The organism is Pontibacter actiniarum (assembly GCF_003585765.1).
Lineage (GTDB): Bacteria > Bacteroidota > Bacteroidia > Cytophagales > Hymenobacteraceae > Pontibacter > Pontibacter actiniarum.
The window spans coordinates 3,506,831-3,968,203 of sequence record NZ_CP021235.1 but is presented as its reverse complement, the minus strand read 5'-3'; the positions used below and the strand labels follow the sequence as shown (position 1 = coordinate 3,968,203).

The window sequence follows — 461,373 nt, the reverse complement described above, 5'->3', positions numbered from 1 at the left end:
CCACCTCTCAGTTTACTGAATCTGCTGACGGTGCTTCTTTGAGTGTAGTAGTGCCGAAAGGCGCCGCAACAGGAAAAGTGACAGTTTACACGCTGGCAGGCCCTGCCGCGGTAAGCAGCCAGACCTTTACTGTGATTGTTCCGGTGATTACGGTAAGCACAAACGAACTGAACTTTACGGCTAAGGCTGGAGAAGAATCGGCAGTGCAGACCTATACCGTGAGCGCCACGAACCTGGAAAGCGCGGTGACAGTAACGGCTCCGAGAGGAGGTCTATTCCTGATATCTGCTGACGGTGTGACTTTTGGCGGCTCGTTAACGTTAGCTCAGCCTGCCGATAACACACTTGCGCCAACTACGGTTTATGTGAAGTTTAGCTCTGCAGACGAAGACTTCTATGTAAGCAGTATCAGTCACACAGCTACGAACGCTGTAACCAAGTCGGTAACCGTAACGGGTAACTCTACTCCTCCGACTACGCCACTGCCAGTAGAGCTGGTGTCTTTCAACGCTACCGTTCAGGGCGAAAAGGCGCAGCTGACATGGGTGACGGCTTCTGAAGAGAACAACTCTCACTTTGAGGTGGAGATGTCGTTGAATGGAGTAGGCGGCTTCGTAAAAGTGGGACGTGTTAACAGCAAACTGACTAACAGCACTGTTCGCACAACGTACGGGTTCACACACAGCCTGGGCAACGAGAGCGGCACACGCTACTACCGCCTGAAGCAGGTAGACCTAGATGGCACTTCTTCTTACAGCAAAGTGGTAGCAGTGGCCGTAAAAGCCAGAGAGCTGGTACAGCAGTTGCTGGTAGCGCCAAACCCTATCAACTACAACTCGAAAGTATTTATTACAGCAGAGGTAGAAGGTAAGGCTGCACTGAAGCTGCACAGCATTTCTGGTAAAAAGGTGTATGCAAAGGTAATAGAGCTGCACCAGGGCCAGAACGAAGTACAGCTGCCGGTTTACGATAAGCTAACCAAAGGCATGTATGTGCTGACGGTAGAGCTGAACGGACAGGTATACCAGGTGAAAGTGCTGAAAGAGTAGTACTGAAACACGGCATAGCTCAGAGGCCCGGTGCGCAAGCGCCGGGCCTCTGTTTTTTTAGGAAGAGGGAACAAATGCGCAGGCCGGGTAAATCTGGCGGCTGCAGGAGCCCCGTATATAAACTTCTGAAACATTGGTTTATTCCGGCGCATACTTTAATTTTGGGCGCTTACTAAACCTAACTCAAACTGATGCAAAAAGATACAGCTATATTTGACCTGATTGCGAAGGAAAAAACACGCCAGACACACGGTATTGAACTGATCGCCTCTGAGAACTTTGTCTCGGACCAGGTGATGCAGGCCATGGGCAGCGTGATGACAAACAAATATGCCGAAGGCCTGCCGGGTAAGCGCTACTACGGTGGCTGCGAAGTGGTAGACCAGTCGGAGCAGCTGGCAATTGACCGTGCCAAGGAGCTTTTTGGTGTAGAGTGGGTAAACGTACAGCCGCACTCCGGCGCGCAGGCAAACGCAGCGGTTATGCTGGCGGTGCTGCAGCCGGGCGATAAGATTCTGGGCTTTGACCTGTCTCATGGCGGTCACCTGACCCACGGCTCTCCTGTTAACTTCTCAGGAAAGCTGTACAACCCGAGCTTCTACGGCGTGGAGCAGGAGACGGGCCTCATCGATTTCGATAAAGTGGTGGAGGCGGCTCGCCGCGAGCGCCCTAAGCTGATTATTTGCGGCGCCTCTGCTTATAGCCGCGACTGGGACTACAAGAAGCTGCGCCAGGCGGCCGACGAAGTTGGTGCCCTGTTGCTGGCCGACATCTCCCACCCTTCCGGGCTGATCGCCCGTGGCCTGCTGAACAATCCATTTGAGCATTGCCACATTGTCACCACTACGACACACAAGACACTGCGTGGCCCGCGTGGCGGCATGATCATGATGGGGAAAGACTTTGAGAACCCATTTGGCCTCAAGACGCCGAAAGGTGAAACGCGTATGATGTCATCGGTGTTGGACGGGGCAGTATTCCCGGGCACGCAGGGTGGCCCGCTGGAGCACGTAATCGCAGCGAAGGCCGTAGCGTACTTCGAGGCGCTTTCTGCCGACTACCTGACGTATGTGAAGCAGGTGCGGCAGAATGCGCAGGCAATGGCCAAGGCTTTTAACGACCGCGGCTACAACATTATATCCGGCGGTACAGACAACCACATGATGCTGATTGACCTGCGCTCAAAGGGTATCACGGGGAAGCTGGCCGAGAACACGCTGGTAAAAGCGGATATCACCATCAACAAAAATATGGTGCCGTTTGATGACAAGTCTCCGTTCGTGACCTCAGGGATGCGCGTGGGCACAGCTGCCATTACTACCCGCGGCCTGAAAGAGCAGGACATGGCACGCATTGTGGAGTACATCGACACCGTGCTGACAAACAATGACAATGACAGCAAAATTGCGGCTGTGCGCAGCGATATAAACAACTGGATGCAGGAGTATCCGCTTTTTGCTTACTAAGACTAGAGAATAGGAGAACGGCCTTTGATGGATCAATCTTTTTTAGAGGAAGAGCAGCAGCAGGAGATGTCCTTTATGGACCACCTGGAGGAGTTGAGGTGGCATATCATCAGGGCCTTGGGCTCTATCTTTGTATTTGCTACGATCGCTTTTCTGGCAAAAGGCTTCGTCTTCCACGACATTATACTTGCCCCCTCCCGCACGGATTTCCTGAGCTACAGGGTGATGTGTGAGCTGGGGCAGAAGTTTGGAACGGACGCCTTGTGCTTTAGTGAGATGGGCTTTACGATCCAGAGCCGGCAGATGAGCGGGCAGTTTGCCATGCACTTGCTGGTTTCTGCCGTGCTGGGCCTGGCCTGTGCCTTCCCGTATGCTTTCTGGGAGATCTGGCGCTTTATAAGACCGGGCCTGTATCCGCAGGAGCGAAAAAGCTCGCAGGGGGCGGTGTTCTTTGTGGGAATCCTGTTTGCGATGGGCCTGCTGTTTGGCTACTATGTGGTATCGCCGATCTCGATCAACTTCCTGGCAGGCTATCAGGTTGACCCCACGATTATAAATGAGTTCGACCTGTCTTCTTACATTTCCACGCTTACCACGCTGTGCCTCTCCTGCGCCTTTATGTTTGAGATGCCGGTGATCGTGTACTTCCTGACGAAGGCGGGCCTGATAACTGCGGAGACAATGAAGCTGTACCGCCGCCATGCCCTGATCATCATACTGGTGGTGGGCGCTATTATCACGCCTCCCGATGTGGTGAGCCAGGTGCTGATCTCGTTGCCGCTGATGCTGCTGTACGAGGCAAGTATACAAATCGCGCATTCTATCCGTAAAAAGGATTTGAAGCGACTTAACGAAAATAACACGCAAGAATAATGGCACTTAACATCGCAATTGGCGGCGACCACGCCGGCTATACTTACAAGGGTATGATAAAGGAGGTGCTGGCAGCGCTGGGCCACCAGGTACAGGACTTCGGCCCTGACTCAGACGCCTCGGTAGACTATCCGGACCACGTGCACCCGCTGGCAAAGGCCGTGGTTAGCAAAGAGGCTGATTTCGGCATCCTGATATGCGGTAGCGGCAACGGGGTGGCCATGACGGCAAACAAGTACCAGGAAATACGCGCGGCACTGTGCTGGGAGGTAGAGCTGGCAAAGCTGGCCCGCGAGCACAACAACGCCAACGTCCTTTGTATTCCGGCCCGCTTCGTGTCGGAGGAAGTGGCGAAGGAGATGGTGCGGACGTTTTTGGGAACAGCCTTTGAGGGTGGCCGCCACCTGAACAGGGTGAACAAAATCGCCGCCTGCTAAAGTATAAATGCTTAAAGATAGAAAGAGCCGCTTCACGAAGCGGCTCTTTCTATCTTAGCCTGTAAATGCCCGGCTGCTCTGTTTGCGCATACCTGCCGAAAGTGTCGGGAAGCTTATGGCTTAGCTCCGGCATCAAACCTGCCTTGTCAACTATGTAGCGGGGCATTTCGTGGCTGAAGTTCTCGTGCAGCTGAAACACCGCCTGGTACTCGTCAAGCTTGCTGAAATGCCGCTGCGCCAGTTGCCAGTTTATGTAAGGCGTGATGGGCTTGTTCTGCATATAGTAGCTGATGTCGTTGCCCAGTACCAGCACGGTGCTGTTCTGCACCGGTGTCTGGGCCTGCTCTGGCAGCAGCAACGGCGATTCATCCAGCAGCAGGAAGCGGTTAATGCCCAGCGCCAGCCTGTAGCGCAGGAGCAGCACCCCGGCCAGCATAACCAGGAACACGAGGTTCAGCAGCCAGGCCTTACGAACGGAGGTGAAGAAGAACTGCCCGAAATAGGCGATGGGCGGCAGCACCAGTACGAACGTGGCCACGGAAATCTCATCTCGGGTAAAAATAACCAGCAGGCTTGCCACCAGCCACACCCACATCAGCTGCTGAAACTTAACCTGGAACACCAGGCGCTGCGGCAGAGAGGCGGCACTGAGCAGGGAGAGCAGAAGTATGGCCGCCGGAATAGCCATAAGCTTGGCGACATCGGAAGGAGGGCGCAGGAACGCCACCTGTAGTTGCCAGGGGCGCAGCAGGTGCATCTCCATAAACTCCTGCCCGGTATTGGTGTAGAGGTAGTAGGTTATCAGCACCGCGTACGGGAAGGCAAAGCCGCAGAGCATGAGCAGAAAACTGCGGAAGGTGTTGGAGGCAAAGAAGATAACTGCAAAGGTGCCCACCAGTAGAAAGACCGCCAGCGGCAAGTAGCTCATCGCCGCCAGCCCCAGCATAAACCCGCCCACAAAAAGCCGGCTGTTGTCGTACCCTTCGCGGGAGAGCGTGATAATGTAGGGGAGCGAAAGTATGAGAAAGGTGTTGCCGATGAGCAGCGGGGTGAGCATGTTAAACTCAAACGAGAGGCTGCCCAGCACTAAGTACAGCAAGGCCGGCAGGTAATTCTTGGTGGCGTACACGCTGTGCCGGTTCAGGATGCTGTTTAAGAGCAGCGCCTGCAGCAGAAGCAGCCCCATGGCCGTCAGGCGGTAGGCTAGAAACGAACGGCCCGCCACAACATCCAGCAGCCAGAACACCAGCGCCGAGAGCGGGGCCGTGTTGTCGTAGATGTCGCGGTACATGCTGTAGCCGTCAGCCAGCCGCTCCCCCACCAGCATGTGCAGCAGCTCGGGGGCCGTGGCGGGTATGCCCAGCAGCACCAGTGGCAACTGGAGCCCCAAAAACAGCAGAATCAGCACAATCAGTCGGGAGGGTAGTATGCTACGGAAGTAACTAATCAAGGAAAGACGGAGTTAGAAAGAACTACATAACAGAAAAAAGACGCCCGGCAGAGGATAAAAGGCACACCGGCAAGCCACCCTGTTTGTGCGAACAGTACAGGGGCTGGCGCCGGCACAGCAAGTGCCTTAGCCTCAGCAGCGTCTACAGAAAGCGCCAAACTTGAAATGAGTAAGGCGGTTTTGGGGTAAAAATGCGAAATTAATATGATATTTGCATCTTCGTATGGAAAGTAAAAGACAACAGAAATTTTCGCGCCTGATTCAGAAAGAACTGGCGGAGATCTTCCAACGGGAGGTCCCGCACTTGTTTGGAGGCGCTTACATATCCGTGAGTGTGGTGCGCGTGTCCCCTGATTTGGGCGTGGCCAAAGTATACATGAGCGTGATGATGGCACAGAACAATGAGAGCGTGCTGCAGGAGGTGCGTGCCAACTCCAAAACTATCCGCCACTTGCTGGCGCAGCGCATTAAGAACCAGGCCCGCATTATCCCGGAGCTGATCTTCTACCTGGATGACACGGCCGAGTACGCCGCCAAAATCGATAAACTGTTTGATAACCTGGAGATCCCGCCGGCTGGTGAAGACGACGAGGACGAGGCAACATACCCTAACAAGTAGCTTTTAGCAGCACACACCACCCTTATGCAGTACGATCCTATAAAGCGGGTGCTTGGCAACGCCTTTAACAAGACCCCTTTTCTGCGCCGCGTTTTCTACAACATGCTGGACCTGCTGTTGCTGCGTGCCTGGCACGTGCACAAAGAGCTCCGGGAGTGGGCCGCCAACCGGCGCGGAGAGGAGCAGCATATCCTGGATGCAGGCGCCGGCTTTGGCCAGTACACCTACTACCTCTCGGGCATGAGCAGCAAGTGGAACATTCTGGCTGTGGATGTGAAGGAGGAGCAGGTATCCGACTGCAATCGCTTTATGCGTGCCATTGGCCGCTACAATGTGCTGTTTAAAATCGCTGACCTTGTAAAGTTCCGCCAGCCCGAGAGCTACGACCTGATACTGTCGGTGGATGTGATGGAGCACATACTGGAGGATGTGGAGGTGTTTCAGAACTTCCACGCTTCGCTGCGCCCGGGTGGCATGCTGCTGATCTCTACCCCCTCCGACCAGGGCGGCTCCGACGTGCACGGCGATGACGAAACCTCTTTTATCGAGGAGCACGTACGCGATGGCTACAACATCAAAGAGATTGAAGACAAGCTCAAACTGGCCGGCTTTAGCAAGGTGCAGGCGCGTTACTCCTATGGCAAGCCGGGGCAGATTTCCTGGCGCCTGTCCATGAAGTACCCGCTGCTGATGCTGAACGCGTCCAAGGCTTTCTTTGTGCTGCTGCCGTTCTACTACCTGGTTACTTTTCCGTTTAGCCTGGTGCTGAACTGGAGAGATGTGAACGGGAGCCACCCGTCCGGCACCGGCCTGATTGTAAAGGCCTGGAAATAGCTATTGTAGTTTAGAGTTCTGAGTTACAAGTTGTAAGTTAGGATGGTGAAACATTGGCAACGGCTGTTGCACCGCAGCAAATGTTGCCAAGAAGGCATCAACAGCCATCAACTAAAAACGAATAGGAAATAGATGAACGTCCCTTTTCTGATAGCGAAGCGGTATTTCTTCTCCAGAAAGAAGAGGAACATCATCAGTATTATCTCTAATATCGCGATGATCGGCGTTGCCGTTGGTTCGGCGGCCCTTATCATTGTGCTGTCTGTTTTCAACGGGTTGGAGGATCTTATACGTGAGCTTTACTCCAGCTTTGACCCGGACCTGAAGGTCACCGCCGCCGAGGGCAAATCCTTCGAGACCGATACCGAGTTTATGAACCGCATCCGGCACACGCCGGGCGTAGCCGTGGTGTCGGAGGTGATAGAGGATAACGCCCTGCTGCGCTACAACGACCGGCAGATGGTGGTGAAGATGAAAGGCGTGAGCGAGAACTTCTTTGAGCAGAACGAGATCGACTCGGCTGTAGTGGAAGGCAGCAGCGACCTGTACATGAAGAACGCGTACCGGGCCCTGGTGGGGCGCGGCGTGCAGTATCAGCTGTCGATTCACCCCTCCAACCAGTTTGTGCCGCTGCAGTTTCTGTACCCGCGCAACGTTAAGTTTAACCCGCTCAACCCAGAGGGCTCCTTTAACAACCTGAACATCCTGCCCGGCGGTATCTTTGCCATAGAGCGCCAGTACGACGATGCCTACGTTTTTGTGCCGCTCAACTTTGCCGAAGAGCTACTGGAGTACGGCCGCCGGCGCACCGCCCTGGAGCTAAAGGTAGAGCGCGGCTTTAAGGTGGAGCAGGTAAAGAAAGCGCTGCAGCAAATGCTGGGCGAGGGCTTTAAGGTGCAGAACTCCGACGAGCAGCACACCAGCCTGCTGCGGGCCGTGAAGGTGGAGAAGCTGTTCGTGTTCATCACCTTTGCCTTTATACTGGGCATCGCCTCCCTCAACATCTTCTTCTCGCTCTCCATGCTCGTGATCGATAAGAAAAAGGACATAGCCATCCTGGCCTCCATGGGGGCCACGGCGAAGACCATCCGGAACATTTTTCTACTGGAGGGGGCCCTGGTGGCCTGTATCGGGGCTGCCTATGGCCTTACGCTGGGGATGCTCATCTGCAACCTACAGCAGACCTTCGGGTTGGTAAGTATGGGCATGGCCACGTCTGTGGTGGAGGCGTACCCGGTAAAGATGGAAATAGAGGATTTTGTGCTCACCGGCCTGGCCATCATCATCATTACACTGCTGGTTTCTATCCGGCCGGCAAACAAAGCGGCAGCCCTGTCGGTAACAGAAAATATCTAGCCTTTCCCCTCCCCTGCCACAGTACAATTGCTTTGTTGCGAGAACAATTGCTATGCGTATTTGTTTCTGATTGATATTTGGTAAATCCTGCTAAAGTACAAGTTAAAAGGCGCGTTTTTGGTAGGAAATATTCTCCCTTTGGAGTAGATTTGAAGTCCTAAAAATGTCTTTGGCATGAAAGTTTCTACCACGCAGCCTTTTCAGGTAATCTATTCGCTCTTTGAGCACGAATACCTGGGTTATCTGTTCGAGTCCTTTGTGGTACAGGTAAATTCTAAGGGCCAGCTTACGCTGCAGCATCAGAATATCTCGGCCAAGAACGCCGATGAGTTCTCATCACGCCTCAATGCAGAGGATTTCAAGCTTATTCAGTTGATAGATCAGGTGCAGCAGGACGCTGTGCTGAAGCGCTTCTCTCCCAAGAAAGTGTCGCCTGTGGACTTCTTCCTGAAGGTGTACGACCCGGAAAAGGGCGATAAAGCGCTGCAGGAAACCATCAGCCACTACATCCAGTGCCGCATGGGCAAGATTCTGGAGCTGCTGCGCCACGACAAGAAGACCTACATCATGGGCAAGGACGGTGAGCCAACCTGGAAGCGGATCAGCATTGCGCCGGAGCGGGCCACGGTGCTGTTTCACTTCATGCGCAACACCGATAACACCCACTACTTCCCGACCATAAGGTATGCCGGCCAAAAGCTGGACTTTCAGTATAAGAATGCCGCCCTGGTGTGCTACGAGCCTGCCTGGCTGATGCTGAACGACGTGGTTTACAGCTTTGAGAAGAACGTAGACGGCAAAAAGCTGCAGCCGTTCCTGAACAAGCGCTTTATCGTGGTGCCGCGCTCCGTGGAGGAAAACTACTACCGCAAGTTCGTCGCGCCGCTGGTAGAGCAGTTCGATGTGCGCCCGAAAGGCTTCGCCATCAATGATGAGAAGTATGAGCCAACCCCGTACCTGACCTTTTCAGAGGTTGCTGCCGCAGAGGCCTCCGCTGCTAAGGTGAACGGAAACGGTGATGGGCGGGCAGAGCGAGGCAGCGGGCTGAGCAGCAAGATCCTGTTCGACCTGTCGTTTAAGTACGGCGACTACATGGTGCAGGCGCAGGAGGCAAAACGCGTTAGCGTGAGTATGGAAAAAACGCAGGATTCCTACATCTTCCATAAGCTGATCCGGGACGCCAACCACGAAAAGGAGTTTGTGAAGGAGCTGAACAACCGTGCGCTGGAGGTAAGGAACGGGCAGGCGGTGCTGGAGAAGAGCGAAGCCTTCTCGTGGCTCAACAGCAACCTGCAGGGGCTGGAGGAGAAGGGCTTTACCGTGCAGCAGAGCGTGCGGAGCGGTAAAAACTATTTTATAGGTGAGATTACCCTGGATGTGGGGATCACCGAAAAGAACGACTGGTTCGACATATACGGCACCGTGCGCTTCGGTGAGTTCTCTGTGCCTTTTATCAGGCTGAAGAACCACATCCTGACAAAGAATAACGAGTTTCTGTTGCCTAACGGGCAGGTGGCGATAATCCCGGAGGAGTGGTTTACACAGTACATTGAGCTGTTTGCCTTTTCGGAGGGCGAGGAGCACCTGACGCTGAAAAAGCACCACATGGCGCTGGTAAACGACCTGCAGAACGGCAACCTCGCCACCGTGACCATGACGCGAAAGCTGGAGAAGCTGCGCGAGTTCGAAACCATAGAAGACCAGCCTTTGCCGGCGGGTTTTATGGGGGAGCTGCGGCCGTATCAGAAAGCAGGGTACAACTGGCTGCACTTTGTGCAGAACTACAAGTTCGGCGGCTGCCTGGCCGATGACATGGGCCTGGGGAAAACAGTGCAGACGCTGGCGATGCTCCAGCACCGGAAGGAGAACGGCGCGGAGTCGGCTTCGCTGCTGGTAATGCCGACCTCGCTGGTGTACAACTGGGTGAATGAGGCCCAGAAGTTTACGCCCAACCTGCGCATCCTGAACTACACCGGCACGTACCGGGATAAAAACGTGGAGCTGTTCAGCAACTATGATGTGGTCCTGACCTCGTACGGCATTGTGCGCCTGGATGCGGAGCTGCTGAAAACCTACTATTTCGACTATATTATACTGGACGAGTCGCAGGCGATTAAGAACCCGGACTCCAACACCTCGCGCTCTGTGCGCTCGCTCAAGTCGCGGCACAGGCTTATACTTACCGGCACGCCCGTGGAGAACAGCACCATGGACCTGTGGTCGCAGATGTCGTTTATCAACCCTGGCTTGCTGGGCAACCAGCACTTTTTCCGCAACGAGTTCCTGAAACCGATCGAGAAGGAGAAGGATGAGCAGAAAACGCGCCGGCTGCACGCCCTGATCAAGCCGTTTATACTTCGCAGGCACAAGTCGCAGGTGGCCAAAGAGCTGCCGGAGAAGATTGAGCACACCACCTTCTGCAAAATGACGGAAGAGCAGGAGCATGCCTACGAGGAGACAAAGTCCTACTACCGCAACAAGATCCTGACGAGCCTGGAGGAGAACGGCCCGGGTAACACACAGTTTATGCTCTTGCAGGGCCTGACCAAGCTGCGGCAGATCGCCAACCACCCGTTGATGACCGACGCCGGCTATGAGGGGGAGTCGGGCAAGCTGAAGGAGGTGCTGCGCATGACAAAGAACGTCGTGGGTAAAGGCCATAAAGTTCTAATATTCAGTCAGTTTGTGAAGCATCTGGAGATTATCCGAAAGGCGCTGGATGAAAAGGGGATCACCTATACTTACCTGGACGGGAACACCAAGAACCGTCATGAGCAGGTGGAGCGCTTTCAGGCGGACGAAAGCATACGTGTTTTCCTGATCTCCCTGAAAGCCGGTGGCGTGGGCCTGAACCTGACTGCTGCGGACTACGTGTTTATACTTGACCCATGGTGGAACCCCGCCGTGGAGGCCCAGGCCGTGGACCGTGCGCACCGCATCGGGCAGCAGAATACCGTATTCACCTACAAGTTCATCACCAAGGACACTGTAGAGGAAAAGATACTGGCCCTGCAGAACCGTAAGATTCAGCTCGTCACAGATCTGATCAGCACCGACGAAACCATTATCAAGAGCCTGACGAAAGAGGATATCGACAGCCTGTTGAGCTAAGCATCGTCTTGCAGGAAGAACATATAAAAGCCGCCGCAAACATACCTGCGCCGGCTTTTCTTTTGCTAAAAGTACCACCAACACATAACCTTTGGCGGAGAGCGGGGTTAATGACAACAGAAGGTTGCTGGAAAGGATGCGGCACAGGAAAAGCGGCAAGCACCTCTCACACTGCTTGCCCTTTGGCACGAGCGTGCAGCCGTACCTTACGGCGGCAGAATAGCCTTTCCCGGTTAACAACGGGAAGAAGCGTATATGCTAGCACTGAGGGTATGGTGCCAGCTAAAAACTACTTTATAAACCATGCAGCTCCATCTCAGAACGTATGTCGGCCAGGATTACCTTCAGGTGTTCAACGCCTTTGATGAGCAGCTGTTCCGTAAGCTGTCACCGCCCTACCCGAAGCTAAAGCTGCTGCGTTTCGATGGCAGCGCGCCCGACGATGTGGTGGATGTGGAGCTGCAGGCGGGTTTCAAGTCCTTCCGCTGGACGAGCCTGATCGTGGACAGAAAAGTAACGGACACGGAAGCCTACTTTGTAGATGAAGGGCAGCAACTGCCTCCTCCCTTGCGGCTGTGGCACCACAAGCACCTGATTACCAAAAACGGCAGCGGGGCGATCATTCACGACATTATTACCTACAGCACCGGGCACAGGGCCTTAGACCTGCTGCTCTACCCGTTCATGAAAGCTGCTTTCGGCATGCGCGGGCCGGTGTACCGGCGGGAGTTCGGGAAAGTATAAGTTGCTCAAAACTTTTCCATTACTACGCCAGTTTACTGCACAACAAGTATAGAAGCGTATATTAGGGTATGGCAAAAGCAGTCATCATTGGGGCCGGAATCGGAGGCATTGCCACAGCGGTGCGGTTAGCCGTAAAAGGCTACAGCGTAACGGTGCTGGAGGCGAACGATACCTTCGGCGGCAAAATGCAGGAATTTTGGCTGGGCGGATACCGGTTTGATGCGGGCCCCTCGCTGTTCACGCTGCCGCACCTGGTGGATGAGCTGTTTACGCTGGCCGGCCGTAACCCAAAGGAGTATTTTACCTACACCCGCCTCGACCCGATTACGCATTATTTCTGGCCCGACGGCAGCCGGGTAAAAGCCTACGCCGATGCCGCACAGTTTGCCACGGAGGCGGCGCAGCAACTGGGCGTGCCCCGGAAGGCTGTGCAGGAAGCGCTGGAGAAGAGCAGCAGGCTGTACAAAGGCACGGCAGACACCTTTCTGCACAAATCGCTGCACCGGCTGCAGACTTACCTGAGCCCGGATGTGCTGAAGGCAATGGGCTGCCTCACCGACCTTGGCCTCACGACTACCATGCACGAGGCCAACGCCAAGCAGTTCTCAGACCCGCGCTTCGTGCAGCTGCTGGACCGGTTTGCCACCTACAACGGCTCAGACCCTTACCAGGCACCGGGAACGCTCAACATCATTCCACACCTGGAGCACAACCTGGGTGCCTTTTACCCAAAAGGCGGCATCTATGCCATTGCAGCCAGCCTGGTACGGCTGGCAGAAGAACTGGGGGTGGTGTTCAGGTATCAAGAGCCGGTATTACGCATAACCACAGAAAACGGAAAGGCAACAGGAGTAGAAACCAACAGCGGCTCCTACCAGGCGGATGTGGTGGTGAGCAACATGGATGTGGTGCCGACTTACCGGAAGCTCCTGCCCAACCAGCCGGCCCCGGAGAAAACACTGCAGCAACCCCGCTCCAGCTCCGCCCTGATCTTCTACTGGGGCATTAAGCGTGACTTCCCTCAGCTGCATGTGCACAACATCTTCTTCAGCCAGGACTACAAAGCCGAGTTTGAGCACATCTTTAAGTATAAAACCGTTAGCCAAGACCCGACTGTGTACGTTAACATAACCTCTAAAGCAGCGCCCGGAGATGCACCTGCCGGAAGCGAGAACTGGTTTGTGATGGTGAACGTGCCGCATAACCAGGGGCAGGACTGGGAGGAGCTAACGGCAAAAACGCGGCAGGCGGTGCTGCAAAAGCTAAGCCGCATGCTGCAGACCGATATAAAGGAGCTGATTGAGGAAGAGCAGGTGCTGGACCCGCTGCTGATCGAAGGCCGCACCTCGTCGTTTGGCGGCGCCCTGTACGGTAGCAGCTCGAACAACCGCATGGCCGCTTTTCTGCGCCACCCGAACTTCAGCGCCAGGCTCAAAGGCCTGTACTTTTGCGGCGGCAGTGTGCACCCGGGGGGAGGCATTCCGCTGTGCCTGCTATCCGCCAAAATCGTGGGTGAGCTGACGCCGGCCGTTGTACCCTCTCCCGCTAAACCCCCAAAAAGCCATGCCTGATACCAAAGCTGCCCTTGCACTTGCGCCCACTGCCCGAAAGTACGGCCGGTACGCCCTGCCGCTGGCCGTGGCGATACTTGTCATCTTCCATGCGGTTGGTTTCTGGGGCATGTTGTTTAGCGGCAGGCCCGAGTACTTTCAGCGGCTCACCCCCATGAACCTGCTGCTCACCAATGCGCTGCTCTTCGCGTTCCACCGCCGCTGGAACGCGGCCTTTATACTGTTTGCCGTGGTAGTGTTTGCCACAGGGTTCTTTGCAGAGGTGCTGGGGGTGCATACGGGCCTGCTCTTCGGCAGCTATGCCTATGGCGAGGCGTTGGGTGCCAAGGTGTGGGAGGTGCCACTGCTGATAGGGCTAAACTGGCTGATGCTGGTCTACACCACCGGCCACATCAGCAACTATACCTCTTTGCCCTGGCCTGTAAAAGCCGTGTTCGGGGCTGTGCTTATGGTGGTGCTCGATTATTTTATGGAGCCTGTCGCCACGGTGCTGGACTTCTGGAGCTGGCAGGGCGGCCATATCCCCCTGTCCAATTTCCTGGGTTGGTTCGGCGTGGCGCTGGTGCTGCATGTGTACTTCCAGCGGGCGCCTGTTTACAAGCAAAACCCCTTGGCACCCTATGTTTACCTGGTGCAGCTCCTCTTCTTTGTGAGCATCTTTTGCCTGTTATAAAAGAGATGTTGTTGAGGGAGAGCAAAATTAAAGCTATTTTTGGTGAAGGCGGTACTTAGTTACAGCATGTAGCCTCGTGTGCCCGGGCAATGCTGGCCCAAAAGAGCAGGCGCTTCTTCTACAGCAACATTAACGAGCAACACAAACATGGTTTTATCAGAAACGATTTTAGCCCGGCTTCTTCAGGTCTTCAGGCGCGAAGGCATTGAGCGGTACACTGAGGAAGAGCTGGCGCAGCAGGTAGGGGTGCAAAAGCATGATTTAGAGGAGTTGTTCGCGGACAAGGCAGACATGGTGCGGAAGGTGGTGGCATACGACTTTAAGGAGCAGGAGAAGCAAGACGAGCTGCTGCTGCAAAAGGCTGCAAACCCTGTAGAGGAGATTATCCTGCTCCTGCAGAACGGCATCCAGGAGCTGAAGACCGTCAACCCGGCCTACATCGCCGACCTGCAGCAGCATTACCCGGAGGTGTGGCAGCTGTGCCTGGAGCGCCTCGGCACCTATAACTATCACCTGAACCTCAACGTCATCAACAAAGGCATCCTGCAGGGCTACTTCCGGAAGGATATTAACCTGCAGCTGGTGGTCAAGATCATATTGGAGCAGTTTAACATGCTCATTAACCCAACGATTTTCCCGCCGGAGCGCTATGAGCTGGGCGAGGTGTTCCGAAGCGTGTACCTGTACTACGTGCGGGGCATCTGCACGGAGCAGGGCGGTAAGCTGGCCGAGGAGTACTTCTCCAGAAATAACATCTAACGAAAAGGGCGGCGGCCAGGACTATACCTTGGCCGCCGCCCTTTTTTGCTTAGCAGGCAGGTGCCCTTAGCTGATGGACACGCGCACTTTCTGAGTATACATGCGCAGGGCGCTCTTGAAGTCCGTGCCGTTGTCCTCCATCTCGTTCAGAATCCAAACGGCGGCCAGTACGTGCGTCAGCTGCTCTCCTTCGTCATCACCGCCTACCTCAATGGCAGGCTGCTGCTCGTCCACGATGGCCTCCTCGGCGGCCATAAGTTCCTGGAGCGAGTGGTTCTCTACAAGCTTTTTTATTGCAGGTATCTTCATGCTTTGTCTAGGCGTCAAGTTTATGGATCAGTTCACGAACGGCGTCCTCTTTGCTGGCAGCCACAGAGTCTACCAACTGGCCGTCTTTGAAAATGGCGAAGTAAGGCAGGTTGGTCACATTGGCCAGCTTGCGCGCCTCCGGGCTTGTCTCCGCGTTCACGTCCACAAAAGCGATGTTCGTAAAGGCTTCATCGTCAGACATGCGCTTGAACTTAGGCGAGAACAAACGGCAGTTACCGCACCAGTCTGCATAGTACTTCACCACTACCTTTTGGTTTGAACTTAGTACTTGGTTAAAATCGTCATCAGTTGCTTTAATAACAGCCATATCTTTTCTTTTATATTTTACTTAATTAGATCCTATCAGATAATTTACTCATGTCAAAAGTAAATGTTTCAGCTGAAAGAAGGGCAATAGCTTTAATAGATTTAATTTATCTGCCTATAGTTTTACCCTATATTGCTGCCGCCCCAGCTCCTTGGCCAAATCCGGTCGCTACGGAAACTATACGACCATCTTTAAAGTTATAGCATATAATAAATTAAGGCGGCAGAATTATCGCAGAAGTGGCCCCAATGGATGACATAATCTAAACGCCATTTTCGTATCTTTGCAGCCAAAACCAGACAAGCACCATGTTAGATAAGTTAGAAGCCATTAATCAGCGTTTTGAGGAAGTAAGCCAGTTGCTTATCCAGCCTGATGTGGCCAGCGACATGAAGAAATTCAAGGCGCTGAACAAAGAATACAAAGATCTGGACAAGATCGTAGTAGAATATAAAAAGTACCTGAACATCCTGAGCAACATCGACAACGCCAAGCAGGTGATCGCCACTGAGAAGGATGAAGACTTCAGGGAGATGGCGAAAGAGGAGCTCGACGAGCTGTTGCCGCAGCGCGAGGAAATGGAGGAGACCCTGAAAGAGCTGCTGATCCCGAAAGACCCGAACGACAGCAAGGACATCATCATGGAAATCCGTGCCGGAGCCGGTGGCGACGAGGCCTCTATCTTTGCCGGAGACCTGTACCGCATGTACAGCCGCTTTGCCGAGAAAATGGGCTGGCGCATGGAGCTGATGGATGCCACAGAAGGTACCTCCGGAGGCTACAAAGAGATTATCGTGGGCGTGTCTGGCGAGGATGTGTACGGCAAGCTGAAGTTTGAGTCGGGTGTGCACCGCGTGCAGCGCGTGCCGGCCACTGAAACGCAGGGCCGTATCCATACATCGGTGGCCTCGGTTGTGGTGCTGCCAGAGGCGGAGGAGTTTGACGTAGAGATCGACATGAACGATATTCGTAAAGACCTCTTCTGTTCTTCCGGCCCGGGTGGTCAGTCGGTAAACACCACCTACTCTGCCGTTCGCCTGACGCACATCCCAACCGGTATCGTGGCCCAGTGCCAGGACCAGAAGTCGCAGCTAAAGAACTATGACAAAGCCTTGGCTGTACTTCGCTCGCGTATCTTTGAGGTGGAGCTGGCCAAGAAGCAGGAAGTCGAAGGTGCCCAGCGTAAGTCTATGGTAGGCGGCGGCGACCGCTCCGATAAAATCCGGACTTACAACTATCCGCAGGGCCGCGTAACAGACCACCGCATTGGCTACACGGTTTACAACCTGCCAAACGTGATGGACGGCGGCATCGAAGACTTCGTAGAGCAGCTTCGTATCGCCGAGAACGCCGAAAGATTGAAAGAAGGCGCTACAGCGGAATAAGAATCGCCGTGGAGCTACAGAAATAGCAAAGGGTGCAGCAGGCAGGTATGGCCGCAGCTGCATCCTTTTTTCTTTTTAGTTGCTACCTGTTTAATTCGTAAATTGCTGTGATAAAGCTGCTAAGCACGGCGGCCGCTTCGGCTGGTTTTCTGGAGCGCCTCCCTGTGCCAAGGGCGTGGCTGCCACAGCAGGAACAGCTAACCGATCAAGCCACTTAAAAGCCCAAGCCATTGAAATACCTGCTTGCCATACTCCCGCTGCTCCTGCTGTTGTCGGTGTTCGGCTGTGAGCCTCAGGACGAGGTGATCACCGAAGACCCGGACGCGCTGCTGGTTTTTTCCGCTGATACTGTCTTGTTCGACACCGTCTTTGTGAGCCGTGGCAGCGTAACCAAGCGGCTCAAGGTATACAACCCGAACGAGAAGGCGGTCCGCATCAGCGAGATAACGCTTGCAGGCTCAACCGCCTCTCCTTACCAACTCACCATTAACGGGCAGCAGAGCCCGCTGGTAAACAACGTGGAGCTGCGTGGCGGTGACAGCCTGTACGTGCTGGTGAAGGCGAACATTAACCCTACTGACCAAAGCCAGCCTTTCCTGGCGGCCGATTCCATTGTTTTTACCACCAATGGGCAACAGCAGCGTGTGCAACTGGTAGCCTACGGGCAAAACGCTTATTTCCACCGGAAAGGCAGCACTGGCACCACCACCTGGGCCAGCGATAAGCCGCACGTAATCCTGGACTCTGTGCTGGTGGAGGAAGGCGCTGTACTTACCATTGAGCCGGGCACACGCATTTTCGGCTACAATAAAGCCGTGCTGCTGGTGGCGGGGCAGTTGCAGGTGCAGGGTACGCCGGCGCAGCGGGTGGCTTTCAGCGGCTACCGGCGCGAGGAAGGCTACCGTACAGCCCCTGGCCAGTGGGAGGGAATCAGGGTTCTGCCCACCAGTGGTGGCAATCTTATAAAGTATGCGGATATAAAGAACGCACGTTACGGCCTGCGCATCGGGAACCCCGGTAAGGCAGGCACGCTGGTAGAGGGCTGCGTCGTGGCGCATGCTTTTTTAGATGGCATTGTGGCCTTTACTTCGGATGTGCGGATCGTGAATACGCTGATCTACAACTGCGGGCAGTACGGCTTCGGGGGGCTGGGCGGCGGCAATTACGAGCTGCTGTACGCTACCATCGTGAGCTACCAGAACCCGCTGCTGCGCGAGACGCCCCTGCTTGTTGTAAGCGATAACGTTCCGGGTACGGAAATCACCGGGCAGCCCACCTCGCTGCGGCTGGTGAACACGATTGTGTACTCTGATGGGTTCAGCTATCAGGATGAAGTGCTGATAGAGCCGTTCAGCGCCCTGGCAGACGCCAGTAACAACCTGCTGCGCACCGAGCGGTACAAAACAGAGCTGGCGGGCCAGGGGAACATCCTCAATACAGAGCCGAAGTTTGAGGCACCGGCCAAGTATGACTTTAGCCTAGACACCCTCTCCCCTGCCAGCGGCGCGGCCAAAATGCTCCCTAACGTCCTGCAGGATATCAAAGGCACCACCCGCAGCACCACCAAACCCGACGCCGGTGCGTATGAGCGTACCATAGATTAATTTTGAATGAGCGGATGAGTAAGTAAGGTGAATTTAGAGTTAACTCCACCTTACTTTTTATCTGACTACACCCAAGCCGTGCAAGTATAAGTATAGCATGTGCTTTACAGCAACTCTTGTTCACTCATTCACCCACTCATTTTATTGTAAACATATGTGGTTTCAGAAAGAGATAAGGCTGCCTGCCGTAAAGCGGGGCTTCCATTTGATTACCGATTTGCTGGTGGCTCAGCTGCCGGAGTTGGAGGGAATAAGTGTGGGCCTGGCACATGTTTTTATCAAGCATACCTCTGCCAGCCTGGCAATAAACGAGGATGCCGACCCCACTGTGCGACAGGATTTCGAGAGTCACTTCAACCATATGGTGCCAGAGAACCAGCCGTACTACCGCCATACTTTAGAAGGCTCCGATGACATGCCTGCACACCTGAAAGCGGCTTTGCTTGGCGCTTCAGTGACGATACCTATCAAAAACGGCGAACTGAATATGGGCACCTGGCAGGGCATCTACCTGTGCGAGCACCGTGACCACGCCTCCAAGCGCACGGTTGTGGTAACGCTGCAGGGGCAGTAAGCGCGGTTAAAAGCGCATTGGCAAACAGAGAAGGCCTCTGGCAAGTTATACGTACTTGCCAGAGGCTTATTTATGGGCTGGAGCTCTTCCTTAGCGGATGATGTTGACCTTACGGATTTCGGTGCCGTTGGAGCTGCGCAGGTGCAGGAAGTACATGCCGGGCAGCAGGTGGCGTATATCCAGTTGCAACGTGCGGTCGCGCGCTTCGGCTGTGAGCACTGTTTTGCCGACGCTGTTCATCAGTGCCACATGGCGTACCTGTATGCGCGCTGGCTGCTCAATGTTAATGTAATCTGCGGTCGGGTTGGGGAACACCGTCAGGTCGCTTACGGTAACATGTACAAAGTCCTCTTTCAGCGTGGCACTACTTACAGCGCCGTTGCTTACGGTAAGCTTTACATCATACTTGCCGGGCTGCGGGTAAGTAACCCTGGGATTTTGCTGCGTGGACGTAGCCGGTACGCCTCCCTCAAACTCCCACAGCCATTCCGTGGCGCGCACCCCTGCCGAAGCATCTGCAAACTGTATGCTTTTGCCCGCTACCAGCAGCGTATCCTCCTCCAGGGCCAGGCCAAAATCAGAACGGATAGAAGCCGTGCAGACAAGGGAATTTAAGAGGCTGCTGCGGATGGTGCTGAGCACGGCGTTCATATACGCGGCCTGCCCTTTGGTGAAGAGGTTCATGCACGCGTCGTCGCTGTAATCCATGTAGTTTTGATACATGTTGCCGTAAGGGCCGTTGTTGCAGGAGCTTTGGATGCCGCCCTGGCAGCCAAGGGTGTAGTCTTCCTGGTTTGGCGTGTCGCTGATGCCGTCGGTGTCGGTGCAGCTCGCGTCATCGCCCCCCCAGATGTGCTCCAGGCCCAGCCAGTGCCCCACCTCGTGGGTGGCCGTGCGGCCCATGTTGTAGGGCCACAAAAACGGGTTGTCGGGAGCTGCGCCAATAGCGGCATAGTGCAGCACAACGCCGTCTTGCCTGGCAAGCGCAGTGCCGGGGGGCGTGGCGTAGCCCAGCACGTCATCCTTGATATCGCAGATCCAGATGTTCAGGTACCGGTCACGGTCCCAGGCCTCCGTGCCTCCGTTTGCCGTAGATTTCACGTAGTCGGTAAAGTAGTCAAAGCCCGTGCGGGAGGTTTGGGTGCGGGTGATGCCTGGGCTTGGGTTGCCTGCAGGGTCCAGGCGGGCGAGGCAGAACTCTATCCTGGTGTCGGCCGCAAAGGGCTGAAAGTAAGACGGCGTGTTGGCCGCATCGGCGTTCATCCGCCTGAAGTCGGCGTTGAGCACGGCCAGCTGCGACAGTACCTGCTCGTCTGATATGTTCTCGGTGCTGTTGTTGTAGATAACATGGAACACCACCGGAATAGTGATGGTGGTGGCTGCCCGCAGGTTTTGCCAGCCCTGCTGCTGCTGTAACTGCTCCTGCACGTTTTGCTGCGCCTGTTTCCGCTCTTGCGCCAAGTGTGGGTGCTGCGCTTTCAGCACTTCCAGATAGCTGTCGGTGGCACAGTTGCGGGTGCCCGGCAAGTGCTGGGCAAAGCCGTAAACCGCGAGGGCCAGGAATAAAACAGCGGAAAGAGCAAGCGTGCGCATGTGCAGGAAGTATAAGTGCGCCTGCAAGTTAACAAAAAACCACCGGATGTGTGGCTGCAAAAAAGTTAATACACCCTGTGCTACAGGTTGGCTTTCACCTCGTAGTGCAGCGAATCGCCGAAAATCATTTTCTGCACCCCGTCCACGTTATAGCTGGCTATATCGCCGGTCTGTGGGTCGGTGCTGAGGGCTATGTTGCGCTGTGAGTAGTAAATCAGGTTCTTATCCTGCAGCGTGGCCGTAAGCTGCCTTAACTGGCCTTTGGGGCTCAGGAGGAGGCGCAGGTAGTGCACTTGGGGGGCGGCCTCCGGCAGCTTCCGGTACTCTACGGCAACGCTGCCATCCTCCAGCACCTGCTCCTGCTTGGTGTAGTACTCCTGCAGCGAAGGGCGGTTCAGGTCAGCCTCCTCAAACACGGCCAGCTCATCCTCCCAGTCAACTTCGGAAGTCTCCACTACCTCCGGAGCGAGGCCCTGTGTGGCAACCGACTTCAGTACCATCGGCCGCTCAGCCTCCAGCTCCTGCCGCTGCTGCGCCAGGTAAGCGGTCAGGTCGTAAGAGGCCTCCGCCTCGGCAGATGTAGGCGGAGTGGGTCTCTCACAGGAAACGGTGGCAAGCAGCAGGCCCACCCAAAGCAGCGGTTTATACTTGTACTTGGCCACAGTTCTTATTTAATGGTTTATCAGGGATGTTCCGTTCATATCCTCCGGCTGCTGCAGGCCCATCAGCTCCAGTATGGTTGGGGCGATGTCGCCGAGCTTGCCTTCGTGCAGTGTGCCTTTAAAGTCATTACTCACCAGTACGCAAGGCACCAGGTTGGTGGTGTGGGCTGTGTTTGGCGTGCCGTCGGGGTTAATCATCATATCGGCGTTGCCGTGGTCTGCAATCACGATGATGTCGTAGTTGCTCTCCAGTGCCGTCGTGATCACTTGCTCCGCGCACTTGTCTACCACTTCGCAGGCTTGCACGGCGGCCTCAAACACGCCGGTATGGCCTACCATGTCTGGGTTGGCGAAGTTCAGGCAGATAAAGTCGGCGCTCTTCTTCTCCAGCTCCGGCACAATGGCGTCGCGGATATCGTAGGCGCTCATCTCCGGCTGCAGGTCATAGGTGGCAACCTTTGGCGACGGGCACAGCAGGCGGCTCTCGCCCTCAAACTGCGACTCGCGGCCACCCGAGAAGAAGAAGGTCACGTGGGGGTACTTCTCTGTCTCGGCGATGCGGATTTGCTTCTTGCCCGCCTTGCTCAGCACTTCGCCCAGCGTGTTGTTCAGGTTGTCTTTCTCAAAAATGGCTTGTACGCCCTCAAACGTCTCATCGTACGTCGTCATGGTGATGTAGCGCAGGTCGAGCTTGTGCATGTCCTGCTCCGGGAAGTCGCGCTGCGTCAGCACCTGTGTGATCTCACGGCCACGGTCGGTGCGGAAGTTAAAGCAGATAACCACATCGCCGTTCTTAATCGTGGCAATCGGCTCCTGGTTATCGTTCACCTTCACGATCGGCTTGATAAACTCATCGGTCACGCCGGCATTGTAGGAAGTCAGCATGGATTTGATCAGGTTCTGGGACTTCTCCCCCTCCCCTTTCACCAGCAGGTCATAGGCCAGCTTCACGCGCTCCCAGCGGTTGTCGCGGTCCATGGCGTAGTAGCGCCCTACAATAGAGGCGATGGTGCCGGAGGTGTTCTCCAGGTGCTCCTCCAGTTCGTTTATATACTTAACGCCTCCCTTAGGGTCGGTGTCGCGGCCATCGGTAAAGGCGTGGATGTACACTTCATGCAGCTCCTGGTCGTAGGCTGCGGTGCAGAGCGCCTTCAGGTGGTCTATGTGCGAGTGCACGCCCCCGTCCGACAGCAGGCCTATAAAATGTACGGGTTTCTTATTTTCCTTAGCGTAGGTAAAGGCATCGGCCAGAGCTGGCATGGTGGCTAACTTGCGTTCCGCAATGGCTTTGTTGATGCGCACCAGGTCCTGGTACACCACGCGGCCTGCGCCGAGGTTCATGTGCCCTACTTCGGAGTTTCCCATCTGGCCCTCTGGCAAGCCCACGTATTCGCCGGAGGCATGCAGGGTGGTAGTAGGGTATTTTTCAAGGATCGAATCGATGAACGGTGTGTTGGCTTTCTGAATGGCCGAAACCTCAGGGTCGGTGCCAAGGCCCCACCCGTCCAAAATCACTAAGAGTACCTTTTTGTCCATGGCGCAAATATAGCTATAATCTTTGAAGCGAGAGGCCCCATTTAGCCACGGCTCCTTATAGCGGCTACTGGCTAAGCGCCCCGAAGGTTTTAGTCGGCGGCTTAATTCAGGTGCTGCAGGTGTTTCTTTATTTAGATAAACCTCTTACCTTTAGAGATGCGAAGTGCGCGCCAGCACTTGGCATAGTTTTGGCTCATGTATGGGCAAGATCACAAACGGTATTATGAAAAACTTTAAACACTTTGCAGTTGTATTCTCGATGTTGATGGTAGCCATGTTCTTTACGGCAGGGCAGGCGGTGGCGCAAGGTGATGCCATGAACAGCGTAAAACAGGCAATGAAGGTGGGCTCCGCCAAGGACCTGTCTAAAAACTTTGGCAACATGGTGGAGATCACCCTGGATGGCGGCGACGCCACCAGCTACAGCAGCACGCAGGCGGAGTTTGTGATGAAGAACTTCTTCTCCAAAAACGCACCCGTGGACTTTAGCGTGAACCACAACGGCACCTCCGACAAAGGGCAGCTGTACGCCATCGGCACCTATGCTTCCAAGGGCGGTTCCTACACCGTGCTGATCCGGATGAAGTCAGCCAACGGCAAATACCTTATCCACTCTATGAACTTTATCAAAGATTAAGACAATAATAATGAGATTTTTAAAAAGGCTCGGAGTTTATACCGAGCCTTTTTTTATTTTTGCACCGTGAAACCGACATACCTGACCGAAAATAGCATCAGCGAGTTTATCGCCCGGGCGCTGGCCGAAGACGTTGGCGACGGCGACCACTCCTCGCTGGCGGCCATACCTGCCGATGCACAGAACCAGGCGCGACTGCTGGTAAAGGGCGAAGGGATACTAGCTGGCGTAGAGCTGGCTGGCTATATCTTCAGAGCCGTGGACCCTGCGCTGCAACTGGATGTGCTCCTGAAGGATGGGACCGCCATAACGTATGGCGATGTGGCTTTTACCGTAAAGGGGAAGGCGCAAAGCATACTTACTGCCGAGCGACTGGTGCTGAACTGCATGCAGCGCATGAGCGGTATCGCCACCTATACGCATTACCTGGCCTCCCTTATTGAGGGCACGGGTGCCAAATTGCTGGACACCCGCAAGACCACGCCCAACTTCCGGATAATTGAGAAATGGGCAGTTGTGATCGGGGGCGGGCAGAACCACCGCTTTGGCCTCTACGACATGGTGATGCTCAAAGACAACCACGTGGACTACGCCGGCGGCATCCGCGAAGCCATCACCGCCACCCAGCAGTACCTGCAGGAGAAGGGCAAAAGCCTGAAGATTGAGGTGGAGACGCGCAACCTGCAGGAAGTACAGGAAACGCTGGAGACGGGAGGCATCGACCGCATCATGCTCGACAACATGAGCACCGATATGATGCGGGAGGCGGTGCGAATGATCGGCGGGAAGTACGAAACAGAGGCCTCCGGCGGTATTACCGAGGAAACTATCCGGGCCGTGGCGGAGTGTGGCGTGGACTTTATCTCCGTAGGCGCCCTGACCCACTCAAACAGAAGCATCGACCTGAGCCTGAAGGCTTTTTAAAGGTGCCGCCTTCCTGATAGAAGGCTTTATACTTGATTTCGCTCTGCAGGCTTGGCCGGAGGGGCCGGAAGAGAAAGACAGAGAAGATTTTACACTTATTATTTTATGCAGCAACCAAACCAAAGAGGGCGCCGAATGGCACAGGGTTCTAACCCGCTGGCCATCCGCACAAAGAAGTACCAGTTAGACAAAAACATGTATACCCGCATGGCGCTGGGCCAGGTATGGCGCAAAGACTGGTGGTATGCCCTGATTCCGCTGGTGCTACTGCTGTTGCCTGCCGTGTTCAGCTTTTCGTGGTGGTGGGTAGCCTTCGCCGTTATCGTAACGCTGCTGTTCGTGCTGCTGCGCTCCGCCCAGGTAATGAGCGTGACGCAGGTAGAGCAGGGCAGCCCGCTGTTTGAGAAACTGACCTACGAGGTAGACCAGCGCCAGATTATCCTGAAGCGCAACGAGCGCGAGGGCATGACCCTGAACTGGGACATGATTCAGAAGGCGCAGAAAACGGAGGATTCTTACATGCTGTGGCTACAGCCTCCTAGCGATGCCCAGATGCCGGGCGGCTGGAAAGGCTGGTTGGCGCGCACGTTTCAGGTGCCGGTGTTTATAAACATGCCGTTCCGCATCTTCAACAGCCCTAACGACCTGAAGCTGATGGAGAGCCTGCTGCGCCGTAAGAACCTGCTGGCCTAGCAGTACCACAACCTATCAGCGCGCTGAAGTCGTAAATAATTAATAAATAGGGCGCTTGCCTTCCGTACGGAAGGTGTGCCCAGTTTAGAAGCAGTATAAAAAGTATAAAAATGAACAAGAACGTAATAGCAGTATTTGCCGCAGCTTGCGGTTTGTTTATGGCCTCCTGCGGTACTCCGTCTGACCTGAGACCAGATGAGAAAGTTTCTACTGAGTACGTGGAGCCAGGCACCCGTGATACTTACAATGTTTCTGACGCAGGCTCTCCTGAAATTGCCCCTGGTGCCGTGCAGCACACAAACGAGAAAGAGCAGGTAATGCCGGACCGCGACCTGGGCGGAAACACCATCCAGAAAGGCGACAGCGTAATGGAGGCTACCGAGACGAATACAGAGGCGGGCGCCACGCGCCACTAGTCCAGCCAAAAAATAAAAAAAGCCTGCCGTTGTTGTTCGTAAACAGCAACGGCAGGCTTTTTTGTGCCTTTGTAGTTCGATGCAGGCACCCCGCTGCCCGCTATAATCCCATGGCGTATACAGGGGTTCGATTAAAATGCTTATATTTGCAACTTAATTGCTTTTAGAGAATTCATGGCAGCACAGCAGGAGACAGCAGAGTGGTTCAGTACCTGGTTCGACTCACCGTATTACCACATACTTTACAGGGACCGCGACATGCGGGAGGCCCAGCATTTTATGGACAACCTGATGGCTTACCTGCACCCCAAGCCGCAGGAGAAGATACTGGACCTGGCTTGTGGCAAGGGCCGGCACTCGCTCTACCTGAACCAGAAAGGCTTTGACGTAACGGGTATCGACCTGTCGGAGCAGAGCATTCGCTACGCGAAGCAGTTTGAGAATGAGCGCCTGCATTTCGCTGTGCACGACATGCGCGAGGTGTTCCGGCCCGAAAGCTTCGACTTTGTAGTCAATCTCTTTACCAGCTTCGGCTACTTCGACAACGATACCGAAAACGTGGTGGCGCTGTGCTCCACCGCCAAAAGCCTGAAGCACGGCGGCAAACTGGTGGTCGACTTCATGAATACCGACAAGGTGATCGGCTCCCTGGTGGCAGAGGAGGAGAAAGAGGTGCAGGGGATAAACTTTAAAATAACGCGCGGCGTAGAGAATGGCTTTATCATTAAAACCATCCGCTTCCAGGATAACGGTCAGGAGTATTACTTCGAGGAGCGGGTGCGTGCGCTGCGGCAGGAGGATTTTCTGGAGTACTTTAAGATGACGCAGCTGCGCATGGTCGATACGTTCGGAGACTATGCTTTGCGCCCGTATGACCAGGACTCCAGCGACCGAATGATATTTGTGCTCAAGAAATAACGGCCCTGCATGGTTGTAGCTATACTTGCCCTCTTCTTTTCGGTGGTGCTCTCCGGCTTTTTGGTGAAGGTGTTCCCGCCTAACAAAACCAAGTGGCTGAAGATGGCGCTTGCGTTCAGCGGTGCCTACCTGTTTACCATCACCATCATTCACCTGCTCCCCGACGTGCTTGCCGACAGTGCGACCAACCCGTACCGGGTGGGGTACTGGGTGCTGGCGGGCTTCTTCTTACAGCTGGTGCTGGAGCTGTTCTCCCACGGCGTGGAGCACGGCCACATGCACCATCACCACGGGCGTACCGACTCCATGCCGTTTCTGTTGCTGGGCTCGCTGTTTGTGCACGCTTTTCTGGAAGGGAGCATACTGGTAGAGCGCGGCCACACGCATGGTGGCCATGCCCACACTGCTGACAGCTTTTACCTGGTGCTGCTGGGTGTTACGCTGCACCACATTCCGGCTGCTTTTGCGCTGATGTCGGTGCTGATGTCACGGTTGGAGAACTTCCGGAAGGCTTTTCTGTGGCTCCTCGTTTTTGCCGCCGGGTCACCGCTGGGCATCCTGGTAAGCAACACCCTGCTGTCTCACGAGGCCTCGGGCGGGATGGTTTATACGGCCTTAACCGGTTTGGTTGCCGGCAACTTCCTGCATATTTCCACCACCATTCTCTTTGAGAGCAGCCCTGACCACCACTTTAACCGAAATAAGCTGGTGGCGACACTCCTGGGGCTTGTGCTGGCGCTGGCAAGCGATTTTATTTAACTAACTGCTGCCAGGGCTGTTCCTTTCTAAACCTGTGCAGTTACATCTGGTGCAGGCTACGCCTATGGCACAGAAAGGCTCTGGGTCACAGGTGTTTTTTCCTACAGGTCTGCCGCCTCTACTGCCTGCGGTACCTGCTTTAGTACCTGCTGGCGCAACCGCAGCTGTGCGGGCGTGGCGGTTGTATCATCCTCCACTACAAACTTCAGGTCGATACTTTCTTTGCGCGGTGTAAACTGCTCCTGGTGCATTTGCTCCTGGCGCACATAGGCAAGCTCCACAGGGGTGTCTGTCTGAGGCTCTATCACGGGTGTAAGCAGGCGGTAGATGTTTTCCTCGGTCAGGGGCTCCCCGTTCACGGCGTAAAGTATGTCGTACTGCTGCAGGCCCATGGTGTTGTTCATTGGGTCGGCCACCCAAAAGAACTTCTTGTCCTTTTCATAGCCCAGCCTGAACTCGCCGAAGGTTAGCTTTGTGCCCGGCTTCTTATCGGTAAAGCTCCAGCCGATTTTGCTGTAGTACTCCTGGTAAGGCAAGGGCGTGCTGCCGATCACGTAGTCGTTGAAGAACTGGCGAACCTCCGGGTAGGTTTTGGCCACGATCACGTCAATCAACTCATCATCTTTAAACGGTTTGTTGGGGCCGTATTCCTTCGACAGGTCCAGCAGCAGCTCGCGTAGGCCCATTTGGCCATCGCTAAGCTCCTTTAGGCGGATGTCGAGCAGCAGGCCGATAAGGGCGCCCTTTTGGTAGACATTCACATACATGTCCTGAAACTCGGGTTCTATAATGCGGCGGCTCATCTCGGTAAAGGAGACGTCGGGGTGTTCGCTGGCGCGGCGCATCTTTTCCATTACCTCCTCCTGAAACGCCTCATAGCCCTTCAGTCCCTCGTGCAGCTGCACGAGCTGTGAGAAGTACTCCGTAACGCCCTCGTACAGCCACAGGTGCTGAGACAGCTTCGGGTCTTTAAAGTCAAAGTACTCGATTTCTTCGCTGTGCACGTTCAGGGGGGTGAGGATGTGCAGAAACTCGTGCGAGGCCACGTCCAGTACCATGCTGCGGAGACCGTCTCCGCTTTGTTCAGGCAGGAAGTACATAGAGCTGTACGAGTGCTCCAGCGCGCCAAAGCCGCCGTAGCGCGTTACATTCGACGGGCCTCCCACGCTGGGAAAGTACATGATGAACTGGTAGCGGTCCACGGGCATGCCGCCAAAGAAGTTGGTCAGGGCCAGGGCCAGCGGTTTGATCATTTCGCGGACGCTGTCGGCTTTCACCATGCCTGTTTCAGAGTGCACCGCCACGGAGACCGTGGTATTGCCCGTTCGGAAGCTGGCCGTGTCGGGGCGGCTGTACATGATCGGGGCATCGGCAAGGCGTACAAAATTCGGCGCCTGCACCACATCCAGCTCCGGCGACTGGTGCTGCACCTCTAAAGAGGAAGCCGCTAAAAGCTCTGCGGGCTTCTGCACCTGCACGGTGTAAGGCAGCATCTTATAGCCCTCCAGGTAGCCGTAGAACCCGAAGTGGTTAATAACAAAGTTGTTCCCGGCGTCGATGTTGGTGCCGCCCGGCTGAAAGATATAGTTATCCTCCTTTTCTACATCCCAGGTATCATCCACCACATACTCAATGCGGGCCAGCTTGTTGGCTTTTTTGATAAAGTAGAGGTTGTTGCCCTGTTTTGCGGTTTTGAGCTTGCGCCCTTTGGCATCATAGGCTTTAAACTGGCTCACGAAGCGGCCGTAGTCCTTCTGCGCATAAGAGCCGGGGATAACGCTCGGAATAATATACGTCGCCTCCTTCTCCTTTACCTCAGGCGTGTTTATCACCACCTTTACCTGGTCGCTCTGTACATTTTTGAGGTCCAGGGAGATGTTGTAGGCATTCTGGGCCACAGCCGCCGAGGCAAGCAGCAGCAGGGAGCCGATAAGTGAAAAGCGTTTCATAAGCTGGAAGGTTAGTCTGTTTTAAAGCCTGTTGCGGTATTTATATAAAGTTAACAGAAATGTCGGGATTATACTTCCCCGGCGGCGGCGGGTCGGCTCAAAAGCCTCCACAACGGGGCGTAGGTGCTACAAAAGGCCCTGCAAAGGAAAGGCCGGGGCTAATAGCCCCGGCCGAACACACCTTAATCTCAAAAGGTCACTGTAGTAGTCTTCTTCGGGTATGGAACCGGGAGGCGGACGAAATGTTTGGGGCGGCGGCACTAATTTGCCCTCCCCTGCTTGAACAGACCCATTAAAATGAGTAAATTGTACTAGAACCAAACCTTTGTAAGTATGAACCAGCCAGAGCACCGTTACCGTTCGCTGAGAGAGTTTTACCCTTACTACCTGTCGGAGCACCAGAACACCACCTCCCGCGTGCTGCACTTTACCGGCACGGGGCTCTTGATACTGGTGGCCCTGGCGGCGATCTTTTCGGGAGCCTTTGCCTGGCTGCTGTTGGTGCCCCTGATCGGGTACGGCTTTGCGTGGGTCGGGCATTTCTTCTTTGAGCGCAACAAGCCCGCTACCTTCAAGTACCCTTTCTACAGCTTGGCGTCAGACTTCAAGCTCTTCTTTGATATCCTGCGGGGCAGGCAGGGCTTTAAAAGCAGGGGAGAGTAAGTATGCCGGGAGTAAACAAGTTGCTTAGGGGAGTCGCATGCCTGCTGTTTGTGTGCCTGCAGAGTTGTGCCAGTACAGAGCATATGGCCTCGATAGGAGGCTGTAACGGCGCGCTTCCGAAAGGTGCGCGGGTGTTGGTGCGCGAAGGTGAGGGAATGCCGCAGCAGCTGTCGTATGAGCTTTACCTGAAGGCGAAGGAACAGCTGGCGGCAGGTGGTTTAAAGCCGGACTATGCCGTAGAGCAGGACATGGAGCTGCGGATGAAAGGAGTACTGCCGCACACGCCGCTGGATAGCCTGCAGCTCGCTAAACTAGGCCAACTGGGGTATGATTTCGTGATGCAGGTTAACCTGCTGGGGAAGCGTGAAGCCAATGGCTACAACTATGTTTCGGCACACGAGCGCCAGGCGTACGGGGATAGTTACCAGTTGGCGGGGGACGTAACACAGGTAACGTTGCAGTTCCTGCTCTACGACCCGCAGCGTCAGGAGCAGATCTACACGCTGAACACGGTAACGAAGATAGAGCCCTTGACCCGCACAGACAGCGAGGGAGGTGAAAAAAGAACGAACTATGCTTCCGTAGAGATGGCGCTACAAAAAGCCATTCGCAAAGGCACCGAAAAGCTGCTGCAGGATTGCCGCTGCTGCCTGTAACCGAAGAGCTACTGAAAAAGGTAAGGTGCTGTGCTGCCGAGGCCTCTTGAAGTTAAAGGCGAGGAGCGTTTTGTTTGGCGAAGCGCTGCCGCTTTTGCCGTGCCTGTGAAGAAGAGAAAATGAAAAGTGCCGGCCTCGGAGGGGTAGCCAGCAACAAACGGGGAAGTAACCCTACATTACAGTGGAAAGCAGGGTGGCGATCAGGGCCTTTAGCGTGATCATGACAACGCCGGACTTTGGCGCAGTGCTGCCGGTTCCGTCTTCCTCAGAGCTGAAGGCGTCGCGGAAGTAAGCCACAGGGCTCTCCAGCACGTCCGTGTCCAGCACGGATTTCTCGCGCGGCTTGATGGCCGTCTTAGGCTTGGCTTTTGTGGCCTTGTCCTCGTTCTGCTGTTCGGCAGACTGTTGCGCAACAGTGGCGTTGGCTGGCGTGGTGTTGCTGTTGGATGCCTGGGCAACGGGCATAACGAACAGGCATAGCAGCACAATGGCTGCCATTGGCAATAGTTCGCGCACTTGTCCCCAAACTTTATCCATGCCCAAATCTATAAATAGAATTGATGAATATCAAGAATAAGCTAGGATATTTTAGAGAATAGCGTTTTTGCGATAGTGAACTTACCCTGCTGACTGTGTGGGAGTTAGTTGTTGTTGCAACACCTGCTCCTTATTTGGTGCTCGCGGCCTTTACCACCTTCACCCGCACGGGCACCACGCCGGCCTTGAGCATGCCTACCCGCTTCGCCGCCGCTTCCGACAGGTCCACAACACGGCCGCTCACAAAAGGCCCGCGGTCGGTAATCTTCACCTTCACGGTTTCCTTCGTTTGCAGGTTCGTGACCTTTACCTTTGTGCCAAAAGGAAGCGTCTTGTGGGCTGCCGTTAGCTTGCCGCGGCGGTAGCGGTCGCCGTTGGCCATTTTCCGGCCCTGGAACTTGCGCGCGTAGTAGGAGGCTTTGCCTTGCTCGGTGTAGCCCTTCTCCCCGAAAGCAGGGGCAGAGCTGGCGCAGGAACTAAGGCAAACCGCAGCTATGGCGGCGGCTACAGTGCCTTTTAACGTACGGGAGAAGGAGGTGTAGCGCGGTAAAGGTAAAAAAGTAAGCATAGGTTAAGGTATTTCTGTAGGCTCAACGGAAACCTGCCCGATGAATTGCCTGATGTGTTGCGTTAAGTTTTGGATGGAGAGCGTCTCAAACGGGTGGCGGGTGTTGGGCAGTACCTGTAGTTGGGCGTTAGGCAACAAGCGGTAAGCCCACAGCGTCTCCTCCACCGTCACCATGGTGTCGCGGTCGCCAACGGCCACCTGCACGGGCACCTGAAGCTGCGGGAGGGACTCCGGAGTGAGGGTCGGGTGCTGGCCGAGCTGGCGCATCATCGCTGCCGTGTGCTGCATTACCTGCCGCCAGTCTTGCGGGGCGTGGCGCTGTGCGAGCGCAGCGGCAAACTGCGGCACCTTCTCCGCAACCTTGTCCGGGTTCAGAAGCTTTGTTTCCTTTTCGGCCGCCTCGGCAGACCAGGCAAATTTTGTGGCCAGGGTGTAAACGCTGCGGATGCGCTCCGGGTGTTGCAGTGCCAGGCTCAGGGCAGCATATCCGCCCATACTATAGCCGAACACATGCGTGCTACTTAGCTGTTGCTGTTCCAGGAAGTGCAGGATGTCCTGCACAAAAAGCTCCATTCGGAACGGCTCCTGTGGCAGCGGCTTTCCGCCGTGGCCCGAGAAGTCCAGGGTGTACACGCTGAAATTATTCTGAAGGGCCTCCTGTAGCGGCTTCAGCATGGCGGCGGAGCCGAGGGCACCGTGCAGCAGCAGTAGGTTTTGCATCTTATGAGAAGTTTAGGGCGCTCTACCCAAAGTTAAGCATAATCAGCGCGGTTGTACACCGGCAGTGGCTATAAAACGCCAGCTGTTGCGGTAAACATGCCACGGTGACAGGAGCTGGTGCCTTTACTGTTTCAGTTGGTAGTTGTATACTTCCACGGCCTGCGCCAGCTTGTCTTTCCGGAAGAGGTTGATTACAAGCTGCGCTCCCAGCACGCCTGCGCCGGCATACATGAGCGGGGACACGTTTAGCTCGGTGCTGCCGTTCACCTCCTGCGAATCGTTGATGGACTTGACGGCTCCCACTGCCAGCAAGCCGGCTCCTAAAATAGACACGCCCGTGTTAATCAGCTTGTCTTTTTTGTAGCGGCTGAGCAGGGCCATGCTGGAGGCGTTGTCTGAGAGGGCCATCTCCAGGTTGTCGAAATCCATGAGGTAGAGGGGGCCGTTGTCTTTAGAGAAAAAGTAGATCCGCTTGCGGCTGGTGCGTGGCCCGCCGTAGCCGTACGGAGAATAGCCGTAGCCATAGTCGTAGGTGGTGCGGGAAGTATAGAACCTGTCGATGCGGGGGCCGTCGGTGATGCGCTTGGCGAAGGAGTCGTAGCTGTTGCCTGCATCCACGCGGGCGAAGAAGCCGTCTTCGTTCTGGAAAACAGCCACGGCGCTGGGGTTATACTTCAGCGAGTCGTCGAGCAGGAAGTGGTTCGACTTAAAGATCGGTGACTTGTACTGTAGTTTGTTGGCGTATATTATCTGGCCGTTCTGCAGCTGCACAAAGTAGCGGCCCTGGCCGTTGCCTGTCTGGCCCGCGGCCGAGAAGCCAAGCAGGAGGCACAGCAGTAGCGGTAGTACGTTTTTGCTCTTCATCATACTTACAATATACAAAGTTATACTCTCTTTTTAGAACAGGAACACCAGCATCACCAGCATGCCAAGCAGGGCCAGGTAAACCCAGCGCATCAGCTGGCGGCGGTGCTTGCTCGGCACAGCGTTGCTTACCACCATTACCACGGCCAGCAGGCAGAGCAGGTAAAGCAGTATAAACGTAACCGCCTTCACCCAGTTCGGTACAATGGTGTTTTCGGGCTGGTGCTGGTTGCTTATGCCCATGCCGGACAGCAGCCACTGCAGCCCGAAGAAGACCACCACCTCAAAAAGGATAAAGTAAAATAGCCAGTAAAGCCAGGTGCGGTTGCCGCTGCTCATGTGTTTATACTTTTATAAAAGTGGTAACGCTTGATATGGAAGCCCTCTCGGAAATAAAAGCGGTGGGCGGCACTGTTGCTTGCATACGCATCCTGCACCACTGTGTCGCGCTGCCCCTGCCGCGCCAGCTGTGGCATCCAACCGGAGAGCAGCCTGCCAGCGCCGCGGTGCGACTCTCCCACCACCAAGCTGTCTGCCTCCCGGTGCTTGCCGCTTGTGAGCTTGGTCGCTATCCAGAAGTAAGATAAACCTACGCATTTTTCTGCTGCATCAAAAGCGCCCGCCATATGGTAGTGGCGCTGGGGCAGCGTTAGCCGGGTGCAGGCGTTCATGCTCAAGTATAAGTATAGAAGTATAGTGAATATGGTTTATTGTGGCCTGTTTTTTGCACTGTTTTTAGTAGGCGCAAGGAGTTGCTGAAACAGCGCAAATGCAGGCTTATACTGTAAATTTAGGCCCTTTAAATCTTAAATAGCTGTTTATCAATTGTATGAATTTCTAAAGAATCTGCTTGCACCTTTCAAACTTTTTGAAACATTACGCAGGGCGTTCCGCGTTAAAATACCAGGAGATTGTAGGGATATGAAGCTATTACGAAATATAACGTTAGATAAATATAATTTTTATGCCGATGGGGGGACAAGGAAGATCTTCAGCGTAGGATATGAAGATTTGACCACGCTTATTTTCTACCAGGATATGAACAATAAGTTCAAGCTGGTGGTGGCGAAGGAAAAGGATCCGCCCCTGATCATAGAAAAGAGTATAACGAGGGCAGAGGCCTTTCGTTTAATGAACACCCGACCGTAACCCGGCCGGGTTTTTTTATGGCTTCGCCCCTGCAGAGGCTCCTGATTACGCTAGACTCCATTTGCCTATGAACCTGAAAAACCCATACTACAAAATTGCCCTGATAGGTGCCGCCCTAAACCTGGTGTTGCAGGTGGTGCTGTTTTTCGCCGTCGACCCTTACATTGCCTCTGCGCTGTCGCCGCTGTACCCCATTTGGTTTATACTGCTGGTGGTGGGCTGGCGCAAAGAGCACCCGCGGCCGTAGCCCCACCCTCTCCCCTGCCCTGGCGGGCAATGTACTGGTGTTTTGTACGCAGCAAAGTATAAACAGGGGTAAAATGAAGAAACTGTTCCTGAGGCACTGCAGCTGCACTAGGCTTGGCACTTTTTGTGTGTTTTCGTGCTTGTATAGTATAGCCAAAGGTTAACACATGAATAAGACGCAAGAGAGAATAATGGCCGATGAGAACCACGTGCAGCACATGTTCCTGCAGGTGGAGAGCAGCGATGTGGTGTGTGTGCTGAATATCGCGGGCCACCCTTACCGCCTGCGCGAGCTGATTTTTATGATGATAGAAAACGGCTGCCGCGTGGAGCAGACCAATGCCGAGCGCTTCAACACCTTCGACTTCGACAAGGAGACGGTGGAAGTGTACGACTTCCTGACCTCAATCATTAAAGCGAAGTTCCTATAACGCATAGGCATAAAAGCGAGAGGCTACCTCCATTGGGGTAGCCTCTCGCTTTTATGCCTATTTATACTTTTAAAGTTGTTTGATCTCAATTTCCCGCGGCTGGCCGGTGCCTTCGTGGTACGGTAGCCTTACCTGTAGCTGCCCGTTCTCCTGCACTGCCTCAATACGGCCCAGATCTACCTGCGGGGGCAGCATAAATGTTCTGTTAAACATAGGGGCACCCATCTCGGGGTTCTCTTTGCTGCGAAGCACCGAGAACAGCGTTAGTTGATTGTTGTTAAGCACCACCTTGAACGACTCCGGGTTTATGCCAGCGGCCGATACATGTATAACAGCGCCTTTCTTGTATTTCTTTATATCTACGTAAGTCTCGCTCACACCACCGCCCAGCGTGTTTAGCAGGTCGATCTGATAAGCGATATTTTTTAAGAACTCTTTATCTTTTATCAGTTTCATGTCTTTCTCCTTCTTTCTGATTACGGTAGCTATAATGCAAACCCGGTGCCAAACTGGCTACGGGCCGCAGGGGCTGTTTTAATGTGAATGGGTGTGCCAAAATGGCTATAGTCAGGCTGTTGAGGCTGATTCTGCCCGTCATATTGTCATTGCAACAGTGCTGCATCTGCCTTCGATGCTTGTATCTACCCCACTCCAACCAGTGCTATTTCTGATGCTGCTTCCGATCCGGAGGTAATGTTCAGTTCTGGAATGTGTTTCCCGTTTGGTGTTAAAAAATCCATAATTGGGAAAAGTTCTCCTGCTGCGCAGCCTGCTGTGGGCACCAAGACAATTTCTTAACATAGGGTAACTGCCTGATACACTGTGCTGTGTCGGAGGGTTATTCGCTTCCGGGCCTTGGTAAAGCAAGAAATAGAGCTCTTGGCATATTTCTTTCATTAGAAACACCGAACGAAACGAAGTCGGCCATGAAGAAACTTTACACCCTTATCCTTTTACTAGCTCTTTTCACCTGTGCAGCACAGGCGCAGGTAGTGTTGGTAAGCGAAAACTTTTCCAGCTCCTCCCAAACAAACGTTGCCGCAGTAACAAACGGCTCCTGGTTTGTCTATAGCGGGGTTTATATGACGACTCAAACAAGCGGATCTGCAACAAGCGTAGTGCAAGCTAACATCACAAAACCAATCAGTGCCCTGGATGCTGACATAAGAGTTAAGTGGACAGGGGTGCGCCAGAGCAACAACGGGCAAAGCAGCGGGTTTGACAGCAACGTGTTCCTTTGCTACAAAATCGGCAACGGTGCCGTACAGAAAGTGCCGGTAGACACGAGAATAACCCTCGGGACAGCCGTAGCGAACGAAGTCGTGATCCCGCTGTCCAGCAACTACAGCAACGTTCAGATTTACTTTGAGACAACGGCCATCAAAAACTACTCTTATTATATAGACGATCTTGAGGTTGCCTCTCTTCCAAACATGTTTAAGTGGAGCACAAGGCCGGCCGGCGAGAACCCTTTGGTTGCCTCGGCCCCTAAAAGTGCCGCCCCTTACCAGCTAAACGAAGTGCCGATGTACTGGTCGATGACCAAGGGAAACGGGGTCGTGTTAGAAAGCAGCGTGGTGGGTAACACGGAGTTTCCGAGATCAAGCCAAAGCTTTTCTATTACACAGACCGGCGCATCTAAAACAGAGGGCACCCATGTTAAAATTCAGTTCGATGCCATGATGCAGGATGTGACTTTCAACATCTTTGACGTGGACAGAACCACCACAACGAATCAGTTTATCGACAGCCTGGTGGTGACAGGGGTTGACAAGGCGGGCAACGTGGTACGTGCCACCAAAAGCTTCGTGAAAAACGCCGCCAACGCACAGTTCAACGCAAACAACAGCTCGTTCAAAGGCCTGGCCGCTGTTGATAACAGCTCAGAAGGAGGTAACATCACCGTGGCTTTTGGGGAGGAAGTAAAAGAAATAAACGTTAGCTACTACAACCTGGGCATAGACAAAGGCCGGCAGGGTATTTCGTTCGGTAACTTCAACGGTTACCAGTCGGCTACCCCTCTCCCGGTAGAGCTGATCACCTTCAAAGGCGCCGTTCAGTACGGCAACGTTAAGCTGAGCTGGGCCACGGCCATGGAGCTTAACAACGATAGGTTTGAGGTAGAGCGCAGCCAGGATGGCAAAACCTTCAGCAAGATTGGTGAAGTGAGAGGCCACGGCAACAGCAGCGTGCGCCTTGACTACAGCTTTACCGACACAGCCCCGGCAGCCGGTGACAACTATTACCGTCTGCGCCAGGTCGACTTTGACGGCACCGAGGACTTCTCAAAAGTAGTAGCGCTGAAAGTGGATGCAAAGCAGGCGCAGATGGTTGGCGGGGCCATTGCCAAGGTATACCCTACAGTGGCTTCTTCTGAGGTAACGGTGAGCCTGGCGCTGGATAACGCACAGGTAACGGTGACCGATGCCAACGGCCGCCAGGTAGGCAGCTACACGGCGCAGAGCCGCGAGTTCGTAATGCCGGTGCAGGCTTTGCAGCGCGGTATGTACTTCGTAACGGTAACAGATGGCACGCAGCGCCAGACCCAACGCTTCATCAAGCAATAAATAGAAAGAGTTTTACTTCGTTCGTTCAAAGAACCCCGGTTTTCCGTTCGGAAGTCGGGGTTTATTTTTAGTAGATGCTGTAGGACAGGGTGTTGTAAACGAAGCGGACCTCCCTTCGTACATACTATCTAAACCAAACTATGAAAAGCATGAAACTTAAACTAACAAGCATCTTACTGGCAGCCGGTGTACTGGTGGGCTGTAACGAAACACGAGAGGATAATGTAGACAGCGCTGCCGAGGTGCGGGAGATAGCCGATGCAGACACTGCTGTTATGTATGATGAAAGCAATGTGATGTCGGGTACTTTGGAGGCCGACGAGGAAGAATTTAAAGAAGTGGATTTCGGGGCGCCTACCATCAGCGAGCCAAACCTGGAGCGCACAGGCGTGGAGGTTCGGGGAACGGGCAACTACCGCATCTACTCTGTGGGGGAAGACATCATGTTTGACCTGGATAAGGCAAAGATTCGCCCAAGTGGGGAGGAGAAACTAAAGGAGATTGCAAACAATATCAAAAGCCGCGACCAGGTAGGCAAAATCAGAGTTTACGGCTTTACAGATTCGCTGGCCAGCAAAGAGTACAACAGAGAGCTGGCCCGTGAGCGCGCCAAGAACGTGGAGGACTGGCTGATGAACAACAGCCAAATCGACACGTCCAAAATGAAAATCGTTTCGATGGGTGAGAGAATGCCAGAGGCGACCAATGCTACCGCACAGGGGCGCCAGCAGAACCGCCGCGTGGAAATAGTGGTGATGGAGCAACAGTAAGTAGTTGCACGCTAATCACAAAGAAGCAGCCCTCCAAGCTGCTTCTTTGCTTTTTTAGTGAACAGCTGGAGCAATGTCCCTGTTTATGCTATATTGCTATATAACAATCAGTAAGCCTATGCAGCAACTGTACTTTCAGAATTCCTTCGTTCGCTTATACTATGACCTTGAGCTGCGCATGGGGCACGCCATCTGGAACGGTAGCCTGTTGGGGGCAGAGTTTCGGGAGGCTTCCCTGCTGTGCCTGGAAATGATCGACCGTTTTGAGCTGACGTGCTGGCTGGGCGATAACCGCAGGATGAAGCCCATCCTGCCGGACGACCTGGAGTGGAGTGTGCGGGTGTTTGTGCCCAAGCTGTTAGCGGGGCCAATGCTGCGCCTCGCCAACCTTCCCTCTCAGTACGAAGCAACCCGGGAGGCCATCAACACAATGGTGGAGAAGTGTAACGGCTTAGACCAGCAACTGGAGATCCGGGAGTTTCAGCAGGAAGAGGAGGCCCTGGCCTGGCTGCTGAGCGCGCACAGCCAGGGCTAAGCCATATAGCTGCCGTGCCCTGTGCCGGGCCAGCGCTGCCTCAGCGTTTAGTGGTGTCCGGCTTGGGCAGGTTATGATAGGCGGGCCCCTCCAGCACCTCGCCCTCCACAGAGAAGCGGCTGCCGTGGCATGGGCAGTCCCAGCTTTTTTCGGCGTTGTTAAAGTGCACGACACAGCCCATATGGGTGCACACCGACGACACGACGTGCAGTTTGCCTTCCTCATCCCGGTAGGCGGCCAGTTTCTCATCGTCTATTTCCAGCGTTTTGCCCTCACCCGGTTTTAAGTCCTTCAGCTGCGTTTCTTTGTCGTAGAACAGGTAGTCCTTGACCAGGTGCTTTGCCACGTGCATGTTTTCCTTTACAAACTTCTTGGAGGAGGCAACCGGTGTAAAGCGCTTCGGGTCAAAGGTCCTGGCCCATTTGTTCTCCTTCCCCTGTATTGTGTCACTGAGAACCATGCTGGCCACAGTGCCCCAGACCAAGCCGTCGGCGGCGAAGCCTGTGGCAATGTACGTGTTGCTTTGGGTAGGGCTGGTGCCGATGTAAGGCAGGTTATCGGCAGGCTTGTAGTTCTGTGCTGCCCACTTGTACACGATGTGGTCTACCTCAAAGTGCTTTTTCATGTATGCCTCAAGTTTAAGGAAACTCTCCTCGTTGTGCTCCTTATGGCCCACCACGTGTGGCTCGCCCAGCACGAGGAGAAAATTGCCTTCATCGTTGCTGTAGGGGCGCACGGAGTGGTGCTGTTGCTCCATCTGGTGCCAGTAAATGCCTCCTGCCGGCACGTCACCCTTCAGGCGCACCGCCATCGCATACTCCCGGTAAGCTTCCATGGCTGTGTGCACCGCGTAAATGCCTTTGGGTGAGTGGGTGGCCATGATCACCTGCTGGGCTGTAACCTTGCCCTGCTGGGTGTGCACCACGCAGGGGCTGCCGTCCTCTACGTCCAGCACGGTGGTGCCTTCAAATATCTGGCAGTTATCAGAGGCGATGGCGGCGGCCAAACCCTGCACGTACTTCAGCGGGTTAAACTGCGCCTGGTGGGCAATGTTAGCGATAGTGTCCACCTGGTAAGGAAAGTCTTCGGGAGCCTCTTCACGTACCGACAAGCCCGATTCTCTGGCTGCCTCCACCTCCTTTGCTACCTGTTTGCTTTTGCTTTCGCTGTTATCCTCAGGGGTGGTAAACAGGAACCAGGGCACACGGGTAAACGCACAGTCTATGTTAAACTCCTGCACCCGCTGCTCAATAAAGTCTATCGCTGCCGTGCGCGAGGATGCGACAGCACGCATGGTCTCCTTGTCATGTTTGGACTCCACCGAGTGCAGGCGCTCGTCTATGGGCGCATACAGGTTTCCTGTGGAAGAGCCGGTCGTGCCTGAGCCCACCTTTAGCGCTTCCAGCACTGCCACCCGCTTGCCTGCTTTGGCGAGCATGTAGGCCGTACTCAGCCCCGTAATGCCTGCCCCGACGATGGCGACGTCTACCTCCAGGTCGCCGGGAAGCTGGGGGTAACTTTTAAACGCAGTGGTGGCGCTCCATAGAGCCTGTGTGACGTGTGTCTTTTTCATCGTGCTTCGGTTATCAGTCGTAATGCTTAAGCTTTCGCAGAAAAAGGGCTTGGGGTTTTGTAAGCCTTGTATTTATAGCCAAGGGTGCTTTTTACAGCGTGAACAAGTGCCGCGCAACAGCCCCTGCGCGAAGTATAAAAAGCTTAGGTAGTGCAAAAAGGTAAAGTGCAAATTGGTGTTCTTGCCGTACCCCCGTGGGTAGGGCGTTAACTGCTTTAAAAAACCATAAAGTGTGATCTCCGTAGGTTTTAGTACGAACCAAACAAAACGAAACTATGAAAAAAAGTACAATATTAATGTTGCTGGGAGTAGGTGTTTTAACCGCGTGTAACGATCCGGAGGGGCAGGTAGAAAACGATACCTTGTCTGATGCAACGGCCGATACCGCTGTCGCTTACCAGGACGAACGAGGTAGAATAGAAGCCGATGGCGCTGAGATAAAAGATGTAGGAGAAGACTTCTGGGCCAACATTAACTGGGATGCCCCTGTGGTGGAGAACAACGAGCTGGCTGGAGCTGAAGTAGAAATGCGCTCAGACAGCGAGTACAACATTTACACCATGGACGACCGCCTGCTGTTCGATACGGATAAGGCGCAGATTCGCCCACAAGGCGAAGAGAAGCTGCAGGAAATCGTAGACCAGATCAAGGACCTTCCGAAAAACGGGCAAATTCGTGTGTTTGGCCATGCTGATGCCCGCGCGAGCAACGAGTACAACAAAGAGCTCTCTGCTGAACGCGCAAACGCAGTAAAAGACTGGCTGCAGAACAAAGGAGGCATAGACACCCAGCGCCTCTCCATAGAAGCCATGGGTGAGACTGCACCAAGAGCCACAAACGAAACTGCCAGAGGCCGCCAGCTAAACCGCCGCGTAGCCGTGGTGGTGGTTACACGCCAGCAGTAAGTACATAGAATAACAGAAAAAGGAAAAGCCGCTGCTAACAAGTCAGCGGCTTTTTTTGTGGGGTGCCTTGCGCTTCGTGAAGCGCCCGCTTCCTGCTCAATAAGAATTAACACCTTGTTTTTCAGGTCGTAGAATATAAAGGAGTGAGGGTGGTAACTGAAAATGAGGACGAAGCGCTATGAAAACGAGTTTGAAAATTTACCTGCTAAGCCTTCTGGCTCTGCTAAGCTTTGGGTGTGATGAGGACGAGGACGGCACTGCCAGGCCTGTAGAGAACATTGTTTACGATTTTGAGCAGGATGCCGCCGGCTGGTAAGGAGGCGTGGCCGACTATCTGAAAGACTGGGACCCGGCACGGCTGGAGTTTACCTTTATGCGTGACAGCCTACCTGCCGGAGTAAGCGAAGAAGGCATGGCTATGAAGATATCGGGCCGCAACATCAGCGATGACCTGTTCATGTTTATGAAGAAGCAGATCACTGGCCTTGAGCCTAACCACACGTACAACGTTACCTTTCAGGTGGAGCTGGCCTCGATGTATCCGGAGCAATCGGTAGGGATAGGCGGTAGCCCCGGGGCAAGTGTGTACCTGAAGGCAGGTGGCGCCACGGCAGAGCCGGTTCCGGTGGAGAAGGACGGCTATATCAGGATGAATATTGACAAAGGCGGGCAGTCGCAGGGCGGCGAAGCAATGGTTGTGCTGGGCAACATCGGCATTCCCGGCGAAGACTTCTCTTACCAACTGATCCGGCGGGATAACCTGCAGAACCCTGTGCAGGTAACCACAGACAGCACCGGTAGCCTGTGGGTGCTTGTCGGCACCGACTCCGGTTTTGAGGGAACAACCACCTTGTTCTACAATACGGTAGAGGTTAGCTTGCTGTACTAAGGCACCTGCAGCAGCCTGAAGAGCAGGTGCGGGTGAATTCTCAGCGGCTCGTGTGCCTGTGAGGGTACCCTGCAGAGACCTGCTACAGCTGTTGTTTGCACTGTTGCCGTGTAGCGGGCACGTGCTTCACAGTAGTTGCCAGGGAGTTGTGGCCGGTGGAGTTATTTTTAGTAGTTTTGCGGCCATAAGTGCTAGACACGAGTTTAGTACTGCGCTAAATCACACGTACAGGCCTGCTAAGGGCCTTCATCTGACCGGGGTGGGCAACCACAATGCAAGTATATTTTAAAAACAACAACGTTACCTTTCTTTATGATAAGGAAGCAAAGTTAGGGAAAGCCGTATGGAGAGGCCGCCTGCAGGGGCCAGAGCTACGGGAGGCTTACCTGCTGTTGCTGGACATGATTGACCGCTTTGCTTTAACCCGCTGGCTGGCCGACGACCGCCTGATGGAAGCAATAAGCCCTGCTGACCTGCGCTGGAGCCTGGAGGTGTATGTGCCGCGGGTTGCCTCCAGTGCGTTGCTGCGCATGGCCCGGCTCCCCTCCCAGTTTGAAGAAAACCTGCAGTCGGTGGAGGTGATGATCGACAAAGGACACACCTATGACCTCAACCTTCTGTTCCGAGACTTTTCTGATGAGCAGGAAGCGCTGGCCTGGCTGATGGAGCCGCTGTAGGGGCCACTTGTCTGGTGCTTTTAACAAAGCATAAACACGCTCTCGCAGTTTCCGAAGCCTGGCTCTTTCAAGCTTAGGCGTGGTTTATTTCTAAAGTATTCTCTGATGTATACTTTACCCGGCTGGTCTTTTACATCCACTTTAACCCTCGGCACCACGGCCTGATAAGTGATTTCAGCAGGTAGCCGCTTTCCTCCTATCGAAGTATACTTTCAGCAGGCAAAACGGCGCGGCAGCGCGACGAGGTACTGGCGTGGTTTGGAGGCAGGGAAGGGTCTGTTGCCTGCCATGAGATAAACGCCGCCTATTTTGAAAGTATAGCCCCGCTCATGCAAGGAGATGCGTCCTAACCAAGTATAAGAATCGCAACGCAAATAGACCTCGCAGCGTGCGCAGCTCCTGCGCGCGTCTGGGGTGGATAGGCGGTTTGTTCCTTCGTGGAAAGGGAGTTGGAGGGGTAGACGCTCGCGGGGCTTTTGGACACCGCGAGGTCTGTGTAATGGGTGCTTTTAGTTAATGATTTTTCTTAAAGTAGCCGGAGGTATTAAGTACTCCTAAAGCCAGTCTAATAAGATCGAACAGATTAACGCCTTCTAGGTCTGCTTTATCAATTATTTCTGCAGAATAGAAGTCTCTGTCATTGGAACGACGATCGTATGTTAGTCTGTATCTAACAGCCTGCCCTTCTAATTTAAGGTTTATAACAGGCCCTTGTTCATTGAAGCTATGTTGAGCTGCATCTATAATTGGTATAAAATACCTTGCTAACTTTAACTTTGTATTCAAACTAACTGTTCTGCTTTTCTCGAATAGAGCCGTTTTAGCTAAGGCATTTTCTAAAGCGGCTACATCGCCATAAACCCAAGACAGTATCTCTAAAGCTATTATTGCTGGCAGCTTCCAATTTGGGAAATGCATCTCGCTTCCATTAATAGTTATATCTCTTTCTTTAAGACTAAATCTGTTTTCAAAGATATAATCTATGCGTCTCATGTTTAGGGTGCCGCTAGATACAAACTGCTTTATCAGATAATAGAGCAAACTATTATCCCCAACAAGGCATTCCTGAATTAAATTATGGCTGCTATTGAATTTTATACTTGCAATTAAAGTATTTGTAAATCCTGCAACCTCAGCACTGTTATCGAAGTGGAATATTTCTGTGCTGTAGAATTTGTCAATATATCCGCTGAAGTCTGTGCTAACTCCGTACCGTGCTGAAAAGATGTTTTTAATATTTCCAATATCACAGACAAAGATGACTTTGTCAAAATCAAACTTGTTTGTGTTTGACTTCCCATGACTTAGGTGTGTACTAAAAATATTGAAGAGCCTAAAAATATGTTCAGGATCTATTCTGTCTAAGTCATCGATAATTAATACCTTTTTTAGACTTTCCTGTCCCTCTTTCTTTGATAATCTGTTTAAAGAATCAACTATAAACCCAGTAATAAAATCTGATTCAAAGAGAGTTGATTTCTCTAGATCTCTTATATAGTTTAAAACCCTCTGATTTAAATTTGCATCTCTCCTTTGCGTCTCTATTTTCTCAATTTGAGGAATAATCTTCCTTAAAAATGTTATGAACGGAGTAGGACTAAAATGTTCTTCTGTTCCTCTTAAGCTTTTGTTTAGCAAGGGAGCAATGCTTAAAAGATCCTCAAGTATGGAACCTGCTTTAGATGATAAGACGGTGCCGTATGCAATGTGTCTTTTAATGACCTCTGATTCTAACTCTAACTTGTGGCTGACAATAAGCTCGTATAAGATATCATACTTTATAAGTCTGAATATGTCATCATTATTAGATATAGAATAGTTTACAGGAGTTAGGCTAACTGCTAAATATTTGCTCTGGTTACTATCAAAGAATTTTTTCAAAAAATAACTTTTGCCTATCCCAAACATGCCTGAGAAGATGATTCTCTCATTTTGGAGATCATCTAAATGGTTTTCAAAGCTTGCCTGTTGCTTATCTATAGAGATTTCAAGTGCCATCTTTATAAAGAATGAAAAAGGCCACTATTTGTAAGATAGTGGCCTTTTATGTTATCAACTTGTCTTAAAATTACGATCCGCAAGCTTCGCAAGCGTCTGGGTTATCCAGGGAGCAGCTCATGTCGCTGCGATTCTGGTCCTGGTTGTTGTAAACCGGCGAGAGTGTTTCGGCGGCCTGTTTCTCTACGGTAAACTTGATGGCGTCTACCGCAGACTTGGTGCGCAGGTAGTACATACCTGTTTTCAGGCCTTTCTTCCAGGCGTGGAAGTGCATGGAGGTCAGCTTGCCGAAGTTCACGTTCATCACGTGCAGGTTCAGCGACTGGCTCTGGCAGATGTAGGCACCGCGGTCAGCGCTCATGTCGATTACCGTACGCTGGCTGATCTCCCACACTGTTTTGTACAGGTCTTTGATGTGCTGCGGGATAGTCGGGATATCCTGGATAGAACCGTTCGCGGCGATAATATCGTTTTTCATGCGGTCGTTCCAGATGCCCAGGGCGATCAGGTCCTTCAGCAGGTGCTTGTTTACCACCATAAACTCACCAGACAGCACGCGGCGCAGGTAAATGTTAGAAGTATAAGGCTCAAACGACTCGTTGTTGCCCAGGATCTGTGCCGTAGAGGCTGTAGGCATAGGCGCTACCAGCAGCGAGTTGCGCACACCGTGCTCCACTACTTCGCTGCGCAGAGTTTCCCAGTCCCAACGGCCGCTTTCCGGCGTTACACCCCACAGGTCGAACTGGAACTTGCCTTCTGACAGCGGAGAGCCTTTGAACGTCTCGTACGCTCCCTGCTTCTTCGCCAGGTCCTTAGAGGCCGTCATAGAGGCAAAGTAAATCGTCTCGAAGATATCCTTGTTCAGGCCGCGCGCCTCATCGCTCTCGAACGGCATGCGCAGGTGAATAAAGGTGTCGGCCAGGCCTTGCACACCCAAACCGATCGGGCGGTGGCGCAGGTTAGAGTTCTGTGCCTCCGGTACCGGGTAATAGTTTATGTCGATAACCTTGTTCAGGTTAACAGTGGCATGGTAGGTTACATCAAACAGCTTCTGGTGGTCGAAAGTCTTGTTGCCATGCTCATCCTCTGTTACAAAGCGCGGCAGTGCCAGCGAGGCCAGGTTGCAAACGGCTACCTCATCGGCGCTGGTGTACTCCATAATCTCGGTGCACAGGTTAGAGCTCTTGATGGTGCCCAGGTTCTGCTGGTTGCTCTTGCTGTTGGCGGCATCCTTGTACAGCATGTAAGGCGTACCTGTTTCTACCTGAGACTCCAGTACGGCGAACCAAAGCTCCTGCGCCTTGATAGTTTTGCGGGCGCGGCCTTCGCGCTCATACTTCTCGTAGAGGCGCTCAAAGTCTTTGCCCCAGCTATCGGCCAGGCCTGGTGCTTCGTGCGGGCAGAACAGGCTCCAGTCGCCGTTCTCCTCCACGCGCTTCATAAACAAGTCCGGCGTCCAGAGAGCATAGAACAGGTCGCGGGCGCGATTCTCTTCCTTGCCGTGGTTCTTCTTCAGGTCCAGGAAATCGAATATATCCGCATGCCATGGCTCCAGGTAAACAGCAAAGGCGCCTTTGCGCTTGCCACCGCCCTGGTCTACATAGCGGGCTGTGTCGTTAAACACCTTCAGCATCGGGATGATACCGTTGGAGGTACCGTTGGTGCCTTTGATGTAGGAGCCTGTGGCACGCACGTTGTGAATGCTCAGGCCGATACCGCCGGCGCTCTGCGAAATCTGCGCGCACTGCTTCAGGGTATCGTAAATGCCCGGGATGCTATCGTCCTTCATGGTGAGCAGGAAGCACGACGACAGCTGTGGCTTAGGCGTGCCGGCGTTGAATAATGTTGGCGTGGCGTGGGTAAACCACTTCTCAGACATGAGATTATACGTCTCGATGGCAGATTCAATGTCTTCCTTGTGTATACCCACGGCCACGCGCATTAACATATGCTGCGGGCGCTCCACAATCTTGCCGTCCAGGCGAAGCAGGTAAGAGCGCTCCAGTGTCTTGTAACCGAAGTAGTCGTAGTTGTAGTCGCGGTCGTAGATGATGGTAGAGTCGAGCAGGGCGGCGTGCTTCCTGATGATCTCATACACATCCTTGGCGATAAGCGAGGCGTTCTCACCAGTTTTTGGGTCCTCGTAGGTATAGAGGCGCTTCATGGTGTTGGAGAACGATTTGCTCGTAACCTTGTGCAGGTTAGAAATGGCCACACGCGCGGCAAGCACTGCGTAGTCCGGGTGCTTCGTCGTCAGCGAGGCGGCTGTCTCAGCCGCCAGGTTGTCCAGCTCTACGGTCGTTACGCCGTCATAAATACCGTCGATCACCTTCTTGGCCACCTCAATCGGCGATACATAGTCCATGTGGAGGCCATAGCACAGCTTCTCGATGCGTGCGGTGATTTTGTCGAATTTGACGGACTCGCGTCTGCCGTCTCGTTTAACTACTAACATAGCGTATACAATTAGCGAGGTTAAAGGCCTCGGGTTCTTAATTATAGAATATATAGGTAAGCCTCTGCCGACGCAGCAGGCGGGTGTTCATCGGGTAAGCGTACACTCAAGCTCATACGCGTACAAAAGTATAAGCCGTTGTAGTACAAACGGTTACTGGGTAAAGCCAATGCTTTTACTATATAGCAGGGATGAGATTTCCCTATCCAGGTGGCGGTGATGCCAACTTTGCTTGGCCGGGCTGCTGTTACGGTCGCTGCTGTAGCCCCTCGGGCGCCCGGTGAGGTTTGTAAAGGTAATGGTGTAAGTTTAGGTGGGAGGTGCGAAAAGTGCTTTCTCCCTTTGGCCACCTAAACTTACTAAGTAATCCCTAATCTTAAAAGTCTTCGTCCAGGCTGAACACGTTTTTATCTTTGTCGCCCATCACGCCGGCTTTCTGGTACTCGCCCACACGCTTCTCAAAGAAGTTGGTCTTGCCCTGCAGCGAGATCATCTCCATAAAGTCGAATGGGTTGGTTGAGTTGTAGATCTTCTTGCATCCCAGCGCAACCAGCAGGCGGTCGGCCACAAACTCAATGTACTGGCTCATGAGCTTGGAGTTCATGCCGATCAGGTCTACCGGCAGGGCGTCGGTTACAAACTCCTGCTCAATACTTACCGCGTCGCGGATAATCTCCTGCACACGCTCCTCGCTCAGCTTGTTGTTCAGCATAGAGTACAGCAGGCAGGCAAAGTCGCAGTGCAGGCCTTCGTCTCTGGAGATCAGCTCGTTGGAGAAGGTAAGGCCCGGCATCAAACCGCGCTTCTTCAGCCAGAAGATAGAGCAGAAAGAGCCGGAGAAGAAAATCCCTTCTACCGCAGCGAAAGCAATCAGGCGCTCGGCGAAGTTCTCGCTCTCGATCCACTTAAGGGCCCACTCCCCTTTGCGGCCCACAGCCGGAACGGTTTCAAGGGCGTTGAACAGGTGGTCTTTTTCGCTCTGCTTCTTTATATAAGTGTCGATCAGGAGCGAGTATGTTTCGGAGTGGATGTTCTCCATCATGATCTGGAAACCATAGAAGCAGCGTGCCTCCGGTATCTGCACCTCGTTCATGAAGTTCACGGCCAGGTTTTCGTTCACGATGCCGTCAGAGGCAGCGAAGAAAGCCAGCACGTGGCTGATGAAATGGCGCTCGCCGTCGTTCAGGTTCTCCCAGTCTTTCAGGTCCTGGCCCAGGTCGATCTCCTCGGCAGTCCAGAAGCTGGCTTCTGCCTGCTTATACATCTGCCATACCTCATTGTTCTGAATCGGGAACAGCACAAAGCGGTTTGGGTTCTCTTGCAGTATTGGCTCCATAATCACGTAAGTTTTAATAATTAATAGGGTTTAGGGTGTGCCTGCGCACTCAAAACCAACCATATCTAAGAATGTTTTGGCCTTGCCCGAACAGCTGGCCCGTAAATATTCTGACTTCAAATATATAGAAATGAACTCGATTTCATGGGTGAAAGTTGTTCAATTTATGCACATCCTCCTGGCGGCTATTCTAGGCCGTTTTTCGGGCTAATGCACACTGTTTTCAACATTCATTTTCCATTATATATTTAGATTTAAATATTATGGCAAAGGTGTGGTGGTTGGTGAAGCGCCACCGTGCAAAGGTAAGGGAGTTTTACACACGAAGCGCTGCAAAAAGCAGAAAGAAGGGCTTGACGGGGTGAAATGCGTGTAACGGGCGACGGGCAAATGTGTAATTTGTGGAAAAGGTGGCTGCGGCACTTCTGCTGTAAGGTTCTGGGGTGTAGTTGTTTGTGAGGGTTTTAAACAGGCGCTGAAAGTTGGCGATTAGATATCAACACAGTTTTCCACAGAGGTGTGTAAAAGATGGGGTTGGCGCTGAACTTTTTCACGCACAAGGCGTTGCAATTATCAATTAGTTGCCGTACTTTTGCGGACTAAACTTTAAACATACATTGAAGCTGATGTACGCAATTGTAGAAATCGCAGGTCAACAGACCAAAGTAGAGAGCGGTAAGTTCATCTACGCTAACAAGCTTTCCGGCAAAGAAGGTGACGCCGTTGAGTTCGCCAATGTTCTTCTTACAGATGATAACGGCAACATCACTGTTGGCGCCCCTTTCGTGGATGGTATCAAGGTAACTGGTAAAATCCTGGGTGAGTTCAGAGCTGACAAAGTTCATGTCTTCAAGAAGAAGAGAAGAAAAGGGTATAGAAAGTCGAGAGGACATCGTCAGAACTATACTAAAGTTCTTATCGAGAGCATTGGTTAAGCAGTAAGAAGAAATTAATCGTTGAATCCTTTCAGGCTTAGTTCGCTAACCTGAGTTAAATAGTTAAAAAGATGGCACACAAAAAAGGAGCTGGTAGTTCTAACAACGGCCGCGAATCGCATTCTAAACGACTAGGTGTTAAGATTTACGGTGGCCAGGACATCATCGCAGGTAACATCATTGTAAGACAAAGAGGTACTGCGCACCACCCAAGCACAAACGTAGGTATTGGTAAAGACCACACCCTGTTTGCTCTGGTTGACGGTGTTGTATCATTCAGAAAAGGTAAGAAAAACCGTTCTTACGTTTCTGTAATTCCTAAAGTAGAGGCGGAAGCTTAATTTTTAGGTTTTATTGATACTGAAAGAGGGATGCTCCAAAGGCATCCCTCTTTTGTTTTTATACTTGTGGAGTGTGTTCTAGCTGAGTATGGGCAGGTTGCTTTTGTGCATCCAGAGCTTTAGGCTATACCTTGTCCATAGCTGCCTTTTCGCCTCGCCGGCTTGGCCTTACTTTTCTTCCTGCGCTAGCCTCCGCTAGCCTCCGCTGGCGCGAGTTTGTAACTCGTGTCCTACTATAATGTCGAGTTTGTAACTCGACTGGCTTGCAAAGCCATACTTACAGCTGAACTACAAAACTGCTTCTCTGGCGCAAGCGTCCGCTTGTGCCTCTAACTGCCCCTGCTAGCTGTATTTATACTTCCACCCTGCTAGCGCGAGTTTGCAACTCGTGCTTTAAAAGCTACAGAGTTATACTTGCATAGCATCTGCTAATTATAACTTCAGCCAAGCTGTTCTTTGTAGTTCCCGTTCACCCTCCAGTTCCCAAACACCTACTGTTTCACTTTATACTTTAGAGCGCTCATGCCCGCGAGGGCCCGTCTTTCCGCGTCGTGCCGGGTGCTTTTCCTGTCGGGTATAGGGGCCCTCTTACTCGTGTCTCGGGCTGCCTCGCTCGCGCTCGCCACCGGAAAGGCTGAAAATGTTTTTGGTAGCCAAAGCTGACGGAGCTCCTGCAAAACTTTGTAGGGACAGTTCGCGACCTGTCCGCGCGATGACGCTCGCTATGAAATTTATACTTGCACCCCAGCATCAGCCAAACAACAACATTATACTTGAATGATGGCAGCAGCATACCAGCCTTGGGAATAGTGGTTCTCTAATGAGAGTTGTTCCGGTTCCGCAGGCATGGCGACCGAAGGATAGCAAAAGGATAGCAGAGGAAAAGCTTCCAACTGGAGCCGTGGGTAAACAGAACCACGCCAGCTCAGACAAATCGCCTACATTTCAGGCAACTAAATTTCTTTTTCCCACGGATATACCTTTACTTTGCTTACACTTATCAAGAAAGACTGAGGGATAGGGCCCGACGACGTCTTAGCAACCATGTATAAAGCTTGGTGCTAACTCCCTCCTGGAGCAACTGCTGCCAGGGAAGATAAGAGCGATCCTGCCTCCCATAGGTGTCCTTCTTGATAAGCCTCGTAGAAGACTGAAGAGAAGAAAGACACCGAAATGACAAAATTACATCCGATACATAAACTGCTGCAAGAGCGTGTGCTAGTGCTGGATGGTGCTATGGGCACCATGATTCAGCGTTACCAGTTACAGGAAGCAGACTTCCGTGGCGAACGCTTTCAAGACCATGCCAGCGATCTGAAAGGCAACAACGACCTGCTTTCTATTACCCGCCCAGACGTTATCAAAGCCATACATGCAGAATATTTAGAGGCTGGTGCCGATATCATCGAAACCAATACCTTTAGCGGCACCAGCATCGCCATGGCCGATTACCACCTGGAACACATAGTATATGAGCTAAACTATGAGTCGGCAAGGTTAGCACGTGAGGCAGCAGATGAGATAGAAGCAAAAGTACCGGGTAAACCGCGTTTTGTGGCCGGTGCCATTGGCCCTACCAACCGTACCGCTTCGCTTTCCCCGGATGTAAACAACCCTGGTTACCGCGCCATCACTTTTGATCAACTAGTGGAGGCATACTGTGAGCAGGTGCGTGGCCTGGTGGATGGTGGCTCTAACCTGCTATTGGTAGAAACAGTATTTGATACGCTGAACTGTAAGGCTGCGCTTTTCGCAATAGACCAGTACGTGCAGGATGGTGGCAAAGCGCTGCCGATCATGGTGTCGGGTACGATCACAGATGCCAGCGGCCGTACCTTGTCTGGCCAGACAGTAGAAGCCTTCTGGAACTCCATCTCGCATGCACCTATACTTAGCATTGGCTTTAACTGTGCTTTAGGTGCGCGTCAGCTCAAGACGCACATTAAAGAACTATCCCGTATCTCCGACTGCTACATTAGTGCCTACCCAAATGCTGGTTTGCCAAACGCCTTTGGCGGCTACGACGAAACCGCGCAGCAAATGGGCGAGATTGTAGAGGAATATCTAAAGGAAGGGCTGGTGAACATACTGGGTGGTTGTTGTGGCACTACGCCCGTACACACCAAAGTAATCTCCGACTTAGTGCAGAAGTATAAACCGCACGTTCCCACCCCGGTAGCTCCTCTCCCTCGCTACAGCGGCCTCGAGCCCCTCACCATTTACCCTGAAAGCCTTTTTGTAAATGTTGGCGAACGCACCAATGTAACCGGCTCTAAGAAATTTGCCCGCCTTATTGTAGAAGAAAAGTTTGAGGAAGCCTTATCGGTGGCGCAGCAGCAGGTAGAAGGTGGTGCCCAGATTATCGATGTAAACATGGACGAAGGCATGCTTGACTCAGAGCAGGCCATGACCAACTTCCTGAACCTTATCGCTTCTGAACCCGACATTTCAAAGTTGCCAATCATGATCGACTCCTCTAAATGGAGTGTGATTGAGGCAGGTTTGAAGTGTGTGCAGGGCAAGAGCATCGTAAACTCCATCAGCTTAAAAGAAGGCGAAGAGAACTTTAAAAAGGTGGCTCGCAAGGTGCGCCAGTATGGTGCAGCCGTTGTTGTGATGGCATTTGATGAGCAGGGCCAGGCGGATACCTTTGAGCGTAGAATAGAAATCTGCGAAAAATCTTACCGCATTTTAGTGGATGAAGTTGGCTTCCCGCCACAGGATATCATCTTCGACCCTAACATATTGGCCATAGCCACAGGTATAGAAGAGCATAACAACTATGCGGTAGACTATATCGAAACGATAAAATGGATCAAGGCGAACCTGCCGCATGCGCTGGTAAGTGGTGGTGTAAGTAACCTTTCGTTTTCGTTCCGTGGCAATGATGTGGTGCGTGAGGCCATGCACACCGTGTTCTTATACTATGCCGTGCAGGCGGGTATGGATATGGGCATTGTGAACGCAGGTATGATGGGCGTGTACAGCGAGATTCCAACAGAGCTTCGCGACCTGATTGAAGACGTTATCTTTAACCGCCACCCAGATGCTACGGAAAAGCTGGTTACCTATGCCGAAACAATAAAAGGAAAGGGTAAGGGCGCCGCGCAGGCAGATAATAGCTGGCGTGAGGCACCAGTAGAAGAACGCCTGAAGCATGCCCTGGTAAAAGGTATTGTAGAGTTCATAGAAGAAGACACGGAGGAAGCCCGCCAGAAAGCCACTAAAACGCTTGAGGTAATAGAGGGGCCACTGATGGCCGGTATGACGGTGGTAGGTGACTTATTCGGTGCAGGTAAGATGTTTTTGCCGCAGGTGGTGAAGAGTGCCCGTGTAATGAAAAAGTCTGTGGCCTACCTGCTGCCGTTCATGGAGGCGGAGAAGCTGGCTTCAGACACATCCAAATCAACAGCAGGCACTATTTTGATGGCTACTGTGAAAGGTGATGTACATGATATCGGTAAGAACATTGTGGGCGTGGTGCTGGCCTGTAATAACTATGAGGTGATAGACCTTGGCGTGATGGTGTCGCTGGATAAGATCTTGGCTGAGGCCGAAGCACAGCAGGTAGATATCATTGGCCTGAGCGGTTTGATTACGCCTTCGCTGGATGAGATGGTATATGTGGCACAGGAGATGGAGCGCAGAGGCATGAAGATTCCGTTGCTGATTGGTGGCGCTACTACCTCGCGTGTGCATACAGCCGTGAAAATTGCGCCGCAGTATAGCGGGCCAGTTGTGCACGTGCACGATGCCTCACGAAGCGTAACGGTAGTGAGCAGCTTGTTAGGCAGCGACCGCGAAAACTATATTGCAGAGATAAAAGCAGAGTATGAAAAGCTGCGTGAAGACCACCTGAACAGAACCAAAGACCGCGCCTTTGCAAGTATAGGGGAAGCCCGTGCCAATAAGTATAAAGTAGACTGGGCAGCCACACGGCCAACCAAGCCAAGCTTCCTGGGCAACAAAGTATACACAAACTATCCGCTGTCGGAGATTGTGCCGTTCATCGACTGGACACCATTCTTCCATACCTGGGAGCTGAAGCGCCAATACCCGAAAATTCTGGATGATGCAGAACTGGGAACGGAGGCCCGCAAGCTGTTTGCTGATGCGCAGCAGATGCTGCAGGAGATTGTAGACAACCAGTTGCTGGAGGCGCGTGCCGTAGTTGGCTTTTACCCTGCCAATGTGGAGGCAGATGATACGATAGAAGTATACGCCGATGATTCACGTGAAAACGAGCTGACGGAGTTTCATACCTTGCGCCAGCAGGGCAAAAAAGGACAGGGTGTGCCGAACATGGCTTTCTCTGACTTTATCGCCCCAAAGGAAACAGGTGTGCAGGACTATATCGGTGGCTTTGTGGTGTCAGCTGGTTTCGGTATTGAGAAGATGCTGGAGCAGTATGAAGCTGAGCACGACGACTACCGCTCTATTATGGCAAAAGCTTTGGCAGATAGATTAGCCGAAGCCTTCGCTGAATTGATGCACTTAAAGGTTCGCCGAGAGCTGTGGGGCTACTCACCTGAAGAGCAGCTAAGCAACGAGGACCTGATCAAAGAGCAGTATAAAGGCATTCGTCCGGCACCAGGTTATCCAGGATGCCCTGACCATACCGAAAAGATTACGCTCTTTAACCTGCTGAACGCTGAAGAGCAAACCGGAATTATACTTACCGAGAACCTGGCCATGTACCCAGCATCTTCGGTGAGCGGTTTATACTTCTCGCACCCGGAGTCGAAGTACTTTGGCCTGGGCAAAATCGGCGAAGACCAGGTGGCAGACCTTGCCCAACGCAAAAATATGCCGCAGGAAGAACTGGAGCGCTGGCTCTCACCAAACCTGAACTACGAGCCAAAGCCGCTGGCGCAGCAAACAGCATAGCTTTAGACATTAGACGCTAGATTTTAGCTGTTAGACTTTTTACACAGTGTAAAGGTCTAACATTATTACCAAGCTAAACTGTCTAGCATCTAATGTCTAGTATCTACCATCTATAAAAGCACCTGAAAGCAATACATGAAAGTAACGGATCACTTTAAAAATGCGAATGGCAAAACGCTGTTTACGTTCGAAATACTGCCGCCGCTAAAAGGTGAGAACCTGCACACCCTTTACAGCCATATAGACCCGCTGATGGAGTTCAACCCGCCGTTTATCGACGTGACGTACCACCGGGAAGAGTATATTTATAAGCAGCGGGAAAACGGACTGCTGGAAAAAAGGTCTACACGCAAGCGACCGGGTACGGTCGGTATCTGCGCGGCGCTGCAAAGCCATTATAAGGTAGACACGGTGCCGCACCTGATCTGCGGCGGCTTCAACAAAGAAGAAACTGAGAACGCCCTGATCGACCTGCATTTCCTGGGAATAGATAACGTGCTGGTGCTGCGCGGTGATTGCGTGAAAAGCGAGGCGCGCTTTGTGCCGGAGCCGGGAGGGCATAATTATGCTTCAGAGCTGATTGAGCAGGTGGTGGGAATGAACAACGGTGTTTACCTGGATGACGAGCAGGCCAACACCAACGGCACAGACTTCTGCATCGGGGTGGCGGGCTACCCTGAGAAGCATTTTGAAGCACCGAATATGCGGATGGACCTGCGCTGGCTTAAACGCAAAGTAGAACTGGGCGCGGACTACATCGTAACGCAGATGTTCTTCGATAACCAGAAGTATTTCGACTTTGTAAAGCTTTGCCGCCAGGAAGGCATAGAGGTGCCGATCATCCCAGGCCTGAAGCCGCTCACCACTAAAACACAGCTATCACTGCTGCCGAGCCTGTTCCACATCGACCTCCCCTGTGAACTGGCTGAGGCGGTGGAAGCCTGTGCCGATAACAAAGCCGCCGCTGAGGTGGGCGTGGAGTGGGCGATAAAGCAGTCAAAAGAGCTGATGGAGTTTGGCGTGCCTTGCCTGCACTACTACTCCATGGGTAAATCCGGCTCTGTTAGAAAAGTGGCGGAAGCACTATTTTAGAATCTCACCTTAAACAACTAAACTACCTTGGGCCGGAGCTATGCTTCGGCCTTTGCTTTTTACGCTACAGCTGTGGGTAAACCGGCGATAAGCGGTACAGCACCGGCTTGCTTGGGCTGGCGTCCAGCTGTAAACTGGCAATCTGCAGGTTCAGCAGGTACAGGCCGTCAGCCACACGGTCAGGGGCGTACACCAGCTCCGTTATGGTAGCGCCGCAGCGGGTGCTGTGCGGGTACTGCCAGAAAGCATGGTGGCAAAGCAGCTCGCCTCCGTCAGACTCGCGGTCTACAGAGGGCAGGTCGAGCAGCAGGTGCTGAATGCTGTTTTGCGCCAGATACTGCCCGATGCGGTGATCCAGGTACGGCGGGTTCGTGCCGGAGTAGTGGCGGGTGAGTTTCTCCTCAGAGTTAGGCGAGGTGCGGAGTATAACAGCCTCAGGCTTTTGAGCCCCAATCTGCCGTTGCACATCCTCCAGCACCACCACCTCGTCTCCGTTTTCCTGCTTTTGCGGCGCCACGGTTATGAGTTGAGCCACGAACAGGAAGTGCTTCAGGCAGTTATGTATGGTGGCGTTGGCATCGGCGGAGATATGCCCGTAGCACTCTGTGTGGGTGCCGTTGCCGTGCGGCGTGATGTGCACGCGCTTATAGTTGGTGGAGCCGCCTTCTGCCACACTGCCCACAAAGTCCCCTACCCGGATGGTTTCATAGCTTACCGGCTCCGCCCAGAAACACTCTGGCTGCGGCAGCTCCTGGTGCAGCGGCATCGAAATATCCAGCGGCTCCAGCGGGTTAAATGTGTAGGTTTGGTTGTGGTAGGTAATAGAGGCTTCCATGGGGCAGTCTGTTTTTAGCAAGTATAAGTAATTCTGCCGGGATGGTTGCACATGGCTTGTGGCATTGCGGTTTTGCCGGTGTAGCTGGGCAAGGCTGACTTGCTGCTCTTTCAGGCCCTTGGCTCTCTTTGGCTGCTGTTCTTTTCCTCCGGAGTTTACTTGCAGGTGAGCAGTGTGCGCCTGCCGGGGTAGCAGCGGTATACGTAGCAAAAGTCGGAAGGTGAGGCTGCAGACAGAGCGTGCCGGTCAGTAGTTTAGCTTTGCAGCCATCTCAGGGCCTCTTCCTCCTTGGAGAAACTCCTGACAGCGAAGCTGAGGTTCTTCTTGGCTGCTGCACGGGCTATGACGGACTCCAGCGCGATCTGGTGAAACAGGTTAGAGGGCATAACACGTGCCAGCCTCCTGATGCTAGTCAACATGAGGGTTTCGTAGTACTGGTCGGCGAGCCAATTCTTTGTGGCTGGGCTAAGCGAGGCGAGGCCCTGTGAGTTGGAAAGCAGGTTCTCCAGCTTAGACTCCAGCAGGAACAGGTGCAGTTTTAGAGCCCCTTGCCGCAATTCCTCATCCGTGATTTTCTGCTTCCACAGCACCCGTGCAAAGCTCCGCTCACCATCAGCTTCAATTATATAGTGTTCGCTTTCGAATACTGGCTTTGGCCTGAATACTGAGTTTAAGACGGAGTCTGGCATACTGTATCGTAGAGTGCGGCACTCCGGGATGAGTACCCACAAATATACTATAAATACACAAGCCGGTACTTTAGCGTGGTATTATTTTATAGTTAAGCAAATGCTTACGACATAAAAAGCTCCAGAGTTATCTGGTCGGCAAGCAGCTTCCCTCTGTCGGTGAGGTACAGGACGTCATGCTGTACGCTGGCCAAGCCCATGTGCTGCAGCTCCTGCAAGTACGCCGCGTGCCGGGCTGCCAGGTCGTAGTGGTAGTCCTGCCTCAGCTTGCCCAGGTCGCAGCCCCAAATGGTGCGGAGCGTAGTAAGCAGGTAGTCGTTTGCCTGGTCGGCAAGGGTGAGTTCCTCCAGCTCAAAAGGCACTGCACCCTGCTGCAGCGCATCGATGTACTTTTTGTTATGCGACACATTGTACTGCCGGGTGGGGCCGTTAAAGGAGTGGGCGCTGGGGCCTATGCCTAGGTAATGCACGCCGCGCCAGTAGTTGCTGTTGTGCCGCGACTCGTGGCCCGGTTTGCTGAAGTTGGAGATCTCGTACTGCACATAGGCCTGCTGCTGCATTTGCTCCAGCAGCATCTCAAACTGCTGGGCCGTAAACTCGTCCTCGGCAGGCTTAAACTTCCCCTTCTTGCTCCAGCGGCCCAGCGCCGTGTCGGGCTCTATGGTGAGGGCGTAGCAGGAAACGTGCTGTACGCCCAGCGAAAAGAGGGTGTCCAGGTCCTGTTGCCACACGGTGTGGTCCGGGGCCGGAACACCGTAGATCAGGTCTACCGTAATGTTGCTAAAGCCGGCTGCCTGGGCGTCTTTCACGCAGTTTATACTTTCAGAGGCGGTGTGGGCGCGGTTCATCAGCTGTAGGTGCGGCTCATGAAACGACTGCAGCCCGATGCTCAGGCGGTTGATGCCTGCGGCCTGCAGCTCCTGCAGTTTCTCAGGGCGTAGGTCGTCGGGGTTGGCTTCCAGCGTAATTTCGGCATCATCAGAAACTATAAACAGCCGCTTGATTGTTGCCAGCAGTAGCTGTAGTTCCTGCCGGGTCAGCAGCGAAGGGGTGCCGCCGCCAAAGTAGATGGTGCCTACCTCCTGCCCTTGCAGGTACCCCTGCCGAAGCTCCAGTTCGCGCACCATGGCCTGCACCAGGTCGGTTTTAAGGGCCATGGAGGTGCTGAAATGGAAGTCGCAGTAATGGCAAGCTTTCTTGCAAAACGGGATGTGGAGGTATATTCCGGCCAAAATTTAGTTGCTGGTGGTTAATTGTTAAATTGATGGGTGGTTAGATGGCAGCAGAGACAACCGGTGAGGAAAGCCACTGCAAAGTGACAACCTGCCAGAATCTCCTTTACCTTTGCCGCAAAAGCGGCCTTAGACGTTTGCTGATGCACGCACTGGTCTCGCCATTCCGTACCTTAACAATTTAGCCACCTAACAGTTCACCGCACAAATGTACAAAATAGCCGCCTTCTTGTTTAGCCTGGTGCTGTGGTTGCCGCAGGCGCGTGCGCAGGTAGCAGAGCAAAAAGCGGCCCCTGTGAAGGTAGAGCAGGCAAAGCAGCCTGAAAAGCAGGTTGAGAAGCCGGAAAAGGGACAGGCGAAAGTGCAGCTCTCTGTAAAAGCCCTGGGCGTTGACGGGGCACAGACGCTGAAACGCTACAACTTCCGGCAGGCCCTCCCCGACTCTGCGGAGGCCCTGAAAGAGTTGCGGGCCCTGGTGTACCGGCTGCAGCAGGACGCCTACCTGCTGGCTTCTGCCGACAGTATGTACTTCTCAGGCGACACGCTCCACGTGAAACTTCATGTGGGCCAGCCTTTTGAGTGGGCGCAGCTGCGCAACGGCAACTTGAGCGAAGGCCTGCTGGTGGAGTCTGGGTTCAGGGAGAAGTTTTACCACAGCACCCCCTTCCGGCCTGCAGACTATGTAAAGCTGCAACAGCGTGTTCTCGATTATGCCGAGCGCAACGGCTACCCCTTCGCCACCGTCTGGCTCGACTCTGTAAGTATAAAAGGCAATAAGGTGGAGGCAGCACTGATGGTGGAGAAAGCCTTTGTGGTGACCTATGATACGCTGGAGATCGTGGGCAAAACCAAAACGCAGCCAAAGTTCCTGATGCGCTACCTGCAGTTACTGCCAGGCCAGCTGTACAACCAGGACCAGGTGGACGCCTCCCAGCGCATGCTCACGCAGCTGCCCTACATAAAGGTGACGCGTTCGCCGCAGGTACGCTTCCTCAGCGACAAAGCCAAGGTGTACTATTACCTCGAAGACCGGCAGGCGAACCAGATTGACGGTGTGGTGGGGTTCCTGCCTGACCCAAACCGCGCCGATAAACTCCTGGTAACCGGCGAAGCCAACCTGAACATCCGGAATATAGGTGGCAGCGGGAAGCAGCTGGGGCTGCAGTGGCGCCGGGTAAGTGCAGGCTCTGTTGTACTTAACGGCGAGTACCTGCACCCCAACCTGTTCGGGAGCCCCTTTGAGGCCGGGCTAAAGTTCAACCTGCTAAAGCAGGACTCAACCTTTATTACCGTGCAGCCGCGGCTACAGATCGGTTACTATACCTTGCGCTACGGCAAGTTCAGCGTGTTTACGGAGTGGCGCAACTCCCGCATACTTTCCGAGGTAAGCCCGCAGCGCCTGCAGCAGCTCGACCTGGCCGATGCCCAGACCACCACCTATGGCCTCAACTACCTCTGGAATAACCTCGATGACTTTTACTACCCAAGGCGTGGGCGCTTGGTGGAGCTGCAGTTCTCGGCGGGTACCAAAAAGCTCCTGCGCAACGCAGACCTGGAGAAGAGTTTCTATGATACGCTGGAGGTGAAAAGCTCGCAGCTGAGCCTGGCGCTGCGGCTGGAGAACTTTCTGCGGTTGGGTAAAAACAGTGCTCTGCTCACGAGGCTGCGCGGGGAGGCCCTCTTCAGCGACCGCATCTTTCTGAACGACATGTACAGGCTGGGTGGTCTTTCCTCGCTCCGCGGCTTCGACGACTACTTCTTCTATGCCTCCTCCTATGGCGTGGGCACGTTGGAGTACCGCCTCTTTACTGCCTCCGACTCCTATGTGCTGCTGTTCTACGACCAGGGCTACTACCGCAGCGACCTGCAGGCCGCAAAGCTAAGCGACTACCCTTTTGGTCTGGGTGCTGGCATCAGCTTCAGTACGGGTGCCGGTATTTTCCAGCTGGTGTACTCCCTGGGTCAGTCGGAGCAGCAGCCGCTTTCGTTTAAGCATTCCAAGATTCATTTTGGTATAACAAGTAAGTTTTAGCGAATTCCAACTTTTTTGACCTTTTTTAGTACATACACTTGCATGGTAAACATCTTTAGTCTACTTTTGTATCATAATAACAGTGCGGGGTGGAGCAGTTGGTAGCTCGTTGGGCTCATAACCCAAAGGTCGCAAGTTCGAGTCTTGTCCCCGCTACCTCAGAAAAGAGCCTGATTCAGAAATGAGTCAGGCTCTTTTACTTTTCAGCCGTGCCTTTCAAAGGTGCCTCAGTACTCGCCAAAGCCTCCTGCCTCTCCCCTGGCAGTCATACCATAGAGCTACATCCCTACGAGTACTTTATATTAGTTGTAATATATATTGGAAAACTTATGTACTTTTGCGGCTGAAGCTGTAAAGTCTCTTTGTTAGCTCTCAATCCCTTTGAAAACAATACTTAATATATTTTACATGATAACCAAGAAAGTTACAGCCCTGGCACTTTGTTGCCTTGCCTTGTTCGCTAGCTGCAGCAAGGACAACGAAGACACGCAGAAGCTCGAATCAGAACTAGCCGCTGAGAAAAGCAAAACAGTTGTCGACATTAAAAAAGAAGGCGAGCAGCTGATTATTGTTTACAGCAACGGCACCACAGCCTCTGTTCCCTATACAGAAGCTATCAAAGGCAGCATCGGCGGGCAGAACGGCCAGGACGGTGTGGGCATCGAAAGTATTACTTATAACCCTGAAACTGCTGTTCTGGCAATCACGCTTACAAACGGGGAGGTGACAGAGTTTAAAATATCGGGCGCTGGTGCTGACTGGACTGCTGTTTTGGTAGGAGACTCTAATGGTAGCCTGTTCATTTCAGAGGTCCTGTTAGGTTCTGTGCCAGTCATAAGGGCAGAATACAACGACAGCTACCAGTTGACCTACCTCGAGAGTAACCAAGCTGTTGACATGCAGACGCGTAAAGCATTTGACCTGACCAAAAGCTATGCTAACGGTACTTTAGATAAGTATGTACAGAGAGAGTACGCGCTCAGTGGCAAGGTGAACTATACTTCAGAGAGCGCTGGAGGCGAATATGTTTCAACAGTATCCTTCCTGCAGTATAGAGATAGTTTTATTGAATCAAACGGCGATGGGAGCTATTCTTATTATTATTACGAAGGGAGCACCCACAACGGGAACGGCCAGGTAGTTTACAACTACAGGAAGTACGGGAAGTGTATACTAGTGCCGGCAGGAGAGCCAGAGTATAGTAGATACGAAATCTCCAGAAAGAAAAGCGATACTGAGTTTGAACTCTACAATAATTTTAGAAGCACCAGCGAATACTCTCTTTTTACTATCAGTGAAATCATAACTATTAATAGCAACACCTCGGCTGGTTCTGTGGTCTCTACCAAAGTGGTAGATGTAGATACCGACGCGCAAGGCCGTGTGACGAAAGCATATGAGGCTAGCAGTGAGGGAGGTGTGGCTACTAAGTACAGCAGCTATGAGTACAACGCGGCAGGCTTAGTGAAGACTACTAAAACCTATTCTAAAAATGCACAAGGTGCCTGGGTGGCGACTGGAGCATTTGAAACGTACAACTACAATGCTAGCAACCGTCTTATTTCAACTGTTAGGACTTTAGCAGACGGGACAACCCGTGAGGTTCAGAAAGCCTCTTATGATAAGAACGGTAACCCAACTGAAATATGGGCATGGCAGCCCGCCGTTCGGGACTACCGCTGGGAGACAAATCCTGAAACAGGAGAGCGTGGGTACATGGTGACGATTCGTGAGGCTGGACTGTACAAAGTGGCTATGATTGAGTACAACTACACTTTTAAGAATTTCCTCGGTAATACCATAACAGCACTGGTGCCGGAACTGGAAGGGTATAAAATCGTGAATGCTATCAAGCGAGTTACTACACCAAATTCTTATTCTTTTGCTAATATAGAATACAAAGAGTTTAACGAATTTGGCTATCCGCAACGCATGCAGATGGATGCTGCCGATGCTGAAGGTGGAGATTATGGAGCTAACTTTGAGGTTTTGCTAAACTATAAAGTGAAGAGCAAATAATATTATTAAATGCCCTCTGCCACGGCAGGGGGCATTTTTCTGTTATGAGGTGTGCGGCTCTTTTCCTGTTTCTTCTGTTTTGCTCACATTGGCTTTTTGCCCAAGTGCAGGGCACTGTGTTTGATGCTGAAACAAGGTATCCTCTTCCGGATGTACTGATTAGCACAGCTACTGCTAAAGCCGCCAGTGATGGTGAGGGGCGTTTCTCCCTGCCTGCCGATGCGCTTGCCGTAGGAGCTGTGCTGATAAGCTTTAACCACCCCCGCTATCAGGACACCAGTGTGCTGGTTCACCAGCCTACGGTGTTAAGGCTGTACCTGAGCCCCGGAGCAGTAAGTTTGTCAGAAGTAGAGGTTGTAGCCGTAGAGGGGGTTGGTACTGAGGTCTCTAAGCTTGATAGGAAGGAGCTGGAGAGTATAAGCAAACCGCTTGGGGAGGCTGATCTGATCAGGGCACTGCAGTATAAGCCTGGTGTGCTGCAAACTGGAGAAACCCAAACCGGCCTTTTTGTTCGGGGTGGCGCTAACTCACAGACGGCTATTCTGCTGCAGGGCGTGCCAGTTTTTAACTCCGCACATTTATTAGGTATCAACAGTTCGCTTGACCCTGATGCTTACGAGTCGGTTTCGCTGACCACGGGAGGCTTTCGGGCAAATATGGGCGGCTGGCTATCGGCCTATCTGCAGGCGGAGCCACGCGCTGTGGATATATCCGATCAGCAGCTTAAAGTAGGGGTTGGGGTGTTGAGTTCAGAAATAGGCTATCAGCAGCACCTGGCGCGCTACAAAACCAGTATATACGCCAAAGCAAAGTCTTCTTACTACCAGCTCCTGGCGAAGGCTTACAAACAACTGCACCAGGATAAGGGGGAGGAGACCCCGCTGCCGGATTATGCTTTCGCTGACCTCAACCTGCAGGCATATACCTCGCTGCCGAAGGGAAGCCTTTCTGTGGCAGTCTTTAGAAGCCAAGACAGGTACGATGGAACCACAGACCGGCTCTCGCTTGCTGCAACTTGGGGTAATCAACTCGTATCAGCCCGTTGGAAACACAGGCTAGGCCCCGCTTGGCTGGAGCTTGTGCAAGGGTACAGCCGCTATGCCTTTGCCATGGAGCATCAGCGGCAGGAAACTGACGTTGTAGACCAAGCCACCACAGGTTACTTTTCTAACATTTTGTTTGGCCTGCCTCTCGGGAGTAGGGGCTTTTTCGAGGCAGGAGCCTTTCTGCAGCACACGCAGGCGGATATGTCCACCGTTCAAAAAGACAGGCAAGGCAGACTGTTGCAGAAAACCGGCCTTACAGAGAAGTCAACGGTGAGTGGAGCGTTTTCGCAGGCCCAGCTTACGTTTGGCAAACTTACCTATGTGGCTGGTGCGCGCTTGCATACAGACTTAAAGAAGCCCTACCTGGCCCCCCGCCTGAAGGTCGAGCTTACGAACAGCGGCTGGGCCTCCAGTCTCTACTACGATCGCACCTATCAGTTTCACCACCAGGTGAACGTGCTTGGTGTCAACATGCCCTTTGATTTTCTCAGGCTGGCCCCGGGCAAGCTTCCTGTGCAACGATCGGATCAGGTTGGGGTGGCGGTGAATAGGCTTTTTAACGGGGCCAAGGTTACTGCAGGCGCTTATCACCGCTGGCTCGATGGACAACTCTACTATGCCAATGCCTCGACTCTGCTCACAGACTTTGAACAAGATTTCGAGTCCCATACTGGCCGGGCCTATGGTATAGAGTTGGAGGTGCAGGCAAGCTGGAGCAAATTTTCGTTTGCGGGAGGCTATACGCTTGCTTACAGCAAGCTGGCACAGGTCAATGAGTTTGGGGAGCGGCTGTGGGTGTACCCAGTGCAGGATGTGCGGCATCAGGTTAACGCCACATGGCAGTACAGCTTTAACAAAAACTGGCAATTAGCCGGCCAGTGGTTCCTGCAGACGGGGAGCCCCTATACCTTTCCTGTAAGCATCGTTCCGGTACAGGGAATGACACCGAGAGCAACACAACGGATCGTTCCTGGCTTTGAGCGCTTTAATAACATCCGTACCCCTGTCCGGCACCGGCTTGATGTAGGCGTAACCTATAAAAAGAAACACAAGAAGAGCCTTTCCGAATGGAATGTAGGCGTTTACAACCTATACAACCGTGCCAACCCGTACTTCCTGTACTTTGGGGTGAGCCGCCAGGAAGACGGCACTGGTAAGATTGTAGCCAAACAGCGTTCATTCCTTCCTCTTACCCCTACCCTACGCTACACATGCACCTTCGACTTATAACTTATCTCCTCCTGCTTACACTTTCAGCGGTTTCCTCCTGCGCATTGAGAGACGAGGCTGATCTAATGATGCCTTCCAGCCCAGACAAGCTTTTTGTAGAAGGCTACCTGTCGCCAGGAGTCCCCATACAGCTCAGCCTGATACGCAGCAGCAGTCTGCGAGAGAGCCTGTCGGTCCAGCTCGTGTGGAATGCAAAGGCCGAGCTTGTGCTTGCTGATACGGCTGTTGTGTTGCAGAACATCCTTTACAGAGGTAAAGAGAGCATCAGGTTAATAAACTACGTCAATACCTACCGCTTGCCTACGGAGTTATCGGGAGACTCCCTGCGCCTGCGGATCGTTACGGAGGGCGGAGGTGACACTCTTTACGCTGCAACCCCTTTAGTGGAGCAGGTGCGAATAGATGGCTGGGAGCTTAAAGAGAAGATGATCTCTGTTAGCTGCCCGAACAGCGCAAAAGAGGATGGCCGCTACTATGGGGTGTATCTGGAGTATGAGCTGGAGGGAGAGGTAAAGCGTAAGTCAGAATACTATGACTACTCTTCTGTGCAGGACAAGCAACTGACATTTCAGTTAGACGTGCCTTCCGGGAAACGAGCCTATCGACTCATTCTGTACCGGATCACGGCTGCCAACTATAGCTTTCAGCGTACGCTGCAGCAGGCCTCACGTGCCAGTGTGGATCCGTTTGAGCCGCCCGTGGCGCTGCCAACAAACGTGCAGGGTGGGCAGGGCATCTTTACCTATATCACAGCAGACACGCTGTACATAAAATGAGCCTTGCCCGGGGTGGCAGCGCGCGGTTTTCCAACCTGCGTTAGGTCACCGTGCTTTTCAGTTTAGAAGAAGGCCTGCAGCCCCGGTTGCAGGCCTTCTTTCTTTATCAGGCTGTTTGGTGCAATTTGCAGATAACTAGTTCGTTAAGTATTTGAGTGTTATAAATATTAAAGTTGCCATGTAACCTTTTTAAGGTTTCGGCAATAGAGGTATAGGTGGTCATACGGGGCTGCATCCGCTAGTCTGGCAGCAATGTGCGTAATGCCTCCTTGTCCTGGCTCTTCTGGATGGCTGCTGTGGCCGGTACGAAGCTAATAGCTTGTGTATCTTAATATATATCGGTTTCGTAATACAAAAACCTTAGCCTATAGTTCACCCTTAACTCCGACTTAATGCGTCTCCCTATACACAAGCGCTTTTATCCTGTATTTGCGCTCCTGTACCTGCTACTGGTATCGGCCATCCCCCTGCAGGCGAAGGACTGCGAGGCCCCTGCCATTACTACCGATAAAACCTCCATTTGTAGTGGCGAAACGACCACGCTGATCCTGGACCCCACCCCTTCCTATAGCATCCAATCCTACGCGTGGTTTCGGGATGACAATGCAGACGGTGTTTTTGAGCCTGTGACTGGCGGCACCAACAGCTCCCTTACGGTAAGTACAGCAGGTATGTATTACGTTGTCGTGGAGAGCGCTGAGTGCGACAACAGCCCGCTGACCTCCAACCAGGTACAGGTAAACGTAACGGAAAAGCCTTCCACGCCAATCATATCCCTTGATCCTCCTTCTGGCGCAATTTGTGGCGGCGACGCAGTGGCGTTCCGCGTGGATTTCCCGGAGGAGGGCGTTGAGTACGTCTGGCGGGTAGACGGGGCAGACCCAAAGTCTGGCACGGAGGTGAGCTATACCTTTGAGGCCTTTGGAACGGGCACCAGGGACTTTACTGTGTCAGTTGAGGCCATACGCCAGCCAGGTGCCTGCCGTACGCTGGAGGAGGTAGAGATCACAGTGAAAGAAACCCCGGAGATAGACTTTGGGGAAGTGAATGAGTTTACCGTCTGCCTGCCAGACTCTGTAGAACCGGCCGATACCGTTGTGGTGGCGCAGCTGGTCAACAACATTCAGGAGCCGTACCTGTCCAGTATTGCCGCTTATTATATTGACTGGGGCGACGGGAACGGAGAAGTGCGCTATAGCGGCCAGGCCGGGCTCTTCCCGGAAAAAGGCCCTGCCTACGAAGACTACGGTGAATACCCGATCACGATCCGGGTGGAGGCAACCAATGGGTGCGAGGCCACTTTTTCGCAGCCCTTCTACTACGGCAAAGATCCCAAAGCAAATTTCACGACAGGCAAGGAAGCCGTGGGTACCCCGCAAAGCTGCACCCCTGTCATATGGTCCTTCGGAGACAGTACCACCGTTGGCGATAGCCTGGCCAAAGATTTGACCTACAAGTGGGAGATCAAAGACCAGATGAACATCGGCGGGTGGGAGGTAAAACTGGGGGAGAGCCTGACGGAGGATACCCTGCGGGTGCAGTTCAATAACTCGGGTGTGTTTGAAGTGCAGCTGATTGTTACAAATGCCTGCGACTCCGATACTACTTCACAGAGCATTGTGGTGGGCTATCCGCAGGTGCAGCTCACAGGAGACATCGTTGCCTGCGGCGATACCACCGTCAAGTATGACCAGACCCTGGTGTTCTTCGACGCCAACTTTGGCAACACCGTTACCTACGAGTGGTTTGTGAACGGCAGGCTTGCCTCCAACGAGCAGTTCCCCTCACTGGACTTCCCGAGGCCCGGCACCTACAATGTGGAGGCCCGGATAACGAACGAGTGCGGCTCCAGTGACGACCTGGGGCAAAAAGCGCCGCCGCAGGTCGTTACCATACTTCCGGTGCCAGGCGCTCCGCTTATCAACGACATCACGACCTGCTCCGGCGACAGTGCCTTACTGGCCCCGTCAGGGCCAGGTGCCAGCTATAACTTCTACGATGCGGGAGGTAACCTGGTGTTTACGGGGCCGGAGTACAAAACGCCTCCGCTCACAGGCCCAACTACCTTTCAGGTAGAAACCATTGACCAGAACAACTGCCCCAGCGACCGTGTAACGGTTAACGTAAACGTGGTGCCCCCTATCGACAACAACACCATTGAGGGCACCCAGAGTATATGCGTGGGGGATGCGCCTGACCCGCTAACAGGCCGCCAGCCCAACGGCGGCCTCAGCAGCAGCTATGTGTATACGTGGCAGATCAGCACCACCGGTCCCTCCTCCGGCTTTTCCAGGGCCACCGGCACGAGCAACAGCCAAGGCTATACACCGCAGTCTTTGGGGCAAACCTCCTGGTTCCGGCGCGTGGTAAACTCTGGCAGCTGTACCGCCGATACGAGCGCGGCTGTGAAGGTGACGGTAGTGCCCCGGATTGAGAACAACACAATAAGCGAAGACCAGGAGATTTGTGCCAACGAGAAACCGGCTATCCTGGTGGGGGAGCGTCCGACGGGTGGCGACGGTACTTTCCTCAACATCATTTGGGAGGTAAGCACCGAAGGCCCGGACCAAGGCTTTGTACCGGCTCCGGGCGCCAACGCAGGTGAAAACTACGATCCAGGCGTGTTGGCGCAAGACAGCTGGTTCCGTCGGGTGGTGGAGTCGGGAGGATGCCGTGTCGCATCTGATCCGGTCATGATTACGGTATATGACGAGCTGGAGAACAACACCGTCAGCATAGAGGAGGACGAAATCTGTACCGGCACCGCTCCCGGTGTGATAAACGGCACAGAGCCGACAGGTGGCAGCGGAAGCTACACATACCTGTGGGAGAGCAGTACGGCCGGCCCTAACGCTGGCTTTACGGCGGCGGCAGGCACTAACAACGGCCAGAGTTACTCCCCGGGCAGATTGGCCCGCACAACCTGGTTTCGGCGCGTGGTGAGCTCTGCGGCATGTAGTGCCGATACCAGTGCAGTTCTGTCCATTACGGTTAACCCCGGCGTGCGCAACAATACGATCACGGCCACGCAGACAGAAGTCTGCACAGGGCAGGTGCCGGAGCCGATAACCGGCAGCATGCCAACGGACGGCGCCGGCGGTTATACTTATCTGTGGGAAAGCAGCACCATCGGCCCGAACAGCGGCTTTGTACAGGCAGCGGGCACAAACGATGCGCAGGACTACACGGCAACGCCGCTAAACCGCGACACCTGGTTCCGAAGAGTGGTCTTCTCCGGCGGCTGCTCAGACACATCCGAAGTGGTCGGCATTACGGTGCTGCCTATCCCGGCCACGCCAACGGTGGTGGCCAGCAACGCCACTGCTTGCGTTAACGGCTCGGCTACCCTGACGGTGGCCAACCCGGACGGGCTGGAATACCGGTGGTACACTTCGTCCACAGGCGGTTCACCCGTGTTTATCGGCTCAGAGTTTACCCTGGATAACGTCACCCAGTCTGCCACCTACTATGTAGAGGCCGTTAATGACCAGGAGTGCGCCAGTGTGTCGCGTGCGCCGGCAACCGTGACCGTGGTGGCAGTGGAGGCCAGTGCCGGGGAGAACGTAACAGTGATACAGGGGCAGACAGTGGAGCTGCGCGGCTCCGGCGGTGCCACCTACCTGTGGGAGCCGGCCACTTACCTTAACAACCCCAATATCCCGAATCCTATTGCCAGGCCGGATAAGACCATTACCTATACCGTGACTGTGACTTCGGAAGAAGGCTGCGTGGACACCGCCAGCGTAACGGTGGAGGTGATCCCGGCGCTGCAGATACCCAATGCCTTTACACCCAACGGTGATAACGTGAATGAGGTGTGGGAGATAGAGAACTACGCGAACTACCCTGATATGCGGGTGGAGGTGTTTAACCGCTGGGGCAACAAGGTCTTCAGCTCTAAAGGATACGGCGTGCCTTGGGACGGCACCTATAACGGGGAGGAGCTGCCAGTGGCAACGTACTACTACCTTATCTACCTCCGCAGCATTAACGATGAGCCGATTTCCGGAAACGTGACCATTATCCGATAAGACATGAACAAGCCGCTTATACTTATACTTTCCCTGTTCTTTGCTGTGGCGCAGCTGGCTGTGGGGCAGCAACGCCCGCAGTACAGCCAGTACATGCTCAACAACTACCTGCTCAACCCGGCTATCTCAGGCATTGAGGATTATGCTGATGTCCGGCTGAGCCACCGGCGGCAGTGGGTCGGGCTGGAGGGGGCCCCTAGCACGTACTACGTGTCGGTGCACACGCCGCTGAACAAGGGTGCTTCGGGCAACAAGTATCACCGGGCGCTGGCGCACCATGGTGTGGGCGCGACACTTCACACCGACAAGACGGGGCCTCTGCGCCGCACAGGCCTCAGCGTGTCCTACGCCTACCACCTGCCCCTCACCACAAGTATAAACGTTTCGGCGGGCGTGGCTACCGGCCTTATCCGCAACTCGATCAACGCAAGCGAGCTGGACTTTTCGAACGACAACGACCCCCTGGCCGGAGGGGGCGACATAAACAACACCATGCTGGACCTAAACCTGGGCCTGTGGCTGTACTCCCGTAACTTCTCGGTGGGCGTGTCCGGGGCGCAGCTGCTGAAAAACGCGGGCAGTTTCGGCGACGGTGTGGTGAGTAGCGACGAGGCGACCCTGGAGCTGCAGCGCCACTACTTTATCACCGCCAGTTACCGCCTGGAGCCAACAGAAAGCCTTGATGTGATACCGTCGGTGATGCTGAAACTTGCCGACCCGAGCCCCGCCTCTATCGATGCCAGCTTGCGGGTGATGTATGACGAGCGCTTTTGGGTAGGAGGCTCCTACCGGCACAACGACGCGTTGGTGGCCATGGTCGGCGTATACATCAGCCCCCTGCTAGATCTCTCCTACTCCTACGACTTCACTACCTCTGACCTCAACAACGTGAGCGCAGGCACCCACGAAGTGGTGCTTGGCTTCAAGCTCCTAAACAACAGGCGCATCATCTGCCCGCAATGGGTGTGGTAGGCACAGAATAACCCCTTTTGGGATAAACTGCAAATCCCCCTGGCTGCTGTAGAGACAGTAGCCAGGGGGATTTGTTATTTTTCGGGTAAGTGCAAAATCGCAGGCCTCGGAAGCTGGGTGCAGGCTGTGTTATTTTGTTGCCGTTCCGAAGGCCTGGCGCATAAATACGGAGCAGCCTCTCTTGCCCGGCTGATTTTGCCTGATATAAATAAAGTAGTTTAGAGCATCTATATCTGATAATCTATATTTTTATATATTGATAGCAGGTGAAAAAATTTAAACATTTAGGTAAAGTATACAGGGTACTTAAAATTGTGAAAATTTAGGTGTAATATAGTAGATAATGGCAGGGTGCTGTTTTAATAATTTTTCTATGTAATTTTTAAAGTCTATTATTGCACCTGAAAAACTGACTCAATGAGTTAAATCCGGCGGAAGTGGTTGATTTAGTACAATGTAGTGTGCCAGAAGGATGCTCAATGTTTCACTTAAAAGAAATAATTTATACGGAAGTTTTTACTATTGACTGAATGAGAAGCTGGTTAGAAAAAGTCATACTATTGCTAGTATGCTTTTGTATGATGTCTGTTGTGGCCTCTGCTCAACAGGCACCTGCCTTGGGTGCCGTGTATGAGTTTGGAGCTGTGGCATCGTCTAAAATCACCAACACAGGCAATACCGTTGTGCATGCCAGTATAGGTGTCGCCAACGGAGCAATACAGGGTTTCCCGCCAGGGGAGTACCGCCGCGGGTATTACCAGGGCGGTCAGTTGGCGAAGCAAGCCATTGCAGATGCCCGTGTAGCGTATGATTTCATGGCTGGCCAGGCTAACACAGGTACGATTGCTTCCAATAACCTCACTGGCAGCACCATCACGCCCGGGGTATACACCATCAACGGCGACGCAAGCCTGAACGGAAAGCTTACGCTGAACGGCCTTAGCCAGAGAAACCCTGTCTTTATCATCAAGGTAACAGGAAACCTCACCCTGACCAAAGGAGAGTACGAGTTGCTAAACAACGCGGCCGGCATTAACCTGTTTTGGGTGGTAGAGGGGAATGTGCAGGTGGCGCAGGGCGCAGCGGCCCTGGGAAACGTTTTCGCCAGGGGCAACATTGTCATGCAGGACGGGGCGCAGCTGCAGGGCCGCCTTATCGCCCGAGAGGGAGAGATTCAGCTATCAAACAACGTGCTGAACCATCCCGCCGACCTGGAGATCATCCTTTCCAAGACACCAGGCAGCAAAGGCCCTGATACCTATGCCTTCGGCGAAACCATTTCCTACACCATTAAAGTGCGCAACAACGGCCCTACCAACGAAGAAGGGGTTGTCGTAACAGGGATACAGTTCTCTGGAGAGATGCAGAGCTATACTTCCTCCAGGCCCGGCACCAGCTTCAGCGGCTCTGCCTGGGCTGTTGGCTCTCTGGCTTACCAGGAGGAGGTGGCGCTCACCATCGTGGCAAGGGTAAACCAGGCGGGCGCAGGCTACCTGCGGGGCCTGGTGTACGGCATTGGTATTGATGAGGTAAGGCAGAACAACACCGGCGATCTTAGCTTCTGCGTGCTGCTGTCAGAGACCGGTGTGATCAACGGCCCGGCGGAGGTATGCTTGGGCGATAGCTTTGAGTACAGCATTGCTGACGTGGACGGAGCCACCCGCTATACCTGGAGTGTGCCGTCCGGATGGAGCTTTGTGCCGCTCGGCCCCGCTACCAGATCAACCACCATACGCGTAACGGTTGGGGGTTCAAATCCTAACCCGGAAAGGTCAGGCTTTATTAAAGTAACGGCCAGTAATACCTGCGGCGAAGGGCCGGCCAGAGCCTTGGGTGTCACCATGCAGGCCGATGTGCCGCCGCAGCCGGGGCCTATTACAGGGCCGGACGCTATCTGCCGTGGCACTGCAAGCGCCACCTACAGCATCGTACCAGTGGCCAACGCCAGCTCCTATAGCTGGGCAGTTCCGGAAGGATGGGCGATCGAAACTGGGCAAGGCACAACAGAAATCTCCGTGATCCCGGGCGCCACTGGCGGTACAGTGTCTGTCATGGCTATTAATGCCTGCGGAAGCAGCGTTCCGCAAACACTGCAAGTACGCGTAGACGATGCCACCCCGGAAATGCCCACCGAAATCATCGGCACCCCGCAGGGCTGCGTGGGTACCGTGATGCCGTTTGAGGTGGCAGAGGAGCCAACCGCAAAAACCTATAACTGGGAAGTAACGGGAGACGGCTGGTCTATTGTGTCTGGCAACGGCACCAGAAAAGTAATGGTGCGGATCGGAAGTGCGGCCGGTGACATCACTGTAAGGCTGGAGAACGGCTGCGGTGTCAGTGAGCCTGTTGCCAAGCACGTGGAACCGGTTTCGTCGCCAAGCCCTGCACCCGGCCAGATAACAGGTGAAGCTTACACCTGCTCTAACCAGACTGGCCTGGAGTACTTTGTTGAACCTGTGCCTACCGCCACTTATTACTATTGGACCGTGCCGGAAGGATGGGATATCGTAGAAGGGCAGGGAACAGTTAAAATCGTAGTAGATGCTAGTGCAGAGGGTGGCGACATCACCGTAGTGGCCATCAACGACTGCGGAACAAGCGATAAGAGCTCTTTAAGAATAATTGCTGCGGAAGGCGTGCCTGTAGCCCCGGGGCCGATCACAGGAAAAATGTATGGCTGCGCAAACAGTAACGCGACCTACAGCATTGCGGAAGAAACAGATGCGGCCTCTTACGTGTGGAGCGTTCCTGCTGACTGGACCATCATCTCCGGCCAGGGCACTACCTCGATTGAGGTGACAACAGGCGCCATGAGCGGCAAGGTTACAGTGGCGGTAGTTAACGGCTGCGGCACAGGTGCTGTGAGTGCCTTGGACGTGCAGCCACAAATAACTCCTCCTGCCCCACCAACCAGCATTGTTGGCCCAAGTGAGGTTTGCCAGGATGGCGTTAATTATGAATACCGGGTTAACCCCGTAGCCAGCGAAAGCGGCTATACCTGGACTGTTCCGGCTGACTGGGTAATAACCTCCGGCCAGGGCACTTCCCGCATCACGGTAACAGCCGGTGCGATGGAGGGAGCAGTAACTGTAGCCGCCCTGAACGACTGCGGTGAGGGCGGTGCGGCAAGCATGCCTGTAACGGTAGTACCATCGCCGCCAGATCAGCCGGGCGCAATCACTGGCCCGCCTTCTGCATGTGTCAATCAGCGAAACGTAACGTACTCTATTGAGCCGGTAGCCGGTGCCTCTTCCTACCTCTGGTCGGTGGGCGACAAAGACTGGCAGATTGTATCCGGTCAGGGTTCCACCAGCATCGTGGTGAACGCCGGAACTGAACCAACTACGATTAGCGTACGAGCGGTAAATGCCTGCGGTGTAACCAGCGAAACACAGCTGGCCACCGTGGTAACGGATACCGTACCGGCCACGCCAGACCCTATCACCGGCAACCTCTACCCTTGTGCCGGCAAGGTGCACACCTTCAGCATCGATCCTGTGCAGCATGCCTTCAAGTATAACTGGAGCGTTCCGGAAGGATGGCAGGTGCTGGAGGATAACGGCACCTCAATCACTGTAGAAACCGACGGAACAGCAGGCACGGTTAGCGTAACAGCAGAGAACGGCTGCGGGCCGGGCTTCGCCCGGACGCTACAGGTGACGCCGGTTACCGCCGTGGCAGCCGCTCCGGAAGCCATACTAGGAAACATAGATGTGTGTGCAGGCGATGAAGTGACCTTCTCTGTGAAGGAAGTGGCAGGCGCAAGCGGTTACAACTGGGTAGTGCCTGCCGGCTGGCAGATCATTTCGGGCCAGGGTACAGCCAGCATCCTTGTAAAAGTAAACGCCACGGCCGGAGACGTGACCGTAACCAGCCTCAACGACTGCGGCGACGGTGGCACCATCTCCCGTAATATTCCGGTTAACACGGCTGCGCCAACCACACCAGAGTCAATTGTCGGCTCTCCGCAAGTATGTAGCAGTACCACTGTGGTGTACAGTATTGATCCGGTTAGCACGGCCAGCTCTTACACCTGGTCTGTGCCGGGCGATTGGGAAATTCTCTCAGGCCAGGGCACAACAAGTATAGAAGCGAAAATTGGGAAGGCAGTGGGCAACGTAACTGTAGTAGCTGTAAACAGCTGCGGCGGAAGCGGAGATGCTGAACTGGCTGTAGAGGTGGCACAGGGTGCGCCGCTCGCACCGGGCGCGATCAAAGTGCCGGCAGGCAGCTTCTGCCAGGGCACAACCGGCCTCGAGTACAGCGTTGACCCTATAGCAGGCGCAAACGGCTACAGCTGGACCGTTCCGGCAGGATGGGTTATCACGGACGGCCAGGGTACAACACGCATCACCGTTACGGCGGGAGCCGTGGGTGGAGAGGTAACCGTAACCGCCACTAACTCCTGCGGAGATGGCGGTACTGCCAAGGCAGAGACAAGGGCGCAAACCTTCCCGTTGGTGCCGGAAATCACCATCGGCTCATTTACCCCATGCCAGAGCGAGAACACAACCTACAGCGTTACCGCCAACACCGTCGGAAACGTGGACACCTACCTGTGGGAGGTGCCGAAAGGCTGGACGATCGTCTCAGGGCAGAACACCAATACGCTGGAGGTAATCGCCGACGGCACGGCCGGCAAAATCAAAGTGACAGCGAAGAACAGCTGCGGTGACAGTGGCACGGCTGAAATGGAAGTAAGGCCTACTCCTGCTGCGCCTGTTGAACCAGGCGCTATCGTAGGGGAAGCAGGTGTGTGCGTTGGCGGAACAGTTACCTACACCATTGAGAACCCTACGGCCGATGCTACCTACAACTGGAACGTGCCAGCTGGCTGGAGCATTACAACCGGCCAGGGTACTGCCACGATTACGGTAGTAGCCGGCAGCGAGGCAGGCACGATAACGGTAACAGGCCAGAATGGCTGTGGCAGTACAAGCCCTGCTTCGTTAAAAGTAGGGGTGATGCCGGCCGAGGGAGCCACCGCGATCATCGACCGCAGCACACCGTGCGTTGGCCTGAGCTATGAGGTGGAGCCGGTGCCGGGGGCCACTACCTACACCTGGGCCGTGCCGGCTGGCTGGAGCATTACCTCCGGGCAGGGCACCCCGAAGATCACCGTGGAGCCAGGGGCTGGCAAAGGCGATATTAGTGTGGTTGTAGGCAACGGCGGCTGTGTGGACGAGCCGCTCTACATCACCCCGAGCGCCATCATGGCCAAGAGCGACCTGAACTTCCCGAACGTGTTCTCTCCGAACAACGACGGCACCCACGACACCTGGAAGATCAAGAACCTGGAGAATTATCCTGACAACGAAGTAACGATCATTAACCGCTGGGGCAACCAAGTGTACCACGGCAAGTCCTACCAGGGTAACTGGACCGGCGATAACCTGAGCGAGGGCACCTACTTCTATGTGGTGCGCGTGAAGCTTTGCGACGGGGAGGATAAAATGTTCAAAGGATACGTGATGATAGTAAGGTAAGGCGATGGCAACAAACGTGAAGGCAATTCAGAAATTAATCATCCTGCTGGGCATCGTGGCGGCACCCGCGGCGTTTGCACAGCAGGCTCCGCAGTACAGCCAGTACATCTTTAATGAGCTGGTGGTAAACCCTGCCTATGCTGGCAGTAAACAGATACTGCACGCCAACATCACCTACCGCACCCAATGGACGGGGCTGGAGGGCGCACCGACGTCGCAGACCCTGAGCGTGGACGGTCCCACAGGCAGCAAGAACCTGGGCTGGGGCCTGCACCTGATCAACGATGAGATCGGGGCGCAGAGCCAGACGGGGGTGTACGGGGCACTGTCTACCAGAATTAAGCTGGACCGCTACTCCGAGCTCTCCCTGGGGGTGGCCGTGGGGGTGTCGCAGTACACGTTGGATGGGACCAAACTGGACCCCGGCAGCGAGGAACTGGACCAGGCCATTCCGGAAGGGCGCGTGTCGCAGGTGCTGCCAGACCTGAAGATCGGCACCTTCTATAACACGGAGCGCTACTATGTGGGGTTCTCTGTTGCCAACCTGGTGCCATTCAAGGATGACAAAACGGAGATCGCCACACCGCGCCGCCACTACTTCCTGTCCAGCGGCTACGTGTTCGACATCAGCCGCAACGTACGCCTGAAGCCAAGCATCCTGATAAAGGAGGACTTCAGGAGCCCGACAGCCGTGGACCTGAACTCCTTTGTGCTGCTGCACAACCGCATCTGGTTCGGTGCCTCGTACCGTACCGCGGTGCCGATGTTTACCAACCAGGAGATGAAGCAGCTGGAAAAGCGGAACGCGCTGGCCCTGATCACGCAGGTGTATGCTACGCAAAGGCTGCGGATCGGATATTCTTACGATATTAGCCTCAACGAATTGAAAAATTACTCAAGCCATGAAGTATCTTTGGGCTACTATTTCCTGAAGAAGAAGTTTGGCCGCATCCTGACTCCTCGAAACCTATAGTTCTTAATACCCTTATTATATGAAATGTAAGTTTACCCTCGTCCTGGCGCTCGTTTGCTTTGCAGCCAGTGGGCGCCTGCCTGTGCTGGCACAGGAAATGAAACAAGCTGACAAGTACTTTAACAACTTTGAGTTCAGCCTTGCGCTCGAGGCCTATGAGAAGGTGCTTGAGAAAGAAGAGCCGACGCTGATGGTGGTGCAGCGCATCGCCGACAGCTACCGTATCCTGAACAACAGCAAGGAGGCTGAGTTCTGGTACGCACAGGCCATCACCTTCCCGAACGCAGACCCGTCCAACTTCTACCTGTATGCGGAGTCTGCCAAGCGTAACGCCAATTACGCCAAGGCCAAACAACTGTTCCTGGAGTACGGCAGCAAGGTGCCGGCACAGCGCGCGCTGGCAAACCGTATGGCCGCCTCGTGCGACACAGCCATGAAGTGGATGAAGTACCCGGAGCCGTACAGGCTGGACCAGCTCAAAGCCATGAACTCAGAGGGGGCAGACTTTGGCCCGATTCGCACGAAGGAAGGCCTGTTCTTCTCGTCTGACAGGATGGAGAAGCAGCAGACGAAGCGCAACAACTGGACCGGCAACGGCTTTATCCAAATGTACTTTGCCCCGGCCCTGAGCGACAGCACCTGGGGAGCGCCGGAGGCACTCCCGTCGGTCATCAACACCTCGTACCACAACGGCCCGGCCGACTACCTGGAAAAGGAGAAGACGCTGTACTTTACCCGCACACAGGTGGTAAAGAAAAAGACCAAGGGCACCAACCCGGACCCCACCAGCTGGTTTAAGGGCAGCGACAACGGCACGCACACCAACCGCCACGGCATTTACATGGCCCGCCGCAAGGGAGGTGATAAAGGCAAATGGCAGAAAGAGGTTGCTTTTGCTTACAACAACACCGATGAGTACTCCATTGGCCACCCGGCTATCACACCGGACGGGCAGGTGCTGTACTTTGCCTCAGACATGATGGGCGGCTTCGGCGAAACAGATATCTACTACAGCGAGCGCCAGCCGGACGGCTCCTGGGGCAAACCCGTTAATGCGGGCTCCCTGATCAACACAAGCGGCCGAGAAAGCTTTGTCAGCCTTGGGGCCGATGGTAACTTATACTTCTCCTCCGACGGGCACATCGGTATGGGCGGCCTTGACCTTTTCAAGGCAGTAGGCCCGCACAAAGCGTGGCAGAAGGTGGAGAACCTGAAGTACCCGCTCAACACGTCGCAGGACGACTTTGGTATCATGATGGACAGCACGGGCACCAAGGGCCTGCTTTCTTCGAGCCGCCTTTCTGAGAACGGTTTTGACGACATCCTGACCTTTAGGAAATACCAGGTGCAGTGTACGCTGGCAGGCGAGGCAGTAGAGCGTATTGCCCAGGCCGGTACTGTGAAGACAACCTATGCGCCCGTTTCAGATGCATTGCTGCAGCTGATCGACGAAGATACCGATGCCGTGGTACTGGAGGCAAAGTCCGACGAGAAGGGAACATTTAAATTCCCGGTGATGGCGGGCAAAAAGTATACGATCAAAGGCAGCAAGTCGGGTTACCTGGCGCAGTCGCTGTCTGTTTTGCCGGACTGCCGCTATGAGTCGGATACAGTGCAGGTCGTGTTTGAGTTTATCCGCGACACGCCTAACAAGCCGATTGGGATTGAGAACATCTACTACGACCTCGACAAGTTCGACATCAAGCCAGCCGCCGCGCTGGAGCTGGACAAGCTGGTGCAGACGCTGCAGGATAACCCAGGCGTTCGCATTGAGCTTAGCTCCCACACCGACAGCCGCCAGACGGATGAGTACAACCAGGTGCTCTCGCAGCTGCGGGCCCAGTCTGCCGTGGATTACCTTATTGCCAAAGGCATCAGCCGCGACAGGGTAATTGCCAGAGGCTACGGTGAGTCCAGGCTGATCAACGGCTGTAAGGACGGAGAGGTTTGCTCAGAGGTGCAGCACCAGGAAAACCGCCGCACAGAGTTCAAGATCCTGAAGTAACAGGGCAAGCGTAAGTATAAAAAGAGGCCAGCAGGTACACCTGCTGGCCTCTTTTGTTTTAGGAGCTTTAGCAACCGAGGCGTTTAATCCTAGGCTAGCCGCCTGTCAGGATGGCTACTGAAACCGGGGCTGCTCCCTACGGGCCTTGTAACCATGAACTGCTGCACGGGGCGTCTTTGAAAGAATAACTACGAAAATAATCGTAAATAAACTTGCATTACGAAACTATTCGTAGTTACTTGTAGTACACTCAATACATAACCTATAACTGTTTAGCAACTATGGCCTTATCTCAAATACCTAAACCTACCGAGTCAGAGCTGGAGATACTGCAGGTACTCTGGCAGCATGGCCCGAGCACTGTGCGCTTTGTGCATGAAGAGCTTGCCAAAACAAAGGACGCCGGCTACACTACCACGCTTAAGATTATGCAGCTGATGACGGAAAAGGGAATGCTGGAGGCGGATAAGTCAAGCCGCTCCCACATCTTCAGGCCATTGCTGCAGGAGGAGGATACGCAACAGCAGCTGCTCAACCGCTTTCTCGATACGGCCTTTCGCGGTTCGGCCAGCAAGCTGGTTATGCAGGCGCTGGGCAACAGCCGCACCTCCAAAGAAGAACTGGATGAAATCAGAGACCTGTTAGATAAACTGGAAGGAGGAGAAAAATGAACCGACTCATCAACCTGATCCCCGGCGAGCTGGTAAATGCCCTCGGCTGGACACTGTTGCACGCGCTGTGGCAAGGGGCCTTCGTAGCCCTGATTTTAAGTGTACTGCTGGTGCTGCTGCATCGGCGGTCGGCTAAAACCCGCTATGCGGTGGCCAGTGCGGCTATGCTGGCACAGCTGGTATTATCGGCTTTTACACTGTCTTATTACGCTAACGCACCGGTAAGTACGGCAAAGGCCTTTCCGGCGGAGGTGCCGGGCGTTACAGTAGAGGCTACTGCGGCGGCGGCATCGTTCTGGGCAGACCCGGTTGGCGTGTCGCAGGTGTACTTTGAGCAGCACCTGCCCCTGCTGGTGCTGCTGTGGCTGCTGGGCATGGTGCTGATGGCCGTGCGGCTTATAGGAGGCCTGGCGTATACGCAGCGCCTGCGCCACTACAGAACGACGGCGCTTGGGGAGCGGTGGCAACAGCAGCTTGACCTGCTGCGCCGGCGCCTGGGGGTGAGCCAGGCAGTGCAGCTTATGGAGTCTGCACTGGTGCGGGTGCCAATGGCCATCGGCGTGGCCAAGCCAGTGATCCTGCTGCCTGTGGGCGCCGTTGCCGGCCTGACGCAGGCACAGGTAGAGGCTGTGCTCGCCCACGAACTGGCACATATCTTTCGCAAAGACTACCTGCTGAACCTGCTGCAGTCGGTGGTGGACATGCTGTTCTTCTTCCACCCTGCCATGTGGTGGGTGTCCGGTGTGGTGCGCGCCGAGCGCGAGAACTGCTGCGATGACATTGCCGTGGCGCTGTGCGGCGACAAGCTGACCTACGCCCGGGCGCTTACCGAGCTGGAAACCATGCGGATGCCCGGTGCCTCGGGGGCGGCGCTTGCTTTCTCCGGGCAGCGGGGCTCCCTTGTGAATCGGATCAAGCGCCTGGTGGGGCAACCGCTGAAGCCGACCTTCACCGAGGGGTTTGCCGCAGGACTGGTACTGGTGGTGGGTGTGCTGGTGCTGTCTTTTGGAGCGGTGGCCGGACAGCAGCCGCTGGAAGGCACCGTGCTGGAGCCGTTAGAGGAAGGCTCCACGGCTGCCGACACGAAGGCGGATTCGGAGGAAGCCGTTGCGTTCATGGCGCAGGACTCGGCCGGTAAGAACCGTAACGTGGTTATCATCACAAACAAAAAGGGAAAGGTAAAGCAGCTTTACGTGGATGGCAAGCGCATCCCGAAGCGCGACATAGACAAGTACAAAAGCCTGGTGGACCAGCGCCTGGAGGCGACCAAAAACGCCCCTAAAGCCAACCGGGACGAGGTAAAGGCGCTAATAGAGCGGGAGCAACGGGCCCTTGACAGGGTCGAGCGGCAGGTAAGGGAGGAAAGAACTGTTGTGCAAAGCTTTCGCGGAGACAGGCTGCCGCCCCTGCCGCCTATGCCCCCCGTGCCCCCCGTGCCGCCAGTAGGTGCGCCAGCCCTTGCACCGCCTCCGCCGCCTGCTCCTCCTGCCGGTGCAAGCAAGAAGAATAAGAAAGCGTTCCAGCAGCTGGAACAGCTAGAACAGTTGGAGCAGTATGAACAGCAAGTAGAACAGCATGAGCAGGAACTAGAACAGTACGAGCAGCAAGTGGAGCAGGCCGTGCGCGCGCTTGAACAGGAGGCGGCAGTTAAACGTATAGCGCAGGACAGCCTTAGACAAAAAGAGATGAAGCTGAGACAAGAAGAACGAGCTACCGCAATGAGGGCCCGCATGGAGGCCCGGCAGGAGGAAATGCAAGCCAGGCGTGCCGAGATGGAAGCGCGCAGGGAGGAGATGGAAGCCCGCCGCAGAGACCACGCCAAGCAAATGGATGAGATGAAGGCGGAGATGGTGAAAGACGGGCTGATTGACAGCAACAGCAGTAACCTGAATGTCCGGATCAATAACGGGGAGCTGTTTATCAACGATAAAAAGCAGCCAAAGAAGGTGTACGACAAGTATAAAAAGTGGATGGCCCCGGACAGTAAGTAGCTTAAGTTTCACAGCAGCAGAACACCCGCCAGCGAAAAATATACCTGGTGGGTGTTTTGCTGTTACGTAGCGGGCGCTACTTTGTGCGTAACAATATATCCCCGATGGTGTAAACTTGCGTAAGTATAAACCACTGGCCCCGCGGCTGGCGTAAAAGTATTGTTTGATTGCCCACATGACCCATACCCTTCTTTATGGCTAACAAGTACCCTCTGACTGTAGCAGGTGGGCGCGTTGCGCTTACGCTGCTGTTCCTTTCTCTGCTGTTTGTTGCCCGCCACGCACTTGCCTCCGATACCCAACACATGCTGCCGCTCTCGCTGCAGGAGCGGGTAGCGCAGGCCGATGTAGTGGTAGAGGGAGAAGTGGTGCGGCAAAAGTCGTTTTGGGATGCCCGCCACGAGAACATCTATACTTCCAACATCATAAAAGTATACAAGTCCTTTAAAGGCGAAGTGCAGGCCGGAGAGGTGGAGGTGATTACGGAGGGGGGCACCGTTGGCCTGAAGAAGCACGTGTACTCCACGGCGCTAATGCTGAAGCCGGGGCAGCAGGGCATGTTCTTTCTGAAGCGCCAGCAGGTGCTGCAACGCACCCCCGGCAGCACCCCCCTGAGCACTAGCGCCTACGGCAGCCAGCAGGGCTTTGTAGCGTACAACATGGCGGACCGTACCGCCCGCGGTGTTTTCGATAGCTACGGCAGCGTGCAGAAACTGTATGAGGAAGTAAGGGCAAAAACCGGCCAGAGCTACCGCACCGTTACAGAAAATGAAAAACTACAGGCTGCCCCCATTCAGCAGAGGCAGCAGCAGGGCCAGGCAGCGCCCCTGGCGCCGGCTATCTCCTCCTTTGCGCCAAAAGTGGCCAGTGCGGGCACTGGCGTGGTTTTAACGATCAACGGCTCGGGCTTTGGCAGCAGCCGCGGCAACGGCGCCGTGGAGTTTCAGAATGCCGATGACGGCGGCCAGACCTACGTGCGGCCGCTGCCGGACGCGTACATCTCCTGGACGAATACGCGCATACAGATGTATATCCCCTCCATCACAGTGGATCAGAATACAGTAGGCTCAGGCCCAATCCGGGTTGTAACGGATAACGGCGGCAGCGCTATCTCCCAGGACCCAATTATCCTGGAGTTCGCCTACTCAAACGTAGACTACGACGATAAGTCTTTTCAGCCGATACTGGTCGGGCCGGACGGCGGCGGGTACGATATTCACTTCGCCCCAAGTATGCAAAGCCGGCAGGCCGCGCAGGAGGGTTTCCGCCGGGCCATGAATACCTGGGTGTGCGCCTCGGAGGTGAACTGGGAGATCGGCTCCCCCACCAGCAAGGAGGTTGCAGCCGACGACGGCGTGGTGGTTATCCGTTTCGCTCCTACTTCTGTGGTGGGGGCAAACGTACTGGCCCGCACTGTTAGCCGTTACGAAGGCTGCCCCAGCGAAACAGACACCCTTTTCTGGGTTTCTGAGTTCGATATGGAAATCAACAACAGCATTAACTGGGAATACGGCCCTGCCGCCCCTGTGCGCCCGCAGTTCGACTTCGAGACTGTGATGCTGCATGAGCTCGGGCATGCCCACCAGCTGGGCCACGTCAACCTGGTCCGGGCCGTGATGTTCTACGCTATTGAGTCGGAGCAGCTGGTGCGTGACCTCAGCTCACTGGATATTGCGGGTGCGGAGCTGGTGCTTGCCAACAGCGTACTGCTCGGGGCAACACTAGGGGAATACAACTGCCGAAACGTGCCCGGGCCAATGATTCCTAACCCTGAAGGGGAATGTAACCTTGCCCCGGAAATACTGGCACTGGAGGCGGAGTTCACCTCGCCCGATGCCGTTGCCGTCAGCTGGACCACCAGAAACGAGCTGGTCGTGAATAATTTCCTGATACAGCGCAGCCCCAACGGCATTGACTTTACCGATATCGGCACGACCGATGCGGACGGGCCTAGGCCGGACGGGGACCTGAACTATACCTTTGTAGATAATGAGCCGCTGCCTGGGGTGAGCTATTACCGGCTGCGGGTCGTGTACAACGACGGTACCTACAGTTTTTCGCCACGGGTACGGGTGCTGAACCCGGCCGACCTGCGCATACTCCGGGTATACCCGAACCCTTTCACGGCAGCAGACGAAGACCGGCTAAGGCTCTCGTACCTGGTGGACAGGACAACGGACATGCAAATACAGGTGTACGATATGAAAGGCCAGCTGGTGCGTGATGTGGTGCTGGAGCTGACTGACTCCAACGTGCCGGTCGAGCTGGACCTGACCGGAATTGCCGGCGGAATCTATATCCTGAAGTGGCAGGAAGGCACCCGTAGCGGACAGCAGCGCATCCTAAAGCTGTAGCAGCCTGCAGGCAAGGTGGCTGTGGCATCAAAAAGGGCGGAGAGTGTTGCTTCTCCGCCCTTTTTGATGCGCTGTCGTTTCTGGTGTTTCTATTCGATGTTAATGCGGTGGCGGGGCTTTTCCCGCTCCTGCCCCTTGGGCACGTTAATGTGCAGAATGCCATCCTTATAGCTGGCTTTAATACTGTCTTCTTTGATGCCCTTTGGTAAACGGAAAGAGCGGCTGAACGAGCTGTAGTTGTACTCCCGGCGGGTGTAGTTCTCCTGCTCCTCTGTGTTGCTGGCCTCTTTCTGGGAGCTGATGGTCAGCATGCCTTCGTTTACCTCAATGTTAAAGTCGTCTTTCTGCATACCCGGGGCCGCCACCTCTATGCTGTAGTCTCTTTCGTTTTCGCGGATATTGGTGGCCGGCAGGTCTGCCATCAGCTGGTGTCTGCGCTGGGTCGGCAGCCGCCACATGTCGTTTTCAAAAAAGCGATCCATGTCGCTAAAGAAGTCTGAAAACACGGAACGCGCCGGAGCCGAAGCCCCTCCATTTCTCTTTGCTACATTTGCCATGATAATTCCTCCTGTTTTAGTTATGAAACATAGAAAGTATTAAAACAACAATGCATTGTGCTTCCACTCTTTGATTTACGATGGCGGCATGCCGTTGTTGTGGCGCGCCAGCAGCTTTAACACTGAGCCGTAGGCAGTTCGCTCATAAAGTTGGAATGTTGCCTAATTGTAACATGGGTTTTGTCTGGAGGTGTGCCGGCGCAGGAGAAATTTGGCCAAGCGTAACAGGGGGCTGCGGACGTACGGCCACCAGGCGCAGGACGGAGCCTGACCAACTCCGAAAACGAAAAGGCAAGCAGCGTGCAATCTGGGGAAATTGCTAGCTGCTTGCCTTCTAGGGTAATAGGCTGCGGTGTTTTTGTTTGCCACACATGGAAAAAGGACAAAACCACACACCCGCCACACATAGGGTTTGATAGAGCGAAAAAGTGTTTTCCAGCTTGAAAAGGTTGGCGCGATGGGTCAAAATTCGGCATCCCTTCTCTGTAACACAAGGTATTTTAACACTTATTTGTAACATGGCAGTGGTGCGCCTGCTTATCTCATAGGGGAGTAAAAGCCCTTGCTGGCGTTGCTAAAGCTGTTTTCGGTTGATCTTTGCCTTGTTGTGTTGTAACATGGGCAGGAAAAAAACTTGGTGCTCTACCGCCTGCTTTTTATCGCATACCTGCTGTTATAGCGATACAGTTGGTATAATTACAGGTATAAAACTATATTTGAGCTTGATAAAAGCCATACTTGCCCCTGCAGCACCAAATGGAAAAGAAAAGACGCAAGTTTACCCAATGCCCTAACTGTGGCTACACGTTTGAAGAAGTTAACAACTACTGCCCCAACTGCGGCCAGGAGAACCACGACTTAAACGTGCCGGTGAAGCACCTGGTGTGGGAGTTTCTGGAGGGAACCCTGCATTACGACACAAAGTTTTGGGTTACCTTAAAGTACTTGCTCTTCCGGCCGGGCCTGCTTACGGAGAAGTTTAACACGGGGCAGCGCGCATCGTATGTGCCGCCTATCCGCCTGTATGTGTTTGTCAGCCTGGTTTTCTTCTTTGTGCTGGCCATCACCACCAAAGGCACCATGGCCATAAACGTAACCCCGCAAGAGCAGGCGGTGCTGGAGCAAAGGCTGCCGGTCCTGAAAGGAGTCAGCGCAGACAGCTTAGACCCGGTAGCGGTGGCAAAGGTTGTTGCCGGTCCCGATTCCGCAGCGGTGCCAAAGGCGACGGAGGTGGGCGCCGGGGATACGGAGGAGCTCGAGGTGAAGATCGCCACCTTCTTCAAGGGCGGCGACCAGTCGTTGCAAAAGATGCTGAAGAACACCTCGTTCATGATGTTTCTGCTCATGCCGTTCTTCGGATACCTGCTGTACCTGTTCTTCTACAGGAAGGGGCGCAACTATGTAGAGCACCTGATGTTCTCCATCCACCTGCACACCTTTTACTTTATACTGATCATCGTTGCCGTTAGCCTTGCCTACGTTATCCCGCTAGACCTGACGGACGCGGTGATGGTGGTGATGGTGGTGTACCTGTACTTTGCCTTAAAGAGAGTCTACAAAACATCGTATCTCAAAACCCTCCTGAAGCTTATTCCGCTCACCCTGGTGTACGTCTTTACCCTTGCCGTTTTCCTGATCGGTACCTTTATGATCAGTGTGATGCTGTAAAATAATATCATGAGCCAGCCAACCATCGCTAGTACCACGTGGGACAAACTTATCTCAAAGAAGCGCTTTGAGGCCACAGACAAAAAGTATACTTCGGACGAATCGGTCCGGGGCGAGTTTCAGCGCGACTACGACCGTATCGTGTTCTCCTCAGCCTTCAGACGCTTGCAGAACAAGACGCAGGTGATGCCCATGCCGGAAAGTGACTTTGTGCACACCCGCCTGACGCACAGCCTGGAGGCATCGGTAGTAGGGCGCTCGTTGGGCCGCATTGTGGGCAAAAGCATTTTGGAGCGGCACCAGGAGCTGGCGGAGGAGAAGAATATAAATATACAGGAGGCTGATTTTGGGGATGTGGTGGCCGCGGCCTGCCTCGCCCACGATATCGGCAACCCGCCCTTTGGCCACTCCGGTGAGGATGCCATCTCAGCCTATTTCCAGAGCGACGAGGCGCAGCCATACTTGCAGGGGCTTACAGCGGCCGAAAAAGCGGATCTTTGTAACTATGAAGGCAACGCTGCCGGTTTTAGAGTGCTCACGTATACTTACCCGGCGCACTGCCAGTTGCCCGACGGCGTAAGCCACAGCGGCCTTAGCCTGACCTACACCACCCTGGCTACCTTTACCAAATACCCGAAGGAGTCGCTGCCCAAAATAGCCGACACGAAGAGTACCAGCGAAAAGAAGTATGGCTTTTTTCAGACGGAGAAAGCGTGGTTTAACACCATTGCACAGGAGTTGGGGCTGCTGAAGAAGGGCAAGGATGGGGAGGTGTTTTACCACCGCCACCCACTGGCCTTTCTGGTAGAGGCCGCCGACGACATCTGCTACCGCATCATCGATTTTGAGGATGGCCTGAAGCTGGGCCTGGTGCCGCAGGAACAGGGTATGCACCTGCTCCGCCAGATACTGAACGACGACCCGAACCGCAAGTCCAGCCTCACCTTCTACGATTGGAAAGAAGAGATTGGCTACCTGCGCGCCCGCATCATCAATAAACTGATAGAGGAAACCACCGCTATTTTTCTGCAGCACGAAGAGGCGATACTGGCAGGCAACTATGATAAGCCGCTGATAAACGAAGTAAGCAGCAAGCCCGTGCTGGACGAGATCAAAGACCTGTCTGTAAGGTTGATCTACCAGAACCGCCCGGTGCTGGAGATTGAGGCGGCCGGCTTTGAAGTGCTGGGCGGCCTGCTGGATGCGGGGATAAAAGCTGTTTTCAAGCCTGAGTCCAGGCACCACCGGAAACTGGCAGCGCTTATCCCGCCACAGTACCTGCAGCTGCCCGAATCCGCCACCGCTTACGAGCGCATCATCCACATCACCGACTTTGTGGCCAGCCTCACAGACCAGGCGGCCCTGGGGCTGTACCGCAAGATTAAAGGCATTGAATTGCCGAGGATGTACTAGCGGATGGAGAAATCTAGAAGGGCGGATCTGTTGCTGTTGTTGCTGTACACTGTGATGGTGGCAGTTATCCTTTTCAGGCTTAACGTGCATGGCTCCGGCTACGTGAGCCCCGACTCTCAGGCTTATCTTGATTTAGCCCAGAACATAAAGGATGGGCACGGCTTTTATGTGCCAAACGAAGGCACGGCCGGCAGGCACTACTTTTCTGCCTGGCCTGTTGGCTACCCCGTGCTCATTTACCTCTTTTCACAGGTTACGAGCCTGGATGTGTACTGGGCCTCTAAGATACTGAACTTGCTTTTTATAGGGGCCGGCTTCCTGCTGTTGCGGCACCTTTGCCGCCAGTATGCCTTTGTGCTGGCGTCTGTGTATGGCGCCTATACGTACCTGGAAGTGTACAGCTTTACCTGGTCTGAGGCCCCTTTTCTGCTGGGGTTGCTGTTGCTGGCGTACGTGGCCAGTCAGGTATGGGCCGGCAGGGGCACCAACGGCCATGTGCTGGTTATCTTTCTGATCTGCCTTTCGCTCTTTCTGCTGCGCTATGTGGGGGCGTTCTCGTTTGGGGTGCCTGCGCTGCTGGGGCTCTACTGGAGCTACAAACGCAAGTACAAAGTGGCCGGCAAGCTCTTGGTAGTTACCACGCTGCTGGCGTTGCTAGCAGCCGCTTACCTGTATACGAACTACAGGCTAAGCGGCTTTATAACAGGCTTCGACAGGCTGAAAGATGAAACAGAAAGTGCCGGAGGCTTTGTGCTCATGTTGCTTAAGGGCTTGTTTAATGAGTTTCTGGTTATACGGGAATACAGGGCGCAAAACCAACCGGACTACCTGCTTTATACTACTGCTTTGCTGCAGCTACTGCTACTGCTATACATCGTGGTGCAGGTGAGGACACGCTACAGCTTCTGGCAGGAAGCCGTGGCAGACCGATTCTCTGCCGCTTGCTTTGGTGTCGCCTTTTTATACCTGGGGGCGATTCTGGCGCTGCGCATAGTTTCCCGTTTCGATGAGCTGGACTACAGACTACTGTCGCCTTTCAGCTTTCCTGTGTTTATAGGCCTGCTGTACACATTGGTGAAACTGCCGGATGCATCCCGTGAGATCGTGAGGGTGAAGTATGCCTTGTTCTGTTTTTTTGTGCTGTCGCTCTTGGTAAACGTGCCGAAGAACTACGTGGTAAGCCAGCTGCAGCAGTTGCTCTGATGCAGGCATAGCGCACGCACGTAAAGCACTTGCTTCTCCCCTGCCTGTTCTGCACCGAAACCCCGCTTGCCATTGTGGCAAAACTACTGCGGGGCTGTTCGTCTATGGAATCAACAGGTTCGTCTGCAACCGCCCTTGATTGGCCGAAACAGCGGCTCTGCGTCCGGTGTAAACTGGCTTTTCCCCCAGTTTAACGCTAATTTTATACTTTGCAGCATCGCGTCTGCAAGACCGGCTTATGCCGATTCACTCTTATCAAAACAACTTAAAAACACATGAAACGCAAGTTTATCATCTGCCTTTTGTGGTGTGCCACCAGCCTGGCGGCGATGGCGCAGAGCAAGAGCAACAAGATTGAGTTCACGGAGTACACGCTCCCGAACGGCCTGCACGTAATCCTGCACCAGGACAAATCTACGCCTAACGTAGCAGTGTCAGTGCTGTACCACGTAGGCTCTAAGGACGAGGTAGCAGGACGCTCAGGCTTTGCACACTTTTTTGAGCACCTGATGTTTGAGGGCACTGAGAACATTGACCGTGGGGAGTATAGCTCACTGGTACAAAAAGCTGGTGGCGCGCTTAATGCCAACACTTCTTTCGACCGTACTTACTATTACGAATTGCTGCCGTCTAACCAGGTTGAGCTTGGCCTTTGGCTGGAAGCAGAGCGTATGAAGCACGCCAAGATTGACCAAGTAGGTGTGGAGACGCAGCGCAAAGTAGTACAGGAAGAGAAGCGTGAGCGTATCGATAACCAGCCTTACGGTTCTATGGGTGAGAATGTGTTCTCGCTTGCCTTCAAAGAGCACCCTTACAAAACAATGCCAATCGGTTCTTTTGAAGATTTGAATGCTGCCAGCATCGACGAGTTCCGTGATTTCTACAAGACCTTCTATGTGCCAAACAATGCGACGCTTTCTATCGCCGGCGACATCAACATAGAGGAAACCAAAAAGATGATCGAGAAGTATTTTGCTGGTATTCCGAAAGGCACCAAAGAAATACCTCGCCCTAACGTGGTAGAGCCTAAGCAGACAGAAGAGCGCCGTAAAACTGTTTACGATAACATTCAGTTGCCAGCTGTTATCCAGGCATACCATGTACCGGAGCAGGGAACGGATGATTTCTATGCACTTTCTATGCTGACTACATTGCTATCTGGTGGTGAGAGTGCTCGCCTGCCAAAGGCACTGGTAGATAAGCAGCAGAAAGCTGTGGCTGCAGCTTCTATTCCTTTCCCAACAGAAGATCCGGGCCTATTCCTGACGTTTGCTATCGCCAATATGGGTGTAGAAGTAGATGACTTGGAGAAAGCCATGAACGCAGAGATTGAGCGCGTAAAAACAGAACCGCTTTCTGACCGTGAGTTCCAGAAACTACAGAACCAGATTGAGAGCAGCTTTGTGCAGCAGAACAGCACTGTAGCTGGCCGTGCCGAAAGCCTTGCCAACTATGCTGTATACTTCGGTGATGCCAACCTGATCAATACAGAGCTACAGCGCTACATGAAGGTGACGAAAGATGACATCCAGCGCGTAGCGAAGGAGTACCTCACTAAAGACAACCGTGTAGTGCTACACTACCTGCCAAAGTCAGCTCAACCGAAATAGACGTTTAGTTTAGATTTTAGACATAAGATATTAGACGCTAGACTTCCGATTTGCGGTGTATTAGAAAAGTTACATGACCTGAAGAATCTTGTGTCCTGCGTCTTGCTACTTGTGTCCATTTTAAAAGAGAACAATTATGATAAAGAAAATATATAGTGCAGCATTTCTGGCGCTGGCGTTACTATGCGCTATGCCTGCCCAGGCACAACAATCTACTCCTCCGCCTGCAGGTCCGGCTCCAAAGATAGAGCTGGGCAAGTATGAGCATTTTACCCTGAAGAACGGGCTGAAAGTATACGTGGTAGAAAACCACAAGCAGCCAGTGGTGTCTATGTCGCTGGTGCTGGACCGTGATCCGATTCTGGAAGGCGACAAAGCTGGTTATGTACAGGCTGCTGGACAGATGATGCGTACTGGCACGACCAACCGCACCAAAGATCAGTTTGACGAGCAGGTAGACTTTATTGGTGCTGACCTTGGCTTCTCTTCTACAGGCTTTAACGCATCATCTTTAAAGAAACACCTGCCAACGCTGGTAGACCTGACAACAGATGCACTGTTAAACCCGAAGTTCACGCAAGAAGAGCTGGACAAAATTAAAAAGCAGATGAAAGCCAGCTTGGCTCAGTCTAAAGATAATCCGGATGCTATCGCCAGCCGCACTCGCAACATGGTGCTGTACGGCAAGGATCACCCTTACGGGGAGGTAATGACCGAGGAGACGGTAGACAAAATCACCCTGCAGGACATCCAGGACTACTACAACACTTATTACAAGCCAAACATTGGATATTTGGCTGTGGTAGGTGACGTAACGCCGAAGGAGATGAAAAAACTCCTGAAGAAATCGTTTGCTAAGTGGGAGAAAGGCGAGGTAAAAGATATTAACTTCGAACTACCTAAAGCCCCGGAAAAAACGCAGGTTGTTATAGTAGATCGCCCGAGCGCGGTACAAAGTTCTTTGGTTCTGACAAACCCTGCCGACCTGAAGCCAGGTGCTGAGGATGCCGTGGCAGCTTCGCTGATGAACAACATTTTGGGTGGTGGCATGGACTCTCGTTTGTTCCAGAACCTGCGCGAAACGCACGGCTATACGTACGGCGCTTATTCATCTATTAACAACGATGAAATATTGGGCCGCTTTAATGCCAGCGCAAACGTGCGTAATGCTGTGACTGACAGTGCCGTGGTAGAGTTCATGAACGAGCTTACCAAAATCCGCAGCGAGCGCGTAAGCGACGAGGAGCTGCGCGATGCGAAGGCTTACATAATGGGTAGCTTTGGCCGTGGCCTAGAGAACCCTGCTACAGTTGCTGTTTACGCTATCAACACCGCTCGTTATGGCTTGCCGGAAGATTACTATGCTAATTACCTGAAAAAGGTGGAGGCTGTAACGGCCGACGATGTACAGCGCGTGGCGCAGAAGTATATCAACCCGGACAAAATGTACGTGCTGGCTGTAGGTAATGCTTCTGAAATAGCTGATAAACTGAAGAAGTTCGACAAAGACGATAACCAGATCACCTACTATAACGCTGAAGGCAACAAAGTAGACCGCAAAGCCATGGGCGTTCCGGCTGGTTTAACGGCTGATAAAGTGATTGCTGATTATATCAAGGCGATTGGTGGCAAAGCGAACATCGAGAAGCTGAAGGATGTGTCGATCACAAGCAACGCTACCATTCAGGGCATGACGCTGGTGTTTAAGCAGCAGCAGAAAGGCAACGATAAGTTTGCCATGCAGGTGCTGATGAACAACAATCCGATGCAGCGTGTGATCATCAACGGCGACAAAGGTAAAATGGAAGCGCCGATGCAAGGCGTAAACAAGGAGCTTACTGCCGATGAGTTGAAAACACAGAAACTGGAGGCTAACCTGTTCCCTGCTTTGCAGTACGACAAGCTTGGCATCAAAACCAAGTTAACTGGTGTTGAAGATGTAAACGGCACAGAAGCTTATGCAGTAGAGGTAACGCAGCCAAACGGCCAGAAAGCCACACATTACTTCGCTAAAGACACTGGCCTGCGCTTAAAAGAGGTAAATAACCTGGAGACGCCGCAAGGCATCATCACACAGACCAAGACTTACGGCAATTACAAAGAAGTAAACGGCGTGAAGTTTCCTTATGTAACCGAGACTGTTGTTGGCCCTCAGACAATTAAAGCTGAAGTACAAACCGTTGAGGTAAACAAGAACCTAAGCGACGATACCTTTAAGCTGTAGTTTCTTAAAAAGCAGGATTTATACTTGCTGATCATAAAAAAGCGGCTGCCCCCATCGGGGCAGCCGCTTTTTCTTGTTCTAGGCGGCAGTTATGCACATTCCCACATATTTATGCTTATATATGTGGATAAACTTCCCTTCTCTTAAAACAACTCCCCCTGCACCGGCTGCACATACTTCTTCGGCAACTTCAGATCAAAACCGCATACCTTATTCAGCTTCTCAATGAGGTAAGTGGCTAACTCCGGGGCCAATGTATTGTCTGGCTCGTGCACAAAGAAGTATAGCTGGCGCAGGCCATTCTCAAACCACTCCTCCAGCCGCTCTACCCAGGCATCAATGCGGGTATAGTCGGTGGGGTGCAGGCCATTGCCCACAAAACGCACCATAGCTGAAGGCGTGGTAAGCCGCATGTGCAGCACATCTCTCCTTCCGGCCACATCGGTCAATACTGTTCCGACTTTATACCTCTCGAGCACCTCAAAGAGCTCTAAGTTCGCTACGTTGTCTGTAAACCAGCCTTCGTGGCGCAACTCTACGGTAACAGGTATGCTTTCAGGTATAAAGGCAAGAAAAGCTTCTAGGTCAGCCAGTTGTTTGGGTGCGAAGTATGGAGGCAACTGCAGAAAGGCGCTACCTAATTTATCTTCCAGGCCAGCGATAGCTCCGCAAAAAGCAGCGGTTACATCTTGGGTGCTGCGCAGGGCGGCTTCGTGGCTGATAAGTTGCGGAAACTTCGGGCAGAACTTAAACCCGTGCGGCACCACGTTTCGCCAGCGGTCGATGGTGTCGGGACTGGGGATGTGGTAGTGCGTGCTGTTAAGCTCTATGGTGTTAAACTGCTTGGCATACCACTGCAGCGATTCCTTTTCAGGCATCTTAGGTGGATAGTATTTGCCTACCCAGGCTTTGTTTACCCACACCGGCAAGCCCACGTATACTTCTGGCTTCAGGTAGCTGCCAGACTGCTGTAACAGCGGCAGCGTTTCCGGGTGGTTGGGTGGCAGCGTAAAGTCTACACGGCTGATGTCTGAAAGCCTTCCGAAATCCATAGTTTCTCCTCCTTTTTAACAAGCCGAATATAGCAAAGCAGCATCAGGTACTTCCCCTTTTTACTGGTTTTTACGCTGCGGCGGCTTTGCAATTCGAACTTTTTTTCATTATTTTTTATAGGTCACTCCTCATATAGAATATACCTCATAAATGTTGCTGTACGCGCTGTAAACGCACATTTTCTCATTACCTGACTTAAGGCGAATGCAGCGTCTGAGCCTGTATCCCCCTCCATCCTTCCAGCAATAATAGCGTAAAAGGCCTCGTTTAAAAACAAATTCCGTAATTTTGCGGCTTCACCAACTATTAAGTGATATGAATCATAATAGAAAGTGCTTTATTTTTTCATTGATCATTTTTCTATTTATTGGCATCGGCCAACCTATTTTTGCCAGCGGAAACACAGGCAAACTTAAAAGCCAAAAAGGAGAGGCATCCTGGTACGGGAGCCGCTACCACGGCAGAAAAACGAGCAGCGGCGAGCGCTACAACAAAAACGCCATGACCGCCGCGCACAAAACCCTTCCTTTCGGCACAAAGGTAAAAGTGACCAACCTCGATAACAACGAATCTGTTATCGTGCGCATCAACGACAGAGGCCCGTTTGTGGGCGACCGCATCATTGATGTTTCAGAAGCTGCAGCCCGCGAGCTCGAATTCCACAGCAAAGGCATTGGGCATGTAAAAATCGAAGTACTGGAAACAGAGGCTGATCTGGCTTCTGCTGCCGGTTTCTCTTTTGATGTAGCTTCTTTTGCTGACTATGACTTTGCCTCAGAGGTGAAGCCCGAACTGGCCAGCAACAACTAAGGCGAAGGCGGCTCTAAAGCCCTTGCCTCTTCACAGAGTACCCAATTATTGATAGAGCGCGAGTCCTGTAGAGGTCTTGCGCTTTTTTTATGCCCAGCGGTTGGTAGAAGGCAGTCGGAGGTTCATCTATAAATTTCTGCTATTTAGCTTATAGCCAGAGGCGAAACTTTGATAAGCAGAATAGAATACCTATTATTAGTTACCTAAAACTAAACTTATCTAACTATAACTAACCTTTACCACCTTGAAACGACGAAACTTTCTTGAGTTATCGGCGCTGGGCTTCGGCGGCTTAATGCTGCCATCCATTCCTGTGTTTGGCGATATAATTTCGCCGGAAAGAGCACTCGAAACTGTGGATGTAGCCCTTAAAAAGCGCTTGGCTGATGTCGCCCTGAACTCGGCGAAATCTAAAGGAGCCTCTTATGCCGATGTACGCATTGGCCGTTACCTGCAGCAGTATGTGTTTACCCGCGAAAAGCAGGTGCAGAACATCGTAAACGCCGAATCGTATGGTGTAGGCGTGCGTGTGCTGGCCAACGGCACCTGGGGTTTTGCCGCTACCTCTGATGTATCAGATAAAGGTGTAGCCAAGGCCGCTGAGCAAGCCGTGGCCATTGCCAAGGCTAATGCCAAACTACAGAAAGAGCCGGTACAGCTGGCACCTGTAAAAGGCTATGGTGAAGTTAGCTGGAAAACGCCCATCGAGAAAAGTGCTTTCGAAGTGCCGGTAGGCGAGAAAGCAGACCTGCTTTTGGCTGCCAACGCCAAGGCAATGGAAAACGGAGCCAACTTCGTTAACTCTGCGCTCTTCCAGGTAAACGAGCAGAAGTACTTTGCCTCTACTGAAGGTTCTTACATCGACCAGGACATCCACCGCATCTGGCCAAACTTTACGGTTACAGTGGTAGACAAAGCCTCTGGCAAATTCAAAACCCGCGAGGCCCTCAGCGCACCAATGGGCATGGGCTGGGAATATATGATTCCGAAGGCATCTGAAAAGATAAAAGGTCCGGAAGGCACTGGCCTGAATGGCTACCGCTACGCCTATGATATGCTGGAAGACGCTGCCCTTGCTGCCAAGCAGGCGAAAGAGAAGTTAACCGCAAAATCAGTACTGGCTGGCAAGTATGACCTGGTGCTCGACCCGAACCACCTTGGCCTTACCATTCACGAGTCTGTTGGCCACCCGCTGGAGCTCGACCGTGTGTTGGGCTACGAAGCTAACTACGCCGGTACTTCCTTCGCCACATTGGATAAATGGAAAACCAAGAACTTTAAGTATGGCTCTGATAAGGTAAACATCTTTGCAGATAAAACACAAAAGGGCTCACTCGGCTATGTTGGCTGGGATGATGAAGGCGTGAAAACCAAGAAGTGGGACCTGATCAAAGACGGTGTGCTGGTAAACTACCAGGCTATCCGCGACCAGGCACACATCATTGACGAGCCAGAATCGCATGGCTGCTGCTACGCCGACAACTGGAGTTCCGTGCAGTTCCAGCGTATGGCAAACATTTCGCTGGCTCCGGGCAAAGAGAAGAAAAACGTGGATCAGCTGATTGCCGGTGTTGATAAAGGCATTTACATCGCAGGCCGTGGCTCTTACTCTATCGACCAGCAGCGTTACAACTTCCAGTTTGGTGGCACCACGTTTCATGAGATCAAGAACGGTAAAATTGTTGGACCACTAGAGGATGTGGCTTACCAGAGCAACACCCAGGAATTCTGGAACTCCTGCGCTGGCTCCTGCGACGAAAGCGACTACCGTTTGTTCGGCTCGTTCTTCGACGGCAAAGGGCAGCCTAGCCAGATCAGTGCAGTGTCTCACGGCTCTGCCCACACCCGCTTCAACGGCGTGAACGTGATCAACACAGCGCGCAAAATTTAGCGCGAGTCATGAGTTCTGAATTCTGAGTCTTGAGTTACACTTTATACTATGGCTGAAAGCATCATTGCTACCAGATCTTATAGTTTCGCATTGCGCATCATCAAACTTTATAAGCACCTAACGCAGGAGCAGCGGGAGTTTATATTGGCAAAGCAAGTTCTAAGAAGTGGTACTTCTATAGGAGCCAACGTGGAGGAAGCTCTGGGAGGACAAAGCAAAGCTGACTTCAGGCACAAACTAAGTATGGCTTTAAAAGAAGCAAGAGAAACAAGCTATTGGCTGCGCCTGCTCAAAGACTCAGACTATATTAAACCAGATGCTTTCAACAGCATACACGGGGAGAGCGAGGAGTTGATAAAGATTCTGAAAAGTATAATTCTTACTTCTCAGCAAAAAGAGAACAACTCGTGACTCAGAACTCAAGACTCAGAACTGATAAAGTAGTCCAGTTTAAAGTTTAGCAAAGACATCAAAAAATGGCAATATTAAGTAAAGAAGAAGCTCAGGCCATACTTAAGAAGGCGCTGAGTTTTTCAAAGGCTGATGAGTGTGAGATCACGCTTAACGGCAACGTAGGCGGCAACATCCGCTACGCCAGAAACGAAGTATCTACCAGCGGCTCAGAAGAAAACGTGTCGATGGCCGTAGAATCGCGCTTTGGCAAGCGCTCAGGTGTGGCAACCATCAACGAGTTTGATGATAAATCGCTGGAGAAGGTTATTCGTCGTTCCGAAGAAATAGCTCGTTTGGCACCAGAAAGTCCCGAGTACATCGAGCTGCTAGGCCCACAGAAGTACATTGTTACCAAAGAGCATTTCGACAGTACGGCCAAAGTAGACCCGGCCTATCGCGCCGAGGCCGCCGCTAAAAGTATAAAAGCAGCAGCTGACAAGGGCCTAACTGCTGCCGGATTCCTGGAGCACTATACCAACTTCACGGCCAAGATGAACAACAAAGGCTTGTTCGCTTACCATCCTTCTACTTCCGTAGATTTCTCTGTTACCATGCGTACAGATGATGGCACCGGCTCTGGCTATGTAACGCAGGACTACAGCGACATCAGCAAACTAGATACAGGAAAGGCCTCTCAAATAGCTGCCGATAAAGCCGCTAATTCACGTAACGCTAAAGCCTTGGAGCCTGGCAAGTATACGGTTATATTAGAGCCTGCCGCATCCATAGACCTGCTACAAAACATGTTCTTTAACATGGATCAGCGTGCTGCTGAAGAAGGCCGCAGTTTCCTGAGCAAAGCCGGTGGCAAGACTAAAGTAGGCGAGAAGCTGATAGACGAACGTATCACTGTTTATTCAGATCCTAACAATTTAGAAGTACCGTCTTCTCCCTTCGCAGGTGATGGCCGCCCACAGCAGAAAGTTACCTGGATCGATAAAGGCGTCGTAAAGAACCTGTACAATACCCGTTATTGGGCCTCTAACAAGGGAGCGGTTTCTGTTCCGCCTCCAGGCAACGTAATCATGGAGGGCGGCAACGAGTCTATTGAGGACATGATCAAGAATACCAAACGAGGTATCCTGGTAACTCGCCTCTGGTACATCCGAGCAGTAGACCCGCAAACGCTGCTTTACACAGGCCTTACCCGCGACGGTACGTTTTATATCGAAAATGGCAAGGTTATGTACCCGGTGAAGAATTTCCGCTTTAACGAAAGCCCAGTGATTATGCTGAACAACCTGGAATCACTTGGTAAGCCGCAGCGCATCAGCGGCAGCTTAATTCCGCCAATGAAGATCCGTGACTTTACGTTCACCAGTTTATCTGACGCAGTGTAAAAGCAGCTATTTATATTATGGATGCCGTATGCAGCACCGCTGCGTGCGGCATCTGTATTAAGAACACTCAAGACTCAGAACCCTTAACTCAAAACTCCCGAAGTGCTCCCCTTTACTTTTGTACGCCTGCAATACCGCTCCGGCAACTGGGATACTGATCCGCGTATGCCCAGCAATCTGCTGCACTCGCTTATCCAGTACACCACCGTGCCGGTAAACGAGCAGGAGAAGGTGGTATCGTTGGAAAGTGCGGAGCTGTTTAAGTACCCTTTCAGTTACCTGAGCGGCCATAAACTGGTGCAGTTTAACCAGAAGGAGCGGCAGAACTTCGAGACTTATGTGAAGAATGGGGGCTTTGTGTTTGTAGACGATTGCAACCACGACGTAGATGGACTGTTTGCCCGTTCTTTCGAAGAGCAGATGCGGCAGATATTTGGGGCAAACGCGCTAAAGAAGCTCCCTAACAACCACAAGCTCTACAAGTCTTTCTTCACCTTCGAAGAAGGTCCGCCAACTACCTCGTTTGAGCTAAACGGTTGGGGCGACGACCTTGTGCATGATTACCTGAAGGCCATTGAAGTGAATGGGCGCATAGCGGTACTGTATAGCAACAAAGACTACGGCTGCGAATGGGACTACGACTTTCGGAATAAGCGGTGGTTAGCGGAGGATAACACTAAGTTCGGAGTGAACATCATTATGTATGCCCTTACGAGCTGATTTGTCTGAATCAGGATTTGCAGGATTTTAGGATCAACAGGATTTCCATGCACGATCTAACACATTCCTGCGCTCTTTTCGAGAGAGGAGTTCCCAACTGCTGTCGATTTATAACTATAAGTTCAGTAGTAAATGATTGAAGACAGTTACAGCATACATATTAGCACATGAACTATGAAACAAATTACATCTGCCAGGTGCACAAACGACGATTTTTTGTTTGAGCGATCAGCGAGTTTAAAATTGTCTTGACTTTTTTGCCTACTTTTTTTGTCAAGAAAAAAAGTAGGTCCCCGCCGGACAGGCGAGCTATAATACAAAATAAGTTGAGCAGACAACGGCTTCAACTACAAAGCATTCAAAGTCATTAACCAAACTAAAATGACTGAACAAGACATACACCACCTGCTGAGTAAACTACCAAAGCTAAAGCAGGAGATACAGAAAGTAATTGTAGGCCAGGAAGAAGTGCTAGACGAGGTACTGATCACCTTGTTGGCTGGTGGTCATGGTCTGCTGGAAGGCGTACCGGGACTGGCAAAGACCCTGCTCGTGCGCACACTAAGCAACGCCATGGAACTAGGCTTTCGCCGGATACAATTCACACCAGACCTGATGCCAACCGACATACTCGGTACAGAGGTGTTGGAAGAAGACCATGTTACCGGCAAACGTTTCTTCAAGTTTAACGAAGGGCCTATCTTCTCTAATATTGTTTTGGCAGATGAGATAAACCGTACTCCGCCCAAAACACAGGCGGCCTTGCTGGAGGCCATGCAGGAGTATGAGGTAACCTATGCTGGCAAAACCTATGAGTTGCCAAAGCCATTCTTCCTGCTGGCCACCCAAAATCCAATTGAGCAGGCAGGTACCTATCCGCTGCCAGAGGCACAGCTAGATCGCTTCCTACTCTACATCAAAATAAAGTATCCGACGGAGCAGGAGGAGTTAAACATACTAGCCAATACTACAGGCACACGCCAGGCACAGGTACAGCCAAGCATTAGTGGCGAAGAAATTTTGCAGTTGCGGCAGCTGGTACGAGAGGTAAACATCAGTGAAGAACTGCTTATGTATGTAAACCACATCGTTCGCGCCACCCGCCCCGACAGCACCATCGTAGATTTTGTGAAAACTTACTGCCGCTGGGGAGCAGGTCCACGCGCTGGGCAGGCACTTATACTTACCGCCAAAGCCCGCGCCTTGCTACATGGTCGCTTCGCAGTAACGGAAGATGATATTAGAACAATGGCTTACCCCGTGCTGCGCCATCGTGTGCTGGTCAACTTTACCGCCGAAGCAGAGCGAATCACACCAGATCGAGTAGTAGATGAACTGCTGCAAAGTATAAAACTGCCGAAAGCAGTGTTAGTTTAAGCCCTGCGGGGAATTATGAGTGATGAATTGGTTAGCTAGCTTTCGCATATCAGAAGCTATCGAACCTAATCCCAGTCCTTGGGTTGAGCGCCTCGAGAGTTTCCGGTGACGAACGGAGTGAGGCAGCCCGAGGCACGAGGGCAGGAAAGGAAAGCAGCGCGAGGCCCTTATCGAGGGCCCCTACCCCCAGGACGAGCCCTCGCAGGCTTGAGCGCTCCAAGGCAAAAGGTGAAACATTGGGTGTTTGGGAGCTGGAGGATAAGCAGTAGCTAGAAAGATTAGCTTGGCTGAGGTTGCGACAACAAGATTTAATCAAGTATAGCTGAAGCTGTACATGTGTGGCTTTGTAAGCCAACAGGGTTGGAAGCTCTATACTATAGTAGGCACTAGCTGCAAGCTAGCGGCAGCAGGGTTAAAAATGCGGAAAGCAGATGCAGTCAACGGCACAAGCGGACGCTTGCGCCAGAAAGGTTGTTAGCAGAGTCTACCAAGGATGGCTTTGCGAGCCAGTTGAGTTACAAACTCAACACTATTTTAAGACACGAGTTGAAAACTCGCGCCAGTAAGACATAGAAAGTAGAATAAGAGAGGCACAATGGCAAACCACTCCAACAAATTCATCAACCCAAAGATCCTGGCAAAGATAAAAGACCTGCCGCTACTGGCGAAAACAGTAGTGGAAGGCTTTATGGCGGGCCAGAATCAAAGCCTAAGGCGTGGGGCTGGATTGGAGTTCAGCCAGTACCGCAGCTACCAACCCGGCGACGACCTGCGGCAGCTCGACTGGAAAATGTTTGCCCGCTCTGACCGCTATTATATCCGTGAAGCCGAAGTAGACACCAACATCACAGTGCGTTTTATATTGGATGGCAGCGCCTCGATTGGGCATGAAGATGAGAACGGTATTAGCAAAATAGATTACGCACGTTTTCTGGTAGCTTCGCTCGCATACCTGGCTACCACACAAGGCGATGCGGTGGGGCTATACGTGCTGCACGAGAACCAGCTGATCAACCTGACGCCACGCTCTGATAACATGCACCTGCAGCGCTTTTGGCATCAGCTAACGGAGATAAAGCCTGAAGGTAAATTCCCGGATACACAGGCAGCAGCTAACTTGTTTGCAGACAGACGGCAGAAGGAACTGACGGTGTTCCTGACAGACTTGTATGAGCAGGAGGCAGAGATAACAGAGCTGCTTTACCAACTAGGGGCACAGCGCCATGAGCTGCAGCTATTTCACCTGATAAGCCGGAATGAGCTTAATTTCTCTTTCAGTGGCACCTTGACCTTTGAGGATCTGGAGACGGGGCAAACGATGCAGGTAAGTACAGCAGAACAGCGCAAAGTATACTTACAGCGGCAACAGGAGTGGCTGGAGTCAACGGAGCGGAATATGCGCAACCGCCAGATAGCCTACGACAGGTTTGTAACCGACGAACCTCTAGATAAAGCCCTGCGGACTTTCCTGCAAAAGAGACTGTTGTTGTGAGTTTTGAATGAGTGATTGAGTGAATGAGCGAATTTATTTTTGAATGGTTGAATAATTGACTTTTGAATAAAAATTCTTGTGTCGTGATACCTATGTCTTGTGTCTAAAATGAAAGATAATTTCTCTGGTCATGCCGCTGATTATGCGAAGTACAGGCCTCAGTACTCGGCAGAACTAATTTCATACTTGGTGAGTCTGGCTCCGGCGCAGCACTTGGCATGGGATTGTGCCACGGGGAATGGGCAGATGGCGGGGATGCTATCGGAGCACTTTGCAGAGGTGGTAGCAACGGACATGAGCGAAAAGCAGGTTCAGAACGCGGCGCAGATGCCAAACATCACTTACAAAGTAGAACCGGCGGAGCAGTCTACCCTAGCTGATGCCTCTGTTGACTTCGTAGTAGTGGCGCAGGCGGTGCATTGGTTCGAGTTCGATAAATTTTATAAGGAGGTAAAGCGGGTGCTGCGCTCAGAGGGAGTGTTGGCATTAGTGGGCTATGGCCTGATTAGCGTTAGCTCAGAAGTAGATAAATTAGTTCAGAAACTATATGAAGATATACTCGGTGAGTACTGGGACCCGGAGCGGCGCTACATTGATGAGGCATATCAGACCGTACCTTTTCCCTTTCAGGAGCTAGAAGTACCGGAGTTCAGCATTAACTATACCTGGGCGATAGAAGACATCATCAACTACCTCAACACCTGGTCTGCCGTGAAGCACTATGAAAAGAAACAGCACCAAAACCCGGTGCAGCTGATTGAACAGGAGCTTCGGCAAGTATGGCCACAGCAACAGACAGAAGTAAAGTTTAACATCATCGCCAAAGTAGGCAAAGTATAAATCAAACTATTCAACCATTCAAAATTCAGTTATTCAACATTGACCTTTCTAGCACCATACTGGCTATTTGCAGCGTCGGGTATACTTATTCCGGTTGCCATTCACCTGTGGAACAAGCGGCAGGGGAAGAGGGTAAAAGTGGGCAGCCTGCGTTGGCTGGAGCCGTCGGCAAGCAAGCGCTGGAGTAGCATTAAATTGAATGATGTGTGGCTACTCCTTTTGCGCTGCCTCATACTTATACTTCTGGCCGTAGCATTGGCTCAGCCAGTGTGGGTGCACCAGCCGAAGGTGCAGGGGCAAAAAGTAGTATACGTAGGGCCAGAGCTGCTGTATTCTTCTGCAAGAGCCTCTATCCAACCCACGCTCGACTCGCTGCTGCAACGCGGCTATACCTTGCACAGCTACACTTCTGATTTTGAGAAGATTCCGCAGGAGGCATGGGAGCAACTAAAGTCTCGCACCCAAGACAGCACGCTGAGCAACCAGAGCAATTACTGGAGCCTTTTACCTGCTTTGGCCGACAAGTATAAAAAACCGCAGGATAGCGTTTGGCTTTTCACATCTGACCAGCAGACCTTTTTTGCCGGAGCTCGCCCGGAAGCGATACCAGAGAACATCCGCTGGATACCTGTAGCCACAACCACAACTGCTGATTGGCTTCAAGCGGCTGTGCAAACTTCACCTGATAGTCTGTTGCTGCTTATCGGGCAAAGCACCCGTGAGGACGTTAGTTATAGCCGTTATCGCATTAAGGCATCAACACAAAGTATAAACTTGTCCGAGAACCAGTCACTAAAGCTGCGACTCAAGGGCGATTCACTTTTAGCTAGCACTGGTAACACGTCCAGCCAAGTTAAAATACAGGCAGAGCCGCTTCAGGTGGCGGTACTTGCCAGCAAATCGCAGCAGGCGGAGGTGAAGTACTTACGAGCCGCACTACAAGCCATTAGCAGCTATACTAGTCAGCCCATCAACCTTAAGCCTGACATAACAAATGCTGATTGGCTGTTTTGGCTGCAGGAAGAGGAGCTACCGACAAGTATAAAACAGGCTGTGTCGCGGGGGCAAAACGTGTGGGTACAGCAAAGAGCTAAGTCATCAGGACTAAAAGCAAGTATGGCTACGGCTGCTGGAAATGAGGTACTGGTGCGCCAAGTGAGTACTGGCAGCAGTGCTGCCGATGCTACAGCTATCTGGACTACCCAGGCCATCGACGCACTTCTCAGTGCACAGCAGATTGGCAGTGGCAGGTTGTATACGTTCCGGAGTGGCTTTGGCCCCGCCTGGAGCGAGTTAGGGGAGAGTGGGCAATTACCAGGTTTGCTCTTGCCGCTGCTTTTCCCACAAGCCGAAGCAGCCAGGTATGATATGCGGGCATTGGACGAGCAGCAACTGATGCCAACGGCCACCGCAACTTTAATGAAAGCCGCCACACCAGAAGCAGAGCATGCGCCACTTCTGAAGTGGGTAGTGCTGGCAGCGTTTATGTTATTTCTAATAGAGCGTTTTATAGCCGGAAGGCGCAGCAAAGTATAAGTATGGCAGTTGAGCAAAGCATCCATATCCTCCGTCAGATTCGCAGCCGCTATGTGCAGGCGAAACTGTGGCTGTATGCGCTGCAGGCTATAGCTGTGGCAGCCGTAGGTATAGCCATATTTTCCAGGTGGCGCTTTGAAGTTCCTGTGCTGGCATTTGTGGCTATCTCCATGATTATAGCGGCTATTTTATACGTTGCCCTGCGTTGGAGAAGCGTTAGCCAAACAAGCCTGCAGCAGGTAGCCCGGCACCTGAACAGGCAGTATCCTGCCTTAGAGGATAGTACTGAAATGCTTCTGCATGAGCCTCAGAACCTGCTTCAGCGCCTGCAACAGCAGAAAATAGCTGGGGTGCTACAGGAGCTTCACCCAGAGAAAGAGAAAACTTATACCTTACGCAGCACCGCATCCTATGTCGCCTTAGGTTTAGCGCTGGTACTCACAGCCGGAATTTTATACTTGCCAGCAGCTCCACTGCCCGATCCTAAGCAAAGCCCGGAAGTACAAATCACTTTTCCCGATGCTCCTGCTGCCGCCGCTGATACCGCTACAACTATTGAGCAGATTGAGATAACTGTTACGCCTCCCGCTTACACTGGCAAGAAGGCTTATAAAGCAGATAATCCTAATTTAAGAGTGGAAGAGGGGGCAACCGTTAACTGGCGCATCCGCACGAACAAACCAGCCAAAGCACTGCAACTGGAACTGAATGAGCAGCAAGCACAAACCTTTAAGCAGAGCAAAACAGGCTATACCTTCTCTCGCAGCTTCAGCCAGCCTACGCTGTACACGATCAACCTAAACGGGCAGAAATCTGCTTTTTATACCTTGGAGATAATTCCGGATGAGGCCCCGGCCATAGAAATCAGCAAGCCGAAAGAGTACACCGAAATCCGGCTAGGTGAGCCACAGCGGGTAAGCCTGCAGGCAAAGCTCACCGACGATTACGGCATTCGGGAAGCCAACATGATTGCTACGGTCGCCAAAGGCACTGGCGAGGCAGTAAAGTTTCGGGAGGAGAAGATGAAGCTGAACCTGAGCGGCAACAGCCGAAGCTACAGCATCAACCAAACGCTAGACCTGCAAAAGCTGGGCATGAGCTTCGGCGATGAGCTATACTTCTACCTGCAGGCCTGGGACAACCACCGCGGCTACACGCGCTCCGAAACCTTTTTTGTGCAGATTGAAGACACTACCATTGTAGAAGCCAGCTTTGACATGACAGCCGGTGTGAATCCGGTGCCGGAATATTTCCGCAGCCAGCGACAGATAATTATCGATACAGAAAAACTGCTAAAGGAGCAAAGAAGTATCAGTAAGGCTGAGTTTCAGGAGCGATCAAACAACATTGGCATAGACCAAAAGCTGCTGCGCCTGCGCTATGGTAAATTTTTGGGTGAGGAGTTTGAAAGCGGCATCGGTCCGGGAGGAGGTATACCAGAGGGAGCAGGAGGGCACGAAGAGGCCCAACATTTTGAAGGCGATGGCCACGACCATCCCGAGTTCGAGAACCAAAACAGCCCGGAAGCACTGCTAGACCCTTACCTGCACAAGCACGACCAGGAAGGCGAAGCAACCATCTTCGAGCCTGCCGTAAAGGCAAAACTAAAAGGAGCTTTGGCGCAGATGTGGGAAGCAGAACTAAGGCTGCGGACATTTAAACCGAAAGAAGCGCTACCGTTTGAGTACATGGCCCTCCGAATGCTGAAAGATGTACAGCAGTCGCAGCGGGCATATGTAGCCAAAACAGGTTTTGAGGCACCACCACTCAAAGAGCCAGAACTGCGCCTGACAGGAGAGCTGAACAAGATTACGCCGCTAAATGAGCGCAACACCATAAAGCAAAAGCAGCAGTATCCAGACACAAAAGCAGCCTTAAACTGGCTGGCCAGATACAAGCAAAACGGCAAGTATAAACCCAGCGACGCAGCCTTGCTGGAACGGGCAGGACAAGAACTGGCACAGCGGGCCGTAAACACGCCGGGCCAGAACCTCCGCGCACTACAAGACATGCGACAGTTAATTTCTGAAGTAAGAACGGGAGACGGCAAGCTGTGTGCCTCATGCTTGGCAACAGTAGAACACGCTTTAACAGCCCTACTACCACCAGCAGCGCAAACACCGCAGCCCAAGCAAGTCATGCGAAGCAAGCTGGCACAGGAGTATATGAAACAGCTTGAGCAGTAAGTATGGACAGCGGCCAGACGCTCGTAGGTGCTGCGCACACCGCGAGGTCAGAAACTTAGTTGGAGCTCCTAGAACCTTGGCTACTGGAGTTGATCCCAGTCCTTGGGTTGAGCGCCTTGTGCATGTTGCGGTGCCCGCTAGGGCAGCCCGCAGCGGAGCGAGGAGCAGCTTCAGACACACAGCGCGATGCCCGAGGACGAGGCCCCGCGGCCGTGAGCGCTCCAAAGAATAAAGTGCAGCGGTAGGTATGTGTGAGCTGGAGGATAACCGGAAGCTAGAAAGGATATCTTGGCTGAGGATGCATATAGCAGAGGCAGTCTAGGTCACAAGCGGACGCTTGCGCCAGAAATGCTATTAGCGGAGGTCAACAAGTATGGCTTTTCAAGCCAGTTGAGTTACAAACTCAACACCACAAAAGCACACAAGTCTGAAGACTTGCGGCATAAAAGGAACTTACGCTAGCGAGGGAAGACTGATAATAAAAGCCAGCTAAGCAAAGTATAAAGAAGAGTAAATGATAAACTTCAAAACCCATATCGGCTTACTAAAGCACCTGCCCGGTATGCACTACCTGGAAATCCCACAGGAAGTGGTACAGCAGTTAGGTACATTAAAGCAGCGCCTGCACTGCACCGTCAACGCCAAAGTGAAGTTCCAGTGTGGGTTGATGGCCTTGGGAGAAGGGAAAGCCTACATCAGTATCTCTAAAAAGCGCATGCAGGAGCTGGGGGTAAAGCTTGAAGATACAGTTACGGTAAAACTGGAAAAGGACGACAGCACCTACGGCACCGAAATGCCTGCAGAGATGGAAGAGCTGCTACGGCAGGATGAAGAGGGAAACAGACGGTTTCTATTGCTAAAGCCAGGCATGCAGCGCTACATGCTGAACCATGTGGGAGCCGTCAAAAGCGTACAGCTACGCGTGGATCGAGCCATTACACTGATTGAAAACCTGAAAAAGCTACCAGAGGGGAAGGAAGACTTTCGGGCGATGCTGGGCTTACCTCCACGTTAATCATACATCACCATGCTATACCTTACCTGGCTTCTTGCGATACCTGTTGTACTGCTCCTGCTGTGGCTGGCGTGGCGCAGGCCTAACCGGCAGCGCCTCCCGTGGCGACTGCTGGCAAGCGCTGTGACAGGTACAAGCCTGGTACTGCTGGTATTTCCGCCAGTTACAGAACAAGCTATCAGCCCCAGTACTGCCATACTTTTAACGGAAGGATATGACGCTGATTCGCTTGAGGCTCTATTGCAAAAACAGGAGGCAAAGCCACAGTTGTATACTTATGAGGCTTCAGCAGCAGATGGCGCAGAGCAGCTGGCGTCTCTGTACAACCTGCGCCAAAAGCAGCCGGGACTACAGACAGTGCATTTGTTTGGATATGGCCTGAATGAACAAGAGCTGCAGCAACTACACAACCTGCAGGTAAAGCCACATTTAACCGCAACTCCAGCTGGTGTGCAGGGGCTAAACTGGCGACAAAGTATCAAGTTAGGTGAGACCGTAGAAGTGGCAGGCAAGTATAAATCGACCAGCTCCAAACCGACGAAGCTATACGTTCATGCTGCTGGCAAAGCACAGGATTCTGTAGCATTCAAAACCGATAGCACTTATACTTTCAATCTCCGCTATAAGCCCAAGCAGCAGGGCAGGTTCGTTTATACTTTAACAGCTAAGTCGGGGGAGCAGGTAGATACGCTGGGGCAGGTGCCTGTGCAGGTTGAGCCAACACAGGAGCTGGGTGTGCTGTTACTGGCTTCGTCTCCGAACTTTGAGTTTAAGTTTCTGAAGAACCACCTGGCGCAGCTGCAGCATCGGGTGGCATTGCGCACCTCTATTAGCAAAGACCTTAGCCAAAGTGAGTGGCTCAACATGCCACAGAAAGACCTATCTCGCCTTTCCTCCAAGCTGCTACAGGATTTTGATGTGGTGATTACTGAGCCTGAAGCACTGCAAAACTTAAGTTCATCAGAAAGAGCAGCTCTGGAGCGTGCCGTTACCGAAGATGGCTTAGGTGTTTTGACTATCGCAGCTACTCCTGTTAACAGCCGTAGCACATCCTTCTTCACAGGTTTTAAAACCAAACGGCTATCGCAGCAGGACTCCCGCAATGCCCGCGCCTCCTGGGCTAATAACAGTAATGCTACTGCCACGGCAGCACCTTATACATTGGCAAATACAACGGCTGTTAAAAGCCTTATAGCAGAAGATGATGGCAACAATTTAGCCGGAGCCAAACGCGCTGGTTGGGGAAGTATTGCTATGAGTTTTGTGCCGCAGACGTTCCCCTGGGTTTTAGAGGGAAAAGAGGAAACCTACGCCAGCTACTGGGCTCACCTATTAAGCGGATTGGCAAAGGAGGAAGCAAAAGAGAAGTTCTGGCAGCTAACAAAGTCTCAGTTTCCACAGCCCAACCAGCCTACTATACTTGCCTTCACGGATTATACTTTGGCAGAAGGTGCGGCAGCTCCTACGGCTATCGTCATCTCACTAGTTGACTCTACAAGTATAAGCTTGCCGTTAGCTCAGCAACAGTATCAGCCGGAGCAGTTTAGCGGCACCTTCTGGCCCCGCCGCAGTGGCTGGTATAACGTGCAAACAGCTGATGCTGCGCCCTACTTCTTCTTTGTGCAGGATTCGTCTGATTGGGAATCTGAAAGTATAGCCGCCCGAAGAGAAGCCACACAAGCTTTTGCAGCGCAGCAAAGTTTAAAACCGTCAGGTGATGCTACCGTAGCTTACAAAGAGGAGCCTGTGTCGTTACTATGGTTCTTTGCGCTGTTTGTACTGAGCAGCGGTTTTCTATGGCTGGAAGAGAAGTTTTAAATATGAGCTGACACAGACATCGCAGCGTGCGAAATTCCATATCAATTTTGGATGAGTGGTTGAGTGAATGAGCGAATAATTTTGAATAACTGAATTTAAATAACTGAATAAACAAAGAATCTGCCATCTTGTAAAGATCTTGGTGGCGGAGCGCTAAAGCCGTTGCTACTGGCCCACAAAATCCTTACAGAATGGTAAAAAGGTACAAAAGAGAAAGGATCAAGTATAATATTCTCTTTACCACTGCATCATTCATTCAAAAATAGCCGCCGTCGCCTGCAATGTCTCGGGCACTGAGAGGTTCTAACTTTACTTCTAAAAACTTACATCACTTACTTTACGCTTGCAGCAAAAGCGTCTATCAGACGAGTAAGTGCAGGCACGGCTTCCAAGTTTAAAGTATGGCCAGCTTTTGGTATAGTTTCTAGTTTCGCATTCGGGAGAACGTCATTCATTGCCTTTCCCATTTCAGTAGGGCAAAGCTGATCTTCCTCACCATGCACCAGCATTACAGGCAACTGCACCTTTTTCAGCTCCTTCAGGTAATTACCGCTTTCCTTTATCGCTGCTAGCTGGTGTAGCACGTTTTCCTTTAGCAGAGACTGATTCGCTCTACTACCTCTTAGCTTTTCTATGCTGATGACAGGCTTCAGAAAATAGCTTCGGCCCAGCACCATCGGCAGCATCACATCTACCAACAGCGCAGTGCCTCCTGCTTCTAACGCAGCTTCCCAGGTATGGCAGACGGCTTCAAAGTAAGCATCTACTTGAGCGAAAGTTGAGAGCAGAACTCCCGCCTGTACCAGTTCAGGATAATTTACCAGCACCCGTTGTGCCACAGCGCCACCAAAAGAGATGCCTACTAGTACAACATCAGGCAATTGTAACGACTGCAACAGATGTGCAAGGTCCGCGGCATGGGCTTCAAAACTGCGAGGCTCAGGCGCGGCATCTGCTTTGCCCTGGAACAGCAGGTCTACCAGCACCTGCTTATACTTCTTCCCGAGCGTAAAGGCCACTCCCGCCCAGGCTGTAGTGGTTTGCGTGAGGCCATTCAGGAATACCAGCGTCTGCGCAGCATCAGGGTTGCCCTGCACTTCATAGTATAGCTGGTGCCCGTCCGGAAGGGTGTGCTTCATGGGGAGTGTCTTTTCTGAAGGTGACACACGAAGATAGGGGATTTAGCGGAGATGGGAAATTGCTGTAACAGCGGGTAAGCCCTGCTCCTTTACAGGTAGTAACGGCTCGCACATAAGGTGAGCGACAGCCGAGGAAGTTTTGCCCATGCGCCTATTTGGCGGGGCGTTTTGCTTTAAGTGTAAGTTACACCGCTTGCTTCGGTGGGAAAAAAGCTACTCCGATAATCGGTAGTCCTAGTATATTTGCCAGGTAACCAACGAACAAAAACACGCCGGCTCCTATCACACATTTCGGCTCATCGGGTCCAAAATTGTACATCAACCCTTGTGCTGCAAGATAAGTCGCAAGTATTGGAACAGCTACACCTAATAGGGAACAGCCTAAAACAGCTAAGCCAAACATCACCCGCCCTGCTTTGCGCTTGCCAATCACTACCAGAATAATCATTGGCAGCAGGATTAGCAGCACTGGTAATATTACCCCAAGTAACAGCCCCATCGTGTCTACTTTACGTTTTTGTCATCTTCTGTGAAATGTACGCCAACAGGAGGAGATGCACAAGCGGTCAGTGCATCAGCGCCGATTTGATCATGATGAACTCATTGATGTTGTCGGTGTTGATAACGCCGGCAAGGCGGCCGTTCTCGAGTACGGGGTAAAGCGGTGCGCGCGATTTCTGCAGCTCTGTGTAGGCTTCGGACAGCTTGTCCTGCACGTTAAAGGTTCTCACCTCTGATGACATGACCCTGGCTACCGGCGTCTCCATCTGCTCATCCTTTACCGCCTGTATCAGCTGAGAGCGGGTGAGCGTGCCGGTTACCCGCCCCTCCTCCTCGATGATAAACTCGTGCTCCGACCCCATCAGCAGCTTCCCGACCGCCTCGCGCACGGTGTCGGTCGGGGCAAGGGTAACGTAGTTGGTCATCATCCCTTCGCGCACGCTGTGGCCGCGCAGGAAATCAAGGTGCTGCACAATGATGTTCTCGGAGTAGGCCCCGAAGAACACGAAAGCGCCGATCAGGATCAGAAAGGGATTGTAGAAAAAGCCGATAAACACAAAGAAGATCGCCAGCAACTGCCCCAGGTTAGCGGCAATCTGTGTCGCCCGCACCCGCCCCAGCTTAAAGGCCAGCAGCGCCCGCAGTACCCGCCCCCCATCCATCGGGAAGGCCGGAATGGCGTTAAACAGCACAAGCACCACATTCACAAAGAGCAGCAGGTAGAGAAAGTTGTCTGCCGTGATGCGCAGGAAAAAGTCGTCTGCCGGCATGCCTTGCAGCGAGGGCAGCACCAACCAGAGCAGAAAGGCGATGACCACGTTAACGGCAGGCCCGGCTAGGGCAACCAGCAGCTCCTGCTTCGGCTTCTCGGGCATTTTCTCCAGGCTGGCCACGCCACCAATAGGCAGCAGCGTGATCATCTTGGTGTTGATGCCGTAGTTTCTGGCCGTGAGGGCATGCCCCAGCTCGTGCAGCACCACACAGCAGAACACCGCCAGTATAAACCCGATGGCCAGCAGGGTGGCGGATAAGTCGCTGCCTCGCTGTACCTCCGTAAAGGCTACCCAGCCGAGCAGAAGCGCGAACGTCCAGTGCACGAGTATCTTTATACCTGCTATCCTCCCTAAGTTCAGTGACCACTTCATCTGTTTGTTACCCTTTGGTTCTTAAGAATCTAACGCGCTGTGGCCGGCGAATGTTTGTCGCGCCAGGCACGGCCGGGGCTTCTGTCTTAGATGCAAATGGCCCTCTTGCCCGGCACAGCTGCCCGGGCAAAAGCCGTATCGCCTTCTGCTCCCGGGTAGCGAAGGTATGATCAGGGGTGCCTGCCGCCGGGGCGCTACGACACTACAGGAAAGGCTACCGTGCTGATCAGCGCGTTTTCGGCCTGGCGGGAGTCGAGGCGCGTGTGCTGTACCACTACCGGCACATCAGACTCTATCACGCTGGCGTAGTCGGTGTCGGTGGGTACGGGTTCCGGGTCGCGGAGATCGTTAAAGCGCAGGTGCTTTGTGCGCCTGGCAGGCACCACCACTTTGTAGGGGCCAATGGGGTCGCGGTCCGAGAAGTAAATCCAGAGTTTAACGTTGGCATCCTGATCAGAGGCGTTGAGAATACAGGCGGTTTCGTGGCTGGTAAACTGGGGCGCCGGGCCGTTGCCGTACGGCGGGATGTAGCCTTCAGCAATGGCCCACACCTTGTGCCCTATCGGTTTCTCCATAGTCGTGTTTTTATATGTACAGGTGCGGCAACACGCTGTTGCTACACATCACCCTATACTACGGCTTTGTTTCAGAGGTGGGTTGCAAAGCACTGCAGGTCTGTGCTTTATTTAGATGGTTTAACCTGCTGAGAACGGTAAGGCTGCTTTGCCAACAGCCCGCGCGTACTTACCGGAGCTGTGCCAACCGCCCTTGGTGCGCCTCCTGGGCTGCAGGGCGCTTATGGCTGGGCCTACCCTTTCCGGCCACACGTTCGTACAGCAGCACACAGTTAAGGGTGAGAATCAGCACCGGCTACAGGTAAAGAATCCTACCCTGCCTGTTGGATGTGGAATATAATGGTTAAAGTTGCAAAGCCGTAGGTGCGAAGGGAGTGCCAGAGGAGCGGCGGAAGGTGCAGCACCGGAATATAGAGGAGGATATATGAATTTGAGAAATAGAGGCTTAGAGCAGGAGTTGCAGTTTCAGGCATCGCGGAGCGGCGGTGCGGGCGGCCAGAACGTGAACAAGGTCAATACAAAGGTAGAGCTGCGGTTTCATGTACAGCACTCGGCCTTGCTAACGGACGAGGAAAAAGAGCTGGTGCAGGAGAAATTAAGCAACCGCATCAACAACGAAGGGTACCTTCAGGTGGTTTGCCAAACCGAGCGGAGCCAGCTGAAGAACAAGGAGCTGTGCATGCAGCGTTTTTTTGAGCTACTGCGGCAGGCGCTCACCAAGCAGAAGAAGCGCACCGCCACCAGGCCCACCCGCTCCAGCGTAAGGCGGCGGCTGGAAGGGAAGAAAAAGCAGGCGGAGAAGAAAGCAAACAGGGGCTTTCGCGGAGACTTTTAATCCGGGGCCTGTTCTGTTGCATAGCGCCGAAGCAGGTGCAAAGCAACAGGCAATGGGTAAAGCTATAGGAAAACGGCTGGGGCGATCGCGCTGGGAAGTATACGGCGGTACCTACAGCAGCGCACTCAAAGCATGGCAGCTAAGCGCTGCTGCCTTAGGCTGTCTCATCATCCCAAACCATAGAGGATATTAGCCAGTGGCCGTTTACCTTGATAAACTGAATGCTGTTAACGCCTACTGAGAACGGAGCTGCGCTGCTGGGGTCGAACCGCGCCTCATACGTGCTGAAACGGTGCGCCACTTTGCCAAACACCTCTGTTTTAGAAGAAACTTCCCGCTCACTGAATGCCTCCAGCTTTCCGTTTTTAACCTGCTCCGCAACAACATCCACAAACTGGTCTACCGTAAACTCCTGTGGCTGCGCTGCCACGTTGTTTATAAGCCTGCCGCCCTTGTAGAAAAATGTTTTCAGCTTCTCCAGGTCCGGCTGCCCGCCTTTGCCAAAGCTGATGCACGCGTACAGCGCTTCTGTTAACTCATCCAGGTCTTGCATAAGTGGGTCGTAAAGGTTGAGGCAGCACAGGGTTGTAGTGCCTGTTAAGGCGCAAGCTGTTTATCTCCAGTTGTTTGTGCTGTTGCTGCCTTCTTTTAAATACGTATCCAGAAACGAAAGTATGGCGCTGCGCCCTTTTATCTGGTTCTCCTGCTTCATAAAACCGTGGGTGTGTTGTTTCGTTGCCGCCTTGGCCGCCGGCGTACAAAATCCGCTCATCTTTCGGCAAATAAGATATCACAAATACTCAGTTTTCCGTTGAGTTGGTGAGCCGCTGTGCTTCGCCTTCTGTGACAGGCACCGGTTTGCTTGCTGGAATAAAGTATCTTTGGGCGATCAGGTAAAGAGCCGCTTTCGGTCTTGGAGGCCGTGCTGATGAATTGCTCAGTAAGGTAGGTGCTGGCCTTCAGCGAGGAGTCTGCTCAACGCCCGGAAGTGAAGTGCCTCATCGGTGACCAGGTTGAAGGTACGCGATACACAGGCTAAGCTGCCGTTTTTAACCGGATCACAGGCAAGTATAAGTATAAACCCAACCGACTGGTTTTTGTAGAAGAGCAGCCGGTTACGTTAAACGTGCTGGCGTGCAGCCAAGGAAGGGCTGCGGCGGCATAAAGATTTCACCCTTAGAGTATGATCAAGAGAGTACTGATTACAGTTTTCCTGCTTTGCGGCGTGTGCATGGCGGGCATGGCACAGAAATACGTTACGGCCGCAGGTGTACGCCTGGAAAGCGAGCGGTTCGGGCTAAGCTTGCAGCAAAAGCTGCATGAGCGGGGCACCATCGAAGCTATCCTGTCGGTGGGGTCGCGGGAGTACAGTGGCACTGCGCTGTATGAGTGGCACTTTCCGATGCTGGGCAAGCGGTTCAACTACTACCTGGGCGCCGGCGGTCATGTGGGCAACCTGAAAGACAACGGTGTGTTTTCGGGCGTGGATGCCATCCTGGGCATTGAGTACAAAGTAAACGGGCTGCCCTTCCTGCTTTCCGCCGATGTGAAACCGGCCGTACACATTAACCACGAAGACTGGGTAAACCTCTCTTCCGGCGTCTCGATTCGCTATGTTCTTATTAAAGAGAAGAAGCAAAAGAAGGAATGGTGGCCATTTGGCAAGCAGAACAACAAAAAGAATAAGAAGAACGACGAGAAATCGGGCATTCTGGATATTTTCAAAAAGAAGGAGGATTAGCCTCCGGAAAAGCGAACGGCTTCTAACCGTGGCACATGGCTTAACCGCAAGGCCATGCCTTTGCGGCAGTAACGCTCAATGCACTTTCTCCAAACTTTTCAGGTACAGCCATCCCCGCCTGCTTATCTTGATGAAGGGTTTGCCCCTTTTAACGTACAGCTCCACAAACCTGCCGCCCCTCAAGCTTTCCGCCAGGTAAGCCAGCTGCTCCGGGTCGGCGGTACCGACTACGGCCGCCAGGTCATGGAACTCCTCCGGAGCCCTGGCGCAGTGCCGCAGGCTTAGCGCGGTGAGTTTGTGAAGAGGCCCGTCTTGCTCCGCAGTGGCCGGAGGCAAAGAACCAAGGCCTACGCGCGGGCGCACCAATGCAGCGGTCGCCCCACTGGCTCCCACCAAGGCCGCAATATGTTGTAGCAGGGCTGCGGCAAGGCCACGCGCATCTTTGGGTCTTTTTATATTCGCCAACGCTATGCTTGTTTCAGGCTTATACACTCCTCCCCTTCTCATCAGGCTCTACATGAACCATAAAAATAAGAAGTTAATATATAGGGAGAAAGGTATTTAGAGCATGTCCTGTAACATTGGCTCAAGGTATGCGAGACTCGTAAAAGGCCTTAGACAACGTCTGTTTGGGGAAAAGCAACTGTAGCTTGTAACATCGGCTGGTGGCAAGGTGCAGCGGCGCTGCAGGTTTTGTTAGGGCCTCAGCCTATAGGAGTGTGTACAGGCTGAGGATGTTGTGTTACAGCAGGCATCTGGGTTGTGGCAAGTAGTTGCTGGCGGGCAGCTATTCTGGCGCGGGAGCCTGAGGCGCTTTCGCAGGCAAAGCTCCCAAAGGCCAGCAGCGTAGCGAGGAGTAGGGTAACAACTTTCATCGTTCTGCTTTGGCTAAGGTTACACACTCGGTGCGGTGATCTCCACCTCAGGCAGCAGGTTGGGCTGGTGTTTATACATGCTCAGCTCCTGGCGGGCGCTAAGTTGCTTCATGTCTTTTGCAGACTTCTTGATAGAGGCGCCAACGCCGAGGAGGAAAACGAAGATTAGGATTACGATTTTCATGATTTTATTTTTTAGATGGTAGTGGATAAGTAGTGGATCTGGGTGGTTCTGGTAGAGCTTATTTGCTTGGCGCAACAATCTCTACCTCTGGCAAAAGGTTTGGGTAGCTTTTGTACTCGTTGAGCTCGTGGTGCGCTTTGATTTTCTTCATGTCATCGGCAGACTTCTTAATAGAGGCCCCCATTCCGGACATCATGGCTAGGATAAGGATTACAATTTTCATGGCTTTATATGTTATTGGTCTAAAGTTCTCTAACTGTTTCTGTCTTAATAGATAGCAGCTCTGGGCTAATGGTTGCTTGGGTCTGCTATAATTATTTTTATTTCTGATTTACCTATTACACTTTGCGTGCCATTGTGTGTAAGGTGTTGATAAACAGTGTAATATGTGTGGTGATTGCTTTTTTAGCCCGTGTCATCTGTTCGGTAGCGAACACTTTACTGTTCGGCACCGGACAGGTGTGCAGGGCACTGCTGCAGCAGCTGCTAATCCAGCGAAATACGGGTAACCAAGCTGCAACACGCGCAACTAAACAGCAGCTGCGGTGGTAGCTAACAGGATGAAGATAATGTTCCCGAAGTTTGATAAGGTGGGCATGCCGCTGCTGGGTGTGGCCGCGGCGGCTTTGTTTGTGCTGGAAGCAAAGCGGCAACTACGGCGGCGTACGCGGCCGAAGAGCGAGCGCCTGGTCGAGAACGGCAGCGTGGCGGCTGCGGCGCTGCCGGCGCTGCGCCTTTTGCTCGTGCCCGGAATGTATGCGGCTGCCAAGTGGGCTAACCGCCGCAACTTTGGCCTGCTGGCGTGGCTGCCCGGGTGGGGCAGGTATACTTTGGGCTTTCTGCTGCTGGACTATACTAACTACCTGTGGCACGTGCTGCTGCACAAATCAGACCTGCTCTGGCGCTTCCATAACGTGCACCACATCGACCTGGACCTGGACCTCTCCTCTGCCTGGCGCTTCCATATCGGGGAGAACATCGCCTCGGTGCCGTACCGGAGCGGTGCCGTGGCGCTGTTGGGTGTGCCGGCTCCGCTAGTGCTGTTTTACGAGGTGATCTTTGAGGGTTGCACCGCTTTTCACCACAGCAACCTGCGCCTGCCCTACAAGGTAGAAAAGCAGCTGTGCAAGCTGATGGTAACCCCGCGCATGCACGGTATTCATCACTCTATTGTAGCCCGAGAAACCAACAGTAACTTTTCCGTTATCTTTTCCGGCTGGGACCGTCTGCACCAGACCCTGCGCCTTAACGTGCCCCAGCACGCCATTACCATTGGGGTGCCCTCCTACCGCGACCCTGCAGAGCAGCACCCTGTGCGCCTGCTCCGGCTGCCCTTTGAGAAGCAGCGGCTGTGGCAGCTACCCGATGGCACGGTGCCTGAGCGGGAGGAGCTGCAGGAGAAGCATTTGCTGTTGCCGTAAATCTTGCAAACGGGGCGGTGCCTGAACACACGCGGCTAAATACAGAAGCACATCTCAACTTCTGACTGTTTTGTACAGTATAACCTAGCATTCTAAGTGTAAAAGTACCTATGGAACCCGTGAAAGGAAAATTGATAGCACTGGGCGGAGGCGATGATGATGGGCTGATCAAGCTGATCCGCTCCGAAATCTGCGCCCTGACCTCGCATATTGAAGTTATAGCCACTGCAGCAAGCGCCCCCGAAGAGTCTGGCAACGCCTACAAGGAAGCGTTTGAGGAACTGGGTTGCCACAGCGTATACTTTATGCACATAGATGAGGATAACGAGGCCGATAAGCCAGAGTACCTGGAGCGCATCAGCAAGGCCGATGTCATCTTCTTTACCGGCGGCGACCAGGTGCGGCTGGCGAAGTTCCTGAACGGCACTGAGCTGCTGCGCATCATGCACCGCCGCTATCGCACCGAGGACATCATCATTTCCGGTACCAGTGCCGGTGCGGCTATTATGTCTGACAGGATGATCTACAACGGCTACGGGCATTACTCCCTCATCAAGGGCGAAATGAAAACGACAGTCGGCTGCTCTTTTATCAACAACATCTTTATTGATACGCACTTTGCCGAAAGAGGCCGGTTTGGCCGGCTGGCACATGCCGTAGCCCACGACCCCAGGTACATCGGTATCGGGCTGAGCGAAGAGACAGGCATCATCATCAAAGAGGGAGATCAGGTGGAGGTGTTTGGCCCGGGCGTCGTGACGGTGATTGATGCCAGTAACATCAAGTTTTCCAACATACACCAGGTAGCAGACAACGACCCCATTGCCGTTGAAAACCTGAAAATGCACCTGCTCGTGCACGGCTACCGCTATTGCCTGAAAGAGCACCTGTTCCAGCCAATCCCTGTGGAGGAAGTACGGTAGGGCTTGCAGGTAACTCTTGAAAGTTGAATAACACTGCCTTCCCCGGTCCAGCTACCCCTCCCTGGCTTTTCTCCGGTGTTCCTGCCTCCAGAAGGAGAATCACAATTCTTAAGTGTAAGAGCTGTAGTTAAAGATGGGAAGGAAGATCCACTGTAGCAGTGCAGCCAAGGCTATAGCAGGTATGGCTTTGCAAACTAGTTGAGTTACAAACGCAACACCGTTTTAAGGCACGAGTTGCAAACTCGCGCCAGCAGAGGACATAAGCGAATGCTTGCGCCAGAGTGGGAGCAGCGGGAAGCTGTAGCCGGAGAAAATTGCCAAGATACCTAAGAATGTTGAGCAAGAGGTATGGCCAACGGAGCGGGGGCTGTATCTTCAAGCAAATACAGCCCCGGGTCGTTGGGCACAGCCTTACTTCCTATCCTCCTGCTGCAGCTCCATATTGATGGCTACACCGGCCTTGGCGCCCTCGGCTGCCGCTACCACCACCATTTGCATATCGCGGGCAGCGTCGCCGGCTACGAAGAGGCCCGGGATGTTGGAGTGCTGCAGCTTCTTGGTCCGGATAACGCCGTCGCTAGTGAACTCGCAGCCCAACTGCTCGCCCAGATCCGACTGCTGCTCGGTGCCCAGCGAAAAGAATAGGGCCTGTTGCGGGCGCTTCTCCCCGTTGGCCAGCACAATGTGCCGGAGCATGCCGTTCTCCCCTTCGAGGCGCGCGATTTTCTCCTGCTCAATTTTTACCTCGTTGCGCTCCAGCAGTTCGATGTCTTCGCGGCGGAGGCCGTCTATGGCATCGGTGTAAAGGGTTACATCGGCACTCCAGTTTTTCATGGCAAGCGCCTGGCCTACGCCGTGGTGCACGGGGCCACCGTACACGGCAATGGCTTTGTCGCGGCTCTCCCAGCCATCGCAGTAAGGGCAGTGGTGCACGCTTTTGCCGTACATTTCCTCCACGCCCTCCAGCTCCGGCAGAGTGTCTTTGAGGCCGGTTGCCAGCAGTAGTTTGCGGGAGCGGTATACTTTGCCGTTGCTGTCGTTCACTACAAACTCGCCTTTGGTGTAGGTGGCTGACTTCACCACCACATCCACCAGCTCAACGCCATACTTGTCCAGTTCTGCGCGGCCTTTCTGTATAAACTCGCGCGGGTTCATCCCATCGCTCGTCAGGAAGCCGTTCATCCTCTCTGCCCAGCGGTTGCGGGGTTTCCCGCTATCCATCACAATTACCTTGCGGCGGGAGCGCCCTAAGAGCATGGCTGCGTTTAAGCCAGCCGGGCCGCCTCCTATAATGATCACATCGTACATGGTGTTTCTTCTTCAGTTTCCGAGGTTATTCTAACGAAAGGTGATGTAATAAGATGGAGGTTCTGGGAGGATAAAGTTATACTTTGCAGCTATAGTCCGCTTCAGGCCCCGGAATGTAGGTTGAGCAGTAGCAGGTTACAGCGCCGGCGCCGCGGGGGGCGGGGTGCCTCGGGCAGCAGTCAGTGGCAGCGGGTGGAGCCTGGGGAGCGCACGAGGGCTTTTCGTACGTGTGTTGCCTGCGGCTGCGGGTTTCTTGTTTTAATTTTTCGACTCATTTCTAAAAATATTTGAAAAAATATTGCGAGCCGCTGTAATAAGTATATATTTGTTTAGACTATTTATCACCCTACTTTTATAAAAGTTGTTCTTATGAAAAGCAAAATTTTAGCCTTACTAGGTGGCACCCTTCTTTCGGCCTCGGCTATGGCCGGAGGTTACCAGGTAAACCTGGCTAGCCAGCGGCAGATAGGTATGGGCCACACAGGTACCGGTATCCAAACCGGTACGTCAAGCATCTTCTTTAACCCGGGTGCCATGAGCTACCTGCAGGAGAACGGCGTAACGGTGGGTGCCAGTGCGTTGGTCTCATACATCTCCTACCGCTCTACTAACTTTACAAGCGCTACGGCCGAAGCGGACAACCCTGTGAAAACTCCTTTCCAGGTGTATGCTGCCTTTAGCATTAACGATAAGTTAAAAGCAGGTTTGGGAGCGTACACGCCGTATGGCAGCACAGTGAGGTGGGGTGATGAGTGGAATGGTCGTTTTGGTCTTTCGGAGCTTTCATTGGCAGCCTTCTATTTCCAGCCTACGCTTAGCTACCAGCTGACGGATAAAATTGGTATCGGTGCCGGTCTGATCGTGGCGACGGGTAGTGTAAACCTGCAGCGCCAGCTGCCGCTTCAGGGCCCGGACGGAAATGAGCCCGGCATTGAGCTGGACGGTTCGGCAGACACTGGCTTTGGCTACAACGTGGGTATCTACTTCCAGCCTTCAGAGAAATTCTCACTGGGTATCGACTACCGCTCCAGAATTGACCTGAAAGTGGAGGACGGCGACATTACTTACTCCAACCTGCCAAACTCTGCCACTGCGCTGTTCCCGGGCAAGACCTTCTCTGCGGAGCTGCCGTTGCCGGCCACGTTGTCGGTAGGTATAGGGTACCATCCAACCGAGCGCTGGACCATTGCCGCAGACGTGAGCCACGTGGGGTGGAGCGCCTACGATAAGCTTCGCTTCGACTATGACCAACCGGTTGCCGGCAGGCCTTTCTCTGAAAACCAGCGTAACTACGACGATGCCTACATCTACCGCCTCGGTGCCGAGTACAAAGCCACTGACAACCTGATGGTGCGTGCGGGTGCTTACTACGACAACACGCCAGTGCAGAACGGGTACCTGACGCCGGAGACTCCGGACTCAGATTCTCGTGGCCTGTCTGCGGGTATTAGCTACGGCTTCTCTGACAAGTTCAGCGTGGATGCTTCCTTCCTGTACATCAACAAGGAAGAGCGCACGGATACAGGTGAGTTCTCTGGCGGTGTGGCCGGTACTTTCAAATCTGTTGCTTACATACCAGGTATCGGTCTGAACTACAACTTTTAACTTTCTTCCCTGAATTAATATGAAAAAGTATATCTATAAAGCTAGTGTGCTGGCCCTTTTCGCCGGCGTGCTGTTTACAAGCTGCGAGCCTGAGGTTGACTATGATGTTAACCCGTCGGCAGGCGCAGAACTGGACTTTAGTAACTATGTAGCTGTAGGAAACTCGCTTACAGCTGGCTACCAGGATGGAGGCTTGTACCGTGAGGCCCAGCTTAATTCTTACCCGGCTATACTTGCAGACCAGTTTGAGGAAGTAGGTGGTGGCGAGTTTGTGCAGCCACTTTTCTCGGAAGCAGAAAGAAACGGTTCCGGTTATTTAAGATTAGCAGGTTTGCCTACGCCAACCTCTCCTGTTCTAGAGCCTGTCACGACTGAGCTGGCAGTAAGAAGAGATGTGCAGCCACTACCGGGCGGACCAAGGCTTACGAAGTTTACCGACCCTGTTAACAACCTTGCTGTACCGGGTATATCTGTTCTTTCCGCAGCAACACCAGTTTATGGTGGCGTAAACCCATACTTTGAGCGCCTGTTAACTGATGCGGAAGTAGGACAGAAGAGCTACCTCCAAAAAGTGGCAGAAACCCAGCCTACCTTCTTTACGATGTGGCTTGGCAACAACGATGTGCTGACCTATGCTACGAATGGTGCTGTTGCTGACCCGACAAACCCTTTCAGCGATAAAACCCCTGTTGCAACTTTCAGAGCTGTTTATACGCAGATGCTGGCAGCGCTTACAAAAGGTGGAGAAGTAGAAGGTGTAGTTGCTAACATTCCGGATGTTACCGCTGTGCCTTTCTTTACAACCGTAAACCTTAACTCTATCAGGCAAAGTGAATCAGTGCCTGATGATGCTGTCATTTACATTAAAGTAGGCCCGGCACCGACGGATGTACGCCCGCTAACTATGGATGACCTGGTGCTGCTTACTACAAAAGATAAAGTTGGTCGCCCTGACCAGGTACAGACACCTGCAGGCCCTGTAGCTATTCCTCATGGCTTCCACCCAGCTAACCCGCTAACAGACAGTGAAGTGCTGGATCAGGCAGAGGTTGCTGAGATCAAAGAGCATGTGAGACAGCTGAACGAGGTTATTGCACAGGTGGCAGATGCTAACAACATCGCAGTGTTTGACGTGAATGCGTTTTTCAATAACATCAAAGGTGGGTTTAACATTGATGAGGTGACCTACTCGCCAGCTTTCATCAGTGGCAACCTATTCTCCTTAGATGGTATTCACCTTACACCTAGAGGTTACGCGATTATAGCAAATGAATTTATCCGTGTGATAAACTCTTACTATAAAGCCAGTGTGCCGACTGTAGACGTTACTAACTACCGTACAGTCGTATTCCCTTAACGGGCACGGTTGAATAAAGTAAAAAGGCACCTCGCAAGAGGTGCCTTTTTTGTTGCCTGAATCAGGATGTACGTGGTTTGAGGATGAGCAGGACTAAGAAAGAACGCCTTAAAGTGCGGTTTAGACTTCAAGGCGCTCTTGGTTTATACTTTAGCAGCCGGTGCAAACGCAAGTGCAGTTAATATCCTGTTTCCCATCTGCCAACCCTGCGAATACTGACCTTTAATGCGCCTCCAGCCAGTTGTCGCCCACACCGAGGCCGATCTCCATCGGCACGCTGAGCGGCAGGGCATTTGTCATCAGCTCCACAATCTTCGGCGTTACGATCTCTATTTCCTCTTTCGGGGCGTCAAACAGCAGTTCGTCATGCACCTGTAGCATCATGCGGGTCTGCAGTTTCTCCTGCCTCAGGTAATCATGTATGTTGATCATTGCAATTTTGATGATGTCGGCGGCTGTGCCCTGGATCGGGGCATTGATGGCGTTCCGCTCGGCAAAGGCGCGAATGGTTTGGTTGCGCGAGTTAATGTCGCGGAGGTAGCGGCGGCGGCCCAGCACCGTCTCGGCATACTCCAGCTCACGGGCCTTTTCAATCGTGCTGTCCATGTACTCCTTCACCGCCGGGAACTCCTGGAAGTACGCCTCAATGATATCGGCGGCCTCGCGGCGCGGAATGCCCAGGCGCTCCGCCAGGCCAAAGGCCGAAATGCCGTAGATGATCCCGAAGTTCACCGTTTTGGCCATGCGGCGCATCTCACTATCCACCTGCTCCAGCGGCACCTTAAACACCTTGCTGGCGGTAGAGGCGTGGATGTCGAGGCCGTTTTTAAAGGCCTCTTTCATAGTAGGGTCGCCGCTGAAATCGGCCATAATGCGCAGCTCAATCTGCGAGTAGTCGGCAGAGATGATCTGGTGCTTGCTGTCGCGGGCAACAAAGGCCTTGCGTATCTCGCGCCCGCGCTCCGTCCGGATCGGGATGTTCTGCAGGTTGGGGTTGGTGGAGCTGAGGCGGCCGGTGGCGGTAACAGCCTGGTTAAATGAAGTGTGCACGCGCCCGTCCAGCTCGCAAACCAGCTGCGGCAGCGCGTCTACGTAGGTAGATTTGAGCTTGGTCAGCTGGCGGTGGTCCAGAATCAGGCGCACAATCTCGTGCTCGGCAGCCATCTTCACCAGAATCTCCTCGCCGGTGGCATACTGGCCGGTTTTGGTTTTTTTGATCTTGGACTTGCCGTGCAGCTCCAGCTTATCAAAAAGGATCTCGCCCAGCTGCTTTGGCGAGCCAATGTTAAACTGCTCGCCGGCAATTTCGAAAATACGTTTCTCTATGTTGATGATCTCGCTCTCCAGCTGAGTCGAGAAGTCGGCCAGCGCATCCGTATCAATGCTCATGCCTTCGTTCTCCACATCGGCCAGCACCTGCACCAGCGGGCTCTCCACCTCCCGGAACAGCTTCATCAGGCCCTGCTCCTGCAGGAGGGGCTCAAAGTACAGCTTCAGTTGCAGTGTGATGTCCGCATCCTCGCAGGCATAGTCTTTCACCGCTTCGGGCGCCAGGTCTGCCATGGTTTTCTGGTTCTTGCCTTTCGGGCCCAGCAGGTCGGTAATAGGCACCGGGCTGTAGTTGAGGTACGTCTCCGCCAGCACGTCCATGTTGTGGCGCATCTCGGGCTCCAGCAGGTAGTGCGCCAGCATGGTGTCGAAAATCGGCCCCTGTACATCCACGTTATACTTCTTCAGCACCAGGATGTCATACTTGATGTTCTGGCCCACCTTGGAGATGTTCGGGTTCTCGAGTAGGGGCCTGAACTCGTCGACTATACGCTGCGCCTCCTGCAGGTCATGGTGTGGTACGGGCACATAGTAGGCCTCGCCGGGGCGGTAGCAGAACGACATGCCCACCAGCCTGGCCGTAATCGCATCGATACTGGTGGTTTCGGTGTCCCAGGAGACTTCGTCCTGCTTCAGCAGGTACTGGAGCAGGCTTTGGCGCAGCTCCGGGGTATTGATGAGGTGGTAGTCCTGCAGCGTGGTTTTTATACTTTGCATCACGCCCGGCACCTCCTCCTCGGCAACGGCCAGGGCGGCATCCGCGGCGGCAGGTGCATCAAACAGCGACGTTTGGTTTACAGCGGCGGCCTTGCCTTTTCTCCCGGCTTTGGCGGCAGGTGCGGCAGCGGCCTCTCCCAGGCTTTTGCCCAGCACGCGCTGCGCCAGCTGCCGGAACTCCAGCTCGGCAAACAGCTCCGTTACCTGCTCTTCGTTTGGCCCGTCGTAGTGCAGCCCTTCTTCGCTGAACTCGACCGGCACGTTGCAGTGGATGGTGGCCAGCTCTTTCGACATCATGCCCTGGTCCGCGTACTTCTCCACGTTCTCCTTCTGCTTGCCCTTCAGCTGGTCTGTGTTGGCAATCAGGTTCTCCACGGAGCCGAAGCGCTGAATCAGGCTTTTGGCGGTTTTCTCGCCGATGCCCGGGATTCCCGGAATGTTATCCACGGCGTCGCCCTGCAGGCCCAGTATGTCGATCACCTGCTCCACTCGCTCCACTTCCCACTTCTCCAGCACTTTCTGCACATCCCACACATCAATGGCGTTGCCCATAAAAGCAGGTTTGTACAGGAAGATATGGTCTGTCACGAGCTGGCAGTAGTCCTTGTCGGGCGTCATCATGTACACGTCGAAGCCGGCTTTCTCCGCTTTCTGTGCCATGGTTCCGATGATGTCGTCGGCCTCGTAGCCATCCATGATCAGCACCGGAATGTTAAAGGCCTCCACAATTTTCTTGCAGTAAGGTATGGCGATGGAGATATCCTCGGGCTGCGCCTGCCGGTTGGCTTTGTAGTCGGCAAAGTTCTCGTGGCGGAAGGTTTTGGCCGCCGAGTCGAAGGCAACGCCGATGTGGGTAGGCTGCTCCTTTTGCAGTACCTCCACCAGCGTGTTGGTAAAGCCAAGGGCGGCGCCCGTGTTCATGCCTTTTGAGTTGATGCGCGGGTTCTTGCTGAAGGCAAAGTGCGCGCGGTATATCAGTGCCAGGGCATCTAGCAGAAACAGTTTCTTACGTGGTTCACTCATGTTGCTAATTTAGTCAATTTCGGGTTAAAAGAAGCCACTGCAGCCGCAGCCCCGCTTGATTTATACTATAACCGGCAGAGCCGCATGGGGTTGCCCGTGTTATGATACAGCCTGCGGGCGCTCTTCCCCAGGCTGTGGAACAAGTCTACAAAGCAGCAAAGCCTCTCTTGTACGGTTGTTTTGCTTATACTTCTTGATTATCAATGTGTTGTGTGTGGCAGGGGCTGTTTGGCACAGTTATCTCCTATAGGATTGGCAGAACAGAACATCTAAAAACTGAACTGACCATGAAAAAAGTAACTGTACTAGCGTTTGCCTTCGCGGCATTCGGATTCATATCAACAGAAGCACAAGCACAAACAACTGACGCCAACTCTTCTACTCAGCAGCCGCAAACAGAGCAGGCGCAGGAGCAGGCCGCCAACAAAGAGCAGATTAAGGAGGAGGAGCTGCCTGAGGGGGTAAAGCAAGCCCTGCAAAACGATGCCCTGAAAGAGTGGCAGGTTAGCGAAGTATACAAAGTAGCGCCAGACGCGGCGGCCGGTGCCGAAGCCAAAGCCACTTATGAAGTATACTTCACTAATGCTGAGCAGAAGCAGGCGGTAGCACGCTTCGATGAGACGGGCAAAGCGCTGGCCTCCGCATCAGCAGCAGGACAGGAGCAGAAATAGCTAATGCCTTTGTAAGCAGTTTAAAAAGCGAAACGAGATGAAAAAGATAAGCATATTAGCCGTAGCCTTTGCGCTTGCGGGCCTAGGTGCCCAGGCGCAGGACAACCCTACCTCACAGCCACAGCAGCAGACAATGCAGCAGGAGCAGGGTCAGCAGAACAAACAGCAGGTAAAGCCGGAGGAGCTTCCGGATGCCGTGAAGCTGGCCGTAGCCAACAGCGACTACAAAGAGTGGACGCTGGGCGAGGTATACCTGATCCAGCCGACTGAGGATGGTGCCCCCGTGGTGTACGAAGTGCAGTTCCTGAACGGCGAAGAGGAGCCGGTGGTGGTGCGCTACGATGAGGCGGGTAAAGAAGTAAACGGCTAAGACCGGCCGCAAACGTTTGTATATTGATTCGGGCAGGGCCTCCGTTATATAACGGAGGCCCTGCCTGCTTTAGGTATAGTATAAGCTAAATATAGGAGTATAATTAGCGGCAGGTAGAACATAAACGGCCTTAAAGTCGTTACTTTATTGCTTCATGCCTTCACCCAGCAGGAAGCAACACGTAAACTATACTATGCCAAAGATACTTCTGATTGATGATGATCCAGCTTTCTGCCTGATGCTGAAGGGCTATTTGAAGCGCCAGCAGTATGAGGTAGAGACCGCCTACACCGCAAACGACGGGCTGCGCGTGCTCAAGGCATCGTCGTTTGATTTGATCCTAACGGACTTCCGCCTTCCTGACAAAGACGGACTGGAGCTCTTGTCTCAAATCCGTGTGCTAACACAGGAAGTACCCGTTATCCTGATGACCACCTACGCGGATATCCGCACTGCCGTGCGTGCCATTAAAATGGGCGCCTTTGAGTACATTACGAAACCTATCAACCCCGACGAAACCCTGCTGGTTATCAAAAACGCCCTGAACAGGAAAGCGGAGGCAGAGCAGGAGGCCGTGTCTACAGCGAGTGCCGGCAGCTTCCAGTTTGTGCGGGGGCAGAGCCCGCAGGCCGAGCAGATAGAGGAGTTTATCTCGCTGGTGGCCCCCACCAACCTATCTGTGATTATAGAAGGCGAAAGCGGCACCGGCAAAGAGTATGTGGCCCGCATGATACACGAGCAGAGCAAGCGCCACGACCGGCCTTTTGTAGCCATCGACTGCGGTGCCTTATCGAAAGAGCTGGCGGGCAGCGAACTGTTCGGGTACGTGAAAGGCGCCTTTACCGGTGCCCTGCAGGATAAAAGAGGCCAGTTTGAGGCAGCCGAGGGAGGCACCCTGTTCCTGGATGAGATTGGTAACCTGCCCTACGAGGTGCAGGTAAAGCTGCTGCGCGCGCTGCAGGAGCGCAAAGTGCGCAAACTGGGCAGCACCACCGACCAGAATGTGGATGTGCGCGTATTGGCCGCCACCAACGAGGACCTGGTGCAAGCCGTTGCCAACGGCCAGTTCCGCGAGGACCTGTACCACCGCCTCAACGAGTTTAAGATAAACCTTCCGCCGCTCCGCGACCGCGACGGCGATGTGGTGCTGTTTGCCAACCATTTTCTACAGCAGGCCAACCGGGAGCTGGAGAAAGCGGTGCAGGGCTTCGACGCCGCCACAGAGGATGCGATGCTCCGCTATAACTGGCCCGGCAACCTGCGGGAACTGAAAAACGTGGTAAAGCGCGCCGTACTGTTAGCCAAGTCAGAGTTTGTGACGCTGCAGGAGCTGCCCGCCGAGATTGTGCACTACACGCCTGCGCCGCAGCAGGCCAGCGTTGCCTACTCGCCCCACGACCCAATGGAGACGGACCTGAAAAGTATAAACGAGCGTACCGAGCGTGAGATGATCCTGGCGATGCTGGAGCGCGTGAAGTACAACAAATCCAAAGCGGCACGCCTACTCAACATAGACCGTAAAACGCTCTACAACAAGCTGAAACTCTATAATATTGAGATATAGGCGGCTATTCCACGGGCTGCTGCTCTGCGGTGGCTCTTACACTTTGCAGCTCCTGCCGCAACGCCCCTAGCACCTTTTGCACCTGTGGCAGCGCCTCTGCCACGGCCTGCTCTAACACGCTTTGCTCTGCCTCTCCTGTATGGAGCACCTGCTCCAGCTGAAGCAGGTATGGGGTTACAGTGTGTGCCTTCAGGTGTTTAAAGGCGGTGAGCATCTTATGGGCCATGTTGGCGTTTGCCTCCCAATCCTGTGCCGCGGCAGTCTGCTCCAGCTGCTTCAGGTTCTGCTCCTGGTCTTCCACCAGCACCTCCAGCACATCAGCCAGCGCCTGGTGGTCATCACCGGTAAACAGGCGCATCTCGCTTAAGTCGTACAATGGCGCTTCCGGTGTCTGGGCAACAGCAGCCGCTGGTAAACGCAGCGTGCCCGCTGGCACGTGCTGCTCCTCCTCCTGTACATCGATCGGGGAGATGGGCAGGGCCTCTGCCAGTTTCTCGTGTAGCTCCTGCTCGGTAAAAGGCTTCATGACGTGCGCGGTGATGGCTGAGTTCTTGAAGAAGTCAGTGTCGTTGCTCAGAATGTTGGCGGTAAGCGCGATAATCGGCACCTGCTTATCAAGCCTGCGGATGTTGCGGGCAACGGTCTTTCCGCTCATGCCCGGCAGCTGAATATCGGTTAGCACCACGTCAAAGCTATGCTGCTGCACCAGGTCCAGCGCCTCCTGCCCATCGTTCGCCAGGTACACCTTCATGCCCCAGCGGCTCAGGATCAGGTCGCAGAGGGTGCGGCTGTAGGCATCGTCGTCCACCACCAGCACTTTAAAGCCCCGGAAGGTAGCCGGCACTGCCAACGGCTCAGGTGGTGCCGCCGGCACTTGCTCCTGCGCCACCTGCATCGGAAGCACAATGGTGAAAGTGGTGCCCTCGCCATACACGCTGTTCACGGCGAGGGTGCCGCCCTGCATCTCCACCAGCTTTTTGCTGATAGACAGGCCCAGGCCGGTGCCGCCATACTTGCGAAGGATAGAGTCATCGGCCTGGTTAAACTCCCCGAACACATGCTGTATGCGTTCCTGCGGAATGCCGATGCCCGTATCAGCCACGGCTATACTTAGCACGGCACGGTTACGGCGGCGGCTGCGCAGGCTTACCTCTACCTGCACCTGCCCCTGGTGTGTGAATTTAATCGCGTTGTCTGCCAAGTTAAACAGCACCTGCTTCAGGCGCAGTGCGTCGCCGCAGAGGCCGTCCGGTATAGCGGGGTCAGCCTTGCAGCTGAACGTTACGCTTTTGCTGGACGCCTTGAGCGCGAAAGCCTGCTCCACTTCCGTAAGCAGCCTGTGCAGGCTAAACACGGTGCGGTCTATCTGCAGCTTACCGGCCTCTATCTTGGAGAGGTCCAGCACGTCGTTCACAATGTGGAGCAGGTGCTGGCCCGCGCCGTTGATAGCCTGCAGGTGCTCCTGCTGCTGCGGCTGGAGCGGGGCATGGCGCATCTGTTGTGTAAAGCCAAGTATAACGTTGAGCGGGGTGCGCATTTCATGGCTCATGTTGGCTACAAAAGCCTCTTTGGCGCGGGCCAGCTTCACGGCCTCCTTCTGCGCCTGTATCAGGCGCGATTTATAGTTGTTGCTGCGCGTCAGGTCACGGAGAATCATCAGAATAAAAGCAATGCCGCTGCCCAGGCCAACTATGCCGATCAGCAACATGATAACAGAGGTCTCCTCGGCCACGTCGCGGGCGCGGCTGGAGTTAAGCGCCGCCTGCTCCTGCTCATGGCGTTCGAGCTGGTACATCATTGTCCGGATCTGGTCCATGATCTGCTTGTCCTGCTGCAGCAGGGCCAGCTCCTTTGCCTGTAGCTGCTGTTCCTGCGCATCGGCCTCGCGCTGCACATTGTGCAGGATGCGGCGCACCTTGCTCAGGGGGGCCACCGGGGTGGCGGCAATGCTGGTGTCTATGCGTATCTCCTGCCTTACATCCAGCTGCGGCACGATGACCTTCGGTGGCGGCGGCGTTTCCTTCTCCTGCTTCTCTTTCTTGGAGAACAGCTTGCCAAAGAAGCCCCGCTTATCCTCCTTCTCCTGCTGTGGCTGCTCCTCCTTTTGCTGCGGCTCATCAGTGCCGTTCATGTTGAGGTTATCCGAGATGGTGGTGGTGGTTTGCTGGTGGATGGTGGTGGAAAGAGGCTTTTCCTCGGCTGTGGAGGCGATTTGCCGCATGGCCTTTCCCGAGTAATTGTTCAGCTTTTGCCGCTTCTTAAGGGCTACGTAAAGTTCCAGGCTTTTCTGCTTCTCACTCAGCAGCGCGGAGATAGAGTCAACCTGCGCCAGTTCGCGGGGGCTGTCTTCCATCAGGCACTCGAGCGAGTCTATCTGGTTACGGATTGTGTCGAGGTGGCTGAGGTACGCTTTGAAGTGGGACTCTTTGGTTGTGAGGGTGTAGGCACGGATCGCACTTTCCGCCGTGGAGATGGTAGAAAGCGTGTGCTGCAGCTCCATAAGTTTGGTGTTGGGCTGCGAGAGCACCTCCACCGAGTTGAGCAGTTTGGTAAAGCTGGTATAGGTCAGGTAAATGGCCACCAGCACCACGCTAAGCGCCAGTGTAAAGCCCGCCACAACCTTCGTTTTTATGCTATCCCCGGATATCTTCATGTATAACTGTGTCGCTTTTGTTGCCGCGCCTGCGAGCGGCGCAGTCCTTATAACGCCATTACAACAGAAATGATTACAGAAGGGTGCCTTTGTGCTGCAGATCGGCCCGGGAAGGGCTAAGAATACGCCTTTCGGGCACGCCCCATGAACTGGAAAGACCGCTATCGCCGGGAGTTTGCAGCTTCAGGGAAAGGTTGAACGGTGTGGTGCGTCTTGGCTGAACCTGCTGGCTGTTAGCCTGACCGGCCGGCAAGGGCAGGGCAAAGGCCATTTGCTGCCATGTTAAGTGCAAAAGGGCAACGCGCTACCATGCGCCCTGCCCTTTTGCACTTAAAGCCATACTTGTTGTAAGCTGGGTTACCAGTTGCTGCTGGCGCCGCCACCACCGAAGGAGCCGCCGCCAAAGCCGCCGAAGCCACCGCCCCCTCCGCCGCCGCCGAACATGCCGCCGCCCGAACGGAAGGTGCCAAAGCCACCGGGTATGATCACAGGGCCGCCAAAGGTGCGGGCGTAGCGCCTGCCTCCCCGGCCACCGCCGCCTCCGCCTATTTTGGAAAGGAGGACCACCACCACGATCACCACGATGATGATGAAGAGCAGCGATGGGCTGGAACCCTCGCCCCGGCTTTGCTGCGAAGGGTCTGCCTGGTAAGCCCCGCTGGCCAGCTCGATGACCATAGTGGTTGCCTGGTCGAGGCCCTGGTAGAACTGCCCCTGGGAGAAGGCAGGCTTTAAGGTGCGCTCGGTAATGCGTTTGGCAATGGCGTCGGGTATGTATTCCTCTAATCCGTAGCCTGTCTGTATCGTTACACTCCGCTCCTCCTTGGCCACCAGTATCACCAGCCCGTTATCATACTTGCCGGCGCCAACGCCCCAGCGCTCGCCCAGTTCGGCGGCATACTGGTTAGGGTCGTAGCCGCCGATAGAAGTGAGCAGCGCAACGGCAATCTGGGTGGAGGTGGTGTCGGCGTAATTCTCCAGCTTTTGCTCCAGCGCCTGCTCTTCCTGCGGGGTGAGCATGTCGGCGTAATCGTTGACAAGGCGGTTTGGCTTGGCGGGGAAATCGCCGTTCTGCGCAAAGGCAGCCAGGCTCAGGAAACAAAAGTATAAACTAAGGAATAGGTGCTTCATAATGTTTTAGTCTCCGAACGAGATGTCGTCGCTCAGTTCGTTGATGTCGCCGTGGCGATCGTACGGGAAGTGGGCCTGTAGCTGTTCGCCGGCCATGCGTACGCCCCGCGCCAGCCCTTCGGCATATTTCTTCTGCTTAAAGTTTTTGATAACCTCCGCGGTGATATCCTCCCAGAAATGGTCTGGCACAGAGGTGTTGATGCCGGCATCGCCCAGCACGGCAAACTGGTGGTCTTCGAGGGCTACGTAAAAAAGCACCCCGTTGCGCTCTGCCGTCTGGTGCATGTGCAGCTCGGCGAATACCTCGGTGGCACGGTCCAGTACATCACCCTCACAATTGCTCTCGATGTGCACCCGGATCTCGCCGGAGGTTTTCATCTCCGCCTCTTTTATCGCCTCAATTATCTTCTGCTCGTCAGCTGCTGTGATCGTGTCTTTAGGCATAAACTAAATGGTTAAACTGTTGGATTGCATAACGCAGTTACTACGGAACGGGAGCCCCAGGTTACGCGATGTAAGCCTTCAAACAATTAAGGTTAGAACTCTACTGTAGGGGCGGTCTGCGCTCCGGCATCAGCCTCAAAGTAACCTTTCTTCTCAAAGTCGAACATGCCGGCCACCAGGTTGCGCGGGAAGGAGCGGATGTAGGAGTTGTAGTCCTGTACCGCCTCGTTAAACTTGCGCCGCTCCACGGAAATGCGGTTTTCGGTACCCTCCAGCTGTGCCTGTAGCTCGAGGAAGTTCTGGTTGGCTTTCAGCTCCGGGTATCGCTCCACAGAAACGAGCAGCCTGCTCAGGGCACCGCTCAGCTCTCCCTGGGCCTGCTGAAAGCGCTCTATGTTTTCCGGCGTCAGGTTATCCGGGCTGATGTTGACGCTGGTTGCTTTGGCACGGGCTTCTATAACGTCTGTCAGGGTTTCACGTTCAAAGTTGGCAGCGCCTTTTACGGTGTTCACCAGGTTTGGCACCAGGTCTGCACGGCGCTGGTAGGCGTTCTGCACGTTGGCCCATTGGGCCTCCACCTGCTCATCTTTGGTAACCATGGTGTTGTAGCCGCAGGACGACTGCGAGGCCAGAATTACGAAGCCTATCAGGTAGAAAAACAGTTTTTTCATAAGTGGGTGTTGGTATGGTTTAGTATACGTTGTAATTGGCCTTATCAGGCGATATCTGTACGAAGATAGGAAAGCTGTGTTAAGCTCCGCAGGAAAATAGTAAAAACTTGATGCTTGGGGGCTTAACGGGGCTGCTGCTGCAACAGGTGCTCCAGGGCAAGAGGCCGGCCGGGCATGGCCTGCGGTGGGCGGTGTGCAGGGGCAACGTCAGAAAAATATGACAGAATGTGGAAAGACAACCGGTTGCCGCTCTTTAAGTTATAGTTAAAAATTGATATATTGCAGGAAATGTATAGTGTATGAAAGCAATTATACCTGTAGCAGGCGTTGGTTCAAAGCTCCGGCCACACACGCACACGCAGCCTAAATCGCTGGTGCCGCTGGCCGACAATACTATACTGGGCCATATTATTGAGAAGCTGCTTACCGCCGGTATTCAGGACTTTGTGTTTATCATTGGGTACCTGGGCGAGAAGGTGGAGCGCTATGTGCGGCAAAAGTACCCGCAAGTAAATGCTGTGTTTGTGGTGCAGGAGCCGCGCGAGGGCCTGGGGCACGCCCTTTGGGTTGCCCGCCACACGTATGAGCAGGAAGATAGCCTGTTGATTATGCTCGGCGATGCCATTGTGGATGTAGACCTGCAGCCTATTATTGAAGCGCCCTACTCTGTGCTGGGCGTGAAGAAGGTCGCCAAGCCGTCGCTGTTCGGGGTTACCGAGATGGGCAACGATGAGTTTGTGACCAAAGTGGTGGAGAAGCCCAAGATCCCGAAATCGAACTTTGCACTGGTGGGGCTCTACAAAATCGTGCACCCACAGCGGCTCATCGCCTCTCTTGGGCACATTATCCAGGAGGATATCCGCACGCAGGGCGAGTACCACCTGACGGACGCGCTGATGCACATGATCAAGAACGGGGAGAAAATGGTGCCCTGGAGCGTTGACCATTGGTTTGACTGCGGCCGCAAAGAGACTTTGCTGGAGGCGAACGCCACCTTGCTGGCCCGCCCCAAGTTCCGCGACCGCGACTATAGCCAGATGTGCCCCGGCTGTATCATCATCCCACCGGTCAGCATTGGGCAGGACTGCACCATTACCAACTCCATCATTGGCCCTAACGTGGCCATCGGCGACAACACCACTGTTACCAACTGCATCCTGAGCAACTCCATCATCGGTTCCTACTCAGAGCTGCGGTTTGCCGTGATGAACGACTCGATCATTGGCAGCGATGCCTCCTTCAAGGGCTTCAGCCACAGCCTGAACATCGGGGATAGTACGGAGATTAATTTTGGGCAGTAACTTTTAAAGACACAAGACGCAGGTAGCAAGACACAAGAATCATGTAATGTGATTGGGAGTAGGTGTTTATGGTGTTGGGGAGTTGCACTACGTATTAGTGTCTGCTATAAATAAACGCTTTAAATAATATCTGGAATTTATTATATTGCTTGTGCGCAATATAATAAGCTATGGAAACTGCCTTTCTTAACTACACCTTTTACCTCCTTCTTGTATTTCCGATCCTCCTGTTCGCTAAAAAGAAAAGCGCCAACTTCTGGCAGTATCTGCTTGTGTTTATCTTCTTCTTTATCCTGAACCAGGCGATGCTCGACCTGCCCCGTTACTACAAGGGGCTTCAGTTTATACATGGCAACTGGAACTGGTCCGGGAAAATATTTACTATAGCTGCTTCTGTGCTTTTCCTGGTGCTGTATAGAGGGTTAACTGCTAAGGACGTAGGACTGACGCTGCGACAGAAAGGCTCATTGAAACTGCCGCTTATACTTGTCTTTATTTTTATACTGGTACCTACTATACTTGGAGGGGTGCTAATATCGGCAGAGGAGCTAGACCTGGAGACGCTGGCCTTTCAGTTAACGATGCCTACCCTAGATGAAGAGCTTGCTTACCGGGGTATTATGCTGGCGCTACTCAACAAAGCGGTATGCCACAGCAAACTGTTCAGGGGAATTTCTGTTGCCAACCTGGTTACGTCGCTGCTCTTCGGTTTTGTGCATGCGCTTTCGTTAACAGCAGGTTTCTCCGTTTCCTTTGAGCCTTTATACTTTGCGCAAACCTTTCTTTTCGCGCTGGGGCTGGCGTATATTGTAGAGCAAACCGGAAGCCTGCTGCTGCCTGCGCTGGCGCATAGTTTAGGTAACTTCTTGCCAAACTTGGTGGCAATGCTAAAGTAGGCTGCTAGGCACAGGATAGCCCGCCCATGCCGCAAGTTTAGCGCCAGCGCAACGTGTGGCTACCATATCCAACCACCAGTTACCGCTTCGCTCAAACTGGCGGTATGTTAGGAGAATACCCTCCCTATACACATCAGGAAAAAAGTCTTGTGTCTAGCGTCTTGATACTTGTGTCTATTCTACAAAAACGTCAGCTCATTCAGTTGGTCCAGCATCCAGCCGGTGAGGCTGTAGCGGTGGCGGGTGGCTACCAGTACCTCGTGCGGAATGAGATCTGCACGGAAGCAGGCAAGGCGACCAGCGATGGGCAGGATGTCTATTTCTTCTTCGGTGCCATTGGCTTGAGGCAAGTATAAACGCAGGTTACCACCGTGCTCTGGCTTCCAGTCCTCATTTAGGTAGCAGATAAAGGACAGGCGGCGGTGGTCGTTTTCCTTGAACTGATCTATGTGGCGCTTGTATACCGTACCCGGAGGATAAACCGTGAAGTGAAATTCATAGTCCTTCAGGCCGAGGAAGCAGGTGCGGTTAATGTAGCGCATTACTTCGTCCATGCGGTCCAGGAAAACTTGTGTAGGAGGTAGCGCTTCCGATGGCTCAATCCAGCGGATAAAATCACCACGCACCTCTTTGTCTACCGTAAACTGGTCAGCGGAGCCGATACCGGCTTTCTTGAACGTGCCTTGCTCCTGGTGGTGCGAGAGTACATCCAGCAGGTTGTGAACCTCCTCTGCCTCCAGAAAGTTATCCACGATGGCGTACCCCTTCTCCGATAGCCTGTCGGCTATCTGCTCAAACTTTTGCAGTAACTTCTCGTCTTCCAGTTCGTCAAACATAAACAATGTCAGGCTTAGTATATGCTTTATACTTTACAACGAGTGTTTTGGCTACGCCTGCGGTAAAAGCGCGCAAAAGTAAACAGGAAAAGAACAGCTTGTACAGCTATGGCAGCAAGAAATTTTCGAGCCGGAACTGATTGAAGTATAAGTACAAAGAACGCCGATACAGTAGTACAGGGGCGGTTATGTGTTGTAATTTGTTTAACTTGTATCCATCACCTTGTAACATAACCTTAAACAAACGTATAGGCTAAGCCATTATGAAAAGGACAACTGTATTTCTGCTGGCCGGCAGCCTCACGGCTGTGTCGGCTTGCAAATCATCTCAAACTGATACAACTGCCACAGGCATGACGACAGAAAACACCACAAGTGCGACTGCACAGAACACAACCGATACAGAATTAGATTACCCGGACACCAAGAAAGTAGACCAGGTGGACGATTACTTCGGCACCAAAGTAGCCGATCCGTACCGCTGGCAGGAAACGCATGACACGCAACTGGATGAGTGGATTGAGGAGCAAAACGAAGTAACAAAGGAGTACCTCAGCGATATCGACTTCAGAGACAACATCAAGAAACGCCTGACGGAAATTTGGAACTACCCGAAGTATGGCGCTCCGTTTAAAGAGGGTGGCAAGTACTACTTCTTTAAAAACGATGGTCTGCAGAACCAGAGCGTGCTGTACGTGCAGGAGAGCCTGGAGGCAGAGCCAAAGGTGTTCTTCGACCCGAACAAGTTGAGCGAAGACGGCACAGTGGCTCTTACCGCGCTTTCTTTCTCTAAGGACGGAAAGTACCTGGCCTACGGCACCTCCAGCGGTGGCTCTGACTGGAACACCTACCACATAATGGAAACAGCAACTGGCAAGAAGCTAGACGACCAGCTGGACTGGGTGAAGTTCTCTAGCCCGAGCTGGAGCGGAAATGGCTTCTTCTACAGCCGCTACGATGCCCCAACGGAGGGTAATAAACTGGCTAACAAGAACGAGTACCACAAAGTATACTACCACAAAATAGGAACGCCACAGAGCCAGGACCAACTGGTGTATGAAGACAAGAAAAACGCACTACGCAACTTTTACGGTCAGACGACTGAGGACGAGCGCTTCCTGATTCTAAATGTATCAGAAGGAGCAAGCGGAGCCAACGCTTTATCTTACAAAGACCTCAAAGACCCTAAATCAGCCATTAAGCCGATTGTAGAGAACTTCGAGAGCCAGTATAGTGTGGTGGATAACGTGGGTGATAAACTGCTGGTGATGACGAACAAGAACGCGCCACGCTACCGCCTGGTGCTCATCGATCCGAAGAAGCCACAAGAGCAGAACTGGAAAACTGTTATCCCAGAATCACAGAATGTGCTGGAAGGTGTGTCTACTGTAGGCGGCAAACTGATAGCTACTTACATGAAAGACGCAGCCAGCCAGGTAGTAGTGTATGACATGAACGGCAAGCAACTGACCACAGTGGAGCTGCCAACGCTAGGTACTGTAAGTGGCTTTAATGGCGACAAGGATGACAAAGAAGTATTCTTCACTTTCACGTCCTTCACTTACCCGCCAACCATCTACCGTTATGATGTGGTGAACAACAAAGTAACGCAGTTCCGCAAAACTGAGGTAAACGTAAATACCGTTGCTTTTGAAACGAAGCAGGTGTTCTATACTTCTAAGGACGGTACCAAAGTGCCGATGTTCATTGTGCACAAAAAAGGCCTGAAGCTGGATGGCCAGAACCCGACTTACCTGTACGCTTACGGTGGCTTTAACATCTCTATGACGCCTAGCTTTAGCATTGCTAACATGCTGTGGCTGGAGAACGGTGGCGTGTATGCGATGCCAAACCTGCGCGGTGGTGGCGAGTATGGCGAAGATTGGCACAAAGCCGGCATGACGCCAAACAAGCAAAACGTGTTCGACGATTTTATTGCCGCAGCCGAGTACCTCATCGACCAGAAGTATACTTCTTCAGAGAAACTAGCCGTAGCTGGTGGTTCTAACGGTGGTTTGCTGATAGGTGCCTTCATGACGCAGCGCCCTGAATTGGCTAAAGTTGCCCTGCCTGCTGTAGGTGTAATGGACATGCTGCGCTTCCACAAGTTCACCATCGGTTGGGCTTGGGTGCCGGAGTATGGCTCATCAGACAACGAGGCACAGTTCAAGAACCTGTATACTTTCTCGCCGCTGCACAACATCAAAGAAGGCGTGAAATATCCGGCTACACTGGTAAAAACAGCTGACCACGACGACCGTGTGGTGCCGGCTCACTCGTTCAAGTTTATTTCTGAGCTGCAGGACAAAGGTGCGCCGGGCAATCCATACCTGATTCGTGTGGATGTACGTGCAGGTCACGGTGCCGGTAAGCCAACCTCGCTGGTTATTCAGGAGTATGCTGATACTTATGCGTTCATCTACAAGAACATGGGCGTGAACCCGTACGCGCAGAACCAATAACACAAGTATAAATCTGCCTTTATACTTTAGCCGCGTTGCCTGTTTCAGGTGGCGCGGCTTTTTTGCTGCAGTCCGGTGGGCAGGTGCGTTCACTTGACTGTCGGTTTATCGGCAAAATGATTCCCGATCGTGCACTTCTACTATAGTACTTGTTGTATATTTAGGCTGCACAACAAATCACGAAGTATAAACCCATTGCATGAAACCAGAGAGACATAGCGAAACAGGGCCAGACGAGCTTTACCTGGATGTAAGGATGCTGAACAACCTGCACGAAGTCGCCAAATGGGGCAAAGTGCTGGCGATACTGGGCTTTGTACTATCGGCTTTTACGCTTTTGTTCGGGATGTTCATGCAGGGGTTTGCCAAAGCACCCGCCCTGGAAGAAAGTGCTGCCAATGTTGGCTTGTCGGGATTTACGGTTGTTGTGTACGCTTTTGTGGCGCTGGTGTATTTCTTCCCGTCACTGTACCTCTTCAGCTTCTCTTCGCGCATGCAGCAAGGGGTGCAGGAGCGTAACAGGCAGCAAGTGCAGCGGGCCATTACAAAGCTGAAGATCCTGTTCAAGTTCCTGGCCATTATGATGGGGCTGTTCCTGTTGCTGTTCGGAGCGTCTTTGGTAATGCTCGTGACGGGTGTGTCAGAGCTGCAGGTGTAACAACAAAGGAGAGCTTTAAATCAACTAAAAGCAGTTCCTGCTTCTGATGCAAGTATTTGCTTAGCAAAGATTTGGTGATGCTGTGTGCTTAGAGTAAGAGCTACACACCTACGCTAGTTGATAGGAGAAAGCACAACTACCTAAAGTAAACATATGAAAACAGACAAAACACAAAAAGATGAGGTAGAGCAGGAACTCGTACTGAATGCGGCTTCGCGCTCTTTGCTAAAATCAGTATCAACATGGAGTAAAGTTCTGGCCGTGGTGGGATTCTTGGTGGTGTGTGGCAGGCTTTTCTTCACGCTTAAGCAGGGTGTGTGGAGCCCTGATGATGCTAGAGGTGCTGCCTGGGCAGCCGGCCGCTTTGCCCTTGATGCAGTGTACTTCTGCATAGCAGTATGCCTGCTTCTCTTCTCTACCAGAATAGATAAAGCGTTCCACCAAAACAGCCAATTGTTACTAACAAGTGCTTTAAGCAGTCTGAAGTTGCTTTTCAAAGTAGCAGGTATACTTGCCGTAGTAATCACAGTATCTTTTATACTATGGCAGCTGTTTGTGGAAAGCAGTTTTTAAAGAAATCAAATTCATATGAGTTCAGGAAGCACACCCAGTACGGTGTGCTTTGTTTTTATAAAGTGCCAAAGTAGATTCTTACGTAACTTAGCAGCCAGACAAGTATAAACGCTATGAAATCAACGGGAGGAGCAAGTGAGTTTACTGTACGCTCTAACGAGATAGATTACCGGGGGCAGGCTACCATGCCGGCGCTGGTGAGTTATATGCAGGAGGCAGCCTGGAGCAACACCCAGGAATTAGGCATGTCCATGTATGATTTGCTGGAGCGGGGGCTAACCTGGGTGCTGCAGCGCATGCGGATAGAAATGTTCCGTTACCCCACGCACAACGAGGCAATAACAGTAGAAACCTGGGCCTCGGGTCGGGAGCGCGTGTTCATGTACCGCGATTTCAGAATTTATACTTCGGATCGGGAGCTACTGGGGCAGGCAACAAGCGTTTGGCTGGTGATGGATGTGGTGAAGCGCCAACTGGTGTCGGTGCCGGATTTTATTTCGGCGATGGAGGTCGTGCCGGGGCGGGAGCCGCTGCCTTTTGCCAAAGGCAAGCTGCCGCAGCTGCAGGAGCCGCAACAGGAGCAGCAAATGCCCGTGCGCTGGCACGACATAGACCTAAACCGCCATGTCACCAACACCCGCTACCTGCAATGGGCCCTGGATACCCTGCCGCTGGAGCTGCTGGAGCAAAAGCAACTGCAGAAGCTGGACATCATCTTTAAAGCAGAAAGTATACTGGGTGATACGGTAAGCTCAGCTGTTGCCCCAGGTAATGAAAACGAGAATTTATACTTGCACAGGCTTACCAGCCAGGAGAGCGGCAAAGAACTGGTGCAGGCCATCACAGAGTGGAGAACGCTGGAGAATCAACAAGTATAAAAAGTATAGGAGAAGCTAACAGATAAATCACAAACAATGGTAGAAGTAAGAAGAGGAACCATAGACGACCTGCCGCAGGTGCATGCGCTGATAAAAGAGCTAGCCGAGTTCGAAAAGGCACCGCAGGAAGTGACCACCACCGTACTGGAACTGGAGCGCGACGGCTTTGGCGAAAACCCGATTTACAAGTTCTTTGTGGCCGAAGGCGAGAACGGTATTGTAGGCATCGCTTTGTACTATACCGCCTATTCCACGTGGAAAGGCCGCACCTTATACTTAGAAGACCTGGTGGTAACAGAGTTTATGCGCCGCACCGGCATCGGTAGAAAGCTATTTAACGCCGTTGCGCAGGAGGCGAAAGATACCGGAGCCAAGCGCTTCAGATGGCAGGTGCTGGACTGGAACGAGCCTGCCATAGCCTTCTATAAGAAAATAGGAGCAGACATTAGCAGCGAGTGGTACACCTGCACCATGACGGAGGAGCAGATACAGCAGTACGCAGGTTAGCCCTGGCAAATAAAAGCCGCCTCCGGAGCAGTAAAGGTTTGCTCCGGAGGCGGCTTCTGTAATTTTAAAACCTACTCCTGGTCTTTACGCTCCACATTCACCCCTACCACTTCCAGCATCGTTCTGAACGATGCGTACCGGCCGGCGTAGCGGTCGTTGAGTTTCTGCTGTAAGGCCGGCATGTGGTCACGCTGGTACTCCAGCAGGTCCTCCACGTTGCGGCAGGTGTACTGCACGGCATACGTGGTGCCTCCTGTGTCCTCATCCTCCATTACACGGCAAATCTGGTTCGCCAGGAAATAACCTGTACCCATTACCTCTGGTATGTGTACCTTCTTCATCCACTGCAGCCACTCTTCGGCCACAGTATTATCTATACTTACTGTTATGTTGTACAATATCATACCCAAATTTACGAAAATATGCGCGAAGGTGGCTAAAAGTATAAAAGCAGTAACGGCCTGTGCTACCTTGGCACAGGCCGTTACTGCTTTTAGGAGGGCAGGCCGTTTTTATTTACAGCTCCAGCGGCCCACCATGCCGTCGTACCGGCCGTCTGATGGGTTTGGCTGGTAGGCCAGCACCAGCGGCTTTTCGTTTGCCTGTGGCATCAGCTGTAGCTGCCCCTGGCTTAGCTGCAGGTAAATCACGCCTTCTTTATCGACTACGGCACGCAGCGTGTGGGCTTTGTTATTTACCAGGTAGCTGCTGTTGCTATTCAGGCCGGTGGCCGTCAGTTCTGTAATCTTATAGATCTTGTGCTGGGAGAGTGCTCCTGATTTTGCCAGCATGGCTTTGCTCTCGCTTTCGAGTTTGCCACCAAGCCAGAGGTCTTCGCCCAGGCAGTTGGAGGTTTTGGCAATCAGGTCGAAATAAACCTCGTCGGATGTGTTCTCTATGGCAGCCACTGTAACGGCAGGCACTTCTTTAGGTGCCACCACGGCAGCCGTAGCCTCCTGTTGCTCGCCTAGCTTGGGCTCTACGCGGGTAGAGCAGGAGGCCAGCAGAGATAAAGGCAGGAGTAAGAAAACAAGTCGGTTTAAATCGGAAATAGCAGAAGTAAAAATTTTAGTCATAGGCATTTTATATTATAAATAGGGTTTTAACTATATATAGTTATACTTTATATATGATAAAATGTTGTGTTTTATTTTAATTATTTGATACACAGTGCGCTGGCAGCATTGTAGGGGCTTTCTTTTTTGTTGATGCTGTTGTAACAACGGCAATGTGGGGGCTAGCCCTGTGCTGTACGGGCAGCAGCGGTAGCGCCTTTCAGGCACAAAACAGCGAGGCCTCTCCTCTCTATGTATAGCTGCCGGTGCCGGAACCTGCCGCTGTTAGGCTGCTGGCGCGGGACGGCTGAGGCTACACTTTCCACGTGTAACGCCACGGCTCCCGGGCCACCTGCCCTGGTACTTTGCTGTGGTGTACAGGCATGTGCTGCTGTGCCTAAGCGTAGGTTGCCGTTGCAGGCAGTTGATTTTGTGCTAGCTTAGGGGCTGGAACGATTTTATAACCCTACCCAAACAATGGCAGAGCTGAGAAAGAAACTACAGGTAAAGCAAGGCGACAGCCTGGTACTGCTGAACGCTCCGGAAGCAGTGGCGCAGGTACTGGCGCAGGAGGGCTGCGCTTTCAGGGCCGACGAAGAAGCGCCAGGTGCAGGGGCTTGCCACACCGTGCTGCTGTTTGTGCAGCATGCAGCGCAGCTCAACGAGCTTGGCCCGCAGGCGGTGGCGCTGCTTCAGCCCAAAGGAATGCTGTGGATCGCCTACCCCAAGCAATCCTCCGGTGTTACAACAGACCTCAGCCGCGACAAAGGCTGGCAAAGTATAAAGGCGCTGGGTTTTGAGGTAGTGCGGCAGGTGGCGGTGGACGAGGTGTGGTCGGCGCTGCGGTTCCGGCACCAGTCGGAGCGCCCGCAAAGTTCCGCCTTCGGAGTGGATAAGCCAGGCATCGACCGCAGGACAAAAGCAGTGGCCATACCCGGTGACCTGGAGGAGGCCCTGGTGCAGGAAGGCATGCTGGGTGCTTTTGAGCGTATGGCTTTCACGCACCGGAAAGAGTATGTGGTGGCGGTGCTGGAGGCAAAGAAGCCGGAGACGAGGGCCCGCCGTATAGCCAAAGCCGTGGAGGGGGCAAAAAATCAGGCTCAGGGAAAAGGATAAGCTCCATCAGGCGCATAAAAAAAGAGGTGCAGCTACGGCCGCACCTCTTTTTTGTATTGTTAAAGTAGCTCCTTACTGTGCAATAACAACAGGGAAAAGAGCCTGGATATCTGTTTCGCCAACGCTTACACCGGAAGTGGCAGTTTTAATGCCGGGCTGGTGCATCAAAGTAACCCTAAGGTTGTTGTTGGTGCCCGTTGTCGGCTCACCGGTTGTAATGGTCGCTTCTAAGCCAATAGGAAAGTTATTCGCATCCATATCAGTTCGCTGAACGGAAAGTAGCGACTCCGGGGTTGGTTCAAAAATAACCGCATGGTCGGTACCTTCTGCTTCGATTTCGTTAGTGATATCACCGTTATTGTCTGCAAAAGTAACCGTTGCGTTATAGATAACATTCGGCTTTAAATTCAAAGTGGTAACTACCGGGGCGTTCCCTCCGGGCCCGTCAGGGTCAGAGTATGTCGCCTCTGCTCTGTCTACCCCTTTAATGGTAGAGCTCGGCTCCAGCACAATGGTCATGCTGGTAATTACCTCACCCTCTTCAATCGGATCCGGATCATCGTTATCATCGCCACAGGCTGCTGTGAACAAGAGTGAGCCTAATAAAAACGCTGTGAGATAAGGTCTAAATAGTTTTTTCATGATATAGGTATTTGACAATGTACAACAATACGAAGTTTATTTAAAAATGATACTAAATAATGGGTTACGATTTGGTAAAATCGAGCGGCACCCGGATACGGAACATCAGCATGCGCCCAGGCTCATCAGCATAGTAGCGTAGCTTGTTCAGATACTCCCGGTACACGGTGTTGAGTAAGTTCTTGCCGGTAATGCCCACCTCAATGGTTTGCTTCCCTAGCTGCAGGGTTGTTCCGGCTTCGGCATTAACCAAAAAGTACGCGCCTGGCGCCGGGGCAAAATCCTGCTCCAGCCCACCCGGTATACGTTCCTGCTCTGCTACATATACACCTCCAACAGAAATATAGGTGTCGTAGAAGCTGTTGCCACCGCCAAGCTGCCCAAACTCATAGCTCAGGCTGTTGTCGAAGCGGTTGGCAGGCATGTAGATCAGGTCATCGTCGGTATCCAGGTTACGGGCGTAGAGTAGCGAAGTCTTGGACTCCAGCTTCAACTTAGGGGTGAAAGTATAGTCCAGGCTGAGGTCTGCTCCCGTAAGGGTGGCGTTTGCCTGGGTGTACTTAAAGGCCGGAAAGGCCCCGCGAATCGTGAGCACCGGCTCCGGCTGCGGCGCCAGGTACACAAAGTTATGGATGTAGTTGTGGTACAGGCTCAGCTTGCCGTTTAAGCGGGCGTTATTGTAGTAATCCGCCGACAGCTCAAAATTATAAGCCTGCTCCGACTCCAGCGTCGGGTCGCCTACCTCAAAGGTGGCGGCGCTGTGATGCACACCATTGCTGAAGAGTTCGTTGGCCCCCGGCGCGCGCCAGGCCGAAGTGGCGCTCAACCCAAAGGTAAGGTGGTAGCCGACATCATACATGGCCCCCAGCGTGCCGGACACATTGTTAAAGTCAAACTCCGGCTTTTGCAGGTCCCGGTTATTCTCCAGCCTTTTCACCAGCAGGTGCTTGTAGTCGTAGCGCAGGCCTGCCTCCAGTTGCAGCTTGCCTTTTTGCCAGCGCTCAATGGCGAAGGCGCCAAAGGTGGTGCCTGTAAAGTATGGCAGAAAATCGCTGTACTGGTACGTGTTGTGCTGGTAGATGGTGTTGAGGCCTACAGAGCCGGAGAAGCGGCCCAGCGGCTTGTGCTGAAACACAACCTCGGTTGTGTGGGTGTTAAGAGTGAGCTGCAGCGAGGGCAGGGAGCTGCTGCGGCGGCGCACATCGTACTCCTCGCGCACGTTGCGCTGCCAGCCGTACACAAACTCCAGCTTGCCCGCTTCGCCCAGCTCCCAATAGCCTTTTGCTTTCAGCAGGTTGTGCTGTACATCCTGGTAAGGCCGTCCGATGTCGTAGGTGAATGCTGCGTTGTCGGCATTGCTGGGCCTGCCGCGCTCAATAGCGTAGAGCAGGTCCGTTACGTTGCCAATATGCGACTCCTTCAGGATGCCGAGCTTTGTGTTGAACTGGCTGAAGAACAGCTCCACCCCGTACTTTTCCTTTCGGTAACCCAGCGCAGCAGAGAAGTTCTGCTCCTCCAGCCCGGTGTTCTCCAGGTAGTAATCCGGTGTTCTGGCGTTGCCGGCCTTGCGCAGCGTGCCCTGCAGGCGCCAGCTTAGCGGCGGCACCTTCTCAAAATTGCCCTCCAGCATGGCCGAGGTAGCCAGTTGGCGGTTGTTGGTGCTGCCCAGCAGGTGCAGGTCGCCGCTGATGCCGGGTACGCTTCGCAGCGGCTTCGGCTCCACAATCACCACACCTCCTATAGCATCGGCGCCATAGCGCACGCCGGCCGCCCCTTTGATCACACGCATCTCGGAAGCCACAAATGGGTCTATCTCGGGCGCATGCTCCGAGCCCCACTGTTGCCCCTCCTGCCGCACACCGTTGTTGAGCAGCAGCACGCGGTTGCTGTGCAGGCCGTGGATGACAGGCTTGGAGATAGTTGGGCCGGTTTGCAGCGTAGTGACGCCGGCAATGCCTTTCAGCGTCTCGGCCAGGGCCAGCCCGCGGGTTTGCTCCAGCTCGCGCCCCTCCAGCGTTTGCTGCGACTGCGCCTGCTCTTTAAGGTGAGCGCCGGTAACCTCTACCGTGTGCAGTGTCTGGGCATCGGAGTGCAGCGCTAGGTTTTTAGACGTAGAGCCGGATAGTTTCACGGGAAACTCCTCTCTGTCGTAGCCCACGTAGGTTACCCGCAGGGTATAGGCACCCTGGCAAAGCTGGTGAAAATGATAGTTGCCGTAGGCGTCTGACACGGTGGCCCTGTCCAGTTCAGGAATGTACACGGTAGCCCCCACCAACGCCTCGCGCGTGTCGTGGTCCAGTACTTTGCCTGAAACGGTGAGGCCGCAGTCCTGAACGGCATCTGCCGGTGCCGGAAGCGATTGTGCCTGCAGTTGCGGCGCCTGTGTGCTTAACAGCACCAGTGCCAAAAGGATATTCTTCCGGAGTTGTTTGGTTAATAACACTTCTTCTGGTTTTCAGCAATGGTTTAGCAGTGGCTATACTAATGCAATAGCCACGAGGCCCTGTGGAGGCAGCCGCTGTGCCAGGGGCAAGCGCGAGCCGAGGGCTTATTACAAAAAAGGTGTGCCGCTGCCATTGCCGCACTTCAACCAAGCGCAGCAAACGGGGGCGGGCGTGCTAAAAACTAGGCCGCAGGAGGGCCGCGAAGGAAGTATAGCGTAGGGGTGCTGCCGTGCCAGCCGTAGGTATAGGCGGCAGCATATACAGCCGTGTGGGTGATGGGTTTAAAATCGATGGAAAGCGCTGTGCCCTGGTAGGGGGTGCTGAACACATCCTCCACCTGGCAGTGCTTGTGCTTCATGCCCACCTGGGCCTTGTGCGGGTCCGTGTGCTCCGTATGGACGGTGTGGGTGTGGGCGTGCAGCTCCTGAATCAGGGCGTCCGGTACCATCGCTCTGCAAAACAGCAGCAGCAGGACCAGGGCGATATGTTGGATAAAGCGGTGCACCTTCAGAACACGAACATAAACAAATATATGTTAAATTCCACAATGTTGCATTTAGCTGCCGCTTCTTTTTCTGTCGCAAGCGGAAGTATTTTCAGTTTCTGTCTGACAAGCTGTCACAACTGCCGCCTCTGGAACAGGATTTGAAAGTGTGCCTGGTACAGCATTTCTGTAACAGATCAATCTAACATATATAAAGTATAGACAATGGAAGAAAGAGGTAATATCTCCATCCACACCGAGAATATTTTCCCGATTATCAAGAAGTTCCTGTACTCCGACCACGAGATCTTCCTGCGCGAGTTGGTAAGTAACGCCGTGGACGCCACGCAGAAAATGAAGCGTTTGTCTTCTATTGGCGAGTTTACCGGTGACCTTGGCGAGCTGAAGGTAAAAGTAGCGGTAGATAAAGACGCTAAAACCATCACCATCTCCGACAACGGTATCGGTATGACGGCCGAGGAGATTAAAAAGTACATCAACCAGATCGCTTTTTCGGGTGCCACGGAGTTTGTGGAGCGCTTTAAAGACTCCGGCGACAAAGACCAGATCATCGGTCAGTTCGGTTTGGGCTTCTACTCTGCTTTTATGGTGGCATCACGTGTTGATATCATCACCAAGTCTTACAAAGAGGGAGCAGAGCCTGCCCGCTGGACTTGCGACGGTAGCACAGAGTTTGAGATTACAGATGCGCAGAAAGCGGAGCACGGTACAGATGTCGTGCTACATGTTGCAGAAGACTCAGAGGAGTTCCTGGAGCCGGTACGCATCCGTACTATACTTGATAAGTACTGCAAGTTCCTGCCGGTGGCGGTAGAGTTTGAGGGCGAGGTGATCAACAACCCGAACCCGATCTGGACAAAGCAGCCAGCCGACCTGAAAGAAGAAGACTATAAGGAGTTTTACAAAGAGCTGTACCCGATGGCGGAGCCGCCGCTGTTCTGGATTCACCTGAACGTAGACTATCCGTTTAACCTGACAGGTATCCTGTACTTCCCTAAGCTCAAGAACGATTTCGAAGTACAGCGCAATAAGATTCAGCTGTACTCTCGCCAGGTGTTTATTACCGATGAGGTAAAAGACGTGGTGCCGGAGTTCCTGATGCTGCTGCACGGTGTAATCGATTCGCCGGACATTCCGCTGAACGTGAGCCGCTCCTTCCTGCAGGCCGACTCCAGCGTGAAGAAGATCAACACCTACATCACCAAAAAAGTAGCCGACAAGCTGAGCGAGATCTTCAGAAAAGACCGCGAAACCTTTGAGAAGAACTGGGACGATATCAGCGTGTTTGTGAAGTACGGCATGCTGAGCGACGACAAGTTCTACGAAAAAGCAAAGGACTTCGTGCTGCTGCAAAGCACCGAGGGCAAGTACTACACAATAGAAGAGTACAAAGCGCTGGTGCAGGCCAACCAAACGAACAAAAACGAGCAGCTGGTGCTGCTGTATACATCGGATGCCGAGAAGCAGCACGCCTTTGTGGAGGCGGCACAGAACCGCGGCTACGATGTGCTGAAGCTGGATTCTGTAATCGACAGCCACTTTATCGGCCTGCTGGAGCAAAAGCTGGAGAAAACTACCCTCAAGCGCGTTGACTCCGAAACCATCGACAAGCTGGTGGAGAAGGATGAGGTGAAGGAAAGTGTACTGTCCGATACCGAGAAAGAAGACCTGAAAGGCGTGTACGAGCAGGCGATTGACAACAAGAACATGACGGTAGAGGTAGCGCCGATGTCGCCGGACGACGCGCCGGTGGTAATCACACTGCCGGAGTTTATGCGCCGCATGAAGGACATGAACCGTGCAGGCGGTGGCGGTATGATGTTTATGGGCGATATGCCAGACATGTACAACGTGACCGTTAACGCGAACCACCCGCTGAACCAGCGCGTGCTCAAGGCAGAGGAGAAGGCCAAGCTGGCGCGCCAGGCTTTCGACCTTGCCCTGCTGTCGCAGAACATGCTATCCGGTGCCGCTCTGACCAGCTTCGTGAAGCGCAGCTTCGACCTGATGACGCAGGAGTAAAAGAGACACAGGACGCAGGTAGCAGGACACAGGACTTTTCTTGATGCGTGTGCATGTGTGAAAGCACGAGCTGCAAGCTCGCGCTAGCGCAGGTAGAAGTCATGGCTTCGTGGTTGCTGACCTCAGGCAAAGCTTTTCCTGTTTTTCCGGTGCCGCAGGCATTGCGGCCGAAGGGTGGCAAAGGAAAAGCCCCAGCGCCGAGCGGGAAAACGAGCTCTCGCGAGCTTGGAGCGCTCCAAGGCCTGAGGTGGAACGTTAGGCATGGGGGAGCTGCAGGATAGGCGGCAGCTAGACCAGGTAGCTCGTTTCCAGTTGCAAGATCAGAAGCTACGCCAGCCGGGAATAAAACATCATTTAAAATATACCAACAGTTTTACTAAGGCAGTGCCCGATTGGGTGCTGCCTTTTTTGCTTTACTCCCCTGCCAGTATAAAATGAAACTTACCAGTGGTGCCTGTAGTTATAAGGGGCAAAACGGCGTATTGGCCTTATACTTATATTGTGCATCTTTACGTTGAAAATTTGTAAATGCTGCTTGTCCGGCATTCATCCAATCATTCAAAACTCAGTTATTCAACCTTGGAAAAGTCGGTTTATACGTTGGTGGTAGGTGTTTTTCTGTTGGCGCTTGGCGGCTGCGGCCAGCCTAAGTGGAACAGCGACTATAACCTGGATATGGCGCGCCTGAAGGAAAGCAGCAAAACCGATGCACTGGCCTCGGCCGATACCACCCAGCCTACCGTGGAGGTGAAGAACCCGCTGGAGGAGGAGATGGAGAAGAAAGAGCGCAAGCGCCGGCAAAAGCGCAGCAAGCGCTATTTTCTGGGGCACAAGGTAAAGCGCGCCTATACCAAGAGCGGTGGCCGCTACAAAGAGACCATCGAGACTTTCAGCTACCTGCCGGAGCACGTGGAGCCGAACGAATACGCCCCCTTCAAGTATTACTACGACACTAAAAAAGGCAAGCTTGCCCGCTCTGGCTCTAACGTGGAAGATGTTGACCGCTACAAGGTGCTGCATGGCCCTTACGAGAAAACCATTAACGGGGAGGTGGTAGAGGAAGGCTATTTTTACGTTGGCACCAAGCACCTGCGCTGGGAGAAGTACCGCAACAACGAAGACCATACCCTGGTGGACAAAGAGCACTACGAGAAGGGCTTTCTGCGCGATGCGGTGGTGACCTACTACGGCGATACCAAGAAGATAAAGGAAGTGATCCCGTATGAGTACGGAGAAGTGCAGGGCACCTACTACCGCTTCTATGAGAACGGGCAGCTGGAGTGGAGCGGGCAGTACCAGAAAGGCCGCAAAATAGGCGTCTGGATCAACTACTACGACTTCCGGAACCGCCGCCACTACGAATACCAGTACCCCGAAACAGTTTACGACAAGCCGCATGAGCCGTTCCTGATCAGGGAATACGACCGTCACGCCACGCCTATCTACGAGCGGGGCAAGTTCGATAAGCGCTCCCAGGCCAGCAACAAATAGGACTCTAGGCCTCGGCTACTCCCAACCTGGATCTAGCTCAGGTATTACAGCTGCGGCTTTGGGGCATCTGCTGACAGGCGCATGCTCTTTGGAACCGTGCCTGTTTATCCGAAAGTGCCGGTGGCATACCCCCTAATGAAAGGCATCCTCTATGTGGTGTATAGCCGGCGGCGAGGAAAGCGTGACCGCGATGATATCGAACCGCACCTCGTGCTGCCACTCCTGCTGCAGGATGTAGGCCTCGGCCGCGCTTAAGAGCATCTCCTCCTTCTTGGCATTAACCGCCTCCTCGGGGTAGCCGTACTTATTAGTAGCGCGCGTCTTTACCTCTGCAAACACCAGCAGGTTACCTTTCTGCGCAATGATGTCTACCTCCGCGCGTTTATACCTGTAGTTCTGTCGCAGTACAGTATAACCCTGCTTCCGCAGGTAAGTGGCGGCGTGGTTTTCGCCCAGCTGGCCGGTGCGGAGGTGTGTGCTTATTTGAGAAGCCATATAAATCTTGTACTTTGCAGGCAGTTAGGGCTGCCGTGCTATTAACGACAGTTACTATGAAACAACTTGTTGAAGGCTTTATCCAGCAACTGCGCCACGCCATCGAAATCGGGGAGCGTGCCACAGTTACGTTTGCCGGCCCTCCCTACGCCAACGTAGTGCTGGCAGGCATGGGCAGCTCCGGGGTTGGCGGCAACATTGTTCAGTCCTACGTAGCCGACAAGCTATCGGTGCCGGTGATTGTAAACAAGGGCTACAGCTTGCCGGCCTTTGTTAGCCCAAATACGCTGTTCATCGCCACCTCCTTCTCCGGGAACACCGAGGAAACCCTCTCGGCGGTACGCGAGGCGATGGAGGCAGAGGCCAGCGTAGGCTTTATCACCACGGGCGGAGAGCTTTTGCGCATGGCGCAGGAGAACAACATGCCGCACATTGTAGTGCCCGGCGGCTCGGGGCAACCGCGTGCCAGCCTGGGGTACTTTCTGGTGCAGCAGCTGTACCTGCTGTACTACGCCGGCCTGCTCGACGATACCTTTAAAACGGAACTGAGCCAGAGTGTAAACCTGCTGGAGGAGCAGATCGGAAGTATAAAAGTGCAGGCCAGTGCGCTGGCCAACGCCTTCCAGGGCAAGCTGCCGGTGCTTTACGCCAGCGATGCGTTTGAGCCGGTTGCCCTGCGCCTGCAGCAGCAGCTGAACGAGAACGCCAAGCAGCTGGCGCATGTGAACGCCCTGCCGGAGATGAACCACAACGAGGTGGAGGGGTGGCAGTGCCCGGAGAAACTATTCGGACAGCCGGTTGTTCTTACCATGAAAACCTCCTACGACCACCCCCGCGTGAGGCTGCGCATGGACCTGACAAAAAAGGTGCTTGAGCAGAAGAAGCAGGATGTGCTGGAAGTAGAGGCCGTGGGGGCCACCTTGCTGGAGCAGATGCTTTACCTGGTGCACCTGTCCGATTGGGTGTCGGTGTACCTGGCGGAGCTAAACAGCGCAAACCCAAACACGATTGACAGTATCAATTACCTGAAAGGGGAAATATCTAAAGTATAACGTGCAAAAAAATACAGAAATACAGTTCGAGCACCTGGGGCTGATCGACTACAAAGAAGCGTGGGATTACCAGGACAAGCTTTTTACCTCCATCCTGGACCTGAAAGTGCAAAACCGCAAGGCAGCGGAGGGGGAGCAGGTGCCGACGCCGAACTACCTGCTTTTCTGCTACCATCCCCACGTGTACACGCTGGGCAAGAGCGGGCACGAAGACCACCTGCTGCTGAACGAGGCGGGGCTGGAGGCCAAAGGCGCTACCTACTACAAAATCAACCGCGGCGGCGACATCACTTACCACGGCCCGGGCCAGATTGTGGGCTATCCCATTCTGGACCTGGAAAACTACTTTACCGATATACACAAGTACCTTCGCTTTCTGGAGGAGGCCATAATCCTGACGCTGGCCGACTACGGCATTCAGGCGGGGCGCATCCAGGGCCTGACGGGGGTGTGGCTCGACCATGAGGAGCAGCGCAACCCGCGCAAGATCTGCGCCATGGGCGTAAAGTGCAGCCGCTGGGTAACCATGCACGGCTTTGCCTTCAACATCAACACCGACCTCGACTATTTTAATAACATTGTGCCCTGCGGGATTTCTGATAAAGCCGTAACTTCGCTGGCCAAAGAGCTGGGGCATGAAGTGCCGCTGGCCGAAGTGGAGGAGAAATTGTTAAAGCACCTGGCTGCATTGTTTGAAGCCACTATTACGACAGCTGCACATGAAGAAGGATATTAATTTCGGGACGGTAGAGGGGATTGCTGTGGCCATAGCCACCACCGGCGATGCCAACTGGAATGTGTACCTGCTCAACAACAACCCCTTCCCGATCGAGAATGTGCTGGTGGCCTCCAAAGGCTACGGCACGGTGGAGGGCAACGAAGTGAAGACCTCTGTGCTGCGGCACATGTTTGAGCGGGTGGAGGCCAGAAGCTTTGTGCAGGTGGAGCCCATCGACCCGGCCATCTTCCACATCAACAACGAGTATTGGGTGAGCTACTACATCGACCGGCAGATCTACGACAAGCGCTTCGTGTTCGTGCCGGACACTGTTGTGCAGGAGAACCTGATCGATATTAACATGTTGCAGATGCAGGGCGTGCTGCACTCCTGATATTTCCGTTAACCAGACTGCGCCCCGAAAGGCACTGCCCGCTTTCCGGGGGAGCAGGAAATTACAGATTGCCAAGTGCACAGAGCATTCCTAAAGTATAGCCTCACCCTTTTGCTATGTACCCTCGTGTGGCTGGGCGCGCTTGTGGCGCCTGTGCAGGGGCAGGTATTGCCGCTGGAGCAGAAAAACACCCTCACCAGCAACTGGATGGTGCACCGCGAGGGGGCCGACCAGCTGGTGCCCTATGTGGCAGGGGTGCATACGGAGTATAACGCGCTGCACCAGTGGCTGCCGGTTACGCAGGCCCAGCCCTTCCTTGTTGCCTTTGCCGCCCCCAAGGACCTCTGCCTGTTCCTGAACAACCAGCTGATCTTTAAGGCCGACTCCGCCGCCAACTACACCCTGGACCTAACCCGGTACAGCAAGGGCATGGAGCCCGTGGAGGGCAAGTACCTCTTTACCGTGTGGCACCCTGTGCAGCAGCCCAACGTAAACACCTTTCGCAATGTGCCGCGGGTATCGGGCGCCGCGCCGGAGGCCAACCAGCGGCCTTTCTCCATACAGGTGCGGGAGTACGTAAACCAGAACGCCTTCATTATCTTTATACTTGCCATCGGGCTTATTTACGGCCTGCTGCGCATCAACTACCCGGTGGACTTCCAGGGCGTGTTCAACCTGAACGGCTTCCTGCGGACCAGTGCCCAGTCGGAGCTGTCCACGGCCAAGTCTGTGGGAGCCGCCTCCAACGTGCTGTTTGTGCTGGCCTTCTCCCTCTCGCTGGCCCTGCTGATTGCGGCCATCCACACCAATGTGCAGCACATTAAGCTGTTTAACCGGCTGTTCCCAGTTTCGGAGGCCGACATCACCACCAAGATCATTTTTTACACGGTGCTGATATTCCTCGTGGTGCTCCTGAAATATGTTTTTTTGAAGGTGATGGCGTTTATCTTCGGCCTGGAGCAGGTGGTGCAGCTGCAGTATCGCGAGTTTATAAGATCGTTACTATTTCTGGGGCTCTTCCTGCCGCTGGTGATGCTGCTCTACCTGGCGCTGAACGCCGTGATGCCCGAGGAGATCCTGCTAATCTCGAGCCTGGCGGTGTCGTTGGTGTTGGTTATCACGACACTGCGTGTGTATTATACTGTAAATAAGAAAGCCTCTGTGCTTAATTTACATTTATTTTCGTACCTTTGCGCCACAGAAGTGATCCCGCTAGCCATTATGCTTAAACTGATAGTTTTTAACTTTTAAAAACACAAAGGAGCGGTTACAGTGGGTATTGCAGCAGGCGAATTTATAAAAACCGCATCATTTACTATGGCTGAAAGCAAAGCAAAGGGCTCTGCGAACCCTGAAAGACACAAGTTACCGATTAAGAGTATACTGGTTACGCAACCACAGCCTACTACTGATAACTCCCCCTACTTGTCTATAGCTGAGAAGTATGATATCAAGGTAGATTTCAGGGCGTTTATTGAGGTGGAGCCGGTTCCTTTTAAGGAGTTCCGCAAGGATAAAGTAGATATTCTGGCGCATACTGCCGTGATCTTCACGAGCCGTAACGCCGTGGACCACTTCTTCCGCATCTGCCAGGAAAGTAAGATTGAGATGCCGGCTGATATGAAGTACTTCTGTATCTCCGACCAGACAGCGTACTACCTGCAGAAGTACATCACGCTGCGCAAGCGTAAGCTGTTTGTGGGCGAGAAAACGGCCAAGGACCTGTTTGAGGTGATCAAGAAGCACAAGAACGAGAAGTTCCTGTTCCCTTGCTCCAACATCCGCAAGGACGACATTCCGAGCTTCCTGGCGACAAACAAGATCAAGCACACCGAAGCCATCATCTACAAAACCGTGGCGGCGGACCTCTCGGACCTGGACGACGTGACCTATGACTGCCTGGCCTTCTTTAGCCCGTCAGGCATTCACTCGCTGTTCATCAACTTCCCGGACTTCAAGCAGAATAACACCCGGATCGCGGCTTTCGGGCCCACCACGGCCAAGGCGGTGCGCGATGCAGGCCTGGAGCTGGACATTGAGGCGCCAATGCCGAATGCCCCGTCCATGACCGGAGCCATTGAGGTTTACATACAGAACCAAATGCAGGAAACAAAAAAGTAAGCTGCTAACGCAACTTTTACCCCTGTTTTCCATACTTACTAAAACGCAAACGCGAGCGCTGTGCCCTATAGCGCCCGCATTTGCGTTTTAGTGTTTAATAGCTATATTTGGAAAGCGTATTGTGCAACCAGCCCATACTTGAACGTGCCTTCTTGCCGCAGCCTATGAAAAAGCTTCTACCTGTATTGCTGCTGGTGCTCTTTGCAGCGCCGCTCGCCATGGCGCAGCAGCAGCCCCAGTTTACCCACTATGGGTTTAATGGCATGCAGATAAGCCCGGCCTACGCCGGCATCACCAACCGGCCAGAGTTCTTATCCATATACCGCTACCAGTGGCTGGGCTATGAGGCTTCGTTTGACGACGGCGGTGCCCCGCGAACGTTTTTCCTCTCGGCCAACACGCCGGTTCGCTTGCTGCACGGAGGCGTGGGCCTGAACCTGATGCGGGATAAGATCGCCAACACCACGGTGCTGTCGGCCGCGCTCTCCTACTCCTTTCACATCAACATCGGCGAGACCGGAAAGCTTGGCCTGGGAGTGCAGGGCAATGTGAACAATTACAAGAAGGAGCGGTACCGCGCCATCGACGACAATGACCCGAGCGTGCCTTATAACAGCTCAGACACGAAGTTCGATTTGGGCGCGGGCGTGTGGTACGAGTCAGAGACCTTTTACGCGGGCGGCGGCGTAACCAACCTGCTGCATGCGGAGTATGCGTTTGCCGACTCCGCCAACACCGGAACCGGCACCCTGCTGGGTGAAAATCACGTTTACGCCACAGCCGGCTACCACTTCCCCCTGACAACCGACCTGACCCTTACGCCGACCGTTTTGCTGAAGCACGACACGGAGACGCTTTCGTTTGATGCCGGCGGCCGCGCAACTTATCTTGAAAAATATTGGGTCGGATTGAATTATCGACATGAAGAAGCTGTTAGTGCACTTGTGGGAGTGTCTCTGTTTCAGGACAATGCGCTGCGGGTTGGGTATGCACTTGATTTAACCACCTTTGATGAGGCTGCCAAGGCGGCCACCTCGCATGAGGTAATGGTGAGTTACCGACTGGCCGAGCCGGTGATCCGGTTTAAGCCGCCAGTGAGAACCCCTCGATACTACTTTTCCAGATGATGCGTTAGCTAATTGTAACTGTTTTAACAGTTCTGTTGACATTTCTGGAAATAGTGCAGAAAAAAAATCTGATTTACTCCTATAATAATCAGCTCCTTACACCGTTAAAAAATAATAAAATGGTGTTGTAGGGAATTGTTTTTTATTTATTCCTAATTCTCATATATTTGCTACACCCATAAAAGTGTACTAAAATCCATTACAGAAAATTTTACTTTTTAACAGTCATCATGAACAAACTACTTAAGCTGTCTTCCTTCGCATTGGCGGTGGTACTGCTTGCAAGCTGTGGAATGGGACGTGGACCACAAGGCGATCTTGTTGGTGCTGAGGACCGACCGGAGTACAATCCGCAGCAGGTGCCGTATGGCATGGTGGCCTGCCCAGGAGGTACTTTCCACATGGGCCAGGCTGACCAAGACATCGCAGCATCCATGGCCAACCTGAATAAGCAAGTGACTATTGGTGGCTTCTACATGGACGAAACCGAAATCACAAATAACGAATACCGTCAGTTCATCAACGTGATGATGGAAGACTCGCTTGACGTGCTCGGCGAGGAGTTTGTGATGACGCAGTTGTACCCTGATACAACCGTTTGGGTAAAAGACTATACCTACCACATGGGCGACCCGCTGATGGAGTACTACTTCTCTCACCCGGCGTTCGACGACTATCCGGTGGTAGGCGTGGACTGGTTTGCTGCCAAGTACTTTAGCGAGTGGCGCACCAAGCACAAAAACCAGGCAAACACCGAAGAAGGAATGGCGCCAATGCCAGCCTTCCGACTGCCGACAGAGGCGGAGTGGGAATACGCTGCCAGAGGCGGACGCGATATGTCTGTTTACCCTTGGGGCGGGCCTTACCTGCGCAACGGCAAAGGCTGCTTGCTGGCAAACTTTAAGCCGGGCCGCGGCGACTACTACAGTGACGGCTTTACCTATACAGCCCCTGTCGCACAGTATTTCCCGAACGACTTTGGCCTGTACGATATGGCAGGCAACGTGTCTGAGTGGTGCGAGGATGCATATTCTGATGCTACTGTTCCGATTGTATGGGACTTGAACCCGGTGTATACCGACGATGCCGAGCCACGCAAAGTAGTAAGAGGCGGTTCATGGAAAGACATCGCGTACTTCCTGGAGACTGGCACGCGTAACTTTGAGTTCCAGGACTCAGCCAGGTCTTACATTGGCTTCCGTAACGCCATGATTTACCTTGGCCGTTCATCAGGCAGAGAGTTTTAATTAGTATCTTGATAAGAAAAAATCACCAATCCCCCTTAATCCTTAATTAATCGTTCACTACTTAATTTAGAAAACAAAATGAGCAAAGCTAAAGGTCGTAGTTTCTTGTTCGACGTTTTGATGCCGAAAATATATGGTATCGGTGCTGCCGTCGTAATCGTGGGTGCGTTGTTCAAGATCCAGCACTGGGAAGGCGCAAACACTATGTTGATTGTGGGTCTTTTGACAGAGGCCGTTATCTTCTTCCTGAGTGCTTTCCAGCCACAGCACGCTGAGCCAGACTGGGCAAGAGTTTATCCGCAGCTTTCGGATGAGTACGCCGGTGAGGCGCTTGTACCTGCCACGGCAGTTTCAGCAGGCCCGTCTGTAACAGGCAAGCTGGACGAAATGATGCGCAACGCAGACATCACTCCTGAAACCATCAACCAACTGGGTCTTGGCCTGAACCGCCTGAGCGATACAGCTGCAGGTCTGGCCGATATCAGCCAGGCAACTGCCGCTACGGAAGAGTACACAGTGCGTGTAAGAGGTGCGGCTGACCAACTGGACAAAATCAACCATGCATACGCTAACACAGCCGATGCTATAGCTAAAATGGCTGTTTCTGCTGCTGATGCACAAGAGTACCACAGCCAGGTACAAGGCATGACCCGCAATCTGGGCGCCCTGAACGCTGTTTACGAAATGGAACTGCAGGATGCCAACACGCACCTGAAAGCCATGAACAAGTTCTACGGCAACCTGAGCATGGCCATGGAAAACCTGACTGATGCCAGCAAAGACACAGAACAGTTCAAACAGGAAGTTAGCCGTCTGACGCAAAACCTGCACTCACTGAACACAGTGTACGGTAACATGCTGTCAGCCATGAAAGGTTAAGCTGCTTTGAAACGGTTCTATAAGAAAACAACAGTTAATATAGTATAAAATGGCTGGAGGAAAAGAGACACCAAGGCAGAAGATGATCGGTATGATGTACCTCGTACTGACCGCTATGCTTGCCTTAAACGTGAGCTCGGCTATCCTGTTAAAGTTTCAGTTCTTGGATGAGTCCTTGCAACAGGTAAACAAAAAGACAGTTAATGATAACGCCGGGGTCGTAAGTAATATTCAGGCTGCCATTGCAGAAAATAAAACCCCTTCTGCTAATGACAAGCGTGTGCTGCAAAGCGCAAAAGAGGTACGCGAGAAAACATCAGAAATGGTTAGCTACATCCGCGGCTTGCGTGAGATGCTGATCGATAAAACTGGTGGTGAAACGGAAGAAGGCTATGCACAGCCGGAGGGCAACGATATCGTAGCCATCAACATGATCGGTGCTGCCAACAAAAACAACGGCGCTGCTTATGAGCTGAAAGATAAGCTGAATGCTTATGCTAAGTTCCTGAACCAGTACAGCCCTAGCACACCAGATAAACTGGCGCTGGATGGCTCTGAGGACCCGGTGGCTAAAAACGACCCGGACCAGCGCCGCAAAGACTTTGCGCAGCTGAACTTCGAAGAGACTCCAATGGTAGCCGCTCTGGCGGTGCTGTCGCAGAAAGAAGCCGAAGTACTGAAGTATGAGGCGGATGCGTTGCAGAAGCTGGCGCAGCAGGTAGGTGCCGACATCATTAAATTCGAGAAGATTTTTGCGATGGCGCGTGCTGAGTCCAAAACAGTGGCAGCTGGCACAAAGTACAAAGCTGACATGTTTATTGCCGCGTCTTCTGATAACATCACTCCGAAGATGAGCTTCCAGGGCAAGCCAGTGCAGGTGGAGAACGGTTTAGGTAAAGTAGAGTTCGTGGCTTCTGCCTCTAACTACGATGCCGACGGTAACTCTAAGCAGACTTGGAAAGGCCAGGTAACCATTAACCAGAATGGCCGCGACACAACGTTCACGGTAACAGAGGAATACATTGTTGCGAAGCCGGTAATTCAGGTGCAGTCTGCTTCGGTGCAGGCGCTGTACTTCCAGTGCGCAAACGAACTGAACATTCAGGTTCCTGCGCTGGGTGCGGTGTATGACCCTAGCTTCAGCGCGAGCGGTGGCTCAGCCATCAAAGGTGCGAAGAAAGGCGAAGTGACCATCATCCCAAGTGCAACAGAGGTAACCATCAACGTAAGCAGCGGTGGCAACTCTATCGGATCTGAGAAGTTTAAAGTGCGCCCGATACCAAAGCCGGAGATTGTGGCACTGGTAAACGGCAAGCCGGTGGATGTGAAGCGTGGTATTCCTGCCCAGTCTTTCAGAGCAGTTGAAATTCAGGCGGTTGCTGACGAAGGCTTCAAACAATTATTACCTAACGAAGCGCGTTATAGAGTAACAAAGTGGAGAGCGTTCCTGGTGCGTAACAACCAACCTGTTGACCAGGGAGAGTTCAATGGCCCGACGGCGAACCTGACAAGCTTTGCCGCTAAGGCAAACAAAGGTGACCGTGTCGTAATAGAGATCGTTGACGTGAAGCGTTTGAACTACAAAGGCCAGGCGGTAGACGTGAACGTGGGTAGCCCGAACTTTAACGTTCCTTTAAATTAATAATTAGAGCTTACAAGGAGTATGAAATTAGTTAAAGCAATAGGTGTAGCAGCCGGTCTGATGTTCTCTGTAGGTGCCATGGCGCAGCAGGTAGCAAACACGACCTCCAGTAATCCTTCGGCAAGGCCTATTCCAGAGTCAGACATCCTGTTTAAGAAAACAGTATGGCGTAAGATTGACCTGCGTGAAAAGCAGAACAAGCCTATGTTCTCTGAAAACAGGGAGATCACCAAAATCATCATCAACGCGGTGAAGAGCGGTGAACTGACCCCTTACAAGAGCGACTCTGTGAATACTCCGCTGACGCGCGAAGAGTTTATCGCAAACATGACTCCCAAGCAAACAGAAGGAGGACTGAGCGAGGCGGAAATCGCAGCTGGTTTCGGTGAAGTAGAGGAAGAGGAAGATGCCTGGGGCGATGCCTTGGGCAGCGATGCTGGTACTACTGAGGCAGCTCCTGTAAGCAATGAGTTTTTTGCAAAGCAGCTTTACCTGCTGGAGGTGAAGGAGAACGCCGTGTTCGATAAGAAACGCTCGCGTATGTACCACGATATCCAAACGATCAGCATTAAAGTGCCGGCCACGCTTAACCCACTGGGCTTTGAGCAAAACGTAGCCAGCTTTAAAATGAGCGATCTGGTACGTGTTTTCCGTAACAACCCAGAGATGGCAGTTTGGTATAACGCCCAGAACGATGCGCAGCACAAGAACCTGGCTGACGCGTTTGACCTGTGGCTGTTCAGCTCTTACATCACTAAGATCTCTAACCCAGGCGACAGAGCCCTGGCAGATATCTACGGTGGTGGCAAGAACGGCCTGCTTGCCGCACAGGATGCTGCTGAAGCTTTAATTGAATATGAATACAGCCTGTGGAGCTACTAAGCCAGCAGCTTGTTTAAATAAAAAAGGAGACCCAGTACTGGGTCTCCTTTTTTTATGGCTGTGCGGTAAGTTTAACGGGCTTCTTCTGTAGAGTGGTGCAGGTAGGCATAAAGTACAGCGGCCTTCGCTTTGCCGATCTCCTCGGCCAGTTCCTCCTGCGAAAGCTCACGCAGCTTTTTAACGGAGCGGTACTTCTGTAGCAGGGCATCTGCGGTAGAAGGGCCAATGCCTTTAATGTCGGTAAGTTCCGTTTTGAGCGTGCCGGCATCGCGCTTGCTGCGGTGAAAGGTAATGGCGAAGCGGTGGGCCTCGTTCCGGAGCCGTTGGATCAGCTTCAGCGACTCAGACTTCTTATCAATGTACAGCGGGAGCGTATCACCGGGGTAGAAAATCTCCTCCAGGCGCTTGGCTATACCGACCACGGCCACCTGTCCGTAGATGTTCAGGTCCCGGAGGGCTTTCACAGCCATCCCGAGCTGCCCCTTTCCCCCATCAATTACAATGAGCTGTGGCAGCGGCTTTTCTTCATCTAAAAGGCGGCGGTAACGGCGGGTCACAATCTCGTACATCGACTCAAAGTCGTTCGCCCCCACTACCGTTTTAATATTAAAGTGCCGATAGTCTTTCTTGCTAGGCTTGCCGTTTTTAAAGCACACCATAGAGGCCACCGGGTTGTCGCCCTGAAAGTTGGAGTTGTCAAAGCACTCGATCTGGCGTGGCAGCTCCGTAAGGCGGAGGTCTTTTTTAAGCGTCTCCAGCACCCGCAGCTCACGCTGCTCGTTTAGCTCCTTGTTCTTCTCCTGCCGCCCTTCGCGCTCCTTGCGTAAGTATAAAGCGTTCTTCAGCGACAGGCTCAGCAGCTTCTTCTTATCGCCGATCTGAGGGTGCGTCAGCGTGATGTTGTCCAGCGGTAGCCCGAGCTCAATGTTAGTGATTACCTCGCGGGCTGTACTTTCAAACTCCTGGCGGAGCTGCACAATCACAGAGGCAAGTATGTCGGCATCCTCCTCATCCAGCTTCTTCTCTATCTCCAACGACTGGGTCAGGATAATGGAGCCGTTCATAACCTTCAGGTAGTTGATAAAGGCACACTGCTCGTTGCTGGTAATGGTAAACACGTCGATGTTGGTTAAGGTGTTGCTCACTACCGTAGACCGGACCTGGAAGTCCTCCAGCATGTCCAGCTTTTGCTTGTACTTGTGTGCCAGCTCATACTGGAACTCTGCGGCGGCGGCGGCCATGTGCTCCTTAAAATAGTTCTTAGCCACCGAAAGGTTGCCTGAAAGAATATTCTTGATCTGTGCGATGTGCTGGTTGTACTCCGTTTCCTCCACGAGGGCTTCGCAGGGGCCCTTGCAGTTGCCGATGTGGTACTCCAGGCACACTTTAAATTTGCCGGCGGCAATGTTCTCCGGGGAGAGGTTATAGGTGCAGGTCCGGAGCGGGTACAGGGTGCGAATGAGCTCCAGCACCACATTCATCGATGTAACACTCGGGTAGGGGCCAAAATAGCGCGAACCGTCGTTCTGCTTGTTACGTGTGGTGATGACGCGCGGGAAGCGCTCGTTCACGATACAGATGTACGGGTAGGTTTTCCCGTCTTTCAGGAGGATGTTATACTTGGGCTGATACTGCTTAATGAGGTTGTTCTCCAGCAGGAAAGCATCGGCCTCGGTATCAACGATGGTGAACTCGATATCCTTAATCTGGGAGACGAGCTTGAGCGTTTTCTTATTATGCTGGGCAGAGCGGTTGAAATAGGAGCTGACGCGCTTCCTGATATCAACCGCTTTACCCACATAGATGATGCCGTTGTCGTCAAAAAATTTATAGATGCCGGGCTTGTGCGGCAGGTGCGATATTTTCTCCTTCAGCTTTTCGTTTGCTGGCATAAGTAACAGCGTTAGATCTCAGCGTCAAGGTCAATCTCAGTTGGCAGGTTCAGGAACTCATCTTGTTGCGCTGAATCGATCTGCATGCCCTGGTTGTACTTGTCACAGTCTAATTCTACCGATAAAGGCGTAGAAGGTTTAGGGAAAGGTTCTTTCGAAACGTCCAAACTCTTGTCCTTGTACACCTTCTGCATGAAAGCGCCGTAGATCGGCATGGCTAGCTTGCCACCCTGCCCCAGGGCTATCGTTCTAAAGTGGATGGAACGGTCTTCGCCGCCTACCCAGGTGCCACACACCAGGTCCGGGGTCACGCCCATGAACCAGGCATCAGAGTAGTTCTGAGTTGTACCTGTTTTAGCGCCCATCTCATTTTTAAGGCCGTTACGGAAGCGAAGGCCATAGTAGGCTGTACCACCCGGCTCCGCTGTCGCTTTCAGCATGTGCACCATCATATAGGCTGTTTCTTCACTCAGGGCCTCTACCGTTTTAGGCACAAACTCAGCGATTACATTGCCGTGCTTGTCTTCGATGCGGGTAATGTAGGTCGGCTGCACCCAGGTACCGCCGTTCACAAACGTGCCGTAAGCGCCCACCATGTCATAGAGGGTCACATCACTTGTTCCCAAAGCCAGGGCGGGAGTTTCATCCAGCGGGGTGGTAATGCCCATGCGCTTTGCCGTTTGCGCCACAGACTCAGGCCCCAGCTTGTTCATCAGGAAAGCGGAGATGGAGTTTACCGACTCGGCCAGTGCTTTGCGCAAGGTGTACCTTTCGCCGCTGAACTTGTTGTTGGCATTGTCCGGGCACCACATGTTGCCGTCGGGTAAAGGAATACAGGTTTTCGTATCCAGCACCTCGTAACAAGGGTAATAGCCGTTTTCGATGGCCGTAGTGTACAGGAACGGCTTAAAGGTAGAGCCCGGCTGGCGCGCGCCCTGCTTTACGTGATCGTACTTAAAGTGCTTGTAGTTGATGCCGCCCACCCAGGCTTTGATATGACCTGTTTGCGGCTCCATCGCCATAAAGCCGGTCTGCAGGAACTTCTTGTAGTGCTTCAGCGAGTCCATCGGGCTCATTTCAACCTGTTTGTCTCCCTCCCAGGTAAAGATGGTCATCGGCACTTTTTTGTTCAGGTAGTAGTTGATCGAGTCCTCCTGATCGCCGAAGCGGGCTTTCAGACGGCGGTAACGCTCCGTACGCTTGATGGCTTGCTCCGGGAAGTTCTTGATCTCGCGCATGTTCTGGTCAACCCACGGGTTGCGGCCCTGCCAGTGCTCAAAGAACACCTTCTGGCGGTCTTTCATGTGCTCTGCCACCGCCTGCTCTGCATACTGCTGCATGCGAGAGTCGATGGTTGTATAGATTTTCAGGCCGTCGGCGTACAGGTCATAGCCGTTCTCGCGGCACCACTGCAGCAGGAACTTGCTGGCTTCGGTACGGAAGTACGGTGCCAAACCAACATTGTGGCTCTCCACGCGGTAATCCAGGGCAATGTCTTCTTCCTTCAGCTTGTTATACTCAGCCTCCGTCATGTAGCCATACTTTACCATCTGCGCCAGTACCGTGTTTCGGCGACGTTTCGAGTTCTCAGGGCTTGATTTAGGGCTGTAGTAGGTAGGGGCCTTCAGCAGGCCTACCAGTACCGCAGACTCCTCCACCTTTAACTCAGAAGGCTTCTTATTGAAGAAAGTTTTGGCGGCCACTTTAATGCCGTAGGCGTTGGAGCCGAAGTCAACCGTGTTGAGGTACATGGTCAGGATCTCGTGCTTGGTATAGGAGCGCTCCAGCTTCACGGCCATGATCCACTCCTTGGTCTTCAGAATGAGCATACGCAGCCCCGGCACATCACTCAGCACCCCGTTGTTTAGCTCATCACCGCGTGTATCGAAGAGGTTTTTAGCTACCTGCTGCGTCAGGGTGCTACCGCCCCCCTTCTGCTGGCCCGTAAGTATACCGGCCGCCACCCGCACCATCGACTGTGGGTCTATGCCTGCGTGCTCCTCAAAGCGAACGTCTTCTGTGGCAACCAAAGCGTTCACCAGGTTGTCCGGCAGGTCCTCGTAATCTACCGGAGAGCGGTTCTCGCGGAAGTACTTGCCCAACAGCTGGTTATCAGCAGAGAAAAGCTCGGAGGCCAGCTCACTTTTTGGGTTCTCCAACGACCGCAGGTTAGGCATTTCGCCGAACAGGTTCAGGAAGTTGATGCTGACGGCATAGATATAAAGTATAAAGACAACGAAGCCGCTGAGGAACAGCAGCCACAGTGCCGTGATAGCTCTAGAGTAAAAAGGAGTCTTCGGAGTAAGGGTCTTTTGACGCGTAGTCATAAGGTTAAAAGTTGTTTTTGAAGAAGGTCAGGTAAACGTCCGGATCTCTCTTCTGCATAAATTTCTGATAGTTGGCAGAAGAGATTGCAAAGGTAGTGAAATCTACGCCTCTAATTCTACCAACCGGAGCCTGCGGCGCCTTTTGTTTGATGTTGTAGGAGGCAGCTAACTGCGGGTCCTGGAAGCCGCGCACAACCAGCATCGCCTTACTGCCACTAAAGGCCACAGAGTCAATTTCCAACCGCTGGTTCTTGTAGTAAGTGCTGTTATACTTTTCATACTTCTGCTGAATGTCTTTGAAGGCCGCCTCAGCAGCCGGGTAAATCAACACATAGTAATAAGCCGAGTCAGCCTCTGCTTTGTACTCCAGCGGGTCAGCGGCTGGCGTGTCAGTGGCATCAGCCGGTGTAGCGACAGGTGATACAGCTTCTTTTGGCTGGGCCTGTTGCTGTGGCACGGCAGCTGTGTCTGGCTGCTCTTTAACTTTAGCCGGAGTGCTTACTGACGGCGACAGCACCGGCGTGGCCTTGGCCACTGACGCTGTAGCCTGTGCAATTTCTGTGCTAACTTTTTGCTCCGGTGTTTGCTCCGGCTCCTTTTGTGTGGGGGCCGGAGGGGTTGGGGCCTCGGCGCGCAGCTGGTTCTTCTGCTCCAGGTCCTGGTAAGTGGCCAGCATTTTATCCGCCTTTTTTACGAGCGGGCTGCCGCGATGCTCTTGTTTAAAGCGGGTCAGCTTGTCGCGCAGCACCTGTGGCTTTTCAGTGCGGGCGGCCACCATCGCGTCCAAAAACATCACTTTGTCCTGAATGTCGTTGAGGGGGTACTGCGCCGTGATACGGTTTAGCAGCACTACCGCCTGCGGGTACTCCTGTGCCTCGTAGTGAGCGTAGGCAGAGTCATACAGGGCATGCACCTTAATGTTGTTGATGGCGTTTTTTTCCCGGAAGCCTTCATCATCCAGCAGGCGGGCATACACCGTGTTCGGGAACTGCTCCTTTATTTTGGCGTGGTATGCCTGCTGCTGTGCTGTGTTTTCGGTGCGGCCGTAGAGCAGGTACAGGCTGTAGTAAGCTTCGGCTGCGTGCTCGGTGCGCGGGAAGCGCTGCAGCAGTTGTTCGTAAGTGCTGATGGCCTCGGCCGGTGCCTTTAGCCTCTGCGCATAAATGCCTCCCAGGCGGAACAATGCCTCCTCTACCTGCTTCTCAGAACGCTGCAGAGCGGCTGTGTTAAGCGGAATGTCTGTTAAATACGTCTCTACCTGTGCCTGCATCCGCTCCTCGGGCGTCTGCTCCTCTACCGCTTCCTGGGCTTCAGGTGCCTGAGCGATGACAGCCTCGTTGCTGCCGGCTTCGCCCCGGCTGCGAACGCGCCAGAAATCCTGGTTCGGACGGTCGCCCCAACGGCGGGTAAACTCAGCGCGTGCTGTCGCCATGGCCGAAGGGTTGTCGAAGTACCACACGCCACCGGTGCTGGTGGCGGTGCCAAAGTCACCGCCACTGTTGTTGCGGTTCTGGCGGCGGTTTTGCTGCACTTCCTGCTGCCTGGCCAGCTGCTGTTGCTTTTCCTGCTCCGCGAGGCGTGCCGCTTCCTCCTGCTGCACGAGCTGCTGCAGAAATGCCATGCGCTCGGCCTCCGGCATTTTAGCCAGGCGCTGCAGGCTGTCTTGCGTGGCGATGGTGCTGTACTGCTGGGCGAAGTCTGCCAACACATCGCGGCGCTCGGCCACGGCTTCGTACGTGATGGCGTTTTTGGGGTATACCTGCACGGCGCTGTCGTAGTAGGCGGCGGCCAGGTCGTACTGGTGCAGGTTATCGAAGTGTATCTCACCGGCAGACACGTAGCTGTAGGCGTTCTGGTTTGGTAAGGCCCCCGGCGTCCGCAGCGACTGGTTCAGGTACTCCAGCGCCTTGTCGTAGTGCTGCTGGCGAAGCTCGAACTGCGCCATCTCGTAGTAGATCTTATCGCGGTATTCCTTGTTCTTGTCGTCTTTGAGCAGCTTTTGGTAATAGCCCTCAATCCGCTCCCGGTCAGACTTGTCCGCCAGCTCCGTTACCTGCCCCAGGTTCAGGCGGCTGAAAAAGGCGAGGTCGTAGGGAGGGTTGCTGCGCAGCACTTTGCTGTACTGTTTGTTGGCCTTCTTGTCTTCGCCGGCAAGCTGGTAGAGTTGGCCCAGCGTATACCGCACCCGCGACTGTGCGTCTTTGTCGTCAAAGTTAGGGATGGAGTAAGCGAGGTTCTCCATAACCTGTGCCGTGTCGCCCTCCAAACGGTAGTAGTGGGCGCGGGCCAGGTACAGCTCACGGGCGTTTTCTTTGTTCAGGCGCTCCTTGCGCAGGTACTCCGACACCTGCTTGGCATTCTCCATCTCGCCCAGCTGCATGAACGAGCGCATGAGCCACACCAGTGCCTCGTGGCGGTCGTCTTTGCTCTTGCTGTTGGCGTTTACATATTTAAAGGTGCGGACGGCCTCCGCAAAGCCCAGGTCGTAGTAGTTTGCCTTGCCTATCAGGGTATAGCTGTTGTCTACCCACTTGCTGTTTTTGTGGTACTGTATCGGGAAAGAGGCTTTCTTCTTGATATCCTCCAGGTCGGCAGCCAGCGCTTTGGCGGTGGTGGAGTCGATGGGCGGGTAAATGGGCAGCACCTGGCTGTAGTCATACTGCATCTGCTCCTGGAGTTGCTCCTCCAGCAGGCGCATCTTCTCCTTGGCCAGGAAATAGCCGTTATAGCGCGCCGTGGTGTTGTGGTAGGCTTTGCTAAGCGGGTTGTTGCGCTCGGCAGAACAGGCCGCAAGCAGGAGCCCGGCAAGTATAAAGAACAGGTGCAGCGGTTTCTTATTCAAGGCAATGGTATGAGCAGGGTGTCTGGGCACTATGTATATAAGGTATAAACGTCGTGGTTCTTGCTAAAAGTATAGGCACTCAGGCGACAGCCGTTTCTGTAACAATAGTTATAGGCGCTGTGTGCCAAAGGGGCTTTTACAAAAATACAATAAACATCGGATAGTTAAGCAAATAGCTCTTTTGGGGCCTGCTATTGAACTATACAAAATTCTAAATGGTTTCAGGCGAGGCATACTTTGCGGCGAGTTGCGCTGCTTTGGTGAAGAAGCCCGTAAAAAGGAATATCTTTGCAAACTTGAGAAGCACATGGACAACAACGCTCCGCAAAAAGAAGAAAAGCCAGAGCAGCGCCGGCAGGAAAGTATAAAGCCTTACGTGAAGTACTCGGGTATGGCATTTCAGATGATCGGCGCGCTGGTGCTGGCTGCCTTTGCGGGCCGCGAGCTGGATGAGTACGTAGGCAACCGGAAGCCCTGGTTTACAATTGTGCTGCTGCTGCTTGCCGTGGTGGCGACTATGGTTTTGACTATTATATCTATAAATAAAAAGTAACAGGCGTGAAGTTCTTTCGAAACCTGGCTATCCTGACGGCCATACTTTGTGTACTTATCGGGGCCTTGCTGCAATTTACAGGTTACAGCCTGCTGCACAGCTTTATCTGGCACATCCTTATTTTCTTCGTTTTCATTACCGGGTTTACCTACTATCTTACCCAATTAGGGTACAAAAACGACCCTGAGAACTTCCAGGTATACTATTTTGCCTCTATGGGTTTCCGGGTGGTGCTCAGCATCGGTGTCGTGGGGCTCTACGTGTGGTTCTTCAAGGAGGGGCGGTTGCACTTCGTTTTCAACTTCTTTGCGTTATATTTCCTGTTTACCGGGTTTGAAATTTACAGTTTGTTGGCTAACTTGCGCCCGCATTTGAGAGGGCAGAATTAACGGTAGGTTCTGTCTGTAAAATCTTGCTCCTAAATCATTATTAATGAAGAGGTTATTCGTTCTATTGTTTTCCCTCCTGACGCTGACTGCTTCTGCTAAGGCGCCGGCTGAAGGTGAAGTGTTTCAGCCAGGTGAAATGATCACGCACCACATTGCGGATGATTATATCTGGGAATTTGCTGAAGGTGCAGTTCTGTACCTGCCTGTTATACTGGTGGATAATGGCGAATTGAAGGTTTTTTCTTCCGGGAACTTCTATGATGAGTTTCACGAAAGACAGCCGTACAACGGGTATGCGATGGAGCATGGGCATATCGTGCGAGTGGATGAGGCTGGTGAGCCAGTAGAGGATCACGCCGCGCTGTATGATTTCTCTATCACTAAGAACGTGGCCTCCATGTTTATTAGTGTGGCCCTGCTGCTGATAATCTTCTTTGTTATCGCAGGCCGTTACAAAAACAATCCGAAAAGCGCTCCTAGCGGTATTCAGTCCTTCTTTGAGCCGATCATCATCTTTATCCGTGATGAGATTGCCAAGGCGAACATTGGCCCTAAGTATGAGCGTTACATGCCGTACCTGCTCACCGTGTTCTTCTTTATCTGGTTTAACAACCTCCTGGGCCTAATGCCGGGTGGTGCCAACTTAACCGGAAACATTGCAGTAACGCTGGTGCTGGCCCTGATCACCCTGCTTATCACTGTGTTTAGCGGTAACAAAAGCTACTGGAAGCACATCTTCGCGACGCCGGGCGTGCCTACATGGCTTGCCCCGATCATGATCCCGGTAGAGTTAATCGGTATCCTGACAAAGCCATTCTCCCTGATGGTTCGTCTTTTTGCCAACATTACGGCGGGGCACATTATCATCCTGTCGCTGTTCAGTTTGATCTTTATCTTTAGAAGTGTGGCCGTGGGGCCGCTTAGCGTGGCATTCGCGACCTTTATGAACTTCCTGGAGTTGTTCGTGGCGCTGCTGCAGGCTTATATCTTTACGCTGCTTTCTGCCATGTACTTCGGCGGGGCGGTAGAAGAGCACGATCACGCAGAGGATCATCATTAATCAGAATTTTATTTTTTTAACTATATATAACTATAACTATGTTGTTAGCAATCTTGCTTCAAGCTGTTTCTGAAGGCGCTGGTCTTGGTATCATGGGTGCCGGTATCGGTGCAGGTCTAGTTGCCCTGGGCGCTGGTCTTGGTATCGGTCGCATCGGTGGTTCAGCTATGGAATCTATTGCTCGTCAGCCAGAGGCTGGTGGCAAAATCCAGACTGCCATGATCATCTCTTCTGCACTTATCGAGGGTGTAACCCTGTTCGGTGTGGTAGTGTGTCTTCTGATCGCTATTGCTTAATTATCTTATCTTAAGGTAACAAAGCTAACATGCTTATTGATCTCACGTCTGGGCGCATGGCCCAGACGGTGAGATTAACCCATAGTTCAGTTATAGTTAAAAGCGGCCAGGGTGGCCGCTCAAAGAAAGAAACTAGTATTCAACCTTCATAAACAATGGAATTAGTAACCCCTGGTATAGGTCTACTTTTCTGGCAGACGGTAACGTTCCTGATCGTTCTGTTCCTGCTTGGTAAATTTGCGTGGAAGCCGATTATGAACGCGCTGCACGAGCGTGAGTCTTCTATCGAGAACGCCCTGAGCGCAGCCGAGAAAGCGAAGCTGGAGATGCAGGCGCTGAAAGCCGACAACGAAAAGCTTTTGGCTGAGGCCCGCATGGAGCGCGACAAAATTTTGCAGGAGGCTACAGAGGCTGGCAACAGCATCGTGGAGACAGCCAAGCAGAAGGCTAACGAAGAAGGTACGCGTATGATCGCCAATGCGCGTGAGGCGATCGAGAACGAAAAGCGTGCTGCCATCACGGAGGTGAAGAACATGGCCGCAACGCTGTCGCTGGAGATTGCTGAGCAAATCCTGAGAAGAGAGCTGAGCGACAAGTCTGCCCAGCAGACACTGGCGCAGGATTACATTCGTGAAGTAACGCTAAACTAACAAAGAATGAATGCGGCCTGCCCCGGCGCGCCGCTCCATTATAAACAAGCACTATGTCAGATATTAGAGTTGCTTCCAGGTACGCGAAGTCGCTGATTGAGCTGGCGAATGAGAAGCAAGTGCTGGAGCAGGTAAATGCAGATATGCAGCTGTTCACGCAGGTAGTTTCTCAGAACCGCGATTTCAAACTGCTGCTGGAGAACCCGATTGTCAAATCGGACAAAAAGCTGTCCGTGATAAATGCCGTTTTCAAAGGCAAGGTGCAGGAGCTGACGTTAGCTTTCTTTAACCTGATTGCCCGCAAAAACCGCGAGTCTATTCTGGAGGCGGTGGCTACCTCCTTCCAGGATCAGTACAGAGAGCTGCAGGGCATCCAAACGGCTGAGGTCGTTTCGGCTGCTCCGCTTACCCCGGCCCTGCGCGATGAGCTAGGCCAAAAGCTGGTGGCTCAGACTGGCAAGCGCATAGAACTGATCGAGCGCGTAGACCCTAGCCTGATCGGCGGATTTGTGCTGCGTGTAGGAGATCAACAAATCGACAGCTCTGTGAAGAACAGCCTTCGCAAGCTGAGAAATCAATTTAAAGACAACCCATATATTAATCAACTATAATCATGGCAGAAGTAAGACCTGACGAAGTATCAGCCATATTAAGAGAACAGTTATCTAACTTCCGTACCGAAGCGGAACTGGAAGAAGTAGGTACTGTACTGCAAGTGGGTGACGGTGTCGCTCGTATCTATGGCCTTTCCAAGGCTCAGTCTGGTGAGCTTTTAGAGTTTGAGAATGGTCTGCAGGCACTCGTTCTGAACCTGGAAGAGGACAACGTAGGTGCCGTATTGCTCGGCGACTACAGCGAGATCAAAGAGGGCGCCACTGTAAAAAGAACAAACCGCATTGCCTCTATCAAAGTAGGCGATGGCATTATAGGACGTGTGGTAAACACACTGGGCCTGCCGATCGACGGTAAAGGCCCTATTGCCGGAGAGCTGTACGAAATGCCACTGGAGCGTAAAGCACCGGGCGTTATCTACCGCCAGCCGGTAAACGAGCCAATGCAAACTGGTATCAAGGCGATCGACTCTATGATTCCGATCGGCCGTGGTCAGCGTGAGTTGATTATCGGCGACCGCCAGACAGGTAAGACTGCGGTTGCAATCGATACTATCCTGAACCAGCGCGAGTTCTTCGAAAGAGGCGAGCCTGTTTTCTGTATCTACGTGGCGATTGGCCAGAAAGCCTCTACTGTGGCGCAGGTAGTGAAAGCCCTGACAGAAGGTGGTGCGATGGATTACACCGTAGTTGTAGCCGCTTCTGCCGCTGACCCTGCTCCAATGCAGTTCTTCGCGCCGTTTACGGGTGCTGCCATTGGCGAGTTCTTCCGTGACACGGGCCGTCCTGCACTGGTGGTTTATGACGACCTTTCGAAGCAAGCGGTAGCCTACCGTGAGGTGTCTCTGCTGCTGCGTCGCCCACCGGGGCGTGAGGCTTATCCAGGTGACGTTTTCTACCTGCACTCCCGCTTGCTGGAGCGCGCTGCGAAAATCAACGCGTCGGATGAGATTGCTCAGAACATGAACGACCTGCCAGATTCTATCAAGCACCTGGTGAAAGGCGGTGGCTCCCTAACGGCCCTTCCAATCATCGAGACACAGGCTGGTGACGTTTCTGCCTATATCCCAACAAACGTAATTTCGATTACGGATGGTCAGATCTTCCTGGAGACGAACCTCTTCAACGCAGGTATCCGTCCGGCCATTAACGTAGGTATCTCGGTATCACGCGTGGGTGGCTCGGCTCAGATCAAGTCGATGAAGAAAGTAGCCGGTACCCTGAAGCTGGACCAGGCGCAGTTCCGCGAACTGGAAGCTTTTGCGAAGTTCGGCTCTGACCTGGACGCTGCCACTAAGCTGACAATTGAGCGTGGCCGTCGTAACCTGGAGATCCTGAAGCAGGCACAGTACTCACCAGTGCCGGTAGAGGAGCAGGTAGCCACTATCTACGCCGCTACCAACGGCCTTCTGGATGCAGTTCCGGTAACAGAAGTAAGAAACTTCGAGAAAGACTTCCTGCGCACGTTGCGTGCACAGCATGCAGGCGCCCTGAACGCGCTGAGAGCTGGTAAGCTGGATGACGAAACAACTGCTGCAATCAAGCAGGTGGCGAAGGAAACTTCTGCGAAGTACAACAAATAGACTTTAAGTATAGAGGCTGGAGGGTAGAGATAACTGTCTTTAACCTCCAGCTTTTGCTCATAGCAACATAATATGGCAAGTTTAAAAGAGGTTAGAGGCCGCATTACATCGATCTCATCGACGCAGCAAATCACGAAAGCCATGAAAATGGTGTCGGCTGCCAAGCTAAGACGCGCGCAGGATAGCATCATGCGTATGCGCCCTTACGCCCAGCGCCTGAGCGGCATCCTGACAAACCTGTCTTCTATGGCAGAGGGTGCTGTAACAAACGTGTACGCCGAGAAGCGGGAAGTAAACAGCGTCTTACTTATTGCCATAACCTCTGACCGTGGTCTGGCCGGTGCCTTTAACTCCAACATTGTAAAAGGGGTGATGGCGTTGGTCAATGGCAAGTATAAGAGCCAGTACGATGCCGGGAGGGTAACCATCCTGACGATCGGCCGCAAGGGCTTTGATGCCTTCCGCAAGAGAGGCTTCAACGTAATCGGCGACTACAGCAACTCCTTCGCTAACCTGTCTTTCGACACGGTGCGTGCCGCTGCAGAGCGTGCCATGGCCGGTTTTGTGGCAGGCGAGTTTGACCAGGTGGACATTGTGTACAACGAGTTCAAAAACGTGGCTACGCAGATCGTGCGCCAGGAGCAGTTCCTGCCTATTGAGGAGAAGCCGGCCGAGGAAGTTGACGCGGCTACGCTGCTGATCGACTACACCTTTGAGCCGTCGAAGGAGCAGATCATTGAGGAGCTGATCCCGAAATCGCTGAAGATCCAGGTGTACAAGGCCGTGCTGGAGTCCAATGCCTCTGAGCATGGAGCCCGAATGACCGCCATGGACAAAGCGACGGAAAACGCCGGCGAGCTACTGAAGCAGCTGAAACTGACCTACAACAGGACGCGTCAGGCGGCCATCACCAAAGAGATCCTCGAAATCGTGGGTGGTGCCGAAGCTTTGGCTGCAAAATAACAAGAAAGAAAAGCACAGGAGCAGCGCCCATCACCACAGGTGGGCGCTGCTTGTTTTTTACGGCTGCCTGTTCGCCAGTAGGTTATTAAAAGGTAAAGAACAGGTTATCGTGCAACACAAACGGCATTAGTAAAGTGTACTTGTTATATTTGTAGCAAGCGAACTACAGTAACATGAAATATATGACCCTTTTGAAGCATGTAGCATGGGCAAAAACGGCGGCGGCAAGCTTGCTGCTGTTAGGCGCCTGTGCCGGAGCCACCCAAAACTCCTCCTCTACAAAAACACCGGCGGCTGCAGCCACAAATAACCAACCGGTGTTTCAGCGGCCAAAGCTGGTTGTAGGCATTGTGGTAGACCAAATGCGCTACGACTACCTGTACCGCTACTGGAGCAAGTACGGCAACGATGGCTTCAAGAAGCTGCTGTCAGAAGGGTTTAGCTTTAGAAACACGCACTACAACTACGTGCCGACCTACACGGCGCCTGGCCATGCTTCTATCTATACCGGAAGCGTGCCGGCCATTAACGGCATCATCGGCAACAGCTGGTATGACCGCGATCAGAATAAAGTTGTATATTGTGTAGAAGACAATACCGTGCAAACGGTGGGGAGCAGCTCCACGGCGGGTCAGATGTCGCCGGCCAACCTGAAAACGACCACCATCACCGACGAACTGCGACTGGCAACCAACAAAGGAGCCAAGGTAATCGGGGTGGCGCTGAAAGACAGGGGCTCCATACTTCCGGCAGGCCACTTGGCGAATGCCGCCTACTGGTTCGACTCGCCGAGCGGCAACTGGATCACCAGTACGTTCTACCGCGAGGATCTGCCGGCCTGGGTACGGGAGTTTAACGATAAAAAGCTGGCAGACCAGTACCTTAGCCAGCCTTGGGAAACACTGCTGCCGATTGAGCAGTACACGGAAAGCACTGCGGACGATGTGCCGTGGGAAGGAACGCTGCAGAATGAAGAGAAGCCGGTGTTCCCGCACAACATTCCGGCGCTTCGCGGGGAGGAATATGAGCTGATTCGCTCCATACCGGCAGGCAACACCATCACCAAAGACTTTGCCTTGGCGGCACTGCGTGGTGAGGAGCTTGGGAAAGACGACATCACCGACTTCCTGACGGTTAGCTTCTCTTCGACAGATTACGTAGGCCACACCTTCGGCCCTAACTCCGTTGAGGCAGAGGACGTGTTTCTGCGCCTCGATCGGGAGATGGCGGAACTGATCAGCCAAATCGAAAACGAGGTTGGCAAAGGAGAAGTGCTCTTCTTCCTGACGGCCGACCACGGCGGGGCGCACGTGCCCGCCTTTTTGGAAGAAATGAAAGTGCCGACCGGGCTCAGCTTCTCCAAGACGGTGCGCGACTCGCTGAGCGGCTTTATGACCAGGCAGTACGGCAAAGGCAATTGGGTGCAGCGCTACAGCAATCAGCAGGTGTACCTGAACCATGAGCTGATAGCAGGCAAAAAGCTGAACCTGGAAGAGGTGCAGCAGCAGGTGGCAGCTTATTTGCAGGGGCTGAACGGCGTGATGAAAACCGTAACAGCCACTGCCCTGCAGCGCACCAACTGGGAAAAAGGAATGATGTCGCGCGTAGAGAACGGCTACAGTGCCAAACGCTCCGGAGACGTTATACTGGTGCTGGAGCCGGCCTGGTTTGAAGGGTACGGAAACACAGGCTCCACACACGGCTCATACGCAAACTACGATACGCACGTGCCGCTCGTCTGGTACGGTTGGAATGTGCCGCAGGGGGAAAGCAGCGCTGAAGCCGAGGTGTCTGATATTGCCGCCACTATCGCTTACTGGCTGTACATTCAGGAGCCCAACGGCAGCGTGGGCGAACCTTTACAAGTATACATGAAATAAAAGAACCATAGCGCCTGAAGAAGATCAATAGTTGACGGCGCGTTTATAACTTAAAGATGAATATGGAAAATATGGACAACAACAATCCATGGCATAGCGTGAGCTACGGCGAAATGTCGCCAGAGGTGGTAACAGCTATCATTGAAATTCCGAAAGGATCGAAAGCAAAGTATGAGTTAGATAAGGAAAGCGGTATGCTGAAGCTGGACCGCGTGCTTTTTTCTTCCGTGAACTACCCGGCCAACTACGGCTTTATCCCTCAAACATACTGCGACGACAAAGACCCCCTGGATATCCTGGTGATCTGCTCCATCGACGTACAGCCTATGTGCCTGATCGATGCGAAAGTGATCGGGGTGATGCAGATGATCGACAATAATGAAGAGGATGATAAAATCATTGCCGTAGCCTACAATGACATGTCGGTGCGCCACATCAACGATATCTCAGAATTGCCGCCGCACACCCTGCTGGAGATGCGCCGCTTCTTCGAAGACTATAAGAAGCTGGAGAACAAAGAGGTGATCGTGGAGCAGTTCCTGGGGCGTGAGCACGCTTACAAAATCATACAGGAGAGCATTGAGCTGTACAACACTACTTTTGGAGAGCCTAGCCAACGCGAGAAGGCACTCTAATAAACTTACTTTTCCTGTTAAGCCTGGCGTGGGATTTCCTGTGCCGGGCTTTCTTGTTTTTAGACGTCAGGTGTGGCTGCGTTTGATTGGGCGCAGAATTGTTGCGTAATTGCAAGGTAGGATGGAAGCGAACAAAAGCATTGGCGAGAAAAGCGTGCGGCACCGCCCGTACCGGCTGCTGGAGGGGCTGCTGTACAGCAGCGTCTTTATCTCGTGCTGTGCCTTTGCCCTGGCTGTGGAGACTTACCTGCTGGCGGGGCTCCCGGTGTCGTTGCCGATGGCGGCCTTCATCTTTCTGGCCACCCTTTTTACCTATAACCTCAGCAGCCTGCAGAGCATCCTGCGCCGCCCCCGCCAAACCTTAGACAGGGAAGACCCCGTCTGGGGGCAGCGGCACAAAAGAGAGCTGGCGGTGCTGGGGCTGCTAAGTATCGGAGTGGCCGTGGGCGTGTACTTCTGGTTTGGGCTGCGCATAAACCTGTGGTTCCTGCTGCACCTGGCCGTGATATCGGTGGGGTACACGGTGCCGGTGCTCTACAAGCGCCGCCGTATAAAACCGCTGCGGAGCGTGCCGCTGCTAAAGGTGTTCCTAATCGCCTATGTGTGGGCCGTGGTAACGGCGCTGTTCCCGTTGCTGGATGCAGGTATGCAGGTGTGGCAGCCGGAGGCGCTATGGCTCTTCTTCCGCCGTTTCCTGTTTATCCTGGCGCTGGCCCTGCTTTTTGATATCCGCGACTATGCCTATGACCAAACCACAAACACCCTCACCTTTCCGGGTTGGGCAGGGGTGCGCAGAACCAAGCTGATCTCGCTGGCGCTGCTGCTGCTGTACATGCTGGTGCTGGTGCAGAGCGAGCACGGGCTGGTGTTGGGGGCGCTGCTGGCAAGTGCCGCGGGAGCTGCCCTGGTGGTGCTGTTCTCGTCCACGGGCCGCCCCCGTTTATACTATGCCATCCTGGCGGATGGAGCCATGCTGCTGCATGCGGGGCTGGTGATAATGGCTATGGCCTTGGCTGGCTAAGGTGGAGCAGTGCCTTCGGCAGGAAATCGATCACGTCTGAGGCTGTCATGGCTACCTCTCCCACAGCGTGTAGGGCCAGGTCGGCTGCCAGGCCGTGGAGGTACACCCCCAGCAGACAGGCTTCCTCCAGGGAGTACTGCTGCCCCGCCAGGGCGGTAATAACCCCGGTGAGCACATCGCCGGTGCCGCCGGTGGCCATCCCTGAGTTGCCGGTGGTGTTAAAGTATACTTTGCCCTCCGGGGTGCCGATGGCGGTGTGGCTTCCCTTCAGCGTAACGTAGCATTGATATTCCAGGCAAAACTCGCGCAGGTGCTGCAGGCGGTCGTAATCGTTTTTTACCTTGCCCACCAGTCGCTCAAACTCTTTGGGGTGGGGCGTGAAGATAACCTTGTTCCTGGGGAGCTGCATCTTTAGCTTATCGCTGCTGGCGATAATGTTGATGGCGTCCGCGTCGATTACCATCGGGTGCGAGGCTGTGGCCAACAGCTGCCCGATAGCCGTTTTGGTAACGCGCTCTGTGCCCAGCCCGGGGCCGATGCCGATCACATCATACTTGTCAATCTCCTTGGGAAGCTCCGAGAGGTGCTTGCGGTTTTTGTCTGTAAGCGTCATGGCTTCGGGCACGGCCGTTTGCAGAATGGTGTAGCCTGCCTGTGGCACCTGCACCGTCAGCAGGCCGATGCCGCCGCGGAGGCAGGCACGGGCAGAGAGCACTGCGGCGCCTATTTTGCCATAGCCGCCGCAAAGCAGCAGGGCATGCCCGTAGAGTCCTTTGTGGGAGAACTTCTTGCGAGGCTTCAGCAGGTGCTGTATGTCGCTCTGGGTGGTTACGTACAGGTTCGTCTTCGCATCCGCAACAAACTGCTGGCTCAGCCCAATCGGTACCACATGCCACTCCCCTACATACTCCTCGTGCTGTGGCAGCAGGAAAGCCAGCTTCGGAAGCTCAAAGCTGATGGTGTAGTTTGCTTTGATAATGGCTCCTTCCTCCGGTGTCTGGCTGTCGGGGTAGAGGCCGGAGGGCATGTCGATGGAGGAAACGGTGGCACCGCTCTCGTTCAGCAGCCGGATCAGCGCGGCATACAAGCCGGTGACGGGGCGGTTCAGGCCGGTTCCGAAAAGGGCGTCCACTACACAGGCCTTACCGTTAAGGGCAGGCAGGCTGTTTTCCTGCTCTACACGCGTCGGCTCCAGCCCCTGCGGTAGCCGCTCCAGGTTCGTCTTAAAGTCTTCGGAGGGATTCGAGGTGTCGCCTACCAAATACACGTGCACGCTATACTTGCGCTCGTGCAGTAGCCGCGCCGCTGCCAGTCCATCGCCACCGTTGTTGCCGGGCCCACAGAAGACGTGCACCTGCTCGCTCGGCTGAAACTTGTTCTCGAACCAACAGGTAAAGGCCTTTGCGGCGCGCTCCATCAAATCAATAGAGGAAATTCCTTCTTCGTTAATCGTGTAGGCATCGGCTTCTCGTGTTTGTGCGGCAGTCAGCAGTTTCATGTGGCACTGGGGCGTTTGGTGTAGCTAAATATACTATGTTCTGGTGCTACAGTTGCAGGCCGCGCGCGAATAATGGTTTGGCGGGCACTGCTCGCCTCGTGGGGGAGAGCGGGCAGACACCTGCCGCAGCGGTAAGGACAGGAGGGCACCCGGCGGCGGATAGAAGTGCGTTGCTTCCCTGCCCCGCGAAGTCAATTAGGTGCTGAGTGCTCCGGCAAAGGCACCCAGGAGGAAAGCCGGAAGCGACAAGTATACTCAGCTGCTACAGAAAGTGAGCGGGGATGGCACAAAAAATGCGAAAAAGTAGTTTCTAATAAAACTCAACCAAACCATAAGATCATTTTGAAACTAAAGAAGCAACTGACTGCACACCTGCTGTGGCTGCTTGTGCTGGTAAACCCGGTGCTGGCGCAGGCACAGCAACAGCCAGGTACAGGGGCCGGCGTATCGGCTAGCCTGGCTGCCCTCTCTACTGAGACCCTTTCGCACATATCCCCGGATACCGCGTCGGCAGACGTGCTCGCGGCTCCGGCGGATACGGTTTACCCCGGGCAGAAGAACCCTTTTACAGAGGCGCAGCTTCGGGAGGGGGAAGACAAACGCTTTCTGAAGCGGGCCCTGATCCCGGCGGCGGTGCTGGTGGGCGCGGGCTTGTACACCATGCAGGGCAGCGGCTTTTACAGTAGCCACGATGCGCGCGACGACCGTAACCGCTTCGCCCCTCACTTCAGCACTAAAGTAGACGATTACCTTTTCTTCCTGCCGGTAGCCTACCTCTATGGCTTCAATGCGTTTTCGTCGCAGAACCGCCACGATATCCGTCGCCAGACGGGGCTGCTGCTGGCCTCCGGCGCCCTGACCTCCGCCATTGTATGGCCTGCTAAGAAGCTTACGAACATCGACAGGCCGAATGGGGAGGCAACTGCTTTCCCTTCCGGCCACACGGCTTATGCCTTTACTATCGCCACGTTGGTGGATAAGGAGTTCCGGCACAAGAGCCCCTGGGTTAGCGTGGGCAGCTATGCCATTGCCAGTACCACCGGCATTTTACGCGTGATGAACAACGAGCACTGGATGGCCGATGTGCTAGCCGGTGCGGGTGTGGGTATCCTGTCGGTGAACACGGTATACTGGCTGCACGACAAGCTGGCCAGAAACAAAGGCCTTAACACCGTGGTGGCCCCGACGGTGCTGCCAAACGGAAGCCCGGGGGTTGGGCTGAGCGTAACGTTTTAAGCATACTTCACGAAGAGGAAAAGGCGCTGCGGGAGTAGCGCCTTTTTCTTTTTATCTTTACGGGATGCCGTACTTTCGCCACCTCTTGTTTTTATACTTGTGCCTGCACTCCTGGGTCGTACTGGCACAGCCGCGGCAGGTGCAGGGCACTGTGCGCGATGCCGCCACGGGGGAGCGGCTTCCGTTTGTGAGCATTGTAGCCAATGAGGGGGAAGCCGGGACAACCACCAATCTGGAGGGCGAGTACCGCCTGCGCCACCAGCAGCCGATCCGCAGCCTTCGCTTTAGCTATGTGGGCTACAGGCCGCACGTGGTTTACCCGGACTCGGTGCAGGATATACACGTGCAGCTGCAGCCCACGGCGGCACAGCTTCGTGAGGTGATTGTGTTGGGCACAGGGGAGAACCCGGCGCACCGCATCATCCGGAAGGCCACGGAAAACCGGGAGCGGAACCGCCTGCAGCACCTCAACAGCTATACTTACCGCACCTACAATAAATTTATACTTACCGCCACCGATGTGGGGGAGCTGGAGCTGCGCGACACACTGCAGCTTTCGCCCAGGGACTCTGCGTACCTGCGAATGCGCAGCCTGCTCCGGAAGCAGCACCTGTTCCTGCTGGAGAGCGTTACCGACTACGCCTTTTTGCAGCCGAACCTTACCAAAGAGACCATCCTGGCCACACGTGTGTCGGGGCTGCAGCAGCCGAGCTTTGGCGTAGTGGCCGCCGAGGCTCGCGATTTCTCTGTGTACGATGACCTGCCGGTTTTCTTCGGCAAGCGCTACCTGAGCCCCATCAGCCCGGGCAGCACGCGCAAGTATGATTTTGTGCTGCAGGAGCAGCTGGTGCAGGGGCGGGATACGGTGTTCGTGATTTCTTTCCGGCCGGAGGAGGGGAAGAACTTTGAGGGGCTGGAAGGGCTGCTCTACATCAACAGCGACGGTTGGGCGGTGCAGAACGTGCTGGCCCAATCGGCGGGAGACGATGATAAGCGCAACATCAGGCTACAGCAGCAGTATGAGCGGGTGGGGGACCGGCAGGCCTGGTTCCCGACGGAGCTGGACGTGGAGCTGACGGTTCCGCAGGTAAGCTTGAACGGGCACCAGCCCTACGCCCGCCTGCGCACCTACATCACCAACATCAACCTAAACCCGGACCTGCGCCGCTCCGACTTCGGTGCCATAGCCCTGAAGCAGACGCCCAACGCCAACCGGCAGCCCGACAGCTTTTTCCAGGCCTACCGGCCAGACTCGCTGACACAGCTGGAGCAGCGCACCTACGAGCGCCTCGACAGCGTGGGCCACGCGCAAAAGCTGGACCGTACCATCCGCGTGCTGGAGTACCTGATGAGCAAGCAGCTGCCGGTTGGCCCCCTTAGCCTGGACCTGGGCCGCCTGTTTCGCCTGAGTAACTTTGAGGGGGTGCGGCTGGGGCTGGGCGCCCACACCAACGCCCGTTTCTCTGAGCGCTTTAAGGTGGGCGGGTACTGGGGCTACGGCCTGAAAGACAAGCAAGCCAAGTACGGCGCCGATGCCTCGGTTATACTTTACCAGCCGCGTGAGCTGCAGTTGAAAGCCGTGTACTTCGAGGACCTGCTCGAGACTGGCGGCCGCCGTTTGCCGCAGGACCGGAACTACGGCGTGCTCGGTAACCTGCGCCGGGCCCTGCTGCCGGAAATGGACTACACCACCCACAAAAGCGTGGCGCTGCGGGGGCGGGTGCTGCGCTACCTGCAGGCAAATGCCGAGTTACGGCAGGAGGAGCGCCGGCCAACGTTGCTGGAGCAGGAGGGGCAGCCCCTCCCTGCCTTTGACCTGACAGAGGCAGTACTGACGCTGCGCTATGCCCCCGGCGAAAAGTACATGCAGCAGTTTAACCGCCTTCTGCCAATGCCGCAGGAGGAGGCCCCGGTGCTGTGGCTGCAGTACACCCGCGGCCTCGACGGCTTTTTAAGCGGAGACTACAGCTACAACAAGTATGATGTACGCCTGGAGAAGACCCTGCGCCACCGGACCTTCGGTGAAACAAGCCTCCTGTTTGCCGGAGGGTGGATCGCCGGCGATGCGCCGCTGGTGACGCGCTACAACGGGTACGGCAGCTACAACCCGAGTTACAAAGTATACACCGGCGAGGGCTTCGAAACCATGCAGCCTTACGAGTTCTTTTCCGATAGGTATGCGGCGCTGTTCTTCTCTCAGAACTTCGGGAAGCGCCTGCTTAACACGCGGTTCTTTGCCCCCGACCTGGTGGCGGTAACCAATGTAGGCATCGGAGACCTGGAGGAGCCGCTGCAGGTTCTGCCGGAAGGCAGCTACCGCAGTATGCGCAAGGGGTACTTCGAGTCGGGGCTCATGCTGCAGAATATCATTAGCTCTCCGTTCAGCGGCGTGGGGGTGGGCGCTTTTTACCGCTACGGCGCGTACCGCCTGGAGGATAGCCGTGACAACCTGCGGATCAAGCTAACCGTCACCCTGCTTTTTTAGCGGGAACACGGGCTACTGTAAGTATAAGGTATAGCTTCGGCCAGGCCGGTGCAAGTCAGTTAGTGGCTCTGGCGGGGTAGCGCCTGCTATCGGTTCTGTTTGGCATTTGTTTAATCCGGGGCGGCTTTACGTGTGTACTTTGTCAAAAACAGGTGGTTTTATAATCATTATCGAAAAATTAGCGCATACTTTGGTGGAAATACATAACTTAGCCTGAACCTTCTTAAACCCTATTATCTACCATGACAGTTTCTAAAATGGCGCAGAACCTGATCGGCTCCGAAATTATTCGGGTGGCTGGCGAGGTGAACGCAATGATTGCCAAAGGGGAGCCTATCTGCAACCTCACCATCGGCGATTTTAACCCGGCCATCTACCCGATTCCGGAGGAGTTGCGCAAGGGTATCACCAAAGCCTATGAGCAGGGGCACACCAACTACCCGCCTGCCAACGGAGTGGCGGTGCTGCGCAAAGCAGTGGTGGCGTTTACCCAGGAGCGCCTGGGCCTGACCTACCCGGAGAGTGACATTCTGGTGGCCGGCGGGTCGCGCCCGCTTATTTACGCTACCTACATGGCCCTGGTGGATCCGGGCGATAAAGTTGTGTACCCGACGCCATCCTGGAACAACAACCACTACTGCCACCTGTCTGGCGCTGCGCCGGTGGAGGTGAAGACGCGGCCGGAGAACAACTTTATGCCGACCGCTGAAGACGTGAAGCCGCACCTGAAGGGAGCCACAATGCTGGCCCTGTGCTCGCCGCTGAACCCGACGGGCACCATGTTCTCTAAAAAGGACCTGGAGGAGATCTGCGACCTGGTACTGGAGGAAAACAGCCGCCGTGGTGAGGGAGAGAAGCCCCTGTACATGCTCTACGACCAGATTTACTGGATGCTGACTTTTGGCAACGCCGAGCACTACGACCCGGTAAGCCTGCGCCCGGACATGCGTGCCTATACCATCTATATAGACGGTACATCTAAGTGTTTTGCCGCCACCGGTGTGCGTGTAGGCTATGCGTTTGGGCCAACTGTGGTGATGGATAAGATGAAGTCTATACTGGGCCACATCGGGGCCTGGGCGCCTAAAGCCGAACAGATGGCGATGGCGGAGTTCCTGCAGCAGCCCGAGGAGGTGAACGGTTTCATGAGCGAGTTTAAGCCGAAGGTGCAGGAGAGCCTGAACGTGCTGTACAACGGTTTTCAGCAGCTGAAGTCAGATGGCTTCGCTGTGGATGCCATTGAGCCGATGGGGGCCATTTACCTTTCTGCCCAACTGGATCTGGCCGGCAAAACCACTCCGGAGGGCAAGGTGCTGGAAACAAGCCAGGACATAACGTTCTATGTGCTGCACGAGGCAAAGCTGGCGGTGGTGCCGTTCTCTGCCTTTGGCACGGGCAAAGACCTGAACTGGTTCAGGCTGTCGGTAGGAGGTGCCTCGCTGGAGGAGATCAAAGCCGCGCTGGTAAGGCTCCGAGAGGCGCTGCAGAAGCTAAAGTAACCTAAAGCCAAAGCCGCAGGCGGCAGTTTGCCTGTGGTTTATACTTGTGCTAAGCACGAGCAGCAAAAGGGCCGCCTGTAACAGGCGGCCCTTTTGCTATTCTATCTTTATTTGGCGGCTAATGCTTTCTTCCAGCGAGATCAGCGTTTCAGTGCGCTGCACGCCTTCTATCGCCTGCAGCTTTTCGTTTAGCACCTCCCGCAGGTGGGTGGTGTCGCGGCAGATGATTTTGGCAAACATGCTGTAGGAGCCGGTGGTGTAGTGCAGCTCCACGATCTCGGGTATGTCCCGCATCTTCTCTACCGTTTCCTTGTACTCGGAGCCTTTCTCCAGAAACACCCCGATAAAGGCGCAAATGTCGAAGCCTACCGCAGAGGGGTTTACCAGCAGTTGCGCGCCTTTTACCACGCCCATCTCCGTCAGCTTTTTCATCCGCACGTGAATCGTGCCGCCTGACACGCCCAGTTCTTTTGCTACGTCGGTGTAAGGTCGCGTCACATCCTGCATCAGCAGGCTCAGAATCTGCTTGTCCAGATTGTCAATTTCATAATTCATATGCTTCTATACTTGCTGCTGTTGTCAAAGTTGCAAAGATATATCTTTTTTGTTGATAGATTATCAATGTTAAAAAATATTATTTGATAAATTTTTAATAAATGGCAACAATCTTTACATTCGTAATGTATAAATCTTCAAATGTTTAACAAATTATCAAAAAATGATGGAACTAGAAACCCTTTCTGAGCCAACGGTGCTGAGCGCCACCGTCGGCCACCTGAGCCGGGCCAAGCTGCCGAAGATCCTGAGAGTGCAGCAGGGTATTGTGCGGGCTACGCACGAGTTTATGTTCAAAAAAGGCCTTACGCAGCTGATGCCGCTCATGCTGTCGCCGATCACAGACCCGCTCAACCACGGGGTGGTAGACGCCACGATCACCTATGCGGAGCAGCGCTGGAGCCTGACCAAGTCTATGATCTTCCACAAGCAGCTGGCCCTGATGAACCCGGAGCTGGACAGCCTCTACATTGTGTCGCCAAACGTGCGCCTGGAGTTCGCTGACCGCGCCGACACCGGCCGGCACCTGTTCGAGTTTACCCAGATAGACTTCGAGTTTAAGGGCAAAGACCGCTTTTTTGTGATGGAGTTTATGGAGGAGCTGGTGAACTTCGTGTTCCGCCGCCTGAACGAGGAGGTGCCGGAGCTTCTACTGGAGTTGCGCGGCGAGCTGCTGCCGCAGTTTGAGAAGTGGGCGGTATACCGCACCGAAAAGCTGGAGGCAGCGCTTGGCCCGGACTACGAGAAAGTGAAGTCGGAGGAGGCTACGGAGCCGTTTTGGCTGCTGAACCACAAGCGCGAGTTCTACGACAAGGAGGACCCGAAAAAGCCGGGCACTTACCTGAACTACGATGTAATTTGGCCGGAGGGCTTTGGCGAGGGCCTGTCAGGCGCGGAGCGGGAGCATGAGTACGGCCAGATCCGCAAGCGCATGGCCGAGGTTGGCACCAGCGAGGAGGCCTTTGCCCACTACCTGGAGGTGGCCAAAGAGGGCGGCATCCCGAAAACGGCCGGTGGCGGCTTTGGTGTAGAGCGCATGACCCGCTTTATCTGCCGCCTGAAAGACGTGAACGACGTAACGGTGTTCTCACGGAAGCCGTTTTCGCAGGCAGTGTTTTAGAAGTGGGCAACGTGAGACAACGCAAGAACAATGACTAAACAGATATGGATGACAATAGCGATAATGCGGACAATCCTGCAAATTATAAGGTAAAAGAGTGTTTTAAGGTGATGTAAAAGGCCTGCTGCTGAAATGCTGCGGGCCTTTTTGCTTTCTGGCCACTCCGACGAGTGGCTTCGGGTTTTGCCGGCTTTGCACCGGTCGGATAACTGCTCTAGCTCAGTGGCACCGTTGGCCGCGCCTTGCCCTGACCTCCTTCGGTGCCTGTATCGCCTACCTTAGAAAAACAGCTGCTGCGCCAGCCGAAAGGTGTTGGCATGGGCCTCTATAATATGCGCGATTTGCCTGGAGTAGCCGCCGCCCATGCTTACCGTTACCGGTAGGTTGTTCTGCTGGCACAGCTCCAGCACCGCACGGTCGCGGGCCTTGCAGCCATCGATGGTCATGCCCAGCTTGCCTAGCTTATCCGTTGCCAGCACATCCACCCCGGACTGAAAGAACACGAACTCCGGCTGCACCTCATCCAGCAGGCGCGGCAGGTGGTGCCTCAGCAGCTGCAGGTACGTTGCATCGTCGGTTCCCTCTGCTAATGGCACATCCAGGTCTGATTTCTCTTTATGGAAAGGGTAGTTGTGGCCGCAGTGCATGCTGAAGGTGAACACCCGTGGCTCGTGCTCAAAGATCTGCGCCGTGCCGTTGCCCTGGTGCACATCCAGGTCCACCACCAGCACTTTGTTTATGCTTTTATACTTGAGGAGGTGGTTGGCGGCAATGGCAATGTCGTTGAGCAGGCAAAAGCCCTCGCCGCGGTCGGTAAAGGCGTGGTGGGTGCCGCCGGCGATGTTCATCCCAATGCCGTACTCCAGCGCAAACAGGCTGGCCTGCACGGTGCCGTTCATAATAACAACCTCCCGCTGCACCAGCTGCTCCGACAGCGGAAAGCCGGTCTTGCGGACTTCGGAGGGGGTGAGCTGCAGGTCGCGCAGGCGGTGCCAGTAGCCGGCGTCGTGGGTATCAAGTATAAACGGCTCGTCCAGTGGCTCGGGCGCGAACAGGTTGTCTTGGGTAATGGTGCCCTCGTAGAGCAGCTGCTCCGGCAGCAAATCATACTTGGCCATCGGAAAACGGTGGCCTTCGGGCAGGCTGTGGGCAAAAATTTCGGACCAGGCAATCTTTAGCATAACGCAAAGCTAACAATTAAGCGGCAATTTGGGTTTAGCAAAACTACCGCAAATCCTCCGTGTTACTATAGCTTCTGTCATATTTCAGTGCAATTCACATGGCTATACACAAGATGGTGGATAAATGGTGTAACTAATTAAGAGTTGGCCTGCCTATAACCGTTTTTCCCGCTTTTGCCACACCTGTATGTGGATAACTTTGTTGATTACCCGGCTTTATCCACGGTTTGTTGTTAATTCCCTGTGAACAAGCGCACGATTTCTTCACAATTCGCACGATGGCTTCACAGGGGAATTTGGTTAACGGCCTCATAAAGGTTGTGAATGTGCTGCCCTGTGCTTGTGTGCTATTAGAAAATTGCAATAAGTTGGCTTTTGTGAAAAAGGGCTGCTGCCTGAAGTCTGAAGAGAGAGTGCCGCCGATATTGGCTGCGATGCTTGTTCCTGTGCTAAAAAGGCGTGCCTGTACCGTCTCTCGCGTTCACCTTCTACATGTAATCGCTTGTAAAGCAGTACAAACGGTGCAATGCCGCCGATAACCTCCTGCCGGTATCCTAAGTATAAAATAAGTATAAAACATATGAACATCTTCTCACGTGTAGAGGGCTGAACGCTTAAAAACAGAAACTATGAAAAAGACATGTATACTCGCGCTTATGCTGCTATGGTCGGTGGCGGGGTTTGCCCAGGGCGAGGGGCCACGCTCTATAAACCAGAACCACAACATTTTCAGCCGCTCGCCTAACTCCGGTATCGGTATAAAGGGCGGTGTGAACTTCGCCAGCGTGCATGGCAGCGACAAAGACAAGTTCGGTGATGTAAACAGCCACACCTCGTTCCATGCCGGGATCTTCGCCCAGTTTGGCTTCGGGGAGTTCTTCTCGCTGCAGCCTGAGGTGCTGTACTCGCGCAAGGGCTTTGAGCGCCAGGACTCGGTCTACCGGTTCGACTACCTGGAGGTGCCCGTGCTGGCTGTGTTCAACATCACCGATAACTTTAGTGTGCACCTCGGCCCGCAGGTAGGCGTAATGGTGTCGGCAAAGGTGGAGGACGAGGAGATAGAGATGGAGCCTTACAACACCTTTGACTACGGGGCTGCCGCCGGCCTGGAAGGGAGCGTTGACCGCTTTAGGGTTGGGGCGCGCTATGTGCACAGCTTCGGCGACCTGCGGAAGGAGGATAGCATGGGCAACAACATTAACGAGGACATTAAGAACGGCGTGATACAGGTATACCTGGGGGTAAGCTTTTAGTAGCCCGCCGCCATTTTATTGCCGGAAAAGTGTGGAAGCCAGGCCTTGCCTGGTTTCTGCATTTTACAACAGAACATATCGTTTTTGGCCCCGGCAGCGTACCAGTAGGTTAGACTACAGCACCGTAGAGCACCTAAAACAAACCTAAACAATGGGCAAGCGACACCTACTCCTGCTTCTGCAGCTGGCCATGCTCCTTTTTTTTGCCAGCGCCTGCGACACCACCGTTAAGACTGACGAGGCGGTGATAGGCGATGCCGTGGTAAAAAACAACAGGGTAGTGCCAACCGAAACCTACGCCATAGACACGGCCAACAGCGAGGTAACCTGGATCGGCTCTAAAATGACCGGGCGCCACAACGGGCTCTTTGATATAAAGGAAGGCGAGCTGAACATGACCAACGGCCTGCTGACAGACGGCAACATTGTGCTGGACATTACCAGGGTGCGCGCCACCGACAAGGCTATAGACGAAGCCAGCAACAAAAAGCTCACCACGCACCTGCGCTCGGCCGACTTTTTCGACTCCGAGCGCTACCCCACCGCTGAGTTTGAGCTAACGGGCATTGCCCCTTACGACAGCACGAAGGAACAGGCCAGCTCCCCAGTGGCCACTTACAGCGAGCTCCGCGTCAAGAACCCGACGCACCGCGTTACCGGCAACCTCACGATAAAGGGGCAAACCAAGAGCGTGTCGTTCCCGGCCCGGGTAACACTGCAGGACAGCCTGCTGCGCGCTAAGGCCAACTTCAACCTCGACCGCACCAAATGGGGGTTGGTGTACCGCTCCGACAACTCCCTGGGAGACAAAACTATTTACTCCGAAGTAAACATTGGGCTGGATATTGTGGCCCGGCCGGAAAAGCGCTAACCCACAACCCCTTAGCCGCGGCATAGCCAGCGCCTGCGCCAGCTGCTGCGGCTAAGGTTGCTCTGGCTACACGCTAAAGCCTGTTTTCCTGCGTTCCTACTCATAAAACTGCCTATTACCTATGAGAAAGTACCTTTGCCTGCTCCCCTTGCTCCTGTTATGCCTTACTGCCAGTGCCCAGTCTCAAACCCTGGTGCGGCTCAACGAGGCACAGGCAGGCACACTGAAAACAGGCATGCTTGTACTTGGCGGGTGGGCCATTGTAAACATCCTGGTCAGCAGCTTTAAGCTGACCCGTGCCACCCGCAACCGGAAATACTTTTACCAGATGAACCTGTACTGGAATGTTGTGAACCTGGTGGTGGCGAGTGTCGCCTTGTACAGCATCCTGACGAAAGACAGCAGTGCGCAAAGCCTTGCCGACAGCCTATACCTGCATGGTTGGTACAAAAAAGTGCTTTACCTGAATGTGGGGCTGGATGTGGGCTACATGCTACTGGGGGTGTACCTGAAAGAGCGTTCGCGCTACTCCCCCAAAACGGAGCGGCTGCTGGGCTGGGGGCAGGCCATTGTGCTGCAGGGGGTGTTCCTCTTTCTGCTGGACCTGGTGCTGGCCGTGCTGCTGGAGAACTATGCCGAACCGCTTTTCCGGCTCATACCATAACTAATGTATAAAAAAGAGGCGGCCGCCCTTCCTTGCAGAGGGGCGGCCGCCTTTAATGTAAATGATGCAGCTTCCGGTGCTTAGCGGTCGTGCTTGCCTTCGGCGAACTCTTCCACCATTTTCTTGTTGAAAGCCGGAATGTCGTCCGGGTTACGGCTGGTGACAAGGCCTTGGTCCACTACTACCTCCTGGTCTACCCACTCGGCGCCTGCGTTTTTCAGGTCTGTTTGTAGGGTGTGGTAGCTGGTCATTTTCTTGCCCTTTACCTTTCCTGTTTCGATCAGTGTCCAGGGGCCGTGGCAGATGGCTGCCACAGGCTTGCCGCTTTCCATAAACTTGTTCACAAAGCTAACGGCATCCTTGTTGGCGCGCAGGTGGTCCGGGTTCATTACGCCGCCCGGCAGCAGCAGGCCGTTGTAGTCCTCGGCCTTTACTTCGCTGAGTTTTTTGTCTACTTTAAACTTGTCGCCCCAGTCGGTGTGGTTCCACGCCTTTATTTCGTTGTTCTTATTCGGAGAGATGATGTGTGCCTCGGCTCCCGCGTCTTTCAGCGCCTGCATCGGCTTTGTTAGTTCTACCTGCTCAAATCCCTCCTCTACTAGTACTGCTATTTTCTTTCCTTCTAATTTATTAGCCATTCTTAAGTTTGTTGTGTGGTTAAACATTGTGTTGCTCTATAAATAACGCGTCAGCGCGTTAATTGTTAACCCCTGCCAAACTTCTGCTGCGCGTTACCGGCCTTTGCCTGCCGCTTAAAGTAGTTATCGGCCGCATACTGCCGCTATACCCACTATAGCTATTAATAGTGATTTTGTCTATGACGTGATCAACTTTAAGAAAGATTATTTGGAACTAGTCTAAGTTACTGAGTAAGTTTGCAGCACTTAGAATTAGTCTAAATAACGATTGTGTTCTGGGGCAAAAAGGCAGCACCGGCTACCTCGTCTGCACAGCGGCACTTCATATACACCACCTATAAATTGTAAGGCATGTTTAAGAAATTTACTCTGGTTTGTTTGTGTATGCTCTTAACGCAGCTGGCGTGGGCGCAGCACCGTGGTTCATCCATCAGAGGGCAGGTGCTACAGGGGAACGGCCAGCCATTGGCTGCTGCCAGCATTGTGGTTGAGAACACCCCGTTCGGCACTGTGACCGATGAAAACGGATTCTTTAAGATTTTGCACATGCCGGAAGGCAACTACCAGGTTAGGGCCATGATGATCGGCTTTAACAGCGTGACAGAGAAAGTGCAGCTGGGCAAGGGCGAAACAAAGAGCGTTAGCTTTAGCCTTGCCGCCAAAGCCAACCAGGTTTCAGAGATCGAGGTTTTCGGTGTGAGGGACAAGCAGCCGGAGAAGCTGGACGCCATTACGCGTTTGCCGCTGAAGCCGAGTGAGCAGATCCAGAGTATCTCTGTGATCTCCGAGAAACTGATTGAGCAGCAGGGCGCGCTTACTGTTATTGAAGGCGTGCGCAACGTGCCGGGCGTGTATACTTACGCCACTTACGGCGGCGTGCGTGAGAGTATCTCTTCCCGCGGCTTCCGTGGCATACCAACGCTCAAAAACGGCGTGCGCGTTATGACCGACTTCCGCGGCATCGGCTTCTCTACCGATATGCAGGGAGTGGAGAGCGTGCAGGTGCTCAAGGGTGCCAGCGCTATTACGATGGGAGCCTCTACCGACCTGGGTGGCCCGGGTGGTATTGTAAACATCGTTACCAAAACGCCTAAGTTCGAAAACTCCGGGGTTGTGTCGCTGCGTGCGGGCAGCTGGGGCCTGATTCGCCCTACCTTTGATGTGCAGCGCGTGGTAGACAAAGACAACAAGCTGGCCGTGCGCCTGAACGGCGCCTACGAAAACGGCGGCAAGTTCCGTGACCACATGGACAATGAGTCTTTCTACATCAACCCTTCCCTGGAGTGGCGCCCTAACGCCAAGAGCACCCTGACGCTGGAGATGGATTACTTTAAGGAGGAGCAGGCAATTGATGCCGGTACCGTGAACCTGTCGGTTGGCAACAAAAAGAACGAGATCTACGACCTGCCGGCAGATCGCTTCCTGGGCTTTGAGTCAGACAAGACCGATATTACGCACACGACTTACGCCGCCCGCTACAAGTATAACCTGAACAGCAGCCTATACTTGCGCGCCGCCTTCTTCAACTCTAACTATAACGCCGACGGTATCAGAACGAGCCTGTCGGCCCTGAAAGGAAAGAATGTGAACCAGGAGCAGGTTAACATTTACTCACGCTCTATTGCGCACAACCAGGCCCGCGAAGACAACAGCACAGTGATGCAGGTGGACCTGGTAGGCCAGAAGATCAAGACAGGCGGTATCAACCATACCTTCCAGATCGGCACCGACTACCGCTACATCGACCTGTACACTCCTGCCTACAATGCCATCGGTATCGACACGATTGACGTGCTGAACCCGGAGACGATCACCAACACCCTGCCTGCAGGCGTGGGAGCCTTCACAAGAACAGGCGGCACCCAGTCTTATGACCACAGCTTCGGGGTTACGCTTCAGGATGTGATCCAGCTGACAGACTGGGCCAGAGTATACGGTGGCGTGCGCTACAGCACCAACAAGTCTAAGTCGGCGGGGGAGGCCAGTGCCACTTCCGAGTTCTGGAACCCGCTGGCCGGTGTGATGTTCACTGTGAAGGACGGTCTGAACATCTTCGGATCCTACACTAACAGCACCAACCCGCGCTCTGCCGCTGTGGTAGACGTAAACGGTGACGCACTGGGTGCCGAGCGCATCGACCAGTTTGAGGCCGGTATCAAGTCTGAGTGGCTGAACGACCGCCTGCGCTTCAACCTGACCTTCTACAAGATCAACAACAAAGACATGAACCTGAAGGCCTTTACGGTGGACGACCTGGGCAACGTGCTGGAAACAGGTTATTACATTAAAGGCGGTAACGACGAGCGCAAGGGTATAGAGGTAGAGCTGACGGGCCGCGTGCTGGAGAACCTGGAGGTGGTAGCCGGCTATGCTTACATCGATGCGCAGTACAAAGAGCACACTACATTTGTGACTGGCTCCGCACCGAACAACACACCAAAGCATACCTTTAACGCCTATGCCAACTATACGCTGCAAACCGGCGTGCTGCGTGGCCTGAACCTGGGTGCAGGTGCCTACTACCTGGGCGAGCGCCCTTACAACGACTGGACGCTGCCAGGAGTGCAGTACCACAACATCGACCCGAACACTGCACCGTGGGACAACAAAGCCTACACCATCGTGAATGCGCAGATAGGGTACGAGTTCCAGCAGCACTGGGGCGTGAGAGCGCTGTTTAACAATATCTTTGATGAGGTTGGCTACGATGCGTACCGATCTAACTTTATCGATAGAATTCAGCCACGAAACTTTTCAGGTGTAGTTACTTACAGATTTTAATTAGACCTGTTCTACCTAATGAAGCAAAAGCTGCCGATATTTACTATCGGCAGCTTTTACGTTAAACCTCCTGTTCCTTCCAAAACTCTTCAACATGAAAAAGGGCTATAGCTTGAGAAAGTTTTTCAATGATGTGCACCTTTGGCTGGGCATTGCCAGCGGCCTGGTGCTGTTTGTAGTTTGCCTTAGCGGCACGGTCTATACTTTCCGGACAGAGATAGAGGAAGCGCTGGAGCCGGACAAGTATGAGGTGGCTGTTCCGGCCAATGCAAAGCCGTTCTCTCCGGATGCGCTGGTCTTTAAGGTAGAGAAGGAGCTGAAGGGAAAGGTGGTTTCACTGGAGATACCGCAGGATAAAGCCCTGGCCTACCGTGTAGGCGTGGCCAAGAAGCCGGAAGGCGGCGGCGAGCGGGCAGGCAAAGGCCCAGAGGCTGCTGCTGCCCAGAAGTCAGAGGCTAAAGGCGGCAAAGAGGGCAAGAAGGAAGGAAAGGGAGGCCATGGCCCGGGCGGCGGCGGACGACCGACTACCTACATGGTGAACCCTTACACGGGAGCCGTGCTGGGCACCACGGAGGGCCCGGCATCGGAGTTCTTCCTGAAGGTGATGCAGCTGCACCGCTGGCTGCTGATCGAGGGCGGCACCGGCAAAATGATCGTGGGCGTGTCCACCATCATCTTTACCATACTGGTGCTGACCGGCCTGGTGCTGTGGTGGCCAAAGAAAATAAAGAACTGGAAGCAGGGCTTTAAAGTGAAAACCGACGCCAACTGGAAGCGCATCAACCACGACCTGCACAACACGCTCGGCTTTTATGCCTTTATTCTGCTGCTGATTATGTCGCTCACCGGCCTTTGCTGGTCCTTTGAGTGGTACCGCGACGGCCTGAGCAGCATTATGGGGGACGAGGTGTTTAAAGGGCGCCGTGAGAAGCCCCTGAGCGCAGAGGCTACCGGCGAGGCTTCCAGCCTGCAGCTGGCCGACTACCTGGCCAAAGCCAACGCTATACTGCCCTACGAAGGCAACACCCGGATCTCCATTCCCTCAGACGACACCACTGCCGTAGTTGTTACCAAGAGCGAGGCGGGCTTCTTTGCCCTTTCAGCCTCTGACAAAGTACAGCTGAACCAGCACAATGGCGAGGCCCTGCAGGTAGAGGTCTTTGCGGACAAGCCGCTGAACGAGCAGATCGTGGCCCTTATCAGGCCGCTGCACCTGGGCGATGTGTATGGTACTTTCTCTAAGATCCTGTACTTTATCTCCTGCCTTATTGCCACCAGCCTGCCGGTAACCGGCACCCTGATCTGGATTAACAAGCTCCGGAAGAAAAAGCCGGGCAAGAGAGTGCCCCGCAATGCCGCGACACAGGTTGCAGGCTAAGCGAGGGGCCTTATAACTTTTGGAGCAGCCATGGGTTTACTTTGCCCATGGCTGCTTTTTTATTTAAGCAGCTCAGGTACCGATGTTTAGAGAGTAAATACGTATACTGCAGCTATAGCCGTTATGGAGGTATGATCACACAAATACGTAACATTTTGCTGGCCGTGCTGGCCCTTTTATGTGTAACCGCAGCCACAGCCTCGGCACAGGAGGTGGAGGTAATAAAGTTTAAAGACCTGAAGGAGCTGCGCGAGCGGCCCGGCGATACGCTGTACGTGGTAAACTTCTGGGCCACCTGGTGCAAGCCCTGCATTAAAGAGCTGCCATACTTTGAGGCCGCTAACCAGCAGTACAAAAACAAGCCTGTAAAAGTGGTGCTCGTTAGTATGGATGCCGTGGAAGACCTGGACAGCCGCGTGAAGGCCTTTGTGCAGCGGCGTGGGCTAAAGTCTACGGTTGTGCTGCTGGACGAGGTGGACGGCAACACCTGGATAGACAAAATTGAGCCGAAGTGGTCTGGGGCCATACCTGCCACCATGGTATTTAACAACAAGCAGGGGAAATATGCGTTTCGGGAGGCCGCCATCACACAGGAGGAGCTGAATGCCCTTATCGAGGAAATGCTGTAACCGCCGAAGTAACATCAACATAAACGCTATACCTATGAAAAACGCAAAATTGCCTTTCGTGTACGCGGCCTGCCTGCTATTGGTGGGCCTGCTGCTCTCCGCTGCGCCTGCCCCCGACAACGGCTACAACGTAGGCGACACCGCCCGCGATTTTAAGCTCAAGAACATAGACGGTAAAATGGTCTCGATGGCGGACTATAAGGATGCGAAGGGCTTTATCGTAACCTTTACCTGCAATTCCTGCCCTTTCGCCGTGGCTTACGAAGACCGCCTGATAGCCCTGCACAATAAGTACGCCCCTCAAGGGTACCCGGTCATCGCAATTAATCCAAACGATGCCCGGGTGTCGCCGGGAGACTCCTTTGATAAGATGCAGGAGCGCGCCAGGGAGAAGAACTTCCCGTTCCCGTATGTGTACGACGAGACGCAGGAAGTTACCGAAGCCTATGGAGCCACCCGTACTCCGCACCTGTACGTGGTGCAGAAGCAGCCGGACGGCAGCCTGAAAGTAGCTTACATCGGCACCATAGACGATAATTATAAAGACGCCGCGCAGGTACAGAAGAAGTATGCCGAAGAAGCGTTAAACGAGTTGGTGAGCGGCAAGCCGGTAAGCCGCCCAAATACCAAGGCTATCGGCTGCACGATTAAATGGAGAGAGGCGTAAGGTAGTTAAGTTGTTGTCTTGGCGGGGTAGTTTACGTTTGCCGCCAAGGCCCTACCAAACGAGGAAAGGCAGCCCTATAGGGCTGCCTTTCCTCATTTTGGCCCTACTGTTTCTCAAGTACTGTTCATGGGCAGGCGCAGTTAGCACACACTAACGTCTCCGTAGTTTTGTTTTGTCCCTTTTACACCTACAAGGATCAAGCTTACTGGGGATAATGGCTTGGCTCCTGCCCCGACGGTGAACAAAAGGGGACTGGCAGCATTCGTCGAGTTTGTTACAGGCCAGGTAAAAATGCATGGTAAGTTTTTAATGAAAAATATACTATATTCAGGTGCTTGAATCGGCGCTTTTCATATAGTGTAGAGCCAGCAGGCCTCCACATATAAGGCTGATAAGCCGAATAGCTCCTTATATACAGTAGTTACCTTTGATTATAATTATGAAAGAAAGCAACTCAGGACTCCTAATTCCACTCATAGCTTTATACGCGTTTGGAATTTTGGGATTTAGCGTCATTGTTCCTGTATTTGCTATGGCCGCTCATCCTTTTGAAAATCTTGATTTTGACTTTCAAGTCGTTCTTTTAATATCATTAGCTATAATGCCATTAACAGCTATACTTCTGTTTAGAACCTTCTTAGGTACAGAAGTAAAACTGAAAAGCAGTACATTGCTCCTGACCCTACTAAGTATAATTACACTTATTTTCAGTTACTACTTTTATGAAGCTGTGACCGATGAATATGCTGAAGGAATAACATTGTTTCATTTTATACCTTTAGTTGGGTTAGTAACTACAGTTATTGTGGCGACTGGTATAATGAAATTAAAAAATAACCTTAGGTAACCACACCTTTACCGTAGCTACGCCACGGCAAAGCCCAGTCCGTTGGCGGGCATTGTAACGACCGGAACAGCAACCATAACACAGACGACGAAAAAGTAGTCACACGAACTTTAATCATGACAGAAACTAGAAATAAAAAATCAAGAAACGGTATAGGCGTTGGGGTTGCTCTTGGTGTTGCGTTCGGAGCAGCCTATGGTGCTTTTTCTGGAAACTTTTCTTTAAGCATCGCAATGGGGTTAGGTATAGGTATTGCTGTTGGTGGGATGTGTGGCTTTGCTGGAAGCAGGAAGTAACTTTCAGACCTGTGGTTACTTAGATTAACCTTTGAAGCGGGCGTGGGAATTGAAACCAAAGGAGACGAAGGTTAGGAAAAACAACGAACCACCAGCAACGGCTTGGCAATATGGCGGCTGACGTATTTCATCTGAACAGTAATGCTTAAATCCGCCGCGTCTCTAAGCCGAGAAACGTCGGCAACATTTAATCTAAAGCATGAAGAAATACGAGACGGCAGAGCTTAGAGCTGATGATTCTGATTTAGCACTTCTCAGGAGCAGGTATGCATATAAAACGCTCTCCTATCACGAAATTGCTGAACTCCGGATTCGCAGAGGCAGCGTAGTGAACAACCCTGTTGCTGTTTTTATCGTGGGAGTCGCCCTGATTGCTGCGGGTATTTACATAGGCAACATGTTCAGCCCTCTGAACGTCACGGGTGCCCGGTTAGGTTTAAAGGGAGGTAAAGCTTTGGGATATCTTATCTTTTTGGTTTTCGGGCTTCTGTGCTTTGGAGGTATCTTAGTTTACAAGTCAATGAAAAAGGACTTCGTTCTTGAAATCAGGGCTGAGGCGTTTAAGAAGTCGTACCCTCTAACGGAGTGAAGGCAAAAAAAGGAGTTTGATAGCTTTCTGTTGGAGTTAAAAGAAAAGGCAGGAGACAAACTGACCTTGCTGACTAGGGAAGTGATATTAACATAAACCTTACATAACCACACCTTTGCCGTAGCTACGCCAAAGCCAAATAAGTTGAGTATAGCTTATAACTAAACTATCAATGAGATTACTTCTAAGTCTCCTTTTACTTTTCCCTGCCTTCTGCTTCGGGCAATCTTCTAATCATGCTGAAGATGAGGTTTCTATCGGAAGGAGGTTAACTATCCATTCCTCCATTTTAGAGGAAGACCGGGAAGTGTGGGTTTATGTGCCCCAGTCTGCCGGAGCCGAGCGCTATCCGGTGATGTACCTGTTGGATGGCAGAGATTTTTTCCACTCCACGACGGGGATGGTGAATGAACTAGGTGCTGTTGGCAGGATGCCCAGGATGATTGTGGTGGGAGTCATGAACAAAGACAGAGGAGCTGATTTTACCCCTACCCGTTCCCCGTTTAGTCGGGACGGTATGGTAGACCCGGATTTTGAGAACTCAGGCCGAGGGTATAAATTCCTCTCCTTTCTGGAGAAGGAGCTTATACCTTTTGTTGAGTCCCGCTATAACACGCAGCCTTACCGCATGTATGTAGGGCATTCCCTTGGAGGGCTCGCAGTGCTACACGCGCTAGTTAACCACCCCAATCTGTTCAACTCCTACGTGGCCATGGACCCTAGCGTCTGGTGGGATAACCATCTCATCGTAAAGCAGGCGCAGAAAGCCTTCTCCCAAAATGACTACACCCACAAAAGCCTTTACTACGCAGCGTCCAACACCATGGAGAAAGGCATGGACACGGTCAGGGTTATCAGCGACACAGTGTACGCCAACGGCAACGTGCGCAACAACTTTCAGTTCAGGGAGATACTCCGTAAAAGCAAAAGCCTGCACTGGGCCTGGAAATTTTATCCAGAGGAAAACCACTCCTCCGTGCCGCTTCTCTCTCAGTACGATGCTCTGCGTTTCATTTTCAAGAAGTATGAGTTAGGCAAAGATTTGCAGGATACCACCATCACGGCGGAGTATGTAAAAGACCATTACCGCACCGTGTCTTCCATGATGCAGTATACCGTGCTGCCTTCGGAAGGCACAGTAAACCTACTGGGGTATATTTCCATGGGCAATAAACAGTATGGAAAAGCGTACGGCTTTTTCAAGATGAACATTGATAATTACCCTGCCAGCCCCAATGTACATGATTCGATGGGAGACTACTATGTAGAGAGAGGCAACAAAAAGAAGGCCATGGAAGCATATAAAAAAGCATTGACGTTGCAGGAAGTAGCTGAGACCAGAAAGAAGTTGGAAACGCTACAGGCAAAAAAGTAAAACAGTAGCTAACGAGGTGCATACATAACCTTTCGCTAACACCTCAGGCGGTTTATGCACCAGGCCGGTAGCGGTAATTTGAATAACGTGTTACCCATAGTCCACCATCATCTACCCTAAAACTTAACCCAACATGAAGCACACATTTTTACTGATTCTGTTTCTTTCTTTGCTTCCAGGCGTGTTAGCCGCACAGGCTAAACCAATCAACGAGGAAAAATTTGTCACAATCGGAGGTATAGAGCAGTGGGTGACCATCAGCGGGGAGGACCAGGCCAAACCCGTTGTCCTGTTTCTGCATGGCGGGCCCGGAAGCACCATGAGCCAGTACGACGACGCCATCTACGGTTCCTGGAAAAAAGACTTTGTGCTGGTGTACTGGGACCAGCGAGGCGCAGGCAGAACCTTTGGCCGGAACGCCCCCGATACGGTAACCGAGGATTACTGGATGGAGAACCCTCTGACCCTGGAGCAGATGACAGCCGACGGGATTGAGCTTGCCGAATACCTGACCAAGCACCTGGGCAAGCGGAAAGTAACGCTTGTAGGCACCTCCTGGGGCTCTGTGCTAGGCGCAAGAATGGCGCTTGCCCGCCCAGACCTTTTCTCTGCCTATATAGGCCACTCCCAGGTAGTGAACTTCTATGAAGGGTTTGGGCATGCCTACAATAAAGTATCTACAATGGCCCAGAACGCCGATGACCAGGAGTCATTAGATAAGCTGAAGGCCCTGGGGCCGCCACCTTATGAGGATGCCAGGAAAGAGGGCCAGCTGATGCGCATCATCAAAAAGTACGAAAGGCAGAATTCTACACCAGCCCCCGCCTCCTGGTGGAAGCTGGCAAGCGCTTATGACAATGAAAAGGACGCTAATGACAGGTATAACGGAGACGACTATTCTTTCCTTTACTCTGCCGGCCACAAAAAGATGGGAATAAAGTCAATGATGGCTGGCGTGAACTTCATGAGCGACGGCTTGCGCTACAAAATTCCGGTGTACTTCATTCAGGGCGAGGCAGACATTCTAACTCCTAAAGACCTCACCAAAGCGTATTTCGATAAAGTGAAAGCCCCAAAGAAAGAGTTTGTGCTGGTGCCGGGCGCTGCACACGGGCATAACCAAGCAGTGGTTGATGCGCAGTATAAAGCTGTGAAACAGTCCTTAATAGCGCATTGTAACGCCCTGGAGCGTTACCTCCAGGGCGTTACAATGCGCCACAGAACGAACCTATTCACCCCAAACTAAGAGAGATACCTTTTTACAGGAAACATTATGACAGAATTCTGGGAGTCAAGCTTTAAAGACAAAAAGACGATGTGGGGGTTTGAACCTGCAGACTCTGCCGTTGCAGCCCTAAACTTGTTTAAAGAAAAAGGGCTGCATAAAATTCTGATACCTGGGTTTGGTTACGGCAGAAATGCAAAGATCTTCACCGATGCAGGGTTCAAGGTAACTGGGATAGAGATTTCAGAAACCGCCATTGACATGGCACAAAAGCACTATGGAGGTGATGTAAAAGTATACCACGGCTCTGTTAGTGCTATGCCGTTTGACCAAGAAATGTACGACGGGATTTTCTGCTATGCTTTAATCCACCTGTTAAATGAAGATGAGCGGATTAAGCTGATGAACGACTGTTACAATCAGTTGAAACCCAATGGGTACATGGTTTTTGTGGCAATATCAAAAAATGATGCTGCTTATGGGGCCGGAGAAGAAGTCAGCAAGGATAGATTTGAGACCAAACACGGTGTTCAACTATTCTTCTATGATTCAGACTCTGTAGAAAAAGAGTTTGGCAAGTATGGCCTAGTTGAAGCTAGAGAGATAGATGAACCTGCCAAGCAGGTAGGAAACAGGCCATCACAGAAATTCTGGTTTATAACCTGCAGAAAGCAAGAAAAACAGGACCGTTGATGGCTAGTAATAAATAGCCTTTATGTTTGGTTGCCGCCTCAGCATGAACCAATGTTGGCAAAAGTTAACATCATAAACCTTGGAGCTAATTTTCAATAAAAGGATACTCGCTACTGCTGCTTCCTGTTGCTTTTGCGCCGTTGCATCATATCTTCTAAAACCGCCCAAGAGTTGCCGTAAGCTGGCGCTAAGGCCAGCGTTCCGCTGTACCCCCTGAGCCTGTGATATAAAGTAATGTACAAGCTACCAGAGAAACGGATGCCGTAGGTTGGAGCGTCTTTATAACAGCAAACCGGGTGCTGCTGCATTAGCCTTGCATATACGCCGGATAACAGCCAAACCATATATATACCATGGTGGCACGGGCTACTCTCCCTTCTTTGTGTCTATTGGCAGCGGAATACCCGCTGGGTCTACAGCGTTAGAGGCCCGCTTGGCAGGAGTCTGCTGGTGGCGGTGCTTCATGCCGGCGATGCGGGCTTCTACTTCATACTTGTTGTTGTAGTAGCCCACCCGCACCGACTCGCGCAGGTACAGCCACAGAAACCGGAAGAAGCCGTGCTCCTGGAACTGCCGGATATGGCATAGCTCATGCGCCACCCAGCCCTCATTCTTCAGAAAATCTGCCCGGCTAACCCCGCTCAGGTGGATAGTTTTGCCCAGCACCATCGCCACGTTGCTGCTTTTAAGCACCATGCGTGCAATTCTGGCAAAGGGAGATCGTTCTACAACTTTATAATTCATCGTTCAATTTTATTTTGTGCTACAGCCCAGGCTCCTGCTGCCGGGCCTTTAGGGGTACCCCGGGCCACGGGGCGGCTTTTGGAGGCGGAAGCGCCACATTGTCAGGCAGGTACCGAAGTGGCGCAGTTTGGTGCTTTAGCTAATTGTACCTATTTTTGCCCGTTGCTGGGTGTGCATACACCCCAGGCACGTCGGAGCTTTGCCGGAGTCGCTAATTTGCGCCCTTTTTCTGTGCAACTGCGGGTGAAACTGTTTGGCCCCTCAGGTGGCCCTAAACATGCTAAACCAATGAAAAAATCAATCATACTAAGCGTGCTCGCGGTACTTTCGCTGGCGCTGTCATACTTCTACGAAGTTACGCCTGCCCGGTCTGCCGCGGCGGCAGATGCTCCGCCATCCTTCGCTATTACTCCTTACGCGATAAACTCCCCGGAGGACATGGTGCGTGCCCTGGAAATGAACGAGCCGCTCGTAGATGAGGAGGCGCATGAGCAGTTTGAAGAGTACTACGTGCAAAAGCTGGGGATAAAGTTTAAGAACCCCGCCTACCGCGACCTGGTCGAGACGGCCTCTAAATGGCTCGGAACACCCTACCGCTATGGCAGCAGCTCCCGCCGCGGCACCGATTGCTCCGGCTTCGTCTCCAGCATTTACCGCGAGGTGTACGGCATCAAGCTTAACCGCAGTTCCCGCTCCATGTTTCAGAACGTCGCGCGCGTCCGCAAAGACAGCGTCCGCACCGGTGATCTCGTTTTCTTCCGCCGCAGTGCCAAAGGCCCCATTTTTCATGTGGGCATCTACCTCAAAAACAACAAGTTTATCCACTCGGCCACCAGCGGCGGGGTTATGGTGAGCTCACTGTCGGAGCCGTACTACCGCAACTATTACTACGCCGCCGGGCGCATTAATTAGGCCCGCGAGGCGTACCTGCTGGAAGCCCTGTGGCATTAGCCGCAGGGCTTTTTGTTTGCCCGGCCCAGAACAATTTTAAAGAGAGCAAGTATAGGAAGGTTACCGATTGTTTAAGCAAATTGCACCCGGTTTGGCAAAAGCCGGAGGCTGTGCCATTACGAACACAATAAGTAGAAGCACGTACATAATTATGGATAACAAAAGAGCAGAGGGCAAAAACGTTGCACAGAGCGCCATCTTCAAAAAGATACTGGAGAAAGCAGAGGCTTACCTGAAGCACCCTTCGCAGGTGGCAAAGCTGGTAAGCGATGCGCTGAAGAAGGCCACCGCTAAAAAAGGCGTGGGTGCCCTGGCCGGGGAAGTGTGGGAGAGCCTGCAGTTGCTGTCGCGCATGATAAAGGCAGCCAGCACCGGGGAGTACAAGGGTATTCCGACTCCTACGGTGGTAGGTGGCATAGCCGTGCTGATCTACTTTCTGATGCCGATTGACGTGATCCCGGACGTGATTCCGGTGATAGGCCTGCTGGACGACGCCAGCCTGCTTGCCTGGTTCATGACAAGTATAAAGTCTGAGCTGGACAGGTTTAAGGAGTGGGAAGCAAGCCGGCCTATAAGGGTGGCTCCGCAGGAGGCGCAGCAAGGCAACGAAACCCATACCTCCGATACCTCTTTTGGAACTCCGAAGTATAGCGACCGCACAGCCGGCGATATACAGGTAGACACTAAAAAAGACATTTAACTAAAACCAGAACATCATGAAAACAAATAAAAAAGATTGGGAAAAAACAGCACAAGACGCCAAAGGAGACCTTAAAACAGGCCGCATTCCGGATAAGCACACTGGTGAGCAGTACCGCAACGTGAGCGATAAAAACCGCAACGACCCGAACCCGGTGGAGGGCGAGCCGAAGCAGGGGCAAAACGATCCGAAGGCGAAGCACTCCTCGCAGGGCCACAGCACGGATGCAAAGGGCGCAGCGACGAACACCCGCGAAGAGACGATGCGCTCCGCCACCACCGATAGCAGCCGACAGTCTAAGAAGAACACGGACGAGGGCCCAACCGGCGGCAACGTGCGCTAACTTAACCTATTTAAAGCAAAAGCAGTGGCAGGCTATTCTATGGCCTGCCGCTGCTTTTTTGTACTTTAGCGGACTTAAGCCCGTGCGCCAGAAGCAGCGGAACTGCCTGATATTCTGAATTTATTGGCTAAAATATAGTACAATACAAATGTTTTAATTTTGTTTGAAACTCACAAAAGCTTCATCATCAGGCTTTTTTTAATGAAATTAATACCTATCTTTGGCGAGATGATTTTGTACTTTAACCTTTAGCCAAGTGTCTTCATCATTCTTACGTCTTACGTCCGTCAACCTTCACATCGATGGAATCGGTAAAGTGCTGTTTGAGCGAAGCGACAAAGCCAAGCGCCTGAGTATCAGTGTGCGCCCCTTAAAGGGTGTACGGGTGGCAGTGCCGCCGCACATTAGCTTTGAGAAAGCCGAGCAGCTTATTTACACCAAAGCCAGCTGGATCAGAGAGCACCAGGCGCGCATGCAGCAGCAGGAGCAGCAGGTAACCGTTTACGACCACAACAGTGAGTTTAAAACGAAGCACCACACCCTGCGCCTGCTAACCCACGCCCGCTATGACATGCGCTGTGTAATTCAGGAAGGCCACATTAACGTGTTCTACCCCGCCTTTAAAGAGGTGAATGACCCGGATGTGCAGAAGTTTATCCGCAAGTCTATTGAGGAGGCTTACCGCAAAGAGGCCAAGCAGTACCTGCCGCAGCGGGTGCAGTACTTTGCCGAAAAGTTCGGGTTTGAGTACCAGGGCGTCTTTATTAAGAACGCCAAAAGCCGGTGGGGCAGCTGCTCCCACACCAACAACATTAACCTGAACCTGCACCTGATGCGCCTGCCCGATGCCCTCTGCGACTATGTGATCCTGCATGAGCTGGCGCACACAGTGGAAAAGAACCACGGGCCGCACTTCTGGGCACTGCTCGACAGTGTCTGCGGAAACGCAAAAGGCCTGGATAAAAAACTGAAGGCGTACAGAATCTCCATTTTTTAAGAACAGCCTATCGCTACACTTTACTATCCTGATTTATACTTCCTGCCTGATTACAAACTTGCCCTGGCTTTGGCTGGTGCACCGGTATAACCGCGCTGTTTGTGTAAATGGCGCAAAAGAGCAAAAGCGATGCGGCAAGCCGTGCCGCTTTTTGTTTTAAGGCGGGTGCAGCAAGGGAGGCACAAGAAGCCATAAAAAAGCCCTGAAGCTGTGGCTCCAGGGCTTTGAGTTTTTAATGTAGTGTTTCTTCTAGCTGGCTTTCCTGATCGTGTGGGTCGCCACAAAGTCTACGAAGTCGCCAACGGTGTCGATGGGCACCTCATCCGGAATCGTGATCTGGAAGTTTCTCTCCAGCTCCAGAATGATATCCACCAGGTCCACGGTGTCGAAGCCAAAGTCCTGGAACAGGCGCTTGCTGGTCTGCAGGCGGTCTGGCTTTATCTCCTTGGTCTTGCTAATGATGCGGATAACCTCGCGCTCAATAGCATTGTCTGTTGTAATAAGCATAATATTAAAGTGTGTATTCTCTAACTTTACCATTCACGCGCTGCTCCTGCAGTCTCATTTCTCCGCGCTTTTTCTTTCCGACTAATTTATCTTTCAGCTTTTCGTTAAGCAGGTACATCACCGGCACAACCAAAAGCGTTACAATTGTAGCAAAGCCCAAACCAAAAATAATAGTCCAGGCCAGAGGCCCCCAGAAGGCCACGCTGTCGCCGCCCAGGAAGAAACCCGCCTCAAACTCCGTAAACAAAGTATAGAAGTTAAGGTTTAGGCCGATCGCCAGCGGAATCAGGCCCAAAATGGTGGCCGTGGCCGTCAGCAACACGGGGTTCAGGCGCGTCTTGCCGGCCTCCACAATTGCCTCCCGCAGCTCCTTGCCTTCCCCTAAAAGGATGTCCGTAAACTCCACAATCAGGATGCCGTTCTTTACCACGATACCGGCCAGCGCCACAACCCCCACACCCGTCATCACAACAGACATATCCATGCCGAAGATTGTGAAGCCCAAAAGTACGCCAATAATGGAGAACAGCACCTCCGAAAGAATGATGAACGGCTTGGAGATGGAGTTAAACTGCGTCACCAGAATCAAAAAGATGATGCAGAATGCCGCCACCAGCGCCACCAGCAGGAAGTTGGCCGTTTCCTCCTGCTCTTCCTGCTGGCCTCCCATACCGATTTCATAGCCTTCCGGCGTGTCAAAGTTCTGCAGCGCCTCCTCTATCTGCTGCACCACCTCGTTGGCGTTGTAGCCGTCCAGCACGTTCGACTCCAGCGTTACCACGCGCTTTAGGTTCTTGCGCTTGATGCCCCCGTAGGTGGTCGAGTAATCGATCGTGGCCACCGAGGAGAGCGGAATCTGGCGAACCAGGCCCGAGTTCATGTCACGGTAGGTGATGCGCATGTCCAGCAGCGCGTCGATGTTATCGCGGTACGGCTCGGCGTAGCGCACCTGAATCGGGTACTCCTCCTCATCCAGCTTAAACTTAGAGGCTTCCCTGCCGAAGATCGCCGTGCGTACCTCCTGGCCAATCTGGCCCGTGCTGATTCCCTCGCGGTTAGCGCGCTCGCGGTCAATGTTGAGCACGATCTCGGGCTTGCTGTCCTCCAGGTCGGAGCGCAGTTCCTCTATCCCTTCAATCCCCTGCTGGTCTATGTACTGCTCCACTTGCTTGGACAGGGCTATCAGGCCCTTAAAGTCCTCGCCGGCCACCTCCACCGAGATGGGCTTGCCAACCGGAGGGCCGCTTTGCTCCTTGTCCACTGTGATGTCTGCGCCGGGAATTCCCCTCACCGCCCCGCGTATGTCCGTGAGGTATTCGCTCGTCGATTTCTCTCCTTTTCGGTCTTTATACTCAACAAAGGCAACGGTAACCTTCCCTTTGTGAGATTGTGCTGTCTGGGAGCGGTCGTTTTCGTCTCCGGCCCCGATGGCCACGTTAGAGATCACAGACTCCACATCCGGGTTATCCTGCCCAATAACACTGTAGATGCGCCGCTCCACCACCTTGGTCACTGAGTCTGTAACGGCCTGGTCAGTACCGATGGGCATGTTGATGTAGGTGTACACAAAATTTGGCTGCCCGCTGGGGAAGAACTCCACCTTCGGCGGCCAGATGGCGGTAAGGGCAACAGAGAAGATCAGCAGGCCGACAATGCCCACAAATACGGCGATTGGCCGCCTGCCCACCAGCATCCAGCGCAGCAGGGCTTCGTAGCCGGCCATAAAGCGCGGCAGCATCCGGTTCTGGAACTTATCGATCAGGCCCGCCAGAACGTACTTGTTGAGCAGCACCAGCAAGATAGCAAGCATGACCAGGTTAGCCGTACCGTACCAGCCAGCGATGTAGCCCACCACCGCCACCGCAAAGCCAATGCCCAGCAGTATCCAGAAAACCTTGCGGGAGCGGGGCGACGCCTCCTGCTCTCCGTGCTTCTGCATAAAAGAGACGGCAAACACCGGGTTGATAATAAAGGCCACGAGCAGCGACGAAACCAGGGTTACGATCAGCGTGATAGGCAAAAAGAACATAAACTTGCCCACCACGCCCGGCCAGAAAGCCAGCGGCAGGAAAGGTGCTACGGTGGTAAGCGTACCGGCCAGCACGGGCACGAAAACCTCGCCAGCCGCCGCTTTCGCCGATTGCACCACGCTCATGCTGGTGGTGTGGTAAATGCGGTGCGTGTTCTCGATCACCACAATGGCGTCGTCTACCACTATCCCGAGGGCAAGCAGGAAGGAGAAGAGCACGATCATGTTCAGGGAGAAGCCAAAGGTTGGCATCAGGATGAAGGCCAGGAACATGGAGATGGGCACCGACAGGCCTACGAAAATAGCGTTGGTGGTGCCCATGAAGAACATCAGGATCAGGGTAACCAGCACAAACCCGATGATGATCGTGTTGATCAGGTCGTTGAGGGTGTGGCGCGTCTGTTTCGACTGGTCGCCGGTGATGGTGATGTTCAGGTCGCTTGGCAGCGTGGCCCCCTGCATCTCCTCAATCGTTTCGCGGATCTGGTCAGAGGCCTCGATCAGGTTCTCGCCGCTTCGCTTGATGACGTTGAGGGTAATAACCGGCTGGTTGCCCAGGCGCGCATAGCTCTCCTGCTCCTCAAAGCCTTCTTTTACCTCGGCAATGTCGCGCAGCTTTATGTTGGCGCCTGCCACGGAATTCAGCACAATGTCGCCGATCTTTTCAGGGTCGGCGTACTGGCCCACCACGCGCACCGAGCGCTTGGCCTCGCCCACGGTTATGTTGCCGCCCGACACCGTTACGTTCTCACGCGCAATAGCATTGGCGATATCTGTGAACGTTACCTGGGCAGCCTGCATTTTGTAGAGGTCCACGTTTACCTGCACCTCTTTATCCAGCGCCCCCACCATGTCTACGCGGGTAATTTCGGGGAAGGCCTCAAAGCGGTCCTGCAGTTCTTCGGCGTAGTCCTTTAGCTGGTCCAGGCTGTAGTTGCCTGCCACGTTCACGTACATGATCGGGATTTCGGAGAAGTTCACCTCCTGCACGTTCGGCTCCTGGTCCAGGTCGGTTGGCAGGTCTGTACGGGCCTTGTCCACGGCGTCTTTCACCTGCTGCTTGGCCTCGGCCACCTCCACATCGGTCTCAAACTCGACCGTAATCATGGAGAAGTCCTGCACGGAGTTGGAGGTGACCTCTTTTACCCCGTTGATGGCCTTTATCTCCTTCTCGATAGGCCGCGTCACCAGGTTTTCCATGTCGGAGGGGGAGGTGCCGGGGTAAATGGTGCTCACAAACACCGTCGGTATCACAATGTCCGGGAAGTTCTCTTTTTGTAGGTTGATATAGGAGAAGATACCTGCCAGCGTGATAATTATGGTGATGATGTAGATACTGGTCTTATTATCGATCGACCAACTGGTTGGCTTGAACTGTTTCATAGTTTTATCGCTTTAAGGCTACTGCTGGGTCAGGCTCGTCTCGGCAAATACCACTGGCTGCCCCTCGTTTACACTCTGGTAGCCCGCCGTAATCACTTTGTCGCTGGCCGACAGCCCGCTCAGCACCTCCACGTTTCCGCCGTAGCTCACGCCTGTCTCTACCTCCTTGCGCGTAGCTACGTACTGGTTGCCGACTTTCCGGGCTACGTACACATACTCCGTCTTCTCATCTTTCTGCACCAGGTTTACCGGCAGTACAATGGTGCCTTCGTTTTTGTAGTCCTGGATGCGTACCACGGCCACCATGTTAGGGCGCAGCGTGATTTCCCTGGAGTCTTTCGGGCGCAGTTCCACGGTAAAGGTGCGGCTGGTCGGGTCAATGGAGTTGCTCACCACATCCACCGTCGTTTCTATCTCCTTGTTCAGGTCAGGGAAGAAGACCACCGCCTGGTCGCCTTTGTTGATTTTGGCCTGGTAGGCTTCCGACACCTCGGCCACAATTTTGCCGCCCTGCAGGTTTACCACACGGATAACCCCCATGCCTGGCGCCACCGCCTCTCCGGCATTCGGCACTACTTCGTCTACCACGCCGCTGATCGGCGCTTTAATGTTATACTGGTCCCGCTGCCGTTGCAGGCCGGCCAGGCTGCGCTCCAGTGCCTCTTTGTTGTTCTTTGCCGTGAGGTACTGCATTTCCGTGCCGATCTTCTGGTCCCATAGGTTCTGCTGCTTTTCGTAGGCGATGCGGGCCAGGTCGAGGCGGGTGCGTACCTCCGCTATGTTCTGCTCCAGCACCTGCGCATCTATGGTGGCCATGGTCTGCCCCTTCGAAACACGGTCGCCGCGCTCTACGCGCATGCTCGTCAGCACACCCGGCACTTTGGGGCTTACCAGCACATCCTCGTTAAACTCCACCTTGCCCTGTACCTCCAGGTAATGGCGGAAGGTGCCCTGTTCCAGCGACGCCACCGACACCGGCACCGTCTTTTTCTGTGTGGCCACGGTTTTGCCTCCGGCCTTCAGTTCTGCCTCCAGCTCCGCGATCTGCTCCTGCAGGGCCGCCTCCTGTGCTTTTAACTCCTTTAGCTGCTCTTCCTTGGTGCTGTCGCCGTTGCAAGCTGCCAGGCCCAGTAGCACGGCCATGGATGAGGTTCCTATAATGCGCTTCATGTTTTTTTCAGTAGATCGTTTTTCAGTAGTTTTATTTTGTCAGTAGGGTTCCGGTGGCTTTCTCCAGGTTTACCTTGGCTATCAGGGCATCGTATATGGCGGCGTAATAGTTGGTTTGGGCCTCGCGCAGGTCTGTTTCGGCACTCACCACCTCCAGGTTCGTGCCTACGCCTTCCTGAAACTTGATTTTGGCGACCCGGGCAATCTCGTTTGCCAACTCCAGGCTTTCCTGCTGCGCCTCCAGCACATCCAGGGCGTTGGTCAGCTCTGTGGAGGCCTGCTCCAGCTCCAGGTCTATACTTTGGCGGAGCGTCTCAAAGCCGAGCTTCGTGTTGTCCAGCGCTATTTTGGTCTGCTGTATCTGGTAGTGCTTGCGCAGGCCGTCGAAGATCGGCACCTGCAGCTGCGCGCCCACATAGCCGAACTCCAGGTAATTGCTCAGGTTCGAAATATTGCTAAAGGCGTTGCCGGCGGCAAGGTAACCGTAGCGGGCGTTGAGCAGCAGCTTGGGCAGGTAGCCCGACTTTCGGTTGCGCAGGTCCAGCTCGGCCAGGTCGCGCTGCGTCTCCAGAATGGAATACTCAATGCGGTTGCTGTACTCAAAGCTCTGCGGGTAAAGCCGGCCCATGTCAATGTCCACTTCCGCCAGCTCGTCTGTGAGCAGCACCGGCTGCGCCTGGGGCAGGCCCATCTGGAACTTGAGCAGGTTCTCGCTCAGCTCCATCAGGCGCTGCGTTTTCTGCAACTCCACCTTCAGGTTGTTCAGCTGCACGCGCAGGCGGTCCACATCCAGTTTCTCGGCCACGCCGTTCTCGAACATCACCTGCGTTTGTTTCAGCAGCGTGTCGAGGCGCACCAGGTTCTGGTTCAGCAGCTCCATCCGCTCCCCGTTCACCAGCACACCGTAGTAGGCTTTGCTGACCTGCTCGGCCACCTCTATCTCGCTTTGCGCGGTGTTCTTGCGGGAAAGGTCGGTGTAGGTTTTGGCCGCCTTCAGCCCGATCAGGTAAGAGCCGTCGAAGAGCAGCTGGCTTCCGGTGACAGTGGCGTTACTGGTGTAGGCCGGCGTGAAGGTTACCGGTATGAAGGCGTTTGGATCCGCGTTCTCATCAGCAATGATGGCCGGGATAAAGCTCTGCTGCTGCACAAAGTTGTTCCCCGCGTCCACGGTCCCATTTATTTGCGGCAGGCCGGTGGCGCGTATCTCTCCCACACGCGCCTTGGCGATTCTCTCCTCGTTGCGCGTGGCCTGCAGGCTGGCGCGGTGCTGCAGGGCGTACTTTATACTTTCCTGCAGGCCCAGCGGCATTGGCTCCTGGGCATAGCTCTTGCCCAACAGCGCAAGTACGGCTATTAGCAGGCTGATCTGTTTTCTCATAGTTTTATCGGTTGGTAGTAGGTAGTGGTTATTCTTCTTCGGTGATCTGCTTGTACTCATTGATCAGCTTATGGCCTTTCAGGGTTGCCATGCCCAGCATGTAGTGCTCCAGCACCGCCAGCTGCACTTGTTTGATCTCGTACTCGTGCGGCGGGAACACCTCTGCATTGAACGGCAGCTCCAGGATAGCCAGGCGCATGCGGGCCATGATGTCCACGTTCAGGTCTTTCCGGTAAAGCCCTTCCCGCATGCCCCTGATGATGTTGGCCTTCACCTTCTGCAGCATAAAGCTGTTTTTATGCTGCAGCCACAGTTGCCAGCTGTCGTGGTGGTATTTCTGCAGGTCGTGGAAAATGGACGGGTGAGTCTGTGAGAATACCTGCTTCGTGAGGGCCATAACCTGGAAAAGCTCATCAATGGCATTCTGCGCCTGCTCAATGTAGCCCTCACAATCGTGCTGCACACAGCACAGGTAGTCGGCCGTGGCCTCGTACACCACCTCATCCTTGTTCTTAAACCACTTGTAGAGGGTCTTTTTAGACATCGCCAGGTGCTGGGCAATGTCGTCCATCGACACGCTTTTGATGCCGCGCTGGCAGAACATGCTGAATGCCGCCCGCTTAATCTTTTCTTTGAGATCTGTTCTTTCTGCTGTTTCCATACCGCTAATTGGGGGTAAAACTATGGAAACATTTTTCATATCAAAAGTTTCCGAGGCTCTCTTTAGTTAACACAGGGTGCTCTTAAATGTTTGTTTATGAGTAAAATACAAGTGTTTGCAAAGCGTGCGCTGGCGTTTGCAGCTTGGCGGGGGCTGTGTGTTTTTGACGAACGGCCGTAAAGTACAGATGAACGGGCCGTGTAAGCCCAGCAACAACAGGTTGCTTCCCAACGCGTGCCGCTAAGCCGGGGCGGCCAGATTTATATCCGAAAAAAAATTATCAGATGCCCAGTACAGCGCGCAGTTTCGTATAGCCGCTCCGGCTCAGGGGCACGCGTACCCCGTTCTTCAGCAGCGCCACATGGCTGTCTTTTTCCAGAGGTTCTATGCGGGTGAGTTGGGAGAGGGGGATGATGTAGGAGCGGTGCACGCGCACAAACTGCTTCGGGTCCAGCACGCGCTCGTAGTAGCCCATGGTTTTCTTCTTCAGGAAGAGGCCTTCCGTGGTATGCACTTTCACGTAGTCGTCGTAGGCCTCCAGGTACAAGACGTCCTTCACCGGGATAATGCGGATATCGTTGGCCGCCTTCACCACTATGCGCAGCTGCTCTTCCGGCTGCTTTGCAGGAACGTTGCCCAAGCTGGCCGCCTTGTTCTCCGTGGCGTTTATACTTTGCTTCTCCAGCCATTTTTTCACAGCGGCGTCAAAGCGCTCCTGACTAAAGGGCTTGAGCAGGTAGTCCACTGCGTTGGTCTCAAAGGCCTTGAGGGCATACTCGTCGAAGGCGGTGGTGAAGATAACCCCCGGCGCCTGCTCTACCAGCTCCAGCATCTCAAAGCCGTTGATCTTAGGCATCTGGATGTCGAGGAAGACCAGGTCGGGCTGGTGCTGCATAATGGCTTTTACGCCTTCGAAGCCGTCGCCGCACTCCTGCACTACCTCCAGGCCGGGGTGCTTTTGGAGGTATTCGGCAACAATGCTGCGGGCCAGGGGCTCATCGTCTATGATCAGGCACTTCATCATTTTTCTGCGGGATTTGAATGGTGGTGATAAACTGGTTCTCCTCCTGCCGGGTTTGCAGCAGGTCCTGCCGGGCGTAGAGCAGGTAAAGGCGGCGCTGCACTGAGCTCAGGCCGAAGCCGGTGCCCTGCTGCGGCCGTGCGGTGGCGGGGTCGTAAGGGTTTTGCACCTGCAGCAGCAGGTGGTGGTCCTGTGCGGTGGCTTTTATACTTATTACGGTATCGCCGATGGTGTCGTAGAGGCCAAACTTGATGGCGTTCTCCACCACCGGTTGCAGCAGCAGGGCCGGCAGGTGCATGTTCATTGTTTCATTTTGTACTTCAATGGCAGTTTGCAGGCGGTGCCCGAAGCGCACCTTCTCTATCTCCAGGTACAGCTCCAGGTGCTGCAGCTCATCCGTCAGACTTACTTGCTGCTGGTTGTCTTTGCGCAGGGTGCCGCGCAGGAAGTCGGAGAGCTGCTGTATCATTTTGCGGGCCTGCTCCGGCTTTGCCCCCACCAGCGCGCTGATGGAGTTGAGGCTGTTAAACAGAAAGTGCGGTTGCAGCTGCTGGCGCAGGGTGTGCAGCTCGGCTTCGCGGGCCAGCTTTTCGGCGGCGGCACGGCGCTGCTCGTCCTGCTGGCGCTCCAAGGTATAAAACCAGAACCAGCTTAGCAGCAGTAGCAGCAGCACCATCAGCCAGGTAAACAGGAAGCGCACGGCCAGGGTGGCGTCCACAAAATCGAGGTACACCACATCGCCCCGGAAGGCCCTTGTGGTAACCCAGTAGAACACCATGGTGCTGAGTACCGCCAGCCCCAGGCTCCAGCCCACCAGGTGCGCCGCCTCGCGTATGTTTGGCTGGTAGTAGCGCAGGCCCGTGCCCATGGCGTAGCCCCCGACCGTCAGCAGCAGGTTGGTGAGCAGGGCGTCGCTCACGGCCACCCGCGCACTAAAGCCTACCGACCACAGCAGTGCGGTTTGCACCACCGCCCACAGCAGCGCCCACGCCAGGTAAATCATTATCACTCGGACCTGCGACATGCGCTTCTGTGCGTTTAGTAGCTCTTGATGTTCAGCCCGCCAAAGAGGGTTGTGCCTTTGAGGACCAGTACCTTGTTCGGATCGTAGCCGCCGGGCATCACCGGCCGCTTATCATCGATGCCGCCTAGTATGGCCACCATCTCAGACTTTATCTGCCAGTGCGGCGGGATAATAAGGGTGGTGCCGCCAAAGATCTGGGTTGCCTCCAGCACGGCCGGCTGCTGCATATCGGCCTGGCTCAGGTTAAGCTCGGTGCCGCCGAACACGCTTACGACCTCACCTCCCTTAAAACTTTTGGAGATAATGTTTTTCTTGATCCCTCCCAGGATAGCGGTTGCGTCTACTATATCTTCAGAGGAATAGGTGTTGTCGTGGAAGGTGCCTGTTCCGGGCTCGTTTTCGCTGTTTCCGTAGCTGTCCGCCGCTGGCCCGGGCTCGGCGGGGCCAGCGTTCCCGACCCGGCGAAAGTGCCTGGGGTAGCGGCTCCGCGGCTTCAGCATTACCCAGAGCCCAATGCCGATCAGCAGGATGGGCCAGAAATAGATGCGGAGGTTAAAGCCGGCCACCAGGTCGTTTATCAAAAACACGGTGCCGATCAGCACGAGCACGAGCCAGCCGGACTTGCGGAAGTTGTGGCGAAAGCCAATAAACAGCCCCAGCACGATCAGGAACATCTGCCAGGAGAAGACCCAGTAGGGAAGAAAGAAGATGTTGAGCTTGGAGGCAAGTATGAGTACGCCAACGGCTATGAGCAGTAAGCCTGCCATTACTTTGCCGCCGGTGCTGTGGCGCGGGTTCTGCCAGTTATCGCCGTAGTTGGGGTGTCGGTTTCCGTTTTCCATAGTTCCTTTGTTTAAGTATCTGATATAAAGGTACTGTAATCAGCCCTGCGCGTCCACAGGCAATAGGCAGGCCCTTGAGAGAAGTCGGTAAGCTGCGGGTTTGTGTCGGTAAACTACAAAGTATATAGTGGTTCTGCAATTTACCGATAGAGCAGTAGTTAAAAGTAAGAAAGCTGTGCCTGTTCCTTATGTGGCATTCATGCTGGCGCAAGTCTTCAGACTTGTGTCCTACTATGTTGCAGTCATACTTCCAAAGTTCTTTTCTGGCGCGAGCGTCCGCTTGTGCCTCCAGTCGCCTCTGCTTATACTTTAACAATCCCGCTGGCGCGAGTTTTCCTCCTGCTGGCGCGAGTTTGCAACTCGTGTCTTACTATAGCGTCGAGTTTGTAACTCGACTGGCTTGCAAAGCCATACTTGCTTAGCGGCTGCTTACCCAAGGCTGAACTGTTTACTGCCCTGGCGCAAGCGTCCGCTTGTGCCGTTAGCTGCCACGGCTTTCTGCATCTCCACCCAAGCTGTTCTTTCTAGTTCCCGTTCACCCTGCAGCTCCCACACACCTATCGTTCCACTCTATACTTTAAAGCGCTCATGCCCGCGAGGGCCCGTCTTCCCGCATCGCGCTGGGAGCTTTTCCTGCCGGGGGTAGGGGCCCTCTTACTCGTGCCTCGGGCTGCCTCGCTCGCGCTCGTCACCGGAAAAACTCGCATAGGCGCTCAACGGAAAGACTGGATAAGTTTTCAATAGCCAACCTATCGTTACTTCTCCAAAACTTTGTGCGGACAGGTTGCGACCTGTCCGCACAATATCGCCCGCTGTGAAACTTGTACCTGTGCCTCAGCGTCAGCAGAATTCTCCTCATCCGAGAGGCAAGGGCCTCGACAAAGAGAACCGCCGTGATTCTTTTGCTTACTTTTCTCCTTGATGAGGAAAACAGGGCCCGCCGGTGAGGCGAAAAGCGATACCAGGCAACACCTGCGATCGAATAGATAAGAGTAAAGGCCCATACCCTCTCTCCCTATTTGCGTACCAACTCAGAATTACCTAACTAGAAGGCAGAACGCGCCAATTTATTATCTTTGCGTATTATGGTGGAGAACATACAACAAGTAGCACAAGAGATAGAAGCAGCACAATTGACCAACGCTGCCGAACTGGAACAATTCCGCATTGCCTATATTGGCCGCAAGGGCCGCATTGCCGACCTGTTTAACAACCTGAAAGAAGTAGCGCCGGAGCAGCGCCGTGAGGTAGGCCAGCAGCTGAACACGCTGAAGAACCGTGCCCAGGAGCGCTTTGACCAGGCGCAGGAGCAGCTGAGCAGCGCCGCTGATACAACGGGAGATACGGGTTTCGATTTCAGCCTGCCAACAGTGCCCAACACACTCGGCACGCGCCACCCGCTTTCGCTGGTGCGCCAGGAGATCGTACGCATTTTTGAGCGCATTGGCTTTAACGTAGCCGAAGGCCCGGAGATGGAGGATGACTGGCACAACTTCTCTGCCCTGAACTTCCCGGAGAATCACCCGGCCCGCGAAATGCAGGATACCTTCTTCCTCAGCGAAGACAAAGAGCACTTGCTCCGCACGCATACCTCCACGGTGCAGGTGCGCCTGATGGAGAACAACCAACCGCCGCTGCGCAGCATCATGCCGGGCCGCGTGTACCGCAACGAAGCTATTTCGGCACGTGCGCACATGGTGTTCCACCAGGTGGAGGGCCTGTACGTGAACAAAGGCGTTAGCTTCAAAGACCTGAAAGAAACCCTGTATTACTTTGCCAAGGAGATGTTTGGGCAGGATACACAGATCCGTTTCCGCCCGTCGTTCTTCCCGTTCACAGAGCCTAGCGCCGAAATAGACATTACCTGCTTTATCTGTAAGGGCGAAGGCTGTAACATCTGCAAAGGCAGCGGCTGGGTAGAGATTGGCGGCTCTGGCATGGTAGACCCTGCTGTGCTGCAAAGCTCAGGCATTGACCCGGAAGAATACTCTGGCTTCGCCTTCGGAATGGGCATTGAGCGCATCACGATGCTGAAGTACCAGATAAAGGACCTGCGCTTATTCACGGAGAACGATGTGCGCTTCCTGCGCCAGTTCGAAGGAGTGATTTAGGAATATTGAATGACTGCATAACTGAATTTAGAATAAACAGTTAACCGGATGAGTGAATGTTTTGCCGTACAAGTATAGCAGAGCATTCACTCTTCTTTTTTGATGAAAACCAAAAGCTATGACGTTAGAGGATATCAAGACCATAGGCGTAGTAGGTGCCGGCACAATGGGGCAGGGCATTGCGCAGATATGTGCGCAGGCAGGCTACAAAACCATCCTGTTCGACATCAACGCACAGGTGCTGGAAAAGGCGCAGCAGACAACCACTAAGAACCTGGACAAAGGCATTGCCCGTGGCAAGTTAACCCAGGCGGAGAAAGAAGCAGCCATCTCTAACCTAACCTACACCGGCGACACCCTGCAGCTAAGCTGCGACGTGATCGTTGAGGCCGTGGTGGAGCGCCTGGAGGTAAAGCAAAGCATCTTTCAGGAGCTGGCCAGCATCAATACACCGGATACCATTCTTGCCTCTAATACCTCTTCGATTCCAATTACCCAGATTGCCGCCTCCGTGCCTAACCCGGAGCGTGTGGTGGGGATGCATTTCTTTAACCCGGCTCACATCATGAAGCTGGTAGAGGTGATCTCCGGGGCCGCTACCGCCCCTGCAACGGCTCAGGTAATAAAAGACCTGGCCGAAAAGCTAGGCAAGACTGCTGTGATGGCGAAGGACTCGCCGGGCTTTATTGTGAACCGCGTGGCGCGCCATTTCTACGTGGAGGGCCTCAAACTGCTGGAGGAGGGCGTGGCCGATGTAGAAACCATCGATAAGCTGATGCAGGCCAGCGGCTTTAAGATGGGGCCTTTTGAACTCATGGACCTGATCGGTGTTGATACTAATTATTCTGTAACCACCTCCATGTTCGAGGCTTTCCATTATGATCCTAAATTCAGACCGAGCCGCATACAGCAGCAGAAAGTGGATGCCGGGCACCACGGCCGCAAAGCAGGCAAAGGCTTTTATACGTATGAGCAGTAGGCGCTGGCCTGTACTTGTTGGCTTGCTGGCTGTACTGGCCAGCGCCTGCAAAGACAGCAGCAGTAGCCCCATTATACCGCAGGTGCCCGTAAACGCGCAGCTGAACGTAAGCAGTCAGCTGTACCCGGACCTGCGCCAGGACGGCGGCTTTGCGTACCTGCAAGAGGGCTACAAAGGCATTATTGTGGTGCGCCAGAGCGCCAGCAGCTACTTTGCCTTTGAGCGAGCCTGCCCTTACGACCCCACGAACAGCTGTGCGCTGGAAGTGGACCCGTCGCGGCTTTTTATTGTGGACCCGTGCTGCGGCTCCCAGTTTAACCTGAAGGGGCAGGTAATCGGTGGGCCGGCGATTGTTGGCCTCCGGCAGTACAGAACATCGCTTGTTGCCTCTACGCTCTATATTTCTAATTAATTTTTTTCTTTGATTCCCAGTAAATTAGCTCCTGTGTTAAGTTTTTTTTAGGCCAGGGCTTGCGTAAGAAAGTTAACTGCCGTAATATTGCATCATCAAACGGCGGGAAAGTCGCCGGAGATATGTCGAGATTCCTCCTTAGCTCAGTCGGTTAGAGCACCTGACTGTTAATCAGGGGGTCCCTGGTTCGAGCCCAGGAGGGGGAGCTTTAAAATGAGCCACTTACGAGTAAAATCGTTAAGTGGCTTTTTTTATTTGCATACGATTTGCATACAAACATCAACTTTCACCCAGTTTATCATTAACAGTTCTCCTTAAGGTGGAACTACTCACCCTCCCTGCTAGTTCGCATCAAAGACCTTCACTTCAGCTTTAATCTATTAAGTTTACTTGCACAATGAACACTTTTGAAATAATTTAGGTCTTACGCAAAAAAGTTATCAACACCCAGCATTATACAGACAGTAAAGAGCTTATGCAAGCTATGTTGTGTAACCATTTGTAAATCAATGCCATATATTTATATATAGACATCATTCAAGAATTAAAAATTTACTTTTTTAAGGCATATAACTTATTGATAATAAGCAAATTAACACATGTTATCCTCATTAACAAGGAGAACATTGCAAGTTATCCACATTGTTTGCATATATGAAAGATTTAACAGTATCAGCAATTGATAGGCAAAATATTCTCAATAACCTAAGTGCAGTTGCAGACATTCAGGAGTATCTGGGAATCAGGGGAATGTTTTTCCAGGGCGAGTTTAGATTTACTAAGAATCAAGTAGTTGAATTCTATGAGGTTGATAGTTCAACTATTGAAAGATACCTCTCAAACAATGAAGATGAATTAAAGCACAATGGCTATGAAATCTTTAAGGGCAAAAAGCTACGAGAGCTAAAGGCTGAGTTTGGCTGGCTATTAGAAGACGGCGCAAAGGCTCCACAGTTAGGAATTTTTAATTTTAGAGCATTCCTAAACCTTGGCATGCTCCTAGCGGAAAGCGAAAAAGCAAAGGCTTTAAGGAGCGCTATTTTAAATATTGTTATTGATGGACTAAACAAGAAGTTAGGAGGATCAACCAAGTTTATAAACCAGCGCGACGAAGAGTTTTTAGTATCAATAGCACGAGAGCCGGTTTACAGAAAAGAGTTTACAAGTGCCCTTAATCTCTATTTAGATATGGGTGCATATAAATATGCTGTTTATACAGATGCAATTTATAAATCTATTTTCCATGAGAATGCCTCTGAATATAAAAAGATTTTGCAGTTAGAGGAAAAAGTAAATCCACGAGACACAATGTATGCTGAGGTCCTCAAGCTAATAGCCTCATTTGAAATTGGCATTGCAGACGCAATGAAGGAAAAGAGCGAAGAGATGGGAAGAAAGCTCACACCGGGTGAGCTGAATATCCTAATACAGAAGTTCTCAGAACGGCGGTTTTGGATACCACAGCTTGAAGACGCGCGAAGCAAAATGGCAAGTAGAGACTACGGGTTTCGTAATATAATTCATGATAGGCTAAAGCCATACATTAAATGCTTGACTCCAGACGATTATCAAAGGTTTTTAGGAGACAAAAGCAAGAGCTTGCAGGACAGAATAGATGAAAACATTGAAGTCTTTAAAAGACTAAAGGATAGATAATGGCATGCGCTTATTTTGATGTGGCACATGCCATTGAGGTGCACGACGAAATAATTAGGAAGTCAGGAGGAGCACTAGGTGTTCTTAATATTGGCCTTTTAGAGGCATCGTTAGAACACATCAAGCATGACCTCTACTATCCTGCAATAGAAGATAAGCTTACACATTTATTCTATTCGATAAATAAGAACCATAGCTTTAATGATGGCAACAAAAGAGCTTCTATTGCACTAGCTGCATATTTCCTAGAATTAAACGGCTTGGGCTTTTTAGTGCCCACCTTTATTAGTCGTATGGAGAATATAGCTGTATATGTTGCAGCCAATTATATATCAAAGGATTTACTGCATGCTATAATTACATCAATACTTTATGAGGAGGATTATAACGAAGAGTTGAAACTACGAATATATCATGCTTTGCTTTAAGCTACTGGCTGCATTGACGGCTATGCCATAGCCATGAGGAGCAAAAGAAGAATATACAAAAGGGAACCCTCTTGCGGTTCACCTTTTGTATATTCTGTTATCGTTCAAAAGCACGCTGCCTACCCCTCTCTATTTGGGCAACCTTCTAACGTGACGCGGTTCTGCCCTTCAGAAGCATTGGCAGCCTTTATGCGGCGTCCATCCATTACTCCTACAACTATAACTCCTAAACCAATACATAACGCGCCTGCAGTGAAAGCCATCTGCAGATTAAAGGCACTTTCAGACCGCACCCGCTCCCTATACTTGCCACTCAAATAGCTTTTGTACATTGCTTCTGTTATTTCCTGTTTACTAGCTTTAGGATGATGTAGATAATATTTAGCCTCGTTGGAGGCATATCCTGAAGCAATAGCAACTATGATTGCAAAGCCTATTACACATAATATTTTATTCGATAGTTTCATGTAAGCCATAATTTATATAAATATGCATATATAATAATAATATATCAAGGCTTCATGAATATAATAATGTGTAAATGCACATGCATAGTAGCCTTAGTGGTGGGAATGCTTAGCTGTGCTCCCACCACTAAGCAAATCAACCAAAGCATGGATGCTTGGATTGAACATCACCAGTCAGAGCTATACCAAGCCTGGGGGCCTCCTACGCAGATCACCGAAGATGGCAACGGCGGCTCTATCCTCATCTACCAAGGCAACGTTAACTTAGGCCAACAGCCAGGGCAGATCAAAACCGCCTCCAACGGCACTACCTACTACACCACTCCTCAGAATGTCGGCTATACCCGCACACGCATGTTCTATGTAGACAGCAGCGGGAAGATTTATGGGCATAAGTGGCAAGGAAAATAGTTTTCATAAAAAACGGCACACCTGGTTGAGATGTGCCGTTTTGCTTTAGGGTACTGCATGCTTAGTTGAGCGTTATCGTGCTTAGCTCAGCCAATGTCTTAACTATATTGTCGAAGTCTTGGTTACTCTGCACAGACACACTGCTGCAGTCACCCCAGTTATAGTCTATAACGGCGGGGTTTATCTCCAGCAGAACGGCATGGATAGTGACAGAATCGCAGCGGACAACCTTCTGCAGCTGCTCCACTATTTCATTCTTCGTCTGCAAAACACCGGTCCATACTTGGCAGTAGTCGGCGTAGGTCTGTGTGATCATCATGGCATCTGTGCTTAAAGTCAAGACAAGTAAGTAAGTAACATCGACTTACGCAAGCGGGTTGCCGTTGTAGGTGCCATAGGGATTGGGCGAAGTGATCAGTGCGTTCTGCATATCCATGCCGGGAATCAGCGGCATTCCTGGCATCTGCTTTTTCTTCTGGCCAAGTGCAGTTGTGCCGATGCTGGCAAGGCCGGAGATAGCCCCGTTGATATTCTGGTTTGCCGCCTCGGTGAGCGCCGCCTTGGCCGCTGCCTTTTCCTGGTACTTCTGTTTCTCGTTCCAGTCCCAAGCCTTATCCTTGTACTGCGCCAGGTTCATCAGGCTCCCCTGCAGGTTCTGACGCTGCGCCGCCTGGTGCTGCGCACTTTGGGTGGCGAGATTTAGCAGGGAGTTGCTCTCATTGCTCTGTGCTGCCGCTATGGCAGCGAGCATGCTATTACCCGAGCCTGCCAACTGAGCGGAGCGTACAGCATTGGCTGTGGCCCCCTTAATGTTGTTTTGTGCTGTGCCGTAACCTGGCATGGCGGCGTTGGCCGACTGCCGGGCCATATCCACCGACTCATGCACGGCACCGGGTATGTTGTAAGTAGGTCGTACAGCGTTGATCCGGTTGGCTTTACGTTTCTGTAGAATGCCAGACACGCCCTGGTAAATGGCGGGTGCAGCGGCTAGTGCTAATAGTGGTAACATGTGATAGGTTGTTATGTGGTTCAGTATAAAAATACGACTTATGCAGCTGTATTTTGGGCAGAGTTAAGCGCCTGAACATCTACACATTCAGGCGCTTATGTACTAGTTAGATGATACCCTAAGCTGCAGTAGCTCCGCGGTAGTTGCCTGGTATGTCCCGGCTGACAACCTGAAGCTTTGGGAGGCAAAGGCACTCAGAAGTTCACGGCTGCTGGAAACGGTGACAGCCGGTGCTGCATCGCTTCGTTTGGTTTTGCGGCCGGGGGTGCCTTTCTCCTTCACCCACGCTTTCAGGCCGTCTCTATACGCCTTGTCGCCACGTAGTAAACCGTTCAGAATTCTGCATACAGTACAGAAACCTTCATCAGTTATGGATAGCTCCACCTCCACAGGGAAAGCGCATTTGCCGTAGCCGTAGGCTGTGTAGCTGGCATGGTTGCACACGGGGTAAAGCTCGGCGTTAGCCTCCATCAAGGCATAGTGCACCATGGCTGGCGTCACGTGCTTTCGGTTCGCGGCGACCTGCCAGTATTTGCCGGCGATTTCCTCAAGAACAGAGTTTGACAATGGGCTTATGTTGTTGCGCTCCAGCTCTTTTGTATAATCGATGTAGGTGATGAATTCTGCGAAGTTCATAGCGAAGAATTTAAAAGGTTAAAGGTTAATTTCTTTTGTTTACAGGTGTAAACAATCTTGACAAAAAAATATAGGCTCCCTCAGCCGGGATGATGCAAAGGTATAATATTGTTTACACATGTAAACAATATTGATAAAAAAATTATTTCAGTCGCTTAGGCGGGTGCTTCTCAATGTCGATGTACTTACGCTCCTCGCCTGAAGCATCAGGGATTATCACGGCGTCCAATATACCGCGCTCAATGCGTAAATAGATAGCCTGGCGGGTTACTCCGGCTTCTTTGGCATACTTGCCGATGGGAAGGTATTTTGTGCTCATGTGCTTTAAACTTATTTTGCTGCTTTAACGGCAAAGGTATTTAAAAGGTTTACATGTGTCAATAAAAAAATAGAAAGCTCGGTATAAAAGCCAGTACTTACAATCTCATAAGACATGTATAATGAGTGCGCCAGATCATAGCGGCGGTTTTCAGCTGGAGCTATACAGGGAGGGGGAGCAACGCAATGAGGCGCTGGCGGCATGGCTGAGCATAGCCAGCTCTGATACTAGTGTACATGTGCGCACCGATACACCCAGCACATATAAAGAAAAAACCAAAGCGGTAGGCCCAATTACAGACCGTACCCAGTCAGCAAAAGTCGTTTCCTTTTACCTCCGATAGCCCCCGCTCGCTGTACGATTATATCACACGCTCATACAGCTCACATTTTTTTAAATCGGGCATGAAAAAAGAGACCCCACCCGGTAGACAAAAGGGGGTAGGGCCTCTAATAGGGAAGTACCCGCCGTTTATAGCAGATACCCCCATTTTCATTTAAGCGTCTCTCTACCTGCGCAATTCAGCTTTTGCTTTCTTGGTTGCCGCCGCTTTCCATCCCTGTATCATCTCCTGCACCTCCCCCTGGTTCATGCGCTGCAGCCTGGCTAGGTTGTCTGTTATTTTCTGCTTGATGTACTGGCCTCTGATTTTGCAGAACATGAAATACTCCTCGTCTGTTAGGCCGCGCTCCTTGCCTTTGTCATAGATAACGATGCTGCCTTTGTATGGCTTCCGGATCCAGGCGTTATTGCGAACTATCAGATTCCACACCGGGTCTTCTTGCTGTGCTGAGGCAATACGGTCAGTGTCAGGGAAAACAGGCTCGCCCAGGCTGTTCACCATGTCGTTAAGCTGGTTACGGGCAATGGGAATATCACGCACCATCTTACCCAAAATGCTGGGGCTTTCCTTCATCGGGATATCTGCCACGGCCTGTACTTCCCTTGACACCTGTGTGAAAAGGTTAGGTACCACGAACGATTTCGCCGTGTTGGCAGCTGTCCGTTTGATATAGTTGCCGGCCTGATCAGGAGTGCCGCCATTCACAGCGCCCAGGAACTCACTCACCCCTTTGAGGAAAGTCATATCAGAGAAGTACTGAATGGTGTTGAGCAGGTAAATACCAACTTTGGCGGCGTAGCCCTCATCCTCCAGGCTGTGCCCGTTGTACTGCTCATCGTCACGGATGCGGCCAATGATAGACAAAGGAATAGCAAGCGGCGTGTTTTGGTAGCTGTACCAGGTGCCGCCGATTTTGATGCTGTAGCGTTGCCACCCCGTTTCTGCGAGCTCTGCCTGTGCCTTGTAATCACCCGGACCGTTGGCGGTGATCTGCAGCTGTGGCTCGTCCTCTCCTTCGCCTGGAGCTGACAAAGCATAAAGCGCGGTCGCAGCAAGCATGCCGGTGCCGGACTTGATCAGCAGCTTTGCCCGTTCCTCGGCCGTGTATTCCTTCCTGTACTTCTTGTTGCTATCGCTGTCGCTCAGCAGGTTGCCGGTACGCCCTTTGGCGGCTCGGAAAAGACCGTAAGGTGACCAGTCCAGGTAACTGTTAGCCACGTTGGAGATAATGCGCGTGAAGGGTACGATGTAGCTGGCTCCTTTTACGCTTCTGGTGATGCGCGCGATGTTGTCGGTGAGGAAACCAAGCGTACCCTGCGGATCATGGTTAAAGGTGCCCAGGCTGGCGAAATCGTGGGTGTCCTCCGCTAAGTCTACTGGCCGTGCTTGCTCCATCAGTTCAAATACCCGGCGCTTATAGTCGCTGCCTTTCAACCCTTCTTCGGTTGCCGTCTCCTCTGCCGCTGCTCTGCGCTCAGAAGTTCTAAATAGTGTCTCCGTCACCTCCTCCCACATCTGCTGCGTTGGCTTGCTTACTCCCGCTTCCCTGGCTTTGGCATAGGCCAGTTCATGGGCGCGCATTTCTTTCAATCCATAATAGGAGAACGTATCGGATGCCTCCATGATGCGCTGCACGTACTTGAGGTAGTTGAATGGATTCCAGTTACCGCCTTTGAAAGTCACTCTTTCCAAAGCGTTAGGGATGTTGATTTTCCCACCTCGTACCGGGGATTCTCCCGTTTTCAGCACGTTCAACGCCTCCCATCTTCCGCGGGAATACCCTTGTACTAAACCGTTTAGCAGGAATGGCAGCGCCTTCGGGTGCATGACAGTCGATGTGTACAGCTCCCCCGCCGTCTGGTTCAGGTTGGCAAAGGCGTTGATCATCTGCGTTGAGTAACCTGAAAGAATATTGGCATACCAGATGCTGCGCGCTAAGTCCACAGTGGCAAAACCTTTGATGCCTTCCTGGTACTTCAGCAGCTCCTGCAGGGCCTTATGCTTGGGTATACCGTCTTTGGCACGCTGCGCTTTGTCAGCGAGCTTCAGGATAGTTGCTGTCTGTTCAGGGGTGAGTTTCGGCAGCCCCATCTTATCGGCGTACAGGTCAGCCAACTGCTGATCAGAGAGGGCCCCCATGTTGGAAAGCTCAATAATCTTGTCGTGCAGCTGCTTTGACTGAGTAGGTGTTAGCCTCTCCTTTGGTGTCAGCGTCTGTTTTAAAAGCTGCTGCTTCTTTTTCGTGGCAATGGCAGAGAACTCTTTCTGCACCAGGTTCGCCAGTGCTTTCGCTTCATCGCCTGTTAATTTGGACTGCTCCACCAGTTTATCCGCAAGCGTTTTACCGGTCTGGTCCACAACCGTGAAGTGCTTTTTAACAACGGCGGCAATGTTAATGCCCTCCTCCTTCATGGCCTTCTGAATCGCGGCTTTCACGTTGCCCTTCTCCAGCGCCTGGGCAATGCTCTGCTTATTTGCCTCGCGCACTGCCTTTGCCTTTTTATCCAGGGACGGCTTTACTTTCTTCAGCTCTTCCTTACGGGTTTTGTCCACCTGCTTACGGGTGTTGTAGAGCACGCGCTCCGGAGTTGAGTTGGCGACTACCCGGTAGGCCTGCAGCTCCTGGCCAAGGAAAGTGCCCCGCTCCACTTTGGCGGAGGTGATGGATTCGGCTTTATCAAAGTACAGCTGCGCCGTTACCTCGTCACCCTCCTGCAAACGCTGTGTGCCCAGCTTATCAAAGTGTGTGATCAGCTTATCGCGCAGCAGCGCTCGGGTAGCAGGGTGCATGCCGTTGTCCATGTCCAGTGCGTCGCGGGTTGCTACCTCGGCGCCTTTGATTTCAATGAAAGCATCGGCCTCAGCACTGTTCAGTTCATTGGTTGTGGGAATGTACTTTTTATCCTGCTCCGTGATACCGTTTTTAAAGTCCTCTGATAAGTCCGGGGAGGCGAGTAGGCGCTGTGTATGCCTGCGGTCTTTCGTGGCGGCAGCGGGCGCCTGTGGCGCTATCTCGGCACGTTTCAGGATAGCAGTTATATCGTCCTCTGATAGCTCCTCAGCACTGGAGAAAAGCGCCCGGTGCTCAGCTTTAAGTTTAGCCGCAATTTCCTTGATGCCCACAATCCCTTCCTGCACATAGGTAGCCGCCAGTTCCGCATAATCGCCGATCAGGTCAACCGGCAAGGCATTCAATCGGCCGGCGGACTTTTCTTTGATGCGGTCTTTGATGCTTTGGCGCTTCTCCTGAATGGCAGACCGTTGTTGGTCGAACTTGCTAGCCGGTGCTACTTCTGCTTCTGCCGTGCTCTCGCTTTCGCCTCCTCGATCAGTCGGGTTAAGGCCCGCAGACTGTCCACCTGCTGCTTCGTTGCCGTTGGTTTCGGTTTGCCCGGGTTTTCGAATATTCCCATTGCTTCTGTTTTCATTTACCAGTGCTTTTAGCTCCGTGATATCCTGCTCTGACAAATCATACACCCACGCCAAACCGTCGATCTCCTTAGAGTTTAGCTTGCCATGCAGCGTGTCATAGTTTACTGTGCCATCCTCGTTCAGGATGCCCTCTGAACCGATAAAATCTTTGATAGATTTACTTCCGGAGAATGCGGCATCAAGTTCCTGCTCACTGGCAGTAGAGGTGGGCAACGGCGTGTTGCTCAGATATTCTTCAATGCTCGGGTTGCTCCGCCTTACCACCCCGGCCCCTTCCTGCGTGGAGACTTCAAAGAAACCGTCTTTGCTGGCCTTCTCCACCACGTTGAGCAACTGGTTTGCCCTGTTGGTATTCTTGCCTTGCTCAATATCGGCTAATGTTCCTTTCAAGTCAGAGTCTCGGGAAATGCCAAGGCCCAGCCCCTGCAGCAGTTTCGGGTTAGTTTTCGCCTGCTCCAGCAAGCGGCTCGCAATGTCCTGCACCTGCTGGCTTCTCTCGGCCAACGGCGCAAAGTCCGGAGCCGGTGACGTCGGCGTGTCGGAATTCTTCACAGACACTTTCTTGCCGGTAGCTTTGTCGATCAGCTCAAACTGCTTCTTCTTTTTGTTCTCCTTCAGCTCCAAACCGGCTTTGTCTGCCTCAGCAGAGAGCTGCACCAGGCGCTTGCGTGCCTCCTGCTCCTGCGGCTTGGTGCCTTTCAGCTGTTCGCTTAAAGCCTGCACGGAGGAAGTCAGGGTGTTGCGCTGCTGCAGTGTTTTACTCTCCAGTTGTTTGGCCTCGTACTGCTTGACTGCGCTTTTATAGTTGACAGCATCCGGGTTGGTCAGCTCTTTCCCGGTGGAAGTATTGGTGACTTTATAACCATCGTCTGTTTTCTCAACGGAATAAGATGCCTTGCCAACCATGAAGGATTCCTTGACAGTTGCTGTACCATTTTCGTGAGGCGCTGCAAATGGTGCCTCCGCCTGCTCCGGATCTGCACTGGCTGCGGCTTCGGTGGAATTATCGCTACCCGCTGCATCACCTGGGACCGCTTCTGATACGGCTACAGCCGGTTTCTCTTTCTTTTTAGGGACATACTTCGTCACTCCGTTTTCGTCAGTGACAGCTTCCCATGCACCCAAATCCTTTACAGCAGCCTTATCTAGCGTAGGCTCTGCGTTTGTCACTGAAATTGGCCGCTCAGCTCCGTCCTTTGTCTTTACCTGTACCTGCTTGGCCTCCTTTTCAAGGCCCTCGCCATAGTACACTTTGTCGCCATAGCGCTTCACTTCCGGTTGTAGCTGCGTTAGCTTTTCCTCCAGTACTTCGCGGATATCCGGGTTAAGGTCCGGCTTTTGCAGCTCCTGCTCAATTACTGCTACCTTGGACTCCTGAGACGGTGCGGTTTTACCTGCCACGGCACCAGCTGTGCCACCGACGATACCACCCACAGCGCCAGCGGCGGCCGACTCTTTCGCCACGTTCAGCAGCGCCTCCTCCATGCCGTTCTCCAGCGTGCCGTAGTTGCCTTCTCCCTTCTTCTTTCCTTCACCCACAGTGGCATCGTAGGCAACCTCCGAACCTTCCTGCAGTGCGGTCTGTGCCGCCTCTGTGGCGCCTTCTGATGCAGCTGATTTCAGTACCTGCTTACCGTGCGTCTTTACTACCTCTGGCATGATCTCCGCCACGGCTTTGGAAACAGACTGTACAGAAAGTTTACCACCGGTTCGCTCCAGTACTTCTTTAGTCAGCGTACGAACGACGGCAGGAGTGGAAACCACTTTATCCAAACCGATGCGCTCCAGCATACCCATGGCCGGCGCCAGCACAGCGCCCAGGGCAACCTTATCCTCATCGGAAACACCCGCCTCATCGGCTGCGTCATACACAGACGATAAGCCCATGGCGCCGCCTGCGATAACAGCGCCAGTGCCTCCGGTAGCTGCCCCTGCAACCATAATCTGCGCCATATTCGCCCCGGCCTCAGCCAGTGTGCCGAACCATGCACGAGGCGAAGTAGGATCATCGGTGACGGACTTCATGCCTTCCGGGGAAACATAGGCAGAAAGATCTTTGGAGGTGCCGCGCATCGAGTCTGCCCACTGGTCGGTGATCTTATCATCGGTCACCATGCCGCCCCCCTGCATCTGCCAGGCATCGCCCAGGAACTCGGTCACGTTGCCGGCAGTGTTCACTAATCCGGGAATGAGCGCGTTGTAGCCCCTCGCCCCTACGTCTTTCAAGCCGCCGATAAAGCCTGTGCGGTCTGACTGCGATACGTCTGGCAGGTGCTTGGTAAGTTCTGGATCGGGTAACAGCTGCTGATACACCTCAGCACCAGGCATTTCTGCGGCAGTTACGCCACCCGATGCCTGTATATTCACCTCCGGCAGTACGTTTGGCTGCTGGTTCAGTGCCTGCCCGTTGTTGAGCATGATCTGCTCGTAAGGGTTTGCCATTGTCTGCTCGGCCATGGCCCTTGCCTGCGCTGCCACAGGATCCGCTGCAGGTTGCTCCACTATAGGCGCTGCTTCTTCTGTAGCCGTTGGCTGTTGCTCAGAGAATGGGTTACCGTACTTTTTCAGGTACTTGGACGAGAAGGCGGCAGAATCCAGATCTTTGAAATAGTTCTGCCTGAACTCATCCAGTGCCTTGTTAAACAGAGCCTCATCAGTGAGAAGCTTTGTCTTTATCTGGTCGAGGTGCTGCCCATCATAGTGCTTGTCAGCAATGAATTGGATAAGTCCCTCGTGTGGGTTTTTGTTAGCGTGCTGTTTGCTCATTGTAGCTTTATGCCGTATGGGTTGTTTACTTCTGGCTCATCATCGACTGAGATGTTGTAGGGATTGGCCGTTTTCTTAGGCGTGTCTGCGCTGTAGGTCTGGTTCCCTTCCTGAAAGAGGTTGAGCTTTTTAGCGGCGGCATCAAACTGCTCAGGGGAAACTTTGCGCTTCTCGCCTACCAGTGCATCGTAGATGTTGTTTGCCTCATACTGCCATCCTGGTTTAGACATATCTATCTTCACCTTGCGAGTTTGTATGTGCTTTTCTCCAAACTCATCAGTGGTTTCGCCCTCGGCTATCTCCAGCTCTAGCACAGGGGCTTGGCTCAACCCGTACAGGTCTTTGGCGCCCGACAGCTCACCGCCTGGCACCGCTACCTTTTTATCATGGACAAAACGTGCGCTTACTACATTTTTGCCGCCTAGCTTGCCATTAAGGAGCGCGTTTGCTTGCTCCACATTACCGGTGCGCATCGACTCCATCCACTTTACCCGGTCTATGGCGCTATCCTCCTCTTCCTGCTTGGTTTTGTTGTCGTTGGCTAGCTGGCGGTTATAGTTTTTCCACTTCCAGTACAGGTCATCAGAATCATAATCCTCCTTCACCTTTGTTCGCTGCCGTGCCTCTACCGCTTCATCTATGAAGTTGTCAAAAAATGGCTTGAAGCCGCCGTGCTTCTCTTTTTCCTCACTGCTCAAGTAACCATACTGAAGGCGCGCCGCCTCTACAAGCTTCGGGTTAGAGGAGAGGGTTTTCCTCATGTTCTCATTCTGATCTTCTGAAAATTTTGAGATGGAAAATGTCTTCTTACCTCCTTTGCCATCCAGCTCAAGACTCTCCGACTCATTGGGCTGGAACTCTTTGAGTGACGAAGCAGCCATTGCAGGCAAGTCGTATAGCCGCTCCATTTGAAGCCTGATCTTCGCCCGTTCCTGCGGTGTGGCAGCACCCTTATATTGGTTCAGCAAGGCCTCAGCCGCGGTAGCACGGACTGAGCCATCGTCGATACCTTGGTACTTCGACACGAATGAATCATAGTCCTTCTTCTGCTGCGCGGACATCATCGCCAGACCTCGCGCCTCCGTTATCATCTGGCTGAGCTTAGCGTACTCATGCGGGTTCTTTAGCGCGTGGGTAGGGTCTACTCCTGCAGCAAGCATGTTGGATGTGTAGTCGCGTATGCCCTGCATGCTATCAGAAATTAGTTTGTGGTCCGGCGCCCAGTAGTCGCCAACGTCAGGGATAATTTTACCCAATCTTTCTGCTGCTGCCTGCTCCTGCTCCGCCTGCTGTTGCTCGGTGCGTAGTTGGTCCTCGCGCTGCTGCTGTTGGCGCTGCTGTAGAATGTCTAATGGTGTTTTCCAGCCGTTCGGAAGAATAAAGGCTGCGCCCCGTGATTGCGGGTTAAACTGTGATAATGCGTCTGCCATAGTATGGGGGTTATACCGCGACCTGCGCGATATCGTGTCGGAAAATTTTGGTTAGGTTAATGGCTGCTCTGACGATTTCGATGCCTCTTGCGGTCAGGGAATAACTAGCAACCTTCTTGCCTCGGGTCGATTTTGTGGTATGCATTTTCAGAAGCGCCTCATCACCTTCGCACATGTCTTTAACTGCATAGTATATCTTCTCTTTACCGGACGTACTATAAGCCAGCAGTGCACATATCTCAGGCACAGATAGGGTCAGCACTTCGTCGGATGGTTTGTTACTGTAACTGCCGATCAGGTTGACGATAGCGGCGTTGAGCGGCGGTAGGCCATACTCTTTGTTTAAAACTCGTTGCATCCGATAGCCGACAGACAGAATCTGCAGCATATCCGCATCGTTTAAGTGTTTGATTCGCATAGTGTTGGTTTAGTAAAGATTATTAGGATTCACTTACAGTGACCTCGTACTGACTCTCATGTCCCAGGTAGATTCTCATATCATCGCGGTACATTTTGGTAAGCTCAATGTGCCGCCGTATCACCTTTAGACCGTAGTAAGCGACGCTGTACTGAACCGGCGCCCAGTTGTCATGCCTGTCTAAGAATGGCTTCTCGCCTTGCGACAGAGCTTCTACCCTTTTATAAACTTTGTCCCTGTTGCTTTCGCTGTACCCGGTGAGTAGTACCAGGTCACGAACCGATAGCAGTGGCCTTCTATAATTGGCAGATGAGGTACCAATAATGAGTAGCATGTCTAGATCAAGCTGCTGCAGGTCAAATTCCCGGCGAACGTAGCTATCTACCCGCCGTCGTACGGCACTTGCTTCTAACAGTGCCCTATCATCAATGCTTTTGATTGACCTTATATCCATGTTTTTCAGCTGGTTTTGCTTATAGGATAAAGGTACAAAGCGTTTGTTTTAATTTTTTTCAGAGTTTTATCGACGCATGCAGCACCAGACATGGCGCACTTAGATGTGCATTAAGACATACTAACTCTAGCTACTTTAAACACTTACCACCAAACAGTTAGCCCCTTTCCAGCCTCCGACAAAGGCGATTCTACCGCTTATTAAGGCATAATACACTTCTGCAAAGAGGCTCTGTTACAATGGTTTTAGAGTGTATTACACTATAATAATGCGATTGGTAGCACAGGTACAGTTTCATTTACACGTGTTGCTCTCCAGAAAAAACGAGTAGAAAAGGCGTTGTAACTGTCTTTTTTTAATATGATTAGAAACAAAGACTTATAGCAGGCTTTAGTAGTTAAACCTTTTATTTTGGCGCTAAAGTGGCAAAGTGTGTGCCGGATACGTCTTTTTATTCTTTAGCTGCTTAGCTTTTCTTCGTTATATCATTAGCAGAAATATAGTTTTTACAAGAAAAGAAATCAAGCCTGTTTAACTGTAACCAAAAAGAAAAGAGGAGTGGAAACACTAATTATTGGAATACTTGCTTTGACTGTGTTTTTGAAGACTCTTAAGGAGAAGTAGAGAGAGGAGGGGGTGTGAAATGTCAGCCTCTTCCATTATTACAAAATAATTAGATGCTTTGAAAGCAGGCGAGGGTATGCCTACAATTGCACAAGCAAAATTCAGAGAGGACTAGTGAGGGCGAATTCTGCGCTCCCGCTCCACGCGCTCCAACTCTTCTATGGTGTACATATTTGGCCTAGACTTCTCGTAGGTCATACTATACTTTTTGTGGAAGTCGTATAGTGTAAGCTTCTTGATGCCTAAAAACTCAGCAGCCTCATCGGTGGTAAGTTTCCGCTTTCCCAACCATCTATCAGGAATTGGCTTTGGGCCCTTCTCCTTTATTCTCTCCATTGCTTTTTCAATTGACTGCTCCATTACATAGTCAATAAGGTTTAACAGGTCCGCCCCACTTATTTGGTAAATGCCGTTGGGGGTAATGTGGTGTAGTTTCATAAGGTTTATCTAAATCCTAAGCCATTTAATGGCAACTCATTTATTTTTGTAGGCATAAACATAGACTAAGTTTAGTGAGCAAAAACGCCGCACCAAGTAGGTTTCTGCCACAGAAACACAATAGTAAGGCTAATGCTGTCACAAGCTGCTGCATTATTCACACCAACTTAAAGCCTTTGTGGAGAGCGTGAGATATTTAAGAGTTATAGTCTTCAAGCTACAATATTCTTTACTTATGTATTCTGTTTTTACCATACTAATCTAGCTTACAACATATTAGGTCAACACCACCTAAATAACAACTTTTTGTACTGTAGCCTAAACGTTACTAAAATCGCCCCACTTATTCTACTATATCTACGTTTTCTACATGTAGCTTTTCTACATGTAGCTTTTCTTCATGTAGAAAAGCTGCGTATTAAGCCTGGGCAATTCTGTCTATGCACAGGAGTGTTCTTCAGGTTCATCCATTATATTCAACTACAGCTTTATTCCCTCACTTAGGTGAGCTTACAGCCAAATTTCCTTAGCCTCCTGATATAGCCTTACATAAGTATGTGAACAACATCCCACTGGATAGCCAATCTGTTCTGATATAGCTGATAATATAGAACATAAGGCACTTTTCTACCAATAGGATTTATTATATTTGTATATGACTATGTGATTAACATAAGACTTTTAGGTCTGCTCTACCCTAAAACAAAAAGCCCCAAACGTGTGGTAGCGTTTGGGGCTTTCTTCATTATATAGCTGTGTTACAGCAAGTGTTACTTTGTAAGGAGTATGTCATTTATAGTAAGGGAGCTTATTTCTTCCGCTTCCATTTCTGGATCAAGTTCTGCTGATTTTACTTGGGAATCATGGGCTACCCTGGCAAAAACCTTTCGCTCTGCCTGATTAACTATGGTTATTAAAACACCGTGTGGGTTTAAATACTGCTCTACCGCTGATAACATATTTAAATGGCCATTTTTTGTTTTTGTATCTTCTTTCATACTTAGGCCTAAGGTAAGGAAATAGCCCTATAATTCAAATGGCTGTCCATTGTCTAAATATTGCGCCTTGAGTGCAGGGTAGATGCTGTACTTATTAGCAAAGGACTCCAAGATTGCAGCTCCCACTATTTTTGCGAATGGTTCTGTTGTAACGATTGAATCATGAATTGTCAACATGTTCACCTTGCCATTATTTTCTAACATGAGCCTATTACATGTTGTGTCAATTATTAGGTTGGCCTCCCGCTGCATCATGGTAATGGGCAATTTTGCATAGTCATTTTTAGGCTTATAGTCACAGATAAGCTTATATACATTAGGGAATACCTTCTCAAACAGCTGAGTTACTTGGGTATAGTACCTGGCTTTATGTTCAGGCTTTCTGCACTTTTTCGGATCCGGGCAATAAAACACCTCCGCAAAAAGCGTTTCTTTGAAATGATTCCGGGTCTCATCATCTGTTGAATAGCCTCCCAACTCTAGCAGGTGGTTGTACAGTAACCCTTGCTCACACAGCTTCTTATACTTTACTACATCCTCCGGCCACTCCGCCCGGAAGTATTCAGGGAACAGTGTGCACAGGATCAACGGCTGTGAATTGCGCAGATCTAACTCTACCAACCTTTCACCGCTTCTGTGCCTCCAGAACGCCCTATACTCTCTACGCATTAGGTTTAACTCATGGAAAATGCGTCTTGTTTTGCCATCCCTTATGAAGAAGGTTTCACTGTTGTTCACCGATTCAATTAATCGCAAATCAGTTAAATAAGCTAGTGAAGCAGCATCATCTATATTCTGTAACTCTTTATCTCCTCGCCAGTACTTTTCTTCTATATAGCTATAAACTTCAGTATCAACATAAAAAGAATCATAATGCTTTCTCAAATGCTTTTCGTGATTCAGCTTAGGCACATAAGCGCTCCCATGCTTTGACTTTTGAACACGCTTTGCTATCCCCTTATCTACAGGCAAGGCAACCAAGATTGATTCCATGTACTTAGAACCAATCTTGTAACCTTTTGACTCTGCATTGTCTGGATCCATGTATGCCGGTACGTAGTGCTCATCACATAGAAGTATTCCACTATTTTTAAGTATGGTCATTACTTCATGGTAAAAGTTAGCCGTAACAGCTGCACTAATTAGCTGTGAATGGATTGGTGCAAACCCGTTGTGCTTATGCTCAATATATCTTCGTTTGAAAGCCTGTTGCTCCAGCACTTTGTGGACTACCCATAAGTATTTATTCAAGTGCCGCTGTTGACTATCTGACAGGATTGATTGAAGTTCTTGCACAACCGGTTCTGGCACAATTAACCTGCCGGTTGTTTTTTTTGCCATGGCTGCTCTATCGAAGTGCGGCTGTAAGTGGTAGTAGTCGCACTTTGAGACTATTTGATGTTAGGAAACTAGTTTTCGTGAACCCAGTTTATCTCTAATGTGCTGGGTTCACCACTTTACTAGCTCTGATGTTATTACAAAACAATTGGATATGCAGGGCAGACAGGATTATCATTACCCCCTCTTTCCTGCTGCAGCTAGTTCGGCCTCAGCTTCTGCTACTACTTCGCATGCAGTTTTGATTCTGCCGGCCTGCACCCATTCTGTTAGTTCAGATTTAGAAAAGTACAGGCGTTTGCCCTTTTTGCTATGAGGTATTTCGCGGCGTTGAGCTAGAGCGTATATGGTAGGGACTGCTAATGACAGGAGTTCAGCGGCTTCTCTTACTGTCATCAGTTTTTCAGCTGCGGTGTCGTTAGAACCTTGGCTAAACCTGCTGCTAAACAAGTCAAGTAATAGCGCCTCAATATTGCTCAGCCTCGCATCGATAGTTTCAAAAGGATTTCCCATTGTCTCAATTTGCTTTTTGTTGTTGAGACAAAGTAAGTAGCTAACAAAGGAGGTAAGGGGAGGTAAGGGGTTACGTAGGGTGCTTACTTTTTTAGAGTCGCGGTTTTATGCTCCCTCTTTGCTGCTTCAAGTGCTACAGGATAAGAGTCAAGCATACTGATAGCTAATTCTAGGTTCCGTGTATGGTTTGGGTTAATGCGCTCTAATGCGCCTAGCCTAGGCTGGCTTATCGTGTTGTAATGTTGTTGCAGGGCTTTCCAACTGCTACTGGAGGCAAAACCATGCTCAGCGGCAACTCTTTTAAGAGCTTGCTCCTTTCCTCCTTCCATGTTCTCAAAAGCATCCATATTCCCAGCGCCCTGTAGGTAATAACAGTAAAGCGCCAGGGCTCTTAGAGTCAGCTTTGATTGTCGCGCGTCTCCAGGTACTTTGATCTGTTCTGTGGCAGCGGGCTTCTCCAGTGCTACTATCTCCTTCTCTAAGAAGCGTATAAATTGATCATATGCCCCAACATACAAGCTGTATTTATCATCATTCTCTACGCTGCAGGATTTGTTATAGCTTTCTACTAACTTAGTGCGTGCAGCAGCAGCATTAACTATTGCTCTCCCTATAAATAAGGATAAGTTAGGCGTGGGGCTGTTGTTTAACAGGTCCTCTTTCTGCTGCTGGTAATGCCACACTAAACTGTCAAAACTGTATAGGTCAGACCATAATATCCGGCCGTCTCGCTTAGTGTGCAAATTATTGGCGGCGTAGCTCTGGAACGGCAGTTGCTCCTGCTCCTCTAACAAGTAATTAAAATAGCCTTGCTGATATTCGCCTAGACTTGCTATATGCTGCTCTATTCGCTCCCGCTCTTCGGGCTTATTTAAGTATAGCGTAGCCAAATCATCCGGTGTAAGCTCTTTGTAACTCATGGCGCAACCTCCTAAAACTCCATTAATTTATCTGCAATCTCACGCTTTACAGCGTCTTCAAAGCCGCCCCAATAGTTAAGGGTAGTTTTCAGGTCGTTGTGCCCTAAGCTCTCCTGTATCATTTCCATGCTAGCGCCGTTACGTATTGCATTGGTAGCAAAGGAATGACGTGCCCAATAAGTGGAGATATCACCTGTTAACCCTGCCGCTTTTGCGAGGTTCTTAATATGCTGATTGATGAAGCGGGTAAATTTTTTAACGCACCGGTCCTGCTCCTCTGGGCTCATCCCCTTGGCCAGAATCGGGAATATATAATTACTTGGGCTCTTATCCGGATTGCCGTACTTGTCTATTACTGAGATTGGAAACTCTGACAGAGCAACCACTATAGATTTATGATTGGCCTTTGTTGTGTCTATGGTTTTCGCTCTACTAAACACTAGACTATCATTTTGTAAGTTGCTATACTTTAGATTGGCAATATCCTTGATGTTTATACCGCTGCAGGTATAGCTGAAAAACCAAAAGTCTCTGGCTTTTATCTGCTCAGGGATCAACACATCAAATCTAAAGAGCATGCCTAGTTGTTCCTTGCCAAATGCTTTCTTTACATTCCGCCCTGCAGGTATCTGATACTTGCGCTTACCGAAAGGGTACAGGTCTTTGTGTATATCTCCTGCTTCTATGGCGTTATTAAAGATCGCTCTTAGAGGCCGCAAATAAATACCCACTGTTGTACGGCTCTTTTCCTTAGACAGCATCCAACGTTCATACCCGTGCAGGAAGTCAACTGTAATGCTGTCGAAAAATATACTTGTAGCACCGCCCTTGCCTTTAGAATTCACAAACTCTAGCAGACTCTTTAAGCTTAGATCATAGTTGGAAACCGTGGCAATCTTACCTTTCTTCTGCAGGTCTTTTATATACTCTTTATAATGATATGCCGCATCATTGGCAGACTGCTTCTCCCTAAACAGTTCGCGCTCAAATTTCTCAAAGGTAAACACACTTAAACCATCTGCTACCTCAACAGCTCGTTGTTCCTTTGCCAATAATTTTAGCTTAAGCTCCTTGTCCTCATTCCGGGGCTTTACAGCGTTGTAGGAGCGTTCAAATGCTTCAATGGTCAAATCCATGCCGAGCGGGAAAAGCTTCTGCGTGCGCTGCTTTCCGTTGCTTACATACACCCTTAGCTTAACGGGGTATAAGTTGTTTGCTTTTGCTCTCCTTGTGTCTAGGTAAACGCTGATATGAGGCTTTATCATAGGTGCTAAATTTATCGCTTCAAGTTACGCATTTGCATACGATTTGCATACGAGTCATATCAATATTTATTCAAACCTATTACATCCTATTAGTAAAACATCTAAATTAGCCCATAAAAATACCTTTTATCAAAAAGCATTTTCATTAATTACAAATCGATTATGACTGTTAATCAGGGGGTCCCTGGTTCGAGCCCAGGAGGGGGAGCAAAAGCCACTCAGAAATGAGTGGCTTTTTTGTTTTTATACCATTTGCGCCACGCCACGCCAAGGCGCTGCTGCAGGGTGTGTGCTGTCAAAACCGAACAAAGCAGGGACAGGACCCGAAGTTTTCCTCCGATCCTTTAGGGCTACTTTAAACAGTAGCTACAGCCATCTAGCGGCTTTCAGGGAGATGCCCACCGTACCGCATAGGTGCGCCACCTATTATTCACTTCCCGGCGCTGTTTGCCCTGAGAGAACAGGCGTGGCCGCTAACCTTTTCCCCGTCTACACAGTACCATTAACATGGCAATATGATCATATTTCGCCCTGGCTATACTGTTGCCATACTTTGGTTTAGCCAACGGCAGAACTTAACGTAATAAAACTATGAAAAATATAAGGATGTACTTAATGACGCTGCTCGTGCTGCTAATGTTTACCATGAGTAGCTGTGAGCTGGTTGGAGATATTTTCGAGGCAGGCATGTGGACTGCCCTGATCATTATCGTGTTGATTGTGATACTGATCACCTGGCTCTTCCGAAAGCTGAGGAGATAAGCGCAACAAATAAAAAAGGAGCCTCGAAAGGGGCTCCTTTTTTATTTGTCTCTACAGTAGGGTGCGTCCGTTTATCTGGATCGTTTCGGCATGGTGCCCAGGATGTAGTCCCAGAGTGGCGACGACACGCCGAATGCCTTCTCATGGTCTTTGTAGTGGTGGATGCTATGGTTGATCCACAGCTGCTTCAGGAAGTTTTTCGGTGGCGGGTAGGCATGCACGACATAGTGCACCAGCAGGTACATCGCGTAGCCGAACAACACACCGGCCACAACGCCGAACACAAACGTGCCGAAGATCACCTTAAAAATAAAGAAGAAGGCAGAGGCATAAAGTATACTTACCACCGGCGGCATTGCCAGGCGCTTCTTGTCTTTCGGGTAATCGTGGTGGTTACCGTGAACCAGGTACTGAAAACGAGCCTTTGAGGGCGTGCTGGTGTCCATGTGGAACACGTAGCGGTGCGCCAGGTACTCGATCAGTGTAAATATAAACCAGCCCAGGAAGAAAAAGCCAACGGCCTCCAGTATGCTGATAAAGCTGTGGGTGATGCCATAGTAGATCAGCCCGGTGGCTATCACCAGGAATATCGTAATCGGTATGGCAATGTGCGTTCTGGTCATTTTCTCCAGAACCGGGTTCTTAAAGAGCTGTGCGCTTCCTTTATGATTAGGTTTCATAGTTAGTTTTGATGTAATCTTTAACGCTGCAAAGCTACTTAAAATTTTAGACCAAGTCACTCTTGTTGCGGCTTGCCTTCTCTATAACGAGGCTTTTAGCTATAGGTTAAGAAGCCGTAACACGGCATCCACACCCACCGTTGCCCCGGGTAAAGTATGGCTCGCGCGCTCGTAGAACTGCCTCCGGTGGGTTAATGTTTCGGCAAGGTACGATTTCAGCTCATCGGCACGCTTGCCCGCCAATAGCGGCCGCTCTTCCTGCCCCTGGGCTATCAGCCTTCGCGCCAGCTCATCTACCGGCACATCTATAAAAAAGCTTGCGCCGTGGCGGTTTATGAAAGCCATGTTGTCGAAAAAGCAGGGCGCGCCGCCTCCGGTAGCGATAACCGCCTCCTGGTGCAGCTGCACCACTTCCTGCAGGGCCTCCCGCTCCAGCTCCCGGAAACGCTCCTGGCCTTGCTGGGCGAAAATCTGCGAAATGGGCTGCCCCTGCTGCCGCACAATGTGCTCGTCCAGGTCCAGGAAGGTGTACCCGAGGCGCTGCGCAAGCTGCCGGCCCAGCGTGGTTTTGCCGCAGCCCATCATGCCAACCAAAAAGACGAGCATCTTTGTAATTTATGTGTTACGGTTTATCAACAGAAGCTGCAGGCATCGCATAGAGGAACTTGCCTCCTTTGGTAGGCTATTTCTCCTCCGGCGCCAGCAACTCTTTCACCTCTTCTATCTCCGGCGTGTCGTTGTGGTGCCATTTGCCCATAACGGTGCCATCCTGCAGCAGTAGCAAGCCCGGGTTGGAGCGGATGATGGTTTTCAGGACGGTGCCGTCGCCGAAATAGTAGGGCGCAGCCAGGTTAACCTCATGCCGGAACACCTCAAAATCCTGCGCGCTGCTGCTGGTGACAACCATTGGGGTGATACCGGCAGCCTCGGCAGCCTTTACAAGCTTGTTTATACTTTCGAAGTTCTTTTGCTCTGCTTTGGCCACACTCTGAACGATGATCAGCAGCTTTTGGCCGCTCAGGACCTCCTGGGTAAAGTCGCCCTCGTCGTTCCAGACGTTAAAGTCCGTGATCTTAGGGCCATCCTCCGGGTTAACGGCTACCATTTCCTTAAAGGTATAGGTCTGGTCGGTCGGGTACTCCTCAAACTCCTCCTCCTCGCCGTTTTTAGTCATGATGTACTTGTAGCGGAGCGGGGCAGAGGGTTTCATGAGCGCCGGGATGTTGTTGCCTTCTTTGTAAGCGCGGAAGTCGATGTAGGGCAGGTGCTCATAGGCATACCAGCCCACCGCCACAGACAGGGCCGCGGTGATAATGGTGATAACCGCGCCGGAGGCCGGGCGCATGAACGGCGGCAGGTACCGCTGTGTGAAAAGCAGGATCAGGATCATGACCAGCAGCACCACATCCTTGGTGAAAGACTCCCACGGCGTGAGCACAATGGCGTCGCCGAAGCAGCCGCAGTCGGTTACCTTGTTAAACCAGGCCGAGTAGAAGGTAAGGAAGGTGAAGAACACGATCATGATGAGGAGCAGCCACAGCACCAGCTTCAGCCTGAACCGCACCAGCAGGGCTACCCCCAGCACAATCTCCGCCGAACTCAGGAAGATGGACAGGAACAGGGAGTAGGGCTCAAAGCTTTTGAAAAAGGGAGCGATGTCAGTGGAGAACACCTCAAAGTATTCTTCCAGCTTGATAGCTGTGCCTACCGGGTCGTTTATCTTAATGAGGCCCGAAAAGATGAACAGCACGCCTACAAACAGCCAGCAAAACTTGCTTATGAACTTCATCAACTTGTGTTAAAGAGTTAGAACGTTAAAAGGTTAGGGCGCTGCCCCAAGCCCGTGCCGGGGAGAGCCTCCGGCGGCTTACTTTGCCTGCACAGCAAAGCCTGACTTGATCAGCGCAAACACCGCGTAGTTGATCATGTCGCGGTAGTTGGCCTCCACACCCTCTGAAATCAGCGTCTGGCCCTCGTTATCCTCGATCTGTTTGGTGCGGTAAAGCTTCATCAGGATAATGTCGGTGATGGAGCTCACGCGCATGTCGCGCCAGGCCTCGCCGTAGTCGTGGTTCTTGGCGTTGAGCAGCTTGATGTTTTCCTCGATGTGGTGGGTGTACTGCTGCTCCACCTCGCTGGCAGACAGGCTCATCGGCGCGTCGGCTGGTAGGTGCAGCTGCATCAGGGCGATAACGCAGTAGTTGATAATGCCGGCAAACTCCCCGTTGATATCGTCCTCCACCAGCTGCTTGCCCTTCTCCTGGATGGAGCGGATGCGCTGGGCCTTGATAAAGATTTGGTCGGTGATGGAAGGCAGCCGCAGCACCCGCCAGGCGGTGCCGTAGTCTTTCGTCTTCTTCACGAAAGTATCCTTGCAACGCTGTACTACCTGATTATATTCCTGCAGTGTTTGACTAATCAACTTTTTAGCTTTAATTTTAAAAATAATTGACCCACATGCCAACATTGGAAGCGAAAGATACGCTTTTTAAGAAAAAAACCACACTAAACTGCCGCGGAAAGCTCCTCTCGCTGGAGACACCGTTGGTTATGGGCATTCTAAACCTAACCCCTGATTCCTTTTACCCCGGCAGCCGCCTGGGCTCCCCCGCGGAGGCTGTGCAGAAGGCCGGGCAAATGCTGGCCGACGGTGCCGACATACTGGATATCGGAGGGTACAGTAGCCGGCCGGGCGCTGTGGACATTTCGGCGCAGGAGGAGCAGGACCGCGTTGTCCCGGCCATAGAAGCCGTGCTGCAGCACTTCCCCGAGGCGGTTATTTCCGTAGACACTTTCAGGGCCGATGTGGCCGAGGCAAGTATAGCCGCCGGTGCCGCCATCATCAACGACATTGGCGGAGGCTTGCTGGACGAGGCGATGTTCGAAACGGTGGCGAGGCTGCAGGTGCCTTACATCCTCATGCACATGCGCGGCACGCCGCAAAGCATGGCTGGCCTGGCGCAGTACGACGACCTGGTGGTGGAGGTGTTGGACGAGCTACAGGTGCAGGTAGGCAAGCTGCAGCAGCTAGGCGTGAAGGACATTGTGCTGGACCCCGGCTTCGGATTTGCCAAAACCGTGGAACATAACTATGAATTGCTTCGCCGTATGGATGATTTCCGTATCTTCGGCTTGCCCATACTTGCCGGGCTCTCGCGCAAATCCATGGTGTACAAATCGCTGGGCATTAACCAGGCCGATGCCCTGACGGGTACAATAGCCGTGAACACCGTAGCGTTGATGAAGGGTGCCGACATCCTGCGGGTGCACGACGTAAAAGAAGCTAAGCAAACAGTAATACTTTTAGAGAAAACAAAACTTTGATCTTTTTATTCAGCATAGGTTTTTTAGAGATTGAGCTGCTCGATATCATCGATATCCTGCTCGTGACGGTGCTGCTGTACCAGCTGTACAAGCTGCTGACCGGCAGTGTGGCGCTGAAGATCTTCCTGGGTCTGCTCTCTATTTACCTGCTGTACCTGGTGGTGCGCGCCGCCGGCATGGAGCTGCTGAGTATCATCCTGGGGCAGTTCATGGGCGTGGGGGTGCTGGCCGCCATCATTGTGTTCCAGCCCGAGATCCGGCGCTTCCTGCTGCTGATCGGCAAAACTACCTCGCTGAACCACGACCGCTTCTGGGGCTTTCCGTGGCGCCGCGAGCAGAGCGAGAAGCTTAGCCTGACGCCTTTTATAGAGGCAGCCAAGACGCTGGCGGGCAAAAACACCGGAGCGCTCATTGTGTTCACCAAGAGCTCTGAGCTGAAATACTACGCCGAGTCCGGCGACCTGATTGATGCCGTGATCTCCAAGCGCCTGCTCATGTCGATCTTCAACAAGAACAGCCCGCTGCACGATGGGGCCGTGATTATTTCGGGGAGCCGTATCAAAGCCGCCCGCTGTATCCTTCCGGTGTCAGAGAACCAGGAAATACCGGCCTCTATGGGGCTGCGCCACCGCGCGGCCATTGGTTTGACGGAGATCACAGACAGTGTGGTGCTGGTCGTTTCTGAGGAAACGGGGCAGATTGCCCTGGTCCGCAACGGCGAAGTGTACCGCAACCTCTCCTCTGCTGACCTGCGCGTAAAGCTGAACCAGTTCCTGTTCGATACCGACCAGAAACCCGCCGCCGCTGTTTCAGAAAAGTCTGTTAGCGCCGCTTAGCAGAGCAAATCCGCTACACTACACTCAACTAGCTCTTCCTGTAGTACTGCACCAGTACATAAGCTATCCCCAGGGGCAGCAGTATGCTGTAGGCCCTGAACAAGTTGATCTCATTGTAGAGAGACAGCAGCAAAGGGCCCAGCAAAACCCCGCTGATAATGCCGGCATGTATGGCGTGCCGTGTTCGCTTCTTCAGCTCTGTGTTGTCCGGGGCTAGCATATCCTCAGGTTGTTTCATGGCTGCATGTTGGCGTCTGCCTACGGGAGGAGAGGGCGGCGTTTAGATTCTCCCTTCTTTCCTGTACCATACCAGCCAGTAGGTGGCAACGCCAAGCGCAGGTATCAGCCACAGTATCGCCATCCAGATGAGGCGCTGGCCCAGGTGATAGTTCGATTTAAAGATGAGGTGAATGAGTGCCACAATAACCAGCAGGTAGTTGAGCGAGACCAGTAGAAAGATGGCAGGGTGCCGGGCAAGTAACTCCATGTTTAGAATAGGGTTTCACTAACGAACCACATCAGGTAAAGCAGCGCTGGCGCGAGCAGCAGCAGAATGGTGCCAAAGTGCACGCGCGTCCACTGCGGGTTAAGCAGCATGCTCAGGTAAGCCTCCACCGACAGCAGCAGTGAGAAGTAGAACGTAATCTGCAGCAGCGTGTACATTATATCCGCCTCTCCGCGCATATCCGCCGTGCTGTAAGCCAGAAACGAAATCACCATCCACGACAGCACCGTGCCCAGCAGTACCTGCCCTGGCTTGATCTTTATGTTATTCATACCTCTGCTTTTCCTGTGTGTGATACAAGGTATAAAAAAACAAAGCCACTCCCATAGCAGGAGTGGCTTTTCTATACTTCAAGTTTGGCCTGGCGGCTATTTGATCACGCCGAGTTCTTTGCCTACTTCCACGAAAGCGTTGATACACTTATCGATGTGCTCCTTGTCGTGCACGGCGGACAGCTGCACACGGATGCGCGCCTGGCCTTTTGGCACTACCGGGTAGTAGAAACCGATTACGTAAATGCCTTTCTCCAGCATGCGGGCGGCAAACTCCTGCGCCAACGGCGCGTCGTACAGCATCACCGGAACAATCGGGTGGTCGCCCGGCTTAATGTCGAAGCCGGCGCGTGTGATCTGCTCCCGGAAGTATTTGGTGTTCCACTCCAGCTTGTCGCGTAGCTCTGTGGTAGCGCTCAGGGTGTCGAGCACAGCAATAGAGGCGCCTACAATAGACGGAGCCAGTGAGTTAGAGAACAGGTACGGGCGCGAACGCTGGCGCAGCATGTCAATGATCTCTTTACGGCCAGAGGTAAAGCCTCCCATGGCACCACCGAGTGCTTTGCCCAGTGTGCCTGTGATGATGTCTACCTTGCCCATCACGTTGTGGTACTCGTGCGTGCCACGGCCGGTTTTGCCCATAAAGCCTGTAGAGTGCGAGTCATCCACCAACAGCACGGCGTTATACTTGTCGGCCAGTTCCACAATCTTATCCAGCTGCGCTACGGTACCGTCCATCGAGAAGGCGCCGTCGGTCACGATTACGCGGTGTTTGGCACCCTGTGCCTCCTGCAGCTTTGCCTCCAGGTCAGCCATGTCGTTATGGTTGTAGCGGAAACGCTGCGCTTTGCACAGGCGAATGCCGTCGATGATGGAGGCGTGGTTCAGGGTATCTGAGATAATGGCCGACTCCGCATCGAACAAAGGCTCGAACACACCGCCGTTGGCGTCAAACGCAGCCGCATACAGGATGGTGTCTTCCGTACCCAGGAACTCAGATATCTTACGCTCCAGCTCTTTATGGATGTCCTGGGTGCCGCAGATAAAGCGTACCGAGCTCATGCCGTAGCCGTGCGTATCGATGGCTGCCTTGGCTGCCTCAATCACCTTTGGGTGAGCCGAGAGGCCCAGGTAGTTGTTGGCGCAGAAGTTAAGCACGTGCTGCATCTTGGTTGTGTCGATGTCAGCGCCTTGTGGCGTAGTGATAATGCGTTCCTGCTTATACAAACCTGCCTCTTTTATCTCGGCAAGCTGCTGTTCTAAATCTGGTTTTAGCGTTTCGTACATAGTTTCGTTTATCGTTATGCGTTGTTCGTTTCTTAAGTATGCTTATTCTCCGGTTGCTTCTGCGCCGGCATCGGGCTTTGGCGGCGGGCGGCGTATGATCGGCCTCGGCCTTGGCGGCTTTGGCTTCGGTTGCTGCTCGTCTGCTGCGGCTGGCTTTTCCGGCTCCTGCGGTTGCTCTGGCGCAGCCTCCGGTTGGGTTATACTTGCCTCTGCCGGATTAGATGCTTCGGGGGTGTTTTTTTGCAAAGTTGCGGGCCTCTTGATAACAGGCCTTGGCCTTGGTGGCCTGGGCGCGGCCTCCGGGGCAGCAGCAGGGGCTTCAGCGGTAGCTTCTGGCTTGTGCTGCTCGTTCGGCAACGGCTGTTCTTGCCGGGGGGGCTGCTCTTCCTTTGGCTTCTGCAGGGCGGCCGGCCTTTTTATAACCGGGCGCGGGCGCGGTGGCGTAGCAGGCGCTTCAGCAGCGGGCTTTGCCTTTCCCTCCGCCTGCTCATCAGGTTTCTGCAAGGCTGCCGGGCGCTTGATAACCGGACGCGGGCGTGGTGGCGTGGGCTTCTCCTCCGCAACAGGGTTTTCGGCCTGAGGCTGCTGTGCCTGCTCCTCTTTGGCTTCGGGTTTAGGGTTCTGCAGCGCTGCCGGCCGCTTGATCACAGGCCTTGGCCTGGATGGCTTTGTAGCAGGAGCCTCCTCTGCAGCTGGGCTTGTGCTTCCTTCCGGTGATGGCTTCGCTTGCTCCTCCGCTGGCTTCTGCAGGGCGGCAGGGCGTTTTATGACAGGGCGCGGGCGTGCCGCTGGTTTCGCTTCCCCGGGTGCTTCCGTTGTCGCTTTGTCGTCGGCCCCGGTTTCCTCCGCTTTCGGTTTAACTATAACAGGGCGCTTCACGACCGGCCTTGGTCGTGGGGCTGCCGCTTCTGCTTTTGCTTCCTCCGGAGCAGGTGCCTTCTCCGTGGCTTCGCCTTCTACGGGCTTGCGTACAGCGGCTGGCCGCTTTACAACCGGCCTTGGCTTTGGTGCGCCTTCTTCTTTTGCGGGTGCTTCGGCTGAGGTGTCAGCCGAAGCACCCGCTGCACTGGCCGCCGGTTTGGCCGCCACCGCCCGCCGAACGGCAGCCGGACGAGGGGCTGCAGCCGGCTCCGCTTTAGGCACCGCTTCCTCGGCCAGGTGGTAGCGTAGGCGCACATCGTTGATCACCATCTTTACCTGCACCTGAAAGCTGTTCGGGTGCATTTGCGCGTACATCTCCTGCCACGCCGCGTAGCGCGCTGGGTCAGAAGCCTCAAAGGCTGCCTTGTCTATCCGTTTCTTTACCAGGTACTCATCGAAGGTCATACGCTTACAGGCCTCGCTTGCTAATTATGCCGCAATTTACGGTTTCAGCACTACTTAGGCTATCCCCGAGCGGGTAGTGCCGTGCATCTTTACAAAGATAACAAAATCAATTTGCCCGTTTCGGCTTAGGTTACCGCTAGTTTATCGGTATTATGTAATTGTCAATTCTGCCTGACGCGCTTTCGCGCCCTCAAAACCCGTTTTACCTTTGTATCCAAGGTGAATAATGGTTAAAGTTAGATTAGGTAGATGAGGACGCTTGCCCATGGCAGGCGTTCTCTCTTTTATGGAACTTCGCCACGAGGCCCTGTGCTGTGGCAGGGGGCTGCCCGTCTTTCTTCCGAAGTATATTTTTTGGATTGCATTGAAATCGGTTACTTTGTACAAAGATTTCAATTTAGCTTATGGCAAACACAAGTGACACGGTATTGGTGATAGGGGCCTGCGGGCAATTAGGCTCAGAGCTCACAATGGAACTGCGCCAGATGTATGGAGAGGCAAACGTGGTGGCGGCAGACATTGCGCCGCCGAAGCAAGCTGAACTGCGCGAGTCAGGCCCATTTGAGAAGGTGGATGTGCTGGACACAAAGGTGCTGGCTGAGCTTGCCTCTAAATATAAATTTAAGCAGATATATCATTTGGCGGCTGTGCTTTCGGCGACGGGGGAGAAAAACCCCAAGTTTGCCTGGAAGCTGAACATGGACGGCCTGTTTAATGTGCTGGACCTGGCTCTGGAGCAAAAAACAGGCAGAGTGTACTGGCCGAGCTCTATCGCCTGCTTTGGCCCGAGCACCCCACGCCAGAACACGCCGCAGCAAACCATCATGGACCCCAACACGGTGTATGGCATCAGCAAGCAGGCTGGTGAGCGCTGGTGTGAGTACTACTTCCAGAAGTATGGCCTGGATGTGCGCAGCCTTCGCTACCCGGGCCTGATCGGCTATAAAGCCCTGCCAGGCGGCGGCACGACGGACTACGCGGTAGATATCTACCACAAAGCCCTGGAAGGGGAGGCCTTTGAGTGCTTCCTGAGCGAAGACACATACCTGCCGATGATGTACATGCCAGACGCTTTAAAAGCTACCCTGGACCTGATGCACGCGCCGGCAGAGCAGATAAAAGTACGCGACTCCTACAACCTGAGCGCCATGAGCTTCTCGCCGAAGGAAGTGGCTGCCGCTATCAGAAAGCACATCTCTGACTTCGAGATCGTGTACAAGCCGGACTCGCGCCAGCAGATTGCGAACTCCTGGCCACAGAGCATAGACGATAGCGCCGCGCAGCAGGACTGGGGCTGGAGCCCGAACTATAATTTGGATGCCATGACGGAGGACATGCTGCTGAACCTGAGAAAGATGAAGCAGGAGCAGGCGGTTTAAACCCAGCTACACAAGTATAGAAACAGGAGAGGCCGGTGTTAACGCACCGGCCTCTCCTGTTTCTATACTTGCAGCATGGTGCCGCGAAAAAAATAAACGCTCTAAGCCTTTAGCTGTAAACCGGTTGTATTGGCAATCAATATTCAGACATCGGGCAGGCGTGTGCAATTGCATTTACTATATACTATACCATCTATATTTGCGCCATCATTACTATCAAACATACTTATAACATTATGATGCGTAACTTAATTGCGCTGGCAACCCTGATGGTGTTTGCCATCACAGCACAGGCCCAAAACGGCGGTGGCACTTACAAGCCAACTGCCGGCAACATCACTACCGAAGTTCTTTTTAACGATTTCGGAGACATCAGCCTGAACAACGGCCTGCTTCGCGGCCGCTACTTCATGAGCGATGCGACAGCCCTTCGTTTAAGCGTCGGCATAAACTACGACTACAGAAAGCTAGACGACGATGCCCACTACCGCACCTCAGGGATTGCCCTGGCTCCGGGCATCGAGAAGCACTTTGCCGGCACAGACAGGCTCTCTCCTTACATTGGCGCTGAACTTCCTATCCGCTTTACCGGCGCCCGCTACGAAAACGAGAACGTAGAGGTAAAAGGAGCAACCGGAACAAACGGAAGCGACAGAGCCTATTTCAGCGTTGGCCTGAATGCAGTGGCTGGAACTGACTTTTACTTCGCCCGTAATTTCTATGCTGGCGTTGAGGTAGGGGTAGGCCTGCGCTACAGAAAAGATGCTGAGGTTGAGGTTGATACTGATTTCGGCAACAACACTACTGTGGAAGGCTTTCACGGGGTGGATTTCTCCCAGTTCGTGAACGGCGGCGTGCGTGTAGGCTTCGTGTTCTAAGCAAAGCAGACCTTTTTTCAGAAGGCCCCGCAGCATACTACTTGCTGCGGGGCCTTTTTTCTGCCTAACCTTCCGGCAGCAGTACAGTTTATACTTGCAGCAACCTGTAAACGATGATTGTAAACCCGATACCTGAAGGCTGGGAGGTAATTTACCAGCAGGCGCATGGCGTACTGGCCGCACAGCTGGCGTTTCACCTGAAGCCGGAGCTGCACTGCCGGCACTGGGCCGAAACGCTGATCGCCATTGCCAACCACGATAACCGCCAGCGCACCTGGCGGGGCAAGGATGGCCTCACGCCAGCCGGTGCCCCTGCCGATTTCACGCTGCAGCCCAACACGCTGGAGCAGGCAAGGGCGCTGATGCACGATGTGCGCTTCCAGAGCCGCTGGGTAGCCCTGCTTACCTCCATGCACATGAGCTACCTCTACGAGAGCCGCCGTGGTGAGGGCAAAGCCACCGACGCCTTTCTGGACGAGCAGCTAGCGCTGCAGCAAGGCTGCCGTAAAAGTCTGCGCCTCTCCCAAAAAGAGGCGCAGCAGGCCTATGCCGTTATGCAATGGTGCGACCGCTTCTCGCTTATACTTTGCCGCAACGAGCTGCCCGCCGATGAACGCAGGCTGGAAATAACCACTGGCCCGGACGGTAAGCCCTACTTTCTGCAGCAACAGCAGCAGGGCGGGATAACCGTAACACCCTGGCCTTTTGCTGCGCCCCGGGTAGAGGTGCAGGTGGAGTGCCGGGTGCTGGAGCAGCTGCAGTTCGGGAGCGACAAAGAGCTGGCGCAGGCCCTGCACCAGGTGGAGGTGAGGTATAAAAAATGGGAGCTGCAGCGCTCCTAGGCGCGTGTGCTGCCCCCTTGCCGCCGCACCTACCCAAAAACTAATCGGCGCTTAACAACGTCTATACCTGTGTAAAAGAGGTGCTGAGAACAAAACCAACTATGACTATTACCGAATCGAACGACGAAGAACTGAGAAGACTGATATTTGAGAAGGAGAGAGTGATTGTAAAGTTTGTGGACGATACGTGCCCCGTCTGCAAAGCCCTTGCACCGACCTTTGCCCAACTCTCCGCCGACCCTGCCTACAGCGATATTACGTTTGTGCGGATGAGTGCCACAGAAAACCCTGTCTCCAGCAAGGAGGTCAGAATGACCGGTACGCCTTTCTTTGCCATCTACCGCAGCGCTACGCTGGTGGACTGTGGCATTGTTTCTACGGAAGACGGTATCCGGGAGCTGCTGCTGCGCCTGAAATAGCTCAGCCACAAATTTTTACGGAACGCCTCACGGGCTATAGCTGTTGTGGAAAACCTGTGCTAACTTGCGCCGCTTTTTTAATCAGCTAAACACGTGTATAGAAAAATTACGATTCAACTGCTTTCGCTGCTGCTGACAGTAGCCTTAGGCATGGCCATGCCGGGCTGTTCCAGTACCACTAAGTTAAATACGGCAGCCCCTGCCTCCACGGCCTCGGCAGTGCCGGCCTACAAGCCCCAGCTTTCTTCCATCTCGGTGCCTGTTTCCGTTTCCATTGCCGCTATGGAAGACAAGCTGAACCAGGAGCTGGCCGGCGTGCTCTACAAAGACACCAACCTCAACGACGACAACGTTGCCGTAACCGTTACCAAGAAGGGGCGCATGAGCATCCGCGCCGAGAAAGACAAGATCTACTTTACGCTGCCGCTGCACATTTATGCCAAAGGCCGCTGGAAGTGGGACCCGTGCAAATTCTGCCCGGCAGTAGACAAGTCAGAAGACACCAGCTTCGACATGGTGATCAAAACCGTAAGCAAGGTTGGCCTGACGGAGGATTACCGCATTAACACCGTTACCTCCGGCGACTTTGAGTGGGGCAATACCAAACCTGTGCTGGAGCTGGGGCCGCTGAAGATCGGGCTCGCCCGCTTTGTGGAGCCGGCCCTGCGTAGCCAGATGAGCAACCTGACCAAGCAGCTGGACAAGGAGCTGCAGAGCCGCCTCGACATGAAAAAGTATGTAGCAGAGGCGTGGCTGTTGCTGCAGGAGCCTGTAAAGCTGGACGACGGCATGAATGCCTGGCTAACCGTAGTGCCGAAAGAGGTGCGCATGGCGCCGCTGCAGGCCCAGAACGGCACCCTGAACACCCGCCTCGGCATAACCTCCTATATTACGGTGACTACCGATGGCAAACCAAAAACGCAGCTGAACAAGAACCTGCCCAAACTGATTGTGGATAGCCGCATGAACGATGAGATACAGGTAGGGCTGACGGCGAACATCCCGTATGCGCATGCCAGTGCCTTGCTGCAGGAGCAGGTGGCGAAGCAGACCTACAAGTTTGATGGTGGAAAAAGCCAACTGACGGTTAAGGATGCCGCCATCTCGCCGAGCGGAGAGCAGTTGGTGCTGATGCTGGATGTGGACGGTAAAACCAAGGCAGGCCTGTTTACCAAAAAGATTGTGGGCAAAGTATACCTGCGGGGCACGCCCTACTACGATGCCGAAACAGCCTCTATTAAAGTGCGCGATGTGGATTACGACCTGGATACGAAGGACAAGCTGCTGAGCACCGCCAGCTGGCTTGCCAAAAACAAGTTTAAGGACATGATTCAGCAGCAGGTCAACATCCCGGTGAAGGGCGAGCTGGAGAATGCGCAGAAAATGCTGCAGGCAACCCTGGACAAACAGGGCCGGGTGCATGAGTCGGTGCTGCTGCGTGGTAACATCAAATCCATCACGCCGGATAATATTTACCTGACGGCAGACGGCATCAAGGCCGTGGTCAACGCCATAGGCACATTAACCGCTACAGTTGATAAACTCTAGGTGAGGCACTAGACATTAGATTTGAGACCTTCTTCAGACACATATCTTCGAGGGTATCCAGATAATAGAAAGGGGTGCTGCTAATCACTTAGCAGCACCCCTTTTAATTTATCAAGAGTTTTATCTGGTATTTAACGTCTAGAATCTAGCGCCTATTTACAGCTTCTCCACCGGCGAGGGGCTGTTAAACACACTGTCTGGCACGTTGGTGGGGGCAGCAATATGGAAGAGCTCGAAGTCGCTTTGCGGGTTGCTGCGGTCGCTGGCCAGCTTTATCTTGCCGTAGTCCCGGTAGTTGCTCCAGCGGCGGGTAAAGGTGGGCTCGGCATCGTCAAACTTCCTGAAAAAGGCCCACTGCGTTACAAGCCCCTTGTCCTTATCCACCCACACGTGGTACTTGTTCTGCGGCGTGAGGCCCACATCGGCAAAGGTCATCTGCAGCACATCGGCCCTGTCGCCGTCCATGGTTTCTCCTTCGCCCAGGTAGGTTAGCGATACGCCCGGGTCCTGCAGCTTAAAGGGCATCACCAGCCAATACGAGTTGTTGATCCAGAGGGCGTAGGCGTGCTTGAGCAGCTTTTGCTTCTCCTCGGAGTCCGGCAGCTCCTGCCCGGCCAGGTATACTTTGCCCTGCTTGGTTTGGGTGTCTACAATGGCGATGAGGCTGTCTTTCTCCCAACGGAAGCGGTTTTGCTGCTTATCCCATATCTGGTACTGGTCGTTGAAGGTCCAGGCCAGGTAGCGTGTTTTATCCCAGCCCTTTTGGCCGCCCATGTTTTGCAGCACTTTACCGGCAATGGCCTTGGCCTTTCTGTCGGATGCCTGGGCGTAGGCGAGCGCCGGCACCAGCAGGCACAGCAGCAGTGAGCAGAGCAGTTTTTTCAGGGGCATGTTTCATACGTTTGGTGCGCTTCCGTCTACGCAGTTATACCTGCCCAGGATGCCGCCGCAGCCCCACTTTCACAGGCGTTTCAACCCAATCAGAAGGCATTCCGTACCTAAAGCCACAACAGACCCGACGTACGCCTATGGCCAAGTATACACTCGGTGGGATTTTCCACCTTCTCAAGACATCCGTAAACGGCTTTCTCGAAGCCAACGCGCTGAGGCTTGCGGCAGCGCTGGCATTCAATGCCATTTTCTCTATTCCGCCGCTGCTGCTCATTATCATCAAGGCGGCTGGCTTTTTCTTCGGCGAGGAGGCAGTGTCGGGTAAACTGGAGGAGCAGGTGTCGGCGGCTATCAGCCCCCAGGCTGCCTCAGAAATACAGACGATGGTGCAGAACGCCAGCACGAGCGAGTCGTCGGGATGGGCCATGTGGGTAGGTGTCGGTACGCTTGTCTTTGCCTCCACTACCTTCTTCGCCACGTTGCAGCAGTCGCTCAACAGCGTCTGGAACCTGAAGGTTAAGCCCACCAGCGGCATTCTCCGCATGGCCAAAGAGCGCCTTTTCTCTTTCGGCCTTATTTTGAGCATTTCGCTGCTGATGCTAATCTCCTTTGTTATCAGTGCGGCCATCTCGGTGCTTAGCGGCTACCTGTCAGACATGCTCCCGGGCATTGGCGTGTGGGTGATTAAGCTGCTGGACTTCCTGATCTCCGTTGGGTTGATCACGCTGCTGTTCGCCCTGATACTGAAGTACCTGCCCGATGCCTACATCCGCTGGAAAGACACCCTGATCGGGGCCCTGATCACGGCCATCCTTTTCACGATCGGGAAGTTCCTAATCAGTTGGTACATCGGCACCTCCGACCCCGGCTCGGCTTACGGTGCGGCAGGCTCTATCATCGTTATACTTGTCTGGATCTACTATTCGTCTATGATTGTGTTTTTCGGGGCAGAGTTTACGCAGCAGTACGCCAGTAAGTACGGCCAGCACATTACCCCCAAAGAGCACGCTGTGTTTGTGGAGGAGCGCGAGGTAACAGACAAGCCGCAGGAGCGCGAGGGAACCGGCCGGCCGAAGTCGGAAGGCAGGTTTGAAGGGTAAAAGCAAAGCTGCGAGTAACTCAGTTTTTAATGGCGTGAGCGTCCGCTTGTGCCAAGGTTAGCCTATGGCCTGGCAGAAATAGCGTGCGGAAGTATAAAGCCCTAAAGCACCATCAATATAAAAAGCCCGGCCCTGCTACACGTGTAGCAGGGCCGGGCTTTTTATACGTTACAGCGGTTGTTTATACTTAGGCGGGCTGCTTTTCCTTTACTGCCAGCTGTCCGCAGGCCGCGTCGATATCTTTACCGCGGCTGCGGCGCACGTTTACCTGCAGGCCACGGTCGGCCAGGTAATAGATAAACGCTTGCAGGCGGTCGTCGTCGGTGTTCACAAAATCCGCGTTCTCGATCGGGTTATACTCAATCAGGTTGATCTTGCACGGGATGATCTTGGAGAAGCGAAGCAGCTCCTCAGCATCCTGCAGGGTATCGTTAAAGTTATCGAACACGATGTACTCATACGTAACCTTGCGGCCGGTTACCTGGTGGTAGTGCTTCAGGGCATCCTTCAGGGCCTCCAGCGAGTTCGTCTCGTTGATCGGCATGATCTGGTTGCGCTTTTCGTCGTTGGCTGCGTGCAGCGACAGGGCCAGGTTCGCCTTCACGCCGTCATCCGCCATCTTCTTAATCAGCTTGGCGATACCGGCGGTGCTTACCGTGATGCGGCGGGCAGCCATACCCAGGCCGTCATGTGCCGTGATGCGCTCGATGCTCTTCATCACGTTGGCGTAGTTGAGCATCGGCTCGCCCATGCCCATGTACACGATGTTGGTGAGCGGCTGGCCGTACTGGCGCAGGCTTTGCTCGTTTATGCGCACCACCTGGTCGTATATTTCAGCGGCATCAAGATTACGCACGCGGTCCATGTAGCCGGTGGCGCAGAACTTACAGGTAAGCGAGCAGCCTACCTGGCTGCTGACGCAGGCCGTTTTGCGCTCGTCGTGCGGTATCAGTACGCCCTCCACAATGTGGCTGTCGTGCAGCTTAAAGGCAGATTTGATGGTGCCGTCGTTGCTGAGCTGCTCGGTGGCCACCTGTACCGAGTTGATAGAGAAATGCTGGTCCAGCTTCTCGCGCAGGGCCAGGCTCACGTTGTTCATCTCCGTAAACGACTGGGCAGAGTGCTTCCAGAGCCACTCATACACTTGTTTGGCACGGAAAGGCTTCTCGCCCTGCTCCACAAACCAGGCCTTCAGGTCGTCCAGTGTTAGCTTCCGGATGTCCTTCTTATTCAGGATATTTAAATCTGCAATCAAAGTCATACTGCAAAATTACAAAAATCCTCAGGCTTTAGTTTCAATCTTTGCCTTTACTTCGGCGGGCAGGCTCATTAGTTTGCGCTCCTGGTAATTAAAGCACAGCATGCCGGTTTTGGCGCGGGCCACTTCTTTGCCATCCTGGTTGGTAATGTGGTAGGTGATGTCGAAGCCATACTTGTTAAGGTCGTCGAAAGCCAGCTTTATGCGCAGCACATCGCCGTAGAAGCCCTCGCCCTTGTACTCAATGGCGACATCGGCCATGATCATGCTGGCGCCGCCCAGGTTCAGCTCGCTCCAGCCGAAGTGGCCCAGCAGCTGCATGCGCGCCTCGTGCATGATGGAGAGCAGGGCATCGTTGCCGAGGTGGTTGCCATAGTTGAGGTCGGTGACGCGCACCGGGACCGTGGCCTCAAAATGTGTGTGTGCGGGAATCTGTACGTGTACTCTTGCCATGGGTGCTCGTGTTGTGCCGCCGTTGCTGCGGCGTGTGTTTATTTTCGTAAATTCTAAACCTTATATATTGCAGCCTCTGCACTGCTTTGTGTACATTTGTAAAGTAACACAATAAAACATGCACCTCGAAATACGACAGACGAAAGACGGCTCAAACACCCTGTACGTGCCCGAGTTAAACGAGCACTACCATTCGGTGCATGGGGCCCTGCAGGAGTCGCAGCATGTGTTTATCCGGCACGGGCTGGAGCACATGCTGGAGCAGAAGAAGGACCTGAAGGTGCTGGAGGTGGGGTTCGGGACCGGCCTCAACGCCATACTTACTTTTCCGGCGGCGCTTGCCAAAAAAGCCTTTATCCAGTACGATACGCTGGAGAAGTTCCCGCTTTCAGAAGAAACGGTAAAGCAGCTGCACTACGAGAACATCATCCTGAACCCGGAGCTGCACGAGCGCTTCTACCAGCTGCACGCCGCGGCCTGGAACCAGCCGGTGGATATTATCCCCTATTTTACGCTGCAGAAGATACACGAGTCGCTGGAGGAGTTCGTGGCGCCGCAGTCTTACTACGATGTGGTGTACTTTGATGCCTTTGCCCCGGAGAAGCAACCGGAGCTGTGGTCCGACGCGATGTTCGAGAAGCTGTACAAGGCCATCCGCCCGGGTGGTGTGCTGGTGACCTACTGTGCCAAAGGCTCGTTTAAGCGAAGCCTCAAAGCCGCCGGTTTCGAGGTGGAGGCGCTGCCCGGCCCTCCGGGTAAACGCGAGATGACGCGCGGCGTGAAGCCGCTTATCCGGAGCTGACAGTGGTGCCTGCCGCGGCAGGGCCGGGTATAACAGGATATAGATAACTGCGTATATACTACGCAGCCGCTCCTGCTGTACAGGGAGCACCTGTTTAACGCTACCATGCCCCAAACCACCAGCACCAGCCAGCCCACCCTTCGCAACAGGCTGCTGAACATCCTGGCCATCCTTACCCGCGCACTGGCTGTGATAGCTATTGCCGGAACAGTGGTGCCCCTGCTTTCCGCAGAGGAATGGTATGTGCGCATGTTTGATTTCCCGAGGCTACAGCTGTTCTTCCTGGCGCTGGGCAGCCTGGTGCTGTACCTGGCGCTGTATTACCAGCACAGCAAGCGGGGCAAGTTCCTGCTGTTCCTGCTGGCGGCGGTGGTGGTGTACCAGTCCATAAACATTTACCCCTACACGGCGCTGGCTCCGGTGCAAACGGAGCACACCGAGCGCGGCCCTGCGGACACGACCCAGCTAAGTATACTGGTTTCCAACGTGCTGATGTACAACACCAGCTATGGCAAGCTTGTGGAGCAGGTGGAGGAGTACGCGCCCGACATACTGCTGACGCTGGAGTCTGACTCCGTGTGGCAGGAGGCCCTGACGGAAATTGCCGCACAATACCCCTACCGCATCGAGATACCGCTGCACAATACCTACGGCATGCACCTCTACAGCAGGCTGCCGCTCCGGCAAAAGCGCGTTAACTACCTGCTCAGCGAGGAGATCCCGTCCATTAAAACGTATGTACAGCTGCGCAGCGGCGATTGGGTGGAGTTTAGGGGCGTGCACCCCAAACCGCCCGTACCGACCGAGGACGGTAACTCGCGCAAGCGCGACGCCGAAATTATTCTGGTTGGGGAGGAGGTGGCCGCCTCGGAGTACCCCGTTATAGTGGCGGGGGATTTTAACGATGTGGCCTGGTCTGCTACAACCAAGCTCTTCCAAAAGGTAAGCCACCTGCTGGACCCGCGCATCGGGCGGGGCTTTTACAGTACCTTTAATGCCAACTACCCCCTGTTGCGCTGGCCGCTCGACCACGTGTTCCACTCCAGCCACTTTAAGCTAGTGGAGATGGACCGCTTGCCCTACATTGGCTCCGACCATTTCCCGATCTACATTAAGCTGAGCTATGAGCCGGAGGAGAAGTACGAGCAGACGCCCCCGGCCCCGGACGAGGACACGGATGAGAAGGCCGCCGAGACGGTGCTGGAGGGGATTGAGGAAGCCCGCGAGGACGGTGACTCTGCTGCGGTGGTAGAAAACGATTCGCTGTAGCCCCCGCCCGCCCATCAGTACAGGGCCTTTAGACAATCCCGCTGTGCCTGCTTTTGCTTGGTTTTGTCCTGAGCAAAGATGAACTTATCCAAGAGGCAAACAGTTAGGGCTTAAATTGCACTTTTTTGCCGCTGCCATACTTTGAATTTCTGTATAAAGTAGTAGATTGCGGTGGAGAAGAGGCATTCCCCTAAAAGTTATTGTATGAAAAGCTTACTTAAAAAAGTCATCAAACCGTTTCTTCCTAAGTATGAAGTGGTTTGCACAACCTACCAAATCATCCCGGGCCGTCCGGTAAACGGTAACCACCAGAAGCACACCTTCGAGAAAGGCGCCTCCGAGGAAGCCCGGAAGTTTTATGTAAAGGTGGTTAACTCTGACATGACCAAAAACATGGCACCGGTAGAGGTACACCTCAAGCGCCGCGGAAAGACAATTGAGAAGCAGCACTTTGGCCCGGTAGACGAGCTGAAGAAGTTCAACGTTGTGTACAAAGGCTAGCTATAGCACTACTGCAATGTAAAAAAGCCCCCTTAACTTAGTTAAGGGGGCTTTTTTTGTGGTTGCTACCTGTTGCTTATACGTTGCTTCCGGGAACGGAAGGGGGCATTAAAAACAAAAGCCTGTCTGTTACAGTACCGCTACGCTGTGGCACTGTAGCAGGCAGGCGCCTAAGGCAGGTGCCGCAGCAGCTGCCCCCTCTCTGCTTGTTTTACTTAAGGTACTTTGCCTTGATCAGGTCCAGCATCTTCACGAAGTGGCCTTTGTCCTCATTGGTCAGGTAAGCCCTCCACAGGCCCTCCACCAACAGCATGAGGATCTCGGTCTCCAGCTCTGGCTCCTGGTAACCGAGTTTACGAAACGCCTCTACCAGCTTCTGCATCACAGAGTGGGAGTAGCGGAGGTGGTGTCGCTGGGCAATCTCCTCGTCCACCAAGCGGAACTGCATCCGCCAGAAATTACGCTCGTCCTCTACCAGCTTCAGCGGCATGTCCAGCACGTTGCTGATGAGCCGGAGCGGGTCGTTCTCTTCTACCAGCCCTTTGCTCTTGTCGGTAATGCGCCTGTAGCCCGCTTTTACAACGGCTTCCAGCAGGTTGTCTTTACTAATGTAGTGCTTGAATATAAGGCCCTCCGACACTCCCGCCTCTTTGGCGATCAGGCTGGTAGGGGTAGCGTCATAGCCTTTCTCTGCGAAAAGGTTCAACGCCGTCTCTAAAATTATCTCTTTCTTTGTTTTAGACATCTCAATTTCTATAATCTAATCAGCCATACAGCCGCGCAAATGATATGCAGGTGTTTCTGGTTGATTCAGGGTGCTCGCAACAGGAAATACAAAATTATAACATCGGTTAAAATATAAGCCTTATCCGGGCATATTAATTTTAAGCCGAGGTTATTAATTTGTTAATAAACACCTTTCTTAATTGCCACAGGTGCTTTTATTGGTTAAAATAAATAAACTATTTTAAATTTTTGGTAGAAGCACCTAATAAAATGATTTTTTAAGACGATGGCGGCCAGCAGTATGCTGTGGTAAAGAGGAGGGCTGCGCATGTAGCGCCTGGCACCCGCACGGCTTTGGCGCAGTGAAGGGCGCAGCAGCCTTTGGGCGCACCTGAACCCGGTTGCGCATGCTACAGCCTGTGTTATTTGCCTTGTGTTACAGAGGCTTGTGCCACACCCCCTCCGGCATTACCACCGCATCCAGCGGCACATCAAAAGGATTTGGGTCGGCTATACGTGCTACAGGCGGCTCCAGCGAAAGGCCTATTTTCAGCACATCAGGGCGGCAATCTGCCAGAAAGCGGTCGTAGAAGCCTTTGCCGTAGCCTACGCGTTGCCCGGCCCTATCGAAGGCAAGCAACGGAATCAGCACCACGTCTACCTCTCGGGCATGTATGATTTGAGCATTTTGCGGCTCCGGTATACCCCAGCGGTTTTCTACAAGTATGGCTTCGTCCGTTAGGTGATGATGCGTCAGCACATGCTGCTCCACATCCGTAACCGGCACCACCACCCGCACCTCCGGGTGCTCCAGTCGCAGTTGCTCAATAATAGGCCAGGTATTTACCTCATTGTTTTTGATGATGGGCAGAAACACGTGCACTGTTTGCCCTGCCTGCAGCGGAAAGTGCCTAAAAAACTGCTCGGCTATACCTTGGCTGCGCCGCTGCACCTCTTCCTGCGGTAGGGCGCGGCGCTGCTGTAGCATCTGTTTGCGAAGATCAGCCTTCCGCATTACTCCTCCTCCAGAATCGTGAACTTAAACTCCAGCGGGTCGAACGCCTCTATTAAAGCAGGTATAAAATCTGGATTATTGGTTTTGTAGGTAAGCAGGTTGTCTTTACGCTCCTGCAAAGTACCTCCAGGGAAGAGTTTATCCTTCAGGTTCTCCAGCTGCTTAAACGTCTGCTCGTGCTTGTTGTCGCGGGCTTTGGATATCTTCTTCTCCAGCATCTGCAGGGCATTGTGCGCCTTCTGCTCTTCGGCTCCCACGGCTTTCTCTAAAGTAGGGTCTATTTCCTTGGCCAGCTTCTCTACCTCAGCAAAGGCAGCGGCTACAGCCTCACGCTGGGCAGTCAGGTCGATGTCCTCTTCGTGTATCTGGGCAGATAGCTGCTTTTTCAGCTCCTGGTAATCCTGGAACAAGTCCTGCGGCTGCAAGTCCAGCTTGTGCATGCGGTTGGCGTTGCTGCGGCTAATGTATAGCGCCGAGTTGCGCAGCATCAGCAGCGGGAAAGCCACCTTATAGGCAGCAAACAACTTCTTCAGCTGGAACCAGTAAGCCACTTCTGCGCCTCCACCGATGTATGCCAGGTTCGGAAGTATAAGCTCCTCAAACAGCGGCCTAAGTATAACATTGGGGCTGAAGCGCTCCGGGTGCTCCTGCGCCTCCTGCTGTATCTCCTCCAGTGTAAAGCTAAGGTCGGTGTTTAATACTTTATACTTGTCCTCTTCCTGCACAATGCGCTCACGCAGCCCATCGGTCAGGTAAAACAGGTTAATTTCACGTGAGTATACCTGCGGCTTATACCCAAGCTCCTCCAGCTGCGCACTTGCCTCCTCTACCAGCTTATTCGATAGTTGCTCTGTCAGTTCTTTCTCTATCACCGGCAGCAGCGCTTTTTTCAGCCCCGCGTGGTCACCATCTATACTTACCAAACCGTACGCGCCAAACAATTCATGCGTAATGGCACGGGTAGCATCTGCCAGGTTCTTGCTGTTGCGGTACGCCTCCTCAAAAATCGGGTAAGCCTCCGGTAGCTCTGCCAGCAGCTGCTCCATATCTTTTGTAGAGAACCGGCCTACAGCTCCGGTCTGTTCACTCTCCCAAGTATACTTCTTCCCGAACAGGTTAAAATGATTGATCTCAGCAAAGTCGTGGTCTTCCGTAGCCATCCAGTACACCGGCACAAAGTTGTAATCTGGGTACTTCTCCTGCAGTTGCTTACAGGTATTAATAGCCGTGATGATCTTGTAGATGAAGTACAGCGGGCCAGTAAAGATGTTCAGCTGGTGACCGGTGGTGATAGTGAAGGTATTCGACTGCTGCAGCAGGTCGATGTTTTGTTGCACGTTCGGGTTTACCTCAGCGATGGAAGTATACTGCTCCTGCAGCGCCTGGTGCAGCGTTTGTCGCTGTGCTTCGCTGAAGCTTTTCTCCTTCAGCTGAGCCTCAAAGGCTTCTACAGTCGGGAAATGGTTATAGAACGGTCGTAGCTGTTCGCCACGACAGAGGTAGTCCGTTATTGTTTGGGAGAATGCGCCGGTGGCAGCGTAATCTATCTTGGTAATCTTCATGGTCTGTACTTCCATCTGCTTTGTAGCCGTGGGTTTAGCCCTTTTAACAGTTTCGGGGGAAATGTGTTGCAGCAATTTTCCGCTATGCCACAAAGTAAAGGTTTTATTTCCGGTTTTACAGATGATACGATAGAAAGCAGGTGGCAGGGTATGAGCAACGGTAATGATGCTTTGAAGTAGTGTGTATTGATTATTGCTGAGCTTTAGCCAATAGGTTGCGAGTTGAGGTTTCTGCTGAGTTACTACTTTATTTCGGTCTAAGCTGGCGTAGGGGCTGCTTATCCACAGCTTTAGTTCCGGCCTTCTACGTTGCCAGTTATTTGCGCTCCAAGTTGGGGTAGGGGCCCTATGTAAGCGAGGACTCGTTTTCCCACTCGGCGCTGCTTTCCTTTCCTGCCCTCGTGCCTCGGGCTGCCTCGCTCCCGCTCGTCACCGGAAACTCTCGAGGCGCCTCCTGGAAAAACTGGGTAAGCCTTTCCATCGATCAGCTAAAACAGCTCCACGGCGCATAAAATACACCTATGCCAGCTATAGAGCTTATACTTCTTAAAGTGACGATTCTATGTTACCCTCCTTAGATAAGGAGGGGTTAGGGGTGGTTTGATGACAGCAGCTACAGAGTTAAAACCTTTGCCAGGTGCACAGCGACGATTTTTTGTTTGAGCGTTCAGCGAGTGGGGGTAGGGGCCCTCGACAAACAAAATTGTCTTGATTCTTTTGCTTACTTTTCTTTTTATCGAGGGGCCCTACCCCCATCAAGGAGAAATTAAGGCCCCGCCGGCGAGGTGAGCTATAGAACAGTTTAGGTTGGCTAACCAAAGCTACCACTACAAGGCAAGAACAGCATTCGCAACAGAAGAAGAAAAGCAGAAATGCGCTAAGTGTGCCTCTCGCAACTGAACCTTTCGTATTAAGGTATAGAAATAGCTGTGACGTTGATAAAGAAAGATCACAATCTCACACAAACTATAACCGACACCCATCACACTAAAACAAACTATGGCTAACACGCGCATTTTACCTCCTACACCAAGGGCATATCAGTCCAAGTTACTTATAAAGGAGATTTTCAACCAGTCGTTAAAGTATGAGCCGGACAGGGAGATTGTGTACCGGGACCTGCTGCGCCTCTCCTACAAAGAAATGAACAAGCGGGTGCCACGGCTGGCCCACCTGCTGACGACCCACCTGCAGATAGAGCAGGGCCAGACCGTAGCCTTCCTCGACTACGACAGCCACCGCTACCTGGAGGCATACTTTGCCGTACCCATGGTAGGAGCTGTGCTGCACATGATCAACTTTAGGCTGTCGCCAGAGGAAATTCTGTACACGATAAACCACGCGGAGGACACGGTGATCTTCTGCCACGAAGACTTCCTGCCCATTCTGGAGAGCCTGCAAGGCAGAATGGAGACCGTGCAGCGGGTGGTGCTCCTTTCGGATTCCGGGGCCACTCCGGATACTCCCCTGGAGCTGTCGGGTGAGTACGAGGAGCTCCTGCTGCAGCAGCCGGACACCTACAACTTCCCCGACTTCAGCGAAGACACCGTTGCCACCACCTTTTACACCACCGGTACCACCGGCTTGCCCAAGGGCGTGTACTTTTCGCACCGGCAACTGGTGCTCCACACCTTCGGGCTGGCCACCTCGCTCGGGGCAATGGACAACGCGCTGAAGATCGGCTCCAATGATGTGTATATGCCTATCACGCCGATGTTCCACGTGCACGCCTGGGGCTTTCCGTACTTAGCCACCTTTCTGGGGATGCAGCAGGTGTACCCCGGCCGCTACGAACCGGCCATGCTCCTGAAACTGGTGCTGCAGGAGAAGGTAACGGTGTCGCATTGCGTGCCTACCATTCTGCAGATGCTGGTAAACCACCCGCAGGTAAAGACTTTTGACCTGACCAACTGGAAAGTAGTGATTGGCGGTAGTGCCTTGCCGCGCGGTTTGGCGATGGCTGCCATGGATTTGGGCATTGAGGTTATCACCGGCTACGGCATGTCCGAAACCTGCCCTGTGCTCTCCCTCACCTACCTCAACCGCAAAACCATGCGCCACCTAACGGAGGAAGAAGAGGCTGACCTGCGCGTAAAGACGGGCCGCCCTATCCAGATGGTGGACATCAGGCTGATGAACGAGGAGGGGCAGTTCCTGCCAAACGACGGCAAATCGACGGGAGAGATTGTGGTGCGGGCTCCCTGGCTCACGCAGGGCTACTACAAAGACGAGGAGCGCAGCCTGGAGCTGTGGAAACACGGCTACCTCCACACCGGCGATATCGCTACCATTGCCCCGGATGGGGTAATCACCATTACGGATCGCAAGAAAGACGTGATCAAGTCCGGTGGCGAGTGGATCTCTTCGCTGTTGCTGGAAAGCCTGATCTCGCAGCACCCTGACGTGCAGGAAACGGCCGTTGTAGCCGTGCCAGACCAGCGCTGGCAGGAGCGGCCGCTCGCCCTGGTTGTCGCCAGGCCCGGCGCAAACCTAACCGACGAAGAGCTGATCCGGCACATGGAGCAGTTCTCGGACAGCGGCAGGATCAGCCATTACGCGGTGCCGAAGCAGTTTAAGTTTGTCTCGGAGATACCGAAGACGAGCGTGGGCAAAATCGATAAGAAGCGAATCAAAAAGGAGCTGGAAGTATAAGCCGTGCTGTAGAAGTACACTTACCTAAACATCAACCAAAACAAACCTATGGGACTATTAAGCGGAATGATGGGACACGCCTCGGAGGTGTCTATCGAAAAACTAGCCAAAGAATTTCAGCCAATCCTTATGGATACCGAGCAGATTGAGCGGGCCTACAAGCTCATCCGCGACATGCTGGTGTTCACAAACAAGCGCCTGATCCTGGTGAACCGGCAGGGCCTCACCGGCTCCAAAACCGACTATCAGAGCATCCCCTACAGCAGCATCAAGATGTTTTCCAAAGAAAGCGCCGGCATCGGCGACCTGGACGCGGAGCTAAAGATATGGCTGACCGGCGAGTCGGAGCCCACGATAAAGCAGGACTTCCGGAAGGGCGACAACATCAACGAGGCGTACCGGGTGCTGAGCAGGCATGTGCTGAAGTAGCCGGACTCCGGTGCCTTAGCGATGCAGGCTGAACCTGTCGGCGTCTAAATGCGCCGGGAACGCTTCGCGGAAAGCTTCGAGTTCTTTTTTGCTCAAGGCCAGGGTGTGGATGCCTTCTACCTCAGCGGTTTCCAGCAGGTGGTAGCCCTTGGGGTGGATAATAGCCGAATCGCCGGAGTAGGGATGGTTGTTGCCGTCGGTGCCCACGCGGTTCACGCCCACCACGTACGCCAGGTTTTCTATAGCGCGGGCCTGCAGCAGTGTACGCCACGGCTGGCTGCGTACTTTCGGCCAGTTCGCCACGTAGAGCAGCAGGTCATAGGCGTTATCCGTGTTGCGGCTCCACACCGGGAAGCGCAGGTCGTAGCACACCAGCGGGCACACGCGCCATCCGTTCAGCTCCACTACCAGCCGCTCTTTGCCGGCAGTATAGGTATGGTGCTCCTTTGCCATCCGGAACAGGTGCTTTTTATCGTAACTGGCAAAGCTGCCGTCCGGGCGAACCCAGTAGAGGCGGTTAAGGTACTGCTCTCCCTCGCGCACCATCACACTTCCCGTTAGCACTGCCTGGTGCTTTCCTGCCTCCTGCTGCATCCACTCCAGCGTAAAGGTGTCGGCTTCCTCTGCCAACCCCTCAGCCTGCATGCTGAAGCCGGTAGTAAACATTTCGGGCAGCACAATCAGGTCCGTTTGCGGCGCAGCGGCAGCCAGCTTGTCGCTAAACATGCGCCTGTTCGCCTCGGCCTCCTGCCAGTGCAGCTCGGTTTGTACGATGGTTACGCGTAAGTCGTCCATGTGCGTCGGTGTTCGTTTTTTTAAGGGCCAGGGGCCTGTGGTGTATACTTGAGCAGGTATAAATGTAGGAAACATTTGCGCAAGCTCTCTAAAGAAAGGCGCACGTTTTCACGTGCCGGCAGCAGAGACTTTTCTTAAACGCTTTTCAGCTTCTCGCCGGCAGCACGCAAGGTCTCTTCGCTCTTGGCAAAGCAGAAGCGCAGGTACTTGTTGTCCGTTTTATCGTGGTAAAAAGCCGATACGGGTATAGCCGCCACGCCTGTCTGGGTGGTCAGGTGTCTGGCGAAGTCCACGTCGTAGGCATCGGTAATACCATCATACTTCACTAACTGGAAATAAGTGCCTGCCGAAGGTATAAACTCAAAGCGTGTTTGTTTCAGCTGCTCCAAAAAGAAGTCGCGCTTGGCCTGGTAGAAGTCCGGCAGCCCCAGGTAGTGCGTCTCTTCCTCCATAAAATCGGCAATAGCCAGTTGCAGCGGCGTGGCGGTGCAGAAGGTAATGAACTGATGCATCTTGCGCAGCTCGTTGGTAAGCGGTGCCGGCGCCACGGCATAGCCCACTTTCCAGCCGGTGGTGTGGTATGTTTTGCCAAACGACGACACCACAAAGCTCCGCTCGCGCAGCTGCGGGTGCTGCAGTGCGCTGTAATGCTCCTGCCCGTCAAACACCATGTGTTCATACACCTCATCGCTCAGCACCAGAATATCCGTGCCATCGAGCAGGTTGGCCAGCGTGTCCATGTCCTGCCTGCTCATGACGGCGCCGGTGGGGTTGTGCGGGGTGTTGATGATGATCAGGCGTGTGCGGGAGGAAACCCTTTTCTTTACCTGGTCCCAGTCAATGGAGAAGTCGGGAAGGGAGAGGGGCACATACATAGGGGCGCCGCCGCACAGCCGGATAACCGGGGCATAGCTGTCGTAGCAGGGCTCCAGCACCACGACCTCGTCGCCGGGCTTTACCACGGCTGTAATGGCTGCGTTCAGGGCTTCGGTGGCTCCGGATGTAACTGTTACCTCTGTGTCCGGGTCGGGGCTGAAACCATACATCTTCTCCGTTTTCAGGCTGATTTTGTGGCGCAGCTGTGGCATGCCGGCCATGGGGGCATACTGGTTAAAGCCCTCGCGCATGTACTTGTCCGCCAGGTGTATAAGCGGCTCCGGGCAGTTGAAGTCCGGGAAGCCCTGCGACAGGTTGATCGCCTGGTGCTCATTGGCCAGTGCCGACATCACTGTGAAAATGCTGGCGCCTACGTCTGGCAGCTTGCTCGCGGGGTAGTTTATCATATAGTGTTAGTAGCTTAGGGAAGTGGAAGTAGTAGCTTGCAACGGAAAACTACTATATAGGTTATCCTAAATAATTTGCTGCACCAGCTGCTGTACATAAGGTACGGCATCCGCCTCGAACCACGGGTGCCGGCGCAGCCAGAACTGATTGCGGGGCGAGGGGTGCGGCATGGGCATGTACCGGGGCAGGTAGGCATGCCAGTTCTGTACTGTCTCGGTAAGGGTTGCCCCTGCCTGGCTGCCTAAAAAGTGGTCCTGCGCGTACTTGCCGATAAGTAGCGTGAGCTGCACCTCTGGCAGCAGGGCCAGCAGTTGCTGGTGCCAGTGCCGGGCGCACTCGGGGCGGGGCGGCAGGTCGCCGGACTTGCCCTTGCCGGGGTAGCAGAAGCCCATCGGAACAATGGCAACCTTGCTCTGGTCGTAAAACACTTCGGGTGCCAGGCCTAGCCACTGGCGCAGCCGCTTTCCGCTTTGGTCGTCCCAGGGGATGCCGCTGGCGTGCACCTTAGTGCCGGGTGCCTGGCCCACAATTAACAGCTTTGCAGTGCTGCTTGCCGTAAGCACCGGGCGCGGCCCCAGGGGCAGGTGCTCTTCGCAGATGCGGCAGGCGCGCACCTGCTGTAGTAAACTCTCCAATGCCTCCATCGCAACAAAAATACAAAGTATGCGCGAAGTTCGGCAGCGGCGAAGGCAGAAATCAGTAGGGGCAGGCAAGCGGGCCAACTGTCTGGTTTCATACGGCAGGAGCGCTGCTCTACCCTTTGTGCCGGGGCCGAAAAAACGAAAGCCGGGAGTGCTCCGGCTTTATCATTTTTATACTTTAGGTATGGGTTAGTCTTCGTAATCTTCCCAAAAGCCATCGTAGTGGCGCGGTGGGCGCTGCTGCGGGTGCGGCATGGTCGGGTCTTCGAACCACCGGTCTTCCACGCGCTGGTTGCTCGGGTCGAAGTGTACGTCGCGCTGGCGCCAGATAGGCTCGCGGTGCTGCTGTTCCCCCATCTGGTGGTAGTGCTGGTCCGGGTGGTGCTGGTAGCGCTGCGGCTGCCGGCGGTAACGCTGGTCGTTAGGCCACTCCTCCCGGTGGTAGCCCCCCGTGCGCTCAAAGCGGCCAACGTTGCGTGGCTGCCAATCATAGCGGTTCAGGTCTATAGGCGGTGCAGGCTCGCTCCATCTGCTACTGAAATCATGGAAATGATCGTCGTCCTGGTGGCGCATCTGATGATACTGCTCGCGGCGGTGTCGCTGGTGCTCCCGGTGCCGTGGGTCTTGCTCTTCGTGCTGCATGTGGTGTGTCTTAATAGTTGAAAAAATCTCCTGGCTAAGCCGCGGGTACTGTAATGTACGGCGTGATAATCAGGATGTTCCTTTTTAAGATAAGCAGCTTTATGCAAAATAACAAAGCCGGCGCAGTGGCCGGCTCTGTTGTTTGCTAACTAAAACTAATCTACTACCAAATCTACCTAATCTGGCTATTTATACGGCTTAGCGGCGCCAGCGTTGGTTTCTGTTGATGTCGTTGTAATAGTTGTCGTCTCCTGAGTCTACTTCGTCGGCCCAGCGCGGTCCGCCCTCAAAGCCTCTGTCAAAGTTGCGGTCGCGGTACGACTCGTAGCCGTGGTGGCCTCTGCTGCTGGTGCGCTCCGTCGGCGACTCGTGGCGGTTACGCTGGCGGTAGTTTGCATCGTCAGAGTGCCAGATGTCGTTCCAGGTGTCCTTCATGCGGTCCATAAAGCCGCGGTTGTCGCGCGGGTGCGGTGCGGAGGCGTCGTTGTCTGGGGTGTAGCGGCCCTCGCGGTACCAGTTGTGCGAGCCGCTGCCGTAGCGGTAGTCATCCTCTTTGTAGCGGCTGCGGCTGCCCGGGCCTTCGCGCCACTGGTCGTTCTGGTAGTCGTTTACATCGTAGCGGTTGCCTCTGTTTTCCAGCGCGTCTCCCGATGTGTGGGGCCGGCGCATACTGTGCTGCTGGCTGTGCTGGTAGTTGCCGCGGTCGCCGTGGTCAATGTAGTCGCGCTCGTTGCGGTAGGAGCTCATCGACTCGCTGCCGTAGTGGTCGTTCAGGTGGGCGTTGCGGCCCTGTGCGTAAGAGCTGTTGCGGTCGTGCTGATAGTTGTCACCGTACTTGCGCTGTGGCGAGTCCTGCGCGCCGCGCGGGTTGGGGCCTGTGTGGAAGTAGTTGCCTTCGCCCCACTGGCGCGTGTCTGTTCCGCGGTAGCCGTAGCGCTGCCCCTGTTGCTGGTTCTGGTGATGCTCTTGGTTATATAGTTTGCGGCCTATTTCGTGGTTCTCACCCTCGCTGCCGTTCAGGTTCATGGGTTTGTTTGCCATAGTTCTATCTCCTTGTTTTGATGTTGTACATATTCAATGTCCGCACGAGGCGGGCTTTTATGTACGGAGTAGGCCGGGCTATAGTTGAAATACAGCAGTTTACCCGCGCAAAAAGCACCCCTTACCACAAAAGGTGCTTTTTGCGCGGGCAGGGCAGGGGGCTTAGAAGTACTCCTGCATTATCTCGCGCACGTCGGCTTCGGCCAGCGGCTTAGAGTAATGCCTGCGCACGTCCGGGAACTGCTTGAGCTTCTCCAGGTCGTAAAAGCTTGCCGAGGAGGTAAGCATCAGCAGCACGGTGTTCCCCTTTTGCTCCGGAGTGTACTGCTGGTACTCCTCCAGAAACTCAAAGCCATCCATCACCGACATTTTGATATCCACAAAAATAAGGTCAGGGCGCGGGTACTCCGGCACGCCGGCGAAGGCATAGCTCAGGTAGTCGATAGCCTCCTCGCCATTCATAACGACACGTATGTCCGGGGCCACCTCCAGGCGGTTGAGGAGACGGTGGTTCAGGTAGTTGGTAGTCTCGTCGTCGTCGATCAGGAGTATGGTGTTCAGCTTTTTCATATTGATGTTCGGTAGTTGCGTATGCCTAAGATTTCTTCATTTTAAAGTATAGGTAGAAAGTGGTGCCTTCGTTTAGCGTACTTTCGATGTTGATGTGGCCGCCATGGCTGCTCAGTAGCCTGTTTACGATGTAGAGGCCTAAGCCAGAGCCTTTCACGTGGCTGTGGAAGCGCTTGAACATCTGGAACAGCTTGCCCTGGTGCCGCGTCATGTCTATGCCCAGGCCGTTGTCTGCCACGCTAACCTCCACGTAGTTGCCTTTAATGCCGGAGCGCAGCCTGATCTCCGGCGGCCGGTCCTGAGCACGGTACTTGATGGCATTGCTGATGAGGTTGTAAAGTATGCTTTTGAGGCCCGCGCGTGTAAAGGCCACGAGCGGCGCCTCAGAAAAGTCAGTGTGCACAACGGTGCCAGACTCGTGCAGCATGTCCTGCAGGCTGGTCAGCACATCATCGGTGGTGCCCTGCAGGCTGAGGTCTTTTAACTCCCGGTCCCTGGACTTTTGCACGCGCACCACTTCGCTCAAATCATAGATCGTGTTGTGCAGCTGCCTGAGCGACTTGTTGAACATCTCGATCAGCTGCGGCGCCTCCGGGTCTTTGAACTGCGCATCGCGGATGAGCTCTTCAAAAACGCCGGCCATGTTTATCACCGGGAGCTTCAGGTCGTGCGAGGCGGTGTACACAAAGCTGTCGAGGTCCTGGTTGATGCGCTCCAGCTCCAGGTTTTTCTCTACCAGCTCTTCCTCGGCCTTTTTATGGTCCTCAATGTCGGTGCAGGTGCCGAACCACTTCACAATGGCGCCGCTCGCGTCGCGCATGGGAATGCCCTGGCCTAAGAACCAGCGGTACGTGCCCTTGCTACCGTTTCGGATGCGGTATTCTATCTCATAGTAGTCGCCGGACTGCACAGAAAGGAGCCAGCGCTCCCGGGCCTTTTGGTGGTCATCCGGGTGCATTGCCTTCAGCCATGCATCCGGCCCCTGGCTCTCTTCCAGGCTAAGGCCGGTGTAGCTTATCCACCGGCTGTTAAAGTAATCGGTGGTGCCGTCTGGGGTGGCCGTCCACACCATTTGTGGGATAGACTCAGTTAAGAAGCGGAAACTCCTTTCTGATTCCAGCAGCTGCTCTTGCAGTAATTTCTGGTCGTGTATGTCGGTGGCCGTGCCAAACCATTTAAAGAGCTCCCCCTCGGCGTTCCGGATCGGGAGGCCACGCGCCAGGAACCAGCGGTACTCCTGCGTTTCTACATTGCGCAACCGCAGTTCGCGCTCATACGGCAGCCCGTTCTCCATCGAGGCAAGCCAATCCTCGGTGGTCGCCGCCAAATCGTCCGGGTGCAGCGTTAAGGACCAGCCAAAGCCAAGCGTCTCCTCCTGCGTCATCCGGGTATAGTCGTACCATTGCTGGTTAAAGTAGTCGACGCGCCCATCGGGTGTGCTGCTCCAGACAATGTGCGGAATGGACTCGGCCAGCAGTCTAAACCTGTCGTTGCTTTCCTGCAGCGTGAGCAAAGCCTGCTTTTGCTCTTCGATGTCTGTGTGGGAGCCTACCCACATGGTGATGCTGCCCTCACTGTCCCGGATGGGCAGGGCCTTGCCCAGGAACCACCTGTACGTGCCATCCTTGCCCGATTTCCACCTGTTTTCATCAGAGAACGCTTCGCCGGTGGCTATGCTGTGGAGCCAGCGCTCCCAGGCCCTCTGGCGGTCATCGGGATGCAGGTAGTTGGCCCAGTCGTCCTGTGTCGCAGGGTCTGCGCCGGTGTACTCGTACCATCTGCTGCTATAGTAGTCTATAGTGCCCTCGGGGGTAGCCGTCCAGGCCATGAGCGGCTGCGCCTCCAGTATCTGGGTAATGCGTGCCGAGCTTTCCCGGAGCTGCTGTTCAACCTGTCGCTTTTCCGTTATATCGTGCATGGCGCCTATCATCCGCGTGGGCTTACCGTTGCTGTCCCGGATGATAGAGCCTCTGTCCTGGATGAGCTTGTAGCTGCCGTCGGCGCAGCGGAAGCGGTACTCCTCCTGCCAGGCTAACTGGCCGCCGTTGATGGCTTTGTGAATGGAGGCTTTAACGCGGGCCCGGTCGTCCGGGTGGATGCGCTCCGTCCAGAAAGCGGAGTCTGTGGTGCCTGCCTCGTCCTCGGCGAAGCTCAGCAGGGTTTTGTAGCCTTCGTTCCACCAGATGGTATCGTCTGTTAAATTCCAGTCCCATATCACGTCATTTGTGGCTGTGGCAATCCGCTGAAACCGCTCGCTTATATCCGCCAGCTGCCGCTGATGGCTCTTCTGCAGGCTAATGTCGGCTGCAGAGCCGATCAGGCGGAGGGGCTGCCCGGAGGCGCTGTAGAAAACGTAGCCGTGGCTTAGCACATCGGCATAGGTGCCGTCGGCTCGTTTAAAGCGGTACTCCACACAGAAGTCGCTTTTCTGCTCCTTCAGTAGCTGGAAAAAGGTCCGGCGTATCTGTGCAGCGTCCTGCGGGTGCACGTGGTGCATCCAGCTGGCTGCGCTGTACGCGGGTTCCTGGCCGGTGTATCCGAAAAGCTGCTTGTAAGACTTGCTCCAGGTGATAGTGTCTTGCTGCAGGTCATAATCCCACAGGGTGCCGTTGGCCGTGAGCGACATGAGCTCCAGGCTTTCCAGCGATACCCTGGCCTCGCGCTCTGCCTGCACCTGCTCGGTGATGTTGCGGGCCTCGTGCAGGATGTAGGCGACCTCGCCCTCCTTATCGCAAACAGGGGTGTTGACAGCCTGCCAGTACATCTCCTGCCCCTGCGCTATGTCAAACCGTATTGGGTTGAGGGTAACCGGCTCTTTCTGCTGCAGGGCGGTCTGGAGGGCGTTACGCACCTGCTCCAGGGAGGCCCGGTTCCAAGGCAGGCCGCTGTCGGTAAACGCTTCGAAGAAAGGCTTTCCCACAACGGCTTCCTCCGGTGTGTTGATGGCCTGCAGGTAACTGTCGGTGGCGGCCCACACGTGCAGATCGGGAGAAATAAGCAAATACAGCTCCGGCAGTGTTCGGAACACGGTTTCGAAGTTTACTTTTGAATCCAGAAAAGAAGCCTGTTCCATTGTCACGGATAGGAAGTAAAGGTAAAGCCGGTTTCGCTATGGGGCGGCACACGAAGCGTAAAGGTAGCATTTCATACGCTAACGCAAAGGCCCGCTACTGCTGCGCCAGTCATGAATATGGGTAATACAACAAATGAGGCATTTTGTTTTACTGTGGCCGCCTTATTAGTGCCAATGCTTAGGTTTTCGCTTTAGCCTTGTAGAGCACCAGCTCCGTAACCTCTACCGCGGATATCAGGATGCCCTCCGTGTTGTGGTTCTGGTCTATGATCGGCTGGTACCGCAGGTTAAAGTAGGCGTTCTCCATTTTGCCGTTGTTGTGCCTGTCAAAAGGCAGACAGAACTCATCGATGCTGACGGAATCCTGCTGCCGGTACACCTGCTCCAGCAGGTCGAAGAAGTTGAGCCGCTGGAGTTCCGGCCAGATTTCCCTGGCGGTCCGGCCCAGGTACTGGCGGTTGCCGTACATGCGGTAAACGCCCGGGGTAACATAGCGGCACACGTGGTCGGGCCCCATTAGCAGGCACAGGTGGGCCGGCGAAAGCTTGAGGATGTTCTCCAGCTGCTGGTCCTTGAGCTGTATCTGTGCGAGAGCGACTTTCTGCTCATCAATGTCTGTATAAGAGCCGATCCAGATCTTTACCTTCCCCTGCTCATCGTACATAGGCACGCCACGGTCCAGAAACCAGCGGTACTCTCCGGTTATGTGGTTCCGGATGCGGTACTCCAGCTCAAACAGGTCGCCGCTCTGGGTGGCTTCCAGCCAGTTTGTCAGCAGTTCGGCGGAGTCTTCGGGGTGCACAACGTTTATCCAGCCGTCTGTCTGGCCCGGCTTCATGCCCGTGTAGTTGTACCAGTTGTTGTTAAAGTAAGTCAGGCGCCCCTTGGCATCAGCTATCCAGGCCATGTGCGGGAGTACCTCCAGCATGTGCCAGAAGCGTGCGTCGCTTTCCCGCAGGTCTTTTTCAAAGCGTTTACTGTGGGAGAGGTCCACAATGGAACCAATAGTGCGGGCAGGGTTTCCGTTGGTGTCGTAGATAATATACCCCTGGTCCAGGACGTGGGCGTAGGTGCCATCGGCTTTTAGGAAGCGGTACTCGCCAGACCATACTTTGTTCCCGTTTTTGGTGGCGTTTTTGATTCCCTGCTGCACCCTTTCGAAATCATCAGGATGCACGCGCCGGTCCCAGGACTCGCCACCGCTGCCCATTTCTTCCGGGGTATACCCAAAGATCTCCAGCAGGCCTTTTCCCCAGCTCATTTTGTTGCTTGCGATGTCATACTCCCACGATACCGCATGCAGGGCATCTGTTAGCATGTACAGCCGTTCCTGGTTATGGAGCTGCTCCTGCTGGTTTAGCACCTGCTCGGTAATGTCGCGGGCCTCGTGCAGGATGCACAGCAGGTTGCCCTCCTCATCCAGTACGGGTTTGTTGCTCGGGCTCCAGTAGCGCTCCTCAAAACCGCCGCCCTGGCTTGCCGGGCGTGGAATGTCGTAGCGCAGTATCTCCATTACGTGCTCCTGCCGGTGCTCCAGCACGTGGCGCAGGGAGTGCTCAAAATTATGGGCGGAGTCCAGGTCAGGGGTGGCCGGGTTGTTTGGGAATACCTCAAAGAAGTAGCGCCCTGTTACGTTCTCGCGGGAGGCGAGGGTCGTGCGCAGGTACGCGTCTGTTGCATCCTGTATAACCAGCTCAGGGGTAATGATGACGTACAGACCGGGCAAGGCGCGAAAAATGGGCCCTAGCGAGGGAGTAGTTTGTTTTGGGTTGGTGTCATTGTGTGGCATGGGGCGCAGCGTAAGAAGCACGGTAAAGTCAGAAGATCAAGATATACTTTAACTTCTAAAAAGACAATAATAAAAGTACGCCCCGGCTCTTTTACAGAATAAAGCCGGGGCGTACGTCTATACAGGTATGGCGGGTATCAGGCGGGCTACGCCGAAACGGCTTCTTTTATGCCCAGCCCTTCAAACACCTCTTTGGCATCGGCTATACTTTGGATATCCTCTACAATAACAATTAACTTATGCTTCGCCTCTTTAAGGCGCGATTTGCGCGGGTGCTGCTGCACATACTTGAGGATGTTGCCAAACACATCTGACTGGAAGTACTTGTCGTTGTTTTCGCTCGGCAGATAGCCCTTCATCACTTCTTTTTTAATAGTGAGCTTCTCAAAACCCAACTGCTGGGCCTGCCAGCGCAGCTTCACGATCTCTACAAGCTGTTGCACTGCCTCCGGTAAAGGGCCAAATCGGTCTACTATACTTTCGCGCAGTTTCTCCAGTTCCTGCAGGTCTTTGGTGCTGTCGAGTTTGCTGTACAGGTTCAGACGTTCTGAGATGTTGCTCACGTACCAATCCGGTATCAGCACTTCCATATCGGTTTCGATGTTGCACTCGCGCACCGGCTCTATGAATTCGGCCAGGTTGTCGTTCAGGAACAGGTCGCGGAATTCGGTTTCTTTCAGTTCTTTGATGGCATCGTCAAGTACCTGGTGATACATCTCAAAGCCAAGGTCAGTGATAAAGCCACTTTGTTCGCCGCCCAACAGGTTACCCGCCCCGCGAATGTCCAGGTCGCGCATGGCAATCTTGAAGCCTTCGCCCAGGTCAGAGAATTCTTCCAGCGTGCTCAGGCGCTTACGGGCATCAGACGGTAAGCCTGCTACAGGTGGTGTTAAAAGGTAGCAGTAAGCTTTTTTATTTGAGCGACCTACACGGCCACGCATCTGGTGCAGATCTGATAGACCAAACATGTGCGCGCGGTTAATGATGATGGTGTTGGCATTTTCAATATCCAAGCCAGATTCGATGATGTTGGTACTTACCAGCACATCATACTCGCCGTTTACAAACTTCATCATGCGTTTCTCCAGCTTCTCAGGCTCCATCTGCCCGTGAGCGTAAGTTACCTTGCAGTCTGGTACGTGGCGCAGAATCATAGCGGCAATCTCCTCAATGTCTTTAATACGGTTGTGTACAAAGAACACCTGGCCGCCACGCTTCATCTCGTACACAATGGCATCCCGAATCAGCGCCTCGTCAAACACATGTAGTTCTGTTTTTACCGGCTGGCGGTTTGGCGGTGGTGTGGCGATAACAGAAAGGTCACGGGCACCCATCAGCGAGAAGTGCAGCGTGCGCGGAATAGGCGTAGCCGTAAGCGTCAGCGTATCCACGTTTATCTTCATCTCCTTCAGCTTCTCCTTTGTCTTCACCCCAAACTTCTGCTCCTCATCTATAATCATCAAGCCAAGGTCCTTAAACTTCACGTCTTTGCTTACGATGCGGTGCGTACCAATCAGGATATCCACTTTGCCTTCAGCCACACGCTTTAAAGTGTCTTTGGTGTCTTTAGCTGTTTTAAAGCGGTTCACATAATCCACTGTTACCGGGAACTGCTCCAGGCGGTCGCGGAAGGTGCGGTAGTGCTGCATGGCCAGAATAGTGGTAGGCACTAGTATGGCTACTTGCTTGCCGTCGCAGGCAGCTTTAAAGGCCGCGCGAATGGCAATTTCTGTCTTACCAAAACCCACGTCGCCACAAACCAACCTGTCCATCGGGTGCGGCTGCTCCATGTCGGCTTTTACATCTTCGGTTGCCTTGCCTTGGTCTGGGGTATCCTCGTATATAAAAGACGATTCCAGTTCGGCCTGCAAAAAGCCATCACGGGTATAAGCATAACCTGGAGCAGCTTTGCGCTTGGCATAAAGGCTGATCAGCTCGTGTGCAATATCTTTAACCTTGCTCTTAACCTTCTTCTTCTTGTTCTCCCACTCTGGCGAGCCCAGCTTACTCATACTTGGCGGACCACCTTCCTTGCCGCTATACTTGCTGATCTTGTGCAGGGCGTGTATACTTACATACAGCAAATCATCATCGCGGTAAACTAGCCTGATTGCCTCCTGCAAACGTCCACCAACCTCTACTTTCTCTAACCCGGCAAAGCGGCCGATGCCGTAGTCGGTGTGGGTTACGTAGTCGCCAGGTTGCAGTGAGCGCAGTTCTTTCAGCGTCATGGCCTTGGACTTAGAGTGCCCGGTTTTGGCCTTGTGCTGATAGAACCTGTCGAACAGCTGGTGATCGGTGTAGCAGGTTATTTTGAGTGTTTGATCAATGAAGCCCTCACGCAGCGAAACCGGCAGGTGCTGGAAACGCACGTCGTGGTCCAACTCATCAAAGATCATGGTGAGGCGGTTGATCTGGCGTGGCGAATCGGTAGCAATCACGTTTACGAAGCCCGCACCCTGCTGCTCGTGCAGGTCTTTCACCAGCCGCTTAAAGTCTTTGTTAAATGATGGCTGTGGCTTGGCCTGCAGCTGCATCACCTCCGTATTCTTGAAGTGGAAGCGCTTGCCGATCTCCACCACCGTATACTTCTCCAGTAGCTTCTTAAACTGCTTCTGCGTCTGGAACAGTTGCTCCGGGTCAGAAACGATTTGTGTACCACCGCTGGTAGCCATCATCTTCTCGAAGTTGTGCGAAGCCTTATCAAAGTACTCATCGATCACGTCCAGCGTCAGGCGTACATCCTTAAACCAAAGTGTGGTGTTGTTGGGCAGGAAATCAAGGAATGCCTCGCGTGTTTCCTGCAGTAGCTTGGTCTGTACGTTTGGTATGATGGAGATGGCTTTTTTCGTCTCCACCGACAGTTGCGTGTCGGGGTCGAAGGTGCGTATACTTTCAATCTCGTCGCCGAAAAGCTCGATACGGTAGGGCAGATCGTTGGCGTAAGAGTACACATCCACAATGCCACCACGCACGGCATACTGTCCTGCCTCATACACAAACTCCGTGCGCTCAAAACCATACTCAGCCAGCATCTCACTTAGAAAAGTTGTGTCCAGTTTCTCGCCTATCTTGGCTCCAAGTGTATTCTCAACCAGCGATTTTTTGTTGATCACCTTCTCCGTCAGCGCCTCCGGGTACGTCACGATCAGCTCACCTTTTCCCGTTTTCTGGTTCAGGCGGTTGAGCACCTCGGCACGCATCAATATGTTGGCATTTTCGGTATCGTCGAAGCTATAAGGTCGCTTGTAAGATGTCGGGAAAAGCAGGATCTCCTTTTCCTCCCCAAGCAGGTTTTTTAGGTCGGTATAGAAATAAGCTGCCTCCTCTTTGTCGTGCATCACGAAGAGTTGGTGCCCATAATTCAACGTATAAACCGCCGAGGCCAGCACAGCATCCTGGCTACCCGCCAGACCTTTAATCTGGAGACGGTAAGGTTCAGTTGCTTTTAGCCGTTGGGCAAGGGTTTGCACCACACTGTCGAGGCGGTAAAGCTCTAGGAAGTCTTTTACTTTCATTTAGTGATATTACAAAACAGCAAAGGCAGAACACAGGGCTTTTACAAAGTCGTGTTCTGCTATGTCTTCTCTACAAAGATACAAATAATCAATTCTCTATACAGAACATGGTGGAGGAGGAGAAGGTTGCGGGGAATGCTTGTATTAAATATATTACATATATTGCAATTTTACAGAAATGGAGAAAATTAATATAAAGCTTGATGAGATTGGTTAGAGACCCTATACATACTGGAATATATTTCTTTATAGGTTTTATTGTGACAAGTTTGCTTTATAAAGTTCTCCCTAATGAACAGCAAATACTTATAAATTATGTAACGCTCGCAGGTACTTACACATCAATTTTCGGACTGTTCGTAGCGTATGTGCAAATTGTGTCTGTGAAAGAAACTGCTGAAGCTACTAAAAGTGCCATTGATGATTCAAATAAAAGGATTATGCAGATTATGTCTGTTTCTGACTTATCACGAGCATTGAAGCTAGTTCATGAAATTCAAAATTATTTATTGGCTGAAAAGTTAGAAGCAGCTATCATTAGGATGAAAGATTTGAAAGTTATACTTATTCATCTTAAGTATAATAATGATCTTAAAATTCTAACAGAACGAGAAGAATATCATCAGTATATTACTGATGTAAGTATAAATTTAAATAATATTACAAGTGTTATTACAGGTAGTAAAACAGGGATAAGTATCACTAAAATAATCAAAGACCTTGATAATATAGAGTCTACTTTAGGTGATTTTGAAGGAAAGCTAAAATTTGAAGTATAAATATAATATGACTGATAAATTCAAAGATCTTGTTGAGCGGCTATTGAAGAAGACTGAAGCTAAGACTGCTATTTGGGCTAAATCTAGTTTAGCAAATGAGTTTAAACTAGTTTTGAGTAAAGGAGCAATCACTACAGATTCATGGCATGACTCAAATACTGGAGAAGATTTGGTTGACTTACGCATCTTAAATGAAAATGGTGATATTGTTGAAGATATCACTTTTAATAAGTCTGAATATCCAAATGGTTATGGAATGCTGCAGCAACTACATAGTGCGGCAAGGAGATCATATTATAAAGTTGATGAAACTATTGACAGTATTTTTAAAGAGTTAGATAGTGATAAAACTATAGGTAAGAGAGCGGATGAATCATCTGATTTGCCTTTCTAAACTTGCTCTTGGATTCTTTTTCTCTACATGTCGCCAGTTTAGCGCCAGCGCAATTTGTGGATTGCTATGAGGCCAGTTTGTAACTGGCGCCATTCCCGAATTATACTTTCGCCAGTTGCAAACTGGCTGCCATACTTCCCCACCTTTACCGCTTCGCTCAAACTGGCGGTATGGTCGGTATGTTGGTTTTTACTGTAGGGACAGGTCGTGACCTGTCCGAATCGTGCACCGGCAGTCATTCCTAAATTTGTCCGAATCAGGATTTGCAGGATAATCATAGGATTCGCAGGATCAGGTATGAAGCTGTCAACGGTTCCTGTTTCATCGTCAAGCTATCGCGCGGACAGGTCGCGACCTGTCCCTACAGGGCAAATTATTATCAGACACAGAATGCACATTATTGCCGTATACTAATGCATGACAAGACCCGACCGGAAACTTAACAGGTTGAGTGGTTTTGATTACAGCCGGGACAGTTTATACTTTGTAACCTCATGCGTGCAGAATAAAGCGTGTGTTTTTGATGAGGTGATTGATGAAGAAATGCAGCTGAATGAATGTGGCCTTATTGCTGAAAGACAGTGGCACTGGCTGGCTGAGCAGTATTCGTATGTTATTTTACATGCTTTTGAAGTGATGCCTAATCACGTGTATGGGATTCTGGAGATTGACCGGGATAGTATACAGGTCGGGACCTGTCCGCGCTAAGGCCTGACGATGAAACGGGTGCCGCGGCTAACTTATCACAGAAAACAAAATCCCTGTCAGAGTTAATTGCTGCCTATAAAACCACCACCTCTAAGCAAATTCGTTTGGCGGGTTTAACTGACTTCTCTTGGCAGCGCTCCTTTCACGACCACATCATCCGAAACAAACAATCATGCTTCCGAATAAAGAATTATGTCCTGACAAATCCTGAGAAATGGCGGGATGACGTGTTCTTTCAGTAAGTATAATGGCGTTATGCCGCCAATTTAGCGCCAGCGCAACTTGTGACTTCCTTCAATGCCAGTTTGTAACTGGCGTGGCCGTCAAGTATACTTTCACCTTTTCAAACCGACTACTGTACTTCACTACCGGTTCCTGCTACGCTCAAACTGACGGTGTTTTTACCAAAGGAACTCCCTGCTATAGCCGACAGGGCGCGAAATACGCTGTCGTCAGGGTGGTTCAGGCGTGGCTTTTTCTTGCGCGCGGGCAGCTCTCAGCTCAATAAAATAAATAAGTCGAAGGTTTTATGGCCAGTCCCAGCCGGAGCATGCTGCTTCGCTGCTGGTACTCTATCAGGTTTTCGGCGTAGCCCTGGTACCATTGTAGCGTTACGTACGCGTTGCCGGATTTGAAGGGCTTATAGTTTAGCTGCGTTTGCAGGCTGCCCTTCCAGCCGGACGTGCCCTTTCTGCCCCTGATGTCCAGCACCAGTTTGTCTCCCTTGATTTTCCAGATGTAGGTGGCCTGCCCGTAGCCGATGTACTCTATCAGGTCCGGGTTATCAGTCTTGTAAAGGAAGGGCACCCATGCCTTTAGCTGAAGTATGGATTTGGGAGAAGCTAACATGGTGTAGCTAAGGGAGACGTAATTCCAGCTCCTCGACCAGATGCTGTCCCGCCCGTTCGATTCGTGCTCTACCTGCAGCGCCAGCGACCCTTTTAGCTTGCCATCTTTGAAAAGTAATTTGCCCAGCCCGATGCCCGGGTTAAAGTTAATCTCCTCGAAGGGGCTGGACCAGTTGTAGATATCCCAGAAGGCCAGCTGTGTATAAGACAGAAACAGGTACGAGTTTAGTGGCAGGGAAGCATTGGTGAGCCTGTGCTTAAAGCTTATCTGGTACTTCACGTCGGAGTTCGAACTGGTGGGTGTTTCGCCGATGGTGGTTCCGGTAATAATATAGTTGTCTTTATATATCGTAAACGCTGGGGCCTGCTTCAGTATCTGGTTCACAGAGTCCCTGCTTATACCTTGCCCACTGCAGAGGCCTGTTGTTGTAATCCATAGCAAAAGGCTCAGGGCCCATGTGTTCTTCATAGCGCTCGTTCTAAGTATAAAGTCTTGGTGCGGCCTTCGGTAATGGAGGCATTTATAAGCAAACGGGTGCAGCAACTTCAGGGATAACCTTTCCGGAACTATAATTGGGAAAAGAGAGGTAATGCGCAGTGGCGGCGCGGCTAAACCAACTACGTTACTGTTTACCTGGTGCGCCTCAACATGCCGCCAGCTTAGCCCCGGCGCAACCTGTGGCTGCCTTTGATACCAGTTTGCGACGGGTGTGTTCTGTAAGTATACTTTCGCCTTTACAAATAGGCTACTGTGCTCCACTGCCAGCCGCTTTGCCCCACTGGCGGTATGGGAGGTGAGAACAGCTAAAAACAAAAGAGCCTGAAACCGCAGCTTCAGGCTCTTTTTTATAAAGTGCAATCTGGTTGATTAGTCCCAGTATGCAGGGGAAGTCACCTCTCTGCCATCGGCTGAGAGAACAACCTTTTTGTCCTGCCCTTGCTGGTCCAGCTCTACCTGGTAATAGGTCTGGCCGTCTTTCTCCACCAGCTCAATATCATCCAGGCGCATGCTTTTGTAGTTTTGGCCTATAGCCGTTCTTACCGTTTGCGGCAGGTCTTTCTCCATGATGTCGCGTTTGCTCATCAGGATTTTGCCGGATGGGTCGAGAAGAACTGTATGGTCAACGCGGTCCATGTCGAACTCCGCTTCGTAGTTGGCGCCGTCCATCTCCCAGTCAAGGTCGGTGGCGTTGGCGTACTTCTGGGTTAAAGCACTGGAAACTGCCTGGGGCACGTCTTTCTGGTCTACGTCTTGTGCCTGAGCAGATGCAAATGTAGTTCCCATAAAGGCTAATGCTATCACTATCTTCTTCATATCTCTTTGCTTTAAATGTTAAAAATAATCTACAGCACAAACTAACGACATGAATCTGAAGCAAATCTGTATCTGCCTGTAGCGCCGGTCTGTAGCGGGAGCACAATACAGCTTGCGGCCAGGCCGGGCATACAAGCTTGCCAATGGGGCGTTAACCGGGGCGAAAGGTGTGGAAGAAGCGCTAACGTGTCCGGGGGCAAAGACCACAGCGCTTGCAGGCGTTGTGGCCGCGCAAGCATCAGTCCCGCTTCCGAAGTTTGTCTGAGTCGCTCTTCCTGGTCGGAAAGATCAGGCGCAGCACGAAGTAAACGATCGGGGTGAGCGCCAGGACCAGTACCACCATCAGGATGATCTTGAGCGCCTTTACAAACACAGAGATAATGATGGCTGAGATGGCAACAGAAAGGATGAAAAGTAGCCAGAAGTTAATGGTATGCTTGCTCATGGGTTTTTTAGGGAAATCGTTAGACCAGTCTTAGCGCTTCTGCAGGAGCAGCTGCCAGCGAAACGCCCACATCCAGCGCAGCTCATACTTCTCCACCCCCGCCTGCCGCACCAGCTCCGCCAGCTCCTGCCGCCGGAAAGCGCGCCACACGGAGAGCGGCGCATCGTTTTTTACCAGGTAAGATTTGGAGAAAGCCGCCGTAATGTACTTGATGGAGTAGTACGCCAGCCAGTGCCGGTGCAGGTCGTTTACGATAACGGCCAGCTGCGCCTGCTGGTGCAGCTGCCGGAACATCTGTACCAGCTGCGCATCGGTAAAGTGGTGGCAGAACAGGCTGCAGACCAACACATCGTACTGCTCTAGGGCAAATTCTGCGGAGAGCACATCGTGCTGTACAATCGCGATTTCCGGGTAATGGCTGCAGCGGCGGCGGGCATACTGCACCATAAAATCATTGGCGTCCACGCCCACCAGCTCTACTTTTATACTTTTGCGGCGCGCCCAGCGGGCGATGCTTTTCAAGGTATCGCCGCCGCCGCAGCCGATGTCGGCGATGCGCAGGTGCTGCGGCCGGTGTGCCGCCACCAGTTTGTCCAGCGCGTTGAGCACTACCTTGTGGCCGCCCAGCCAGTTGTTGATTACCTCCAGCTCGTCCAGGTTCTGCCGCAGCTCCTCGCCGCTCAGCGTCAGGTCGTCCATCAGCTCCAGTTCGTTAGACCGCCGCTTTAGCATCCGCATAGTGTACTTTCAGTAACATAGATTCGAGGGTAAGACCGGGGCCGAAGGCAAAGCTCAGCACAGGTTCGTCCTGTTCCTGCGGTGTAAGCGTCTGCATCAGCTCCTTCAGCACAAACAGCACCGTGGCAGACGACATGTTGCCAAACTCCCGCAGCACCTGGTAGGCGAAGCGGTTGTCTTCGCGCGTCATGCCGAGCTCCTGCTCTATCACCTCCAGAATGCGCCTGCCGCCGGGGTGTATGGCAAACAGCTTGATCTCCGACACGGTGGTTTTAAGCCCCTGCAGCAGCCGCTCTGTGAGCTGCTTTATGCCTTTTTTGATGAGGTCGGGCACGTAGGAGGAGAGCGTCATCTCAAAGCCGGTGTCGCCGATGTGCCAGGCCATCTCTCGCTTGCCAGCCGGCGCAAGGTCGCAGTGGAACGACTGCAGCTCAAGGCTTACCTGCTCACAGGGCTGGCCCTGCATCAGCACTGCGGCTGCGCCATCGCCAAAAAGGGCGTTCGACACCAGGTGGTCCTGCTCGGCGTGCTTCTGAAAGTGGATCGTGCAGATCTCAGTGCACACCAGCATGACCTTTGCCTCAGGGTTGGCCCTGCAGATAGAGTCGGCGAGTTTGATGGCGTTAAAGGCGGCGTAGCAGCCCATAAAGTTTACGGCGGTGCGCTGCACGCAGGGCGAGAGCCCCAGCCGCTCCACCAGCTCGATATCCAGCCCCGGGGCATACATGCCGGTGCAGCTCACGGTAATCAGGTGGGTCAGGTCGCCTAGCTGCGACGGGCTGGCCAGCTTAAGGCAGTTCCGGATAGCCGCCTCCGAGAGGTCCACGGCGTGCTTGCGGTACACGCTCATGCGCTGCTGCACGGTTGGGAAGGGCTCCAGCGTTGGGGTGTTGGGGTAAAAGGAGAAGTCGCCGTTCTGGCGCGTGTAGTCTTCCAGCACACTGTAACGCTGGCCAATGCCCGACACCCGGTAAAGCGCCTTTAGCTTGCGCGTGTCCTGCTCGTCAAACTGCAGGGCGGTGGCCATAAAGTCTGCTACCTGCATCTGCGGGATCTTGTGCGGAGGGTTGGCCGTGCCGATGGCGCAAATGTAGCTTTTCATATGGTCGGGGTTGGTAGAGTGTATAGCGATATCTTACGAAGTATAGGTGCTTGTTTTACGGTGCTGCCCTGCGTGGCTGCTGTAGCTGCCACATGTGTTTCTAAGTACGGATGCCGTTCCATAATAGATGTGGCGCTGTCAGAAGGGGCGCCCGTGCGTTTGCCGCATAATGAGCTGTACCGCCCAGGGCAGGTGCTTCAGCGCCCCCACGGCCATCTCCGACAGCACCGGGCTGCCGAATAGGCCCTGCACCGTGCGGCCCAGGCGCAGGCGGTTCTCAAACTGTTTTTTCCAGGCGTGGGTGTAGCCCGCCTCCAGCTCTGCCCGGTTCTGGCCGTTGGAGAAGTAGTGCTGCACATGGTTGGTCAGGATCTTGGCAGAGTGTATGGCCATGGCCATGCCGTTGCCGCAAAGGGGGGTAATCATGCCGGCTGCATCGCCGCACATAAGCATGTGGTCCTCCACGCAGGTTTTGGTGGCAAAGGAAATCTCGTTGATAACTTCGGGCTGGCTGTAGAGGAACTCCGCCTGCTCAAAGACTTGGCGCAGGTGCGGGTTGCGGTAAAGCACGGCCTTCTCCATGGCGGCAACGGAGCCGTGCTTTTTCAGGTTTTCGCGGGTGGTCAGGTAGCAGAGGCAGTAGCGGTCGTCTTCCACGGCCGAGGTGCCGGCGTAGCCGTCTTTAAAGTTATGTAGCGCGATTTCGTTGCGCGGGGCATCGTGCCGCACATGGTACTTAACCCCGATGTAGGGAGAGCGGCTCCGGAAGAAGCTGCGCTGCAACTGGCGGTCTAAGTTAGCGCGCTTGCCAAAAGCCCCCACCGCCACGCGCGCCTGTAGGCGTTGCCCTCCTGAGAGGCGGGCAGTAAACCTATCGTCGGCAAAGGCGACTTCTTGCACTGTTTGCTGCAGCATAAATTGCACTCCCTGCCGCTGCGCCAGCTCATACAGGTAATTATCTAAGGTATAGCGGCTAACGCCGAAGCCCCCTAAGTCCAATTTTGCCTGCAGGGCACTGCCGGTAGGGGAGGTAAGTCTGAAGTGGTTGATGCGGGCTGGGCCAAGGGTGCTGATCTCTGCCCCGAGTTTGCGCAGGTAAGGCAGCACCTCGTTGGAAACGTACTCGCCGCACACCCTGTGAAAGGGATAGGCCTTTTTCTCCACGAGTGTTACTGCCAGCCCCGCCCTGGCTAAACCCAGTGCGCTGACCAAGCCGGCCAGTCCGCCGCCGATCACCAAAACATCCTTCGTCAAAATAATTAACTTTTATAAATTAATTTTGTCCAAATTTGTAGCCTGAAACTTGGTGAACACCCACTTTTTAAGGGGTACAATGCAAGAACAAAAAACTTGACCATCCGTTTTAATAAATGGAACGACTTTTGTCTATAATATTTTGAATAAGAATTCGATACGCGATTTATATGAAACAATTTATACTTTCTGTTTTTACATGCTTATCTGTGCTACTGGTACAGGCGCAGGCGAAACCGCCGGTGCAGGTACAGGCGGGGCAGCAAACGGGGCAGGAGAACCCCCTGGGCCTGGAGCAGAATGAGGATATTGCCATTTACCCGAACCCCAGCAACGGCGTTTTTACCATTTCAGTCTCTAACCTGGAGTCCCAGAAGGTAGAGCTGCGCATCCTCAACGTTATCGGTAACGAGATCTACCACGAAACGTTAACGCGCACCGAACCTAAGCTGACCAGAACCATTAACCTGGACCGCTATGCCAAAGGTTTGTACTATGTAAAACTGGAGGCTGATAATTACAGTGCGGTACGGCGGGTAGTGGTGAAGTAAACAGCAGCAGATACAGCGAAGGCGGCAGCTCTTGTAAAAGGGCTGCCGTTTTTTGTTTTAGCGGGATCTACTTCTTGCGCTCCGGAAGTATGGTTTTGGGCACATAGCCGGTGATGGTGGTGGTGTCCTGCCGGATACGCGCCTTTACAAACATGGCGTGGGCTGTGTCGAGCACGTTAATCTGCTGCGCCGTGTCAAAGTAGGCGAGGGAACTGGCCTGGAAGTCAGGCTGGCTGTAGAGCTTGCTGCTGATGAGGGGCTTGGTGGCGTAAAGCACATCGGGGGCCAGGGGCGTGGGGGCGCCTGTTTCGCTGGCAACGGTTGCTTGCTCGTCTTCCAGGTCTGTGTCTTTGTTGCCGGAGCAGGCACTTAAGCAGAGTAGGGCAAGGGTGAAGGGAAACAGGTTTTTCATGGCGCGTAAAGTATAGCTACTCCTATATATGTAGCTGCGGCTACAATGTTACGTTTACACAGGTCAAAAAGAAAATACAGCCTGCCTGCCCCGTGTTCTGAAGCCTGCCTGTCTTTCAATTAGATTAAGTTTGAAGCTTCCTGCACGGGTGTTAGGTGGAACTGCTCATTTGTAGGCAGCAGCAGGCAAGCATCTTTGTGGGGAAGAGGTTAAGTGGTTGTGTCTATAGAGCTCGGCTGTTTCTTCGTCTCTTCTATAGGCGCGGTAACAATCCCGTTAATCTGGAACTCCACTTGCTTGTAACCCGGTCTGTCGTTTCCTCTTTGCGGTAGGGAGAATACAGCACTTTCTCAACAGGGGCTGGTTTCGTCTGTGCCTTGCAAGGCACCAGCAGGCTAGGGGTGCAGTACTTCTGTAGCATCAGGTCGCTAATGGTGTAGCGGGTACAGCCCCTCCTCAACCTCTACCTTTACCATATACCAGAGCCTACGCTTCTCTACCTGCGTTCCGTGGCCTATGATAATGTCTTGCCAGGCTTTCCCCGTGATGACGTGCCTATCCCTTTCCTGAACTGATTCTAAGCGGCTCTGGTAGTATCCGTAAAGCCTGTGGTAGAGCTTGTCTGTACTTGCTGCCACTTCCACATGGCTAGTGTAGACGATGTTGCCATTTTCATCCCTTGGCGGTTCGGGCTGAGCAAGCGCCAGCAGCGGTAGGCATAGGAGCAGCGTGAGGAGGAGGTCTTCATTGTGGGAGCAAGTTTGTTTGGGGCAAGTATAAGAAATGGGAATCAAAAGTGGGGTATTGCGGCAGTAAGTAGTCTCTGTGCCAATCCATACTTCAAGGCATGGTGTAACAACAAAGGCCGCTCGTAGTTGAGCGGCCTTTGTTGTTAGTTTCCTGTCCTTACCTTACAGCACCGAAGCCCAGCCTGCTTCATATCCCCTCCAGTAAGCATCAAGCTCAGCCATAGATAGCTCTCCGTTGGGCTGCGAATAGCCGTACTCATAACCTGCTTCATGGTCCAGCTTTCCTTGCTTCCGCCCGATTCTTTCCCAAAAAGCCGGGTCTTCCGCAGTGGCTGTTACTTCGGTGGCCGCAGCGGTTTCAGTAACGGGAGCAAAGGCCGTCAGCAGGACTGCCAGCATCGGGACAAAGAGTTTCCTTCTCATATGGTTTATGTTTAAAGGATTGAACATGTCTAAAGCTCTTTACATTAATTGTATCCTGAAAGGAAGCTTACGCCTTAAAAGTAACACCTCTATGTAGTTCGCATCTGGTATGGATGGTAATGTAAGGTGGAGCCTCTTAAGCCGGGGCAGGCTGCTAAACGGTTAGACTCGGTACCACCTATGGCGCAACTTAACCAGGAACAGCGGCTGTGGTACATCACAAAGCTGGAGGGACAGGCACTGGTGCCAGCGGAGAGGTGTTTCTGGGTAGCCTAGGCTAAAACCGGAAAAACATGGTACACAGTAAAAGAGGTGCTGGTAAAGGGGCAAGGCAGCCTCAATAAAAAAACAAAAAAGCCGCTCTGCTTAACGCATGGCGGCTTCTGGGTGGCCCTGCCAGGAATCGAACCTGGATCTAGAGTTTAGGAAACTCCTATTCTATCCATTGAACTACAGGGCCGCAAAGTGTGATTTTGCATGGCGAATTTACACTAATATCCACCACAAAACAAACAGCGACACTCTTTGTATACCTGTAGCCTAGTAAGAGGCCACCGCCACCGCGAAGCCCACCACCGTGAGCACCAGCCCAACCATAAATATAGTATAGGAAATGCGCAGGATTTTATACTTGCGGTTGAGCACATCGCCTAAGTAGTAAATGTCGGTGATCATGTTGTTGTACAGCGATTTTTTGTCGCGCATGATGTCGTGCATGCCGCTCTGGAACTCCTCCAGGGGCAGGTTGGTGAAGTTACCGAAGAACAGTAGGTTGACTTTGCGGGTGTCCAGCTTTTTGTTCTTCTTTTTCTTAAACGTGAAGCTGGTCACCTCCGGCTGCGCCGAAATGATGGCAAACACAACGGAGCCTAGGGTGGTAAGCAGCAGAATGCCAATTGGGATCAGAAAAGTGCGGTGCGTGGTGTAATCGGCCCCGATGGTGGAGGTCTTGGCACTGAGGTAGGTAATGATCACCGAAATGATAATGGCGTTGAGGCTGATCATCATGTTCGCTTTGTTGTCGGCAATGGCGCTGAGGTTGAGGTGTGTGCGGTACGTGTTCCGGAACATAGTCTCGATACCGCGCTTAGGCTGGGCCAGCGTCTTGCGGTGCTTCTTCTCCTCTTTCTTCTTCTTCTTGATCTCCTTGTTGAGGCGGCTGCGCTGCTCCTGTATGTTCAGGCCCAGCTGTGCGGCAAACTTGCGCTGCGCCTGTATCGTGTGGAAGGTGGTCGATAGCAGGAAGTCCATCTGAAACTGCTCCCACTCATCGTCCGAGAAAAACTTGTCCTGGAAGATCTCCCACTCCACCCGCAGCAGCTCGGCGGTGGCGAAAAAGGTGTCCTTGCCGATGTTGGACATGTCCGCGTCCACCATTAGCTCCTGCTCCAGCGTTTCCGGGTCCTGCTTGTGCTGTGTGGCCAGGATAATGCCGGTGATATGGTCAATACGCTCCTGCGAAAACTCCTTCTCCTCAAGCCACTCCGTTGCAATGCGCACGCTCTCCTGCTCGTGCCCCTCATAGGTGGCAATGTAGCCTGTGTCATGGAACCAGGCCGCCAGCACCAGGTCCAGGAGCCTGTCCTCCGGTAGCCTGCTGAGCTGACCCAGCTCCTGCGCCTCGGCTACGGTCTCAAAAGTATGTTTGTAGTTGTGGTAGACAAGCTTCTTGGATAGGTTCTGCTTAAAGAGCCTGAACACATGCTCCCCGGCCTGCTTTACGATGGCCTGATCTTCCTCTCCAGCCTGTCTTGCTATTGTTTGGTCTTTCATAAGTGGTTTAGTTGCAGAGCTGGGGCCCGCGGTAGCGGCGGTTCTTCCCCAGCAGCGGTGGTGCCCAAGATGTGGCACATGGTAATCTGCGGTTACGGTAAAATCAGCTTTTTGTTAGTAGGAGGGGCCGCAGCGGCGGTGCCCGGTGGTGTATACGCAGGTAATAACTAAAAGCGGGCACCTTTCGTTTATGAACTTCAGTCCTGCCGCAGCTGTGGCACTCACTGTGCACGGATGGAGCGCAACCAAAAGCAACGTTACCCGCTATGCAACACCCGTTCTCACCCCAACCACTTCCGGCCCCTACAGGCCCTTGCTGTGGCGCTGGCACAGTAGCCGTGGGTGCCTTTCCGGCAGCAATACTAAGCATGTTATACTATGATTGAAGCTTTACAGAAGGCACAGCGGCTGTTGATGCGCCAAGGGTGGTGTGTGGCCCTGTGCCTGACCCTTTGTGCCTGTGTTAGTACCAAGCCTTATTACGGAGCAGAGTCGGTAAACTGGGAGGAGCAAAAGCCAACCGCCGGTAACGAGGTGCTTTACTCTGTTTTCCTGATCGGGGATGTGGGCGCGCCCAACCTGGACGGCGAACCGTCGATGCTGCTGATGCGCAAGATGATGATGGAGACCGGCATGAACAGCGCCACCATATTCCTTGGCGACAACGTGTACATGAATGGCCTGCCTGCCCCCGACAAGTATGACCGCGAGGTGTCGGAGAACCGCCTGAAAGCGCAGCTCGACATACTGAAGGGTTACCCCGGTGAAAAGTACATGATCCCCGGCAACCACGACTGGAACCACAGCGGCCGCGGCGGCCTGGAGGCCGTAATGCGGGAGCAGCGCTACGTGAACGAGTACCTGACGGAAGAAAACATCGTAGTGGGGGGCGACTTCTACGTGCCCGGCAACGGCTGCCCCGGCCCCTACGAAGTGCGGCTCAGCGATAACCTGGTGCTCATAGCGCTGGACTCGGAGTGGTGGCTGCACCCCTTTAACAGGCCCTACGGCGACAACAGTAGTTGCAGTGCGGCCACCGAGGGCGAAATGCTGGTGCAGCTCGAGGACCTGATCGAGAAGAACAGCGGCAGCGATATACTGGTGGTAGGCCACCACCCGCTCATGACGCGCGGAGAGCACGGCGGCTTCTTCACGCTGCGGGACCACCTCTTCCCGCTCACCATGCTCCGGGAGTGGATGTACCTGCCGCTGCCTGTCATTGGCTCCATTTACCCCTTTGCCCGCCGGTACGGCGGCATTCTGCAGGATATCCCGCACCCGCGCTACCAGGCGTACATACAGGGCCTGCTCGACATCTTCAGCAAGTATGACAACGTTACTTACGCAGCCGGCCATGAGCATGCGCTGGAGTATTTTAAGTATGGCGACCTGCCCCACATCGTGAGCGGTGCCGGCTGTAAAACAGATTACCTGAAACACGGCGGCGACGCCTCTTACCTGCAAACGGTAAAGGGCTTTGTGCGGGTGGATTACCATGAGAACGGAGAAGTGTGGGCTGAGTTTTGGGTACCGGATGATCAGGGGGAGACCGGTAAGGTGATGTACCGCACGCGGCTCTACACCAGAAAACCGCCCCGGGAGCGCCCGGTGGTGAAAGACAACACCAACTACGCCGACAGTACCATTACCCTGGCGGCAAACCCGGACTACCAGGCCAGCGGCCTGCGCGAGGTCATGCTGGGTGAGCACTACCGCGATGTGTGGGCCACCCCGGTGGAGGTGCCGCTGCTGGACATGAAAAACACCTTTGGGGGGCTTACCCCTTACCAGAAAGGGGGCGGCAAGCAGACGCTGGCGCTGAAGGTGCGCAACCCCGAAGCCAAAGAATATGCCCTGCGCAGCGTGGACAAAGATCCTGGCCTTGCGCTGCCGCCGTACCTGCGCCAAACTGCCGCACAAGACCTGCTGCAAGACCAGATATCGGCGCAGCACCCCTACGGCGCGCTCATTATTCCCCCTTTAGCCGATGCCGCCGGGGTGTACCACACAAACCCTGAGCTGGTGTACATCCCGGACACACCGTACCTGCGCCAGTACCGGGATGAATTCGGCAACACCCTTGCCTACCTGGAGGAAGACGCTGACGAGAACCACGAGGAAACAGCCAGCCTGGGAAACGCGAAGAACCTGGTGGGCACCGACAAGGTGCTGGAGGAGCTGGTGGAGGACAACGACCACGAAGTGGACCAGCAGAAGTATGTGCGGGCACGCCTTTTCGACATGTTGATAGGGGACTGGGACCGGCATGAGGGGCAGTGGCGATGGGTAGAGGAGGACAAGCCCGACAAAGGCAACCTGTACACACCCGTGCCCGAAGACCGCGACCAGGCCTTCTTTAAGGCAGACGGTGTGCTGCCCTGGCTGCTAACGCGCAAGTGGGGCATCCGCAACGTCCAGAACTTCGGCTACGACTTCGGCGACATCGTGGGGCTAAACCTCAGCAGCCTTACCCTCGACCGCACCCTTAGCTACAAAGTAACGCGGGAGGAGTGGCTGCAGCTGGCGCAGGACATCAAGCAAAGTGTAACCGACGAGGTGATAGAGCAGGCGGTGCAGGAGTGGCCGGAACCGGTTCGCGAACTCTCCGCCGCTGAAATAACGGCCAAGCTGAAGGCGAGGCGGGAAAAACTGCCGGAGGCAGCCGCAGCGTACTATGATTTTCTGACACAGTTCGTGGACATAGCCGGCAGCGACAAACACGAGCGCTACCTCATCAACCGCCTCAATGATAAGGAGCTGCAGGTGATCGGCTACAAAACCTCCAAAGAAGGGGAGATACTGAAGGAAATCTTCAACAGGACATTCTATACCGACGAAACCAAGGAAGTGCGTATCTACGGCATGGGAGGCCGGGATGCCTTCATCGTTTCCGGGGATGTGGACGAGAGCATTGTGGTGCGCATTATTGGCGGCGGCGACGAAGACGTGATCATCGACAACTCCCACGTAAGCGGGCTGAAGAAGCACACCATTGTGTATGACACGGAAGAGGGAAACCAGTTTAGCTTCGGCAGCGAGACCAAGGACAAAACCGACCCGTACGATGAGGTAAACATCTACGACCGCAACAACTACCTGCTGCCTTACCTGGGGCCGCGCCTGTCGGCGGAGTACAACGTGGAAGACGGCGTGTTTTTAGGGGCTGGTGTGATGCTGAAAACACAGAAGTTCCGCAAAGACCCCTACGCCTCGGCGCACCTGCTGGAGGCCAACTATGCCTTCCGCACGAGTTCCTTTAACGTGAAGTACACCGGCGACTTACAGGATGTGGTGGAGGATTGGAACCTGCAACTGAACGCGCACCTGCAGGGGCCGCAGTTCCAGCGTAATTTCTATGGCTTAGGCAACAACACCGGGCAAAGCGACAGCTTTGGCGACGACTACTACCACGTGCGCTACGAGCGCCTCTCGCTCAACGCCATGTTCTACCGCTTACCGGTGGCCTTCGTGAAGATCGGTTTCGGGCCCACTTACGATAGGTTCGAGGTAAACATGCCCGACAGGGAGAGCTTCCTGCTGGATGCGGCGCGTGCAGGCCAACTGCGCGAAGGCACCTATGATGCCGAAAAGGGCAAATTTGCCGTGCAGCATTACGTAGGGGCAAGGGCCTTCTCCACCATTGAGGTGATCGGGGCTGGCAGCACAGAGGCAAACCCGCAGATCGGCCTGCGCTGGTACAACAACATCAGCTACAACCAGCAGGTAGGCGGGGAAAAACTGCACTACACCAACATCAACTCAGAGTTCCGCTTTTACCTCAGTCCTAACTTCCCCTTTCAGCTGACCTGGGCCGGTAAGATTGGAGCAGCGCATAACTACGGCGATTACCGGTTCTTTCAGGCAAACACGCTGGGCGGCACCGAGAACCTGCGCGGTTACCGTCGCACGCGCTTTGCCGGCCGCAGCAGCCTGTATGCCAATGGGGAGGCGCGCCTGCAGCTCTTCGACTATAACCTGTACTTAACGCCTGCCAAGTTCGGGGTGCTGGGCTTGTTGGATGCCGGCCGCGTGTACCAGGACGGGGACCCTAAAGAGGCTTTCTTCAAGAGCCTGCACTGGGGCTACGGCGGTGGCGTGTGGGTAGACCTGATGAACCGTACCGTGCTGTCGCTGAGCTACAGCGAAGGCAAGGAGGAAGATCTGTGGATGCTGAACTTCGGCTTCTTTTTTTAACATAAAACGGATTTACAAGTATAAGGGAACGTGCCGCGCAATTACGCGGAACGTGGCTTTTACAGCCTTACTGCAACAATAAAACTATGGAAATACGCAAACTATTGGTTGGCGCCTTAGTCCTGCTATGCCTTACGGAGCAGGCGCAGGCGCAGACACCTGATACAGAGACATTAGAAGAGTACGCTACCCCCGGGGTGATTGGCATGGGCCGGAGCCGCGGCGTGGTGGTAGGATATGAGCGACTGCCCGGCTTTAAGATTGATTCTGAGTCGGACGACCCTAGGATAGGCGACGGGAGCGCCCGTGTGGAACGGCATAATAAGTTCTTCGTGCGGGCTTTTGCACCGATCGTTAACAAGCCGCAAACCAAAGTCATACTGGGCGTAGACTATAGGCTGGAGGAGTTTAATTTTGAGAGCGCCGGTACCAACTCCTACGGCCTGTACCGCTACCTGGAAGACAAGAACATGAAGAGCTTGGGGCTGCAGATTGCTTACCTGCACTCGCTTAACGAACGGAACTTCTACCTCGTTCGGGTGAAGGGGGAGCTTAACGGCGACTACACCCGGGACAACGTTAACATACCGGACTACCTGAAAATGACCGTGGACCTGGCCTACGGCTGGAAAAAAACGCCGACCTATGCCCTGGGCGTTGGCCTGCAACTGGGGTATACCTACGGGCGCCAGAGCGTGTATCCCGGCATCCTTTTCAACAAGACCTTTAACGACAAGTGGGGGGTGGAGTCCATCTTCCCGGCTAATGCCCGCATCCGCTTTAACGCCAACGAGAAGACCCTGCTCTATGCCGGCTATCGCCTGGAGGGGGCCAGCTACAACATCCGTGCGACTGAGACAGTACTGGCTAACTACGGAGAAACAGAGCTGCGCCGCACCGATATCAAAGGGCTGGTGAGGCTGGAGCGGGAGATTTACGACTTTGTGTGGTTTGCTGTGGAAGGAGGCTTTAGGCAGTACTACCGCCACCGCCTGTTTGATGAGGTTGGCTCTCGCGATGAGCTAATCACCAACGACCTGGCTGGCTCCGGATATGTAGGGGTGGAACTCTACTTGGTGCCGCCGCGCAAATGGGTAGAACGTAACAATTAAAGCAAGGCAGCAGCCAAAAAAAGGCAGCGGGGCCAGCTATTTAGTATAGCTGGCCCCGCTGCCTTTTTTACGGTGTGGTTACAAAGTATACTACTGCTCTTCCTCGCTTCGCTCACAGGCCGTTTCCGGGGTGGGCGGCACCAGTTCGCGCAGGTAGTTGTAAATCGCATACTGTGCCCGCACGTGGGTAGGTGCATGCGGTTTAATGTAGCTGTTGTCCACGCTGCGGGTTTTCGTGTCGTCGGCCAGTTGCAGGTCAATGATGGTGCGGATTTGCTGGGCCAGGTCCTCCTGGTAGATGGGGAAGGCCACCTCCACCCGGCGGTTCAGGTTGCGTGTCATCCAGTCGGCGGAGGCAATGTAAAGTTTCTCCTCCCCGTTGTTGTGGAAGATGTACACCCGGGCGTGCTCCAGGTAGCGGTCCACAATGCTTCGGACCTGTATGTTCTCACTCAGCCCCTCCACGCCCGGCACCAGGCAGCAGATGCCGCGCACCAGCAGCTGTACTTTTACGCCCGCCTGGCTGGCTGCGTACAGCTTCTTGATCATGCGCTCATCCTGCAGGGCGTTCATCTTTAAGGTCACCCGTGCAGGCAGTCCTTTCTTCGCATTCTTTATCTCCTGGTCTACCAGCTTTGCAAAGCCCTGGCGCATGTTCAGCGGGGCCATCAGCAGGTGCTCAAACTCTTTATCCGTCTGTTTATCAATAAAGAAGTTGAAGACCTGCTCCACGTCTTTGGTCAGGCGCTTATCTGAGGTAAACAAGGCGTGGTCGGCGTATACTTTGGAGGTCTCCTCGTTGTAGTTACCGGTACTCAGGTAAGCGTAATTTACCAGCTTGCCCCTCTCGTTTCGGGTAATGAGGCCGAGCTTGGAGTGCACCTTCAGGTCCTGTATGCCGAAGATTACGTTGGCCCCGGCTTTCTGCAGCTTGCCCGCCCAATAGATGTTGGACTCCTCGTCAAAGCGGGCCTTCAGCTCCACGACTACCGTGACCAGCTTCCCGTTTTTAGCGGCTTTTGCCAGTGCCTTGGCTACTTTCGATTTGTTGGCCACCCGGTACAGCGTTGCACTGACAGCGGTTACTTTCGGGTCTACGGCCGCCTCCTCAAACAGGCGAAGCACATAGTCAAAGGACTGGTACGGGTAGTGGACCATGTAATCCCGCTCCTTCATGGCGGCCAGCATTTTCGGCTCCTGCTCCAGCTGCGGGTGCACCAGGGTAGGCTGCGGTTTATACTTGAGGTCGGGCAGGTTGAAGTCCGGAAACTGGAAGAAGTCGCGGAAGTTGTGGTACTTGCTGCCCTCCACCAGGGCCTCCTCGGTAATGCCGGTGTGGGCCATCATCCTGTCCAGCAGGTCCTGCGGTGTTTCAGGGTCGTAGAGCAGGCGGGCGGGGTAGCCGGTTTCGCGCTTCTTCAGGCTGTTGCGTATCTTGGCCATCAGGTTGCCCGACACCTCCTCCTCAATGTCCAGCTCCGCATCCCGCGATACTTTCACGGCATGGGCATCAAACGTACTGTAGTTCGGGAAAAGGCGCGGCAGGCAGAAGCGGATCACGTCATCCATAAACATCACGTAGCGCTGGTCGCCTACGGTGGGAAGCTTTACAAAGCGGGTCCCGTGCTTCTTTGTCGGGATTTCGAGCATGGCGAAGCGCTCCGGCATGCAGTCTGCCGCTGTCGGCTCCCACATCTTCACACCGAGGTACACCGTCTGGTCCTTCAGGAAAAGGTGCGTTTCTGTCTCATCCAGGATGATGGGGAGTAGCAGTGGCTCCAGCGTTTTGTCAAAGTACTCCTGCACCCATGCTTCCTGCCCCGGGTTAAGGTCGTGCTCGGTGAGCAGGTGGATGTCGTGCTCGCGCAGGTCCGCAAGGATTCCGTCCCGGAACACCTCCCCGAGCTCCTGCTGCTGCCGGTGCACCTCCGCCATTATCTGGTCCAGGGTCTCGGTAGGGTCTTCCTCCAGCTTCTTACGGGTTTTCTTCTTGAGCTTGATGAGGCGCTTGAGCGTAGCGACCCGGACCTTGAAATACTCATCCAGGTTGGATGAGAAAATGGCCATAAATTTTACGCGCTCCAGCAGGGGCACGCTTTTGTCTTTGGCCTCCTGCAGTACTCTATAGTTAAAGGCGAGCCAGCTCAGTTCTCTGTTAATAAACGGATAGGCTGTCTTAGCTTCCTTTTCTTTCTCTTTGTCCATGTTGATAAAGTGTTTGCACCAACAGCCGGGGCTGTGGCGAAAGGGTTACCTGTGGTTCTTCGGGAAATCGTAGAACAGCAGCTTTGCGTTGTCTTTGGCGATGTCGTACCAGCTGTCGCAGTTGAACTGCAGCCCTGTCACCCCCGTCGTTGCCATGCTCGGCACCGGCTCCGGCGATAGCAGGTTGGCAAAGTCCGACACCGCCTCGTTGTGCCCCACGAGCAGCAGGGTGCCTATTTCGGCGGGTGCGCTCTGCACCACCTCCAGCAGGTCCTCTTCGTTGGCGCCGTACACGCGGGTGTCTACCACAATGTCATCGGCATCGTAGTCCAGCTCTTTGCCCACGAGGGTGGCGGTGCTGATGGCCCGTACGGCCGGGCTCGAAATGATCAGGCCCGGCTCAACGCCCCGCGAAGCCAGTTCCTGCCCCATGAGCGGGGCATCGTGGCGGCCGCGCTTGTTCAGGGGGCGGTCGTGGTCGCTGAGCTCGTCAAACTCCCAGCTCGATTTGGCATGCCTTAAGATGTATAGCGTTTTCATACTGATTCTACGTTCTTGTGCCTCCCGCGGCCCTTTAAAGTCGCAGGTATGGCTTTGCTACTTACTGCAAGTGTGGGTAAATAGTTGTGTAGGGGAGGCGATGCGCGGGCCGGGCGGAGGCAGCAGGCCGTAAAGCAAAAAGACCATGGCTGCCGGGGCAAACCATGGTCTCTGATGTTATTTTCTATACTTCGCCGGGCGCTACACGTTGTTCGGGTAGCGCTGGTAGTGAATCTCGGCGACACGGCGCTGCAGCTCTTCCCGCAGGGCGTCAATGTTCATCCTGTCCGTGGCGGAGATAAACATGGCCGGAGCGTGCTCCTTGGCCATATAAGTGGCTTTCAGGTCTTCCAGGGAAGGGCGTGCCGCCATATCCTCTTCCTGCAGCTCCTGCTGGCGCCTCTCCAGGTACAGGTCTATTTTGTTAAATACCAACAGCACCGGCTTATCGGCGGAGTTAATGTCTTTCAGGGTCTCGTTCACAACCGCGATGTGGTCCTCGAACGAAGGGTGCGAGATATCCACCACGTGCACCAGCATGTCCGCCTCGCGTATCTCATCCAGGGTAGACTTAAATGACTCGATGAGTTTGGTGGGCAGCTTCCGGATGAACCCTACCGTGTCGGAAAGCAGGAAGGGCACGTTGTCGAGTACCACCTTGCGCACCGTGGCATCCACGGTGGCAAACAGTTTGTTCTCGGCAAACACCTCCGACTTAGAGAGCAGGTTCATCAGCGTGGATTTCCCTACGTTGGTATACCCCACCAGCGCCACGCGCACAATGCCAGCGCGGGCTTTGCGCTGCTCAAAGTTCTGTTTCTCGAACTTCTGCAGGCGCTCGCGCAGCAAGGAGATTTTGTCGCGCACAATACGGCGGTCAGTTTCAATCTCCGTCTCACCAGGTCCTTTCATGCCGATACCGCCTTTCTGCTTGGATAAGTGCGTCCAGAGGTTGGTCAGGCGCGGAAGCAGGTACTGATACTGTGCCATCTCCACCTGGGCGTGCGCCTGGGCTGTTTTGGCCCTCAAGGCAAAAATGTCAAGTATAAGTAAGCTGCGGTCCACGATTTTTACCTGCAGCTCGCGCTCTATGTTGCGCACCTGCGAGGGGCTCAGGTCATCGTCAAAGATAACCATATCCACCTCGTGCTCCTTTACATATGCCTGGATCTCATCCAGCTTGCCGCTTCCCACGAAGGTGCGGACGTCTGGCTTGTCGAGCTTCTGAACAAAGCGTTTAAGTGTTTGTGCTCCCGCCGTTTCCGCAAGAAAGGCAAGCTCGTCGAGGTATTCCTCCGTCTGCTCTTCGGTTTGGCGGTAATGAGGTACGGCCACCAGCACGGCAGTCTCCTGCGGCTTGGAGGTTTCGTAGAATTTCTGTTTAGCCATTCATTATTTTTTTAACGTCATGGTATAGGCGGCCAGTGCTTCAGCTTCCTGATCGGATAGCTGTCTGCCAAAGGCAGGCATCAGGCCGCGGCCATTCTCGATTACGTTTATACGGTCTTTTAGGCTGAGGTTACTTACCTGCAGGTTCGCTGCCCCGCCCAGCCCCTTGGTGCCGTCTGCCCCGTGGCAGGTTTCGCACAGCTGGGTGTAGATGGCCTTGGCGTTCGACAGCTGGCCTTCGCCCATCGCCTCCACAATCTCCTCGTGCGCCGCCGCAGACTCGCTCAGCCCGGCATCGCCTGTCTCTGCGGCGTCTGTCTCGGGTGTTTTGTTGCCCTCAGGGGTGATGGTGGCGTTTTCGATTGGTCCCGGCTTCTGCATTGTCAGGCTTTTGGTTTCGGCCATGCCGTACACGTACAGGAAAATCAGCACCGCCAGCACCGCCAGTACCTTGCTTTCGCGCTTAATGCCTACTATGCCTAACGGGATGGCCACAAGAACGAGTACAACTTTCACGATTAGCCAGCTCGGCACCCCATTGTAGTTAAACAGCAGATACCCGCCCGTGATCAGGATCAGCGTTCCGAAAATGATGTCCAGCATCTTGGTTCTGCTGCGGGCCTTTGCCAGGGTTTCGTGCTTATTAAGCAGCAGCAGTACCGTTTTGAAAGCGAACAGGAGTAGGAATAATATAACGACCAGTACGTGCGTGTGCAGAAATGCGACAGTTGCTTGCATGTTGTTGTACTTTGTTGCTTACCAAAGGTGGATGAAAGGGTGCAATTTACTCTAAATTTTCCGATGCTACCGCTAAAATGGCTAACTTCGCACTTTTTAGGCGGATGTGCTATTATACTTCTGGCACTGTGGCACGCCTGTACGTATCACATTATGGATTACAGACTTTTTCAAATTGAAGGGCTGATTGAGTTTCAGCCGCGCATTTTCAGAGACGACCGCGGGTATTTTACCGAAACCTTCAGCCAGAGGTGGTTTGAGCCTTTTGGCCTTACCCCTACCTTTGTGCAGGACAACCAGTCAGTATCCAGAAAAGGAGTACTGCGCGGGCTGCACTTCCAAAAGCCGCCGCACGCGCAGGCTAAGCTCGTGCGGGTAACAAGTGGAAAGGCGCTGGATGTGGCGGTGGACCTGCGCAAAGGCTCCCCGACCTATGGGCAACATCAAGCCTGCCTGCTGGAGGCCGACAAGCAAAACCTGTTTTACATTCCGGATGGGTTTGCCCACGGCTTTGTAGCCCTGGAGGACAACACGACTTTCCTGTACAAATGCACTGACTTCTATGCCCCCGAAACAGAAGGCGGTATCCTCTGGAGCGATCCGGCCTTAGGCATAGACTGGGGGGTAGCGCAGCCGCTGATATCGCCAAAGGATGAGGTGCTGCCCTTGCTGCAGGATTTCGCTTCACCGTTCTAAGGACGCCTGGCGGAGGAGATAAAGCGGAGGTCTGGGCAACATGTTGCCCAGGCCTCCGCTTTATCTTTACGGGCACTCTGAGAGCGCTTTGCGACAGGGTTAACCCAGTTCAGCTGTCAGTGTTTCCAGTCCCATACCCCGGGAGCCTTTAATCAGCACATAGCTTTCGGCGATCGGGTTTTTGCGCAGCCATGTTTGCAGCTCAGGCTTGGTTTCAAAATACAGGAAGTCTTCGCTTACCTCGGCTGCGTACTTCATGTGTTTGCCGCAAAGTATAACCGTGTCAAAAGGCTGTTCGGCTACCACTTCACCTAATAAACGGTGCTCCGCCTCGCTCTCGGCGCCCATCTCAAACATATCTCCCAGTATGACCACCTTGTGCTGGGCCTTCATGTTTCCGAAGTTGCGCACTGCCGCCGCCATGGAGGTCGGGTTGGCATTGTAGGCATCCAGAATGATGGTATTGCTGCCCTGCTGCAGCACCTGGGAGCGGTTGTTTACCGGGCTGTAGCGCGCAATGGCTTCGTTTGCCTGTTGCAGCGGCACTCCAAAGAACTTACCGATGCAGGCTGCCGCCGCCATGTTCTCATAGTTGTAACTACCTACCAGCTGCGTGTGCACCACATGGCCTTCCTCATCTCTGTACACAACGTAAGGCGATGCTTCGAGCAACTCGCTGTGGTAGTAGTCGTGGGGTGCAGGGTAAGTGATTTTGTTCTCGATGCGGCGGGCCATGCGCATCAGGTGCTCGTTGCCCGTGTTGATGAAAACGGTGCCGCCGTGCTGGTCCAGGTGCAGGTACAGCTCGCTTTTACCCCTAGCCACGCCCTCCAGGCTGCCAAAGCCTTCTAAATGCGCCTTCCCGATGTTGGTAATGAGGCCATGCGTGGGTAAAGCTATGGCAGAGAGCTGCGCGATTTCGCCAATGTGGTTGGCCCCCATCTCGATGATAGCCATTTCGTGCTCCGGCGTAATGCGCAGCAGCGTGAGTGGCACGCCGATGTGGTTGTTCAGGTTGCCCTGCGTGTACAGCACGTTGTACTTCTGGCTTAGCACTGCGTGAACCAGCTCCTTAGAGGTGGTTTTGCCGTTAGAGCCCGTGATGCCGATCACCGGGATGCTGAGCTGCCGGCGGTGGTGGCGGGCCAACTCCTGGAGCGCCAGCAGCGTATCTTCCACTACAAAAACATTATCAGCGGCCATGCCTGGGTCGTCTACCACCGCGTACCTAGCACCTTTCTCCAGGGCCATCTGTGCAAACTTAGCCCCCTTAAAATTGGGGCCATTCAGGGCAAAGAACATGCTCTGGTTCTGCTCCGCGCGGGAGTCCGTGCTGACATGGTGGCATTCGAGGTACCTCTGGTATAGAAATTCAATGCTGTTCTGCATGAAATGTGTAATTTTAGCTTAGTCAGATGCTTTTCAGGGGGCGTAATTCGTTCAGAACATAGCGGCCCCTCATGGCGGCAATATACACCCAAATAGACAAAAACGACAGTGGGCGGTCTTCCGTTCTCTAAATAAGAGCACAGCCGTGCCCAATGGCAAACCGATACCTGCATGAAACACTTCTTTACTGCACTGTTCATACTTCTAGTAAACGTTACTGCTCATGCGCAACAGGAGCCGCTCCGGTTCCGCATGAGCCAGGCTGTACCTGTGGCCACGCCGGCGGGGCAGTTATCCGACCCCTGGAGCGGCGGCCTGAACACGGCCCAATTTTCCACAATTGACCTTAACCAGGATGGGCAGGAGGATCTCTTTATCTTTGACAGGCAGCAGCAGAAAATATTTACCTGGCTGGCCGTGCAGGAGGAGGGGGAGTGGCGGTACAGCTACGCGCCGGCCTACGAGGCGTTCTTCCCACAGGGCCTGAGCTATTGGGCGCTGCTGCGCGACTACAACTGCGACGGCCTGAAAGACATCTTTACCAGCTCACCGCTGGGCATACAGGTTTTTAAGCAGGAGCCGGCGGCGGAAGGGCAGCTGAAGTTCTCGTTGGCCACCGATGCCCTTCGCTACAACTCCGGAAGAGTAAATATGCAGATGAACAGCGCCGATGTGCCCTCCATAACCGACATAGACGGCGACGGCGACCTGGATGTGCTGCTGGTGGAGTTCTCGCAGGGATTTTTTATGGAGCTCTACCGCAATACCCAGGCAGAGGAGCAGCAGCCCTGCGGCACCCTAAACTTTGTGCAGCAGACGGACTGGTGGGGAGGTATAACCGAATGCGAGGGCTGCAACAACTTTAAGTTCGGGGAGCACTGTTCCGAGAACGAGGGCGAAAGTATCGCATCGCCTATGCACTCAGGCCACGACGGCTCCTCTTTGCTGCTCCTGGATATGGATGCCGACGGTGATAAGGAGTTGGTGATGGGCGGGGTGCAGTGCGAAGACCTGGTGCTGATGGAGAACGAAGGCAGTAGCGGCAATGCCGTGATGAAGGGGGTTGACCCGCTTTTCCCGAAGGACCGGCCTGCCAACTTCAACATCTATCCCGCCGCTTACTACGAAGACCTGACGTTTGACGGCGTACCCGACCTGCTGGTGGCCCCGCAGGCGTATCAGGATGTCCGGTTGATGGACTTTGAGCGCTCTAACTGGCTGTACCGAAACCAGGGAGCGGTGGATAACCCCGACTTCAGCTTTGTGCAGGACGACTTTCTGCAAGGCCAGATGCTGGACCTGAGCGAGGGGGCCTTCCCGGCCTTTGCTGATATGGATGCCGACGGGGACCTGGATATGCTGATCGGTAACAACGCCGATTACCGTAACGACATGTACAGCGCCTCCCTCAGCTTTTACCGCAACACCGGCACACCCACTACGCCAGCGTATGAGTTGGTGACCGATGATTTTCTGGGCCTGCACAGCCAGCAGGTGTACAACCTAAAGCCTGCCTTTGCCGATCTCAATGGCGATGGCGCTACAGACCTGATCCTGACGTTTAAGGGCGTAAAAGCAGGTTCTACGCGCATCGCGTACTTGCAAAACCTGGCCGCTGTCCCCAACCAGCCCGCCGCATACGACCTGGCGTACCTGCAGACGCTACTATCTGTAGCCGATGGCTCCTCACCTGCCTTTGCTGACCTGGATGATGATGGGGACCAGGACCTCGTGCTGGGCAAAGCGGCCAGCAACCTTGAGTTTTACCGCAACACCGGCACAGCCTCAGCCTCAGCCCCTGCCTTTACGTTGGAGAGTGAGAGTTTTGCAGGTGTTGGCTTTAACTTCAGCCGGCGCTATGTGTACCCAGCTCTTTACGATGTGGATGGAAACGGCAGGATCGACTTGCTGACCACAGACGAGAGCGGCGAAGTACGTGTTTATCGTGATGTGACGGAAAATCTGGCGGGTACTTACAGCGCAGAAACCGAACTGCTGGAAAACGAGCTGACACAGCAAGTGCAGGCTACGCGGCTGGGGCAGGGCCTCAGCATAACCGCGGCTCCCCTGGGAGGAGAAAACAAGCTGTTCCTGGTGGTGGGTACGCAGGGTGGTGGGCTGTACCTGCTGGAGCAGACAGCCGGCAACACCGCCCCCCCTGGTGCAGGCGACACCCTGGCGCTAAAAGTATACCCTAACCCGTATGGCAGGCAGAGCGAAGAGCCGGTGAGCGTAAAGGCCACGGCACCGGTGCAGGTGGAGCTGTACAACATGGTCGGGAAGCGCGTGTACCAAAGCAAGGGCAGGTACAGCCGCACCCATACTTTACCTGTGCAGGGGCTGCAGGCAGGCATCTACATCCTCCGGGCAACTTCGGATGGCGGCGAGCAGGTTTCCTCTAAGCTGATGGTACGCTGATGCAGGCTTTCCTTTACATCGATTTAGCGGCGAATAACGCCTACCGGAAGCCGGTGGTGGAGCTGGTACAGAAAGCCTTGCCAACCGTTACTGTACTGGACCTGGATAGCCGCTCAGATGAGCTGTTACAGCACTATGCGCTGCGTTTGTTGCGCGAGGCGGAACGCACGGTCGTGTGCATTAAAGCGGATGATGGCGCAGCGGGTTTGGGTAACTTGATGCCGTTGCTGGAGGAGCTCTTTCAGGAGGGCAGGCAGCGGTTGGTACTACTGCAGGGGGAGCACCCGCGCCTGCAGCGTATCTTCTCTGTAAGGCCGCATGTAGCGTTTAAAGCTGTTGGAGCAGGAGAGGTGCCGGCAGAGGTGAGCGCTTTTCTTCTGTAGCGGTTTTGGCTGGAGGCTGCGGCACTAAAACAAAGCGGCCCGACAAGTATAACCTGTGCCGGACCGCTCCGTGTACTTATGTTAATCGTATCTCTAAAGACTAGCTTACTACTTCCCCGTACAGGTCAAAGTCGGAAGCGTCTGTAATCTTCACGTTGGCGAAATCGCCGAGGCGCACGTAGTTGCTGTCGGCAGGCACCAGTACCTCGTTGTCTACCTCGGGAGAATCGTACTGCGTACGGCCCACGAAATAGCCGCTCTCCTTGCGGTCGAAGAGTACTTTGTAGGTGTTGCCGATCTTCTCTTCGTTCATTTCCACCGAAATGCCCTGCTGCAGCTCCATAATGGCGTCTGCACGGTCCTGCTTCACCTCCTCCGGCACGTTGTCCTCTAAGGTGTAAGAGTGCGTGTTATCCTCATGCGAGTACGTAAAGATGCCCAGCCTGTCGAAGCGTGTCTCTTCTACCCAATCGTACAGCTCCTGGAAATCCTGGTCTGTCTCGCCCGGGTGGCCGGCAATTAAGGTGGTTCTTAGAGCGATGTCCGGCACGCGCTGGCGGATCTGGTCTACCAGCTCAATGGTACGGCGCTTGCTGATGCCGCGGCGCATCGTCTTGAGCATGTTATCGGAGATGTGCTGCAGCGGCATGTCCAGGTACTTGCAGATGTTCTCACGCTCGTTCATCACATCGAACACCTCCATCGGGAACTGCGACGGGTAGGCATACTGCATCCTGATCCACTCGATGCCGTCCACGTCGGACAGGTTACGCAGCAGGTCAGCCAGCTTACGCTCTCCGTAATGCTGCAGGCCATAGTATGTTAAGTCCTGCGCAATCAGCACCAGCTCTTTGGTACCCATGCCTGCCAGGCGCTTCGCCTCACGCACCAGGTCCTCAATCGGGCGGTCTACGTGCTTGCCACGCATCAGCGGGATGGCGCAGAAGGAGCAAGGGCGGTTACAGCCCTCGGCAATCTTAAAGTAAGCAAAGTGCGAAGGCGTTGTCAGGAGGCGCTCCCCGATCAGCTCGTGCTTGTAGTCGGCCTCCAGCTTTTTGAGCAGCTGTGGCAGTTCCAGCGTACCGAAATAGGCATCCACCTGCGGAATCTCCTGCTCCAGCGAATCCTTGTAGCGCTGCGACAAGCAGCCGGTTACATACAGTTTATCTATCTGGCCCGCCTCTTTTGCCTCTGCATAGCGCAGGATGGTGTCGATAGACTCCTGCTTGGCATTGTCGATAAAGCCGCAGGTGTTTACGATAATGATGTTAGAGTCGTCGTTCTCAGACTCGTGCGCCACATCAAACTCGTTGGCGCGCAGCTGCCCCATCAGTACTTCCGAGTCCACCAGGTTCTTTGAGCAACCCAATGTAACTACGTTTACTTTATCCTTCTTAAGCGATCTTACTTTCACAGGTTAATAATTTGCCTTGTAATTGATTAGAAACTCCACGTCGGTTACCTGCCCCTCTTTTACCTCCACCGGGTTGATGTTCATCTCCCCATCGGAAAGGCTGGCGAACAAACCCTTTTCTTCTTTGGAGAAAAGGCTGTACATGCCGGGCTTCAGGCTAACCGCAAAGTTGCCATTAGCATCCGTAACAACGTGAGTAACTAAATTAGTTTGAATGTCGGTGTGAAAAACACCGTCTATGGTTTTCGCCTGGCTGCTGTTGGTCAGCTCATAGACATACAGGGTGCGTTGGATGCCTTTGCCTTTGCTTGGCGGTGCATCCGGTGACGGCATTTGGTTGCCGGCCTTCCACAGCACCTTTCCGGCTATGCCCTGTGTGACGGGAGCTTGCTGCTCCTGCACCGCAGCGTTCTGTTGCTGCTGCGATAGCGGTTGTTGCTCCTGGCTTTCCATCTGCTCTTGTTGGCTTTGCGTTTGATGGGCGGTTTTGGCGCCGCTACACTGCGATAACAGCAGTGCTAACGGCAACAGCAGGAGCTTGTCCATGGCACTGCTTATTTGCGTGAGAAGAAGGAGTCTACAAATTCGTTTTTGTCGAATAACTGTAGGTCCTCAATTTTCTCGCCAACCCCGATATACTTCACCGGGATCTTAAACTCATCTGAAATACCGATCACCACGCCGCCTTTGGCAGTGCCGTCCAGCTTGGTGATCGCCAGTGCCGTAACATCGGTGGCTTTGGTAAACTCGCGTGCCTGTAGCAGGGCATTCTGACCCGTGCTGCCATCCAGCACCAGCAGCACCTCATGCGGCGTGTCCGGTGTTATCTTCTGCATGACGCGCTTGATCTTGGACAGCTCGTTCATCAGGCCCACCTTGTTGTGCAGGCGCCCGGCAGTGTCTATGATCACCACATCGGCGTTCAGCTCCACGCCCTTCTTCACGGCATCGTACGCCACGGAGGCAGGGTCAGTGTTCATGCCATGCGAGATAACCGGCACGCCCACGCGCTCGCCCCAGATAATGAGCTGGTCCACGGCGGCGGCACGGAAGGTGTCGGCAGCGCCAAGCACTACTTTCTTACCGGCCTTGTGGAACTGCGCGGCCAGTTTGCCGATGGTTGTGGTTTTACCCACCCCGTTCACGCCCACCACCATAATCACGTAAGGCTTGATGTCTGCTGGCAGGTCGAAGTTGGCGCCGTCGCCGGCACGGTTCTCCTCCAGCAGGGCCGCTATCTCTTCGCGCAGGATATTGTCCAGCTCGTCGGTGCTCACGTACTTGTCGCGGGCCACGCGCTTTTCAATGCGGTCAATGATCTTCACTGTGGTTTCCACCCCCACATCGGCATGCACCAGGATTTCCTCCAACTCATCGAGCACCTCCACGTCAACGGTGGATTTGCCCATTACGGCTTTGCTTAGCTGGCCGAAAAAGTTGCTTTTGGTTTTCTCGAGGCCTTTATCCAGCGATTCTTTTTTCTTCTCTTTGCTGAAAAAGTCAAAAATTCCCATGCCGGTTTATGATGTAGGGTGAATGCTATCTCAGTGATACGGTAATATACTAAAAAAGTCCCAACAGTGGGACTTCTTCATGTAATCTATCTATTTGATGTAGAGTAGGCTGTATTACTTCTTAAGGAACTCCTGTACTTTATCTACAGGTACCATCTCCTCTTTAAAGCTGTAAGCACCAGTTTTTGGAGACTTCACAGCCTTGATCACTTTTGCCCAGTCTTTACCTGTAGCGGTCTTTAGGGTTGCAACTACCTTCTTAGCCATGGTTATTTAATTTCTTTATGTACAGTTACTTTTTTCATCACAGGGTTGTACTTCTTCAGCTCAAGACGCTCAGGAGTATTTTTTCTGTTTTTGGTAGTGATGTACCTTGAAGTACCAGGTAGCCCAGAAGCCTTGTGCTCTGTGCACTCCATAATAACCTGGATTCTATTACCTTTTGCTTTTTTAGCCATCTCGACAGTAATTTTTTATTTAGGACTGCAAATATAAAAGCTTAAATCTCTAATTACAAACAATGTATAAATTTTATTGTAGAATCTCCGATTGAGGCTTTACAATATTTACACTTGCCACACTGTGGCCCGCCTTCGCCTGCCTTCCGGCGGCAAAAATTGCGGGCGTTTAAAAAAACGGCAACGGAGCTAAAGCACGTACAGCTTCTCTCCGTTGCCGATGTTTTATTCTAAAGTACCAGATGGCTTTCCCGCTTTGTGCCTGTCGCCGAGCCGCTACTGGGGCCGCGAGGCAGGCAAAACCGGAAGAGATGCCATTACTAGTACATGATGTAGCCTTGCTCTACTGCTTTCTTCAACACTGAAGAAATACCATTCTTGTTGATGGTTCTCAGTGCAGAAGTAGAAACTTTCAGCGTTACCCAAGCATCCTCCTCTGGGATGTAGAAGCGCTTCTTCTGTAGGTTTGGATAAAATTTACGCTTCGTCTTGTTGTTAGCGTGAGAAACGTTGTTACCTACTTGTGGTCTTTTACCTGTTAAGTCGCAAACTCGTGCCATCTTGTATTCTTTTCTGGTTTATTTCAATAGGGGTGCAAATATCTATAAAAAGATACAGAATATCAAACGGGTATCTAAAAATTTCCTTCTGATGTGTAGGGAATGCTACGCAAAGCGGGTTTGGGTAACAGTTTTTATACTTTCTTCTGCTTGGCCCCGGCCTCCTGCTGCTCTTTGCGGAAGCCGTAGGGGCAGTTCCGGCAGCCGTTGCGGCAGCACCACCCGCGCTTGAGCAGGTACTTGGCCGTGAGCACCATCAGCCCCTGCTCGTTAAAGTAAAAATCCTCTCCCTCTGTTAGTTTCTGAGTCAAAGCTGTGTTTTCTGTTTCGGCGCAAATAACGCCAATAATCCGGCATCTGGCAAAAACAGACGCGCCAGGTACCTCTAACTGCGGTGCGTACGTTATAGTTCAGGGCCCCCGCGAGGCCAGCAAACCTAAACCTGCCGCCTATGCCACAGTACACTACCTTTAGCGAAGCCATCCGGGACATGCGCGAGCGCGGCTTCACCCGGACGTTCACCATTCAGCAGCAGGAGCTGTTCTGCCCCGACACCGGCAGCAGCCTCCCGCCCGAGCGGCTCACCCTTGTGGAGCACCACCGGGTGCAGGCCCCCGACACCCTGGAGGGCGAGCGGGAAGTATACGGCTTCCGCACCGATGACAATGTGCTGGGGCTGATGACGAGCACGTACGCCGCCTACGACCCGGCTGGCTTTGCGGCGGTTTTCGAGCGCTGCAGAAAGGGGCGGTCCTGAGCAGGCCGCCTGATTTGGGATGCCGCCACTAAATAGCTAAATTTGAAAACTATAAACCGTTTTACCTGTAATTGGAATTAAAACAGGCCACCGGCCTGCGATCACTGACGATAAACTAAAACTATGAGTACGCAAACCATTAACAGCAGCCAGGAGGCCATTGATATCGAGCACCAGTACGGTGCGCATAACTATCACCCCCTGCCCGTGGTCCTGAGCCGCGGCGAGGGAGTGCACCTCTGGGACGTAGAAGGCAAACACTACTATGACTTTCTGTCGGCTTACAGTGCCGTGAACCAGGGGCACTGCCACCCGAAGATCGTGGGCGCCCTGGTAGAGCAGGCGCAGCAGCTCACCCTGACCTCCCGCGCCTTTTACAACGATAAGCTGGGCCCGGCGGAGAAGTACATCTGTGAGTACTTCAACTACGATAAAGCCCTGTTTATGAACTCCGGTGCCGAGGCCGTGGAGACGGCGATTAAGCTGGCGCGCAAGTGGGGCTACATGAAAAAGGGCATTGCCCCGCACAATGCCGAGATAATTGTGGTGGAGCATAACTTCCACGGGCGCACGACGGGCATCATCTCCTTCTCCACCGATCCTGACTCCACCAAAGGCTTCGGGCCATATATGCCGGGCTATAAAGTGATCCCCTACAACGATGCGGATGCACTGGAGCAGGCGCTGAAAGAGAACCCGAACGTGTGCGGCTTTCTGGTGGAGCCGATCCAGGGAGAAGCCGGCGTGATGGTGCCCGACGAGGGATACCTGGCAAAGGCGCACGCGCTGTGCAAGGAGTACGACGTGCTGTTGATGGCCGATGAGATTCAGACAGGCATCGGGCGCACGGGCAAGCTGCTGGCCAGCTACTATGACGATGTAAAAGCAGACATACTTATACTTGGCAAGGCGCTTTCGGGCGGTGTGCTGCCGGTTTCCTGCGTGCTGGCCAATGACGATATCATGCTGTGCATCCAGCCGGGTGAGCACGGGTCTACGTTTGGGGGCAACCCACTGGCCGCCGTGGTAGCCATTGCTGCCCTGGAGGTGATCAAAGAGGAGAGCCTGACGGAGAACGCAAACAGGCTGGGAGAGCTGTTCCGGGAACGCATGCGCCGCCTGATGGACAAGCGCCCTGAACTGGTAACGCTGGTGCGCGGCCGCGGCCTGCTGAATGCAATTGTGGTGCAGCCAACCGCCGATGGCCGTACGGCCTGGGATGTGTGCGTGGAGCTGAAGAACCATGGCCTGCTGGCCAAGCCAACCCACGGCGATATCATCCGGTTCGCGCCGCCGCTTGTCATGACGGAAGAGCAACTGAACGAGTGCTGCGATATCATAGAAAACGTTATCTTAAGTTTCTAGAAAAGCGACACCCCTATTTTTAAAAGGCTGTGCCACTTAAGGTGGTACAGCCTTTTTTCTTCTTAAACTCTCCTTCTTCGGCCACAGGTGCAGTGTTTGTGCGTTACGGCTTCGTCTCCATCATCTGATATTTTACATGCTTCTGCTATGCTTATTAAAGTTATATCGTATAATGGAATAGGTAAAAATATAAAACTATGAGAAGGAAGTTAACAGCGGTGGCACTAGCTGCTTTGCTGGCGGTGCAGGCTTGCTCTGTTCCGCAGATGGCCGTAGAACCGACTTTTAAACAACAGGCACAGGAGCTGCCTATAGAAGGGCGTAAAACCTTTCAGCCAAACGGCAACTTCTCGATCGGAGGCTACACCGTTGCCAATGTGCACAAAGGCTGGAAGAGAAGCGGAGGCTTTAACCTGCTCGGCTATCAGAACCTAAAGTCGGGGCAGCAGTACGAGTTTAGCCTGCGTAACGGGCAAGGCAGGGAATGGTACGTGTTTGGCGCCAGCAGACTACACGAGAAGAACCTGGCTTCCAGCAACGGCATCAGCATCCGGATGGCTCCTAACCTGGAGTACTATACCTCCCACTTCACCTCTCCGGAAAGCGGCCAGTGGCACCTGCTCACCGCTGACCCCGGCCATTACCAGGACCGGAAGCGCTTTGAGGGGGAGCTGTCCAACGGCTCCACGACCTATACAGTGTCTCCGGTCTACAAGGTGGAGGGCAAGGGGCTGCCGTTACCAGACATTGTTGGGTATGAGTTTAAGTCAGGCACGGAAGTGCTGGGAGCAGTACAGGTGCTTAACAATGGCAAAGTATGGCTACAGCCTAACCTGAGCGCAGACACCCGCATGGTATTGGCAAGCGCCATGGCCTCTTTGTTGCTTTATGACAAGTTATACAGCTCTGATACTGGCATTGAACCAAATTCCTGATCGCTACTGTTGCCGTTTTTGTAGTAGTTATCTGGCTTTTAGTCGATTATGCTGCTGCGAAAGTATAGAATATGCTATGCCACACGTTATACCTGTATAGCTTTGCGCTAGCTTGTTTTTAACCCTCTTGATGAACGATACATGAAGCAGTTCTTTTGGTGGTGCGCCGGCGCCGACGATACTATTCTTGAAAAGTGCTCTAAATCTGAGCATGTGAAGTATGCCGGTGTGGGAGCCACCGTATTATTTACGGGCTTGCTGGCCAGCATCTCGGGGGGCTATGCACTGTACACCGTCTTCGGCTCCCTGCCGATGGCAGTTGCTTTCGGCCTGCTGTGGGGCGCGGTAATCTTTAACCTGGACCGCTTTATAGTTTCCACGCTGCGCAAAGAGGGCAAGTTCTGGAAAGAGCTGCTGCAGGTAATGCCGCGCCTCCTGCTGGCGCTGGTGTTAGCCGTCGTAATCTCAAAGCCGCTGGAGCTGAAGATCTTCGACAAGGAGATTCAGGCTGTGCTAAAGGAGAAGCAGGCGGAGCTGGCCATCGAGCACAAGAAGCTGGTTAGCCAGCAGTTTGGCGAAGTAGACTCCGTGAAAGCCGAAATCGCCGCTATTCGGCAGGAGGTGGCAGCCAAGCTGCAGGAGCGAAACCAGCTCTACAATGCCGTTGCCGCCGAGGCAGACGGCACAGGGGGTACGGGCAAAGTGGGCAGGGGCCCCATCTATGAGGAGAAGAAACTCCAGTACGATAAAGTGGACGAGGAGCTGAAGCTGCTGCAGGCAGATGCCCAGGAGCGGATTAACCAGCGGCAGCAGCGGATTACAGCACTCATGGGCCAGTACGACGCCACCGTGGCCGAGGGGCAGGAAAGCTTCTCGAACTACGATGGCCTGATGGCCCGAATCAATGCCCTGGACGAGTTGCCCTGGCTGCCGGTGTTCTTCATCACGCTGTTGTTTATATGCCTCGAAACGGCCCCTATCTTCACCAAGCTGATCTCTAACCGGGGCCCTTACGATGAGATACTGAAAGGAGTGGAGCACGAGCGCACGACGCAGGAAATGCAGCGCGTGGCCGAGCGCCAGAAGCAGTACGATACCCGTCAGGATGTGGCCGAGGCCAAGTTTGCATCGCGTCGCGAGTATGAAATGGACGCCAAGCGCGAGGAGGAGCGGATCAAATCGGATGCGCACCTGGAGGTGGTGCGCGAGTCAGCGGCGGTGTGGAAGCAGCGTAAGCTGGCCGATATCCACCGCAGCCCGGGTACTGCCGCCGAGATACTGAACGACAATGAGGAAAACGGCTACTACAAATGGTAGGCGTTTAGCCAAAGTATGAATAGTGTAAAAAGGCTGGGCCGTTGCGGTCCGGCCTTTTTTATGGAGGAATCTGGCGTTGTGTACACGTCGCTCAGGCTAGCCTTTCCAGCTGCTGTGCCAGCGCCAGCAGAGTAGGGGCCGTTAGTTCCGGCTCCGGAGCCAAAGGGTACAGCGCCTGACCGGGGCGGGAGATAAAGGCCGCACGCATACCGGCACGCAATGCGCCTGCCATGTCCCAGCCGTGGGCGGCCACCATCATCACCTCCTCCATTTCTACGCCCAGCTGGTCGGCGGCGTGCTGGTAAGGGCTGCGGTGCGGTTTAAACTTCTGCACGCTGTCCACGCTGAAGGTCTCCTCAAAGAAATGCTTCAGGCCCACCTGTTCCAGGTGCGGTATGCCGGATGCTGCCGGCGAGTTGGTAAGCGTGGCCAACCGGAAGCCGGCTGCCTGCAGCTTCTCCAGGCCGGGTACCACGTCGGGGTGGGGCGGCGTGTCGTTCACCATGCGCACCAGCTCCTGCTGCTTCTCCTCCGGTATGTCCTTGCCCAGGGCCTTTGTGATCATTTGCATGGCCGCCTGGCCCACTTTGCTGAAGTCGTGGTACTTACCCGTGCTGTTCTCCACAAGCGCATACTCCAGTAGGTAGGCAAACCACAGCTTAAACGCCAGTTCGTTGTCAAACGCCTTGTTCACGGCCTGCTGCATGTCAGACAGGTCCAGCAGCGTTTCGTTTACATCAAACAGCAGTACGGCCGGGCGTTTATTGGGGCTTTTCATGGAGTCAGGCATCGGGTTCAGGTTTAGTTCTTAAAACACATACGTAGCGGGCGGGCCTGTAGATATCGCACAACGCCACCATAAAACTCTTCCTGCCGAACGAAGAAAAGCCGGTGCTGATAAGGGTGAATAAACTTTTTGCGTGGAAGACCATGTTTAGCAAACAGCAGCTTTATACTTACTTGTAAGTATAAAGCATACTTAAGCTTTAACAGTATGGCGGAATCTAATTTGTTCTGGTGGTTTTACCTCCTGCTGGCCCTGCGCTACGTGGTTATAGCGGGGCTGGCCTTCCTTGTTTTCTATCTGCTGATGCCGCATCGGTTTCTGAAGCGGAAGATACAGGCGCTCTTTCCGAAGCAGAAAGATTATGTGCGGGAGGTCGGCTATTCTTTCTTTACCTTTCTGGTGTTTGCGCTGGTTGCCGTGGTCATTTCTTCGGAGGGGGTACTGCCGTACACGCAGATTTACCGCAGTGCGTCCGAGTATGGCTGGGGCTATTTTGTCCTCAGCGTAGCGCTGGCCCTGCTGCTCCACGACACCTACTTCTACTGGACGCACCGTATGATGCACCATCCCCGGCTGTTCAGGCTCTTTCACCTCACACACCATAAATCCACAAATCCCTCGCCGTGGGCAGCCTTTGCCTTCAGTCCGCTGGAGGCTGTGGTGGAGGCGGGCGTGATCGTGTTTATCGTGCTGCTGATCCCGATCCACAAGTACGCCATCTTGCTGTTCCTGCTCCTGATGACGGTCTACAACGTGTATGGGCACTTGGGCTATGAAATTTACCCGGCCTGGCTTGTGAACAGCAGAGTGGGGAAATGGCTAAACACATCCACCAACCACAACATGCACCACAAATACTTTAAAGGCAATTACGGCCTCTATTTCAGGTTTTGGGATGAGCTGCTCCACACCACGCACCCTAATTACGATAAAACTCTGGCAGCCCTCGTGGACCCGCAGCCGGAGGAACAGGCAGCGCAAGAAGTATAGAGCCGCGGTGCGCGGATAGGTGATAGCGGGGGAAGTCTTTGGACCAGTGTCTGCTTCTGTCTATATTGAAAGCTGAATCTATCCCGGGCATTGTCCCACTAAACGCATGAGAAAAACTATCCGCACCACGCTTTGCACATGCTTCGCCGTTGCAGTGCTGCTAACTGGCTGTAACAAGGCCGAGGGGCAGCAGGCAGAAGAGGCCAAAGCCGATTTTACACAGGTTATCCCTACGCTGGAGGCCATCACCGCCGACTGGAACAAAGGCGATCTGGATGCATTTTTAACGGTATACGACAGCGACGCCACCTTTATGCTGCCAAGCGGCCCGGTTGGTGTGGAAGAGATGAAAGGCTACTACCAGGAAGCCTTTACGGAAAGCGGCACGCCTACCTCTACCCTAAGCTTCGACAGCCTGGAAGTGCGCCCGCTGGGCGACCGGCACGCTCTGGTAACCGGCCGCTACATTCTCACAGCACAGGACGCAACGCAGCAGAGCGGCCGCTATTCCCTAGTGCTCGCCCACACCAACGGCAAGTGGCAAATCCTCCACGACCACTCCAACTAAAGCATACTTCAGGGGCTTTGGCCTAAGCCAAGGCCCTATTTTTTTGCATCGAAAGGGATAAAGCGGCCGTTTTGCATCACGTAGAGCGTTGTGCGGTTTTCTTCTATCACAGAGATGCCGTCCGTTGCCAGCGGTGCCCGCTGCTGGTTCCGGTTGTCCTGCACCAGGGAGTCTTTCGGGGCCAGCTTTAGCTGATAGGTGCTGTACCACTCCTCGTCCAGCTGCCGGGCCGGGTAGGAGGCCACTTTTACCTCCCGGGCCTGATCGGCATAGTCCAGGAACGCCAGGATGTGGACAGAGTCGTTCTGCAGGACCTGCACTGCATAGTCTAGAGAGCGGTTCCCGTTAAAGTTGCCGCGCACGAAAAGCGGGTTCTCCACCTGCAGGCGCTGGTTCATGATTGACTGGTCCGGGAGGGTGGCTATCCGCGCCTGCGGCTGTTTTTGCCCCAGCAAGGTGGTTAAGGTGTCTGGCACGGGGTAAAGGATCTTTCCCTCGTTGGTTGCCTTGGCCATACTATCCACAGAGGCTTTGGTGTTGGCATCCATCTGTTCGTCAATTAGCTCTTCGCTGGCTGTGCGGCCATAGTTGCCGTCGGCAGACTCGGAGCCGCAGGCGGCCAGGGCCAGAAGGCCGGCAAAAGCAATCGGGTATACTTTCATTTTGATCAGTTTCGGTTAAATGCTTGTAAGTTAAGGCTGAATGCTCCCTGTTTGAAATGACAATTGTCACCCTTCACAGAAAAGGACCAGTTAAAGTATGGCTGTTGTCTAGCCGTTGTCATTTAGGCTTGCCTCTACCGGCACGCCACCCGGGTTGATGAACTGCACCTGCTGGCGCGGATAGACCGGGATGATCTTCTCGAGGTACTCCGGCTTGTTCACCTCCATTGTAATGCGCACGGTGAGTTCGCTTTTCCATTTGCGGCGTTCGCGGGCGCCCACCAGGTAGCGGATGGTCACGTTGGTCCAGGAGTCGGCCAGGGAAATAAACACCTGCGGCTTGTCTGGTATGTCATAGTCCAGCCCGGAGCGCTGCAGGAGCTTTACGTAGTTGCGGGCGGGCTCCACCATGTAGTTTCCGAGCAGGTCCTCCGCAACCCGGCCCAGCACCGCCATCGAAAGCGGGATGTCCGACTCGTTTGCAACGGCGATGGCCAACTCATCCCACACATAAGGAAAGTCGCCGGTAAGGTTTGTGACGGTGCCGGTGAGGATCTCGTTGTTCGGGAAGGTAACCAGGCGGCCCGTTGGCTGTTCTGCCTGCACAAAGCCCGGCTGGTACGGGTCGCCGATTTCCCAGACAGTGGTCGTCAGGAAATCGATCCGGTACACATCTCCGAACACATCGCCTACCCGCACACGGTCGCCCACGCGGTAGTAGCCCTGAAAGGAGTTAAGGATCCAGCCGGTAAAGCTCTCGATCGGGGTTTGCAGCGACCAGGACAGCGCAAGGCCTATCAAGCCAAGTGAGCCGACCAGGGCCCGGATGTCGCCGGCCACCACGCTGAGCGCCACGCCTATCGCCAGCAGCCACACCGCAATAGAAACCAGCGAGATAATAGCCGAAGAGCTGCCCCAGCGCCCCAGCAACCGCCGGAGCAGAGCCTTTACGAGCCGGGCCACCACCCAGGCAAAGGCCAGGGTGCCGAGGGCGATCAGGATTTTGGGGAGGTTGTAGAGAAAGCTTTCCCACAGGTTCTGCAGGGCGCCTATGGCCTCGTCCGCCGATTCTTTGCTGGAGGGGGCGGTGGCTGTGTCCGGTGCCGCTTCGGTAACCGCTAAGTCCTCTACCGCTACCTGCTCTGTAATGGTAACCGAGTCGGTAGCGACGCTGTCCTGGGCCAGGCCCGCCTCGCTGGGGGCGAAGATCAGCATGATAAAGCCTGTTATGGCCACGGCCAGTATGGAGGCCTGCCGGAAGTTCTTCAGCCGGTTTTCGGCCCCCTTCACCGCCGAGCCAGGGGTTTTGCGCCTCCGTACCCGGTTCACTTTCCTTCCTCTTGTCAGTACACGCCCGTGGGTGCCGTTGTGTGTGCCGCTACGGGTATTGCTGCGGGTGTCGCTGTAGGTGTTGCTTTGTGTGCGGCGGGCGGTTGCTCTCGTGCGGTTTGTTTTCCGGTTGTTAAAGGCTGGCATAGGCGTTCTTCTTGTTTTGCACTGTATGGTTTAACGGGCAGGTGCAGGCTGATGTTAGCGCGCAGCAGTAAGCGGCGTGCGCTGCCTTAAGACCAGCCCTGCCGACTGCGGGCCTGAGCCATGCATTTTTCTTATTTGTATAAGTCCGGGAGTATTGTTGCTACTGCCAGTATATCAATTGGTTGTATTTTTTAGTTTGATTCTTTTTTATATCTTTAGCTGTAAATAAAACTATATAAACTATGAAAAGAACAAATGTGTTTTATCCCCTTGCTTTGCTGCTGTTCGGTGTTTTACTGGCGGCAAGTGCCAGTGCACAGGATTCCAAAGCGAACCGCCAGAGCCCCCCTGCCTCCGCCACCGGAAAGGTGGGCAATGCTACGGTTACTGTAAACTACAGCAGCCCCGCCGTTAAGGGCCGCGAAGTGTGGGGAGCCCTGGTGCCCTACGGAGAAGTATGGCGTGCCGGGGCGAACGAGGCAACAACAGTCGCCTTTGACCAGGATGTAACGGTAGAGGGGCAGGCACTGCCAGCGGGTACCTACAGCTTCTACGCCATACCCGGAGAGGAGGCATGGACCGTGATCTTTAACAAAGTAGCCAACCAGTGGGGCACGCAGTACGATGCGCAGCAGGATGCACTGCGCGTACAGGTGCAGCCGCGGCAGTCTGCCTCCATGAACGAGCGCCTGAAGTATGAGGTGACAGATGACGGGCTGGTGCTGATGTGGGAGAACCTGGAGGTGCCGGTAAGCATACAGGCCGAAAAGTAGGTATCGCTTGGTGCCTGAACAGCAGGAGCGGCAGCTACTTTCCGGTGGCTGCCGCTTTTGTGTGCAGGCTGTGCTGCGGCAGGTCCTCGAGGCGGAACCGCTGCAGGAAGTCTTTCGCACCCATGATGCCTTTATCCTGCCAGCCCAGCATGGCGGCCAATGTTTGCCAGAAAGCCTTGGGCGTAAGTCCGTTTTTGCGCATCTCTGATACAGAGAGGTCGTTATGCGATTTAGACAGCTTGCCTCCCTGCGGCTCCATCACAAGGGGGTGGTGCACAAACGCTGTATCCAGGAAAGCGGTCTCGTTAAGCTGCCGGGCCAGGAACAGCTGTGCGGCGGTGGAAGCCAGCAGGTCTTCGCCGCGCACGATGGTGTTGACCTTCATTTGCAGGTCGTCGGCGAGCGAGGCAATCTGGTAGGCAGGTATTCCTTCTTTGCGGCGCACCACGAAATCGGGCATCTCCCGGGCCAGGTCTACGGCGCTGATCGGCAGCAGGCGGTCGGCAAAGGTAATTACGGTGCCTTCGGGTACGTGGGCGCGCCAGGCGATTCCCGGTAAGTGCAGGGGCTGGCGCTCTACCCGGCAGGTGTGGAGGGCACAGGCACCGGTGGCCAGGCTGGCCAGTTGCTTACGGGAGCAGGGGCAGGCATACACCGCCCCTGTTTCCACGAGCCGTTGGAGCATGCGGTGGTACTGCGGCAGGCGCAGGTGCTGTGAGTAGTGCTTCAGGAAGTCTTCCGCGTCCGCGGGCCCTTCGTCGTAGTCCAGCCCCATAAAGTGCAGCAAGTCGAAAATGTCCTGCAGGTACTCCGGCCGGAAGCGTGCGTTGTCCAGGTCGTCGATGCGAAGTATAAGCTCGCCCCCTTGCTGCCGGGCCAGTGCCCAGGTAATGGCGAAGGAGAGGGCATTGCCCAGGTGCAGGTAGCCGCTGGGGGTAGGGGCAAGGCGTGTTCTTATTTTTTGTGGCTGCGTTTGCTGCATAACGTGCTGGTGGCTGTGCGCCGTAGCTAATTTATAGGATAAACTCCTATTCTACCAACTCGGGAAAAACGTATGGCTAAAAAGGTGCGGCAGCTGGAGCAGAATTGGACTGCGCCGCATAATTTATTAATTTAGGGATTTACGGTACCCTCTGGCTACAAGCTACCGTATCTTTCTAGACTTTATTTTTACGCGCATCTATGGAAATTCTGTTCGACAACATGCCTAACCCGTTCACCTACTTTGTGCCCCTGTTTGCGGTGCTTATTCTGGGGGAGGCCTATATCAGCTACCGGGAAGACAAAGACCTCTACAACCTGAAAGACTCCATGGCAAGTACCTGGGTAGGTATAGGAGCCGCAATCCTCAACACGCTTACGAAGGCTTATCAAATCGGGCTTTTCTTTTTATTCTACGAACTGTTTGAGCCGCTGCGCATAGAGTTTCTGGGGTATGATAACCTAGGCTGGGCCTGGTGGGTATGGGCGCTTTGCCTGGTCGGAGATGACTTTAACTTTTACTGGCACCACCGTTTCTGCCACACGGTAAGAATATTCTGGGCGGCGCACCTGGTGCACCATTCCTCCGAGAAGTTTAACTTGGGTACCGCCTTCCGTAACGGCTGGACCATCTTCCTGTATAAGCCAATTTACTGGATATGGATGCCTATACTTGGCTTTAACCCGGTGATGATCGCGCTGTGCATGTCCTTCAACTCCATCTACCAGTTCTTTCTGCACTCTACGCTGGTGCCGCGCATACCTGTGTTTGGAGCCGTGTTTAACACCCCATGGGTACACCAGGTGCACCACGCCTGCAATGTGGAGTACCTGGACCGCAACCACGGCGGCATCCTGATTATCTGGGACCGCATTTTCGGCACGTACCTAGACAAAGACAAGTACCTCGAAACAAAATTCGGTGTGCTGCACCCGCCAACCAAGCACGACCCGATCACGCTGAACTTCCACGAGTTTCAGGATATCTGGAAAGACGTGAGAGGCGTGAAGTCGTGGAAGGCGAAGTTTATGTACGTGTTTGGCCCTCCGGGATGGAGCCACGACGGCAGCAGGAAGACCTCTAAAATGCTGCAGCAGGAGTGGGAGCAGCAGCAAAAGGCGCTGCAGGCAGCAGGGCAGCAGAAAACACCCGATCTTCAGGTGGCCAACGCCTAGAAAAAGTCTGAAAACAGGAAAGCCGCAGGTATCGTAATGCCTGCGGCTTTCCTGTTTTTAAGGCGCTGCCTGAGTGGGAGCCAGCTATGCTATGCCTTGTCCCAGCCTTCCCTCCTGATCAGCTCCGTGACATGCGCCAGGTGATGGTTGCCGTGCCAGGCATAGTTGCCGATGTGCTGCCGTATACTTTGCCCGCCGCTGGCCGGGTGTGTAAACTTCCGCGCTAGCTGCTCCGGTGTCAGGCTTTGGAGCAGCAGCACCCAGCGCTGGTGCAGTGCCTCCAGCAGCCTCAGCGAGATTCCGGGGTCGCCGTGCAGGCTGTCGGGTAATGCTGCCCAGGCTACTTCGTCATAAGGGCGAATGGTGGGCACATCTTCCGTTAAAGCCAGCTTTTGGCGCATGTAACCGTTCAGGTGGCTATCGGGCAGGTGATGGATTACCTGCCGCACTGTCCAGCCGCCGTCGCGGTAAGGCGTGTCGAGTTGCTCAGGGGTAAGGTTGGCTACTGCCGTGCGCAGCTTCTGTGGGAGCTGGGCAATGGCAAGTATGGCTTGCGCGAGTTCCTGCTCCGAGAGCTCCTGTTGCGGGTTGTACCGCCCGATGGGGTACTTCAGCTTTTCCAGTTCAGTGTCTGTTGTCATGTTTGTGGGGTATGGCAGGGCAGTTTACGAGTTGCAGCGCTTAGAAGCAAGCACAGCCCGGCTGCTAAGTATAAGAGATGGGAAAACCGCGCTTCGCCTGCTGCACGTATGCTTTAGCAAGTATAACTCTCATGATCATCTTAAAGCATCACGTATAAAAATGGCTGAAGAACAGAAACAGAAGTACACAGCGCTCATTACCGGAGCATCCGGAGGCATAGGTTTGGAGCTGGCCGAGCTCTTCGCGCGGGACGGGCACAACCTGGTATTGGTAGCCAGGTCAGAAGACAAACTGAACAGCCTGGCGCTGCGGTACGCCATCAAGTATAAAGTATACACCAAAGTAGTGGCGCAGGACCTGAGCAAGGCCGACGGGCCAGAAAAGGTGTTTGCGGCCCTGAAGCAGGAGGGGGTGCAGGTGGATGTGCTGGTGAACAACGCGGGCTTCGGTAACTTCGGAGCCTTCCGGGAAACCGACCTGCAGAAGGAGCTGGACATGATGCAGCTGAACATGGTGTCGCTCACGCACCTCTGCAAGCTGTTCCTGCACCAGCTGCGCGATGGCCAGCACGGCCGTATCCTGAACGTGTCGTCGACGGCGGCGTTTCCGCCCGGACCGTACATGGCGGTTTACTATGCCTCCAAAGCCTATGTGCAGAGCTTTACCGAGGCGCTGGCCGCTGAGCTGGAAGACGAGAACGTTTCCGTTACCGCCCTCTGCCCCGGCCCTACAGAAACAGAGTTTCAGCAGGCGGCCAACCTGCACGAGTCCGGCCTGTTTAGCTCACAATTGGTAGCCGATGCCAGGAGCGTGGCCAAGGCCGGATATTCCGGTATGATGGCGGGGGAGGTAGTGGTGATACCAGGCATCCAGAACAAACTGACAGCTTTTTCAACCAGGCTAGTGCCCCGCAGCGTGCTTCGGCAGCTGGTGAAGAAGATCCAGGGCAAGCGCGCCTAGCGCCGTAGTTGTAAAAGCCGCAGGAGTTTTTGTGGTGTGCTGCAGGAGGTGAGGGTGGGGGAAGTGCAGCTCCGGGAGGCTCAGGTGTGTTCGTTGCCGTTGCGTTTGTGCTGCAATAGCCAGTCGTATATTGCCGGGTTGTTGTAGGTTACCGTCCAGGAGTCGTGCCGCAGGTCGGGGTATACGGTTAGCTTCGGGTTGCCTCCCAGCGCGCGCACTGCGGTGACCATGTCCGTGGTTTCTGAGAGAGGTACAATGTCGTCTTTCGCGCCGTGAAAAGCCCAGACAGGCATGTGCACCAACCGTGCGGCTTTGTTTACCTCACCGCCCCCGCAGATGGGAAGTATGGCAGCGAACTTCTCGGGGTTGGCTGCGGCCCAGTGCCAGGTACCGTAGCCGCCCATGCTTATCCCGGTCAGGTACAGGCGGGTTTTGTCTGCTTTTACTTTGGTTAGCACCTCCTCCAGCCATTCGTTCAGCAGGGACGGGTGCCAGTGTGCCTGGCGGGGGCACTGGGGATACGCCACCACAAACGGAAAGTCCTTTCGGGCGCTGAGGTACTTAGGCAGGCCCTGCCGTTTCAGCAGCTCCAGGTTGTTGCCTTTTTCGCCTGCCCCGTGCAGGAACAGAATCAGCGGCCAGTCTTTGTCGGCGGCCGGGTTATAGGATTCCGGCAGGTAAATGCCATACTTGTAGCTGTTCATAGCGTTAGCGTGAGGTGTTGAGAGAACTGCTGCATGGAGGTATAAAAAAAAGAGGAAGCAACGCTTCCTCTTAAAGTTTGTCAGCCTGCTGACATGTGGCTATGTGCAGGTTAATCGTTGCCCTGCTGCTTCACAAGTTTGTTGTAAACGCCAAGCAGCAAGAACGGCGCTGGCCACTGTCCTACAAACAGGGCTTCGTCATCCTTCTTCATTACTTTCAATATAAAAGAAGCCGCCATAGAGCCTACTGCCGCCCACAGGTAAACATCAGATGGAATCTTTGCTGTCTGGTTTTCAATAGCGGTGGCTACTTTGCCTTCTCTTTGCTCTGGGTTCGTTTTGTCTAACTTGTTCTTTAAGTCTTGCGTCTCCATAGGTATGTAGTTGTTAAATGATATGTTATATACCTAATGAAAACGCTAGGAACGGTTTAGGGTTTAAAAAACGATCAATATCTTGAGGTACAAACCGGCAAGAAACGCAGGAACAGGGCAAAACCCGGGTAAAAAAGTAGGTGCGCGTAGCCGTTGTTTTTACGCAGGAGCCGTGTGCTTCAGCCGCGGGAGGAGATACAGCAGGAAACAGGAAGAGGCAAAACGTGCGTGTACTTTTAAGCCCCTGCTTTAAAGCCAGCTACGAGCCCGGTTCCGGTGCCGCTGCCTCCTTTCAAGGTGCCGGCTTCGCCTGGTTTTCCAGCAGTTGCCGCATATGCCGGATGCTAAACTCCAGCGCGTCCGCGTCTGGGCTTATGTATACATCGGGCGCAAAGCCGTAGGGGTCCACAGGGTTGTCTGCGATGTCTTTCGCTCGCAGAGAGGACGGGTACCGCAGCTCAAAGCATCCTATACGTTTGGTGAAGACCGTAAACCCATCCACCACCCCGGCCGTGTTCTGGCCATAAAGAACAACCTTGTCGCTTTGCATCGCCCGGTACACAAAGGTCTCGCCGGAGCTGGCCGTCTTCCCGTTCATCAAAACTGCAACTTTCTGGTGTGGCGCGAACACGGTTTTTGGGGTGTACGTGCGGGCATAGTCGTCATTGCCGTACCAGAAGATGGAGTTCTTTTGTGCCATAAGGAAGTCGTACTCGGCCCTGTCGGCTTCGTTTAGGGTCTCCGGGTCTACTCCTTCCAGCGCCGTTTCCAGGTTCCCCTCAGACATCCACATGCCAGCCTGCGGAATCTGGATCGGGCCGGACAGGATATAGGGTAAGGCCGGGAAGTAGACGTTGTCGTTGCCTCCATCATTGTCTCGCACGTCTACAACGATAAAGTCTGCCTGCACCAGTTGGTCATGGTGCGCTTTAAAAAGGCTGTCTACAAAAGCAGGCTCCTTTTCATAGAAGTTGAGGAATCTCACATAAGGCACTTTCCCGTCTAGCATGCGGATGTGGAAGTCGCTGTACAGGTCCGCCTGCTCCTTTGCCGCTGTTGCCGGGGCACTGTTTGGCCAGGACTTGGCCCAGCGGTTAAAGTTTTTGAACTCCAGCTCGTTCGGGTTCCGCAGTTCTCCCTCCAGCTTTTTGCCGCTGTCATCATCCATAAAAACAACCGCTTTGTAGTCGTTCCCATACACGTGGCTGAGTTTGAACTTAATGTCTCCCGGCTTCCAAAGCTTGTTGGCACTGCTTAAAATCACCCCAACGTAATCTTTGCTTTGAGTGCTGGCTGTCGGGTCCGGCATAATGGCTACTTCGTAGGCACCGTACTGCCAGATGCCTGGAAGGTCATTTTTGCGGTAGCCCTTTTTCTTGTAGGTGGCCTCAAACTTTTTCCTGTCGGTTTCAATTCGCTCACGCTTGGCCGCCTGGCTACCGGTGCCTGTAAACTTGATGCCGGTATGGCCATCCCGAAAGAACTGGAGCCACTGGGTGAGCACCGGCAGGCAGTTCTCGATCTCTTTCACCTCGCTAGCCCTGCTGCGGAAAACGTCCGTGTACGCCTTGTAGAGCTCCCGGTTCTCATCGGTTACCTTAATGTTGAAGAGGGAATAATTGCTTTCGTAATTTTGAACCACGAGCTCAAAGGAGGCTGCACAGGTACAGTCCTGCGCCTGCGCAGGAAGGGTGAGTAAAGCCAAAGCCGCCAGGCTCAGGAATCGGTAAAGTCGCATCATAGGTAAAAGGTGGTGGGGTTAGTTTTCTGTGTTAGTTTGGTTGCCGAAGCTTTTTTGCACGCATAAACGGTAGCCTTGGCGGGCGTTATGCTTTTCTGTCCTTTACAACCCTACTCCCGGACAGGGCGTCGTGCATGCCGTTCCTTGTAAAGAGGTAGGATGCCCAATCGATAGGAAGGAGGCGGGCGAAGGAGCGGCGGAAAACAGCTCCTGCCGTTAGCTTATCGCCGGTTAAGCTGACGACTTTCGTTCTGGTAATCCACTTGCCCAGGATCTTCTGAAACCGGTACTCCAGCACACTGTAGTAGCCCAGGAACAGCAGCACCATAGCCGAATAAGCAAGCGCGTTGATTGTGAAATGGCTCACGGTGGGGAGTAAATAATCGAGCAGGATGATGGCAATAACAGCCAGCAGTAGCCAGACGAAAAGGTCTATGGTGAAATTCAGTGCCCGGATGCCGGCGTTAACCGGTCGGGCCATATTAGGCGTCAGGTACTCGGGCTTGCCTGTTGCTTTTGCTTCTCTCATGGTATACGTACAGGTTGTTATGTGTGTCAGTCTCGGGGCAGGGGTGCTTTACTGGCCTGTTTGCGAAAAGAGCTTTGGGACTTTATACTTTGTGTTGGACCACGTCAGGAGCAGCACAAGCCAGATCGCCAGGCAGGCTACAGTCACATGCATGTCTTTGAGGATAAGAAGGGCATGTACTGACGCGGCCACTAAGACAGCGTTGGTTCTTTCGGTGGCGTACCCTATCAAAACCGACGCGATGACAGAGAGTACAACAAAGTAGTGGAAGCCGCCCCAAGGAGCAAAGCTATCGAACACCAGCAAGTGCCAAAACGACCACATGATGCCGGTCACAACGGCCTTTAGCCAGAAGCTGCTGGGCCGAAAGGCGTCGTTCAGAAACCCTCTCCAGGCGCTTTCTTCCAGCACATCATACACAAGCGTAGCGCTGCAGAAAATAAAGGCCCACAGGTGCTCCTCCACGCCATACTTGTTCCGGATGCCGATGGCTGTGTAAGCGATAAGAAACACAGCGCTGAAAAGAATGCTTTTTAGGGGCTTCGTGCCTAAAAGGGTGGTTTGCTTCGGAAGTTGAAACAGGCGGTACGCCAGTAAGCTTGCGGTGAAAAGGGCAAGCCCATGGTTCCAGTTAAACGGCGGGTCGAAACCAAACAAGCGGATGCTAAAATTAGCGACAAGATTAGGCAGCTGCAGAAACAGGTACGTTAGCCCACAGGCAGCCGCGTAGAAAGCTGCTATTGCCTTCCACTTCACGCTTTTAACATCTTCAAGGGCCTTCATCCGGTATTCTATTAGCAGTCAGTGGTTGGTGTATAAAGTGGGCCCGGCCGGGCCATTAGCTAAGCTACAGTTTCATTCGTTTCTAGCATGGCAGTTCAGAAAACAGATCGCAGTACTGGTCTGAAATTATGGAATACACTTACCGCAATAACCTGTGCTGCTTTCTACCTCGTGCTGGTACAGTGGCTGCCTCCTGGTTCTGTAGGCCGAGGTGGTTTTTCTGTGCTTCGCCCGCTGAAAGGAGTGTCTGCTTGATAGTATATTTCTTTTGCAAGATATAAAAGTTCCTGAAAGTATCCAGTGGTGCTTCTTATTTAACTGCTAGTGCCCCAAAAGGAAGTGTAAAACAGTGGAGGAGGGTTTTTACTGGATGGCCGCAGCCGGAGGCACAGCTTAAGGTGGGCGGTTAAAAGCTGCAGAAAACAGCTAGGCGGCTGTAGGAGAGCCCGCGGGTAATGCTTGTGCAGCTGTCGGCCTGCAAACGTAGCCGGGCAGAAGTATAAATAGCAGCTGCCTTTGCAACCAGTTCACAGGCAGCTGCTAAAGAAGGGGCAAGTGCAGCTAAGCGCTAGTAAAGCAGCTTTGGTCTGTTTGCCGCAGTTTGTTTACCGGAAAACCTTTATGCGCGGCCTGTTGCACCAGACGGTCGTAAACGGTCTGGTCCAGCTGCGGGGAGCGCGACAGTATCCAGAGGCTGTCACGGTCGGGGGAGCCGACCAGCACGTGCTGGTACGCCTGATCGAGCTCCAGCACCCAGTAGTCGCCACGGAAAGGCCAGAAGAACTGTACCCGCAGCTTGCTGTTGTTGCTGCCCTCCACCGGAAAGCCCTTGCCTTCGGCCTTGTCCAGTTTACCGTTGGGGCCCCCTTTGTGGCAGTAGTTGTTCACCTCCAGGTAGCCATCCGGGTTCTGGTAGTACTCCGCATACACGCAATGGCAGCCTTTCTCGAAGCGCTGCGGCAGCGCGGCAATCTCATACCAGCGGCCCTCATACTTGTTCAGGTCTACGGCAGGCACTGTCTCGAGTGGGGCGTGGCTTCGGCTGCGCTTTGTGAGCAGGGCGGCACCGGCCAGCACGGCTCCGGCACCAAGCATCAGTTTGGTGTTTTTCTTCATAGCTTTTAATCGTTTGCTTTACAGCTGCTTGGCCATCAGGTAGTGTTGTATGGAGCCAAACAGGACGTATGTTTCCTTTACTACTTCATACCCGTTGCGGCGGTAAAAGTTTACGGCGTTCTCCCGTGCCTGCAGCGTTATGCGCGTGGCGCCTAGGCCGCGGGCGCGCTCCTCCAGGTACTGCAGCAGTTTGTCGCCCAGCTGTTTCCCTTGCTGGTCGGCACGCACCCCCATAAAGCGGAGCTGGCCCTCTTGGGGCGTGTTCAGGTGCAGGCGGCATACCCCTACGGCTTCCCCTGCCTCATTTAGCAGCATGGCATGGATGGCCGTGGCATCGTCTTCCGCATGCTCGCTGCCTTCGGGCTGCCCCCAGGGCGCGCGCAGGGTCTGGTAGCGCAGGCGGTAGTACTTCTCAAACTGTTCGGGGGTGGTGGGTTCTATGATGTGCATAAGATAATCTTTAACTGTAAAACTGTGTGGCTGGCGCCAGGGGCAAGTAAAGGTGTAACCGGTAGCTTTCAAAACAAATGCCAAGCATTTAATAATTAAGCGGAGGCAATTAACATTTTAGATAACTTTGTTGGGCAAAGCCGTGTAAAATCTAACGCAAAACATAAAAACTATACTTTCAGCCTATGGCATCTTTTGACATTGTAAGCAAAGTAGACCCTCAGACCATGGACAACGCCGTGAACGTGGCGCGCAAGGAGATCATGAACCGCTACGACTTCCGCGACACCAAAGGGAGCATAGACTACGATAAGAAGAACAACGTGGTCAACATCACGATGGAAAACGAAATGCGGGTGCAGCACACCGAAGACGTGCTCATCGGCAAAATGGTGAAGCAGGGCCTGGATGCCACCGCGCTTGACTTCTCCAAAGAGGCTTACCAGTCGGGCGCCATGCTGAAGAAGGACATCAAAGTAAAAGCGGGCATTGAGAAGGACACGTCCAAGGTGATCATGAAGGTTATCAAAGACAGTAAGCTGAAAGTGTCGGCTGCCATGATGGATGAGATGATCCGCGTGACAGGCAAAAAGATCGATGACCTGCAGGGCGTGATCGCCGTGCTGCGCAGCAACTCCGAGGAGATTGGCATGCCGCTGCAGTTCGTAAACATGAAAAGCTGAAAACAACCTGTTACTTGCTGGGTTGTTTAACGGCTTCAGAGGCCCTGCAAACCCCAGCCCTGAAACGCGTACTTGCGCTGCCTGAGAAGGCCGGGTAAAGTATAAGACAACAAGCTGTCGTAACAGTCAACAACAACATACAACTATGGAGATTTTCGCTAACCCGGATACATGGCTAAGCCTGCTGACACTGACCTTTATGGAAGTGGTACTCGGTATAGATAACATCGTTTTTATATCGATCGTGGTGGGGCGCCTGCCAAAGGAGCAGCAGGCCAAAGGGCGCACTATTGGCCTGGCGTTGGCACTGGTGTTCCGCATCATCCTACTGCTGTTTATTTCCTGGATTGTGGGGGCGAGTGCACCGCTGTTCAGCATAAACCTGCCGTTTACAGAAACTGACTTTGCCGTTTCGTGGCGGGATATTATCCTGTTTGGCGGCGGTCTGTTTCTGCTTGCCAAGAGCACAACCGAGATCCACAACAAGCTGGAGGGCGAGGAAGAGGAGCACGGCGGCGGCAAGGTGCAGACCACCATGAGCAAAATACTGGTGCAGATCGTGCTCATCGACATCGTTTTCTCCTTCGACTCCATTCTGACGGCCGTGGGCTTGGCGCAGGAAGTGATCGTGATGATTATCGCCGTTATTCTGGCCATGGGCATCATGCTGGTTTTTGCCAAGTACGTAAGCGACTTTGTGAACAAGCACCCCACTGTGAAGATGCTGGCGCTGTCGTTCCTGATCCTGATCGGCTTTATGCTGGTGGTAGAGGCGCTGCACCAGCACATCCCGAAAGGCTATATTTACTTCGCCATGTTCTTCTCGCTGGTAGTGGAGATGCTGAACCTGCAGTTGCGCAAGAGAACCACCCCGGTGCACCTGCGCCAGAACGAGGTGTTAGACGCGGAGGAAAACGAAATCGTATAAGTAACTACTGGAATCTCCTTAGAGAGGCGGCAGTACCTGCAGAGGTGCTGCCGCTTTTATTTTGGCCGCCTCCGTTTATAACTTCACCGGAAAAGTTTCTACATTAGGCTACCCATACAGCACCTCTAAACCACCGGCTTATGCAGTACCGCAACGGGGCAGTTGCCGCTTTTATACTTTTGGCTCTTACCGGGCTGGCCTTCCTGAGCCTGTACTTACTATCGCCGCCAGCACCTGTGCCAGCCACCGCTCCGGCTGCGGCTTTCTCGGCGGAGCGGGCCATGCAGCACGTGCGGCAGATAGCGCAGGAGCCGCATGCCATGGGTACCGCGGCACACGCGGAGGTGCGGGGGTACCTGCTGCGGCAGATGCAGGCACTGGGCCTGGAGCCGCAGGTGCAGGAGGCAACGGTGGTAAACAACCGCAGCGGCATCGCCACGGTGGGGCACGTCTACAACCTGGTGGGCAGGCTGAAAGGCACGGGTGCAGGCGGCAAGGCCGTTCTGCTGGTGGCCCACTACGACTCGCAGCCCAACGCCCGCGGAGCCGGTGACGACGGTGCCGGTGTGGCCGCCATTCTGGAAACTGTCCGGGCCCTGAAGCAGGCGGAGCCGCTGGCGCACGATGTGGTGGTGCTGCTGTCGGACGGGGAGGAGTATGGGCTGTACGGCGCGAAGGCTTTTCTGGGGCATCCCTGGGCAAACGAGGTAGGCCTGGTGCTGAACCTGGAGGCGCGGGGCAACACCGGCCCCAGTATGACCTTTGAGCTGAGCCCGCAGAACGGCTGGGTAGCCCGCCAGTACGTGCAGGAGGCGCCGTACCCCTTCGTGAGCTCGCTCGCCTACGAGATCTACCGGCGCATGCCCAACGATACAGACTTTACCGTGTTTAAAGATGCAGGCTACAGCGGCCTTAACTCCGCCTTTATCGATGGCTTTGTGCATTACCACCGGTCCACCGACTCACCCGAAAACCTTAACGCTGGCAGCCTGCAGCAGCACGGCAGTAACCTGCTGGCCCTTGCCCGCCATTTCGGCAACACCTCGCTCAGCCAAACCAAGGCCCCGGACATTGTTTTCTTTAACCTGGCTGGGAGCTGGGTGGTCAGCTACCCGAAAAGCCTGAACATCCTTTGGGTATCGCTCACCTCTTTGCTGCTGTTGGTAACACTGGTGGTGGGGGTGCAGAAGCAGGCGACCTCTCTGCGGCAGGTCATCATCGGTTTCTTTGTTTACCTGCTGATGCTGGCGGCAGTCACGGCACTGTTCATCCCGGTCAATAACCTGGTGGTAGGGCTTATGCCAACGTTGCGGCCTGCTCAGGGGGTGCACGGCGTAGACATGTTCTTTGTCGCTTACCTGCTGCTGGCGCTTGGGCTGTTCCTGCTCCTGACCTGGCTGGCGCTGCGCTGGCTGCGCCTTTTTTCACTGCTGATGGGGGTGTTTATACTTTGCTATGCCCTGCTGCTGGCGCTGGTGCCCGCCATCTTTATCATGTTCCCGATTGTACAGGTGGTGTTTGTCGCTTTCGGCTTGAGTTTGCCTTTGGGGATGGTGGCGCTTTTGTTGCTGCTGGCTGGGCTGTTGCTGCCGCTGCTGGTACTGGTGGAACAGAGCTTTAGCTGGGGCCGCGTGCCGTTGCTGCCGTTGCTACTGCTGCTGCTCGGCACCGCGGCTGTGGCGTTTGCTATCCACCGGGAGGACCCGACACCGGAGCGCCCGCTCCGCAGCCATGTGTCCTACTTTCTCAACGCAGACACAGGGCAGGCGGTATGGGCCTCTGCCTATACCACAGCCGATGAGTGGAACCGCCAGTTTTTCCCAGCATCCTCCGTCTCTCCCCTGAAAGAAGTATACCCTCACGCCAGAATCGTTTACCTCAAAAACGAGGCAGAGCAACTCAACTTGGCTGCGCCACTGGCAGAGGTGCTGCAGGATACTGTGGCCGGAAACGAACGTGTCCTGCGCCTGCGCCTGCGGTCGCAGCGGCAGGCGGCGCACCTGGAGCTGGTACTGCGACCCACACCCGCTGAGGCTCTGCAAAGTGCCGCTGTGGGCGGGAAGGCCTTAGATCTGGAGCCAATAGAGACCGATCGCGGAGAAGTATACTTTGCGCGCCTGCATGGTTTGCCGGGGAGCAAAGCCGTGGAGCTGGAACTGCGCCTGACACCCGGGGCACCTGTCGAGTTGCTCCTCTACGACCAGAGCATCGGGCTGCCACAGCAGCTGGTAAAGCAGCCAAGGCCATCCCATGTTATCGCAGAGCATGGCCGCGACAGCAACCTGACGGTGGTGCGCAAAAGGTATACCTTTTAAAGCTAATGTAGTAGTCCTGGCAGGGCTAATTATACTTTGCCTGGAAAGTGCGAAATGCCTCAACCTAAGTGCACTTGTGCATAGTATAGGATAAAACAACTTATATGACGCACCCTGTTTTATGCTTACCGATAAAGTACTTACCCTTACCCTTGGCGCAATTTTTCTGTTGATGCTGGCCTGCGAAGGTCCTGCTGCAGAAACGGAGACAGCCGAAGCGATACCCGAATCACGTACCCGCACCTTGTTCGATGAGCCCATCTTCTGGGACTATGCCGCCAGCAGCAACATGCTGCAGGTAGAGTTGGCAAAGCTGGCAGCGGAGAAAGGGTCTACAGAAAAAATAAGAAGTATAGCCCGGGAAGCCGCTGCCTTTCACGAAGAAGCATTACAGCGGTTAACCCAGCTAGTGGGCAAGCAGCAGCGCATCACCCTGCCCGACAGCCTTGGCGGCGCTGACAAAGGGCTGGTGCAGGACATGAGGCTGTTGGAAGGGGAAGCGTTTGACCTGCGCTACCGGGAGTTTATCATCAGTACTCACAACGCCCAACTCGACAGGTACGAAGAGGCGCTGGTAAAAGCAGATGACCAGCAGGTGCGGCAGTGGATCATGGACCTGAGAAAGCATCTCCGGGAAGAGGTGAACAAACTAAGTGAGTTGGACTCTTTAGGGGTGGCAGAAGAGGAGGCCTGAAAAGAAACGGTGAGGTAGAGTGGTGTTATTTCCAGATATCGGAGGCTTTGCGGGCCATCCGGAAGAAGAGCTCCCGCTCCAGCCCAGCCACCTGGCGTGCCTCACCCTCGCTGTAGCCGTTTTCCACGGCGTTCAGGTAGTCATAGTACAGTTGCGCCAGTTCCAGCGAGTCGTCCTCGAAGCACTCCGTCAAATCGTCCTGGCCGTTTTTCTCCGGTTCAAACACCTTGGAAGGGTAGAGTTTGTCGAGTTGGTAGATGAGGTACTTCTGGCGCGTTTTGTTGGACCGGCCGCCGAAAAGCTGCTCCAGTGGCAGGTCTTCGTCCTCTTCGTCATACTCTTCAAAGCCGTCTTCCAGTGCCAGCGGCTCATACACGATAATATCGTGGCCGGTTAGCTCCAGGTACTCGTCAAACTGTTCTTTTATGGGGATGAGGGTAGGGGTTTCGTAGGGCTTATCCAGGATATCTGCCAGGTGCAGGGCCATCTCCTTGCCCTTCTCGCCAGCCGCAATTAGGATCTGGTTGAACTGGCAAAAATCGCAGCCCAGGTACACGAACTTGTATTCGTCGTCGAGCACTGTAAAGCACCAAAGCGTAATGAACTCCGTATCATCTATGACTACCGTGTCGATGTAGAGTTCGTTTATCTGTACGTAGTGCGGGGTATATTCCTGAGCGTCCATGGCATTACGGCTTTAATGTTTTTTGCGGCCCTTACAGTGCAGTGCAGGTACTATTCATGCGTATACGCAGTTTTACAACGCATGGCAAACAATCTATATAGAAATTTGAGCCACCGGCTAATCGTCGTGGCGGCGCACATAGTAAATAATGCCACCCAGCAGCGTTACCCCGATACGGATAGCCCAGCTTTCTGTTTCACCAAACTGGTTTAACCAGTTAAGTATTAGTAAATTAGCCCCTGTAAACCCTAGCACTAACGACACAAGCCCGGCTAGCAGCAGAAACAACCCGATGAATTTCATGCGTGCGATATTTTTTGTGAACAAGGCATAAAGCAGTGCCGGCCGCGCCTTAGCACTTGATTAGCAGCTGTGTTGGCAGCAACTAAACTAAATACACCATCCCTAATATAGGACTTTATAAGTATAAATCAAGGCGGAGGTAAAACAAAGGCATGGCACGTGGTGCGGCAGAGTAGCTCCGGAGAAATTACGCATCGCGCCAGAGATGCTCTATAAACCGCTGGGTGTTGCCGTAAGCCAGCTTCTGTAGCTGCTCTGGTGTAAGCTGCTCCTTCAGGCGGCTGAGAATATAGTTGTAGCTGTTGCCTGCCTGTGCGTGTTCCTGGTAGTAAAACGGATAGCGGCTCAGGTCCTTTTCATCCGAGAAGTAGAAATAATCGGCACCGAAGGAGAGCGCATCCTCAGCCCCGTGTGCCAGGCCGTAGTGGATGTGGCGCAGCAAGGCCTCCGGGTCTTCGGTGTGCACAAACTTGCGCAGAAAGTTAATGCCAATCAGCCCCTTGCGCCGGATGATCTCCTGTGCCAGTTCATCGGGCAGGTTGCGCTCGTGATTCCAGACCGCGCGGAAGTTCGAGTGGCTGGCTATAAGGGGAATGTCGAGCCTTTCCCGGTCTACGTGGGTAAGGATGTCAAAAGCCAGTGCGTCGCTGGTATGGGAGAGGTCTACGGCAATGCGGCGGCCGTGCAGGTAGTCGAGCAGGAGCTTGCCGTCCTGTGTGATGCCTGTTGTGCTGGCGTTGCCCCCGCCGAAACGGTTCGCCGTGTGGTGGGTAAAGCTGATGTACAGAATGCGCCCGCACACCTCGATCATCTTCTCAAGGCGCTTAAACCCGTTCTCCAGCGGCTCCAACTCCTCGCAAAAACCGGCGGCGTTTTCGATGGCGGCTACCATGCCGGTGCCTCCCGGCTGGCGCATCACCTCCCGCAGCTTCGCTACGTCCGTCACCGCTGTCAGGCAGTTGTCGCTGTCTGCCAGCTGCCGGAACATGTCGCGCTGCAGTTCGGCGTAGCGGGTGCTTCCTACATCGGTGGCGGAGTAGATAGCCATTACCTGCAGCTTCACGTTGCCTTGGGTTAAGGCAGGCACGGCACAGCCAATCTCCTCCAACTTGTTCATGTCCGAGTTCGGTACATCCGTCAGGTACACCAGCAGGTCGCAGTGCAGGTCGGTAATGGGTAGGCGTGTGGCAATGCTTTGGCTCATGGCAAACGTATATCGGCTTTAAGAGCTTAAGATACGGCAAAACCGGGAACAAGAGCTAAATTCCTGCTTTTATATCGTTCTAACCCGGCTTCGGTCTATATCTGGCTCGTCTGCCGCACCTGTTCCATGCGTGCCACTCCCTCTGTCATCCAGCAGCCTTTGTAGGTCCCTTTGCGTTGCTTGGTAAGTATAAACATAAAGGCCTCCTGCTGGCCGTCCAGCGCTTCTACCAGCACCAGTTGGTAGGCGTTTCTCCCGGATACCACCATTTGTCCTGTTTTGTAACTTTTAAAGTTCAGGATAGGACGATAGGCAGGCTCACGCACCATCAGCCGGAAGTGGTCCAGGGGGCCCAGGTGTACCCGGTTGGTGGGCGAGGAGAAGTTGAAAACCGTGATCACGCCACTGTCGCTGCGGTCGTTTTGCTGCAGGGCGTGCAGCTGTATGCGCACCACTTCGCGTGGCGAAAGTGCTTTATCTGGTTTCAGATACGTCCATTTGGAGGTATAGCCTACATCAGTGCCGGAAGAAACGTACGTAGCGTAGTGCTGCTCGTTAACTGTGGGCGCAGTCGGAAACTGTGCCCAGAATAACACAAGCAGCATAACGCCGATGGCTAACATTATTCTATCAAACACTTTGTCTCGCTTCTTCATATAAATATGTACTTTATATAGAAGCGGATAGTTGTGAAGCACCCCTTTTTTGGGGTAGACGTAGGGTAGGGCTGTGTTAACCCGGGCAAATAGAAAACAAAGCGGGAGCCTTGCGTATACCTGCACTGCATGAGCCTATGAAAAACGTTTTAATAGATAAAGTCCGCAACGCCACCGGCCGGGTCCTGGGTCAGCCGCCTGTGCAGCGTTTCCGAAAGCAGCACCCGAAGCTAAGCGCCTTTGTGGCCGGCCGCTTTGACACCAGCAGTTTCATTGGGCTGCCGCTTACCCTGATCGTGCTGGCGGCAGGTGGAAACATCGCCCTGCTTTCGCAGCTCACAGAAAGCGTGCTGGAGGCGGAGTGGGTGGTAAGGATGGATAAGGAGTTTACCGCTATGCTGTATAATGTGCGGACAGAGTGGCTAAGCAAGGTGCTGCTGCTGTTCACGCGGCTGTGCGACCGGGAAGGTGTTTTTATCATTGGCGGTGTGGTTACGCTGGTGCTGCTGCTACAGAAGCACTGGCTGGCCATCTGTGCGTTCTGGTTCACGCTGGGAGGTGTGGGCCTTTCGGTGCAGTTCGGCAAAGACTTTGTAAGCCGCGCGCGCCCAGCGGATGTAGCTTATTATACGGTGGCGCACTTTTCCTTCCCGAGCGGGCACTCCACCACAGCCATTGCGATGTTCGGGCTGCTGGCTTACCTCCTGTACCTGCATTACCAGGAGCGGTGGCAGAGGCGGTTAGTGGTCTGGGTGGCAATCATCCTTATCCTGACCATAGGCTTCAGCCGGATTTATCTGGGGGTGCACTACCTGTCCGATGTGCTGGCCGGCTTCTTACTGGGGGCACTGTGGCTGTTGGTGGGCATCAGTGTTATTGAGGTGATGCGGTACCGCAGGCGTCGGTACGCAGACCTGCACCAGCGCTAGTAACGCCCAGGCTGGCGCCTGTGCCCTTCCTCACCCGGCGGCAGTGAAGGCTGTCCGGGCCTCCGGCACCACCAACACCCTGCACAGCTGCTGCTGCAGTTTTGAGAGGCCTTATGTAACATATATCTTGTACAATTTTTGCACTTGTCGGTGAGTGCTTCCCATAGTGTGGTGAATGTGCCTGTATACTTAGAGAGTAACACCTGTTACTAAAAACATGCGTGTAAATGTAACTAAGCTTGGGTTTTAACGATAAAATAAACCTAGTCCTTTGGCTTTGCCCCGTGTAAGGGCGCAAAACCAGGGGACGGTTTAAATTGTACCATTTTAAATAAAAGAAACAGAACGCATGGAAGCTAATAAGAATAATACCACAAACACTACATCAAGCAGCAGCGCTGCGCAAACACAAGGACAGGCTAAAGCCAACACAACGCCTTCCAGCGCTACGCAAAGCAGCAGCAATAGCAGCAACAGCAATTCGTCTTCAGGCAACTCTTCAAACAGCAGCAGCCAGAGCCAGAATAGCCAGAACCAGAACAACATGCAGGGCCGCAGCAACCAGCAAGCCACTTCAGGCAAAGGCGGCATGAAGGACATCCAAAGCAAAGTAATGGAGTACGGTAGCACCGCAGCCGACAAGTTTAAGAAAATGACCACCACGCAGAAAGCAGTAGTGGGCGGTGCAGTGCTGGCCTTGGGTGCCGGTTGGATGGCGCTTAGCTCTAAAAACAAGAACAAGATCAAAAACCAAGTGAGCTCTGCAGCCTCTATGGCAGCAGATAAAATGAAGGAGGCCAACAAAAACCAGAACAGCTCCTCCTCAGGCAACCAGTCTAACAGATCAGGTTCCGGCTCTTCATCAAACTCTGATGCAAGAGTAAAGTAAGCCGCTCAGCAAAACGGACAGACACAGAAAAGCCGGGCCCATAGCCCGGCTTTTCTGTGTCTGTTCTTTTTTGAGCCTTAGCTAGGCGCGGCAGCTGGCCGCACCGCGCTTCAGGAGGTACTGCTGGTGGTGCTCTTCGGCCGGGTAAAAGGTATCGGCCGGTGCGATTCTCGTCATAATGGCACGGCCGCTGAACTCTGGCGACTGCTGCCAGTTCTCCTTTGTCGTTTCGGCAATAACGCGCTGCTCACCGGTATGGAAAAAAATGACGGAGCGGTACTGGGACCCAACGTCCGGCCCCTGACGGTTGAACTGCGTAGGGTCGTGCGCGTTCCAGAATACCTGCAGCAGCTGATCGTAGCTGATCCGGGTGGGGTCAAACTCCACCTGCACCACCTCTGCGTGGCCCGTGCGGCCGGAGCATACGTCCTGGTACGTTGGGTTTTCCACGTGGCCGCCCATGTAGCCAACAGTGGTGCCTGTTACACCTTCCAGGTTGTGGAAGGCCATCTCCACGCCCCAGAAGCAACCGGCTCCGAAGGTGGCTTTCTCTCTGTGTCTGTTATCTGTCAATTCCATAGTTTATAAGATCATTCTGCATTATATACGTTACTTAGCCAAGCAATACCGCGTAAGATGCGTGAGCTTCACCTTATAAAACAGTAGAATGAAAAAGAAGGTTATACTTCAGTTCGACCCAAAGAGTAGCCTGAGCCCGGGCGGCAAGCATGTGCGCGACGGGCTATCCACTGCCCTCTGCACAGGTAACAACCTGTGGCTGAGCTGCGATGAGCGCACCACCATTGAGCGGCTCACCCGCCAGCCCGATGGCTCCTATGCCGGGCACCAGTCCTTTGACCTGAATAATTTTTTGGATCTGCCGGCCAGGGATGCCAACGAGGTAGACATAGAAGGGATGGGCGTGGCCGATCACTACCTCTGGATCATGGGCTCGCACAGCCTTAAGCGTAAAAAGCCGAAGCGGCACGATGCGGTTGAGAAGCAGATAAAGCGGCTCGCCAAGGTAAAGACCGACCCTAACCGCTATTTGCTCGCGCGCATCCCGATCCTGCAGGACGAAGCAACCGGAGACTACCTGTTGTACCGGGAAGTAGAGAACCCCGACCACCCGGGCACCATGCTGCGGGCGGCGCAGCTGCGCGGCAACAGCCACAGCAGCATCCTGACGGAGGTGCTGGAGCAAGACGAGCACATTGCGCCCTTTATGGCTATCCCCGGCAAGGACAACGGCTTTGACGTGGAGGGGCTGGCTATATTCGGGAAGCGCATTTACATAGGCCTGCGCGGGCCGGTGCTGCGTGGCTGGGCCATGGTGCTGGAGGTAGAGGCGGAGGAAGACGAAACAGGCGTGCTGCACCTAAAAGAGCTGGAGAACGGAAAGCCGTACAAAAAGCACTTTCTGCACCTGCGCGGCAAAGGCATCAGGGAGCTCCGGTTTTTCGGCACTGACATGTACATCCTTGCCGGGCCCACCATGGACCTGGATGGGGTGATTGCCATTTACCGCTGGCGCGACGCAGTGCATGAAAAAGAGCAGCTGCTACACAACAACGAACTGGAGCGGCTGTGCGAGGTGCCGCACGGCACTGGCGAAAACACCGGGAAGGACAAAGCAGAGGGGCTTGCCATCATGGACGAGGAGCATGTGCTGGCAGTGTTTGACAGCCCGACAGATGCGCGGAAGGTAGGCCAGGACGCGGTGCAGGCGGACGTGCTGCGGGTGGTAAGGAAATGAGCTCTTTGTAACCTTGCCAGCCGGATATGGCTATACAGGTAAACAAAACGAACACAGATCTAAAGTATAGAACTATGAACAACCTACTAAAAGCAACAGCAGGCGGTCTGGCAGGTGCCTGCGTCCTGACGCTGCTGCACGAAACAGTGCGCCGCCTAGTGCCCGACGCCCCCCGGATGGATGTGCTGGGCATGCGCTCCATCTCCAAACTAATGCTGGCAGCCGGGGAGGAGCCACCACGGGACCAGCAGGAGCTCCATAGCTGGGCACTGGTTGGCGATGTGATTTCCAACTCGGTTTTCTACACCCTGGCCGGTACCGGCAAAGATGCCTGGTGGCGTGGTGCGCTGCTTGGTGCAGCGGCAGGGGCAGGGGCTGTATACTTGCCGGGGCCATTGGGCCTGGGTGAGGAGCCAAGCAACAAGACCACTAAAACGCAGGTGATGACCGTGGGCTACTACCTGATGGGTGGCCTGGTAGCTGCCGCTGTAGGCTATGCCCTCAGCGACGACGAGGATTAACGCCTGTTGCTGCCAAAAAAGAAGCCGGCTTCCTTTGAAAGGAGGCCGGCTTCTTTTTTGGCAGTGGTGTCTATTGGTTGTTTCCGGTTGTGCCACCCGTGTTACCTCCTTCGGAGCCTGTGGTGGAGCCTCCTGTCGTTCCGTTTCCGGTGGAGCCCATGTCAATGCCCTCCTCTGTCGTGCCGGTCGTGTTTTCGGCGGTGTCCAGTGGGCTGATGTTCTCCTGGGTCATGTTATCGCCGGTTTCGCTGTTCTCTCTGCCGTCCACTTCGTTTCCGGTGGTTTCAGTGTCTACACCGGTTGTATTCTCTGAAGTACAGCTGTACAGGCCGGCGCTCAGGCACAGGGCGCCCGCAAGCAGCATTGCATATGTCTTTTTCATCTTTATCAGGTTTAGGTTCGTTTGCATTACAGACTCCCTTTTACGCAGCACGGGCTTAAATCGGTTGAGCCGCGTTTAAATTTGCACCTACTCCGGTTGATTCGCGCAGCTGCAGAGCACCTCCCGCCTAGGCACTGCCACCTGGTAGTCCGGCAGGGATGGCTCCAGCATGTACACGACCTCCAGCTGCGTGATCGGCTGCTGCGGGTGCGCCTCATTCCAGCGGCGAATTAAATAGTTGCAGTAATACGGCCGCGCGTAGGTGTTGTGGATAAACAGGTAGTTCTCGGAATATTTGCGCCAGCGGTCGTTTTTGAACAGTGCCATCACAGAGGCCGGCTTTGCCTCGTCCACAGCCTTGCCCTCCTGGTTCAGGTCGATGCGTTTGCCGCCCGCAGTATGCCCCTCCAGCACATACCAGCCATCGTCTTTGAAAACAGTGGGGGAGAACATGCCCCAGTGCTGGTCTAGCCGGAGCAGGTACCCGAACCAGCGGCCGCTGTCGGGCATTTTACGGAGGGGCAGGTTTGTAGTATCCAGGTTCCACCAAAGGCAGTACAGCAGCACGACCGAAACAAAGCCGTTGCGCAGGTGCGGTAGCAGGTGCCGGGGGATGAGCGGCTGCTGCGCCTGCACACGGATGTGTATGAGCGGTAGCCGGCGAAGGCTCTGGAAGAGCCACCGGAACTGCCCGCTGCGGGGCCTCCTGAAGGAGGAGAGAAGCTTCCTGTCTATCCAGTCCATGGCCGGTTGCGGAAGCAGGCCAGCCACGGAGGCAATGTTGATCAGGTAAAACAGGCCTACAAACAGCGTCAGGCTGATGCCGATATGGAAGGAGGCCAGCACCGCCACGACCACCATCCGGAAAAAGCTGTTGTAGAATGGGATGAGCAACAGGAACGGCAGTAGCATTTCTGTGTAAACGGTGCCGAGCGTAAGTACCCGAAGCAGCTCCGGGTAATGGTAGATCAGCTTGCCTCCCGGCATCAGGATCTGGTCCAGGCTGAGGGCGTAGTAGAGGGCCGTGCCGTCGGTGCGCCACTCGGGCGAGTCTTTCAGCATGGCGGTGCAGAAGTATACCAACCCGATCTGAAGGACATAGGCTGCCGAGGCAGCACTGAAGTAGTTGGTGCCGGTTGGTGCCGCGCCCGTGCGGGGGCTGTGGAGGGCATCGTAGGCGTAGTACCTGCCCCACGGCAGAAACATCCCCCAGAAAAGCAGCATGCGCAGCAGGTGGTCTCCGCCCTGGATAACAAGCGGGTTCCTGTTCTGGAGCGACAGCAGCAGAAGCCAGCTCAGCACAGTGGCTATGCGTGTTTTATAGCCCAGCAGCAGGCACAGCGCGCACAGTGCCGCCAGGGCGAATAGGATTAGCTGGAACTGCCAAAGGCCGCTTAAAGTGTGGAAAGAGAAGAACTGCGGGAGCCACAGGTGCTGGTGCAACACGTGCAGCGGCAAAACCCCCATGTTAGAGTAATGCGCCTCCAGGTCGGTGGCCCTGATGGCAAGGTCAATTAAGATGATGCCTGCCACCCAAATGCGCATCAAAGCCAGCGCACGCAGGTCTACAGTAAACACTTTGCGGAAGTATAGCTCCAGGTGCTTCATGCACAGCGTCCTAAGGGTTAAAAAAAGCAAAAGGCAAAAACCGGGAGAGGCTTGCCTTTTGCTTCGTTACAATCTATAGCATACAGGCTACATCGTAGTTGTTCCGGTTGTAGTACCCGTGGTTGTTCCTGTAGTAGTACCGGTTGTGGTGCCAGTGGTTGTTCCCGTAGTGGTACCAGTGGTCGTTCCGGTAGTAGTACCTGTGGTCGTTCCGGTAGTGGTGCCAGTTGTGGTACCTGTAGTAGTACCGGTGGTTGTTCCGGTTGTAGTACCCGTGGTTGACCCAGTTGTTATGCCAGTTGTTGTTCCGGTCGTTGTTGTTCCAGTAGTCGTTCCGGTCGTTGTTGTTCCAGTCGTCATACCGGTAGTGGTACCGGTTGTTGTTGTGCCCATGGTGGTCGTTCCGGTGGTTGTGGTGCCGTATTCATCGTCCATGATACCGGCGTCAGAGTCGGTCGTGGTATCTGAAGTAGTGCAGCTGGCCAACAAGCCTGCCGTAACGACAGTGGCGGCGCAGAAGCTAAAGAAAGTCTTTTTCATAGCGTGTTGTTTGTTTAAAAATAAGAGATTTTGGTGCTAGCCTTCCTTTTACGGGATGATGTGGGAATGGTGCGCTTTTAGTGCAATTATTATTGGTGCAAAAGCTTTTTCTTAGTCAATAGTATTTAAATAAAGGATGTGAGTTAAGAATGATAGGGCGAAGGTGCCGCCGCAGGATGCCTGCTTATTCTCCCTCTTGCTGTGCCATATACGCCTGCCGGGCCTGCTCTAATTGTACAATAATACACTGCCGCTGTTTTCGGAGCTCTTCCACCACGTTTCGGCGCCTGAAGAACAGCCGCAGCAGGAGCCAGTGCGCCTGTGTGTGCAACAGCGTGTTCCAGTAACCAAGCGCAAAGAAACCGCTCAGCGGTAGGCTCAGCAAGTACAGCATCAGCTTGTAGAACGGCGGCTGCAGCCACTCCCACAGAAGCCATGCCTCCAGGGCGTAGAACAACGGGAAGCTGAAGATGCCTACTGTGAGCATAATAGGAGCGTACCATTCCTCCTCCTTTGTTGCCGCTCGTGCTACCCGGGAGGGGATAATGTAGGGCAGGTAGTTGTGCAGCAAGCCGTACAGGTACAGCGGCAGCCCCAGCAAAAGCAGGAATAGCCCGAAGGCGCTTCGGCCAAGTACAGTGCTCCGGCCCTTGCCCAACAGGGCATCGTGCAGGCGCAGGCGTCTGAGCTGGAGGGTGTACTGGTGTATGTCGTGCTTGAGGGCCGCCACCTGCTCCGGCGCGGTTTGGCTAAAGTAATTGATGCCGCGCACAATGGCCTTTGTGAGCAGGAAGTCCCGGATATGCTCCGGCGCGGGAATGGGTATGGCAGCTGCCAGTTGATCTTTATAGAGGGCCTCTACCTGCCGTGCCAGCGCGTCTTCCTCATCGGTGGGCGTGTGGATGATGAGGGACTCCAGTCGCTGACGGATGGTGTCGGTCAGCGCCTGCGCGGCTGCCTGCCCATCCTGCTCGTAAGCACTGGCGTACGCGGCCACCTGAATGGGCTCGCCCACGTTTACAAACACATCGCTGCGGAAGCGGGTCGGGTCAGAGTAGTTCAGGCCCACCGGTAGTATTCTCACGCCCAAGGTAGCTGCTGCAGCGGCCTCGGCTCCGAGCGCGATGCGTGCCGTGCCTGTTTTAACTTTGCGCAGGCGGCGCTGGTTGTAGCTGTTCCCCTCCGGGAAAATGAGCAGGGTTTTCCCCTGCCGCAGCGCCCGGAAGCTGGCGGTAAAGGCCTCTTCGTTGCTGACTGGCTGGTCTGGGTTGTCCTCCCGGCGGTGAATGGGGATGAGGTGCATCTGGCGTAGCATCCAGTTCTGAAAGCCGGAGCCGAACACGGTGCTCTTGGCAATAAAGAACACAGGCTGCCGCAGCAGCGAGGCCGTTACGATAGGGTCCATAAAGGTGTTGGGGTGGTTGCTCACCACTAGCAGTGGCCCCTGATCAGGTATCAGGTGGCGGTTGCGCACCTCAAGCCGCCGGAAGAAAACCCGGAGCCCTAAGCGGTAAATCATTTTAAGTATGGCGTACAGCATAAAGGCTCTGTTTCGTTGGCAAAAGTACAGGCGGCAAGATAGCATTTTTGCCTTCACAGCGGTACCGCCTCCAGTGAAACCTTTGCGCAGCCACAGGTATGCTGTGCTGTGCCTTCAGTGCTGAAGCAAGAGTGTTTGAAGAGCTGTAGGTAGAAGATGCTGCAGCGCGTGAAGTACAGCCTGCACTGGTGAGGCAGCGGCTTGCTGAGGTAGGGCCGGCACGGGGAAAGAATGTCTGAAACGGATGCAACACAGGTGCGGGTGCAGCAAACGGTGCCTACCTCTGCAGGGCAGTTACCGGGCCTCTACTGCTATCAGCCAGTCGTAGGCAGAGGTGAGGTCCTCAAAAACCTTCACTTCGAAAGGGAAGGGAGCCCGCTTGTTGAAAAGGAAATGCTGTAGTTGCTCACTGGCGGCCGGGTCAAAGGAGTTGATGATGGCAAAGCGCTTGAGCGAAAGCTTCCTGAACTCTTCACGGTACTCGTTCACCGTCCACTGTGCGTCCTCTGGCGGGAGGGGGGGCAGCAGACGGCGGTCGGCAATGGCATGCTTTATCCCCATAGAGGCTACGAAATGGAGAAACCGGCTAAGGGCACCACGGTATTCCTGGCTGGTGCAGCGACCGTACCACTGGCTTACAATCACGTCATGCGCCGCATAGTATTCTACATGCAGGTAAGGTGTCTCTGATAAAACCATAGAAGGTCGGGTTGCAATGCGTTTACACAATTTAATACTAGTGTTTTATCTTCTTAAATCAAAGCTCCGGGAAGAATTATAAATATAATCTTTTTTGTAAAAACTTGCTTTTGGAGAGAGTGGCTTTTGGGCGAACCAGGATGAGGCGGTAGTGTATGAGCTATGGGGAACATGCAAAAGCCCCGCCTGCTGTGGCTGCAGCAGGTAGGGCTTTTAATTTATGCTGTGTTACCTTATTTGGTGCGGAGCGTGTTGGCGTTGCTGCCGTCTAATTTACGGGTATCCTCCTCGTTCTTGGCACCGGCGTTGCCCGCTACCTCTTTGCCTTCGTACTCCTTGTCCAGGATATCTATTTCCTTCTTTTTCGTGCCGGTTAGCGGTTCGGGGTTCTCGTCGGGCAGGCGCTTACTTTCGTCTGCGTTGGTAATGATGTCGTCTTCTTTCGGTGTCATGGTTGTCGTGTGTATGGTTTATACTTTAGTTTACGCACAGAGGCTCTTTTGTTTGCCCTGTTTTCAGAGGAGAGGGGCGGCAAGCCTGCACCTGGCACATATTGCTGCGGCCTCTGTTTCTGCGGGCATAGCCTGAAAGGCCGCGTGGCCTGCACGTAGCGCGGTGTTACGTAAGTATAAAAGGGCTGCAGTTCCGTGCTTAAGCTGCGTTAGCGTGCAACAGGTGTTGGATTTGCCTGATAAAATCCGTAGGTTGTTTGTAGCTATCCCTTGCTATTATGGATTTTACCAGCTTTCACCCGTTGGCTCCTGCCCTAGAGCCATACATTGATTACTACTATATACAGCGCTACCAGAGCCAGCGTACCCAGCTACGTTACCAGTGCTTTCCTCACCTCAACAATTCGCTGTCTTTGTTTAGTAGAGCAGGGTTCCATTTTGATGAGGTGGGTTCGCATGTGCAGTACAGTGCTTCGGATAAACCGCTGAGCCTGCTAACCGTGATTCGGAAAGCGCCGCTCTGGGTACATCATACCGGCCCGCTGCACAAAGTTGCGGTTGTGTTTAAGCCCGTAGGCTTAGCCGCTTTTACAGAGCAACCGGTAGGCCTGCTGGCGCCGAACTTTGTGGCTGCGGTAGATCCATTCGGCGGTGCCTTGGATGCGCTGCAGGCAAAAGTGTTTTCTGTTTCTGATCCTAAGCAGCTTACGAGCCTTCTTGATGACTTTTTCCTCGCCTTGCTTAACCCAAAGCCTCAGCACTTGCTGGAGTCGCTGTACAACGCGGTAGTGGATTTGGACGCACCACAGCCTCTGCACTTGATAGCGGAGCAGCACAACATAAGCCGTCGGCACATGCACCGCCTGTTCTTACAGCATTTTGCCTGCTCACCTGAAACGTACCGTCAGATTGCCCGCTTCCGGTATGCCCTGCACATGGCTACCAAGCCAGAAGAGAAACAGACGCTTACGCAACTTGCATACGCTACCCGGCACACAGACCAATCGCACTGGAACAAGCAGTGTCGCAAATGGACGGGCTGTAACCCTAAGAAGTTGCTTGCTACAGGTACAAGCCTTGGGGTGCAGGACACGTTCTGGCGCTTAGATTTTGGAATGTAAAGTAGCTAATGGCCCAATCATACAATTTTGCTGCTGCGGGATTAGATAGCTTTGTTTCAGATTCAAGCTATGACTATGAAAAACGTGCAGCGGACCTTACTACTACTGCTTCTCTTCTTGACCACTGTACACTCCTCTTTTGCGCAGCGCCTAGACCCGGCGTATGAGCGGCTTTTAGACGAGGCTTTTGAAGCGAAAGGCAAAGGAGAGTATCAGAAAGCAATAAGCCTGCTGGAGGAAGCTATAAAGCATGACTCCAGCGAGATTTACTGGCGTTACTACAACCTGGCAGACTTCGCTACTCTTGCAAAAGATCACAATAAGGCCTTCTACTACTTGGAGAAGGTCCGCACCTCACCTATCGCCGATGAGGTCGTGTGGAATAAACCTTCTTTTGCCCCTCTCCGCACCGACGTTCGCTGGGCATCATTCCAAAAAAGAATAGATCAGGCTGATTCGCTTGCGTTGGCCAAGCAATCTGCATTTGACACCTGGCAGACTAAGTGGCGTGAAAACAGGCGGAAGGAGCGGGAGCAGGCATTGCAAAACGAACCGGGCAAGCAGCTGTATAAAGCTATCCAAAGCTTTGCCTACCAACAGCCAATGGAAGTGCCAGACCGATGGCTGTCGCTGCGGGTGCCGGTAAATGACACACTTGATACGAGGTGCTACGTGCGGGTGCCTCCCAATTACAATAGCCGCCGGCATTACCCTGTGCTGTTCTTCCTGCACGGGGCGGTAAGAGCAATCAAAGAGTTGCCACAGGTTGCCGATTCGCTTAGTTTTAGAAGTGCCGGAGAAGCAGTTGCAAGTATGGCCGATTCGCTTGGCTACATCCTGGTTATACCCTTTGCCAGTAAACAGTTTAACTGGATGACCTCTGAGGCTGGCGCTGCCATTGTGCCTAACACAGTACAGGTTATCCGAGAGATTTTTAATGTGGATGAGCGGCGGCTGTACCTGGCCGGGCATTCTAACGGAGCAACCGGAGCGTTTATCAACCTGGTCCGTAGCCCCAGCGACTTTGCAGGCTTTTACGGGTTCAACACGCGCCCACAGGTGTTCACAGGAGGTACTTTTCTTAAGAATGCCCAAAACAGATCCTTTTATGCGATTGCGGTTGATAAGGATTATTATTACCCCAAGCCAGCTATGGACACGCTTACTGCCTTGGCGCAGCGGTTAGGTATAAACTGGCAGACACGAACGTTTACAGGCCCGCCGCATTGGTTCCCGTTTACCGAAGCGTTTGATGCGGCTGTGCCTGACTTGGCCACAGCCATGCAAGCCGCTAGGCGCAATCCTTTTCAGGACAGTTTATACTGGGAGTGTGATGATGTGACGTATGGCCGCTGCGACTGGCTTGCCATATCAACGTTAGACACACTTGCCCCTGCAGCCGGGTGGCACAAAGGCTACAATTTCGAAATAACAGAATGGTACGATAACGATGCTAATGCCACACCCATAGACACTTTGCAACAGGCCTTTCCTAACAAGCTTCGTTCTGGCGCAGTGCGTGCTGCTTACAGCAATAACACATTCTATATTGAAACGTCAAGAGTAGGGCAACTGAAGCTTTTTGTCTCGCCGGAAATGGTAAACCTTGAGAAACCTGTGCGGGTGTACCTGAACGGAGAACGGGTGCTCAGGAAGAAGCTAACGTATGACCGTGGCTACATCAGAGATACTTTCAACAGCACCTTTGACGAACAGGCACTCTGGGTAAACGAATTCCTGTTTCAGATAACATCTCAATGACAGCAGCCCAAACAACACAGCAGAAACACAAGCTATAAAAACAGATCTATATGAAACTGAAGTACCCTATACTGGCGCTTTTCCTGTTAAGCCAAGTGGCGTTGGGGCAGGAGCTCCCTGATTCTCTCAAAAGCAAGAAGTGGCTCCGCACCATCCAGAACAATGCCCTAGAGGCAGGCAGTAGCCAAGCAATGTATAAACCCGCCAATAGCGGATACGCGCTATACTTTTCACGGGCAGATACTATAAACGTGCCGTACCTGGTGCATGTGCCTAAGTCTTACAACCCCCAAAAGTCTTACCCGCTGCTCGTGTACCTGCATGGGGGAGTTGTAAGCCTAAAGAACTTTGAGTATAAGGACCCTGAGTTTGCCGAAGAACCCATCTTCACAGTGGCAGATAAGTATAACGCTATAGTTTTGTTCCCTTTCGGCAAAAAGGATTTTGGATGGGTAGGGCAGCAGAAAGCCTTTGAAAACATACTTGCCATGCTTCACCAAACCAAGCAGGTGTATAACATTGATGAGCGGCAAGTATATTTAGGCGGCATGTCTAACGGTGGTACAGGTACTTTTTGGTTTATCAGTCATGCTCCCGAGCATTTTGCAGGCTTCTATACGTTTAGCGCCCACCCCGAACTTAAAACCGGGGCGATAGACTTTTCCAACATATCCCAAGATAAGCCGCTGTACTCCCTTCATGCCAAAGACGACAAGGTTTTCCCGTACGATGCCGTCAAAGAGATTTACGATGCACACAAAGCCGACGCACCGGCCTGGCATTTCGAGGTACTGGATTCAGGCGGGCACGGCTTTATTTACCGGGAAAACGGGGAAGAAACAATCAACCAGGTGCTGCGCAAACTCCTTAACCAGCTCAGCAGGTAAACCGCTGAGCCTGCTGTACATTAACTTATTCACGTTTTATCTGCCAATCACATGAAAACGATCTTAGTTACACTGCTCACAGTACTTCTAACCTTTAACAGCTACGCCCAACGCTATAGCGATTTAGTCGCCCAGGCATTTAGCCAACTGGAGCAGAAGAATGAAGCAGAATTCGCGAAAACATACCCTGAACTCTTCTCAGCTTACCTAAAAGAGCTTTCGGAGGAGTACCAGGAGGCGCTTGCCGCATCTGTACAAGGAAATAAAGGGCGCGCTTTTGAACTGCTGCAGCAATTAGTGGCAGACAGCACTTATTTAGAGGAGATCAGGACTGAGAAAGGTTTTGCCGCTCTGCATAAAGACAGCCGCTGGAAAAGCCTGCGGAGCAGTATCCATAAAATTGAGAAAGGGTATAACCTGCCTGCCCGAAAGGCATTACTCCAGATAAGCGACAGAGACCAGGGCATTCGGTTACTGGTGATGGAGGCTTATAAAAAGTACGGAAGAGAAAGCGATGAAGCCCGTAAAGTGCGCAGCACCATGAAACGAGTTGACGCGGAGAGCGCGGCTGGCATACAGCAGGTGCTGGATCGCTACGGGTGGTTGAGTGCCGATGAGGTAGGGTATTTTGCCAATCAAGCCTATTTCCTTGCTGTCCAGCATGTGGGGGATGCGGTGGTGCAGCAAAAGTACCTGCCCGTGCTACGTAAAGCCGTTGAAGCGGGAAGCGCCAAGCCGTGGCACTATGCATTTCTGCAGGACCGCATTTTGATGAACCAGGGAAAGCCACAGATCTACGGCACACAAAAGGTCGTTTCCGACGATCCTGATAAGAGCTACATCATCCCGCTACAGGACCCCGACCATGTGGATAGCCTCCGCGCCGAGGTAGGCTTAGGGCTTTTGAAAGATGATCTGGAAGAAGTAGGTATGCGATGGGATGTGGAGGCGTATAAGAGGCGCCTTCCCGAAATAGAGAGAATGTACCGGGAGCGCTTTCGGAAACAGCAGGCGGAGAGGGAAACCGCTAACCAGCGCTAAATGTAAGCGGGCAAACAGAAAAGAACACGCGTTTGCGCTGCGTTCCCGGCCTGCAAGAGGCTTGTTTTTTGAAGTGGCTGAAAATGATCTTTTTGTGCGGGGGAGAAAGATTAACGGCCGCCGGCACCTTAAAACACAGGATTAAGCTTTAGGCTTGATCTGGAGTAAAGTTTAAATAAACCGGGGCGGGCGTTTTTTTCTTGTACCCCCAAACATTTTGCGCTAACTTTGGGCAATTTATACATACCAACCCAATGCCTAAAGACACCTCGATTAAATCCGTTCTTATTATTGGTTCTGGTCCTATTATTATCGGCCAGGCCTGCGAATTCGATTACTCTGGCTCCCAGGCCGCCCGTTCGCTACGCGAAGAGGGTATAGAAGTAACGCTCATCAACTCAAACCCCGCCACCATCATGACCGATCCGGTTACGGCGGATAACGTGTACCTCAAGCCCCTGGAGAAGAAGTACATCATTGAGATTCTTGAGAAACATAAGATAGATGCCGTGCTCCCTACCATGGGCGGCCAGACAGCGCTGAACCTCGCCATCGACTGCGAGAAAGCCGGTATTTGGCAGAAATACGGCGTACGCATCATCGGGGTGGATATCAAAGCCATTGAGACTACCGAGGACCGTGAGGAGTTCCGTCTGAAGATGCTGGAGCTGGGCGTGAACGTCTGCAAAGGCGAAACAGCCACGTCTTTCCTGGAAGGCAAGGAGATAGCGCAGGAGATTGGATTTCCGCTCGTAATTCGCCCGTCGTTTACGCTGGGCGGCTACGGCGGTGGCTTTGTGCACACTCCGGAGGAGTTCGATACCGCCCTTACGCGCGGCCTGCACGCTTCTCCAACGCACGAAGTACTTATCGAGCAAAGCATTTTGGGTTGGAAGGAGTATGAGCTGGAGCTGCTGCGCGATAACATGGGCAACATCATCATCATCTGCTCCATCGAGAACTTCGACCCGATGGGCGTGCACACCGGCGACTCCATTACCGTTGCCCCGGCCATGACGCTGCCAGACACGGTGTACCAGCAAATGCGCGACCTGGCCATCAAAATGATGAACGGCATCGGACAGTTTGCCGGTGGCTGTAATGTGCAGTTCTCCGTGAACCCGGAGGATGACACCATCATCGCCATTGAGATTAACCCGCGCGTATCCCGTTCGTCTGCGCTGGCCTCTAAGGCCACCGGTTACCCGATTGCCAAAATCGCGGCGAAGCTGGCCATTGGCTATAACCTGGATGAGCTGAAGAACGCCATCACCAAAACCACTTCGGCTTTCTTTGAGCCGGCCCTGGACTACGTGATCGTGAAGATACCGCGCTGGAACTTCGACAAGTTCCCGGGTGTGAACCGCACCCTTGGCCTGCAGATGAAGTCGGTGGGCGAGGTAATGGGCATCGGCCGCACCTTTCAGGAGGCGCTGCAGAAAGCCTGCCAAAGCCTGGAGATCAAACGCAACGGCATCGGCGCGGATGGCAAGGAGAAGACAAACTACGACGAGCTGATCCACGGCCTCTCTAACCCGAGCTGGAACCGCCTGTTCAACATAAAGGATGCGATGCGCATCGGCATCCCAACCAGCACCATCCAGAAGCTGACCAAGATTGACCCATGGTTCCTGGCTCAGATCGAGGAGCTGGATATGATGGAGAAGGAAATTGAGAAGTATAGCCTGGGCACCATTCCTGCCGAGCTGCTGCGCGAGGCCAAGGTAAAAGGTTACGCCGACCGCCAGATTGCCCACCTGCTGCGCTGCAAAGAAAGCGAAGTGCACAGTGTGCGTACCGAGCTTGGCATTAAGCGCGTGTTTAAGATGGTGGATACCTGCGCGGCCGAGTTTGAGGCCAACACACCGTACTACTACAGCACGTTCGAGGGCGAAAACGAAAGCATCGTATCTGATAAGAAAAAGGTTGTTGTGCTGGGCTCAGGGCCAAACCGCATCGGGCAGGGCATTGAGTTCGACTACAGCTGTGTGCACGGCGTGCTGGCTGCCAGAGAGTGCGGTTACGAAACCATCATGATCAACTGTAACCCGGAAACGGTAAGTACCGACTTCGATATTTCGGACAAGCTGTACTTTGAGCCGGTGTTCTGGGAGCATATTTACGACATTATCCTGCATGAGAAGCCAGAGGGTGTGATTGTGCAGCTGGGCGGGCAGACAGCCCTGAAGCTGGCCGAGAAGCTGGACCGCTTCGGCATTAAGGTGCTTGGCACCAGCTACCAGGCCCTGGACCTGGCGGAAGACCGCGGTTCCTTCTCCTCGCTGCTGCGCGATTTGGCTATCCCTTACCCGCCGTTTGCCGTGATCGAGACGGCGGAGGAGGCGCTGGAGCTGAGCAAGGAGCTGAAGTTCCCGCTGCTGGTGCGCCCTAGCTACGTGCTGGGTGGCCAGAACATGAAAATCGTGATCAACGAGAAAGAGCTGGAGGCCCACGTCATCGACCTGCTGAAAGACCACCCGGGCAACAAAGTGCTGCTCGACCACTTCCTCGACAATGCCATTGAGGCAGAGGCCGACGCCATTTGCGACGGAGAGGATGTGTACATCTGCGGTATCATGGAGCACATCGAGCCGGCCGGTATCCACTCCGGCGACTCTTACGCGGTGCTGCCTCCGTTTGACCTGAGCGAGAACGTGATGCGCCAGATTGAGGAGCACACCAAGAAAATTGCCGTAGCGTTGAACACCGTGGGTGTCATCAACATCCAGTTTGCGATCAAAAACGAGGTGGTGTACATTATCGAGGCCAACCCGAGAGCGTCCCGTACGTTCCCGTTCATTGCCAAGGCCTACCGTGAGCCGTACATCAACTACGCGACTAAGATCATGCTGGGAGCGAAGAAGGTGAAGGACTTTACCTTTAACCCTTATAAGCACGGATACGCCATCAAAGTACCGGTGTTCTCTTACAACAAGTTCCCGGAGGTAAACAAGGAGCTTGGGCCAGAAATGAAGTCTACCGGCGAGGCCATTTACTTTATTGACGACCTGCAGGACGATTACTTCACAAAAGTATACTCCGAAAGGAACCTGTACCTGAGTAAGTAAGAAGTATAAAGCTAATACACAAAGCCCTTCCCTGGAAACGGGGGAGGGCTTTTACTTGGTACAGAGGGTGGTAGCTTTGCCTGAGTCAGGATACAAAGGAGTAGGGGATGAGCAGGATTTTTCGCAGCACCGGGTCCAGCTGCCCCTGGCCTGAACCCTTATAGAGGGCTCTTCCCCCAGAACGGGCCCTTGCGCTATAAGAGGTATAAGTTGCCAAGTATAAAGTACAGCCGGCGTGTAAACCTGCTGGCAAAAAGACAGCGCATTATGCCGGGCCGGAACTAAGCCTCCCAAACCTGCATTTAAAAACTATACTCCTTATCTTTGCGGCGTACCGCCAAAGCGTCAGGTAACAAAAGTCTGGCAAAGGAGTTGTAACAAAGTATCGGTACTGTTTTTGCAGTATACTTACCGTATCAAACAAGAGAAAGCATCAACATGATCAAGTTCATATTTACCACCTTGCTCATCATCTTCTTTATCCGTATGGTTGCCCCTACGCTGCTACGGTGGCTGTTAGGCGCTTTCCTGAAGAAAAAGATGCGCAACGGGACCTTCTTCTACTCTACCATGCACCAGCAGCAGCAGGCACAGCAGCAAAGCCGCCAGGGCAACGGCCGCGCCAACGGCGATGTTAAAATCGACTATGTTCCAGAGCAGCCGGAACGCAAAAGTTTCAACGGCGGCGAGTACGTGGATTATGAAGAAGTAAAATAAAACTCCTATCTTTCAACCTCTATTCGAGGTTTTTGAGAGATATGACAACTTCTTTTAACTTTAAGCGCGATGTGCTGCCACATGCCATCGCTGTAGTGATTTTCCTGTTCCTGACGGCGGTGTACTTTTCGCCGGTCCTGTTCGAAGACAAAGCCCTTGCCCAGCACGACATTCTGCAGTTTAAGGGTGGCGCCAAAGAGATACAGGACTACCGGGAGCGAACCGGCGAAGAGGCCCTCTGGACCAACTCCATGTTCGGGGGCATGCCGGCTTACCTGATCCAGACGCACTTTCCCGGCGACTGGTCCGGCTATATCCATAAAATCCTGACGTTCGACCTGCCGGCTTTGGCAGGCAACATCTTTATCACGCTGATCTGCGCCTACATTCTGCTGGTGGCCATGGGCATGAGCTCCTGGCTGGCCATTGCGGGCGCGGTGGCCTTCTCCTTCACTTCCTACAACCTCATCATCCTGGAGGCTGGGCACAACACCAAGTCCCTTACCATCGCCTATATCCCGATGGTGCTCGCCGGCCTTATCTACGCGCTGCGCAAGAACCTCTGGATCGGTGCCGCGCTTTTTGCCGTTGGCCTGACGATGAACCTGCACTTCAACCACCTGCAGATGACCTACTACATGCTGCTGCTGGTGCTGGTGTTTGCCGTGGTGGAGATCATCTTTGCGGTGAAGCACGGTACTTTTGCCGAGCTGTTTAAGCGGGGCCTGGTGCTTTTGGTGGCCGCCATTCTGGCAGTGGGGGTTAACTTCGGAAGGCTCTACACCACGGCTGAGTACAGCAAGTACAGCATCCGGGGCAAATCGGAGCTAACGGCGCCCAACAGCGGCGAGAAAGTAGGCAGCGGCCTGGACCGGGAGTACGCCTTTAACTGGAGCTACGGCATCGGCGAAACCATCACGCTGCTCATCCCCGACTTTTACGGCGGCAGCAGCAGCGCACCTTTAGATACCGATTCTGAAACATACAACGCTTTCCTGAAGATGGGGGCGCCACCGGCACAGGCGGAACAGCTGGTGCAGCAGGGCCTGCCGATGTACTGGGGTGCGCAGCCGATGACCAGCGGGCCAGTGTATGTGGGGGCTATCGTATGCTTCCTGTTCGTGCTGGGGCTGTTTATCGTAGACCGCCGCTGGACGAGCTGGCTGGTGGCCGGTACCATCCTCTCGATCGTGCTGGCCTGGGGCAAGAACTTCGAAGCCTTCAACTATTTCATGTTCGATTACTTCCCGCTGTACAACAAGTTCCGGGCGGTTGCGTCGGCACTGGTGATCGCCCAGATCACGATGCCTTTTCTGGCGGTGCTGGCCCTCTGGAAGCTGATCAACGAACGGCGCGAAATCAAAGACCTGGATAAGAAACTGTTGATCTCGGGCGGGATTACGGCCGGTATCTGCCTGCTCGTGTGGCTCTTTGCAGGTACTGCCAGCTTTGTGTCTGCCGCAGACCAGCAGCTGATCCAGGCGCAGTTCCCGATCGATGCCATCCGTGCCGACCGCGAAAGCATGATGCGCTCCGACGCCTTCCGTTCGCTGGTGTTTATCGTGCTGGCCGGTGGGCTGCTGTACTTCTACGTGAAGAATAAAGTATCTGCTACAGTGGCAGTGGCCGGTGTGGGCTTGCTGATGCTCGTGGACCTGTGGGCGGTGGACAAACGCTACCTGAACAACAGCGACTTTCAGCGCCAGGTGGTGGCAAACTATTTCCAGCCAACACAAGCCGATCAGCTCATCCTGCAGGACAAAGGAAACTACCGGGTTATTAACCTGCCCAATCCGTTTAACGATGCCCGTACCTCTTACTACCACAAGTCGGTGGGGGGCTACCACGGGGCCAAACTGCGCCGCTACCAGGACCTGATCGACCGCCACATCTCACGCAATAACCTGGAGGTGCTGCGCATGCTCAACACCAGGTATGCCATTACAGGCAACCCGCAGCAGCCGGTGCAGCGTGTGCCGGAGCCACTGGGTAACGCCTGGTTTGTGGAGGAGGTAAAGCCGGTGCAGTCGCCAGATGAGGAAATAGAAGCCTTAACGATGTTCGACGCCGGTTCAACCGCGGTGATAGACGTGTCTAAGTTCCCGGTAGAGCGCCGTAACTTTAACCCGGACAGTGCCACAATCAACCTGGTGGAGTATGAGCCGAACTACCTGAAGTATGAGTACCAGGCGCCGAAAGAGGGGCTGGTGGTGTTCTCCGAGATTTATTACGCCGACGGCTGGCAGGCTTACCTGGATGGCGAGCCGGTAGACCACTTCCGGGCCAACTATGTGCTGCGCGCCATGGAGGTGCCGGCAGGCAAGCATACCATCGAGTTTAAATTCGCACCCAAAGCCTATACTGTAGGCAATACCGTGTCGCTTGTTTCTTCCATCCTGCTGCTGCTGGTTATAGCGGGCGCTGTTTACTACGGCGTGAAAAAGAAACCAACGGAGGTGCCTATCGTGGAGAAAGTATAAATTGAGTTCTGACTCTCTCCATTCTTTTCAGTAGATGAGGATTGGTCGCAGTTAAACTAGATTAGAACAACGTAACGTATAAACAGAGCCTCAGCAGTAGCTGGGGCTTCTTTTTGAAGTATGATGGAAGAAGCACCGTTGCAGAAACTGGAGGCCCCCCTGTGGCAGGAGCAGGGGGTAGCGCTGTGGGTGAAGCGGGAAGACCTGCTGCACCCGCACATATCGGGTAACAAGTGGCGCAAGCTGAAGTATAACCTGCAGGAGGCAAGGCAGCAAGACCATCATACGCTGCTTACTTTCGGCGGTGCCTACTCTAACCACATTGCGGCTACGGCAGCGGCAGGAAAGGCATACGGCTTTCGGAGCATTGGCATTATCCGGGGCGAGGAGCACTTGCCGCTTAACCCTACGCTGGCTCTTGCCACGTCCTGCGGCATGCAACTGCACTACATCAGCCGCGAACAGTACCGGCTTAAGAGCGAGCCCGGCTTTCTGCAAGAGCTGCGCGCGCAGTTCGGGCAGGTGTACGTTTTGCCCGAAGGCGGCACCAACCTGCTGGCGGTAAAGGGCTGCGCCGAAATTGTTCCGGACATCGATGTTGATTTCAGCCACATCTGCTGCGCGATGGGTACAGGCGGAACCTTTGCGGGCATTGTGGCAGGTTTGACCGGCGAGAAAGAGGCACTGGGTTTTCCGGCGCTGAAAGGAGGGGCGTTTTTGCGGCAGGAGGTAGAGGAACTGGTACTGGCTTACAGCGGCCAGCGCTACCATAACTGGCAGCTCGCCACGGAGTACCACTTTGGGGGCTACGCTAAAGTAAAGCCGGAGCTGCTGGCGTTTATGGCGCAGTTTAAGCAGGAGCACGGTATCCCGCTTGAGCCCGTTTACACCGGCAAGATGATGTACGGCCTCTTCGACCTGGTCAGGAAGGGCTACTTCCCGAGAGGCAGCCGTGTGGTGGCAGTGCACACGGGCGGCTTGCAGGGCAACGCAGGCTTTAAAGAGCGGCTGGGGGTAGAGGTGTAGCCGTTTTTGTAGCATAATATTTGCAACACCGTATCTGTACTAAAATCAGACAAGCACCCGCGATGCCCCTATTCCGTTTTATACTTAAGCTTATCCCCTGGATCCTGTTACTGCTGCTCGGCGTTTTTCTGTGGCGCACTTTCGGCGGCTTCTTTACAAAAGAAGAAGAGAGGAAGGAGCCAGAGGTGGTGGTGAACTTTAACACTGTGCTGACCTCGGTAGAGGACTTGGGGAAAATGGAGCTGGTGCGCTATAACTTCAAGGATGTGGTGGAGTATGAGAAAAGCGTATCGCGGTGGGTGCCCAACTCCAAAGTAGTGCTGATCGTGGCGGGAGAGGCGGTCGGCTGCGTCGACTTCACGAAGATAACGCAGGCTGATATCCAGTTTCAGGGCGACTCGCTGGTGCAGGTGGCACTGCCGGAGCCGGAGATCTGCTACTATAAGATCGACCATAGCAAGTCCAAGGTCTTCAGCAAAGAGAACACCTACTTTCAGGATGCCGACTTGGTGCAGGAGAGCTATAAATACGCAGAGCAGAACGTAAAGAAAGCAGCGCTGAACTCAGGCATACTTCGCCAGACGAAGGTAAACGCCGAAAAGGTGCTGAAGCCGATTTTAGAAGAGGTAACCGGCAGGCAAGTGGTGCTGGTGCCGCAGCGCCGCATTAAAAACCCAGAGCTGCCACCAAAGCGGTAGGGGGTATCCGGAAACCGTTAGCACAGCTTTAGAGCAAAGGCTGATAGAAGCACAAATGTTGGTGTACTTCCATCAGCCCCCGTTTTGGCACTACCTTGCTACAGGTCGTGCTTTTGCCTGCTGTGAGAGGCTTCGTCAGTTTACGGCAAAGAATTAAGCAACACTGAATGTAATTCCTGTCAACTCTTCACTTAATTTCCACAAGCGTTTGGCACTGGTTTCATCTAATGAGTAGGGCCTTACTCCTGCTGACATTTCTGGCCCTAAAGCTAATGCAGCAACATCTGCATCTTCGCAATACACCCCTCCAATGTTGTTGAGTAATGGGCTTGTAGCAGACCAAACCGTTGTAGCCGCACCTTGCGGAATGGTTTTCAGCGATGCGACGACTTCCTGAACCGGTTTTCCATTGTCGTCGTAAAAGCCAAATTGCTGCAAAATTTCTAGTGGTGCTTCCCGGGTTAACTCAGTTCCCCATATGTTGCCAGGGTGTACGGCGTATGCTCTAACCCCGAATGCTTTAGCACGATCGTCTAACGCAAGTGAAAACAGGTTGACAGCAGTTTTTGACTGACCATAAGCTGACAAGGTTTCGTACGCACGGTTTTCAAAGTTCGGGTCTTCAAAATTGAACGGTGCGAACTGGTGCCCCTGTGAAGATAAGTTAATTACTCTTGCCCCATTGGCATTTTTAAGTGCACTCCACAAGCGTGCTGTCAGTTGAAACAGCGCTAAATAATTGGTAACCAACTGAGACTCTAATCCCCGGCTGTCTCTGCGTAGCGGAACAAACATAATGCCCGCATTATTGATTAGCAGATGCAACGGTCTGCCCGAAGCCAGAAACTTCTCGGAAAACCTGTCAATAGAATCGGGACTAATTAAGTCCATTTCTTCTATTTCCACATTGGAAACTCCCTGCAGGTTTTTCTTCGCCTTATCAACGTCCCTTGCAGGAACAACTACTGTTGCCCCTGCAGCAGCAAGTGTTTTGGTGGTTTCTAAGCCAATGCCTGTATTGCCACCTGTTACGATGGCCGTCTTTCCTGTAAGGTCTATTCCTTTGATGACTTCTATTGAGGTAGAAGCCGCATGAAACCCTGAACCAAGTGGCTTCTGTAAGGCTCCGTTATGGTTATTCTGTTCCATTGTCTTTACGGTTTGTCTGTTTTCTGAATTTTACAAACCGTAAATGCCGCCTGAAACGGAAATTTTCTCTCCCGTAATCCACGCTGAATCATCGGATGCAAGAAACACGGCCACTTTCGCAATATCTTCTGGCTGCCCGGTACGACCTAGAGGCGTGCTGGAGACTAATTTTGTTTCGGCTTCACTGCCGATAAAGCCCGCGCTATGTGAACCTTCGGTTTCTACAACACCCGGCAGAATGGAGTTGATACGGATGTTCCTTCCGGCAAATTCTTTCGACAGAGAAATGGTAACGGCATCTAACGCAGCTTTTGTGGCTGAATATACCGACCCGGTCGGCAATGGCGTGTTGCTGGCACCTGAACTGATATTGATGATGTTGCCCCCCTTATCGCCAAACAGTTTCACCGATGCCTGGATGGCGAGTATAGCGCCTAAGACGTTGATGTTGAACTGCTGATGAAACGTATCTGCCGATACCTGTTCAATCGGTTCGTATAGGTAAACGCCCGCATTGTTCACCAAAACATCTAATGTGCCGAAAGCACTTTTTGTTTCTTCAAACAGCCTGTTTACATCAGCTTCTTTCGATACATCACCTTGTACCGCTATTGCCGTACCTCCGTTATCGGTTATAACCTTCACAACTTTATCCGCTCCCTCTTTGCTCGAAGCATAATTCACAACAACCTTTGCTCCTTCTGCCGCAAAGTGTTGTGCAATAGAAGCACCTATGCCTTTCGATGCTCCTGTAACTATTGCTACTTTGTTTTTTAACTTGCTCATTTTGAATTGATCCGTTTGATTGAGCTGCAAAGTTAGACTGCATTAATTTATTTCCGTAACTTGGTATCTAAAAGTAACAGTAACCTCGAAGTAACAAAGTAACCTTATGGAGTGCCAGGCAAAAGAGTATCAAAAAGAGCACAAGAAAGAAATGATGGCTGTTCAGGATTCAATGGACGTGCTGAGTGGGAAATGGAAAATCGCTATAATTTCATCTATCTGCTATTACAACAAAAGAAGATTTACCGATATTCTGAATGATGTGGTGGGCATTTCCAACAAAATGCTGAGCAAGGAACTGAAGGAGCTGGAAATTAACCAATTGGTTAAGCGAACAGTTTTAGACACGCAACCTGTAGCGGTTCAGTATGAGCTTACCGAACACGGTCTGACGCTACAGACCATCATTAAGAATCTGACAGAATGGGGAGTAGAACACAGAAAGAAAATTATCGGCAAAGAGCTTTCTGGTTCATAAGATGGGCGGGTGGTCGTGACGTTGGCTGTAACGTTATTTGTATAGCAGAAGGGCGCGGCGTCAGCAAGGCTTTCTGCTATACCTTGTTGGGCTGTCGTTGTTTTTAAGCTTTAGCTGTTGAGACTTTAGTAAAGCAGTAAACACAGGCTACACTACCTATAATGGTCGCAGTTATGTCCTTCTGGTCAAACGTAAGGTTACCATTCAATTGCGAGTACTCCCACAGAATTAGCCCTACTGTATTCAATGCGGTGACGAACAAAAAGGCTATAGCAAACTGTTTATTCTTGTTCTAAATGGATAGTAATTGCTGCGTATTAGTGCGTTCTAATTCAGCTAACACGCCATAATATGCACCAAGAGCCAAAACCCGCTAAGAAATTAGGCACTACACCAAGTAGTTCAGGTATAAAACCTGTGCCTTTTCCATAAGTAGGTCTTAAGAAGGTTCTACAGATTTCCAATGTAGCTGAGGAAAACAAAGCTATTCCTACAGTCAAACTAAAAAGTACTAAATATCTGTTTTGTTTATTATTCATTTAATTCTTTGCTTTTGCTTTAGACCAACGGACTCGTGCAAACAGCGAGCGAGGCTGTCGGCTGAAGCATGGTATTTGCACAATGTTGGCAGAAGTACTTCTATTCATTAGGTATTTCCCAGTGGATTTCATTCATGATTTGGTTGAATGAATATGCTCCAATTTTTATTATTGTGCCTTTCTCGTTGATGTATCCGTACCTTTCACAAATGATGGAGGAATGATTGCAGTCCGTTTCATCAGCATGTGTGTCCAGCGGCTCCCTTTTGCAATTCTCTCCAACTATTGCTTTTCCCTTATGAAAAGTGGTTGCGAACTCAAACTGGGGTTTAATAACTATCTGTCCTTTATGGTCAGCATAGCCGATTAGATGTCTATTGTCTACTATTCTGATTTTGTTTTCAACAAGATAGTCTGGGGATGGCTCCCCATAACTTGCATTAAAGACGTTAAATAGCACTTTTTCATCTGCGTTGATTGCTGTCCAGCCTGGGCCATCGTCAACCCCTGCTCTCAGTCCAAAAATTGCAAAATAAACATATTCATCAGGATTGAAGCACATAAAGTACTTGTCTGGGTCAAGCTTGCGTATGAGCTTCCCTTTTTCATCTACCAAAAAAAATAATTCTTGCCAACCACCAGTTTCTTTCACTGCCACCTTGAACTTTTTCTGCCCGTAGGTGATGCTAACGCTTAGAAAAAGGACTAAGATCAAAATGAAGTTTCTGAGACTCATATTATATGTATTACCACTAACGGGCTTGCCTGAGAAGGTGTGCGAGGCGCAGCCGAAGCATAACTTATAGGCTGGGTTAGGCCTCGTTATTCTTTATTTTAGTCCAGTTTTGAAAGTTTTATCTAATCGTCGATATATTATTGATGCTACTATCAATGATTCAGCCATTTCATCTATTTGTGTGTCTTCAAAGATTTTAGGATTATGTGCTTTAGGATTTCTATACATACTAAAAAATCCTTTAAGGAAATTGGCAAATCCCTTATGTTCACTTTCTTCACTGGGAGTTAAAAGCATATTGAAAGCTAACATTGGTTTCTTGTCCTTTCCAAGACCAAAACATTCGTCTACTAATTCACTTCCGTCAGAAGTATAGCCACTCATATTCCGTAATTTGTCAGCTATACATTTAGTAATCTCCAAGATAGCATGAAAGTAATTTTCTCTTAACCACTCTTCTTCGCAGAACCTGACAATTTCAGTATGCGTGTTATATCCTTTTATCTTTTGTTTTATTTTTTGAGACCTTTCTTTTGCTTCTGAAATTGTAGATGCTTTTGTTACACGGCTTACTGCTCCAGAAGAATTTATTTCATAGCCTTCAAACAAAAGTTTTTCGTTAAATTTTGCTCTTGCCTTTTCGAATTCTAATTCATCATCAAACCTTCTTGGTGATATAACTTTTTGTACAAAGTTGATTACGTTGTTCCCACAACCATCCCTATTTTGCCGATACTTTAAAGAATGGTAAATACGATCAGCTTTAGAACTTACTTGTAGATTTACTTCAATGCCAGAGCTTTCAAGAAGTTCGATGAGTTGTTTATGAGATAGGACATCGGAACCAACATTAGCAATATTTCTGATTGTTGAGTCTTCTAACTTGTTTATCATTTTAGTTACTAATATGGCCTAACTACCAGCTAGCAGGAGTGCCTACTCCCACTATCTGCACTATGTCTGGAATGTCTTTTAAAGCTTAGTGCACAATGCTTACTCAATATACGAAATTTCTAATTATTCTCCAGGCCCTTCAGTGCATCCTGGATCAGGTCATTCTCATAGCCTTTGCTCATCAGGAAGTAAGTTAGCTTTTGGCGGCGGGTGAAGGGGTTCTTTTCTTTTTCGGAGGCGTTTTTCTTCTCCAGCAGCTGTAGCAGGTTCTGCTCGTACACTTCGGGGTCAATCTCCTTCAGGCCCTGCTTTACGCAGTAGTCGGAGATGCCTTTGCCTTTAAGGCCCTGCATAATCTTACGGCGGCCCCACTTCTTCAGGCCATACTTGCCGCGGACGTAGCTCTGGGCATAGCGCTCCTCATCAATCAGCTTTTCCTGGCTCAGGCGCACGATCAACTCCTCCACGTCGTCAGGTTCCAGTCCGTAAGAGTACAGTTTGTCGCGCACCTCCTGTTGGGTGCGGTCCTGGTAGGCGCAGTAGGCGGCCGCCTTTATCAAGGCCTCTTTAGGGGTGTAGGTTTTCTGTTTCTTCTGTCGCTCCAAAAGTATAGCGTTAGTGTCATTCGTTAAACATGCCGCAGCTGCGCATAGTTCTGCCGGAGGCATGGCGGTATAAAGTTAAGAAGTTAGGCGCTGGGAGGGCTAGTGCGGGGCGGTTAAGTTACGGCCCGTGCGTGCTTTCATGCTGCAAATCCTGATCCAGGCAATTAGCAAAGCCCAATCAAAACCCAGACCTTTGTAGTGAAAACTGTTTAAGAATGAAGCTATCCAAGGGAGTTATATACATGCTGCTGTCCACGTTCTTCTTTTCGTTGATGCAGGTGTGCGTGAAGTGGGTGCCGCATATTCCGGCGGAGGAGATAATTGTCTTCAGGTCGCTGATCTCACTGGTGATCAGCCTGGCGTTTCTGCGCAGGGCGGGGGTGAGCGTGTGGGGCAACAACCGCAAATGGCTCTTTGCCCGGGGGGGCTTCGGGGCGGTGGCCCTGATCCTGTTCTTTAACGTGCTGCAGAACATACCGCTGGCTACGGCCGCCACACTGCAGTACCTGTCCCCTATCTTTACGGCCATACTGGGTATTTTTATAGTGAAGGAGCGGGTGCGGCTTTGGCAGTGGGTTTTCTTTCTGGTGTCGTTTGCGGGTGTTTTGGTGATTGAGGGCGTGGAAACCAATGTGGAGGGGCTTTACCTGTGGCTGGGCGTGGTAAGCGCTTTCTTTACCGGTGTGGCCTACAGTATTGTGCGCAAGCTGAATGTGCAGGAGCACCCCCTGGTGATCATCTTCTACTTTCCGCTTGTAACGCTGCCGGTGGTGGGGGGGTATACTTTGTTCAACTGGGTGCAGCCCGAAGGCTGGGACTGGGCCATGCTCCTGCTGGTGGGGCTGTTTACGCAGCTGGGGCAGTACTACATGACCCTGTCTTACCAGCATGAGGAGATCTCCAAGGTGGCGAACCTGACCTATATCAGCATTGTTTACGCCCTTCTCTTCGGCTTTTTCTTCTTCGGCGAGCTGCTCAACACCTGGACCTACGTCGGCATGGCGCTCGTGCTGCTGGGCGTGATCCTGAACGTGCAGTACAAAAATAAGATCAGCAAGAAAGCAACCCTGGCCGCCGAAAGTGGCTCTACAGAAGTAGAAACGGAAGTATAGCAGCACTTAAAGTATAAAAAGTATAAACAGGTGCTGGATACTTGAAGTTTCTTGTGTAACTTTTGTACATAACTTCTGCCACTAAACCCATAGCACATGCGCCCTTACTACCTGTTCCTGCTGCTGCTTGTTTTGCCCACCCTCACCATGGCGGGTACGCTGCATGGCCGCGTGACCGACGAAAACAACCGGGGCCTGCCTTTTGCCAGCATCTACATCAAAGAAACAGCCAGCGGCACCGCCACCAACGACCAGGGCCTGTACCAGCTGCAGCTCAGCCCCGGTACCTACACCCTGGAGTTTAAGTATGTGGGCTACCGCGCCCACACCGAAACCGTTACCGTCGGGGATGGGGCAGAGGAGCTGAACGTGCAGCTACATCCCGAGGTGCTGAACCTGAAGGAGGTGGTGGTAAAAGCCGCCGACGAAGACCCCGCCTACACCATTATGCGCAACGCCATCCGGCTGCGCAAGTACCACCGCGACGAGGCAAAAGCGTGGAGCGCCCGCGTGTACATGAAGAGTGTGGCCCGCATGGACAAAGTGCCGCCGAAGGTGCTGGGGATTAAGGTGGTGGATGTGGACACGGGAATCGTGTACCTGTCGGAGTCGGTGTCGGAGCTGGCGTTTAAAAAGCCGAACAAAATTCATGAGCGGATGATATCGAGCAAAGTGAGCGGCCAGAAAAAGGGCTTCAGCTTTAACCAGGCCTCCGAAATGAATATCAGCTTCTACGATCCGCTGCTGAAGGTGGAGGGCCTGAGCGAGCGGGGCTTTGTATCGCCGCTGGCCAACAACGCGCTGTTCTTTTACCGCTTTGAGTACCTGGGGGCGTTTGAGGAGAACGGCCGTACCATCAACAAAATCAAAGTCATCCCCCGCCGCAAAAGCGACCCCGTGTTCTCCGGGAGCATCTACATCGTAGACGGCAGCTGGCGCATCCACAGCACCGACCTGTGGCTAACGAAGGACGCCGGCATTGAGTTCGTGGACTGGCTTCGGGTGCGGCAGGTGTATGCGCCGGTTGCTGAGCAAGTATGGCTGCCGGTGTCGCAGCGGTTTAGCTTTGAGGCCGCGGGGCTCGGCTTTAAGGGCGGTGGGTATGCCATGGGCGTGTACTCTAACTATAAGGTGCAGCCGGCCTATGCCCGCCCTCCGAAGCTGGAGGAGGTAGAGCCGGAGCCGCCCGAAAAAGATGCCACCGCAGCGAAACAGCCCAAAAGAGCAAAGTATAAACTGGTAGCGCCGGAAGAGGCGGCCGCGGAGGCACAGCCCGTGATCAGCGAAAAAGTGTTCAGCAAGGAGGTGCTGCTGGTAGAGAAAGGCGCAAACAAGCGCGACTCAGCCTACTGGGCATCGGTTCGCCCGGTGCCGCTCACGCAGGAGGAGGTGGTGGATTACCACAAAAAGGACAGCCTGGAAGTGATCAAGAACTCCAGACCTTACCAGGACTCGCTGGATGCGGTGCGAAACAAGCCGTCTTTCGGGAGCTTTCTGCTGGGGGGCTATACTTACTCCAACACCTATGCGCGCAAGTTCTACCGTTTCGACCCGCTGCTGAGCCTGACGGGAGGGCCAAGCATTTTGCAGTACAACACAGTGGAGGGCGTGGCGGCAGATGTGCGCCTGAACTACCTGCGGAGCTTTGAGGACCGGCGCTCCTACCAGGTAGAGCCGGCCGTGCGCTACGGTTTCAGCAACGAAAAGCTGAACGCCAAACTGCGCATAAACTACAGCTACGACCCGTTCCGGAACAGTGTGGTGAGCGTGGAGGGCGGGCGCTATGTGTACCAGATCAACAACCAAAACCCCATCTCCCCTTTTGTAAACACGCTGTACACCTTACTGGCTGAGCGCAACTACCTGAAACTGTACCAACGCGACTTTGGGCAGGTGCACTACCGCACCGAGCTCTGGAACGGCGTGCGGCTGAGTACCACGGTGGATTATTCGCACCGCATGCCGCTGGAGAACACCGCCGATTTCACGTTTAAAGACCGGGAGAAGGATGAGCCAACCCGCTTTACCTCTAACATACCCGTAAACGCAGAGCTGGAAGACGCCGCCTTCACTCCCCATGAGGCCCTGACGGTGACCGCCGCTCTGACCTTTAAGCCGGGCCAGCGCTACATCTCGCGCCCCGACGATAAAATCAACCTGGGTTCTACCTACCCGACCTTTACCTTGAGCTACAGAGGCAGCCTGAAGGTGCTGGGGAGTGATGTGCAGTACAACACGGCAGGGCTAAGCATTCGCGACGACGTGAGCTTTGGCCTGCTGGGCCGCAGCAAGTACAGTGTGCTGGGCGCTGTGTTCTGGGGCAAGGAGGACATGCGCCTGATGGACTACAGGCACTTTAACGGCAACCGTACGTTGGTGGCAGGCGTTTATGAAGGCTTCCAGCTGCTCGACTACTACCGCTACAGCACGAACAACCGCTACCTGGAGGCGCATTACGAGCACCACTTCAACGGCTTCCTGTTTAACAAGATACCGCTGTTCCGCAAGCTGAAGTGGCAGGAGGTGGTGAGCCTTAACTACCTGAATACGCAGGAGTCGCGCCATTACCTGGAGCTGGGGCTCGGGGTAGAGCATATCTTTAAAGTGTTCCGGGTGGATTTTGTGACATCGTTTCAGGAAGGGAACAGGGCCAGGACGGGCATCATGGTTGGCTTCGGGTTCTAAGCCTGATAGAGACGGCTGATGGAGGGGCCCGCGCCGTACAGGCCTCCTGCATAACCTATTAACGCGACAGTCGTTAAAAATAGCCTAACAACCAAGAAACGATAGACATGCATACACCACATATATTCAAAACAGGGGTGGCTGTGGCGTTTGCCGCTGTTGTGGGCTTCGGCTGCAACGGCGAGCGCCCCGCAAGCAACCCGACCGACGACACCAGTACCTCAGAGGCCATTGTTGGCGAGAGCGGAGATGCGGCTAACCTGGCCCGGCCACGCCCAGCCCCGATCGGTGATACGGCCGTAACCGGGGAGCAGGCCGACCAGTTCGGCGACATGCCCTCTAACGTGGACACCGCGGCGCGCAGGATGCACCAGCTGGACATGCAAAAGCAGCTGAAGGAAAACCCCAACCAGCGCCCGGATATTAACGCGCCGACAAACCGCGAAGATTATTAACGGATACCGTGAATAAGAAGGGCCTCACCAGCAGCAGTTGGTGAGGCCCTTCTTATTTTACAACGGCTGTAGTGCCCACAGGCGGAATCACCAAGCCGTCGCCGCCCTTGTTCCGGCTTTTGATGTGGAGGTTATAGATGATAACCGACACGAAAATGAGCAGGTAGGCTGCTATTTTGGTGCCTGTTGTGTGTTCTCCAAAGTATAAAAAGGCCATCACAAAATTCAGGATCGGGTTAATGTACATCAGGATACCGATGGTGCCGGAGGTGAGCTCTTTAAGGGCAAACAGGTTCAGGAACAGCGGCAGCACGGTAAAGCCCGCGCTCAGCAGGCCCACCTGCAGGAAAAAGTACGAATCCAGCGCAGCGCCTTCGCCGGCAAAGGAAGTATAGAACGGTCCGATAAAGGCAAAAGCCAAGAGCAGCTGCAGCTTCAGGAGCACGATCTTGTCATAGGCCTTCAGGATGCGCTGCGTGATAAGGTAAAAGGCGTAGCTCAGGGCTATCAGCAAGCTGAAGAGCAGGCTGGTAATCTCGCCGCTGCCCACCAGGGCACAGCTTAGCGCACTCAGCCCGATCGCCAGCCACTGGTTTACGCGCAGCTCCTCCTTCAGCAGCAGAAAGCCCAGCACAGCGGTGATAATAGGGCACAGCAGGTAAGAAAAAGAGCCGGTCTGAATATCAATATGGTTCACGACGTAAATAAACGTAAGCCAGTTGGTGGTGAGCAAGGCGCCGCCCAGGAAGGTGAAAAGCGCAAACAGGCGCCGCTCCCGCGTAGAGGAGGACGTTAGCTGCCTCCAGGTTGCCTGCAGCTGCTTGCGCCGGAAAAGCAGTGAAATCAGCAGGAGCAGTGCCGCCGACAGTGCCACCCGGAAGTACAGGATCTGCCCGCTGGGGTAAGCGGCCAGCGCCTTGAGCGGGAACGGTATAAAGCCCCAGATAACAAAGGCAGCCAGGCCTGCGGCGTAGTAGGGTTTGGTGTTAGTTGTTTCCATAGAAAACCGGCAAGTATAAAAGTGCGCAAAGGTACAGAAAGTAGGGGCAGGTGGGCGGCGCACGGGCGTATTTTTGTGCCGAAAAACCTTTGCGGGCCGGTTTAGCCGCAGGGGTTTGGCTGGCGCAGATCCGGCCTTTAGCTGGAGGCGGGGCAAAAGCAGCTTTTCGGCGGCTCAACGGCCCCGGCAACCCTTTATCTTTCTAACTCCTTCGCCTATCTTTGGCGCAAGAATAACTCAGAATGTATGCTCACGTTTCAGCAACTCCAATCCATCGTTCAGGGCAGGGAAGTACAATTTGTGCAGCCGCTGCCCGTCGTGCACCTGCTCACCGACAGCCGCAAGCTCTCCCAGCCGGCCGGCACGGTGTTCTTTGCCGTTCGGGGGAAATACAACGATGGGCACCAGTACCTGCCGCAGCTCTACGCGCAGGGGGTAAGGGCTTTTGTGGTGGAGCAGGGGGAGCCGGGAGAACTGGCAACGCGGTACCCGGAGGCCAACATCCTGCTGGTAGAGAGTAGCCTGGAGGCGCTGCAGCAACTGGCAGCATGGCACCGGTCGCAGTTTAGCATCCCGGTTATCGGCGTGACGGGCAGCAACGGCAAAACCATTGTAAAAGAGTGGCTGTCGCAGCTGCTGAGCCCCGATGAGCTGGTGGTGAAGAGCCCGCGCAGCTATAACTCGCAGCTGGGCGTGCCGCTGAGCGTGTGGCAGCTGCAGCCAAACCACACCCTGGCTATTTTTGAGGCGGGCATTTCGCAGCCAGGGGAAATGGAGAGGCTGCAACAAGTGATTCAGCCGACCCTCGGTGTCTTTACCAACGTTGGCAGCGCCCACGACGAAGGCTTTGCCTCCCGCGAGCAAAAAATAGCAGAGAAGCTGAAGCTGTTCCAGGGCGTGGAGCTGCTGTTTTACTGCGCCGACTATGAGCTGCTGCATCAGGCGGTACAGGCACAGGGTATAAAGTCCTTTACCTGGAGCCGCCATCAGCCGGAGGCTAACCTGTTTATCAACGCCACGACCACTGCCGGGCAAAAAACAATTGTGGTGTACACGTATCAGGGCGAGAAGCAGCGGCTGGCCATTCCGTTTACCGATGAGGCCTCGGTAGAAAACGCGCTGCACTGCCTGGCTCTGCTGCTGTACCGCCGCCTGCCTCTTTCCGAGGTGCAGGACCGCCTGGACCGCCTGCACCCGGTGGCGATGCGCCTGGAAATGAAGGAGGCCATTAACGGCTGCTACCTGATCGACGATACCTACAACAACGACCTGGCAGGCCTCGCCATCGCGCTGGACCTGCAGGCAAGCCAGCCGCAGCGGGGGCGGCGCACGCTTATTCTGTCGGATGTGCTGGAGTCGGGGTTGCCGGAGGAGCAGCTTTACGAGAAGGTGGCAGGGCTGGCACAGGCACACAAGGTGCAGCGCCTGATCGGCATCGGCCCCACTATCAGCAAGTACGCGCACCTGTTCCCGCAGGGCAGCTTTTATACTTCCACCGCTGATTTTTTGCAGGCTTTCGATGCAAGCTCTTTCCGGGGCGAGCTGATTTTGGTGAAAGGCGCCCGTGTGTTTGGCTTTGAGAAGATCGTGCAGGCGTTTCAGCAGAAGGTGCACGGCACGGTGCTGGAGGTAAACCTGGATGCGCTGGTGCACAACCTGAACTACTACCGCTCCAGAGTTGCCCCGGCTACTAAGCTGATGGTGATGGTAAAGGCGTTCGCCTACGGCAGCGGCAGCTTTGAGGTGGCCAACCTGCTGCAGTTTCACCGGGTGGACTATCTGGCTGTCGCCTACGTTGACGAAGGCGTGGCCCTGCGCGAAAACGGTATCACACTGCCTATTATGGTGATGAACCCCTCGCAGGACAGCTTCGCAAAGCTGCGGCAGTACAACCTGGAGCCCGAGATTTACTCGGTAGAGCAGCTGCAGGACTTTGTTTCCTCGCTGGAGCCGGAGGCAACGTATAAAATCCACCTGAAGCTGGATACGGGCATGCACCGCCTCGGATTTGTGCCCGAGGACTTTGAGGCGCTTTTTGAGCTGCTGCACCGTTATCCGCAGGTGCAGGTGGCCAGCACGTTCAGCCACCTTGCCGGTGCCGACGAGGCCGTCCACAACGATTTCTCGCAGCTGCAGGTTTCCCGTTTCAGAAGTATGGCGGCGGCCGTGGAGGAGCGGCTCAAGTACAAGGTGATCAAGCATATCCTGAACTCTGCCGGTATTGTGCGCTTTCCGGAGCACCAGCTGGACATGGTGCGGCTGGGCATTGGCCTGTACGGGGTAGAAGCCACAGGCTCGGAGCAGGAGGCGCTGCGGCCGGTAAGCACCCTGAAGACGACTGTATCGCAGGTGAAAAGTATAAAGCAGGGCGAAACAGTCGGCTACAGCCGCAAAGGCATCGCCAGCTCCGACAGAACCACGGCCACCATTGCCATTGGCTATGCCGACGGCTACGACCGCCGCTTCAGTAACGGGGTGGGGCAGGTGCTCATCAACGGCCACCGCTGCCCGCTCATCGGCAACGTGTGCATGGATATGTGCATGGTAGACGTAACCGGTGTTGCCGTAAAAGCCGGCGATGTAGCCATTGTGTTTGGGCCGCAGCTAACCCTGGTAGAGCTGGCCCAGAGCATCGGCACCATCCCCTACGAGCTGCTCACCAATGTCAGCACGCGGGTGAAGCGGGTGTTTTATGCCGAGTAAGCGTGCGAACGGCGGATCGGGAGAGAGGAGAAATAGGAGGGCAGGAGGAAGTGTTTCCAACTGATTGTTAATCAGCGGTATAAATCTTAAGCTGTTCTAATTCCCAATTCTTTTGCAATAAAGTTGAACACCTCGTAACTTGCAGTTGTTTATAAGCAGTCTAAATAAAAACAGGTAAGAGGTGCAGCACACGGTAGAAGAGCATAAAGGACGTAAATCAGTACGCGACCTGAAAATAGGAGAACAAGGCGTAATTTGCTGCCTCCAGGACCCGGAAATGGGCCTGAAGCTGCTTGAGATGGGGTGTATCCCCGGTACCGAGGTGAAGATGAACAGCCGTGCCCCGTTCGGCGACCCGATCACCATCATTGTGAACAACTACACCCTTTCGCTGCGCTTAGACGAAGCCGAGACCATTTTACTCAAGCAGTAAGTTTTTTTCATGACTGTAGCTACCCAACCAGAAATAAAGCAGCCCAAGAGCCCCTCTGCCAGCAAAGCAGTGGCTAAGATTGCCCTTATCGGTAATCCGAACTCGGGCAAGACCTCGCTCTTTAACCAGCTTACCGGCCTTAACCAGAAGGTGGGCAATTTCCCGGGGGTTACAGTTGATAAAAAGACCGGCTACAGCCAGCTCACCTCGCACCTGCGGGCGGAGATTATTGACCTGCCGGGCACTTACAGCCTTTATCCAAAGTCGCTGGATGAGCGCGTGATTACGGACCTGCTCTACGACCCGGCCTCCAAGCACTTTCCCGATCTTGTTATTGTTACCGCCGATGCCTCGAACCTGAAGCGCAACCTGCTGCTGTTTACCCAGCTGGCCGACCTGCAGTTGCCGGCGGTGCTGGCCCTGAACATGGTGGACGTGGCTGAGCAGGAGGGGGTGAAGATAGACGTGGACGCCCTGCAGCGAGAGCTGGGCGTGCCGGTGATCCCGATGAACGCCCGCAAGGGCATAGGCGTGGCCGCGCTTAAGATCGTGATGACGCAGCAGCTGGAGCCAAACAGAAATACTTTCTACGAAATACCGGCAGAGCTGAAGGCGCTGCTGGCAAGTGTAAAAGAGCGCTTCTCGCTCAGCACCGATTACCTGGCCCTGCAGTTCGCCCATCAGTACAAAGGCCTGAAGTTTCTGGCTGATGAGGATGTGGCATGGCTGAATGACCAGCTGGAGTCGGTTGGCTTTAAGTCGAACGCGCAGCAGGCAAACGAAACCATTGCCCGCTACACCCGCATCAACGAGCTCCTGCTGGACGCCGTGCGCGTGGAGAAGGTGGATAAGGATGAGAAGTTCAGCAACCGCCTGGACCAGGTGCTGACGCATAAGGTTTTCGGCTACCTCATTTTCTTTACGATACTCTTCCTCATCTTCCAGGCCATCTTCGCCTGGGCCAGCTACCCAATGGACCTGATTGACCAGGGGGTGGCGGGGCTTAACGGTCTGATACAGGATAACTTTGACGGCCCGCTGGTGGACCTGCTGACAGAGGGCGTCATCGCCGGCTTGGGAGGCATACTGGTGTTTGTGCCGCAGATTGCCATTCTCTTTGCCTTTATTGCCATTCTGGAGGAAACGGGTTACATGGCCCGGGTAACTTTTATGATGGACAAGATCATGCGCAAGTTCGGCCTCAACGGTAAGAGCGTGGTGCCCCTGATCTCTGGGGTTGCCTGCGCTGTGCCGGCGGTTATGTCGGCCCGGACGATTGAGAACTGGAAAGACCGTATGATCACCATCTTCGTGACGCCGCTCATGAGTTGCTCTGCCCGTATCCCTGTTTATACGGTGCTGATCGCGCTGGTGGTGCCGGAGACCTACTACCTGGGTTTTCTGAACCTGCAGGGGCTGGTGCTGATGGGGCTGTACCTGCTCGGCTTCCTGGCGGCCATACTTTCAGCGCTGCTGCTGAAGACCATCCTGAAGGCCCGTGAGCGCAGCTACTTTATCATGGAGTTCCCCACCTACAAAATGCCGCGCTGGAAAAACGTGGGGATAACTATTGTGGAGAAGTCGAAGGCGTTCGTGTTTGAGGCCGGGAAAGTGATCGTGGCCATTTCCATTATACTTTGGGTGCTGGCGTCCTATGGCCCGGGCAACAGCTTTGAAGAGGCCCGGCAAGAAGCCCTCCTGGAGGCGCAGGCCAAAAACCTAACCGAAGCGCAGACAGAAAATAAGATCGCCTCTTATCAGCTCGAGTCCTCCTACGCCGGTATTATCGGCCGCTCCATTGAGCCGGTTATCCGGCCGTTGGGTTACGACTGGAAGATTGGCATTGCGCTGCTTACCTCCTTTGCCGCTCGTGAAGTGTTTGTCGGCACCATCTCCACTATCTATAGTATAGGGGAGGAGGAGAACGTGAGCACGATCAAAGAAAAGCTGATGTCGGAGAAAGACGAGAACGGGGATCCGTTTTTTACGCCTGCCCGCAGTTTCTCCCTTATGGTGTTTTACCTCTTCGCCATGCAGTGCGTGAGTACCCTTGCCATTGTGCGCCGCGAAACCAAAAGCTGGACCTGGCCGCTGGCACAGCTGCTGTACATGAGCGGTTTGGCCTATGTAATGGCGTTTATCACCTTCCATTTGTTTAGTTAAAGAACTTTACTCCTCTGAGAAGCTTGGCTTGCTATAGCCGAGAAGCCTCGAGCGTTAAGCCTGTTCGTTTCCCAGCCAGAGGAGTTAGCTTCCTTTGCCAGCCGTCCCCGAGCCAAGAATGGTTCGGGGACGGCTGTTTTTGTTTATACTTCATCTATGCTTTCGGCTCAAGAACCAGAGTGGGTATTCTCATCTTTGCCTGAAAGCATAACCTGTTACTTTGCCTTCCTCTGCTGGTGTAGGGACGTGATGCTTTAGCGAGCTGCTGGCATGCTACTGCGCCTGTGTTGCTGCGGCTATGCGGGCTAAGCGTGCGCCCGATGTTACATAGTTCTTCTGGAGCCACTGTTCAAGGTGCAGAAAGCCTTTTCTGTTTAGCCTTTCCTCCGCATAAAGCATTCTGATACAAGCTTACCGGGCGCTGCACACATGCAGCAGTAGTAAAACAAATGAAGCAGTGCCATGTGCTTTCAAACTCACTCTTCGCCGTGCTTACCTGGTATGACAGCAGCTACGGAGAAATTAGTTGCATTTAAATAGTAGTATTAGATATAAAAAAAATTATGTTTAAGGCGCTGTTACCACTTAAGTGGTTCACCTCTATCAACGGTAGCAGCAAGAGCGATAAGAGTAGACGCGACTAAAGTGATGCTGTTTAAACAGGAATTTTTTAGCATGCTGTAAGGTGTTGATGTTTAGGTGGTTGCTTTCAAAGGTTGATGCTATTGCTCTGTATAGTGTTTAAATTAGACCTATAATGTTTTGTTAATATGATACGATTTTAATATACTTGAACTATCTCACCTTAAACAAACAACTTATGAAGAAAGATTTACTACTTAAAGAAGTGCCTTTAAGGCATTGTTCCCACCCCCCCTCCCTAAATTTTATTGTAGCATAATTGCTTGTGGGCCACCTGGCCTGCATAAGTAGGCTCTAGAAACAGATACTGCAAATATGCCAGTTTCTGCTCTTGTGCCTTTGTCAGTTTTATCTTCTTAGTGCCATTTGCCAATAAGCGACAAATGGTAATATGGGAGAGTACTGTCCTATTATGCCCTGCACACATCATATTTTAGATGTGTATGCTGTATTTGAACCTCCACCCAAGGTTATATTATACCTTGTAATATGTCGCAATTTTTAACCTTAAACACTCACTTTAAACTAACATCACAATGAAGAAAATTCTATTCTTGTGTCTCTTGCTTGTGACCGCCCTGCTGGATCAGGCCATGGCACAGGTGAGGGCAATTACCGGAAAGGTAGTAGATGCGGCGACCAGCCAGCCGTTACCTGGAGTTACGGTGCTCGTAAAGGGTACGACTGTAGGTACTGCAACGGGTGCTGATGGGGGATACTCTATCAACGTGCCTGAAGGCGGTAAAACTCTGGTATTTAGCTTTATAGGCTATCAAACAACTGAAAAAGCAATTGGAAACGCTTCTACAGTAAACGTAAGCCTGCCTGTAAACTCTGAGCAGCTAAAAGAAGTGGTGGTAACTGCTTTGGGTATCGAGAAGACTAAAAACGAGCTGTCTTTCGCTGCTACATCTATCAATGGGGATGAGGTGTCGGAAACTAGACAGGCAAACTTTACTAACGCACTTTCAGGTAAAGTTTCTGGTGTCCAGATTCAGCAGAACAACAACCTTGGTGGTTCTACTAACGTGATTATTCGTGGTAATAAATCAGTTAGCGGTAACAACCAGGCACTGTTCGTGATAGATGGCGTGCCGGTGGACAACTCTACCAACAACACTTCTAGCCAAGCTATAGGCCGTGGCGGTTATGACTATGGAAATGCCGCAGCGGACATCAACCCGGACAACATCGCTTCCATGACTGTTCTTAAAGGAGCTGCAGCTACTGCTCTGTACGGCTCCCGTGCTGCCAATGGTGTTGTGATGATCACAACTAAAAAGGGTAGCAAGAATAAAGGTATAGGCGTAACTGTGAACACTGGCGCTAACTGGGGCTTTATTGACAAGAGCACGTATACTAGATATCAGAAGAACTATGGTTCCGGCTATCCTGGGTCTACCTATAACGAAAAAGGGGTAGAGGAGCAGGATCCGCGTTTCTGGAACATCGATATTGACGGAGACGGAGATCTTGAACTGGTAGTGCCAACTACAGAAGACGCATCAGGAGGTGCTGCGTTTAACCCTAACCTGCTGGTTTACCAGTGGAACGCGTTTGACCCTACCTCTCCTTTCTACATGACGCCAACCCCGTGGGTGGCCGCCGCAAACGACCCAACTACTTTCTACGAAGATGCTTATGGCACATCGCACAGCATTGCAATAGACGGTGGTAACGATCAGGGATCATTTAGAGTAAGCTATGGCAGAAACAGCAACGATGGTATCCTGCCGAACAGTAATATCACGAAGAACTTCCTGAACCTTTCAGCTAGCTATGACCTGGTAGAGAAACTGACTGCTTCTGCCTCCATCAACTTTACGGATGTAGATGGCTTAGGTCGATTTGGTACAGGATACAGTGGCCTGAACCCGAACCAGAGCTTCAGACAGTGGTGGCCGGTAAACGTGGACATCAAGCAACTGGAGGATGCTTATTTCAGAACTGGCCAGAACATGTCTTGGAACAGAACTGCCTGGGATGATCCTACCCCAATTTATACAGACAACCCGTACTGGACTCGCTACGAGAACTACAACAACGATAACAGAAAGCGTTACTTAGGCAAAGTGCAGTTAGATTACAAGGTAACTGATTGGTTGAGCATCATGGGTAGAGCCGCCTTGGATACCTACAATGAGATGCGTGAAGAGCGTGTAGCAGTTGGTTCTAATGAGGTAGCAAGCTACACAAGGTACAACGGCAGGTTCAGCGAGACGAACTTTGACCTGATGGCGAACGTGAACAAAGACCTGAATGAGGACTTTAGCCTGAGCGGTACCATCGGAACAAACCTGCGCGACACAAAGCTGTCTACTATTCGCGCCACAACTAACGGTGGTTTGGTTATCCCTAAACTGTATTCTCTGTCGAACTCAGCGAGCCCTATACTTGCTCCGGTTGAGGTTGAGACAAGACAGCGTGTGAACGGATACTTTGCTAGCGCAACTTTAGGCTACAAAGAGCTTGCGTTCTTGGATCTGGCATCAAGAGTAGACCAGTCTTCTACGTTGCCAACAGATAACAACACATACTTCTACCCTTCAATTTCAGGTAGCTTTGTGTTTTCAGAGCTCTTCGAACCAACCTACGGGTTTACCTATGGTAAAATAAGAGCTAACTACGCTGAAGTAGGAAACATGGCCCAGCCATTGAGTGTGTACACCACGTATTCTTTGATCGCACCGTATGGCTCACAGCCACTAGCTTCTGTAAACAGCACTAGAAATAACCCTGACCTGGAGCCGGAGCGCACAAAAAGCTGGGAGATAGGTATCGAAACAACTTTCTTGGATGCTCGCGCAGGCTTAGACGTAACGTACTACAACGCAAGCAGCGTCGATCAAATTCTTCGTACAGAGGTATCCAGAGCAACAGGCCTTAGCTACAAGTGGATTAACGGTGGCGAGGTTGTGAACAAGGGCTTTGAAGTAGCTGCTTTTGGTACTCCGGTGAAAACCGACGACTTCTCCTGGACTATAAATGCTAACTGGACAAGAAACAGAAGTGAAGTTGTAGACTTAGGACCTGTTGATAACTATACCATTGCTTCTTTCCAAGGAGGTGTGACGCTGAATGCGCACGTGGGCGAGCCGTTTGGTACCATCAAAGGACCAGGCTTTGTTTACAATGACATGGGCCAGAAAGTGGTAAGCTCAAGAGGATATTACCGCTCAAACGGAGACGCCAATACTACTATCGGTGATATTAACCCGGACTGGATCGGCGGTGTGAATAACACATTGAAGTATAAAGGCGTATCACTCGGCTTCTTAATTGATGTGAAGCAGGGAGGCGATGTGTTCTCTCTTGACCAGAGCTATGGCCTGTACACAGGTGTTCCTGAGTCTACTTCATTCCTCAACGACCTGGGCAACCCGGTTAGAAACCCTATCAGCCAAGGTGGTGGAGTTATACTTGACGGTGTTAAAAACGTAGGCACTGCCGAAAACCCAGAGTATGTGAAGAATGATATCAGAGTGAACCCGCTTCTTGGTTTGGGATATGCTACTATGCCTGCAGAAGGGTTTGTGTATGATGCGAGCTATGTGAAGTTGAGAGAGGTTACACTGGGCTACAGCCTGCCGGAATCTGTTGTATCTAAACTAAAAGTGTTCCAGGGGATAGACCTGTCCGTGTACGGCAGAAACCTGTGGATTATCCACAAGAACACGCCATACTCTGACCCTGAAGAAGGCTTGGCCGCAGGCACCCTTTCTTTAGGATATCAAAGTGGTGCTTATCCTACAACTAGGAATGTTGGTTTTAACATCAGAGCAAGATTTTAATTTTGATTAACATGAAAAAGATATTTTTATTTCTAATGCTGGCATTCACAGTGGGTGCCTGTACGGATGACTTTGAGGACGATCTGATTGACACGAAGAACCCAACGGTGGTACCGGCAACAGCACTCTTCTCAAATGCCCAGCGTAATTTGGTTGACCAAATGACGACTCCGAATGTGAACTCGGGTATCTTCAGACTACTGTCGCAACAGTGGGCGAATACTACCTATCCAGAGGAGAGCCGCTACGACTTAGTAAACAGAAGTATCCCACAGAACTTCTGGTTCACGTTGTACCGCGATGTGTTGATGGACCTAAGGGAAGCAAAAATTATCATCACTGCGGATGAAACGTTCCAGGATGCTAACCAGAAAGCTAACCAGCTGGCCATCACTGAGATCATGGAAGTTTATACGTGGCAGATTTTAGTGGATACATACGGTGATATCCCTTACACTGAAGCGTTGGATCCTGATAATGTGTATCCGGCTTATGATGATGCCGCTGAAATCTACGATGACTTGTTTACAAGACTGGACGCAGCGTTGGCAACCCTTAATGCTGGTGAAGGTTCTGCAAGCTTTGGCGGTGCTGACTTGATCTATAACGGCAATGTATCGAAGTGGATCAAGTTTGGTAACTCTCTAAAGCTGAAGATGGCTGTTACTATTGCTGATGTAGAGGAGTCACAGGCTAAAGCTGCTGCTGAAGCAGCAGCTCCACATGTGTTTACGTCAATAAGCGACAATGCAGCCTTCGCATATACTCCTGCTACACCAAACGTTAACCCTATCTGGTCTAACCTGGTGCAGAGCAAGCGAAACGACTTCGTGGCAGCCAACACAATCATTGATATCATGAATGAGTTGAACGACCCTCGCCGAGATCCTTACTTTACTGAGGTAGAGAAAGGTGGTTATGTAGGCGGTACATACGGTGACTACAATACTTACTCTGTATTCTCGCATGTAGACCCAGTAATTACAGCTCCTGACTTCGAAGCTTTGCTTATGAGCTATTCAGAAGTTGAGTTTTATCTGGCAGAGGCAGCAGCAAGAAACTTCGATGTAAGTGGTTCTGCTGAGAGCCACTACAATGCAGGTATCAGAGCCTCTATGCGTTATTGGGGTGTGCCTCAGGCCGAAATCAATGCTTACTTAGCGCAGCCTGATGTTAACTATACTTCGGCGCTGGCTGCTGCAGATGGTGGCTGGAGAGAAGTGATAGGCCTACAGGAATGGATCGCATTCTATAACCGTGGCTGGGAAGCATGGACAACATTTAGAAGATTAGATTACCCTCAGCTACAGGCACCGGCAGCAGAGTTCAACCCTGAGTTTGATGTCGTGCCGACTCGTTACACTTACCCTGAAACGGAGGCCGTGCTAAACAGAGAGAACTATCAATCTGTAGCCAATGAGATTGAAGGTGGTGATGTCGCCACAAGCAGAGTTTTCTGGGATGTAGACTAATCGAATTTAAACAAGAAGAAAAATGAAAAATAAGTTATCATTATTACTGCTGTCACTCCTCACTGTCTTTATGTTTACAGGCTGCGAGGATGAAGAAGAGCCTTTCGGATCCCCTTATGACTTGATGATAGTTGGGCGTAGTGAGGTCGTGCCTGAAACTACGCACGACTACACGCTTGGCAACATCACCAACCCTGAGTCTTACAACTGGACTGTTTCTGGTCCTGCCGAAATTGTTGGAGCTAGCAATGGCGCAACTGTAACGGTAAAGTTCGGTGAGGTTGGAGACGTAACGATCAGTGTGAGCAACGGCGTTGACTCAGGAACTAAGAGTGTAACGGTAGCCGAAACAGAGGCTTCTGTTACGGCAAGGCTGCGAGGTGGCAGCGGAGTATTGAGAAACGGTGAGTCTGATACTGTTTTCTTTGAATTTGATGCTCCGGTAAGCGAAATCGGGGACTTTGGTTTCAATACGGAAGACTCAACAGCCTTCAACAGAGGTGCAAAGCCATTCGTGTCCGGCTCTCTAGGAGATTTAGTACGCATAGATGCACGTCACTACTATGCCATCTATACAGCAGGTACAGGAAATGGTACCCCAGAAGCAAAGTTCGAGAATATCACTTCTACTGCCGAGTACGGTTCTGTGAACATTGACAGTGCGTACGTACAGCTCTACAGAGTAGACAACATTGCCCCAGTTGCTGACCTTACTTATTCAGCAGACTATGTTAAAGCGGGTAATACTGTTACTGCCACTGTAACCTTTAGCGAGGAAGTGATGCCGGTCAATCCGAATGATACTCTGATGTTCGCAACCTTCTCAGGTGTAGGTATATCAGGAAGAGACACGCTGATGGCAACTAACAACCCGCGTGTGTATACTTTTGACTACACAGCAGATGAGGCAGGAAGCGGCCCGGTACAGATAAGACTAGATGGTATTGTGGACTTTGCAGGAAACGAGCTGGCCGGACGTAACAACGCTAACAAGCTGGTTGTTGATAATGCCAATCCGACAGTAATGGGTACTGCAGTAGACAGCGGAAGCGGAGCCACTATCACCATTGTGTCAACCGAACCGGGTACTGGTATGTACCTCATCCTCGAAGAGGGCAAAGCTGCGCCGACTACACCGAAAGATTTTATGGACGCGAAAGGGATTCTACGCAGCGTACAACTCTCGGGAGCAAATTCAGCAACTGTAACGCAAGCGCTAGCCGAAGGTAACTATACCGTGTACTTTATGGCTATGGATAGAGCTGGTAACTACAGTGATATCGAGAGCGGCGCTTTGACGATGGATTAACTTTAGATTAGATTGAAAAGTAGAATAAGAGTACTAGGTAGTAGTCTTCTTCATTAGACAAAGGCTCTCGGTTTCCGAGAGCCTTTTCTTTTTAGTAGCCTGATGTATACACGCTGACAATTATGTGGTTTAGTTGCATAAAACATGCTAAAAATTAGAACAAACTCAGTGAAAATGCTATATTGTATGTTGTAAGTTTAATCTGCTTCTTTCAGCCAATGTATAGAACAATTCTACTAACCTCACTAATAGTAACATTGATAAGTGTATCCGTCTGTAGGGCGCAAAGTCAAACTTATCAGTTATCAGGCAGCGTCTCGAATCAGTCAGGAACACCTTTGATAGGAGCCTATGTGTTGATAAACCCCGGAAATAAAACGGTGGCTGCCGATGAGAATGGGCGCTTTAGTGTGCAACTCCCCGAAGGGACTTATGTGGTGGAATGCCAGTACCTGGGCATGGTCGCACTCTCAACGGAAGTAGAACTGAAGAAGAATACAACCCTGAGGCTTAAGCTTAAAGATAAAGACATGAGCTTAAAGCAGGTAGAGGTTACGGCGAAAAGCTCTTTTGACGTAAACTCAACCAATATGGGCAGCACATATATGGATGTAAAGCTACTTACTAAAATGCCTGCCCTGTTAGGCGAAGTAGATGTGATTAGATCCGTTTCCAGCTTGCCTGGCGTGGTTAGTGCTGGCGAGGGAACAGCGGGTTTCTATGTGCGGGGAGGTAGTGCTGACCAGAATCTAGTACTATTAGATGATGTTCCTGTTTTCAACTCATCGCACCTCTTCGGTTTCTTCTCCATATACAACCCTGATATATTGGATAGCTATACCTTGCACCGGAGCGGCATCTCGGCCCAGTACGGTAGCCGTATTTCTTCCATCCTGGATGTGAGGATGAAAGATGGGGAAAGTGACAAAATGCACTACCAGGCTGGGGTATCTCCGGTATCAGCTAAGTTTAGTGTGTATGGTCCTTTAACGCCCAAGCTATCCATAGTGCTTGCAGGGCGGGCTGCCTATCCTTCCTACCTCCTTAAAATGTTCAAAAGTGAGAATATTAAGAAGAGCGCGGCACACTTTTACGATGCAAACCTAAAGCTTCACTATAAAATTGACGCTAACAACAGCCTGGAGTTTTCTTCTTACTATAGTGAAGACGGGTTTAAGTTTCCATACGACACAACCTATCATTGGTCTAACAAGCTAGGGAGCCTGAAGTGGAACCATGTGTACAGCCAAAATCTTAGCAGCACAGTAACTGTAGCCAAAAGCATTTACGACAACAATGTAGAGGGCATAGCCATTGGAGAAGAGTTTAACCTGAACTCAGGAATAGATTTTACACAAGCCAAAGTAGACTGGGGCTACTTCGGGATAAGTAAGCACACGATAGACTTTGGAGGCGGTGTCGCAGAATATGTAATACAGCCGGGAAAGCTGGAGCCATATGGTACCTCCAGCCTCAACCCAAGGACACTGGAGAAAGATAAGGGAATAGAGTTGCACGGGTATGTGAACGATGAAATAGAGCTCAGCGAAAGAGTATCGGTATCGTTAGGAGTGAGGTACTCCTACTTTCTAAAGCAAGGGCCGAGTGATGTATACCTGTACGAAGGCGGAAAGCCCAGGAGTGAAACATCTATCATAGATACACTGGCCTATGCAGATGGGGAAAACGTGCAAACATACCAGGGAGTGGAGCCTCGGGCGGCAATAAAATACTCCCTCAACGACAACAGCTCGCTAAAAGCGAGCTACAGCCGGATGAGGCAGTACATACAATTAGTATCCAACACGGCGGCCATTACGCCTGTAGACGTGTGGAAACTCTCAAACAACTATCTAGAGCCTCAGATAGCAGACCAGTGGTCCATAGGATATGTCAGGGTAGAGCCCAATAACATGTATGAGTTTAGCTGGGAAGTGTACTATAAACGTTTAACGAACCAGGTAGACTATAAAGATGGGGCAGTGCTTCTACTCAATCCTACGCTGGAGGCAGACTTACTGTCTGGCAAAGGAGTAGCTTACGGCTCAGAATGGATGCTGAAAAAGAATACCGGTCTCTTAAGTGGCTGGGTGAGCCTTACCTACTCCCGGTCTAAGCGCTTGATCCAGGGGGCTACCCCCCAGGAAACCATCAATAACGGCGAGTACTACCCTTCTAATTATGATCGCCCTCTGAACCTGAACATATTTACCAACTACCAGCTTCATCCTAAATTGACGCTGTCTGGCAACTTTACCTACACATCAGGCAGGCCTATGGCCGCATCTGATTCCTGGTACAGATACTATGGCCAAGTGTTCGCCAACTATACGGGGCGCAACCAGGAGCGCATGCCAGACTACCACAGGTTGGATGTATCGCTCAACTATGACTTTAACGAGGGGGCGAAGGTAGAGTACACCGGGAGTCTTTCTATATATAACTTGTATGGGAGGAAAAATGCCTATTCCACCTTCTTTCGACATTACTACGGAGCCCCTCCTGGCGCTTACAAGTTAGCAATCATAGGTGCGCCTATTCCTTCTGTTAACCTCAACGTGAAGTTCTAATACATGCGGATTCGAAAGTTATTCATGCTTGCGCTGCTTCTCTTTACGAGTTGCATCGACCCTTTGGACTTCCGGGGCGGGGACCAGCGGGAGCACCTGGTGGTGGAGGGCAGTTTCACGAATGAGCCAGGTTTGAACTACGTGCGCCTGAGCTACTCCAAACCCTATGATGACCCCTACAACCGCTTTGTGCATGATGCAGAGGTCTTTGTTACCAGCAGCGAACGTGAGCGTTATTACTTTAATAATGCGGAAGGAAGTGGCTACTATTACCCGGGGGCGCCTGAGGAGTCGTTTGGCACCGTAGGTCACACTTATACCCTTACTATCAAGCTGAACGGGAGAACCTACCAGTCTGAGCCTGCTTTGTTAAACCAGCCTGTGCCTATAGACACCGTTTATTTTGAGATGGAAGAGCGGGAGTATCCTTTCCCTGGCTACCTAAAGGAGGAAATACGACCTGGGTACAGGTTCTTGGTAGATTACCACGATCCAGCAGGGGATAAAAATTACCTTCGATGGACTTTCTTAAGCCTTTACCAGGTACGCACTCAGCCGCAAGATTATATAACGCCTAGTGGCGAAAAGCAGCCTAAATCGTGCTGTGTACAGTGCTATGTAACGGAAAGCCTGGCAAATTTTAAAGTAACGAATGACAGACTCACGGATGGGCAGCAGGTGATTAACCAGGAGGTGCTTTTTATACCTTTTGAGCGGTATCTGGATATGAAGCACAAGCTTACGGTGTACCAGCATTCACTCACAGAGGAGGCGTATGAATTCTTTCGCATCATGGAGGAGCAGAAGCAGAGCACCGGCACCGTGTTTGACCCGCCGCCTGCCCAAGTGCAGGGCAACCTGTATAATGTAAATGATGAGGACGAGCAGGTGATCGGCTTCTTCGACGTGTCAGGAGTCAGCAAAAAGCAGATTACCATTCTGCGGAAGGACATAGACTATCCGGTGCCTTACTACCATTATGCTGATGACTGCCGCACGCTCCCGGGTGCCACTACCGAAAAGCCTGCTGATTGGTAATTTGTTTTTATTAGACGTCAGCTTATGCCAAAGAACATACTTGTACTTGTGCTGCTTCTCTTTACGAGCTGCATCGACCCTTTGGACTTCAGGAGCAGTGAGCAGGGGGAGCACCTGGTGGTGGAGGGCAGCTTCACCAATGATCCGGAGCAGAACTACGTGCGCCTGAGCTACTCCCGGCCCTACGCCGACCCCTACACCCAGTTTGTGCTGGACGCGGAGGTGTACGTGACCAGCGCCGAGGGAGAGCACTACCGCTTCGCCAACGACGGCGACGACGGCAACTACTTCCCGGTGCAACCGCTGGAGGCGGCCGGGGTGGTGGGCCATACTTACACGCTGCACATCGAGGTGAACGGTAAAGCCTATGAGTCTGGCCCCATCACGCTGAAAAAGCCGGTGCCCATCGACTCGGTGCGTTTTGAGGTGGATGAGCAGGTCTACTCCTTCCCGGGCTACAAAGAGCGGAAGGTGTGGCCTGGCTACAGCGTGCAGGTAGGTTACCAGGACCCGGCCGACGAGAAGAATTTCCTCCGCTGGACGTTCTCCAGCCAATACGAAGTGTCTACGCAGCCTAGAAACGCACAGCCTGAACCAAAAGACTGCTGCTCGCGATGTTTCTTCAATGAGGTGCCTCGACCATTCCATACCGTCGACGACCGCTTAACAGATGGACAACAGGTAACAAACCAGGAAGTGTTTTTCATCCCCTTTGAAAGGTACCTAGGAGTTAAGTATAAATTAGATATTTACCAGTACGCTATTTCGGAGGAGGCGTATGAGTTCTTCCGCATCATGGAGGAGCAGAAGCAGGGGACAGGCACCGTGTTTGACCCGCCGCCTGCCCAGGTGACGGGCAATCTGTATAATGTAAATGATGAGGACGAGCAGGTGATCGGCTTCTTTGACGTGTCAGGAGTCAGCAAAAGGCAGGTGGTTATCAAGAAGGAAGATATTAAATACCCTTTCATGCCGTATGAAATGCCAAACGACTGTCGGGAAATGGATGGTGCTTTCACGGAAATACCGGAGGGATGGTGATCCCAGTATAAACATTACACCTGAAGCTTATGAAATCCGGCTTTTATATGCTTGTGCTTTTATTGATGGTCAGCTGCATCGACCCTTTGGACTTCAGGAGCAGTGAGCAGGGGGAGCACCTGGTGGTGGAGGGCAGCTTCACCAATGATCCGAGCCTAAACTACGTGCGCCTGAGCTACTCCAAACCCTACGCCGACCCCTACACCCAGTTTGTGCTGGACGCGGAGGTGTACGTGACCAGCGCCGAGGGGGAGCGCTACCGCTTCGCCAACGACGGCGACGACGGCAACTACTTCCCGGTGCAACCGCTGGAGGCGGCCGGGGTGGTGGGCCATACTTACACGCTGCACATCGAGGTGAACGGTAAAGCCTATGAGTCTAGCCCCATCACGCTGAAAAAGCCGGTGCCCATCGACTCGGTGCGTTTTGAGGTGGATGAGCAGGTCTACTCCTTCCCGGGCTACAAAGAGCGGAAGGTGTGGCCTGGCTACAGCGTGCAGGTAGGTTACCAGGACCCGGCCGACGAGAAGAACTTCCTCCGCTGGACGTTCTCCAGCCAATACGAAGTGTCCACACAACCTCGTGATTACCTTGACAGCCTTACCGGCCTACCCAAGCCGAAAGACTGCTGTGCGCGCTGCTTCTTAACAGAGCGGCTAAATAAGTTTAAAGTAGTTACAGACCGCTTAACAAATGGCCAGCAGGTAATTAACCAAGAGGTACTTTTTATCCCTTTCTACAGGTACCTGAGCAAAAAGCATAAGCTCACGGTGTACCAGCATACTATTACAGAGGAGGCCTACGAGTTCTTTCGGATTATGGAGCAACAGAAGGAAGCCACTGGCACCGTGTTTGATCCGCCGCCTGCCGAAGTGCATGGAAACGTGTATAACGTAAACGATGAAGACGAGCAGGTGGTCGGCTACTTTGACGCCTCCACGGTTAGTAAGCAGGAGATAACTATCCTTTCGGAAGAGATAGACTACCCTGTGCCGGAGTTTCGCTGGCCAGACGACTGCCGTGCACTTCCGGGCGCTACTACTGAAATACCGAAGGACTGGTAGTCTCAGTTATTAATTACACCCCGAGCCCCATGAAAATAAGCTTTTTTATACTTGCGCTGGTCTTGTTGGTCAGTTGCATCGACCCTTTGGACTTCAGGAGCAGCGAGCAGGGGGAGCACCTGGTGGTGGAGGGCAGCTTCACCAATGCTCCGGAGCAGAACTACGTGCGCCTGAGCTACTCCCGGCCCTACGCCGACCCCTACACCCAGTTTGTGCTGGACGCGGAGGTGTAAGTGACCAGCGCCGAGGGGGAGCGCTACCGCTTCGCCAACGACGGCGACGACGGCAACTACTTCCCGGTGCAACCGCTGGAGGCGGCCGGGGTGGTGGGTCATACTTACACGTTGCACATCGAGGTAGGGGGCAGAGTATACAAATCTAATCCTGTTACACTAAAGGGGCCAGTGCCTATAGACTCCATACATGCTGAGGTAGACGAGCAGGTATTTTCTTTTCCAAGGTATAAGGAGCGTAAAGTTCTGCCTGGCTATAAAGTTCTGGTAGATTATCAAGACCCGGCTGATGTAAAGAACTTCCTTCGGTGGACGTTTGAGAGCATCTACGAAGTAGAAACAGAGCCGCGCGACTTTGTTGACAGCCTTGGCCGGCCTGCACCAAAAAACTGCTGCACCCGATGCATCATCTCAGAAAGACCAGACAGGTTTAAAGTCCTCAGCGACCGCCTGGCGAACGGGCAAAAGAGGGGCAATCAGGAAATACTCTTTATCCCGTTTGAGAGATATATAACAAAAAAATATAAGCTAAGGGTGTATCAGCATGCTATTACAGAGCAGGCCTATGAGTTCTTTCGAATTATGGAGCAGCAGAAAGAAACTACTGGCACGGTGTTCGACCCGCCCCCTGCTGAATTAAAAGGGAATATGTTCAATGTAAACGATGAAGATGAGCAGGTGATAGGCTTCTTTGACGTGTCTGCTGTCAGTGTGGAAGAAATCGTATTCCTTCTGGAGGATATAGCTTATCCAGTCCCAGACTTTATCTATCCAGATGACTGTTGTACGCTTCCAGGTGCTAGTGCTGAGATACCGGAGGATTGGTAAAGGTTACCTATAAATCAAAAAAACCGCCGGTTGCTTATGTATATCCGGTAGCTTTCCCTTCCACTGGCTGATGCTTTTGGTCTGGATAAACTCGTGTTCAGGTGAGGTGATGTTGGCCGCTATACAGAGTTTGGTGTCGGGGTGGAGGGTTGTGAGGAGGTCTTCGAGCAGCTTGTTGTTGCGGTAAGGCGTTTCCATGAAGATTTGGGTCTGGTTACGCTGCTGCATTTCCTTCTCCAGTTGGCGCAGCGCCTGCAGCCTGTCGCGTTTCTCGATGGGCAGGTAACCGTGGAAACAGAATTGCTGACCGCTAAAGCCACTGGCCATCAGGCTAAGAAGTATAGCTGAGGGGCCTGCAAAAGGTACTACTTTTATACTTTTCTGGTGCGCATACTTTACCACTTCAGCACCGGGGTCGGCTACACCGGGGCAGCCTGCCTCTGAGATGATGCCTGCATCCAACCCTTGTTCCAGCAGCGGCTTCAGTGAAGCCTGTACTTGTGCCGGCGTAGCATCTTTATCAATCTGCACAAAAGTAAGCTGCTCAATGACCAGTTCCGGGCAAATGCTTTTGACGTAGCGGCGTGCGGTACGCAGGTTCTCCACAATAAAGTATGTGAGGTTGCGCACGGTATCTTTCACCTGTGGCGAGATAATTTGGTCCTGCGTGTCTTCTGCAAGTATGGTTGGGATGAGGTATAAGGTGCCGGTCTGTTTCATAAAGCAAAGGTAAAGCTATTTATCTGAATCAGGATTTTCAGGATGGGGAAGGATGTACAGGATTTATAAAACAATCTGCTCTGATGTACAAATCATTCTATACTTTAGAAGCTCATCCTGTTTATCTACAAATCCAGTAAATCCTGATTCAGACAATGCATCCTTCTCATCCTAAAAATCCTGATCCAGGTAACTAATCGGCGTCAATAAATCTGGTAACAAGGTCGTATACTTCATCCGGAGCCTCGGCGTGTACCCAGTGCCCCGCATTCGGGATGGTTTCTACCTCCACCAGCGAGAACAGGCGCTCAATGTTATCGTAAATATCTTCCTGCTTGATATACCTGGACTTGCCCCCTTTTATAAAGAGCGCGTGCTTCTTAAACGGCACCTCTGCTGTAATGGCAGCGGCTATATTCTCGTAATTCTTGTCTATGGCATCAAGATTCATGCGCCAGCCGAAGGTGTTGTCTTCCTTGCGGTAGATGTTCTTCATCAGGAATAAGCGTACATCCGGCTCTTTGATGGTTTTGGCTAACTGGTCATCTATGTCGCTACGGCTGGTGGTAGTGCTAAGGTCTACTGATTGCAAGGCTTCAATAATGTCATCGTGGTGCGGTGGGTATGCTTTGGGGGCAATGTCTACCACGATCAGCTTTGTAAGGCGCGTTGGGTAATTCAGCGCGTAATTCATCGCCACTTTGCCGCCCATCGAGTGGCCCATAATTACGGGCGTCGGAATTTTTAGGTCATCCACCAACTCCAGCACATCGGCAGCCATTAGGTCATAGTTATGCTCATCAGCGTGAGGTGAGCGGCCGTGGTTGCGCAGGTCTACCAGAAATACGTTGTAATGCTCAGCCAAACGCTTCGCTAAAGTTGCCCAGTTATCTAATGTGCCAAACAGGCCGTGCAGTATCAGCAGCGGCTGGCCGTGGCCCATTTCTTTATAGTGTAGTTTCATTTATTCCAAGAATCAATTATCAAGTAACAGTTGTTTGGTTAGGCTTACGGAAGTCTAAATCACTCGGATTAATTTCTCTTCACCCTGCCGCTCCTTCAGCACGCCTAGCGGCTCCAGCTGTAAGTTATACTTACGGAAAATCTCCAGTACCTCATCCCGACCTACCGGGTCAACGGCTACTAAGAGGCCGCCGCTTGTTTGCGGATCGCAGAGCAGGTGTTTTTGGTCTGGGGTGAGATCGGCTAACTTATGGCCGTAGCTGTCGAAGTTGCGGAGTGTGCCGCCGGGTATGGCTTTTTGCGCCAGGTATTCCAGTGCTTCAGGTATAACCGGTACTTTATCGAAGTATATTTCTGCTGTTAAATTGCTGCCCTCACACATTTCTGAAAGGTGGCCCATCAAACCGAAACCAGTTACGTCGGTCATGGCTTTTACCTGTGGCAGTTGCCCTAGCTCTGCACCAATCTTGTTGAGTTGCATCATTTGCTGCGGTGCCAGCTGCTCGTGCTCCGGCTTAAGTATGGCTTTTTTCTGAGAGGTACTCAGTATGCCTACACCCAGCGGTTTGGTTAAGTATAACTCGCAGCCAGCGGTGGCGGTATTGTTTTGCTTTAGGTTTTTAATGTCTACCATTCCTGTCACAGCCAAGCCAAAAATAGGCTCCGGGCTGTCTATACTATGGCCACCGGCCAACGGAATACCTGCTTCATGGCAAATACTGCGGCTGCCTTCTATCACACGCTTCGCCACTTCAGGAGCCAGTTTATCGATTGGCCAGCCCAGTACGGCTATGGCCATCATAGGTGTGCCGCCCATGGCGTATACATCCGAGATAGCGTTGGCAGAGGCAATGCGGCCAAAGTCGTAGGCATCATCTACAATCGGCATAAAAAAATCGGTGGTACTGATCACGGCACGGCCGTTGCCTATGTCATACACAGCAGCATCGTCGCGGGAGCTGTTGCCTACCAGCAGGTTTTTCTCTTCCGGATAGCTGATGTCGGAGTGCAGGATGGCATCAAGCACTTTCGGGGATATTTTACAGCCGCAGCCAGCGCCGTGGCTGTACTGGGTTAATCGTATGTTTTCAGTGGATGTATCTTCCATGTTAAAGTAGCTTATGTTTTTGAGCCAGCTGCAGCACTTGCGCAGCGTTTTCTTCAGGGTTTATACTTTGTAGCTCCAGCGGAATCAGGTGCTGGCGCTTAGCCAGGTCGAAGTTGTAGGCCTTGTCATAGTATACAAGGGCAATCTCCACCATCTTCTCCATATCACCTTCGGCAATGGCTGCCAGTGCCTCTTTAGTGGCTAACCCGCCCAGGCGTTTCTTTATTTTAAGTATGGAGGCGGCCAGTATGGCTTCATTCGTATGGCAGTATTCCTGCGCTAGCTTTTGCACCCGCAGCTTGTGCGGCACCTGCAACACAATGGTAGGAGCTGCCTGCATCTGGTCGTGCAGTGGTTTAGGCATCACGACGCGGCCAATGGTTTTGCTCTCGTCCTCCAGCCACAGCGCCTGCTGCTCGCTTAGTTGCAACAACTGCATGCCCAGCAGGTTTTCAAAATGCTCTGTGCTGGGCTGTGGCGGCATGTCTATACTTCCAAAAGCAGAACCCTTATGGTTTGCCAGTCCTTCAAGATCTATACTTTGCTGACCGAGTTGCTGTAAGTGTGGCAGTATATCTGTTTTGCCTGTGCCGGTGAGTCCGCCAAGTATAACGAGCTTGCGGGGCTTCTCAAACTGCGCGTGCATCAGGTGGCGGTAAGCTTTGTAGCCCCCTTTCAGCAAGTGCACTTTAAAGCCGGAGAAGTCGAGGAGCCAGGCCATTGCGCCGCTGCGCATGCCGCCGCGCCAGCAATGCACCAGCAGCTCTTTATCTTTTGCCAGCTTCGTTGCCTCCTTCACAAAGCCAGACATGCGTGGGCCAAAGGAATCTAAGCCGATCAAGACGGCTGGGTCGTGTCCCTGTTGTTTATAGGCGGTGCCTATTACGGCACGTTGTTTATCATCAAAAATAGGAAAAGAATGCGCCGCCGGAATATGCCCCACCTCATACTCTTTAGGTGCACGCACATCCAGCACAGGCAGCTGTGCCGCCTTCTGCATAAACTCTTCTATTGTGATTGTGTTTACCATCTATTTAAGCTGGCGCAGGTATAGCTGTATGGTATTCTCCAGCCCTAAGTATAATGCATCGCAGATAAGGGCGTGGCCTATGCTTACTTCCTGCAGGCCCGGCAGTGTCATGTGCAGGTATTTCAGGTTGTCCAGGTCCAGGTCGTGACCAGCATTCAAGCCAAGTCCGAACTCCTGTGCTTTTATGGCTGCCTCCAAGTATGGCGCAACGGCTTCTTCGCGGTTCTGCAGGAAGTTAGTCGCGTAAGCCTCTGTGTACAGCTCGATGCGGTCTGTGTTTACGGCGGCTGCGCCTTCTACCATAGGTACGATAGGGTCAACAAAAATAGACGTGCGGATGCCAAGCTCCTTCAGTTCTCCAATCACATCTGTCAGAAAATCTTTGTGTTTGATGGTGTCCCAGCCGGCGTTGGAGGTAATGGCATCCGGAGCATCGGGCACGAGGGTTGCCTGCGCTGGGCGCACTTCTTTTACCAGCTTCAGGAAGTCTGGCGTAGGGTTGCCTTCAATGTTAAACTCGGTGGTAACCACTTCTTTCAGGTCGTACACATCCTGATAGCGGATGTGGCGCTCGTCGGGGCGCGGGTGCACGGTAATGCCTTCTGCTCCGAAACGCTCACAATCTTTGGCCGCCTGCACAACATTCGGCCTGTTACCGCCGCGGGCATTCCGAAGCGTGGCTATTTTGTTTATATTTACACTCAGTTTCGTCATGGCTCTATTTACGGGCTGAATTTTTGCCCCTTGCTCGTCTTAATTTATTTGAATGACTAAATTAGTGGAATTTTGTTTAAGATGATAACCTGTGGCAGGGAGCATGGCCGCGTATAAAGAAGCCAGCGGTGCTGCAACCGGAGCATCTGGACGAAGTGAAAGGTATAAAAATCAAAAACTATGACATTAAAACAACGCGTGGACGCCGACATTAAGCAAGCTATGTTGGCCAAAGATAAAGCTCGCTTACAGGCGCTGAGAAGTATAAAATCGCAAATCCTGCTGGCCGAGACCGAGAAGGGCGGAGACGAAGGCATCAGCCAGGACACCGAGATGAAGCTGCTGACTAAAGCGGCCAAGCAGCGCCGCGAGTCTGCTGAGCTGTACGCCAAGCAGGGCCGTGCCGACCTGGAGGAGGTGGAGCTGGCAGAGCTGGCCGTGATAGAGCAGTACCTGCCCAAGCAGCTGGACGAAGGCGACCTGCGCGCGCGCCTGGTAGAGATCATCCAAAGAGTAGGTGCCACAGGCCCGTCTGATATGGGGAAGGTAATGGGCGTTGCCTCTAAAGAGCTGGCCGGTCAGGCCGACGGCCGCGCCATTTCCCAGGCTGTTGGCGCATTGCTGAATAATACCGATTTTTAAAGTATAACCTGTTGCCTTACAATGGTTAAACTGCTGTAAGGCAACAGGTTTAAGATTTAGATTGATGATCACTTCCAGAAAGTCTATTGTCTTATGTCTTGAATCTTATATCTTACTACATGAGTACCTTCGATTTCTTTTTAGCCATTCCTATTTCCTACGGGGCTTTTATGGGCTTCCGCAAGGGGCTGCTGCTGGAGCTGGTGTCTTTGGTGGCGCTGGTGCTGGCCATACTAGGCGGCCTGAAGCTGCTGGACACGGCACTGCCCGTTATGGCCGAGTTTATCGGCGATGCGCACGGTCTGCTGCCTTACGTAACTTTTCTGGTGGTCTTCGTCGGCATCATCCTGCTCATTCACCTGGGCGGCATGCTGCTGAAAAAAGTTATTGACTTTACGCCCTTCGGCCTGTTCGACAATGTGCTGGGGAGTATACTGGGCGCCCTGAAATGGTGCGTGGCCCTGAGCCTGCTGCTGTACGTGTCCGACATGGCCGGTATCGCCGTGTCGAAAGACACCGCCGACGCCTCCGCAGTATACCCGGTGGTACTCAAAACCACTCCCTATGCCCTTGATATCCTGAGCTATGTGCTCCCGTTTATCAAAGCGCTGATCACATCGCTGCGGCAGCATTTTTAAGGCCGGGAGATTCACAGATTTGCATGCTGGGAAGTAGCTGCCATCCATCGGGCTGTTATCCTGAAGCCCGCCTTCAGCCCTGCTCGTTTCTTATACTTAACGCCTGCCATGCTGCTCCTGCTCGATAACTTTGACTCGTTTACCTATAACCTGGTAGACTATTTTAACCGTTTAGGGGTAGAGGTGCAGGTGGTGCGCAACGATGTGCCGCTGCAGGAGCTACGGCAGCTAAGGTTTGAGGGCATTGTGCTCTCGCCGGGGCCGGGCGCGCCGAAAGGGGCCGGGAGCATGATGGATGTGATCCGCCACTACCACGAGCGGGTGCCGATGCTGGGCATTTGCTTGGGGCACCAGGCGCTGGGCGAGTTCTTCGGCGCGAAGCTGGAGAAGGGGCTGCGGCCCATGCATGGCAAGGTGTCGGAGATCGTTTGCGAGGATGACCCCGTCTTTGCAGGCCTGCCGCAGCGGATGCCGGTGGTGCGCTACCACTCGCTGGTGCTACGGCACACCCCGGAGAGCATCGTGCCGCTGGCGCACACGCAGGAGGGGGAGCTGATGGCCTTCCGGCACAGGGATCTGCCGCTGTACGCGCTGCAGTTTCACCCGGAGGCAGCCCTGACGACTTACGGTTTGCACATGCTCCAAAATTGGGTTAGTATTGCTAATATTGCGCACGAGTTCGACCGTTAACGTCAAACACACGTTTCTTTCAATAAGATTTTTCGATTCATGGATTTACAAGTCAGACAAGAAGGAGAATATCAGTACATAGATGAGGGAGAAGGCGAAGTACTTTTGCTGCTGCACGGGCTGTTTGGCGCCCTTAGCAACTGGAACGGCGTTGTAGAGCATTTTTCGAAAAACTACCGTGTTGTTATTCCCCTGATGCCGATCTACGAGATGCCGCTGCACAAGGCCGGCGTGCCGGGGTTGGTGAAGTTTGTGGAGAGCTTCGTGGCGCTGAAGAAACTGAAGGACCTGACCTTGCTGGGCAACTCGCTGGGCGGCCACGTGGGCCTGGTTTATACCTTGGATAACCCCGATATGGTGAAGCGCCTGGTGCTGACCGGCAGCTCCGGCCTGTTCGAGGACTCTATGGGCGGCTCCTTTCCGAAGCGCGGCAACTACGACTATGTGGAGGAGCGCGTGGGCTATACTTTCTACGACCCTAAAACAGCCACCAAAGAGCTAGTGGATGAGGTATTCTCCATCACCAACAGCAACTCTAAGTGCCTGCGCATTATCGCCATCGCCAAATCGGCGCAGCGGCATAATATGGCCAAGGATATCACAAACATAAAGGTGCCGACGTTGTTAATCTGGGGACTGAACGACACCATTACGCCGCCCTTGGTAGCCTATGAGTTCAACAGGCTCATGGAGGGCTCCGAGCTCTACTTTATAGATAAGTGCGGGCACGCCCCGATGATGGAACATCCGGAGAAGTTTAACAGTATCTTAGATAAATTCTTAGCCAAAACACCTATAACCACATCTGTATGATCGCAGAAGAACTCATCAACCAAATGATACCGCCGCTAAAGCTCTACGACACCGTAGACAAGGCTTTGCGCTGGATGGATGAGTTCAGGGTAAACGAGCTGCCGGTGGTGAGCAACCGCAAGTACATGGGCCTGGCCACCGAGCTGAGCCTGATCGAGCTGCCCGACCGCGCCCGCACGCTAAAAGAGCTGGAGCTGGAGTACCAGGAGGTGCACGTGCAGGGGCACCAGCATTTCTACGATGTGATGGAGGCGGCTATCAAAAACAAAATCCAGGTGGTGCCGGTGCTGGACGAGGAGCAGGATTACATCGGCATCATCACCATCAACGATACCCTGGCCGCCTTCGGGCAGATGTCTGCGCTGCAGGGGCAGGGCAGCATTCTGGTGCTCTCCATGCCCGAGCGCGACTACTCGCTGAGCCAGATCAGCCGCCTGATCGAGGAGGAGGGGGTGAAGATCCTCAGTGCCTACGTCTCGCCGGACGAGATGGACCCGTACCAGATCAAGCTGACGCTGAAGCTGAACACCACCGACCTGAGCCGCATCATTGCCACACTGGAACGCTTCGAGTACCGCATCACGGCCCAGTTCAACGACAACACCGAGCACGATGTGGGCCGCGACCGCCTGGACATGCTCTTCAAGTACCTCGATATCTAAGGCCGGCGGTAATGCTGCTGCGGGCATCCCTCTTTATACTTCTGCTTTTGATCGGGGCCGTTGCGCTGGCCGGGCCATGTGCTGTGCCCGCCGTCGTGGTGGCCGAGGTGGAGCTGTCCGGCAACGAGACCACGAAGCCGCAGGTGATGCTGCGCGAACTTACCTTTGCGCCCGGCGACACCATCCCGGCCGACGAGCTGGAGCCGCTGCTGGAGGAGAACCAAAAGCGCCTCTTCAACCTGCGGCTCTTTCACTATGTAAACTATACCTACACGTGCGAAGAGGGCCAGGTGCGGGTAAACTACGAGGTGCAGGAGCGCTTCTACCTGTATCCCATCCCCATTTTTGACTTTGCAGACCGCAACTTTAACGCCTGGCTGGAGAAGCGGGACTGGAGCCGCATAGACTATGGCATCAACCTTATCCGGAAGAACTTCAGGGGCCGCAACGAGGAGGTGCGCGTGCGCGTGCAGCGCGGCTTTAACAAGCGGCTGGAGCTCGGCTACCGCATCCCGTACATCTGGCGCAAGTATAACCTGGGCGCTGATTTCGCGGTGTCTGACTACCGCAGCCGCACTATAAGCTACACAAACTACAACAACAGGCAGCGCTTTTTTGAGCAGGAGGAGGGGGTGCCGATCAAACGCACGGCGGTGTCGGCCGCGCTGATCCACCGGCAGGATGTGCAACGGCAGGAAGGGCTGAGGCTGGCTTACTACAGCGAAGCCGTCTCCGACTCCGTCACCTTCCTGAACCCGGAGTACTATAAGGAGGCAAGGGGGGAGCGGCAATACCTGCGTGTGGAGCTGTACAAGGTCGTTAACCGGCGCAACAACTTTGCGTACCCTACCGCAGGCACTTACCTTGAGGCGGGAGTTTCGCAGACGCTCTTCCTGCAGCAGACGGGCTCCCCTTTTACCACGGCTCGGGCCAAGTATGTGCAGTACGTGCCGCTTTCTGACAGGCTCTTTTATATGGCGGGTGCCGAGGGGCAGCTGCGGCTTGCCGGCCGGCATGCCTTTGCCGACAACGTGGCGCTGGGCTACCGGTCCTACGTGCGGGGGTATGAGCTATACGTTATAGGCGGGCAGCACTACGGCCTTTTTAAACAGGGGCTTACGCGGCAGCTGCTGGATATTAAAAGTATAAACCTTACATTTATAGATAACCCGAAGTTCAACCACATACCTTTGTCCGTATACCTTAACGGCTTTACAGACGCCGGCTATGTAGTGGACGATGCCTTTGAGGATGGAAACCCGCTTACGAACCGCCTGCTGCTCGGAGGTGGGCTGGGGCTGCATGTGGTCACTTTTTACGACATCGTGCTGCGCCTGGAGTACACCTTGAACCGTGAGGGAGACAAAGGCTTTTACTTTAGTGCCCGATTTCCGTTTTAACCTGATTGAAATGAAAATAGCTATACTTGGCAAACCCTTCAGCGATAACATTACCCCTTTTATCCAGGCGCTCTTCGATGAGCTGCAGCGCCGGAAAACGCAGCTCTGCCTGGTAGAGCACTTCCAACTGTACCTCAAGAATACCATCAACCTGCCCACCGGCATCGAGACCTTCCGGCGGGGGGATAAGCTTCAGGATGTGGACGTGGTGCTAAGCATCGGCGGCGACGGTACGCTGCTGGATACCGTGACCTATGTGGGAGAGCAGCAGATTCCAATTCTCGGCATCAACACGGGCCGGCTTGGCTTCCTGGCCACCATCCCCTACGACAGCATCAACATCGCACTCGATGCGCTTTACAAAGGGCACTACACCTTGGATGACCGCGCTCTGATCCGCGTGGATTCCGATCAGGAGGTGTTTGAGGGCATTAACTTCGGATTAAATGAGTTTAGCGTATTAAAACGCGATTCCTCATCCATGATAGTAGTGCACACGTATATAGATGGTGAATATTTAAATTCTTACTGGGCAGATGGTCTGGTGGTGGCCACGCCTACAGGGTCAACGGGGTACTCGCTTAGCTGCGGAGGACCGTTGGTGCTGCCGCAAACTAACAATTTTGTGATTTCGCCCGTATGTCCGCATAACCTTAATGTGCGGCCTATGATCGTGTCCGATCGAAGCGTCATCTCGTTTGAAGTGGAGGGGCGGAGCAGTAGCTATTTGGCGGCTCTGGACTCCAGGTCAACACCCGTGGATATGAACGTGCAGCTAGCTGTTCGGCGGGAGGCCTTTGTGGCGAGGCTGGTAAAGCTACACCAGGTTAATTTTCTGTCTACCCTGCGAAATAAGCTCAACTGGGGCTTCGATAAGCGCAACAGTCAGATAAAGTAATATTAAATATATGGAATATCATTTCCAAGTTTGACTTTATTGACTATTTTTGTCTGAAACTAACTTGGGTTCATTGTCATCCAGCTGATACGCCATCTTTTAGATATGTTTTCGATATGAAGAAACTTTGTACGCTCTTTTTAATGCTTGTTTTCACGGCGCTGCTCATCGCACCTACTGCTGATGCGCAACGGTTTACCCAGCGCAAGAAGTACGCTTCAGTGGGGGCTACGATCGGTGCCATGAACTATTTCGGGGATATTGTGCCGGAGCCAGACTTTACGAGCTTTCGCTTTAAGTCTACCCGCCCAAGCGTGGGCATTAGCTATACCTACCGTTTCGCGCCGCGCTTTTCGTACCGTGTGGGCTTCACCTGGGGCCGTATCACCGGCGATGACGCCCTGAGCGCATCAGAGAACGAGGGAGAGAACAGAGGCCGCTACGGCAGAAACCTCTCTTTCCGCAGCGATGTCAAAGAACTGAGCGCTGTGGCGATAGTAGACCTTTTTGAGAACCGCAATAACTTCCGCCGTCGCCCGGACTTTGTGCCGTATGCGTTTGCTGGCGTTGCCGTAATGCACCATAACCCGAAGGCGTACTACGAAAATGGCTCCCGTGGTCTGGCTCCTGCGAATGATATTCCAACAGGATGGTACGAATTGCAACCTTTGGGTACCGAAGGGCAGTATGCAGATGGCGGTGATTACCCGGAGCCTTACAAGCGTGTACAGATTGTGGTGCCGTTTGGGGTGGGTGTGCGCTATAAGATCGACCGGTACTGGGACCTTAGCCTGGAAGTAGGCTGGAGAAAAACCTTCACCGACTACCTGGACGACGTAAGTACAGCCTATGCGTCAAAGGCGAATATACTGGCCGGCGGAGGCGACAACCCTACTGCCGCAGCTATTCTCTCAGACAGAAGCCCGGAGTCCGGCTTTACTGTTGTGCCAGATCCTAATGCGCCACAGGTACCTTACATGCATGTAAAAGGATACGGTACAGAGGGGTCGCAACGCGGCGAGAGCTCTGACGATGACTGGTACATCACAACGGGTGTCACTTTGAGTTATATTTTATCACCACGCATCAGAAGTCCGAAGTTTAGATAATAGAACGGACAGCGTTGCGTTGTTCAACTAAACTTTGCCTAGCTACATGACTTTGAATACTTTTAAACAGGCACTCCTTATTTGTCTCATGCTGCAAATAGGGAGTGTTTTTTTTAGCGCCGCTACTTACGCGCAAGTTACGAAAGCCGTCACCACATCAGAGATAGGAGTGGGTATAGGCGGGGCCAATTACAAAGGCGAACTGTCGCCGAACTACCGCTTTCTGAATAACCAGCCGGCCATAACCGTGTTTTACCGCCGCGACATGTCCGATGCCATTACCCTGCGCGGCGGCCTGATGGGGAGCCACCGCATCGTGGACGACAACACGTTCAGCGATGAAGCCTTCGATGACCGGCCGTTTCATAAGTACCGCGACGCAGAGCTGCGCCTGAGCCTGCTGGAGGTTTCGGCGGTAATGGAGTACAACTTCCTGGATTACTATGACCGCCGCCAGAACCCGCGCCTTTCGCCTTACGTCTTTGTCGGTATAGCAGGGCTTGCTTACAACAAAAAGCTAACAGCAGCGGTGGATGGCCTTGACGAGCCCTACGAGACAGATTTGGCCATAGCCATACCCTTTGGTGTGGGGCTAAAATACGCCCTCAGCAAGCACTGGAACCTGGGGCTGGAGTTTGGAGCACGGAAGCTGTTTACGGATAAGCTGGATTACCTGGCCGAGGAAACAGAAGCCTACCTTGCCAATCCCCACGACAACGACTGGTATTTCTACAACGGCATAAGCATCTCCTACACTTTCTACCGCAATAACTGCCCTCCTGTTTACAAGAATAAGCCTGGCTTGCTAGATTAAGTAGCAATCATTCACGAATTTGTCTTGCTTTTTGTAACTTGCAAGGAAATTGTGTTTTAATGAATCTGAAGGAGAAAGTAGACTTAGGCAATTTACCAAGGCACATCGCCGTTATCATGGACGGTAACGGGCGTTGGGCGAAGCGAAGGGGCGGACTACGTATCTTTGGGCACCAGAATGCCATTAAAGCTGTGCGCGATACCGTAGAGGCTGCAGCCGAACTGGGGATAGAGTACTTAACCATGTACGCTTTCTCTACCGAGAACTGGTCCAGGCCCGCAGAAGAGGTATCGGCATTGATGACGCTGCTGGTGTCCACCATTCGCAAGGAAGCAGCCACTCTCAACAAGAACAACATCCGGTTACAGACCATTGGCAACACCTCCAGCCTGCCGAAGGCATGCCAGCGTGAGCTCAATGAGGCCATAGAGATGACACAGCACAACTCGCGCATGACGCTCGTGCTGGCCCTGAGCTACAGCGGCCGCTGGGACATTACACAGGCGGTGCAACGCTTGGCCAACGAGGTGGGTCAGGGGAATATAGCGCCTGATGCAATAGATGAGTCCGCTGTTGCCGGCTATCTTTCTACGGCAGGCATGCCCGACCCGGAGCTGCTCATTCGGACGAGCGGCGAGATGCGCATCAGCAACTTCTTGCTCTGGCAATTAGCTTATACTGAATTATACATCACAGAGTTGCTCTGGCCTGATTTTAGAAAAGAGCATCTTTACGAGGCAATAATATCTTACCAGGGGCGCGAGCGCCGGTTTGGTAAGACAAGTGAACAAATAGTTAAGTGATAAATACACTAATGACAAGATGCATCTGGATGCTGGTGTTTCTGCTAATGGCAGGCACGGCCTCTTCTCAAGTACTGGACAACCCTGCCCAGTCGTCTCCTATTGATTATCAGCAGCCGCGCCAGTACCGCATTGGGGATATTGCTGTCAGCGGGTACAAGTTTCTGGACCCGATCGCCCTTACCTCGCTCACTGGCCTGAAGGAGGGAGACATGATCACTGTGCCTGGCGAAGACATAAGCCGTGCCATTCAGAACCTGTGGGACCAGGGGATATTGGGAGATGTGGATGTGTCTGCGCGAACCGAGGGCGATGTCATCTACCTGACCTTTAACCTGACGGAGCGCCCCCGCCTGTCTAACTTCCGCTTCTCCGGCATTAACAAGTCGCAGTCCGAGACCCTGAGGGAAAAGGTGCCGTTGCAAAAAGGCCGCATCGTTACGGACGCCGTACTGAACAGCACGCGAAACGCCGTACGCGAGTACTACATCGATAAAAGCTTTCTGAACGCTAAGGTAAACATCACACAGCGGCCGGACTCCGTGTTGCCGAACAGCGTGGTGCTGAACATCCATGTGGATAAAGGCGACAAAGTAAAGGTGGGCGATATTGAGATTGTCGGTAACGAGGCTTTTTCAGATAAGAAACTGGAGCGCCAGCTAAAGAACACGAAAGAAAAGCGCTTCTATAAGATATTCTCCTCTTCTAAGTTTAACCGCACCAAGTTTGAGGAAGACAAAGAGTCGCTGCTTGCGTTCTACAACAGCCAGGGCTACCGCGACGCAACCATTGTATCAGACTCTGTCTACCGTATCAGCGACGACCGCCTGGGCGTGCAGATCACAGTGGATGAGGGGCAGCGCTACTATTACAGAAATATCACCTGGACGGGCAACTACCTGTATGACGATGCCTACCTGGCGCGCGTACTGGGCATAGAGAAAGGCGATGTGTACGACCAGCAGGAACTGGAGAAGCGCCTTACCTACAACCCGGCCGGTGTGGACGTGTCCGCGCTCTACCAGAACGACGGCTACCTGTTTTCGAGCATTGACCCGGTGGAAGTACGCGTAGAGGGCGATTCCATTGACCTGGAGATGCGTGTAACCGAAGGGCCACAGGCCACAATCGACAAGATCATCATCACAGGCAACGATAAGACAAGCGACCACGTGATTCTGCGTGAGATCCGTACTTTGCCTGGCCAGAAGTATAGCCGCGACGACCTGATCAGAACAAGAAACGAACTGGCAGCATTAGGTTACTTCGACCCGGAAACGATTGGCCTGAACCCAATCCCGAACCCGGCAGAAGGTACCGTGGACATTGCCTATAGTGTAGTGGAGCGCCCGAATGACCAGATTAGCTTATCAGGCGGTTGGGGTGGCCCTATCGGTGCAGTAGGTACCGTAGGCCTGACGCTCAACAACTTCTCTACGCGTAAAATGCTGGACCTTTCGGAGTGGAGACCGATCCCTACGGGAGATGGCCAGCGCCTGTCCCTGAACATCCAGGCGAACGGTAAGTACTACCAGTCGTACTCTCTTTCTTTCACGGAGCCGTGGCTAGGAGGGCGTAAGCCAAACTCACTTACCGTTAGCTTGTACAGAACCATCTACAGGAACGCGTCTAGCTATTACAATACAGCCGATAACAACATAAAGAGCCGTTTGGATGTATTGGGTGGTGCCGTAAGCCTGGGCCGACGCCTGAACTGGCCGGACAACTACTTCTACATGAACCACTCGCTGTCCTACAGCCGCTATACCCTGGATGACTATCCTCTGGCGGCTAACTTTACAGACGGTACATCAAACAGTATATCCATAGTAAACACGATCGGGCGCTCAAGTGTGGACAACCCTACCTTCCCGAGACGTGGTTCCTCTTTTACCCTAAGCCTGAACCTTACGCCGCCGTACTCGCTGTTCTCTGACCGGGATGACGATGACTATGAGTTTATCGAATTTAACAAATGGATGTTCGATGCCTCATACTTTATAAACGTGGCAGGGAATTTGGTATTCAACACAAGAGCGCACTTCGGCTTCCTGGGCACGTACGGCTCCGGTGAGGTTGGCCCTTTTGAACGCTTTAAAGTAGGTGGCGCAGGCCTTGGAGGCGGTAACGTGTTCGTCGGAACAGAGTACATCGGTCTGCGGGGTTATGAGGATGAGAGTGTGGTAAACACCAACAATGACAATGAACTGCTGAGCTCCGGTGGTATTGCCTACAACAAGTTTGTATTTGAGGCACGCCAGCTGATATCGCCAAACCCGGCCGCCACAATTTATGGCCTGGCTTTTGTTGAGGCAGGTAATAACTTTGGCAGCTATAAAAACTATAACCCGTTCAAGCTGTATCGCTCAGTGGGGGTAGGTGCAAGGATATTTATGTCTGCGTTTGGTTTGCTGGGCTTTGACTACGCCTGGAGACTGGATACGCTGCCTGGCCAGATGGATGATAAGCGTGGCATGTTCCACTTTATCATAGGGCAGCAGATACGCTAAACCGGAAGTGAATTAGTATGAAAAAGTTTTTGTTCATCTTTTTAGCAGGCTTTTTGCTGGCTTCTGTTTCGCAAGCTCAGAAGATTGGCTATATTGACTCTAACTTCATCCTGAGTAAGATGCCTGCTTACAACCAGGTGCAGCAGGAGATGGACAAATATGCCCAGGCCTGGCAAAGCGAAATTGAGCAGCTGCAGCAGCAGGTTGACAAGCTGAAACAGGAGTACCGCGCTGAGGAGGTCCTGCTCACAGAGGAGATGAAGCAGAAACGGCAGACCGAAGTAACCAAGAAAGAAAACGAATTGCGCGACTACCAGCGCAAAGTCTTTGGTTACGAAGGCATGATGTTTAAGCGGCGGCAAGAGCTGATGCGCCCCATCCAGGACGAGGTATTTGAGGCTGTAGAGAAAGTGTCCAAGTCCAAAGGCATCCAGATGATGTTCGACAAATCGGGTGACCTGGTGATGATCTACACCAACCCTGTGCACGATTACACGGAGTACGTGCTGGAGGAACTGGGCCTCGCCTCTGACCGAGCGAATACACCGGGCCAGCAACCTGCCGATGCCATTGTGGATGACCCTGATAACCTGCCTGAGGTAGGAGAGGAGCAGGGGGAAACGCAGGAGCAACAGCAGCCAGCCACAAAGGGGAAACAGAATAGAAAGAAGCCTAACAACTAAACACCTATATATTATTAATTAACCAACCAATGATGAACAAGATCAAATTATTAGTAGTAGCGTTCTTCCTGATCAGCTTTGCGTCTTTTGCACAGAGCAACGACCAGCCGCTTAAGATTGGTTATACTAACGTAGAGTATATACTGCTACAGCTGCCAGAGAGCAAGCAAATTGAGTCTGATCTGAAGACACACAGCACACAGCTTGAAAACCAGCTGAAAGGCAAATACGCAGAGTATGAAGCAAAGCTGCAGGCGTACGAGAAAGGTGCCGCTACCATGGACAAAACTATCCGTGAGGACAAGGAGAAAGAGCTGATGAACATGAACAACTCTATTCAGGAGTTCCAGCGCACAGCGCAAATGTCACTGCAGCAAAAAGAGAAGTCTTTGGTAGACCCGGTAATCGCTAAGATTGACAAAGCTATCAAAGAGGTAGCCAAAGAAAGCGGCTATACTTACGTGATCAGCAACCAGGCACTGCTTGCAGGCCCAGAGGATGGCGACATTTCTCCGCTTGTGCTGAAGAAGCTTGGTGTAGACCCATCTAAAGTACAGCAGACGCCAGAGCCGGCTGCATCAACGCCAGCCGCTACTAAGCCAGCAACAAGCACTAAAAATAACAAGAAGAAGAACTAAGGTTCCTTTTCTAAAAGAGTAACGGAAAGCCGATGTATCTACTTCGGCTTTCTTTTTTTATACCTACTTTTTGACCGTGGTAGAACACACAGAAACAGAAAACGCCGAAGATTCTGACGAACTGTACGAGCACCATCGCATCGTAGTGGATAAGGGGCAGGCACTGCTGCGCCTGGACAAGTTCCTGATGGACCGCCTGCCAAACGTAACGCGAAACAAGCTACAGGGCGCTATCCGCTCCGAGGCAGTGCAGGTAAACCAAAAGCCGGTAAAGGTTAGCTACAAGGTAAAGCCCCTGGACGTGATTACCGTAACCCTGGCCGAGGCTCCCCGTGACACAGACATTGTGCCGGAGAACATCCCATTGGACATCATTTATGAGGACGATGAACTGCTGCTGGTAAACAAAGCCGCCGGAATGGTGGTGCACCCTGCCTATAATAACTGGAACGGCACATTAGTCAATGCGCTGACCTACCATTTGCAGAACCTGCCTACGCACCGCAACGGCGAGGGGAGGCCAGGCCTGGTGCACCGCATTGATAAAGATACCTCCGGCCTGCTGGTTATCGCCAAGACAGACTACAGCATGGCTTACCTAGCGAAGCAGTTCTTTGACCACAGCATTGAAAGAACCTACTATGCGCTGGTGTGGGGAGTACCCAAGGAGCAGAAGGGCACCATTACAGGCCATGTCGGGCGCAGTGCCAAAGACCGGAAGGTGATGGCCGTATACCCTGCAGGAGATTATGGAAAGCATGCTGTAACGCATTACAAGGTGCTGCGCAGCTTCAGGTATGTTTCGCTGGTGCAGTGCAACCTGGAGACGGGCAGAACGCACCAGATACGGGCACACATGAAACACATTGGGCACCCTCTTTTCTCAGACGCTACGTATGGCGGCGATAAGATCCTGTACGGCATGCCAAATGGCACCTACAAGTCCTTTGTTGAGAATGCTTTTAAACTGATGCCAAGGCAGGCGCTCCATGCAAAGTCACTGGGCTTCCTGCACCCTGACACAAAGGAGTTCATGCAGTTTAACTCTGACCTGCCCGAGGACTTCCGGGCAGTGCTGGAAAAGTGGGAGCTATACGAGGAGCAGCTTTAGAAGCCAACTTTAGGGAAAGCGTTAATCAAGCACAAAAGCACATAAAACAGAAAGGCCTGCTCACTGAGCAGGCCTTTCTGTTTTATGATAACAGGTAGTTAAAACTACTTCTTCTTTGGTGCCTTTGCGATTTCCTTCAAAGCAGCGTCTGCCTGAGGGTTGCTTGGGTCAAGAGTTTTTACTGCAGTCCAGTACTTCACGGCATTGTCTCTTTCGCCTTTCAGGTAATAGTAGTAGCCAAGGTACGAGTTCGCCTCAATCAGGTCTTTCTTGTACTTCTCTGGCTCACTGCTGGCTTTGGCAATAAACTCCTCATAGTATGGCTTAGCCAATCCCTTCTCTGTTTCAGGGTCCTGGCTTGCGTTAGCGCGGGCTCTCCACAGGTAGGCATAAGCGTAGTCTGGGTTTGCCTTTGCTACCTGAGCATAGGTGCTATCCGCTTGAGTGAAGAACTCGTTCGCTTTCTGAGCGTTTCCGCTTGTCGCGTTCTCCTCACCGGCCATCATATAGATGTTACCCATGTAGTAGTAGTCGGCGTTGCTTGGCTCTACGTTCTTACGCTTACGCTTGTAAACCTCAATAGCTTTATCGTACTGGTTATTGCGGGCGTACATGTTCGCCAGGTCAGCATACAGCTCGATGTTGGCATCGTTCATCTGCAGCGCCTTCTCCATGTTCTCAATGGCTTTGGCTGGCTGGTCGTTTTTGCCAAGGATACGGCCATAGTACTCGTAATCCTGTGCAATCAGCTTGCTCGGATCCGTTTTCTGCATGTACGTTTGGATTGCCTCCAATGCCTTCTGCGGCTGGCCAAGCTCCAGGTAAGAGTATGCTCTCAAGCGGTTCATTACCGTGTTATCCGGCTCCTTCTGCAGTACCTGCTCAGCAGTTTGCAGCGCCTGCTCATAGTTCTTTGTCAGGAACAGGAAAGAAGCATACTTTGCCTTTGTCTCAGGAGTGTCTTCAGCAAGGTCTACGTACTTCTGGAACGTAGACAGCGCCTTGTCATACTGGCCGGCGAAGTAGTAAAGCTCGCCCAGGTCGCGGTAAGCAGGGGCAAAGTTAGGGTCGATTTCGATGGCTCTCTGGAATGCCTGCTCTGCCTCCGGGTAGTTACGGGAGCTAGTGTACAGCTGGCCTCTCTTCAGGTAAGCCGTAGCATACTGCTCATCCAGCTGAATGGCTCTGTCGTAGTTGGTCATTGCCTCGCCACCCTTCTTCAGCTGCAGGTAAGCATCGCCCAGGATTACGTTCGCAACGGCATTCTTATTATCACGCTCCAGAGACTGCTTCAGGTAATCGATACCTTTGTTAATCTGTGCTTCTGTTGCGTTTGGTGCATTCACATAAGCCTCACCAATCATGGCAAGTACATACGGGTCTTTTTTACCTTTGCCTTTGAGGGCTTCCTCAAACTGCTGCTCAGCCTTTGCCTGGTCGCCCTGGTGCAGGGCAACTTTACCCAAGCCTACATGGTTGATGTAAGACTTTTTGTTGGCAGAAATGCCCTGGTTGAAGTAATAGGCGGCAGAGTCTGGCTTATCGGTACGCAGGTAAATATCGCCAAGGGCGAAATATGCGTTATCAGCCTCATTTTTGTTATTTAGTTGAGACTTATAGATAGACTTTGCTTCTTCATAGCGCTCCAGGTCAACGGCTTTTCTTCCTGCGTTACCTGATTGTGCAAAAGCAGCAGTTGCAGGGAAGGCAGCCGCCATTAAAGCGATGTACTTCCAGTTATGTGTCATGGTATTAAAGTTTAGTTGTTTCTCTTGTTTGGTTATGCTGTAGTGCTACTGGTTTCCGAGCCCCACAACCCGTACCGGCATTGTTGCCGGCACCAGGCCTGATTTAAGAATAAGGCGTTGGCCCTTGTCTCCCGCAACATAGGCTGCAAATCCTGTGCCAAGGCCTGCGCGGCCCTCTGTGCTGATAATGTACAGGTAGCGGCGCAGCGGGTAAGCCTGCTGTGCGATGTAAGCCTGGTAAGGCTGGTAATAACTCTCTGTTGAAATGGGAGCCGGGTCTTCGCTGATGCCCAGCACCTTTATCCGGTTAAGGAAGTTAATGGCTGTTGAGTCATCAAAATCGCTGATCCAGTTCACACCGATTACCCCGATGGCATTCTTGTTCTGCTCCACATAGTCGATCAGTGCCTTATGCGAGTTAGATGCAAACGTATTTTCCGGTAGCTTATTACCCGTAATCAGAGAATCTCGTACGTAACGTGCCGTGCTGGAGTTGTTGTTGTCGAAAACTATCGTGATATCTCCGAGGTCAGAATCCTCGTCAAGCTCTTTCCAGCTTTTCACCTGGCCGTTAAAGATCTTCTTCACTTCCTCCATGGTGAGGAGTGAGTCCGGGTTTTGCCTGTTGGTGATAAGCGCTACGGCATCGATGGCAATTTTGGTGACGCGCGGAATGCGCTTTTGCTTATCGAACACCGCTTTTTCCTCTGCTGTGAGTTCGCGGGAGAGGATGGCGATGTTGGTGCTGTCATTCAGCAGGTCTTTCACGACCTCGCCCTCCGGCTTGTAGGCCGCATCAATGTTGGCATACTTGTAAATGCCTTCAAAGGTGTCTACCTCCGAATCGATGATGGGCTGGAACGACTCGTCCACGCTGATGTTGATGTCTCCGGAGGTGGGGGTGTTCTGTGGGGTACCAGAGTTTCCACAACCCGCTATGGCTACTAAACCCGCTACAGCGGCTATTCTCAATACTTTAATCTTCATATCTGTTGTTTTTGGAGCGTGTGCTGCTATAAACTCTCACAAATCTAACAATTCCGTACAATATGAGAACCCCACCGAGCATGTACTTCACGCTGTCGGCTATGTCCAGCCTCAGGCGCTCCCCAGCAAACATGATGAACAGGCCTAGCGCCACATAAAACAGCGTCATGAATAAGCCGAAGATGCGTGCAAACTTACTGAACAGGGTTGGTGCTGGCTTTTCGTCGTCTTTCCTTGGTCTAAGCATGCTTTGCTCTTTTTGCTTGTTCTTTGTTTAACCCCTAAAAATAACGTTCTCCCGTAAAAAAAGAAAGCAGAAGCTAACAAAACTACTTTGCTGCTTCTGCCTTGCTTCGCTAAACTTAAACTTATTTCAGGCTAAACCTTATGGGTAATGTGTATCGCACAGGTACGGCGCGTCCGTTTTGCTTTCCGGGCTTCCAGTCCGGCATGCTCCGGATTACCCGCTCGGCCTCCTCCTCGGTACCGTAGCCGAGGCCCTTGAGCACCTGCACCTGCGAAATGTCGCCTGTCGTGCCGACGACAAAACTAACCACGACCGTTCCTTCCACGCCATTGCTTTGCGCGGCGTTAGGGTAGCGGAGCTTGCTGCTCAGGAAGGCGGCAAGGGCCTCGTTGCCTCCCCTGAACTCCGGCATCTGCTCCACATACACGTACTCTTTGGGTTCCGCTTCCTTTTCTCCGGTGCCTCCCTCGATACCTGCAGGCGGTGCATCTGATAATGAGACGGACGGCATCTCCGGTAACTCGCCCGCTACTTTCGCAGTGCCGATGCTTGCCTTGGAGATTTCCTCCTGGTTTGCCATCGTTTCCTCCTTCACTGCTGCATCGTTCGGTACCACTTTGGGCGGCACATACTTTTCAGTGGCCACTGCCTTCTCCGGTGCTGCCGGTAGCGGGGACGCTGCTTTCACCGGCTCTGGTTTGGGCGGTGTAGGAAGCTTTAAAACGTATGGCTCGAGGATAACATATGTCGGCTCCTTATACTTTACAGGATCATCAAAGTAAATGCTGTCCACTAACGGCCCGACCAGCGCCCCTGAAAAAATAGCTGTGGCAATCAGGTAAGCGCGCGTGATATGCTTGTTGTACGCTTTGCGGAGGGCGAAGGCTCCGTAGGCCTGGTTGCGACCTTTGAACACAATGTTGTTAAAGGTCATGCTTAGGTAACTGCTCTTTTCCATGGGCTGTTGGGTTTGGTTAAGACATCATTTAAACTTCATCACTGTATCTCTTTTGCTTTTAGGGTTGCTTTATTTTGTTCTCTGAATATACGCATTTTTCAATAGATAGTATGCATGCTGACATTCTATTTTTGGCGCGGGCATAAAAAAAGCCCAGCCTGTTAGGGCTGGGCTTTTGCAGTTGCAGGAACTGCTTATTTAATCGTGAATCGTACTGGAAGCGTGTAGCGTACAGGTACTGCTCTACCGTTTTGCTTACCTGGAGTCCACTTCGGCATTGTTTTCACAACGCGCATCGCTTCTTCGTCGGTACCGGCTCCAAGGTTTTTCACAACCTGGATATCAGAGATCTCGCCTGTTTTGCTTACTACGAACGAAAGTACTACCAGGCCTTCCACGCCGGCGCGCTGTGCAGCTGCTGGGTAGCGGATGTTTTTGCCCAGGTACTTCAGCATTTCAGTTTCACCACCCGGGAAGGATGGCATCTGCTCTACGTAAGTATAAGGCTTCTCCTCTACTACTTCTGCTACTACATCGCTTGTGCCGTCGATGTCGCCGAGGTCAATCGGTGCGTCTTTAGAACCTTCTACGGTTTTAACGCCCGCATCAATTTCCTCTAGTACCTCCACGTCCGGAATCTCTTCCTCTTCAGCTACTTCGTTGTCACGCTTCACAACCGGTGGCGTATACTTTACAGTAGCACGCACTGGTGGTGGCGGTGGCGGAAGATCTGGTGGCGGCGGCGGCGGCGGTGGCGGTGTCGCTTCATCCAATGGTGGTGGTGGAGCCAGGTCTACTTCTGTTACAATACGCTCAACAACCTCATCATCTGCCTCGTCGTTTCCAAGCACCTTTGATATTAGCGGTATGCTAAGGAAAAGGGCGAAAAGTAGAATAGCAACGATGGCGGCAATTGTGATATGCTTATTGTAGAGTTTGCGAAGCAGGTAGGCACCGTACGCTCTGTTACGTCCTTCGAAGACGATATCATCAAGCGATGCTTTTGCTAACTTACTTGCGTCCATATCTTAATTTCCCATTTGTTCTGTTACCATGTCTTTGTCTGCGTCAGATATTTCTACCAGGGCAAACTTCTTGGTATCAGTAATTTTTAATTCATCTAAAATGTCTACCATGTTCTTGTAGCGCGCTTTCTCCATTGCCTTTACCAGCACAGTCATCTTCTCGTTTGACTTCACACGCGGTGAAACCAACACTTTGCGGATGCCGTCTGCAGCATAGCTTGATTTCTCAAGCGTTGGATTGTCTTCTGCTAGTCCGAAATAGTAGTACAGGTTGTCATTCTCGCCCAGAATGATCGTCATGGCGTTACTGGCTTTCAGGGCAATCTGCTCCTCTGGGTCAACATCCTTTACAGGCATGTTGATTTCCATGGTCTGCGGCTTGTTGAAAGTCGTCGTAAGCATGAAGAACGTGATCAGAAGGGCGGCAAGGTCAACCAGCGGCGTCATGTCGATTTTGGTGGACGAGCGTTTCGCGCGTTTCTTACCACCTTTGCCGGAGTCGCCGCCTTTTTCCTGTATTTCTGCCATTATCTTATCTCCTTTCTAACTATAGGTTCTGTGGCTTATTTTCCATGTCGGTAATCAGGTTGAACCTGTTTACCTTTCTGTCCTGCAGGATATCGATAACTCGCTGAATAGTTGCATAGTCTACGTCCTGGTCACCTTTGATGGCGATAACCACCTTCGGGTTTGTAAGACGAGTCTGTAGTACCCAGTCGCCCAGTTCATTGTGGGTAGAGTCTATCGGGATACCCGGCTGGTTAACCTCCTTGCGTGCACCTGATTCCATAGCCAGGAAAGACTTCAGCTGGTTTACCGGAACACCGAAGTTGTTCAGCAGAGAGAATGTCTTCTTCTCTTCTGCGGTAAAGCCTACGCCATACTTTCCTGCTATCTTGTCAAGTAATGCTTCCTTTGTTTGCTGCCCGTCTACGCCAAAGAACACACGGTTATTGTTGTCGACCGTAATCGTGATTACGTTCGTATCCGGGATCTTTATTTCAGACACAGATGAAGGTGTATCTACTACAACGGCTTCATCAGGTCTGGCAGTTGCAGTCAGCATAAAGAAAGTAACCAGCAAGAAGAATAAGTCCACCATTGGCGTCATGTCCAATGAGGGGTTTTTCCTTTTTACTTTTACTTTAGGCATTTTGTCTGGTTATGCGGTTTAACTTAAACAGTTTGTGGTCTTGCAGCTGGAGTCTCGTGCTGAGCAGTGAAAGTAGACACCATGCTGAAGCCAGCCTCGTCAATGCTGTAAGTAAGCTCGTCGATTTTGCTTGTGAAGTAGTTGTAAGCAATGATCGCGATAGTAGAACCTGTGATACCCAGGGCAGTGTTGATAAGGGCCTCAGAGATACCGTTTGCAAGGGCTACAGAGTCAGGAGAGCCTGAAGTTGCAAGGGCGGCGAAGGCCTTAATCATACCAAGTACTGTACCGATCAGACCAACCAGTGTAGAGATAGAGGCGATAGTTGAGATAACTACCAGGTTTTTCTCCAGCATTGGCAGCTCAAGAGCAGTAGACTCTTCGATTTCTTTTTGGATAGCGGCAACTTTCTCAGCCTTCAGCAGCTCAGGCTCGTTCTGCATTTCTTTGTACTTAAGCAGGCCGGCTTTTACCACGTTTCCAACAGAACCTTTCTGTGCGTCGCAAGAAGCGATAGCGCCGTTGATGTCGCGCTGGTTCAGTTTAGCAGAGATGCTACGTACGAACTGAGCAACGTTTTTCGTGCCTTTTGCCTTACCGATAGTCAGGGCGCGCTCGATAGCGAAAATGAATACCATAAGGTTCAGGGACATCAGCACTGGTACTACCCAGCCACCTTTGTAAACAACGCCAAGGTAGTTGCCTGGAAGTGGATGGTTTTCTGTGTTGCCACCTTCGAAGTTTGCTGGGTTACCCAGAACGAACAAATAGATAAGCACACATGCTATCAGGGCAATCGGAATAACGATGCTCGCAAACACAGACCCTACCGGGCTGTTCTTTGGCTCTACATTAGCATTCTTGCTCACTACTGCAGTCTTTTTTTCCATTTTTTTAAAAGTTTAAAGTTTAGCTGTTTGTGTTGTAATTAAAATTGTTTGTGTAATTGTAAAAGGTAATTGTTTCGTTTTTAGTTCTTTAATGAATTTGCAATTTCAGCTTTTTTCTCAAATTCTCATACTATGGTAAGTCTAAAAATTTCGGGAAAAGGCTGCTGCCGCCTCTTTAGCACCCTAATTTAAGATTTTATTTGTTAAAATTCCTAATACGCGCCGGAGCTATATCGCAAAATGCAGATAATTCTGTTTGTTTCAAAGTAGGAACATTGATGCGTGCCGGTATGCCGTTTTAACCACTGATACCAAGGCGTGGCTGCAGAGCCTGTAAATGCAAGGGTATGCTGTAAGGGCTGTGTAAGCGGTTTATGCACCTGCCAAAGCTGGCTGAGAGCCTACAAGTTGTGCGTGGTTAAAGTAGCTATTTCACGTTGGTGCTTCCCTTTTCTTTGTGTTTGAGAAAAAGTGGGTTAAATATAGCAAAATTTGCGATAGGTTGTACGTGCGCCTACTGCTTTTTTGCCTTTTCCCAATAAAAGTCCATCTCCTGCAGCGTCATGTCCTGGAGCGATTTGCCGTCTTTGGCCGCCTCTGTTTCGATGTACTGGAAGCGGCTGATGAACTTGAGGTTGGTGCGCTCCAGTGCCTCTTCGGGGTTGATGCCGGCAAAGCGGGCAAAGTTGATGAGGGAGAACAGCAGGTCGCCAAACTCGGCGGTGGCCTTTTCCCGGTCAATGCCGGCGGTGTCCTCTACATTAAACTCTCTTTCGAACTCGCTTAGTTCCTCCTGCACCTTCTCCCACACCTGTGAGGAATCGTCCCAGTCGAAGCCGGCGCCACGGGCTTTCTCCTGTATGCGCATGGCCTTTACCAGGGCAGGCAACGATTGCGGTACGCCGCCCAGAACGGATTTGTTGCCTTCCTTCAGCTTGAGCTTCTCCCAGTTCTGCTTTACCTCCTCCTCGCTGTCGGCCTTGGTGTCTCCGTAAATGTGCGGGTGGCGGAAGATGAGCTTCTCACACTGCGCGTTCAGGACGTCGGCAATGTCGAAGGCGCCTTTCTCTGCCGCTATCTTGGCGTAGAAGGCCAGGTGCAGCATAATGTCGCCGATCTCCTTCTTTACCTCCTGCAGCTCTCCCTTCAGTATGGCGTCGGAGAGCTCGTAGGTTTCCTCTATCGTCAGGTGGCGCAGGCTTTCCATGGTTTGCTTGCGGTCCCAGGGGCACTTTTCGCGGAGGTCATCCAGCACATCCAGCAGGCGGCTAAAAGCCTCAAGCTGCTGCTGGCGCGTGTTTTTTCCAGGTTGTGAAGTAGTCATAAAGGCAAAGGTAATAAATATTTAAAGTACAGGGGGTAGCAGGTGCTGGCTTACCAGTACGTTAGCACCTAAAAGTCAGGTTTGGGAAGCAAGGTGCCTTCTTTTTCCGTAAAGCAAACTGGCGGGCGTTAAAGGCGCCCTTCCGTTGCACACACTTATACCTTATACTATGAAAAAGAAAAAGAAGAAGGAAATCAGGAAAATCGCTGCCTCGGTTGCAGCTGTACAGTCGCAGGTTGCGTTTGCACGGTTTGCCACAGCGCTGGCGGCGGTAGGGGTGGGCGCAATGGCCGTGGGGGCGCTGGCCATCGGCAGCCTCGCCATTAAAAAGATGTTTCTTAAAACGGGGCAGATAGACAGGCTGCAGATAAACGAGCTGGAGGTGGGCAGGCTAAAGGTGAAGGAGTTGGAGGTGGAAAACAGGGCGTAGCGGCTTCTGGGCGCATGAAGCCGGCGGGCCGCAGTGGCCAGGGCGGCCGTTGTGCTGCAGGCGCAGGCAGTCCGGCGTGTTGGCGGGGCTGGCTGGAGCGGCGCGGCCTCAATAATCCTCTGGAAGTATAACTAAAATTACTACTTTTGTCTAGGAAAAACATATACGACAAGTGGCTTTAATAAAATCGATTTCAGGAATACGTGGTACGATAGGCGGACAGGCTGGTGATGGACTTACCCCTGTGGATGTAGTTAAGTTTTCCGCTGCTTTCGGAACCTGGGTGCTTCAAAACACCGATAAGAAAATAATTGTTGTAGGCCGCGATGCCCGCCTTTCCGGCGACATGGTGAACAAACTGGTGTGCGCCACCCTGCAAGGGCTGGGCATAGACGTGATAGACCTGGGGCTTTCTACCACGCCTACCGTGGAGATGGCCGTGCCGGAGAAGAAAGCCGGCGGCGGGATTATACTTACAGCCAGCCATAACCCAAAGCAGTGGAACGCACTGAAGCTGCTTAACCATAAAGGAGAGTTTATCTCTGATGAAGAGGGGAAGCTAGTGCTGGAGATTGCCGAGAAAGAGGCCTTTGAGTTTGCACAGGTTAACGACCTGGGAAAATATAAGCAGAGCGAAAGCGCCCTGAAGAAGCATATCAAGGCTGTTCTGGCGTTGCCGCTGGTGGATGTGGAGGCGATCAAAGCCAGAAACTTCAGCGTGGTGGTGGATGCCGTGAACTCAAGCGGAGGCTTTGCCGTGCCGATGCTGCTGGAGGCCCTGGGCGTAAACAAGATCGAGAAGCTGTTCTGCGAGCCGGACGGCAACTTTGCCCACAACCCGGAGCCCCTGCCGGAGAACCTGCGCGAGATTTCGAAGGTCATCGAGAAGGGCAAGTTTGACCTGGGCATTGTAGTAGACCCGGATGTGGACCGCCTGGCGCTGGTAAACGAAGACGGCAGCATGTTCGGCGAAGAGTATACGCTGGTGGCCGTGGCAGACTACGTGCTCAAGCACCAGAAAGGCAACACGGTCTCCAACCTGTCGTCTACGCGCGCGCTGCGCGACGTGACCGAGAAAGCCGGAGGTGCTTACTATGCCGCCGCCGTGGGCGAGGTAAACGTGGTAAACATGATGAAGGAGCAGCACGCGATTATCGGTGGCGAGGGCAACGGCGGTATCATCTACCCGGAGCTGCACTACGGCCGCGACGCCCTGGTGGGGATCGCCCTGTTCCTGACGCACCTGGCCAAATCAGGCATGAGCATGACGCGCCTGCGTGCGAGCTACCCGAACTACTACATCTCCAAGAATAAGATAGAGCTCACGCCGGAGGTGAACGTGGACGAGGTGCTGCGCCAGATGAAGGAGCGCTACGCCAAGCAGCCGATCAACACCATCGACGGTGTGAAGATCGAGTTCGATAAGGAGTGGGTGCACCTGCGCAAGTCAAACACGGAGCCGATCATCCGCATCTACGCCGAGAGCGACAGCAATGCGACAGCCGAGCACCTGGCCAACAAGATCATTGCCGACATCAAGGAGATCATCTCTGTAAAAGCCTAAGCGCTATGTGTTGTTGCTGTTGCCATACATCATTTAAGTAACAGAGTAAGTGTTGCGCCACAGGTTTGGGAGAAGTCCCTGCCCATGGCGCAACTTTTTTTTATACTTTAGCGGTTGAGTAAAGAACAGACCAAAAAATCAGTTTAAGAATATGCGTGTTTATTTAGATAATGCTGCCACCACGCCTCTGGATAAAGAGGTGTTTGACGCCATGGCTCCTTTTATGCTGGAGCATTTCGGTAACCCTTCTTCCATTCACTCGCATGGCCGTGAGGTGAGGGCGGCTATTGAAAGGGCGCGTAAAACGGTGGCGGGCCTGCTGAACACGTCTCCTGCCGAGGTTTTCTTTACTTCAGGGGGCACCGAGGCTGATAACGCGGCCCTTATCTGTACTTGCCGCTCGCTCGGCATAAAGCACGCCATCTCTACCAAACTGGAGCACCACGCGGTACTGCATACCCTGGAGCTGCTGGAGCGGCAGGAGGGGGTGCAGGTGAGCTACCTGCGCCACGATGAGCTCGGCAACCTGGACCTGGAGCACCTGGAGGAGCTGTTGGCCAACCAGCCGCAGACGCTGGTGTCCATCATGCACGCCAACAACGAGATCGGCAACCTGAACGACGTAGCGGCCATCGGCGAGATATGCAGGAAGTATAACGCCGTGTTCCATTCAGATACGGTGCAGACCATGGGCCACTATGTGCACGACGTGCAGCAGCTGGGGGCAAACTTTATCGTAGGCTCGGCGCACAAGTTCCACGGCCCGAAAGGCGTTGGGTTCCTGTACTGCGACGGGGCCACGAAGATCCAGCCGCTGATTCAGGGGGGGGCGCAGGAGCGCAACATGCGCGGCGGCACCGAGAACGTGTATGGTATTATCGGGCTGGCCAAGGCGCTGGAGATTGCTTACCGCGATATGGAGGAGCATACCCGCTACATCCAGGGCCTGAAGGACCGCATGATCCACAAGCTGCGCGAGCAGATGGACGACGTGAGCTTTAACGGCCTGTCGGAGTTTGGCGACAAGAGCCTGTACACGGTGCTGAACGTAAACCTGCCGGCGTCAGACATCAACGAGATGCTGCTCTTCAGCCTGGACATAGCCAAGATTTCTGCATCCGGCGGCAGTGCCTGCAGCAGCGGCGCCAACACCGGCTCACACGTGCTGCGTGCGCTGAACGTAGACCCAACCCGCGGGTCGGTGCGCTTCTCCTTCAGCAAGTACAACACGCCCGAAGAGATTGACTATGCCGCCGAAACGCTGGCGAAAATGTATAAAAAGCAGCTGGCCTAAGTAAAGGCGGCTGGCTGTAACAAGTATAAAAGGCTCTGGCACTGCGCCGGGGCCTTTCTTTATTGAGAATCAGTTTAAAGCAAAGTATAAAGGATGAAAAGTATAGCTGTTTTCTGTGGAGCCAACGCCGGCAATAACCCCAAGTACGGTGAGGCTGCCGCTAAACTGGGCACCCTGATGGCTGCCCAGCGTGTAGGCCTTGTTTTCGGTGGCGGCAAGGTGGGGTTAATGGGCACGATTGCCGATGCCGTACTTGCTGCGGGGGGCGAAGCCGTTGGTGTTATTCCGCAGAGCCTGGTAGACCGCGAGGTGGCGCACACCGGCCTGACGGAGCAGCACGTGGTAAAGACCATGCATGAGCGCAAGGCCCTGATGGCTTCCAAATCAGATGCCTTTATCGCCATGCCCGGCGGGTTTGGCACCCTGGATGAGGTAAACGAGATTATCACGTGGAACCAGTTGGGCATCATCAAAAAGCCGGTGGCGTTCTACAACGTAAACGGTTACTTCGATAAGTTTATGGAGCTGATCGCGCATGGCGTGCAGGAGGGCTTTATTAAACCGGAGTACAGCAGCAACCTTATTGTGGAGGAGGATGCCGAGCTGCTGCTGCAGAAGATAACCAAATATGCCGAAGCCGTGTCAGAAGACTGGGTAGACTCAGAGCGGATATAGCACGCTGTGTGCTGAAGGTATAAAGAGAATGGCCGCTGCAGTACTGCAGCGGCCATTTATTTTTTGGCAGCGGGTGTCTCCGCCTCGTTAAAACTTGCTAATACTTAATGCTGCAGGACAAGCTGTTTCATGGCTTCTACCCAAGCATCGTTGGAGTTAAGGCTCTCTACCAGCTGCCAGCGCTCGCCACCGGCATGCTCAAACATTTCCTTAAACTCTTCTCCTACCTCCACGGTGGTCTCTAAGCAGTCGGCTACAAAGGCAGGGCTAAAAGCCAGCACTTTCTTAATGCCTTTCGCTGGCATTGTCTTCAGCACATCGTCAGTATAAGGCTGCAGCCACGGGTCTTTGCCCAGTCTCGATTGGAACGCAACGGTATACTGGTCGTCCTGCAGGCCCAGCGCCTTTGCCAGTTGCCGCGATGTTTCGAAACAAGAGGCACGGTAGCAGTATTGGTTGCGTTTGTTATAGCTGTTGCAGCAGGAGCCAAGCTTACAATAGCCGTGGTCGCTGCCTTTCAGTATCTGGCGCTCCGGCACCCCATGGTAGCTAAACACAACGTGGTCATAATTGTCTTCTGCCATGTACTTCTTGCCTAGCTCGGCAAAGGCCCCGATAAAGCCCGGATCGTTGCAGTAAGAAGAAATGAAGTTCATGCTCGGTATGATCCACCAGTCCTTCACGATCTCCATGATCTTATCGTGCACGGATCCTGTGGTAGCAGATGCATACTGCGGGAACAGTGGGAACACAATAATGCGGCGCACGCTCTTCTCCCGAAGCTCCTCCAAAGCACTTTTTATACTTGGCTTTTGATAGCGCATACCGAAAGCCACATGGTATGCATCGCCCAGGCTAGCCTGGAGCTTTTGTTTCAGGTCGAGGCCGTGGTAGAGCAGCGGAGAGCCTCGCTCGGTCCACAGCTGCTGGTATATTTTAGCAGACTTTGGAGCACGGAAAGGCGCGATCACCCCGTTCACAAGGGCATACCTTCCCAGCGGGTTTATGTCAATCACACGCTTATCCAGCAGGAACTCGCGCAGGTATTTTCTTACATCAGGGGTCTGAGGAGTATCCGGTGTGCCGAGGTTAACCAGCAGTACGCCAATTTTGCCCGTTTTATTGTTGCTCATGTACTATCTAAGTGCTTATCAGTTGCAAAGATACTAAGTATAAACTTTCTGGTTGATCAGAATTATCTATGTCTCATAGAGGTTTAACGGAGTGTAAAGCCTGAAGTATGGGAAAAGGTTTTCAGAGTGTAGAAGTGCACGGTTTGCGAAGGTACACCATATTGTAGAACTAAGGGCCTCTTGTGATGCTATTCCCGGTCATCACATGTCTTCTTAGCCTAAGGGAGAGTCTTGTAACTGCCATCATTCAAGTATAAACGCTGTAGTGTAAGTCCTTTAGAATAATCCACTCCTAAGTAGAGTTCTGCTGACGCGGTGGCACAAGTGCACGTTTCATTGCGAACGGCATTGTAGGGACAGGTCGTGACCTGTCCCTACAATGCTTTGCAGGAGCCGCGTCAGCTTTGGCTATCGAAAGCATTTGCAGTCTTTCTGTTGAGCGCCTATGCGGGTTTTTCCGGTGACGCGCGCGAGCCAGGCAGCCCGAGGCACGAGTAAGAGGGCCCCTACCCCGGCAGGAAAAGCTCCCAGCGCGATGCGGGAAAGCGAGCCCTCGTGGGCATGAGCGCTCCAAAGTATAAAGTGAAACGTTAGGTATGTGGGAGCTGCTAGATGAACGGGAGCTAGAAAGAATAGCTTGGGTGAAGTTATAATTAGCAGATGCTATGCAAGTATAACTCTGTAGCTTTTAAAGCACGAGTTGCAAACTCGCGCTAGCAGGGCAGAAAGCCGTGGCAATGGAAGTATAAATACAGCTAGCAGTGGCAGCCAACGGCACAAGCCGACGCTTGCGCCAGGAGGAGCGTAACCAGCAGGAGCACTTTCTAAAAAGAAATGGATGCACGTAAAGCAGCTGAGGAGGCAGCACAAAAGCCACCCCTGCCCGCCCGGGTAAGCTGGCGGAACGGAAGCACGCCTCACCCCCTCATTCACAATAATTTAGACATTAGGCCGCACTCTCGTAAAAAAGAAGTAATTTTGCAACCTCAAATTTTAGAAGTATGGCTGAAACACCGCACAAAGCCGGTTTTGTAAGTATAGTAGGAAAACCGAACGTGGGTAAATCAACGCTGATGAACGCGCTGGTGGGGGAGAAGCTCTCCATCATCACCTCAAAGGCACAAACAACGCGTCACCGTATCATGGGCATCCTGAACGGAGACGATTTCCAGATTGTATACTCCGATACGCCCGGCATCATTAAGCCGCAGTACGCCCTGCACGAGTCGATGATGGGCTTTGTGCGCACCTCCCTGGAGGATGCGGACGTAATCCTGTTCGTAACGGACATCTATGAGAAGCACGACGAGGAGGATGTGATCAAGCGCCTGCAGCATGCGAAGGTGCCTGTGCTGCTGCTGATTAACAAAATTGACCAGGCGACGGAAGAGGAAGTGAACGAGAAGGTGGCGTATTGGCAGGAGCACATGAACCCGACCGAGATCCTCCCGATCTCTGCCCTGCACAACTTCGGGCTGGACCAGCTGTTTGCGCGCCTGCTGCATTACCTGCCCCAGCATCCGCCTTATTTCCCGAAAGATGAACTGACGGACAAGCCGGAGCGTTTCTTTGTGTCGGAGATGATCCGCGAGAAGATTTTCCTGAACTATAAAAAGGAAATCCCCTACAGCTGCGAGGTGGTGGTAGAGGAGTTTAAGGAAGAAGAAGACATTATCCGCATCCGGGCCGAAATCAGCGTGGAGCGCCGCAGCCAGAAAGGCATCGTGATCGGGAACAAAGGCGAGGCGCTGAAAAAAGTGGGTACCCAGGCGCGCCTGGACATGGAAGAGTTCTTCCAGAAAAAGATATTTCTTGATTTATATGTGCGTGTGAACGAGAACTGGCGGACAGACCAGAAGCTGCTTCGGCGCTTCGGCTACCGCGAAGAGTAGCGCACCATAAAGCTTCGGGGCACGGTGCCCCGGGGGCACTTTAACTATTTTATTTTTTAGACGATGTCATCAAACATCATTGCTATTGTAGGCCGCCCCAACGTGGGCAAGTCTACCCTTTTTAACCGCCTGATCGGGCAGCGCAAAGCCATCATGGACAACGTGAGCGGCGTAACCCGCGACCGCAGCTACGGCCACGGCGACTGGACAGGCAAGTACTATACTGTAATTGACACAGGCGGCTACGTGCACGGCTCCGAGGATATCTTCGAGTCTGAGATCAACCGCCAGGTAGAGCTGGCCATGAACGAGGCCGACGTAATTCTGTTTATGGTGGACGTGGATGCCGGCCTTACCGGGCTGGACGAGGAGTTTGCCAACGTGCTGCGCCGCACCGATAAGCCGGTGTACGTGGTGGCTAACAAAGCAGACACCAACGCGCGCATGCACCAGATGGGCGAGTTCTACGCCCTGGGCGTAGGCATTGACATTTACCCGATCTCATCGCAGAGCGGCTCCGGAACGGGCGAACTGCTGGACGAGGTGGTGAAGCACTTTAAAGACGAAGGTGTGGAAGACCCGGATGCCGGTATCCCTAAAATTGCCGTGCTGGGCCGCCCGAACGTAGGGAAGTCCTCTTTTGTGAACCTGCTGCTGGGTGAGGAGCGAAACATTGTTACAGACAGAGCCGGAACCACACGCGATGCTATCCATGCCCGCTACAATGCCTTCGGCAAGGAGTTTATTATTGTGGATACGGCCGGTTTGCGCCGCAAAAGCAAGGTAAGCGAGGATATTGAGTTCTACTCCGTGCTGCGCTCAGTGCGTGCCCTGGAGGACGCCGACGTTTGTATCGTGATACTGGACGCCACGCGCGGCATTGAGGCGCAGGACGTAAACATCATTGCCCTGGCCGAAAAGAACCGCAAAGGTATCGTGATCCTGGTGAACAAGTGGGACCTGGTGGAGAAGGACACGCATACGACCAAGCAGTTTGAGGACGAGATCTACAACCGCATCGCGCCGATCTCCTATGTGCCGATCATCTTTACCTCGGTGGTAACCAAGCAGCGTATCCACAAGGCTATTGAGGTGGCCATGGAAGTGTACGACAACAAGACCAAGAAAATACCGACCTCAAAGCTGAACGACGCCATGCTGCCGGAGATTGAGCGCTATCCGCCGCCAGCGATCAAGGGTAAGTTTGTGAAGATCAAGTATATCACGCAGTTGCCGACGCATAACCCGACCTTTGCGTTTTTCTGCAACCTGCCGCAGTACGTGAAAGAGTCCTACGTGCGCTACCTGGAGAACAGGATGCGCGAGCACTTTGGCTTTACAGGTGTTCCGATCAAGCTGGTGTTTAGGAAAAAATAATTATTGCCTCATGTTTGGTGATTCATATATAGTGGTATATTTGCGCCTCATTTAAAAAATCACAAATCATGAAAAAAGTATTTGGTTTACTTTTCGTTGCTGGTCTTTTCGCTTTCGCATCTTGCAACAATGCTGAAGAAGCAACTACTGAAGCTGAAGTTACAGAAGAAACTGTAGTAGAAGAGGCTCCAGTTGTAGAAGACTCTACTGCACTTGAGGCTGACACAACTGTAGCTACAGTTGATTCAGCTGCTGCTGCGCTGTAGTAAGCAACTGTAAAACCACCCGGCGCATGGCCGGGATATCAGAAAGGCACCCCCAAAGGGTGCCTTTCTGCTTTTATATATTTTTCTCCAACTATGTTCTGGTACTGCCGTAAGGTTTTTAGCCACGGCCGGGGCAGCATGCTGTGCCGGCCGTGGGTTGAACAGTCACTAAAACCAGAAGACCATGAAGAAACTAATGTACGCCTTTGCCCTTACCAGCCTCATCGGGTTTGCCGCCTGCGACTCTCCTGCCGAAGAAAGAGCCGAGGAGAGAGACGAAGCCGTAGAAGAAATGGAAGACAGGGCTGAAGAAAGAGCCGACGAGATGGAGGACATGGAGGAGGAGCTGGAAGACACCTCCGCTGTGATTGAGTAAGCTTCCGGCACTGCAGCGGCGGGCTGTGTAAAACTCAACCGCTGCTGGCTCCGTTGGGACTGACAGCCGCAAAGGAGCAGGCCCGGCAAAAAAAGCAGCACAGCGCACGCCGGAGGGAGCTTGCTTAACCTGCTGCGGCTCGTTACGTTGAAACAAGTTAAACACAGACAGGCTGCACGGTAGCGGCACAAGGAAATACCGAAAGGAATTGTTAATCAAAACTATACATGTTATGAAGAAACTAATCTTTATGTTATTTACCATGGCTACGTTCTCCTTTGCAACCTCCTGCGACTCTCCTGCCGAGGAGCGGGCAGATGTAGTGGAAGAGGCCGAAGACGTAGTGGATGAACGCGCCGAAGGTGATTTAAATGATGTAGCTGAAGAAAGAGGAGAACTGCGCGAAGAGATGCAGGAATACAACGAAGCAGTTGCAGAAGAAGTAGATACTACTGTAGTAGAGTAACTACGCTTTTTTTAACCAGATCAAGACGATGAGAAAAGTTTTTTATGCCCTGGCTGCCGCAGGCTTGTTTAGCCTCGGGGCCTGCGCCTCCTCCGAAAACACTGTGGAAGAGGGTGCCGACGAAGTAGAGGATGTGGCCGAAGACGTTGGCGATGCCGCGGAAGACGCCGCGGAGGAGGTTGAAGAGGAAATCGACCGCTAGTAGTATAAACTAGCACTAAAGTATAAAAGGGCCTGCGCTGTACAGCGCAGGCCCTTTTATACTTTAGTGCCCCAGGCCTACGGCCCCAGCCGCTTCTGGATCAGGCTGTTTACGAGGCCAAAGAGGCGCTTTGGGGTAAAGGTGCGCCAGTGGATATCGTCCAGGTTGCCGCCGTAGTTGATGTAGTAGTCCAGGTTATAGTTCTTCATTTCGCTCAGCACAAAGTCCTGAAAGCCCAGGGCTGCCACCCAGCCTTCCTCTATATCCTCAAACCACTCTTCGTAGTAGGAGTCGTCGGACCCGTGGAAATTGAAGACATTCTCCCCGATCAGGATGAAATGCTTGATGCCCTCCTCAACCATGGGATCAATGATATTGCGCTTGAGCTGCATGATATCATTGTTCAGGGCGTCGTTCCACTCCCCGATAAACTCAATCACGCTAAAGCCCAGCTCATAGTCGGTGTAAAGTATCTTCAGGAAGAGCGTTTCAGAGTCTATGTCGTCCCACTGCGGGTGGATATAGTAGCCGTAGATGGTGTGGGTGTACTGCGAGAGGCTGTTCTCGGCACCGTAGAGCGGCGAGCGCGGGTCCTCGGTGGCAGAGTACTTCTCAATCCAGTTATAGTATGGTTCAATCGTGTGCATAAGTGTATCGTCAGGTTCAGCCGCAGGGGCTCGTCACATTTACTGCTGAGGCTGCTGCAAAGTTAAGCTGCGCGGCATCTTTTTCTTCGGTCCAGGCGGGCAGGGTTTTAACAAAAATATGATATAAAAAGTGGCCAGCCCAGGCAAATTTGTAGTATAAGTCCTGAAGCAGGAAACAGTTCTTGGCTTGCTGCGGTATTGAAAGAAAAGGCATTGCCTGAAATAAGAGCCAGCCGGCTTGGCTGCAGTGCAGGTGCAGTAGTTAAGACAAACCTAATCTTTCCGGGAAGTATGATTTCGACAGTTCATTTTGAGGAAGAAAATATCGCAGGCTTCCATCTGCAGCATTACATTGACGATTCGGGAATGCGCGCACTGGTGCATGAGATGGAGGAAAAAGCCAGCCGCGCTGACAGCGTGTCCCTGTACTTTGTGTTCGAGAACTTCGGTGACTGGGATAGCGTACAGTCTTTTTTCGATACGCTGAAGCTACGGTTTAACAACTGGGGCAAAATAGCCCGCTATGCCATTGTAACAGACAAGGCCTGGGTGAAGAAGCAGTCGAGGCTGGCCAACTTCCTGACGCCCCACTTTGAGGTAAGGGCCTTTGGCATGGCCGACAAGGAGCAGGCGCTGGCGTGGCTCAAGCAACCCGCCGCCAATGCCGGTAACCCCGGTATTGCGGTGCTGGAGGCAATGCCGGACCATGTGGTGGGGCTCGCCACCATCGGCCAGCTCACCTCGTCAGACTACCACACCATAGACCACCTGCTGGAGGAGCACGTGCAGCAGAACCGCGATCTGCGGCTGTACCTGGAGGTGCTGCACCCGAACGGCACCACGCCCGCAGGCATGTGGGAAGAGCTGCGGCACGGCGTGAAGTACCACGGCAAGTTTAGCAAGGTAGCCATCGCCGGCCACGAAGACTGGCTGCAGAAGGCGCAAGGCGGGGAGGGCGCGGCCTCCGACACCAACATGAAATTATTTAAGCTGGATGAGCGCGACACGGCTATCGACTGGCTGCGCTAGCGGTAGGCAGGCGCTGCGCTTCTGGCTATGCAACACACCCTTTATTCGTATTATGCCTGTTAAAACACTATTTCACTGTTTACCACTGCTCTTTCTGCTTTCCTTTTTCCGGCACACCGCTTTGGGGCAGGAGGTGCCGGACTATACCCGCGTATACCACCCGGTGATAAACCAGGCGGAGCTGCGCATTGTAGAGAAGGACTATCAGCAGGCGCTGGAGGCGTACAAGCAAGCCTTTGCCTCCGTGCCCTCCCCGTTTGCCCGCGATTACTATAACGCCGCTGTTACAGCGCTGCTGCTGCATGAGCGGAAGGAAACGTTCCGGTACCTGGAGGGGCTGGTAAAGAAGGGGGTAAGCCTGGAGTACCTGGAGCGGCAGCCGGTGTTCGACTCGCTGCGGACCACCAGGCACTGGCGCAAGTTTGCGCGCAAGTACCCCAAGCGCCGCCGAAAGTACGACGAGCGCTTTAACCAGGAGCTCCGCGCCGACCTGGACGAACTGTACGCCCGCGACCAGTACTTTAGAGAGGCCGAAGGCGGCTGGCGTGTGCACGGCGACACGATTAAGCAGATAGAGGTTGCCAACACAGCGAAGCTGCTCGACTGGATCGAAACGTACGGGTACCCCGGCGAGGATCAGATAGGAGTGGCCGACACGCTGGAGCAGCTGCCCCGCTTTAGTATCGTGATTGTGCGGCAAACGCTGGCCCGCAAAGGCTACGACTTTTCCGACGTGCTCACCAAGGCCGTGCAGCAGGGGCGCATCGCGCCGCAGCCCGTTGCCTACCTGCTGGACCAGCAGGCCGGGCGCAACAAGTACGGCTCCCGCGCCTATGTGCGTGTCAACTGCACGAAATGCTCCGAAAGCGAGGAAATGAAAAAGCTGGGGGACTTCCTGGTCAGGAAGCTGGAGGAGGAAGAGTTGCAGCGCATTGATGCACGCCGGCAGGAGCTGGGGCTGGAGCCGCTGTGGGAATACCAGCGCAAAATCAGGCACAATGCCGCCGACGATCGCTTTAAACTAAACTACACCTGGTCTGTGGCAAACTTTCAGGTGCCAAGCAACGAGGCGGCGAAAGTGCTGCTGGATGGGCTGACCCTGGCAGAATAGCGCAGCAATGTGAGTATGCAAGTATAAAAAGAGCCGGAGTTTGTCGCTCCGGCTCTTTCTGCTTATTGTCTTGGTTGCGGTTTACAGCACCTGGTGCTCATTCCCGTTCCGGAAAGCGTCTACGGCGGCGCGCACGCTGCCATACTTTTGGAGCAGGGCTCCCGCCTCTTCCCGGCCTATCTCCAGCTCTTCCATCACCATGCGCGTGCCCCGATCCACCAGCTTGTGGTTCGAGAGCTGCATGTCTACCATCTTGTTGCCTTTTACGCGGCCCAGCTTTATCATTGTGGAGGTGGTCAGCATGTTCAGCGCCAGCTTCTGCCCGGTGCCGGCCTTCATGCGGGTGCTGCCCGTCACAAATTCAGGCCCTGTTACCACCTCCACCGGAAACTCGGCGGCGGCGGCCACGGCACTACCGGCGTTGCAGACAACGCACCCCGTCGCGATACCGCGCTCGCGGCAGGCGTTCAGCCCTCCGATAACATATGGCGTGCGGCCCGAGGCAGCGATGCCCACCACGATGTCCTTCTCATTGATGTTATGCTCCTGCAGGTCTTTCCAGGCCTGCTCCGGGTCGTCTTCCGCAAACTCCACCGCCTTACGGATGGCCACATCGCCGCCAGCCATAATGCCTACCACCATGCCGTGCGGTACGCCATAGGTAGGAGGGCACTCAGAGGCGTCCACAATGCCCAGGCGGCCACTGGTGCCGGCACCGATGTAGAACAGGCGGCCGCCCTGCTGGAGGCGTTCCACGGTGGCGTTAACCAGTTTTTCTATCTGTGGGATGGCTTTTTCAACAGCCAGTGGTACGGTTTTATCTTCCCGGTTGATGTTTTCGAGCAGCTCGCGCACGCTCATTTTGTCCAGGCCGTCGTAGTTAGATGCAGATTCGGTAGTAGACACGTTAAGGAATTATGAGTTATGAATGATGAATACGGTAACAGCAAACCCGACGTACAGGAGCACCTGCGGTTCAGGTTTGCCAGGGCCGCTGTTATTTAGGAGCGCCGAAAGACTGTAGCAGTTCCTGGTGGTACTTGATCAGGCCTTCGCTCGGGCTTTGGATAATGGTTTCCACGTGGAGCCCGTACTTTTTGGCCACCTGTCTCAGGATGTCGCCGAAGTAGTAGGCGATGGAGCCCACAAAATTTACCGGCAGTGTTTGATGGCCCGGGTACTTTACTACGTGGCGCTCGAAGAACTCAGAGAAGTTCTCGTAGATCATGCCATGGATGACGGGGTGCTTCTGCTTCTCGTGCATAAACTTGGCGAACGTGGCCATGTAGCGGCTCGGGATGGAGGAGTTGTACAGGGTATCCAGGATGCCGTCCTTGGTGAGGTTGTAGGTGTTCTTCAGCGACAGCGCCAGGTCTTCCGGAAGCTCACGGTACAGGTAGGCCTTTATCAGCAGCTTACCCATAAAGGCGCCGCTGCCCTCGTCGCCCAGCAAAAAGCCCAGCGACGGTACGTTGTCTGTTATTACGGCACCGTCATACAGGCAGGTGTTGGACCCCGTGCCCAGGATGCAGGCAATGCCCGGCTTGTGGCCGCACAGCGCGCGTGCTGCGCTCAGCAGGTCGTGGTCCACGTGTATCTCGCTTGCGGGGAAGGCAATGCGCAGGGCATCCTCCACGCGCTTGTTGCGCTCCTGAGAACTGCATCCCGCTCCGTAGTAATAGATAGCCGTTGGCTGCTCCTCGTTTAGCTGTGGCAGTAGTACGTCGTGCAGTTCTTTGTAAATCTCGTCCGCCTCCTGGTACATCGGGTTAAACCCGGCCGTCTGTGCCTGGCCCAGCACACTGTCGGCAGTAATCATGCGCCAGTCTGTCTTTGTTGAGCCGCTATCAGCTATTAATATCATGGTGTATAAGTAGTTTGATTTAAGTTCGATCTTAAGCGTAGTCCCAATATACGACTTTATTCCGAAGGCTTCTTACTCCTGCCGGGGCAGGTAAACCGAATTCTTCACGAGGCCCACGGCCTCAAATTTATCAAAAACGTTGGCATTGTGCGGTGCATCCTGTAATTCTTCCGTCAGGTCTTGCCCCGCCCAGTGCTCATAATGCTTGCCGTCGCGCCACAGCCTGGACTTCCTTACATCGTAAATCACCCCAAGGTACGCCACCCAAATCTCCTCGCGATCCTGCCCGTTTCGCAGCGCCAGCTGCTGCAGGGTGTACTCTGGTAATGCCATAGGTTAACAGCTTTGGTATGTTACGGCAGGGCGCAAACAGCAGCTTTACCCCGGCATGGGGCGCCGCTGCACGGCCCTGCAATTTCCAAAACTACAGATTTTTCACGTTACCCGATCCGCGCCTGGGTCAGTATCCAACGGTTGGGCACCTCGCCCTTGGTGGCCTGCAGGTAATCTTCGTAGCTGCAGGGCACAATGCGGCTGCCCTTCTCAGAGCTGAGCGGCTCCACCTCCAGCCACCATTTCTCACTGTTCTTGCTTTTGTAGAAGATCATGCGGTCGGGGTTGTCCTCGGCAAAGGCCACAGCATACTTTGTGAAGTGCTTGCTGCTGAAGTTTGTTTCGTTTTTGCGGTGATAGAAGCCTTCTACGAAGTACCAGATCATGGTCGCCACCGTCATGGCGGTTAGCTCGCGCTCGTCCAGCTCAGGGTTATACTCATAGATGCCCAAAGAGGTTAGCGTATCGTTCAGCCCCGCGTACCAGCAGATCTGGCAGGCCTCCTCTCCGGTCAGGCCAAAGGGGTTAACGGGCTCGCAGGCCGGCGCGTCCTGGTGGCGGATGGCCGATATGTCGAACGTTAGCAGGTCCGCCACGCGCACCACCGGCTCCATCTCCTGCACATTGCGGTGCACCTCGCCCACCCGGTAGGCCTCAAAGTGCATTTTTTCGAAGGTGCCCATCACCTCCGGCTCCACCAGGTACGACTGGTAGCCGATCTGCCCGAGGCTGAAAAGGTAGTTGGGCTCGTGCATGAGAATCTGGCGCAGCTGCTTTTTATTAGGCGGGGCGAGGGTGTCCTCGGTCATGTCCACGCTGCTGTCCACGGTAACCATGTTCACCACGCGGTCCAGGTGCTCGTAGCCCATAAACTGCCCGTACTCCAGGTCTTGCGAACCGCCGATGATGACCGGGATGGTGTTGTGGGAGATGAGCACTTCCACAATCTCCTTCAGGCGCAGGTAGGTGTCCTCGAGCGTAATGCCGGGGCGCAGGTTGCCCAGGTCCACCAGCTGGCAGCGGCCGGAGCCTTTGTTCAGGCTGTAGAGTTTGCGGCGCACCAGGCGGGCCGGGGCCTCGGTGGTGCTGGGCTCGCTTTGCTCCTCGCTGTTGCGGCCCCTGGTCTCGTTCACGCCCAGGATGGCGATGTCGGCGGAGCGCCAGTCGGGGAACTTGCTGACGAAGCGCGAAATATAGGAGCCCAGCGTGCGCGGTTTGTTCAGCGGGGCAAATATGTCTTCGTTTAGCGGCTCAAAAAATATAGACAGGTTCATAGTGGCTTTCTCGGGTTAGCTTAACTTGCTCCTTACTTAGCAGCTGTACTTAACCGTTTAAGCGGTTATGGCCGTAAGTATGAAGGTATAAATATAAGACATGAGAAATATTATTAAGGACCACCATGGCAGAATTCAAAAAAAATAATTAAAATGCACCAACAAGAGGTGGTCTACTCCTCTTTTTTACCTTTTCCGGCAGCTATCTATACGTATCACACTTGTCTAACACACACACCATGAACATAACCCGAACTTTAGACCTTTTGCCCCTTCAGCTGCAGCAGTTTCCGAAGGCTGACTGTTTGGCTGCCAAAGTAAACGGTACCTGGCAAAAGCACAGCACCCAGCAAGTGCAGGAGTACGCAAACCAACTGAGCCTGGGCTTGCTGAAACTGGGCTTAGGGAAAGACGATAAAGTAGCCATTATTTCCTTTAACCGGCCGGAGTGGGTTTTTGCGGATTTTGGCATTCAGCAGATCGGCGCCATCAGCGTGCCGATGTACCCGACTATAACAGAAGAAGATTACCGCTATATTTTTAACGATGCCGAGGTAAAGGTGATTTTTGTTGCCGATGCCAGCCTGTACAACAAGGTGGTGGCGGCTACCGAGGGCATGGAAGGCATCAAGGAAATCTACACGTTTGACAAAATACAGGGAGCCAAGCACTGGTCAGAGGTGCTGGAACTGGGCAAAGGCGAGGACGTGCAGCAACTGGAGCCGCTGAAGGCCGCTGTGCAGCCCGACGACGTGCTGACGATTATCTACACTTCCGGCACCACCGGTAACCCGAAAGGCGTTATGCTGACGCACCGCAACCTGGTGAGCAACTTTGAGGGAGCCTTCCCTTACGTGCCTGTTAACCAGAACCACCGTGCGCTGAGCTTCCTGCCGCTTTGCCACATTTTTGAGCGCATGCTGCTGTATCTGTACTTCAGAGCCGGTGTGTCTATCTACTATGCCGAGAGTATCGAGAAAGTCGCCGAGAACCTGAAGGAGGTGAAGCCGCACGTGTTTACCACGGTGCCGCGCCTGCTGGAGAAGGTGTACGACAAGATTGTGGCGACCGGTATGGAACTGACAGGCGTGAAGCGCCGGCTGTTTTTCTGGGCGCTGGAGCTTGGTTTGAAGTACGATACCCAAAAGGACCAGGGCTGGTGGTATAACAAGCAACTTGACCTGGCGAACAAGATCATATTCAGCAAGTGGCGCGAGGCCCTGGGCGGCAATGTCATTGCCATCGTATCAGGCGGGGCGGCTCTGCAGCCGCGCCTGGCCCGCGTGTTCTGGTCTGCCCATATCCGCGTGATGGAAGGCTACGGGCTTACAGAAACGTCTCCGGTGATTTCGGTTAACCGCTATGAGCCCGAGAACAACATGATCGGCACAGTGGGTATGGCGATTGATGGCGTGGAGATCAAAATCGCTGAAGACGGCGAAATACTGACCCGCGGCCCGCATGTGATGAAAGGCTACTACAAAAAGCCGGACCTGACGGATGAAGCGATCGATAAGGACGGCTGGTTCCACACCGGTGATATCGGCGAAATGGTAGAGGGCAAGTACCTCAAGATCACAGACCGCAAGAAGGAGATGTTTAAAACGTCGGGCGGGAAGTATGTGGCGCCGCAGCCAATCGAGAACAAGCTAAAGGAGTCGGTGGTGATAGAGCAGGTGATGATTGTCGGCGAGGGCCGCAAGTACGCCTCTGCGCTCATCGTCCCATCGTTCGTCGGTTTGCAGGACTGGGCTACCCACAAGGGCATTAAGTATACTTCGGATGTGGAGATGATTAAGCACCCAGAGGTGCTTGAGAAGTTCCAGCGCGAGGTAGAGAAGACCAACGAAGGGCTGGCGCAGTACGAAACCATCAAGAAGTTCACGCTTATCCCGAATATGTGGACGGTAGAGAGCGGGGAACTGACGCCAACCCTGAAGGTGAAGCGCAAGGTCATCAAGGAGAACTACCACGACGTGATCGAGAGTATGTATTAACGGCCATGTAGGGCGAACGCTGGTAACCGCGTTTCGTGAAGCTGGTTTATCTCCCTGGGAAGCTCCTGCGCCAGTTGCAGGAACATCCCAGGGGGATTTTTTTTGCTCGTACCCCACTACTATATAAACCGCCGCTTCCTGGTTCTCCGGAAGCTTTGCCGGCTGCTGCGTTTGCCCCGCCTGTTTCCTGCGCTGCCACTGCAGCAAAAGAACTGGCATTAGTTTCGGACGGGAGGCTTGCCTGCTGCCACAGTTATGAAGCCTCTTAACTGTAAGTATAAGCGCCCTTTACCTGCTGCTCTAGAGGCAGAAATCTGCTGCTTAAGGCCCTATCCCTCAACGGCAAGGACTTTTTTGTGCCCTTGCCGAACTTTCTGGGAGGATAGTAAATCCCATCCGCCGGATTATAGTATAACTATATCTGTACCTCTTATAACATTACCTCCTGCGGCTGTACCTGGAGGGGAAATAAAAAAAATGTCAGAAAAGGTATGCAAGCATAACATTATTTGTTATATTTGGTATACACCAGTACAGATGATGAAGCCGGAAGAAACAGTAGACTATCACTTTAAAGTATGTTGGCATGCCATCTCCCGCATGTACAACGCTGAGGCCGTTCAGAACGATATTACAACCTCCATTGGGTTTGTACTGTTGAATGTAGACCAACAGAAAGGCACCCCCGCCACCAAAATAGCATCCCTGCTTGGGCTGGAGGCGCGCAGCCTCACCCGCATCCTGAAAAGCATGGAAGAGCAAGGACTTATCTATAAGGTGTCGGACCCCAGCGACAAGCGCCTGGTGCGCATTTTCCTGACGGAAAAAGGGCTGGAGAAAAAGGAAGTGTCGCGGCAAACGGTAAAGCAATTTAACCTGAAGGTGCGCGAGGAGATACCGCAGAAAGACCTGGATGTGTTTTTTAAAGTATGCGAGCGCATACAGGGAATGATCGAAAACAAGGAAATATTTTAACCCATAGACAACTATAGCTATTCTATGAAAAGAATAATTAAGAAAGTAGCGGTGCTAGGCTCCGGAGTGATGGGCTCCAGAATTGCCTGTCACTTTGCTAATATCGGGGTGCAGGTGCTGCTGCTCGACATCGTGCCGAAAGAGCTAACACCTGACGAAGAGAAAAAAGGCCTGACGCTGGAAAGCAAAGCCGTACGCAACCGCCTGGTAAACGGGCACCTGCAGGCAGCTATTAACTCCAACCCGTCGCCGCTTTACCGCAAGTCCGATGCAAGCCTGATCACAACAGGTAACTTCGAAGATGATATGAAGGACATCGCCACCGCCGACTGGACCATTGAGGTGGTAGTGGAGAATCTGAAAGTAAAGAAAATCGTGTACGACCAGGTGGAGCAACACCGCAAGCCGGGTACACTTATTTCCTCTAATACATCGGGCATTCCAATCCACCTGATGCTGGAAGGTCGCTCCGACGATTTTAAGAAGCACTTCTGCGGTACGCACTTCTTTAACCCGCCGCGCTACCTGAAACTGCTGGAGATTATACCTACACCAGAGACAGACAGTGAGGTAGTAGACTTCCTGATGCACTACGGTGATTTATACTTGGGTAAGACTACCGTATTAGCAAAAGATACGCCTGCCTTTATCGCAAACCGTGTGGGTATCTATGGCATCATGCAGACGCTGAAGGCTATGGAGAAAACAGGTCTGACCATAGATGAAGTGGATAAAATCACGGGTCCTATTGTTGGTCGTCCGAAGTCTGCCACGTTCCGCACGCTGGACGTAGTTGGTCTGGATACCACTGTAAATGTAGCCAACGGCTTGTACCAGTCCGGCGAGAACGATGAGTCGCGCGACCTGTTCCAGATTCCGGGCTATGTGCAGCAGATGGTGGAGAACAAGTGGCTGGGTGATAAAACCGGCCAGGGCTTCTACAAAAAGACCAAAGACGCCAAAGGCAAAACCGAGATACTGACGCTGGACCTGAACACGATGGAGTACGGGCCGAAGCAGAAGGTGAAGTTCCAGAGCCTGGAGGTGCTGAAGCCAATCGATGATCTGAAGAAGCGCATCAAAGTTTTCTCCGGCCAGTCTGATAAGGCAGCACAGTTCTTCAACGAGACGCTGTTCGGCCTGTTCCAGTACGTTTCTAACCGTATTCCGGAAATCTCCGATGAACTGTACCGCATCGACGATGCCCTGCGTGCCGGCTTTGGCTGGGAGCTTGGTCCGTTTGAGTACTGGGATGCCATCGGTGCCCGCGAAGGTGTGCAGCGTATGACAGAAGCCGGCTATAAGCCTGCTGCCTGGGTGGAAGAAATGCTGAACAATGGCAAGGAGTCCTTCTACATCGTAGAAAACGGCACACGCCGCTACTACGACATCAACACAAAAGAATACAAAGCCATACCAGGTGCCGAGAACTTTATCATCCTCAACAACCTGCGTGAGAACAAGGTTGTCTGGAAAAACAGCGGAGCCTCCCTTATTGACTTAGGTGACGGTATCCTGAACGTGGAGTTCCATACCAAGATGAATACTATTGGCGGCGATGTGATCATGGCCCTGAACAAAGGTATTGATCTCGCTGAGAAAGATTTCCGTGGCATGGTAGTGGGCAACGATGCCGCTAATTTCTCTGCCGGAGCCAACGTTGGCCTTATCTACATGTATGCGCTGGATCAGGATTACGATGAGCTGAACATGATCATCCGCCAGTTCCAGAACACCATGATGCGCATGCGCTATTCGGGTATACCGGTAGTAGGTGCTCCGCATGGCCTTACCCTGGGCGGCGGCTGTGAGCTGAACCTGCATTGCGACCACATCCAGGCATCTGCCGAGACTTACATGGGCTTGGTAGAGTTTGGTGTAGGCCTGATACCAGGCGGTGGCGGTACAAAAGAGATGACGCTTCGTGCAGCCGATATGTATGCCGACGGCGACATTGAGTACAACGACCTGAAGAACGTGTTCCTGAACATTGGTATGGCTAAGGTTTCTACTTCAGCTAAAGAGGCAGTAGACTTAGGCTATATGCGCAAGAGCGACGGCATCACGATCAACAGCAACCGTTTGATAGCCGATGCCAAGGCACAGGCTATACTTATGGCTGATGCGGGTTACACGAAGCCAGTGCAGCGCACCAACGTGAAGGTGCAGGGTAAAGGTGCACTAGGTATGTTCCTGACAGGTGCGAACGCCATGTTTACGGGCCGCTATATGTCTGCCCATGACCTGAAGATATCTCAGAAACTGGCTTACGTGATGTGCGGCGGTGATTTGTCTGCCCCAACGGAGGTGAGCGAGCAGTACCTGCTGGACCTGGAGCGTGAGGCGTTCCTGTCGTTGACAGGTGAGCGCAAGACACTGGAGCGCATCCAGAGCATCCTGACTACAGGCAAGCCGCTGAGAAACTAATTCTATAGTATAAACTATAAAAGAGCATCAAAATGAACAATGCATATATCGTAGCCGGATTTCGTAGCGCAGTGGGTAAAGCTGGGCGTGGCGTATTCCGGTTCACCAGACCTGATGACCTGGCCGCTGATGTCATCAAACACTTAATGGCCTCTGTGCCTGCCCTGGACCCGGAGCGCGTAGACGACCTGATTGTCGGTAACGCTGTGCCGGAAGCAGAGCAAGGCCTGCAGATTGGCCGCATGATTTCGCTGCTGGCGCTGCCAATGTCGGTAAGCGGTATGACGGTTAACCGCTACTGCGGTTCCGGTGTAGAAACCATTGCCATTGCTGCCAACCGCATTGCAGCAGGCATGGCCGACTGTATCGTGGCTGGTGGTACTGAATCGATGTCGATGGTGCCAACGGCTGGCTGGAAAACAGCGCCAAACTACAAAATTGCAAAAGAGAACCCTGACTGGTACCTGAGCATGGGCCTAACGGCCGAAGCCGTAGCCAACGACTACAATGTTTCACGTGAAGACCAGGATGAGTTTGCCTTCAAATCGCACCAAAAGGCACTGAACGCCATCGAGAAAGGCTACTTCAAAGATCAGATCGTGCCGATTACGGTTGAGGAAACTTACCTGGACGATAACGGCAAGAAGAAGACCCGCACGTATGTAGTGGATACGGACGAAGGCCCTCGTGCCGATACCTCGCTGGAGCGTTTGGCGAAACTGAAGCCGGTGTTTGCAGCAGGTGGTACGGTAACAGCCGGTAACTCCTCTCAGACATCAGACGGTGCTGCTTTTGTGGTTGTGATGAGCGAGCGCATGGTAAAAGAGCTGAACCTGGAGCCAATTGCGCGCCTGGTAAGCTACGGCACCGGCGGTGTAGACCCACGCATTATGGGCATGGGCCCAATCGCAGCCGTTCCAAAGGCGCTGAAGCAAGCGGGTTTAACGCTGAACGACATCGACCTGATCGAGATGAACGAGGCCTTTGCCGCACAGTCTATCGCTGTGATGCGTGAGCTGGACTTCAACCCGGATAAGCTGAACATCAACGGTGGTGCCATCGCACTTGGCCACCCGCTGGGCTGCTCTGGTGCCAAACTAGCCGTGCAGCTTTTCAGCGACCTGCGTCGCACCGGCGGCAAGCACGGCATCGTAACTGCCTGCGTAGGCGGCGGCCAAGGTGTAGCTGGGGTGTTTGAACTTCTTAAATAGACACAGGACACAGGATGTAAGACACAAGATTTTTCTAATGCACAATTTTAAGGAATTGATTATTTGGAAAGAGGCAATGGAGTTAGCGAAAGCAGTATACAAAGCTTCTTCCTCATTTCCTGCAAATGAAAAGTTCGGTCTTACTTCTCAAATAAACAGGTCTGCTGTGTCAGTTCCCTCAAATATTGCAGAGGGAGCAGGAAGAGGTTCTGATAAAGAGTTTAATCAGTTTCTGAATATTGCGTTGGGGTCAGCTTTTGAGTTAGAAACCCAGTTGCTCTTGGCTCAAGCTTTCGGATTCATAAATGAAGACAAGCTAAATGAGCTACTAACGCAACTCCGGAAGATTCAGAGAATGATTGATGGATTTAAGAAAAAACTAAATAAGCGAGAATAAGAGCAAGTCTTGTGTCTTGGGTCTTACGTCTTGTGTCTAAAAGATAAAAGACAATAGCAATGGAAAAATCAACTCAAAACGCTACCATCCAAGGTGGTGAATTCCTGATAAAGGAAACAAACCCGCAGGACGTATTTATACCTGCAGAATTTAATGAAGAGCAGCTGATGATGGCGCAAACCTGTAAGGATTTTGTGCGCGAAGAAGTATCTCCGCTGCTGGAGCGCCTCGATAACCACGAAGAGGGCCTGATGGAGAACCTGATGAAGAAAGCAGGTGAGCTGGGCTTGTTCGCGGTGTCTGCTCCTGAGCAGTACGGCGGCCTGAACATGGACTTTAACACGTCGCTGCTGGTAACAGAATCAGTAGGTGGTGGCCACTCGTTCCCGGTTGCTTTTGCAGCGCATACGGGTATCGGTACACTTCCAATTTTATACTTCGGTACAGAAGAGCAGAAGCAAAAGTATATTCCAAAGCTGGTTAGCGGCGAGTGGATGTCAGCTTACTGCTTAACGGAGCCAGGCTCTGGTTCTGATGCGTTGGCTGCCAAGACCAAAGCTGTTCTGAACGAGGCAGGTACACACTACATCCTGAACGGCCAGAAAATGTGGATCACGAACGCTGGCTTTGCTGATGTGTTTGTGGTGTTTGCGCAGATAGACGGTGACAAGTTTACAGGCTTTATCGTAGAGCGTGGCTTTAAAGGCGTGAGCCTGGGCAACGAAGAGCACAAAATGGGTATCAGAGGCTCCTCTACCCGCCAGGTGTTCTTCGAAGACTGCGAAGTGCCGAAAGAAAATGTGCTGGGTGAGATCGGAAAAGGCCACCTGATTGCCTTTAACATCCTGAACATTGGCCGTATCAAGCTGGGTGCTGCTACACTGGGTGCCGCTAAGAAAGTGGCAGACCTGTCGGTGAAGTATGCAAATGAGCGCCACCAGTTTAAACTGCCTATCGCCAAGTTCGGTGCCATTAAGTATAAACTGGCTGAGCAGGCAATCCGCATTTATGCAGTAGAGTCTGCGATTTACCGTGCGGGTATGGATATCTACCGCAAAGAGCAGGAACTGATGGCTGGCGGTGCAAACGAGAATGAGGCGCTGCTTGGTGCTGCCCGCGAGTTTGCCGTAGAATGCGCCATGCTGAAGGTAGAGGGCTCTGAGGTGCTGGATTATGTGGCAGACGAAGGAGTGCAGATCTACGGTGGCTACGGCTTCTCTGCCGACTACCCAATGGACCGTGCGTACCGCGACTCCCGTATCAACCGCATCTTCGAAGGTACCAACGAGATCAACCGTATGCTGACGGTAGACATGATCCTGAAAAAAGCCATGAAAGGCGAGCTTGACCTGATGGGCCCTGCCCAGGCAGTGCAGCAGGAGCTGATGGCTATTCCGGACTTTGGTGAAGAGGAGGAAGGCTTGTTCACAGCTGAGCACAAGGCGATCAAGAACCTGAAGAAAGCAATTCTGATGGTGGCCGGTACAGCAGTGCAGAAGTATATGAACTCGCTGGCCAAAGAGCAGGAAATCCTGATGAACATCGCTGACATGGCTATCAAAACGTATGTGGCAGAATCAACGCTGCTGCGCGTAGAGAAGCAGGTAGGTATGAAAGGCGAGGAAGCCGTGTCTAATGAGATCGACATTGTACGCGTAGTAGTAAACGATGCCGTTGACACTTCTTTCAAAGCTGGTAAAGAGGCCATAGCTGCCATGGCAGAAGGTGATGAGCAGCGCCTGTTGTTCATGGGCCTGAAGCGCTTCACGAAGAAAGACCTCTTCAACGCAAAAGAGGCACGCCGTCGCATCGCCGCTACGCTGATCGAGGCAAACGAGTACGTGTATTAATTTCTGACCATTTATAGTTATGAAAGGCTGTTACCCCAGGTAACAGCCTTTTTGCTTTTGTTCTTGCCGCGCTCTTCCACGGCGGCTTAGCGCAACAGTAACAAAAAAAGCGAGGCTCCGCAGCCTCGCTTTTTTTATGGGAAGTATCGTGCTTTACTTAACCTGGATATGGCTTAACTGTAGCTGGTCGGCTTTTTTGCCTGTACGCAAAACGGCTACAATGTCTTTGTCGGCTAGCCAGGCTGTAAAATCCTTAACGTAGGCTGGCCTCTTATCTTTGGCAATGTTCAGCCCCAGTGCTTTAGGGGCTGTAGCGTTACCGTTACTGGTGTTTATCTGGCGCAGGTACAAATCATACTTGCCGTTTAGCTCTTCCAGCGTAAGCAGGTTCAGCGTGTTGCCGCTCAGGTAGGAGCTGTAGGAGATGCTGGAGAAACCTTCGGAGGCAGGGGCCTGTTGCTGCTTCATCAGCACTGAGTTCCAGTCATTGTTCATGAACTGGTCATAGGCGAACAGGTGCAGCTCTTTTGCGAAGTAGGGGGCGTTCTCACCGCCTTCGGTGTACTTCTTCTCAGCGATCAGCACCAACTGCTGCTCCGGGGTCAGGAGTAGGTCTGTGAGGTAGATGTCCTGTAGCTTGCTGCTGTTGCTGCTCTTATCCAGCTCGTTTACCTGGCGCACATAGGCGGGGGTAAACTTAAACTCCTCGGCAAAAACCATGTCCTCATTCTCGAAATCATACTTCACGGCTTTCAGGCTGTGGTAGCCGTTGCCGTTCTCCTCCGCAGTGAGCACCGCGCCATAAAGCAGGCCGTTTGGCATCAGCTTAAACCTGGTGTCGCGGATATACACTTTCTGGCCATCAAACACGCCCCCCACAAGCACCGACATTACCTTGGCTTCCCTGGTGCCGGGTTTATACTGGCGCACGCTCAGGCGGTTCATCTGGTCCGAAATCAAGCTTATGTACTGCGTTCCGTCGTTGCCCAACTGGATGTCGGCTGTCAGGATGCCGGCCAGGTCGTTGAGGTTATAGTGTACCTCCTGCAGTTGCTGCAGGCTGCCGTCATACAAGGTGCCGCTGATGTCGTGTATCTGAAAGCTGTTGTCGGTATGGAAGCGGTAGGCCAGCACCCTGGAGCCGTCGGCGGACACAGAAACGCCTGCACGCCGGCCTTTGCCTGGTGCTTGCAGTAGCGCCACCGGCTGTTCTTTTTTGCCGCTCTTCAGGTTGATGCGGTGGCCCTGCAGTAACTGGTTTTGGCCGTCTTTCCGGTGCGTTACCACCAGGGCCGCCTCCTGGCTTGCTGTAAAGGCATCTATGGTTTCTCCCTCTGCCAAAGGTATTTCAGCGGTCCACTGCTTTTTCAGGTCTGCTGTGTATTTCTCCAGTGTGTACTTGCCGGCGCTGCTCCGGTTTAGCAGCACAAACTCATCTGCCCCCACTGGTATAGACTTGTGGGTGATGCGCTGGTTGTAGTGGTCTTCGCTCGCGTCGGGTTGGTAGCTAAACGCAACTGCTGCCTTTGTTTTAGACTGGGCAAGTATAGCCTGTGGCTGGCACAGCAGGCCCAGGAACAAAAGCGGTAGGATGAAATGCTTTTTCACGGTAAATACAAAGTTTATTAATGATAAACGGTGGCACAAGGTGTTAATTGTTTAACAGTACGGCTTGTGCCTGATGTGGGTATGGCGCAGCCAAATACTATACTAGGTAGGTGGTGAGATGGGTTTGTTTTTCATCAGCCCTATTTCCTATCCTGTCACTCTCATCGTCCAGCCTAATTAAGCTTCCTCTTTTCGACTTCAAGCCTCCCTTTAACAGCGTCTCTTTGCCGTTGGCTGTAACTCTAACTCCTGTTGCCCGGCTTTCTTCTTCATCCTTTTTACAAAGGCTTTCAGTTCTGTGGTAGTACAGAAAGCGTGTAAGGCAAGACAGAAGGGGTAAACCCAGGGCAATTATCTTTATGAATTCCTATAATTAAAGCCTCGTATAGCTGCGGCGCCTGTAAAGGAGTTATTTGGTAAAGCCGTACTTCCTTTTCAGACAGTAGAGTAGAGGTTTTGGCGCGGGAGTAAAGTTAGGCTTTGTTTATACTACCAAAGGCCCTGAAAAGTATTGTTTAGCTGCTTTGCAAACATCTTTGTCTGAAGTTTAACGGAGACAGTATCATCTAAACTCTGCCCTTCTTGTCGCTGTGGCAGCTAACCGTCACGGGACTACTGAATATACTACGTTTTGATAGAAAACCAGCTTTCGTAAAGGGAGAAAGTATAAATAGCCGCAGTATTAGGCCGCGGCTATTGTTTCTCGTGGAACTTGGGGTGTAAACAAGCCCGAGACAGAGCGTGGGGTTGGTGATGCCTTACGCTTGCGCCTCCTTGGCCAGGACCTGAACCGGCTGCTTGTGCTCGTCTATGGCTACAAAGGTGAAGCTGCCGCTAACGGCTTTCATGCGTGTGTCAGAATACATCTCCTCTACATAAATATCTACCTGTACCTTTAAGCTGGTGTTGCCCACGCTTGTTACCTGCCCGATTAGCTCCACGATAGTGCCTGCAGGTATAGGTTGCGTAAAATCTATTCGGTCTGAGGACACGGTAACGACCCTTTTGCGGCAGAAGCGGGTGGCTGTGATAAAGGCCACTTCGTCCATCAATTGCATGGCGGTGCCGCCAAAGAGGGTGTCGTAGTGATTGGTGGTGTTCGGGAAAACAGCTTTAAAGATGCGGGTTTCGGACTGGGCAATACGTTCTTGTAAGTTCATAAGTATACGTTTTGATTTGCTGAAGTATAGCATGCGCTGGTGCAGCAGACTGGCAGCCGGGGCTGTGGTGGCAGCATAAAGTACAACTGTGATTAGGTTGCGGCATGGCACATGGTTTATGTATGGCATGCCTGCACAAAGAGGCGGTGGAGCAGGAGTACAGCAGGGCCGTCAGCAATAGTGCTACGGCAGGTTTATACTACCCAGACCACAGGCTTTAGGCGCGAAAGCATGCGTTTATGATGTTTGTGGCAAGTATCCTGGCTTGTAACCTTGCTGCCGCCCTTCTCATCCTTCTCCCGGACAATGGGCTTATGTGGCAGCAAATCAGCGTTACTTACAGTTGCGCGTCAGCCCGTGATTCACACACGGTTCCTTTTTAAACCTACACCAAGCAAGGGTGAGGCACCGCAAACGCTGTAAAGGTAATGGTTTTGCAGGATTGAGGAACAATTATCTCAGACTGCAGCCTATTTGTGATGCCGGGGCACAAGTATACGTTTCATTGCGAGCGGCATCGCGCGGACAGATCATGACCTGTTCCTACAAAGCTTTGCAGGAGCCACGTCAGCTTTGGCTACTGAAATCGTTTCCAGTCTTTCCGCTGAGCGCCTATATGAGTTTTTCCGGTGACGAGCGCGAGCGAGGTAGCCCGAGGCATGAGTAAGAGGGCCCCTACCCCCGGCAGGAAAAGCTCCCAGCGCGATGCGGGAAGACGGGCCCTCGCGGGCATGAGCGCTCCAAAGTATAAAGTGAACCAGTAGGTATTTGGGAGCTGGAGGATGAACGGGAGCTAGAAAGAATAGCTAGGTTGAAGATGCAAAAACAGAGGCAGCCAACGGCACAAGTGGACGCTTGCGCCAGCAAGGTACACGTTTAGCCAGGGCAGTAGCACGTTTGGCTTTACAAGCGAGTTGAGTTACAAACTCAACATCATAATAAGTCACAAGTCTGAAGACTTGCGCCAGCAGGGGAAGTATAAACAGAGGCAGTCGGAGGCACAAGCGGACGCTTGCGCCAGGTGGGGGAGTTGGTAAGCGGCATTGTATACTTGCCCTGCTTCTTCAGCTCACAAATTTGTCTTCTTACAACACTCAGCACTCGAGACTCAGAGCTCCTCTAGCTGATTCTGCTCCAGTTTACTGTATTCACGCTCAGAGACTGAATGTGGCGGCGGATGTTCATGTTCTCTGGTTGCTCCAGCTGCGGGTCCTGGTTTAGTACGCGCTGGGCGGCAGCACGAGCCTCCTGTAGTATAGGTGCGTCTTTCGAGAGGTCGGCAATGAGCAGGTCCAGTACACCGCTTTGTTGGGTACCCATCAGGTCGCCGGGGCCACGCAGCTTTAAGTCGATGTCAGCGATTTCGAAACCGTTGTTGGTGCGTACCATCGTTTCGAGGCGGGTTTTGCTGTCTTTGCTCAGCTTATAGCCTGTCATAAGGATACAATAGCTTTGCTCGGCACCACGGCCTACACGCCCACGCAGCTGGTGCAACTGCGACAAACCAAAACGCTCGGCACTTTCTATAATCATCACAGAGGCATTCGGCACGTTTACGCCTACCTCAATTACGGTGGTAGCAACCATGATTTGTGTCTCGTTTTTCACGAAGCGCTGCATCTCGTAATCCTTGTCCTGTGCCTTCATTTTACCGTGCACCATGCTTACCTTAAACTCCGGGAATGCACGCTTTACGCTCTCGTAGCCGTCCATCAGGTCTTTGTAATTCTCCATCTGCTCCGACTCCTCTATGAGCGGGTACACAATGTATACCTGGCGACCCAAGTTTATCTGGTCGCGCACAAATTGAAACACGCGCAGGCGGTGCGAATCGAAGCGGTGGGTTGTCACGATCTCTTTACGGCCTGCAGGTAGTTCGTCTATTACCGATACATCCAGGTCGCCATACAAGGTCATCGCCAGAGTGCGCGGAATAGGAGTGGCCGTCATCACGAGCACGTGCGGGATGATGCGCGGATTCTTGCGCCACAGTTTAGAACGCTGCTCCACACCAAAGCGGTGCTGCTCATCCACAATGCAAAGGCCCAGGTTCTGGAACTGCACGACGTCCTCTAGTAAAGCATGTGTGCCCACAATCATTTTCATGTCGCCAGAGCGTAGCTGCTCGTGTAGTACTCGTCTGTCTTTTGCTTTTGTAGAGCCTGTTAGCTTGCCCAGGTTTATACCTAAGCTGTCGGCAAAGGCTTTTAAACCCACATAATGCTGGTCAGCCAAAATCTCGGTAGGAGCCATTAACACCGACTGTGCCCCATTGTCTGCCGCAATCAGCATGGTAATAAAAGCCACGATGGTTTTGCCCGAACCCACGTCGCCCTGCAGCAGGCGGTTCATCTGCTTGCCTGCTGTTAAATCTCCGTAAATTTCCTTTACCACCCGCTTCTGCGCATTGGTAAGGTCGAAGGTCATGTGGTTTTTGTAGAAGTCAGTGAGCGTAGCTGTGTTTTTGAAGATCTGCCCTTTCAAGTCGGCTTTGCGCACTACTTTCTGGCGGAACAGGCGCAGCTGTATGTAAAACAGTTCTTCGAACTTTAGCCTGAATTTAGCCTTGTTATACTTATCAGCCGTTTCGGGGAAGTGGATGTTGGCATAGGCACTGCGCTTGTCCATCAGTTTGTATGTATCAATCAGCTCCGGCGACAGCGACTCCTGCACCTGTGGCAACGCCACTTTCAGCAGGTGCTCCATCATCTTGCTGATTACTTTGCTCTCGATGCGATGGGCTTTGAGCTTTTCGGTAGTGTGGTACACTGGCTGCAGAAAGGCTGTTGTCTGCTTCTCCTCGGCCAGTTCCTCCAGCTCCGGGTGCGCCATGTTAAAGCGTCCGTTAAACTCCGTCGGCTTGCCAAATACGATGTAGTCGGTGTGGTTCTTCAGCGTTTTCTGCATCCATTTCACCCCCTTAAACCATACCAGTTCCAGTTGGTCACCGTTCTCATCCACCAAAGTAGCCGACAGGCGCTGTTTCCTGCCTTCGCCTAGTACTTCTTTGCCCCGGATGCGCCCGCGCACCTGCACGTAAGGCATGCTCTCGTCCAGCTCTGCTACTTTGTAGAACTGGGTGCGGTCGAGGTAACGGAAAGGGTAGTGCTGGATTAAATCGCCGTAGGTGTAGATGTTGAGTTCTTTCTGCAACAGCTCCGCCCGCATTGGCCCCACGCCCTTCAGGAATTCTATTTTGGTGTTGAAGAAGTTGCTCACGCTTTGGCTTGCTTTCGTGTTAAGGGTGAAAGTATAGATTACAAAAATACGCAAAAGCCCCGACAGGTGTAAACGCTGACGGGGCTTTATACTTGGGGTTGTTAGTCTGAATCAGGATTTTCAGGATGCTTGGATGGACAGGATTAAGTACATAGTTTATACTTTGTGGTATAAGCGTCTGTTTATGCCAGGCGGGCGGTGCAGTTTATCTTCTTCTCCTGCTGGTTACACATTCGGGTAAAAACCTTTTACAGCTGTTAAACCAAATGGCGCCCTATGGCTGCATTTCTGGCAATAGCTAGAAGAAACGGAGACAAGATAGATAGTAAAACATACAGCCAACCCAGTACTCTTGCTAATCTTGTGTTGGCCCAAGGCTTATCTTGATAATGCTGGTACACCTTCAACGGTTTTCCGTCCTTGATATATATAAAGTAGGCTAATACACAGTTAACAAAGGTTATCAGAAGAGCATAAGAGCTAGAAAACCCAATGCCATAGAAGTAAGGGTTCTGAAGTATTCTAATAACTATGTACAGGCAAAATTCTTGTGCAGCTAGCACAAGAACTAAAGCAGGAACTGCTCCATACTGCGGGTTAACCCTATCATTCCGATAATAGCTGGAGGTCAGGTAAAAGGGGAGGTGGAAGAAGCTCAGAATCATTCGAACTCACAAGTACACTTGGTGTCAGAGGATAACCTGGAAAGCCACAAGCGCAGCAACATCTATTTATCCTTCCACTCCAGCGTATTCAGCAGGTGGATGATGTCCTTTTTCACAAACTCTATTACCGGAGCCAAGGAATCGTTTTGCGTAGCTGTTTTGAAGTATAAAGCGCCGCGCAGGAAGTGCTCTGTAGAGTCTGTTACATAGAACTGGAACTGGCTCGGCACCTCGCCCTGCAGCTCAAACACTGCGGCCACATCGCCGGAGGGTATCTTTATTTCCGACTCCTCAATGGCGTACGCCTTAATCTGGTGCTTGGCCGTTAGCTTGCGCGCATCCTCTACCAGGTTGTTGAGCATCTTGTCGCTGTTCCGGATATCCTTGTACGTTAGCTGCACATTCGCACCAAGCGAGGGATAGATAATGTTAATCCAGTGCGGCTGTGCAAGGCCAGAGGAGTCAGGGCGGATCTTGGCGTGCTTCGAGAACTCAAAGGTGTAAGGGTGCTCCTCCTGCAGTTGCTGATATGTTTGCGACGGCAGGTCAATGCGGTTGTAGCCTTTCGGTTTGGGCGTATACTCGGCGCTGCAGGCAGCCACGCCTGCAGCGAGGCCTACCCACAAGAACACCTGCAGTTTAGCTTGCTTTATGATATTGCTCTTTTTTGCTTGCGACATTTATCTTAACTCGTTTTACACGCTTCGTGTCTGCCGACTCCACCGTAAAGTGGAAACGGCCATACGCTGCGTCTTCGCCCACCCGAGGGATGCGTGAGAACAGTGCCAGCATAAGGCCTGCCACTGTTTCGTTCTCGCCTTTTACCTCGTCAAAGGCATCAAATGGCACCTCCGCAATTTTGCAGAAGTCGTGCAGAGAGGTCTTGCCATCAAATATAAAGGTATTTTCGTCGAGTTGGGAGTAGATAATGTCATCATCGTCATCAAACTCGTCGTTGATCTCGCCCACAATCTCCTCCACAATATCTTCGAGGGTTAGCAGGCCCACGGTGCCGCCGTACTCATTCACCACAACTGCCATGTGCACGTGCTTTTCCTTAAAGTCCTGGAAAAGATCGGCAATGCGCTTACCCTCCGGCACAAAGAACGGCGGGCGCACCAGCTGCTGCCAGTTAAAGCCAGCGCCCTTGCCCAGGTGCGGCAGCAGGTCTTTTACGTACAGGATTCCCTCAATCTGATCGGTGCTCTCCGTATAGACCGGCACGCGTGAGTAGCCCCATTTTACGATTTCCGGCATCAGCTCCGGCAGTGTCTTGGCAGTGTTAAACGCGATAATATCCACCCGCGGGCGCATGATCTGCTTTACATTGATGGCGCCGAAGTTTACCACGCCCCGCAGAATCTTCCGCTCCTCCGGGGAGGTATCGGCATTGATCAGAGCCACATCCAGGCTGTGATGGAGGTCCTCCATGGTATGGGTGTAGCCCCTGGCAATGTACTTCTTCTCGATGTGCTCGTTAATGGATATCAGCAGCCACGAAAGCGGGCGGATGAGGAGCTGCAGCCTGTCCAGCAGGCCGGCCATGTGCCCCACCAGGCGCAGCCGGCGCTTTTGCACGTACACTTTGGGCAAGACCTCCCCGCAAAACACGATAAAGAAAGTAGCAAAAAGCATGCACAGCACCATCACGCTGGCGGGTAAGGTCATGCTGCCGAAAACCTGCCAGGCCACATAAGCAAACAGCGTAATGATTGTTACGTTGATGCCGTTGTTAACAATAAGAATGGTGGTAAGAAGCTGGCGCGGGTTCTGGAGGAGGCGGTACACACGTTGCTCAGCGGGGCGCTTGCTCGTTTTGCACTGCTCCAGCTCCTGCTCCGAGAGAGAGAAGAAAGCGGCCTCTGCCCCCGAAGTGAGGGCAGAGAGCAGCAGTAAAATAACACCGCCGAGGATGGCGATGATGTATTCGACCCTAAGCTGGGTTAATGAACTTTGCAGAAGTTGGAGTAAGGTATAACTCAGGGGGTCTCCGGGATCTGTACTTTCCAAAATTGTTCAGTTTAATGAAACATAGGTTAGAACGGCAGGTCGTCCGGCTCGTCGTTCTGGAACGCAGATGCTCCGCCGCTATTGCCGCTGCCGGCTGCTGCGCCTGCACCGTAGTTGCTGCCACTGCTTGCTGCCGACTCCTGGTAATTGCCGCCGCCGCCATTGCCGTTGTCGTTGCGGCCACCCAGCATGGTCATCTGGTCTGCAACGATTTCGGTGCTGTAGCGCTGGATGCCGTCTTTATCCTGGTAGTTGTTGGTGCGCAGTCTGCCCTCGATGTACACAGAGTTGCCTTTCTTCAGGTACTTCTCCGCTACCTCGGCCAGGCCTCTCCACAGCACAATGTTGTGCCACTCGGTGCGCTCCTGGCGCTGGCCCTGCTTGTCTTTAAACGTTTCGGAAGTGGCGATAGGGAAGCGGGCTACAGCCACACCACCTTCCAGGTGACGAACCTCCGGGTCTTTGCCCAGGTTTCCGATCAAGATTACTTTGTTAACACTTGCCATGTCTTTTTACGATAATATTAAGTTAATTGGGCTACTCCAGCAACCAAGCTGGAGGCAAATATGGCTTACTAAAACAGATAATGCTTTTGCCTGCAAAATTAGTTTCAGTATTATAAAGATACTAAAATCCTGGCATCTTTCAAATAGCTGCTGATAAGAACTGGCTTAGGCAGGCTTTCTATTTCTTCAACGTTGTAAAGGCCTAGCCTTGTTTCTGTTAGCACGTCATTTTTTAGCGTTTCGTGCAGCTTAATGCGGTGAAAATGGGCCGTTATTTTCTGGTGGCTCAGGATGTGCTTGTAGGTTTTGGAGACAGGCATGGCCTGAGCGTCCTGCACTGGCACGCCCGCCTGCCGGAGCTCCTGTAAAAGCTGCTCCTCCGGCAGGTCCTTGCTCTCGCTCTCGTACAGGTAAAAATCGTAAAGCCCTTGCCAGACGTCACCTTCTAAGCGCTTGCGCATATAAAAAGCCCCGTTCAGCTCAAAAACGACATAATGGAAGTAACGCGGGCGGGCAGCCTTGGCCTTCGACTTTACCGGTAGCTCCTGCACCATGCCGTGGTTAAAGGCAAAGCAGCTTTGCTGCAGCGGGCAGAACAGGCAGTCCGGCATGAGAGGGGTGCACTGTATGGCCCCAAACTCCATGATCGCCTGGTTAAAGGTGTCGGGTTCGTCGGCAGGCACCAGCTCATCTGCCACTTTTTGGAAAACCTTGCGCGAGGCCGGGGCCGCAATGTCGTCCGGGATGCCGAAAACGCGGGCCAGCACCCGGAAAACATTTCCGTCCAGCACCGCTACCTGCTCTTTGAAGGCGAACGCCGCGATGGCGGCCGCCGTGTAGCTCCCCACCCCCTTTAGCTTCAGCAGCTCACTGTAGGTGTCAGGAAACCTGCCGCCATACTTCTCCACCACCAGCTGGGCGGTGTGGTGCATGTTTCTGGCCCGGGAGTAGTACCCCAGGCCTTGCCAGAGGCGCAGGACCTCATCCTGTGGGGCGGCCGCTAAAGCTTGTACCGTAGGGTAGGTTTCCACAAAGCGCTGGTAATAGGGCAGCCCCTGTGCCACCCGCGTCTGCTGCAGAATCACCTCGGAAAGCCATATATAGTAAGGGTTGGTAGTATCGCGCCAGGGCAGGGAGCGCTTGTGCTGGCCATACCAGCGGATAAGGGTTTGGGCAAAGTGCGGATGTGCGGTTTCCTTCATGGGTACGTGTTGTTGCGTTTGCGGGAACAGGCAAAAGTACGGCTTTGTTCGGTGCGGGGGCAAACCCTGGATGAATGGGGGAACATTGAAATATAATTTCGGAGGCTGCGTTAAGGGGTGGTAAGCACGGCGCGGGAGTTGCACAAATCGTACGGAGGCACCCGAAAAAGGAGCCTGCTTTAGACCTAATAATTTAGCGCTAAAGCTTTTACTATTCGAAAAGTAAAACTACCTTTGTGCCCCGAATTTCAGGGACAGAGCGAAGGCGCTGATTTCCAAAGAGTAGAAAGTTAACTTATTATTAATTTTATAAAAATCTAAGAAAGTGACTAAAGCAGAAGTAATATCAGAAATTGCTGATAAGACAGGGATCGATAAGGCAGATGTACAGTCCACAATCGAGGCTTTCTTCAAAGTAGTGAAGGACTCAATGGCTGACGGCAATAACATCTACGTGAGGGGTTTTGGTAGCTTTGTGAATAAGAAGCGTGCGAAAAAAGTAGCTCGTAACATTTCTAAAAACACATCTATCATCATCGACGAGCATTTTATCCCTAGCTTTAAGCCGTCTAAGACCTTCATCCAGAAGATCAAAAACAGCAAGAAAATTCAGGAAGTAGCACATTCTTAATTTTTTGTATCTTTGCTGATCTAAATTTGTTAAATCGAAACAGCCACTTAGGTAAAAAGAATGAAACGGAACCAAATATTGATCGTTGTTGCAGCCATCGTCTTGGTGGGCGTTCTATTCTTTTTACCTAAAGTAGTTGTAAACGAGGAAGACAAAAGCAATCTTGCCAAAAGCGAATCTCCTGCCGCAACTCCGGAGGGCCACTCAGAAGATGATGGCCACGACCACGGAGCAGAGGCAGGCGCTGCGACAGAGGCACACATGACAGCCAGCCCTGAGCAACTGCTGGCCCTGACAACGGCCCGTGCCAAGTATAACAAGGCATCCGATGAGCAGACGCGCAACCGTGTGGCTCCCGAGCTGGCCGAAGCTTATGCCAACGCTGCCAAGTATGACAGTGCTGGCTACTACTATGAAATAGCTGCAAACGCCCGCGGTGGTGAGAAAAGCTATAAACGAGCAGGTGATGCTTACTACGAAGCCTTTACCTTTGCCGCTACGCAGGAACGCGCCAGCGAGCTGGGAGCCAAGGCCCGCAGTATGTATGAGCAGGTGCTGAAGAACAACCCGACGGACCTGGACGCGAAAACCAACGTAGCCATGACCTATATCGCGACCACCAATCCGATGCAGGGAATTACGCTGCTGCGCGAGGTGATCGCCTCAGACCCGAACAATGAGAAGGCCCTGTTTAACCTCGGTATTCTGTCTATGCAGTCTAACCAGTACGATAAGGCCGCAGAGCGTTTCCAGAAGCTGGTGTCGGTTAACCCGGCCCACGTAGAAGGAACCTTCTACCTGGCTGTGTCGTTGGCTGAGACAGGGCAGAAGGAAGATGCTAAAGCGCTGTTTACCAAAGTGAAGGGAATGAGCAGCGACCCGGCCCTGACTGCCTCGGTAGACGAGTACCTGGCAAGACTCAACTAGAGAATTAAAGAAATCATCCATAAAACAAAAGAACAAGACTATGCCTTGCGGAAAGAAAAGAAAAAGACATAAGATCGCTACACACAAGAGAAAGAAGCGCTTAAGAAAGAACAGACATAAGAAGAAGTAATTTCTTCTGCGTTAACGAGGGCCCACTTTGCATTTGCTAAAGTGGGCTTTGGTCTTATACATCCAACATAACCATTTGAGAGAAATTGAGTAACGAACTGATCATCAATTCTACTCAAGATGGGGATCGCATTGCGCTTTTACAGGACAAGCGACTGGTAGAGTATCACTTCGAGTCGAAAGACACGGACTACATTGTAGGTGATATTTTCCTGGGGACTGTAAAGAAGGTAATGCCCGGACTGAACGCCGCCTTTATTGACATTGGCTACCAGAAGGATGCATTTCTGCATTACCATGACCTGGGAGCCAACATCAAAACGCTGAACAAGTACGTGAAGGCGGCGCAAACACAGAAGAACGCAACACCCAAGCTAAACCAGATTAAGTCTGAGCCTGAGATAGATAAGCTCGGCAAAATAGCTGACGTCCTGAAGAAGGGGCAGCAGCTGTTGGTGCAGATCGTAAAAGAGCCAATATCTACCAAAGGGCCGCGCTTATCCTGCGAGCTTTCCCTTGCCGGACGCTACCTGGTGCTCGTGCCGTTTTCAAACACGGTAAGTGTATCCAAGAAGATCGTCAGCAAAGAGGAGAGAACCCGCCTGAAGCGCCTGATCACAAGTATAAAGCCGGAGAACTTCGGCGTGATCATCCGGACAGTGGCAGAAGGCCGCGATGTGGCAGAGCTCGACAGAGACCTGCGCAACATGCTTGCGAATTGGGAGGAGGGCTTTAAAACCCTCCGTATAGCGAAGCCAAACGATAAAATCATTGGCGAGCTCAATCGTTCTTCCTCCATCTTGAGGGATCTATTAAACGAGAGCTTTGATAACATCGTGGTAGACGATACGCATCTCTACGACGACATTAAGGCATACGTACAGAGTATAGCGCCGGAAAGAATTAAGATTCTGAAGCACTATACCGGTAAAACAAAGACCTTTGAACACTTCCACATCGAGAAACAGCTAAAAGCTGCCTTCGGAAAAACAGTGACAATACCAGGTGGCGGTTACCTGGTGATAGAGCACACCGAGGCGCTCCATGTTGTTGATGTGAACAGTGGGAACAAATCCAATACCGAAACCGATCAGGAGGCAACAGCGCTGCATGTTAACATGATGGCCGCCAAAGAAGTGGCTCGCCAGCTGCGCCTCCGGGATATAGGTGGTATCATAGTAGTTGACTTCATTGACATGAAGTCGCCGGAAAACCGCCAGAAAGTGTATGAGGTGGTGAAGGAGGAAATGAAGCGAGACCGTTCCAAGTCTACCATTCTCCCCATCTCGAAATTCGGCCTGATGCAGATCACGAGACAGCGTGTAAGGCCCGAGCAAAATATTGTAACCGGCGAAGTTTGCCCTACTTGCGGCGGCACCGGTAAAATAACGGCCAGTATTCTGGTGACGGACGAAATTGAAGCAGCGGTAGACGACCTGCTGACGAGCCACAACCACAAGAGTCTGCAAGTATACTTACACCCGTTCGTGCACGCCTACTATACCAAGGGGCTGCTATCGAAGCAGGTGAAGTGGTTCTTCAAGTACTTCAAGTGGGTGAGCCTCATAAAAGACACCTCCCTGGGCATCATGGACTTTAAAGTGATGGATAGCCGAGGAGAGGAAATCGAACTGCGAACCGCCTTCAGCGATGTGAACGGCGTGCAAGATAAAGAAGAGGAGTAAGACGGTTTGCTCTGAATGAAAAAAGCCGCTGCTAATTGTTTAGCAGCGGCTTTTTCTGTTGAAGAGGGTTTGCCTAGAACTTCACCCCGAAGTCCAGCGAAACGCCGTTGTTCTTCAAAGAGATGTTCTTGTCGTTCAGGCGCTCCTCGTAAAAATCATCGATATCGGTCAGGCCGCGGTGGTAGGTGAGGCCAGCGAACAGCTTGGTGCTCTGCCCCATCTGGAACTCGGCGCCGCCCCCGAGCAGCACGTCTGCCTCGAATATGTTAAAGCGCTTGATCACCTTTTCGCTGTTAATCACTTTTTTGTCGTCCACCTGCGCTGCCACCTTCGTGTTCAGGGAGCCGCCCACCTGGAAGTACACAATGGTGCCCGGGGCCACTTCGTTCGTAAACAGCTTCAGCGTCAGCGGCAACTCAATGTACTGTATCGTCAGGTCATCTTTATCTTTGATCTGCTCCACAGAGCCATCGGCATTCTCGCGGGTGTAGTTGTAAGAGATTTCCGCACCCTTGCCACGGTAAATCAAACCGGTGCTGAACGCATAGTTCTGAGCAAAGAAGTAGTCCGCAATCACCCCGACACCCAAACGCAGGTTGTTGCTCTCTTTCTCAAAATGATACCTGTCTTCGGCTACGAAGCGATTACCAGAGATGGTAGGCGAAACCTGGAGGCCAATCTCTATCTGTGCCATGGAGGTGAACCCAGCGCACAAAAACAACATCAAGAGTGCAATTTTCTTCATGAACATAGCTTAAATTATACTTTATGTTACCCTAATACGAAGTAACCCCCTATTTTTGTACAAAGATACGAAACAATGTATTACAGATTACTTATACTTGCGCTAGTAGTGTTTTCCTTCGGCTGCGGCGAGAAAGGATGTGAACTTCCGGATGAAATAGCTGAGGTGCCCGTGGACGTGCAGATTGAGCGCCTGGAGCAGCCTTTCTTTGCGGTGAGCTCCAAAGCTGAAATGGCCGACTTTCTGAAGAACCACCCGGTGTTCGCCGACAAGTACCTGCAACAGGATAACTACCCCTCAGACTCCGCCCTGATTTCCCCGCTTTACGGCCTGGCCACTAACCCTGCGCTGGATTCGCTGGCAGAGCAGGCAATCCAAACTTTTGGCAGCATGCAGGAGCAGGAGCAGCAACTGGAGCGGGCTTTCAAGGTAATAAAGTACTACTACCCGGAGTACCAGGTGCCGCAGGTGATGACCTTCGTGACCGGGCTTGGCACGCTAGGCAGCGACCTCTTTGTGTCGGACAGCCTTCTGGTCTTTGGCCTTGATTATTTTATCGGTCCGAAGGCTACATACCGCCCGCAGGCTTATGAGTACATTCTGCAGCGCTATGAACCAGAGAAGATGGTGCCTGCCGCCATGCTGCTCCTCTCAGACCGCTTTAACAAAACCGGCTTTGCAGATCGCACGCTGCTGGCCGAGATGATCGGTATAGGCAAGGCTTACTACTTTGTGCAGTCTGTGCTGCCCTGCGTGCCGGACGCATACATTATGTCCTACACCGAAAAGGAAATAGCCGACGTGTCTCATAATGAGGGGCGCATCTGGGCGCATTTTGTAGAGAAGGAGCTGCTATTTGAGAAGGCGCCCTTTGTGGTGAACAAGTACATTGGCGAGCGCCCGAACACGCCGGAGATTGATGCCACCGCACCCGGGCGCATCGGTGCGTGGGTAGGCTGGCAGATTGTGCGGGCATACATGGAGCGGAACCCGGAGGTAACGCTGCCGGAACTAATGGCCGAAACCGATTACCGCAAAATCTTCAGCGAGTCGAAGTATAAACCTGAGAAGAAGCGTTAACGGATGGCTGCGGTTTCAGCAGCACGAAGTATAGCAACGAAACGTTTCACCGGTAGTCGCCAGGCCTCCTCTTCGCGAACAAAATTTACAGCATGCACATCGCCCTACTGAACCAACACCACCACAACCCGGACTGCCCTGCCACCTGCCGCCACTACTCCTTTATGGAGGAACTGGTGCAAAGGCACCGGGTGAGCCTGGTAACGAGCGACGGGTGGCGGCGCACGCGTGTGACCCACGCGTACAGCTGGGTGCCGGAAGGGGTGGAGCTGCTGGAGTGTGAGGCACCCTACACCAACAAGATGGGGGTGCGCAAACGGCTGAAGTCTTTTGCCGGCTTTGCGGGTAGTGCTTTTAAGAAGACGATGCAGATGCCTAAGCCGGATGTGCTGTGGGCGGTTTCCACTCCGCTGAGCACGCCGTGGGTGGCGGCGCAGGTGGCAAGGCTGCGCGGGGTGCCGTGGGTGTTTGAGGTGCAGGACCTGTGGCCGAGCTTCCCGATACAAATGGGGGCTGTGCAGAACACATGGTTGCAGCAGCGCCTCTACAGCATGGAGAAAAGCCTCTACGAGCGTGCCAGCCACATCATCACCCTTTCGCCCGACATGTCGGACTACGTGGCTGACTTAGGCATCCCGCGTGAGAAGATCACGACAAACTATAACGGAACTGACCTGAACATGGTCTCCGCTGTGCAGGAGCACGAGCTTGCGCTGCTGCGCCAGAAGTACGGGCTGCAGGGAAAGCAAGTAGCCCTATACGCCGGCACCTATGGCCGCGCCAACAGTATACCCATGCTAATGCAGGTAATGGAGCAGATGGCCGCAAATACAAGTATAACGTTTGTTTTCACGGGAAACGGCTACTATGAGGCACAGCTGCAGGAGCTGGCGCAGCGGCTGCCGAACCTGCTCTTGCTGCCACCGCAGCCCCGGCCCGAGGTGTTTAAATGGTTTAAGCTGGCAGATATCTCGCTGGTGCCGTTTAACGATTTGCCCGTGCTTGCCACCAACTCTCCGGCGAAGTTCTACGACAGCCTTGCCTGTGGCACTCCCGCCTTGGTAACCAACCCCGGCTGGACGAAATCCTTTGTGGAGAAGCATGCCTGCGGTTGGTATACCCCTGCCGGCCAGGCAGATGCCATGGTACAGCTGCTACAGGAGGTGCTGGCGCAGCCGGAACTGCTACGGGCATGTGCGGCGAACGGAGCGGCCATCGCCCGCCAGCTATTCGACCGCAAGCAACTGGTGCAGCAAGTGGAAAACGTACTGCTAAGCGTTGTGAAGTAGCTGCTCTGCCACATCTCCTTTGCTTGCCTCCCACCTATTTTCCAGCCCTTGCAGGAGTGCATCAATCAACCTTCTTTTTCTTTCTGTAAGTTTTGCGTTTTGATACACAATGCCTTGTAGCGTTTTGCTTCGGGCGAGCCACGGGCCGGTAAAATTGTGGCACGCCGTTTGGATATTGCCATAGAGCAGGCAAAAGCCACCAGGCCTGGATTTTACTGCCGGTTTATTTAACTACTTGAATAGAAGAAGATGAGAAAGCACATACTAATGCTGGCCCTCGGCGTGCTGATAGCAGGAGGCGCTGTAGCACCCGCAGTAGCACAAAGCAATGAGAAGTCACGCCAGGAAGTAAGAAAGCAGGGGCACAAGGAAAGGGGCACGCGTAAAAGCCCTAAAGAAAGAGCCAAAGCCAGAGCAGAGCGCATGACCAGGGAGCTTGACCTGAATAAATCGCAGGCCAGGAAGGTTGAGGCCCTTTGCCTGCAGCATGCAAAAGATAAAGATGCCATGCGGGCGAGGTTTAAGAAGGGAGACAAAAGAGACGCCAGCTTCCGCAAGGAAATGATGGATAGCCACAAGCGCCACAACGAAGCCATGAAGGAAATCCTCAACAAAAAGCAGTACGCCAAGTATGAAGAGCAGCGTGAGCAAATGAAGGCCAGGCATAAAGAAAGAGCCGACAGTGGCAAACGAGGCCATCATGCTAGAGAAGCCGCTCAATCCCGGTAACACCCAGAACTAAAACAGGCAAGCTGCGAACGGCTTGCCTGTTTTTTTGTGCTGTTCTGTAGCCACGGCAGCGACGCGACTCTAGGCAAGGCCGCCCAGCTTATTCTCCGGGTCATCCGGAATGTTGGGGAAGTTCTTCTGAAAAAAGGCGCAGAAGTGGGTGAGGGGGCATTCCTCGCATTTCGGGCGGCGAGCCACACAAATGTAGCGGCCATGCAGGATGAGCCAGTGGTGTGCCTTAGACACAAGCTCATTGGGGATGTTTGCCACCAGCTGCTTCTCCACCTCCAGCGGGGTTTTGGCGGCTTTGGTTACCAGGCCCAGTCGCTTGCTTACCCGGAACACATGCGTGTCCACGGCCATGGCTGGCTGGTTCCAGATAACAGACACAATAACGTTGGCTGTTTTACGGCCCACCCCTGGCAGCTTTACCAGTTCCTCTACTGTGCTGGGCACTTCTGAGTTAAACTTCTCTACCAGCATCTTGCCCAAGCCGGCCAGGTGCTTTGCCTTGTTATTCGGGTAGGAGATACTCCGGATGTACGGGAACACCTCCTCCGGCGTGGCAGTAGCCAGTGCCTCGGGGCTAGGGTAAGCCTCGAAAAGGGCAGGCGTTACCATGTTCACACGCTTATCCGTGCACTGGGCGCTCAACACCACGGCCAGAATCAGCTCGTAGGGGTTGGAGTAAGCCAGTTCTGTTTCGGGCTCCGGAAAGTGCTGGGTAAAGTACTCAATCAGGAGTTTGTAACGTTCCTTCTTCTGCATAAAAAAAGTTTGCAATCAGTTAAGACTGCAAACTTAAGCTTTTTGAGTAATTTAAAATATCTTGAACCGAGCGTGCGCTTGGCGCCTTGGCTGCCTCATCGAGTAGCTGTTGGAACATGAGCAGTTCAGAACAGCCCTCGGCTAGTTCGTCATCTTGCATAAATGCTGATTCCAGCTGCGCGCGGGCGTCTTCGGCCAACTCGTCATATACATACTGGATCAGCTCATTCTGAGTAGAGGTTTTTATCATACGCAATGTTACCGTTTAGCATCTTTTTCCGCAGGTTGATCAGCGCATAGCGCATACGACCCAGGGCAGTGTTGATGCTCACACCGGTAGCGTCGGCTATCTCCTGAAAGCTCATGTCTGCGTAATGGCGCATCATCAGCACTTCACGCTGCGACTGGGGCAGCGTCTGGATCAGCTCGCGTAGACGGGCATGGGTGTCCTCCTTTATCTGCAGCGACTCGGCTGAGTCCTCTGAGAAAGACATCGTGTTAAACACGTTACTGCCGTCTTCCAGTGTGATCACCGGGCTTCTCTTCTCTTTACGGAAATGGTCTATTGCCAGGTTATGGGCAATGCGGCATATCCATGAAGAAAATTTGCCTTCCTCGTTGTAGCGGCCGCCTTTCATGGTATGGATGGCTTTTATGAATGCATCCTGCATGAGGTCCTCGGCCGTGTACGAGTCCTTCACAATCATTAAAATAGTAGTGTAGACTTTGTTTTTGTGTCTGTTTACTAGCTGTTCAAACGCACTTTCATTACCTGCGATGTAGAGCGAGACTAATGCAGAGTCGCTCATCTGGGTAGTTGTATTCATCGTAAAGCCACATTAAGTTAACGTAGAGCTTTATATCATATTGTTGCGTTTACTAGGTTATAACAGATTTTTTCAGAAGTGTAAATCAAATATATAGAACGCCTTTTAGATGTGCAAGAGCTGCCACATGTATTCCGTGAAAAAAATAGGAGCTTCTATACTTGCTCTTGTCTTTTCGCGTTACGCTGCGTCTATATGGGCTATATATACGAAAGGGTATAAAATGGGTGGTGAAACGCAGTAGATTTATTTTTCCACATATAGCCGTGTGCTATGCTTTTGGCCGGCCGTGGCATCGGGTTTAGTGAGGGCTTTTTCGGCAGCTTGAGAAAAATGGTGCAGGTAGCCAGGCTGTTGCTGTGCCTGCGCTTCTGCTTAGCTTGCCGGCGACGTATTTTGGAGCTGCTGCCTTTCTGGTAAAAAAAAGATGCCGTGCGGATAGGCCGGCACTGCTTGGGCATGCACAAGCAGCAGGCCCAGGCAGTGCGAAACAGGTTAAAAAGAGAAGGGCAGTAACGCTAGCGCCACTGCCCTTCTCTTTTTGACCGCAGGATGCGGCTACACCACGTCGGCCTCCTGGTCCAGGAAACTGAAGAGGCCCATCTTCATCTGGAAAACACGGGCGATGCTGCTGGCCTTGTGCTTTGCCTCCTCCGCCTTGGTGCCTTCGAACAGCTCGTCCACCGTTTGCAGAAACAGGCTCACCCAGCGCGAAAAGTGCTTCCGCTCAATAGGCAGGCGCATGTGCTTCGGGAAAGGCTGGCCTTTGTAAGCGATGCTGCCGAACAGAACGGAGCTCCAGAAGTTATACATAACCGGCAGGTGGCGAGACCAGTCTACTTTGGCAAAGCCGTTGAAAACCGGTGAAAGCAGGTCGTCCTGGTTCACGTGGTCATAAAATGTATCTACAAGCAGTTTGATATCTTCTTCGGTCGCGAGGTCTCTCTTCATAAGGTTATTTTATCAGCACCATCTTAAAGTTTGTCAACGCTTTCAGAGCGTGAGGCTCATGGGCCGGAATCCTGATGACCTGCCCTGCCCTCAGCACCTGTGGCGACAGGTAAATACTGAACTCGCAGGCTCCCTCCAGCATAATCAGCAGCACATCATGGCTGGTTTTATGCTCCTTAAGCTCTTGCCCCTCTGAGAAGGCGAACAGAATCGCCTTCTGCTTCTCGTGCTCCAGTATAACCTGGCTCCGGAAGCTGTTCGCGCTGTAGGCTATCTGGCCACACAGGTCGGTCAGTGGCTGCTGTAGGGGTTGGTTATCGGTATCCATGGCTGCTCTTACTCGTGTTGTATCCTATGCAAGTTTACACACTAACCGCCTCCTAAAAAATGACTTGCATCATGTATAGCCCCTGGCAGTTATTCTGATAGGCCCCGCGAGTGCCGGGGCAGGAGGGAGAGCCGCTGTGGGGCCCGGAAAGGTACGGACATAAAAAATCCTTCGAAAGAGCTGAGGAATCTTGCGAAGGATAATCTTTAAAGTTTAGTAAAGGCAGAAGGCTTACCTTCTGCTGTAGCCTTTGAGGCGGTTCAGAATCAGTAGCAGGCGACGGTTAATATCGCGCTCCTCTACCGGGTTGCATTGAGCCGAAAGGTTGCAAGGCTGCTTCAGTTTAGCCTCCACATTCTTCAGGTGGTCCAGGTAACATTCCAACGTGGTGCACGAAACGTTTTTCAGCAGATCCTCTTCAGCCTCATTCTCCTTTTTATACTTCAGGTTGATGGCTTTTGCGATTTCTGTGTTTATGTAGTTCGTTACTGCGTCGTCAGTTGTAATCTCCTGCTGGTACACCTTCCGCTCGATGTTCTCCAACAAATCTCTGATGTCCAGTGCTTGCATGGAATAATCTTTAATTGTGAAATAGATAATTTTATCAACGTCTTACAGTCCTCAAGATACGAGCCAGAACGACGCGCGTTGACTAAGAAAAGTATACTTTTTGTATTCGTAATACGTGTGCCTCCCTGTTAACAGAGAGGTAATAAATAAATTACGTTGGGCTAACTTTTGCTGGCCTGCAGCGCCTTTGATAAACAGGGCCCAAGATTAAAAAAGGTGAATTTTTATACTTCTGTTTAAGAGACATAGTTACAGAAGCCGCTCTGTTTTTTAGTAAGTTTTTTGGATGTTATTGATAGTTAGCAAGAAAGGGCCGGCAAGGAGCCCTTTGCTACGGCACTGCCTGCAGGCGGCACGCCTCAAGCCACTCCAATGCGTTGTGCTCACTTATGAAATAACGCGCATGCAGGTGAGGGCTGTAATGAATCACCTCCGAAATGGGCTTAGTTTCCGATACCAGGTTCTGGCGCTGCAGCGGCGACATAAGATATGCAATAAAGATGCCAGGAGCCATGGTGGCTGCCGGCGGCGACATGTTGGCGATAAACCAGCTGCGCTCCTGCTCCGAGGAGATGTTGCGCATGCGCAGGTCGTGGAGCCAGAAGCGCGACCTATGCTGCAGTGCCAGCTTCAGGGCGGCCAGGTAGCCCTCGGTAAACTGTGGGCCCTCCACCGCCACACGCCATCTACAGAAGAGCACATCCAGGTCCTGCCGAAAAGTAATAGTCAAGAAAGGGAGGTCCTGTTTGTGAATGGCTGTCATCGGTCGTTGGTTAGTGTTTAGGCAAAAGGGAGCACCCTCTGCCGTTATGTCAGATGTATGCTAACGCCATATAATATCCTGCTGTACTGTAAAGTGCTGTGCCTAACGCCACCCCCCGCAGACCAGAAACTACGGATCCGAAAGTCAGAGACTGAGGTACTTGTTATACGGTAATGAGTTATAATAGATATTGGTAAAGCTATACTTTTTAAGTATTAGCGGACAAGCGCTATTAAGAGATGCTTCTTTGGCGTAGCTTTGGGCCGAAAGTGTACAAAGCAGAAAAATGAGTAAAACACGCAAGCACGACCCTTATGCCGTTCTGAAGCTGCCGGACTTCAGGCTGTACGTTTCGGCAAGGCTCTGCATTACCCTGGCCATGCAGATACAGGCTGTTATTGTAGGGTGGCAGATCTACGACATGACGCAGGACCCGCTCTCGCTTGGCTTGATAGGGCTGGCCGAGGCCATTCCCTCTATTGTCGTGTCGTTGTATGCCGGGTATGTGGCAGACATCGTGGAGCGGAAGCGAATCATCCTGGTGGTGGTGGCC

General features: G+C 53.1%; 425 protein-coding genes, 3 tRNA genes and 2 riboswitches (2 of these 430 only partly in view). Of the genes, 239 read left to right on the top strand and 189 right to left on the bottom strand.

Annotation, left to right across the window (positions count from 1 at the left end; genetic code table 11):
- The 4 genes from CA264_RS17100 to rpiB all read left to right on the top strand — a co-directional run.
- Window positions 1-1,049: the 3' end of an IPT/TIG domain-containing protein gene (locus CA264_RS17100; RefSeq protein ID WP_084196276.1), read on the top strand. It extends 4,801 nt beyond the left edge of the window; the window shows 1,049 of its 5,850 coding nt (coding positions 4,802-5,850); the start codon falls outside the window, past its left edge; it ends in the stop codon at window positions 1,047-1,049.
- Between the two features lie 191 nt (window positions 1,050-1,240).
- Entirely contained in the window at window positions 1,241-2,515 is a 1,275-nt protein-coding gene (glyA, locus tag CA264_RS17095; protein WP_025608611.1) for a serine hydroxymethyltransferase, read from the top strand.
- A gap of 27 nt (window positions 2,516-2,542) precedes the next feature.
- A complete protein-coding gene (gene tatC / locus CA264_RS17090; protein ID WP_025608610.1) occupies window positions 2,543-3,388 on the top strand; it encodes a twin-arginine translocase subunit TatC in 846 nt (281 codons plus the stop codon).
- Window positions 3,388-3,825 (top strand): ribose 5-phosphate isomerase B, encoded by a 438-nt coding sequence (gene rpiB, locus CA264_RS17085; protein WP_025608609.1) that lies wholly within the window; start codon window positions 3,388-3,390, stop codon window positions 3,823-3,825. Before tatC ends, rpiB begins: the two co-directional genes overlap by 1 nt.
- Before the next feature lie 49 nt (window positions 3,826-3,874).
- Here rpiB and CA264_RS17080 read toward each other — a convergent pair whose 3' ends face one another.
- Window positions 3,875-5,275, bottom strand: a complete 1,401-nt coding sequence (locus CA264_RS17080) for a hypothetical protein (RefSeq protein ID WP_157593731.1) — start codon at window positions 5,273-5,275, stop codon at window positions 3,875-3,877.
- A gap of 223 nt (window positions 5,276-5,498) precedes the next feature.
- Here CA264_RS17080 and rbfA point away from each other — a divergent pair, with 223 nt between their 5' ends.
- From rbfA to CA264_RS17040, 8 genes are all read left to right on the top strand, one after another.
- Entirely contained in the window at window positions 5,499-5,894 is a 396-nt protein-coding gene (rbfA, locus tag CA264_RS17075; protein ID WP_025608607.1) for a 30S ribosome-binding factor RbfA, read from the top strand.
- 24 nt (window positions 5,895-5,918) lie between these two features.
- On the top strand, window positions 5,919-6,728 hold the full coding sequence (locus tag CA264_RS17070) for a class I SAM-dependent methyltransferase (protein ID WP_025608606.1): 810 nt from the start codon (window positions 5,919-5,921) through the stop codon (window positions 6,726-6,728).
- Window positions 6,729-6,860: 132 nt separating this feature from the next.
- Window positions 6,861-8,084, top strand: a complete 1,224-nt coding sequence (locus CA264_RS17065; RefSeq protein ID WP_025608605.1) for an ABC transporter permease — start codon at window positions 6,861-6,863, stop codon at window positions 8,082-8,084.
- Window positions 8,085-8,258: 174 nt separating this feature from the next.
- Entirely contained in the window at window positions 8,259-11,195 is a 2,937-nt protein-coding gene (locus CA264_RS17060; RefSeq protein ID WP_025608604.1) for a DEAD/DEAH box helicase, read from the top strand.
- Window positions 11,196-11,498: 303 nt separating this feature from the next.
- The gene (locus tag CA264_RS17055; protein ID WP_025608603.1) at window positions 11,499-11,939 is read left to right on the top strand and encodes an SRPBCC family protein; all 441 of its coding nucleotides are present in this window, start codon (window positions 11,499-11,501) and stop codon (window positions 11,937-11,939) included.
- A 68-nt stretch (window positions 11,940-12,007) separates the two neighbouring features.
- Window positions 12,008-13,510 (top strand): 1-hydroxycarotenoid 3,4-desaturase CrtD, encoded by a 1,503-nt coding sequence (gene crtD / locus CA264_RS17050; RefSeq protein ID WP_025608602.1) that lies wholly within the window; start codon window positions 12,008-12,010, stop codon window positions 13,508-13,510.
- A complete protein-coding gene (locus CA264_RS17045) occupies window positions 13,503-14,183 on the top strand; it encodes a carotenoid biosynthesis protein (RefSeq protein ID WP_025608601.1) in 681 nt (226 codons plus the stop codon). The genes crtD and CA264_RS17045 overlap by 8 nt, the downstream gene beginning before the upstream one ends.
- Window positions 14,184-14,330: 147 nt before the next feature.
- Window positions 14,331-14,942, top strand: coding sequence for a TetR/AcrR family transcriptional regulator (locus CA264_RS17040; RefSeq protein WP_025608600.1), 612 nt, complete (start codon window positions 14,331-14,333; stop codon window positions 14,940-14,942).
- Window positions 14,943-15,008: 66 nt separating this feature from the next.
- Here CA264_RS17040 and CA264_RS17035 read toward each other — a convergent pair whose 3' ends face one another.
- Together CA264_RS17035 and CA264_RS17030 are read right to left on the bottom strand one after the other, a co-directional pair.
- Complete coding sequence (locus CA264_RS17035; RefSeq protein ID WP_025608599.1) at window positions 15,009-15,251, bottom strand: DUF6952 family protein; 243 nt, start codon at window positions 15,249-15,251, stop codon at window positions 15,009-15,011.
- A gap of 7 nt (window positions 15,252-15,258) precedes the next feature.
- The gene (locus CA264_RS17030; RefSeq protein WP_025608598.1) at window positions 15,259-15,579 is read right to left on the bottom strand and encodes a thioredoxin family protein; all 321 of its coding nucleotides are present in this window, start codon (window positions 15,577-15,579) and stop codon (window positions 15,259-15,261) included.
- Between the two features lie 308 nt (window positions 15,580-15,887).
- Between CA264_RS17030 and prfA the strand changes: the two genes are divergently transcribed.
- The 3 genes from prfA (at window position 15,888) to CA264_RS17015 (ending at window position 19,142) form a co-directional block, all read left to right on the top strand.
- On the top strand, window positions 15,888-16,964 hold the full coding sequence (gene prfA / locus CA264_RS17025) for a peptide chain release factor 1 (RefSeq protein WP_025608597.1): 1,077 nt from the start codon (window positions 15,888-15,890) through the stop codon (window positions 16,962-16,964).
- Window positions 16,965-17,194: 230 nt separating this feature from the next.
- Window positions 17,195-18,568, top strand: coding sequence for a hypothetical protein (locus CA264_RS17020; protein ID WP_025608596.1), 1,374 nt, complete (start codon window positions 17,195-17,197; stop codon window positions 18,566-18,568).
- Window positions 18,569-18,722: 154 nt separating this feature from the next.
- Window positions 18,723-19,142, top strand: coding sequence for a secondary thiamine-phosphate synthase enzyme YjbQ (locus CA264_RS17015; protein ID WP_025608595.1), 420 nt, complete (start codon window positions 18,723-18,725; stop codon window positions 19,140-19,142).
- Between the two features lie 90 nt (window positions 19,143-19,232).
- Here CA264_RS17015 and CA264_RS17010 read toward each other — a convergent pair whose 3' ends face one another.
- The 3 genes from CA264_RS17010 to gpmI all read right to left on the bottom strand — a co-directional run bounded on the left by CA264_RS17010 (window position 19,233) and on the right by gpmI (window position 22,933).
- Entirely contained in the window at window positions 19,233-20,735 is a 1,503-nt protein-coding gene (locus CA264_RS17010; RefSeq protein WP_036777374.1) for a M43 family zinc metalloprotease, read from the bottom strand.
- An 80-nt stretch (window positions 20,736-20,815) separates the two neighbouring features.
- Window positions 20,816-21,397: a hypothetical protein gene (locus CA264_RS17005; protein ID WP_025608593.1), complete on the bottom strand. Its 582-nt coding sequence runs from the start codon at window positions 21,395-21,397 to the stop codon at window positions 20,816-20,818.
- Window positions 21,398-21,406: 9 nt separating this feature from the next.
- Window positions 21,407-22,933 carry a 2,3-bisphosphoglycerate-independent phosphoglycerate mutase gene (gene gpmI, locus CA264_RS17000; RefSeq protein WP_025608592.1) on the bottom strand — a complete coding sequence of 509 codons (1,527 nt, stop codon included), beginning with the start codon at window positions 22,931-22,933 and terminating at the stop codon, window positions 21,407-21,409.
- A gap of 223 nt (window positions 22,934-23,156) precedes the next feature.
- Here gpmI and CA264_RS16995 point away from each other — a divergent pair, with 223 nt between their 5' ends.
- From CA264_RS16995 to CA264_RS16970, 6 genes are all read left to right on the top strand, one after another.
- Complete coding sequence (locus tag CA264_RS16995; RefSeq protein WP_025608591.1) at window positions 23,157-23,570, top strand: DUF4783 domain-containing protein; 414 nt, start codon at window positions 23,157-23,159, stop codon at window positions 23,568-23,570.
- Window positions 23,571-23,636: 66 nt separating this feature from the next.
- Window positions 23,637-24,494 (top strand): carboxylating nicotinate-nucleotide diphosphorylase, encoded by an 858-nt coding sequence (gene nadC / locus CA264_RS16990; protein ID WP_025608590.1) that lies wholly within the window; start codon window positions 23,637-23,639, stop codon window positions 24,492-24,494.
- A 135-nt stretch (window positions 24,495-24,629) separates the two neighbouring features.
- A complete protein-coding gene (locus CA264_RS16985; RefSeq protein WP_025608589.1) occupies window positions 24,630-25,187 on the top strand; it encodes a hypothetical protein in 558 nt (185 codons plus the stop codon).
- A gap of 110 nt (window positions 25,188-25,297) precedes the next feature.
- Window positions 25,298-25,603 (top strand): hypothetical protein, encoded by a 306-nt coding sequence (locus CA264_RS16980; RefSeq protein ID WP_025608588.1) that lies wholly within the window; start codon window positions 25,298-25,300, stop codon window positions 25,601-25,603.
- A gap of 174 nt (window positions 25,604-25,777) precedes the next feature.
- Entirely contained in the window at window positions 25,778-26,521 is a 744-nt protein-coding gene (locus CA264_RS16975; RefSeq protein ID WP_025608587.1) for an SAM-dependent methyltransferase, read from the top strand.
- 9 nt (window positions 26,522-26,530) lie between these two features.
- Window positions 26,531-27,280: a ZIP family metal transporter gene (locus CA264_RS16970; protein WP_025608586.1), complete on the top strand. Its 750-nt coding sequence runs from the start codon at window positions 26,531-26,533 to the stop codon at window positions 27,278-27,280.
- 101 nt (window positions 27,281-27,381) lie between these two features.
- Here CA264_RS16970 and CA264_RS16965 read toward each other — a convergent pair whose 3' ends face one another.
- Complete coding sequence (locus CA264_RS16965; RefSeq protein ID WP_025608585.1) at window positions 27,382-29,229, bottom strand: M61 family metallopeptidase; 1,848 nt, start codon at window positions 29,227-29,229, stop codon at window positions 27,382-27,384.
- Window positions 29,230-29,562: 333 nt separating this feature from the next.
- On the opposite strand from CA264_RS16965, the gene CA264_RS16955 reads away from it, so the two are divergent.
- Both CA264_RS16955 and CA264_RS16950 read left to right on the top strand, forming a co-directional pair.
- Window positions 29,563-29,892, top strand: a complete 330-nt coding sequence (locus CA264_RS16955) for an Mpo1-like protein (RefSeq protein ID WP_025608583.1) — start codon at window positions 29,563-29,565, stop codon at window positions 29,890-29,892.
- An 83-nt stretch (window positions 29,893-29,975) separates the two neighbouring features.
- Window positions 29,976-30,548, top strand: a complete 573-nt coding sequence (locus tag CA264_RS16950; RefSeq protein WP_157593730.1) for a hypothetical protein — start codon at window positions 29,976-29,978, stop codon at window positions 30,546-30,548.
- A gap of 171 nt (window positions 30,549-30,719) precedes the next feature.
- Here CA264_RS16950 and CA264_RS16945 read toward each other — a convergent pair whose 3' ends face one another.
- The 6 genes from CA264_RS16945 to CA264_RS16920 all read right to left on the bottom strand — a co-directional run bounded on the left by CA264_RS16945 (window position 30,720) and on the right by CA264_RS16920 (window position 33,908).
- Window positions 30,720-31,085 (bottom strand): hypothetical protein, encoded by a 366-nt coding sequence (locus CA264_RS16945; protein ID WP_157593729.1) that lies wholly within the window; start codon window positions 31,083-31,085, stop codon window positions 30,720-30,722.
- A 130-nt stretch (window positions 31,086-31,215) separates the two neighbouring features.
- Window positions 31,216-31,653: a septal ring lytic transglycosylase RlpA family protein gene (locus tag CA264_RS16940; RefSeq protein WP_025608580.1), complete on the bottom strand. Its 438-nt coding sequence runs from the start codon at window positions 31,651-31,653 to the stop codon at window positions 31,216-31,218.
- A 3-nt stretch (window positions 31,654-31,656) separates the two neighbouring features.
- Window positions 31,657-32,373 (bottom strand): alpha/beta fold hydrolase, encoded by a 717-nt coding sequence (locus CA264_RS16935; RefSeq protein WP_025608579.1) that lies wholly within the window; start codon window positions 32,371-32,373, stop codon window positions 31,657-31,659.
- Between the two features lie 123 nt (window positions 32,374-32,496).
- Entirely contained in the window at window positions 32,497-33,240 is a 744-nt protein-coding gene (locus tag CA264_RS16930) for a hypothetical protein (RefSeq protein ID WP_025608578.1), read from the bottom strand.
- Window positions 33,241-33,270: 30 nt separating this feature from the next.
- Complete coding sequence (locus CA264_RS16925; RefSeq protein ID WP_025608577.1) at window positions 33,271-33,576, bottom strand: hypothetical protein; 306 nt, start codon at window positions 33,574-33,576, stop codon at window positions 33,271-33,273.
- Complete coding sequence (locus tag CA264_RS16920) at window positions 33,573-33,908, bottom strand: N-acetyltransferase (RefSeq protein ID WP_025608576.1); 336 nt, start codon at window positions 33,906-33,908, stop codon at window positions 33,573-33,575. Before CA264_RS16920 ends, CA264_RS16925 begins: the two co-directional genes overlap by 4 nt.
- 340 nt (window positions 33,909-34,248) lie before the next feature.
- On the opposite strand from CA264_RS16920, the gene CA264_RS22260 reads away from it, so the two are divergent.
- From CA264_RS22260 to CA264_RS16905, 3 genes are all read left to right on the top strand, one after another.
- Complete coding sequence (locus CA264_RS22260) at window positions 34,249-34,386, top strand: hypothetical protein (protein ID WP_237151137.1); 138 nt, start codon at window positions 34,249-34,251, stop codon at window positions 34,384-34,386.
- 67 nt (window positions 34,387-34,453) lie between these two features.
- Window positions 34,454-34,633 (top strand): hypothetical protein, encoded by a 180-nt coding sequence (locus CA264_RS16910; protein ID WP_025608574.1) that lies wholly within the window; start codon window positions 34,454-34,456, stop codon window positions 34,631-34,633.
- A gap of 166 nt (window positions 34,634-34,799) precedes the next feature.
- Window positions 34,800-35,063: a hypothetical protein gene (locus tag CA264_RS16905; protein ID WP_157593728.1), complete on the top strand. Its 264-nt coding sequence runs from the start codon at window positions 34,800-34,802 to the stop codon at window positions 35,061-35,063.
- A gap of 69 nt (window positions 35,064-35,132) precedes the next feature.
- Here the strand turns inward: CA264_RS16905 and CA264_RS16900 are convergent, their stop codons facing one another.
- Complete coding sequence (locus tag CA264_RS16900) at window positions 35,133-35,519, bottom strand: Hsp20/alpha crystallin family protein (protein WP_025608572.1); 387 nt, start codon at window positions 35,517-35,519, stop codon at window positions 35,133-35,135.
- Window positions 35,520-35,989: 470 nt separating this feature from the next.
- On the opposite strand from CA264_RS16900, the gene CA264_RS16895 reads away from it, so the two are divergent.
- The 3 genes from CA264_RS16895 to CA264_RS16885 all read left to right on the top strand — a co-directional run bounded on the left by CA264_RS16895 (window position 35,990) and on the right by CA264_RS16885 (window position 38,935).
- A complete protein-coding gene (locus tag CA264_RS16895) occupies window positions 35,990-37,630 on the top strand; it encodes a T9SS type A sorting domain-containing protein (protein ID WP_025608571.1) in 1,641 nt (546 codons plus the stop codon).
- A 149-nt stretch (window positions 37,631-37,779) separates the two neighbouring features.
- Window positions 37,780-38,400: an OmpA family protein gene (locus CA264_RS16890; protein ID WP_162912095.1), complete on the top strand. Its 621-nt coding sequence runs from the start codon at window positions 37,780-37,782 to the stop codon at window positions 38,398-38,400.
- 118 nt (window positions 38,401-38,518) lie between these two features.
- A complete protein-coding gene (locus CA264_RS16885) occupies window positions 38,519-38,935 on the top strand; it encodes a hypothetical protein (protein WP_036777342.1) in 417 nt (138 codons plus the stop codon).
- Window positions 38,936-38,975: 40 nt separating this feature from the next.
- Here the strand turns inward: CA264_RS16885 and CA264_RS16880 are convergent, their stop codons facing one another.
- Entirely contained in the window at window positions 38,976-40,508 is a 1,533-nt protein-coding gene (locus tag CA264_RS16880) for an FAD-dependent oxidoreductase (protein ID WP_025608568.1), read from the bottom strand.
- Between the two features lie 275 nt (window positions 40,509-40,783).
- Between CA264_RS16880 and CA264_RS16875 the strand changes: the two genes are divergently transcribed.
- The 4 genes from CA264_RS16875 (at window position 40,784) to CA264_RS16865 (ending at window position 42,979) form a co-directional block, all read left to right on the top strand.
- Window positions 40,784-41,413 (top strand): OmpA family protein, encoded by a 630-nt coding sequence (locus CA264_RS16875; protein ID WP_084196275.1) that lies wholly within the window; start codon window positions 40,784-40,786, stop codon window positions 41,411-41,413.
- A gap of 178 nt (window positions 41,414-41,591) precedes the next feature.
- Window positions 41,592-41,729 (top strand): hypothetical protein, encoded by a 138-nt coding sequence (locus CA264_RS21925; RefSeq protein WP_157593727.1) that lies wholly within the window; start codon window positions 41,592-41,594, stop codon window positions 41,727-41,729.
- Between the two features lie 6 nt (window positions 41,730-41,735).
- On the top strand, window positions 41,736-42,302 hold the full coding sequence (locus CA264_RS16870) for a hypothetical protein (protein WP_051364503.1): 567 nt from the start codon (window positions 41,736-41,738) through the stop codon (window positions 42,300-42,302).
- A gap of 272 nt (window positions 42,303-42,574) precedes the next feature.
- Complete coding sequence (locus CA264_RS16865; RefSeq protein ID WP_025608566.1) at window positions 42,575-42,979, top strand: hypothetical protein; 405 nt, start codon at window positions 42,575-42,577, stop codon at window positions 42,977-42,979.
- Window positions 42,980-43,492: 513 nt separating this feature from the next.
- On the opposite strand, the gene CA264_RS16860 is transcribed toward CA264_RS16865, so the two are convergent.
- The 3 genes from CA264_RS16860 to CA264_RS16850 form a co-directional block, all read right to left on the bottom strand.
- Window positions 43,493-44,977, bottom strand: a complete 1,485-nt coding sequence (locus tag CA264_RS16860; RefSeq protein ID WP_025608565.1) for a P-loop NTPase fold protein — start codon at window positions 44,975-44,977, stop codon at window positions 43,493-43,495.
- A gap of 70 nt (window positions 44,978-45,047) precedes the next feature.
- A complete protein-coding gene (locus CA264_RS16855; RefSeq protein WP_025608564.1) occupies window positions 45,048-47,432 on the bottom strand; it encodes a ribonucleoside-diphosphate reductase subunit alpha in 2,385 nt (794 codons plus the stop codon).
- A 376-nt stretch (window positions 47,433-47,808) separates the two neighbouring features.
- On the bottom strand, window positions 47,809-48,768 hold the full coding sequence (locus CA264_RS16850; protein WP_071784622.1) for a ribonucleoside-diphosphate reductase small subunit: 960 nt from the start codon (window positions 48,766-48,768) through the stop codon (window positions 47,809-47,811).
- A 626-nt stretch (window positions 48,769-49,394) separates the two neighbouring features.
- On the opposite strand from CA264_RS16850, the gene rplU reads away from it, so the two are divergent.
- From rplU to metF, 4 genes are all read left to right on the top strand, one after another.
- On the top strand, window positions 49,395-49,703 hold the full coding sequence (gene rplU / locus CA264_RS16845; RefSeq protein WP_025608562.1) for a 50S ribosomal protein L21: 309 nt from the start codon (window positions 49,395-49,397) through the stop codon (window positions 49,701-49,703).
- Window positions 49,704-49,774: 71 nt separating this feature from the next.
- Window positions 49,775-50,044: a 50S ribosomal protein L27 gene (gene rpmA, locus CA264_RS16840; RefSeq protein WP_025608561.1), complete on the top strand. Its 270-nt coding sequence runs from the start codon at window positions 49,775-49,777 to the stop codon at window positions 50,042-50,044.
- Window positions 50,045-51,038: 994 nt separating this feature from the next.
- Window positions 51,039-51,147, top strand: a riboswitch (SAM riboswitch).
- A gap of 70 nt (window positions 51,148-51,217) precedes the next feature.
- Window positions 51,218-54,931, top strand: coding sequence for a methionine synthase (gene metH, locus CA264_RS16835; protein WP_025608560.1), 3,714 nt, complete (start codon window positions 51,218-51,220; stop codon window positions 54,929-54,931).
- Window positions 54,932-55,066: 135 nt separating this feature from the next.
- Complete coding sequence (gene metF / locus CA264_RS16830; protein WP_025608559.1) at window positions 55,067-56,023, top strand: methylenetetrahydrofolate reductase [NAD(P)H]; 957 nt, start codon at window positions 55,067-55,069, stop codon at window positions 56,021-56,023.
- 64 nt (window positions 56,024-56,087) lie between these two features.
- On the opposite strand, the gene CA264_RS16825 is transcribed toward metF, so the two are convergent.
- The 3 genes from CA264_RS16825 to hemW form a co-directional block, all read right to left on the bottom strand.
- Window positions 56,088-56,858, bottom strand: a complete 771-nt coding sequence (locus CA264_RS16825; RefSeq protein WP_025608558.1) for a cyclase family protein — start codon at window positions 56,856-56,858, stop codon at window positions 56,088-56,090.
- A gap of 254 nt (window positions 56,859-57,112) precedes the next feature.
- Complete coding sequence (locus tag CA264_RS16820; protein ID WP_157593726.1) at window positions 57,113-57,547, bottom strand: hypothetical protein; 435 nt, start codon at window positions 57,545-57,547, stop codon at window positions 57,113-57,115.
- Between the two features lie 104 nt (window positions 57,548-57,651).
- Window positions 57,652-58,779, bottom strand: a complete 1,128-nt coding sequence (hemW, locus tag CA264_RS16815) for a radical SAM family heme chaperone HemW (protein WP_025608556.1) — start codon at window positions 58,777-58,779, stop codon at window positions 57,652-57,654.
- Window positions 58,780-58,987: 208 nt separating this feature from the next.
- Between hemW and CA264_RS16810 the strand changes: the two genes are divergently transcribed.
- From CA264_RS16810 to CA264_RS16750, 13 genes are all read left to right on the top strand, one after another.
- The gene (locus tag CA264_RS16810; RefSeq protein ID WP_025608555.1) at window positions 58,988-60,811 is read left to right on the top strand and encodes a BamA/TamA family outer membrane protein; all 1,824 of its coding nucleotides are present in this window, start codon (window positions 58,988-58,990) and stop codon (window positions 60,809-60,811) included.
- A gap of 83 nt (window positions 60,812-60,894) precedes the next feature.
- Window positions 60,895-60,967: transfer RNA gene (locus CA264_RS16805), tRNA-Met, on the top strand.
- A 225-nt stretch (window positions 60,968-61,192) separates the two neighbouring features.
- Window positions 61,193-62,830, top strand: coding sequence for an RHS repeat domain-containing protein (locus CA264_RS16800; RefSeq protein ID WP_157593725.1), 1,638 nt, complete (start codon window positions 61,193-61,195; stop codon window positions 62,828-62,830).
- Between the two features lie 116 nt (window positions 62,831-62,946).
- Window positions 62,947-65,106, top strand: coding sequence for a TonB-dependent receptor plug domain-containing protein (locus CA264_RS16795; RefSeq protein ID WP_162912094.1), 2,160 nt, complete (start codon window positions 62,947-62,949; stop codon window positions 65,104-65,106).
- Between the two features lie 65 nt (window positions 65,107-65,171).
- A complete protein-coding gene (locus CA264_RS16790; RefSeq protein ID WP_025608552.1) occupies window positions 65,172-65,882 on the top strand; it encodes a DUF4249 family protein in 711 nt (236 codons plus the stop codon).
- 392 nt (window positions 65,883-66,274) lie between these two features.
- Window positions 66,275-69,913: a gliding motility-associated C-terminal domain-containing protein gene (locus CA264_RS16785; RefSeq protein WP_025608551.1), complete on the top strand. Its 3,639-nt coding sequence runs from the start codon at window positions 66,275-66,277 to the stop codon at window positions 69,911-69,913.
- A gap of 3 nt (window positions 69,914-69,916) precedes the next feature.
- Complete coding sequence (locus CA264_RS16780; RefSeq protein ID WP_025608550.1) at window positions 69,917-70,885, top strand: PorP/SprF family type IX secretion system membrane protein; 969 nt, start codon at window positions 69,917-69,919, stop codon at window positions 70,883-70,885.
- A 578-nt stretch (window positions 70,886-71,463) separates the two neighbouring features.
- A complete protein-coding gene (locus tag CA264_RS16775; RefSeq protein WP_211332056.1) occupies window positions 71,464-76,371 on the top strand; it encodes an ice-binding family protein in 4,908 nt (1,635 codons plus the stop codon).
- A 4-nt stretch (window positions 76,372-76,375) separates the two neighbouring features.
- On the top strand, window positions 76,376-77,344 hold the full coding sequence (locus CA264_RS16770; protein ID WP_237151136.1) for a PorP/SprF family type IX secretion system membrane protein: 969 nt from the start codon (window positions 76,376-76,378) through the stop codon (window positions 77,342-77,344).
- A gap of 19 nt (window positions 77,345-77,363) precedes the next feature.
- The gene (locus CA264_RS22420) at window positions 77,364-79,349 is read left to right on the top strand and encodes an OmpA family protein (protein ID WP_025608547.1); all 1,986 of its coding nucleotides are present in this window, start codon (window positions 77,364-77,366) and stop codon (window positions 79,347-79,349) included.
- Between the two features lie 281 nt (window positions 79,350-79,630).
- The gene (locus CA264_RS16760) at window positions 79,631-80,020 is read left to right on the top strand and encodes a BlaI/MecI/CopY family transcriptional regulator (protein ID WP_036777206.1); all 390 of its coding nucleotides are present in this window, start codon (window positions 79,631-79,633) and stop codon (window positions 80,018-80,020) included.
- Window positions 80,017-82,011 (top strand): M56 family metallopeptidase, encoded by a 1,995-nt coding sequence (locus tag CA264_RS16755; RefSeq protein ID WP_025608545.1) that lies wholly within the window; start codon window positions 80,017-80,019, stop codon window positions 82,009-82,011. The genes CA264_RS16760 and CA264_RS16755 overlap by 4 nt, the downstream gene beginning before the upstream one ends.
- Window positions 82,012-82,205: 194 nt before the next feature.
- Window positions 82,206-84,365: a T9SS type A sorting domain-containing protein gene (locus tag CA264_RS16750; RefSeq protein WP_025608544.1), complete on the top strand. Its 2,160-nt coding sequence runs from the start codon at window positions 82,206-82,208 to the stop codon at window positions 84,363-84,365.
- 89 nt (window positions 84,366-84,454) lie between these two features.
- On the opposite strand, the gene CA264_RS16745 is transcribed toward CA264_RS16750, so the two are convergent.
- Entirely contained in the window at window positions 84,455-84,922 is a 468-nt protein-coding gene (locus CA264_RS16745) for an Hsp20/alpha crystallin family protein (protein WP_025608543.1), read from the bottom strand.
- 756 nt (window positions 84,923-85,678) lie between these two features.
- Here CA264_RS16745 and CA264_RS16740 point away from each other — a divergent pair.
- The 5 genes from CA264_RS16740 to CA264_RS16720 all read left to right on the top strand — a co-directional run bounded on the left by CA264_RS16740 (window position 85,679) and on the right by CA264_RS16720 (window position 93,040).
- The gene (locus CA264_RS16740) at window positions 85,679-86,590 is read left to right on the top strand and encodes a DUF3667 domain-containing protein (protein ID WP_025608542.1); all 912 of its coding nucleotides are present in this window, start codon (window positions 85,679-85,681) and stop codon (window positions 86,588-86,590) included.
- A 9-nt stretch (window positions 86,591-86,599) separates the two neighbouring features.
- The gene (gene dgt, locus CA264_RS16735; RefSeq protein WP_036777199.1) at window positions 86,600-88,003 is read left to right on the top strand and encodes a dGTP triphosphohydrolase; all 1,404 of its coding nucleotides are present in this window, start codon (window positions 86,600-86,602) and stop codon (window positions 88,001-88,003) included.
- Between the two features lie 3 nt (window positions 88,004-88,006).
- On the top strand, window positions 88,007-89,206 hold the full coding sequence (locus CA264_RS16730; protein WP_157593724.1) for a hypothetical protein: 1,200 nt from the start codon (window positions 88,007-88,009) through the stop codon (window positions 89,204-89,206).
- A 275-nt stretch (window positions 89,207-89,481) separates the two neighbouring features.
- Window positions 89,482-90,816: a M16 family metallopeptidase gene (locus CA264_RS16725; RefSeq protein WP_025608539.1), complete on the top strand. Its 1,335-nt coding sequence runs from the start codon at window positions 89,482-89,484 to the stop codon at window positions 90,814-90,816.
- 136 nt (window positions 90,817-90,952) lie between these two features.
- The gene (locus CA264_RS16720) at window positions 90,953-93,040 is read left to right on the top strand and encodes a M16 family metallopeptidase (RefSeq protein ID WP_084196273.1); all 2,088 of its coding nucleotides are present in this window, start codon (window positions 90,953-90,955) and stop codon (window positions 93,038-93,040) included.
- 143 nt (window positions 93,041-93,183) lie between these two features.
- Here the strand turns inward: CA264_RS16720 and CA264_RS16715 are convergent, their stop codons facing one another.
- Complete coding sequence (locus CA264_RS16715; protein ID WP_025608537.1) at window positions 93,184-94,092, bottom strand: DUF72 domain-containing protein; 909 nt, start codon at window positions 94,090-94,092, stop codon at window positions 93,184-93,186.
- Between the two features lie 316 nt (window positions 94,093-94,408).
- On the opposite strand from CA264_RS16715, the gene CA264_RS16710 reads away from it, so the two are divergent.
- The 12 genes from CA264_RS16710 (at window position 94,409) to CA264_RS16650 (ending at window position 109,571) form a co-directional block, all read left to right on the top strand.
- Window positions 94,409-94,903 carry a septal ring lytic transglycosylase RlpA family protein gene (locus tag CA264_RS16710; RefSeq protein ID WP_025608536.1) on the top strand — a complete coding sequence of 165 codons (495 nt, stop codon included), beginning with the start codon at window positions 94,409-94,411 and terminating at the stop codon, window positions 94,901-94,903.
- A 244-nt stretch (window positions 94,904-95,147) separates the two neighbouring features.
- Complete coding sequence (locus tag CA264_RS16705; protein WP_025608535.1) at window positions 95,148-96,794, top strand: TldD/PmbA family protein; 1,647 nt, start codon at window positions 95,148-95,150, stop codon at window positions 96,792-96,794.
- Between the two features lie 48 nt (window positions 96,795-96,842).
- The gene (locus CA264_RS16700; RefSeq protein WP_025608534.1) at window positions 96,843-97,205 is read left to right on the top strand and encodes a four helix bundle protein; all 363 of its coding nucleotides are present in this window, start codon (window positions 96,843-96,845) and stop codon (window positions 97,203-97,205) included.
- A 65-nt stretch (window positions 97,206-97,270) separates the two neighbouring features.
- On the top strand, window positions 97,271-98,587 hold the full coding sequence (locus tag CA264_RS16695; RefSeq protein WP_025608533.1) for a TldD/PmbA family protein: 1,317 nt from the start codon (window positions 97,271-97,273) through the stop codon (window positions 98,585-98,587).
- A gap of 102 nt (window positions 98,588-98,689) precedes the next feature.
- Window positions 98,690-99,307 (top strand): DUF4159 domain-containing protein, encoded by a 618-nt coding sequence (locus CA264_RS16690; RefSeq protein ID WP_025608532.1) that lies wholly within the window; start codon window positions 98,690-98,692, stop codon window positions 99,305-99,307.
- Between the two features lie 381 nt (window positions 99,308-99,688).
- Complete coding sequence (locus tag CA264_RS16680; protein WP_025608531.1) at window positions 99,689-100,684, top strand: AAA family ATPase; 996 nt, start codon at window positions 99,689-99,691, stop codon at window positions 100,682-100,684.
- 595 nt (window positions 100,685-101,279) lie between these two features.
- Complete coding sequence (locus tag CA264_RS16675) at window positions 101,280-102,176, top strand: DUF58 domain-containing protein (RefSeq protein WP_025608530.1); 897 nt, start codon at window positions 101,280-101,282, stop codon at window positions 102,174-102,176.
- Window positions 102,177-102,284: 108 nt separating this feature from the next.
- Window positions 102,285-103,016 carry a class I SAM-dependent methyltransferase gene (locus CA264_RS16670; RefSeq protein ID WP_025608529.1) on the top strand — a complete coding sequence of 244 codons (732 nt, stop codon included), beginning with the start codon at window positions 102,285-102,287 and terminating at the stop codon, window positions 103,014-103,016.
- Window positions 103,017-103,055: 39 nt separating this feature from the next.
- Complete coding sequence (locus CA264_RS16665; RefSeq protein WP_025608528.1) at window positions 103,056-104,552, top strand: BatA domain-containing protein; 1,497 nt, start codon at window positions 103,056-103,058, stop codon at window positions 104,550-104,552.
- Between the two features lie 2 nt (window positions 104,553-104,554).
- Window positions 104,555-106,738: a DUF4175 family protein gene (locus CA264_RS16660; protein WP_025608527.1), complete on the top strand. Its 2,184-nt coding sequence runs from the start codon at window positions 104,555-104,557 to the stop codon at window positions 106,736-106,738.
- A gap of 514 nt (window positions 106,739-107,252) precedes the next feature.
- Window positions 107,253-107,753 (top strand): DUF1905 domain-containing protein, encoded by a 501-nt coding sequence (locus tag CA264_RS16655; protein WP_025608526.1) that lies wholly within the window; start codon window positions 107,253-107,255, stop codon window positions 107,751-107,753.
- A gap of 12 nt (window positions 107,754-107,765) precedes the next feature.
- The gene (locus CA264_RS16650; RefSeq protein WP_025608525.1) at window positions 107,766-109,571 is read left to right on the top strand and encodes a hypothetical protein; all 1,806 of its coding nucleotides are present in this window, start codon (window positions 107,766-107,768) and stop codon (window positions 109,569-109,571) included.
- A 332-nt stretch (window positions 109,572-109,903) separates the two neighbouring features.
- Here the strand turns inward: CA264_RS16650 and CA264_RS16645 are convergent, their stop codons facing one another.
- The 4 genes from CA264_RS16645 to CA264_RS16630 form a co-directional block, all read right to left on the bottom strand.
- Window positions 109,904-110,710 carry an alpha/beta fold hydrolase gene (locus CA264_RS16645; RefSeq protein WP_025608524.1) on the bottom strand — a complete coding sequence of 269 codons (807 nt, stop codon included), beginning with the start codon at window positions 110,708-110,710 and terminating at the stop codon, window positions 109,904-109,906.
- A gap of 184 nt (window positions 110,711-110,894) precedes the next feature.
- The gene (locus tag CA264_RS16640) at window positions 110,895-111,209 is read right to left on the bottom strand and encodes a hypothetical protein (protein ID WP_025608523.1); all 315 of its coding nucleotides are present in this window, start codon (window positions 111,207-111,209) and stop codon (window positions 110,895-110,897) included.
- A gap of 67 nt (window positions 111,210-111,276) precedes the next feature.
- Entirely contained in the window at window positions 111,277-112,356 is a 1,080-nt protein-coding gene (locus CA264_RS16635; protein ID WP_025608522.1) for a site-2 protease family protein, read from the bottom strand.
- A 194-nt stretch (window positions 112,357-112,550) separates the two neighbouring features.
- A complete protein-coding gene (locus tag CA264_RS16630) occupies window positions 112,551-112,931 on the bottom strand; it encodes a sensory rhodopsin transducer (RefSeq protein ID WP_025608521.1) in 381 nt (126 codons plus the stop codon).
- Between the two features lie 424 nt (window positions 112,932-113,355).
- Between CA264_RS16630 and arfB the strand changes: the two genes are divergently transcribed.
- Window positions 113,356-113,766 carry an alternative ribosome rescue aminoacyl-tRNA hydrolase ArfB gene (gene arfB, locus CA264_RS16625; RefSeq protein ID WP_025608520.1) on the top strand — a complete coding sequence of 137 codons (411 nt, stop codon included), beginning with the start codon at window positions 113,356-113,358 and terminating at the stop codon, window positions 113,764-113,766.
- A 154-nt stretch (window positions 113,767-113,920) separates the two neighbouring features.
- On the opposite strand, the gene CA264_RS16620 is transcribed toward arfB, so the two are convergent.
- Both CA264_RS16620 and CA264_RS21920 read right to left on the bottom strand, forming a co-directional pair.
- Window positions 113,921-114,319, bottom strand: coding sequence for a hypothetical protein (locus CA264_RS16620; protein ID WP_025608519.1), 399 nt, complete (start codon window positions 114,317-114,319; stop codon window positions 113,921-113,923).
- Window positions 114,320-114,379: 60 nt separating this feature from the next.
- The gene (locus CA264_RS21920) at window positions 114,380-114,538 is read right to left on the bottom strand and encodes a hypothetical protein (protein ID WP_157593723.1); all 159 of its coding nucleotides are present in this window, start codon (window positions 114,536-114,538) and stop codon (window positions 114,380-114,382) included.
- Between the two features lie 411 nt (window positions 114,539-114,949).
- On the opposite strand from CA264_RS21920, the gene CA264_RS16615 reads away from it, so the two are divergent.
- Window positions 114,950-115,507: a hypothetical protein gene (locus CA264_RS16615; protein WP_025608518.1), complete on the top strand. Its 558-nt coding sequence runs from the start codon at window positions 114,950-114,952 to the stop codon at window positions 115,505-115,507.
- A gap of 75 nt (window positions 115,508-115,582) precedes the next feature.
- On the opposite strand, the gene CA264_RS16610 is transcribed toward CA264_RS16615, so the two are convergent.
- From CA264_RS16610 to CA264_RS21910, 3 genes are all read right to left on the bottom strand, one after another.
- Entirely contained in the window at window positions 115,583-115,972 is a 390-nt protein-coding gene (locus CA264_RS16610; protein WP_157593722.1) for a hypothetical protein, read from the bottom strand.
- A gap of 429 nt (window positions 115,973-116,401) precedes the next feature.
- On the bottom strand, window positions 116,402-116,566 hold the full coding sequence (locus CA264_RS21915; RefSeq protein WP_157593721.1) for a hypothetical protein: 165 nt from the start codon (window positions 116,564-116,566) through the stop codon (window positions 116,402-116,404).
- 58 nt (window positions 116,567-116,624) lie between these two features.
- Window positions 116,625-116,789, bottom strand: a complete 165-nt coding sequence (locus CA264_RS21910) for a hypothetical protein (RefSeq protein WP_157593720.1) — start codon at window positions 116,787-116,789, stop codon at window positions 116,625-116,627.
- Window positions 116,790-117,126: 337 nt separating this feature from the next.
- On the opposite strand from CA264_RS21910, the gene CA264_RS16605 reads away from it, so the two are divergent.
- Together CA264_RS16605 and CA264_RS16600 are read left to right on the top strand one after the other, a co-directional pair.
- Window positions 117,127-117,987, top strand: coding sequence for a sterol desaturase family protein (locus tag CA264_RS16605; protein ID WP_025608516.1), 861 nt, complete (start codon window positions 117,127-117,129; stop codon window positions 117,985-117,987).
- A 110-nt stretch (window positions 117,988-118,097) separates the two neighbouring features.
- Window positions 118,098-118,910 (top strand): cyanophycinase, encoded by an 813-nt coding sequence (locus CA264_RS16600; protein WP_025608515.1) that lies wholly within the window; start codon window positions 118,098-118,100, stop codon window positions 118,908-118,910.
- Window positions 118,911-119,321: 411 nt separating this feature from the next.
- On the opposite strand, the gene CA264_RS16595 is transcribed toward CA264_RS16600, so the two are convergent.
- Complete coding sequence (locus tag CA264_RS16595) at window positions 119,322-120,218, bottom strand: NAD(P)/FAD-dependent oxidoreductase (protein ID WP_025608514.1); 897 nt, start codon at window positions 120,216-120,218, stop codon at window positions 119,322-119,324.
- A 369-nt stretch (window positions 120,219-120,587) separates the two neighbouring features.
- Here CA264_RS16595 and CA264_RS16590 point away from each other — a divergent pair, with 369 nt between their 5' ends.
- Both CA264_RS16590 and CA264_RS16585 read left to right on the top strand, forming a co-directional pair.
- The gene (locus tag CA264_RS16590; RefSeq protein ID WP_025608513.1) at window positions 120,588-121,823 is read left to right on the top strand and encodes an OmpP1/FadL family transporter; all 1,236 of its coding nucleotides are present in this window, start codon (window positions 120,588-120,590) and stop codon (window positions 121,821-121,823) included.
- Between the two features lie 19 nt (window positions 121,824-121,842).
- Window positions 121,843-123,180, top strand: a complete 1,338-nt coding sequence (locus tag CA264_RS16585) for an SGNH/GDSL hydrolase family protein (protein ID WP_025608512.1) — start codon at window positions 121,843-121,845, stop codon at window positions 123,178-123,180.
- Window positions 123,181-123,402: 222 nt separating this feature from the next.
- Here CA264_RS16585 and polA read toward each other — a convergent pair whose 3' ends face one another.
- Window positions 123,403-126,249, bottom strand: a complete 2,847-nt coding sequence (gene polA / locus CA264_RS16580) for a DNA polymerase I (RefSeq protein WP_025608511.1) — start codon at window positions 126,247-126,249, stop codon at window positions 123,403-123,405.
- Window positions 126,250-126,536: 287 nt separating this feature from the next.
- On the opposite strand from polA, the gene CA264_RS16575 reads away from it, so the two are divergent.
- The 3 genes from CA264_RS16575 (at window position 126,537) to CA264_RS16565 (ending at window position 128,854) form a co-directional block, all read left to right on the top strand.
- Window positions 126,537-126,920 carry a hypothetical protein gene (locus CA264_RS16575; protein ID WP_119570452.1) on the top strand — a complete coding sequence of 128 codons (384 nt, stop codon included), beginning with the start codon at window positions 126,537-126,539 and terminating at the stop codon, window positions 126,918-126,920.
- Between the two features lie 37 nt (window positions 126,921-126,957).
- Window positions 126,958-127,290 (top strand): hypothetical protein, encoded by a 333-nt coding sequence (locus tag CA264_RS16570; RefSeq protein ID WP_025608509.1) that lies wholly within the window; start codon window positions 126,958-126,960, stop codon window positions 127,288-127,290.
- Window positions 127,291-127,483: 193 nt separating this feature from the next.
- Window positions 127,484-128,854, top strand: a complete 1,371-nt coding sequence (locus CA264_RS16565; protein WP_025608508.1) for a sigma-54-dependent transcriptional regulator — start codon at window positions 127,484-127,486, stop codon at window positions 128,852-128,854.
- A 4-nt stretch (window positions 128,855-128,858) separates the two neighbouring features.
- Here the strand turns inward: CA264_RS16565 and CA264_RS16560 are convergent, their stop codons facing one another.
- The 5 genes from CA264_RS16560 to CA264_RS16540 form a co-directional block, all read right to left on the bottom strand.
- The gene (locus CA264_RS16560; RefSeq protein WP_025608507.1) at window positions 128,859-131,507 is read right to left on the bottom strand and encodes an ATP-binding protein; all 2,649 of its coding nucleotides are present in this window, start codon (window positions 131,505-131,507) and stop codon (window positions 128,859-128,861) included.
- A 73-nt stretch (window positions 131,508-131,580) separates the two neighbouring features.
- On the bottom strand, window positions 131,581-131,778 hold the full coding sequence (locus CA264_RS16555) for a hypothetical protein (protein WP_025608506.1): 198 nt from the start codon (window positions 131,776-131,778) through the stop codon (window positions 131,581-131,583).
- A gap of 86 nt (window positions 131,779-131,864) precedes the next feature.
- Window positions 131,865-132,638 (bottom strand): TPM domain-containing protein, encoded by a 774-nt coding sequence (locus CA264_RS16550; RefSeq protein ID WP_025608505.1) that lies wholly within the window; start codon window positions 132,636-132,638, stop codon window positions 131,865-131,867.
- 6 nt (window positions 132,639-132,644) lie between these two features.
- Window positions 132,645-133,082, bottom strand: a complete 438-nt coding sequence (locus CA264_RS16545; RefSeq protein ID WP_025608504.1) for a TPM domain-containing protein — start codon at window positions 133,080-133,082, stop codon at window positions 132,645-132,647.
- Between the two features lie 92 nt (window positions 133,083-133,174).
- Window positions 133,175-133,753, bottom strand: a complete 579-nt coding sequence (locus tag CA264_RS16540; protein ID WP_025608503.1) for a LemA family protein — start codon at window positions 133,751-133,753, stop codon at window positions 133,175-133,177.
- 299 nt (window positions 133,754-134,052) lie between these two features.
- Here CA264_RS16540 and CA264_RS16535 point away from each other — a divergent pair, with 299 nt between their 5' ends.
- Together CA264_RS16535 and CA264_RS16530 are read left to right on the top strand one after the other, a co-directional pair.
- Window positions 134,053-135,054: a sugar phosphate nucleotidyltransferase gene (locus tag CA264_RS16535; protein WP_025608502.1), complete on the top strand. Its 1,002-nt coding sequence runs from the start codon at window positions 134,053-134,055 to the stop codon at window positions 135,052-135,054.
- Window positions 135,055-135,224: 170 nt separating this feature from the next.
- Complete coding sequence (locus tag CA264_RS16530; RefSeq protein ID WP_025608501.1) at window positions 135,225-135,950, top strand: CPBP family intramembrane glutamic endopeptidase; 726 nt, start codon at window positions 135,225-135,227, stop codon at window positions 135,948-135,950.
- Between the two features lie 179 nt (window positions 135,951-136,129).
- Here the strand turns inward: CA264_RS16530 and CA264_RS16525 are convergent, their stop codons facing one another.
- Complete coding sequence (locus CA264_RS16525; protein WP_025608500.1) at window positions 136,130-136,786, bottom strand: 2OG-Fe(II) oxygenase; 657 nt, start codon at window positions 136,784-136,786, stop codon at window positions 136,130-136,132.
- A 263-nt stretch (window positions 136,787-137,049) separates the two neighbouring features.
- On the opposite strand from CA264_RS16525, the gene CA264_RS16520 reads away from it, so the two are divergent.
- The 5 genes from CA264_RS16520 to CA264_RS16500 all read left to right on the top strand — a co-directional run bounded on the left by CA264_RS16520 (window position 137,050) and on the right by CA264_RS16500 (window position 141,864).
- Window positions 137,050-139,248 (top strand): prolyl oligopeptidase family serine peptidase, encoded by a 2,199-nt coding sequence (locus tag CA264_RS16520; protein WP_025608499.1) that lies wholly within the window; start codon window positions 137,050-137,052, stop codon window positions 139,246-139,248.
- Between the two features lie 199 nt (window positions 139,249-139,447).
- Window positions 139,448-139,906, top strand: coding sequence for a hypothetical protein (locus tag CA264_RS16515; protein ID WP_157593719.1), 459 nt, complete (start codon window positions 139,448-139,450; stop codon window positions 139,904-139,906).
- 153 nt (window positions 139,907-140,059) lie between these two features.
- On the top strand, window positions 140,060-140,479 hold the full coding sequence (locus CA264_RS16510) for a hypothetical protein (protein WP_025608497.1): 420 nt from the start codon (window positions 140,060-140,062) through the stop codon (window positions 140,477-140,479).
- Window positions 140,480-140,592: 113 nt separating this feature from the next.
- Window positions 140,593-141,357: an acyl-[acyl-carrier-protein] thioesterase gene (locus tag CA264_RS16505; RefSeq protein WP_025608496.1), complete on the top strand. Its 765-nt coding sequence runs from the start codon at window positions 140,593-140,595 to the stop codon at window positions 141,355-141,357.
- 36 nt (window positions 141,358-141,393) lie between these two features.
- A complete protein-coding gene (locus tag CA264_RS16500) occupies window positions 141,394-141,864 on the top strand; it encodes a GNAT family N-acetyltransferase (RefSeq protein WP_025608495.1) in 471 nt (156 codons plus the stop codon).
- 71 nt (window positions 141,865-141,935) lie between these two features.
- Here the strand turns inward: CA264_RS16500 and CA264_RS16495 are convergent, their stop codons facing one another.
- Both CA264_RS16495 and CA264_RS16490 read right to left on the bottom strand, forming a co-directional pair.
- Window positions 141,936-142,268, bottom strand: a complete 333-nt coding sequence (locus tag CA264_RS16495; RefSeq protein WP_025608494.1) for a DUF4286 family protein — start codon at window positions 142,266-142,268, stop codon at window positions 141,936-141,938.
- A 108-nt stretch (window positions 142,269-142,376) separates the two neighbouring features.
- On the bottom strand, window positions 142,377-142,940 hold the full coding sequence (locus CA264_RS16490; RefSeq protein WP_025608493.1) for a hypothetical protein: 564 nt from the start codon (window positions 142,938-142,940) through the stop codon (window positions 142,377-142,379).
- 456 nt (window positions 142,941-143,396) lie between these two features.
- Between CA264_RS16490 and CA264_RS16485 the strand changes: the two genes are divergently transcribed.
- A complete protein-coding gene (locus CA264_RS16485; RefSeq protein WP_025608492.1) occupies window positions 143,397-144,035 on the top strand; it encodes a YdeI/OmpD-associated family protein in 639 nt (212 codons plus the stop codon).
- 72 nt (window positions 144,036-144,107) lie between these two features.
- Here the strand turns inward: CA264_RS16485 and CA264_RS16480 are convergent, their stop codons facing one another.
- The 3 genes from CA264_RS16480 to CA264_RS16470 form a co-directional block, all read right to left on the bottom strand.
- Complete coding sequence (locus tag CA264_RS16480; protein ID WP_025608491.1) at window positions 144,108-144,677, bottom strand: hypothetical protein; 570 nt, start codon at window positions 144,675-144,677, stop codon at window positions 144,108-144,110.
- Between the two features lie 64 nt (window positions 144,678-144,741).
- On the bottom strand, window positions 144,742-147,120 hold the full coding sequence (locus tag CA264_RS16475) for a TonB-dependent receptor (RefSeq protein WP_084196271.1): 2,379 nt from the start codon (window positions 147,118-147,120) through the stop codon (window positions 144,742-144,744).
- 182 nt (window positions 147,121-147,302) lie between these two features.
- Complete coding sequence (locus CA264_RS16470) at window positions 147,303-147,569, bottom strand: hypothetical protein (RefSeq protein ID WP_157593718.1); 267 nt, start codon at window positions 147,567-147,569, stop codon at window positions 147,303-147,305.
- Between the two features lie 261 nt (window positions 147,570-147,830).
- Here CA264_RS16470 and htpG point away from each other — a divergent pair, with 261 nt between their 5' ends.
- A complete protein-coding gene (gene htpG / locus CA264_RS16465; RefSeq protein WP_025608488.1) occupies window positions 147,831-149,648 on the top strand; it encodes a molecular chaperone HtpG in 1,818 nt (605 codons plus the stop codon).
- A 579-nt stretch (window positions 149,649-150,227) separates the two neighbouring features.
- Window positions 150,228-151,139 (top strand): toxin-antitoxin system YwqK family antitoxin, encoded by a 912-nt coding sequence (locus CA264_RS16455; RefSeq protein WP_025608486.1) that lies wholly within the window; start codon window positions 150,228-150,230, stop codon window positions 151,137-151,139.
- A 132-nt stretch (window positions 151,140-151,271) separates the two neighbouring features.
- On the opposite strand, the gene CA264_RS16450 is transcribed toward CA264_RS16455, so the two are convergent.
- The gene (locus tag CA264_RS16450) at window positions 151,272-151,634 is read right to left on the bottom strand and encodes a YraN family protein (protein ID WP_036777185.1); all 363 of its coding nucleotides are present in this window, start codon (window positions 151,632-151,634) and stop codon (window positions 151,272-151,274) included.
- Between CA264_RS16450 and CA264_RS16445 the strand changes: the two genes are divergently transcribed.
- From CA264_RS16445 to porN, 10 genes are all read left to right on the top strand, one after another.
- Window positions 151,613-152,686 carry a bifunctional phosphoglucose/phosphomannose isomerase gene (locus tag CA264_RS16445; RefSeq protein ID WP_335682337.1) on the top strand — a complete coding sequence of 358 codons (1,074 nt, stop codon included), beginning with the start codon at window positions 151,613-151,615 and terminating at the stop codon, window positions 152,684-152,686. The genes CA264_RS16450 and CA264_RS16445 overlap by 22 nt on opposite strands.
- A 1-nt stretch (window position 152,687) precedes the next feature.
- The gene (gene lipB, locus CA264_RS16440; RefSeq protein ID WP_025608483.1) at window positions 152,688-153,422 is read left to right on the top strand and encodes a lipoyl(octanoyl) transferase LipB; all 735 of its coding nucleotides are present in this window, start codon (window positions 152,688-152,690) and stop codon (window positions 153,420-153,422) included.
- Entirely contained in the window at window positions 153,406-153,798 is a 393-nt protein-coding gene (locus tag CA264_RS16435) for a hypothetical protein (protein ID WP_025608482.1), read from the top strand. Before lipB ends, CA264_RS16435 begins: the two co-directional genes overlap by 17 nt.
- Before the next feature lie 111 nt (window positions 153,799-153,909).
- A complete protein-coding gene (locus CA264_RS16430; protein ID WP_051364499.1) occupies window positions 153,910-155,049 on the top strand; it encodes a DUF4271 domain-containing protein in 1,140 nt (379 codons plus the stop codon).
- Window positions 155,050-155,115: 66 nt separating this feature from the next.
- Entirely contained in the window at window positions 155,116-155,919 is an 804-nt protein-coding gene (locus tag CA264_RS16425; RefSeq protein WP_025608480.1) for a uroporphyrinogen-III synthase, read from the top strand.
- Between the two features lie 164 nt (window positions 155,920-156,083).
- Window positions 156,084-157,046, top strand: a complete 963-nt coding sequence (locus CA264_RS16420; protein WP_025608479.1) for a PorP/SprF family type IX secretion system membrane protein — start codon at window positions 156,084-156,086, stop codon at window positions 157,044-157,046.
- 230 nt (window positions 157,047-157,276) lie between these two features.
- Window positions 157,277-158,293: a T9SS ring complex lipoprotein PorK/GldK gene (gene porK, locus CA264_RS16415; protein WP_025608478.1), complete on the top strand. Its 1,017-nt coding sequence runs from the start codon at window positions 157,277-157,279 to the stop codon at window positions 158,291-158,293.
- Between the two features lie 78 nt (window positions 158,294-158,371).
- Window positions 158,372-159,172, top strand: a complete 801-nt coding sequence (gene porL / locus CA264_RS16410) for a type IX secretion system motor protein PorL/GldL (protein WP_025608477.1) — start codon at window positions 158,372-158,374, stop codon at window positions 159,170-159,172.
- A gap of 49 nt (window positions 159,173-159,221) precedes the next feature.
- Window positions 159,222-160,814, top strand: a complete 1,593-nt coding sequence (gene porM / locus CA264_RS16405) for a type IX secretion system motor protein PorM/GldM (protein WP_025608476.1) — start codon at window positions 159,222-159,224, stop codon at window positions 160,812-160,814.
- 21 nt (window positions 160,815-160,835) lie between these two features.
- Window positions 160,836-161,696, top strand: a complete 861-nt coding sequence (gene porN / locus CA264_RS16400) for a type IX secretion system ring subunit PorN/GldN (RefSeq protein ID WP_025608475.1) — start codon at window positions 160,836-160,838, stop codon at window positions 161,694-161,696.
- Between the two features lie 71 nt (window positions 161,697-161,767).
- On the opposite strand, the gene uvrC is transcribed toward porN, so the two are convergent.
- Genes uvrC through porW form a run of 3 tightly spaced genes read right to left on the bottom strand, consistent with a single transcriptional unit; the run spans window position 161,768 to window position 168,757 of the window.
- Entirely contained in the window at window positions 161,768-163,588 is a 1,821-nt protein-coding gene (gene uvrC, locus CA264_RS16395; protein WP_025608474.1) for an excinuclease ABC subunit UvrC, read from the bottom strand.
- Window positions 163,589-163,599: 11 nt separating this feature from the next.
- On the bottom strand, window positions 163,600-165,915 hold the full coding sequence (locus CA264_RS16390; RefSeq protein ID WP_025608473.1) for a penicillin-binding protein 1A: 2,316 nt from the start codon (window positions 165,913-165,915) through the stop codon (window positions 163,600-163,602).
- A 4-nt stretch (window positions 165,916-165,919) separates the two neighbouring features.
- On the bottom strand, window positions 165,920-168,757 hold the full coding sequence (gene porW, locus CA264_RS16385) for a type IX secretion system periplasmic lipoprotein PorW/SprE (protein WP_025608472.1): 2,838 nt from the start codon (window positions 168,755-168,757) through the stop codon (window positions 165,920-165,922).
- Between the two features lie 307 nt (window positions 168,758-169,064).
- On the opposite strand from porW, the gene CA264_RS16380 reads away from it, so the two are divergent.
- From CA264_RS16380 to CA264_RS16330, 11 genes are all read left to right on the top strand, one after another.
- On the top strand, window positions 169,065-169,310 hold the full coding sequence (locus tag CA264_RS16380; RefSeq protein ID WP_025608471.1) for an AtpZ/AtpI family protein: 246 nt from the start codon (window positions 169,065-169,067) through the stop codon (window positions 169,308-169,310).
- Between the two features lie 5 nt (window positions 169,311-169,315).
- Window positions 169,316-169,699 (top strand): hypothetical protein, encoded by a 384-nt coding sequence (locus CA264_RS16375; protein ID WP_025608470.1) that lies wholly within the window; start codon window positions 169,316-169,318, stop codon window positions 169,697-169,699.
- Window positions 169,700-169,742: 43 nt separating this feature from the next.
- A complete protein-coding gene (gene atpB / locus CA264_RS16370; RefSeq protein WP_025608469.1) occupies window positions 169,743-170,759 on the top strand; it encodes a F0F1 ATP synthase subunit A in 1,017 nt (338 codons plus the stop codon).
- A 38-nt stretch (window positions 170,760-170,797) separates the two neighbouring features.
- The gene (gene atpE / locus CA264_RS16365) at window positions 170,798-171,055 is read left to right on the top strand and encodes an ATP synthase F0 subunit C (protein ID WP_025608468.1); all 258 of its coding nucleotides are present in this window, start codon (window positions 170,798-170,800) and stop codon (window positions 171,053-171,055) included.
- 155 nt (window positions 171,056-171,210) lie between these two features.
- Complete coding sequence (locus CA264_RS16360; RefSeq protein ID WP_025608467.1) at window positions 171,211-171,705, top strand: F0F1 ATP synthase subunit B; 495 nt, start codon at window positions 171,211-171,213, stop codon at window positions 171,703-171,705.
- 53 nt (window positions 171,706-171,758) lie between these two features.
- Window positions 171,759-172,316, top strand: coding sequence for an ATP synthase F1 subunit delta (atpH, locus tag CA264_RS16355; protein WP_025608466.1), 558 nt, complete (start codon window positions 171,759-171,761; stop codon window positions 172,314-172,316).
- Between the two features lie 2 nt (window positions 172,317-172,318).
- Window positions 172,319-173,899, top strand: coding sequence for a F0F1 ATP synthase subunit alpha (atpA, locus tag CA264_RS16350; RefSeq protein WP_025608465.1), 1,581 nt, complete (start codon window positions 172,319-172,321; stop codon window positions 173,897-173,899).
- Window positions 173,900-173,971: 72 nt separating this feature from the next.
- Entirely contained in the window at window positions 173,972-174,862 is an 891-nt protein-coding gene (atpG, locus tag CA264_RS16345) for an ATP synthase F1 subunit gamma (protein ID WP_025608464.1), read from the top strand.
- Window positions 174,863-175,044: 182 nt separating this feature from the next.
- Window positions 175,045-176,742: an alkaline phosphatase PafA gene (gene pafA, locus CA264_RS16340; RefSeq protein WP_025608463.1), complete on the top strand. Its 1,698-nt coding sequence runs from the start codon at window positions 175,045-175,047 to the stop codon at window positions 176,740-176,742.
- Window positions 176,743-176,798: 56 nt separating this feature from the next.
- Window positions 176,799-177,377, top strand: a complete 579-nt coding sequence (locus tag CA264_RS16335) for an inorganic diphosphatase (protein ID WP_211233411.1) — start codon at window positions 176,799-176,801, stop codon at window positions 177,375-177,377.
- Between the two features lie 121 nt (window positions 177,378-177,498).
- A complete protein-coding gene (locus CA264_RS16330) occupies window positions 177,499-178,398 on the top strand; it encodes a UbiA prenyltransferase family protein (RefSeq protein ID WP_025608461.1) in 900 nt (299 codons plus the stop codon).
- On the opposite strand, the gene CA264_RS16325 is transcribed toward CA264_RS16330, so the two are convergent.
- The gene (locus CA264_RS16325; RefSeq protein ID WP_025608460.1) at window positions 178,379-179,896 is read right to left on the bottom strand and encodes a bifunctional ADP-dependent NAD(P)H-hydrate dehydratase/NAD(P)H-hydrate epimerase; all 1,518 of its coding nucleotides are present in this window, start codon (window positions 179,894-179,896) and stop codon (window positions 178,379-178,381) included. The genes CA264_RS16330 and CA264_RS16325 overlap by 20 nt on opposite strands.
- Window positions 179,897-180,238: 342 nt before the next feature.
- Between CA264_RS16325 and CA264_RS16320 the strand changes: the two genes are divergently transcribed.
- From CA264_RS16320 to CA264_RS16310, 3 genes are all read left to right on the top strand, one after another.
- The gene (locus tag CA264_RS16320) at window positions 180,239-181,132 is read left to right on the top strand and encodes a phosphatase PAP2 family protein (RefSeq protein ID WP_025608459.1); all 894 of its coding nucleotides are present in this window, start codon (window positions 180,239-180,241) and stop codon (window positions 181,130-181,132) included.
- A gap of 64 nt (window positions 181,133-181,196) precedes the next feature.
- Window positions 181,197-183,617: a DUF5686 and carboxypeptidase-like regulatory domain-containing protein gene (locus tag CA264_RS16315; RefSeq protein ID WP_025608458.1), complete on the top strand. Its 2,421-nt coding sequence runs from the start codon at window positions 181,197-181,199 to the stop codon at window positions 183,615-183,617.
- 242 nt (window positions 183,618-183,859) lie between these two features.
- On the top strand, window positions 183,860-185,116 hold the full coding sequence (locus CA264_RS16310; protein WP_025608457.1) for a pyridoxal phosphate-dependent aminotransferase: 1,257 nt from the start codon (window positions 183,860-183,862) through the stop codon (window positions 185,114-185,116).
- Window positions 185,117-185,212: 96 nt separating this feature from the next.
- On the opposite strand, the gene CA264_RS16305 is transcribed toward CA264_RS16310, so the two are convergent.
- A complete protein-coding gene (locus CA264_RS16305) occupies window positions 185,213-185,671 on the bottom strand; it encodes an Lrp/AsnC ligand binding domain-containing protein (RefSeq protein ID WP_025608456.1) in 459 nt (152 codons plus the stop codon).
- Between the two features lie 163 nt (window positions 185,672-185,834).
- Between CA264_RS16305 and CA264_RS16300 the strand changes: the two genes are divergently transcribed.
- Window positions 185,835-186,791 (top strand): asparagine synthetase A, encoded by a 957-nt coding sequence (locus CA264_RS16300; protein ID WP_025608455.1) that lies wholly within the window; start codon window positions 185,835-185,837, stop codon window positions 186,789-186,791.
- A 278-nt stretch (window positions 186,792-187,069) separates the two neighbouring features.
- On the opposite strand, the gene CA264_RS16295 is transcribed toward CA264_RS16300, so the two are convergent.
- Window positions 187,070-187,972 carry a histone deacetylase family protein gene (locus CA264_RS16295; protein WP_025608454.1) on the bottom strand — a complete coding sequence of 301 codons (903 nt, stop codon included), beginning with the start codon at window positions 187,970-187,972 and terminating at the stop codon, window positions 187,070-187,072.
- A gap of 629 nt (window positions 187,973-188,601) precedes the next feature.
- Between CA264_RS16295 and CA264_RS16290 the strand changes: the two genes are divergently transcribed.
- The 3 genes from CA264_RS16290 (at window position 188,602) to CA264_RS16280 (ending at window position 190,760) form a co-directional block, all read left to right on the top strand.
- Window positions 188,602-189,225 carry a porin family protein gene (locus CA264_RS16290; RefSeq protein WP_036777174.1) on the top strand — a complete coding sequence of 208 codons (624 nt, stop codon included), beginning with the start codon at window positions 188,602-188,604 and terminating at the stop codon, window positions 189,223-189,225.
- A 151-nt stretch (window positions 189,226-189,376) separates the two neighbouring features.
- Window positions 189,377-190,096 (top strand): YceI family protein, encoded by a 720-nt coding sequence (locus CA264_RS16285; protein ID WP_025608452.1) that lies wholly within the window; start codon window positions 189,377-189,379, stop codon window positions 190,094-190,096.
- A gap of 121 nt (window positions 190,097-190,217) precedes the next feature.
- Window positions 190,218-190,760 (top strand): DUF6992 family protein, encoded by a 543-nt coding sequence (locus tag CA264_RS16280; RefSeq protein WP_036777170.1) that lies wholly within the window; start codon window positions 190,218-190,220, stop codon window positions 190,758-190,760.
- Window positions 190,761-190,840: 80 nt separating this feature from the next.
- Here CA264_RS16280 and CA264_RS16275 read toward each other — a convergent pair whose 3' ends face one another.
- Window positions 190,841-191,398 (bottom strand): type 1 glutamine amidotransferase domain-containing protein, encoded by a 558-nt coding sequence (locus CA264_RS16275; RefSeq protein ID WP_025608450.1) that lies wholly within the window; start codon window positions 191,396-191,398, stop codon window positions 190,841-190,843.
- 384 nt (window positions 191,399-191,782) lie between these two features.
- Between CA264_RS16275 and CA264_RS16270 the strand changes: the two genes are divergently transcribed.
- From CA264_RS16270 to CA264_RS16225, 10 genes are all read left to right on the top strand, one after another.
- Window positions 191,783-194,179 carry a TonB-dependent receptor gene (locus CA264_RS16270; RefSeq protein ID WP_051364498.1) on the top strand — a complete coding sequence of 799 codons (2,397 nt, stop codon included), beginning with the start codon at window positions 191,783-191,785 and terminating at the stop codon, window positions 194,177-194,179.
- 112 nt (window positions 194,180-194,291) lie between these two features.
- Complete coding sequence (locus CA264_RS16265; RefSeq protein ID WP_237151135.1) at window positions 194,292-195,557, top strand: PepSY-associated TM helix domain-containing protein; 1,266 nt, start codon at window positions 194,292-194,294, stop codon at window positions 195,555-195,557.
- A gap of 131 nt (window positions 195,558-195,688) precedes the next feature.
- The gene (locus CA264_RS16260; RefSeq protein ID WP_036777166.1) at window positions 195,689-196,186 is read left to right on the top strand and encodes a TlpA disulfide reductase family protein; all 498 of its coding nucleotides are present in this window, start codon (window positions 195,689-195,691) and stop codon (window positions 196,184-196,186) included.
- A gap of 34 nt (window positions 196,187-196,220) precedes the next feature.
- Window positions 196,221-196,853 carry a thioredoxin family protein gene (locus CA264_RS16255; RefSeq protein ID WP_025608446.1) on the top strand — a complete coding sequence of 211 codons (633 nt, stop codon included), beginning with the start codon at window positions 196,221-196,223 and terminating at the stop codon, window positions 196,851-196,853.
- Between the two features lie 439 nt (window positions 196,854-197,292).
- Window positions 197,293-197,700: a hypothetical protein gene (locus tag CA264_RS16250; protein ID WP_025608445.1), complete on the top strand. Its 408-nt coding sequence runs from the start codon at window positions 197,293-197,295 to the stop codon at window positions 197,698-197,700.
- A 116-nt stretch (window positions 197,701-197,816) separates the two neighbouring features.
- On the top strand, window positions 197,817-197,996 hold the full coding sequence (locus CA264_RS16245) for a glycine zipper domain-containing protein (protein WP_071784620.1): 180 nt from the start codon (window positions 197,817-197,819) through the stop codon (window positions 197,994-197,996).
- Window positions 197,997-198,195: 199 nt separating this feature from the next.
- Complete coding sequence (locus CA264_RS16240) at window positions 198,196-198,585, top strand: hypothetical protein (protein WP_025608444.1); 390 nt, start codon at window positions 198,196-198,198, stop codon at window positions 198,583-198,585.
- Window positions 198,586-198,757: 172 nt separating this feature from the next.
- Complete coding sequence (locus CA264_RS16235) at window positions 198,758-199,960, top strand: alpha/beta hydrolase-fold protein (RefSeq protein ID WP_025608443.1); 1,203 nt, start codon at window positions 198,758-198,760, stop codon at window positions 199,958-199,960.
- A 133-nt stretch (window positions 199,961-200,093) separates the two neighbouring features.
- Window positions 200,094-201,206: an alpha/beta fold hydrolase gene (locus tag CA264_RS16230; protein ID WP_025608442.1), complete on the top strand. Its 1,113-nt coding sequence runs from the start codon at window positions 200,094-200,096 to the stop codon at window positions 201,204-201,206.
- A gap of 27 nt (window positions 201,207-201,233) precedes the next feature.
- Window positions 201,234-201,878 (top strand): class I SAM-dependent methyltransferase, encoded by a 645-nt coding sequence (locus CA264_RS16225; RefSeq protein ID WP_025608441.1) that lies wholly within the window; start codon window positions 201,234-201,236, stop codon window positions 201,876-201,878.
- A gap of 366 nt (window positions 201,879-202,244) precedes the next feature.
- Here CA264_RS16225 and CA264_RS16220 read toward each other — a convergent pair whose 3' ends face one another.
- Window positions 202,245-202,622 (bottom strand): hypothetical protein, encoded by a 378-nt coding sequence (locus CA264_RS16220; RefSeq protein ID WP_025608440.1) that lies wholly within the window; start codon window positions 202,620-202,622, stop codon window positions 202,245-202,247.
- Between the two features lie 288 nt (window positions 202,623-202,910).
- On the opposite strand from CA264_RS16220, the gene CA264_RS16215 reads away from it, so the two are divergent.
- The 4 genes from CA264_RS16215 to CA264_RS16200 all read left to right on the top strand — a co-directional run bounded on the left by CA264_RS16215 (window position 202,911) and on the right by CA264_RS16200 (window position 205,613).
- Window positions 202,911-203,534 (top strand): C40 family peptidase, encoded by a 624-nt coding sequence (locus CA264_RS16215; RefSeq protein WP_025608439.1) that lies wholly within the window; start codon window positions 202,911-202,913, stop codon window positions 203,532-203,534.
- A gap of 190 nt (window positions 203,535-203,724) precedes the next feature.
- On the top strand, window positions 203,725-204,273 hold the full coding sequence (locus CA264_RS16210; protein ID WP_036777278.1) for a YkvA family protein: 549 nt from the start codon (window positions 203,725-203,727) through the stop codon (window positions 204,271-204,273).
- A 16-nt stretch (window positions 204,274-204,289) separates the two neighbouring features.
- Window positions 204,290-204,616: a hypothetical protein gene (locus CA264_RS16205; RefSeq protein ID WP_025608437.1), complete on the top strand. Its 327-nt coding sequence runs from the start codon at window positions 204,290-204,292 to the stop codon at window positions 204,614-204,616.
- A gap of 256 nt (window positions 204,617-204,872) precedes the next feature.
- Window positions 204,873-205,613 carry a M48 family metallopeptidase gene (locus CA264_RS16200; protein WP_036777159.1) on the top strand — a complete coding sequence of 247 codons (741 nt, stop codon included), beginning with the start codon at window positions 204,873-204,875 and terminating at the stop codon, window positions 205,611-205,613.
- A 249-nt stretch (window positions 205,614-205,862) separates the two neighbouring features.
- Here CA264_RS16200 and CA264_RS16195 read toward each other — a convergent pair whose 3' ends face one another.
- The 8 genes from CA264_RS16195 to CA264_RS16160 form a co-directional block, all read right to left on the bottom strand.
- On the bottom strand, window positions 205,863-206,120 hold the full coding sequence (locus CA264_RS16195) for an acyl carrier protein (RefSeq protein ID WP_025608435.1): 258 nt from the start codon (window positions 206,118-206,120) through the stop codon (window positions 205,863-205,865).
- A 4-nt stretch (window positions 206,121-206,124) separates the two neighbouring features.
- Window positions 206,125-209,532 (bottom strand): efflux RND transporter permease subunit, encoded by a 3,408-nt coding sequence (locus tag CA264_RS16190; protein ID WP_025608434.1) that lies wholly within the window; start codon window positions 209,530-209,532, stop codon window positions 206,125-206,127.
- Window positions 209,533-209,550: 18 nt separating this feature from the next.
- Window positions 209,551-210,702, bottom strand: coding sequence for an efflux RND transporter periplasmic adaptor subunit (locus CA264_RS16185; protein WP_025608433.1), 1,152 nt, complete (start codon window positions 210,700-210,702; stop codon window positions 209,551-209,553).
- A gap of 31 nt (window positions 210,703-210,733) precedes the next feature.
- Window positions 210,734-212,080: a TolC family protein gene (locus tag CA264_RS16180; RefSeq protein ID WP_025608432.1), complete on the bottom strand. Its 1,347-nt coding sequence runs from the start codon at window positions 212,078-212,080 to the stop codon at window positions 210,734-210,736.
- 28 nt (window positions 212,081-212,108) lie between these two features.
- Window positions 212,109-212,741 carry a TetR/AcrR family transcriptional regulator gene (locus tag CA264_RS16175; protein WP_025608431.1) on the bottom strand — a complete coding sequence of 211 codons (633 nt, stop codon included), beginning with the start codon at window positions 212,739-212,741 and terminating at the stop codon, window positions 212,109-212,111.
- A 280-nt stretch (window positions 212,742-213,021) separates the two neighbouring features.
- The gene (locus tag CA264_RS16170; RefSeq protein ID WP_025608430.1) at window positions 213,022-213,765 is read right to left on the bottom strand and encodes a LytR/AlgR family response regulator transcription factor; all 744 of its coding nucleotides are present in this window, start codon (window positions 213,763-213,765) and stop codon (window positions 213,022-213,024) included.
- Window positions 213,737-214,786, bottom strand: coding sequence for a sensor histidine kinase (locus CA264_RS16165; RefSeq protein ID WP_051364496.1), 1,050 nt, complete (start codon window positions 214,784-214,786; stop codon window positions 213,737-213,739). The genes CA264_RS16170 and CA264_RS16165 overlap by 29 nt, the downstream gene beginning before the upstream one ends.
- Before the next feature lie 14 nt (window positions 214,787-214,800).
- Window positions 214,801-215,628 (bottom strand): LiaF transmembrane domain-containing protein, encoded by an 828-nt coding sequence (locus tag CA264_RS16160; protein ID WP_025608428.1) that lies wholly within the window; start codon window positions 215,626-215,628, stop codon window positions 214,801-214,803.
- 1,085 nt (window positions 215,629-216,713) lie between these two features.
- Here CA264_RS16160 and pheS point away from each other — a divergent pair.
- From pheS to CA264_RS16130, 6 genes are all read left to right on the top strand, one after another.
- Window positions 216,714-217,739 carry a phenylalanine--tRNA ligase subunit alpha gene (pheS, locus tag CA264_RS16155; RefSeq protein WP_025608427.1) on the top strand — a complete coding sequence of 342 codons (1,026 nt, stop codon included), beginning with the start codon at window positions 216,714-216,716 and terminating at the stop codon, window positions 217,737-217,739.
- Window positions 217,740-217,857: 118 nt separating this feature from the next.
- Complete coding sequence (locus tag CA264_RS16150; protein ID WP_025608426.1) at window positions 217,858-218,718, top strand: 3-hydroxyacyl-CoA dehydrogenase family protein; 861 nt, start codon at window positions 217,858-217,860, stop codon at window positions 218,716-218,718.
- Window positions 218,708-219,130, top strand: a complete 423-nt coding sequence (locus tag CA264_RS16145; protein WP_025608425.1) for a Rieske (2Fe-2S) protein — start codon at window positions 218,708-218,710, stop codon at window positions 219,128-219,130. The genes CA264_RS16150 and CA264_RS16145 overlap by 11 nt, the downstream gene beginning before the upstream one ends.
- Before the next feature lie 132 nt (window positions 219,131-219,262).
- Window positions 219,263-219,336 (top strand) — tRNA-Asn (locus tag CA264_RS16140).
- Between the two features lie 448 nt (window positions 219,337-219,784).
- Entirely contained in the window at window positions 219,785-220,786 is a 1,002-nt protein-coding gene (locus CA264_RS16135; protein ID WP_025608424.1) for a hypothetical protein, read from the top strand.
- Window positions 220,786-221,214 carry a type II toxin-antitoxin system death-on-curing family toxin gene (locus CA264_RS16130; protein WP_025608423.1) on the top strand — a complete coding sequence of 143 codons (429 nt, stop codon included), beginning with the start codon at window positions 220,786-220,788 and terminating at the stop codon, window positions 221,212-221,214. Before CA264_RS16135 ends, CA264_RS16130 begins: the two co-directional genes overlap by 1 nt.
- Window positions 221,215-221,333: 119 nt before the next feature.
- Here CA264_RS16130 and CA264_RS16125 read toward each other — a convergent pair whose 3' ends face one another.
- Window positions 221,334-221,681, bottom strand: coding sequence for a hypothetical protein (locus tag CA264_RS16125; protein ID WP_162912091.1), 348 nt, complete (start codon window positions 221,679-221,681; stop codon window positions 221,334-221,336).
- A 147-nt stretch (window positions 221,682-221,828) separates the two neighbouring features.
- Here CA264_RS16125 and CA264_RS16120 point away from each other — a divergent pair, with 147 nt between their 5' ends.
- On the top strand, window positions 221,829-222,092 hold the full coding sequence (locus tag CA264_RS16120; protein ID WP_025608421.1) for a hypothetical protein: 264 nt from the start codon (window positions 221,829-221,831) through the stop codon (window positions 222,090-222,092).
- Between the two features lie 61 nt (window positions 222,093-222,153).
- Here the strand turns inward: CA264_RS16120 and CA264_RS16115 are convergent, their stop codons facing one another.
- From CA264_RS16115 to CA264_RS16050, 14 genes are all read right to left on the bottom strand, one after another.
- Window positions 222,154-222,411, bottom strand: coding sequence for a hypothetical protein (locus tag CA264_RS16115; protein ID WP_025608420.1), 258 nt, complete (start codon window positions 222,409-222,411; stop codon window positions 222,154-222,156).
- A 45-nt stretch (window positions 222,412-222,456) separates the two neighbouring features.
- A complete protein-coding gene (locus CA264_RS16110; protein WP_025608419.1) occupies window positions 222,457-223,101 on the bottom strand; it encodes a hypothetical protein in 645 nt (214 codons plus the stop codon).
- A gap of 102 nt (window positions 223,102-223,203) precedes the next feature.
- Window positions 223,204-223,737, bottom strand: a complete 534-nt coding sequence (locus CA264_RS16105) for a hypothetical protein (RefSeq protein ID WP_025608418.1) — start codon at window positions 223,735-223,737, stop codon at window positions 223,204-223,206.
- Window positions 223,738-223,879: 142 nt separating this feature from the next.
- Window positions 223,880-224,056, bottom strand: a complete 177-nt coding sequence (locus CA264_RS21905) for a hypothetical protein (protein WP_157593717.1) — start codon at window positions 224,054-224,056, stop codon at window positions 223,880-223,882.
- Between the two features lie 508 nt (window positions 224,057-224,564).
- The gene (locus CA264_RS16095; RefSeq protein WP_025608416.1) at window positions 224,565-230,597 is read right to left on the bottom strand and encodes a hypothetical protein; all 6,033 of its coding nucleotides are present in this window, start codon (window positions 230,595-230,597) and stop codon (window positions 224,565-224,567) included.
- Entirely contained in the window at window positions 230,594-232,027 is a 1,434-nt protein-coding gene (locus CA264_RS16090; RefSeq protein WP_025608415.1) for a hypothetical protein, read from the bottom strand. The genes CA264_RS16095 and CA264_RS16090 overlap by 4 nt, the downstream gene beginning before the upstream one ends.
- Before the next feature lie 10 nt (window positions 232,028-232,037).
- Window positions 232,038-232,445, bottom strand: coding sequence for a hypothetical protein (locus tag CA264_RS16085; protein WP_025608414.1), 408 nt, complete (start codon window positions 232,443-232,445; stop codon window positions 232,038-232,040).
- Window positions 232,446-232,467: 22 nt separating this feature from the next.
- A complete protein-coding gene (locus CA264_RS16080; protein WP_025608413.1) occupies window positions 232,468-232,899 on the bottom strand; it encodes a hypothetical protein in 432 nt (143 codons plus the stop codon).
- Between the two features lie 735 nt (window positions 232,900-233,634).
- Window positions 233,635-233,961 (bottom strand): hypothetical protein, encoded by a 327-nt coding sequence (locus CA264_RS16075; RefSeq protein ID WP_025608412.1) that lies wholly within the window; start codon window positions 233,959-233,961, stop codon window positions 233,635-233,637.
- 770 nt (window positions 233,962-234,731) lie between these two features.
- Complete coding sequence (locus tag CA264_RS16070; RefSeq protein ID WP_025608411.1) at window positions 234,732-234,959, bottom strand: hypothetical protein; 228 nt, start codon at window positions 234,957-234,959, stop codon at window positions 234,732-234,734.
- Between the two features lie 27 nt (window positions 234,960-234,986).
- A complete protein-coding gene (locus CA264_RS16065; RefSeq protein ID WP_025608410.1) occupies window positions 234,987-236,300 on the bottom strand; it encodes a hypothetical protein in 1,314 nt (437 codons plus the stop codon).
- 174 nt (window positions 236,301-236,474) lie between these two features.
- Window positions 236,475-236,810, bottom strand: coding sequence for a helix-turn-helix domain-containing protein (locus CA264_RS16060; protein WP_025608409.1), 336 nt, complete (start codon window positions 236,808-236,810; stop codon window positions 236,475-236,477).
- Between the two features lie 83 nt (window positions 236,811-236,893).
- A complete protein-coding gene (locus CA264_RS16055) occupies window positions 236,894-237,730 on the bottom strand; it encodes a hypothetical protein (RefSeq protein ID WP_025608408.1) in 837 nt (278 codons plus the stop codon).
- Window positions 237,731-237,741: 11 nt separating this feature from the next.
- Complete coding sequence (locus CA264_RS16050; RefSeq protein WP_036777150.1) at window positions 237,742-238,995, bottom strand: tyrosine-type recombinase/integrase; 1,254 nt, start codon at window positions 238,993-238,995, stop codon at window positions 237,742-237,744.
- Window positions 238,996-239,586: 591 nt separating this feature from the next.
- On the opposite strand from CA264_RS16050, the gene CA264_RS21900 reads away from it, so the two are divergent.
- Window positions 239,587-239,757: a hypothetical protein gene (locus CA264_RS21900; RefSeq protein WP_162912090.1), complete on the top strand. Its 171-nt coding sequence runs from the start codon at window positions 239,587-239,589 to the stop codon at window positions 239,755-239,757.
- A gap of 71 nt (window positions 239,758-239,828) precedes the next feature.
- Here the strand turns inward: CA264_RS21900 and CA264_RS16045 are convergent, their stop codons facing one another.
- The 4 genes from CA264_RS16045 to CA264_RS16030 all read right to left on the bottom strand — a co-directional run bounded on the left by CA264_RS16045 (window position 239,829) and on the right by CA264_RS16030 (window position 242,859).
- Window positions 239,829-240,437 (bottom strand): sterol desaturase family protein, encoded by a 609-nt coding sequence (locus tag CA264_RS16045; RefSeq protein WP_025608406.1) that lies wholly within the window; start codon window positions 240,435-240,437, stop codon window positions 239,829-239,831.
- 99 nt (window positions 240,438-240,536) lie between these two features.
- On the bottom strand, window positions 240,537-241,043 hold the full coding sequence (locus CA264_RS16040; protein ID WP_025608405.1) for a shikimate kinase: 507 nt from the start codon (window positions 241,041-241,043) through the stop codon (window positions 240,537-240,539).
- Window positions 241,044-241,119: 76 nt separating this feature from the next.
- Window positions 241,120-242,226 (bottom strand): BT_3928 family protein, encoded by a 1,107-nt coding sequence (locus CA264_RS16035; protein ID WP_025608404.1) that lies wholly within the window; start codon window positions 242,224-242,226, stop codon window positions 241,120-241,122.
- A 78-nt stretch (window positions 242,227-242,304) separates the two neighbouring features.
- A complete protein-coding gene (locus tag CA264_RS16030; protein WP_025608403.1) occupies window positions 242,305-242,859 on the bottom strand; it encodes a DUF1599 domain-containing protein in 555 nt (184 codons plus the stop codon).
- Between the two features lie 35 nt (window positions 242,860-242,894).
- Between CA264_RS16030 and folP the strand changes: the two genes are divergently transcribed.
- Both folP and cdaA read left to right on the top strand, forming a co-directional pair.
- Window positions 242,895-243,761, top strand: a complete 867-nt coding sequence (gene folP / locus CA264_RS16025) for a dihydropteroate synthase (RefSeq protein ID WP_051364494.1) — start codon at window positions 242,895-242,897, stop codon at window positions 243,759-243,761.
- Window positions 243,758-244,597, top strand: a complete 840-nt coding sequence (cdaA, locus tag CA264_RS16020; protein ID WP_025608401.1) for a diadenylate cyclase CdaA — start codon at window positions 243,758-243,760, stop codon at window positions 244,595-244,597. Before folP ends, cdaA begins: the two co-directional genes overlap by 4 nt.
- Before the next feature lie 28 nt (window positions 244,598-244,625).
- Here the strand turns inward: cdaA and CA264_RS16015 are convergent, their stop codons facing one another.
- The 5 genes from CA264_RS16015 to CA264_RS15995 form a co-directional block, all read right to left on the bottom strand.
- Window positions 244,626-244,835 (bottom strand): hypothetical protein, encoded by a 210-nt coding sequence (locus CA264_RS16015; protein ID WP_157593716.1) that lies wholly within the window; start codon window positions 244,833-244,835, stop codon window positions 244,626-244,628.
- 42 nt (window positions 244,836-244,877) lie between these two features.
- Entirely contained in the window at window positions 244,878-245,084 is a 207-nt protein-coding gene (locus CA264_RS16010) for a hypothetical protein (RefSeq protein WP_025608399.1), read from the bottom strand.
- Between the two features lie 2 nt (window positions 245,085-245,086).
- Window positions 245,087-245,374: a hypothetical protein gene (locus tag CA264_RS16005; protein WP_025608398.1), complete on the bottom strand. Its 288-nt coding sequence runs from the start codon at window positions 245,372-245,374 to the stop codon at window positions 245,087-245,089.
- 96 nt (window positions 245,375-245,470) lie between these two features.
- On the bottom strand, window positions 245,471-246,661 hold the full coding sequence (kbl, locus tag CA264_RS16000; RefSeq protein WP_025608397.1) for a glycine C-acetyltransferase: 1,191 nt from the start codon (window positions 246,659-246,661) through the stop codon (window positions 245,471-245,473).
- Between the two features lie 42 nt (window positions 246,662-246,703).
- Window positions 246,704-247,987 (bottom strand): hypothetical protein, encoded by a 1,284-nt coding sequence (locus CA264_RS15995; protein ID WP_025608396.1) that lies wholly within the window; start codon window positions 247,985-247,987, stop codon window positions 246,704-246,706.
- Window positions 247,988-248,391: 404 nt separating this feature from the next.
- On the opposite strand from CA264_RS15995, the gene CA264_RS15990 reads away from it, so the two are divergent.
- From CA264_RS15990 to CA264_RS15970, 5 genes are all read left to right on the top strand, one after another.
- On the top strand, window positions 248,392-249,366 hold the full coding sequence (locus CA264_RS15990; RefSeq protein WP_025608395.1) for an NAD-dependent epimerase/dehydratase family protein: 975 nt from the start codon (window positions 248,392-248,394) through the stop codon (window positions 249,364-249,366).
- A 128-nt stretch (window positions 249,367-249,494) separates the two neighbouring features.
- The gene (locus tag CA264_RS15985) at window positions 249,495-250,244 is read left to right on the top strand and encodes an OmpA family protein (protein WP_335682987.1); all 750 of its coding nucleotides are present in this window, start codon (window positions 249,495-249,497) and stop codon (window positions 250,242-250,244) included.
- Window positions 250,245-250,357: 113 nt separating this feature from the next.
- Complete coding sequence (locus tag CA264_RS15980) at window positions 250,358-251,086, top strand: DUF3891 family protein (protein ID WP_025608393.1); 729 nt, start codon at window positions 250,358-250,360, stop codon at window positions 251,084-251,086.
- Window positions 251,087-251,187: 101 nt separating this feature from the next.
- Window positions 251,188-251,505, top strand: a complete 318-nt coding sequence (locus CA264_RS15975; protein ID WP_025608392.1) for a thioredoxin family protein — start codon at window positions 251,188-251,190, stop codon at window positions 251,503-251,505.
- Window positions 251,506-251,598: 93 nt separating this feature from the next.
- Entirely contained in the window at window positions 251,599-253,053 is a 1,455-nt protein-coding gene (locus CA264_RS15970; protein ID WP_025608391.1) for a DUF4403 family protein, read from the top strand.
- A gap of 156 nt (window positions 253,054-253,209) precedes the next feature.
- On the opposite strand, the gene CA264_RS15965 is transcribed toward CA264_RS15970, so the two are convergent.
- Window positions 253,210-253,944 (bottom strand): hypothetical protein, encoded by a 735-nt coding sequence (locus tag CA264_RS15965; protein ID WP_025608390.1) that lies wholly within the window; start codon window positions 253,942-253,944, stop codon window positions 253,210-253,212.
- 137 nt (window positions 253,945-254,081) lie between these two features.
- On the opposite strand from CA264_RS15965, the gene CA264_RS15960 reads away from it, so the two are divergent.
- Window positions 254,082-255,044 carry a YihY/virulence factor BrkB family protein gene (locus CA264_RS15960; protein ID WP_025608389.1) on the top strand — a complete coding sequence of 321 codons (963 nt, stop codon included), beginning with the start codon at window positions 254,082-254,084 and terminating at the stop codon, window positions 255,042-255,044.
- Window positions 255,045-255,231: 187 nt separating this feature from the next.
- Here the strand turns inward: CA264_RS15960 and rlmN are convergent, their stop codons facing one another.
- A complete protein-coding gene (gene rlmN / locus CA264_RS15955) occupies window positions 255,232-256,305 on the bottom strand; it encodes a dual-specificity RNA methyltransferase RlmN (RefSeq protein ID WP_025608388.1) in 1,074 nt (357 codons plus the stop codon).
- A 21-nt stretch (window positions 256,306-256,326) separates the two neighbouring features.
- On the bottom strand, window positions 256,327-256,755 hold the full coding sequence (locus tag CA264_RS15950) for an acyl-CoA thioesterase (protein ID WP_025608387.1): 429 nt from the start codon (window positions 256,753-256,755) through the stop codon (window positions 256,327-256,329).
- 118 nt (window positions 256,756-256,873) lie between these two features.
- On the opposite strand from CA264_RS15950, the gene mnmC2 reads away from it, so the two are divergent.
- The 3 genes from mnmC2 to CA264_RS15935 all read left to right on the top strand — a co-directional run bounded on the left by mnmC2 (window position 256,874) and on the right by CA264_RS15935 (window position 259,327).
- On the top strand, window positions 256,874-257,557 hold the full coding sequence (mnmC2, locus tag CA264_RS15945) for a tRNA (5-methylaminomethyl-2-thiouridine)(34)-methyltransferase MnmC2 (protein WP_025608386.1): 684 nt from the start codon (window positions 256,874-256,876) through the stop codon (window positions 257,555-257,557).
- Window positions 257,558-257,662: 105 nt separating this feature from the next.
- Window positions 257,663-258,826, top strand: a complete 1,164-nt coding sequence (locus CA264_RS15940) for an endonuclease/exonuclease/phosphatase family protein (protein ID WP_084196267.1) — start codon at window positions 257,663-257,665, stop codon at window positions 258,824-258,826.
- A 204-nt stretch (window positions 258,827-259,030) separates the two neighbouring features.
- Entirely contained in the window at window positions 259,031-259,327 is a 297-nt protein-coding gene (locus CA264_RS15935; RefSeq protein WP_025608384.1) for a hypothetical protein, read from the top strand.
- 211 nt (window positions 259,328-259,538) lie between these two features.
- Here the strand turns inward: CA264_RS15935 and CA264_RS15930 are convergent, their stop codons facing one another.
- From CA264_RS15930 to CA264_RS22400, 4 genes are all read right to left on the bottom strand, one after another.
- On the bottom strand, window positions 259,539-260,072 hold the full coding sequence (locus CA264_RS15930; protein ID WP_025608383.1) for a TetR/AcrR family transcriptional regulator: 534 nt from the start codon (window positions 260,070-260,072) through the stop codon (window positions 259,539-259,541).
- Between the two features lie 417 nt (window positions 260,073-260,489).
- Window positions 260,490-261,068 carry a 5-formyltetrahydrofolate cyclo-ligase gene (locus CA264_RS15925; RefSeq protein ID WP_025608382.1) on the bottom strand — a complete coding sequence of 193 codons (579 nt, stop codon included), beginning with the start codon at window positions 261,066-261,068 and terminating at the stop codon, window positions 260,490-260,492.
- Window positions 261,068-262,645: a bacillithiol biosynthesis cysteine-adding enzyme BshC gene (bshC, locus tag CA264_RS15920; protein WP_084196269.1), complete on the bottom strand. Its 1,578-nt coding sequence runs from the start codon at window positions 262,643-262,645 to the stop codon at window positions 261,068-261,070. Before bshC ends, CA264_RS15925 begins: the two co-directional genes overlap by 1 nt.
- 331 nt (window positions 262,646-262,976) lie before the next feature.
- Window positions 262,977-263,111 carry a hypothetical protein gene (locus CA264_RS22400; RefSeq protein ID WP_257791726.1) on the bottom strand — a complete coding sequence of 45 codons (135 nt, stop codon included), beginning with the start codon at window positions 263,109-263,111 and terminating at the stop codon, window positions 262,977-262,979.
- Between the two features lie 518 nt (window positions 263,112-263,629).
- Between CA264_RS22400 and CA264_RS15915 the strand changes: the two genes are divergently transcribed.
- On the top strand, window positions 263,630-265,282 hold the full coding sequence (locus tag CA264_RS15915; protein ID WP_025608380.1) for a fatty acid--CoA ligase: 1,653 nt from the start codon (window positions 263,630-263,632) through the stop codon (window positions 265,280-265,282).
- A gap of 48 nt (window positions 265,283-265,330) precedes the next feature.
- Window positions 265,331-265,711 (top strand): PH domain-containing protein, encoded by a 381-nt coding sequence (locus CA264_RS15910; protein WP_025608379.1) that lies wholly within the window; start codon window positions 265,331-265,333, stop codon window positions 265,709-265,711.
- A gap of 15 nt (window positions 265,712-265,726) precedes the next feature.
- On the opposite strand, the gene CA264_RS15905 is transcribed toward CA264_RS15910, so the two are convergent.
- The 9 genes from CA264_RS15905 to mfd all read right to left on the bottom strand — a co-directional run bounded on the left by CA264_RS15905 (window position 265,727) and on the right by mfd (window position 279,064).
- Window positions 265,727-266,506 carry an amidohydrolase gene (locus CA264_RS15905; protein ID WP_025608378.1) on the bottom strand — a complete coding sequence of 260 codons (780 nt, stop codon included), beginning with the start codon at window positions 266,504-266,506 and terminating at the stop codon, window positions 265,727-265,729.
- Window positions 266,507-266,640: 134 nt separating this feature from the next.
- Window positions 266,641-267,789, bottom strand: a complete 1,149-nt coding sequence (locus tag CA264_RS15900; protein ID WP_025608377.1) for a methionine aminotransferase — start codon at window positions 267,787-267,789, stop codon at window positions 266,641-266,643.
- A 66-nt stretch (window positions 267,790-267,855) separates the two neighbouring features.
- Window positions 267,856-268,434, bottom strand: a complete 579-nt coding sequence (locus CA264_RS15895) for a uracil-DNA glycosylase family protein (RefSeq protein ID WP_025608376.1) — start codon at window positions 268,432-268,434, stop codon at window positions 267,856-267,858.
- A gap of 186 nt (window positions 268,435-268,620) precedes the next feature.
- Complete coding sequence (locus CA264_RS15890) at window positions 268,621-269,073, bottom strand: hypothetical protein (protein ID WP_025608375.1); 453 nt, start codon at window positions 269,071-269,073, stop codon at window positions 268,621-268,623.
- Window positions 269,074-269,271: 198 nt separating this feature from the next.
- Window positions 269,272-270,114 (bottom strand): hypothetical protein, encoded by an 843-nt coding sequence (locus CA264_RS15885; RefSeq protein ID WP_025608374.1) that lies wholly within the window; start codon window positions 270,112-270,114, stop codon window positions 269,272-269,274.
- A gap of 162 nt (window positions 270,115-270,276) precedes the next feature.
- On the bottom strand, window positions 270,277-270,684 hold the full coding sequence (locus tag CA264_RS15880) for a response regulator (protein ID WP_025608373.1): 408 nt from the start codon (window positions 270,682-270,684) through the stop codon (window positions 270,277-270,279).
- Window positions 270,685-270,709: 25 nt separating this feature from the next.
- Window positions 270,710-273,757, bottom strand: coding sequence for a PAS domain-containing sensor histidine kinase (locus tag CA264_RS15875; RefSeq protein ID WP_025608372.1), 3,048 nt, complete (start codon window positions 273,755-273,757; stop codon window positions 270,710-270,712).
- Between the two features lie 178 nt (window positions 273,758-273,935).
- Entirely contained in the window at window positions 273,936-275,546 is a 1,611-nt protein-coding gene (locus CA264_RS15870; protein WP_025608371.1) for a PAS domain-containing protein, read from the bottom strand.
- A gap of 146 nt (window positions 275,547-275,692) precedes the next feature.
- A complete protein-coding gene (gene mfd, locus CA264_RS15865; RefSeq protein WP_025608370.1) occupies window positions 275,693-279,064 on the bottom strand; it encodes a transcription-repair coupling factor in 3,372 nt (1,123 codons plus the stop codon).
- A 203-nt stretch (window positions 279,065-279,267) separates the two neighbouring features.
- Here mfd and CA264_RS15860 point away from each other — a divergent pair, with 203 nt between their 5' ends.
- Together CA264_RS15860 and CA264_RS15855 are read left to right on the top strand one after the other, a co-directional pair.
- Window positions 279,268-279,843, top strand: coding sequence for a hypothetical protein (locus CA264_RS15860; protein WP_025608369.1), 576 nt, complete (start codon window positions 279,268-279,270; stop codon window positions 279,841-279,843).
- Window positions 279,844-279,850: 7 nt separating this feature from the next.
- Window positions 279,851-280,237, top strand: a complete 387-nt coding sequence (locus tag CA264_RS15855; RefSeq protein WP_025608368.1) for a hypothetical protein — start codon at window positions 279,851-279,853, stop codon at window positions 280,235-280,237.
- A 38-nt stretch (window positions 280,238-280,275) separates the two neighbouring features.
- On the opposite strand, the gene CA264_RS22145 is transcribed toward CA264_RS15855, so the two are convergent.
- Window positions 280,276-280,515, bottom strand: coding sequence for a hypothetical protein (locus tag CA264_RS22145; protein WP_025608367.1), 240 nt, complete (start codon window positions 280,513-280,515; stop codon window positions 280,276-280,278).
- A 139-nt stretch (window positions 280,516-280,654) separates the two neighbouring features.
- On the opposite strand from CA264_RS22145, the gene CA264_RS22140 reads away from it, so the two are divergent.
- On the top strand, window positions 280,655-280,945 hold the full coding sequence (locus CA264_RS22140; RefSeq protein ID WP_025608366.1) for a hypothetical protein: 291 nt from the start codon (window positions 280,655-280,657) through the stop codon (window positions 280,943-280,945).
- A gap of 501 nt (window positions 280,946-281,446) precedes the next feature.
- Here the strand turns inward: CA264_RS22140 and CA264_RS15840 are convergent.
- From CA264_RS15840 to CA264_RS15815, 6 genes are all read right to left on the bottom strand, one after another.
- Window positions 281,447-282,178: a phospholipase A gene (locus CA264_RS15840; protein ID WP_162912089.1), complete on the bottom strand. Its 732-nt coding sequence runs from the start codon at window positions 282,176-282,178 to the stop codon at window positions 281,447-281,449.
- A gap of 483 nt (window positions 282,179-282,661) precedes the next feature.
- Window positions 282,662-283,108, bottom strand: coding sequence for a PepSY-like domain-containing protein (locus tag CA264_RS15835; protein ID WP_025608364.1), 447 nt, complete (start codon window positions 283,106-283,108; stop codon window positions 282,662-282,664).
- Between the two features lie 238 nt (window positions 283,109-283,346).
- A complete protein-coding gene (locus CA264_RS15830) occupies window positions 283,347-283,553 on the bottom strand; it encodes a hypothetical protein (protein ID WP_025608363.1) in 207 nt (68 codons plus the stop codon).
- A gap of 30 nt (window positions 283,554-283,583) precedes the next feature.
- Window positions 283,584-284,291 carry a methyltransferase domain-containing protein gene (locus CA264_RS15825; RefSeq protein ID WP_025608362.1) on the bottom strand — a complete coding sequence of 236 codons (708 nt, stop codon included), beginning with the start codon at window positions 284,289-284,291 and terminating at the stop codon, window positions 283,584-283,586.
- Window positions 284,266-285,393: a type III polyketide synthase gene (locus tag CA264_RS15820; RefSeq protein WP_025608361.1), complete on the bottom strand. Its 1,128-nt coding sequence runs from the start codon at window positions 285,391-285,393 to the stop codon at window positions 284,266-284,268. Before CA264_RS15820 ends, CA264_RS15825 begins: the two co-directional genes overlap by 26 nt.
- Window positions 285,394-285,531: 138 nt before the next feature.
- Window positions 285,532-286,647 (bottom strand): NAD(P)/FAD-dependent oxidoreductase, encoded by a 1,116-nt coding sequence (locus CA264_RS15815; RefSeq protein WP_025608360.1) that lies wholly within the window; start codon window positions 286,645-286,647, stop codon window positions 285,532-285,534.
- Between the two features lie 170 nt (window positions 286,648-286,817).
- On the opposite strand from CA264_RS15815, the gene CA264_RS15810 reads away from it, so the two are divergent.
- Window positions 286,818-287,198 carry a T9SS type A sorting domain-containing protein gene (locus CA264_RS15810; protein WP_025608359.1) on the top strand — a complete coding sequence of 127 codons (381 nt, stop codon included), beginning with the start codon at window positions 286,818-286,820 and terminating at the stop codon, window positions 287,196-287,198.
- A gap of 67 nt (window positions 287,199-287,265) precedes the next feature.
- Here the strand turns inward: CA264_RS15810 and CA264_RS15805 are convergent, their stop codons facing one another.
- From CA264_RS15805 to CA264_RS15785, 4 genes are all read right to left on the bottom strand, one after another.
- Entirely contained in the window at window positions 287,266-287,610 is a 345-nt protein-coding gene (locus CA264_RS15805) for a hypothetical protein (RefSeq protein ID WP_025608358.1), read from the bottom strand.
- A 911-nt stretch (window positions 287,611-288,521) separates the two neighbouring features.
- On the bottom strand, window positions 288,522-288,782 hold the full coding sequence (locus tag CA264_RS15795) for a hypothetical protein (RefSeq protein ID WP_157593715.1): 261 nt from the start codon (window positions 288,780-288,782) through the stop codon (window positions 288,522-288,524).
- A gap of 388 nt (window positions 288,783-289,170) precedes the next feature.
- Window positions 289,171-289,242: transfer RNA gene (locus CA264_RS15790), tRNA-Arg, on the bottom strand.
- A gap of 80 nt (window positions 289,243-289,322) precedes the next feature.
- Window positions 289,323-290,555 (bottom strand): Pycsar system effector family protein, encoded by a 1,233-nt coding sequence (locus tag CA264_RS15785; RefSeq protein ID WP_025608355.1) that lies wholly within the window; start codon window positions 290,553-290,555, stop codon window positions 289,323-289,325.
- A gap of 378 nt (window positions 290,556-290,933) precedes the next feature.
- Between CA264_RS15785 and CA264_RS15780 the strand changes: the two genes are divergently transcribed.
- Together CA264_RS15780 and CA264_RS15775 are read left to right on the top strand one after the other, a co-directional pair.
- Window positions 290,934-294,749 (top strand): bifunctional metallophosphoesterase/BamA family protein, encoded by a 3,816-nt coding sequence (locus tag CA264_RS15780; RefSeq protein ID WP_025608354.1) that lies wholly within the window; start codon window positions 290,934-290,936, stop codon window positions 294,747-294,749.
- Window positions 294,750-294,835: 86 nt separating this feature from the next.
- On the top strand, window positions 294,836-295,861 hold the full coding sequence (locus CA264_RS15775; RefSeq protein ID WP_025608353.1) for a DUF6268 family outer membrane beta-barrel protein: 1,026 nt from the start codon (window positions 294,836-294,838) through the stop codon (window positions 295,859-295,861).
- Window positions 295,862-295,951: 90 nt separating this feature from the next.
- On the opposite strand, the gene ppk1 is transcribed toward CA264_RS15775, so the two are convergent.
- From ppk1 to CA264_RS15755, 4 genes are all read right to left on the bottom strand, one after another.
- Window positions 295,952-298,066 carry a polyphosphate kinase 1 gene (gene ppk1, locus CA264_RS15770; RefSeq protein WP_025608352.1) on the bottom strand — a complete coding sequence of 705 codons (2,115 nt, stop codon included), beginning with the start codon at window positions 298,064-298,066 and terminating at the stop codon, window positions 295,952-295,954.
- A 45-nt stretch (window positions 298,067-298,111) separates the two neighbouring features.
- A complete protein-coding gene (locus tag CA264_RS15765) occupies window positions 298,112-298,606 on the bottom strand; it encodes a SixA phosphatase family protein (RefSeq protein WP_025608351.1) in 495 nt (164 codons plus the stop codon).
- Between the two features lie 201 nt (window positions 298,607-298,807).
- Window positions 298,808-299,995, bottom strand: a complete 1,188-nt coding sequence (hflX, locus tag CA264_RS15760) for a GTPase HflX (protein ID WP_025608350.1) — start codon at window positions 299,993-299,995, stop codon at window positions 298,808-298,810.
- A 3-nt stretch (window positions 299,996-299,998) separates the two neighbouring features.
- Complete coding sequence (locus CA264_RS15755) at window positions 299,999-300,733, bottom strand: c-type cytochrome (protein ID WP_025608349.1); 735 nt, start codon at window positions 300,731-300,733, stop codon at window positions 299,999-300,001.
- Between the two features lie 153 nt (window positions 300,734-300,886).
- Between CA264_RS15755 and rfbC the strand changes: the two genes are divergently transcribed.
- Window positions 300,887-301,429 (top strand): dTDP-4-dehydrorhamnose 3,5-epimerase, encoded by a 543-nt coding sequence (gene rfbC, locus CA264_RS15750; protein ID WP_025608348.1) that lies wholly within the window; start codon window positions 300,887-300,889, stop codon window positions 301,427-301,429.
- Window positions 301,430-301,528: 99 nt separating this feature from the next.
- Here the strand turns inward: rfbC and CA264_RS15745 are convergent, their stop codons facing one another.
- On the bottom strand, window positions 301,529-302,818 hold the full coding sequence (locus tag CA264_RS15745; RefSeq protein ID WP_025608347.1) for a UDP-N-acetylmuramoyl-tripeptide--D-alanyl-D-alanine ligase: 1,290 nt from the start codon (window positions 302,816-302,818) through the stop codon (window positions 301,529-301,531).
- Between the two features lie 171 nt (window positions 302,819-302,989).
- Here CA264_RS15745 and CA264_RS15740 point away from each other — a divergent pair, with 171 nt between their 5' ends.
- Window positions 302,990-305,236 (top strand): T9SS type A sorting domain-containing protein, encoded by a 2,247-nt coding sequence (locus CA264_RS15740; RefSeq protein WP_025608346.1) that lies wholly within the window; start codon window positions 302,990-302,992, stop codon window positions 305,234-305,236.
- Window positions 305,236-305,619: a hypothetical protein gene (locus CA264_RS15735; RefSeq protein ID WP_025608345.1), complete on the top strand. Its 384-nt coding sequence runs from the start codon at window positions 305,236-305,238 to the stop codon at window positions 305,617-305,619. Before CA264_RS15740 ends, CA264_RS15735 begins: the two co-directional genes overlap by 1 nt.
- Before the next feature lie 100 nt (window positions 305,620-305,719).
- On the opposite strand, the gene rimO is transcribed toward CA264_RS15735, so the two are convergent.
- From rimO to CA264_RS21895, 7 genes are all read right to left on the bottom strand, one after another.
- On the bottom strand, window positions 305,720-307,033 hold the full coding sequence (rimO, locus tag CA264_RS15730; protein WP_025608344.1) for a 30S ribosomal protein S12 methylthiotransferase RimO: 1,314 nt from the start codon (window positions 307,031-307,033) through the stop codon (window positions 305,720-305,722).
- Between the two features lie 3 nt (window positions 307,034-307,036).
- Complete coding sequence (locus CA264_RS15725) at window positions 307,037-307,579, bottom strand: carboxypeptidase-like regulatory domain-containing protein (protein WP_025608343.1); 543 nt, start codon at window positions 307,577-307,579, stop codon at window positions 307,037-307,039.
- Between the two features lie 8 nt (window positions 307,580-307,587).
- Entirely contained in the window at window positions 307,588-308,547 is a 960-nt protein-coding gene (gene ftsY, locus CA264_RS15720) for a signal recognition particle-docking protein FtsY (protein WP_025608342.1), read from the bottom strand.
- A gap of 114 nt (window positions 308,548-308,661) precedes the next feature.
- Window positions 308,662-308,814 (bottom strand): DUF4295 domain-containing protein, encoded by a 153-nt coding sequence (locus CA264_RS15715; protein ID WP_007652248.1) that lies wholly within the window; start codon window positions 308,812-308,814, stop codon window positions 308,662-308,664.
- Between the two features lie 2 nt (window positions 308,815-308,816).
- Window positions 308,817-309,005: a 50S ribosomal protein L33 gene (gene rpmG / locus CA264_RS15710; protein WP_025608341.1), complete on the bottom strand. Its 189-nt coding sequence runs from the start codon at window positions 309,003-309,005 to the stop codon at window positions 308,817-308,819.
- A 320-nt stretch (window positions 309,006-309,325) separates the two neighbouring features.
- Window positions 309,326-309,565, bottom strand: coding sequence for a 50S ribosomal protein L28 (gene rpmB, locus CA264_RS15705; protein ID WP_025608340.1), 240 nt, complete (start codon window positions 309,563-309,565; stop codon window positions 309,326-309,328).
- A gap of 134 nt (window positions 309,566-309,699) precedes the next feature.
- Window positions 309,700-309,876, bottom strand: a complete 177-nt coding sequence (locus CA264_RS21895; protein WP_157593714.1) for a DUF5522 domain-containing protein — start codon at window positions 309,874-309,876, stop codon at window positions 309,700-309,702.
- 140 nt (window positions 309,877-310,016) lie between these two features.
- Between CA264_RS21895 and CA264_RS15700 the strand changes: the two genes are divergently transcribed.
- The 4 genes from CA264_RS15700 to CA264_RS15685 all read left to right on the top strand — a co-directional run bounded on the left by CA264_RS15700 (window position 310,017) and on the right by CA264_RS15685 (window position 313,939).
- A complete protein-coding gene (locus tag CA264_RS15700; RefSeq protein ID WP_025608339.1) occupies window positions 310,017-310,322 on the top strand; it encodes a hypothetical protein in 306 nt (101 codons plus the stop codon).
- A 123-nt stretch (window positions 310,323-310,445) separates the two neighbouring features.
- The gene (gene rocD / locus CA264_RS15695; RefSeq protein WP_025608338.1) at window positions 310,446-311,687 is read left to right on the top strand and encodes an ornithine--oxo-acid transaminase; all 1,242 of its coding nucleotides are present in this window, start codon (window positions 310,446-310,448) and stop codon (window positions 311,685-311,687) included.
- Window positions 311,688-311,884: 197 nt separating this feature from the next.
- On the top strand, window positions 311,885-312,622 hold the full coding sequence (locus CA264_RS15690) for a hypothetical protein (RefSeq protein WP_036776985.1): 738 nt from the start codon (window positions 311,885-311,887) through the stop codon (window positions 312,620-312,622).
- Between the two features lie 141 nt (window positions 312,623-312,763).
- Entirely contained in the window at window positions 312,764-313,939 is a 1,176-nt protein-coding gene (locus tag CA264_RS15685) for a DUF4407 domain-containing protein (protein WP_025608336.1), read from the top strand.
- A 91-nt stretch (window positions 313,940-314,030) separates the two neighbouring features.
- On the opposite strand, the gene CA264_RS15680 is transcribed toward CA264_RS15685, so the two are convergent.
- On the bottom strand, window positions 314,031-314,717 hold the full coding sequence (locus CA264_RS15680; RefSeq protein ID WP_025608335.1) for a haloacid dehalogenase type II: 687 nt from the start codon (window positions 314,715-314,717) through the stop codon (window positions 314,031-314,033).
- Between the two features lie 216 nt (window positions 314,718-314,933).
- Here CA264_RS15680 and CA264_RS15675 point away from each other — a divergent pair, with 216 nt between their 5' ends.
- Window positions 314,934-315,716: a sterol desaturase family protein gene (locus CA264_RS15675; protein WP_025608334.1), complete on the top strand. Its 783-nt coding sequence runs from the start codon at window positions 314,934-314,936 to the stop codon at window positions 315,714-315,716.
- A 106-nt stretch (window positions 315,717-315,822) separates the two neighbouring features.
- Complete coding sequence (locus tag CA264_RS15670) at window positions 315,823-316,284, top strand: YybH family protein (protein WP_025608333.1); 462 nt, start codon at window positions 315,823-315,825, stop codon at window positions 316,282-316,284.
- 35 nt (window positions 316,285-316,319) lie between these two features.
- Here CA264_RS15670 and CA264_RS15665 read toward each other — a convergent pair whose 3' ends face one another.
- Entirely contained in the window at window positions 316,320-316,946 is a 627-nt protein-coding gene (locus CA264_RS15665) for a hypothetical protein (protein ID WP_025608332.1), read from the bottom strand.
- A gap of 108 nt (window positions 316,947-317,054) precedes the next feature.
- Complete coding sequence (locus CA264_RS15660) at window positions 317,055-318,422, bottom strand: mechanosensitive ion channel family protein (protein ID WP_025608331.1); 1,368 nt, start codon at window positions 318,420-318,422, stop codon at window positions 317,055-317,057.
- A gap of 242 nt (window positions 318,423-318,664) precedes the next feature.
- On the opposite strand from CA264_RS15660, the gene CA264_RS15655 reads away from it, so the two are divergent.
- Window positions 318,665-319,195, top strand: coding sequence for a DUF2911 domain-containing protein (locus CA264_RS15655; RefSeq protein ID WP_025608330.1), 531 nt, complete (start codon window positions 318,665-318,667; stop codon window positions 319,193-319,195).
- Between the two features lie 34 nt (window positions 319,196-319,229).
- On the opposite strand, the gene CA264_RS15650 is transcribed toward CA264_RS15655, so the two are convergent.
- The gene (locus tag CA264_RS15650; RefSeq protein WP_025608329.1) at window positions 319,230-320,177 is read right to left on the bottom strand and encodes a glutamate--tRNA ligase family protein; all 948 of its coding nucleotides are present in this window, start codon (window positions 320,175-320,177) and stop codon (window positions 319,230-319,232) included.
- Window positions 320,178-320,377: 200 nt separating this feature from the next.
- Here CA264_RS15650 and CA264_RS15645 point away from each other — a divergent pair, with 200 nt between their 5' ends.
- Window positions 320,378-321,352, top strand: coding sequence for a sterol desaturase family protein (locus CA264_RS15645; protein WP_025608328.1), 975 nt, complete (start codon window positions 320,378-320,380; stop codon window positions 321,350-321,352).
- An 89-nt stretch (window positions 321,353-321,441) separates the two neighbouring features.
- Here the strand turns inward: CA264_RS15645 and CA264_RS15640 are convergent, their stop codons facing one another.
- Entirely contained in the window at window positions 321,442-321,993 is a 552-nt protein-coding gene (locus tag CA264_RS15640) for a YfiT family bacillithiol transferase (RefSeq protein ID WP_025608327.1), read from the bottom strand.
- A 160-nt stretch (window positions 321,994-322,153) separates the two neighbouring features.
- Here CA264_RS15640 and CA264_RS15635 point away from each other — a divergent pair, with 160 nt between their 5' ends.
- The gene (locus CA264_RS15635; protein WP_036777072.1) at window positions 322,154-322,954 is read left to right on the top strand and encodes an SDR family NAD(P)-dependent oxidoreductase; all 801 of its coding nucleotides are present in this window, start codon (window positions 322,154-322,156) and stop codon (window positions 322,952-322,954) included.
- A gap of 80 nt (window positions 322,955-323,034) precedes the next feature.
- Here the strand turns inward: CA264_RS15635 and CA264_RS15630 are convergent, their stop codons facing one another.
- The 7 genes from CA264_RS15630 to CA264_RS15600 all read right to left on the bottom strand — a co-directional run bounded on the left by CA264_RS15630 (window position 323,035) and on the right by CA264_RS15600 (window position 328,651).
- Window positions 323,035-323,658, bottom strand: coding sequence for a carboxylesterase family protein (locus CA264_RS15630; protein WP_025608325.1), 624 nt, complete (start codon window positions 323,656-323,658; stop codon window positions 323,035-323,037).
- Between the two features lie 110 nt (window positions 323,659-323,768).
- Window positions 323,769-324,032 (bottom strand): hypothetical protein, encoded by a 264-nt coding sequence (locus CA264_RS15625; RefSeq protein WP_025608324.1) that lies wholly within the window; start codon window positions 324,030-324,032, stop codon window positions 323,769-323,771.
- 292 nt (window positions 324,033-324,324) lie between these two features.
- Window positions 324,325-325,773: a S41 family peptidase gene (locus CA264_RS15620; protein ID WP_025608323.1), complete on the bottom strand. Its 1,449-nt coding sequence runs from the start codon at window positions 325,771-325,773 to the stop codon at window positions 324,325-324,327.
- Window positions 325,774-325,858: 85 nt separating this feature from the next.
- Window positions 325,859-326,302, bottom strand: a complete 444-nt coding sequence (locus CA264_RS15615) for an RDD family protein (protein WP_025608322.1) — start codon at window positions 326,300-326,302, stop codon at window positions 325,859-325,861.
- Between the two features lie 48 nt (window positions 326,303-326,350).
- Window positions 326,351-327,085, bottom strand: a complete 735-nt coding sequence (locus CA264_RS15610; protein WP_025608321.1) for a CPBP family intramembrane glutamic endopeptidase — start codon at window positions 327,083-327,085, stop codon at window positions 326,351-326,353.
- A gap of 561 nt (window positions 327,086-327,646) precedes the next feature.
- Window positions 327,647-328,201, bottom strand: a complete 555-nt coding sequence (locus CA264_RS15605) for a lipocalin family protein (protein ID WP_025608320.1) — start codon at window positions 328,199-328,201, stop codon at window positions 327,647-327,649.
- Window positions 328,202-328,219: 18 nt separating this feature from the next.
- Complete coding sequence (locus tag CA264_RS15600; RefSeq protein WP_025608319.1) at window positions 328,220-328,651, bottom strand: GNAT family N-acetyltransferase; 432 nt, start codon at window positions 328,649-328,651, stop codon at window positions 328,220-328,222.
- Window positions 328,652-328,836: 185 nt separating this feature from the next.
- On the opposite strand from CA264_RS15600, the gene CA264_RS15595 reads away from it, so the two are divergent.
- From CA264_RS15595 to CA264_RS15580, 4 genes are all read left to right on the top strand, one after another.
- Window positions 328,837-329,334 (top strand): YajQ family cyclic di-GMP-binding protein, encoded by a 498-nt coding sequence (locus tag CA264_RS15595; RefSeq protein WP_025608318.1) that lies wholly within the window; start codon window positions 328,837-328,839, stop codon window positions 329,332-329,334.
- 145 nt (window positions 329,335-329,479) lie between these two features.
- The gene (locus tag CA264_RS15590; RefSeq protein ID WP_025608317.1) at window positions 329,480-330,262 is read left to right on the top strand and encodes a TerC family protein; all 783 of its coding nucleotides are present in this window, start codon (window positions 329,480-329,482) and stop codon (window positions 330,260-330,262) included.
- 140 nt (window positions 330,263-330,402) lie between these two features.
- Entirely contained in the window at window positions 330,403-332,577 is a 2,175-nt protein-coding gene (locus tag CA264_RS15585; protein ID WP_025608316.1) for a M20/M25/M40 family metallo-hydrolase, read from the top strand.
- A gap of 121 nt (window positions 332,578-332,698) precedes the next feature.
- Entirely contained in the window at window positions 332,699-333,271 is a 573-nt protein-coding gene (locus CA264_RS15580; RefSeq protein WP_025608315.1) for a DUF4142 domain-containing protein, read from the top strand.
- Between the two features lie 25 nt (window positions 333,272-333,296).
- Here CA264_RS15580 and CA264_RS15575 read toward each other — a convergent pair whose 3' ends face one another.
- The 4 genes from CA264_RS15575 to CA264_RS15560 all read right to left on the bottom strand — a co-directional run bounded on the left by CA264_RS15575 (window position 333,297) and on the right by CA264_RS15560 (window position 336,119).
- Entirely contained in the window at window positions 333,297-333,956 is a 660-nt protein-coding gene (locus CA264_RS15575) for a hypothetical protein (RefSeq protein WP_025608314.1), read from the bottom strand.
- Between the two features lie 117 nt (window positions 333,957-334,073).
- Window positions 334,074-334,259 (bottom strand): hypothetical protein, encoded by a 186-nt coding sequence (locus tag CA264_RS15570; RefSeq protein WP_025608313.1) that lies wholly within the window; start codon window positions 334,257-334,259, stop codon window positions 334,074-334,076.
- A gap of 187 nt (window positions 334,260-334,446) precedes the next feature.
- Entirely contained in the window at window positions 334,447-335,463 is a 1,017-nt protein-coding gene (locus CA264_RS15565; protein WP_025608312.1) for a dipeptidase, read from the bottom strand.
- A gap of 95 nt (window positions 335,464-335,558) precedes the next feature.
- Complete coding sequence (locus CA264_RS15560; protein WP_051364484.1) at window positions 335,559-336,119, bottom strand: DUF4864 domain-containing protein; 561 nt, start codon at window positions 336,117-336,119, stop codon at window positions 335,559-335,561.
- A gap of 137 nt (window positions 336,120-336,256) precedes the next feature.
- Between CA264_RS15560 and CA264_RS15555 the strand changes: the two genes are divergently transcribed.
- Both CA264_RS15555 and CA264_RS15550 read left to right on the top strand, forming a co-directional pair.
- Complete coding sequence (locus tag CA264_RS15555; RefSeq protein ID WP_025608310.1) at window positions 336,257-337,048, top strand: phosphatase PAP2 family protein; 792 nt, start codon at window positions 336,257-336,259, stop codon at window positions 337,046-337,048.
- 349 nt (window positions 337,049-337,397) lie between these two features.
- Window positions 337,398-337,937: a hypothetical protein gene (locus tag CA264_RS15550; RefSeq protein WP_025608309.1), complete on the top strand. Its 540-nt coding sequence runs from the start codon at window positions 337,398-337,400 to the stop codon at window positions 337,935-337,937.
- A gap of 81 nt (window positions 337,938-338,018) precedes the next feature.
- On the opposite strand, the gene msrA is transcribed toward CA264_RS15550, so the two are convergent.
- Window positions 338,019-338,516 carry a peptide-methionine (S)-S-oxide reductase MsrA gene (gene msrA, locus CA264_RS15545; RefSeq protein WP_025608308.1) on the bottom strand — a complete coding sequence of 166 codons (498 nt, stop codon included), beginning with the start codon at window positions 338,514-338,516 and terminating at the stop codon, window positions 338,019-338,021.
- An 88-nt stretch (window positions 338,517-338,604) separates the two neighbouring features.
- On the opposite strand from msrA, the gene CA264_RS15540 reads away from it, so the two are divergent.
- The gene (locus CA264_RS15540) at window positions 338,605-339,693 is read left to right on the top strand and encodes a DUF3616 domain-containing protein (protein WP_025608307.1); all 1,089 of its coding nucleotides are present in this window, start codon (window positions 338,605-338,607) and stop codon (window positions 339,691-339,693) included.
- 74 nt (window positions 339,694-339,767) lie between these two features.
- Window positions 339,768-340,214, top strand: coding sequence for a hypothetical protein (locus tag CA264_RS15535; RefSeq protein WP_025608306.1), 447 nt, complete (start codon window positions 339,768-339,770; stop codon window positions 340,212-340,214).
- Window positions 340,215-340,284: 70 nt separating this feature from the next.
- Here CA264_RS15535 and CA264_RS15530 read toward each other — a convergent pair whose 3' ends face one another.
- From CA264_RS15530 to CA264_RS15505, 6 genes are all read right to left on the bottom strand, one after another.
- The gene (locus CA264_RS15530) at window positions 340,285-340,596 is read right to left on the bottom strand and encodes a hypothetical protein (protein WP_157593713.1); all 312 of its coding nucleotides are present in this window, start codon (window positions 340,594-340,596) and stop codon (window positions 340,285-340,287) included.
- 87 nt (window positions 340,597-340,683) lie between these two features.
- Complete coding sequence (locus CA264_RS15525; RefSeq protein WP_025608304.1) at window positions 340,684-342,204, bottom strand: HTTM domain-containing protein; 1,521 nt, start codon at window positions 342,202-342,204, stop codon at window positions 340,684-340,686.
- 87 nt (window positions 342,205-342,291) lie between these two features.
- The gene (locus tag CA264_RS22135; RefSeq protein WP_071784618.1) at window positions 342,292-342,744 is read right to left on the bottom strand and encodes a hypothetical protein; all 453 of its coding nucleotides are present in this window, start codon (window positions 342,742-342,744) and stop codon (window positions 342,292-342,294) included.
- A 184-nt stretch (window positions 342,745-342,928) separates the two neighbouring features.
- Complete coding sequence (locus CA264_RS15515; protein ID WP_025608303.1) at window positions 342,929-344,284, bottom strand: lysophospholipid acyltransferase family protein; 1,356 nt, start codon at window positions 344,282-344,284, stop codon at window positions 342,929-342,931.
- Between the two features lie 294 nt (window positions 344,285-344,578).
- Window positions 344,579-344,983, bottom strand: a complete 405-nt coding sequence (locus tag CA264_RS15510; protein ID WP_025608302.1) for a hypothetical protein — start codon at window positions 344,981-344,983, stop codon at window positions 344,579-344,581.
- Window positions 344,984-345,216: 233 nt separating this feature from the next.
- On the bottom strand, window positions 345,217-345,435 hold the full coding sequence (locus CA264_RS15505; RefSeq protein ID WP_025608301.1) for a hypothetical protein: 219 nt from the start codon (window positions 345,433-345,435) through the stop codon (window positions 345,217-345,219).
- 278 nt (window positions 345,436-345,713) lie between these two features.
- Between CA264_RS15505 and CA264_RS15500 the strand changes: the two genes are divergently transcribed.
- From CA264_RS15500 to CA264_RS15460, 9 genes are all read left to right on the top strand, one after another.
- A complete protein-coding gene (locus CA264_RS15500) occupies window positions 345,714-346,556 on the top strand; it encodes a helix-turn-helix domain-containing protein (RefSeq protein ID WP_025608300.1) in 843 nt (280 codons plus the stop codon).
- A 69-nt stretch (window positions 346,557-346,625) separates the two neighbouring features.
- Window positions 346,626-348,317, top strand: coding sequence for an alpha/beta hydrolase family protein (locus CA264_RS15495; protein WP_157593712.1), 1,692 nt, complete (start codon window positions 346,626-346,628; stop codon window positions 348,315-348,317).
- A gap of 50 nt (window positions 348,318-348,367) precedes the next feature.
- Window positions 348,368-349,204 (top strand): carboxylesterase family protein, encoded by an 837-nt coding sequence (locus tag CA264_RS15490; RefSeq protein ID WP_025608298.1) that lies wholly within the window; start codon window positions 348,368-348,370, stop codon window positions 349,202-349,204.
- Window positions 349,205-349,255: 51 nt separating this feature from the next.
- The gene (locus tag CA264_RS15485; RefSeq protein ID WP_025608297.1) at window positions 349,256-350,245 is read left to right on the top strand and encodes a DUF6624 domain-containing protein; all 990 of its coding nucleotides are present in this window, start codon (window positions 349,256-349,258) and stop codon (window positions 350,243-350,245) included.
- 254 nt (window positions 350,246-350,499) lie between these two features.
- Window positions 350,500-353,313, top strand: coding sequence for a carbamoyl-phosphate synthase large subunit (gene carB / locus CA264_RS15480; protein ID WP_025608296.1), 2,814 nt, complete (start codon window positions 350,500-350,502; stop codon window positions 353,311-353,313).
- Window positions 353,314-353,751: 438 nt separating this feature from the next.
- Window positions 353,752-354,030 (top strand): DUF4834 family protein, encoded by a 279-nt coding sequence (locus tag CA264_RS15475; RefSeq protein WP_025608295.1) that lies wholly within the window; start codon window positions 353,752-353,754, stop codon window positions 354,028-354,030.
- Window positions 354,031-354,071: 41 nt separating this feature from the next.
- Entirely contained in the window at window positions 354,072-356,510 is a 2,439-nt protein-coding gene (locus CA264_RS15470; RefSeq protein ID WP_025608294.1) for a YfhO family protein, read from the top strand.
- A gap of 120 nt (window positions 356,511-356,630) precedes the next feature.
- Window positions 356,631-357,536, top strand: a complete 906-nt coding sequence (locus CA264_RS15465) for a 1-aminocyclopropane-1-carboxylate deaminase/D-cysteine desulfhydrase (RefSeq protein WP_025608293.1) — start codon at window positions 356,631-356,633, stop codon at window positions 357,534-357,536.
- 62 nt (window positions 357,537-357,598) lie between these two features.
- The gene (locus CA264_RS15460) at window positions 357,599-358,234 is read left to right on the top strand and encodes a DUF4230 domain-containing protein (protein WP_025608292.1); all 636 of its coding nucleotides are present in this window, start codon (window positions 357,599-357,601) and stop codon (window positions 358,232-358,234) included.
- A gap of 153 nt (window positions 358,235-358,387) precedes the next feature.
- On the opposite strand, the gene CA264_RS15455 is transcribed toward CA264_RS15460, so the two are convergent.
- Both CA264_RS15455 and CA264_RS15450 read right to left on the bottom strand, forming a co-directional pair.
- Entirely contained in the window at window positions 358,388-359,383 is a 996-nt protein-coding gene (locus CA264_RS15455) for an SDR family NAD(P)-dependent oxidoreductase (RefSeq protein WP_025608291.1), read from the bottom strand.
- 30 nt (window positions 359,384-359,413) lie between these two features.
- Window positions 359,414-360,169, bottom strand: a complete 756-nt coding sequence (locus tag CA264_RS15450) for an SDR family NAD(P)-dependent oxidoreductase (protein WP_025608290.1) — start codon at window positions 360,167-360,169, stop codon at window positions 359,414-359,416.
- Between the two features lie 106 nt (window positions 360,170-360,275).
- Between CA264_RS15450 and CA264_RS15445 the strand changes: the two genes are divergently transcribed.
- Window positions 360,276-360,647, top strand: a complete 372-nt coding sequence (locus CA264_RS15445; protein ID WP_025608289.1) for a winged helix-turn-helix transcriptional regulator — start codon at window positions 360,276-360,278, stop codon at window positions 360,645-360,647.
- Window positions 360,648-361,286: 639 nt separating this feature from the next.
- Here the strand turns inward: CA264_RS15445 and CA264_RS15440 are convergent.
- The 3 genes from CA264_RS15440 to CA264_RS15430 form a co-directional block, all read right to left on the bottom strand.
- Window positions 361,287-361,922, bottom strand: coding sequence for a WG repeat-containing protein (locus CA264_RS15440; protein WP_025608288.1), 636 nt, complete (start codon window positions 361,920-361,922; stop codon window positions 361,287-361,289).
- A gap of 93 nt (window positions 361,923-362,015) precedes the next feature.
- The gene (locus CA264_RS15435) at window positions 362,016-362,816 is read right to left on the bottom strand and encodes a TIGR02391 family protein (protein WP_025608287.1); all 801 of its coding nucleotides are present in this window, start codon (window positions 362,814-362,816) and stop codon (window positions 362,016-362,018) included.
- 119 nt (window positions 362,817-362,935) lie between these two features.
- Window positions 362,936-363,421 carry a regulatory protein RecX gene (locus CA264_RS15430; protein WP_025608286.1) on the bottom strand — a complete coding sequence of 162 codons (486 nt, stop codon included), beginning with the start codon at window positions 363,419-363,421 and terminating at the stop codon, window positions 362,936-362,938.
- A 215-nt stretch (window positions 363,422-363,636) separates the two neighbouring features.
- Here CA264_RS15430 and CA264_RS15425 point away from each other — a divergent pair, with 215 nt between their 5' ends.
- The 3 genes from CA264_RS15425 to CA264_RS15415 all read left to right on the top strand — a co-directional run bounded on the left by CA264_RS15425 (window position 363,637) and on the right by CA264_RS15415 (window position 367,673).
- Window positions 363,637-364,533 (top strand): DMT family transporter, encoded by an 897-nt coding sequence (locus CA264_RS15425; RefSeq protein WP_237151133.1) that lies wholly within the window; start codon window positions 363,637-363,639, stop codon window positions 364,531-364,533.
- 96 nt (window positions 364,534-364,629) lie between these two features.
- Complete coding sequence (locus CA264_RS15420; protein ID WP_025608284.1) at window positions 364,630-367,218, top strand: DUF5686 and carboxypeptidase regulatory-like domain-containing protein; 2,589 nt, start codon at window positions 364,630-364,632, stop codon at window positions 367,216-367,218.
- A gap of 107 nt (window positions 367,219-367,325) precedes the next feature.
- A complete protein-coding gene (locus tag CA264_RS15415) occupies window positions 367,326-367,673 on the top strand; it encodes a hypothetical protein (protein ID WP_025608283.1) in 348 nt (115 codons plus the stop codon).
- A 52-nt stretch (window positions 367,674-367,725) separates the two neighbouring features.
- Here the strand turns inward: CA264_RS15415 and CA264_RS15410 are convergent, their stop codons facing one another.
- Complete coding sequence (locus CA264_RS15410) at window positions 367,726-368,673, bottom strand: EamA family transporter (protein ID WP_025608282.1); 948 nt, start codon at window positions 368,671-368,673, stop codon at window positions 367,726-367,728.
- A gap of 246 nt (window positions 368,674-368,919) precedes the next feature.
- Between CA264_RS15410 and CA264_RS15405 the strand changes: the two genes are divergently transcribed.
- The 12 genes from CA264_RS15405 to CA264_RS15350 all read left to right on the top strand — a co-directional run bounded on the left by CA264_RS15405 (window position 368,920) and on the right by CA264_RS15350 (window position 387,960).
- Window positions 368,920-371,376: a bifunctional UDP-N-acetylmuramoyl-tripeptide:D-alanyl-D-alanine ligase/alanine racemase gene (locus tag CA264_RS15405; RefSeq protein ID WP_025608281.1), complete on the top strand. Its 2,457-nt coding sequence runs from the start codon at window positions 368,920-368,922 to the stop codon at window positions 371,374-371,376.
- Window positions 371,377-371,557: 181 nt separating this feature from the next.
- Window positions 371,558-371,809 (top strand): FeoA family protein, encoded by a 252-nt coding sequence (locus CA264_RS15400; protein WP_025608280.1) that lies wholly within the window; start codon window positions 371,558-371,560, stop codon window positions 371,807-371,809.
- Window positions 371,810-371,818: 9 nt separating this feature from the next.
- Window positions 371,819-373,972 (top strand): ferrous iron transport protein B, encoded by a 2,154-nt coding sequence (feoB, locus tag CA264_RS15395; protein WP_025608279.1) that lies wholly within the window; start codon window positions 371,819-371,821, stop codon window positions 373,970-373,972.
- A gap of 1,178 nt (window positions 373,973-375,150) precedes the next feature.
- A complete protein-coding gene (locus CA264_RS15385; RefSeq protein ID WP_025608277.1) occupies window positions 375,151-378,405 on the top strand; it encodes a SusC/RagA family TonB-linked outer membrane protein in 3,255 nt (1,084 codons plus the stop codon).
- Window positions 378,406-378,416: 11 nt separating this feature from the next.
- Complete coding sequence (locus CA264_RS15380; RefSeq protein ID WP_025608276.1) at window positions 378,417-379,877, top strand: SusD/RagB family nutrient-binding outer membrane lipoprotein; 1,461 nt, start codon at window positions 378,417-378,419, stop codon at window positions 379,875-379,877.
- Window positions 379,878-379,899: 22 nt separating this feature from the next.
- Window positions 379,900-381,186, top strand: a complete 1,287-nt coding sequence (locus CA264_RS15375) for a hypothetical protein (RefSeq protein ID WP_025608275.1) — start codon at window positions 379,900-379,902, stop codon at window positions 381,184-381,186.
- 218 nt (window positions 381,187-381,404) lie between these two features.
- A complete protein-coding gene (locus tag CA264_RS15370) occupies window positions 381,405-383,756 on the top strand; it encodes a TonB-dependent receptor (protein WP_025608274.1) in 2,352 nt (783 codons plus the stop codon).
- A gap of 3 nt (window positions 383,757-383,759) precedes the next feature.
- On the top strand, window positions 383,760-384,794 hold the full coding sequence (locus tag CA264_RS15365) for a DUF4249 domain-containing protein (protein WP_036776956.1): 1,035 nt from the start codon (window positions 383,760-383,762) through the stop codon (window positions 384,792-384,794).
- A gap of 24 nt (window positions 384,795-384,818) precedes the next feature.
- Complete coding sequence (locus tag CA264_RS15360) at window positions 384,819-385,835, top strand: DUF4249 domain-containing protein (protein WP_025608272.1); 1,017 nt, start codon at window positions 384,819-384,821, stop codon at window positions 385,833-385,835.
- A gap of 29 nt (window positions 385,836-385,864) precedes the next feature.
- Window positions 385,865-386,899: a DUF4249 domain-containing protein gene (locus CA264_RS15355; protein WP_025608271.1), complete on the top strand. Its 1,035-nt coding sequence runs from the start codon at window positions 385,865-385,867 to the stop codon at window positions 386,897-386,899.
- A 29-nt stretch (window positions 386,900-386,928) separates the two neighbouring features.
- A complete protein-coding gene (locus CA264_RS22250; protein WP_237151131.1) occupies window positions 386,929-387,132 on the top strand; it encodes a hypothetical protein in 204 nt (67 codons plus the stop codon).
- Window positions 387,133-387,960 carry a DUF4249 domain-containing protein gene (locus tag CA264_RS15350; protein WP_237151130.1) on the top strand — a complete coding sequence of 276 codons (828 nt, stop codon included), beginning with the start codon at window positions 387,133-387,135 and terminating at the stop codon, window positions 387,958-387,960.
- Window positions 387,961-387,963: 3 nt separating this feature from the next.
- On the opposite strand, the gene CA264_RS15345 is transcribed toward CA264_RS15350, so the two are convergent.
- The 5 genes from CA264_RS15345 to CA264_RS15325 all read right to left on the bottom strand — a co-directional run bounded on the left by CA264_RS15345 (window position 387,964) and on the right by CA264_RS15325 (window position 392,495).
- The gene (locus CA264_RS15345) at window positions 387,964-388,680 is read right to left on the bottom strand and encodes an SAM-dependent methyltransferase (protein ID WP_025608270.1); all 717 of its coding nucleotides are present in this window, start codon (window positions 388,678-388,680) and stop codon (window positions 387,964-387,966) included.
- A gap of 193 nt (window positions 388,681-388,873) precedes the next feature.
- Window positions 388,874-389,644 carry an alpha/beta fold hydrolase gene (locus CA264_RS15340; protein WP_025608269.1) on the bottom strand — a complete coding sequence of 257 codons (771 nt, stop codon included), beginning with the start codon at window positions 389,642-389,644 and terminating at the stop codon, window positions 388,874-388,876.
- A gap of 54 nt (window positions 389,645-389,698) precedes the next feature.
- Entirely contained in the window at window positions 389,699-390,751 is a 1,053-nt protein-coding gene (selD, locus tag CA264_RS15335; RefSeq protein WP_025608268.1) for a selenide, water dikinase SelD, read from the bottom strand.
- A gap of 1 nt (window position 390,752) precedes the next feature.
- Window positions 390,753-391,781 carry a tRNA 2-selenouridine(34) synthase MnmH gene (mnmH, locus tag CA264_RS15330; RefSeq protein WP_025608267.1) on the bottom strand — a complete coding sequence of 343 codons (1,029 nt, stop codon included), beginning with the start codon at window positions 391,779-391,781 and terminating at the stop codon, window positions 390,753-390,755.
- The gene (locus CA264_RS15325; RefSeq protein ID WP_025608266.1) at window positions 391,782-392,495 is read right to left on the bottom strand and encodes a pyridoxine 5'-phosphate synthase; all 714 of its coding nucleotides are present in this window, start codon (window positions 392,493-392,495) and stop codon (window positions 391,782-391,784) included.
- Between the two features lie 180 nt (window positions 392,496-392,675).
- Here CA264_RS15325 and CA264_RS15320 point away from each other — a divergent pair, with 180 nt between their 5' ends.
- From CA264_RS15320 to CA264_RS15255, 14 genes are all read left to right on the top strand, one after another.
- Window positions 392,676-393,137, top strand: a complete 462-nt coding sequence (locus CA264_RS15320) for a GatB/YqeY domain-containing protein (protein WP_025608265.1) — start codon at window positions 392,676-392,678, stop codon at window positions 393,135-393,137.
- A gap of 119 nt (window positions 393,138-393,256) precedes the next feature.
- Window positions 393,257-393,775 (top strand): CvpA family protein, encoded by a 519-nt coding sequence (locus tag CA264_RS15315; protein ID WP_025608264.1) that lies wholly within the window; start codon window positions 393,257-393,259, stop codon window positions 393,773-393,775.
- A 108-nt stretch (window positions 393,776-393,883) separates the two neighbouring features.
- Window positions 393,884-394,465, top strand: coding sequence for an anthranilate synthase component II (locus tag CA264_RS15310; RefSeq protein WP_025608263.1), 582 nt, complete (start codon window positions 393,884-393,886; stop codon window positions 394,463-394,465).
- Between the two features lie 39 nt (window positions 394,466-394,504).
- Window positions 394,505-395,278: an alpha/beta fold hydrolase gene (locus tag CA264_RS15305; RefSeq protein ID WP_025608262.1), complete on the top strand. Its 774-nt coding sequence runs from the start codon at window positions 394,505-394,507 to the stop codon at window positions 395,276-395,278.
- Complete coding sequence (locus CA264_RS15300; RefSeq protein ID WP_025608261.1) at window positions 395,275-395,940, top strand: CBS domain-containing protein; 666 nt, start codon at window positions 395,275-395,277, stop codon at window positions 395,938-395,940. The genes CA264_RS15305 and CA264_RS15300 overlap by 4 nt, the downstream gene beginning before the upstream one ends.
- 11 nt (window positions 395,941-395,951) lie before the next feature.
- The gene (locus CA264_RS15295) at window positions 395,952-397,340 is read left to right on the top strand and encodes a BamA/TamA family outer membrane protein (protein WP_025608260.1); all 1,389 of its coding nucleotides are present in this window, start codon (window positions 395,952-395,954) and stop codon (window positions 397,338-397,340) included.
- Between the two features lie 10 nt (window positions 397,341-397,350).
- On the top strand, window positions 397,351-398,238 hold the full coding sequence (locus CA264_RS15290; protein WP_025608259.1) for an NAD kinase: 888 nt from the start codon (window positions 397,351-397,353) through the stop codon (window positions 398,236-398,238).
- Between the two features lie 116 nt (window positions 398,239-398,354).
- Entirely contained in the window at window positions 398,355-399,347 is a 993-nt protein-coding gene (locus CA264_RS15285) for a DUF6089 family protein (protein WP_025608258.1), read from the top strand.
- Window positions 399,348-399,435: 88 nt separating this feature from the next.
- Window positions 399,436-400,161, top strand: coding sequence for a type IX secretion system protein PorG (gene porG / locus CA264_RS15280; protein WP_237151129.1), 726 nt, complete (start codon window positions 399,436-399,438; stop codon window positions 400,159-400,161).
- A gap of 59 nt (window positions 400,162-400,220) precedes the next feature.
- The gene (locus CA264_RS15275; protein ID WP_418313991.1) at window positions 400,221-400,964 is read left to right on the top strand and encodes an isoprenyl transferase; all 744 of its coding nucleotides are present in this window, start codon (window positions 400,221-400,223) and stop codon (window positions 400,962-400,964) included.
- Between the two features lie 11 nt (window positions 400,965-400,975).
- Window positions 400,976-403,474: an outer membrane protein assembly factor BamA gene (gene bamA, locus CA264_RS15270; RefSeq protein ID WP_025608255.1), complete on the top strand. Its 2,499-nt coding sequence runs from the start codon at window positions 400,976-400,978 to the stop codon at window positions 403,472-403,474.
- Window positions 403,475-403,491: 17 nt separating this feature from the next.
- Complete coding sequence (locus tag CA264_RS15265; RefSeq protein WP_025608254.1) at window positions 403,492-404,157, top strand: OmpH/Skp family outer membrane protein; 666 nt, start codon at window positions 403,492-403,494, stop codon at window positions 404,155-404,157.
- Between the two features lie 29 nt (window positions 404,158-404,186).
- The gene (locus CA264_RS15260) at window positions 404,187-404,795 is read left to right on the top strand and encodes an OmpH/Skp family outer membrane protein (protein ID WP_025608253.1); all 609 of its coding nucleotides are present in this window, start codon (window positions 404,187-404,189) and stop codon (window positions 404,793-404,795) included.
- Between the two features lie 76 nt (window positions 404,796-404,871).
- A complete protein-coding gene (locus tag CA264_RS15255; protein WP_025608252.1) occupies window positions 404,872-405,906 on the top strand; it encodes an RluA family pseudouridine synthase in 1,035 nt (344 codons plus the stop codon).
- Between the two features lie 104 nt (window positions 405,907-406,010).
- On the opposite strand, the gene CA264_RS15250 is transcribed toward CA264_RS15255, so the two are convergent.
- The 9 genes from CA264_RS15250 to mazG all read right to left on the bottom strand — a co-directional run bounded on the left by CA264_RS15250 (window position 406,011) and on the right by mazG (window position 414,238).
- Complete coding sequence (locus tag CA264_RS15250) at window positions 406,011-407,654, bottom strand: tetratricopeptide repeat protein (protein WP_025608251.1); 1,644 nt, start codon at window positions 407,652-407,654, stop codon at window positions 406,011-406,013.
- A gap of 45 nt (window positions 407,655-407,699) precedes the next feature.
- The gene (locus tag CA264_RS15245; RefSeq protein WP_025608250.1) at window positions 407,700-408,641 is read right to left on the bottom strand and encodes a PstS family phosphate ABC transporter substrate-binding protein; all 942 of its coding nucleotides are present in this window, start codon (window positions 408,639-408,641) and stop codon (window positions 407,700-407,702) included.
- Window positions 408,631-408,888: a sulfite exporter TauE/SafE family protein gene (locus CA264_RS15240; RefSeq protein WP_025608249.1), complete on the bottom strand. Its 258-nt coding sequence runs from the start codon at window positions 408,886-408,888 to the stop codon at window positions 408,631-408,633. The genes CA264_RS15245 and CA264_RS15240 overlap by 11 nt, the downstream gene beginning before the upstream one ends.
- A 121-nt stretch (window positions 408,889-409,009) precedes the next feature.
- Window positions 409,010-409,846, bottom strand: coding sequence for an energy transducer TonB (locus CA264_RS15235; protein WP_025608248.1), 837 nt, complete (start codon window positions 409,844-409,846; stop codon window positions 409,010-409,012).
- A gap of 194 nt (window positions 409,847-410,040) precedes the next feature.
- On the bottom strand, window positions 410,041-410,871 hold the full coding sequence (locus CA264_RS15230; protein WP_025608247.1) for an energy transducer TonB: 831 nt from the start codon (window positions 410,869-410,871) through the stop codon (window positions 410,041-410,043).
- Between the two features lie 3 nt (window positions 410,872-410,874).
- The gene (locus CA264_RS15225; protein WP_025608246.1) at window positions 410,875-411,399 is read right to left on the bottom strand and encodes an ExbD/TolR family protein; all 525 of its coding nucleotides are present in this window, start codon (window positions 411,397-411,399) and stop codon (window positions 410,875-410,877) included.
- 19 nt (window positions 411,400-411,418) lie between these two features.
- Entirely contained in the window at window positions 411,419-412,024 is a 606-nt protein-coding gene (locus tag CA264_RS15220) for an ExbD/TolR family protein (protein ID WP_025608245.1), read from the bottom strand.
- A gap of 23 nt (window positions 412,025-412,047) precedes the next feature.
- Complete coding sequence (locus tag CA264_RS15215) at window positions 412,048-412,914, bottom strand: MotA/TolQ/ExbB proton channel family protein (RefSeq protein WP_025608244.1); 867 nt, start codon at window positions 412,912-412,914, stop codon at window positions 412,048-412,050.
- Window positions 412,915-413,428: 514 nt separating this feature from the next.
- Window positions 413,429-414,238, bottom strand: coding sequence for a nucleoside triphosphate pyrophosphohydrolase (gene mazG, locus CA264_RS15210; RefSeq protein WP_025608243.1), 810 nt, complete (start codon window positions 414,236-414,238; stop codon window positions 413,429-413,431).
- A gap of 169 nt (window positions 414,239-414,407) precedes the next feature.
- On the opposite strand from mazG, the gene CA264_RS15205 reads away from it, so the two are divergent.
- From CA264_RS15205 to CA264_RS15185, 4 genes are all read left to right on the top strand, one after another.
- Entirely contained in the window at window positions 414,408-414,668 is a 261-nt protein-coding gene (locus CA264_RS15205; RefSeq protein WP_025608242.1) for a hypothetical protein, read from the top strand.
- A 172-nt stretch (window positions 414,669-414,840) separates the two neighbouring features.
- A complete protein-coding gene (glmM, locus tag CA264_RS15195) occupies window positions 414,841-416,232 on the top strand; it encodes a phosphoglucosamine mutase (RefSeq protein ID WP_025608241.1) in 1,392 nt (463 codons plus the stop codon).
- Between the two features lie 151 nt (window positions 416,233-416,383).
- A complete protein-coding gene (locus CA264_RS15190; RefSeq protein WP_025608240.1) occupies window positions 416,384-417,526 on the top strand; it encodes a cysteine desulfurase family protein in 1,143 nt (380 codons plus the stop codon).
- A gap of 93 nt (window positions 417,527-417,619) precedes the next feature.
- The gene (locus CA264_RS15185) at window positions 417,620-418,201 is read left to right on the top strand and encodes an LOG family protein (protein ID WP_025608239.1); all 582 of its coding nucleotides are present in this window, start codon (window positions 417,620-417,622) and stop codon (window positions 418,199-418,201) included.
- A 104-nt stretch (window positions 418,202-418,305) separates the two neighbouring features.
- Here CA264_RS15185 and hemH read toward each other — a convergent pair whose 3' ends face one another.
- Window positions 418,306-419,334: a ferrochelatase gene (gene hemH, locus CA264_RS15180; RefSeq protein ID WP_025608238.1), complete on the bottom strand. Its 1,029-nt coding sequence runs from the start codon at window positions 419,332-419,334 to the stop codon at window positions 418,306-418,308.
- 1,001 nt (window positions 419,335-420,335) lie between these two features.
- On the opposite strand from hemH, the gene era reads away from it, so the two are divergent.
- The 6 genes from era (at window position 420,336) to CA264_RS21885 (ending at window position 423,913) form a co-directional block, all read left to right on the top strand.
- The gene (gene era, locus CA264_RS15175) at window positions 420,336-421,226 is read left to right on the top strand and encodes a GTPase Era (RefSeq protein ID WP_025608237.1); all 891 of its coding nucleotides are present in this window, start codon (window positions 420,336-420,338) and stop codon (window positions 421,224-421,226) included.
- A gap of 63 nt (window positions 421,227-421,289) precedes the next feature.
- Window positions 421,290-422,603: a ribosome biogenesis GTPase Der gene (der, locus tag CA264_RS15170; RefSeq protein ID WP_025608236.1), complete on the top strand. Its 1,314-nt coding sequence runs from the start codon at window positions 421,290-421,292 to the stop codon at window positions 422,601-422,603.
- Between the two features lie 68 nt (window positions 422,604-422,671).
- Entirely contained in the window at window positions 422,672-422,869 is a 198-nt protein-coding gene (locus CA264_RS15165) for a hypothetical protein (RefSeq protein WP_025608235.1), read from the top strand.
- A gap of 184 nt (window positions 422,870-423,053) precedes the next feature.
- Complete coding sequence (locus CA264_RS15160) at window positions 423,054-423,245, top strand: hypothetical protein (RefSeq protein ID WP_025608234.1); 192 nt, start codon at window positions 423,054-423,056, stop codon at window positions 423,243-423,245.
- A 232-nt stretch (window positions 423,246-423,477) separates the two neighbouring features.
- On the top strand, window positions 423,478-423,711 hold the full coding sequence (locus CA264_RS15155) for a hypothetical protein (protein ID WP_025608233.1): 234 nt from the start codon (window positions 423,478-423,480) through the stop codon (window positions 423,709-423,711).
- Between the two features lie 28 nt (window positions 423,712-423,739).
- Window positions 423,740-423,913 (top strand): hypothetical protein, encoded by a 174-nt coding sequence (locus tag CA264_RS21885; protein ID WP_157593711.1) that lies wholly within the window; start codon window positions 423,740-423,742, stop codon window positions 423,911-423,913.
- 77 nt (window positions 423,914-423,990) lie between these two features.
- On the opposite strand, the gene CA264_RS15150 is transcribed toward CA264_RS21885, so the two are convergent.
- Complete coding sequence (locus CA264_RS15150) at window positions 423,991-424,560, bottom strand: hypothetical protein (RefSeq protein WP_025608232.1); 570 nt, start codon at window positions 424,558-424,560, stop codon at window positions 423,991-423,993.
- A 291-nt stretch (window positions 424,561-424,851) separates the two neighbouring features.
- Between CA264_RS15150 and CA264_RS15140 the strand changes: the two genes are divergently transcribed.
- Window positions 424,852-425,589 (top strand): SpoIIAA family protein, encoded by a 738-nt coding sequence (locus tag CA264_RS15140; protein WP_025608230.1) that lies wholly within the window; start codon window positions 424,852-424,854, stop codon window positions 425,587-425,589.
- A gap of 52 nt (window positions 425,590-425,641) precedes the next feature.
- Window positions 425,642-426,700 (top strand): hypothetical protein, encoded by a 1,059-nt coding sequence (locus CA264_RS15135; protein ID WP_025608229.1) that lies wholly within the window; start codon window positions 425,642-425,644, stop codon window positions 426,698-426,700.
- 81 nt (window positions 426,701-426,781) lie between these two features.
- On the opposite strand, the gene murQ is transcribed toward CA264_RS15135, so the two are convergent.
- The 4 genes from murQ to CA264_RS15115 form a co-directional block, all read right to left on the bottom strand.
- Window positions 426,782-427,606, bottom strand: a complete 825-nt coding sequence (murQ, locus tag CA264_RS15130; protein WP_025608228.1) for an N-acetylmuramic acid 6-phosphate etherase — start codon at window positions 427,604-427,606, stop codon at window positions 426,782-426,784.
- Window positions 427,607-427,697: 91 nt separating this feature from the next.
- A complete protein-coding gene (locus tag CA264_RS15125; protein WP_025608227.1) occupies window positions 427,698-428,564 on the bottom strand; it encodes a hypothetical protein in 867 nt (288 codons plus the stop codon).
- A gap of 72 nt (window positions 428,565-428,636) precedes the next feature.
- On the bottom strand, window positions 428,637-428,897 hold the full coding sequence (locus CA264_RS15120; RefSeq protein ID WP_025608226.1) for a cytochrome b5 domain-containing protein: 261 nt from the start codon (window positions 428,895-428,897) through the stop codon (window positions 428,637-428,639).
- Window positions 428,898-429,004: 107 nt separating this feature from the next.
- Complete coding sequence (locus CA264_RS15115; RefSeq protein WP_025608225.1) at window positions 429,005-430,171, bottom strand: formimidoylglutamase; 1,167 nt, start codon at window positions 430,169-430,171, stop codon at window positions 429,005-429,007.
- A 239-nt stretch (window positions 430,172-430,410) separates the two neighbouring features.
- Between CA264_RS15115 and CA264_RS15110 the strand changes: the two genes are divergently transcribed.
- From CA264_RS15110 to CA264_RS15085, 6 genes are all read left to right on the top strand, one after another.
- On the top strand, window positions 430,411-432,168 hold the full coding sequence (locus tag CA264_RS15110; protein WP_025608224.1) for an AMP-dependent synthetase/ligase: 1,758 nt from the start codon (window positions 430,411-430,413) through the stop codon (window positions 432,166-432,168).
- A gap of 540 nt (window positions 432,169-432,708) precedes the next feature.
- On the top strand, window positions 432,709-433,143 hold the full coding sequence (locus CA264_RS15105) for a MarR family winged helix-turn-helix transcriptional regulator (protein ID WP_025608223.1): 435 nt from the start codon (window positions 432,709-432,711) through the stop codon (window positions 433,141-433,143).
- A gap of 24 nt (window positions 433,144-433,167) precedes the next feature.
- A complete protein-coding gene (locus CA264_RS15100) occupies window positions 433,168-435,570 on the top strand; it encodes a 3-hydroxyacyl-CoA dehydrogenase/enoyl-CoA hydratase family protein (RefSeq protein ID WP_025608222.1) in 2,403 nt (800 codons plus the stop codon).
- 32 nt (window positions 435,571-435,602) lie between these two features.
- The gene (locus CA264_RS15095; protein WP_025608221.1) at window positions 435,603-436,781 is read left to right on the top strand and encodes a thiolase family protein; all 1,179 of its coding nucleotides are present in this window, start codon (window positions 435,603-435,605) and stop codon (window positions 436,779-436,781) included.
- A gap of 37 nt (window positions 436,782-436,818) precedes the next feature.
- Entirely contained in the window at window positions 436,819-437,178 is a 360-nt protein-coding gene (locus CA264_RS15090) for a four helix bundle protein (RefSeq protein WP_025608220.1), read from the top strand.
- Window positions 437,179-437,237: 59 nt separating this feature from the next.
- Window positions 437,238-439,028, top strand: a complete 1,791-nt coding sequence (locus CA264_RS15085) for an acyl-CoA dehydrogenase family protein (RefSeq protein ID WP_025608219.1) — start codon at window positions 437,238-437,240, stop codon at window positions 439,026-439,028.
- A gap of 153 nt (window positions 439,029-439,181) precedes the next feature.
- Here CA264_RS15085 and CA264_RS15080 read toward each other — a convergent pair whose 3' ends face one another.
- The 7 genes from CA264_RS15080 to mutY all read right to left on the bottom strand — a co-directional run bounded on the left by CA264_RS15080 (window position 439,182) and on the right by mutY (window position 449,398).
- Window positions 439,182-440,636, bottom strand: a complete 1,455-nt coding sequence (locus CA264_RS15080) for a hypothetical protein (RefSeq protein WP_025608218.1) — start codon at window positions 440,634-440,636, stop codon at window positions 439,182-439,184.
- A 758-nt stretch (window positions 440,637-441,394) separates the two neighbouring features.
- Window positions 441,395-441,796 (bottom strand): acyl-CoA thioesterase, encoded by a 402-nt coding sequence (locus CA264_RS15075; RefSeq protein WP_025608217.1) that lies wholly within the window; start codon window positions 441,794-441,796, stop codon window positions 441,395-441,397.
- Between the two features lie 233 nt (window positions 441,797-442,029).
- Window positions 442,030-442,224, bottom strand: a riboswitch (cobalamin riboswitch).
- A 691-nt stretch (window positions 442,225-442,915) separates the two neighbouring features.
- Window positions 442,916-445,015: an ATP-dependent DNA helicase RecG gene (gene recG / locus CA264_RS15070; protein WP_025608216.1), complete on the bottom strand. Its 2,100-nt coding sequence runs from the start codon at window positions 445,013-445,015 to the stop codon at window positions 442,916-442,918.
- A 727-nt stretch (window positions 445,016-445,742) separates the two neighbouring features.
- The gene (gene gldD, locus CA264_RS15060) at window positions 445,743-446,360 is read right to left on the bottom strand and encodes a gliding motility lipoprotein GldD (protein WP_051364482.1); all 618 of its coding nucleotides are present in this window, start codon (window positions 446,358-446,360) and stop codon (window positions 445,743-445,745) included.
- Complete coding sequence (gene gldE / locus CA264_RS15055; RefSeq protein WP_025608213.1) at window positions 446,320-447,690, bottom strand: gliding motility-associated protein GldE; 1,371 nt, start codon at window positions 447,688-447,690, stop codon at window positions 446,320-446,322. The genes gldD and gldE overlap by 41 nt, the downstream gene beginning before the upstream one ends.
- Window positions 447,691-447,716: 26 nt before the next feature.
- A complete protein-coding gene (locus CA264_RS15050) occupies window positions 447,717-448,196 on the bottom strand; it encodes a single-stranded DNA-binding protein (RefSeq protein WP_025608212.1) in 480 nt (159 codons plus the stop codon).
- A gap of 110 nt (window positions 448,197-448,306) precedes the next feature.
- Window positions 448,307-449,398: an A/G-specific adenine glycosylase gene (gene mutY, locus CA264_RS15045; RefSeq protein ID WP_025608211.1), complete on the bottom strand. Its 1,092-nt coding sequence runs from the start codon at window positions 449,396-449,398 to the stop codon at window positions 448,307-448,309.
- Window positions 449,399-449,723: 325 nt separating this feature from the next.
- On the opposite strand from mutY, the gene CA264_RS15040 reads away from it, so the two are divergent.
- The 3 genes from CA264_RS15040 to CA264_RS15030 all read left to right on the top strand — a co-directional run bounded on the left by CA264_RS15040 (window position 449,724) and on the right by CA264_RS15030 (window position 452,770).
- Window positions 449,724-450,029: an HU family DNA-binding protein gene (locus CA264_RS15040; RefSeq protein WP_025608210.1), complete on the top strand. Its 306-nt coding sequence runs from the start codon at window positions 449,724-449,726 to the stop codon at window positions 450,027-450,029.
- Window positions 450,030-450,089: 60 nt separating this feature from the next.
- The gene (locus CA264_RS15035; RefSeq protein WP_025608209.1) at window positions 450,090-450,956 is read left to right on the top strand and encodes a tetratricopeptide repeat protein; all 867 of its coding nucleotides are present in this window, start codon (window positions 450,090-450,092) and stop codon (window positions 450,954-450,956) included.
- A 215-nt stretch (window positions 450,957-451,171) separates the two neighbouring features.
- A complete protein-coding gene (locus tag CA264_RS15030) occupies window positions 451,172-452,770 on the top strand; it encodes an Rne/Rng family ribonuclease (RefSeq protein WP_025608208.1) in 1,599 nt (532 codons plus the stop codon).
- 73 nt (window positions 452,771-452,843) lie between these two features.
- Here CA264_RS15030 and CA264_RS15025 read toward each other — a convergent pair whose 3' ends face one another.
- Window positions 452,844-453,515 carry a porin family protein gene (locus tag CA264_RS15025; protein WP_237151128.1) on the bottom strand — a complete coding sequence of 224 codons (672 nt, stop codon included), beginning with the start codon at window positions 453,513-453,515 and terminating at the stop codon, window positions 452,844-452,846.
- A 75-nt stretch (window positions 453,516-453,590) separates the two neighbouring features.
- On the opposite strand from CA264_RS15025, the gene gldB reads away from it, so the two are divergent.
- The 3 genes from gldB (at window position 453,591) to CA264_RS15010 (ending at window position 456,613) form a co-directional block, all read left to right on the top strand.
- A complete protein-coding gene (gene gldB, locus CA264_RS15020; RefSeq protein WP_051364481.1) occupies window positions 453,591-454,595 on the top strand; it encodes a gliding motility lipoprotein GldB in 1,005 nt (334 codons plus the stop codon).
- Between the two features lie 92 nt (window positions 454,596-454,687).
- Window positions 454,688-455,884, top strand: a complete 1,197-nt coding sequence (locus CA264_RS15015) for a glycosyltransferase family 4 protein (protein ID WP_025608205.1) — start codon at window positions 454,688-454,690, stop codon at window positions 455,882-455,884.
- 249 nt (window positions 455,885-456,133) lie between these two features.
- Window positions 456,134-456,613: a hypothetical protein gene (locus CA264_RS15010; protein ID WP_025608204.1), complete on the top strand. Its 480-nt coding sequence runs from the start codon at window positions 456,134-456,136 to the stop codon at window positions 456,611-456,613.
- 81 nt (window positions 456,614-456,694) lie between these two features.
- Here CA264_RS15010 and nth read toward each other — a convergent pair whose 3' ends face one another.
- From nth to CA264_RS14970, 7 genes are all read right to left on the bottom strand, one after another.
- Window positions 456,695-457,381, bottom strand: a complete 687-nt coding sequence (gene nth / locus CA264_RS15005; RefSeq protein WP_025608203.1) for an endonuclease III — start codon at window positions 457,379-457,381, stop codon at window positions 456,695-456,697.
- Between the two features lie 19 nt (window positions 457,382-457,400).
- The gene (locus CA264_RS15000) at window positions 457,401-457,631 is read right to left on the bottom strand and encodes a hypothetical protein (RefSeq protein ID WP_025608202.1); all 231 of its coding nucleotides are present in this window, start codon (window positions 457,629-457,631) and stop codon (window positions 457,401-457,403) included.
- Window positions 457,606-458,208, bottom strand: coding sequence for an RNA polymerase sigma factor (locus CA264_RS14995; RefSeq protein ID WP_025608201.1), 603 nt, complete (start codon window positions 458,206-458,208; stop codon window positions 457,606-457,608). The genes CA264_RS15000 and CA264_RS14995 overlap by 26 nt, the downstream gene beginning before the upstream one ends.
- A 558-nt stretch (window positions 458,209-458,766) precedes the next feature.
- The gene (locus tag CA264_RS14985) at window positions 458,767-459,159 is read right to left on the bottom strand and encodes a group III truncated hemoglobin (RefSeq protein ID WP_025608199.1); all 393 of its coding nucleotides are present in this window, start codon (window positions 459,157-459,159) and stop codon (window positions 458,767-458,769) included.
- A gap of 4 nt (window positions 459,160-459,163) precedes the next feature.
- On the bottom strand, window positions 459,164-459,487 hold the full coding sequence (locus CA264_RS14980) for a cupin domain-containing protein (protein WP_025608198.1): 324 nt from the start codon (window positions 459,485-459,487) through the stop codon (window positions 459,164-459,166).
- Window positions 459,488-459,718: 231 nt separating this feature from the next.
- Window positions 459,719-460,057, bottom strand: a complete 339-nt coding sequence (locus CA264_RS14975) for a hypothetical protein (protein WP_025608197.1) — start codon at window positions 460,055-460,057, stop codon at window positions 459,719-459,721.
- A 331-nt stretch (window positions 460,058-460,388) separates the two neighbouring features.
- Complete coding sequence (locus tag CA264_RS14970) at window positions 460,389-460,820, bottom strand: hypothetical protein (RefSeq protein WP_025608196.1); 432 nt, start codon at window positions 460,818-460,820, stop codon at window positions 460,389-460,391.
- A 286-nt stretch (window positions 460,821-461,106) separates the two neighbouring features.
- Here CA264_RS14970 and CA264_RS14965 point away from each other — a divergent pair, with 286 nt between their 5' ends.
- Window positions 461,107-461,373: the beginning of an MFS transporter gene (locus CA264_RS14965; protein ID WP_025608195.1), read on the top strand. The gene runs 993 nt beyond the window's last position; only the first 267 of its 1,260 coding nucleotides appear in the window; the start codon lies at window positions 461,107-461,109; its stop codon lies beyond the right edge, outside the window.

Excerpts from the sequence above, each read along its gene's own strand:
- CA264_RS16180 (WP_025608432.1), bottom strand. The coding sequence starts at position 212,080 with ATGAGAAAACAGATCAGCCTGCTAATAGCCGTACTTGCGCTGTTGGGC.
- CA264_RS15460 (WP_025608292.1), top strand. The coding sequence starts at position 357,599 with ATGCCCCTATTCCGTTTTATACTTAAGCTTATCCCCTGGATCCTGTTA.
- CA264_RS21900 (WP_162912090.1), top strand. The coding sequence starts at position 239,587 with ATGAAAAATATAAGGATGTACTTAATGACGCTGCTCGTGCTGCTAATG.
- CA264_RS16105 (WP_025608418.1), bottom strand. The coding sequence starts at position 223,737 with ATGAACTTCGCAGAATTCATCACCTACATCGATTATACAAAAGAGCTG.
- CA264_RS16540 (WP_025608503.1), bottom strand. The coding sequence starts at position 133,753 with ATGAAAAAACTGTTTTTCTACCTGATAGGCTTCGTAATTCTGGCCTCG.
- CA264_RS15250 (WP_025608251.1), bottom strand. The coding sequence starts at position 407,654 with ATGACACATAACTGGAAGTACATCGCTTTAATGGCGGCTGCCTTCCCT.
- CA264_RS16115 (WP_025608420.1), bottom strand. The coding sequence starts at position 222,411 with ATGATGATCACACAGACCTACGCCGACTACTGCCAAGTATGGACCGGT.
- CA264_RS16330 (WP_025608461.1), top strand. The coding sequence starts at position 177,499 with ATGGAAGCGAACAAAAGCATTGGCGAGAAAAGCGTGCGGCACCGCCCG.
- CA264_RS15340 (WP_025608269.1), bottom strand. The coding sequence starts at position 389,644 with ATGAAACTACACTATAAAGAAATGGGCCACGGCCAGCCGCTGCTGATA.
- CA264_RS16715 (WP_025608537.1), bottom strand. The coding sequence starts at position 94,092 with ATGGATTTCGGAAGGCTTTCAGACATCAGCCGTGTAGACTTTACGCTG.
- CA264_RS15570 (WP_025608313.1), bottom strand. The coding sequence starts at position 334,259 with ATGAAATTCATCGGGTTGTTTCTGCTGCTAGCCGGGCTTGTGTCGTTA.
- CA264_RS16655 (WP_025608526.1), top strand. The coding sequence starts at position 107,253 with ATGATAAACTTCAAAACCCATATCGGCTTACTAAAGCACCTGCCCGGT.
- CA264_RS15735 (WP_025608345.1), top strand. The coding sequence starts at position 305,236 with ATGCAGGCTTTCCTTTACATCGATTTAGCGGCGAATAACGCCTACCGG.
- gldD (WP_051364482.1), bottom strand. The coding sequence starts at position 446,360 with ATGTCGCAAGCAAAAAAGAGCAATATCATAAAGCAAGCTAAACTGCAG.
- CA264_RS15825 (WP_025608362.1), bottom strand. The coding sequence starts at position 284,291 with ATGCGGATGCTAAAGCGGCGGTCTAACGAACTGGAGCTGATGGACGAC.
- CA264_RS16260 (WP_036777166.1), top strand. The coding sequence starts at position 195,689 with ATGATCACACAAATACGTAACATTTTGCTGGCCGTGCTGGCCCTTTTA.
- CA264_RS16075 (WP_025608412.1), bottom strand. The coding sequence starts at position 233,961 with ATGAAACTACACCACATTACCCCCAACGGCATTTACCAAATAAGTGGG.
- CA264_RS15290 (WP_025608259.1), top strand. The coding sequence starts at position 397,351 with ATGAAAATAGCTATACTTGGCAAACCCTTCAGCGATAACATTACCCCT.
- prfA (WP_025608597.1), top strand. The coding sequence starts at position 15,888 with ATGTTAGATAAGTTAGAAGCCATTAATCAGCGTTTTGAGGAAGTAAGC.
- CA264_RS16310 (WP_025608457.1), top strand. The coding sequence starts at position 183,860 with ATGACAGTTTCTAAAATGGCGCAGAACCTGATCGGCTCCGAAATTATT.
- CA264_RS16125 (WP_162912091.1), bottom strand. The coding sequence starts at position 221,681 with ATGAAACTATCGAATAAAATATTATGTGTAATAGGCTTTGCAATCATA.
- CA264_RS15185 (WP_025608239.1), top strand. The coding sequence starts at position 417,620 with ATGAAAAGTATAGCTGTTTTCTGTGGAGCCAACGCCGGCAATAACCCC.
- CA264_RS15105 (WP_025608223.1), top strand. The coding sequence starts at position 432,709 with ATGAAGCCGGAAGAAACAGTAGACTATCACTTTAAAGTATGTTGGCAT.
- CA264_RS15875 (WP_025608372.1), bottom strand. The coding sequence starts at position 273,757 with ATGGAACAGGCTTCTTTTCTGGATTCAAAAGTAAACTTCGAAACCGTG.
- CA264_RS16905 (WP_157593728.1), top strand. The coding sequence starts at position 34,800 with ATGAATAAGACGCAAGAGAGAATAATGGCCGATGAGAACCACGTGCAG.
- CA264_RS17015 (WP_025608595.1), top strand. The coding sequence starts at position 18,723 with ATGTGGTTTCAGAAAGAGATAAGGCTGCCTGCCGTAAAGCGGGGCTTC.
- CA264_RS16110 (WP_025608419.1), bottom strand. The coding sequence starts at position 223,101 with ATGTTACCACTATTAGCACTAGCCGCTGCACCCGCCATTTACCAGGGC.
- rpmB (WP_025608340.1), bottom strand. The coding sequence starts at position 309,565 with ATGGCACGAGTTTGCGACTTAACAGGTAAAAGACCACAAGTAGGTAAC.
- msrA (WP_025608308.1), bottom strand. The coding sequence starts at position 338,516 with ATGGAATTGACAGATAACAGACACAGAGAGAAAGCCACCTTCGGAGCC.
- CA264_RS16225 (WP_025608441.1), top strand. The coding sequence starts at position 201,234 with ATGACAGAATTCTGGGAGTCAAGCTTTAAAGACAAAAAGACGATGTGG.
- CA264_RS16230 (WP_025608442.1), top strand. The coding sequence starts at position 200,094 with ATGAAGCACACATTTTTACTGATTCTGTTTCTTTCTTTGCTTCCAGGC.
- ppk1 (WP_025608352.1), bottom strand. The coding sequence starts at position 298,066 with ATGGACAAAGAGAAAGAAAAGGAAGCTAAGACAGCCTATCCGTTTATT.
- CA264_RS15605 (WP_025608320.1), bottom strand. The coding sequence starts at position 328,201 with ATGAAGAAAAACACCAAACTGATGCTTGGTGCCGGAGCCGTGCTGGCC.
- CA264_RS15365 (WP_036776956.1), top strand. The coding sequence starts at position 383,760 with ATGCGGATTCGAAAGTTATTCATGCTTGCGCTGCTTCTCTTTACGAGT.
- atpA (WP_025608465.1), top strand. The coding sequence starts at position 172,319 with ATGGCAGAAGTAAGACCTGACGAAGTATCAGCCATATTAAGAGAACAG.
- CA264_RS17040 (WP_025608600.1), top strand. The coding sequence starts at position 14,331 with ATGGTTTTATCAGAAACGATTTTAGCCCGGCTTCTTCAGGTCTTCAGG.
- CA264_RS16245 (WP_071784620.1), top strand. The coding sequence starts at position 197,817 with ATGACAGAAACTAGAAATAAAAAATCAAGAAACGGTATAGGCGTTGGG.
- CA264_RS21910 (WP_157593720.1), bottom strand. The coding sequence starts at position 116,789 with ATGAAAATTGTAATCCTTATCCTAGCCATGATGTCCGGAATGGGGGCC.
- CA264_RS15725 (WP_025608343.1), bottom strand. The coding sequence starts at position 307,579 with ATGGACAAGCTCCTGCTGTTGCCGTTAGCACTGCTGTTATCGCAGTGT.
- CA264_RS16620 (WP_025608519.1), bottom strand. The coding sequence starts at position 114,319 with ATGCAAGACCTGGATGAGTTAACAGAAGCGCTGTACGCGTGCATCAGC.
- CA264_RS16080 (WP_025608413.1), bottom strand. The coding sequence starts at position 232,899 with ATGGATATAAGGTCAATCAAAAGCATTGATGATAGGGCACTGTTAGAA.
- CA264_RS15855 (WP_025608368.1), top strand. The coding sequence starts at position 279,851 with ATGACTGATAAATTCAAAGATCTTGTTGAGCGGCTATTGAAGAAGACT.
- porL (WP_025608477.1), top strand. The coding sequence starts at position 158,372 with ATGAGCAAAGCTAAAGGTCGTAGTTTCTTGTTCGACGTTTTGATGCCG.
- CA264_RS16055 (WP_025608408.1), bottom strand. The coding sequence starts at position 237,730 with ATGAGTTACAAAGAGCTTACACCGGATGATTTGGCTACGCTATACTTA.
- CA264_RS16425 (WP_025608480.1), top strand. The coding sequence starts at position 155,116 with ATGGCTGAAAGCAAAGCAAAGGGCTCTGCGAACCCTGAAAGACACAAG.
- CA264_RS16720 (WP_084196273.1), top strand. The coding sequence starts at position 90,953 with ATGATAAAGAAAATATATAGTGCAGCATTTCTGGCGCTGGCGTTACTA.
- CA264_RS16390 (WP_025608473.1), bottom strand. The coding sequence starts at position 165,915 with ATGACTACGCGTCAAAAGACCCTTACTCCGAAGACTCCTTTTTACTCT.
- CA264_RS16555 (WP_025608506.1), bottom strand. The coding sequence starts at position 131,778 with ATGGCCTTTGCCCTGCCCTTGCCGGCCGGTCAGGCTAACAGCCAGCAG.
- CA264_RS15455 (WP_025608291.1), bottom strand. The coding sequence starts at position 359,383 with ATGGAACAGAATAACCATAACGGAGCCTTACAGAAGCCACTTGGTTCA.
- CA264_RS16060 (WP_025608409.1), bottom strand. The coding sequence starts at position 236,810 with ATGGGAAATCCTTTTGAAACTATCGATGCGAGGCTGAGCAATATTGAG.
- era (WP_025608237.1), top strand. The coding sequence starts at position 420,336 with ATGGCTGAAACACCGCACAAAGCCGGTTTTGTAAGTATAGTAGGAAAA.
- CA264_RS15675 (WP_025608334.1), top strand. The coding sequence starts at position 314,934 with ATGGCGGAATCTAATTTGTTCTGGTGGTTTTACCTCCTGCTGGCCCTG.
- CA264_RS15035 (WP_025608209.1), top strand. The coding sequence starts at position 450,090 with ATGAAACGGAACCAAATATTGATCGTTGTTGCAGCCATCGTCTTGGTG.
- polA (WP_025608511.1), bottom strand. The coding sequence starts at position 126,249 with ATGAGTGAACCACGTAAGAAACTGTTTCTGCTAGATGCCCTGGCACTG.
- CA264_RS15665 (WP_025608332.1), bottom strand. The coding sequence starts at position 316,946 with ATGAAAGTATACCCGATTGCTTTTGCCGGCCTTCTGGCCCTGGCCGCC.
- CA264_RS16935 (WP_025608579.1), bottom strand. The coding sequence starts at position 32,373 with ATGCAAAACCTACTGCTGCTGCACGGTGCCCTCGGCTCCGCCGCCATG.
- CA264_RS16750 (WP_025608544.1), top strand. The coding sequence starts at position 82,206 with ATGGCTAACAAGTACCCTCTGACTGTAGCAGGTGGGCGCGTTGCGCTT.
- CA264_RS16740 (WP_025608542.1), top strand. The coding sequence starts at position 85,679 with ATGGAAAAGAAAAGACGCAAGTTTACCCAATGCCCTAACTGTGGCTAC.
- CA264_RS15925 (WP_025608382.1), bottom strand. The coding sequence starts at position 261,068 with ATGCGGAAGGCTGATCTTCGCAAACAGATGCTACAGCAGCGCCGCGCC.
- CA264_RS15285 (WP_025608258.1), top strand. The coding sequence starts at position 398,355 with ATGAAGAAACTTTGTACGCTCTTTTTAATGCTTGTTTTCACGGCGCTG.
- CA264_RS15980 (WP_025608393.1), top strand. The coding sequence starts at position 250,358 with ATGATTGTAAACCCGATACCTGAAGGCTGGGAGGTAATTTACCAGCAG.
- CA264_RS14995 (WP_025608201.1), bottom strand. The coding sequence starts at position 458,208 with ATGAATACAACTACCCAGATGAGCGACTCTGCATTAGTCTCGCTCTAC.
- CA264_RS16295 (WP_025608454.1), bottom strand. The coding sequence starts at position 187,972 with ATGCTAAAGATTGCCTGGTCCGAAATTTTTGCCCACAGCCTGCCCGAA.
- CA264_RS15440 (WP_025608288.1), bottom strand. The coding sequence starts at position 361,922 with ATGAGTCTCAGAAACTTCATTTTGATCTTAGTCCTTTTTCTAAGCGTT.
- CA264_RS15645 (WP_025608328.1), top strand. The coding sequence starts at position 320,378 with ATGGAAATTCTGTTCGACAACATGCCTAACCCGTTCACCTACTTTGTG.
- CA264_RS16695 (WP_025608533.1), top strand. The coding sequence starts at position 97,271 with ATGGCAATATTAAGTAAAGAAGAAGCTCAGGCCATACTTAAGAAGGCG.
- mutY (WP_025608211.1), bottom strand. The coding sequence starts at position 449,398 with ATGAAGGAAACCGCACATCCGCACTTTGCCCAAACCCTTATCCGCTGG.
- gldB (WP_051364481.1), top strand. The coding sequence starts at position 453,591 with ATGTATTACAGATTACTTATACTTGCGCTAGTAGTGTTTTCCTTCGGC.
- CA264_RS15505 (WP_025608301.1), bottom strand. The coding sequence starts at position 345,435 with ATGACACCGAAAGAAGACGACATCATTACCAACGCAGACGAAAGTAAG.
- CA264_RS15160 (WP_025608234.1), top strand. The coding sequence starts at position 423,054 with ATGAAGAAACTAATGTACGCCTTTGCCCTTACCAGCCTCATCGGGTTT.
- CA264_RS15670 (WP_025608333.1), top strand. The coding sequence starts at position 315,823 with ATGAGAAAAACTATCCGCACCACGCTTTGCACATGCTTCGCCGTTGCA.
- CA264_RS16785 (WP_025608551.1), top strand. The coding sequence starts at position 66,275 with ATGCGTCTCCCTATACACAAGCGCTTTTATCCTGTATTTGCGCTCCTG.
- rocD (WP_025608338.1), top strand. The coding sequence starts at position 310,446 with ATGAGTACGCAAACCATTAACAGCAGCCAGGAGGCCATTGATATCGAG.
- CA264_RS15310 (WP_025608263.1), top strand. The coding sequence starts at position 393,884 with ATGCTGCTCCTGCTCGATAACTTTGACTCGTTTACCTATAACCTGGTA.
- CA264_RS16280 (WP_036777170.1), top strand. The coding sequence starts at position 190,218 with ATGAGAAAGTACCTTTGCCTGCTCCCCTTGCTCCTGTTATGCCTTACT.
- porG (WP_237151129.1), top strand. The coding sequence starts at position 399,436 with ATGCTGCAAATAGGGAGTGTTTTTTTTAGCGCCGCTACTTACGCGCAA.
- CA264_RS16360 (WP_025608467.1), top strand. The coding sequence starts at position 171,211 with ATGGAATTAGTAACCCCTGGTATAGGTCTACTTTTCTGGCAGACGGTA.
- CA264_RS15410 (WP_025608282.1), bottom strand. The coding sequence starts at position 368,673 with ATGGAAACAACTAACACCAAACCCTACTACGCCGCAGGCCTGGCTGCC.
- CA264_RS15655 (WP_025608330.1), top strand. The coding sequence starts at position 318,665 with ATGAAAAGAACAAATGTGTTTTATCCCCTTGCTTTGCTGCTGTTCGGT.
- CA264_RS22400 (WP_257791726.1), bottom strand. The coding sequence starts at position 263,111 with ATGGAAAGGCTTACCCAGTTTTTCCAGGAGGCGCCTCGAGAGTTTCCG.
- CA264_RS15640 (WP_025608327.1), bottom strand. The coding sequence starts at position 321,993 with ATGACAACAGACACTGAACTGGAAAAGCTGAAGTACCCCATCGGGCGG.
- CA264_RS15465 (WP_025608293.1), top strand. The coding sequence starts at position 356,631 with ATGATGGAAGAAGCACCGTTGCAGAAACTGGAGGCCCCCCTGTGGCAG.
- CA264_RS15090 (WP_025608220.1), top strand. The coding sequence starts at position 436,819 with ATGCACAATTTTAAGGAATTGATTATTTGGAAAGAGGCAATGGAGTTA.
- CA264_RS17035 (WP_025608599.1), bottom strand. The coding sequence starts at position 15,251 with ATGAAGATACCTGCAATAAAAAAGCTTGTAGAGAACCACTCGCTCCAG.
- CA264_RS15235 (WP_025608248.1), bottom strand. The coding sequence starts at position 409,846 with ATGGAAAAGAGCAGTTACCTAAGCATGACCTTTAACAACATTGTGTTC.
- CA264_RS16530 (WP_025608501.1), top strand. The coding sequence starts at position 135,225 with ATGGAAACTGCCTTTCTTAACTACACCTTTTACCTCCTTCTTGTATTT.
- CA264_RS16585 (WP_025608512.1), top strand. The coding sequence starts at position 121,843 with ATGAAAAAGTATATCTATAAAGCTAGTGTGCTGGCCCTTTTCGCCGGC.
- porM (WP_025608476.1), top strand. The coding sequence starts at position 159,222 with ATGGCTGGAGGAAAAGAGACACCAAGGCAGAAGATGATCGGTATGATG.
- CA264_RS15490 (WP_025608298.1), top strand. The coding sequence starts at position 348,368 with ATGAAACTGAAGTACCCTATACTGGCGCTTTTCCTGTTAAGCCAAGTG.
- CA264_RS15905 (WP_025608378.1), bottom strand. The coding sequence starts at position 266,506 with ATGGACGACTTACGCGTAACCATCGTACAAACCGAGCTGCACTGGCAG.
- mnmH (WP_025608267.1), bottom strand. The coding sequence starts at position 391,781 with ATGGTAAACACAATCACAATAGAAGAGTTTATGCAGAAGGCGGCACAG.
- CA264_RS15690 (WP_036776985.1), top strand. The coding sequence starts at position 311,885 with ATGAGAAGGAAGTTAACAGCGGTGGCACTAGCTGCTTTGCTGGCGGTG.
- CA264_RS16855 (WP_025608564.1), bottom strand. The coding sequence starts at position 47,432 with ATGTTAGTAGTTAAACGAGACGGCAGACGCGAGTCCGTCAAATTCGAC.
- CA264_RS15025 (WP_237151128.1), bottom strand. The coding sequence starts at position 453,515 with ATGAAGAAAATTGCACTCTTGATGTTGTTTTTGTGCGCTGGGTTCACC.
- hemH (WP_025608238.1), bottom strand. The coding sequence starts at position 419,334 with ATGAGCAACAATAAAACGGGCAAAATTGGCGTACTGCTGGTTAACCTC.
- pheS (WP_025608427.1), top strand. The coding sequence starts at position 216,714 with ATGGTGGAGAACATACAACAAGTAGCACAAGAGATAGAAGCAGCACAA.
- CA264_RS15755 (WP_025608349.1), bottom strand. The coding sequence starts at position 300,733 with ATGCAAGCAACTGTCGCATTTCTGCACACGCACGTACTGGTCGTTATA.
- CA264_RS15245 (WP_025608250.1), bottom strand. The coding sequence starts at position 408,641 with ATGAAGATTAAAGTATTGAGAATAGCCGCTGTAGCGGGTTTAGTAGCC.
- CA264_RS16950 (WP_157593730.1), top strand. The coding sequence starts at position 29,976 with ATGGCCTCGATAGGAGGCTGTAACGGCGCGCTTCCGAAAGGTGCGCGG.
- uvrC (WP_025608474.1), bottom strand. The coding sequence starts at position 163,588 with ATGCCAGCAAACGAAAAGCTGAAGGAGAAAATATCGCACCTGCCGCAC.
- metF (WP_025608559.1), top strand. The coding sequence starts at position 55,067 with ATGAAAGTAACGGATCACTTTAAAAATGCGAATGGCAAAACGCTGTTT.
- CA264_RS14970 (WP_025608196.1), bottom strand. The coding sequence starts at position 460,820 with ATGACAGCCATTCACAAACAGGACCTCCCTTTCTTGACTATTACTTTT.
- metH (WP_025608560.1), top strand. The coding sequence starts at position 51,218 with ATGACAAAATTACATCCGATACATAAACTGCTGCAAGAGCGTGTGCTA.
- CA264_RS16590 (WP_025608513.1), top strand. The coding sequence starts at position 120,588 with ATGAAAAGCAAAATTTTAGCCTTACTAGGTGGCACCCTTCTTTCGGCC.
- CA264_RS15990 (WP_025608395.1), top strand. The coding sequence starts at position 248,392 with ATGGCAAACACAAGTGACACGGTATTGGTGATAGGGGCCTGCGGGCAA.
- CA264_RS15415 (WP_025608283.1), top strand. The coding sequence starts at position 367,326 with ATGCATACACCACATATATTCAAAACAGGGGTGGCTGTGGCGTTTGCC.
- CA264_RS15240 (WP_025608249.1), bottom strand. The coding sequence starts at position 408,888 with ATGCTTAGACCAAGGAAAGACGACGAAAAGCCAGCACCAACCCTGTTC.
- CA264_RS16085 (WP_025608414.1), bottom strand. The coding sequence starts at position 232,445 with ATGCGAATCAAACACTTAAACGATGCGGATATGCTGCAGATTCTGTCT.
- mazG (WP_025608243.1), bottom strand. The coding sequence starts at position 414,238 with ATGACTACTTCACAACCTGGAAAAAACACGCGCCAGCAGCAGCTTGAG.
- CA264_RS16335 (WP_211233411.1), top strand. The coding sequence starts at position 176,799 with ATGAATATGGAAAATATGGACAACAACAATCCATGGCATAGCGTGAGC.
- CA264_RS16070 (WP_025608411.1), bottom strand. The coding sequence starts at position 234,959 with ATGAAAGAAGATACAAAAACAAAAAATGGCCATTTAAATATGTTATCA.
- CA264_RS15620 (WP_025608323.1), bottom strand. The coding sequence starts at position 325,773 with ATGATGCGACTTTACCGATTCCTGAGCCTGGCGGCTTTGGCTTTACTC.
- CA264_RS16130 (WP_025608423.1), top strand. The coding sequence starts at position 220,786 with ATGGCATGCGCTTATTTTGATGTGGCACATGCCATTGAGGTGCACGAC.
- CA264_RS17030 (WP_025608598.1), bottom strand. The coding sequence starts at position 15,579 with ATGGCTGTTATTAAAGCAACTGATGACGATTTTAACCAAGTACTAAGT.
- CA264_RS17070 (WP_025608606.1), top strand. The coding sequence starts at position 5,919 with ATGCAGTACGATCCTATAAAGCGGGTGCTTGGCAACGCCTTTAACAAG.
- CA264_RS16480 (WP_025608491.1), bottom strand. The coding sequence starts at position 144,677 with ATGAAAAAACTATTTAGACCTTATCTCACAGCGTTTTTATTAGGCTCA.
- porN (WP_025608475.1), top strand. The coding sequence starts at position 160,836 with ATGAAATTAGTTAAAGCAATAGGTGTAGCAGCCGGTCTGATGTTCTCT.
- CA264_RS15345 (WP_025608270.1), bottom strand. The coding sequence starts at position 388,680 with ATGAAACAGACCGGCACCTTATACCTCATCCCAACCATACTTGCAGAA.
- CA264_RS16570 (WP_025608509.1), top strand. The coding sequence starts at position 126,958 with ATGAAAAAGATAAGCATATTAGCCGTAGCCTTTGCGCTTGCGGGCCTA.
- CA264_RS15530 (WP_157593713.1), bottom strand. The coding sequence starts at position 340,596 with ATGAAAAAGACATATGCAATGCTGCTTGCGGGCGCCCTGTGCCTGAGC.
- CA264_RS16550 (WP_025608505.1), bottom strand. The coding sequence starts at position 132,638 with ATGAAGCACCTATTCCTTAGTTTATACTTTTGTTTCCTGAGCCTGGCT.
- CA264_RS15225 (WP_025608246.1), bottom strand. The coding sequence starts at position 411,399 with ATGGCAGAAATACAGGAAAAAGGCGGCGACTCCGGCAAAGGTGGTAAG.
- dgt (WP_036777199.1), top strand. The coding sequence starts at position 86,600 with ATGAGCCAGCCAACCATCGCTAGTACCACGTGGGACAAACTTATCTCA.
- CA264_RS14985 (WP_025608199.1), bottom strand. The coding sequence starts at position 459,159 with ATGAAGAGAGACCTCGCGACCGAAGAAGATATCAAACTGCTTGTAGAT.
- CA264_RS16725 (WP_025608539.1), top strand. The coding sequence starts at position 89,482 with ATGAAACGCAAGTTTATCATCTGCCTTTTGTGGTGTGCCACCAGCCTG.
- CA264_RS15595 (WP_025608318.1), top strand. The coding sequence starts at position 328,837 with ATGGCATCTTTTGACATTGTAAGCAAAGTAGACCCTCAGACCATGGAC.
- CA264_RS16220 (WP_025608440.1), bottom strand. The coding sequence starts at position 202,622 with ATGAATTATAAAGTTGTAGAACGATCTCCCTTTGCCAGAATTGCACGC.
- CA264_RS15500 (WP_025608300.1), top strand. The coding sequence starts at position 345,714 with ATGGATTTTACCAGCTTTCACCCGTTGGCTCCTGCCCTAGAGCCATAC.
- carB (WP_025608296.1), top strand. The coding sequence starts at position 350,500 with ATGCCTAAAGACACCTCGATTAAATCCGTTCTTATTATTGGTTCTGGT.
- CA264_RS16885 (WP_036777342.1), top strand. The coding sequence starts at position 38,519 with ATGCAGCAACTGTACTTTCAGAATTCCTTCGTTCGCTTATACTATGAC.
- CA264_RS15215 (WP_025608244.1), bottom strand. The coding sequence starts at position 412,914 with ATGGAAAAAAAGACTGCAGTAGTGAGCAAGAATGCTAATGTAGAGCCA.
- CA264_RS16005 (WP_025608398.1), bottom strand. The coding sequence starts at position 245,374 with ATGAATAACATAAAGATCAAGCCAGGGCAGGTACTGCTGGGCACGGTG.
- CA264_RS16270 (WP_051364498.1), top strand. The coding sequence starts at position 191,783 with ATGCTCTTAACGCAGCTGGCGTGGGCGCAGCACCGTGGTTCATCCATC.
- CA264_RS16535 (WP_025608502.1), top strand. The coding sequence starts at position 134,053 with ATGAAAGCAATTATACCTGTAGCAGGCGTTGGTTCAAAGCTCCGGCCA.
- CA264_RS15150 (WP_025608232.1), bottom strand. The coding sequence starts at position 424,560 with ATGCACACGATTGAACCATACTATAACTGGATTGAGAAGTACTCTGCC.
- CA264_RS15260 (WP_025608253.1), top strand. The coding sequence starts at position 404,187 with ATGATGAACAAGATCAAATTATTAGTAGTAGCGTTCTTCCTGATCAGC.
- CA264_RS16605 (WP_025608516.1), top strand. The coding sequence starts at position 117,127 with ATGAAGATAATGTTCCCGAAGTTTGATAAGGTGGGCATGCCGCTGCTG.
- CA264_RS15535 (WP_025608306.1), top strand. The coding sequence starts at position 339,768 with ATGAACAACCTACTAAAAGCAACAGCAGGCGGTCTGGCAGGTGCCTGC.
- CA264_RS15680 (WP_025608335.1), bottom strand. The coding sequence starts at position 314,717 with ATGAAAAGCCCCAATAAACGCCCGGCCGTACTGCTGTTTGATGTAAAC.
- CA264_RS15435 (WP_025608287.1), bottom strand. The coding sequence starts at position 362,816 with ATGATAAACAAGTTAGAAGACTCAACAATCAGAAATATTGCTAATGTT.
- CA264_RS16380 (WP_025608471.1), top strand. The coding sequence starts at position 169,065 with ATGGACAACAACGCTCCGCAAAAAGAAGAAAAGCCAGAGCAGCGCCGG.
- CA264_RS16015 (WP_157593716.1), bottom strand. The coding sequence starts at position 244,835 with ATGAAACAACCTGAGGATATGCTAGCCCCGGACAACACAGAGCTGAAG.
- CA264_RS16470 (WP_157593718.1), bottom strand. The coding sequence starts at position 147,569 with ATGGTACCGGACGCCCTGATTCAGGAGCTGCACGCCCACACCCACACC.
- CA264_RS14980 (WP_025608198.1), bottom strand. The coding sequence starts at position 459,487 with ATGGATACCGATAACCAACCCCTACAGCAGCCACTGACCGACCTGTGT.
- CA264_RS16065 (WP_025608410.1), bottom strand. The coding sequence starts at position 236,300 with ATGGCAAAAAAAACAACCGGCAGGTTAATTGTGCCAGAACCGGTTGTG.
- CA264_RS16860 (WP_025608565.1), bottom strand. The coding sequence starts at position 44,977 with ATGGCACTTGAAATCTCTATAGATAAGCAACAGGCAAGCTTTGAAAAC.
- CA264_RS15190 (WP_025608240.1), top strand. The coding sequence starts at position 416,384 with ATGCGTGTTTATTTAGATAATGCTGCCACCACGCCTCTGGATAAAGAG.
- CA264_RS22135 (WP_071784618.1), bottom strand. The coding sequence starts at position 342,744 with ATGAAAAAGACTTTCTTTAGCTTCTGCGCCGCCACTGTCGTTACGGCA.
- CA264_RS15470 (WP_025608294.1), top strand. The coding sequence starts at position 354,072 with ATGACAACTTCTTTTAACTTTAAGCGCGATGTGCTGCCACATGCCATC.
- CA264_RS15315 (WP_025608264.1), top strand. The coding sequence starts at position 393,257 with ATGAGTACCTTCGATTTCTTTTTAGCCATTCCTATTTCCTACGGGGCT.
- CA264_RS16670 (WP_025608529.1), top strand. The coding sequence starts at position 102,285 with ATGAAAGATAATTTCTCTGGTCATGCCGCTGATTATGCGAAGTACAGG.
- CA264_RS16190 (WP_025608434.1), bottom strand. The coding sequence starts at position 209,532 with ATGAAACAGTTCAAGCCAACCAGTTGGTCGATCGATAATAAGACCAGT.
- CA264_RS16640 (WP_025608523.1), bottom strand. The coding sequence starts at position 111,209 with ATGGGGCTGTTACTTGGGGTAATATTACCAGTGCTGCTAATCCTGCTG.
- CA264_RS16325 (WP_025608460.1), bottom strand. The coding sequence starts at position 179,896 with ATGAAACTGCTGACTGCCGCACAAACACGAGAAGCCGATGCCTACACG.
- CA264_RS16940 (WP_025608580.1), bottom strand. The coding sequence starts at position 31,653 with ATGCTTACTTTTTTACCTTTACCGCGCTACACCTCCTTCTCCCGTACG.
- CA264_RS15110 (WP_025608224.1), top strand. The coding sequence starts at position 430,411 with ATGAACATAACCCGAACTTTAGACCTTTTGCCCCTTCAGCTGCAGCAG.
- CA264_RS16810 (WP_025608555.1), top strand. The coding sequence starts at position 58,988 with ATGTACAAAATAGCCGCCTTCTTGTTTAGCCTGGTGCTGTGGTTGCCG.
- CA264_RS21920 (WP_157593723.1), bottom strand. The coding sequence starts at position 114,538 with ATGAGCGGATTTTGTACGCCGGCGGCCAAGGCGGCAACGAAACAACAC.
- CA264_RS16930 (WP_025608578.1), bottom strand. The coding sequence starts at position 33,240 with ATGATGAAGAGCAAAAACGTACTACCGCTACTGCTGTGCCTCCTGCTT.
- CA264_RS16275 (WP_025608450.1), bottom strand. The coding sequence starts at position 191,398 with ATGGCTAATAAATTAGAAGGAAAGAAAATAGCAGTACTAGTAGAGGAG.
- CA264_RS15125 (WP_025608227.1), bottom strand. The coding sequence starts at position 428,564 with ATGATATTAATAGCTGATAGCGGCTCAACAAAGACAGACTGGCGCATG.
- CA264_RS16575 (WP_119570452.1), top strand. The coding sequence starts at position 126,537 with ATGAAAAAAGTAACTGTACTAGCGTTTGCCTTCGCGGCATTCGGATTC.
- CA264_RS15900 (WP_025608377.1), bottom strand. The coding sequence starts at position 267,789 with ATGATAAACTACCCCGCGAGCAAGCTGCCAGACGTAGGCGCCAGCATT.
- CA264_RS15740 (WP_025608346.1), top strand. The coding sequence starts at position 302,990 with ATGAAACACTTCTTTACTGCACTGTTCATACTTCTAGTAAACGTTACT.
- CA264_RS16515 (WP_157593719.1), top strand. The coding sequence starts at position 139,448 with ATGAAACCAGAGAGACATAGCGAAACAGGGCCAGACGAGCTTTACCTG.
- CA264_RS15910 (WP_025608379.1), top strand. The coding sequence starts at position 265,331 with ATGGGACTATTAAGCGGAATGATGGGACACGCCTCGGAGGTGTCTATC.
- CA264_RS15885 (WP_025608374.1), bottom strand. The coding sequence starts at position 270,114 with ATGGCAAACAAACCCATGAACCTGAACGGCAGCGAGGGTGAGAACCAC.
- CA264_RS16920 (WP_025608576.1), bottom strand. The coding sequence starts at position 33,908 with ATGAACGCCTGCACCCGGCTAACGCTGCCCCAGCGCCACTACCATATG.
- CA264_RS16240 (WP_025608444.1), top strand. The coding sequence starts at position 198,196 with ATGAAGAAATACGAGACGGCAGAGCTTAGAGCTGATGATTCTGATTTA.
- CA264_RS16250 (WP_025608445.1), top strand. The coding sequence starts at position 197,293 with ATGAAAGAAAGCAACTCAGGACTCCTAATTCCACTCATAGCTTTATAC.
- CA264_RS15115 (WP_025608225.1), bottom strand. The coding sequence starts at position 430,171 with ATGAACCTGTCTATATTTTTTGAGCCGCTAAACGAAGACATATTTGCC.
- CA264_RS16210 (WP_036777278.1), top strand. The coding sequence starts at position 203,725 with ATGGATAACAAAAGAGCAGAGGGCAAAAACGTTGCACAGAGCGCCATC.
- CA264_RS16215 (WP_025608439.1), top strand. The coding sequence starts at position 202,911 with ATGAAAAAATCAATCATACTAAGCGTGCTCGCGGTACTTTCGCTGGCG.
- CA264_RS17065 (WP_025608605.1), top strand. The coding sequence starts at position 6,861 with ATGAACGTCCCTTTTCTGATAGCGAAGCGGTATTTCTTCTCCAGAAAG.
- CA264_RS15555 (WP_025608310.1), top strand. The coding sequence starts at position 336,257 with ATGAAAAACGTTTTAATAGATAAAGTCCGCAACGCCACCGGCCGGGTC.
- CA264_RS16035 (WP_025608404.1), bottom strand. The coding sequence starts at position 242,226 with ATGAAGTTCATAAGCAAGTTTTGCTGGCTGTTTGTAGGCGTGCTGTTC.
- CA264_RS16820 (WP_157593726.1), bottom strand. The coding sequence starts at position 57,547 with ATGCCAGACTCCGTCTTAAACTCAGTATTCAGGCCAAAGCCAGTATTC.
- hflX (WP_025608350.1), bottom strand. The coding sequence starts at position 299,995 with ATGGCTAAACAGAAATTCTACGAAACCTCCAAGCCGCAGGAGACTGCC.
- CA264_RS16780 (WP_025608550.1), top strand. The coding sequence starts at position 69,917 with ATGAACAAGCCGCTTATACTTATACTTTCCCTGTTCTTTGCTGTGGCG.
- atpE (WP_025608468.1), top strand. The coding sequence starts at position 170,798 with ATGTTGTTAGCAATCTTGCTTCAAGCTGTTTCTGAAGGCGCTGGTCTT.
- CA264_RS15780 (WP_025608354.1), top strand. The coding sequence starts at position 290,934 with ATGATTGAAGCTTTACAGAAGGCACAGCGGCTGTTGATGCGCCAAGGG.
- CA264_RS15745 (WP_025608347.1), bottom strand. The coding sequence starts at position 302,818 with ATGCAGAACAGCATTGAATTTCTATACCAGAGGTACCTCGAATGCCAC.
- CA264_RS15830 (WP_025608363.1), bottom strand. The coding sequence starts at position 283,553 with ATGAGCAAGCATACCATTAACTTCTGGCTACTTTTCATCCTTTCTGTT.
- atpB (WP_025608469.1), top strand. The coding sequence starts at position 169,743 with ATGAAGAGGTTATTCGTTCTATTGTTTTCCCTCCTGACGCTGACTGCT.
- CA264_RS22250 (WP_237151131.1), top strand. The coding sequence starts at position 386,929 with ATGAAAATAAGCTTTTTTATACTTGCGCTGGTCTTGTTGGTCAGTTGC.
- CA264_RS15165 (WP_025608235.1), top strand. The coding sequence starts at position 422,672 with ATGAAAAAAGTATTTGGTTTACTTTTCGTTGCTGGTCTTTTCGCTTTC.
- CA264_RS16615 (WP_025608518.1), top strand. The coding sequence starts at position 114,950 with ATGATCAAGAGAGTACTGATTACAGTTTTCCTGCTTTGCGGCGTGTGC.
- CA264_RS15870 (WP_025608371.1), bottom strand. The coding sequence starts at position 275,546 with ATGCCACACAATGACACCAACCCAAAACAAACTACTCCCTCGCTAGGG.
- CA264_RS16040 (WP_025608405.1), bottom strand. The coding sequence starts at position 241,043 with ATGCTCGTCTTTTTGGTTGGCATGATGGGCTGCGGCAAAACCACGCTG.
- CA264_RS15120 (WP_025608226.1), bottom strand. The coding sequence starts at position 428,897 with ATGGCATTACCAGAGTACACCCTGCAGCAGCTGGCGCTGCGAAACGGG.
- CA264_RS22420 (WP_025608547.1), top strand. The coding sequence starts at position 77,364 with ATGAAATGTAAGTTTACCCTCGTCCTGGCGCTCGTTTGCTTTGCAGCC.
- CA264_RS15015 (WP_025608205.1), top strand. The coding sequence starts at position 454,688 with ATGCACATCGCCCTACTGAACCAACACCACCACAACCCGGACTGCCCT.
- CA264_RS15550 (WP_025608309.1), top strand. The coding sequence starts at position 337,398 with ATGGAAGCTAATAAGAATAATACCACAAACACTACATCAAGCAGCAGC.
- CA264_RS16435 (WP_025608482.1), top strand. The coding sequence starts at position 153,406 with ATGAAGAAGGATATTAATTTCGGGACGGTAGAGGGGATTGCTGTGGCC.
- CA264_RS16170 (WP_025608430.1), bottom strand. The coding sequence starts at position 213,765 with ATGATGAAGTGCCTGATCATAGACGATGAGCCCCTGGCCCGCAGCATT.
- CA264_RS16565 (WP_025608508.1), top strand. The coding sequence starts at position 127,484 with ATGCCAAAGATACTTCTGATTGATGATGATCCAGCTTTCTGCCTGATG.
- CA264_RS15360 (WP_025608272.1), top strand. The coding sequence starts at position 384,819 with ATGCCAAAGAACATACTTGTACTTGTGCTGCTTCTCTTTACGAGCTGC.
- CA264_RS22145 (WP_025608367.1), bottom strand. The coding sequence starts at position 280,515 with ATGATTATCCTGCAAATCCTGATTCGGACAAATTTAGGAATGACTGCC.
- CA264_RS16975 (WP_025608587.1), top strand. The coding sequence starts at position 25,778 with ATGGCAGCACAGCAGGAGACAGCAGAGTGGTTCAGTACCTGGTTCGAC.
- CA264_RS15375 (WP_025608275.1), top strand. The coding sequence starts at position 379,900 with ATGAAAAATAAGTTATCATTATTACTGCTGTCACTCCTCACTGTCTTT.
- CA264_RS22140 (WP_025608366.1), top strand. The coding sequence starts at position 280,655 with ATGACAAGACCCGACCGGAAACTTAACAGGTTGAGTGGTTTTGATTAC.
- CA264_RS15050 (WP_025608212.1), bottom strand. The coding sequence starts at position 448,196 with ATGGCAAGTGTTAACAAAGTAATCTTGATCGGAAACCTGGGCAAAGAC.
- CA264_RS15615 (WP_025608322.1), bottom strand. The coding sequence starts at position 326,302 with ATGAGAGAAGCAAAAGCAACAGGCAAGCCCGAGTACCTGACGCCTAAT.
- CA264_RS15540 (WP_025608307.1), top strand. The coding sequence starts at position 338,605 with ATGAAAAAGAAGGTTATACTTCAGTTCGACCCAAAGAGTAGCCTGAGC.
- CA264_RS15475 (WP_025608295.1), top strand. The coding sequence starts at position 353,752 with ATGATCAAGTTCATATTTACCACCTTGCTCATCATCTTCTTTATCCGT.
- CA264_RS15140 (WP_025608230.1), top strand. The coding sequence starts at position 424,852 with ATGATTTCGACAGTTCATTTTGAGGAAGAAAATATCGCAGGCTTCCAT.
- atpG (WP_025608464.1), top strand. The coding sequence starts at position 173,972 with ATGGCAAGTTTAAAAGAGGTTAGAGGCCGCATTACATCGATCTCATCG.
- CA264_RS15265 (WP_025608254.1), top strand. The coding sequence starts at position 403,492 with ATGAAAAAGTTTTTGTTCATCTTTTTAGCAGGCTTTTTGCTGGCTTCT.
- CA264_RS15305 (WP_025608262.1), top strand. The coding sequence starts at position 394,505 with ATGGATTTACAAGTCAGACAAGAAGGAGAATATCAGTACATAGATGAG.
- CA264_RS15930 (WP_025608383.1), bottom strand. The coding sequence starts at position 260,072 with ATGTCTAAAACAAAGAAAGAGATAATTTTAGAGACGGCGTTGAACCTT.
- CA264_RS15010 (WP_025608204.1), top strand. The coding sequence starts at position 456,134 with ATGAGAAAGCACATACTAATGCTGGCCCTCGGCGTGCTGATAGCAGGA.
- CA264_RS16770 (WP_237151136.1), top strand. The coding sequence starts at position 76,376 with ATGGCAACAAACGTGAAGGCAATTCAGAAATTAATCATCCTGCTGGGC.
- CA264_RS17060 (WP_025608604.1), top strand. The coding sequence starts at position 8,259 with ATGAAAGTTTCTACCACGCAGCCTTTTCAGGTAATCTATTCGCTCTTT.
- rfbC (WP_025608348.1), top strand. The coding sequence starts at position 300,887 with ATGGATTACAGACTTTTTCAAATTGAAGGGCTGATTGAGTTTCAGCCG.
- CA264_RS16165 (WP_051364496.1), bottom strand. The coding sequence starts at position 214,786 with ATGTCGCAGGTCCGAGTGATAATGATTTACCTGGCGTGGGCGCTGCTG.
- CA264_RS15835 (WP_025608364.1), bottom strand. The coding sequence starts at position 283,108 with ATGAAGAAGATAGTGATAGCATTAGCCTTTATGGGAACTACATTTGCA.
- CA264_RS16775 (WP_211332056.1), top strand. The coding sequence starts at position 71,464 with ATGATGTCTGTTGTGGCCTCTGCTCAACAGGCACCTGCCTTGGGTGCC.
- CA264_RS16205 (WP_025608437.1), top strand. The coding sequence starts at position 204,290 with ATGAAAACAAATAAAAAAGATTGGGAAAAAACAGCACAAGACGCCAAA.
- CA264_RS15320 (WP_025608265.1), top strand. The coding sequence starts at position 392,676 with ATGACATTAAAACAACGCGTGGACGCCGACATTAAGCAAGCTATGTTG.
- CA264_RS15325 (WP_025608266.1), bottom strand. The coding sequence starts at position 392,495 with ATGACGAAACTGAGTGTAAATATAAACAAAATAGCCACGCTTCGGAAT.
- CA264_RS16450 (WP_036777185.1), bottom strand. The coding sequence starts at position 151,634 with ATGGCTTCTCAAATAAGCACACACCTCCGCACCGGCCAGCTGGGCGAA.
- bamA (WP_025608255.1), top strand. The coding sequence starts at position 400,976 with ATGACAAGATGCATCTGGATGCTGGTGTTTCTGCTAATGGCAGGCACG.
- CA264_RS21885 (WP_157593711.1), top strand. The coding sequence starts at position 423,740 with ATGAGAAAAGTTTTTTATGCCCTGGCTGCCGCAGGCTTGTTTAGCCTC.
- CA264_RS14975 (WP_025608197.1), bottom strand. The coding sequence starts at position 460,057 with ATGCAAGCACTGGACATCAGAGATTTGTTGGAGAACATCGAGCGGAAG.
- pafA (WP_025608463.1), top strand. The coding sequence starts at position 175,045 with ATGACCCTTTTGAAGCATGTAGCATGGGCAAAAACGGCGGCGGCAAGC.
- porK (WP_025608478.1), top strand. The coding sequence starts at position 157,277 with ATGAACAAACTACTTAAGCTGTCTTCCTTCGCATTGGCGGTGGTACTG.
- CA264_RS16790 (WP_025608552.1), top strand. The coding sequence starts at position 65,172 with ATGATGCCTTCCAGCCCAGACAAGCTTTTTGTAGAAGGCTACCTGTCG.
- rpiB (WP_025608609.1), top strand. The coding sequence starts at position 3,388 with ATGGCACTTAACATCGCAATTGGCGGCGACCACGCCGGCTATACTTAC.
- CA264_RS16175 (WP_025608431.1), bottom strand. The coding sequence starts at position 212,741 with ATGGAAACAGCAGAAAGAACAGATCTCAAAGAAAAGATTAAGCGGGCG.
- CA264_RS15450 (WP_025608290.1), bottom strand. The coding sequence starts at position 360,169 with ATGAGCAAGTTAAAAAACAAAGTAGCAATAGTTACAGGAGCATCGAAA.
- CA264_RS16160 (WP_025608428.1), bottom strand. The coding sequence starts at position 215,628 with ATGGAAAACGGAAACCGACACCCCAACTACGGCGATAACTGGCAGAAC.
- CA264_RS16495 (WP_025608494.1), bottom strand. The coding sequence starts at position 142,268 with ATGATATTGTACAACATAACAGTAAGTATAGATAATACTGTGGCCGAA.
- CA264_RS15775 (WP_025608353.1), top strand. The coding sequence starts at position 294,836 with ATGGAAATACGCAAACTATTGGTTGGCGCCTTAGTCCTGCTATGCCTT.
- CA264_RS16560 (WP_025608507.1), bottom strand. The coding sequence starts at position 131,507 with ATGAAGATATCCGGGGATAGCATAAAAACGAAGGTTGTGGCGGGCTTT.
- CA264_RS15425 (WP_237151133.1), top strand. The coding sequence starts at position 363,637 with ATGAAGCTATCCAAGGGAGTTATATACATGCTGCTGTCCACGTTCTTC.
- CA264_RS16500 (WP_025608495.1), top strand. The coding sequence starts at position 141,394 with ATGGTAGAAGTAAGAAGAGGAACCATAGACGACCTGCCGCAGGTGCAT.
- CA264_RS16305 (WP_025608456.1), bottom strand. The coding sequence starts at position 185,671 with ATGAATTATGAAATTGACAATCTGGACAAGCAGATTCTGAGCCTGCTG.
- CA264_RS15380 (WP_025608276.1), top strand. The coding sequence starts at position 378,417 with ATGAAAAAGATATTTTTATTTCTAATGCTGGCATTCACAGTGGGTGCC.
- atpH (WP_025608466.1), top strand. The coding sequence starts at position 171,759 with ATGTCAGATATTAGAGTTGCTTCCAGGTACGCGAAGTCGCTGATTGAG.
- CA264_RS15635 (WP_036777072.1), top strand. The coding sequence starts at position 322,154 with ATGGCTGAAGAACAGAAACAGAAGTACACAGCGCTCATTACCGGAGCA.
- CA264_RS15100 (WP_025608222.1), top strand. The coding sequence starts at position 433,168 with ATGAAAAGAATAATTAAGAAAGTAGCGGTGCTAGGCTCCGGAGTGATG.
- selD (WP_025608268.1), bottom strand. The coding sequence starts at position 390,751 with ATGGAAGATACATCCACTGAAAACATACGATTAACCCAGTACAGCCAC.
- CA264_RS21925 (WP_157593727.1), top strand. The coding sequence starts at position 41,592 with ATGAAAACGAGTTTGAAAATTTACCTGCTAAGCCTTCTGGCTCTGCTA.
- CA264_RS15700 (WP_025608339.1), top strand. The coding sequence starts at position 310,017 with ATGCCACAGTACACTACCTTTAGCGAAGCCATCCGGGACATGCGCGAG.
- CA264_RS16865 (WP_025608566.1), top strand. The coding sequence starts at position 42,575 with ATGCAAGTATATTTTAAAAACAACAACGTTACCTTTCTTTATGATAAG.
- rlmN (WP_025608388.1), bottom strand. The coding sequence starts at position 256,305 with ATGACTTTGATTGCAGATTTAAATATCCTGAATAAGAAGGACATCCGG.
- CA264_RS16965 (WP_025608585.1), bottom strand. The coding sequence starts at position 29,229 with ATGAAACGCTTTTCACTTATCGGCTCCCTGCTGCTGCTTGCCTCGGCG.
- CA264_RS16955 (WP_025608583.1), top strand. The coding sequence starts at position 29,563 with ATGAACCAGCCAGAGCACCGTTACCGTTCGCTGAGAGAGTTTTACCCT.
- CA264_RS15995 (WP_025608396.1), bottom strand. The coding sequence starts at position 247,987 with ATGACCTTCGATGAGTACCTGGTAAAGAAACGGATAGACAAGGCAGCC.
- CA264_RS15205 (WP_025608242.1), top strand. The coding sequence starts at position 414,408 with ATGAAAAAGAAAAAGAAGAAGGAAATCAGGAAAATCGCTGCCTCGGTT.
- CA264_RS15300 (WP_025608261.1), top strand. The coding sequence starts at position 395,275 with ATGATCGCAGAAGAACTCATCAACCAAATGATACCGCCGCTAAAGCTC.
- CA264_RS15965 (WP_025608390.1), bottom strand. The coding sequence starts at position 253,944 with ATGCCCCTGAAAAAACTGCTCTGCTCACTGCTGCTGTGCCTGCTGGTG.
- CA264_RS15510 (WP_025608302.1), bottom strand. The coding sequence starts at position 344,983 with ATGGTTTTATCAGAGACACCTTACCTGCATGTAGAATACTATGCGGCG.
- CA264_RS16850 (WP_071784622.1), bottom strand. The coding sequence starts at position 48,768 with ATGGAGCCAATACTGCAAGAGAACCCAAACCGCTTTGTGCTGTTCCCG.
- rbfA (WP_025608607.1), top strand. The coding sequence starts at position 5,499 with ATGGAAAGTAAAAGACAACAGAAATTTTCGCGCCTGATTCAGAAAGAA.
- CA264_RS16255 (WP_025608446.1), top strand. The coding sequence starts at position 196,221 with ATGAAAAACGCAAAATTGCCTTTCGTGTACGCGGCCTGCCTGCTATTG.
- CA264_RS16895 (WP_025608571.1), top strand. The coding sequence starts at position 35,990 with ATGAAGAAACTTTACACCCTTATCCTTTTACTAGCTCTTTTCACCTGT.
- CA264_RS16675 (WP_025608530.1), top strand. The coding sequence starts at position 101,280 with ATGGCAAACCACTCCAACAAATTCATCAACCCAAAGATCCTGGCAAAG.
- CA264_RS15585 (WP_025608316.1), top strand. The coding sequence starts at position 330,403 with ATGCAGTACCGCAACGGGGCAGTTGCCGCTTTTATACTTTTGGCTCTT.
- folP (WP_051364494.1), top strand. The coding sequence starts at position 242,895 with ATGCCAACATTGGAAGCGAAAGATACGCTTTTTAAGAAAAAAACCACA.
- CA264_RS15230 (WP_025608247.1), bottom strand. The coding sequence starts at position 410,871 with ATGGACGCAAGTAAGTTAGCAAAAGCATCGCTTGATGATATCGTCTTC.
- CA264_RS15575 (WP_025608314.1), bottom strand. The coding sequence starts at position 333,956 with ATGGACGCTCAGGAATATACCCCGCACTACGTACAGATAAACGAACTC.
- CA264_RS16145 (WP_025608425.1), top strand. The coding sequence starts at position 218,708 with ATGAGCAGTAGGCGCTGGCCTGTACTTGTTGGCTTGCTGGCTGTACTG.
- CA264_RS15220 (WP_025608245.1), bottom strand. The coding sequence starts at position 412,024 with ATGCCTAAAGTAAAAGTAAAAAGGAAAAACCCCTCATTGGACATGACG.
- CA264_RS15420 (WP_025608284.1), top strand. The coding sequence starts at position 364,630 with ATGCGCCCTTACTACCTGTTCCTGCTGCTGCTTGTTTTGCCCACCCTC.
- CA264_RS16595 (WP_025608514.1), bottom strand. The coding sequence starts at position 120,218 with ATGTACGATGTGATCATTATAGGAGGCGGCCCGGCTGGCTTAAACGCA.
- CA264_RS16315 (WP_025608458.1), top strand. The coding sequence starts at position 181,197 with ATGCCGTACTTTCGCCACCTCTTGTTTTTATACTTGTGCCTGCACTCC.
- CA264_RS15915 (WP_025608380.1), top strand. The coding sequence starts at position 263,630 with ATGGCTAACACGCGCATTTTACCTCCTACACCAAGGGCATATCAGTCC.
- CA264_RS15590 (WP_025608317.1), top strand. The coding sequence starts at position 329,480 with ATGGAGATTTTCGCTAACCCGGATACATGGCTAAGCCTGCTGACACTG.
- CA264_RS16285 (WP_025608452.1), top strand. The coding sequence starts at position 189,377 with ATGGGCAAGCGACACCTACTCCTGCTTCTGCAGCTGGCCATGCTCCTT.
- tatC (WP_025608610.1), top strand. The coding sequence starts at position 2,543 with ATGGATCAATCTTTTTTAGAGGAAGAGCAGCAGCAGGAGATGTCCTTT.
- CA264_RS15565 (WP_025608312.1), bottom strand. The coding sequence starts at position 335,463 with ATGAGCCAAAGCATTGCCACACGCCTACCCATTACCGACCTGCACTGC.
- CA264_RS15820 (WP_025608361.1), bottom strand. The coding sequence starts at position 285,393 with ATGAAAAGCTACATTTGCGCCATCGGCACGGCCAACCCTCCGCACAAG.
- CA264_RS15785 (WP_025608355.1), bottom strand. The coding sequence starts at position 290,555 with ATGAAAGACCAAACAATAGCAAGACAGGCTGGAGAGGAAGATCAGGCC.
- CA264_RS16485 (WP_025608492.1), top strand. The coding sequence starts at position 143,397 with ATGGCAGAGCTGAGAAAGAAACTACAGGTAAAGCAAGGCGACAGCCTG.
- CA264_RS15515 (WP_025608303.1), bottom strand. The coding sequence starts at position 344,284 with ATGCTGTACGCCATACTTAAAATGATTTACCGCTTAGGGCTCCGGGTT.
- CA264_RS15445 (WP_025608289.1), top strand. The coding sequence starts at position 360,276 with ATGGAGTGCCAGGCAAAAGAGTATCAAAAAGAGCACAAGAAAGAAATG.
- CA264_RS16090 (WP_025608415.1), bottom strand. The coding sequence starts at position 232,027 with ATGGCAGACGCATTATCACAGTTTAACCCGCAATCACGGGGCGCAGCC.
- CA264_RS16875 (WP_084196275.1), top strand. The coding sequence starts at position 40,784 with ATGAAAAAAAGTACAATATTAATGTTGCTGGGAGTAGGTGTTTTAACC.
- CA264_RS16745 (WP_025608543.1), bottom strand. The coding sequence starts at position 84,922 with ATGGCAAATGTAGCAAAGAGAAATGGAGGGGCTTCGGCTCCGGCGCGT.
- CA264_RS16505 (WP_025608496.1), top strand. The coding sequence starts at position 140,593 with ATGAAATCAACGGGAGGAGCAAGTGAGTTTACTGTACGCTCTAACGAG.
- bshC (WP_084196269.1), bottom strand. The coding sequence starts at position 262,645 with ATGGAAGTACAGACCATGAAGATTACCAAGATAGATTACGCTGCCACC.
- CA264_RS15560 (WP_051364484.1), bottom strand. The coding sequence starts at position 336,119 with ATGAAGAAGCGAGACAAAGTGTTTGATAGAATAATGTTAGCCATCGGC.
- CA264_RS15940 (WP_084196267.1), top strand. The coding sequence starts at position 257,663 with ATGCCCCAAACCACCAGCACCAGCCAGCCCACCCTTCGCAACAGGCTG.
- der (WP_025608236.1), top strand. The coding sequence starts at position 421,290 with ATGTCATCAAACATCATTGCTATTGTAGGCCGCCCCAACGTGGGCAAG.
- CA264_RS15810 (WP_025608359.1), top strand. The coding sequence starts at position 286,818 with ATGAAACAATTTATACTTTCTGTTTTTACATGCTTATCTGTGCTACTG.
- CA264_RS15135 (WP_025608229.1), top strand. The coding sequence starts at position 425,642 with ATGCCTGTTAAAACACTATTTCACTGTTTACCACTGCTCTTTCTGCTT.
- CA264_RS16135 (WP_025608424.1), top strand. The coding sequence starts at position 219,785 with ATGAAAGATTTAACAGTATCAGCAATTGATAGGCAAAATATTCTCAAT.
- CA264_RS15715 (WP_007652248.1), bottom strand. The coding sequence starts at position 308,814 with ATGGCTAAGAAGGTAGTTGCAACCCTAAAGACCGCTACAGGTAAAGAC.
- CA264_RS16970 (WP_025608586.1), top strand. The coding sequence starts at position 26,531 with ATGGTTGTAGCTATACTTGCCCTCTTCTTTTCGGTGGTGCTCTCCGGC.
- CA264_RS15405 (WP_025608281.1), top strand. The coding sequence starts at position 368,920 with ATGCTCACGTTTCAGCAACTCCAATCCATCGTTCAGGGCAGGGAAGTA.
- CA264_RS15950 (WP_025608387.1), bottom strand. The coding sequence starts at position 256,755 with ATGGCAAGAGTACACGTACAGATTCCCGCACACACACATTTTGAGGCC.
- glyA (WP_025608611.1), top strand. The coding sequence starts at position 1,241 with ATGCAAAAAGATACAGCTATATTTGACCTGATTGCGAAGGAAAAAACA.
- CA264_RS15630 (WP_025608325.1), bottom strand. The coding sequence starts at position 323,658 with ATGAACAGCTACAAGTATGGCATTTACCTGCCGGAATCCTATAACCCG.
- CA264_RS15660 (WP_025608331.1), bottom strand. The coding sequence starts at position 318,422 with ATGCCAGCCTTTAACAACCGGAAAACAAACCGCACGAGAGCAACCGCC.
- CA264_RS16490 (WP_025608493.1), bottom strand. The coding sequence starts at position 142,940 with ATGACTAAAATTTTTACTTCTGCTATTTCCGATTTAAACCGACTTGTT.
- CA264_RS15525 (WP_025608304.1), bottom strand. The coding sequence starts at position 342,204 with ATGAAGCACCTGGAGCTATACTTCCGCAAAGTGTTTACTGTAGACCTG.
- CA264_RS16700 (WP_025608534.1), top strand. The coding sequence starts at position 96,843 with ATGGCTGAAAGCATCATTGCTACCAGATCTTATAGTTTCGCATTGCGC.
- CA264_RS15275 (WP_418313991.1), top strand. The coding sequence starts at position 400,221 with ATGAATCTGAAGGAGAAAGTAGACTTAGGCAATTTACCAAGGCACATC.
- CA264_RS15625 (WP_025608324.1), bottom strand. The coding sequence starts at position 324,032 with ATGGAGACGCAAGACTTAAAGAACAAGTTAGACAAAACGAACCCAGAG.
- CA264_RS15890 (WP_025608375.1), bottom strand. The coding sequence starts at position 269,073 with ATGCAGCACGAAGAGCAAGACCCACGGCACCGGGAGCACCAGCGACAC.
- CA264_RS15685 (WP_025608336.1), top strand. The coding sequence starts at position 312,764 with ATGAAGCAGTTCTTTTGGTGGTGCGCCGGCGCCGACGATACTATTCTT.
- CA264_RS16010 (WP_025608399.1), bottom strand. The coding sequence starts at position 245,084 with ATGGAGTTACTTGCCCGGCACCCTGCCATCTTTCTACTGGTCTCGCTC.
- CA264_RS16880 (WP_025608568.1), bottom strand. The coding sequence starts at position 40,508 with ATGAAAAAGACACACGTCACACAGGCTCTATGGAGCGCCACCACTGCG.
- CA264_RS15960 (WP_025608389.1), top strand. The coding sequence starts at position 254,082 with ATGGCCAAGTATACACTCGGTGGGATTTTCCACCTTCTCAAGACATCC.
- CA264_RS15650 (WP_025608329.1), bottom strand. The coding sequence starts at position 320,177 with ATGCAGCAAACGCAGCCACAAAAAATAAGAACACGCCTTGCCCCTACC.
- CA264_RS16945 (WP_157593729.1), bottom strand. The coding sequence starts at position 31,085 with ATGGATAAAGTTTGGGGACAAGTGCGCGAACTATTGCCAATGGCAGCC.
- CA264_RS15370 (WP_025608274.1), top strand. The coding sequence starts at position 381,405 with ATGTATAGAACAATTCTACTAACCTCACTAATAGTAACATTGATAAGT.
- CA264_RS16520 (WP_025608499.1), top strand. The coding sequence starts at position 137,050 with ATGAAAAGGACAACTGTATTTCTGCTGGCCGGCAGCCTCACGGCTGTG.
- CA264_RS15880 (WP_025608373.1), bottom strand. The coding sequence starts at position 270,684 with ATGAAAAAGCTGAACACCATACTCCTGATCGACGACGACGAGACTACC.
- CA264_RS15600 (WP_025608319.1), bottom strand. The coding sequence starts at position 328,651 with ATGCACATCATAGAACCCACCACCCCCGAACAGTTTGAGAAGTACTAC.
- CA264_RS15795 (WP_157593715.1), bottom strand. The coding sequence starts at position 288,782 with ATGAGAAGGAAACTCTTTGTCCCGATGCTGGCAGTCCTGCTGACGGCC.
- CA264_RS16825 (WP_025608558.1), bottom strand. The coding sequence starts at position 56,858 with ATGGAAGCCTCTATTACCTACCACAACCAAACCTACACATTTAACCCG.
- CA264_RS15860 (WP_025608369.1), top strand. The coding sequence starts at position 279,268 with ATGAGATTGGTTAGAGACCCTATACATACTGGAATATATTTCTTTATA.
- CA264_RS16680 (WP_025608531.1), top strand. The coding sequence starts at position 99,689 with ATGACTGAACAAGACATACACCACCTGCTGAGTAAACTACCAAAGCTA.
- CA264_RS16195 (WP_025608435.1), bottom strand. The coding sequence starts at position 206,120 with ATGCTTATTACAACAGACAATGCTATTGAGCGCGAGGTTATCCGCATC.
- CA264_RS16050 (WP_036777150.1), bottom strand. The coding sequence starts at position 238,995 with ATGATAAAGCCTCATATCAGCGTTTACCTAGACACAAGGAGAGCAAAA.
- CA264_RS16630 (WP_025608521.1), bottom strand. The coding sequence starts at position 112,931 with ATGGAGAAACCGATAGGGCACAAGGTGTGGGCCATTGCTGAAGGCTAC.
- CA264_RS15385 (WP_025608277.1), top strand. The coding sequence starts at position 375,151 with ATGAAGAAAATTCTATTCTTGTGTCTCTTGCTTGTGACCGCCCTGCTG.
- kbl (WP_025608397.1), bottom strand. The coding sequence starts at position 246,661 with ATGTACGAAACGCTAAAACCAGATTTAGAACAGCAGCTTGCCGAGATA.
- CA264_RS21915 (WP_157593721.1), bottom strand. The coding sequence starts at position 116,566 with ATGAAAATCGTAATCCTAATCTTCGTTTTCCTCCTCGGCGTTGGCGCC.
- CA264_RS17010 (WP_036777374.1), bottom strand. The coding sequence starts at position 20,735 with ATGCGCACGCTTGCTCTTTCCGCTGTTTTATTCCTGGCCCTCGCGGTT.
- CA264_RS15765 (WP_025608351.1), bottom strand. The coding sequence starts at position 298,606 with ATGAAAACGCTATACATCTTAAGGCATGCCAAATCGAGCTGGGAGTTT.
- CA264_RS16420 (WP_025608479.1), top strand. The coding sequence starts at position 156,084 with ATGAAAAAGCTTCTACCTGTATTGCTGCTGGTGCTCTTTGCAGCGCCG.
- CA264_RS15935 (WP_025608384.1), top strand. The coding sequence starts at position 259,031 with ATGAAAAGCTTACTTAAAAAAGTCATCAAACCGTTTCTTCCTAAGTAT.
- rpmG (WP_025608341.1), bottom strand. The coding sequence starts at position 309,005 with ATGGCTAAAAAAGCAAAAGGTAATAGAATCCAGGTTATTATGGAGTGC.
- CA264_RS16095 (WP_025608416.1), bottom strand. The coding sequence starts at position 230,597 with ATGAGCAAACAGCACGCTAACAAAAACCCACACGAGGGACTTATCCAA.
- mnmC2 (WP_025608386.1), top strand. The coding sequence starts at position 256,874 with ATGCACCTCGAAATACGACAGACGAAAGACGGCTCAAACACCCTGTAC.
- CA264_RS16510 (WP_025608497.1), top strand. The coding sequence starts at position 140,060 with ATGAAAACAGACAAAACACAAAAAGATGAGGTAGAGCAGGAACTCGTA.
- CA264_RS16890 (WP_162912095.1), top strand. The coding sequence starts at position 37,780 with ATGAAACTTAAACTAACAAGCATCTTACTGGCAGCCGGTGTACTGGTG.
- CA264_RS16925 (WP_025608577.1), bottom strand. The coding sequence starts at position 33,576 with ATGAGCAGCGGCAACCGCACCTGGCTTTACTGGCTATTTTACTTTATC.
- CA264_RS15975 (WP_025608392.1), top strand. The coding sequence starts at position 251,188 with ATGACTATTACCGAATCGAACGACGAAGAACTGAGAAGACTGATATTT.
- CA264_RS16185 (WP_025608433.1), bottom strand. The coding sequence starts at position 210,702 with ATGAAGCGCATTATAGGAACCTCATCCATGGCCGTGCTACTGGGCCTG.
- CA264_RS15355 (WP_025608271.1), top strand. The coding sequence starts at position 385,865 with ATGAAATCCGGCTTTTATATGCTTGTGCTTTTATTGATGGTCAGCTGC.
- CA264_RS16660 (WP_025608527.1), top strand. The coding sequence starts at position 104,555 with ATGGCAGTTGAGCAAAGCATCCATATCCTCCGTCAGATTCGCAGCCGC.
- CA264_RS16290 (WP_036777174.1), top strand. The coding sequence starts at position 188,602 with ATGAAAAAGACATGTATACTCGCGCTTATGCTGCTATGGTCGGTGGCG.
- CA264_RS16635 (WP_025608522.1), bottom strand. The coding sequence starts at position 112,356 with ATGAAGTGGTCACTGAACTTAGGGAGGATAGCAGGTATAAAGATACTC.
- CA264_RS16995 (WP_025608591.1), top strand. The coding sequence starts at position 23,157 with ATGAAAAACTTTAAACACTTTGCAGTTGTATTCTCGATGTTGATGGTA.
- feoB (WP_025608279.1), top strand. The coding sequence starts at position 371,819 with ATGACTGTAGCTACCCAACCAGAAATAAAGCAGCCCAAGAGCCCCTCT.
- CA264_RS16045 (WP_025608406.1), bottom strand. The coding sequence starts at position 240,437 with ATGAAACCTAATCATAAAGGAAGCGCACAGCTCTTTAAGAACCCGGTT.
- CA264_RS17045 (WP_025608601.1), top strand. The coding sequence starts at position 13,503 with ATGCCTGATACCAAAGCTGCCCTTGCACTTGCGCCCACTGCCCGAAAG.
- CA264_RS16300 (WP_025608455.1), top strand. The coding sequence starts at position 185,835 with ATGATGGAACTAGAAACCCTTTCTGAGCCAACGGTGCTGAGCGCCACC.
- CA264_RS15485 (WP_025608297.1), top strand. The coding sequence starts at position 349,256 with ATGAAAACGATCTTAGTTACACTGCTCACAGTACTTCTAACCTTTAAC.
- CA264_RS15495 (WP_157593712.1), top strand. The coding sequence starts at position 346,626 with ATGACTATGAAAAACGTGCAGCGGACCTTACTACTACTGCTTCTCTTC.
- CA264_RS16120 (WP_025608421.1), top strand. The coding sequence starts at position 221,829 with ATGGATGCTTGGATTGAACATCACCAGTCAGAGCTATACCAAGCCTGG.
- CA264_RS16525 (WP_025608500.1), bottom strand. The coding sequence starts at position 136,786 with ATGTTTGACGAACTGGAAGACGAGAAGTTACTGCAAAAGTTTGAGCAG.
- arfB (WP_025608520.1), top strand. The coding sequence starts at position 113,356 with ATGAATTTGAGAAATAGAGGCTTAGAGCAGGAGTTGCAGTTTCAGGCA.
- CA264_RS21905 (WP_157593717.1), bottom strand. The coding sequence starts at position 224,056 with ATGAGCACAAAATACCTTCCCATCGGCAAGTATGCCAAAGAAGCCGGA.
- CA264_RS16545 (WP_025608504.1), bottom strand. The coding sequence starts at position 133,082 with ATGCCTAAAGACACGATCACAGCAGCTGACGAGCAGAAGATAATTGAG.
- CA264_RS15895 (WP_025608376.1), bottom strand. The coding sequence starts at position 268,434 with ATGGAGGCATTGGAGAGTTTACTACAGCAGGTGCGCGCCTGCCGCATC.
- CA264_RS15580 (WP_025608315.1), top strand. The coding sequence starts at position 332,699 with ATGCTTACCGATAAAGTACTTACCCTTACCCTTGGCGCAATTTTTCTG.
- CA264_RS16900 (WP_025608572.1), bottom strand. The coding sequence starts at position 35,519 with ATGAAACTGATAAAAGATAAAGAGTTCTTAAAAAATATCGCTTATCAG.
- CA264_RS16755 (WP_025608545.1), top strand. The coding sequence starts at position 80,017 with ATGAACCGACTCATCAACCTGATCCCCGGCGAGCTGGTAAATGCCCTC.
- CA264_RS16600 (WP_025608515.1), top strand. The coding sequence starts at position 118,098 with ATGGAACCCGTGAAAGGAAAATTGATAGCACTGGGCGGAGGCGATGAT.
- CA264_RS16760 (WP_036777206.1), top strand. The coding sequence starts at position 79,631 with ATGGCCTTATCTCAAATACCTAAACCTACCGAGTCAGAGCTGGAGATA.
- CA264_RS16710 (WP_025608536.1), top strand. The coding sequence starts at position 94,409 with ATGAATCATAATAGAAAGTGCTTTATTTTTTCATTGATCATTTTTCTA.
- mfd (WP_025608370.1), bottom strand. The coding sequence starts at position 279,064 with ATGAAAGTAAAAGACTTCCTAGAGCTTTACCGCCTCGACAGTGTGGTG.
- rpmA (WP_025608561.1), top strand. The coding sequence starts at position 49,775 with ATGGCACACAAAAAAGGAGCTGGTAGTTCTAACAACGGCCGCGAATCG.
- CA264_RS16980 (WP_025608588.1), top strand. The coding sequence starts at position 25,298 with ATGAACAAGAACGTAATAGCAGTATTTGCCGCAGCTTGCGGTTTGTTT.
- CA264_RS15295 (WP_025608260.1), top strand. The coding sequence starts at position 395,952 with ATGCTGCTGCGGGCATCCCTCTTTATACTTCTGCTTTTGATCGGGGCC.
- CA264_RS15610 (WP_025608321.1), bottom strand. The coding sequence starts at position 327,085 with ATGAAGGCCCTTGAAGATGTTAAAAGCGTGAAGTGGAAGGCAATAGCA.
- CA264_RS16985 (WP_025608589.1), top strand. The coding sequence starts at position 24,630 with ATGGCACAGGGTTCTAACCCGCTGGCCATCCGCACAAAGAAGTACCAG.
- CA264_RS15805 (WP_025608358.1), bottom strand. The coding sequence starts at position 287,610 with ATGAAAAACCTGTTTCCCTTCACCCTTGCCCTACTCTGCTTAAGTGCC.
- CA264_RS15095 (WP_025608221.1), top strand. The coding sequence starts at position 435,603 with ATGAACAATGCATATATCGTAGCCGGATTTCGTAGCGCAGTGGGTAAA.
- rplU (WP_025608562.1), top strand. The coding sequence starts at position 49,395 with ATGTACGCAATTGTAGAAATCGCAGGTCAACAGACCAAAGTAGAGAGC.
- CA264_RS15155 (WP_025608233.1), top strand. The coding sequence starts at position 423,478 with ATGAAGAAACTAATCTTTATGTTATTTACCATGGCTACGTTCTCCTTT.
- CA264_RS16650 (WP_025608525.1), top strand. The coding sequence starts at position 107,766 with ATGCTATACCTTACCTGGCTTCTTGCGATACCTGTTGTACTGCTCCTG.
- gpmI (WP_025608592.1), bottom strand. The coding sequence starts at position 22,933 with ATGGACAAAAAGGTACTCTTAGTGATTTTGGACGGGTGGGGCCTTGGC.
- crtD (WP_025608602.1), top strand. The coding sequence starts at position 12,008 with ATGGCAAAAGCAGTCATCATTGGGGCCGGAATCGGAGGCATTGCCACA.
- ftsY (WP_025608342.1), bottom strand. The coding sequence starts at position 308,547 with ATGGGAATTTTTGACTTTTTCAGCAAAGAGAAGAAAAAAGAATCGCTG.
- nth (WP_025608203.1), bottom strand. The coding sequence starts at position 457,381 with ATGCAGAAGAAGGAACGTTACAAACTCCTGATTGAGTACTTTACCCAG.
- CA264_RS16730 (WP_157593724.1), top strand. The coding sequence starts at position 88,007 with ATGGAGAAATCTAGAAGGGCGGATCTGTTGCTGTTGTTGCTGTACACT.
- CA264_RS16150 (WP_025608426.1), top strand. The coding sequence starts at position 217,858 with ATGACGTTAGAGGATATCAAGACCATAGGCGTAGTAGGTGCCGGCACA.
- htpG (WP_025608488.1), top strand. The coding sequence starts at position 147,831 with ATGGAAGAAAGAGGTAATATCTCCATCCACACCGAGAATATTTTCCCG.
- CA264_RS15075 (WP_025608217.1), bottom strand. The coding sequence starts at position 441,796 with ATGAACTTACAAGAACGTATTGCCCAGTCCGAAACCCGCATCTTTAAA.
- CA264_RS15000 (WP_025608202.1), bottom strand. The coding sequence starts at position 457,631 with ATGATAAAAACCTCTACTCAGAATGAGCTGATCCAGTATGTATATGAC.
- CA264_RS16910 (WP_025608574.1), top strand. The coding sequence starts at position 34,454 with ATGAACCTGAAAAACCCATACTACAAAATTGCCCTGATAGGTGCCGCC.
- CA264_RS16645 (WP_025608524.1), bottom strand. The coding sequence starts at position 110,710 with ATGAAGCACACCCTTCCGGACGGGCACCAGCTATACTATGAAGTGCAG.
- CA264_RS17055 (WP_025608603.1), top strand. The coding sequence starts at position 11,499 with ATGCAGCTCCATCTCAGAACGTATGTCGGCCAGGATTACCTTCAGGTG.
- CA264_RS15085 (WP_025608219.1), top strand. The coding sequence starts at position 437,238 with ATGGAAAAATCAACTCAAAACGCTACCATCCAAGGTGGTGAATTCCTG.
- CA264_RS16235 (WP_025608443.1), top strand. The coding sequence starts at position 198,758 with ATGAGATTACTTCTAAGTCTCCTTTTACTTTTCCCTGCCTTCTGCTTC.